Source organism: Kitasatospora sp. Xyl93, from assembly GCF_055383135.1.
Window position 1 is genome coordinate 8,117,065 of the sequence record NZ_AP029185.1, and the last position, 448,445, is coordinate 8,565,509.

Consider the following 448,445-nt stretch of genomic DNA (forward strand, 5'->3'; position numbering starts at 1 on the left):
GCGCGGAGCCGGCCGGTCAGGCCTTGCGGATGTCGTAGGCCACGCCGCTGCCGTAGCAGTAGCTGCTGGGGTGGTAGCTGGAGACCACCCACCCGGCGGGCAGGGGGGAGAAGGAGCACATGGTGGCGGAGGTCTGCGTGGTGATCTTGACGAGGCCGTAGCCGACGCCGGTGCCCAGGCAGTTGCCGCTGCTGTACGAGCTCGTGACGATCCACCCGGCGGGGATCGGCGACATGGAGCACGCGGCGGCGCTGGTGTCGTTGGCCACGTTGTGCAGGCCGTAGCCGACGCCGGTGCCCAGACAGTTGCCGCTGCTGTACGAGCTCGTGACGATCCACCCGGCGGGGACCGGGGTCATGGAGCACGCGGCGACGTTGGTGTCGTTGGCCACGTTGTGGAAGCCGTAGGCGACGCCGCTGCCCGCGCAGTTGGCGCTGCTGTACGAGCTCGTGACCACCCACCCGGGCGGCTTGGGGGAGAAGGAGCAGATGACCAGGTTGGTCTGCCCCGCCGTGTCGGTGATCCCGTACGCGACGCCGCTGCCCGCGCAGTTGGCGCTGCTGTACGAGCTCGTGACCACCCACCCGGCCGGGATCGGGGAGAAGGAGCAGATGGTCGTGCTGGCGGTGACCTGCTGTGTGGCCGCCTGCGCCTGCGTGCCCGCGGCGGTCACCACGCCCAGGAGCAGCAGCACGAGTGTCAGCAGGTGTGAGGTTCGGGTCCGTAACGACTTCATGGCAGGCCTCAGGTCTTCTCTCGATGACGTTCGACGACAGCTCTGTGCAAGTGAGGTGAACGACTGTGCACGGCTCGTTCACGACGGCTGAGATGCTGTCAGAGATCGTCCGGGCGCGCCAGAGTGCGGCGGGCGACGGTTCCTCGGGAGCGAGTGCTCGGCTGGGCCGGACCAGGAACGCGACGGCCGGCTGCGCGTGGCCGCGCACGCCGATCGTGGCCAGGAACCTGCCGCCGGGATGAATGCTGCCGGTAATGCGGGATATGAGAGGAATTGCGGAGCTGATCCGCGACCCGCACCGCTTCGACGACCATCGATGAGGAGAACAGCCATGGGACACGGCGGCAATGTGATCAACGAGCTGATGACGGACCACCGGGAGGTCGAGGAGCTGTTCGCCCGGATCCAGGCGCTGCCGGTGGGCGACGAACGGCGCCGGAAGGTGGCGGACGAGTTCACCATCGAGCTGGTGCGCCACTCGGTGGCCGAGGAACAGCACCTCTACCCGGCCGTGCGCGAGCACGTGCCGGGCGGGGACGCCCTCGCGGACAAGGAGATCGCCGACCACGAGACGGTGGAGAAGCTCCTCAAGGACCTGGAGGGCGTGGACTGCGGTGACGCCCGCTTCGGCGTCCTGGTCGACCGGCTCGTCTCCGAGGTCACGGCCCACATCCAGGACGAGGAGCGGAACCTGTTCCCCGCCCTGGCCGAGGTCTGCCCGCCCGAGCAGCTCGACGAGCTCGGCGACCGGATCCGCCGGGCCAAGAAGCTCGCCCCGACCCGCCCTCATCCGAACGCCCCCGACAACAAGCTGCTGGCCGCCGGCACCGGGCTGGTCGACCGCGCCCGCGACCTCGTCACCGGACGCGGCAAGTCCTCCTGACACCCGACCGGCCGATTCCGGAGAAAGGAGGACCGCTGTGAGCGTTCCCGAGCGTGACGACGACCCCGAGGTGTCCGACGAGACGCGCGAGCGCTCGTCGCGGCAGCGCGACATCACCGCTCCCACCCCGCCCGACGCCCGCGGCGAAGGGCAAGACGAGGAGGAGCCCGAAGCGCCGGCAGCCGACACCCGAGCCCCGTAGACCGCAGGACGCCGCCCCGGCTGTGCAGGTCGCAGCCGGGCGGCGCCCCGCGGTTCGGACGGCACCACCGGAGCTCTCCCGTCCCGCCCAGGTGGCCGGCCCTCCTCTACGCGGGGTGTCCGGCGTCGATGTCCTGGACGTTCCGGAAGGTCAGTGGGCTGCCGCTCGACACGGCCTCGGCATCGAGCGGTTCCAGGAGGAATCCCATGTGGTCGCCCCAGTCCGCCCGGTCGAGGATCCGGCCGGCGAACCAGGCCATGGCCCCCGTCAGCACCGGCACTCCGTACGGCCCCGCCTCCCATGCGGCGACGGCGAACTTGTCGACGTCGTCACCGGTGCGACCGCCGAACAGCTCGGCGAGGTCGTGTCGGTGCGTCGGCAGCAGATGGACCACCAGCACCTGCGACCGGGACGCGACGGCATGGGTACGGTTCGCCTTGGAGATCCACACGGCGAAGCGCGGCGGGTGGATCGAGCACTGGCCGGCGAAGCCGACCAGGCACCCCGCGTGCTCCTGCTCAGCCGCCGCGGTGACGACGTACACCGGGTAGTCCAACAACGCGACGAATGCGTCGAACTGGCCCATGGTGCTGCTCCTTCCCTCGGATCCGGCGAGCTGTCGCAGGGGGCCGCGGCACCTCACGGCCGGTCGTCGCGGCGCGGCAGGGACGCTGCCTCCGCGCCTTTCAGGTCTCATGCGGCCCCCGAGGCCGGAGGTGGTCACGCACCATGACGAGGGCTCGCAGGACCGCGGCGCGCTGGACCTCGTGGCGGTCGCCGTCGGCGTCGATCCGGGTGGAGCAGGAGTGGTCCGCCGCGGCGAAGGCGATGTACACGGTCCCGGGGTCGCGCCCGTCCTGCGGTGAAGGGCCCGCGACGCCGGTGGTGGCGAGGCCGTAGGTCGCCCTCATCAGGCCCCGGACCCCCTCGGCCATCTGCTCGGCGACGCGCGCGTCGACCGGTCCGCGGGCGTCCAGCAGGGACCGGTCCACGTTCAGGACGTCCGCCTTGACGTCGGTCGCGTAGGCGGTGACCGACCCGCGGAAGACCTCGGAGGCTCCCGGGGCCTCGGTCAGCGTCAGCGCGAGCAGGCCGCCGGTGAGCGACTCGGCGGCGGCCAGCGTGCTGCCCGCCGCGGCGAGGGCCGCGTGCAACTGCCGCGCGAGATGAGCGCACTGCTCACGGGGCGTCGAACTCATTCTTCCTCCGTGCTGTACGGGAAGGCCCCTGGGGCCGGGCGCCGCCTGGAGAACGGATCCCCGGCTGCCCGCCGGAACAGGGCCGGAGCTGGTTCCCGACGGGCAGCGGGGCGGTCACCGCGTCTCGTCGGCCGCCCGTTGGAGGGCCGTCCGGGCGAACTGCAGGAAGTCGGCCGCGGCCAGGGCGGACAGGGTGGCGGTGGCCAGCCGCGTCGCCCTCGGTGCGAAGAGGGTGCCGGCGGTGATGCCCGTGGCGATCCACAGGCCGGTGCAGAAGGGGCAGCTGAGCAGTTCGCCGATGGCCTTGCGGGCGCCGGTGCCGCGCACCTCCTCCTTCAGCTCGGCCGGGCCGGTGGTGCCCTCGAAGTGGGTGAACGGTGCGCGCAGCGGGCTGGTGACCGGGTCCTTGGCAAGCAGCCGGCCGAGTTGGTGGGTCGCCAGCGCGCTCAACGCCACGTCCCACGGCCTCGGATCCGGCAGTTCCCTGCCCGAGACCCCCGCGGCCACGGAGACGCCCGCGACGGTGGCGGCGAAGGCGCCCATGAGACCGGTGTAGGCGGCCAGCGGGCGGTCGGCGTCCCCGGCGTAGGCGCGGGCCTCGTGGTGCAGCCGTTCGTGCAGCGAGCTTCGCAGTGCGGTGGGTGACTTCACGGAATCCTCCTTGCGCGGTGGCGGGCGGCGAGAACCGCCCCTGCGGCCAGGGCGGTCAGCGCGCCGAGTGCCCCGCCGGTGAGCAGGCGGGCCGCCGCGGGGTGGGGCCGGGGGCGTGCGACGGCCTTCTCGGGTCGGTCGGCGGGCGCGGGGCCGTCGAGGGCCGTGGCCAGCGCCTCGGCCAGGTGTACGGCCCGGCGGCCGGTGTCGGCCTGGTCGATCTGGGTGCGGCAGCTGAAGCCGTCCGCCACCACGAACGCGTCCGGGGCGGTGTCGCGGACGGCGGGCAGGACGCCCTGCTCCGCGATCGTCTGCGACAGGTCGTAATGGCCCTGCTCGAAGCCGAAGTTGCCGGCCAGTCCGCAGCAGCCCTCGTCCAGCACGTTCGCGTCCAGGCCCGCGCGGCGCATCAGCTCGCGGTCCGGGTCGGCGCCCAGGACGGCGTGCTGGTGGCAGTGCGTCTGGACGGTTGCCGCCCGGCCGACCTGCGGCGGCTGCCAGCCCTCGGGGGCGTGGTTGACGAGCTGTTCGGCGAAGGTCCGCACCTGGGCGGCCAGCCGGTCGATGTCCTGGTCCCCGGCGAGCAGGTCCCGGGCGTCGGTGCGGAAGACCGCCGTGCACGAGGGCTCCAGCCCGACGATCGGGGTGCCGGCCTCCAGCCAGGGCCGCAGCACGCGGGTGGTGCGCTTCAGGACGCGGCGGGCGGTGGCGAGTTGGCCGGTGGAGATCCAGGTCAGGCCGCAGCACACCGCCTGCTCGGGGACCGCGACCCGGAAGCCGGCGTCCTCCAGGACCCGGACGGCGGCCCGGGCGATGTGGGGGTGGAAGTGGTTGGTGAAGGTGTCCGACCACAGCAGCACGGTCCGCGGATCGCCCGGTTCGGGCTGGGGCCGCCCGGCCCTGCGCCAGCCGTCCTGGAAGCTCTCGGCGGCGAACAGCGGCGCGTCGCGGCGTGGGTCGACGCCGCCGAGCAGCTTGCCGAGCCGGCCCAGTCCCGGGGCGTGGAGAGCGGCGTTGGCCAGACCCGGCGCGGGGCGCGCGAGCCGGGTCCACAGCGGGAGCCAGCCCAGGGCGTAGTGGGCGGCCGGGCGCAGCCGCCCCTGGTAGTGATGGGCGAGGAACTCGGCCTTGTAGGTGGCCATGTCCACCCCGACGGGGCAGTCGGACTTGCAGCCCTTGCAGGCCAGGCACAGGTCGAGGGCGTCCCGGACCTCGGTGGAGCGCCACCCGTCGGTGATCGGCGAGTCCTGATGGCCGCCGAGCATCTCGAACAGCAACCGGGCCCGGCCCCGGGTGGAGTGCTCCTCCTCCAGCGTGGCCCGGTAGGACGGGCACATCACACCGCCCTGGTGGGACCGGCAGTTGCCGACACCGACGCACCGCATGACGGCCTGCCCGAAGTCGCCGTCGTCGGGGTACGAGAAGTGGGTGTCCCGGTGGGGCCGGGGCCGCCAGGCGGCGCCCAGGCGCAGGTTCTCGTCGACCCGGTGGGGGTGGACGACCTTGCCGGGGTTCATCCGGTTGCCGGGGTCGAACAGCGCCTTGACCTCGCCCATCGCGTCGACGAGCGCCCGGCCGAACATCCGGGGCAGCAGTTCGCCGCGGGCCTGCCCGTCACCGTGCTCCCCCGAGAGCGATCCGCCGTAGGAGGCGACCAGGTCGGCGGCCTCGTGCAGGAAGGACCGGAAGGCCTCGACGCCCTTGCCCCCGCGCAGTTCGAACGGGATGCGGGTGTGGACGCAGCCCTGCCCGAAGTGCCCGTACAGGGAGGCCTGCTGGTAGCCGTAGCGGTCGAAGAGCCGTTCCAGGTCGCGCAGGTAGTCGCCCAGCTTCTCGGGCGCCACGGCCGAGTCCTCCCAGCCCTCCCAGGTCTCGGAGCCGTCCGGTGGCCGGGCGGTCACCCCGAGTCCCGCCTCGCGGGCCTTGAGCATCTCGTGCTCGCGCGGCGGGTCGTCGGAGAACGCCACCGACGCGTCGCCCTCGTCGCGGCCGATGGCGCGCAGCAGCGCGCGGGCCTGGGCGTCGGCCTGTTCCTTCGTGTCGCCGGTGAACTGGAGCAGCAGCCAGCTGTCGCCCTCGGGCAGCTGCTCCAGGGAGTCGAGGTAGGCGTGCTCCTCGCGCATCAGCTGGGCCATGCGCCCGTCGACGGCCTCCAGCTGGGCCGGTCGGCTGTGTTCGAGCAGGGCGGGCACCGCGTCGGCCGCCTGGAGGATGTCGTCGAAGCCGAGCACCAGCAGGGCCTCCGCCGCGGGGACCTCGACCAGCTCCAGTTCGGCCCGCAGGACGGTGACCAGGGTGCCTTCGCTGCCCACCAGGGCCTTCGCCACGTCGAAGCCGTTCTCCGGCAGCAGGGAGTCCAGGTTGTAGCCGGAGACGCGCCGGGGGATCCGCGGGTAGCCGCGCCGGATCTCGGCCAGGTGGCGTGCCGCGACCTCGCGCAGCCCCTGGTAGAGCCGGGCCCGGGGGCCGCCCGCGGCCACGATCCGGGCGTACTCGTCGTCGTCGGTGCGGCCGGCCCAGAACCGGGTGCCCTGGTAGGTGAGCACCTCCAGGCGGCGGACGTTGTCGACGGTCTTGCCGTAGGCCTGGGCGGAGGCGCCGCAGCTGTTGTTCCCGATCATGCCGCCCAGCGCGCAGTGCGTGTGGGTGGACGGCTTCGGTCCGAACATCAGCCCGTGCGGGGCCAGTTGACGGTTCAGCTCGTCCAGGACGATGCCCGGCTCGACGACACAGGTGCGGGAGCCGGGATCCACGGACAGCAGACGGTTGCAGTACTTGGTCCAGTCGACGACCACGGCGGTGTTGGTGGACTGCCCGCCCAGGCTGGTGCCGCCGCCGCGCGAGAGCACCGGCGCGGCGAACCGCGAGCACACCGCGACCGCCACGGCGCCGGCCTCGACGGTGCGGGGCACCACCACCGCGAGCGGGACCTGCCGGTAGTTGGACCCGTCGGTCGCGTAGGCGCCGCGGCTGCCGGCGTCGAAGCGGACCTCCCCGTCGACCTCGGCGCGCAGGGCCCGTTCCAGGGCCGTGAGGTCGACGCCCGCGCTGCCGTCCTCCGCGGTCACGGTCGGCTCCCGTTGCCGGGGAGGAACTCCTGGACCTTGGCCTTCAGCCCTTGGCGGATGACGGACCCGCGGTCGCTGTCGCCGTGCAGGACGGCGGAGGCGGCGGCCTTGATCTGGTCCCAGGTGGCGTGCGGCGGGATCGGCGGCACCGCGGGGTCGGTGCGGAAGTCGATGACGAACGGACGCTGCGCGGCCAGCGCCCGGGTCCACGCGGGCACGACGTCCTCGGGCCGCTCGACCCGGACCCCGTCCAGGCCGAAGGACCGGGCGATGTCGGCGTACCGCACGTCGGGGAGCTGCTGGGAGGGCAGGAAGCTGGGTGCGCCCTGCATCGCCCGCATCTCCCAGGTGACCTGGTTGAGGTCGCGGTTGTTGAGCACCGCCACCACCAGGCGCGGATCGCTCCACTCGCCGTAGTACTTGGCGGCGGTGATCAGTTCGGCGAGGCCGTTCATCTGCATCGCGCCGTCGCCGACGATGGCGATCGCCGGGCGGTCGGGGTGGGCGAACTTGGCGCCGATCGCGTACGGCACGCCGGGGCCCATGGTGGCCAGCGTGCCGGAGAGCGAGCCGCGCATGGTGCCGCGCACCCGCAGGTGCCGGGCGTACCAGTTCGCCGCCGAGCCGGAGTCGGCGGCCAGCACGGCGTCCTCGGGGAGCAGGGCGTCCAGGGCGTGGACGACGTACTCCGGGTTGATCGGCTCCGCGGCGACCTCGGCGCGCCGCCGCATCACCTCCCACCAGCGGGCCGTGTTGTCCTCGACGGACTTGCGCCACGCACCGTCGGCCTTGTGCTCCAGCAGCGGGAGCAGGCGGCGCAGCGTCCGGGCGGCGTCGCCGACGAGGTTCACCTCGAACGGGTACCGCATGCCGATCATGGACGGGTCCAGGTCGATCTGCACGGCGCGGGCTTGGTCGAAGTCGGGCAGGAAGTTGCTGTACGGGAAGCTGGAACCGACCACCAGCAGGGTGTCGCAGTCGCGCATCATCTCGTACGAGGGCCGGGTGCCGAGCAGCCCGATCGAGCCGGTCACGTAGGGCAGGGTGTCCGGGAGGGCGTCCTTGCCGAGCAGGGCCTTCGCCACGCCGGCGCCGAGCAGCTCCGCGACCTGTTCGACCTCGGCGCGGGCGTGACGGGCGCCCTGGCCGATCAGCATCGCCACCTTCTCGCCGGCGTTGAGGACCTCCGCGGCCCGCTCCAGGTCCTCGTCGGTGGGCACGGGGGCGTAGTGGGGGAGACCGAGGCTGGAGGGGACGTGCTTGAAGGCGTGCGCGGGCGGCTCGTAGTCGAGCTCCTGCACGTCCGCGGGGACGATCAGCGCGGTGACCGTGCGGCGGGTGGCGGCGATGCGCATGGCACGGTCGAGGACGTTGGGCAGCTGTTCGGGGACGGTGACCATCTCGCAGAACTCGGACGCCACGTCCTTGTAGAGGCTCAGCAGGTCGACCTCCTGCTGGTAGGAGCCGCCCATCGCGGTGCGGTCGGTCTGCCCGACGATGGCGACCACCGGGACGTGGTCGAGCTTCGCGTCGTACAGGCCGTTCAGGAGGTGGATCGCGCCCGGGCCCGAGGTGGCCGCGCAGACCCCGGTGCGGCCGGAGAACTTCGCGTACCCGACGGCCTGGAAGGCGGCCATCTCCTCGTGACGGGCCTGGATGAACCGGGGCTGGTCCTCGGCGCGGCCCCAGGCGGCGAGCAGCCCGTTGATGCCGTCGCCGGGGTAGGCGAAGACGTGCTCGACGTCCCACTCCCGAAGCCGCTGCAGCAGGTAGTCGGCAACCTTCATCTCTGTCCTCCTGGTGCTGGCCGTGGGGTGCGGCGGGGTTCGCCCCGCACGCCGGCTCGGCTAACCGCCGGCGGCGGGCTCGAAACCCGTTCACCGGCGGTTTCCGGGTGCCGTGGCCGGGTTCGCGGGTCGTGGCGGAAGTATCGCGAAGGCCCGTCCCGGTGCCGTGCAGGCGTGCCCGTGGGGGTGCGGCCGGTAGCCCGCTCGGGGCACGGCGCGGGCGGATCGTGCCGCCCGGGGCCGCTGCCCGGACGCTGTTCCCGGGGCCGGGTCGGCTTGTCCCGTTATGGGCCGGGCCGTCGGGGCAGACGGCTGGTACCAGGAAGTGGAGGCGACCAGGGAGGTGATCCGCGGTGCTGTTGCTGTGGCTGGGTGTGCTCGGCGGGTACGGGATCGGGGCCGTGGTGACGGCGAGGACCGTCTTCGAGCGCGGCAGGACCGGGTTCCTCGGCGGCAGGGCGTCCGGCAGGTCGCTCGCGGAGTTCGAACGCGGGGAACGCCAGCACCTCGAGGCGATAGCCCTGTGCTCCGGCGCGCTGTGGGTGGCCGCCGTCCCCTTACTGCTCCTCAGGCGGTTGGTGACGAGGTGGGCCCTCGCGCGCACCGGCTGCCCGGTCGAGAGCGCGCAGCAGGTCCGTGACCGCATCGACGACCTGGAGCGCGCTCTCGGCGTCGGCGCCTACGCCGCCGACGACGGGCACCGGTGCCAGAGGTGAGCCCGCCCCCGCTTCGCCGTGCCGCGGTGCGGCAGGTGGGCGCCCGCCGCTGGGGTGCGAGCCGGTGCGCTCCCGGCATCGACCACGGTGATTACTCGGCGGGGTTGCGGTTATACGACCGGGCGGTTGGCGGTCGTCGATATCGAAGGGGGTCTGCCATGGCGGACATCTCGCGCTTGCCCGGATCTTCCTCGCACTTCTGGGACTGGCAGCTTCGCGGCTCGTGCCGGGAAGCCGACAGCGCCCTGTTCTTCCACCCCGCGGGCGAGAGCGGCGCGGCCCGCGCGGTACGCGAGCAGGAGGCCAAGGCCGTCTGCGCCGACTGCCCCGTCCGCAGGGAGTGCCTCCGCCACGCGCTGCGGACGCGCGAACCGTACGGTGTCTGGGGCGGGCTCACCGAGGAGGAGCGGCACGGGCTCCTGGCGCGCCACCCCCGCCGCTTCACGGCGGCCGTCGCCTGAAGGGGCGGTCCTGCAGCGCCCGGTCGGGGTCGGGGACTTGTCGCCAGGCGGCCACCCGGCTCAGGGCACCCCTGGGGCCGAGGGGCCGAGGCCGAAGGGGCCGGGGAGGCCCGCGCCCGCGGTACGGGAGGCCACGGTTCACCAGGTGACCGGCAAGGCCTGGAGGCCGCGGAAGACCAGCTCCGGTATGTAGGTGAGCTCGGACTCGTCGACGGCGAGGCGCAGGCCCGGATGCCGTTTCACCAGGGATCCGATCGCCACCCGCATCTCCCGGCGGGCCAGGATCGCGCCGAGGCAGAAGTGCGGCCCGTGCCCGAAGGCGAGGTGCGCTGCCGGTCCTTCCCGGGTGATGTCGAAGCGGCCGGGATCCGGGTACGCGGCGGGGTCGCGGTTGGCCGCGACGACGACCGGCAGCACCGGTTCGCCCGCGCCCAGTCCGACGCCCTCCAGCTCGACGGGCTCGGTCGTGACCCGGACCTCGGCCGAGGTGAACAGCCTGCTGTAGCGCAGGAGTTCGTCGACCGCCGGTCCGATCAGGTCCGGTGACGACCGCAGCAGCGCGAGTTGGTCCGGGTGGCGCAGCAGGGTCAGCAGCGAGTTGCCCAGCTGGTTGACGGTCGTCTCGTGGCCGGCGATCAGCAGGCCCTCGAGGTTGGCCAGCAGTTCGGGTTCGGTGAGGTGGTCCCCCTCGTCGTTGGCGGCGACCATCGCCGAGATCAGCCCGTCGTCCGGCCGGGCCCGCTTGTGGCGCACCAGGTCGGCGAGCCAGTCCTGCATCTCGCCCTGCGTGGCCCGCAGTTCGTCCGAGGTGATGTCCGTGACGAACAGCCGCCTGGTCCACCTGCGGATGGCCTCCGCCTCGGAGTAGGGCACGCCGAGCAGCTCGCAGATGACCATCAGCGGCAGGGGAGCGCAGAGACCCGCCACGAGGTCCGCGGTCGGATCGAGGGAGTCGAGCAGGGAGTCCACGACGGACCGCACGCGTGGTTCGAGCCGATCGACCATGCGGGGGCTGAACGCCTGCGACATCAGCTTGCGCAGGCGGGCGTGGCGTTCGCCGTCCAGGCTGGAGACCAGGAGCGGGTCGGAGGCGACGGACAGTTTCAGCGGGCTGCCCGGAAGCGTGGCCGCCTCCCGGCTGAACCGGCTGTCGCTCAGCACCTGGCGGACCGCCTTGTGGGAAAGGGCGAGCCAGACCTCCGCCGGACCGATCGCCGCGAGGACGACCGGAGCCCGCGCGAGCAGGGCCTCGGCTTCGGGCTCGTTGTCCAGGTGGTGCGGGGTGGTGAAGGGGAACGTGGCTTTCATCGCTGCCTCCTGACGTGGTGTCACCTGGCCCGGGCGCCGGGTGCCGGGCGCGAACGGCCGGGACCCGGCGCGCGGGCCGGTGACAGCTGGGTCGTGTGCCGCTGGGGGCGGTGGCGCTTCGCGGTCGTCCCGAGGTCGACGGGGCCGAACGGTTCGGCCGGAGCCGTCGGCGGCGCCGGTGGCCGGTCCGCCCGATCCGGGTGGTGCTCGCCGTGCGGAGGTTCCCCGGGTGGCCGGGTGACGGTCGAGGACGTTCTTCCGCGCGAGTGCGAACGGGAGTCTAGGGCGTGGTCACCGGCGGCGTCGACGGTGCCCGTGGAGCCGGCCCCGTCGTGGCGGTGCGGGGCGTGGACGTACTTCCGCGGGGGACGGGACGGATCTTGCCACGGTGTCCCTTTCGTGCAGGGCGTATGACGGTGCGATGTGCTCCGTTTGAGACAGCCTTCGCCCGGCCTATGGCGACGGCGTGATGTTGCTGCCATGCTCGTCTGCGCGGCGGAACGATCATCGCCTCGGCCCCTACGCTCAGCTCACCAGCGCATCTTCCTCGGAGAGCGTCGCCAACGCTGCCGCTCCCGAGGACCGCTCCACGGGTCCAGACGCCCGAAGCACGGTCGAGTCCGGGTTCGGACACCACCGGGTCGCCGGGCTGCCACGCCCTCGATGATCCGGCCGCTCGCGCGGCCGGAGCCGCACCATCGGGACTGCTACGGAAACACCCCGCCTTCCTTCATCCCCCCGGCTCACGAGGTGTCGATGTGATGCGCTCTCCCCTGGATCCGGACGCCGGTCGTGTCGCCGTCATCGGCATGGCGGGCCGGTTGCCGAAAGCCCCGGACCCGGAGGCGTTCTGGCGACTGCTGTGCGACGGGGCCGACGCGATCACCGCGCCGCCCGTGGGCCGGCAGGGCGTACGGCACGGCGGCTACCTGGACCGGGTGGACGGCTTCGACGCGGCGTTCTTCGGTGTGTCCCCCCGGGAGGCCGCCGCCATGGACCCGCAGCAGCGGCTCATGCTCGAACTCGCCTGGGAGGCCCTGGAGGACGCCCGGATCGTGCCGAGCACGCTGACGGGCGGTCCGACGGGGGTGTTCGTCGGCTCGATGTGGGAGGACTACACGTCCCTGGCCTACCCCGGTCACATCACGCCGCACACCCTGACCGGCACCAACCGGGGCGTCATCGCCAACCGGGTCTCGCACTTCCTCGGTGTGCGCGGACCGAGCATGACGGTCGACACGGCCCAGTCGTCGGCGCTGGTCGCGGTGCACCTGGCGGTCGAGAGCCTGCGCCGCGGCGAGTCGGCGATCGCCCTGGCCGGCGGGGTGAACCTCAACCTGGCCGCCGCCCGCGAGGCGGGCGCGGCGGAGTTCGGCGGCCTGTCCCCGGACGACCGCTGCTTCACCTTCGACGCCCGGGCCAACGGCTTCGTCCGCGGCGAGGGCGGCGCCTTCCTCGTCCTGAAGCCGCTGGACCGGGCCCTGGCCGACGGGGACCGCGTCTACGGGGTCGTCCGGGGCAGCGCGGTCAACAACGACGGCGCCACCCGGAGCCTGACCGTGCCCAGCGCGCAGGCGCAGGAACAGGTCATCCGCGAAGCACTGGCCCGCGCCGGCGTGCGGCCCGCGGACGTGCAGTACGTGGAGCTGCACGGCACCGGCACCGCCGTCGGCGACCCCGTCGAGGCCGCCGCCCTCGCGGCGGCCTACCGCGACCCGGCCGGGTCCCGCGACGCCGACAACGCCCTGCGGGTCGGATCCGCCAAGACGAACGTCGGCCACCTGGAAGGCGCCGCGGGCATCGTCGGTCTGCTCAAGGCCGTCCTCAGCGTGTACCACCGCGCACTGCCGCCGAGCCTGAACCACGAGACCCCCCACCCCCGCATCCCCCTCGACGACCTGGCGCTGCGGGTCCAGACCGCGCTGACCCCCTGGCCGCGGCCGGACGCGCCGCTGCTCGCCGGCGTGTCGTCGTTCGGCATGGGCGGCACCAACGCGCACGTGATCGTCGAGCAGGCGCCCGACGCGGCCGCCCCGCCGGCCCGGCGGCCCGCGACCGGGGCCCCGCGGCCCGCACCGGAGGCCCCGCCGGCGCCGTGGATCGTCACCGCGCGCACCAGGCAGGCGCTACGGGCGCAGATCGAGCGCCTGCGCGCGCACGTGGGCAGCCACCCGGAGCTGACCGGCGCCGAGGTCGCGCACGCGCTGGCCACCACCAGAACCCGCTTCGCGCACCGCGCGGTGCTGCTCGACTCCGCCGAGCTGGCCGTCGGCCGGGCCGGCACCCCGGGCCGTACCGTCTTCGTCTTCCCGGGCCAGGGCGCGCAGTGGGCCGGCATGGGCCGGGAGCTGTACGCCGCGTACCCCGTCTTCCGGGCCGCCATGGACGAGTGCGCCCGGGCCCTGGCCCCGCACACCGACTGGTCCCTGACCGATGTCCTGGACGGCGCCCCGCTCGACCGCGTGGACGTCGTGCAGCCCGCCCTGTTCGCGGTGATGGTGTCCCTGGCGGAGCTGTGGCGCTCCTTCGGCGTCGAGCCCGACGCGGTGGTCGGGCACTCCCAGGGCGAGATCGCCGCGGCATGCGTCGCGGGCGCGCTGTCGCTGTCCGACGCGGCCCGGATCGTGGCCCTGCGCAGCCGCGCGCTGGTGGCGCTGACCGGCCGGGGCGGCATGGTGTCCGTCGCCCTGTCCGCCGGGCGGGCCGAGGAGTACGTGTCGCGCTGGGGCGGCGCGCTGACGGTCGCCGTGGTCAACGCCGCCGGCTCGGTCGTGGTGTCCGGCGACGCGCGGGCGCTGTCCGAACTGGTCGAGTCCTGCACGGCGGACGGTGTCCGCGCACGCGTCGTCCCGGTGGACTACGCCTCCCACTCCGCGCACGTCGAGGCGATCCGCGAGCGGCTGCACACCGAACTTGGCGGTGTGCGGCCGCGGCGGGGCACCGTCCCGTACTACTCCGCGGTCACCGGCGGCCTCGTCGACGACACCACGGAGCTCGACGCCGGCTACTGGTACCGCAACCTGCGCGAGCCGGTCCGCTTCGACCGGGCCACCGCCGCACTGCTGGCGGACGGGCACGACGTCGTGGTCGAGGTCAGCCCGCACCCGGTGCTGCTGCCCGCCCTCGAACAGGGCCTGGAACAGGCCCGCGAGCGGACCGGCGCGGCCGGCGTCGCCACCGGCACGCTGGGCCGGGACCGCGGCGGGCCGGAAGCGTTCCTGACCGCGCTGTCCCGGCTGTTCGTGGCCGGCGTGCCGGTCGACTGGTCCCCGGCCGTCGCCGGGGCCGCGCCGGCCGACCTGCCCACGTACGCTTTCCAACGCCGTTCGTACTGGCTGTCCGGAGCGACGGCCGGGCAGGGCGGACTGACCCCGGCCGGCCCGGGGACGCACCCGGCGGGGAGCGCCGCGCCCGGCCGGCCGGACGGCGGCCCGCGGGCCCTGGACACCGGGGCGGGCGGCACGGACACGGGCGACCCCGAGGCGGGCGACGCGATCGACGCGGCCGCCGTGGTCACCGCGCAGATCGCGCTCGTGCTGGGCCACGAGGACCCGGCGGACATCGATCCCGCGCTCACCTTCAAGGACCTCGGCTTCGACTCGGTCACCGGGCTCGAACTGCGCAACCGCCTGGCCGGCGCCCTGGACCGGCAGCTCCCCTCCGGGCTGGTCTTCGACCACCCGACACCCGCGGAGCTGATCGACTGGCTGCGCACCGGCCCCGGCGACCGGCCGCTCCCCGCCGCCCCGGCCGACCACGACGACCCGGTCGTCATCGTGGGGATGGGCTGCCGCCTCCCCGGCGGGGTGGCCTCGCCGGACGACCTGTGGCGGCTCGTCGCGCAGGGCGTGGACGCGATCGGCGACTTCCCGGACGACCGCGGCTGGGACCTCGGCGGCCTGTACGACCCCGAACTGCGCGGCGCGGGCACCACGTACACCACCCGGGGCGGGTTCCTGGAGGGGGTGGCCGGCTTCGACGCGGAGTTCTTCGGCATCTCGCCCCGCGAGGCGCTCGCCATGGACCCGCAGCAGCGGCTCGTGCTGGAGACGGCCTGGGAGACCTTCGAGCACGCCGGGATCGACCCGGCCTCGCTGCGCGGCAGCCACACCGGCGTGTTCACCGGCGTCTGGTCGTCCGGCTACGCGACCGGACCGGGCCTGCCGGAGGACCTGGAGGGCTACCTGTTCACCGGCGTCGCGACCAGCGTCACGTCCGGCCGGGTCGCCTACCACCTCGGGTTGCGCGGTCCGGCGCTGTCCGTGGACACCGCCTGCTCGTCGTCCCTGGTCGCAGTCCACCTGGCCGCCCAGGCCCTGCGCGCGGGCGAGTGCTCGCTGGCACTCGCCGGCGGGGTCACGGTCATGGCGACACCGCTGGGCTTCACCGAGTTCTCCCGCCAGCACGGCCTCGCGGCGGACGGCCGCAGCAAGCCCTTCGCCGCCGCGGCCGACGGCACCAGCTGGGCCGAGGGGGCCGGCCTGGTGCTGCTGGAGCGGTTGTCGGACGCGCGGCGCAACGGTCACCGGGTGCTGGCGGTCGTCGCGGGAAGTGCGGTGAACCAGGACGGGGCGTCCAACGGCCTGACCGCGCCGAACGGCCCGTCGCAGGAGCGGGTGATCCGTCAGGCCCTGGCCAGTGCCGGGTTGGCGGCGTCCGAGGTGGACGCGGTGGAGGCGCACGGCACCGGCACCACGCTCGGTGACCCCATCGAGGCGCAGGCGCTGTTGGCGACGTACGGCCAGGGGCGCGACGCGCCGTTGTGGCTGGGCTCGGTGAAGTCGAACATCGGGCACACCCAGGCGGCGGCCGGCGTCGCGGGCCTGATCAAGATGGTCATGGCGGTGCGGCACGGCGAACTGCCGCGGACCCTGCACGTGGACGCCCCCTCCCCGCACGTCGACTGGGCCTCCGGCGGCGTCCGGCTGCTGACCGAGGCCCGGCCGTGGCCGGAGCGTGAACGCCCGCGCCGCGCCGGCATCTCCGCCTTCGGCATCAGCGGCACCAACGCCCACCTGATCATCGAGCAGTCCTCCGACCCGGACCCCGGCGCCCTTCCCGAACCCGCCGACCGGGCCGCCCCCACCGCCTGGCTGCTGTCCGCGAAGACCGACGCCGGGCTGCGCGCCCAGGCCGAGCGGCTGCACGCGTACGCGACCGCCCACCCCGACGTCCCGGTGGCCGCGATCAGCCGCGCACTGGCCGCCCGCACCCGGTTCGGGCACCGGGCCGCGGTGGTCGGCGCCGACCGGGAGGACCTGCTGTCCGGCCTGGCCGCGCTCCCGTCGGGCCTGCCGGGCCTGCCGGGACTGCCGGGACTGCCGGGCCGTACCGGCGGGACCGTGTTCGTCTTCCCCGGCCAGGGCGCGCAATGGGCGGGCATGGGCCGTGACCTGTACGAGCAGTCCGAGGTCTTCCGCGCCGGAATCGACGCCTGCGCCGCCGCCCTGGCCCCGTACACCGACTGGTCGCTGGTCGACGAACTGCGCCACGGCTCGCTGGAGCGCGTCGACGTGGTGCAGCCGGCCCTGTTCGCCGTCATGGTGGCGCTGGCCGACCTGTGGCGGTCCCACGGCGTGCGGCCGGACGCCGTGGTCGGCCACTCCCAGGCGGAGATCGCCGCCGCGTACGTGGCCGGCGCGCTGTCGCTGCGGGACGCCGCCAAGATCGTGGCGCTACGGTCCAGGGCACTGGCCGTCATCGCCGGCCAGGGCGGCATGGTGTCCCTCGCGCTGTCCGTCGAACAGGCCGCCGGCTACCTGGCCCGCTGGGGCGAGCGGCTGACCCCCGCCGTGGTGAACGGACCCACGGCGGTCGTGGTGTCCGGCGGCCTCGACGCGCTGGACGAACTGCTGGCCGCCTGTGAGGCCGACGGCATCCGGGCCCGCCGCCTGCCGGTGGACTACGCCGCCCACTCCGCGCAGGTCGAGGCGATCCGCGAGCGACTGCTCACCGACCTGGCCGGGATCGAGCCGAGGACCGCGGACGTCCCGTTCTACTCCACGGTCACCGGCGAGCCGGTCGACACCTCCGCCCTCGACGCCGGCTACTGGTACCGCAACCTCCGCGAACCCGTACGGTTCGACCTGGCCACCGCCCGGCTCACCGCCGACGGCCACGCGCTGTTCCTGGAGGTCAGCCCGCACCCGGTGCTGGTGCCCGCGCTGGAGGTCGCCGCCACCGGAACGCTGCGCCGCGACCACGGCGGCCTCACCGAGTTCCTCGCCGCGGCGGGGCGCCTCCACGCCGCCGGAGCCGACGTCGACTGGACTCCGGTCCTGCCCCGCACCGCCCCCAGGGCGGACCTGCCGACGTACGCCTTCCAGCGCGAGCGCTACTGGGTGACCGCGCCCCCGCCGCTGCCCCGCGACGACCGGCGGTACGAGGTGGCCTGGGCCCCGGTGAGCGGTACCACCGCCCCGGTGGACCCGGCCCGCTGGCTCGTCCTGGCCCCGACCGGGCACCCGTGGGCCGAGGCCCTGCGCACCCGGGGCTTCGCGGTGGCCGAGACCCTGACGGCCGACACCCTGGACGTGGCCGACACCCGGGGCACGGCCGACCCCCGGCAGGCGGCCGGCACCGGGGACGCCCGGCCCGGGCCGGACGGCGTGCTGTCGCTGCTGGCGCTGGACGAGGAGCCGCACCCCGACCACCCGGTGCTCCCGGCGGGCCTGGTCCGCACCCTGGACCTGGTCCGCGTCCTGGACCCGGCGCGCAGCCTGGACCCGGTGAGAACGGCCGCCGTCCCGCTGTGGTGCGCGACCAGCGGCGCCGTGAGCACCTCGGGCACCGACCCGGTCACCAGCCCGGCCCAGGCCCTGGCATGGGGCACCGGCGCCTCCGCGGCGCTGGAGTTCCCGCACGGCTGGGGCGGCCTGGTCGACCTTCCCGCCGTGCCCGACGAGGAGAGCGTGAACGCGCTGCTCGTCGTGCTCGCCGGCACCGGCGAGGACCAGGTGGCGGTCCGCGGCGCCCGGCGCTACGCCAGGCGGCTGCGCCGCAAGGCGCCGTCGGGCCCGGCCGCGCGGTCCTGGCGGCCGCGGGGCACGGTGCTGGTCACCGGCGGCACCGGCGCGCTCGGCGGACACCTGGCGCGCCGCCTCGCGCGGCAGGGCGCGGAGCACATCGTGCTGGCCGCCCGCCGCGGCCCCGACGCACCCGGCGCGGCCGGCCTGCGCGACGAACTGGAGGCGGCCGGAGCGCGGGTGACCGTGGCGGCCTGCGACGTGGCCGACCGGGACGCCCTGCGGGACCTCGTCGAGCGCGTCGGCGACATCCGCGCGGTCTTCCACACCGCCGGCGTGATCAGGGCGACCAGGCTGGCCGACACGACACCGGCGGAGTTCGCCGAGGTCGTCGGGGCCAAGGTCGCCGGCGCGGCGAACCTGGCGGAACTCCTGCCGGACCTCGACGCCCTCGTGCTGTTCTCCTCCACCGCGGGCGTGTGGGGCGACGGCCACGGCGCGGCCTACGCCGCCGGCAACGCCTTCCTGGACGCCCTGGCCGCACAGCACCGCGCCCAGGGCCGCGCCACGACCTCCGTCGCGTGGGGCATCTGGGCCGACGGCGGCATGGCGGCCCTGGAGTCCGTGCAGCGCCAGCGCACCCTGCTCGGCCTCGGCGAACTGGAGCCGGGCCGGGCTCTCGACGCGCTGCAGGACGTCCTCGACCACGACGAGGCCCTCGCGGTCGTCACCGAGGCCGACTGGGCGCAGTTCGCCCGCGCCTACACCCACGCGCGGCCGAGCCGGCTGCTGCGGGACCTGCCCGAGACCCACAGCCGGCCGCAGGCCCCCCGGCCCGCGCCCGCCGCCGGCGGCACCGGCCTGCTGGAGCTGGTCACCACCCACGTCGCCGGGGTGCTGGGCCACGCCACCCCCGAGCGGCTCGACCCCCGGCAGACGTTCAAGGACCTGGGATTCGACTCGCTGACCGCGGTGGAACTGCGCAACCGCCTGACCGCCGCGCTCGGCGTGAAACTTCCCGCCACCCTCGTCTTCGACCACCCCACCCCGGCACGGCTGGCCGCCCACCTGTGCGGCGCGTCCGGCGAGCAGGACGCGCCGCACGCCCCGGCCGCGACGGCCACGACGACCGCGACGGACGAGCCGATCGCCGTCATCGGCATGGGCTGCCGCTACCCCGGAGGCGTCGGCAGCCCCGAGGACCTGTGGCGGCTGGTCGCGGACGGCGTGGACGCGGTCGGCGACTTCCCGACCGACCGGGGGTGGGACCTGGACCGCCTGTACGACCCGACGGGGAGCCGCCCCCGCACGTCGAGCACGTCCCGGGGCGGCTTCCTCGACGCGGCCGGCGACTTCGACGCGGCGTTCTTCGGGATATCGCCCCGCGAGGCGCTCGCCATGGACCCGCAGCAACGCATCCTGCTGGAGACCGCGTGGGAGGCCGTCGAGTACGCCGGGATCGACCCGACCGCGCTGGAGGGCAGCTCCACCGGCGTGTTCACCGGCATCTGGTCCACCGGCTACGCCGCCGGGCCGGTCCCCGACGACCTGGAGGGCTACCAGGTCACCGGCACCGCGTCGAGCGTCGGGTCCGGCCGGCTGGCGTACCAGCTGGGCCTGCTCGGCCCGGCGCTGTCCCTGGACACCGGCTGCTCGTCGTCCCTGGTGGCCGTGCACCTGGCCGCCCAGGCGCTGCGCTCGGGGGAGTGCTCCTTCGCCCTGGCCGGCGGCGTCACCGTCAACGCGGCGCCCACGCTGTTCACCGAGATGTCCCGGCAGGGGGCGAGCGCGCCCGACGGACGCAGCAAGTCCTTCGCCGCCGCGGCCGACGGAGCGGGCTGGGCCGAGGGCGCCGGCCTGCTGCTGCTGGAGCGGCTGTCCGACGCCCGCCGCAACGGCCACGAGGTGCTGGCGGTCGTCCGGGGCTCCGCCACCAACCAGGACGGCGCCTCCAACGGCCTGACCGCGCCGAACGGCCCCTCCCAGGAGCGGGTGATCCGTCAGGCCCTCGCCAACGCCGGGCTGGAGGCGTCCGAGGTGGACGCGGTGGAGGCGCACGGCACCGGCACCACCCTCGGCGATCCGATCGAGGCGCAGGCGCTGTTGGCGACGTACGGCCAGGGGCGCGACGCGCCGTTGTGGCTGGGCTCGGTGAAGTCGAACATCGGGCACGCCCAGGCGGCGGCCGGCGTCGCGGGCCTGATCAAGATGGTGATGGCGATGCGGCACGGCGAACTGCCGCGGACCCTGCACGTGGACGCGCCCACGCCGCACGTCGACTGGGCCTCCGGCGCGGTCCGCCTGCTCACCGAACCGGTCACCTGGCCCGGGACCGGGCGGCCACGGCGGGCCGCCGTCTCCGCCTTCGGCATCAGCGGCACCAACGCCCACGTCATCCTCGAAGAGCCCGCCGAGCCCGACTCCGCCGCGCCCGCCCCCCGGGGCCGCGCGGACGAACACGTCCTCTGGCCGCTGTCGGCCAGGTCCGAGGCGGCGTTGCGGGAGCAGGCGCGTCGGCTGGGCGCCTTCGCCGCCGTGCATCCCGAGGTGAGCCCGGCGGCGGTCGGGGGCGCTCTGGCCGCCCGCACCGTGTTCGAGCACCGCGCCGTGGTGGTGGGCACCGCCGCGGCCCTGGACGCGCTGGTGGAGGGCCGGTCGGCGCCGGGTCTGGTCACCGGCACCGCCCGTCCGCTGGGCCGGTCGGTGTTCGTGTTCCCGGGGCAGGGTGCGCAGTGGGTCGGCATGGGTGGGGAGTTGTACGGCTCGGAGCCGGTGTTCCGGGAGGTGATCGAGGCGTGTGATGCCGCGTTGGCGCCGTTCACGGACTGGTCGTTGGTGGAGGTGCTGACCGGTGGCGGCTCGCTGGAGCGGGTGGATGTGGTGCAGCCGGCGTTGTTCGCGGTGATGGTGGCGCTGGCGGAGCTGTGGCGTGCCCACGGTGTGGAGCCGGATGCCGTGGTCGGGCATTCGCAGGGCGAGATCGCGGCCGCCTACGTGGCCGGAGCGCTGTCCTTGGAGGACGCCGCCAAGGTGGTCGCCCTGCGCAGCAGGGCCCTGGTCGCCCTGGCCGGACACGGCGGCATGGTCTCGGTCGCGCTGTCCGCGGACGACGCCGCCGGCTACCTGGATCCCTGGGGCGACCGGATCACCGTCGCGGTGGTCAACTCCGCCGCCACCGTCGTCGTCTCCGGCGAACCCGTGGCCCTGGACGAACTGCTGGCGGCCTGCGCCAGGGACGGCGTCCGCGCCCGCGCCATCCCCGTCGACTACGCGGCGCACTCGGCGCAGGTCGAGGCGGTCCGCGAGCAGCTCCTGACCGACCTCGCGGACGTCCGGCCCCGGCCCGCGGTGATTCCGTTCTACTCGACGGTGACCGGCGAGCCGGTCGACACCTCCGCCCTCGACGCCGGCTACTGGTACCGCAACCTCCGCGAACCCGTACGGTTCGACCTGGCCACCGCCCGGCTCACCGCCGACGGCCACGAGGTGTTCGTGGAAGTCAGCCCGCACCCGGTGCTGGTGCAGGACCTGGACGGCGTGGCGACCGGCACCCTGCGCCGCGACCACGGCGCCACCGGGGAGTTCCACACCGCCCTGGCCCGCCTCCACGTCCAGGGCGTCGCCGTGACCTGGCCGCACGACCGCCCCCACGGCGTCCGGCTGCCGGGCTACGCCTTCCAGCGCAGCACCTACTGGCTCACCCCCGCGGCCGGCGGCCACGGCACCGGGCACCCGCTGGCGGGCACCACGGTCGAACTGCCCGACGGGAGCACCGTGCACAGCGGCCGCGTCTCCACCCGGACCCGCCCCTGGCTGGCCGACCACGCCGTCGACGGCACGGTCCTGCTGCCGGGCACCGCCTTCCTCGAACTCGCCACCCTGGCCGGCGGGACGGTCGACGACCTCGTCCTGCACCTGCCCCTCGCGCTCCCGGACACACCGACGGACCTCCAGGTCTCGGTCGGCGCCCCGGACGACGCGGGCCGCAGCGCGGTCACCGTGCACTCCCGGAGCGGCGACGGCTGGGTCCGCCACGCGTCCGGCACCCTCGGCGGCCAGGTGACGGCCGGACGAATCGACTGGCCCCCGAGGAACGCCGAACCCGTGGACCCCGAAGGGTTCTACGCCTTCCTCGCCGGCCTCGGATACCAGTACGGACCCGCGTTCCGGGGCGTGCGGGAGCTGTGGCAGGGCGAGGACGAGCTGTACGCCGAGGTGTCCGTCCCCGACGGCGCCCCCTTCGGCATCCACCCCGCGCTCCTGGACGCCGCACTCCAGCCGCTGATCCTGCTCAGCCCCGACACCCGGGTCCGGCTGCCGTTCTCCTTCTCCGGCGTCGCCGTGCACACCACCGGTGTGTCGTCCGCCCGGGTCCACCTGGTTCGCACGGGCACCGACACCTACCGCGCGACACTGACCGACCTGTCCGGCGACCCGGTCGCGGACATCACCGCGCTGACCGTCCGTCCGGCCGCCGAGGCCCGGGCCGGCGTGCTGCACACCCGGTGGACACCCCTCACCGCGAGCCCACCGACCGAGGTGGTACCCAGCCCGGTGCTCACCGCGGACGCCGACGCGGACTCCGTGCACGCTCTCGTCCAGCGAGCCCGCGCGCTCGTCCAGGACTTCCTGGCCGAGCGGCCCGAGCGGGCGGCCGCACGCCTGGCCGTGCTGACCCGCGGCGTGGCCGGCGCGGCCGTACGCGGCCTGGTCCGCAGCGCCGCCGCCGAGCACCCCGGCCGGTTCGTCCTGGTCGATCTGGGCGACGCGTCCGAGGAGGACGCGGTCCGGGCGGCCATGACGGCCGGCGACGAACCCGAACTGGCCCTGCGCGGGGAACGCGTCCTCGTGCCGCGGCAGGCCGGGTACGCGCCGGAACTGACCGCCCCCGACGGCGCGTACCGGCTGAGCGAGTCCGGCACCGGGCAACTGGACGACCTGGCCCTGCTGCCCTGGCAGGAGACCGCGCTGGAACCCGGGCAGGTCCGGGTCGCCGTACGCGCGGCCGGCCTGAACTTCCGCGACGTGCTCATCACCCTCGGCCTGTACCCGGACCGGCCCCCGTTGGGCGGCGAAGGGGCCGGCACCGTCCTGGAGGTCGGCCCCGGCGTCACGGCCTGGCGGCCCGGCGACCGCGTCATGGGCATGATGCCCGGCGCCTTCGGGCCGCGCGCCGTCGCCGACCACCGGCTCCTGACGGCGGTCCCCGACGGCTGGAGCTTCACCGAGGCGGCGTCGGTGCCCATCGCGTTCACCACCGCCTGGTACGCGCTGTACGACCTCGGCGAACTGCGCCCCGGCGACCGGGTCCTGGTCCACGCCGGCGCGGGCGGGGTGGGCATGGCCGCCGTCCGGTTGGCCCTGAACAGCGGCGCGGAGGTCTTCGCCACCGCGAGCCCCGCCAAGTGGGACACGCTGCGGCGCCTCGGACTGGCGGACGACCACATCGGTTCGTCCCGCGACACCCGGTTCGCCGACCGGTTCCCGGCCATGGACGTCGTCCTCAACTCGCTCGCGGGAGAACTCACCGACGCCTCCCTGCGGCTGCTCGCCGACGGCGGACGGTTCGTCGAACTGGGAAAGACGGACGTCCGCTCACCCGAGGGACTGCTCTACCGGGCCTTCGACCTCAACGACGTCGACCCCGCGCGGCAGGGCGACATCCTCGCCGAGGTCGTGGCGATGGTCGCCGACGGGACGCTGGAGCCGCTGCCGGCCACCGCCGCGGACCTCCGCCAGGCCGTCGGCTCCTTCCGGCTGATGAGCCAGGGCCGCCACACCGGCAAGATCGTCCTCACCGTCCCCCAGCCGATCGACCCCGACGGCACCGTGCTGATCACCGGCGGCACCGGCACCCTGGGCCAGGCCGTCGCCCGGCACCTGGTGTCCCGCTACGGGGTACGGCACCTGCTGCTCGTCAGCCGCGGCGGTGGCGCGGTGCCGCACCTGCAGGCGCGAGCGGACGTCGACGTGCGGGTGGTGGCCTGCGACGTCGCGGATCGGGACGCCCTGGCGGCCGTACTGGACTCGATCCCGGCCGAACACCCGCTCACCGCCGTCGTCCACGCGGCCGGCGTGCTCGACGACACCGTGGTGGAACGGCTGACCGCGGAGCGGCTCGACCGGGTGCTGCGCCCCAAGGTCGACGGCGCCTGGCACCTGCACGAGCTGACCCGCGAACACCACCTCGCCGCCTTCGTGCTGTTCTCCGCGGCCGCGGGTGTCCTCGGCAACGCCGGCCAGGCCGGCTACGCGGCGGCGAACGCCTACCTCGACGCGTTGGCCGCACACCGGCAGACCCTCGGACTGCCCGCCGTGTCGATGGCCTGGGGTTACTGGGAGCAGGAGAGCGGCATGACCGCCCACCTCACCACGGCCGACCGCCGACGCCTCGCCCGCAAGGGCATCCGTCCCCTCAGCAGCGAACGCGCCCTGGCCATGTTCGACACCGCGCTGGCCGCCGGACGTCCCGCGCTGACCACGGCCGACCTCGCGATGCCGCGGACCCTGCCGACGCCCAAGGCCCCCGCGTCGGACCTGCTGTCCCTGGTCGCCGCCCACACCGCCACCGTCCTCGGCCACTCCGACGCCGCCGCGATCCACCCCGGACTCGCCTTCCGCGACCTCGGCTTCGACTCCCTGACCTCCGTCGAACTGCGCAACCGCCTCGCCGGCGCCACCGGCCTGCGGCTGCCCGCGACGCTCGTCTTCGACCACCCCACCCCCGCCGACCTCGCCGACCACCTCAGGGCCGAACTCTCCGGTGCGGGTGGGGCCGTGGCGCCGGTGGTGCCGGTGGGCGGGGCGGGTGACGGGGCTGATCCGGTGGTGATCGTGGGCATGGGGTGTCGGTTGCCGGGTGGGGTGGGGTCGCCGGAGGAGCTGTGGGGCCTGGTGTCGGGTGGGGTGGATGCGATCGGCGCGTTCCCGGCTGATCGGGGGTGGGACGTGGAGGGGTTGTTCCATCCGGATGCGGATCATCCGGGGACGTCGTACACGCGGTCGGGTGGCTTCCTCGCGGACGCGGCGGGGTTCGATGCCGACTTCTTCGGGATCTCGCCGCGTGAGGCCTTGGCGATGGATCCGCAGCAGCGGGTGCTGCTGGAGACCGCGTGGGAGACGTTCGAGGACGCGGGGATCGATCCGACGTCGTTGCGGGGCAGCCGGACGGGTGTCTTCACCGGCGTCTGGTCCTCCGGCTACGTCGGCAGCCCCGACCAGGCACCGCCCGACACCGAGGGCTACCTCGCCACCGGCATCTCGCCGAGCATCACCTCCGGCCGGGTCTCCTACCTGCTGGGCCTCCAGGGCCAGGCCGTGTCCGTCGACTCCGCCTGCTCCTCGTCACTGATGGCGATCCACCTCGCCGCGCAGGCACTGCGGTCGGGGGAGTGCACCCTCGCCCTGGCCGGCGGGGTGACCGTGAGCGTGACCCCCCTGCAGTTCACGGAGTTCTCCCGCCAGCGTGCCCTGGCCCCGGACGGCCGGTGCAAGCCCTTCTCGTCGACGGCCGACGGTACGGCGTGGGGCGAGGGTGCGGGGCTGGTGCTGCTGGAGCGGTTGTCGGACGCCCGCCGCAACGGCCACCGGGTGCTGGCGGTGGTGCGGGGCTCGGCGGTCAACCAGGACGGGGCGTCCAACGGGTTGACCGCGCCCAACGGCCTCTCCCAGGAACGCGTCATCCGCCAGGCGCTCGCCAGCGCCGGGTTGGCGGCGTCCGAGGTGGACGCCGTGGAGGCGCACGGCACGGGGACGACGCTCGGCGATCCGATCGAGGCGCAGGCGCTGTTGGCGACGTACGGCCAGGGGCGGGACGAGCCGTTGTGGCTGGGGTCGGTGAAGTCGAACATCGGCCACACCCAGGCGGCGGCCGGTGTGGCCGGGGTGATCAAGATGGTGATGGCCATGCGGCACGGCGAACTGCCGCCGACGCTGCACGTCCAGGAGCCCACACCGCACGTCGAGTGGGACACCGGTGACATCCGGCTGCTGACCGAGGCCCGACCGTGGCCGGAGACGGGGCGCCCCCGCCGCGCGGGCATCTCGGCCTTCGGGGCCAGCGGCACCAACGCCCACGTCGTCATCGAACAGTTCCCGGCGGAGACCCCCGAACGACCCGCCGCGGACGACGCCGTGGAGCCGGAGCCCACCGTGTGGCTGCTGTCCGGCAGGACGGACGACGCCCTCCGCGCCCAGGCCCGACGGCTCGCGGACCACGTCGCCGCCCACCCCGGACTCCGGCCGGCCGCGATCGGCCGGGCCCTCGTCACCACCCGCACCATGCTCGCCCACCGGGCGGCCCTGGTGGGCAGCACCCGGACCGAACTGATGGCGGAGCTGGCCGCCCTCGCCGACGGAGACCCCCGCGTCATCACGGGCGTGGCCGGTTCGCCGGGTCGGTCGGTGTTCGTGTTCCCCGGCCAGGGTGCGCAGTGGGTCGGCATGGGTGGGGAGTTGTACGGCTCGGAGCCGGTGTTCCGGGAGGTGATCGAGGCGTGTGATGCCGCGTTGGCGCCGTACACGGACTGGTCGTTGGTGGAGGTTTTGACCGGTGGCGGCTCGCTGGAGCGGGTCGACGTCGTGCAGCCTGCCCTGTTCGCGGTGATGGTGGCGCTGGCGGAGCTGTGGCGTGCCCACGGGGTGGAGCCGGATGCCGTCGTCGGGCACTCGCAGGGCGAGATCGCGGCCGCCTACGTGGCCGGAGCGCTGTCCCTGGACGACGCCGCCAAGGTGGTCGCCCTGCGCAGCAGGGCCCTGGTCGCTCTGGCGGGTCAGGGCGGCATGCTTTCCCTAGGCCTCGGGCACGAGCAGGCCGCCGAGTTCGTGGCCCGCTGGGACGGTCGGCTGACCGTGGCGGTGGTCAACTCGGCGGACGGCGTGGTGGTTTCGGGCGACCTGGGCGCGCTGGACGAACTGCTGGCGGCCTGCGAGGCCGACGGCATCCGCGCCCGCCGCCTGCCGGTGGACTACGCCGCCCACTCCGCCCAGGTCGAGGCGATCCGCGACCAACTGCTCACCGAACTGGCCGACATCACACCGCAGCCGGCGGCGGTCCCGTTCTACTCCACGGTCACCGGCGAGCCCGTCGACACCTCCGCCCTCGACGCCGGCTACTGGTACCGCAACCTCCGCGAACCCGTACGCTTCGACCTCGCCGTCGAGGCCCTCACCCAGGACCGGCACGGCGTGTTCGTGGAGGTCAGCCCGCACCCCGTCCTGATACCGGTGATGGACGGCGTCGCGACCGGCACGCTGCGCCGTGGCGGCGGCAGGCAGGAGTTCCACCTCGCCCTGGCGCGCCTGCACACGCGAGGCGTGGCCGTCGACTGGACGCCGGTCTTCCCCGGCGAGGCCGGCCATGTCCCGCTGCCGACGTACGCCTTCCAGCACCGGCCGTACTGGTTGACCCCCACCGCCGCGAAGGGCGACGTGTCGGCGGCGGGACTGGACCCGGCCGGGCACCCGCTGCTCGGCGCCGTCGTCGAACTGGCCGGGGACCAGAGCGTCCTGCTCACGGGGCGGCTCTCGACGGCCACCCGGCCTTGGCTGGCCGACCACGTCGTCCTGGGCTCCGTGCTGCTGCCCGGCACCGTGTTCGTCGAACTCGCCCTGCACGCCGGACGGCAGGCCGGCTGCGACGTCCTGGACGAACTGGTGCTGGAAGCCCCCATGATCCTGCCGGACGACGGTTCCGTGCCGGTCCAGGTCGTCGTCGGCGCACCGGACGGCACGGGCCGGCGTCCCGTCACCGTGCACTCCCGGACGGCGGGCAGCTGGTTGCGGCACGCCACCGGCATGCTCGCGACCGGTGGCCGCCCCCACCCGTACGACACCGGCGAGCCCTGGCAGCCGGCCGGTGAGCCCGTCGACCTGACCGGCTTCTACGACACCCTCGCCGCCCAGGGCTACGAGTACGGGCCGGTGTTCGCGGGCGTACGCGAGATCCGGCGGCAGGGCGACGAGCTCTACGCCGAGGTGGCGCTGCCCGCCGACGTCCGCGACCGCTTCGGTCTCCACCCCGCGCTGCTCGACGCCGCACTCCAGCCGCTGACCATGCTGGCGGCCGGCCGCCTGCCGTTCTCCTTCTCCGGGGTGTCGATGCGGAAAGCCGGCTCCACGGCCCGGGTCCGCCTCACACCCACCGGTCCCGACACCTTCCGGGTCGCGCTCGCCGACGAGTCCGGGCCGCTGGCGGTGATCGAGGCGCTGACCGTGCGCCACCGGCCGGCGGGCACGCCCGGCGCCGGGACCGACCAGCTCTTCCGCCTCGACTGGGTGCCCGTCGAGAGCACCGGCGAACCCCCGGCCGTCCACCACGTCACGCCCCCGGCGGGAGACCCGGTGGCGGCCGCGCACACCGTCGCCGCCGAGACGCTGGGCGTGCTCCAGGACTTCCTGCGCGACGGGGACGGCCGGCTGGCCGTCGTGACCCGCGGGGCGGTCGGGCCGGACGCCGCCGACCTGCCGTCCAGCGTCGTCTGGGGCCTGGTCCGCGCGGCCCAGGCGGAACACCCCGGCCGGTTCGTGCTCGTGGACACCGACGACCGCGTCCTCGTCGCGGGGGACGAACCGCAGCTCGTCGTCCGCGACGGCGCCGCCCACGCCGCCCGCCTGGTACGGGCCGAAGCGGCGCCGGCACCCGGCCCGCTCGACCCGGACGGCACCGTGCTGATCACCGGAGGCACCGGAACGCTGGGCCGCCTCGTCGCCCGGCACCTGCGCGACCGGCACGGCATCCGGCACCTGCTCCTGCTCAGCAGGACCGCGGCGGAGGTGGACTTCGACGCCGAGGTGGTGGCCTGCGACGTGGCCGACCGGGAGGCGCTGGCGGCCGTACTGGACTCGATCCCGGCCGAGCGTCCGCTGACCGCGGTCGTGCACGCGGCCGGCGTGCTCGACGACGGCGTCGTCGAAGCCCTCACGCCCGACCGGCTCGACCGGGTGCTGCGGCCCAAGGCCGACGCCGCCTGGCACCTGCACGAGCTGACGAAGGACCTCGGCCTGGGCGCGTTCGTGCTCTTCTCCTCCGCCGCCGGGGTGCTGGGCGGCCCGGGCCAGGCGAACTACGCCGCCGCGAACGCCTTCCTGGACGCCCTCGCCGTGCACCGGCGTGCCCTGGGTCTGCCGGGGGTGTCGCTGGCCTGGGGACAGTGGGCCGAGGCCAGCGGGCTGACCGAACGCCTCACCGACACCGACCGCAAGCGCCTCGCCCGCGCCGGCGTGCTGCCGATGCCCACGAACCAGGCGCTGGAACTGTTCGACCTGGCCTTGGGCGCCGCCGATCCGGCGCTGGTCCCCGCACACCTCGACCTGTCGGCGGCCTCCACCCGCCCCCTGCTCAGCCGCCTCACCCGTACCAGGCCCGCCCGGCGCACGGACCGGCCGGGCCTGGGCGGTGAACTGGCGGCCCTGCCCGAGACCGAGCAGTACCGTCGCGTCCTGGACCTGGTCACCGGCCAGACGGCCGCCGTCCTCGGCCACACCGACACCGCGGCCGTCGGCGCCGAGCGGGCCTTCAAGGAGCTGGGCTTCGACTCGCTCACCGCGGTGGAGCTGCGCAACCGGCTGTCCGCGGTCACCGGGGCACGGCTGCCGGCGACGATGGTCTTCGACCACCCGACCCCCGACGCGCTGGCCGGCCACCTGCGGAACCTCCTGGTCGGCGCCCGGCGCCAGGCCCCTGCCGTGCCCGTGGCGGTCGGGGTTCCGGTGTCGGGCGATCCGGTGGTCGTGGTGGGGCTGGGGGCGCGGTATCCGGGTGGGGTGGGGTCGGCCCGGGAGTTGTGGGATCTGGTGGCGGGCGGGGTCGACGCGGTGGGTGAGTTCCCGTCGGATCGTGGGTGGGAGGTGGGCCGTCTCTACGATCCGGCGGGTGGTCCGGGGAGGTCGTACACGCGGTCGGGTGGTTTTCTCGTGGACGCGGGCGGCTTCGACGCCGGGTTCTTCGGGATCTCGCCGCGTGAGGCGTTGGCGATGGATCCGCAGCAGCGGGTGCTGTTGGAGACGGCGTGGGAGACGTTCGAGGACGCGGGGATCGATCCGACGTCGTTGCGGGGCAGCCGGACGGGCGTCTTCACCGGCATCTGGTCCTCGGGCTATGGCGCCGGGGCACAGCCGCCCGACCTGGAGGGATACCTTTCGACGGGCACGGCGACGAGTGTGACCTCCGGGCGGGTGTCGTACCTGCTGGGGCTGGAGGGTCCGGCGGTGTCGGTGGACACGGCGTGCTCGTCATCGCTGGTGGCGATCCACCTGGCGGCGCAGGCGCTGCGCTCGGGGGAGTGCTCACTGGCGTTGGCCGGTGGGGTGACGGTGATGGCGACGCCGGCGGGGTTCGTCGAGTTCTCGCGGCAGCGGGGGCTTGCGGCGGACGGGCGGGTGAAGGCGTTCGCCGAGGCGGCCGACGGCACGGCGTGGGGTGAGGGCGCCGGATTGGTGCTGCTGGAGCGGTTGTCGGACGCGCGGCGCAACGGTCACCGGGTGCTGGCGGTCGTCGCGGGAAGTGCGGTGAACCAGGACGGGGCGTCCAACGGGCTGACCGCGCCGAACGGTCCGTCGCAGGAGCGGGTGATCCGTCAGGCGCTGGCGAATGCCGGGTTGGCGGCGTCCGAGGTGGACGCGGCGGAGGCGCACGGCACCGGCACCACCCTCGGCGATCCGATCGAGGCGCAGGCGTTGCTGGCGACTTACGGCCAGGGGCGCGACGCGCCGTTGTGGCTGGGCTCGGTGAAGTCGAACATCGGGCACACCCAGGCGGCGGCCGGTGTGGCCGGGGTGATCAAGATGGTGATGGCGATGCGGCACGGGCAACTGCCGCCGACGCTGCACGTGGACGCGCCGACCTCCCACGTCGACTGGGATGCCGGAAACATCCGGCTGCTCACCGAGGCGCGGCCCTGGCCCGACAGCGGCCACCCGCGCCGCGCGGGCATCTCGGCGTTCGGCATCAGCGGCACCAACGCGCACGTGATCTTGGAGGCACCGGCCCCGGACCCCGCCCACGGTCCCGCTTCCACGCCCGCTCCCGTCGTGCCGGTACCGTGGCTGCTGTCGGCGAAGTCGGACGCGGCCCTGCGCGAACAGGCCCGCAGGCTGCGCGGGTTCCTCGCCGAGCACCCCGAGGTCACCCTGGCCGAGGTGGCCGCGGACCTGGCCGCGCGGGCTCGGTTCCCGCACCGTGCCGTCCTGACGGACCCGGCCGGCCTGGACGCGCTGATCGACGGAAAACCCGGAATCGTCACGGGCGTCGTCCTCCCGGGAAAGTCGGCGTTCGTGTTCTCCGGTCAGGGGGGTCAGTGGGCGGGGATGGGACGGGGTTTGTACCGCGCGTTCCCGGTGTTCGCGCGGGCGTTGGACGAGGTGTGCGGGCTGCTGGGGTTGCCGGTGGAGGTGTTGTTCGCGGACGCGGAGGGCGTGCTCGGTGAGACCCGGTTCACCCAGGGCGCGGTGTTCGCGTTGGAGGTGGCGCTGTTCCGGCTGGTGGAGTGGCTGGGGGTGCGGCCGGACTTCGTGGTCGGGCATTCCGTCGGTGAGGTGGCGGCGGCGCATGTGGCCGGGGTGCTGGGCCTGGAGGACGCGTGTGTCCTGGTGGGGGTACGTGGCCGGTTGATGCAGGGGCTGCCCGGGGGTGGGGCGATGGTCTCGCTCCAGGCGTCACTGGAGGAGGTCGTCGGTTCTCTGGTGCCGGGGGCCGAGGTGGCGGCGGTCAACGCGGTGGACGCGGTGGTGGTGTCGGGTGACGAGGCCGCGGTGGCGGCGGTCGCGGAGGTGTGGCGGGGCCGTGGGCGGCGGGTGCGGCGGCTGGCGGTGAGTCACGCGTTCCATTCGGCGCGGATGGATCCGGTGCTGGGGGAACTCGGTGAGGTGGCGGCGGGTCTGTCGTTCGGCGAGCCGGTGATCCCGGTGGTCTCCACGGTGGCCGGGCGTCCGGTGGACCTGGGGGAGGCCGGGTACTGGGTGCGGCAGGTGCGCGAGCCCGTCCGGTTCGCCGACGCCATGGAATGGCTGACGGACCGGGGCGTGACGGGGTTCGTGGAGGTGGGCCCGCATCCGCATCTGGTGCCAACCGGCTTGATGCGCCGTGGCGGTGACTCCCCGGAGCGGTTGTTCGCCGGGCTGGGGCGGTTGTGGGCGGACGGCGCCGTGCGCTGGACGCCGCCCGTGACCACGCCGCCGGGGGCGTCGGAGGCGCACGTGCCCTCGTACCCGTTCCAGCACCAGCACTACTGGCTCCACCCCACCACCCCGGCACCGACCGGTGACGGCGGGATCGACCACCCGCTGCTGCGGGACGCCATGGAACTCCCCGACGACAACGGCGTGGTGCTGACGGGACGACTCGCCACCGCCGCGCAGCCGTGGCTCACCGAACACGTCGTCTCGGGCTCGCCCCTGCTGCCCGGCGCGGCGTTCGTGGACCTGGCGCTCCGAGCCGGAGAACACGTCGACTGCCCGGCGGTCGAGGACCTGACGCTGGAGGCACCGCTGGTGGTCGCGGACGGCGTGCAGGTGTCGGTGACCGTCGGCCCCGACCGGGCGGGCCGGCGCAGCGTCTCGATCCACTCGCGCACGGACGGCGAGTGGGTGCGGCACGCCACCGGGACCCTGGGCGCCGTACCCGTCGCACCACGCGAACCCTGGGCACGGCAGTGGCCGCCGCCCGCCGAAGCCGTCGACCTCGACGCCTTCTACGACGACCTGGCCGACGCCGGATTCGCCTACGGCACGGCCTTCCAGGGCCTGCGAGCGGCCTGGCGCGACGGCGACACCCTCTACGCGGAGGTGGCCGCACCCCCCGGTGACACCCGGTTCGCCCTGCACCCCGCCCTGCTCGACGCCGCGATCCAGGTCGTGACCGTCGCCGACGACCGGGCGAAGATGCCGTACTCCTTCGCCGGGATCTCCTGGCGGCCGGGGTGGCGCGGCGCCGAGCACGCCAGGGTCCGGCTGACCGTGACCGGCGCGGACACCTGCGCGATCGGCCTCGCCGACCAGTCGGGCGCGCCGGTCGCCGAGATCGCCTCGTTGACGCTGCGCCGGCCGGCCGGGGCAGCCACGCGGGACGTGCCGTACCAGGTGGCGTGGCCGGTCCTGGAAGCGGCGACCACCGAACCGGACGACGTCCCGGTCCACCACGCAACCTCGCCCGTCGAGACCCTGCGGGTGATCCAGGACTTCCTGGCCACGGACACCCCGCGCCTGGTGGTCGCCACGCGCAACGCCGTGCCGGTCCGGCCGGGCGAGGACGTCGATCCGCGGGCCGCCGCCGTCTGGGGCCTGGTCCGGTCGGCCGCCACCGAGCACCCCGGCCGGTTCGTGCTGGTCGACGGCGACGGCGGCGGCCGGGTCCGGCTGGCCGGCGACGAACCCCAGCTGGCGATCCGCGCCGGCGCCGTCCACGTCCCCCGCCTCGAACGGGTGCGGGCCGAACCGCTGCCCTCGCCGTTCGGCCCCGAGGGCACCGTGCTCGTCACCGGCGGCACCGGCACCCTGGGCGGCACGATCGCCCGCCACCTCGCCGTACGGCACGGCGTGCGGCACCTGCTGCTGGTCAGCCGGAGCGGCCCGGACGCCCCCGGCGCGGCGGCGCTGACCGCCGACCTGGCCGCGCTGGGCGCGACCGCCGTCATCGTGGCGTGCGACGTGTCCGACCGCGAGGCGGTGGCGCGGCTGCTCGCCGAACACCCGGTCACCTCGGTGGTCCACGCCGCGGGCACGCTGGCCGACACCGTCGTGGAAACCCTCACCCCGCGGCAGTTCGCACGCGTGTGGGAGCCGAAGGCCCTGGCGGCGCGGCACCTCCACGAACTGACCTCGGACCTGGAGGCGTTCGTACTGTTCTCGTCGGCGGCCGGGGTGCTGGGCGGCGCGGGCCAGGCGAACTACGCGGCGGCGAACGCGTACCTCGACGGCCTCGCCGCACACCGGCACGCCCAGGGACAGCCGGCCGTGTCGCTCGCCTGGGGCTACTGGGCGGAGGCCAGCGGCATGACCGCAGGCCTGACCGCCACCGACCGGCACCGGCTGGCCAGGGCCGGCGTCCGGCCGCTGCCGACGACGGACGCGCTGGCCCTGTTCGACGCCGCGTTGACGGCGGGCGTCCCCGCCCTCGCCCCCGTCAGGTTCGACCTGCCGGCCCTGCGCCGCGCCGGCGACCCGCCCGCCCTGCTGCGCGAGCTGGTACGGCCCCGGCGAAGCCAGGCCGCCGACCGCGTGTGGACGCAGGCCGACGTGCTGCGACTCGTCGTGGGCCAGGCCGCCCTCGTCCTGGGGCACTCGTCACCGGAAGCGGTCAACCCCGACCAGGCGTTCACCGACCTCGGGTTCGACTCGCTCACCGCCGTGGAACTGCGCAACCAGCTCGACGCCGACACCGGCCTGCGCCTGCCCGCCACGCTCGTCTTCGACCATCCGACACCGGCCCGCCTGGCCGCCTTCGTGCACACCAGGTTGCGCGGCACCGAACCCGACCCCGTGCTCGCCGAACTCGACCGGCTCAGGTCAACTCTGGACGCGGCGGCCGCCGACGCCGACCACGAGACCGTCGCCGCCCGCCTCGAAGCACTTCTCGCGGCCTGGACGGCCAGACGCACCGGCTCGGCGACGGGCGTCGAAGAGGCCAGCGACGACGAACTGTTCAGCCTCCTGGACGACGTGCACCGCAGGACCGAGGTCATCCGCTCGGGCGAGTCCCGCAACGCTGAGGAGAAGTAGCGATGTCCGACGAAGAGAAGCTCCGCAGCTACCTCAAGCGCGCCACGGCCGACCTGGGAGTGCTCAGCAGGCGCCTCGCCGACCTGGAGGAGGCCGCACGCGAGCCGATCGCGATCATCGGCATGGGCTGCCGCTACCCGGGCGGAGTCGAGTCCCCGGACGGCCTGTGGCGGCTCGTCTCGGACGGCGCCGACGCGATCACCGAGTTCCCGCCGGACCGTGGCTGGGACGTCGTCTACGACCCCGACCCGGACCGGCCGGGCACGACCTACAGCCGGTCGGGCGGCTTCCTCGCCGACGGCGCCGGGTTCGACGCCGGGTTCTTCGGGATCTCGCCGCGCGAGGCATTGGCGATGGATCCGCAGCAGCGGGTGCTGCTGGAGACCGCCTGGGAGACCTTCGAGCACGCCGGCATCGACCCGACCACGCTCGGCGGCAGCCGCACGGCCGTGTTCACCGGCCTCTGGTCCTCCGGCTACGGCAACCAGCCGCCGCCGGACCTCGAAGGCTTTCTCGCCACCGGAACGGCCACCAGCGCCACGTCCGGGCGGGTGTCGTACCTGCTGGGGTTGGAGGGTCCGGCGGTGTCGGTGGACACGGCGTGCTCGTCGTCGCTGGTGGCGATCCACCTGGCGGCGCAGGCCTTGCGGGCAGGGGAGTGCTCGATGGCCCTGGCCGGTGGGGTGACGGTGATGGCGACGCCGGCGGGGTTCGTCGAGTTCTCGCGGCAGCGGGGGCTTGCGGCGGACGGGCGGGTGAAGGCGTTCGCCGAGGCGGCCGACGGCACGGCGTGGGGTGAGGGCGCCGGATTGGTGCTGCTGGAGCGGTTGTCGGACGCGCGGCGCAACGGTCACCGGGTGCTGGCGGTGGTGCGGGGTTCGGCGGTCAACCAGGACGGGGCGTCGAACGGGCTCGCGGCGCCGAACGGCCCCGCCCAGGAACGCGTCATCCGGCAGGCCCTCGCCAGTGCCGGGTTGGCGGCGTCCGAGGTGGACGCGGTGGAGGCGCACGGCACCGGCACCACCCTCGGCGATCCGATCGAGGCGCAGGCGTTGCTGGCGACGTACGGCCAGGGGCGGGCGGAGCCGTTGTGGCTGGGCTCGGTGAAGTCGAACATCGGGCACACCCAGGCGGCGGCCGGTGTGGCCGGTGTGATCAAGATGGTGATGGCGATGCGGCACGGGCAACTGCCGCGGACCCTCCACGTGGACGCGCCGACCTCCCACGTCGACTGGTCGGCGGGCCGTGTCTCCCTGCTCACCGAGGCCCGGCCGTGGCCGGAGACGGGGCGCCCCCGCCGTGCCGGCGTGTCCGCGTTCGGCATCAGCGGGACGAACGCGCACGTGGTGATCGAGGCGGCTGCCGGGGAGCCGGTCGGCGTCTCGACGGAGTCCGCGGGTGGCGTGGTGCCGTGGGTGTTGTCGGGGAAGTCGGACGCGGCCCTGCGGGAGCAGGCGCGTCGGCTGGGGGCGTTCCTGGCCGGGCATCCGGAGGTTGGCGCGGTTGCGGTGGGTCGGGCGCTGGCGGGGCGGTCGCGGTTCGACCACCGGGCGGTGCTGAGCGGTGTGGAGGCGTTGGAGGCTCTGGTGGAGGGCCGGTCGGCGCCGGGTCTGGTCGCCGGGACCGCGCGTCCGCTGGGCCGGTCGGTGTTCGTGTTCCCGGGGCAGGGTGCGCAGTGGGTCGGCATGGGTGGGGAGTTGTACGCCTCGGAGCCGGTGTTCCGGGAGGTGATCGAGGCGTGTGATGCCGCGTTGGCGCCGTTCACGGACTGGTCGTTGGTGGAGGTGCTGACCGGCGGCGGCTCGCTGGAGCGGGTGGATGTGGTGCAGCCTGCCCTGTTCGCGGTGATGGTGGCGCTGGCGGAGCTGTGGCGTGCCCACGGTGTGGAGCCGGATGCCGTGGTCGGGCATTCGCAGGGCGAGATCGCGGCCGCCTACGTGGCCGGGGTGCTGTCCCTGGACGACGCCGCCAAGGTGGTGGCGTTACGGAGCAGGGCGCTGGTCGCCCTGGCGGGTCAGGGCGGCATGCTTTCCCTAGGCGTCGGGCACGAGCAGGCCGCCGAGTTGGTGGCCCGCTGGGACGGTCGGCTGACGGTGGCGGTGGTCAACTCGGCGGACGGCGTGGTGGTTTCGGGCGATCTGGGCGCGCTGGACGAACTGCTGGCGGCCTGTGAGGCCGACGGCATCCGCGCCCGCCGCCTGCCGGTGGACTACGCCGCCCACTCCGCCCAGGTCGAGGCGATCCGCGACCAACTGCTCACCGAACTGGCCGACATCACAGCGCAGTCGGCGGCGGTGCCGTTCTACTCCACGGTGACCGGCGAGCCGGTCGACACCTCCGCCCTCGACGCCGGCTACTGGTACCGCAACCTCCGCGAACCCGTGCTGTTCGAGCAGACCACCCGTGCGCTGCTCGACCACGGCCACACCGTCTTCGTCGAGGTCAGCCCGCACCCGGTCCTGGTCTCCGCCGTCGAGGAGACCGGACACCACCACGGCTGCGACCTCCTCGTCACCGGCACGCTCCGGCGCGACCAGGAAGACTTCCTCACCCCGAGGGCCCGCCTGCACGTCCACGGCGTCCCGGTCGACTGGCGGCTCCCGGACGACACCGAGCCCGTCGACCTGCCGACGTACGCCTTCCAGCGCCGGCCGTACTGGCTGCGGCCCGTCCCGACGGCTTCGGGCGACCACCCCCTGCTCAGCACGTTCGTGGAACTGCCCGACGGCGCGGTGCTCAGCGGACGGATCTCGCTCGCCACCCACCCGTGGCTGGCCGACCACGCCGTGCGGGGCTCCGTCCTCCTGCCCGGCACGGCGTTCGCGGAAATGGCGGCCTACGCGGCCGGCCGGCTCGGCTGCGCGGTCGAGGAGCTGGTGCTCGAAACGCCGCTCGTTCTCGACGACACCCCGGTGGACCTCCAGGTCGTCGTGGGCCCCGAGGACGACGGCCGCAACCCGCTCACGGTGTACTCGCGGGACGGCGACGAGTGGGTGCGGCACGCCACCGGGACCCTGGGCGAGGAGCCGGTGCTGAGCGCCTGGGACTGGCCGCGGGCCGGTGAGCCCCTCGACGTCGACGGGCTCTACGACGCGCTGTCCGTGCTCGGCTACGAGTACGGCCCGGCGTTCCAGGGCGTCACGGCGGCCCGGCGGGTCGGCGACACCGTCTACGCCGAGGTGCAGCTTCCCGCCGAGGAACCGTTCACCCTGCACCCCGCGCTGCTCGACGCCGCCCTGCACTCCATGGCGTTCCTCACCGACCGCACCGGCCTGCCGTTCGCGTTCACCGGAGTGGCGATACGGTCCGCGGGCCGAGGGCCGCTGCGGGTACGCCTGTCCGCCACCGGGCCGGACACGTACACCGTGGCCGTGGCCGATCAGGACGGCACCCCGGTCGCGGTCGTCACCTCGCTGACCGTCCGGGACGCCACCGCCGTCCCGGACAGCCTGTACGCACTCGACTGGCTGTCCTGTGATTCGCCGGCCGTCGAACCGGCGCCGACGGGCGGCGACCTCGCGGACCTGGTCGTCCACGAGGTGCCCGGGCCGGCGCCCGAGGCGGACCCCGTCGAGGCGGCGTACGAGAGCGCGCGGAGCGTCCTCGCCGTGATCCGGGACCACCTGGCCGGCGAGCGTGGGCGGCTGGTGGTCGTCACCCGCAACGCCGTCGCCGCCGCGCCCGGTGACGTGGTCGGCCTCCACCACTCGATGGTCTGGGGCCTGGTCCGCGGCGCGCGGGCCGAACACCCCGACCGGTTCGTCCTGGTCGACGCCGACGCGACCTGGGACCCCGCGCTGATCGCCGACACCGACGAGCCGGAACTGGCGGTACGCCAAGGGATGCTGCGCGTCCCGCGCCTGGTCCGCGTCGGCGCGAGCCTCACCCCGCCGGACGGGGCCTGGAGGCTGGAGGACACGGGCACCGGCAGCATCGACGGCCTGGCGCTGGTGCCCCGCCCGGAGCTGATGGATCCGCTGGACCCCGGGCAGGTCCGGATCGCCATGCGGGCGGCCGGCCTGAACTTCCGGGACGTGCTGATCGCCCTCGGCGTGTACCCCGGCGAGGCCCTGATGGGCGGCGAAGGCGCGGGCGTCGTCCTCGAAACCGGCCCGGACACCCGGTTCCGGCCCGGCGACCGGGTCATGGGCCTGGTCCCCGGCGCCTTCGGCCCGGTCACCGTCGCCGACCAGCGGCTGCTGGTCCGGATGCCCGACGACTGGTCGTTCGCCAGGGCCGCGTCCGTGCCCGTGGTGTTCCTGACCGCCTGGTACGGGCTGCGCGACCTGGGCGGGCTGAAGGCCGGTGACCGGGTGCTGATCCACGCCGGCACCGGCGGCGTGGGCATGGCGGCGGTCCAACTGGCCCGGCGGCTCGGGGCGGAGGTGTTCGCCACCGCCGGCCCGGGCAAGTGGGAGGCGCTGCGCGCCCTGGGGCTGGACGAGGACCACATCGCCTCGTCGCGCACCCTGGAGTTCGAGCAGAAGTTCCCGCCCGTGGACGTGGTCCTGGACTCGCTGTCCGGCGAGTTCGTCGACGCCTCCCTGCGGCTGCTCGCGCCCGGCGGCCGGTTCGTGGAGATGGGCAAGACCGACATCCGCGACGCGGCCGACCATCCCGACATCGTCTACCGGGCGTTCGACATCGCCGACGCGGGGCCGGAGCGGCTCGGCGAGATCCTGGACGCCGTCGTCCGGGCCTTTGCGGACGGCGGGTTCGCACCGCTGCCGCTGGACGTACGCGGGGTGCGGGACGCGGTCGACGTGTTCCGGTTCATGAGCCGGGCCGCTCACATCGGGAAGATCGTCCTCACCGTCCCCCAGCCGGTCGACCCCCACGGCACGGTGCTGATCACAGGTGGGACGGGGACGCTGGGTGGCCGGGTGGCCCGGCACCTGGTGGCCGAGCGGGGTGTGCGGCACCTGGTGCTGGTCAGCCGTAGTGGTGGCGGGGCGGCGTTGTGCGAGGAACTGGCCGGGCTGGGCGCGGAGGTGACGGTGGCGGCCTGTGACGTGGCCGACCGGCAGGCGCTGGCGGCCGTACTGGACGCGATCCCGGCCGAGCGTCCGCTGACCGCGGTCGTGCACGCGGCCGGTGTGCTCGACGACGCCGTGGTCGAGTCCCTGACGCTTGAGCGCCTCACCGCGGTCTGGGAGCCCAAGGCACGGGCGGCGTGGAACCTCCACGACCTCACCCGTGGGCTGGACCTCACGGCCTTCGTCCTCTTCTCCTCGGCGGCCGGCACGCTCGGCAGCCCCGGCCAGGCCAACTACGCCGCGGCCAACACCTTCCTCGACGCCCTCGCCGTGCACCGGCGTGCCCTGGGCCTCCCGGCGACCTCGCTGGCCTGGGGCTACTGGGCCGAGCCGAGCGGCATGACCGGGCACCTGACCGGTGCCGACCAGGACCGGCTGGTGCGAGCCGGGGTCGTGCCGCTGGCCACCGACCACGCCCTGTCGCTGTTCGACGCGGCCCTGGCCACGGACCGGGCCGCCCTGGTGCCGGTACGCCTCGACCTGTCCGTGATGACGGGCGCCCCGGCGGCCCCGGCGGCGCTCAAGGGCCTCGTCTCCCGCAAGACGGTCCGGCGCCCGGCGCGGCACGGCGCGATCGCCGACCGCCTGCGGTCACTGCCGGAGGCCGAACGGCTGCGAGCCGCCCTCGACCTGGTCACCGCCGACACCGCCGCCGTGCTCGGCCACCGCGAACCGGAGGCCGGATGGGACCGGCAACCGTTCAAGGACCTCGGCTTCGACTCCCTGACCTCCGTCGAACTGCGCAACCGGCTCAACACCGCCACCGGCCTGCGCCTGCCCGCCACCGTCACATTCGACCACCCCACCCCGCGGCAACTCGCCGAGCACCTGTTGAGCGAGCTCCTCGGTGGGGCCGTGGCGCCGGTGGTGCCGGTGGGCGGGGCGGGTGACGGGGCTGATCCGGTGGTGATCGTGGGCATGGGGTGCCGGTTGCCGGGTGGGGTGGGGTCGCCGGAGGAGTTGTGGGGCCTGGTGTCGGGTGGGGTGGATGCGATCGGCGGATTTCCGGCTGATCGGGGGTGGGACGTGGAGGGGTTGTTCCATCCGGATGCGGATCATCCGGGGACGTCGTACACGCGGTCGGGTGGCTTCCTCGTGGACGCGGCGGGGTTCGATGCCGATTTCTTCGGGATCTCGCCGCGTGAGGCGTTGGCGATGGATCCGCAGCAGCGGGTGCTGCTGGAGACGGCGTGGGAGACGTTCGAGGACGCGGGGATCGATCCGACGTCCTTGCGGGGCAGCCGGACGGGCGTCTTCACCGGCATCTGGGCGTCCGGCTACGGCGACCAGGCACCCGCCGACGCCGAGGGCTATCTCGGTACGGGCGCCGCGACCAGCGTGACCTCCGGCCGGATCGCCTACCTGCTGGGGCTGGAGGGCGCGGCGGTCTCGCTGGACACCGCCTGCTCGTCCTCGCTGGTGGCGATCCACCTGGCGGCGCAGGCCTTGCGGGCAGGGGAGTGCTCGATGGCCCTGGCCGGCGGGGTGACCGTGATGGCGACCCCGCTGGGGTTCACGGAGTTCTCGCGCCAGCGCGGCCTGGCTCCCGACGGGAGGGTGAAGGCGTTCGCCGAGGCGGCTGACGGTACGGCGTGGGGTGAGGGCGCCGGCTTGGTGCTGTTGGAGCGGCTGTCGGACGCCCGCCGCAACGGCCACCGGGTGCTGGCGGTGGTGCGGGGCTCGGCGGTCAACCAGGACGGCACCTCCAACGGCCTCGGGGCGCCGAACGGTCCGTCGCAGGAGCGGGTGATCCGTCAGGCCCTCGCCAGTGCCGGGTTGTCGACGGCGGACGTGGACGCGGTGGAGGCACACGGCACGGGGACGACGCTCGGTGACCCCATCGAGGCGCAGGCGCTGTTGGCGACCTACGGCCGGGACCGGGCGGAGCCGTTGTGGCTGGGCTCGGTGAAGTCGAACATCGGGCACACCCAGGCGGCGGCCGGTGTGGCGGGTGTGATCAAGATGGTGATGGCGATGCGGCACGGGCAACTGCCGCCGACGCTGCACGTCGACGCGCCGACCTCGCACGTCGACTGGGATTCCGGAAACATCCGGCTGCTCACCGAGGCCCGGCCCTGGCCCGACAGCGGCCACCCGCGCCGCGCGGGCATCTCGGCCTTCGGCATCAGCGGGACGAACGCGCATGTGGTGATCGAGGCGGCTGCCGAGGAGCCGGCCGGGGTTTCGACCGGGTCCGCGGGCGGGGTGGTGCCGTGGATGTTGTCGGCCAGGTCCGAGGTGGCGTTGCGGGAGCAGGCGCGTCGGCTGGGTGCCTTCGCCGCCGTGCATCCCGAGGTGAGCCCGGCGGCGGTCGGGGGCGCTCTGGCCGCCCGTACCGTGTTCGAGCACCGGGCGGTGCTGAGCGGTGTGGAGGCGCTGGAGGCCCTGGCGGAGGGCCGGTCGGCGCCGGGTCTGGTCACCGGGACCGCGCGTCCGCTGGGCCGGTCGGTGTTCGTGTTCCCGGGGCAGGGTGCGCAGTGGGTCGGCATGGGTGGGGAGTTGTACGGCTCGGAGCCGGTGTTCCGGGAGGTGATCGAGGCGTGTGATGCCGCGTTGGCGCCGTTCACGGACTGGTCGTTGGTGGAGGTGCTGACCGGCGGCGGCTCGCTGGAGCGGGTGGACGTCGTGCAGCCCGCCCTGTTCGCGGTGATGGTGGCGCTGGCGGAGCTGTGGCGTGCCCACGGGGTGGAGCCGGATGCGGTCGTCGGGCACTCGCAGGGCGAGATCGCGGCCGCCTACGTGGCCGGGGTGCTGTCCCTGGACGACGCCGCCAAGGTGGTCGCCCTGCGCAGCAGGGCGCTGGTCGCTCTGGCGGGTCAGGGCGGGATGGTGTCGGTCGGCCTCGGCCACGAGCAGGCCGCCGAGTTGGTGGCCCGCTGGGACGGTCGGCTGACGGTGGCGGTGGTCAACTCGGCGGGCAGCGTGGTGGTTTCGGGCGATCTGGGCGCGCTGGACGAGTTGCTGGCGGCCTGTGAGGCCGACGGCATCCGCGCCCGCCGCCTGCCGGTGGACTACGCCGCCCACTCCGCCCAGGTCGAGGCGATCCGCGAGCGACTGCTCACCGAACTGGCCGACATCACACCGCAGTCGGCGGCGGTGCCGTTCTACTCCACGGTCACCGCGGAACCCGTCGACACCTCCGCCCTCGACGCCGGCTACTGGTACCGCAACCTCCGCGAACCGGTGCTGTTCGACCAGACCACCCGGCTGCTGCTCGCCTCGGACAGCGACCCCGTCTTCCTCGAGATCAGCCCGCACCCGGTGCTCACGCCCGCGCTGGAGGAGCACGAGGCAGGTGTGGTGACCGGGACGCTGCGCCGCGACCACGGCACCCCGGCCGAGTTCCTGGCCGGCGCGGCGCGGCTGTTCGTCGCGGGCGTGCCGGTGCGGTGGCCGTTCCCCGAACGGGAGCCGGTGACGCTGCCCACCTACCCCTTCCAGCGGACGCGGTTCTGGCTCGCCGGGGGCGCGGGCGACGTCTCCGCGGCCGGGCTCGACCCGGTGGACCACCCGCTGCTCGGCGCCGCCGTCGAGGTGGGCGAGCAGCGGGTCCTGACGGGTCGGCTCTCCCTGGCCACCCACCCCTGGCTCGCGGACCACTCCGTCCTGGGGACGGTGCTGCTGCCCGCGACGGCGTTCGTCGAACTGGTGGTGCAGGCGGCCGGGGCGGCAGTGGAGGAACTGGTCCTGGAGGCGCCGCTGGTGGTGCCCGCGGACGGCGCGGTGGACGTGCAGGTCGTCGTGGGCGAGCCGGACGGGACCGGCCGCCGTACGGTCGACGTCCGGTCGCGTACGGACGGCTGGGTGCGGCACGCCACCGGCACGGTGGGCGGGGAACCCGCGGCCGGGCGGGAGCTGACGCAGTGGCCGCCGGCCGGCGCGGAACCGGTCACCGGGCTCTACGACACGCTCGCCGCGGCGGGCTACGAGTACGGGCCGGCCTTCCAGGCCGTGCAGGCGGTGTGGCGCCGCGGCGACGAGGTGTTCGCCGAGGTCACCGTGCCGGACGCGGCCCGGTTCTCCGTCCATCCGGCCCTGCTGGACGCCGCCCTGCAACCGCTGGCGCTGCTGTCCGGCACCGAAGGCGACGTACGGCTGCCGTTCTCGCTGAACGGGATCGCGGTCCACCGCACGGGCGTGACCTCCGCGCGCGTGCGGCTGACGGTGGTGCGCCCCGGCACGTACGCCGTCCACCTGGCGGACCGGTCCGGCGAGCCCGTCGCGACCGTCGAGGCGCTGACCACCCGTCCGATGGCCGGACGCGGCCCGCTGTACGCCCTCGACTGGATTCCGCTGACCCCCGGCGACGGCGCGCTCGGCGAAGGCGCGCTCGGTGACGCCGTCGTCTCGCCCGGCTCGGTCGCCGAGGCGCTGACGGCCGTCCAGGACTTCCTGGCCGGGCCCGGCGAACGGCTCGTGGTGCGCACGCGGGGCGCGGTCGCCGTCGTCCCCGGTGACGGGGTGAACGACCCGGAAGCCTCGGCCGTCTGGGGCCTGGTCCGGTCCGCGCAGTCCGAGCATCCAGGCCGGTTCGTGCTCGTGGACGCCGACGAGCTGCCCGACGGCCTGTCGGTCGGCGACGAGGACCAGGTGGCGGTGCGCGGTGGCGCCGTCTACGTGCCCCGGCTGGTGCGCTCCGCACTGGAGGAGTTCGACGGACGGCTGACGCAGACGGGCACGGGCAGCCTGGACGACCTCGCCTTCCTGCCGTACGAGCAGGGCCCGCCCGGGCCCCGGGAGGTGCGCGTCGCCGTGCGGGCGGCCGGACTGAACTTCCGGGACGTGCTGATCGCCCTCGGCGTCTACCCGGACCCGGCGCTGCTCGGCAGCGAGGGCGCGGGTGTCGTCACCGAGGTCGGCGCCGAGGTCACCGGACTGCGGCCGGGCGACCGGGTCGCCGGGCTGCTGCCCGGCGCGTTCGGCCGGGTGGCCGTCGCCGACCACAGGGTGCTGGTGCGCATCCCCGACGAGTGGACGTTCGCCCAGGCCGCCACCGTGCCGATCGCGTTCCTGACCGCCTGGTACGGGCTGCGCGACCTGGGCGGGCTGAAGGCCGGCGACCGGGTGCTGATCCACGCCGGCACCGGCGGCGTCGGCATGGCGGCGGTCCAACTGGCCCGGCGGCTCGGGGCGGAGGTGTTCGCCACCGCCGGCCCGGGCAAGTGGGAGGCGCTGCGCGCCCTGGGGCTGGACGAGGACCACATCGCCTCGTCGCGCACCCTGGAGTTCGAGCAGAGGTTCCCGCCCGTGGACGTGGTGCTGAACTCGCTGTCCGGCGAGTTCCTGGACGCCTCCCTGCGGCTGCTCGCGCCCGGCGGGCGGTTCGTGGAGATGGGCAAGGCCGACGTCCGGCCCGGCGTGATGGCCTTCGACCTGGCCGATGCGGGGCCGGAGCGGCTGGGGGAGATCCTGGCCGAGGCCGTCCGGCTGCTCGGGGCGGGCGAGCTGCGTCTGCCGCCACTCACCACCTGGGACGTCCGCCGCGCGCGGGACGCGTTCCGGTTCATGAGCCGGGCCGCTCACGTGGGGAAGCTCGTCCTCACCGTCCCCCAGCCGGTCGACCCCCACGGCACGGTGCTGATCACGGGTGGTACGGGGACGCTGGGTGGCCGGGTGGCCCGGCACCTGGTGGCCGAGCGGGGTGTGCGGCACCTGGTGCTGGTCAGCCGTAGCGGGGGTGGGGCGGCGTTGTGCGAGGAGCTGGCCGGGCTGGGCGCGGAGGTGACGGTGGCGGCCTGCGACGTCGCCGACCGGCAGGCGCTGGCGGCCGTACTGGACGCGATCCCGGCCGAGCGTCCGCTGACCGCGGTCGTGCACGCGGCCGGTGCGCTCGACGACGGGGTCGTGGAGTCGTTGTCGCCCGAACGGCTCGCCGTGGTCTGGGAGCCCAAGGCACGGGCGGCGTGGAACCTCCACGACCTCACCCGTGGGCTGGACCTCACGGCCTTCGTCCTCTTCTCCTCGGCGGCCGGCACGCTCGGTGCGGCAGGGCAGGCCAACTACGCGGCGGCGAACGCCTATCTCGACGGCCTGGCCGCGCACCGGCATGCCCTCGGACTGCCGGCCGTGTCGCTGGCCTGGGGCTACTGGGCCGAGGCCAGCGGGCTGACCGGGCGGATGTCCGAGGCCGACGGTGAACGCCTCGCCCGCTCGGGGCTGCTGCCGATGGCGACCGACTACGGACTCGGGCTGTTCGACGGGGGCCTGGAGACCGCGGAACCGGCGGTGGTCGCCGCCCGGTTCAAGGTGTCCGCCCTGGGCGACCGGCCGGTGCTGCGCGCGCTGGCGCGCGCCCGCAAACCGGTGCGGACCACCGCATTGGCGGGCGAACTGGGATCGCTGCCCGAGGCCCGGCAACGCGAGATCCTGCTCGACCTGGTCAGCACCCACGCCTCGGCCGTGCTGGGCCGCGGCGACGAGATCGGCGGCGACCTGGCCTTCAAGGACCTGGGCTTCGACTCGCTCACCGCGGTCGAACTGCGCAACCGGCTCTCCACGGTGGTCGGGGCACGGCTGCCGGCGACGATGGTCTTCGACCACCCGACCCCGGCCCGGCTGGCCGAGTACCTGCGTGACGTGGTCCTCGGCAAGGAGCGCCGGACGGCCGTGCCCGTGGCGGTGGGGGTTCCGGTGTCGGGTGATCCGGTGGTCGTGGTGGGGCTGGGGGCCCGGTATCCGGGTGGGGTGGGGTCGGCCCGGGAGTTGTGGGATCTGGTGTCCGGTGGGGTGGACGCGGTGGGGGAGTTCCCGGCGGATCGTGGGTGGGACGTGGGTCGGCTCTACGATCCGGCGGGTGGTCCGGGGAGGTCGTACACGCGGTCGGGTGGTTTTCTCGTGGACGCGGCGGGGTTCGACGCCGGGTTCTTCGGGATCTCGCCGCGTGAGGCGTTGGCGATGGATCCGCAGCAGCGGGTGCTGCTGGAGACGGCGTGGGAGACGTTCGAGGACGCGGGGATCGATCCGACGTCGTTGCGGGGCAGCCGGACGGGCGTCTTCACCGGCATCTGGGCGTCCGGTTACGCGGGCGGAGTGGAGCAGATCTCGCGCGACGCGGACGGCTATGTGGCCACCGGCACGGCGACGAGTGTGAGCTCCGGGCGGGTGTCCTACCTGCTGGGGTTGGAGGGGCCGGCGGTGTCGGTGGACACGGCGTGCTCGTCGTCGCTGGTGGCGATCCACCTGGCGGCGCAGGCCTTGCGGGCAGGGGAGTGCTCGATGGCCCTGGCCGGCGGGGTGACCGTCATGGCGACACCCGCCGCCTTCATCGACTTCTCCCGGCAGCGGGGGCTTGCGGCCGATGGCCGGGTGAAGGCGTTCGCCGAGGCGGCCGACGGCACGGCGTGGGGTGAGGGCGCCGGATTGGTACTGCTGGAGCGGTTGTCGGACGCGCGGCGCAACGGCCACCGGGTGCTGGCGGTCGTCGCGGGAAGCGCGGTGAACCAGGACGGGGCGTCCAACGGCCTCACCGCGCCGAACGGCCCGTCGCAGGAGCGGGTGATCCGTCAGGCCCTCGCCAGTGCCGGGTTGGCGGCGTCCGAGGTGGACGCGGTGGAGGCGCACGGGACGGGGACGACGCTCGGTGACCCCATCGAGGCGCAGGCGCTGCTGGCGACCTACGGCCGGGACCGGGCGGAGCCGTTGTGGCTGGGGTCGGTGAAGTCGAACATCGGCCACACGCAAGCCGCCGCCGGCGTGGCCGGTGTGATCAAGATGGTGATGGCGATGCGGCACGGGCAACTGCCGCCGACGCTGCACGTGGACGCGCCGACCTCCCACGTCGACTGGGATGCCGGTAACATCCGGCTGCTCACCGAGGCCCGGCCCTGGCCCGACAGCGGCCACCCGCGCCGTGCCGGCATCTCGGCGTTCGGCATCAGCGGCACCAACGCGCACGTGATCCTGGAGGCACCGGCCGAGGAGTCCCCTGCTTACGATCCCGCTGACGTGCCCGCCCCTGCGGCCGTCGTGCCGGTGCCGTGGCTGCTGTCGGCGAAGTCCGGGCAGGCGCTCCGGGCCCAGGCCCGCAGGCTGCAGGCGTACGCGGCCGAGGCCCCCGACCAGGACGGAATCGCCGACGCGCTCGCCGCGCGGGCCCGGTTCGCCCACCGGGCCGTGGTGACCGGACCGGAGGCACTGGCGGCCCTGCTGCGCGGGGAGGCGCATCCCGGGCTGGTGACCGGCGAGGCCCGCGACTCCGGGAAGTCGGCGTTCGTGTTCTCCGGTCAGGGTGGTCAGTGGGCGGGGATGGGGCTGGGTTTGTACCGCGCGTTCCCGGTGTTCGCGCGGGCGTTGGACGAGGTGTGCGGGCTGCTGGGGTTGCCGGTGGAGGTGTTGTTCGAGGACGCGGAGGGCGTGCTCGGTGAGACCCGGTTCACCCAGGGCGCGGTGTTCGCGCTGGAGGTGGCGCTGTTCCGGCTGGTGGAGTGGCTGGGTGTGCGGCCGGACTTCGTGGTCGGGCACTCCGTCGGTGAGGTGGCGGCGGCGCATGTGGCCGGGGTGCTGGGCCTGGAGGACGCGTGTGTCCTGGTGGGGGCGCGTGGCCGGTTGATGCAGGGGCTGCCCGGGGGTGGGGCGATGGTCTCGCTCCAGGCCTCGCTGGAGGAGGTGGAGGGGTCGCTGCTGCCGGGGGCCGAGGTGGCGGCGGTCAACGCGGTGGACGCGGTGGTGGTGTCGGGCGACGAGGCCGCGGTGGCGGCCGTCGCCGAGGTGTGGCGCGGCCGTGGGCGGCGGGTGCGGCGGCTGGCGGTGAGTCACGCGTTCCATTCGGCGCGGATGGATCCGGTGCTGGAGGACCTCGGTGAGGTGGCGGCCGGTCTGTCGTTCGGCGAGCCGGTGATCCCGGTGGTCTCCACGGTGGCCGGGCGTCCGGTGGACCTGGGCGAGGCCGGGTACTGGGTGCGGCAGGTGCGCGAGCCCGTCCGGTTCGCCGACGCCATGGAATGGCTGACGGACCAGGGCGTGACGGGGTTCGTCGAGGTGGGGCCGCACCCGCACCTGGTGCCAACCGGCTTGATGCGCCGTGGCGGTGACTCCCCGGAGCGCTTGTTCGCCGGGCTGGGGCGGTTGTGGGCGGACGGCGCCGTGCGCTGGACGCCGCCCGTGACCACGCCAGCGGGGGCGTCGGGCGCGAGCGTGCCCTCGTACGCCTTCCAGCACCAGCACTACTGGCTCCACCCCACCACCCCGTCCGAGGGCCTCGACACGCCCGACCATCCGCTGCTGCGGTCCCTGGTGAGGCTCCCCGACGGCCAGGGCGTGGTGCTGACCGGGAAGCTCTCCGCGTCCGTCCACCCGTGGCTGGCCGAGCACACCGTGCTCGGATCGACGCTGCTGCCCGCGATGGCGTTCGTGGACATGGTCGTCCACGCCGGCGATCACACGGCCAGCCCCGTCCTGTCCGAACTGGTCCTGGAGGCGCCGCTGGTGCTGTCCGAGCGCGACGGTTCGCACGTGCAGGTGACCGTCGGCGCGCCCGACGACACCGGACGCCGGCCCGTCACCGTCCACTCCCGCACCTCCGCCGAGCCCGACGAGTGGACCCGCCACGCCACCGGGGTGCTCAGCCCGCCGGCGGACCGGGCGGCACCGGCCGACCGGACGGCCGGGCCAGGGGCGGACGACGGCCCGGCCGCGCCGATCGACATCGACGCGTTCTACGACCGGCTCGCCGAAGCCGGCTACGACTACGGGCCCACCTTCCAGGGGCTCACCGGCATCCGGCGGCACGGCGAGGACCTGCACGCCGAGGTGAGCTTCCCGGCGGACCCCGCGCAGCTCACCGGTTACCGCGTCCACCCCGCGCTCCTGGACGCCGCCATCCAGCCGCTGACCCTGCTCGCGGGCACCGCAGGCGACGGCGCCGACGGCGGCCCGGCGCGGCTGCCCTTCTCGTTCTCCGGGGTGTCGGTCACCGGGTCGGCCGCGACGGTCCGCGTGGTGCTGCACCCGACCGGGCCGGACACCTGCGCGGTGCGGATCACCGACATCGCCGGGACGCCGGTCGTGAGCATCGACGAGATTGTCCTGCGGCCCGCCGAACCGGCGGCTCACGGGGCCGGGCGCCGGCCGAACACGCTGTTCGCCGTCGACTGGACCCCGATGGCGGCACCGGACGGCCCGGACACCGAAACGGTCCTCCACGAGGTCGTCGGTGGGGACGAACCGGTCGCGGCCGCCCACGCGGTGACCCGGGAACTGCTCGGCACGGTCCGGGAGTTCCTGGCCACCGACTCGCCGGCCCGGCTCGTGGTCCTCGCCGGCGACGACCTGGCCTCGGCCGCCGCCGCCGGCTTCCTGCGCAGCGCGCACAGCGAGAACCCCGGGCGGATCCTGACCGTCCGGCACGACGGCACGGCCGCCTCACGACGGGCGGTCCCCGCCGCGGTGCGCGCCGCCCTGAGCGTCGGCGAGCCCGAGATCCGGTTGCGCGACGGAGCCGCCCTGGTACCGAGACTGGTGCGGGCCGCCCCGGCCGCCCCGGCTGCGCCGCTGGTCGGCATGCCCCTGGACGGCGCGCCGCTGGACGGCACCGTGCTGATCACCGGCGGCACCGGCACCCTCGGCGCCCTGGTCGCCCGGCACCTGGTCGCCCGGCACGGTGCCCCGCACGTGGTGCTCGCCGGCCGCCGCGGCGTCGAGCCGCCCGGGCTCCGGCAGGAGCTGGGCGCCGCCCTCACCGTGGTCGCCTGCGACGCCGGTGACCGCGGGGCACTGCGGGACCTCGTCGCCTCGATCCCCGACCTGCGGGTCGTCGTGCACGCCGCCGGCGTCGTCGACGACGTCCTGGTGGGATCGATGACACCGGAGCAGCTCGGCACGGTCCTGCGCTCGAAGGCCGATGCCGCGTGGCACCTGCACGAGGCCACCGAGCACCTGGACCTGCGGGCGTTCGTGCTGTTCTCCTCGGCGTCCGGGGTGTTCGGCGCCCCCGGGCAGGCCAACTACGCCGCCGCGAACGCGTTCCTCGACGCGCTCGCCGAGCACCGGCACGCGCGCGGTCTGCCGGCCACCTCCCTGGCCTGGGGCCAGTGGGCCGAGTCCAGCGGCATCACCGGGAACCTGACCGCGGCCGACCACCGCCGGCTGGCGAGGACCGGGATGCTGCCGCTGGCCACCGAGCAGGCCCTCGACCTGTTCGACACCGCCGTGGCCGGCGAACGCCCGGTGCTGGTGCCGGTCCGCCTCGACCTCGCGGCGATCGACACCCCGCCCGCGCTGCTGCGCGGACTCGCCCGGCCGCGGCGCGCGCCCGCCCCGGCGGCCGTCCCCGGCGACCTGCGGGCCAGGCTCGAAGCCCTGCCCGAGCCCGGGCAGCGCGCCCTGCTGCTCGACCTGGTCGTCACGCACAGCGCGAGCATCCTCGGGACGGCCCCCGGCGCGATCGACGACCCGCGCCGGCTGTTCCGCGACCACGGCGTCGACTCGCTGACCGCCATCGAGCTGCGCAACCGGCTCAACGCGGCCACCGGGCTGCAGCTCCCGGCGACCCTCGCCTTCGACTTCCCGACGCCCGAACAACTCGTCAACCACCTCTACGGGCAGCTGTGCTCGCCGGAGAACCGGGTCGCCGGGCCGATGGAGCGCCTGCTGCGCAAGGCCGTCGACGTCGGCCGCCTGCAGGACGGCCTCGACCTGCTCGCCACGGCGTCGCGGCTGGGCCCGGCCACCGACGCCCCCAAGGTCGAGGCGGTGGCCCTCGCGGCCGGCTTCCTCCAGCCGTCGCTGGTCTGCCTGCCGTCCGCGCTGGCGTCCGGCGGCATCGAGGAGTACGGGCGGTTCGCCGCGGCGCTGGAGGCCGCCCGCGACGTCACGGCGCTCACCCTGCCGGGCTTCGCCGGCGACCCGCTGCCCGCGGACGCCGACGTCCTGGTCCAGGCGCTCGCCGACGCCGCGTCGGCCGTAGCCGCGCCGGTGCTGGTCGGCCGTTCGGTGGGCGCGTGGCTGGCGCTGGCGACCGCCGGGGAGCTGGAACGGCGGGGGGCCCGGCCCAGCGCCGTGGTGCTCGTCGACGGCTACCCCGACGACCTGCCGGGCGTGCTCACCGGCATGCTCGACGCCGGCCACCAGGTCCGGCCGGTCGACGACGACCGCCTGGTGGCCATGGGCCGCTACCTCGATCTGGCCGGCGCCCCGGACCCCGTCACCGCGCCGGTGCTGCTGGTGGGCACCGGGAAGCGCTCGTGGCCCCGGCTGTCCACCACCGTCCAGGAAGTGCTCACCGTCCCGGGCGACCACTTCACCGTACTGGAGGAGCACTCCGCTGCCACGGCGCTGGCCGTCAGCACGTGGCTCCTCGACTTCAGCGGATACGGGGCCGGCTTGTCCGCACTCAGGGGAAAGGACCAAGCATGATCTGGGACGACGTCTACATCGGCGGAACGGGGCGGTACCTGCCGCCCCGCACGCCCGCGACGCAGGCCGTGCCGGACACCGAGACCATGCGGCGGCTGCTCGCGCTGTCGGACTTCGTGTCGTTCACCCGCTCCGACGACGTCACCGAGCACGCGATGGCCGTGCACGCGGCGATCGGAGCCCTGCGCGAGTCCGGCCTCAGCGGCGCCGACATCTCCATGGCCGCCTACGCCCAGATGGACCACCAGGACCACATGGCGTCCTCCTGCCACCTCCAGCGCGTCCTCGGCCTCGGCCACGCCCTGGTCTACGAGGTCGAGGCGACCAGCAACGGCGGCTCGGCCGCGCTGCAGTCCGCCGCCGCGCACCTGGTGGCCGACCCGGCCGCGACCGCGACCCTGGTCACGGCCACCTCCCGGTTCCTGCCGCCGCGGTGGGAACGCTGGCAGCCCAGCATCGGGATCTTCCTGGCCGACGGGGCGGTCGCGGCCGTGCTCAACCGCGAGGGCGGCCGGGCGCGGCTGGTCGCGACCGCCAACAGCTCCGCGACCCAGATGGAGGTCCTCGCCACCCCGACGATTCCGGACCCCGCGGGCCACCGGAACCGTACGCCGATCGAGGTCACCGGCCTGGCCCCCTATCTGACGCTGATGAGCGGGGCACTGGTCACCGCGGTCGAGCAGGCCGCCAAGGAGGGCGGTGTCGGCGTCGCCGACGTCACCAGGTTCGTCGTCACCGGTCTGGGCCTGGCCCAACTGGAGGTCGTCGTACTGGAGCCGCTCGGCATCGACCTGGCCCGCACCACCTGGCCGATGCTGCGCGAGCTCGGCCACGTCGGGCCGTGCGACCAACTGCTCGGCATCGACCACCTGCTGCACGACGAGACCCTGAAGCCCGGCGACACCATCATGTCGATCGGCCTCGGCATGGGCTCGCGGTTCACCGCGTCCCTGCTGGAGGTCACCGAGCCGCCCAGGCCCCGTACGGCCACCGTCTTCACCGAGCCGGTGCGCGCGCAGGCCCCGCCCGCCGACGCGTACGTCATCGACCCCTCGGGCGGCGACATCTTCGGCGAGGCCGCCGCCCTGCGCGAGCGCGGCCCGGCCACGCGCGTCGAACTGCCCGGCGGCGTGTCGGCCTGGGCCGTCACCGGGCACGACCTGGCGAAGAGGCTGCTGCTCGACCCGAGGGTCTCCAAGGACGCGAACAAGCACTGGCCCATGTGGCGCGACGGCGACATCCCGCCGGACTGGCCGCTGATCATGTGGGTCGCGATGCAGAACATGTTCACCGCCTACGGGGCCGACCACACCCGGCTGCGCAGCCTGGTGGCCAAGGCGTTCACCCCGCGCCGCGTCGAGGCGACGCGGCCGCGCGTCGAGGAGATCACGGCCGGCCTGATCGCCGACCTGGCCGCGGTGCCGCCGGGGCAGGCGGTCGACCTGCGCGCCCGGTTCGCGTTCCCGCTGCCGATCCAGGTGATCACCGGACTGTTCGGGGTGACCGCGCGGACGGGCGCGGACCTGCGGCGGCTGGTGGACGCGGTGTTCAGCCTCGACGCGGACCCGGCGGGCGTGCAGGCCGCCTCCGGCGAGCTGTACATGCTGCTCAAGGACCTCGTGGCCGCCAAACGGCGCGATCCCGGCGACGACATGACCAGCGACCTGATCGCCGCGCAGGAGGCGGACGGCACCCGGCTGTCCGAGCGGGAGCTGCTGGACACCCTGCTGCTGACCATCTCCGCCGGCTTCGAGACGACGGTCAACCTGCTCGACCACGCCGTCCACGCGCTGGCCACGCACCCGTCCCAGCTCGCCCTGGTCAGGTCCGGGACCAGCACGTGGGAGGACGTGGTGGACGAGACCCTGCGCTGGCAGGCGCCGGTGCCGAACCTGCCGCTGCGGTACGCCGTGGAGGACATCTCCGTGGACGGCGTGCGGATCCGCAAGGGCGAGGCGATCCTGCTGTCCTACGGCGCGGCCGGCCGCGACCCGGCGCGGCACGGGGCCGACGCGGAGGCCTTCTCCGTCACCCGGCCGTCGCGGGCCGACCACCTCACCTTCGGGCACGGCGTGCACTACTGCCTCGGCACCCCGCTGGCGAAGCTGGAGGCGACGACGGCGCTGTCCGCGTTGTTCTCCCGGTTCCCGCGGCTGCGGCTGGCCGTCCCGTCGTCCGAACTCGAGCCGCTGGGTTCCTTCTTCACCAACGGACACAAGACCCTGCCGGTCATCCTGGAGGAGAGCTGATGGCCCACTTCGCCTTCGTGAGCGCGCCCGCGTCCGGGCATGTGAACCCGACCCTGCCGCTGGTCGAGGAGCTGGTCCGGCGCGGTCACCGGGTCAGCTACGCCACGGGACCGGCCACCATCGGCGGGGCCGTCGCCGCCGGGGCGTCGCCGGTGGTCCTGCCCTCCCAGCTGCCGCCCGACATGGCGGCGCGGGGCGGGTTCACGGCGGAACAGCTCGCCGTGACGATGGAGTACTACCTCGACGACGCGCGTGCCTCCTTCCCCGTTCTGGCCGGGCACTTCTCGGCCGACCCGCCGGACGCGGTGTGCTACGACTCGGTGACCTTCACCGGGAGGATGCTGGCGAACCTGCTCGGGGTGCGGGAGGTCTCCCTGGTGCCGACCTTCGCGGAGAACGAGTCCTTCTCGGCGGCGCAGGTGTACCTGCCGGCCGACTTCGACCACGCGAACCCCCGGCTGCTGGCCGCGGTCCAGGACATGGGGAAGTTCGCGCAGGGCCACGCCTTCCTCGACGACCCGAACCTGATGTTCGGCCACGTGGCCCCGACCAGCCTGGTGTTCGTCCCCCGCGAGTTCCAGATGTCGGGGGACACCTTCGACGAGCGCTTCCACTTCGTCGGGCCGTCGCTGAGCGGCCGGCAGACCGCCGAGGAGTGGAGCCCGCGGTCGCCGGCCCCGGTGCTGCTGATCTCGCTGGGAACCGTCTTCAACGACCGGCCCGAGTTCTACCGGACGTGCGTCGAGGCGTTCGGGGGCGGCGACTGGCAAGTCGTCATGGCGGTGGGCGGGCTGGACCGGGAGTCGCTGGGCCCGGTCCCGGCGAACGTCGAGGTGCACGCCCACGTGCCGCAGGTCGCGGTGCTGCGCCACGCCGAGGTGTTCCTGAGCCACGCCGGGATGAACTCGGTGATGGAGTCCCTCTACCACGGGGTGCCCTTCGTGGCGGTGCCGCAGATCCCGGAACAGCGGGCGATCGCCCGGCGGGCGGAGGAACTGGGGGTCGGCCGGACGCTCGCCGAGCCGACCGTACGGGCCCTGCGCGACGCCGTCCGGGACGTCCGGGCCTGCCGCCCCCGGGCGGCGGCCCTGGGCCGGGTCGTGCGCGGGGCGGGCGGCGCGGCGAAGGGGGCGGACGTCCTGGAGGAGCTGCTGACGCGGTAGCGGCCGGCTCCACCGGGCGCTCCGTACCCGCACCCGCCGGACGGCCGGCCGAGCGCTCTAAACAGCGCCCGGCCGTAGAGAAGCCGCGGCCCGAGCGGGACCTCTGAACACAGAGGTCCCGTCGGCCGGACGGACCTGCTACGGACGGCGGCGAAAGGTGCCCGGGCGCTACGCCGTTCCCTGCCAGGAGTGGGTGCCGAGCAGGGTCTTCACGTCCGAGGCGAGGCCGTTGTCGGGGTTCACCAGGTAGCCGAGCTCGTACAGGGTGTCCTTGTCCCAGTTGGTGGTCAGCAGCCGGACGGGTACGTCGCCGGGGTGCGCCCGGAGGGCGAGCTTCAGCTCGGTCACCGTTTCGGGGGTGATCCGCGCGGCGGGGACGGTGATCTGGACGGGCGGCTTGGTGCCGAGTTCGGCGGAGGACATGTCCAGGGTGGTGATCTCCTGGCCGAAGATGCTCAGCGAGCCGTCGCGTTCGTTGAGCCGGCCGCGCGCCGAGATGACGTTGTCCTCGATCATCTGGGCGGACATCAGGTTGTAGGTGGCGGGGAAGAACAGGACCTCGACGGAGGCGTCGCGGTCGGTGAGGGTGATGATCGCCCAGGCGTTGCCCGCCTTGTTGATGCGCCGGTCGACGTTGGTGACCAGGCCGGCGAGGCGGACCTCGCCCTCGGTGCGGCCGGAGCCGAGGAGTTCGGCGATGGTGATGTCGCGGTTGCGGGAGAGGATGTGCTCGGCGCCGTCCAGCGGGTGGCTGGAGACGTAGAGGCCGAGCATCTCCCGCTCCAGGCTGAGGAGTTGCCTGCGCGGCCACTCGCGGTCGGGCAGGTCGAAGTCCAGGCCGATGGCCGGGGTGTCGTCGCCGCCCAGGCTGCCGAACAGGTCGTCCTGGCCGATCGCCTGCTGCTTCTTGACGCCCGTCACCGCGTCGATGGCGCTCTCGTGCACGGTGCTCAGGGACAGCCGGGTGTGGCCGAGGGAGTCGAAGGCGCCCGCCTTGACGAGCGAGTCGACGGTGCGCTTGTTGCAGACCACCAGCTCGACCTTGTCCAGGAAGTCGGCGAAGGAGGTGTACTTGCCCTTCTCCTCGCGGGTGCGCACCAGGGACTCGATCACGGGCACGCCGACGTTGCGCACGGCCTTGAGGCCGAAGCGGACGTCGCTGCCGACGGCGGTGAAGTCGACCACCGACTCGTTGACGTCGGGGGAGAGGATCTTGATGCCCATCTGCCGGCACTCGGCCAGGTAGACCGCCATCTTGTCCTTGTCGTCGGCGACCGAGGTGAGCAGCGCGGCCATGTACTCGGCCGGGTAGTTGGCCTTGAGGTAGGCGGTCTGGTACGAGACCAGGCCGTACGCGGCGGAGTGCGACTTGTTGAACGCGTAGCCGGCGAAGGGGACCAGGACGTCCCAGACCGCCTGGATGGCCTCGTCGGAGTAGCCGCGCTCCTTGCAGCCCGCGTGGAAGGGCACGAACTCCTTCTCCAGCACCTCCTTCTTCTTCTTGCCCATCGCGCGGCGCAGCAGGTCGGCTTGGCCGAGCGAGTAGCCGGCCAGCACCTGGGCGGCTCGCTGCACCTGCTCCTGGTAGACGATCAGGCCGTAGGTGGGGCCGAGGACGTCCTTGAGCGGCTCCTCCAGCTCGGGGTGGATCGGGATGATCTCCTGCTGCCCGTTCTTGCGCAGCGCGTAGTTGGTGTGCGAGTTCATGCCCATCGGGCCGGGGCGGTACAGCGCGGAGACGGCGGAGATGTCGGCGAACTCGGTGGGCTTCATCAGCCGCAGCAGGGCGCGCATGGGCCCGCCGTCGAGCTGGAACACGCCGAGGGTGTCGCCGCGGGCGAGCAGCTGGTAGGTGGTGGGGTCGTCGATCGGGATCTTCTCGATGTCGACGTCGACGCCCCGGTTGGCCTTCACGATCTTGAGGCAGTGATCGATGATGCCCAGGTTCCGCAGCCCGAGGAAGTCCATCTTGATCAGGCCCATGGCTTCGCAGGACGGGTAGTCGAAGCCGGTGATGATCGTGCCGTCCTTGTCCCGCATGTGCAGCGGGATGAGGTCGAGCAGCGGGGTCGAGGAGAGGATGACGGCGGCCGCGTGCACGCCGGTGCCGCGGATCAGGCCCTCGATGCCCCGGCCGGTGTCGATGATCTTCTTGACGTCCGGCTCGTTCTCGTACAGCGCCCGGATCTCGGTGCCCTCGTTGTAGCGGGGGTGCTTCTCGTCGAACAGGTCGGCCAGCGGCACGCCCTTGCCCATGACGTCCGGGGGCATCGCCTTGGTGATGCGGTCGCCCATCGAGAAGGGGTAGCCGAGGATGCGGTTGGCGTCCTTCACGGCGGCCTTGGCCTTGATGGTGCCGAAGGTGTTCACCTGGGCCGTGTAGGCGGCGCCGTACTTCTCGGTGACGTAGCGGACCATCTGGTCGCGCTGGCGGTCGTCGAAGTCGATGTCGACGTCCGGGGGGTTGATGCGCTCGGGGTTGAGGAAGCGCTCGAAGAGCAGGTCGTGCTCCAGCGGGTCCAGCTGGGTGATGCCGGTCAGGTAGGCGACCATCGAGCCGGCCGCCGAGCCGCGGCCCGGGCCGACGGGGATGCCGTTGTCGCGCCCGTACTGGCAGATGTCGGCGACCACGAGGAAGTAGGCGTCGAACCCCATCGGGGTGATGACGCCCATCTCCAGCTCGATCCGGTCCAGCACCTCCTGGCCCGGGTTGTCGCCGTAGCGGTGCTGGAGGCCGATCTCGATCTTCTTGCGCAGGTACGAGGCCTGGGTCTCGCCCTCGGGCACGTCGAACTGGGGCATCCGGTCGACGTAGGTGAAGACCTCCTCGTACGACTCGACGCGCTCGGCGATCGCCAGCGTGTTGTCGCAGGCCTCCGGCAGCTCGCGGAAGAGCTCGCGCATCTCGTCGGCGGTCTTCACGTAGTAGCCGGTGCCCTGGAACTTGAACCGGTTCGGGTCGTCCTTGTTCTTGCCCACGCCGACGCAGAGCAGGCTGTCGTGGGCGTCGGCCTGGTCGGCGGTCACGTAGTGCGAGTCGTTGGTGGCCAGCAGCGGGATGTCCAGGTGCTTGGCCAGGCGCAGCAGGTCCGCCCGGACGTCCTGCTCGATGGACAGGCCGTGGTCCATCAGCTCCAGGAAGTAGTTCTCCTTGCCGAAGATGTCCTGGTAAGCGCCGGCCGCCTTCACCGCCTCGTCGTACTGGCCCAGCCGCAGCCGGGTCTGCACCTCGCCCGAGGGGCAGCCGGTCGTGGCGATGATGCCGCCGGCGTTGGCCGCGATCAGCTCGCGGTCCATGCGGGGCTTCATGTAGTAGCCCTCCATCGACGCGAGGGAGGAGAGCTTGAACAGGTTCCGCAGACCGGTCGCGTTCTGCGCCCACATCGTCATGTGGGTGTAGCGGCCGCCGCCCGAGACGTCCTTGCCGCCCTCGCCGTCGCTGCTGGCCGGGCGCTGGCCGCCGGGGGACCAGAACACCTGCTTCTTGTGGAAGCGGGACCCGGGCGCCACGTACGCCTCGATGCCGATGATCGGCTTCACGGCGGTCTTCGCGGCGGCGTGGAAGAACTCGTACGCGCCGAACATGTTGCCGTGGTCGCTCATCGCGATGGCGGGCATGCCCTGTCTCTCCGCCTCGGCGAACAGCTTGCCGTTCTTCGCGGCCCCGTCGAGCATCGAGTACTCGGTGTGGACGTGCAGGTGCGCGAAGCTGTCGGACACGGCGCTGGGCTCCTCGGACGGTTCTCGGTACGGGAAGCGGCCCAGGCTAGCGGGTCGGCGCGGTCGACGCGCCGTGGCGGAGGCCCCGGGCCGCGACCCTGGCGCGCCCAGGCCTCCTGGCCTCGGGCTTCCTGTTCGGCAGCGAGAGCCGGAAGACCTTGTGCCAGGCGGAGAACACCTGTTTGGGCAGCGGCCCGGTGACGTACGCCAGCTCGTACTTCTCGAACAGTGCGCGCACCTTCACCGCGACCTCGGCGTACCGGTTGCTCGGCAGGTCCGGGAACAGGTGGTGCTCGATCTGGTGCGACAGGTTGCCGGTCATGAAGTGCATGGCCCTGCTGCCGCCGATGTTCGCCGAGCCCATCATCTGGCGCAGGTACCACTGGCCGCGCGTCTCGCCCTCGACCGACCGGCGCTCGAAGACCTGGACGCCCTCCGGGAAGTGCCCGCACATGATCACCGAGTGGGACCAGACGTTGCGGACCACGTTCGCGGTGAACGTGGCGGCGAGCGTGGCGGGGAACGACGGGCCCGACAGCAGCGGGTGGATCACGTAGTCCTTGAGCACCTGCTTGCGGATCTTGCGGCCCACGGCCCTCGCCCGCGCCCGGAACTCCGGGTCCCCGCGGCGGCCCTTGCGCAGGTTCTTGCCGAGCTCCAGGTCGTACGCGGCGATGCCGTACTCGAAGAAGCAGGCGTTGACGAGGTTCCACAGCGGCTGGCCGAGGTGGACCGGGTGCCACTTCTGGTCCTCGTCGACGCGCATGATGCCGTAGCCGAGGTCGTTGTCCTTGCCGATCACGTTGGTGTACGCGTGGTGCAGCTCGTTGTGCGAGTGCTTCCACTGCTCGGCGGGCGAGACGTGGTCCCACTCCCAGGTGGTGGAGTGGATCTTCGGGTCCCGCATCCAGTCCCACTGGCCGTGCAGGACGTTGTGGCCGATCTCCATGTTGTCGATGATCTTCGCGACGGAGAGGCCGGCGGTGCCGAGCAGCCACGCGGGTCGGAAGGCCGAGAACAGCAGCACGCCCCTGCTGGCCAGTTCGAGCGTGCGCTGCGCCGAGATCACCCTGCGGATGTAGGCGGCGTCCTTCTCGCCGCGGTCGGCGATCACCTCGTCGCGGATCGCGTCCAGCTCGCGGCCGAGCTCCTCGATCTGCTCCGCGGTCAGGTGGGCGGTGGGGTCGATGGCGGTCAAGGCGCTTCTACCGTTCGATGTCGCAGGGGCCCGCCGCGGCGGACACGCAGGTCTGGATGAGGACGCCCGGCTCGGCCTCGGTGATCTCGCCGGTGCGCAGGTCGCGGACGGCGCCCGCCCTGAGCGGCGTGACGCAGCCGAAGCAGATGCCCATGCGGCACCCGGAGGGCATGAGCACGCCGGCCTCCTCGCCGACGTCCAGCAGCGGCGTGGCGCCGTCCGCGGCGACGGTCCTGCCGGTGGTGCTGAAGGTGACCTCGCCGCCGTCGTCGTCACCGGCTCCGGCGACGACGCGGGGGCGGAAGCGCTCGGTGTGCAGGCGCTCCCGGACGCCGTGCCCGGCCCAGTGCTCCTCCACGGCGTCGAGCAGGCCCGCGGGCCCGCAGGCCCAGGTCTCGCGCTCGGCCCAGTCGGGCACGAGGTCGCCGAGCCGGGCGACGTCGAGCCGGCCGTCCGTGTCGGTGTGCACCTCGCTGAGGCGCAGCTTCCCGGCCGCGGCCAGGCCGTGCAGTTCGTCGCGGAAGATCACGTCCTGCGGCCGCGGCGCGCAGTGGACCATGACGGCGTCGTCGACCTCGGTGTCGCGCAGCATGCCCATCACGGGCGTGATGCCGCTGCCGGCCGTCAGGTAGAGCACCTTGGCGGGCCTGGCCCGCGGCAGCACGAAGTCACCCGTCGGCTGGTCGAGCCGGACCAGCGTGCCCGGTGCCACCCTGTGGACCAGGTGGTTGCTGACCTTGCCGTCCGGGACCGTCTTCACGGTGATCGTGATGCGGCCGTCCGGGCGGTCGGTCGGCGAGGTGAGGGAGTAGGCGCGCCACAGGCGCCTCCCGTCGACGTCGACCCCGATCCGCACGTACTGACCGGCCGTGTGGCCGCGCCAGCTCCGGCCCGGCCTGATCACGACGGTCGCGGCGTCGCCCGTCTCGCGGTGCACGGCCTCGATGCGCCCCCGCAGGTCGGCGCCCGCCCGCAGCGGGCTGACCAGGTCGAGGTAGTCCGACGGCAGCAGCGGCGTCGTGACCATCTCCAGCAGTTTCCATGCCCTGCCGCGGAGGGCTGCACTCGTCATGGCTCCAGCTTGCTGCGTCTCGGGGCGTAAAGTCCTGACCGTAGGACGTGAATCTGGACGACTGAATTGTTCGTGGGAAACAAAAACGTGAGCCATGCGATCCGGAGGGCCAGCGAGCTGGTCCTGGACGAGAGGACGGTCGCCGCGCTTCGGGCCGCGCTGACGGCCACCGCCGACGAGGTCGTCGAGGCGATCATCGACGAGGTCCCTCCCTACGCCAACGCCCTCTCGGGAAGTATGGGCGCCACCATCCGGCGAGCCGTCCGCACCGCCCTGGGGCACTACCTGGACCTGGCGAGCGGGAACGCCACGGGTGGCGACGCCGGTGACGCGGCCTACGACCTGGGCCGCGGCGAGGTGCGCGACGGCCGTTCGATGGACGCCCTGCTCAGCGCCTACCGCGTCGGCGCCCGGGTGGCCTGGCGGTGCCTGGCCGCGGGTGCCGTACCCGCGGGCCTGCCCGCCGCCGAGGTCGCCAAGTTCGCCGAGCTGACCTTCGCCTACATCGACGAGCTCTCCGCCGCGAGCGCCGCGGGACATGCCGACGAACTGGCCGCCCAGGGCCGGGCCCACGAGCGCCACCTGGAGCACCTGGCCCGCGACCTCCTCGCCGACGTGAGCCCGGAGGTGCTGCTGGCCTCCGTCCAACGGGCCGGGTGGCAGCCCCCGGTCTCGCTGACCGCCGTCCTGCTGCCCGCCGCCCAGGCCCGGCCCGCCTACCGCTCGCTCGACCCGCGCACGCTCGTCCTCGACGACCTGCCGGACGCCACCGGCGTGCTGCTCGTCCCCGATGCCGACCGCCCGCACCTCCTGCGGCAGCTGACGCACCGCACCGCCGTGGTCGGCCCGGCCCGGCCGTGGAACCGTGCGTCCGCCTCGTACGCGCGGGCCGTACGCGCGCGCTCCCTCTCCCCTGACATCCGCGACACCGAGGACCACCTGCCCGAGCTGGTGCTGAGCGCCGACGCGGACGCGTTCGCGGACCTGCGGGCCCGAGCGCTCGCGCCGTTGCGGACCCTGCCCGACACGACCGCGCGGCGGCTGGAGGAGACGCTGCGGGCGTGGCTGCTGCACCAGGGCCGGCGGGACGAGGTGGCGGCGGCGCTGTTCGTCCACCCCCAGACGGTCCGCTACCGGATGTCGCAGCTGCGGGAGCTGTTCCCGGACCTCGCATCACCGCACCGGGTCCTCGAACTGACCCTGGCGGTGGGGCTCCGGGCCGGCTGACGCGCACGTCGGCCCGCCGCCAGGAGGCCGCCACCGGACCGCACCGGTGGCGGCCTCCCGGGCTACGCCGCGGCGCAGCCCTCGGTGTCCAGCAGCTCGGTGAGCGAGGCCCGGTGCAGGGCCATGACGGGTTCGAGCAGATCGGGGTGGCGCAGCAGCACGGCGGCTTCGCTGTCGCGGGCGCCGGGCCGGGCCAGGCGCCGCAGGCCGGGGGCCCGGGCCTCGGCGGGGAGCCCGGCCGTGGCCGGCAACCGGTGGGCGCGCGCGGTGACGGCCGGGTCGGCCAGGAAGCACGCGGCCCAGCTGACGACGGTCTCGTCCACCCAGGTGCGCCAGGCGGCGTCCGCGGGCTCGGCCTCGCTGCCGGTCAGCCAGTCCAGCCGGGCCGACCCGCCGGGGCCGAGCAGGTGCAGCAGCTGCACGTCGAGGTCGCCCGGGTAGCGCAGGTGGGCCGCGAGGGTCGCGGCCTGGCGGGCCTGGGCCTCGGCCAGCGCGGCGTTGAGCGCGCCCGCCGGCGGCGGGTAGGCGGCCAGCAGCCAGCGGGCGGAGGCGGCTATGACGGGGGTGAGGTCGGTGGGCACGGCGATCGGTCCCTCATGGGCGGGCTCGCCGGTGTCCGTGGGGCGGGGCCGGGCGAGCTGCTCGTCTGCGGGGCTTCGCTGCCCTGCTGCTGGCCGACCAGTGTAGGCGGGTGGGCACGGCGGACGGCATGACCTGCGTCACGGCCGGCCGGAGCACAGCGGCCGGAACGCACCGGCCCGGACGCACCGGCCCGAACGCAGAGGCCGGGGCCGGCCCTGGAACGGGCCGGCCCCGGGCCGGGTTCGCGCGGGCAGGGTGGTTCAGGACCTGCCGCGGCCGGTGACGAAGTCGCGTGCGCGGTCGACCAGCCCCGCGCCGGGGGCGAGCAGCTTGCTGGCCCCGGGGCTGCTCGGGGCGGCCGGGTGCGGGCGGGTGGGGGCCATCGCCTTCGCGCGGCGGATCTTGTCCCCGAGGTCGTCCAGCTGCTCGGGCGTACAGGCTTGGGCCAGCCTGGGGAACAGGTTGTTCTCCTCGTCCTGGACGTGGCTGGTCACCTCGTCCATGAGCTCCCGCAGCATGGGGCTCATCTGCGTGTCGGCCGTGTCCATCCGCTCCAGCTTCTTGAGGATCTCCTCGACCCGGGCGTGGTCCTTGATCTCCTTGTCCGCGAGCGCGTCCCCGCCCGGGACGTGCTCACGCACCGCCGGGTAGAGGTACTGCTCCTCGGCCACCGAGTGCCGCACCAGCTCGATGGTGACCTGGTCCACCAGGTCCCGCAGCTCCTGCCCGCGCCCGGTCATCGCCCGGAGCCGGGCGAACATCTCCTCCACCTCCCGGTGGTCGGCCTCCAGCTCCGCGATCACGTTCCCGCCGTGCCCCATCGTGTTCCCGCCTCTCCTCGCGGCCGGGTCCGTCCCGGTCCGGAGGGCAGTGATCCCCGTCCCGGGCCCGGCACTCGGGCGAGTCGTGCGCCGCTCACCCGATCGGCGCCGGAGGCCGGCGCCGGTGCGCGGGGCCGTGGCCGGGCGCACTGGCGCCGACGCAGGGCTACAGTCCGGGGGTGTAGGGGGCGATGCCGATGATCAGGATGTCGCGCCGGCCGTCGTCGCCGTCGTCGCCGAGGCGGACGGGCCCGACGTAGTGGCTGACGCGGCAGTCGTGCACCCCGTAGCCGTCCAGCGGCTCGGTGAGGACGAAGCGGTCGAGGACGTCCTCGGGCGGCAGCGCGTCGGGTTGGCGGCCGGCGCTCCCGGGAGTGGCGATGACGTTCTCGCCGCCCTCGACGTTCCGTCGGCCGATCAGGTGGGCGAAGGTGAAGGTGGCCGGTGAACCGCCGTCCTGGTGCAGGCAGTTGGGCGAGGAGACGGCGACCTGCTCGCGGCCGTGCACACCGAGCGAGATCAGGTGGACGCCGACGTAGACGGGGACGCGGTGCAGGTCCTCCAGCCACAGCGCGTGGCCCAGGTCGGCGCGGATCAGGGCGTCGAGCAGCCGGTTGTCCTGCAGGGCCGGCGGGATGTCGGGCAGCCGGCGGAGCACCCGCGGGTACTCCGGGTTGTGCTCGTCCTGCCAGTACTCGGTGACGGTGCCGAACTCCTCGTCGGGCGCTCCGGGGGTGTACGACAGCTCCCCGGTCCAGGGCAGGTGGACGGCGTGCGAGTAGCGGCGGAACCGGTGGGTCTCCCGCGCGTACGGGTCCGCGGGCAGGTCCTTGTACGCTCCGGCCAGCTCGGCGAAGTCCGCCGCCATCGCCTGGAGGTCGATGCCGAGGTCCGCGGCGCCCAGGCGGGCGTAGCCGTCCCGGCGGACCCGGACCGCCCCTTCCTCGGCCGGGGCCCCGGCCACCCGGCCGGGCATGCTCACGAGGTCTTCCATCGGCTGCTGCTCCCTACGCTTCCGGTCGTCCTCCGGCACGGGTCCGATTCCCCGCCCGTGTCCGGTCGCACCCCTCCACGCTGGCACGCCCCGGGCGGTCACACCGCCGGGGCGTCCGCCGTGCGGATGAGTGCGGGCCCGCGGCGGCTGCGGCTCGGCGGTTCCGGCCGGGATCATGCAGCCCGCGAGGTCGTCCACGACCGCGCGCAGGCCGCCCCGCCGGTGCACGGCGCGCTGGCGGTGGGCACCGCTGCCCCGGGCGGCCAGCCGGTCGACGAAGTCCGCCGCCCGTTCCAGGTCCCCCAGGTCCTCCAGCGCGGCGCCGATGTGCTCCAACAGCCGCCGGGCCCGCTCGGGCGCGGGCAGCATCCGCCCGCTCAGCGCGTCCGCTCCCGGCCCCGGCCAGCCGTCGCGGGTGGCGTACCAGTACGCGCCCCGCAGGAGCTCACCGCTCGGGGCCGGGCCCGGATCGCCCGCCTCCACGAGCCGGGCGGAGGTCACCACCAGCCCCCGGACGACGGCGGCCAGCGCCACCGTGTCGGCGACCTCGGCCGGGACGTCCATGCACCGCACCTCCAGCGTCGGGAACCGCGGGTGGGGCCGGGTGTCCCAGAACGGCAGCTCGGCGAAGGAGCTCCCGCCGACCTCCGCCATCGCCGCGGCGACGCGCCGGTAGTCGTCGAAGGACTCGACCCGCGGCGGCGGACCGAGGGAGGGGAAGCGCAGCCGCAGCACCGAGCGCCAGCTCGCGTACCCGGTGTCCCGGCCGGCGTGGAAGGGCGAGTTGGCGCTCATCTCCACCAGCAGCGGCAGCCAGGGGCGCAGGTGGTTGCCGGCCAGGGCCGCCACCTCGCGGTCGGGCAGGCACACGTGGACGTGCAGGGCGCAGACGGCGAAGTCGTCCATCAGGGTCCGGAACAGCTCCACCCCGTCGCGGTACCGGGGGTGCTCGCCCACCGGCACCACGCCACCGCCGCCGAGGACGGGCGTCGCGCTCGGGCACACCGCCACCCCCTCGGCCGCGGCGCACGCGGCGAGCTCGCGGCGCAGCCACGTCAGCCGGGTGGACAGTTCGGCCATCGTGGAGCACGGCGGCGTCCGCGCCTCGATCTGGAGGTCCGTGAACTCCCCGGACACCAGGTCGCCCAGCACCCGGCCCGCCCGCGCCGCCAGCCGTGGTCCGGCCGGTACGGCGGCGCGGCTCTCGGCGTCGACGAGGAAGTACTCCTCCTCGACCCCTACCGTCGGTGCCGACCCGCGTTCCGGCTCGGCGCCCGGTGCGGAATCCGGCTCCCGGCCGCCTCGTGCCGTGTCGTCGCTCACGTGACCAGGGTCGCCCGCACGGGGCCCGCCGTCATCCGGTACGTGCTCCGAGCCGGGCGGCCGACCCGTCCGCTCCCGGTCGGCGGGGCCGCCCGGCACCGGCGACCGGTGTGCGCGGTGCCGGGCCGGGGCCCCGGAGTCAGCCCGCGACATGGGCGAGGGGCGCGAGGGGCGCGCGCAGGGACGTCCGTCCGGCTCGCCAGGACGCGAGCAGGTGCTCCGCGAACCGGTCGCCGACCAGGGTGGCGGCGGCGATGCCGAAGGCGATGTCCGGCGCCAGTTCCGGTTCCGTGGCGAGCAGTTCCTCGATGACGCCGCGGCGCACCAGCTGCTCGTGGACGGCGTCGGCCTCGACGTGCTCGCGGTAGAACAGGGTGCCGTCCGCGCCGCCGCCCAGCCGTTCCAGGGCCCGGGCGAGCCGGGCCGAGCCGGGCGAGGAGGTGATCTCGATGGCCGCGAACTGCCCCACCGCCGCGCCGCGGAGCGCGCGGTGCAGTCCGAAGAGGGTCATGAGGTTCACCACGGCGAGCATCGGGGCGGGCACGAGGTCCCGGTAGTGCCCGTACGCCGGGTCGAGGCCGAAGGCGGCCATCATCCGGGCGTAGAGCAGGCAGTGGGCGCGGTCCGGGCGGCCGGCGCCGTACTCGTCGTAGGCGACCGCCATCAGCACCGCCTGGGCGGGGCCGTGGATCCGCGGCAGGACCCACAGCTGCGGGTCCGCCTCCTTGAGGTGGTAGACGGAGCGGTGCACCAGGTACTCCTGGGCGTGCCGCCGTTCCCCCTCGGCCAGCAGGAAGTGCGAGGGACCGCTGCCGTCGGTCGGCTCCGTCAGCAGCTGCTCCAGCAGCTCCGGGAGGGGCGGCACCGGTTCCGTCCCGGCGCGTACCGCGGCCAGGAAGGCGTCCTCCAGCCCGCGCCGCAGGGTGAGCAGGACGGGGTCCCACTCCCAGCCGGGGTGGACGCCCGGCAGGCCGCGGTCGTGCAGCTCGTAGCAGAGGTGCAGCGCCAGCTGGTGGTCCTCGCCCCAGGGGTCGGGGAAGGGGCCGCCCGGCACGGGGCCCCGTGCCGTACCGGGCGGCGGCCCGGCCGTCACGAGGTCGAGCACCGCCGCCGACAGCGGCCCGCGCGGCGCGGGCCGCCGTGGACCGGCCGACGGGACGGGCCCGCCCCGGCCCGGCGCCGGCGCCCGTTGCTCGCGTCCGTCCATGATCTCCGCCTCCTCGCCGTGCACCTCGCCTTTCACCGCCGCCGCCGGAGCGGCCGACCCGCAGGACCGGGCGCAGCGGGCCGTCACGGTGCGCCGCGACGGCTCGCCGGGCCCGTGTCGCTCATCTGCGCCGCCCCAGGCGCACGCCTCCCAGGACCAGGGCGACGACGAAGAGCACCGCGCCGATGACCAGCAGCCACAGCAGGCCCTTCACCAGTGCGCCGACGAAGCCGAACACCACGGCGATGAGCAGGATGAACAGGAACAGTGCCACGACGGCTCCTCCCTCTCTCGGTCGTTGGGCCTCAAGGCACCCTTGACGTTCCCGGCGTCTGCCCGCAAACGGACGTCGTACGCACCAGGAGGGACCACCGGCCGGGCGCACCAGCGCGCGCCCGGGTTCCGGCCGCTGCCGCCAGGGGTGTGACGGGGCGCCGTGCGCCGTGTGGGCGCCGCCGGGGCAGGGAAACCTGGTGCGATGGAGAGGGAGATCACCGTACGGGTCGACGGCACCGCGCGTCGGCTGACCGTCGACACGCGCACGACACTGCTCGACGCGCTGCGCGAACGGCTCGGAGTGACGAGCCCCAAGAAGGGTTGCGACCACGGACAGTGCGGCGCCTGCACGGTGCTGTCCGGCGGCCGCCGCGTGCTGGCCTGCCTCACGCTCGCCGTCACCCAGGACGGCGCCGAGGTCGTCACCGCCCAGGGGCTCGCCGCCGACGGGCTCCACCCGGTGCAGCAGGCCTTCGTCGACTGCGACGCGCTCCAGTGCGGGTATTGCACCCCCGGGCAGGTCGTCTCCGCCGTCGGGGTGCTCGACGAGTTCGCGCAGGGCTGGCCGAGCGCCGTCACCCGGGGCCCGGGCGCCCCGGAGCCGGGACGCGCCGAGGTGGCCGAGCGGATGAGCGGCAACCTGTGCCGCTGCGGGGCCTACGTCAACATCGTCACCGCCGTGCTGCGGGCGGCGGGCCGGCCCGCCACCGACCCGGAGGTGTCCCGGTGAGACCGTTCGACTACCACCGCCCCGCCGACGCCGCGGCCGCCGTGCGCAGCGTCGCCGGCCGTCCGGACGCGGTCTTCCTCGGCGGCGGGACGAACCTGGTGGACCACCTCAAGCTGGGCGTCGCGCGGCCCGCGCTGGTCGTCGACGTCTCCGGCGTCCTGCCGACCGGGGTCGAGGAACTCGGCGGCGGCGCCCTGCGGATCGGCGCGGGGGTCAGCAACAGCGCGCTCGCCGCGCACCCCCGGGTGCGCGAGTGGTTCCCGGTGCTGTCACAGGCCCTCCTGTCGGGGGCGTCCGGGCAGCTGCGCAACATGGCCACCACCGGCGGCAACCCGCTGCAGCGCACCCGCTGCGTCTACTTCCAGGACGTCACGACCCCGTGCAACAAGCGCGAGCCGGGCTCGGGCTGTTCGGCGGTCGGGGGATGGACCCGCCACCACGCGATCCTCGGCGCCTCCGAGCACTGCATCGCGGTCCACCCCTCGGACATGGCGGTGGCCCTGGCCGCGCTCGGCGCGCACGTGCGGGTGCTCGGCCCGGCCGGCGAGCGCACGATCCCGTTCGTCGGTCTGCACCGGCTGCCCGGCGACGAGCCCGAGCGCGACACGGTGCTCGAACACGGCGAGCTGATCACCGCGATCGACCTGCCGGGAGAGCCGATCGCCCGCCGCTCGGCCTACCGCAAGGTGCGGGACCGGGCCTCGTACGCGTTCGCCCTGGTCAGCGTGGCCGCGGCGGTCGACGTCCGGGACGGGGTGGTGGCGGACGCGCGGATCGCGTTCGGAGGCGTGGCGCACGCTCCGTGGCGCGCCTACCGGGCCGAGGAGGCCCTGCGGGGCGCTCCCGCCACGGAGGCCGGCTTCCGGGCCGCCGCGGACGCGGAACTCGCCGCCGCCCGGTCGGCCGAGGGCCTGGACGGTGGCAACGCGTTCAAGATCCCCCTGCTGCGCCGCACCCTCGCCGCCACCCTGCGCGGCCTGACCGGGAAGGACACCCCGTGACGCTCCCCGACGAGCCGGCCGCCGTCGGCCGCGACCTGCCCCGCCGGGACGGCACCGTCAAGGTCCTGGGCACCGCCACCTACGCCCACGAGACCCCGCTGGCGGACGCCGCCCACCTGTACGTCGTGCAGGCCACCGTCGCCCGGGGGCGCGTCACGGAACTGGACACCGCGGCGGCCGAGGCACTCGACGGGGTGGTCACCGTGCTCACCCACGACCGGGCGGAGCGGCTGGCGTCCGTCGAGGACCGCGAGCTGGCGGTGCTCCAGGACGCGGAGGTCGCCTTCCGCGGCCAGGTCGTCGCGGTGGTCGTCGCCGAGACCTCCGAGGTGGCGCGGCACGCGGCCGGCCTCGTCCGGGTCGGCTACGCGCAGCAGGCGCACGACACCGAACTGCGGGCCGACCGCGAGGACCTGTACGCGCCGGAGACGGTGAACCCGGACTTCCCCACGGACACCGCCGAGGGCGCCGTGGACGCCGCGCTGGCGGCGGCGGAGGTGACCGTCGAGGAGACGTACAGCACCGCGCGGAACCACAACAACCCGATGGAACCGCACGCCACGGTGGCCCGGTGGGACCCGGCGGGCGAGGGCTTCCTCACCCTGTGGGACTCCACCCAGGGCGTCCACTCGACGCGGTCCGCCCTGGCGGAGGTGTTCGGTCTCGACGAGGAGCGGGTGCGGGTCGTCTGCCCGTACGTCGGGGGCGGGTTCGGCTCCAAGGGACGGCCGCACGTCAACGTGGTGCTCGCCGCGATGGCCGCCAGGGCGGTCCCCGGCCGGCCGGTGCGGCTGGCGCTGACGCGCCGGCAGATGTTCGACCTGACCGGCTACCGCACCCCCACCATCCAGCGCTGCCGCCTCGCGGCCGGGCGGGACGGCACGCTGTCCGCGGTCGCCGTCGACGTCGTCGAACAGACGTCGCGCATCAAGGAGTTCGCGGAGCAGACCGGCGTCCCCGCGCGGATGATGTACGCCGCGCCGAACCGGCGCACCACCCACCGGCTGGCCGCCCTCGACGTGCCGGTGCCGTCCTGGATGCGCGCCCCGGGCGAGTGCCCCGGGATGTTCGGTCCCGAGGTGGCGATGGACGAGCTGGCCGAGCGTCTCGGCCTGGACCCGGTCGAGCTGCGGATCCGCAACGAGCCCGCCGTCGAACCCGGCTCGGGCAAGCCGTTCTCCAGCCGCGGCCTGGTCGGCTGCCTGCGGGAGGGCGCGGCCCGGTTCGACTGGGACCGGCGCGACCCGCGGCCGGGCGTGCGCCGCCGGGGCGACTGGCTGGTCGGCACGGGGGTGGCGGCCTCGACCTACCCCGTCAGCCGGATGCCGACGTCGACGGCGACGATCCGGCGGGAGGGCGGGGGCTACGCGGCCGAGATCGGTGCGGCCGACCTCGGCACCGGGACCTGGACCACCCTGGCGCAGATCGCCGCGGACGCGCTCGGCGTGCCGGTGGAGCGGGTGGAGGTGCGGATCGGCGACACCGACCACCCGGTCGCGTCGGTGGCCGGGGGTTCCTCCGGCATGACGACGTGGGGTTCGGCCGTGGTCGAGGCCGCGCGTGCGCTGCGTGCCCGGTACGGGGCCGAGCCGCCGGACGGGGCGCAGGCCTCCGGGAGCGTCGGGCCGGCGGACGAGCGTTACGCGATGCACGCCTTCGGGGCGCAGTTCGCCGAGGCGCACGTCCACGCGGACACCGGCGAGGTACGGGTGGCGCGGCTGCTGGGCGTGTTCGCCGCAGGCCGGATCATCAACCCCCGTACGGCGCGCTCGCAGTTCGTCGGCGGGATGACGATGGGGCTGTCCATGGCCCTGCACGAGAGCGGGGTACTCGATCCGCGGACCGGCCACGTGGTCAACCACGACCTGGCCGAGTACCACATCGCGGCGAACGCGGACGTCGACCGGATCGAGGCGCACTGGCTCGACGAGCACGATCCCCACGTCAACGCCATGGGGACCAAGGGCATCGGGGAGATCGGCATCGTCGGGACGGCCGCCGCGGTCTCGAACGCGGTGTGGCACGCCTGCGGGGTACGGGTCCGGCACCTGCCGATCACGCTGGACAAGGTCCTGCACGCGCTGGAGGAGCGGGCCGGGTGACGCCCGGGGCCGCCGGTGACGCGGCCCGGGGTGGCGAAGCCGTCCACCTCGGCGACCGGCCGACCGGCCGTCCGCACCGGCGGCCCCGGCAACTCCGGTGCCGGCAAACGCCCGTGTTAGCCTGACTGGCATGATCATGAGGGGGGCCGGACGGCGGTCATCCGGCGAGCCGGCTTCCGGTGCGCAACGAGCCCTGATCGCCGCCAGTTTCGTCAGCAGGGTGGGCAACGGCCTCTTCAACACCGCCGCCGTCCTCTACTTCACCCTCGTGGTGCACCTGCCCGCCGCGCAGGTGGGGGCGGGCCTGACGATCGCCGGTCTCTGCGGCCTGGCGGTCGGCATACCGGCGGGCAACCTCGCCGACCGGTACGGGCCGCGCACGGTCTGGCTGACCTCCCTCGCCCTGCAGGCCGTCACCATGGCGGCCTTCGTCCTCATCGACAGCTGGCCCGCGTTCACGCTCATCGCCACCCTGGACCGGCTGGCCGCCGCGGCGGGCGGCGCCTCGGGCGGCGCACTCATCGCCAGGGCCGGCGGCGAACGGCCCGCCGCCTTCCGGGCCCGGCTGCGCACCTTCACCAACCTCGGTGTCGTCCTGGGCACCCTGGGCGCGGCCCTCGCCATCCAGGTCGACACCCGCGCCGCCTACACCGCGCTGATCCTCGCGAACGCCGCCAGCTTCGCCGGCGCCGGCCTGATCGCGCTCCTGGGCCTACCGAACTACCCGCCGCTGCCCCGGCCCGAGGAACACCGGCAGTGGTCCGTCCTGGCCGACCGGCCGTACGTGTCCTTCGTCGCGCTCTACAGCGCCATGGGGCTGCAGTACCAGACCGTCTCCCTCCTGCTGCCGGTGTGGCTCAGCGCCCACACCGACGCGCCGCGCTGGACCGTGGCCGCGGTCTACGCGGTCAACAGCGGTGTCTGCGTTCTGCTCCAGAGCAGGCTGGGCTCCAGGGTGGAGACCCCCCGGCAGGGCGGCCGCGCCTTCCGCCTCGCCGGGCTGCTGTTCCTCGTGAGCTGTCCGTTGATGGCACTGGCCGCCGACGTCCCCGCGTGGGTCGCGCCGGTGCTCGTCGTCCTCGCCGTGTCCGTCCACAGCATCGGGGAGGTGTGGGAGTCCTCGGCCGGCTACGCGCTCGGCCTCGGGCTCGCACCCGACCACGCCCAGGGGCAGTACCAGGGCCTGCTCGGCATCGGCTTCAACGCCGGCCAGGCCCTCGCCCCGGTGGTCCTGACCGGAGGGGTGCTCGCGCTCGGGCACCCGGGATGGCTGCTCCTCGGCGTGTTCTTCGCGGCCCTGGGCGCCGCCGGACCTCCGGTGGCCGCCTGGGCCGAGCGGAGCCGCCCCGGGAAGCCGGACCCGGAAACCCCGGGGGAGCACCGGGACGGCGAATCCCCGCCGCTGCGGGCCGAATAGCGGGCGAGGGCCGGTCACCGCCGGGACGGCCGGACGGCGGGGGTCACCTCCGGCGCACGCGCAGGACGCCGGTCAGCATCGGGAGGGTGAACTCGCCGGCGCCGGTCTCCGGGCGGGCGGCGAGGTAGGCGCGGGACTCGTCCAGCAGGGCCTCGCGCTCCTGCTCCGGCATGACCAGGACGCCCGCCTTCGTGCCGAGGGTCGCGACGAGGGAGTCCGCCGTCCGGCGCTGTCCGTGCGGGAACTCGGCCTGCTCCGCGGAGTCGAACCAGGCCTCCCCGCCGGACCGGGGGAGGTGCATCCGCGCCGTCTCGGTGCGCCAGCCGGCGGGCAGGTCGCGCGGGCCGATGGCGGCCGGGCCGGTGACCCGGGCGAGGCCGGCCACCCAGTCGACCCCGTCGTCGAAGACGTTCCACAGGCCGGCCAGGACGCCGCAGGGCGCAAGCACCCGGGCGATCTCCGGCCCCGCGAGGTCCATGTCGAACCAGTGCATGGCGTTGCCGGACACCACGGCGTCGACGGCGCCGTCCGGGAGCGGGATCGCCTCGGCGCTGCCCGGCAGCGCGCGGACGGCCGGGAGCGATCCGCGCAGTTCGGCCAGCATCGCCGGGTCGGGTTCGACCGAGACCACGTCGTGGCCCAGCGCGGCCAGCGTGGCGGTGAGCTTGCCCGTTCCCGCGCCGAGGTCGAGCACCCGCCGGCCGGGCGCGGCTTCCAGGGCCCACCGCACCGCGGCCCGCGCGTAGTCCGGGCGGTGCTCGGCGTAGGCGGCCGCCGCCCGGCCGAACGACGAACCGTGCAGCCGCCGTTCGTCCTGGGCCGAAGCCCGCCCGGTGGGCGCGGGGCGGCGTGCGTCGTCCCGGTGGTGCTCGGTGGTGCGGTCGGTCCCCGTCATCGTGGCTCCATCCGGTCGGCGGTCCGCGCCGGGTGCGCAGCGCGCGGTGGCCGTCCGGGGTCGACCTGACCCGGACGGCAAGAGCTATCGGTTCGATGTATCGAACCGATACATCGTGACCCTAGGTACCGGCGGGCTCCCGCACAAGGGTCCGCTTCCGCTGACCGGTGATCAGCGCCGGGGGCCGCTGGTTACGCTGACGCGGTGACGATCGAGCTGCGCGTGCTGTCCACCGTCTCCTGCCACGGCGAGGAGGTCACCGCCCCCGGACTGCGGGGGCTGCTCGCGCTGTTGGCGGGGGAGGTGCGGGCCGGCCGCGGCCGGGGGCGGCTGGTGGACGGGCTGTGGCCGGAGGAGGGGCCCGAGCGGCCGGAGAAGGCGCTGCAGGTGCTGGTGTCCCGGGCCCGGGCGAAGTTCGGGGCGGAGCTGATCGTCAGCACGCCGACCGGGTACCGGCTGGGGCTCGGGGAGGAGCGGGTGGACGCCTCCGCGGTGCTGCTGCACGCCGCCGCGTGCGCCGAGAAGTCGCGGGCCGGGGACCACGCCGGGGCGCTCGCCGAGGCCGAGGCGGGGCTGGAACTGTGGGGCGGGCAGAGCGATCCCGCGCAGGACGGGGGAGCGGACCCGGTGTCCGCGCTGCGCGCCGAACGGGCCCGTACCCGGCGGGCGTTGCGGCGCGCCCGGGCGCTCGCGCTCGCGCGCACCGGGCGGCACCCGGAAGCCGTCGAGGCGCTCGCCGAGGAGGCCGCCGGGCAGCCGCGGGACGAGGAGGTGCTGCTGGAACTGCTGCGCAGCGAGGCCCGGACGGCCGGGGCGGCCGCCGCGCTCGGCCGCTACGACCGCTACCGCCGCGGCCTGCGGGAGGCTCTGGGCGCCGACCCCGGCCCCGAACTGCGGTCGCTGCACCAGGAGTTGCTGCGCGGTGAAGAGGCTCCGGTGCGGCGCGGGGTACCGCACGAGCCGAACGCCCTGGTGGGCCGGGAGGCCGACCTCGCCGCCGTCGCGGAACTGCTGGACGCCGCCCGCGTGGTGTCGGTGGTCGGCCCCGGCGGGCTCGGCAAGACCCGGCTGGCCGCCGCCGTGGCGCGCCGGGCGGCGCAGCGGGCGGTGCACCTGGTGCCGCTCGCCGGAGTGGCCGCCGACCAGGACGTGGCCGGAGCGGTGGCGGCCGCGCTCGGCACGGGGGACCAGGCGGCGATCGCCGGCGCACTGGGCCCCGGGCCGGTGCTGCTGGTGCTGGACAACTGCGAGCAGGTGGTGCGCGGCGTCGCCGACCTGGTGCACGCGCTGGTGGCCGCCCGCCCGGACCTGCGGGTGCTCACCACCAGCCGCACCCCGCTCGGGATCTCCGCCGAATCGCTGTACCTGCTCCCGGAGTTGGACCGGGAGGCCGCCGTCGAGCTGTTCACCCAGCGGGCCCGCGCCGCCCGCCTCGACGTCCAGCTGCCCGCGGGCCCGGTCGCCGGGCTGTGCGCCCGGCTGGACGGGCTGCCGCTGGCGCTGGAGCTGGCGGCGGCCCGGGTGCGGGTGCTGGCGGTGACCGAGATCGCCGACCGGCTGGCCGACCGCTTCGCCCTGTTGCGCGGCGGGCCGAGGGACGCGCCGCGCCGCCACCGCACCCTGCAGGCCGTGGTCGACTGGAGCTGGAACCTGCTCGACCCGTCGGGCCGGGCCGCCCTGCGCGCGCTCTCCGTCTTCCCCGGCGGCTTCACCGCCGAGGCCGCCGGGCGGCTGCTCGACGACGACGGCGCCGACGTCCTGGCCGTGCTGGAGGACCTGGTCGACCAGTCCCTGCTGCGGCTGGTCGACACCCCGAGCGGCGGGCGGTTCCGGATGCTGGAGACCGTCCGCGAGTTCGGCGCGGCCGAGCGCACGAAGGCGGCCGAGGACGAGGCCGTCGCCGCCCGGTTCCGCGCCTGGGCACGGGAGTTCGGGCTCGCCCACCACGACGGCCCGTTCGGCCCGGCGGCCGTGGCGCAGTGGCGGCTGGCCCGCGCCGAACAGGACAACCTGGTCCACGCGCTGCGCCTGGCCCTCGCTGCCGGGGACGCACCGACGGTGGCCGCCGTCGCCGCCGTACTCGCCGGGCTGTGGACCACCGAGGGCAACTACGTCCGGCTGCTCGCCCTCGCCGAGGACACCGGCGGCGCGGTCTCCCGGCTGCGCCCCGGGCCCGGGCTGCTGGAGCCGGTACGCACCCTCACCGCGCTGAGCACCGTCAACACCCTGCTCGCCGCGGGCGGCGGACTCGGCACCGGCACGGGCGCGCTGCGCCTGCTCGCCGCCCTGCGGCGGCTGCCGCCGGCTGCGCCGGACAGCCCGGTCCGGGCGATCGCCACCGTCATGGCGGCCGTCCCCGAGGTGCTGGGCTCCGCGCGGGACGGCAGCCCGGACGAAGGCCCGCTGGCGGCCCTGTGCGCCGCGCCCGAACCGCTGCTCGCCGGTGTCGCCGAGGCGGTGGCCGGCTACCGCTGGGAGGGCGCGCAGCAGTTGGAGCGGGCGACCGCCTCGGCGCGGCGGACACTGGCGGCCGTCGAGGCGCTGCCGGTGCCCTGGCTGCGGGTGCTCGCGCTGGCGCGGCTCGGCGAGCTGCACCTGCAGGGCGAGCGGGGCGCCGAGGCGCTGCCGCTGCTGCGCGCCGCGATGGCGGAGCTGGACCGGCTCGGCGACTGGACCGACATGCTGGGCCTGCGCTGGGGCATGGTGATCGGCAGCCTGCAGGCCGGGGACCCGGACGGTGCCGAGCACTGGCTGGAGCTGGCGGTGCGGCACCGGCCGGCCGAGGCCGTCGACCTGCTCACCCCGGAGCTGGGCGTCCGGGCCGAACTCGCCCTGGCCCGGGGCGAGGTGGCGGCCGGGCTGGCGCTGTGGCGGCGGTCCGCCGAGCTGCTGGCGGTGCCGTCCGGGGTGGCGTCCGGTGAGCCGGCCGGAGGGCTGTCCGCCGGGGTGCCGTCCGCCGGGTCACCCGCCGACCGGTCCTGGGCGTTGGAGCTGGTGGCCGTCTGTGTGGCCGCCCACGCCCGGCACGGCGAGCTGGACCGGGTGGCCGCGCCGGCCGCCGCCCTCCCCGGGCGGCTGGCCGAACTGCTCAGTCGTCCGGCCGCGTTGGTGGAGGGGCCGCTCGCCGGGACGCTGCTGCTGGCGCTCGGCCTGGTCGCACTGGACCGGGGCGCCCGCGACGGCGACCCCGAGCGGACCAGGACCGGCGTGCGGCTGGTCGTGCTGGCCGAGCGGTTCCGCTGCCTGCGCAACTTCCAGCCCACCATGGGCTCGGCGGCGGCCCGGGGCGAGGCCGAACGGGCCGACCGGGAGGAGTACCGGCGGGCGGTCGCCGAATACGGGGCGGCCGGGATCGCGGCGACCGGGGGTTCGGTGACCGGGTGCGCGGCGCCGGACCGGTCGGCGCTGGCGGCCGAGGCGCGCCGGCTTCTGGGCGTCTGACCCCGGGCTCCGTACGGCCGAGGGCGCGGCGCGTCAGAACCGTTCAGGGCCGCGGCCGTTCAGAGCCGCACCGGCAGCCGCAGCAGGTGGAAGCCGTCGGCCGGCCAGTGCCCGAACTCTAGGTCCTCCCGGGCGACTCCGAGCGCCGCCTCCGGCCGCCGGATCACCACCTGGTCCAGCACCACCGAGGTGACCAGCCGGCCGAGCGCCGCGCCCAGGCAGTAGTGCACGCCGTGGCCGAACGCCAGGTGGCCGTCGCCGCGCCCGAACTCCCGGGTGACGTCGAGGCGTTCGGGCGCCTCGCCGTACTCCCGCGGGTCGTGGTCGGCGGCCAGCAGGGCGACGGTGACCGGGTCTCCGGCGCGCAGCGCCGTCCCGGCGAACTCGAAGTCCTGGGCCGCGTACAGGGTCGCACCGATCCGCACCAGGGTGACGTAGCGCAGCAGCTCGGGCACGGCCCGCTCCAGCAGTTGCGGCTCGGCGCGCAGCCGGGCCAGCTGCTCGGGGTGGTCGAACAGGGCGAGCAGCCCGTGGGCGAGGAACAGCGCGGGCGGGGTGATGCCGGTGTTGATCAGCAGGAAGACGGCCGAGACCAGGTAGTCCTCGTCCAGCGGCTGCTCGCCCTCGCGGGTGTCGTGCACCAGGGTGGAGACGAGGTCCTCGGTGGGCTCGGCGCGGCGGCGGTCGATCAGCTCCTTGACGTGGTCGACGATGCCGACCAGGCCCTCGACCGTCCGGGTGCCGTCGCCGTACGCGAAGTCGCGGATCCAGCCGCAGACCCGGGGCCGGTCCGCCTCCTCGACGCCGACCAGCTCGCAGATCACCTGGGTGGCCAGCGGGTAGGCGAACTCGCCCAGCAGGTCGGCCGGTTGGTCCCGGTCGGCGAGGCCGGCCAGCAGTTCGGCGGCGGCGCGCTCGACGAAGCCGCGCAGGGCGGCGATCCGGCGGGCGCTGAAGGCGCGGGTGAGCGGCGCGCGGCGGTGGGCGTGCTCCTCCCCGTCGAACAGCGACAGGTGGCCGGCGAGGTACTTGGCGTACTCGGCCGGGAGGCCCTCGCAGGCGGCGGCCAGGAGTTCGTCCTGCGGGTCGGATCCGGAACCGGCCGGGTCGGCGACGCCGGTCCGGTCCCGGACCAGCCGGGGGTCGGTGAGGGCGGCCTTGACGTCGGTGTAGCGGGTGACCAGCCGGACCGGGGTGTCCAGGCCGGGCAGCGCGACCAGGGGCAGTTCGGCCTGCCCGCGGAACCGGGCGTAGGCGCCGACGGGGTTCTCGATGTCCTCGGGGGTGAGCTGGACGGGGCTGCTGGTCATGCCGGGTGCTCCTTCTGTGGCTCTGCCGCTGCGGGGCCGCCGCGTGGCGGGCCCGGTCGGCGCTTTCCGATGGCCGGAGCTTGCCGGGGCCCGCCTTCGACGCGGCTTCAACGCGGTTTCAGCCACCCGGGCCGACTGGGGGAGCAGTGGAATTGAACGCGTTCAGAAACTTGGGCTAGGCTGACTCCGAGGCGCCCGGGGAGCCGGGGAACCGAGGTACGAGGGGGAGCCCATGAAGGTCGTCATTCCCGGCGGATCCGGCGCGCTCGGAAGGCTGCTCGACCGGAGGCTGACCGCCGCCGGACACCAGGTCGTCGTCCTCAGCCGCAGGCCCGCTGGGCCCCGGCAGATCGGCTGGGACGCGCGGACCCTCGGCGCCTGGGCGGCGGAGGTCGACGGCGCCGACGTCGTGCTCAACCTCGCCGGGCGCAGCGTCAACTGCCGCTACACCGAGGCCAACCGGCAGGAGATGATGGACTCGCGGGTGCACTCGACCCGGGTCGTCGGCGAGGCCGTCGCGGCCGCCCGCCGGCCGCCCGCCGCCTGGCTCCAGATGAGCACCGCCACCGTCTACGCCCACCGCCACGACGCCCCCAACGACGAGCGGGACGGCCTGATCGGCGGCGGCGAACCCGACGCCCCGCCCGCCTGGCGGCACAGCATCGACGTCGCCCTGGCCTGGGAGCGCACCCAGGCGGAGGCCGACACCCCGCACACCCGCCGGGTCGCGCTGCGCACCGCCGCCGTCCTGGGCCCCGAGCGCGGCGGCTCCCTGGACGCGCTCTACTGGCTGGCCCGGCTCGGCGCCGGCGGCCCGGTCGCGGGCGGCGCCCAGTACGTCTCCTGGATCCACGAGCGGGACTTCGCCCGTGCCGTCGAGTTCCTGGTCGCCCGCGAGGACCTCACCGGCCCGGTCAACCTGGCCGCCCCCCACCCGCTGCCCCAGCGCGAGTTCATGCGCGAGCTGCGCAGTGCCTGGGGCATGCCGCTGGCCCTCCCCGCCACCCGCTGGATGGCCGAGCTGGGCGCCTTCGCGCTGCGCTCCGACGCCGAGCTGCTGCTGAAGAGCCGGCGTGTCGTCCCGACCCGACTGCTCGACGCGGGCTTCACCTTCGACCACCCGGCCTGGCCGCAGGCCGCCCGCGACCTCGTCCGGCGGCTGCGCGGACGGTAGGGCCGGGGACGGGCGGCGCGGCGGTTCGTCACGGGGCCGTCACAGCTCCCCGCCGGGGCTTGCCCGGGCCGGGCGGCCCCCGGGAGCGTGGAGCCACACGCGACGGGCGGACCGGGGGGCGGGACGGGATGCGGACGATACGGCTGCGGTATACGCGGCGGCGGGGCGAGAGCCTGGGAGCCGGCTGTCTGCTGGGCCTGGCCACGCTGATCGCGCTGACGGAGTCCGGTGCCACCGCCCCGGCGACGGGTGTGCTGATCGCGGCCCTGGTCGCCGCCGCGGTGGCGGTCGGGACGCCGTACACCTGCTGGCTGCGGGAGGAGGCGGACGGCCTCACCGTGGTCCGGCTGCTGGTCGCCCGGCGCTACGCCTGGTCGGAGATCCGCGGGCTGCTCATGGAGTTCGACGAGGAGGACGAGACCGGCGTCCGCCGGATCACCCTGCGGCTGCGCCTGGTGGACCCGCCGGGCCGCTTCTGGGGCCCGCTGTTCGGCCAGTTCACCGTCACCGACGAGGACCGGCCGCGCGGGGTCGAACCGCGCGCCCTGGCCGAGCTGTTCGCCCTGTTCGGCCGGCACGGACTGCCCGTCGACCGGCCGGAGTTCGCCGACGCGGTGCTCTCCCTCCACGGGCTGCCCCGGCTGCCGCCCCGGCCGGTGCGGACCGTGCCGGTCGGGCCGGTGCCAACGCCGGCGGAGGCCTACGCGGACGCCCCGGGCGTGGAGGAGGAGCAGCGGGACCTCGCGGCCTGCCGGAGCACCGTCAAGAGCCCGCCCCGCAGGCGGCGCGAGTACCTGCTGCGGATCGCCGCGCGGGCCGACCGCGTGGCGCTGGCCGGCGGGGACGCGGACGTCGAGCAGGTGGCGTGGGCCCGGATCGCGGCCGGGTACCTGACCGAGCACGACGGCGCCACCGCCGACGGCGACGACGCCCGGGCGTACGTCCGCCGGCAGTACCTGGACTGGTCCCGGACCTCCGCCGAGCCGCGGAACGGCCGGGGACGCTGACCGCCGGAGTCCCGGGAGCCGGCAACCGGGCCGCGCCGGCCGGCCGGGCCGTACGTGACCGTCACGGGCCGAGCGGTGACGTTACAGCTGGGCGGTGAGGGCGACCAGCAGGGCGGCGATTCCCACGGCCAGCCAGGCGACGTAGTCCCCCAGCAGGCCGGAGTGGAGGCGGCGCAGCGGCAGGACGGCGGCGCGGTGCAGGCCACTCGTGCCGCGCCCGGGACGCCGGCGGACGGCGGCGGTGGCGAAGCCGACGGCCAGCAGCGCGGAGAGCAGGCCGAGCCCGAGGCCGGAGGCCGTCCACCAGGCCTCCGGCGCGGCGGCCGCGGGTACGGGCGGGCGCCCGAGGGTGTCGGCGAGGTAGGCCTCGCGGCCGGTGAAGGCGGCCGCGCCCGCCGCGAGGGCCCGGCCGACGCCGGGCAGGACGCCGACGGCCAGGCAGCCGGCCAGCAGCAGCGCGGGGGCCAGGACCATCGGCGGGGGCAGCCGCCGGTCGGGCGGGCGGATCTCGGGCTCCTCGCCCTCGCCGGTGGTCGCGGCCACCTCCGGGTGCTCCCTCGGCGGTGCGCCGGCCCCGCCGAAGACCCGCAGGGCCGCCCGCAGCACGGCGCCGCCGGTCAGCGCCGACACCAGGACGAACACCGCGGGCAGCCAGGCCAGTTCGTGCCCGGCGGCCTCCTCGGCGACGGCCTTGCCGAGCCCGGTGCCGAACGGCGGGAGCCCGGCCAGGGCCAGTGCCCCGAGGACGAACAGCAGCCCGGTGACGCGCAGTTCGCGGGCCCGGCCGTGCAGCCCGTGCTCGTCCACCGAGCCGAACCGGTCGAGCAGCACGCCGGTGAGGCCGAACAGCGCGGCCTTGGCTCCGGCGTGGCCGGCCACGTACACCGCGGTGCCGGCCAGCCCGGCCGGGGTGAGCAGGGCCGCGCCGATCAGGAACAGTCCGACGTGCCCGACCGTGGAGAACGCCAGCAGCCGCTTCAGGTGCCGCTGCTGCCAGCACATCACGGCGCCGACCAGCGCCGTGAGCACCCCGGCGGCCAGCAGGGTGTCCCGCACGACGGCGTCCGGCAGTCCGCCCGCCCCGGCGAAGACCACCCGGTGGATCCGGGCCACGCCGTACACCCCGAGTTCGACCATCACCCCGGACAGCAGCATGCACACCGGGCTCGGGGCGACGGCGTGCGCGTCCGGCAGCCAGAAGTGGAAGGGCGCCGCGGCGGCCTTCACCAGCGGACCGGCCAGGACCAGTACGAAGGCCACGACCAGCAGGGCGTCCGGGCCGCGGCCGGGCGCGGCGAGCCGGTCCAGCTCGGCGCCGATCTGGGCCAGGCCGAGTTCGCCGGTGCGGGCGTAGAGCAGGCCGATGCCGAGCAGCGAGAGGTAGGCGGCGGCCGAGTTGACCAGCCCGGAGGCCAGCGCGCCGTGCAGCGGGCGCGGGTCCTCGATCCGGAAGCCGGTCAGCGCGTACGCGACGGCGCCCATCAGCTCGAAGAAGACGAAGGCGTCGAAGAGGTCGCCGGTGAGCGCGAAGCCGCACATCCCGGCCTCGAAGAGCAGCAGCAACGCGGGGAAGAGTCCGCCGCGCTCGCCGGAGGGCTCGTCGAAGTAGCGCCAGGCGTAGCAGAGCACGGCGAGCACGAGGACGGCCGCGAGCAGGGCGAGGCCGCTGCCGAGGCGGTCGGCGACCAGCACGATGCCCACGCTGTGCCCGTCGCTCGGGGTCCAGCCGCCCAGCCAGGAGACCGCCCGGCCGTCCGGGCCGGTCCGGGCCCACAGCAGGGCGAGGCAGACGACGTCGGCGGCGGCCAGGGCCGTGGCCAGCACGTCGCGGCCGAGGCGGGGCAGCCAGCGGCCGGCGACGGCGGTGACGGCCGCGCCCAGCAGCGGGACGGCGACGGCCAGCGGCAGCAGGTCGGCGGTGCGCACCGGCCGTCACCCCCGCAGCCCGGTCAGTTCCTCCGGGTCCACCGTGCCGTGGCGCTTGCGCAGTTGGATCACGAGGGAGAGGAGCAGCGCGGTGACGGTCGCGCCGACCACGATGTCGGTGAGCGTCAGTGCCTGGACCACCGGGTCCACCACCGGGGCGTCGGTCGGCAGGTCGGAGAAGACCGGGGCGGTGGCGTCGCGGCGGTACCCGACCGCGAGCAGCAGGACGTAGGTCGAGGACTGGGCGACGGCCAGGCAGCCGACCGCCTGCACCAGGTTGCGGCTGGTCACCAGGCCGTACAGGCCGGCCAGCAGGATCCACCCGGCCACCAGGTAGGGCAGCAGGCTCATGCCTCCTCCCCCCGGGGGGCGACCTCGACGGCCTGGTCCAGGAAGTGGGCGAGCAGCACCACCACGCCGGAGGCGACCTCGACCCCGACGACGGCGTTGACGACGGCCACCAGCCCGCTGGAGGACAGCTGGTTGAAGGTCCCGAGCGGCAGGGTGTTGGCGAGGTAGCCGGCGCCCTGGGCGAGGCCGATCAGGCCGAGCGCGGCGAAGGCGCCGGCGGCCAGCGCGTCCGCGACGTCCAGCGCGGCGAGCGGACGGATCCGCTTGAGCACCCGGTAGTCGGCCGCGACGTACGCCAGGTGCAGGGCGGTGGCCAGCGCGACGCCGCCCTGGAAGCCGCCGCCCGGGCTCAGCGCGCCGTGCGCGACGAGGTAGCCGCCGGTCAGGACGGTGACCGGCAGCAGCGCGGCGCCGAACAGCCGGGTGGTGGGCAGGACGGGCTCGGCGGCTGCGCGGCGCTTGTGCTCGTCCCGGGCCAGCCGCAGCAGGATGCCCGTGCCGAGCACGGAGCCGAACAGGATCGACTCCTCGCCGAGGGTGTCGAAGGCCCGCTGGTCGAAGTTGACGGAGGAGACGGTGTTGGCCGTCCGCCGCGCCAGCCCGGCCGCCACCGCCCGCTCGCCGTACGGGTGCCGCTCGCCGCCGAAGCCGGGCAGCTCACCGGCGGCGGCGACCAGCGCGGCGGCCAGCACGGAGGCCGCGAGGAGGAAGAGCCCGAGCCGGGCGGTCCGGTTCACTCGGAGCCGTCCGGGCGGCGTTCGTCGGTGTGCTCCTCGCGGTGCACCCGGCGGACGGTCAGCAGGATCAGCAGCGGGGTGATCGCGCTGCCGACGCCGAGCTGGGAGAGCGCGACGTCGGGCGCCTGGAGCACGGTGAAGAGCAGGGCGAGACTCAGTCCGAGCAGGGCCAGCACGGCGGCCTGCCGGACCGGGTCGCGGGTGAGCGCCGCCGCGGTGGCGGTGACGGCGGTGAGCAGCAGGGCGATCACGATCAGGGCGTCGGTCACGGCCGTGCCGCCGCCCGGCCCACGGCCATGGTGGTGACGGTGCCGCCCGCCGCCAGCAGCCCGCCGACGACCAGCAGCTTGACCGCCGCCCGGCCCGGCCCGGTGTCCACGGCGAGGGCGAGCGCGACCAGCGGGGCGCCGAGCACGGCGGCGGGCGAGAGGGCGTGCAGGCGCAGGTGGCGGCCGGGGAGCACGGCGAGCGCGAGGGCGGAGAGCAGCAGCGCGGCCGTGCCCGCGCAGAGCAGCACCAGGGCCACGGCGTGCCGCCCCATCAGCGCTCCTCGCCGGCCAGGAAGCGGGTGAACACCAGGGTCCCGGCGGGGGCCAGGACGGCCAGGTCGAGCGCCAGGTCGGTGTACGACGGCCGGCCGAAGCCCTGGGCGAGCAGCAGCAGCACGACGGCGGTCACCAGCGCGGCGAGGTTCAGCCCGGCCAGGCGCCGTCGCGCCTCGCCGGACAGCCCGAGCAGCAGGCACGGGGCGATCCCGCCGACGGCCAGCACGGCCGCCGCCAGCAGCCAGGCGTTCACTCGGCCGCCTCCGTCAACGCGCGCTCCAGGGCGGAGGCTTCCCGGCCGAGCGCGTGCACCAGCAGGCTCTGGCCGTCGACGTCCACCACGTACGCGCCGGGGGTCGAGGAGAGCAGCGCGGCCGCCCAGGCGGGGCCGGTGCCGGGGGCGAGCCGCACGGCGCGGAAGCCGGACCGGCGGCGGCGGGGGGAGAGCACGGCGAGGACCAGCCGGCCGGTGTCGGCCAGCAGGGTCCGCGGGAAGGCCCGCAGCGCCGGGGCGAGGCGGGCCGTTCCGCCCGGGGTGGCGCCGGAGCCACGCCGGGCGGCGAGCGCGCCGAGCGCCCCGAGCAGGGCGACGCCGCCGCCCACCGCCACCTCCAGCGGTGTCACCGAGCTGATCAGCACGACGTTCAGCAGCAGCAACATCCCCCACCAGAGCAGGAGTTCGGCCACCGTCCGCATCGAGTCACCCCCTGTACCGGCCGTCCTGGCAGCGTCGCCGTCGCGGCGAGCGGCCCCAGGTGTACCGTCCGGCCGGTGACGGCGTCCCGTGCGCAACGCCGACGCGCGCGGGATCGGCGTGCCCGACCACCCGTTCGCCGGAGCGCGAGGCCGGAACGTCCGATGATCGGCCCGGCTCCGCGCTCTCCGCTCTCGGCTCCGCTCAGGCGCCGGCCGTCCGGGTCACGACCGCCGTACCAGCGCCCTCGCCGCGGCCCCGAGCAGCGCGGCCCCGCCGACGGCGAGCAGGCCGTGGTGCTGGGAGGCCCACAACTGGGCGCTGCGCTCACGGGCCTCGGAGTCGAAGCGGCCGTGCGCGCCGTGGTCGTCGGAGGCGTCCACGGGCGTCCAGAGGTTGCAGCGGTCGTCCGCCGGCCGGGGCCCGTCCTCCTGCTGGGCGTCGATGCCGGTGCGGGCGAGGTAGCGGTCGAGCAGGCCGGGCGCGAGGGCGTTGGCGACCAGGGTGGCGGCCGTGCTGGCACCCACCCAGTACTCCCGCCGCCCGGGGTGGTCGGCCGCGTACCGTACGGCGCGGGCGGCAAGTTCGGGCTGGTGGACGGGCGGCACGGGGCGGGCCCGGCCGCGCAGCCGGTTGAGCACCCAGTCGAACTGCGGGGTGTTGACGGCCGGCAGCTGGACCATCGTCACGCGCACCGCCGAACCCTCGGCGAGCAGTTCGCAGCGCAGCGCCTCGTGCCAGCCCTGGATGGCGTGCTTGGCGCCGCTGTAGGCGGTCTGCAGCGGGATGCCCCGGTAGGCGATCGCCGAGCCGACCTGGACGATCGTGCCGTGGTCGCGCGGCAGCATCCGGCGCAGCGCGGCGCGGGTGGCGTTGACGTACCCCAGGTAGGTGACCTCGGTGACGCGGCGGAACTCCTCCGGGCTGATCTCCGTGAAGGGCGCGAAGACCGAGGCGAAGGCGTCGTTGACCCAGACGTCGATCGGGCCGAACTCGGCCTCGGCGCGGTCGGCGACGGCCTCGCAGGCCTCCGGGTCGGCCACGTCGGCCAGGACGGTGCGCACCGGCGAGCCGGCCGCCTCGGCCTCGGCCGAGGCGGCGCGCAGCCCGGCCAGGCCCCGGGCGACCAGCACGAGCCGGTCGCCGCCGGTGGCGAAGGCGCGGACGCAGGCCCGGCCGACGCCGGCGGAGGCACCGGTGATGACCACGGTGCGCGGTTTCGAACGCGTACGGATGCTCATGGCACGCGTCTTGCCCCGCCGTCCTTCCCGAAACCCGGCGGGCGCCCAGCCCCGCCGTCCCCGCCGTCCCCGCCGTCCCCGGCGGAACCCGGCGCGGGTCGGTCCGGGCCGCCGGCGTCGCCCGGAGGCCGGGTGCTCCGCGAGTCGTGCCGGTGCAGGTGCCGCACCGGGATCAGCAGCCAGCAGGACGCGAACCAGAGCATGACGGCCCCGGTGATCCAGCCGGACGTCGCCGAGCCCGTCGCCGTGCGCAGCAGGAGCAGCAGGGCGGAGCCGATGGTCAGCGCCAGCAGCAGCAGGCCGACGGCCACCAGCCGGGCCGCCGCGTCGACCAGTTCGGGCTTCAGGCGGTGGCCGGCGAAGATCCGGTGGTAGGCCACCGGGGCCGCCAGCGCGCCGGTGGCCAGCGCCCCGAGGACGACCGTGGTCACGTACAGCCCCCGGTCGAAGTCGCCGAGCTGGGTGAAGCGCGGCATGAAGACGACGCTCAGCAGGAAGCCGAACAGCACCTGCGAGCCCGTCTGGGCGACCCGCACCTCCTGGAGCAGGTCCGTCCAGCGCCGGTCGGCCCGCTCCTCGGGCGTCTCCCGCCGTCCCGTCCAGTGGCGGTGGGCGCGCCTCACCCGGCCGGTGTCCGGTGCCGCCATGACGATCGCCTCCGCCTCCTTGTCGCCGGTGCGTCTAGCCGCAGCCGGGCCCGGCAAACCCGGCCCGCGCCCGGCAAACCCGGCCCGCGCCCGGCGGACCCGGCCTGTTCCCGGCAAACCCGGCCCGCGCCGGGCACACCCCGCCCGCGGCCGGCCCGCCCCGCCGATCTATACGGCCGGAAGGCGTTTCCGGACCCCCGTAGCGGATAACCGCGCTGCGGGGGGGCCGTCGCCGTGAAGGCCGAAGGAGGAGCACCGTGTCCCCGAAGGTTTCCGACCAGATCCTCGAACGACTGCGTGACTGGGACGTGCAGTACGTCTTCGGCTACCCCGGCGACGGCATCAACGGGCTGCTCGCGGCCTGGGGCCGGGCCGACAACGACCCCGTCTTCATCCAGGCGCGGCACGAGGAGATGGCCGCGTTCGAGGCCGTCGGCTACGCCAAGTTCTCCGGGCGCACCGGCGTGTGCGCGGCGACCTCGGGCCCGGGCGCGATCCACCTGCTCAACGGGCTGTACGACGCCAAGCTGGACCACGTCCCGGTGGTCGCCATCGTCGGGCAGACCGACCGCAGCGCGATGGGCGGCTCCTACCAGCAGGAGGTCGACCTGCTGAGCCTGTACAAGGACGTCGCCGCCGAGTACTGCCAGATGGTCACCGTCCCCGAGCAGCTGCCCAACGTGCTGGACCGGGCCATGCGCACCGCCGCCGCCCGCCGCACGGTCACCGCCGTCATCGTGCCCGCCGACGTCCAGGAACTGGACTACAGCCCGCCCGAGCACGCCTTCAAGATGGTGCCCTCCAGCCTGGGCAGCCCGCAGTGGACGATCGTGCCGAAGGAGGACGAGCTGCGCCGCGCCGCCGAGGTGCTCAACGCCGGCCGCAAGGTCGCCATGCTGGTCGGCCAGGGAGCCGCCCACGCCCGCGGACAGGTGGAGCAGGTCGCCGAGGTGCTCGGCGCCGGCGTGGCCAAGGCCCTGCTCGGCAAGGACGTGTTGCCCGACACCCTGCCGTACGTCACCGGGTCGATCGGTCTGCTCGGCACCCGCCCCTCCTACGAGCTGATGCGGGACTGCGACACCCTGCTCACCGTCGGCTCCAGCTTCCCCTACAGCCAGTTCCTGCCCGAGTTCGGGAAGGCCCGGGCCGTACAGATCGACCTCGACCCGTTCATGGTCGGGCTGCGCTACCCCTACGAGGTCAATCTCGTCGGCGACGCCGCCCGCACCCTGGACGCCCTGCTGCCGCGGCTGGCCCGCAAGGAGGACCGCGACTGGCAGCGCACGATCTGCGACAACGTCGAACGCTGGCGCGACGTGATGGAGCGGCGGGCCGGGGTCGAGGCGAACCCGATCAACCCCGAGTACGCCGTCCACGCCCTGGACCACCTGCTGCCCGACGACGCCATGGTCACCGCCGACTCCGGCTCCGCCGCCAACTGGTACGCCCGCCACCTGCGCTTCCGCGGCCGGATGCGCGGCTCGCTGTCCGGCACGCTGGCCACCATGGGCCCCGGCGTGCCGTACGCGATCGGCGCCAAGTTCGCCCACCCCGACCGCCCGGCGATCGCCATCGTCGGCGATGGCGCGATGCAGATGAACGGCCTCGCCGAACTGATCACCATCGCCAAGTACTGGCAGGAGTGGGACGACCCGCGCCTGGTGGTGGCGGTGCTCAACAACCGCGACCTCAACCAGGTCACCTGGGAGATGCGGGCGATGCAGGGCGCACCCAGCTTCCTGCCCTCCCAGCAGCTCCCCGACGTCGATTACGCGGGCTTCGCCCGCAGCCTGGGCCTGGGCGCCGAGCGCGCCGACCACCCCGCGCAGGTGACCGACGGCTGGTCGCGCGCCCTGGCCGCCGACCGGCCCTACGTGCTGGAGCTGGTCACCGACCCGGCCGTCCCGCCGATCCCGCCGCACGCCACCTGGGACCAGATCCAGGCCGCCGCCGAGTCCGTGCTGCGCGGCGACGCCGACCGCGTCGCGGTGGTCCGCCAGGGCCTCAAGGCCAAGCTCCAGGAACTCCTGCCCTCCTTCGGAGGCCGGCATGGGCATCACTGACCTCGCCCTGCGCAACGTCCGCACCGGCCGCTTCCAGCGCTCGCTGGCCCTGGCCACCGCAGGCGGCTTGGTGATCACCGCCGCCGAGATCTACCTGGAGCACGACCGGGCCGGCTTCGGCAACCGCGTCATGTGGTGGCCGGTGTGGCTGGGCCCCGTCGGCGCGGCCGCCGGGATCGCCGGGGCGTGCAGCCCGCGCGCGGCGCACACGCTGCTCCCGGTCGCCTCCGCCGCGATCACCGCCAACGGCCTGCAGGGCACCTACCTGCACGTCCGGGGCATCGCCGAGAAGCCCGGCGGCTGGTCGATGGCCCGCTACAACATCGAGATGGGCCCACCGCTGTTCGCCCCGCTGCTGATGAGCCTGGTCGGAGGGATGGGCCTGGTCGCCGCCGTGCTGCGCCGGGAGTCGCGCGATGCCTGAACCCCGCTTCCCCGGCTACGACGTGCTCGGCCAGGTCCGCCACTGGGACCGCGAGACCGTCGCCGCGGTGCTGTCCCGGACCGGCCCGCAGCCGCCGCTGCGCTTCTTCACCCCCGCCGAGGAGGCCACCGCCCGCGCCCTGCTCGACCAACTGCTCGACCACCCGCAGCCCCCGCTGCTCGCGATGATCGACGCCCGCCTCGCCGAGCGGCAGACCGACGGCTGGCACTTCGCCGACCTGCCCGAGGACGACGAGGCCTGGCGGCGCAGCCTGCGCGCCCTGGACGAGGACGCCGACGGCTGCTTCGCCGACCTCACCGAGGTCCAGCAGCGGGCGGTGCTCGGCCGGGTGCAGGAACTGGCGGGCGAGCGCTGGCACGGCCTGCCCGCGCAGCACGTGTGGAGCCTGTGGACCCGCTACGCCTGCACCGCCTACTACTCCACCCCCACCGCCTGGAACGAGATCGGCTTCGGCGGCCCCGCCCACCCCCGCGGCTACCTGCGCCTGGGCGCCGGGCTGCGGGAGCCCTGGGAGGTCGCCGACGCCCACTCCCGCCCGCCGCGCCCGCCCGACCACGAGCCGCCGCGCCCCGTCCCGCCCGCCACCGACCCCGGCCGGCACTCCCGGCTGCGCGCCGCCGCCGCGACCGTACGGGCCAACGCCGCCGCCGAGGGCGAGGTCCGCCGGCGCAACGCCTCCGCCTGGCTGCTGCCGTCCGACGGCCGCGGCTTCGACCACTCCCTGGTACGGAACATGCGGCGCCACCGGGACGCGGACGAGGTCGACCTGCTGATCGTCGGCTGCGGCGCGGGCGGCGCCACCCTCGCCCAGCGGATGGCCCGCCGGGGCTGGAGCGTGGTCGTCCTGGAGGCCGGGCCGTTCTGGGACCCGCTCGCCGACTGGGTCAGCGACGAGGCGGCCTCCCACCAGCTGTACTGGACCGAACCCCGGGTCATCGACGGCACCGACCCGGTGCCGCTGGGATCCAACAACTCCGGCCGCGGCGTGGGCGGTTCGATGGTCCACTTCGCCGGGTACACGCCGCGCTTCCACCCGTCCGACTACCACACCCGCACGGTCGACGGCGTCGGCGCCGACTGGCCGATCGACTACGCCGACCTGCGGGAGTCCTACCGCCGGCTGGAGCACGAACTGCCCGTCGCCGGCCAGTACTGGCCCTGGGGCGAGCCCCACCCCTACCCGCACGCGCCGCACCCCGTCGGCGGCAACGGCGAGGTGTTCCTGCGCGGCGCCGCCGCCCTCGGCATCCAGGCCCGGGTCGGCCCCGTCGCCATCACCAACGGCCGCTTCGGCCGCCGACCGCACTGCGTCTACCGGGGCTTCTGCCTCCAGGGCTGCAAGGTCAACGCCAAGGCCTCCCCGCTGATCACCCACGTCCCCGACGCCCTCGCGCACGGCGCCGAGATCCGCGCCGACTGCATGGCCGCCGCCGTCGAACTCGACCACGACGGACTCGCCCGCGGCGTCCGGTACTTCCACCACGGTCGCGAACACCTCCAGCGCGCCCGCACCGTCGCCGTCGCCGGGTACGCCATCGAGACCCCGCGCCTGCTGCTCAACTCCGCCTGCCCGCGCTTCCCCGACGGCCTGTGCAACGACCACGACCTGGTCGGCCGCTACGTCATGGTGCAGGGCGCCCCGCAGACCTCCGGCCGCTTCGAGGAGGAGATCCGCGCCTACAAGGCCCCGCCGCCCGAGGTCACCACCGAGCAGTACTACGAGACCGACCCGCGCAAGCCGTACCGGCGGGGCTTCAGCATCCAGAACATCTCCCCGCTCCCCATCACCTGGGCCGAGCACGTCGTCGCCCAGGGCCACTGGGGCGCCGACCTGCGCGCGTACCTGTCCGACTACGTGCACTGGGCCACCCTCGGCGCCATCGCCGAACTGCTGCCCCGGCCGGACAACCGGGTCACCCTCGCCGAGGAGACCGACCGCCGGGGCCTGCCCGTCGCGCGGTTCACCTTCTCCCAGTGCGAGAACGACCGGATGCTCATCCGGGCCGCCCGTGAAGTGATGGAGTCGATCCTGCGCGCCGCCGGGGCCGACGAGGTCATCACCATCGACCGCTACGCCCACCTGGTCGGCGGCTGCCGGATGGCCGCCGACCACCTCGGCGGCGTGGTGGACCACCGGCTGCGCACCTTCGCCGTGCCCAACCTGCTGATCACCGACGGCAGCGTGCTCCCCACCCAGGGCAGCGCCAACCCGGCGCTGACCATCATGGCCCTGGTCGACCGCGCCGCCGGCCTGCTCGCGGCGGGGCAGCGGTCCGGACTGCGAGCGCCGGCATGACCGCCGTCGAACGCATCGGCGTCCAGGTCTACACCGTCCCCACCGACGCCCCGGAGGCGGACGGCACCCTCGCCTGGGACAGCACCACCCTCGTCCTCGCCCAAGCCGTCGCCGGCCCGCACACCGGCCTCGGCTGGACCTACGGCGCACCCGCCACCGCCGCCGTGATCAGCGCGGAACTCGCCCCGCTGGTCACCGGCCGCGACCCGCACGACACCAGCGGCGCCCACGAGGCGATGAACCGCGCGGTGCGCAACACCGGCCGCCCCGGCCTGGTCGCGGGCGCGATCTCGGCCGTCGACCTCGCCCTGTGGGACCTGCGCGGCCACCTGCTCGGCCTGCCGCTCGCCCGACTGCTCGGCAGTGCCGCCCGCCCGGTGGCCGTCTACGGCAGCGGCGGCTTCACCACCTACTCCGCCGGGCAGCAGGAACGCCAGCTGCGGCACTGGACCGAGGAGCAGGGCATCCCCCGGGTCAAGATCAAGATCGGCGAGTCCCGGGGTACCCGGGAACGGCGCGACCTCGAACGGGTCCGCGCCGCGCGCGCGGCCATCGGCGACCGGACCGAGCTGTACACCGACGCCAACGGCGGCTACCGGCGCAAACAGGCCGTCCGGATCGGCGGCGCGCTCGCCGACGAGGGCGTCAGCTGGTTCGAGGAACCGGTCTCCTCCGACGACCTCACTGGCCTGCGCATCGTCCGCGACGCCGTCACCCCCGACGTCACCGCCGGGGAGTACGGCTACGACCTCGCCTACTTCGCCCGGATGGTCCCCACCGTCGACTGCCTCCAGGCCGACGCCACCCGCTGCGGCGGCCTCACCGGCTGGCTGCGCGCCGCCGCCCTCGCCGAGGCCCACGGCTTGGACGTCTCCGCCCACTGCGCCCCCCACCTGCACGCCCACGCCGCCGCGGCCGTCCCCAACTGTCGCCACCTGGAGTGGTTCCACGACCACGTCCGGATCGAGCGGCTGCTCTTCGACGGCACCCTCGACCCCGGCGGCGGCACCGTCACCCCCGGTGCCGACGGCGCGCCCGGCCACGGGCTGCGCCTGGCGCCCGCCCGGGCCGACGGGTACCGGGTGGGCTGACCGCGCGAGCGTCCCGGCGGACATCCGCAAGTCGGCGAACGAGCGGACGTCAGCGAACAACCGGAGTCAACGATCAACCGGAGTCGGCGAACGAGCGGACGTCGGCGAACGACCGAAGGAGAAAACGGTGACCAAGGCCCCAGCTGCACTCTTCGACGTCGACGGCACCCTGCTCGACACCGTGTACTTCCACGCCCTCGCCTGGTGGGAGGCCCTACGGCAGCACGATCGCACGGTGCCCACCGCCCGGGTCCACCGGGCCGTCGGCATGGGCTCCGACCAGCTCCTCGACCACCTGCTCGGCGAGGAGCGCGACCACGGCGACGACGACGCGATCACCGCCGCCCACGACGCCCTGTACGCCCGGTTCTGGCCGCTGATCCAGCCGCTGCCGCGCGCCGCCGAGCTGCTGCGCGCCTGCGCCGACCGGGGCTGGCAGGTCGTCCTCGCCAGCTCCGCGTCCGAACGGGAACTCACGGTGCTGCGCCGCGCGCTCGACGCCGACGACGTGATCGCCGCGGCCACCTCCGCCGACGACGTGAGCGCCACCAAGCCCGCCCCCGACCTGCTCCGGATCGCCCTGGACCGGGTGGACGCCTCGCCCGAGCACGCCGTGTTCATCGGCGACACCGTCTGGGACGTCACCGCGGCGGCCCGGGCGGGCGTGGCGTGCGTCACGGTGGAGAGCGGCGGCTTCGCCGCGCAGGAACTCCTCGGCGCGGGCGCCGCCGAGGTCCACCGGGACACCGCCGAACTGCTGGCCGACCTCGACCGCAGCGTGCTCGCCCGCCCGGCGGGCTGACCCCGCGGAGCCGGGCGGCCGGCCACCCTTCAGGCCGGCTTCCCGTCAGGCGCCGGGCGGCCGGGCCAGGCGGGCCGCGCACTCCAGCAGCATGGCGTGCACGAACGCCTGGGGCAGGTTGCCCCGTTGCTGGCGCTGGGCGATGTCGTACTCCTCCGAGAACAGGCCCGCCGAGCCGCACAGCCCGCGGGTGGCCTCGAACCAGCGGGCCGCCTCGACGGTGTCGCCCTGCTGGTGCTCGGCGAGGGCCATCAGGAAGCCGCACAGGACGAACGCGCCCTCCGCCTCGGCGAGCGGGCGTCCGTCGTGCCGGAACCGGTAGGCGTAGTGCCCGTCGGTGAGTTCGCGGCGGCAGGCGCGCAGCGTGGCGACCGTACGCGGGTCGTCGGCGGCCGGGGTACCGCGGTAGGGCGGGAGCAGCAGCGCGAGGTCGGGCGCCGGATCGCCGGGGGAGCGCTGCCAGCGGCCCGACGGGTGCCGGGCGCGCCGTGACGTGTGGGCGAGGATCCGGTCGGCCAGCGCGCTCCACTCGGCGGCGAGCCCGTCCGGCACCCCGGCCGGGCCGGCCGCGCGCGGGCGGGCGATCGCGCGCAGCCCGGCGGCGCAGATCAGCCGGCTGTGCGTCCAGGCGCGCTCCTCCAACTCCCAGATCCCGGCGTCCGGTTCGCGCCACCGCTGGGCGATCGTGGTGGCGGCGGTGCGCACCGCGGCCCGGGCGGACGGGTCCAGCCGGTCGTGCCGGGCGGCCGCCGCGTAGAGCAGCAGCGTCTCGCCGAAGACGTCCAGCTGGAACTGCCGGGTGATCCGGTTGCCGATCCGGTCATGGCCGCCCGGGTAGCCGGGCAGGTCGACCGTCCGCTGGTCGGGCACCGGTCCGCCGGTCACGGTGTAGGCCGGGGCCAGCCGGGGGCCGTGCTCGTCGAGCCGCGCGGTGGTGAACCGCACCGCTTCGTCCAGGAGTTCGTACGACCCGCAGGCGGCCACCGCCTGGCCGGCCAGGCACTGGTCGCGGATCCAGACGTAGCGGTAGTCGTAGTTGCGGCCGGCCTCGGCGCGCTCGGGCAGGCTGGTGGTCGCGGCGGCGACCATGCCGCCGCCCCCGGGGGAGGTGAGCCCGCGCAGCACGGCGTAGGAGAACCGGGCGTCGCGGCCGTCGAGGGTGTGCCCGAGGCCGGGCACGGCCGCCCGCCAGGCGCGTTCGGTGGCCCGCCAGGCCTTCTCCGGGTCCGGCGGCGGGCCGTCGAGGGGGCGGTCGGCGGCCTCCAGGACGAGGTCCAGCCGTTCGCCCGGGTGCAGGACGGTCTCGGCGGTGAGCCGGCCGTCCCGGTCGGGACGGGCCGATCCGGCACCCGTCCAGCGCAGCCGCAGCGGCCCGGTGCGCAGCGACCAGCCGTCCGCCGTCCGGCGGGGTTCGCGGTCGCGCCGGGGCCCGAAGCCCGATCCCGGCTCCAGGACGGTCCGGAAGCGCACCGGGGCGTACTCGGCGGTCAACCGGCGCAGCAGCACGAGCCGGTGCGGGTCCGCCGGCATGGCCAGCGCCTCCCGGCACTCCAGGATGCCGTCCCCGGCGATCCACCGGCTGCGGCGGACCAGCCCGCCGTCCTCGTAGTAGCCGCCCGGCACGAACCGGCCGACGGGTGTCACCGCGTACACGCCGCTGCCGCCGATCAGGCCGGCGAACAGCGGCTCGGAGTCCCAGCGGGGCGCGCACAGCCATGCCACCTCGCCGAACGGGCCCACCAGGGCGCCGCGTTCGCCGTCGGCGAGGAGGGCGTACTCGCGCAGGCTCCAGGGCGGGTAGGGCGGGAAGGCCTCCACGGCGCGACCCCGGCGCTCAGGCGACCTGCGGCAGGATCTGCTCGCGGTAGAAGTCGAAGAACCCCTCCTGCTCCTGGCCGATCTGCCCCACGTACACCTCGTCGAAGCCGGCGCCGACGTAGGCGCGCAGCTGATCGGCGTGCGCCTGCGGATCGTCGCCGCAGACCACCGACCGGGCCACCATCTCCTCGGTCACCAGCTCGGTGGCCTGCTCGAAGTGGCGGGGCGTGGGCAGCACCTGGGCGAGTTCGCCGGGCAGCAGCTCGCTCGGCCACAGCCGGTGGACGGTCTTGACCGCCCGCTCGCGGTCCTCGGACCAGCACACTTTCGCCCCGCCGATCACCGGGCCGGTGCCGCCCGCCGCCCGGTAGCGGCCGACCAGCTCGGTGTCCGGGCTCATGGTGACCAGGCCGTCCGCGAACTCCGCCGCCCGCTCGGCCGCCCTGGGGCCGAAGGCCGAGACGTACACCGGCAGCCGGCCCCCCTTCGGGGGCGTGTAGAGCCGGGCGTTCTCCACCGTGTAGTGGGTGCCGCGGTGGGACACCAGGTCACCGGTGAACAGCTTCCGCATCACCTCGACGGCCTCCTCCAGCATGTCCGCCCGCACCGCGAACGGCGGCCAGCGGTCGCCCAGCACGTGCTCGTTGAGCGCCTCGCCGGTGCCGACCCCCAGCCGGAACCCGCCCGCCAACTGCACGTCCGCGGTGGCCGCCGCCTGCGCCGTCACGGCGGGGTGCAGCCGGACGGTCGGGCAGGTGACCAGGGTGGTCACCGGCAGCCGGACGACCTGCGACAGCGCGCCGATCACGCCCCAGACGAACGGGCTGTTGCCCTGGGCGTCGTTCCACGGGTGGTAGTGGTCGGAGATCGCCAGCCGGGTGAAACCGGCCCGCTCCGCCAGCCGGGCCTGCTCGACCAGCTGGGCGGGGGTGAACTCCTCGCAGGACAGGAAGTAGCCGAACTCGGTCATGGCAGCCTCGGTTCCGTCGACGAGCCTTACCCGGAGCGGCTTTCCGGGACGGGCGCCGCCAAACTCCCCTCCGGCCGGGCGGGGTCCGCGGGGCGCTCGCCGGAGGCCCGGGTGCGCCGCCGACACGCCCCTGACACGCCCCTGATCCGGCCCGGGTTCGCGCCGACGTCGCGGGGTAGGCGTGCGGCATGGAGGACATCGGACCCGCGGCGGACGATTCCGCCGCCGACGACACGGAAGCACTCGACCTCTGCGACCACTGCGGGCGGGCCGTCGCCACCGCGGAGCTGCTCGGTGCCCTGGTGCCGGACTCCTCGGCCCTGCACTCCACCCAGTCCGCGCTGGACGGCAAGCGGCTCGTGGTGGCCTGCTGCGCGGACCACCTGGCCGCCCTGATCGCGGACTACCGCCACCGCCCCTTCGTCCCCGAGGAACAGTGGGCGGGGAAGGTCTGCCGGGCCCTCGCCGACTACGAGGACCCCGTCCCGCTGAGCGTGGTGGCCCGTCTGACCGGCCTCTCCGAGCAGCAGGCGGTGGAGGGCGTGGAGTGGCACAACGCCCGCGCCCGCGAGTGGCGCCGGCACTACGGCGACCCGGGCGACGACTGACCGGACGGCGCTCCGGCGTTCTCCTGGGGAGGACGGGATCGAGCAGCGGGCCGACCGCCCGGGGCGGGCCGGCGACCGCCAGCCCCTCCGTCCGGACCGCCGCCCTTCCGTCGCCCCGGCCTCGCGGGTGCCCGGTGCGACGGGCTACGACTCCAGCAGGTGGTCCAGCACCCGGCCGAAGACCAGGCGCCCCGCCCGGGCGAGGACGGGATCGAGCAGCGGGCCGATGGGCCGGGGCGGGCCGGCGACCGTCAGCTCCTCCGTCCAGACCGCCGCACTGCCGCCGCCGACCGCCCGGACCCGCAGCTCGGCCCAGCCGTGCACCGGGTGGCCGCGCTTGACCAGCCGGCACCGCCCGTCCCGGCCGGGGGCGGGGGCGACCAGCTCGGTGAGTTCCATCGGATCGTCGAAGCGCAGCGGCCCCAGGCCCGTCCGGGCCAGGACGACGTCACCCGCCGCCCGCCCGGTGCCGCGCACCACCGACACCCGGGTGAACGGCACCCGGTCCCCGTGCCGGGACCAGGCCGTCAGCCGCTCCCAGCACTCGGCGGCCGGCAGCGGCGTACGGCGGATCAGGACGAAGTGGGCCACAGCAGCCACCCTAGCGACGCCGACACCCTCGGCGCCTGGACGACCCTCCCGACGCCGCCACTCGGCGCACCAGGTCCTCCCGACCGGATCACCGCCGTCACGTCGTCGTCACCCACGACGAGGGGGCCCTTGGGCTGCTGGAGGAACCCGCCGACCGGTCGCGCAGCTACTTCTTCCGCAGGTCGCCCGAGAATCCGCCGACCAGCAGGTGCAGGCTGCCGTCCGGATTGCGGGTGTACACCTGGTCGTACGGAACGGCGGCGCAGCCGCTGAGCGCGTTCATCGGCGCGGTGCGCAGGACCACCCGGTCCGCCGTGACCTGGACGAGGTTGGCGGTCGCGTCGCAGTAACGGGTGCCGGCGCCCTCGTTGTTGTGGATCTGGGCGACCGGATCGCCGGCCCGGCCCTGGGTGATGGTGATCGCGAAGTCCGGCTGGACCAGGGTCTGCGGGCTGCCCAGGGTGCCCTGCCAGGAGCCGAGGAAGGCGGCCGGGATCTCGCCGTCCGGCGTCGGGGTGCCGGAGGTGGCGACGGGCGGGGGTGAGGTGCTCCCGTCGCCCGTGGTCGGGGTGCCGGTGCCCTTGTCGCGCATGGCCAGGAACACCGAGGTGCCCGCCAGGGCGAGCGTGAGGACGGCGGCGACCAGCAGCGCGCCGGGGCCGGGCCGGCGGCGGGCGGGCCGGGGCGCGTACGGGTACGGGGGGTGGTAGGGCGGGGGCTGTGTCGGCGAGTACGGCGTCGGCGTTGCCGGGTTCGGCGCGGGCGGGGTTGGCGCGGGTGGGTTCGGCGTGGGCGAGTTCGGCGGGCCGTCGGGCCACGGCTCCGCCTGGCCGAACTGACCGGTGGGGCCGGCAGGTTGGACGGTGGAGTCGCCGTCCAGGTCCAGCAGCTCGACGGCGAGCGAGGCCAGTGCGGCGGCGATCGCGGGCGGCAGCCAGTCCCGGTGCCCCAGCCGCTCGCCCGCCGTCGGGTCGGTGGCCGCCAGCCGCTCGCGCAGCTGCGCCGGGGTGGGGCGGCGGGCCGGGTCCTTGGCCAGGCAGTCCGCCGCCAGGGTGCGCAACTCCCGGTCGGCGATGTCGAGTTCGGGCTCGTCGTGGATCACCCGGTAGAGCAGTACCGCCGCGCTCACCCCCGAGCCGAACGGCGCGGTGCCGGTGGCGGAGTGGGCGAGCACGGCGCCCAGCGAGAAGACATCCGAGGCGGGCCCGGCGTTGCGGCCCTCGGCCTGCTCGGGGGAGAGGTAACCGGGGGAGCCGACCACGAAGCCGGACCGGGTCAGCGCGGTCGCCGCGTCCAGCGCCCGGGTGATCCCGAAGTCGATCAGGCGCGGACCGTCCAGCGCCAGCAGCACGTTGGAGGGCTTGACGTCCCGGTGCACCAGCCCTTGGGCGTGCACGCCCTCCAGCGCCTCGGCGAGCCCCACCCCGAGCGACCGGACGGCGGCGACGGGCAGCGGGCCGAAGTCCCGTACGGCGGTGCCCAGCGAGGGCCCGGCGACGTACCCGGTGGCCACCCAGGGCTGGGCGCCCTCGGTGTCCGCGTCCAGCACCGGGGCCGTCCACCGGCCGCCGACCCGCCGGGCGGCGGCCACCTCGTTGCGGAACCGCACCCGGAACTCCCGGTCCGCCGCGTACTGTTGGTGCACCAGCTTGACCGCCACCGTGCGGCCGCCCGCCGTGCGGCCCAGATAGACCCGGCCCATCCCGCCCGCGCCGAGTCTCCGCAGCAGGCGGTACTCGCCCACCTGCCGCGGATCCCCGTCCCCCAACGCCTCCACGCCGACTCTCCCCTCGCCGCGCCCGTCCGTCCTCCACGCCAGACGGTACCGCCGGGACGCTCGGTTCCGGTTCGGGCCGGTGGCACGGATCAGGAGGCGGGGCGGCGGGGAGGAGGAGGGCGGCTCAGCTCCGGGAGGCTCCACTGGACGCCTTGCCGGACGCCTCCGTCCGGGCCGGGCCCGCGGTGGTCTCGCCGACGGCTGCGCCGTGTCCCTCCGCGCCGCTTCCGCCCGCGCCGCTTCCGTCCGTGCCGTTCCCGGCCGAGCCGTGCCCGCCTGGGCCGTGGCCGTTCCGGTCGGCGAGCGCGGCCGGCGCCGGCAGGTTCGCCTGGTGGTCCGGCGGGTAGAACTGCCGGGCCCAGTGCCGCATCGCGCCGATCGGCCCGTCACCCGGGGCGAGCCGGGGCGGCGACACGTACCGCTTGGTGGACCAGATCGGGAAGTCCGCCGAGGTGAACTCGAGATTGCGCTTGAACATCGGGCCGGACAGCAGCCGGGTGACCGTCCGGCTGACCACCCGGGCGACGGTCGGCGGCAGCCCGGACGGCTCCGACATCACGAAGCGGCTGGCCTGCCGCAGCTGCATCCGGCCGGGGGCGACCTGGGTGGCCATGACCAGTGAGCAGATCTCCAGACCGAGCGAGGGCGTGTGCACGTCGGTGTGCAGCGCGGTCAGGCCGTACCCGTCCACGTCGACGTGGACCTCGCGCATCCCGAGCAGCGGGAAGGTCTCCCGGACGAGCATCGAGATGTGGAAGCTGGTGCCGTCGAACTCGACCGGCGCCGCCAACTCGCCCTGCGGCCAGCCGTGCAGGGTGACGAAGTGGCCCAGGTCGAAGGAGTTCTCCATGACGTCCTGGGCGTAGCCGGGCATCTCGAAGGAGGCGTACCGCAGCGGTTGCCGACCGTCCCCGAGCCGGTGCCAGGCGGGGATCTCCCAGTCCGGCTCCCGGCCGTCGTGGTGGCGCCAGACGAAGACCGCCTCGTTCACCTCGCGCACCGGCAACTGGGTGAGCGCGGCCTTGGGCGGGGTGGTGCCGTACCCGGTGCGCACGCAGCGGCCCTCGGCGTCGAAGGCGAACCGGTGGAAGGGGCAGACCAGGTCGTCGCCCTCGACCGCGGCCAGGCCGAGGTGGGCGCCCAGGTGCGGGCAGTACGGGCGGATCGCGCGCAGGCGGCCGTTGCGCAGCCGGTACAGCACGACGTCCTCGCCCGCGAGCTGGCGGGTGAGGACGGTGCCGGGCTTGAGCTCGGCGGAGAAGGCGAGTGCGGACCAGCCGTCGGGATAGGGCAGCGCCGGTGGCAGGGCGACGTCGGCCGCGGTCGGGCGGTTGCTGACGGGGTGGACGTGCTTGGACACGCGCATGAAGTCTCCTGTCGGTCTGCCCGGCGCCGCCCCTCCCAGGCGATTAGCGCTCGAACAGAATGGAATTCAGATGCTATCCATGGATCGGGAGCACGTGCACGGACAATCTCCCTAATGAGCAACAAGTCTGATGATCATTCAGATTTCTGCGTTCAGGAATTCGATTGATCCCGGCCGCCCCGCCTGACCCGGTGGTTCGGGTGTCATGAACCGAGCTCTCGGGACCGCGTCCTCCGCCGCTCCGCGCACTGCCCTCCCGGCCCTTTCCGGGCGCGGGAATCCGACGATCCCCGATGTGTCGTTCTCCCCGCTGGGTCACCGGAACCGGCGTGCGCCGACACTGTCCGCGCCCCGGCTGCCCCCGCGCGCCTTAGCGACCCGGGTGGGGGTGCGCCAGGATGGTCAGCTGGTCGTGTCCGTGGTCTGCAGGAGGAGGCAGCGTGGGAGAGCACTCGAAGCCGGCGAAGGACCCCGGCCAGGGGACGCCGCCGCCGGGCAACGCCGACGGCAAGGTGACCACGCCGCCGCCGAGCAGCGGCAAGCACAAGAAGAAGTGACCGTGGGCGACGACGCGGGGCCCGGTTGCCGGCCGGCCCTGGATGCGGAGATGGAGCGGGCCGGGGCGTGGCCGGAGGATTCGCCGTGGCTGCGGGAGGCCTTCACCGCGCTGCCGCGCGAGCGGTTCGCGCCGGGCCGGCTGTGGCGGTGGGACGGCTGGGCCTACGTGCCGGTGGACTCGTCGGGCGACCCGGACGGGTGGCTGGCCGAGCTGTACGCCGGCCCTCACGCGCCGGCCGTCACCCAGCTCTCCGGTGGCCTGCCGTCGTCGTCGCTGTCCGCGCCGTCCGTGGTGGCGGACATGCTGGACAGCCTGAGGCTGGAGCCGGGGCACCGGGTGTGGGACGTCGGCACAGGGCAGGGATGGACGGCGGCCCTGGCCGCGTGGCGGGCCGGACCGGGCCTGGTCGTCTCCACCGAGGTCGATGAGCGGCTGGCCGCCTTCGCCCGCGGCCGGCTCGCGGCCGCCGGGCTCGACGTCGAGGTGGTGGTCGGCGACGGCACCGCCGGCGGACCGCCGGGCGGCGGCCGGGTCGACCGGCTGCACGCGACCTACGCGGTCGAGGCGGTGCCGTGGTCATGGGTGGCGGCGGTGCGGCCGGGCGGGCGGATCGTCTACCCCTGGGGACGGCTGGGGTACGTCGCGCTCACCGTCGGCGACGGCGGTTGCGTCGCGCACGGCTGGGTGCACGGCCTGGCGCAGTTCATGGGCGACCGCACCGGTCCGGCGCAGGCGGGCGCCGGGCGCCCGGCCTACGCCGCGGTCCGCGGCGACGCCGAGCCCGAGACCAGCAGGGTCCTCGACCGCGACCCGGCCGCGCTGGAGGACTGGAACCTGCGGTTCGCGCTGCGCGTCGCCGCCCCGGACGCCGTGCTCTCCACCGAGCAGGGCGCGGACGGACCGGTCGTCCTGGTCCACGACGGCGACCGCTCGTGGGCCGAGGTCGGCCCGGGAGCGGACGGGCGACCGGTGCTGCGGCAGGGCGGGCCACGCCGGCTCGGCGACGAGCTGATGCTCGCCTGGGCCCAGTGGGACGGTCTGGGCCGCCCGGGCCCGTACGACTACGGCGTCACCGTCACCCCTGATGCCCAGTGGGCGTGGCAGGGCGATCCGCAGGACGGTCCGCGCTGGCCGATCGGAGGCCGGCTGCCGGCCGCGCGGTAACCGATCGCCCGCGACCCGGTGCGCGGTGGGACGTCCGGCCGCCCGGCGGGCAGGTGCGGTGCGGTGCGGGGCGTCCGGCGGCCCGGCGGGCAGGCGGAGTGCGCCGAGGCGTGCGCCGGTGCGCCGGGTCGGTGCGTTCACTCAATTCGCGTGGTGAGACAGCGAGTTGGCGATCCGGCCGGATGTGGTGGAGCATAGGCCGGGCCCGGTCCGTTGCGGTGCGCTTGCGCCGCGGCCGAGGCGCCGTACAGCTGCTGGGAGGAGGCGGTCCGGTGACTGCGGAACGTCCGTTTCTGGTCCGGGGGAAGGCGGTACCCCTGGCCAGGTACCTGGCGGAGGAGGACATCGAGGGCCTGGTGGCCTGCTCGTGCGTCGGGAACGAAGTCAGCATCGACCTCGCGGACACCAGGATCCTGGTGAGCCTGGTCGACGTCGCCGACACGGTGAGGCTCAACTTCCACATGGTCCAGGACGGCCCGGCCAAGCCCCGCTCCTGGTCGCGCCGGGTGCCCGTCGGCACCGGGCCGCGCGAGATCGCGTCCCGGATAGCGCTGGACGTGCGGGCCCTGGAACGCGAGCTGGCGCCGCTGCGCCGTCGCCCGCCCCGGACGGTGCCGACGCGGCACCGTCCGGGCTGAGCCCGGTGGGAGGCGTCCACTGGCCCGGGTCCGGCGGCGGGGGAGCTGCCGGACCCGGACCGGTGCGGTTCCGGTCGGGTCAGCAGCTCTGCGGGCGGCGGAAGTCGGGCCCAGCCGTCCGGAGGACGGCATCCCACTTGTCGCGCGCGGAAACGTTCTTCCGCCGTACGTCTGGCCGTTGCCCGCCACGACCGGTAGGGATCTGGTGGCGCTGCTAGAACCGCAGCGCCCGACCTTTCCCATCCGTGGTCACACCGCCGGGCCACGAGCCCGGACGGTGGTCAGGAGTCAGCCTCATGCGGAGCACCTCGAATCCCGGGAGCACCTCGAATCCGGGGACCGTCGCCAATCCGGGGACCGTCGCGAATCCCCGGAGCACCTCGAATCCCCGGACCACCCGGAGAACGCCGCGAGTTCGGCGCCGAATCCCGGCGGTGGCCTCCGCCGCGGTCGTGGTGGCGGCGCTGGTGGCGCTGCCCGGCGGCGTGGCGCAGGCGGCATCGCCCGACATCGTGATCAGCCAGGTGTACGGCGGTGGCGGCAACTCCGGTGCCCCGTACGCCAACGACTTCGTCGAGCTGTACAACCGCGGCACCACCCCGGTGTCCGTCACCGGCTGGACGGTGCAGTACGCGTCGGCCGGCGGCTCCAGCTGGTCGCGGACCACCCTCTCCGGGACGATCGCGCCCGGCCACTACCTCCTGGTCCAGGAGGCCGCCGGGGCCGGGGCGGGCGCCGCGCTGCCGACGCCGGACGCGACCGGCACGATCGCCTTGTCCGCGACGTCCGGCAAGGTCGCCCTCGTCACCAACGGCACGGCGCTGACCTGCGCCTCCGGCTGCGCGAGCCAGCCCGGGGTGAAGGACTTCGTCGGCTACGGCAGCAGCGCCGGCTCCGCCGAGGGCTCGCCGACCGGCAACCTGTCGAACACCACGGCCGCCCTGCGCAGGGGCGGCGGCACCATCGACACCGACGACAACGCGGCGGACTTCGCGATCGGCGCGCCCGCGCCGCGCAACTCCTCCACCGGCGGGGGCGGCAACACCGGCGGCACCCGGATCCACGACATCCAGGGCGCCGCCCGCACCTCCCCGCTGGCCGGCAGCGCGGTCAGCGCGGTGCCCGGCGTGGTGACGGCCGTCGGCCCCAACGGCTTCTGGTTCCAGGACCCGCAGCCCGACAACGACCCCGGCACCAGCGAGGGCGTCTACGTCTACACCGCCGGCGCGCCCTCGGTCGCGGTCGGCGACTCGGTCACGGTCGGTGCCACCGTCAGCCAGTACCGCCCGGGCGGCACCGGCGGCACCACCAACCTGTCGATCACCGAACTGACCGCGCCCACCGTCACGGTGGTCGCCCACAACACGCCGCTGCCCGCCGCCACCGTGGTCGGCCAGGGCGGGCGGATACCCCCGTCCGCGGTCATCTCCGGCGTCACCTCCGGCGACGTCGAGACCGCGGGGAACTTCCAGCCCGCCACCGACGGCCTGGACTTCTGGGAGTCCCTGGAGGGCATGCGGGTCGAGCTCGACAACGCGGCCGTGGTCGGCCCGACCAACAAGTTCGGCGAGGTCCCCGTCGTTCCGCAGGGCAGCGGCACCCGCACCAACCGGGGCGGCATCCTGCTGCAACCGAACGACGGCAACCCGGAGCGGGTCGTCCTCGGGAAGGCGCTCGCGCCCACCCCGACCGCGAACGTCGGCGACACCCTGACCGGCGCCACCGTCGGCGTGCTCGACTACGCCTTCGGCAACTTCACCCTCCAGGTCACGGCGACCCCGACGGTCACCCCCGGCGGCACCGCCCCCGAGGTCACCGCCGCGCCGACGGCCGGCCAGCTCGCCGTGGCCACCTTCAACGTGGAGAACCTCGCCCCGTCCGACCCGCAGAGCAAGTTCGACGGCCTCGCGGCGGGCATCGTCACCAACCTGCGCTCGCCCGACCTGGTCGCCCTGGAGGAGATCCAGGACAACAGCGGTGCCACCAGCGACGGCACGGTGAGCGCGACCCAGACCCTGGCCAAGCTCACCGCGGCCATCACCGCGGCCGGCGGCCCTTCCTACTCCTACCGGGAGGTCGACCCGGTGGACGGCCAGGACGGCGGGCAGCCCGGCGGCAACATCCGCCAGGTCTTCCTGTTCCGCACCGACCGCGGCCTCTCCTTCACCGACCGCCCCGGCGCCGGACCGACCACCGCCGACTCCGTGGTGAACGCGGGCGGCACGCCGCAGCTGGCCTACTCGCCCGGGCGGATCGACCCGGCCAACGCGGCGTTCAACTCCAGCCGCAAGCCGCTCGCCGGTGAGTTCCGCTGGAACGGCAAGCCGGTTTTCGTGATCGCCAACCACTTCAACTCCAAGGGCGGCGACCAGCCCCTCTTCGGCCGCTACCAGCAGCCGGCACACCCCTCGGAGAGCCAGCGCCACGACCAGGCCGCCGTGGTGAAGGGCTTCACCGACCAGATCCTGGCCGTGGACCCGAACGCGTCGGTCATCGTGCTCGGCGACCTCAACGACTTCGAGTTCTCCGGGACCACCGACATCCTCACCGCCGGTGGTTCGCTCACCGACCTGCCGCGCACCCTGCCGCCGGCCGAGCGCTACACCTACGTGTACGAGGGCAACTCGCAGGTGCTGGACCACATCCTGATCTCCGGCTCGCTGGCCGCCACGGCGTACGGCTACGACATCGTGCACATCAACAGCGAGTTCCGCACTCAGCTCAGCGACCACGACCCGCAGGTGGTGCGCATCCCGCTGCCGTAGCGGCACCTGTCGTCCTACCGGCACCGACCGCCCGGGCGTCACCGTGCCCGGGCGGTCGGTGCCGGGCGGTCAGTGCGCGGGCGTCACCGGCCCGGGGCGTAGTCCGGCAGCAGCAGGTCCGAGTGCGCGGCCCGGCCCGCCTGCGCGCCCGCCGTCGCCAGCTCCTCGGCGACGGCCGCCGGGTCGCGCAACAGGGCGTTGCGGGCCTCCAGTTGTTCGCGGGTCGTCGGTGTCACCACCGTGCCGCCGCCGGTGGCCAGCGCCTGGTTGCGTTCCGCGAAGGGACGCATCCGGCGCTCGTAGGCCGCGAAGGCGGCGGTGTGGTCGGCGTGCGCGGCCAGCTCGCCGGCCAGGACGTACGCGCCGACCAGGGCGACGCTCGACCCCTGGCCGGACAGGAACGAGGTGGCGTGCGCGGCGTCGCCCGCGAGGACCACCCGCCCGCGCGACCAGCCCGGCAGCTGGATCTGGCTGACGATGTCGAAGAAGAGGTCGTCGGCGTCCCGCATCGCCGCCACCAGGCGGGGCAGGTGCCAGACCCGCTCCGGGAAGTGCGCGGCGACCAGCTCGCGCTGGGCCCGCGGATCGCGGAAGGACTCGAAGGGCGGGACGTCGCGGGTGAAGGTGAGGAAGCCGTGCACCCGGTCGGCGGGCTCGTGCGCGTAGAGGACCGCGCCGCGCCCGACGTCGTTCCAGATCACGCCCTCGTGGGAGAGGCCGAACTCGTTCGGGAGGGTGAAGCCGGCGAAGACGTGCCCGAGGTAGCGGTGGAACCTCTCCTCGGGGCCGAGCACCAGCCGACGGGTGTTCGAGTGCAGCCCGTCCGCGCCGACCACCAGGTCGAAGTCGCGGCGGACGCCGCTGTCGAACACCACGTGGACGGCGTCCCCGTCGTCGTCCAGCGCGGCGATCGAGTCGCCGAAGAGGAACTTGACCCGGTCGCCCAGCGCCTCCTGGAGGGCGTCGGCCAGATCGCCGCGCCGGACCTCCAGGTCGAGACCGGCCTCGCTGCCGGTCAGCTGCTCCGGGCGCAGCGAGCCGACGGTCCGTCCGGCGGGGTCGACGAAGGTGATCCGCCGGCTGTCGACGTGGGCGGCGCGCAGGCGCGGCAGCAGCCCCATGCGCTCCACGACCTCGCGGGCGGTACCGCGGATGTCGACGGCGTAGCCGCCCCCGCGCACGGCGGCGGCCTTCTCGACCACGGTCACCTCGAAGCCGTACCGGTCGAGCCAGTACGCGAGCGCGGGGCCCGCGATGCTCGCTCCGGAGACCAGGACTCGACGGGCGGGGCGTGACACGGTGTTCATGGCCTCTCACTTTCCCGGCGGGCTCTCCCGCCGGCACGTCGGTGGGACACGGATACGCAGCGGACGAGGAGAGATGCGTACCTCAGGTATCTTTATGGAGGCCGCACGCCACCCCCGGGGGCGGCGGCCCACCCCCACACCGTACAGATACCTAACTTAGGTATGCAAATGGAGGCACTCATGTCCGCCGAGTCCACCGAGGCCCGCGAACCGAGGGAGCCGCGCCCCGATCTGCTCGCCGCGCTGACCCGGATCTCCCGGCTCGGCGCCGCCATGACCCGGGGCCGCCTGGTCGAACGCGCGACGGAGGCGGCGGGCCTGGGGCGTGACCGGCCCGCGGTGGGTGTGCTCGTCACCCTGCGCACCGCCGGAAAGCCCCTGCGGATCGGCGAGATCGCGGACCGCATGCAGGTCGTGGGTCCGCACATCACCCGCCAGGTCCAGGCCCTGGAGAAGCGCGACCTCGTCCGCCGCATCCCCGACCCGCACGACGCCCGCGCCCGCCTCATCGAACCCACCGAGGCCGGCGCCGAGGCCGCCAACCGCTATCTCGCCTTCCTGCTCGGCTGGTTCGGCGACACCCTCGCCGACTGGCCCGCCCAGGACCGCGACGACCTCCTCCGCCTCCTCGCCCGCTTCACCGACGACGCGACGGCCCGGCTCGCCCTGCTCGACGGCGGCGAGGACTGACCCCTACGCCCCTGGCGTCGGCCGGGCCCTGCTTCCCCCGGTGAGGGTCGCGCCCGCTCCAACGGCGACGGCCGTACGTCCGCTGCCGCGGTCCTGGCCGTGAGCCGGGAGCGGCTCAGTAGGGTGGGGCCGTGACGGGTTGTCGCGCCGGGGGTGGGGAGGCCGTTGTGTTGGTCGGGTCACGGAGCGGATTCGGCTTGGAGTTCCACACCGAACGGGACCCGGGGCTGCTGTGCGTCGACGTCTTCGTCGGCGGGCTCCAGGTGAACCCGTGGGACAACGCGTTCTACCCGCCGCTGCTGGTCAAGAAGCTCAAGGACGAGCTCGGTCGCCTCCGCCCGCCGACCGCGCCGCCGGTGGGGTTCACCTCGCCGTCCGAGTACTTCCTGATGGTCGAGAGCTGGATGTACGACGACGCCGGTACGGGGACGGGGACAGGGGCCGCGGCGGAGGCCGAGGAGGCGTTCGCGCGGTACGCGTTCCTGGAATGGGGGGAGTGCACCGACCAGGTGACGGCCTTCGCGTTCCCCGACGGCGACCGGGTGCACCTCGCCTGTCGGATGCGTGATGGCGACGGTGCCGCCCCGGGCGCCGATTCCGGGCATGAGCCGACGGTGGTGCCGGTGAGCCGGGCAGTGCTCCTGGAGACGTTGGAGCGCGGCCTCGCCCTCGCCGAACGGGAGTGGGCCGCCCGGCTCGCCGCCAGGACGGGCCGCGGTGGCACGGCGGACGGCGAGGACGGCGAGGACGGGGCCGGCGTGCGTTCTCCTTAGGTGTGTACCGACGGCCGCGAGGAGGTTGAGGCCACCTCGCGGCCGAGGCCCGGGCCCCCTCCGCGCCCTACCGCGTCACCAGCCAGGACAGGCTCGCGGTCAGCCTCGTGCGCAGCGCCGGGTCCGCGACGGCCGGGGTCGGGTCGGTGGCGACGGCGGTGAGCAGGTGCGGCCGGGAACGCGGCCCGGTCAGCTTGAGTTCGGCCAGGTCCAGCGCGGTGCGGTCGGCCAGCCGGGGGAGCTCCCGCCCGTCCAGGTACCAGCGCAGCCGGGTGCCGGCGACCGGCAGGTCGACGGTGAGGCGGTCCGTGGCGGTGAGCCAACTTCCCTCGGCGGTGGGGCTGGTGAGCGGCGTGGCGTGGCGGTAGAAGCCGGCGATCATCGCCTCCCGCCCGGGCAGGTTGAACTCGCGTCCGAGCGAGCGCATGATCGAGTTCTCGGTCGGCCGGTAGAGCCCGGTGGGGTAGTAGCCGCCGCCCTCGTAGGTGCCGACCGTGCCGCCGTCCGGCGAGGCCTGGCCCAGCCAGCGCGACCACTTGGTGCCCTGCCGGCGCATCCGGTCGGCGGTCAGGGTGCTGATGTTGGCCTCGGCGGGCTCGTCGCCGTGGTACGTGCCCTGGCCCTCGTACACGTACTCGTCGGCCAGCTTGCCCAGCGAGTGCCCGATCTCGTGCACCGCGATCTGCCCGGACTTCGCGTTGCCGCCGGCCACGGTGGCGATGCCCTCGTAGCCGACCGGGGACTTGACGTCGTTGTAGCCGGCGCCGCCGTACTTCGCGGTGTTGGCCACCACGAGCACCAGGTCCGCCTGCGGGGCCTTCGCCGCGTACGACTCCACGGCCTTCTCGTCCACGCAGAGCAGCCGCTCCACGCCGTCGCACCAGAAATACGAGCCCAGCGCGGTGTGCCGCACCGTCGCCTGGTCCGGATCCCCGGTCACCCCGGACTCGGGGGAGACGGCGGACACCGCCCAGACGTTGAACAGCCCCCGGTAGGCGGCGTAGGGCTCGACGGACGTCAGCTCCTGCCACTTCTGGGTCGCGTCCGTGCGGAACTTCTCCTGCTCCTGCGCGGTGTACCCGTCGCCGATCACCACCACGTCCAGCTTGGTGGCCGGCTCGCCGTTGCGCACCAGCGCCGTCACCTCGCCGTCGCCCCGCACCGGTGCCACGCCCTGGGGGCGGTCGGCGAGGTACGGGGAGGAGGCCGGGGCCTGGGCGCGGGAGATGCCGCCGTCCTCGGCGAACACCTCCACCTGGCGCGTCGTCGGCACTCCGTCTGCGGGGCGGCCCCAGGCCGGCGCGGCCCCCAGCGCCGTCCCGGCGAGTACGGCGGCGAGCAGGGCGGTGGCGGTTCTGGCGGCGGTGCGGTGCACGGAGGGTCCTCCCGGTCGGCGGCCTGTGGCTTGCCCCCTTCCCATGTCGAGAACCTGACAATCATTGAGCGGCGACCCGCCCGCCCGGCCGTGCCGTACGGCCACCGGGCGCGACGCCGGGCACGACGCGGCCGTGACGCCGGCCGCGGCGCCGGTCGCGGGGTGGCTCGGCGTGGGGGCTCCTCGGGGTGATCTGTCGGCTATCTGCCGATACCGCCGCCGAGCTGGGAATCTCGTTGGCAGTCGAGGTCGCGGATCCCCTAGAGTCGGCGCGCCCGTCCCGGTCGGGGTGGTGGCGCACCGGCGTGCGAGTTCGAGCACGCGTGGCGATTCCAGGAGTTGAAGACCTGATGTTGTGTGTGGCATGCGGGGCGCGCCCGGCGGGGACGGACAGCGGCCGCTGCTTCGGCTGTGCGGAGGCGGCCCCCGGATGGGCGGCCGCGCTGCGCCCGGCGAACGGCCTGGCCGTGGCCGTCCACGTCCTGCTGGCGCTGAACGCCGCGGTGGCGGCGGTGGTCGTCGCCGTAGACCTGTGGTCCGACGTGCTCCTGGGCCGGGTGCTGGACGGTTCGGGCGACGCCGACCTCGACGACTTCGACGCCGTGGAATCCGTGGCGAACGCGGCGAACGGGGTCGCACTCCCGCTGGCGCTGGCCACCGCCGTGGTGTTCATCGTCTGGTTCTACCGCATCCGCCGGAACGCCGAGCTGCTGCTGCCCAACGGGCACCGCCTCGGACGGGGTTGGACCATCGGCGCCTGGTTCACCCCGGTCGTCCTGCTCTGGTTCCCCTGGCAGCTGATGGCGGACTGCTGGCGGGCGAGCGCGCCGCTGGACGCGGAGGGTAGGCGGCGCACGGCATCGGAGACGGTGCTCGGCGTCTGGTGGTCCACCTGGCTCGGTGCACTGGTCGTCGGCCGGATCGCCGCCACCATGGCGCGCAGCGTGAACCCGTTGTTCCCCGACGACCTCGAGACCCTGCGCAACGCCGTCCGGGTGGAGGCCGCCGGGTCGGCGCTGCGGCTGGTGGCTGCGGCCGCCGCGATCATGGTGGTCCACCGGCTGACCGCCATGCAGCACGCCCGCCGTGCCGACGTCAACCCGCTCGCGGCCAGGGCCGCCCAGGAGGCCCGGACCCAGGCCGCGGCAGCGGCCCGGTCGGTCCGGGGTGAGGGCCCCTCCGGCGGGTGAGGGTCCCTCCGGCGGGCCCGACCGCGGGGCTTGCCCCCTGGCTCCAGCCCCTGGTTAGTCGATCCGACCGAGGCGTGAACACCCGGCGGCCCGCCGCCGGGTGTTCACGCCGGTGCGCGTCGGTCAGTGGCCCAGCGCGCCGCGGATCCAGCCGTCCACCGTGCCGGTGAGGTCGTGCTGCCCGGCCGCGTGGTCCAGCAGGAACGTACGCACCGAGTCGCCGCTGTGGAACATGCCGCGCTTGTCGAACTCCAGCACCACCTCGACCCGGTGCGGGTCGGTGACGAAGGACAGCTCGATCTCGTTGCAGCGCTGGGCGAACTGCGGCGCCGCCTTGTACTCGATCTCCTGGTAGAACGGCAGTGTCTGGCCCGTGCCGTGGATCCGGCCGGCCTCGAGGTCGGCCCGGTGGAAGTGGAAGCCGAGCGCCGCCAGCGCCTCCAGCACCCGCTGCTGCACCGGCAGCGGCTGCACCGTGAGCGGGTCGTTGTCCCCGCGGTCCAGCTGGCCGGCGATGTCCACATCGGTGCGGACCCCGAGCGCCATGCCCGTCAGGTGGTGGCTCCCGATCGCGGTCAGCGGCGTCTCCCACGGCACGGGGAAGGCGAACGGGACGGCGACCTGCTGCCCGGCGGCCAGCCGCAGCGGGCCGCAGACGACCAGCTGGGCGAACTCCTTGACGGTGTGGCTCTCGCTGTCCTCGTGCTCGACCTCGACCCGGGCGGTCAGGTGGAGCGTGATGCCGTTGATGTCGGCGTCGCGGTCGCCGCCGACCAGGTTGACCTGGCCGTGCACGGCGCCGCCGGGGTAGACGGTCGGGGTGGACAGCACTGTGTCGACGCTGGGTCCGCCGACGCCCAGGGCGCCGAGAAGCCGCTTGAACACCATCCGGATTACTCCTCACAGGGTCGGGCACGCGAGCCCGCTGATCGTACTTTGCCTGCGCTTTGCCACCGGTCGGCGGCCCCGGCAGCGAGGAAGCCGCTGTGGGACGCCGCTACCTCGGTGCCTGGAAGCCGCCGATCCTCTGCTCGAGCAGTTCGGCCAGCCGCAGCGGGGTGCGGTCCTCGAACATCGGACCGATGATCTGCACTCCCACCGGCAGGCCCTCGGGGGACCGGCCCGCTGGTACGGCGGTGGAGGGCAGGCCGGGCATGGTGGCCAGACCGGCCCAGACGAGCTGGTCGAAGTACGGGTACGCGACGCCGTCGATGTCGAGCCGGCGCTCCCTCGGATCGGGGTCGTGGTCGTGCGGGAACGCGGGAGTGGGCGTGATGGGGCACACCACGGCGTCGTACTCGGCGAACAGCTGCCGCCAGCCGTGGCGGTGCAGCTCGCGGCGCGTGTTCGCCTCGATCCAGTCGCGGTGGCTGAGCACCATGCCGCGCAGCAGCCTCGCCTCGAGACTCTGGTCGTCCGCGCTCAGCTCGGCAGCGCCGGCCTGCACCTGCTCGTACGTCTCGACGGGAAAGCGCGCGACGGAGCCCGAGAACAGGAACTTCGTGTAGAGCAGCGCGGATTCGGTCAGATCGGGCAGCAGTGGACTGCCCCGGTCGACGCGGGCACCGCCGTCCACGAGCGCGTCGGCCACCCGGTTCACACCCGCCCGCACGGCCGACCCGGTCGGAATGACCGGATGCTCCTCGAGGACCAGGACCCGGAAGTCGCGCAGCCGTTCGTGGCGCGCGGGCGGCAGCGTCAGGCGGTACGCCACACCGTGCGTCAGCGGGTCCGGTCCGGCCATGACGTCGAGCAGGAGCGTGAGGTCGCGCGCACTGCGCGCCATCGGACCGACGACCGCCAGGTCGTGCTCGACCGGCAGGGCCGGCCCGGGCGGCGGGACCATGCCGCGGCTTGCCGCCAGCCCGAGCGTCGGCTTGTGGGCGTAGACGCCGCAGAAGTGCGCGGGGGTGCGCAACGAACCCGCGAGGTCGGAGCCGATGGACAGCGCGCCGAACCCGGACGCCAGGGCCGCCGCCGAACCGCCGGAGGACCCGCCCGACGTACGACGGTGGTCCCACGGGTTGTTGGTGGTGCCGTAGATCTCGTTGAAGCTCTGTATGTCCTGCAGCCCCACGGGCACGTTGGTCTTGCCGAGCACCACCGCGCCCGCCGCCTTGAGCCGTGACACCTGCACCGCGTCCTCGGCGGGCAGGTGGTCCCGGTGCGGCGCCATGCCCCAGGTCGTGGGCAGCCCGGCGACGTCGTAGGACTCCTTGACCGTCACCGGTATGCCGAGCAGCGGCCGGTCCTCACCGCGGGCGCGCGCCTGGTCGGCCCCGCGCGCGGCGGCCCGGGCACGGTCGAAGTCCGGCACGCAGATCGCGTTGATCGCCTCGTCGTCCCGCTCGATCCGGGCGATCGCCTCGTCGGTCAGTTCCGCCGAGGTCACTTCACCAGCACGCAAAGCGGCCGCGAGTCGTTCGGCCGTCTGAAAGCTCCACTCCATGCGTCGGACCGTACCGGCCTGCGGCGAAGGGCACGAAATACCGTTTCGGACAACAGGATTGGTGCGTCAATGCCCTTCGTCTCCGCCAGGCGGAACCCGGGGCGCGCGGTGGGCCGACCGGGGAGTCGCGCCTCACGCCTCGGGCGGCGCGTCGCCCTCCCGGCGCTGCCGGCGGCGGTAGTTGCGCATGGATACCTGGGAACCGCAGCCGGTACTGCAGTACAGCCCCGCCCCGTTGCGGGTGCGGTCGAAGAAGCCGAAATGGCACGGCGGGTTGCGGCACGCCTTGATGCGTCCCCAGTCGCCGGTCTGCGCGAAGGTCGTCACCGCGGCCAGTACGGTCCCGAACACGCGCGGCACCCCTGCCTGCGGTGACGCCAGCGCGACGCCACCGGCCGTGACCACCGTCGCCAGCGGGTAGAGCGCGCCCGCGCGCCGCAGGTGCCGCTCGGCGTGCTGCAGCGGCTCGCCGAGGCTCTCCTCGTCGCCGGAGTGCGCGAGCAGCAGGGTCACCAGGGCGTCGCGCAGCTCGCGGGCGGCCGCGGCGTCGGCATCGGTCGCCACGGTCTCGTCGCCGAACTCGGGGTGCTCCGCGAGCCATGCCGCGAACGCGTCCCCGTCGCCGAACAGCTCCCGCCGTCCGGCCCCGTCCGCGCGCGTGTTCACGAACGCGAGCACGGTCTCCACCGTCGGCACGACGGTGCGCGGGCTGGGTTTCGCGGATCCGGCCGCAGCACTGCTCATCGCCCCATCCTACAGGAGCCGGAAGAGGCGCTAAGCGGACTAACGGGCAACGCTCGGCGCCAGGTCGCTTGACGCGTTATGAGCTAACGGCTTACGGTCGCAACATGAACGGAACATCGAACCAGCAGGCCCAGCCCCGCACATGGCTCATCACCGGCGCGACGTCCGGCATCGGCCGTGAGCTGACCCTCCAGGCGCTGGAGAACGGCGAGGCCGTCTCGGCGCTCGCCCGCGACACCACCGCCCTGGACGAACTGACCGAGGCGCACCGCGACCGCCTGCTCCTGATCCCCACGGACGTGCGTGACGAGCGGGCCGTACGGGAAGCGGTGGAGCGCACGCTCACGCGGTTCGGCCGCATCGACGTGGTGGCCAACAACGCGGGCTACGGACTGTTCGGAGCCGTCGAGGAAGCCTCCGACCCGCAGGCCCGCGCCGTGTTCGACACCAACGTCTTCGGAGTGCTCAACGTGCTCCGCGCGACGCTGCCGGTGCTCCGCGCCCAGCGGTCCGGGCACGTCCTCCAGGGCTCGTCGGTCTACGGACAGTCCGCCCACCCCGGCGTGGGACTGCTGGCCGCGACCAAGTACGCGGTCGAGGGCCTGTCGGACGCGCTGGCGGCCGAGGTCGCACCGCTCGGCATCAGGGTCACGATCATCCAGCCCGGGATGACCGCCACCCCCTTCCTGTCCAAGCTCGACGTCGCGGCCGGCCTCGACGACTACGACCGGACCGTCCGCGAGGTCCAGAAGGGCATCGGCGAACTGCCCGCGTCCGCGTTCTCCTCCGCCGCCCGGATCGCCGAGGGCATCCGAACCGCGGTCGACAGCCCCAACCCCCCGCTGCGCCTGGCCCTCGGCACCTCCGGCGCCACCGGCATCCGCACCGCCCTGGAGGCCCGCACCGCGGACCTGGACGACTGGAACCACGTGACCGACGCCGTCGACAGGTGACCGCACCGCCCGCAGGGGCCCCGGCGCTGACAGCCGGGGCCCCTCGGCGGCGAGGTCCTCGATCGACTCATCCGGTGCGACGTCAGGGCCGGCGACCGGCGAACCCGACCGGACGGCACCCGGTCAGGACTCCCCTGACGTCGCCCTCAGCAGCGCAGCCCGGTGCCGCCACCGTTGGCGCGACTCAGAACCTCGTCGTCGCCGTTCCGGTAGAAGAAGAAGCCGTACACATCGATGCACGTGCTGCCCGGGGCGTAGACGTACACCGGCCCCGCGTACTTGGTGTAGTACTGCAGTTCGCCGTCCTCCTGCGCCCAGCCGGATTGACTGGTGGTCTTGATGGAGACGGTGATCTTCGAGAAGTCCTTCGCCTGCGTGTCGTCGCCTCGGGCGATGGCGCAGTTCTTGCCGGTACTGCTGCTGTAGTAGGTGTCGATCCACCCCACGCGGCGGCCGTTGTGGTCGTCGACGATCGGGTACTGCTTCAGTGAGCCGTACGAGCTGCCGCAGAGGTTCACCTGAGGGTAGGCGCCGGCTTCGCCGGCGGTGCCGACGACGAGGCCGGCCAGCGCTGCGGAGACCGTCAGCGCTGAGATGATTCGCTTGCTTTGCACGGGAGTTCAGACCCTTCGTCGTGGGGCTTCCCGCCGCCGGGCAGGCGGTGGTTCCAGCAGTGGCACCGGGTGTGCGACGCGGGCGGCCGGGGCCGGGGCCGGAGGAGAGCCTGCTCGCCCGGTGGGGACGGAATGGAAACCGTCGGCCCTGCCCCCTGTCGACCTTCCCCTGCCGACCTGCTCAGGCGGTGTGACTCGCCTGTTCCAACGAGGCGTACGCGGCCCGGAACTTGATGGTGGCGCTCTCCCCGTCCCCCCAGGACAGTTCGTCCTGGCCGCGACGGAGGCTGTACCTGGCGTCGTCGACGTCCACGATGACCGGGGAGGCCTCACAGCTCCCGGTGCTGAGGTAGTTCAGGGCGTAGCCGGAGAGGTCCCAGGCGCCGTTCAGATTCCCCTGGTTGGAGACGGAGATCGCCTGGCCGGTGTAGTCCATCGCCGTGACGATGTCCTCCCAGCACCTCGACTTGGCGCTGGCGGCGGGCGCGGCCGCCACGACGGCGCCGGCGCCCAGCGCGAGGACTGCGGTCACGGTCGCGAGGCGGGTGCGTAGACGAATCACGGACGGATTCCCTTCCGAAGTGGCGTGTACTGCCGGTTGAACCGGGCGGCCCGGCGGGGCTCGCTCGCGCTGGTGGCGCGAGGTGCCTCCTGATCGCGGCGAGATCCTCGTCCGAGGACCCGGTGGACTTCCCACTGTGGAGGAACACGGGATTGTCCGGCCGCGAGAGCGGTCGCGGCCCAGGTGAGCAGCGGACAACCCGGATTGTCCCCGGACACGGCGCCGGGGGAGGGAACGGGGCAGCGGGTGAAACCAGGCTTCGCGGTGGCCGTGTCCGGGCACGGTCCCAAGCGCAACCACGGATTCGAGAAGGGAATCGGAATGCGCCAGGAGAAGAACGAGGCCGGCGGCAACGGCGCCGCCGGTGCTGACGAGGCGTCCGCCGGCAGCGCCCAGGACGCCCGGCTCCGCCGTTCCAGCGCCTTCCTCGTCGACGAGGCCCTCGGCTTCCTCTTCCCCGCGGCCCTGCGCGCCGCCGCCGACGTGGGCGTGGCCGACCACCTCGGGAACGGCCCCGCCACGCCGGCCGAACTCGCCGCCGTGACCGGCACCCACGCCCAGAGCCTCCACCGGGTGCTGCGCCTGCTCGCCACCAGGGGCGTGGTCGCGGAGGACGAGGACGGGCGGTTCACGCTGACCGACGCCGGACAGGCCCTGCGCAGCGACGTCCCGTACTCCGCGCGCACGGCCGTCCAGATGCTCACCGACCGCACCATGTGGCGCCCGGCGGGCGAACTGTCCCGCTGCCTCACCGACGGGACCACGGCGTTCGACGCCATCTTCGGGATGCCGTTCTTCGAGCACTTCGCCCAGGACGAGCGGACCGCCGCCGTCTTCCACGTCGGCATGGCGGCGATGTCGGACCCGGAGAACGCGCCGATCGCGGCCGTGTGCGAACTCCCCGGAACGGGAACGGTCGTGGACGTCGGCGGCGGTCACGGCGGCCTCCTGGCGGAGGTCCTGCGCCGCAACCCCGGGCTGGAGGGCGTCCTGTACGACCGCGCCCACGTCCTGGCGGGCCACCGGCTGGACGCGGACAAGGAGCTCGCGGGGCGCTGGTCCCTGGCGGAGGGCGACTTCTTCACCGCCGTCCCGCCCGGCGACGCGTACCTGCTCAAGCGGATCAGCCACGACTGGGACGACGACGCGTGCGCGACGATCCTGGGCCACTGCCGCCGCGCCCTGCGCCCCGGCGGGCGGGTCCTGGTCCTGGACGCCGTCGTCCCCCGGGGCAACGGCCCCCACCAGTCCAAGGCCCTGGACCTGATGATGATGGCCTCCCTCACCGGCCGCGAACGCACGGAGACGGACTTCGCCCAGCTCTTCTCCGCAGCCGGCCTGCGGCTGTCCCGCATCCTCCCCACGCCGACGGTCCTGTCGGTGGTCGAGGCGGTCGCGGCCTGAGCCGTGCCGCCGCCTCCCCGCCCCCGTCACCGCCACCGCCGGCCTGCGGACGGCGGTGGCGGGGGCGAGGATAGGCCGCCGCCTCACCGACGAAGGCGCCAGGTCTCAGGCGTCGCGGCGCCAGCGGTCGCCGGCGAACCGGGTCAGCGCGATGTCCAGGTCGAGCGGCACCACCTCGGTCGGGCCCAGCTCCCACACCCGGACCCAGCCGTCCGAGGTCGTACGGGAGCGCGGCGGCTCCCGTCCGGGCACCGGCTTCATCACGAGGTAGTACGAGCTGATCAGTACGAGGGAGCCGGTGTCCCTGTTCCGGTGGGACCGGATCCTGAGCACCCGTACCTCCGCCACGTCGTCCCAGCGCAGCCGCAGCCTGCGGCCACCGTCGAGCTCCACGCCCTCGTCGTCGATCCGCAGTCGCGTCGCGACCGCCCGCAGGGCCAGCGCCCCGAGGACGAGGACGCAGAGCACGCCGAGCAGGGCGGACCAGTGGCGTACGAGCAGCAGCCAGGTCCGGTGCCAGTCGCCCCGGAAACCCGATCCCGAGGACATCGGGGAGACCACCAGGAGGAACACGACGACCGGCACCAGCAGATCGAACGCCAGCGCCCGCAGGGCCCCGAGACTCCGCACGCTGCTCCTGAGCACCACCTCGCGCGGCCCCGCCCCGTCGTCGGGCGCCCCGCCCGGTGCCCCGCCGGTGAGCCGCGACCGCAGCTCGGCGTGCCGGAACTGGTAGACCCCGCCGACCCGCCGCAGCACGCCCGACCGGCGGCCGTCCTCCAGGAAGCCCAGTACGTCCCGGGGCAGACGTCGCCTCCCCGCCAGGACGAGGCGCGTGGCGGTCCAGCGGCCCCACCGGCTGAGGGCGATCAGCACCGCGGCCGAGCACGACCAGCTGACGACGAGGGCGCCGCCGATGAGCAGCGGATCGCCGTTGAGCCAGTGGAAGAACGCCAGCGAGGTGCCCGCGACGGCGGGGGCGACCAGGGCGGCCTCGTCCAGGGCGATCCTGCGCTCGTCGCGCAGCAGCTGCCTCGGCCTGGCGGCCATGTCGAACTCGGTCGAGCGGGTCAGGAGGACGCCGGAGAGGACGGGGAGGAGGAAGACGCACAGGGTCGCCGACGTGGTGCCGGGCAGGGCCGCGCCGACGGCCGTCGTGGCAGCGGCCGACGCGGCCAGAAGGAGCCGTCCGCCGGCTCCGGTGGCCGGCCGTCGTGGGCGGTTGTCGAAGCCGCTGAACAGGTGCCGGGTGAAGACCCGTCCGAGCGCCGTGGCGATGACGGCCATCGCCGTGACGGCCCCGAGCGCCTGGCCCACCTCCGGGATCCCGATCCCGGGTCGCGGGGGAGCGGCGCCGAGGAGGGCGGCCAGTCCCGCGATCGCGTAGCCGGCCGCGGTGCCGCAGGCGGCCACCACGACGAGGACGACGGAGCCCCAGACGCCCGGCTCGGTCAGCAGGCTCCGCAGCTGCCACCAGGCGATGTCGTGGGTGCGTCGGCGGTGCAGGTCGTCGGCCAGGAAGCGGAAGTACGCGGGCGCGCGGTCGGACCTCCAGCGGTGTACCGGCCCGGGAAGGTAGGACGGTCGCGGCCCCTGTGCGCAGACGGCCGGGATCAGCCCGTCCAGGAGGTGGCCCTCGATGTCCGCCCGTGCGGGCAGCCGCGTCGCATCGAGCAGGTCCCGGGGATCGGAGGCCTTCGGCGCGTACACCGTCGCCGCGAGCCAGAGCATCAGCGGAGAGGACAGGGCGGTGGCGACCGGACCCTCGGGGTCGCTCTCCATCGCGTCGAAGAGCGCCTGCCAGGCGCCGAGGCGCTCCCGGTGGCACATCTGGGCGAGGTAGGCCCTGCCGGCCTGCGGCGGGACGGGGAGGGCGCGCAGAACGGGCACACCGCGCAGCACCGGTGAGTCGTCCACGGCGTGCTGGTACGTCTCCGGGCGGGAGGTCAGGACCAGGGGGTCCGTCGTGCCGAGCGCGCGCTTCAGCGCCTCGACCGCGTTGCCACGGGCCAGCGGCAGCAGCTCGTCGAAGCCGTCGAGCACGGGAACGATCCGACGGCCTCGCACCAGGGACTCGACGGTGGGCCGATCCAGGCCCGCCACGAGCTGCCCGTAGTCCTCGCCGATACGCCGGACGACCCAGTCCTGGATGCTGGTCCCCGGCTCCCAGTCCGACATCGACAGGATGACCGGGACGCTGTCCCGTGAGCCGGGGACCGCGGCTCTGGCTTCCAACAGCTCGACCACGATCAGCACGACGAGGGAGGACTTCCCCGCCCCGCCCGGTCCGGTCACCACCAACTGGTGCGGTGTGAGTGCCCGGAGGCGAGCGACCACGTCCTCGAACGCGAGCTGTTCGGGCAGCGCCGAGGTCGAGTCGCTCCCATGGGCCGGCTCCAGCTCCCACGGGACCGCCATCGGCACCCGCTCCCGCAGCCCGCGGACGTTGGCCTCGTCCCGCCACTGCTCCAGGACCTCGCGGGCCAGCCCGTCCAGGGCGGCTTCCCCGGCGTCGGCGGGGACCGGCTCTCCCTGCCGAGGAGCGGCGGCGGAGCCGAGGTAGACGGCGCCGATGCTCCCCGCCTGGACCACGTTCCCCGGCGATCCCTCGCTGTGGTTGTGCACCTCTCCGATCACGCCGACATGCTGTCAGACCGGCGGACGCGCGGGACGGGTGGTGTGGGGAATCGCCGATCCGACCCGCTGTGCGCTGGTGGCGGTGTCCCGGCAGTGTCAGTGCCTCGTGCCACTGTGCGATCCGTGATCGACAGACTTGAGGGCCTCGACCGCGTCGACTGGTCGTCCATGGGGCACGCCTACGGCCCGGCGGACGAAGTCCCGCTGTGGCTGGAGCAGATGGCCTCGCCGGACGCCGACGTCCGGGAGCGGGCGTTCAGCAGCTTCTCCAGCTCGGTGCACCACCAGGGCGACGTCTACTCCTGCACGGCAGCGAGCCTGCCGTTCCTCTTCGCGCTCGCCGGCGACCCCCAGGTGCCCGACCGCGCGGCTGTCCTGCGGCTCCTGCTCAGCATCGGACGCGCGGCGCTGGACTGCGACCCCGACGGCGTCTACTACGGCCCGTCCGGTCACGCGTCGACGCCCTACGCGGATGTCGTGCCTCAACTGCGCGATCGCATCCAGGACTTCGTCCGGTACGCGGCGGATCCGGAGCCGCAGGTGCGGCAGGCCGCCGTCCCGGCCCTGGGGCTGTTCCTCGACGACGCCGACCGGGCGTTCGCCCTGCTGCGCGAACGGCTGGCGGCCGAGACCGGCACCGTGGAGCGGCTCCTGGTCATCGAGGCGGCCGCGACGCTGGCCCGACGACTGCCGGCCGCGCTCGGCCCGGTGACGACCTGGCTCACCTCCCTGACGGCCGACCCCGCGCCGGACGCCGACATCCGGCTCGCCGCCCTCGTCCACCGGGCCGCCTGCACGCCGGAGGCGGTCGACGACGGCCTCGTCCCGACGGCGACGGGTCTGCTCCAGCAGCTCACGCTCGAACCGGCACCCGAGGACGGGGACGCGGCCGCTTCCGGGCCCGATCCCGAGCCCGATCCCGAGCCCGAGGACCGGGACGAGGACCGGGACGAGGCCCGACCGGCGGACTGCGGGCAGTGCGCCTGCGCGGACATCGCCACCGAGCCGGCGCCGGATCCCGGAGTCCCGCCGCAGATAGCCGCCGTCTTCGCCGACCTCGACCGCCACGGCCGCGTCCACGCCCCCACCACCGAACTGCTGACCACCCTCCACCGGGTCCTGGACGCCCGGGTGCCCGAGCGCACCGCCCTGCTCACCGCCCAACTCCGCACCCCCGACGCGGCCGTGCGCTACGACGCCATCGCCATGACCTGGGACCTGATCCGCTCCTGGCGCGGCGACCACACCGGCCTCGTCCGCCTGCTCGCCGACTGCCTGCTCCCCGACGACCCGTACACCGCCGCCGAAGCCGCCGAAACCCTCGGCAAGCTCCCCGCCGCCCTCGCCGAACCCGCGCGCGAAGCCCTCGCCGCACTCGTCGAAGCACACCGCACCACCCACGGCCCGGACGTCTGGGCCGCACGGCACCCGCTGCTGCGCCGGGCCCACCAGCAGGCGGTGACGGCGCTGGCCGGCCTCGGCGACGAGCGGGCCCTGCCCAGCCTGCTGTCGGCGCTCGACACCGGCACCGACGACTGGCGCGCCCTGCAGGTCGTCGGCCACCTCCCGCAGGCCGCCGGGGAACTGGTGCCGAGGGTGACCCGGCGCCTGGCCGACGCGGACTTCTCCTGGCCCTGGGGATCCGCCACCGCGCTGATGGCCGCCCTCAACGGGCTCGGCGACCCGGCGGCCGTACCCGCGCTCACCACGGCCCTGGCCACCGCCGTCGAGCGGGAGCAGTGGCAGACCGCCGGCGCGGCCCTCCGGGCGCTCGGCTCCCTCGGCACCGGCGCCACGCCGGCGCTGGAGACGGTCCGGCCGCTCGCCGAAGCCGAGGACCCGGACCTGTGCTTCGCAGCCGTGAAGGCGTTGTGGGACATCGAGTGCGACCCCACCGATGCCGTGCCGCGGCTCACCGCCCTGCTCGACACCGGCAAGGACCGCGACGCCGCCGACGCCCTCGGCCGGATCGGAGGGCCGGCGGCCCCGGCACTGCCCCGGCTGCGGCAGCTGTCCGAAGCCGGCCACGTCCGGACGCGGGTGCACGCCGCCGCCGCGATCCACGACATCGGCGGCCCGGCCGAGGCCGCGGCCGTCCTGGCCGTGCTGCTGGAGGCATGGGAGGAGAACGACTCCACCGCAGGCCCGGTCATGGACTGCCTGCAGCGGATGGGCCCCGCCGCCGCACCCGCCCTGCCACGGATCCACGCCGAACTCGCCCTCGCCCGCCGAAGCGGCGGCTTCTTCGGGAGCGTCGAGGACGACGAGGCACTGCAGCGGGCCGGCCGGGCCGTCATCGACCGGGCAGCCTGAGGACGGCACCGCAACCACCGTGACGGGGTGTAGGACGGATTCGTGGGACGGGAGCGCGGCCCCGGCCGAGGCCGGCCTCGACGCGGAACCGTCTGAACCCGGTGCCGCGCCGGACGAACCAGGCGAGGAGTCGCGTCCTACCGGGTCGAGGCGCGGCCGGCCGCCCCCGCTACGTCCTACTTCTCCTCCGGCTCCCAGGCACGGAGCAGGTCGAGCAGCCCTGCGTCGCCGTCAACGTGCAAGGACTCGGCCTGGATCCGGTCGTACAGGTAGAGGACCAGCTCACTGGCCGTGCCGTGGACGGCGGCGCCGGCCGCCTCCGAGTCCTCGCCGGCGGTGGGCGCGGGGACGCGGGTGACGCGTGCACCGTCGCCGTCGACGGTGAGGCGCCAGGAGCGGCCCTCGGCGGCGTGGAAGTCGAAGGCCGTCGGCTTGTGCGGCCAGGCGCTCGGCGTCGCGCAGACGGTGAACAGGAACTCCTCCACACCGTCGAGTGCCGGCTCGACCGGCAGCGGCTGCGGGGCGCCCCCGGCGAGCTGGGCGTCGTAGGTGTGCACCGCGGTCTCCTGGACGCGGTGCCGGGCGACTCCGCCGGCGGTCCGCGGTGACTGCGACGCGGGCCACCACGTCCAGCAACCGCTCTCCGGTCCCGCCTCGCGCAGGGCGCCCAGCAGGAGCTGCGTCGACGCGTCCAGCCAGGCCAGCAGGGCCTCACGCTCCCGCGGCAGCTCCAGCGCGGCGCGCGCGGCGGCGGCCTCGGCCGGGGGAGCGTCGGCCGGCCCCGCGCCGACGATGGCGGCCCAGAACCGGTCTCCCCCACCCAGGTGCTTCACCAGATCGAACAGCGTCCACCCGGGGCAGCTCGGCACCTCCGCGTCGAGACCGGGCGCGGCGGCCACCACGGCGCGGAAGGCGGTCGACCGCTCATCGATCAGTCGCAGCAGGTCGGGGAACTCAAGATTCTTTTCCACGCCGGATGTCTATCACCGCGCTCCGGCGATCGGACAGCGATTTTTCCCGCTCGCCTGTCGCCACCGGCCGGCCGGCCGCCCGACGGGCGCCGGGGGCCACGCCGAACCGTCCAGCCGTCCGTGACCGTCCTTCCCCGGGTTGCGGGTGCGCGCCTGGTGTTCGGGTCACGGAGTTGTCGTCGACAGACCGTCGGCCTGCGGCAGGAGTTGGACCACGCTGATCCAGGGGGAGTCGGCGCCGGTCTTCTGGAACGCGCGGACTCTCCAGCGTCCCGCGGGCAGGGGGGACGGGGACTTGTTCCGGCTCGCCGCTGCCGTCCGGGTAGGGCATGCCGAGGTTCCTGCCGGCCTCGGCCGAGTCCATGAGGACCGCCGGCCCGTCGGTCTCCCAGAGGCCGCACTCCTCCCACGGTGTCGCCGGGTCGTCCAGCGCGGCTTCGGTGGCGGCGAGCAGCTCGGCGTCGGAGTCGGCGGCGAGCCAGCGCATGAAGACCCTCGGCCCTGGCAGGTAGCAGGTGGTGGCGGGTTCGTCGCCCAGCACCAGCGCGGAGGCGTCGCTGTGACCGCGCAGGCCGATCGCCTCGGCCAGGCCCTCGACCTCGCAGGCCCGGTCGTAGTCGTCGGGCTGGTCGCTGTCACCGGTGACCACGTCGCCCTCGGTACAGCCACCCCAGTGCTGCAGTGCGGACAGCGGGACGACGACCATCGGACCACCCATGGATTCGACCCAGGTCAGATCGAGGGACATCCGGACGTCATGCGGATCGGTACTCATGCGTGCAGTGTGCCGCTGATCGGTGACAAGCCGGGAACCCGAGGGCCACTGCCTGAGTGGGAGGAGGGAGTCCAGGATGGCCGTGGGGCGTGCGGGGACGGTCCTGTTGGCGTTGGGTGGGGTTCTGGTTGTGGCCGGCGGGGTCACCGCGATGGCCCTGGCCCGGGATGAGGGAAGGGCGGTGACGCGCCAGGACCTCCCGCTCTCTCCGCGGATGCGGACCTGGGTCCAGAATCCGGCGGCGTTCGAGGAGTACCTTCGTTCGCACCCGCCGCAGCCCGTCCGCGCGCGCCAGAACAGCGCTGGTGACGAGGTCGACGAGGCGGTTGGCGCGCGGTGCGAGCGCGGGTTGGTCACCGACCCACGCGAGCATGGCTATCAAGGCGAAGAGGTCATCGCCGTCGATGTCGTTCCGGGCCGCGCCGGCGGCCTGGGCCTGGGTGAGGAGCCGGGCACCGGCCGCACGCAGGGTGACGCACGAGGCGTGCAGGGCGGATTCGGGGTCCTCGATGGCTGCCGCCATCAGTACGGTCACCCCTCGGTACTCGGTCGTCCAGGCGACGCAGTCGCGCACCCAGGAGACGAGAGCGTCCTCGGCCATGTGCGCTGCCTCGAGCTCGCTCGCTCTGGTCGTCAGGTCGCCGAAGCTCGCGTGGAGCAGGCCCTCCAGGAGCGCCTCGCGCGTCGGGAAGTGCCGCAGCAGCTCGGGGGCGTCCGTCACCGCGCCCGCGTGATGGAATCCTCCTGTACGGCGGGGCACGGGGACAGGGGGCGCTGTGAGGAGCGGAGACGACACCCGCACGGTGGTTCCTGCCTTCGGCCCCGGGACCAGCGCGGGCGTCCTGCCGACGCGGGCCCTCGTGCGGGAGACCGGGCGGGCCCAGCGGCTCCTGACCGCCGGCCGGTGGTATCCCGCCCCGGCGGACGCCGAGGCAGCGTCGGCCGTCCTGGCCCGATTGAGCGCGCCGCTCCCCACCCGGCGGGGCGGCAACGCGCTGACGCGGGCCGAGGACCGGGACCGGCGCCTGCAGCGCATCCTGCGCACCACGCTGCACCACCTCGACGCGGGCGCCGTCAGCCCGCCTACCGTGGCGCTCCTGGCCGGCGTCGCCCGCGCCCTACTGCCGTGGCACGCCTATCCGAACCCGCCGGGTGCGGCACCAGCCCCCAGGTACGGGACCGCCGCACCGCAGCTGTCGGACGCAGGGGCAGCACCGACCGACGCCGGTGAGGCGCTGCTCCCCGCCCTGACCGCGCTGTTCACGACCCTGGCCACCACGACGTGCCCGGCCGGGGTTCTTCCGTCCGCACCGCCGGTCCCGTCCTGGCGGGTTCGGTACGCGGGCCGCTTCCGCCACTACGGCAAGCCCGCCGCCGGGGTGCGGACGGCGACGACCGCCGCATGCCCGGGCTGCGGGGAGACGGACGGCCCGTGGACGGTCGGGTGCGATTGGCGTTCGATCACGTTGGGCTGCCCGTGCGGGGTGGTGACCGATGACCACGGCCTGGCTTTCTCCGAAGTCTGGCTCCGCTTGCCGGACGTGGAAGTTGCGGTTGGAGGCCCCCACGGTTCGGTCGCGGACCGGGCGCAGGGCGCCGTCGACGATCCACAGCCGTTCCACGCCCGGCTGCGGACATGAGGCGGCTTCGAGGGTGGAACGCGCCGAGGCAGTGGACGATGCAGTACAGCCGCTGTTGAGACAGGGCGCCATCAGCGGCGCGGTGCGCCTGGAACTGTAGGCCGACTGCTACGCGGGGATGTGGGCGCACCACGCGGCCACCACCGCGCAGGCCTCCACCGGCCGTCTGTTGACCGCCTCGCTCCCCGACCAGGACATCGCCCAGGGCCTGGAAACAGCCGCCGCCGTCGGCGACGACCGCATCCAGCAGCAGGCCACCGGGCGGATCGACCGCGAGGCCTGGACCCACGGCCCCGGCGAGTGCGGCGCAAGGCCTGGTTCACCACCGGCTGCCGCACTGGCGGCCTCGCCCGGTGCGACACCCTCTGCGCCGCCACGCTCCAGAACCCCGGCTCGGCTCCGGGGTCTGCGGTCAGGAGCGGCCGCCGGAGCGGGCGGGGACGGGCTCCATGCTCAGGCCCTTGTGGGTGCGTTGGAGCAGCTGGACCAGCAGTCCCTCGGCCGGGCGCCGCTGGGCCAGCAGCCGGTTGCAGTGCATGTGCACGTAGCTGTCCAGCAGCCGCTCGCGCCCGGTGGACAGGTGCCCCGCGTCCTCCAGCGCGCGCAGCCGCTCCGCGACCCCGGCGAGCGCGGCCCGCCGCTGCGCGAGGATTTGCCCGACCGCGCCGCCCAGCAGGTCCGGCCCCTGCGGGGTGCCGAGCAGGTCGCGCAGGCGCCGTTGGCGCACCCGGTAGTCGTCGCCGGCCTGGCGGCGGGCCACCTCGGGGAAGTGTCGGGCCTGCTCGGTGTACCAGCGCAGGCGCTGGGCGGCGTCCAGGCCGAGCCCGGCCAGCAGGTCGTCGGTGCTCACAGCGGCCAGCTCGGTCAGATCACCGTCCACCGGGGAGCCCGGGGAGGTGGGGTGGTGCGCTGCGGCTTCGGCGAGCAGCCGCATCACGGCCCGGCTGTCGGCGCAGAAGACCTCCTCGCTGACGTCGGTCCCTTCCGGCCCGCCGTAGCGCTCGAGTTCGCGCTCGTAGGTGTCGAGGACCAGCCGGGAGACCAGGCCCTGGTCGGTGAGTTCGGCGGCCAGGCGGGCGACCTCCGGCAGCAGGTACCGGGTCAGGGCCTCCGGCTCGCCCTGGAAGCGCAGGCGCAGGTGCGGGTCGGGGTCCGCGTACCGGATGAAGAACCACTGCCGGGCCAGCCCGGAGACCTCCGCCATCTCGCACAGCCGCCTCAACGGCCCCGCCAGCAGGGCGTCCTCCTGGTCGCGTTCGCCGTAGAACTTGGCGAACAGCCAGTCGCTGCCCGGCAGGCGCACCCGCTCGCGGACCGGCACCGGAAGGCCGTCACCGCCCACCGCCACCGGCACCGCCACCGGCACGGGCGCCGGTGCGGGTGCGGGCTCCGCCACGGGCGCCTGCTGCGCGGGCTGCCGCGGCGTGGGTTGCGGGCGTAGGACGAGTGGGACGACGAGTTCGCTCATGAACACGCCGTCGGCGCCGGGCACCCAGGCGTGGGCGGTGTCGGGCAGTGCCTCTTGGAGCAGGAGTACGGCTCCGCGGCTGCCGCGGGCCTCGGCACGCAGCTGCTCGACGTGGCCGGGGTCGTCGAGGTCGAGCAGCAGCCGGTTGTCGGCCATGGTCAGGTACAGGCGTGCCGGGACGTGCCAGGCGGCGCGCCAGGCGGCCACCCGGGCGGCGAACGCCCTGCCCCCGTCCCCGTTGCTGTTGCTGTTGGCGCCGTCGTCGGGGGTGGGGCGCAGCAGCCACCGTGCGGGGGCGAGGACGATGCGGCCGTACTGGACCCGGGGCAGGAACGGGAAACCGGCTGCCGGGCCCCAGTCGAAGGGCGCGAATTCGGGCGAGCCGTCGCGGGCCACCTCGTCCAGGAACCGGCACACCGCGGGTGCCTGGTGGGGGTTGAGCATGTGGCGCGTGGTGGGGCGCAGCTCGGTGCCCAGGCGCCGGGACCGTAGCCGGTAGCGGTCGTCGTGGACGCTCACCAGGATGTCGTCCGGCGTCAGGGTGTGTTCGGCGTTCACTCCGGCGGGTACGTCGAGGACGATCTCGTGGCCGGTGACGGCCGGGCGTACGACCACGTTCGCCATCCGGTGGCTGGCGGGTAGGTAGACGACCTCGGCGGCCGGCGCGGTCCCGGGGCGTGCCCGGTCCTCGGCCTCGGTCAGGGCGCGCAGTGCCGCGGGGCCCTGGGGGGCGAGGAGGTCGGCGAAGCGGCCCAGCGAGCGGCCGGCGCTGCTGGCGCCCAGGTTGGGGCCGACGACGAGCAGGAAGTCCCCGCGGTCCACGGCCCGGCGGGAGGCGGCGGCGACGAAGGCGGACAGCTCCAGCGACAGCGGCGCGCATCCCGGCGCTGCCGCGGCGTCGAGGCTCTGGAGGTCGGCGAGCAGGGCGTCGGTCAGTTCGACCACCCGCCGCCCGTCCCGCAGGGCGCCCAGGGCCAGGTCGGTGAGCGTGTTCGCGCGCCGGGCGGCCGCCTCGGGCGTCGGCGCGGGGCGGGCGCCGTGCGCGTGGGCCAGCGGGCCGATCCCGGTGCGCTCGTCCAGTAGCTCCAGCAGCGGTACCTGCCGGTCGTCGCCGTAGCGTTGGACGAACGCGGCGCGGTGGGCCGCCAGTTCGGGGCCGCCCAGCGGCTGCGGTGACAGGCGCAGCAGCAGTTCCACCGCCCGGGCGCACTCCTCGCCGACCCCGGCGGCCAGCCGCTCGCCGCCCACCGGCCTCGCCAGGTCGCTCTGCAGGGCCGGCCCCCGTGCCGGGTGCACGGCCTCGGCGTGCCTGGCCAGGGCCCGTACCCGCTGGGGCGCCTCCTGCGCCGGGGCGCCGTCGAGGTCGGCCATCTCGGCGAGCAGCGCGCCGAGCGCGGCGGCGCTCGGGGCGCAGGCCGGGCGTCCGGCGAGCCGGCCGCGCAGCTCCTGGGCCGGGTCGGCGCAGGTGAGCGCAGCCCGCAGGTCGGTGACCAGCAGCCGCTGGCGCCACAGCTCCTCCAGCAGCCGCTCCACCTGCTCGGCGCTGCCGCCGGTGTGCTCCAGCAGGTGCCGGCGCAGCACCCCGTACGGGACGGGCCGGCGGGCGGCGCGCAGCGCCTCGCGGACGGCGGTGGTCAGGCGCACCGAACCGGTGTCGGCGCCGGGGCCGTCGGCCAGGGTGAGCCGTCCGTGGCGCTCGACGGCGAGGGCGGCGGCCGTCCACAGGCTGTCGGCGCGCGCGGCGTGGTCCTCGTCCAGGGCCAGGCAGAGCTCGGTCAGCCAGCCCATGTCGGGACGGGTGCGCAGGCGGTCGGCGTCGTTGCGTACCGACAGCGTGGTGCGTTCGCCCCAGCCTGCCAGGGACACCGCGGCGAACGCCCCGTACGGGGTGGGGCGGGTGCTCATCCGGATCAGGTAGCGGGCCAGTTTCAGCTCGGCCCGCGCGGCGTCGCGCGCGCTCGCCCCGGGCCGTTGCAGGGCGTCGAGCAGGTCGGGGCTGCCCACGGCCAGGGCCCGGCTCACGCGCGGGTCGGCGAGGGCGGCGCGCGGCTCGCCCGTCGCGGCGCCCGGCCCGCGGACGGGCAGCAGGGGGGTGCGCACGATCAGCCAGGGCGCCGGCTCGTACAACGGGCCACGCCCGCGCCCGCGCCGGCGGTGTCGCGGCGCCGCCGCACCCGGGGCGGCCGTGCCCGTGGCCGGGGCGGGGGCGGGGGCGGGGGCGGGGCCGGGGGGCGGGGCGGCCGGGGCGGGGCCTGGTGCGGCCGGGTTCGGGTTCGTCATGACAGTGCCACCGCGCGGTCCCACACCGGCTCCTGGTCGGTGGCGGCCGCCAGCAGGACGAGGGCGACCCCGCCCGCTCCGTCGAGGAAGCCGGGCTGGTCGACCAGGTTGCCCGCCGGCTCCACCGCCGCGATCCCCATCGGCCGCGCCGGATCGACGTGCGCCAGGACCTGCTCGGTGAGGTCGGCGGCGGCCCGGGTGAACACGGGCAGCCCGGTGTCGTGGGCGAAGCGCAGCGTCACCTGCAGCAGACCCGCGACGCCGTGGCAGAACGTCGGGGAGTCGATGCGGCGCTCGGCGACGGGCCGGCGGTAGACCGCCTCCATGGCCCGTACCGCCAGGTGGCACAGCTCCTCGTCGCCCAGAGCGCTGCCCGCCAGCCACAGCGCCCTGGCCACACCCGGGCTGCCGTAGCACCACGCACTGCGGGTGGCGAAGCCCGCCCGGCCCTCGCGCAGATGTGGCCCGCCGTCCACGAGCGGCCCGCCGTCCACGAGCGGCACGGCGGCCGGCCAGTTCGGCCCGGCCGCGTCGTCCGCCCGGTGCGCCAGCAGCCACCGGGCCAGCTCCCGCACGGCCTCCTCCAGACCCTCCACCCCGTCCCCGAGGTCCGCGCCGTCCCCACCGCCGTTCCCGCCGTCCTCGCCTGCGGCGTCACCGGCGCCCCGGGCGCGGGTGGCCAGCGCCAGCAGCGCCAGCGGACCGGGGATGCCGTGCGCCAGACCGCAGTTGAGGTTGCCGAACGGATACGCGCGGGCCTGCTCCTCGTCGTGCAGCAGCGCCACCGGGGTGTACCAGGGCGGCACGCTCCCGCCGGAGCCGCCGGGGCGGGTCAGGCCGACGAGCGCGCGCAGCACCGGCGCCAGTGCCGGGTGCGCGGGGCGGTGCGGCCCGGCCGCCAGCAGGGGAGCGGCGATGCCGCTGAGGCCCGAGATCAGGTCGAACGCCGACACCGGCACGCCGCCTGGCCGGCGCAGTGCCGCGGCCCCGGACAGGCACGCGGCCGCGATCGGGGCGTCCAGTACCTGGCGCAGGCGCCGGTAGCCGCGCCCCTCGCCCAGGACGGTGGCGCAGAACGCGACCCCGCTCAGCCCGCCGAACAGGCTCGGCCCGGCGCCGCCACGCTGCTCCAGCGCGGCCACCGCGCTGGCCAGGTGGGCGTGCCCGGTGCGCTCCCAGCCCTCGTCGGGAAAGCAGCGGTGCAGCTGGGCGCAGAGCAGTGCCTGGCCGGTGTCGCCCTGGGCCAGCGACACCGGGTCCCAGTGCACCGAGCCGGGGAACGCGCTCTGCCGGGCGGCGAGTTCGACCGCCGCCCGGACCCGCGGGGGGCTGGTGGCCCGGTCGGCGATCAGCCGGGCGGCGTCGAGGGCGCGCGCCGCGGCCGCCGGTCCCAGCCGGGGCCTCCAGCCGCCGTCGACCGCCGCCGCCCCTGCCGCTGCCGTGGCCGTCGTGCGCGGCGGCGTCGTGCCCGGTGCCGTCATGCCGGGCACCCGGTGGTCAGGCACACCCGGGTGTGGAACTCCCCGGGGTCGGGTTCGCACACCGGGCACGCGGTCGCGCGGCAGGTCACGCAGGTGTCACAGGTCGCGCAGGTGATGCAGGTCTGTCCGCCGTGGGTGAAGCAGCCGTGGCGGGTCTCGAACGGGCCCGCGCAGCGGACGAAGGGCACCGTGTCCTCCACGCACGTGCGCGGTGCGCACAGGGTGTTGAGCTGCGTGGGACAGTCGAAGTCGGTGACGCAGGCGATGCGGGTCAGGAAGTCGGTGGCGCAGCCGCCGAAGGTCCTCGGCAGGGTGCCCCAGGTCGGCACGGTGTCCGGTCCGACGGGCAGCGCCCCCTGCGGGCGGCCCTGCCCCAGCCGCAGGTCGAGGTCGAACTCGTCCACGGGGGCGGCCGTCTGCACCCGGGTGAAGTGGACGGTGGCGTCGCGACGCAGGGTGACGGTGGTGGCGTCGTGTCCGACGAACGGCGGCCGCTCGCCCGGGACGGTGTCCGCGGACAGGACGTCGGCGGAGGCGAACTCGGCGTAGTAGTCGAGCTGTGTGTTGAAGTACAGGCGCCGGAACCCGGCGCGGTCGCTGTCGCCGAGCAGGCCGCTGAGCGTCAGCGTCCTGGCCGGCCGTTCGGAGGGATCCGACAGGTTCCTCGCGACGAAGTCGTCCTGGGGGCGGTCGCCGATGCCACCGGTCCCATCGGGTTCGGAGTTCTTGCCGGCCATGTCAACCTCGGGTGCTACTGGTGGGTCCCGTTCTGCTACGGCGTCCTGGAACCACGTCCTGCTTTTCGTGACTGTGCGTCACTCCCGGTCCTGTGTCTCCTCCCATTGTCGGTCGGCCCGCTCGGACCCGCACGGCCCGGCCGACGGCGTCGTGCCGGGTGTCGTCAAGGCCCGCACCGCGGGTTCGGCCCGCAGGTGAACACGTGCGGGTTGCAGGTGTCGCAGGTGCGGCAGGTGGCCCCGCGGCAGGTGTCGCAGGTGGCGTCCTCGCAGGTGCGGCAGGTGTCGCCGGGGCAGGTCTGGCACGTGGCGGCGAACTCGGTGCGGCAGGGATCGCCCGTGGCGAACCTGCGCGTGCCGCCGGGGACGCCGGGGGAGGCGCCGCACCCCGGGCCCGCGGTGCGGCGCAGGGTGTCCGCGGTGGCGGGTACCGGGCCGGCCATGCGCCGGCAGGTGGCGTCGAAGGTGGCGCACCCCGGGCCCGCGGTGCAGCGCAGGGTGTCGAGGGGGTCGCACAGCGGGCCCGCGGTGCAGTGGAACGTGGGGACGGTGCCGCACACGCCGACCGTGCACCGGCAGGTGGCGTCGAAGGTCGCGCATCCCTCCTGCGCGGTGCACCGGAAGGTGTCCGCCGTGCAGCCGGCGCCGAAGTCCGTCGGGCAGTCGACGTCGGTGACGCACAGGCGCCGGGTGCGGCAGCCGTCGAAGGTCGGCCCCGGCAGGGTGACCGGCCCGGGTGCCCCCGCCCCGGCCCGGCGCGGTCGCTCCAGGCGTAGGTCGAGGTCGAACTCGTCCACGGGGGCGGCCGTCTGGACCCGGGTGAAGTGGACGGTGGCGTCGCGACGCAGGGTGACGGTGGTGGCGTCGTGTCCGACGAACGGCGGTCGGTCGCCTGCGACGGTGTCTGCGGACAGGACGTCGGCGGAGGCGAACTCGGCGTAGTAGTCGAGCTGTGTGTTGAAGTACAGGCGCCGGAACCCGGCGCGGTCGCTGTCGCCGAGCAGGCCGCTGAGGGTCAGCGTCCTGGCCGGCCGTTCGGAGGGACCGGGCAGGTTCCTCGCGACGAAGTCGTCCTGGGGGCGGTCGCCGATGCCGCCGGGCCCATCGGGTCCGGAGTCCTTGTCGGCCATGTCAACCTCGGGTGCTACTGGAGCGGTTCCCGCCGCTTCCCCCTGGTGTGCGGGATGTCGTCAGAACCGGCACCGCGTGAACGGTCCGCAGGTGAACACGTGCGGATTGCAGGTGTCGCAGGTGATGCAGGTGCCCTGGTCGCACGTGTCGCAGGTGTTCTCGCCGCAGGTCACGCAGGTGTTCTCACCGCAGGTGACGCAGGTGGCCCCCCGGCAGGTGGCGCAGGTGAAGCAGGTCACGCAGGTGGCGGCCCGGTCGCAGGTGTGGCAGGTCGCCTCGACGCACGTGACGCAGGTGTTCTCGCCGCAGGTGGCGCAGGTCTGCCGGAAGCAGGTGCCCTCGCAGGTGGCGCCCGCACAGGTGGCGCACGTGCCGTTCTCGGTGAACCCGCACGTGCGCGGCTTGCAGACGGTGAACCCCGTCGGACAGTCGACGTCGGTGAAGCAGGCGAACTCGGTGACGCAGTCGCCGAACGTCGGCCCGGGGCACTCGGCCTCCCAGGTCTGCGGGTCGGCGGGCTGCGTCGTGGGCACCGTACCGGCCCGGCGCGGCTGCGCCAGGCGTAGGTCGAGGTCGAACTCGTCCACGGGGGCGGCCGTCTGGACCCGGGTGAAGTGGACGGTGGCGTCGCGACGCAGGGTGACGGTGGTGGCGTCGTGGCCGACGAACGGTGGCCGGTCGCCTGCGACGGTGTCTGCGGACAGGACGTCGGCGGAGGCGAACTCGGCGTAGTAGTCGAGCTGTGTGTTGAAGTACAGGCGCCGGAAGCCGGCGCGGTCGCTGTCGCCGAGCAGGCCGCTGAGGGTCAGCGTCCTGGCCGGCCGTTCGGAGGGACCGGGCAGGTTCCTCGCGACGAAGTCGTCCTGGGGGCGGTCGCCGATGCCGCCGGGCCCATCGGGTCCGGAGTCCTTGTCGGCCATGTCAACCTCGGGTGCTATTGGAGCGGTCGCCGTCTTGCGCGTCGGCGACGGTTGCGCAGCGTACGCGCCCGACGCGGGGCGCGTGCGGGGTGCGCGCCCGCGGGGGTGGGTGTGCGCGGGGGACGCGCGCGCCGCACCGTCGGCCTGTCAGTGCTCCTGCGGCATGCCGCACGTCACGAGGTTCCAGGCCGTGGGGCGGGGAGCCGTGTGCCGGTCGTGTCAACTCTGTGTCACTGTCGTCGTGTTCTCTTCTTCTATTGTGGGCCGGACCGCTCCTGTCCGCACGGCCTTGGGGCTGCCGGCCTGCCAGTTCCAGGTGGTGATTGTTTCGCGTAGTCGGTGGGCGGGGTCGGGTAGGCGTGCCTGCTTGTTCCAGAGGAGGGTCAGGCGGCGTCGGCAGTGGGGGTTGTCGATGTCGATCCATACGAGCGGTAGGCGGGTGGAGGCGTGTCGGGCGAGGCCGGGTACCAGGGCGATGCCCAGGCCGGCGCTGATCAGTTCGGCGATGGCGGCGGCTTCGTCGCTTTCGCAGACGATTCGCGGTTCCAGGCCGTGGGCGGCGAACAGTCCCTCCAGCAGGCGCCGTTGCCAGTGTCCGGGGGGCGCGGCGATGAACGGCCGCCCGGCGAGCTCCTCGACGCCTACCGGCCGGCCGGTCGTGGCGTGGTGGGCCAGCGGGTCGTCCACCGGCACGGCCAGTCCGACTTCTTCGTCGAGCAGCAGGAGTGATTCCAGGCCTTCGGCGGTTACGGGCTGGGAGGCCACGGCGAGGTCGATGTCCTGGGCCCGTAGCCGTCGGGCCATCTCCTGGGCGGACAGCTGGTGCAGTTCGACCTCCACCCCGGGGTGGTCGCGCTTGAACGCCGCCAGCGGTCCGCTGAAGGCCAGGAAGGTCTCCGAGGCCAGCCGTACCGTGCCCAGCCCCTGTCCGGCCGCCTGGGCCACCGCCCGCCGGCCTGCCTCGAGTTCGCCCAGCGAGCGCTCCACGTAGCCGCGGAACAGCCGTCCGGCCGCGTTCAGCCGCAGCCGCCCGCCCCTCTCGAACAGCGGTGTGCCCAGCTCGGCCTCCAGCCGGGCGACGGAGCGGCTCAACGACGGCTGCGCGACGCGCAGTTCCTCGGCCGCCCGGCTCAGGTGCTCCAGCCGTGCCACCGCCAGGAACTGCGTGAGCGTGTTCAGGTCCAACCCGGGCCCCCATGCCTCCACGGTCATAACGCCATAGCAATACCGATCTTAGACACGATAGCCGTGCCGTCATAACGTCAGGAGCGGCGCCGCGCACCGCCCCGACCGCGGCCCGATGTCAGCGTGAGGAAGGACGCCCATGGCCATCGCCGCCCACAGGACCCCACCCGAGAATGCGGCCCGGTCCGCCGCGGGGGAGCGGACCGGGCCCGCCGGACGGACCCTGCGCGCCTTGGCCGCCGCCCACACCGTCGCCCTCTTCGGCCAGCCCGTCTTCGCCGGCGTCTACCTCAGCGGCGACTACGACGCCCTGGGCTGGCACGCCGCCGGCGCCGACACCGTCACCTCCCTCGGCTACCTCCAGCTGGTCGCCGCCCTCGTGTGCCGCATCCGGCTGCGCCGTTCCTGGCCGCTGGCCGGCGCCTTCGCCGTGGCCGTGGCCGAGAGCGTCCAGTACTTCGCCGGCCTGGGCGGCGCCCTGTGGCTGCACCTGCCGCTGGGCGTGGCGACCATCGCGGCCACCGTCGTGCTCACCATCGCCCTCTGGCGCACCCCGCTGCCCCCGCGCCGACCCGCCCGCCGGGAGGACGACCGTGCCTGAGCCCCACGACCGTCCCGAGCCGCCCCACGGCCGTCCCGAGCTGCCCCACGACCACCCCGGCCCCGGCGACCGCCCCGAGCCTTACGGCCGTCCCGGGTCCGGCGGCCGTTCCGAGTCGGGCGACCGCGACCGCCCCGGTGGCGGTCCCCGTCCGCTGGGTCTGACGCGTCGTCAGGTCCTGGGTGTCGGTGGCGCGTTCGGCTTGCTCACCACGGCCTCGCTCGCCACCGCCGCCGCTCTGGCCCGCCGTCCCGCCGCCACCGGTGCCCAGTTGCGCAGCACCGCCGCGTTGCCGCCGCCCTACCGGGTGGCGCTGCCGCTGCCCGCCGTGGCCAGGCCCGTGTCCACCGACGGCGGTACCGACCGTTACGAGATCGTCCAGCGTGAGAGCGCCGCCGAGATCCTGCCCGGCCTCACCACCCGGCTGTGGACCTACGACGGCACCTTCCCCGGTCCCACTGTCGAGGCCCGCCGCGGACAGCCCGTCACCGTCACCCACCGCAACGAACTGCCGGTGCCCACGGTCGTCCACCTCCACGGCGGCCGTACCCCCGCTCACCATGACGGCTATCCCACTGACCTCGTCCTGCCCGCCGCCTGGCCCCAGACCCCGCACACCACGCCCGGCCCGGGCCACGCGGGCGGCCACGCCGGCGGCGGGGGCGGCGCGGACGGTCACGGGGGTGGTCACGCGATGGTCGACCCGCGTGCCGTCACCAGCCGTCTCAGCCGCGACTACACCTTCCCCAACGACCAGCGTCCCGCCATGCTCTGGTACCACGACCACCGCATGGACTTCACCGCCCCCGCCATCTGGCGTGGCCTGGCGGGCCTGCACATCGTGCGCGACGACGCCGAGGACGCCCTCGGCCTGCCCGCCGGCGCCCGCGAGGTCCCTCTCGTGATCACCGACCGCGCGTTCGCCGCCGACGGCTCCCTCGTCTACCCCGCCCTCGACCCCGGTCTGCGTGAGCGACCCGGTGTCACCGGACCCCATCTCGCCGGCGTCCTGGGTGACGTCGTCCTCGTCAACGGCGCCCCCTGGCCCGTCCACGAGACCGACGCCGCTCGCCACCGCCTGCGCCTGCTCAACGCCTCCAACGCCCGCCACTACGAGATCGAGGCCCTCACCGAGGACGGCCGGCGCCTGGACCTGGTCCAGATCGGCGCCGACCAGGGCCTGCTCGCCGCCCCCGTCACCCACCGCAGCCTGCCGATCGCCCCCGCCGAACGCTACGACCTCGTCGTCGACTTCGCCGCCGCCCCGGTCGGCTCCCTGGTCCGCCTCGTCAACCGCCTCGGCACCGGCCGCACCCGCGACGTCATGGCCTTCCGCATCGCCCGCCGCGCGGCCGCCGACGACAGCCGCGTCCCACCCGTCCTGTCCACCGACCTGCCCCGCTGGCGCCGCGAGGACGCCGTACGCACCCGCGACTTCGCCTTCCGCGCCGGCCGCACGAACAACGGCCACGGCTGGCTCATCGGGGGCCGGCCCTTCGACCCCGCCCGCACCGACGTCACCGTCCCCCTCGGCGACACCGAGATCTGGCGCCTGATCGCCGACGTCCACCACCCCGTCCACCTCCACCTGGTGGGCTTTCGCGTCCTCACCCGCGGCGGCCGACCCCCGCTGCCCCACGACGCCGGCCTCAAGGACACCGTCTCACTGCGCCCGGGAGAGTCCGCGGAGATCATCACCCGCTTCGACGGCTACCGCGGCCGCTACCTCTTCCACTGCCACAACGCCGAACACGAGGACATGGGCATGATGGCCAACCTGGAAGTCGTCTGAGACCGATCCGTCCCCACCCGGGGGCACGTGCCGGACCTTCACGGGCCCCTCACCAGATGATCACCGCGCCGCCGTGGTCCCGACCCCCGCCGTACGGGGTGGTCCACTCCAATTCCCTTCGCACACCCCCGAGCTGCGAAAGGCCACCACCCCATGACCCGCCCCACCGCCGACCGGATGCTGCGCGAGGCCGCCGCCCGCCTGGACCGCCGCCGCTTCCTCACCGTCACCTCGGCCGCCGCCGCGCTCGCCTTCAGCGTCGACCTGCCCACCGCCCACGCCGCCGACGCCGACATCGCCCCACGCGCCGTCGGCGCCGACCCCTTCACCCTCGGTGTGGCCTCCGGCGACGCCACCAGCGAAGCCGTCGTCCTGTGGACCCGCCTGGCCCCGCGCCCCCTGGAACCCGGCGCCGGCCTGCCGCCCACCGGCTCCGTCACGGTCGGCTGGGAGATCGCCCGCGACGAGAGGTTCCGCCGCGTCGAACGCCGCGGCACCGCCCGCGCCCACGCCGAGTTCGCCTACGCCCTCCACGTGGACGCCGACGGCCTCGACGCCGGCCGCGAGTACTGGTACCGCTTCACCCTCGGCCCCTGGACCAGTCCCACCGGCCGCACCCGCACCCTGCCGCCGCGCGGCCGCAAGACCGACAGCGCCCGCATCGCCCTCGTCTCCTGCCAGGCCTACGAGGACGGCTACTTCACCGCCTACCGCCACCTCGCCGGCGAGGACGTCGACGCCGTCTTCCACGTCGGCGACTACATCTACGAGTACGCCATCGACGCCGCCGGCGGCGACCGCAAGTACACCGACCGCACCCTGGCCCCCCACTTCAACCACGAGACCACCACCCTGGAGGACTACCGGCTGCGGTACAGCCTCTACAAGAACGACCCCGACCTCCAGGCCGCCCACGCCGCCCACCCCTGGTACGTCACCTGGGACGACCACGAGGTCGAGAACAACTACGCTGCCGCCGTCCCGGAGAAGAACCAGGACCCCGCCCCCTTCGTCGCCCGCCGCGCCGCCGCCTACCGCGCCTACTGGGAGAACCAGCCGCTGCGCATGCCCCAGCCGCGCGGCACCGACCTCACCCTCTACCGGCGCGTCCACTTCGGCCGCCTCGCGCAGTTCGACATCCTCGACACCCGCCAGTACCGCGACGACCAGGCCAACGGCGACGGCTGGCAGTACCCCACCCCCGACTCCCAGGCCACCGGGCGCACCCTGATGGGCGCCACCCAGGAACGCTGGTTCGCCGACGGCCTGCGCCACTCCAAGGCCACCTGGAACGTCGTGCCCCAGCAGGTCGTCTTCTCCCGCCGCAAGAACACCACCGCCGAGCGCTCCAAGCTCTCCATGGACGCCTGGGACGGCTACCCCGCCGCCCGCGAGCGCTTCCTGACGGCCGTCGACCAGGCCGGCGTCCAGAACCTCGTCCTGCTCACCGGCGACGTGCACGTGGCCTACGCCCTGGACGTCAAGCGCGACTTCGACGACCCGAACTCCCGCACGGTGGGCGTGGAGTTCGTCGGCACCTCGATCAGCAGCGACGGCGACGGCGAGCAGAGGCCGTCCAACTGGGCCACCCTCATGGCCGCCAACCCGCACCTGAAGTTCTACGACGGGCGCCGCGGCTACACCGTCCTCACCCTGGACCGCCACCGCGCCCGCGCCGACTACCGGGTGGTCTCCCACATCACCCGCCCCGGCGGCACCCTGTCCACCGCCGCCTCCTTCGCCACCGAGGCCGGCAACCCGGGCATCCGCCCCGCCTGACTCCCGCCCCGCCTGATCCCCGCCCCGGCGCCACCCTGTCCACCGCCGAGGCCCGGTCCCGCCGCCACGAGGGAGGCGGCGGGACCGGGCGCTCAGTCGTCCCCGAGGATCCGGCCGACGACGGTCGCGGCCTGCCGCGGGTGAGCCTCCAGCCACGCGCCCACGTGCTCCCGCACCGCCTCGGCGACGCAGTCGCGCACCGCGGCGTTGCCGAGCACGTCGCGGGTGGAGCCGAGGAACTCGGGCTCGTCGAGCTTCACCGACACCACCGCCGTCAGGCCCGCCCCGACCAGCCCGGCGCCCGGGCCGGTGTCCAGGCCGCCGACCAGCCCGGCGCCCGGCTCGGTGGCGGGCAGGGGGCGGCGGCGGACGTAGGCGTCGATGGCGGCCGCCAGCCCGTCGCGCAGCCCGAGTTCGTGGCTGCCGCCGCGGGGGGTGGGCCGGCTGTTGGCGAAGCTGCGCACCCGTTCCTCGCCGCCGCCGCGCCACCGCAGGGCCACCTCCACCGTCCCCGCCATCCGCGGATCCTCGCCCTCGAAGCCGATGACGTCCGTGACGGCGGGAGCCTCGTGCGGGCCGTCGAGGAGGTCGAGGAGGTCCCGCAGCCCGCCGGGGAAGCGGAACCGGGCCGCGCGCCTGCCGCCAGGGTGGCGTTCGTCGGTCAGTGAGACGTCCAAGTCCCGGTTCAGCAAGGCCAGTTCCCGAAAGCGGTCGGCCAACTCGTCGAACGGCAGCCGCGCGCCGGCGAAGATGTCGGGGTCCGGCCAGAAGGCGATGACGGTCCCGCTGCCGGCCGCCGGCCCCATGGCGGTGAGCGGGCCCAGCGCGGCGCCGCGCGCGTACTCCTGCACCCGGCACACCCCGTCGCGCCGCACCTCGGCCGTCATCCGGCTCGACAGGACGTTGACGACGAAGGGCCCCACACCCACGTAGCCGACCGTCACGTGGTGGCGGCCGCGGGGCCCCGCCTCGGAGCGCATTTGGGTCAGCAGGGCCTCCACGTCCCCCTCGCCCGGGCCGTCGTCGGCGACGCGCACCGCGCCGTCGGCCGTCAGGGTGATCTCGACGCGCCCGGCCCGGCCCGCCAGGACCTCGTTCACCGCCCGGTCGGCGACCTCGAACACCATCTGCGCCAGGCCGTGTTCACCGGTCGATCCGATGTACATGCCGGGCCGCTTGCGAACGGCCTCCCCGCCCTCCAGTACCTGGATGCGGGCGGCGGTGTACGGGTTGGTGTCCTGGCTCACGGGCTTCTCCTCCGAAGGCGGCCGGGCAGAGCTCCACAGCCTAGGCGAATTTCCGCATAACGCCAGGTCAATCCCCATGCGCCAAAGGCGTGGACGGCCGCATGGGCGCCCGGCCCGAGGCACCCGAGCCCCGGCACTGCGGGGTCGGCGCCGCCGCGCGGCCGGGCCACCGTCCGAGCCCCGCACGGGGCCGTTTCACCCACCCCCGAGGACGGCCGATTCCACAAATTTTTCGCCCGCGTCCCGCGTCCCGCGTCCCGCGTCCCGCGTCCCGCGTCCCGCAGACCCGGTGGCCCGGGGCCCGGGTGCGACTGTCACAGATCGGGCCGCTGTCCGGTCCACAGGTGTGACAGGACGGCGCACCCGCGGCGCGCCGTCGACGCCTTCGGTTGACGCTCGTCAACCCGCCCGGAGGAGAACACCATGAGCCGCCGTCGTCTGCTCGGCGGTGGCCGTTGTCGTCACTGGGTGTCCATCGCCTGGCCGATCCGCGGCCGCAGGCCGGCGGGGACCCCGAACAGGTCGCAGATCACCGTCATGGGCAGCGGCAGCGGCAGCGGCAGGGCGCGGCGCAGGTCCACGGTCTCGCCGGGGCCGAGTGTGCGCAACGCGTCAACCAGGGCGGCGGTCGTCGCTTCGATCCGGGGGCGCAGCGCGGACACCCAGCGGGGTGAGGACGAGGGCGCCGTCCGCCGTCGTGTGAAGCGGTGTTCCTCGCCGTGGAGGTCGAAGAAGTTCTGTTGGGGGGCCGGCGGCCCCATCGGCCACCCCTGGGGCACCGAGGCCGGGGCGGGCCAGTGCTTGCGCGGATCGCGTGAGATGCGCGGATCACCGAGGCGCGGGTCACGGACCAGGCGATGATGGCGCCGGGGAGTTCGACCCGCACGGCGGGCCCGGCGCGGTGCAGTTGCGCGCCCTGCTGGTGCAGGGCCTGCCCGGACGTATTCAGGACCGGGGCAGCGGCTGTCGTCCGGAGCCATGGCATCGCTGCTCGGGATCCCGCACGGGTCACCCTGCTGGGCCGCGCCGGGGGCGCGGGCCGTCGTGTCCGGGGCCTGTGCTCCGTTGTGGATTGGCCCGCCGCGGCCGTTGACGGGGTGCCGTGGCCCGGCGCGGAGACGGCCGGTGGTCCTGCGCGGCCGGTAGGGCCGGGTCTGGGCGCTCACGCGGGGCGGAAGGCCTCGTCGGCGGTGCGTGGGAGTCGGCGGGGCCGGTTTCCCGCGCGTGCGGGGGGTGTCGCGTGGCGGCTGGTCTGGACCGTTTGCCTGTGGTCTTGCCCGGGGGTCGTCGGGGTCTGACATGCTGTGCGGGTGTCGAGGAAGCACAAGCGCGCCGTGACCCTGGCGCAGATGGTGGCGGCGCTGCCGTCCCCGGCGGCGGGGAAGCCGGGTGGCGCGCATGTCGGCCCGCCCGTGAGGGCCGGCGGCTTCACGGACGCCGACGGCTGTTGCTGGCGGCTGGCCCGCGGGCCGCTGGATCCCCGCAGGGCCAGGCGGCTGTCGGTCGAGGCCGACATGATGTCGATGGGCACCTGCTACGACGAGCGGGTCGGGCGGTGGCTTCCGCGCTTCCTGACGGCGGGGGAACGCCCGGCCGCGTGGCTCGAAGCGCGTGCCCGGTTCGGTGTCGACGACCTGCCGATCCATGAGGCGTACGAGTTCACCGCGGACGACGGCCGCGTTCTGCTCTTCATCGAGACGTACTGCTGACCTCGCGCCTCGGCGGCTGCCGCCGGGCGGCCCCGCCCCGGCCGTGCCCCCGCCGTCGCCGTCGGCGGGGACACGGCGGGGGTGTCGGGGGTGTCGTCGTGGTCGTGCCCGGGTGCGGTGCACGGCCTCCGCTGCCGGGCCGGGTCAGGGGCGCCGGGCGAGTCGGTGCGGGCCGAGGTAGTAGGACAGGGCGGCGTGTGACGGGCCGTCAGCGATGTCGCCGTTCGTCAGCCGCCGTACCACCTCGGCTTCGGCCACCCACTCCGCGCGGGTCGCCTCGGACACGTCCTCGGGTTCGCCGATCCGGGTGCAGCCGGTGGCGTGGTAGGCGTGGAAGCGGGCGTCGCTGATGCCGGCCATGGCGTCGTACGCGGTCAACGGCTCGACCCGGCCGGGGCGCCAGCCGGTCTCCTCCTCGACCTCGCGGGCGACGGCCGCCGTCGGCTCCTCGCCGGGCTCGGCCCAGCCCGCCGGGACCTCCCAGCCCCAGCGGCCGGTGATGAACCGGTGCCGGTAGAGGAGGAGGAACTCGCCGGCCTCGTTGGTGACGACGGCGGTGGTCGAGGTGCGGGGGTAGCGGACGACGTGGTGGTCGATCCGGCCGACACCGGGGATGTCGACGTCGTCCAGCCACACCTCGACCCACGGGCTCCCGAACACCTGCCGACGCCCGAACACCTTCCACTCCACCGGTAACCTCCCTCACACGCCCCACCGTTGGGATCCCGACTCTCCCACGCCGCGCGGTGACGGGCTCGGACTGCTTCGGGAGGAGACACGGCGGGCACGCCACCATGCCGAGCGGGAGGCACACGCGCCACCCGCTGCGGCGGCCCAACTGCCGTGCGCGGGAAGTCGACTCCGGCGACTTCCAGAGTGTGCCGGGGGCCGTGTTGCCCGTGCGGGGCTGGTCTGCTTCGTGCGCGCGGGAAGTCGATTCGGGCGACTTCCCGCGTGTGGGGGTGGTTCGGGTGAGTGGTGTCTGTGCCCGGCCTATCTGGGGGGTCTTGGTCGTGTCGGCTTTGTACGCGGGTGGTGCCGCCTTGCCTTCGGGGTCGGCTGTTTCGTGCGCGGGAAGTCGATTCTGCCGACTTCCCGCGTGTGCTGGTGGTGGTCGGGTGGTGGGGGTTACCGGCCGTCTGGTGGGGGGTCGGTTGTGCCGCTGTTGCGTGCGGGGGGCCATGTGGCGTTGCTTTCGGTGCTGGGTGAGGCGCGGGGGTTCGCTGATTCTTGAAGCTGGAACGCTCGGAACTCGACCGTTGGTGAAGGTTCAGGTAGCGGTTTGATGCGGGTTCCGGGTTTGATCTTCGAGTCGGGACGAGGGGTTGTCGGCGATGTGACGGCCTGCGGGACCTCGCGGCTGGCCACGTGATCAGGCATTGCGGCACGACGCTCATTTGTGTGAGGACGTCGGGCTGCTGCCCGAGGGCTGAGCCGTGGCCGGGTACTGGGTGTGCGGCGGGAACGCGGTGGAGCGATGGGCCTTCGTCTTGTCGGCCAAGCTGCTGTGCCCGGCTCTGGATGAGATCCGCGGTCTGCTGGACAGCCCGGTGGAGGAGAGCTGGCTGCGGCAGCGGACGGCCGCTCGGACGCCGGGATGCTGTCTGCCCCGCCGGGGTGGGGCAGATAGGTGGGCTCTCAGCTGGTCTGGCCGCTTTGCCCGGCGGTCTGGGTGATGGTGAGGTGGACGAACTCGGCGGGGCGCACGGGTGCGACGCCGATGTCGCAGACGACCTTGGCGTCGGCGATGGTCTCGGCTGTGTTGTTGGTGCGGTCGCAGACCACGTAGAACGCCTCGTTCGGTGTGCGTCCCATGAGGGCACCCTGTCGCCACTGGTCGGTGAGGAACGAGGTCACGCAGTGGCGGAGCGCCGCCCACAGCCGCTCGTCGTTGGGCTCGAAGATCGCCCAGGTCGTGGACTGGTGGATGGAGTCGGAGAGGTAGGAGACCAGGCGGCGGACGTTGAGGTAGCGCCAGTCGCGGGTGGTCGACCTGGTGCGGGCGCCCCACACGAGCGGGCCCCGGTCCGGAAAGACCCGCAGGCAGTTGACGCCATTCGCGTTCAGCTCACCGTGCTCGTCGTCCGTGAGGACGTTCTGGAGCTTGAGGACGCCGCGGAGGTTCTGGTTGGCGGGGGCCTTGAAGACGCCGCGTTCGGTGTCGGTGCGGGCCCAGACGCCCGCCACGTGACCGCACGGCGGCACGGTGCGCTCGACGGCGTCGACACCATGGACGGTGATCCACGGGTAGTACAGGGTGGTGAAGGCGGCGGAGTCGCAGTCGCGCGCGTCGAGCGTGTCGGCGAAGGCCCCCACCTGGGCGGGGTCCAGGCCGGGCGGCGGGTCGAGGATCGCCAGCCGGTTGCTCTGCTCGGTGCAGTGCTTCACGACCTCGGCCATCCTGCTCACCCCCGCGGCGTGGTCGGGCGCGGGGGCCTCCTTCTCGGAGGAGACGTCCGCAGTCATGTCCCAGAGGCTGGGGACGGCGACCATGGTGACCTCGGGAACGGTCTCCAGGCCGGCGAGGCCGGTGCGGGTGTCCTTGTTCCCCTTGAGGTCCTCGGGCGAGACGGCGCTGTGCGGGCTGGTGAAGCCCACCACGTAGCAGGCGTGCCCGCCGTTGGCGAAGAACCCGTACACCGCTTCCGCCAGGGGCAGGCACCGCTGCAGCGTGTGAATCGCGGCCGGGTCGGTCGCGTTCGCGAGGTCCTTGGCAATTCCCGCGACGCTGTAGCGGGCGGCGAACTCCTGCCGGCTCCGGATCTTCTGCGGGACGGCACGTTCGGTGTCGGTGAACGGCGTGGGGCCGTGTCCGGGGCGTCGTCGCCAGAGGTCTTCGTGTAGCCGAGGAACGCCGGTACCGATATGCTCGCCCCGGTGATCGTGCGTACTCCGCTGGGGAGTTCCGTCACGAAGACCCCGGGCGGGTTCTGGCTGGACATCCACACTCCTTGAGATGAGAGGCCCGCTGCTGAGGCGAACGGCAAAGCCGTACCAACCCCAGCGCAGCGCGCCGCCCGGTGCCCCCCGGCGGAGGGCAAACCACCTGTTCGGATGAAGCCTCCGTGTCGGCGCGCCCGAACGCCTTGGCCATTTGCCCCGCCCTGCGCCTGGTGCCGCCGACGTCCAAACGCGGGTCATCGCAGCGCGATGACCGCCTCGCGCCGGGGCGGCCGGCTATCGGGGCAGCTTCGCGGTCCGCTCCGGGTGGGCCGCGGCGACGTACCGCATGGCGGTCTCGTCGTTGATCCCGAAGAGCAATGCCGTGACGACGCTCGTGGTCAGCCAGTGGGAACCCGCGCGAACTCCACTGGTTTCGTGCGTGGGAAGTGGATTCCGTCGACTTGCTGTGGGTGTTGGTGGGTTGGGGAAGGTCTGGCCGTCCTGCGTGGGAAGTTGGTTGTGTCGACTTCCTGTGCGTTGGGGTGGTCGGGGGACTGGTGCCTGGCGCCCGGCCGCCTGTGGGGGAGGTTGGTGGTTTCGGCGCTGTGCGCGGGTGGTGCCGCCTCGCGTTCGGGGCTGGCTGTTCTCGCGCGCGAGAAGTCGATGCCGCCGACTTCTCGTGAGTGCGGGGGTGGTCGGGCGGTCGGGGTCTCCTGGTCGGCTGGTGGGGAGGTCGGCCGTGCCGCCGTTGCACGCGGGCGGCTTCGTCGCCTTGCCGTCGGTGTTGGCTGTTTCGTGCGCGGGAAGTCGGCTCTTCGACTTCTCGTGCGGGCCGGGTGGTTGGGGGTTTCCCGGTTGTTCTGTGTGTGTGGGGCGGCTGGTTGGGGAGGGGTGTTTGGTGTGTGGGGGGATTGGCGGGGCCGGTTTGCCGCGCGCGCGGGGGGCCGTGTTGCCCGTGCGGGGCTGGCTGTTTCACGCGTGGGAAGTCGATTCTGCCGACTTCCTGTGCGTTGGGGTTCGGGTGAGTGGTGCCTGCGCCCGGCCAATCCGGGGAGTGTTGGTCGTGCCGGCTTTGCGCGCGGGTGGCCGCGTCGCCTTGCCGTCGGGGCTGGGTGTTTCGTGCGTGGGATGTCGATGCCGCCGACTTCTCGTGCGTGCGGGGGTGGTCGGGTGGTTGGGGCCTCCTGGCCGTCTGGTGGGGAGGTCGGCCGTGTCGGCTTTGCGCGCGGGCGGCCGTGTCATCTTGCCTTTGGGCTGGCTGTTTCGTGTGGGGAGGTTGGCTCTGTCGACGTCTGGTGGGGGTTGGGGGGTGGGTGGTTGGGGTTTTCGGGTTGTTCGGTGGGGGGTCGGTTGGTTGGGTTGGGGTGTTTGGTGTGTGGGTGGGGCCGGTTTCCCGCGTGGGTGTGGGGGGTTATGTGTGGGTGGTGGTGTGGGTGTGGCGGGTGAGGGAGTCGAGGGTGACGGCGGTGAGGAGGACGGTGCCGGTGATCATGTATTGGATGGCTTGGGTGGCGTGGATCATGTCGAGGCCGGTGGTGATGGTTTGGATGACGAGGATGCCGAGGAGGGCGGTGCGGGTGTTGCCGCGTCCGCCGAAGAGGCTGGTGCCGCCGATGACGGCGGCGGCGATCGCGCTCATGAGGACGTTGCCGCTGCCGAGTTGTTTGTCGGCGGAGCCTTGTTGGGAGGCGTAGAACAGGCCGCCGAGGGCGGCGAGGAAAGCGGCGAGGATGAAGACGGTGGTCCGTGTTCGGGTGATGTTGATGCCTGCGCGGCGGGCGGCTTCGACGTTGCCGCCGATGGCGAGGACCTGTCGGCCGTAGCGGGTGCGGCGCAGGACGAAGTCGGTGGTCAGGACGGCGGTGAGTAGGACGACCAGGGACAGGGGCAGGCCGCGGTCCTGGTTGAGGGTGTAGGCGGTGGTGAGGGTGAGTGCGGCGAGGGCGCCGGCGCGTATGGCGCTGTCGGTGGTGGGGGGTGCGGTGAGGCCGGCGGCGCGGCGGCGGCGGGCGGTGCGCAGGCGGGCGGTGAGGTAGAGGGCGGGGGCGAGGACGGCCAGGGTCCAGGCGTAGGCGATGTCGCCGTCGCCGAGGAAGGTGGTGTCCAGGCTCGCGATGATGCCGTGGTGGCGGTTGTTGACGGTGCCGGCGTCGCCCAGGACCCATTCCTGTAGGCCGTTCCAGGCGAGCATGCCGGCGAGGGTGACGACGAAGGCGGGTACGCCGACGCGGGCGAAGAAGAAGCCGTGCAGCAGGCCCATGGCGCAGGCCGCGCCGAGGGCGGTGAGGATGGCGAGCCACTCGGGCAGGTCCTGGCGTACGGCGAGGACGGCGGCGAGGGCGGCGCTGGCGCCGGCCACCGAGCCGAGGGAGAGGTCGATCTCGCCGAGGATCAGTACGAAGACGACGCCGACCGCGATCAGGCCGGGGCCGGCGATGAAGCGGGTGATGTTGGTGAGGTTGTCGGCTTGCAGGAAGTGGTGGGTGACGGACTGGAAGACGGCCGCGATGACGATCAGGCCGACGACGACCGGCAGTGAGCCGAGCTCGCCGCGGGCCAGGCGGTGGCGGGCGGCGGTGGCGTGGGCGGCCCAGCCCCGCGGGGGCTGGTGCAGCCGCGGGTCGACGGCCGGGACGGCACCGCCGGCGGCGGCACCGGCACCGCCGGCCGGGACGGCAGCGCCACCGGTGGCATCGGCACCGCCGGAGGGGATGTCGGCGGCAGCGGCACCGCTGGAGGGGACGGTGGCACCGCCGGAGGGGGCGGCAGCGGGGACGTCGGCGGTATCGGCACCGTTGGAGGGGGCGGCATCGGCACCGCTGGAGGGGGCGGCATCGGCACCGCTGGAGGGGATGTCGGTGGCATCGGCACCGTTGGAGGGGACAGTGGCACCGCTGGCCGGGACGGCAGCGCCGCCGGTGGCATCGGCACCGCCGGAGGGGACGGTGGTGCCGTCGGTGGGGACGGTGGTGCCGTTGGTGGGGGTGGGTGTTTCGGGGGTGTTCATTCGGCGTCGGCCTTCTGGGTGTGGCGGGCCCGGCGGCGGGCGTGGGCGTTGTCGGTGGCGCCGGTGATGGCGGCGATGATCTGTTCCTGGGTGGTGTCCGCGACCGGGAACACGCCGTTGTTGCGGCCCAGGCGTAGCACGGCGACGGTGTCGGCGACCGCCCGTACGTCGGCCATGTTGTGGCTGACCAGTACGACTGCCAGGCCCTGTTCGCGTAGTCGTTCCACGAGGTCCAGGACTTGGGCGGTCTGTTCGACGCCGAGGGCTGCGGTGGGTTCGTCCAGGATTACCAGGGCCGGTTCGCCGACCAGTGCGCGGGCGATGGCCACGACCTGGCGCTGTCCGCCGGACAGTGCGGCCACCGGGGTGCGCACGTCGGGGATGCGGATGGCGAGGGTGTCCAGCAGCCGGCGGGCGTGCTGTTCCATGGCGACTTCGTCGAGCAGGCCGCGGCGGTGTTTCTCGTGGCCGAGGAAGAGGTTGGCGATGACGTCGAGGTTGTCGCACAGCGCGAGGTCCTGGTAGACGGTCGCGATGCCGAGGGCGGTGGCGTCCTGGGGGCGGGCCAGGCGTACGGGGTCGCCGTGCCAGGTGAGGGTGCCGTCGTCCACGGGGTGGACGCCGGCGATGGTCTTGACGAGGGTGGACTTGCCGGCGCCGTTGTCGCCGACGAGGGCGAGGACCTCTCCGGCGTGGACGGTGAGGTCGACGTCGGTGAGGGCCTGGACGGCACCGAAGCGCTTGGAGGCCGAGCGCAGCTGGAGGACGGGTGCGCCTGTCACGGGAACAACCACCTTGGGGGAGCGGCTACTTGGGGCGGTACCGGGCGGTGCGGGCGGTGCGGGCGGTACTGGAGCGAATCCGGAGCGAATCCGGGGCGGTACGGGCGGTGCGGGCGGTGCCGGGGCGGTGCCTGGGCGGTGCCGGGAGATACCGGGGAGATACCGGGCGGTGCCGGGGCGAATCCGGGGCGGTGCGGGTGATACCGGAGCGAATCCGGGGCGGTGCCGGGAGATTCCGGGGCGGTGCCGGGCGGTGCCGGGGCGGTGCCGGGGCCGTGCGGCGGTGCCGGGTGGTGCCGGGCCGTGCGGGGCGGTGCGGGGCGGTGCCGGGGCGGTGCCGGGACGCTGCCGGGCGGTGCCGGGCCGTGCGGGGCGGTGCGGGGTGGTGCCGGGGTGGTGTTGGGGTGGTGGGGGGGGTTATTTGAGGCCGGCGGCGGCGCAGGCGGCGGCGTAGTCGGCGGTGCAGATGTCGGAGACCTTGTAGAGGCCGTCGGCCAGGACGGTGGTGGCGATGTTGTCCTTGGTGACGATCTTGGCGTCGAGGAGCTTGGCGGGGATGTTCTTGTCGGTGGCGCTGTCGACGCTCGTGTCGGCGATCGCCTTGACGTCCTTGCCGTGGAGGAGGGCGACGGCCAGTTCGGCGGCGGCTTCGGCCTGTGGGCGGTAGGCCTTGTAGATGGTGTAGGCCTGGTCGCCGTTGACGATGCGCTGGATCGCGTCCAGGCCGGCGTCCTGGCCGCCGACGGGGACGGTGATGCCGGCGCCCTTGAGTTGGGTGATGATGGCGGCGGCCATGCCGTCGTTGGCGGAGTAGACGGCCTGGAAGCCGTTCTTGCCGAACTCGGTGACGGCGGCGGAGATCTTCTGGCCGGCGACGGTGGGTTCCCACTGTCCGGACTGCTCGTAGACGACTTTCCTGACCTTGCCGTCCAGGGCCCTGTGCGCGCCGGTCTTGAACTGGGCGGCGTTGGGGTCGGCCTCGTCGCCGTTGATCATGACGATGTCGGCCTCGGCGGCCCGCGGGCCGAGCGCGGCCAGCAGGGCCTGGCCCTGGAGTTCGCCGACCTTCTCGTTGTCGAAGGAGGTGTAGGCGGCGACCGGGCCGCCGGCCAGGCGGTCGTAGGCGATGACCTTGACGCCCTTGGCGGCGGCCTCCTGGACCCAGCCCTGGGTGGACTTGGCGTTGTAGGGGTCCAGGACGATCACCTTGACGCCCTGGGCGAGCAGGGTGTCGAACTGCTGCTTCTGCTTGGCGGCGCTGCCCTCGGCGTTGTTGTACAGCACCTTGCACTGCGCGCACAGGGCCTTGACCTTGGCCTCGATGAACGGCCGGTCGAAGGACTCGTAGCGCACCGAGGAGGCGTTCTCGGGCAGCAGCAGGCCGATGGTGTCCGGGCTGCCGGAGGCGGAGGCCTCGGCCTTGGCGCCGCCGGCCTTCCCGCAGGCGGCGGTCATGGACAGGGTCAGTGCGAGGCCCACGGTGGAGACGAGGGCGCGACGCAGTACGGCATTCATACGGGTGCCTCTCCCTGGGGTCGCCGCGGCGTCGCGGCGGGGTGGGGGGAGTTAAACCTGAGCGCGTACATGACGTCAATAAGTAAAACCAGACTGCCCGCGATCCACCACCACTCGTTATCTTCGTGAACACGCCTGCGGGCGGCGGGGCCGGAGCGGCGGGGCAGCGGGGCGGGCCGGGGGCCCGGGCGGGGGGTGGGGCCCCGGGGCCGGGGCCGGGGGGCCCGAGCGGGGCCGGGGGCCCGTGGCCGGGGTGGGGGTCCCGGGGCTGGGGGTGGGCGCGCGGAGGCGGCCGTGCCCGCCGCTCCCCTCGTGCGGCGGGCCCGGCCGGGCCGGCGTCCGGCCGGGTGTCAGGGGCGGTCGAGCGTGATCGAGTTGATCGGTCCCAGGTCGTAGTACACGCCCTTGGGGGAGGAGAGGTCGTAGACGCAGTCCGCGCCGCCCGCGCCGCGGCACAGCCGGGCGTGCGCGCCGCCGCTCTGGTTGTTCAGCACCCAGTGGTGGCCGTACTGGCCGCTGAGGTTGTGCGCGCGGAGGCGGCCGTGCCCGCCGCTCCCCTCGTGCGGCGGGCACGGCCGGGCCGGCGTCCGGCCGGGTGTCAGGGGCGGTCGAGGATGATCGAGTTGATCGGCCCCAGGTCGTAGTACACGCCCTTGGGCGAGGAGAGGTCGTAGACGCAGTCCGCGCCGCCCGCGCCGCGGCACAGCCGGGCGTGTGCGCCGCCGCTCTGGTTGTTCAGTACCCAGTGGTGGCCGTACTGGCCGCTGAGGTTGTGCGCGCCGTAGCTCCAGTAGACGGCGCTGGGGCTGACGGCCGGGTCCTGGTCCTGCGGGTAGACGCAGACCGCGCCCGACGGGCAGCCCGCCCACTCGCCGTCCGCGGCGCCGGCGCCGCCGGCCCCCGTCGTGGTCAGGGCGGCGGCGGCCAGGGCCAGGACGGTGACGGCACGGGTGATCCTGCGCATGGGGGTTCTCCCTTGGCTGGTACGGGCACCGGACGGTCGATCCGCCCGGTGCCCGTCAGCCTAGGAACCCGGTGCCCGCGGCGGTCCCTGACATCTGACAGGGGCGCGCCTGCTTGCCCGCGGGCCCGACAGGCCCCGCGAGCGCAAGGTCCCGCGAGCGCAACAGGCCCCGCGGGCCCGACAGGCCCCGCCGCCGGGCCCTTGGGTTCTAGTGGTCGTCGCAACACCCGAGCTGAGGGAATGCGATGGACTTCGAGATCCGAGGGGAGCGGAAACCCCCAAGGGGTCAGGAAGCTTCGTGCCGAGCGGGCGGAATACTTCCGGCTCGTGCGACAGGGCTACAGCAACAAGAAGGCGTCCCGGCTGGTGGGCGTCCACGAGCGGACCGGACGCGAGTGGCGCAACGGCCGGACGGACCCGAACAGGTTCCGGGCGCCCGCTCGATTCGAGCGGGCGCCCACCGGCGCGTTCGGACCGTCCCGGTACCTGCGCGAGGACGAGAGGATCCACATCGCCGACCGGCTGCGGGAGAAAGCCACCATCCGTACGATCGCGACTGAGCTCGGCCGGAGCCCTTCGACGGTCAGTCGGGAGATTCGGCGCAACCGCCATCCTGGCAACGGCAGTTACCGACCTCATGCCGCGCAGGCCCGTGCGGACGGGCGGCGTCCGCGCCCCAAGCCGGGAATGATCGCCCTCAACGCGGAGCTGAGGGCCGCGATCCAGGCCGGCCTGGACCAGCGGTGCAGTCCGGAGCAGATCTGCCACGCTCTGCGGGACACCTTTCCCGAGCGGCCGGAGATGCACGCGGCCCACGAAACGATCTACCAGGCCCTCTACGTCCAGGGCCGCGGCGAGCTGCGGCGCGAACTCGCGGCGCCTTGCGCACCGGCCGCGCCCGCCGCAGGCCCCAGCGCCAGGTCAACTGCCGCCAGCCACGTTTCACCGACCCGATGGTCATGATCAGCGAACGCCCTGCCGAGGTGGAGGACCGGGCGGTTCCCGGGCACTGGGAGGGTGATCTGATCATCGGCAAGGACGGCGCCTGCGCCATCGGCACCCTGGTCGAGCGGGCCACCCGCTACGTGATGCGCCTGCATCTGCCCAACGGCCGAACCGCCGAGCACGTGCGCGGCGCCCTCACGGAGACCGTGCGGACCCTGCCCTCCCACCTGGTCCGGTCGCTGACCTGGGACCAGGGCTCCGAGATGGCCGCCCACAAGAACTTCACCGTCGCCACCGGCGTCCCGGTCTACTTCTGCGACCCGGCCAGCCCCTGGCAGCGCGGCTCCAACGAGAACACCAACGGCCTGCTACGGCAGTACTTTCCCAAGGGAACCGACCTGTCCGCCCACGGCCCGGAACACCTCGCAGCGGTGGCCGTCCAGCTCAACGGCCGCCCACGCAAAACGCTCGGCTGGGAAACCCCAGCCGAGCGCCTCCATAAACTCATCGCGGCCTGAACACCGACCACGTGTTGCAACGACCGCTAGAAACTGCCGCCTCGCCGCCGGGGCTGCGGGCGGGGCTACGGCAGGGGCAGCGACCCGGCCCCGGCGACCAGTGCCGGCAGCTCCCGCATGTCCGCGAACGTACGGGTGCCCGGCCCCTGCAGCCACGCCCGCGGCGTCAGCCCGCCGTGGAAGCCCAGCGACCGCATCCCCGCCGCCCGCGCGGCGGCCACCCCGTACCGGCTGTCCTCGACGACCAGGCACGCCGCCGGCCGCACTCCCATCGCGGCCGCCGCGTGCAGGAACAGGTCCGGCGCGGGCTTGCCGCGCTCCACGTCCTGCGAGCTGAAGATCCGTCCGGCGAAACGCGGCAGCAGCCCGGTCAGTCCCAGCGTCGAGCGCAGCCGCGCGTGGGTGCCGGAGGACGCCACGCAGTCCGCCACCCCGGCCTCCCGCAGCGCGGCCAACGCCGCCACCACTCCCTCCACCGGGGCCAGTTCGGCGGCGAACACCTCGTCGTACAGGCGCTGCAGACGCCTGTCCCAGCCCGGCTCCAGCGCCACCGTCGCGTGCGCCTCGATCTCGGCCGTCATGAACGCGTGCGAGCGGCCCAGGAACCGCTCCACGAGCTCCTCGCGCGACAGCGGCCAGCCCGCCTCGGCGACCACCCGCTCGTCCACCCGCACGGCCAACCGCTCGCTGTCGAGCAGCACACCGTCGCAGTCGAAGACCACCAGCTCCACGGGAACGGACATGCCGCCACCCTACGCGGCCCCCGCCCAGGAGCGGGCAGCCCCGGCCCAGGAGCGGGCAGCCCCGCCCAGGGGCCTGTCGGCCCCGGCCCAGGGGCCTGTGTCGGCCCCGGCGCGGTGGAAGTTCGGGGCCGGCGCGGGTCAGGTGGGCCCGGTGCGGGGGATGTTCGGGGCCGGCGCGGGGGCCGGTCGAGGAGAGCGCGAGCGCGCGGCACTCGGCGGTCAGTGCGGGCGGCCCCCGCCCAGAGCTGGCGGCCCCGGCCCTGGAGCGGGTGGCCCCCGTCCCAGAGCCGGCGGCCCCGGCGCGTGGTCAGGTGGGCCCGGTGCGGGGGTCGGTCGAGGAGAGTGCGAGTGCGTGGCATCCGGCGGTCAGTGGGGGTGGCCCAGGTACGGGAAGTGTGGCAACAGGTCGGTGTGCGGGCCGATGTGGTCGCCGGACACCTTCCCGTCGGTGAGCATCGTCAGCCGCGCCGAGGTCACGTCGTCCGTCAGCGTGCGCCCGTTCGGATAGCCCGCCGGACGGGCGCGGTCGTAGCGCAGGATGTCCGGCAGCACGAGCCGCAGCTGCGCCTGCGCCGCCTGCGCGGTGTACCCGCCGAAGTGCTGCAGCTTCGCCGTCCACGGATCCCGGTAGGTGTCCCAGTCGTCCACCGGCTCCCCGGCGTTGTACGCGTCCTTCACGTCCTCCTCGTTGAAGTACGCCGTCAGCGAGGGGTGCGCGCCGCGGTCCACCGACACCAGCCGCCCGTCCTTGCGCACGCTCACCCGCGCCCACACCCCGATCTGCGGCGCCTGCCCGAACGCCGCGTCCGGTGCCTCCAGCACGATCCCGAACACGTTCTTGTCCGCGCCCCAGTCCACCCCCGTCCACTGGAAGTCCTTCACGATCCCGTCCAGGTCCGCGAAGAACGGGTCGCTGCGCAGCCCCGCGCTCACCCGGTACGCCCCCGCCTCCACCACCGCGGGCGTGTCCGTGAAGCTCACCGGCGCCCCGGACACCAGCACCTCGCCGGTCGCCTCCAGCCCGCGCGCCCCGGCACCGGTGGCGCGCCGCACCGTCATGGTCTGCTCCCCGTCCTGCGGCTCGCAGAACGTGAAGCTGTAGGCGAGGTCGGCCCTCCGGTCCCCGTCGGTGTCGATGTCGATCCGGTACACCGCCTGCGGGTGGAAGGCCTGTCCGCCGGACGGCGCGACCGGGTTCACGTTCATGATCAGCACCGTGCGGCCCGGCTCCGGCGCGGCGAAGGCGAACAGGTCGGTCAGGTCCAGGCGCGCGTCACCCTCGGGTGAGCGCAGGTTCGGTCCGCTGAGGTGGTGCGACAAGGCGGCCTCCGGCATTCGAGTGCGTCGAGTGGGTCGAGTGCTCCACACGCTCCACGTGCTCGGCGTGCTTCACACGCTTCGCGTGCTTGCGCATGGACACCCCCGCCCCCCGCGGTCATTGCTAACACGCCCGGGCGGCCCCGGCCCGCCCCGCTGCACCACCCGGGCGAGCGGGCGCGGGCGCGGGCCGGGCCGCTGTCGGCGGCCCGTACTACCGTGCACGAATGACCAGCCCCACCGCCCGCACCACCGCCCGCGCCCGCAGCGCCGTACCCACCTGGCGCGTCACCGAGACCGCCGGCCTGGAGACCTCCTGGATCGACCTCGGCCCCCACGCCCTGACCGCCCATGGCCGCGCCGCCGCCGCCGAACCCGCCCCCTACTGGCTCGACTACCGCCTGGAGACCGGTGACGGCTTCACCACCCGCCGCATGCACGTCACCGCCCGCACCCCGGACACCACCCGCACCCTGGACCTGCGCCGCGACGAGCACACCGGCCGGTGGAGCGTCGACGGCACCGAGCGCCCCGACCTGACCGGCGCCCTCGACTGCGACCTCGGCCTGTCCCCGCTCACCAACACCCCGCCCGTCCTGCGCCACGCCCTCCACCAGCGGCCCGGCGAGCACCACTTCCTGATGGCCTGGATCCGCGTGCCCGACCTGGTGGTCGTGCCCTCCCGCCAGACCTACACCCACCTGCGCCGCCACCCGGACGGCCGCGCCACCGTCCGCTACGCCAGCGGCGGCTACCGGGCGGACCTGCTGCTGGACACCGACGGCCTGGTCGACGACTACCCGGGCCTGGCCCACCGCATCGCCTGACAGGACACCGCCGCCTACCGGGCCCGGGACGGCGCATGCCGAGACCGCCGGGTCCGGGGCGCCCGCCCGCCGTGCCCGGGGCGTCTGCCCGCCGGGTCCGCGCCTCAGATCGCCAGCGGGTCGGCGCACACCGCCAGGTCCGCCACCGTCGCCGTGAACCGCGTCGGCGCCGCAGCCGGTTCCAGTACGTCCCGGGCCGCCCGCCCGCCGGGCCCGGAACGTCCGCCCGTCGGGTCCGGGGCGTCCGCCTACCGTGCCCGGGGCGTCTGCCCGCCGGGTCCGCGGCTCAGATCGCCAGCGGGTCGGCGCACACCGCGAGGTCCGCCACCGTCCCCGCGAACCGCGTCGGCGCCGTACCCGGTTGCAGTACGTCCCGGGCCGCCGTCAGCAGCGCGTTGCGCAGCCGCCCGTGGGCCGTGAGGTAGCCGAGTTGGGTGAGCGCCCGCGACTGCAGCTCCCGCGCCCGCCGAGACCGCCGTGCCCGGGGCGTCCGCCTACCGTGCCCGGGGCGTCTGCCCGCCGGGTCCGCGCCTCAGATCGCCAGCGGGTCGGCGCACACCGCCAGGTCCGCCACCGTCCCCGCGAAGCGCGTCGGCGCCGTACCCGGTTGCAGTACGTCCCGGGCCGCGGTCAGCAGTGCGTTGCGCAGCTGCCCGTGGGCCGTGAGGTAGCCGAGTTGGGTGAGGGCCCGCGACTGCAGCTCCCGCGCCCGCTGCTCCAGCGTCCCGGGCACGGCCGCCGGGACGGCGCACGCCGAGACCACCGGGTCCAGCAGCAGCACCGCCCGCGCGTAGTCCGGCCCCGCACCAACGCCCCCGCCCGCACCAACGCCCGCGCCGACGCCCGCGCCGCCGCCCGCACCCGAGCCCGCGCCGCCGCCGCCTTCGTACGCGCGCTGCGCCGCGTCCACCGCCCGTCGGGCGCCGTCCGGGGCGGCCAGCTCGGTCCGGGCGGTGACGGCCGGGCGGGCCGGGGCCAGGGCGGTGCCGGTCAGCCGGGCCCAGACCTCGCGCACGGTGCGGGAGGGGGTGTCCAGGTAGCCGGGGTGGGCGAGCAGCGGGGCGGCGGGGCCGGGGTCGGGGATGGTGCGGGCGGCGGTGCGGTGGGCGGTGAGCCATCCGCGGACCTGCGTGGCGCCCCATACCGGGGCGCCGTAGGCGCAGGTGCCCAGGGCGGCGGCGCCGAACGCGGTGGCGGTGGCGTCCAGGAGGCCGGCGCGGCTTGGGCCGGGGGCGCCGAGCAGTCCGGCGCCGGCCAGGTGCAGGGCCCGGTGGTCGGGCAGGTAGAGGTTCAGTTCGGCGGGGCAGGCGTGGCCGCCCGCGGGCTGCAGGACCATCCGCACCCCGGCCGCCTCGACGGCGTACAGGCCCTCCTGCCAGGGCACGCCGGCCGCCGAGGCCCAGGCGGGCCAGTGGGCCCGGGGGGTGGGGGCGCGCAGCGGGCCGCCGACGGTGTCGGTGGGGGCGAGGAAGTCGGGCCGGCCGGTGGAGACGGTGCGCCCCAGTTCGCAGCCGACCAGGCCGCGCGGGCCGACCTCCAGCCGGGTGCCGTAGGCGTAGTCGAGGAGGCGGGCGGTGTGGGCGCCCGCGGTGACCTGCCGGTGCACCGCGTCGGCGAGGAACCCTTCGGGCGCGTACACCGCGAGGTCGGCGGGCAGGCCGGCGCGGGCGCCGGCGAACAGGCCGCGCACGCCCCCGAAGTGGTCCACCCCGCTCTGGGTGTGGACCACGGCCCGCACCGGCCGCGCGTCCCCGGTGGCGCAGCGGTAGAGGGCCAGGGCCGCTCGGGCGGTCTCGTAGGAGCCGAGCGGGTCGATCACCAGCAGGGCGTCGCGGCCGGTGGCGACGGTCAGGTTGGCGAGGTCGTAGCCGCGTACCTGGTACAGGCCGTCGGCGACCTCGAACAGGCCGCAGGGCAGGGCCAGCCGGCCCTGGTGCCACAGCGGCGCCGCCACGGTGGCGGGGGCGGCGCCGGCCAGGAAGCCGAAGGCGCCGAAGTGCCAGACCGCCTCCCGGCCGTCTCGGGACGGCAGCGCGCGGTAGGGCGGGGCCGCGAGCAGCCCGCGCCGGGCGCCCTCCAAGTCGGCGGGGGAGGCGGGGAGTTCCTTGGCGCCGGCCAGGTTCCGCTGCGTGACGTACGCGCTCGGTTCCACGGGCACGAAGGTGTCGGCCACGGGCTTGCCTCCTCAACGGCGAAACGGACCGCGGTGCGCTGCCCGCGCACCGCAGACCGCCGACACTAGGGGTGACGGGCCGGACACACAACGGCAGGGGCGTGCGCGATGCGCAAGGAGCGGGGACAGGGGCCCGGCGTCACCCGATCGGGTGGCGGGCACGGCCGTTGCCCGTGCCGTGCCGGGCACGTGGGTAGCGTCGGGCCATGATCGTGGAGTCGTCAACCGGCGTGACGTACCGACGATTTGACTTATTGTCATAGAGGTAAAGAGGCATCGTCGCATGGCAGAGAAGCGCCTGAAGTCCTGGGGCAACAACCGCTCCGGCCAGCTCGGGGACGGCACCTGGGCCGACCTCCGCACCACGGCCACCGCCGTGCTCGGGCTCACCAGCAGCGAGGTGGTGAAGATCGCCGCCGGCGGGTTCGGCCCCGCCGCCGGCCACGGCCTGGCCCTGCTGACGGACCGTACGGTGCAGTCCTGGGGCGTCAACGGCGCCGGCCAGCTCGGCGACGGCACGGTGTTCAGCCACAACGCGCCCGGCCAGGTCGTCAACCTCACCGACGCCGTCGAGATCGCCGCCGGCGGCGCCCACAGCCTCGCCCTGCTCGGCGACGGCACCGTGATGGCCTGGGGCCAGAACAAGCACGGCCAGCTCGGCAACGGCACCGGCGCCGACACCAGCATGCCCACCCGCGTCGAGGGCCTGACCAAGATCGTCGCCATCGCCGCCGGCCTGCACCACAGCCTGGCCCTGCGCGAGGACGGTACCGTGTGGGCCTGGGGCTACAACTTCAACGGCCAGCTCGGCGACGGCACCTGCTCCAACCGCGCCGTCCCCGCCCCGGTCACCGGCCTGAGCGCGGTCAGCCGCATCGCCGCCGGCGCCGGCCACAACCTCGCCCTGGTCGGCGCACCGGGCCCCGGCGCCACCGTCCGCGCCTGGGGCTACAACGCCACCGGCCAGCTCGGCGACAACACCACCATCAACCGCTTCACCCCGGTCACCACCCAGGCGACCTGGAGCGGCGGCGTCACCCAGATCGCGGCCGGCTGCAACCACAGCATGGCCGTGGTCGACAGCGACCACCGCCTCAAGGCCTGGGGCCAGAACACCGCCGGCCAACTCGGCGACGGCACCACCGTCTTCCGCGTCCTGCCCGTCACCGTCCCGGGCCTGACCGGCGTACGGCTGGTGGCCGGCGGCCGCGAGCACACCGTGGCCCTGTCCGGCACCAGCACCGTGCACTCCTGGGGCAGCAACGGCTCCGGCCAGCTCGGCGACGGCACCACCACCGACAGCAGCACCCCGGTGCCCACCCTCACCGCCCTCACCGGCATCGACAAGCTCGCCGCCCCCGTCGGCGGCGACTTCAGCCTCGCCAACTGAAGCGCCTCAACCGTGCCCGGCCGCCCCTGCTGTCACAATGCGCGTGAACGCTTCGTAGCCGCCACCACGCAGACAGTGAGGTAGTCATGTCGAAAGTCAAACTGAGCACCAACCACGGCGACATCGTTCTCCGGCTCGACGCGCACAAGGCCCCCGCCACCGTGGAGAACTTCCTCCAGTACGTCCGGGACGGCTTCTACGACGGGACGCTCTTCCACCGGGTCATCAACAACTTCATGGTCCAGGGCGGCGGCATGGAGCCCGGCATGCGCCAGAAGAAGACCCGCGCCCCCATCCAGAACGAGGCCGACAACGGCCTGAAGAACACCGAGTACACCGTGGCGATGGCCCGCACCGGCGACCCGCACTCCGCCACCGCCCAGTTCTTCGTCAACGTCGCCGACAACGACTTCCTCGACCACAGCGGCAAGAACCCCCAGGGCTGGGGCTACGCCGTCTTCGGCGAGGTCGTCGAGGGCCAGGACGTCGTCGACGCCATCAAGGCCGTGCCCACCGGCTCCAAGTCCGGCCACCAGGACGTCCCCAAGGACGACGTGGTCATCGAGAAGGCCGAGATCGTCGAGTAGCGCCCGGGCAGCGGCAGGAGCGGGACGCCGGCCCGGCCGGCCTCCCGCTCCCCGGCCGCCGCCCCCGGCCGCCGCGCGCCCCACCACCCCCACCCCGGCCCGCCCACCCGCCGGCCCGTCCGCCCGCCTCCCGGCCCCGGCCCGCCCGCCTCCCGGCCCGCCGGCCGCCGCGCACCCCCGCGCACCCCCGGCCCCGACCCGCCCCCTGGCCCCCGCGCACCCCCGGCCCGCCCACCCGGGCGCCCTGCCGCCCGCCCCGGTGCGCGGCGCCCCGCGCCCCCGCCCCGGCCCGTCCAATACTCACCCGACGAGGCGCACGGCCGCGCCACCCGGGACCAGGGAGGACCCCCATGCACCGCCGCACCGCCGCCAGGCCGGGACACCGCACCGCCGCACCCCTGCTGGCCGCCCTGCTGCTCACCGGGTGCACCTCCGCCGCCGCCACCGACCCCGCCGCCGCCCCCAGCCCCTCGGGCGGCCCCGGCGCCTCCAGCGCCCCGGCGACCGCGCCGCCGGCGCCCTCACCGCAGCTGACCGACCAGCAGGTGGCCACCGCCGTCGACCGGATCGACGCCTACGTCCAGGACGCGATGCGCAAGACCGGCGTCCCGGGCCTGGCCCTGGCCGTCGTCCACAAGGACAAGGTCGTCCACGCCAAGGGCTACGGCGTCCGCGAACTCGGCAAGCCCGACACCGTCACCCCCGACACCGTCTTCCAACTCGCCTCCGTCTCCAAGCCGATCGCCTCCACCGTCGTCGCCGCGGCCGTCGGACAGAAGGCGGCCACCTGGGACGACCCCGTCTCCGCCCACGACCCCGGCTTCACCCTCGCCGACCCCTGGACCGGCGCCCACGTGACGATCGCCGACCTGTTCTCCCACCGCAGCGGCCTGCCCGACCACGCCGCAGACCTCCTCCAGGACCTCGGCTACCCGCGCGACTACATCCTCCAGCACCTGCGCGACCAGCCCCTGGCCCCCTTCCGCGCCCACTACGCCTACACCAACTACGGCCTCACCGAAGCGGCCGTGGCCGTCGCCAAGGCCAAGGGCACCGCCTGGGAGGACCTGTGCGCCGACGCCCTCTACAAGCCGCTCGGCATGACCGCCACCAGCTCCCTGCGCTCCGCCTACGACCACGCCGCCAACAAGGCCGTGCCGCACGTACGCACCGGCGACGACAGCAGCAGCAGCGGCGGCAGTAGCAGCGGTGGCAGCAGCGGTGGCAGTGGCAGTGGTGGCTGGCAGGTGAGCACCACCGAGAACGCCGACGCCCAGTCCCCGGCCGGCGGCGTCAGCTCCACCGTCCAGGACCTCGCCCGCTGGATGCGCCTGCAGCTCGCCGGCGGCTCCTTCGAGGGCCGGCAGGTCCTCGACACGGCCGCCCTGAGCCAGACCTGGCTCCCGCACAGCCTCTCCAACCCGCCCGCCGCGCCCGCCGGCAACCCCGGCCAGTACGGCCTGGGCTGGAACGTCGGCCGCGACACCCGCGGCCGGCTGCGGCTCAACCACTCCGGCGGCTTCCTCCTGGGCGCCGCCACCGTCGTCACCCTGCTGCCCGCCGAGCAGCTGGGCATCGTCGTGCTGACCAACGGCCAGCCCACCGGCCTGCCCGAGGCGGTGGCCGAGGAGTTCTACGACCTCGCCCAGGAGGGCCACGAGACCGTCGACTGGCTCGGCTTCCTCGGCAAGGTCATCCCCGCCGCCCTGGTGGCCGGCACCTCGCCCACCGACTACACCAAGCCCCCGGCCGGCGCCCCCGGCGCCAAACCCGACGCCGCCTACGTCGGCACCTACACCAACGGCTACTACGGCCCGCTGACCGTGACCACCGGCAACGGCGGCGCCCTGGTGATGAGCCTGGGCCCGGACAACCTCCAGTTCCCGCTCCAGCACTACGCCGGCGACGTGTTCAGCTTCCGCACCCGCGGGGAGAACGCCGTCGGCCTGTCCGGCGTGACCTTCACCGCGGGCGACGACGGCAAGGCCGCCAAGGTCGTCGTCGAGCAGTTCGACCACGACGGCCTGGGCACCTTCACCCGCAGCTAGCGCCCCCTAGCCGGTGCGCGTCGCGTACATCTCCTGGAACAGCTCGAACCCGCCCTCCGGGGAACCCGGCGAATCCACAGCGCCCACAGCGCCCGCAGCGCCCGGGGAGCCGGGGGAGCCGGGGAAGAGGGGAGCGTCGAGGGAGAGGGGAGCGTCGGGGGAGCCGGGGGAGAGGGGGGGAGGCGCTGAAGCCCTGCCAGCGGAAGGAGGTCGGCGTGACCTCGGTGAACGTCCACCGCGAGCGCCGCCCCTGGGCGTCGGTGCCCTCCTGGACCATCCCGCCGGCCCCGTCGCCACGGCCGACCTGGGAGAAGTACGAGGGAAGCTTCGGCGAGATCCACGTGATCCGCCACAACCCGGTCGTGACGTCGTACATGCGCAAGGTCGTGCCCGGGAAGCGGCCGTGGAAGTCCGGGCACCAGAGCACGTCCTGCACCACCCGGCCGCCCAGCGCCCAGCCGAAGCGCCACTCGCCCGCCGCGGTGCGCCACCGGCCGTCGGGGAACAGGTACCGGTTGCGGATCTCCCACGTGCCGACCAGCCGGCCGTAGAGCATCAGCGCCTGCGCGTGCTCCGGATCCGGCCCGTTCGCCGACAGCAGCTCCAGCATCGGGTCACCGGACGGGCCGTCAGCCATCAGTAGTACCCCTTGGAGCCGTCCAGCAGCTCCCGGACGATGTCGGCGTGCCCCGCGTGCCGGCCCGTCTCCTCCACCAGGTGGATCAGCATCCAGCGCAGGTTGGCGCCACCGGTACGGAAGTCGGGGTGGCGGCCGACGTCGTCCAGGCGGGCCGCCGCGACGATCTCGTCACTGCGCGCGCACTGGGCCTCGTACTCCGCGAGCAGCTCGGCCAGCGGACGCCCGCCGGTGTGCCAGTCCGCGTCCTCACCCGACCCGTCGAACACCGGGTGCTGCGTCTTGTCGCCGCCCAGGAACAGCACCTCCAGCCACAGGTGCTCCGTCCAGCGCATGTGGGACACCAGGCCGGCCATCGTCATCGCGGGCGAGGTCGGCAGGACGCAGCGGTGCGCGTCCTCGTCGCTAAGCCCCTCGCACTTCCACCGCAGGATCTTGCGCTGCAGCTCCAACCAGCCGACGATCGCGGTGCGTTCGTCCGCCAGGAGCGGGGGCCGTTCCAGTTCCGAAGCCATGGCGGTGCACCCTACCCAGCCGCCGCGGCGTGCGCACCGCATTTTTCCCGGCGCGGGCGGGCGCAGCGCGCGGCCAACCCGGCCCGCCGACCTCCCGCACCGGGCCCGGCGCCCTCAGCCGGTGTGCAGCACCCGCAAGCGCCCGGGCGCCGCCGGATCCCGGTCGACGACCTGCACCGGCGGCCACGCCCACTGCCACACACTGCCGCCCGGCTCCCGGGAGAACCGGATCCTGCCGCGGGTGCCCTCCACCGCCAGATGCGGCCAGGACGCCGCGATCCGCGCCCGGTGGGGCCCCTGCGAACGCAGCACCTCGGCCAGCACCACGACCGTGTCGTACCCCTCGAAGGCGACGAACGACGGCTCCTCGCCCAGCCGTTCCCGCAGCGCCGCCCCCACCCGGGCACCGAGCGGGCCCAGCCGCTCCGGCAGGTAGCGCAGGAACGGCACACCCGCGCCGTCAGCGCCCAGCAGCGCCGCCCACTCGGCGAACTCCGGCTGCCCCGCCGGCGCGCCGACCAGCACCCCCGCCAGCCGCCCGTCGCCGCGCACCGCCCTGATGAGGGACACCGCCGGCTCCGGGTGGCCGACCAGCAGCAGCACGGCCGTCGCCTCCCGCCGCACCAGCTCCTCGCACACCGCGGCGGGGCAGAGCACGGCCGCGTCGACTTCGACGACGGCGCCGCCGTGCGGGGCCAGGCACTCGCGCAGGACGCGCGCCCCCGACGCCCAGTAGACGCTCGGCTGGGTCACCACCGCCACCCGGCGGTGGCCCGCGCCGAGCAGGAACTGCGCGAACACCCGCCAGCTGTGCGACTGCGCCGGACACAGCCGCGCCACCCACGGCGTCGGCCGGTCGGTGAGCGCGTCGAGCACCGCCGACGTGCACAGGTACGGCAGGCCCACGGCATCGGCCCCGGCGGCGACCGCCCGCGCCACGACGCTGTGGTACTCCCCGGCCAGAGCCGCCACCCCCAGGCCGGCCAGCTCCTCCACCGCCTCGGCGGCCCTGCGCGGATCGGCCGCGGTGTCCCGCACCAGCAGCTCCAGCGGCCGCCCGCCGATCCCCCCGGCCTCGTTGACCTCGCCCACGGCCAGCTCCAAACCGGCGAGCACGTGCCGCCCCGCCTCGACCCAGCCCGGCCGGGACAGCGGAACGAGGGCACCGATGCGCACCGACGGACCCTCGCCCCGCCGCGCTCCGGTGGCCGACGGCGACGGCGACGTACTCATGCGCTGGCTCCCCCGCGTGACGACCCGGTCGGCGCAGACCGCGCGGACCCGTGCAGGCCGCGCGGGCGGCCGGACCCGCCGAACCGGCGGCCCGCACCCGTCGCGTCCCGCCCACCGCGAGCGCACCTGCGCGATCATGCGGGCCCATTGCACCCACCACCGCCACCCCCCGGCAAGCCGGTTTTCGGCCGCGCCGCCGGCGCCCGCCCCTGGCAGCCGGCCCCGGGCGCGGCCCGGACGGCGGGGGAACGTCGGCCTGCCGTCCAGCGGCGGCAGGCGGCGGGCCCGGCACCCGTCGCAGCCCTCGCCGTCATCCGAGGGACAGCCTCGGCTCGGCAACTCCGCCAGGCCGCACGGCGATCGCGGCGAAACTGGCCGTCCCCTCGGGAACCGGCCTGGGTCCGGCCCGGACGGCGGGGGAACGTCGGCCTGCCGTCCAGCGGCGGCAGGCGGCGGGCCCGGCACCCGTCGCAGCCCCGCTGCCCGCCGAGGGGCAGCCTCGGCTCGGCAACTCCGCCAGGCCGCGCGGCCAACGGGCCCCAGCACCACTGCCCGACTCTCGGGAACCGGCCCAGTCGACGGGGGAACGTCGGCCTGCCGTCAGCGGCGGCTGGCGGCGGGCCCGGCACCCGTCGCAGCCCCGCTGCCCGCCGAGGGGCAGCCTCGGCTCGGCAACTCCGCCAGGCCGCGCGGCCAACGGGCCCCAGCACCACTGCCCGACTCTCGGGAACCGGCCCAGTCGACGGGGGAACGTCGGCCTGCCGTCAGCGGCGGCTGGCGGCGGGCCCGGCACCCGTCGCATCCCCGCCGTCATCCGAGGGACAGCCTCGGCTCGGCAACTCCGTCAGGCCGCAGGGCGATCGCGTCCAACGGCCCCGGCCGCCACCACTGGCCGCCCCTCAGGAACCGGCTCGGCCCGACCCCCACGACCGGCGAATGTCGACCTGTGGTCACGCAAGTGTCGCCCCGCGCAGCCCAGGACGCGGAGCACTGGCAGGGACGGGAGCCGACATCCGAGGAACAGCCTGTGCTCGGCAGCTTCGCCAGGCCGCGCGGCGATTGCGACCAACGGGCCCGCCGCCACCACTGGCCGCCCCTCAGGAGCGGGGCCTGGGCCGGGCTCGGACGGCAGGGGAACGTCGGCCTGCCGTCAGCGGCGGCAGGCGGCGAGCCCGGCACCCGTCGCAGCCCCGCTGCCCGCCGAGGAGCAGCCTCTGCTCGCAACTCCGCCGGGCCGTGCGGCGATCGCGGCCAACGGGCCCCGCCACCACCACTGCCCGCCCCTCGGGAACCGGCCCGGACGACAGGGGAACGTCGGCCTGCCGTCAGCGGCGGCAGGCGGCGGCCCCGACACCCGTCGCATCCCCGCCACCCGCCGAGGGGCAGCCTCGGCTCGGCAACTCCGCCAGGCCGCACGGCGATCGCGGCGAAACTGGCCGGGCCCCCTCGGGAACCGGCCTGGGTCCGGCCCGCACGGCAGGGGAACGTCGGCCTGCCGTCAAGTGGCGGGCCTGGTACCCGTCGCACTCCTGCTGCCGCCCGAGGAACAGCCTCGGTTCGGCAACTCCGCCGGACCGCGTGGCGATCGCGGCGAACGGGCCCCCGCCGCCCCCACCACTGCCCGCCCCCTCGGGGGAGCGGGCCCGGGCCCGGCCCTCACGACCGGCGAATGTCGACCTGTTGTCACGCAAGTGTCGCCCCGCGCCGTCCAGGACGCGGAGCGCTGGCAGGGACGGGGTCCGGTGCCCGAGGGACAGTCTCGGCTCGGCAACTCCGCCAGGCCGCGTGGCGATCGCGGCCAACGGGCCCGCGACCTCCATCCAGGAGGACGCCCCCCTGAGCATCGGCAGGAAGCTCGCCTCGACCACGGCCCCGATCGGCACCCTTGCCCCGCCGGCCCGGTGCCCCGCCCCACGCCTCGCGCTGCGTCAGGAGGGCGTCGAGGTCGAGTTCGGAGCCGACGAGGGTGAGCTTGGTGACGGAGCCGAGTGCTTCGGCCCGGTCGTCGCCGAGGTCGAGGTGGTACGTGGTCATGTCCGGATCTCCAGGTGGCGCGGGCGGCGGGGTCAGTACAGCTCGGGGGAGGTGCGCACGGGGATCCTGACCTTGAGGACGGTGCCGTCGTCGAGGAAGAAGATGACGCGGGCGTTGTCCCCGGGGGTGATCAGGCGGGTCGGCTTCTCCAGCAGGAGGTGGTACTGGCCCGGCACGAAGGCGAACCCGCCCTTGGCGGAGAGGGTCACCTTGTCGAGCTTGACCGTCTTCGAGCTCTCCGCGTCGGTGACGGTCTGGTAGATCGTGATGTTCCGGTAGTCCGGGCTCTTGATCCTGGTGATCTCGTAGCGCTTGTCGGCGGAGTTGTCGAGCGTGATGTAGCCCGCGGCCGGCAGGGCGTTCGGCAGCCAGCGGATCCAGGCGGACTTGTCCCTGACCTTGATGTCGGTGGTGACCGGAGTCTTCATGCGCTGTGGCTCCCCTCGGCGTGGCCGCCGTCCGGCCCCGGGGCGGCCGGCACACCGCGTGGCCGAACGATCACGCAAGGAGGGTCGCGCAAGATCACCCGATCGGGTGGAGGCAGGGCCCCGCCGCCCCTGTGGCGGGGCGGCGGGGCCGTCAACCGGGCCCGGCCGGAGCCGAGTTGGGCGGGAAGCCGGCCGGGCCGGCTTCCCGCTCCCCGCAACGTCCTAGAAGAACCAGACGGAGAGCCGGGCCGTGCTCGGGGCGACGTCGCAGAAGTAGCCGACCGCCTGCCCGCGGGCCACGTAGGCCTGCCCGGCGGCGTCGCACGCCGCGCCGCTGGGGTACAAGCCGACGTAGGTGTAGCCGGTCGTCCTGGTGGTGGACGCCTGGGCGGCGGGGGCGGCCGCGAGGCCGCCCCCGACCGTGAGCAGTGCGGCCAGGGCCATGCTGGAAACCGCTGTGCGAAGTGCCATGTCGGTGTCTTCCTCGCTCCGGGGAGAACGCCGCAGTCCGCTTCCCGGCGTTCGGCGCAGAGCCTTCCGGAACCCCGGATTCGAGGCAATGGTAGAGACCAATTTGGCAGAAAACAGTCGATCACCGGGGCCGGCCCGTCCCCGCGCCCACCCGGCGGGTCGACCACGGCGGCACACGCGCCCCGGCTACGGCCGGGTGCAGGTCGGGTCGGTCTGCGGCAGGCGTCCGCCGGCCAGGTAGGCGTTGACCGCTTCGTCCACGCACGCGTTGCCGTAGAGCCCGTAGAGCCCGTGCCGGTCGGCGCCCCGCAGGGTGAGCAGCCGCGAGCCGGGCAGCATCGAGTGCGGCGCGACGCCGTCCCGGTAGGGGGTGCGCGGGTCCCCGGTGGCGGCGAGGATCAGCACCCGGGCATCGCGGCGCACCTCGACGGGGGGACCGCCCGGCAAGTCCCGGAACGCGCAGGGGCTGATGTCGTCGAGCAGCGGTGCGAACAGCGGGTGCTCGGCGCGGCCTCGCTCGATCCGGCGCCAGTACTCCTGCGGGTCGCGGGCGGCCGGGCCGTCCGCGCACAGCACGGCCCGGGCGCTGCCGGCCGGCGAGGACCCCTGCGCGGTGAACAGCAGGCGCAGCAGGGCGGTGGTCGCGGCCGAGGGCGTGACCGGCCGGCCCGCCGCGGCCTGGGCCGGCTGCGCCATCTGCTCGGCGAGGGCCGCGCGTTGCGGGTCGCAGTCGTCCGCGAGCGCGATGAACAGCAGCACCGGGACGCGGGTGTGGTCGGGTTCGAAGGCGTCGGCGCCGCTGCCGACCAGGAGTGGGCGGGCCGCGGCCGCCTCGACCGTGCGCAGGATCCCGGCGGTCACCTCCTCGCTGGTGCGGCCGAGCCCGTAGCGGTCGTGCCGGGCCGCCGCCCGGTCGGCCCAGTGGGCGAAGGCGTGCTCGTTCTCCGCCACCGTGTCGGGCAGCAGCGCGGGCCCGGTGTGGCGCGGGACGGTGGCGCCGTCCAGGACCACCCGGTCGAGGCGGCCGGGGAACAGCTGCGTGTACACCGTGCCGAGGCAGGTGCCGTAGGACAGGCCGAGGAAGGAGATCCTGCGCTCGCCGAGCGCGCCGCGGGCCCATGTCCATGTCCCGGGCCGTGGGGACGGTGCCCGCGTAGGGCAGCAGGTCGCCGGCCGCCGAACGGCACCTGGCCGCGAGGTCCCGGTGGAGGGCGGCCTGGCGTTCGAAGGAGGCGCGGCCGGTCCCGGCGCAGAAGAGGCCGCCGACGGGCCGGCCGCAGTCCAGCGGGGTGCTGCGGCCGGCGAAACGCGGGTCCGGGCCGACGGTGTCGTAGCGGCCGGCGGTGTCCTTGAGCGCGGCGCGCACCCGCAGGGGCGCGCCGAGCGTGGGGGCGGCGGGGCCGCCGTCGTCGAGCGGCGGCGTGCCGATCCGGTGGCGGGTGTCGGTGGCCGCGATCCGGGAGAGCGCCGGTGTGAGGGTGCGGCCACGGGGGTCGGCGTAGTCGAGCGGCACGGTGTCGTCCGCGCAGCGGGCGCCGGCCTGCCGCAGTGCGGCGCCCACCGGGTCGTCGGGGCCCTGGAGGCAGCTGTGCCGGCCGAGGCGCTGGTGGTAGTAGCGGGCGAGCCCCGGCGCGGGGGCGGGGGATGCGGGCGGCGCGGCGGCGGCCACGGTCAGGCCCGCCGCGAGGGCGAGGCCGGCCGCGACGGTGCGGCGGCGGTGGAGGGAGGGCATGAGGGCTCCTCGACGGCTGTCGGATCCGGTCGCAGGAGCATCCCCGCCCGCCCCGCCCGGCCGCGCACGGGGCGGGCGGGGCAGCCGGACGGACGCCTCCCGTTCCCTCGCGGTCCCCGCCGGTCGAGAAGCGCGGAAATCCGTGGACGGACCCGCCGAAGATCACCTATCGTGTGTGGACCACGCCCTGAGACGGACGGAAGGAGGCGAGTGCCGTGCAGTTCACACCATTCCAGCGCTCCCTCGTCCACTGTCCCGGCGTGGTTCGTCAGTTCTGACCGGGAGCGCCCCAAGCAGGCCCGTATCCCGGAGGAATCCATGACCGACCTGGTCATCCGCGCGCTCTGCGCGAGCGACGCTCATCTCTTCGACGCACTGCCCGACCCCCTGGGCGCCCGTGAAGGCCATCGGCGTACCCGCTTCCGCCCCGACTGGAAGCGCGTGGCCCTGCGCGACGGCGAGGTCGTCGCACGCGGCGCGTGGTGGGGCGGCCCCGACGACTCGGAGCCCGTCAACATCAACTGGTTCGACGTCGCCGAGGGCGAGGAGGAGGCCGGAGCCGAACTCCTGCGCTCCGCTCCCTGGAAGGTCGAACTCGAGATCAACCTGCCCGGCGGCTGGCGGGAGCAGGCCGACCTGCGCGCCGGCGCCGAGGCCCGCTTCGCCGCCGCACGAGCCGCGGGCTACGAACTGCTGGTGGAACGCCTCCTGTACCGCTGGACCCCGCAGCGGGGCCTGCCCGAGCGGCCCGGACGCCTGCGCTTCGGCGCGGAACCCGACGACGCCGTGTTCTTCGACGCGTTGCGCCGCATCCACTCCGTCACCCTGGACGCCCACGCGCTCAGGGCCATCGAGGAGGGCGGCCTCGACCGGGCCGCCCAGGAGGAACTCGACTTCTTCCACTGGTGCCCCTCCCCGCGCGAGTGGTGGCAGACCGCCCGCACGCCGGAAGGCGAACTGGCCGGCATCCACATCCCGGCCCACAACCCCTCCGGCCCGACCATCGGCTTCATCGGAGTCGTCCCGGAACAGCGCGGCCGCGGCTACGCCTACGACCTCCTCGCGGAGTGCACCCACCTCCTCGCCGAACAGGGCGCGGAGTTCATCGGCGGGGCGACGGACCGGGGCAACTACCCCATGGCCGCGAACTTCGCCAAGGCGGGCTTCCCCGTCATCCGTGAACGCATCAACTTCCTCCCGGCGGACCACGCCGCCTGAGGAGGAGCAGCACGCGGTGAGCGGTCCGGTGCCGAAGGCAGGCCCGGACCGCTCATCAGGCGTCGAACTCGCCGGTGCGGACGGCGGTGACGAAGGCCTGCCAGGCGGGGGAGGAGAAGAGGAGGGCCGGACCGGAGGGGTCCTTGGAGTCGCGTACGGGCATGACGCCGGCGAAGCCGTCGGCGACCTCGACGCAACCGTTCTGGCCCCCGCTGTAGGTGCTCTTTCGCCAACCAGCGTGAGTCAGGTCAACATCCATCCTCATAGCCCTTCCGTACCGCACGGACCATCCCCATCGATGCGGCCTGATTCAGTGCCTCGATCTGAAGGCGATCGTAGCCCCTGGACAGCGGAAGGACAGTGTTGATATCACGATCAAGGTAGCCCCGAACCTCCGTCTCGCCGTATCCGAGCAGCTTGCGATCCGGCATGGTCAGCAAGGTCACATGGGAGCTGAACGGCCGGTCCTCGCCCAGCGAGTACGGGGCCACCTGGATGAGGACGTTCGGCATCGTGGCCAGTTGTTCGAGGTGCAGTAGCTGTTCGATCATCACTGCTGTCCCGCCGACAGGCCGCCGCAGACAGCTCTCGTCGAGAACCGCGTGAACCAGTGGCGCCGGTACGCGGGTCAGGAGCTGCTGGCGCGTCATGAGGAAGTTGACTCGCTCCTCGGCTTGCTCAGGAGTCGCCGTTCCGCGCCTGACATTGGCCGCCTCCCAAGCGCTGGCGTAGGCCGGGGTCTGTAGCAGCCCGGACACGATGTCAATCGAGAACAGCCTCACCTCTTCCGCCCGGTTCTCGAAGTTCGCGTACTCCGGGAAGCCCGGAACGAGCGCGGTGTGCTTGTGCTGCCACCACATCAGCATCAAAGTCCCGCCCGTTTCCAGGACTTCGTCGGCCTTGGTAGCAAACTTTTCACTCGGCGGTCGGCGCGCAAGTTCAACGAAGGAGACGTACGACGCGCTGACCCCGCACTTGCGGGCGAGCTGGTGCTGCTTGAGGCCCTTCGCCCTTCGTGAGTTGCGGAGTTGGATGCCGAAGGGGGCCCAGGGGCTGGACGACGGGTCGATCTCCTTGATGTTCACCATGGGTGCTCCGACTCAACGTGGGCTCGAAGTCAAGTTGTTTGGCGCTACCGATGCTAGGCGACCTTGCGCCACCATGTGCACAGAACGTGAAACTCCGATCGCAGAGAGTTCCCCCATGCCCCACGACCAACTCCCCCGCCTCCACGGCTACGGCGTCCGCTGGGACCCGCAGGCCGACCGCTACCGGGTCCGCAACGAGCTCACCGGCGAGTGGCTGCGCCAACCCACCGGTGAACTCGCCTCCTTCACCTTCTTCGGGGACGCCTACAGCGCCTGGCGCGCCTTCGAGGTCCACAAGCGGCCGGGGGAGTGACCACCGTGTCCTCCACCCTCTCCCGCGCGACCGCCGAGCAGCGCCGGCAGGCCGCCGAGGTCCTCGACGACCTCACCACCGTCCTCGCCCTCGGCGGCGTCCGGCTCCCCACGCTGGAAGTCGACTGGGACACCGGCCGGCTGACGTGCAGCTACCTGCTCCACCTCACCGCCCGCCCGCTCGACCTGCTGCGCATGGTCGACCTGCTCCGCAAGGGCCTGCGCTACGAGCGTCTGACCTGGGACGACTGAACTCCCCCGCCGTGTCGAGAAAGTGACCTCCCCCCGTGCAAGACCCCCGCCTGCTCGCCAAGCCCCCCGTCTGCCGGCTCGGCTGCCTCGTCCTCGTCCGCAACCAGCGCGGCGACGTCCTCCTGGTCGACCCGGACTACATGGACGGCATGATCCTCCCGGGCGGCTCCGCCCGCCCCAACGAGCCCCCGCACCTGGCCGCCGCCCGCCACCTGCACGCCGACACCGGGCTGATCGCGCGTCTGACCGACGTCCTCGCCGTCGACTTCACCCCGGCCGACCGCTACCTGCAACGCCTCAACCTCGTCTTCGACGGCGGCACCGTCCCCGACAGCACCCGGATCACCGTCCCGGCGCAGCGCAGGAGCGGTCTGCTGGGCGCCCGCTTCGTGCCCGCCGTCGCCCTGCCGGACTTCATGGCGCCCTCCCAGGCCGCCCGCGCGGCCGAGGCCCTCGTCAACCGCTCCCTGCCCGTCCTCCTCCACGGCCAGCGCGCCGCCTGACCCGACCTGCCCCGACCTGCCCCGGCCCGGCGCGGAAGTTCCGCGCCGGGCCGGGGGTGTGTGCGCCGCGCCGTGGGCGTGCCGAGCCTTCAGGGCCGGGAGGACGTCACCTGCGCGGCGATGGCCCGTGCGCACTCCATCGCCTCGGCGTGTGTGGTGTCCACCTCCAGGTCGTAGACCACGCCCCGGTGGACCGCATCCGCCTGGGACGCGGCCATCCCGATGATCCGGTCGCCCCGTGCGACCTCGCGGTCCGCGGCCACCGCACTGTCGCACCGGACGCCGACCCACAGCACCCGCAGACCGTGCAGGGCCTTGTGCCACCGCTGCTGCGAGTGCGCTCCGCTCAGGAACACCTCGTCGACGACGACCCGGGCGCCCGCACGGGCCATCGCGGCGATCCCCTCGATCCACGCCGCCTCCAGTGCCCGCAGTTCCGGCCCGACGACCACCTCCCCGTCCGGCGCGAATTCGATCCCCGCGTCCGACGCCTGCAGGGACGCCGGTGCCGCGTCGAGCAGCGTGTCGACCCCGAGGACCAGCCACGGATCCGGCAGGACCGCCTGCAGGCACCGGGCGATCCCGGACTTCCCCGCGCTGGAACCACCGTTGAGAACGATCACTTCAGTCATCACCACGCCACAGTAGGGGCGCCCCCGCGATCCCCGAAAAGATTTTCCGCGCGGGCCGCCCGCCTCCCGCCACCCGGTGACCTGCCCGGTCGCCGGCTCCGGCCGTCGGGTGGGGGCATCTGCCTTCCCCCGTACGGCGGATGAGGGTTCTCCGAGGGTGCTTCTCAGGGTCCACCCGGATACCCCTCGGGGTGCGGCAGGCCCGAGACTCGACCCATGCGCATCACACGGGCCGGTTGGGCCGTCATGACGGTGCTCTCCACCTTCATCGTCGTCAGCTCCGTCAAGTACTTCAGCTTCGACCCGGCGGCGTACTTCGCACACCAGCGCGCCACCTACCTGAGCCACCAAGTCCCGCTCGGCGTCCACGTGTTCGGTGCCGTCACGGCGCTGGCGGTCGGGCCGTGGCAGTTCTCCGGGCGCCTGCGCGAACGCCTCCCGCGTTGGCACCGCCGGATCGGCGTCGCCTACCTGCTCGCCTGCCTGGTCGGCGGGGTGGGGGCGCTGCTGCTGGCGCCCGTCGCGTACGGGGGCGCGCTCTCGGGGGCCGGCTTCGCGGGCCTGGCCGCGGCCTGGCTGGTGACCGGCGGCGCCGGGCTGCGGGCGGTCCTCGACGGCCGGGTGGCCGACCACCGCCGCTGGATGATCCGCAGCTTCGCGCTCACCTTCGCCGCCGTCACCCTGCGGCTGATGCTGCTCGCCGCGACGACGGCCGGCCTGGACTTCCGCGCCTCCTACACCGCCATCGCCTGGCTGTGCTGGGTGCCCAACCTGGCGCTGGCCTGCTGGTTCACCCGCACCCGGCGGGCCCCCGCGCCGGCGTGAGCGGGCGGCGCCCGGTTCCCCGCCGCCGCAGTGGCAGTGGCAGGGGCAGGGGCAGGGGCAGGGCAGTGGCCGGCGCCGGCGCCGCGCCCCGCGCGTTAGCCCGGCCGGGCAGCGGTGTTCCGCTGCCCGGGTAACCGGCTACCCGCCCGGAAGGCCGGCCCGGTGGTTCGGGTACGCATCGGTGTATGCCGACGGGGAGTCAGATCCCGTCGACGGACCCCGAGAACCCTTGAACCATCAGGAGGCCTCCATGGCCCGCACCAAGCCCCTGGTCCTGACCGCCCTCGCCGCCGTCGCCGTCCTGGCCGCGAGCACGGCGGCCGCCGTCGCCGACGACAAGCCGGCCGGGAAGCCCGTCGACAAGCCGGCCGTCGTCGTCCCCGACGACCAGCCCCCCGTCGGCCCCTCGCTGCTGGCCGCGCACACCCCGGTCTCCGGCACCCCGGTCAGCGTGGCCCCGGGCGCCAACGGGATCGCCACCGTGACCTGTCCCTCCGGCCAGGTGCCCACCGGCGGTGGCGGCCAGACCAGCGCCTTCCGGATCTTCTTCACCGACTCCTACCCGAGCTCCGGCAACTCCTGGGTCGTGCGCGGCACCAACACCGGCACCGCGACCGAGACCATCTCGGCGACCGCCATCTGCACCATCCCCTGACCCGCGGGACGCGCACGCCGAACGACCCGGGCCCGGCTGTCGGGCCCGGGTCGTCCCGCGTCCCGGGCCGGCGTCCCGCGTCCCGTTCGCCGCGGTCACCGCCGGTCACTTCGGTGACGGCAGCAGCCCCACGTCCGAGACCGGCCCGAGGTGGGCGAGCTTGTCGGGGTTGGACACGGCGTGGACCGCCCGCACCGCGCCGCCGGCGTCGATGTCCAGCTCGATGACGCTGGCCACCCGCTGCTCGGCGTCGTACAGCACCGCGCCCGGGCGGCCGTTGACCCGCGCGGGGACCAGGCGCACGCCCAGGCGGCGGATGCGGCGCAGCCCGCCGACCAGCAGTTGGGCGACGCGGCGCGGGTCGGTGACGCACTGGGCGAGCGCGCGGGCCTTGCCGCCGCCGTCGCCCTGGAACACCACGTCGGGGGCGAGCATGGCGAGCAGGTCGTCCAGGTCCCCGCCCTCGGCGACCTCGAAGAAGCGCCGGGCCAGCTCCTCGCCCTGCGCGCGCCGCGCCGGGGCGGCGGCGAGCGCGCCGTCCTCGGGCGCGGCCAGGCGCTTCCTGGCGCGGGTGAGGATCTGACGGCAGTTCGCCTCGCTCCTGCCCACCATCCGCGCGACCTGCGGGTAGTCGTACCCGAACGCCTCGCGCAGCGTGAACACCGCCCGCTCGACCGGGGACAGGGCCTCCATCAGCACCAGGAACGCCATCGACAGGGTGTCCGCCAGCTCGGCGTGCTCGGCCGGGCCGGGACGCTCGGCGGTGGTGACGACCGGCTCGGGCAGCCACTGGCCGACGTAGGTCTCGCGGCGCACCCGGGCGGACTTCAGGTGGTTGATGCCCAGCCGGGTGACGGTCGTCGTCAGGTACGCCTTGGGGTCGGCGACCGCGGTGCCGGCCTGCTCGGCGCGGGTCAGGTTGAGGAAGGTGTCCTGGACGAGGTCCTCGGCGTCGCCGACCGAACCCGTCATCCCGTAGGCGATGGAGAACAGCAGCGGCCGGTACCCGGCGGCCGCCGACACCGCCGTACCCACCGCCGTACCCACCGCCGTACCCACCGCCGTACCCACCGCCGTCCCCGCCGCCGTTCCCGCCGCCGTTCCCGCCGTCGGTCCCGTCATGGAATCCCCCTTTCCGAGCGTGCCCAGCAGGCTATCCGAGGCCCGGCGCCGCCCGTGCGCGGGTGGTGTGACGCAGGTCACGGGGTCGGGGGCGGCGGGAGCCGTCACAAAGCGGCGGGCTGTCCTGTCTTCAAGGGCAGCAACGGCACACACGACCGAGGAGCACACCATGGAACCCCGCCTCGACCCCTTCACCAGCCCGCTCATCGGCAAGGTCTTCAAGCACCTCATCGCGGCCAACAAGCCCATCGCCGACTCGACCCTGCCCTACGCCGTCCAGGAGCTGGTGCGGATGCGCGCCAGCCAGATCAACGGCTGCGGCGCCTGCCTGGACATGCACTACAAGGAGGCCGTCCACGCGGGGGAGGACCCGGTGCGCCTGGCCCTGGTCGCCGCCTGGCGCGAGACCGACGTGTTCACCGACGCCGAGCGCGCCGCGCTGGAGCTCGCCGAGGAGGGCACCCGGCTCGCCGACGCGGCCGGCGGGGTCAGCGACGAGGTGTGGGAGAACGCCGCCAAGCACTACGACGAGGAGCAGATGGCGGCGCTGGTCAGCCTGATCTCGCTGATCAACGCCTTCAACCGGGCCAACGTGATGATCCGCCAGCCCGGCGGCGGCTACCAGGTCGGCATGTACGGGCACTGACCGGACCGGCCGGACCGTACGCCGAGGGAGGGAAGGGGAGCACCGTGAACGTCGCGCTGTGGATCGTCGCCTGCCTGCTGGCCACCGCCTACCTGCTGGGCGGCGCCCTCAAGGTGGTCGCGCCGAAGGAGCGGATCGCCGCCGCCGGGCCCAGCGGCCACTGGGTGGAGGACTTCAGCCCCGGCGGGGTGAAGGCGATCGGCGCCGTCGAGGTGCTGGCGGCCGTCGGGCTGGTGCTGCCCGCCGTGCTCGGCATCGCGCCGGTGTTCGTGCCGCTGGCGGCCGTCGGCCTGGTGCTGCTGATGGCCGGGGCGGCGGCGGTGCGCTGGCGCCGCAGGGAGTACCGGCTCGTGGCGGTCGACGCGGTCTACATCCTGCTGGCCGCCTTCGTGGCCTGGGGGCGCTTCGGTCCCGAACCCTTCCTCAACTGACCCGCCGGGCACGGCCGGTGGGGCAGGCCGGGACCGCCCGGCGGTACGGCTGCGCACCCGCGGCGGCGCCGTACCACCGGGCGGCCCCGGCCGGAACCGTTCGGTGGATCACTCGTACGGGTGAACATCGCCGGTGCGTCCCGGCCAACGGGACCTCGGCGCGGGCGCGGGCTGCCACGATCGCGGTCGTCGCGCCCCGCGCCCGACCGACGCCGTGAGAGAGGCAAGCCCCATGTCCGAGGAGACGACGCGCCGGATCGTCCTGGTCCGCCACGCCAAGGCCGAACGGTCCGACGGGGACGACCACGAGCGCCCGCTGGCCGAGCGGGGCCGCAAGGACGCGCCGGTGGCCGGCCGCTGGCTCGCCGGCGCCGGCATCACGCCCGACCTCGCGCTCGTCTCGAGCGCCGCGCGCACCCGCGAGACCTGGAAGCTGCTGGCCTCCGAACTCCCGGCCGGGCCGCGGGCCGTGTTCGAGGACCGCCTGTACGAGGCGAGCCCCGGCGAGCTGATCGCGGTCCTCAACGAGACCTCCGACGAGGTGCACGACCTGGTCGTGGTCGGCCACAGCCCCGGCGTCCACGCCCTGGCCGACGCCCTGGCCGGCGAGGCCGAGGGGGACCTGCCGGCGCGGATGAACCGCTCCGGCTTCCCGACCTGCGCCGTCGCGGTCCTGACCTTCGCGGGCAGCTGGAAAGCCGTCGAGCACGGCGTCGCCCGGCTCGTCGCCTTCTGGGCGCCGCACGCCTGACGCCCGGCCCGGGCCCGATTGCCTCTTTCGAGTGACCGGCGGCGCGACACCCGTTCCGCAGACCGGACGTGCGACATGGTGAGCCGGACACCCGTCGTGTCAAAGACGTGTACCGGAAAGGGACAGGTGGGTTCCGTGGTGACCAAGGCAGAGCGCGACCACTTCCAGGCGATGTTCAGGAAGCTCGACGCCGACGGTGACGGAGTGATCGAGCAGGTCGACATCGACCAGCTGGTCCAGGAGATGCTGCAGCGCTCCGGCGCCGGCGCCCCGGGCACGGAGACCTGGCGGAGGGTGACGGGCCTGGGCAACCGGCTGTGGCGGGAACTGCTCGCCGCCGTGGACGAGAGCGGGGACCACCAGGTCACCGCCCGGGAGTTCGTCGCCGCCTACCGCAGTCCCGACTTCCTCGACCGGGTCGCCGTCCCGTTCGAGCTCGCCGTCCTCGAGGCGGCCGACACCGACGACGACGGCAGGATCTCCGTCGGAGAGTGGCTGACCTGGCAGCAGGCCAAGGGCATCGCCCTGGCCGAAGTCCTCGACGAGTTCCGGCGGGTCGACGCCGACGGCGACGGCTACCTCACCCGGGAGGAGTGCGCCCAGCACATCAAGCAGGTGTACACCACCTGAGGTCCGCCCCGGCGCCGAACCCGGCGCCGGCAGGCCGGCGTACCGGGACCGGCCCGGCAGGGTCGGCGCCCGTACGCCGGCCCGGCCGTTCACCCCAGCAGCGCCGCCACCGCCCGCGGCGTCCAGTGCCCGGCCGCGCCCGGGCGGGTGGCGAGGTAGCCGGCCGCGCGCCAGGGCCCCCAGCCGTGCGACTCGGCCAGGCCGGCGGCCAGGGTGCGCAGGTAGGGCGGGGTGGGGGCGTTGAGCTCGGCGCCCGCCACGCCCCGGGAGGCGGTGAAGGTCAGCAGCGGGTGCCCGTCCAACTCGCCGACGTGCAGCAGGGTTTCGTAGCGGCCCGGCCCCAGCTCGGCGCGCCCGGTGGCGAGCACCGGGGCGAGGTCGAGGTCGGCGCCGGGGCGCCGGCGCATCTCCTGGGCGGCCAGGTCGCTGAACTGCCCGGCCGTCAACAGGTAGGCGCGGCAGGGCACGTTGCCGGGCGGGGCCGGGTCGTAGAACGCCGAGCCGCCGCCCCAGGTGAGCGAGAGGTCGGCGAAGTAGAGCGTGCCCGGCAGCGCGGTGGCCACCGTCCGGCGCGGCAGGCGCCGGTCGCGGCCGCCGGGGTGGTCCTGCGCTCCGCCGTCCGGGCGGCCGCCGCGCAGGTAACAGGCGAGGCGGGCGGCGTGCAGGTTCGAGCCGTACGCCACGTACCAGACCAGCGCGCCCCCGTCCGGGCCCCTCGCCGCCGATCCCGGCGCCCCGGTGTCCACCACTCCCGCCACTCCCGCCACCGCCTCTCCCGTCGCACCGCCGCGGTGTCCGGCGATTACCGTTCACCGGCGGGAACGAGCGAAAACCCGCGAAATGACGTTCGATTCATGCCGTCGCCCGCCGCGGCGGTGGTGTGACGCGGATCACCTCCCGGGGGCGATGAGTCCGCGGCGCGGTCACGGTCCACCTCCGTGACCGCACCGCTTCCGCCGTGCCCGACCGACAGGAACCGCTCATGACCACCCCCGCCGCCACCCCCGCCGCCACCCCCGCCACCCCCGCCCCCGCCACCCCCGCCGCCCCCGCCGCCAAGGGCGGCCCGGCCTCCTACTTCCCCTCCATCGAGAAGAAGTACGGCCGCCCCATCGAGGAGTGGAAGGACCTCATCCGCACCTCCCCGCTCGTCAAGCACATGGAACTCGTCGCCTGGCTCAAGACCGAGCACGGCCTCGGCCACGGCCACGCCAACGCCCTCGTCGCCCACACCCTCGCCGAGAAGACCGCCTGAAACCGCCCGGCCGCGGGGCGAGGGGATCACGGCCTGCGGGCCACGAAGACGAACTCCCGCCCCGGCCGGTCCGGCGCGTCGCGCACCTCCTCCACCGCGAAGCCGCAGGCGGCCAGGTCCCGCCCGACCTCCTCCCGCCCCCGGAACCGCAGCGTCGAATCCGAGGACAGCACCTGCCCGTCCGCGGCGAAGACGTACGTCCACCGCAACGACACCAGCGGCCCGTCCACCGCGACCAGGTCGACCCAGCTCTCGACGGACCCGGCGCCCGGCACCCGCGTCACCCGGCGGGAGCGCTCGCGCGTCCACCCCTGCCAGGCGCGGGCGGCCGGGTCGCGGGTCTCGAAGACCAGCCGCCCGCCCGGCCGCAGCGCCCCGAAGGCGCCCCGCAACGTGCCCCGCCACGCGCACGGCCCGGTGATCGCCTGGGCCACGTTCGCCGTCATCGTCACCAGGTCGACCCGCAGCGGCGGCAGGCCCATGGCGTCGCCGTGGATCCACCGCACCTTCCCGGCACCCGGCTTGGCGCGCGCCACCTCCACCGAGGCGAGCGCCGGATCGACACCCACGACCTCCACACCGCGCGCGGCCGGCAGCAGCGCGAACACCCCCGTGCCGCAGCCGATGTCCAGCACCCGGCCCGCCCCGAACTCCTGCGCCATCCGCAGATACGCGTCGAGATCGCCGCGCCCGGGCTCCAGCCGATCGTAGAGCGCGGCCAGCCGCGGATCCCCGAACTCCTCGTCAGCCATGGCACGACCGTAGGCGAGACACCCGTCGGCGGGACACCCGTGAGGGAGACACCCACCCGGCACCCCGAGAAACCCACCCGGGCACCCTACAGGTCTACACCACTGCGTCCACGGCTGGCCGAAACCGGCCCCACCTCCCGCCGCCCCCACCGCCCGGCTACCCGGGTGCTCAGCCGTCCCGCGAGCGCCTCGGGCCACTCGGGAAGGGCCCGTCGGGTTCCGGCCGAAGCCCCCGCCCCCGCTTGTCCGTCGGCGAACCGAGAGGGAAGAGTGGGTCGGGCCGGCCGGCGATCGTGTCCAACTCCCTTGCCAACGAGAGGACATCGTGATGACCGACGACGTGTACGAGCCCCCGGTGCTGATCGAACTCGGCGACTTCTCGGACCTCACCCGGGGCTTCGACTTCGGCAACCAGTCCGACGTCCACGGCTACTACCTCGTCCCCTGAGGACCGGGCCGTGAGCGGTCACCGACGGACCTGGTTCGTGGTCCTGCCGGACACCGAAGCCGCAGCCGCGGTGGCCGCGGTGTGGGGCACGGCCGACTGCCGTGCCCTGCACCACCCCAGCGGACGCCCCTGGATCCTCGGCCACTGGCCCGACGACCAGCCGGTCACCGCCCAGGCCGGAGCGGTCGCGCTCGCCGTGTTCGGCACCAGCGACACCGACACCCACCACCTGCGCCGCCGCGCCGCACACGTCCGCGACCCGTACGACGCCCACACCCTCGCCGCCGACCTGGCCGGCAGCTTCCACCTGATCGCCACCGTCCACGGCACCGTCACCGCCCGCGGCACACTGTCCGGACTGCGCCGCCTCCACCTGGCCGACGTCGACGGCGTCCCCGTCCTGTCCGACCGCGCCGACACCCTGGCCGCCGCGGCCGGCCTCACCCCCTCCACCGAACGCCTCGCCCTGCGCCTGGCCCACCCGCTGCCCCACCCCGCCGACACCCTGCCCCTGTGGCCCGGCATCACCCCCGTACCACCGCACCACACCGCCGAACTCGCCCCCGGCCGCCCCGCCCGCACCCGCGCCCACTGGCACCCCCCGGCCCCCGAACGCCCCCGCCCCGACGCCGCCACCGCACTGCGCCACGCCCTGCACCGCGCCGTCGCCGCCCGCACCCGCGACGGCGGACTCGTCGCCGCCGACCTCTCCGGCGGCCTCGACTCCACCCCCCTGTGCTTCCTCGCCGCCAACGGCCCCGCCGACCTGCTCACCGTCACCATCGGCTCCCTCGACCCCCACCACGACGACGCCGCCTGGGCCGACCGGGCCGCCCGCCACCTGCCCGGCCGACGACTCGTCCTGCCCGCCGAAGAACTCCCCGCGATGTTCGCCGACATCGACACCCCCGCACCCCAGGGCGACGAACCGTTCACCTGGACCCGCACCAGGGCCCGCGACGAAGCCGTCGCCCGACTCCTCGCCACCCACGGCGCCCGACTGCGCATCAGCGGCGAAGGCGGCGACGAGATCCTCCAGGCCCTGCCCGCCTACCTGCGCACCCTCCTCCCGCGCCACCCCGCCACCGCCGCCCGCCACCTGCGCGGACACCGCGCCCGACTGCGCTGGACCCTGCCCGCCGCCCTCGCCGCCCTCACCGACCCCCGGCCCTACCCGGCCTGGCTCGCCCACGCCGCCGACCGCCTCACCCACCCCGCCCCGCCACCCACCACCCAACTCCTCGGCTGGGGAACCGAACCCCGACTGCCGCCCTGGGCCACCGCCCACACCGCCGACCTGGTCCGCGAACAGCTCACAACCCTCAACGACACCGAACCGTCCGCGCCGTTCGCACCGCTCGCGCCGCCGGCACCGCTCGCGCCGTGGCACGTCCAGCACCAGGCCCTGCACATGCTCCGCCACAGCGCCTCCGCCATGCGCCAACTCATCGACGCCACCGCGCACTTCGGCGTCCCCTACACCGCCCCCTACCTCGACGACCAGGTCCTCGACGCCTGCCTCGCCGCCGACCCCGCCACCCGCGGCACCCCCTTCGCCTACAAACCCCTGCTCACCCAGGCCCTCGCCCCCGACCTGCCCGCCGACCTCCTACGCCGCACCGGCAAGGGCGACTTCACCCCCGACACCCACCAGGGACTCGCCCGCCACCGCCCCCAACTCGCCGCCCTCACCGAGGACAGCGCCCTGGCCCGCGCCGGCCTGATCGACCCCGACGCCCTGCGCCGGGCCTGCCTCGGGCTCTACCCGCCCCACACCCCCTACGCCGCCCTGGACGCGACCCTCGCCTGCGAACACTGGCTGCGCGCCCACCCGCACCCCTGACCGCAGGAGCCCGACATGGCCGCCGAACTGCGCCCCGACGTGACGCTCACCCCGACCGACGACGGAGCCGTCGTCCTGGACGAACGCTCCGGCCGCTACTACCAGCTCAACCGCACCGGGCTGCACATCCTGCGCGCCCTGCAGCAGGGCCGCACCGCCGACGAGATCGCCGCCGGCCTCGCCGCCCGCCACCCGGTCACCGCCGACCGGGCGCGCTCGGACGTCCAGCGGCTGCACGAGAGCCTGCGCACCGCCGGGCTGGTCACCGGATGAGCCTGCACGCCCACGCCACCCGGACCGGCCGGCCCCCCTGGCACCACCGGCCCGCCGCCCTCGCCGCGATCGGCGCGGCACGGCTGATCGAGAAGCTCCCCCCGGCCCGCATCCGCCGGGTGATGACCGCCCTGCGACGCGGCGCCCGCCCCGCCGACCGGTCCCAGGCCCTCGCCGCCCGCCAGACCGTGGTCGCCCTCAGCATGCGCTGCGCCGGCCAGGGCTGCCTCCAACGCTCCATCGCCGCAGCCCTGCTGTGCCGCACCCGCGGCACCTGGCCCACCTGGCGCACCGGCGTACGCACCGCCCCCTTCCGCGCCCACGCCTGGATCGAAGCCGACGGCGAACCCGTCGACGAACCCCCCGACCTCGCCCACTTCCACCCCCTGATCACCATCCCCCCAGAACACTGACCCCCGAAGCCGGCCGACCCGACTACCCACGCGCCCGGCTGCGAGCGGCCCCGCGCCGGCGGTGCGGCCGCACAGGAAGCCGGCGGCCCCGACTACCCACGCGCCCGGGGCGGGAACCCCACCCGCTCCGCCGCTCGCGAAGCCCCCTCGGCCGCACAGGAAGTCGATGGGCCCGACTTCTCGCGCGCCCGGGGCCCGTGCCGCTTGGGTATGGGTGGAACTCCGCTGGCCGCACAGGAAGTCGGCGGGCCCGACTTCTCGCGCGCCCGGGCACCCTTCCGGCTACGTCGTTCGCGGGTGGAACTCCGGTGGCCGCGCAGGAAGTCGGCGGGGTCGACTTCTCGTGCGTCGGTGCCCGTGGGGGCTTGGCCGTGGGTGGAGCTCCGGAGGTGGCGCACAGGAAGTCGGCGGGGTCGACTTCTCGCGCGCCTGGGCACCCTTCCGGGCTGCGCCGCTCGCGGGTGGAACTCCGGTGGCCACGCAGGAAGTCGGCGGGGTCGACTTCTCGCGCGCCCGGGCACCCTTCCGGCTGCGCCGCTCGCGGGTGGAGCGCTGTTGGCCGCGCAGGAAGTCGATGGGGTCGACTTCTCGTGCGCCCGGGGACTCTTCCCCGCTGCGCTGCGCTGCTCGCGCGCGGCGAGCTCCTCGATCCTCGGGTCGTCCGCCTCCCAGGCGCCTCGGCCTCCCGGCTGCGCCGGGCCAGGGTGACGAACTCCGGGTCGTCCAGGCGGTGTTCGAGCTGGGCCAGGAAGCCGTCGAAGCCCTCCGGTGCCAGCGCCCGCGCCAGCACCAGGGCCTCACGCTGCGCCGCCACGTAGGCCGCCACGTAGTCGGGGCCGAAGCCGAGGCCGGGCATCCGCTCCAGGACCGCGCAGGCGCGGTCGGGCAGCAGGGCCCGGTCGCCGTCGGCGAGGCGGTGCAGGGTGTCACGGCGGGCGGTCAGCTCCGCGATCCGCTCGCTCAGCCGCCGCTCCACGTCGGTGAGGGAGCCGGCGAACCGCCCGCCGTCGGCGCCGAGCAGCGGCCCGATCTCCGCCCGCGGCACCCCGGCGGCGGCCGGTGTGCGGACCTGCACCAGCCGCAGCAACTCGCCCGAGCCGTACCGCCGGTAACCGGAGGCGTCGCGCCGCGCTCCTCGACCGGCCCCCGCCGGTGGTAGTGCCGCACCGTCTACACCGTGACGCCGACGGACGCCGCCGCCTGACCGATCGTGACACCGGCGGCTGCGCCGAACACCTCGTCGACGAGGCGGCGCTGGGCGCGTTGGAGCGCCGCCGCGACGGACACCTCGGCGTCGTCCACGTGGGTCAGGGCGGCGGTCAGGGTGGTGCCGCCGTCCGAGAGCCGTACATCAGTGCCGCCGAGCCGATGGGGGCGCCGTTGTGGTGGTAGAGCGGGCCGGTGTCGATGGGCTGGACGGAAGTGCCCGTCGACCGGCGGCCCCGCCTGGCCGCTCAGCTCCCGGGTCCGGCGGCGACCCACTCGCCGCTCGCGTCGTTCACCCGCAACTGCGCGCCGAGGAACCCGGATCCGGCGATCCCCTCGATCGCCCGCCGCAGCCCCGGGCGGTCCGGGCCCCAGCCGGTGTGGTGGGTGGGCATGCCGCTCTCCCTCGCGTCCGTCGGGCCCGCGTCCGTGCCCGGGCCCGTCTTGCAGGAGCCCGCGCCCCTGACCCGGGGCAACCTCAACCGTGTCCCGGCTCACATCCGCCGCCGCCGTCCGTCCGTCCGGCCGGGGGCCGTCGGGGCCGTCCGGGGCCGGGGGGGTCAGGAGGTGTGCGGGGTCACCAGGCCGGATTCGTAGGCCAGGACGACGAGTTGGGCCCGGTCCCGGGCGTGGAGCTTGGTCATGGCGCGGTTGACGTGGGTCTTCGCCGTCATCGGGCTGATCACCATGCGGCCCGCGATCTCGTCGTTGGACAGGCCCCGCGCGACCAGGGCGACCGCTTCCCGCTCGCGGCCGGTCAGCTCCTCCAGCCCCGGGCCGGGGCCGGCGGTGGGCGGCTGGGCGAGGTACCGGCTGATCAGTCGGCGCGTGATCGACGGTGCCAGCAGGGCGTCGCCGCGCGCCGCGACGCGCACGGCGTGCAGGAAGTCGTCCGGGACGATGTCCTTGACGAGGAATCCGGCGGCGCCGGCGCGCAGCGCGTCGTAGACGTGTTCGTCCAGGCCGTAGTTGGTGAGGATGACGACGTGCACCCCGGCCAGGGCCGGGTCGGCGGCGATGCGCGCGGTCGCCTCGATGCCGTCGACGCCGGGCATCCGGATGTCGACGAGCGCGACGTCGGGCAGGTGCTCCCTGGCCAGGTCCAGGGCCTGCTTGCCGTCGGCGGCCTCGGCCACCACCTCGATGTCCTCCTCGAGGTCGAGGAGCGCGCGGAACCCGCCGCGGATGAGCGGCTGGTCGTCGACCAGCAGGACGCGGATCACGGCGTCCGGTCCACGGGGAGGTGGGCCCGGACGGTGAAGCCGCCCCCGGGTCGGGGTTCGGCGCGCAGCCGCCCGCCCAGGGCGGTGACGCGTTCGCGCATGCCGAGCAGTCCGACGCCGGGTGGCGGCGCGGTGTCCGGCGTCGCCGTGCCGTCGTCGTCGACGCGGACCGCGAGGCCGTCGGGACGGCAGTCGATCCGCACGCAGGCGGTGGCGGCGCCGGCGTGGCGGGCGATGTTGGTGAGGGACTCCTGGACGATCCGGTAGACGGTCCGGTCCACCGCGATGGGCACGTCGGGCCGTCGTCCCCCGATCGTCAGCGTCGCATCCAGGCCCAACGTACGGGCCCGTGCCACGAGTTCGGGGATGTCGTCGATCCCGCGCGGCGGGGCCGTGTCGTCGTCGCGCAGCGCCTCCAGGGTGGCGCGCAGCTCCCGGGCCGCCTCCCGGCCGGCCTCCTGGATCGCCAGCAGCGCCTCGGGCACCGGCTCGCCGCGCCGGCGGGCCACGTGGACCGCGACCTCGGCCTGCACCTTGATCACCGAGATCTGGTGGGTGAGCGAGTCGTGGAGCTCGCGGGCGATCCGCAGCCGTTCCTCGTCGGCGCGGCGGCGCGCGGTCTCCTCCCGGGTGCGCTCGGCCTCGTCCGCCCGGCGCTCGGCCTGCCGCAGGGCTTCCCCCGCGGCGCCGGCCGCGACCAGCCAGGCGATCTCCAGGGCGCCGCGGGCCTGGGCGAACGCCTGGCCGGTGTCGTGCAGGCCCGAGGCCAGGGCGGCGGCGGGCAGCGCGGCCAGCACGGCCACGCTGCCCGCCGCCGTGACGGTGCGGTGGCCCGCCCGTACGGCCGCGTACACCGCGAACAGGTAGGCGACGGCGGGCACGTCGAACCCGGCCGCCTGGTAGCCGACCGTGCACAGGCCGGTGACGGCCAGGACGGGCACCGGGGCGCGGCGGCGCGCGACCAGCGCGAGGCCGCCGGCGGCCAGCAGCGCGTACCCGGGCACCGTGAAGCCGGTGGCCGGGTGGCGCCCGGTCAGCCCGGTGAGCAGCAGTGTCGCCGTCACGCCGGCGGCGATCGCCCAGTCCATGGCCGCGGCCCGGCCGGTGCCCGGGGTTCGGGCGGTGCCCGGGGTTCGGGCGCCGGCCCCTGCTGTCCTCATGGGCGCACCCTAGCGAGAGGCCCGCGCGGGGCGACTCCTCCGAGCGGATGACCGGGCGGCTACCGCGCCCGCGGCAGGCTCGCGGCTCCTACGGCGCCGGCGGTAGCCGCTACGGCGCCTGCGGCAGGGCGCGTTGTCCGCGTCTGCCGGACGCCCGGGGGCGGGGCCGACGGACATGATCGGGCGACGTCAGCCGAAGCCCGGCGGACGTCCGGCCGGAGCGCGCAGGGCCTCCGGCCGGAGCACGAAGAGGGAGCACCCATGTCCGTACGACTGTCCGTACGACGTACAGCCGCCGTGGCCGCCGCGGTCCTGGCCGCGGCCGTGGCGTCGGCCGCACCGGCGGCCGCCGACGCGCGGCTGCGGCCCGTGGCCGTCGCCGCGACCGCCCTGAGTGCCGGTCGGCTCGGGGCCGTCGCGGCGGCACTGCTGGCGTTGGCCGGCGCGGTCACGGGCGGGCTGGCGCTGGCCCGTTGCGCCGGCCGGGTCTCCTCCGGGCCCGGGCGGCGCGGGGCCGTCCTGGCTCTGGGCGCGGCGCTGACCGGCACGGCCCTGGGCGCGCTGGTGGCGACGACGGCCTCCGGTGGCCTCGGCACCGGCAACGGTCTGGGCGGGGCCGTGGTGGCCGTGCTGGTGGGGCTGGCCGGCGCCGCCCTCAGCGCCCTGGCGCTAACCCGACTGCGCGGTACCGGTTGACCAGCTCGCCGTGAGGAAGGTGCCCACGTGCCGGGCGAGGGTCCGTACGAATCCTTCCGCGGCCGGCAGGGGGCCGATGAGGGCGTCGCGGTGGGCGGGGGTCAGGAGGCCGGCGTGCTGGAGGCGGGGGACCATCGCGGCGTAGTCGGTGAAGGCCCAGTGGCCTGCGGCCGGGACGCGGGCGCGGCGGACCGTGCCGGGGGAGCGGGCGGCCAGGGCGGACCAGGAGCGGTCGAGTTCGTCGCGGTGGGGGAAGAGCTCGCTGCCGAGCAGGAGCAGCGGACGGTCGGTGCCCCGCGCCGTGATCCGCAGCGGCTCCGGGGTGGCGCCCGGGGCGGCGGGCGGGTGGTCGAGGTAGCCCTCCAGGTTGACGGCGGCGCGCACGCGGCGGTCCTCGTGGAACACCTCGGTGACCGCGCTCGCCCCCGCCGAGTGCCCGTACACGGCGAGGCGGTCGAGGTCGAGGACGGCGGCGAGGCCCGGCGGCAGCGGCAGTTCGGCGGCGCGGTGGAGTCGGTCGAGGACGAAGCGCAGGTCGGCGATCCGGGCGTCGATCACGGCGCGCCACAGCGGCGGCCGGTCGCGGGGGTCGCCGCGCAGGACGGTGGAGCGCACCGGGTCGTGGCGGAAGGCGGTGGTGCCCGGGAACTCCACCGCGAGCGCGTCGCCCGGGTGGTCGACCAGGACCACCACCGCGCCGTGGGAGGCCAACTCCTCGGCCAGGCAGGTGCCGAGGCCGCGCGGGTCGCCGCCGCCCGGGCTGTACACCAGCACCGGCCGGCGCGCCGCGCGCCCCGGCGGGCCGGTGCGGACCGGGGCGTCGGGGCGGGAGTGGGTGCGGGTGGCGGCCCAGTCCACGCCCGCGGCGGGCAGCTGCAGCGGGGTCTGCGGGGCGACCAGCCCGAAGAGGTCCGCGGCGCCGGGCGGCAGCTGCGGCGCGGGCCGGGCGGGGGCGCCGGGGCAGGGGGCGGCCGGGTAGAGGAAGGTCACCATCAGCTCCCGCACCGGCAGTTCGGGCTCCAGCGGATCGGGCCGGGAGGAGTCGACCAGGTAGACGCTGCGGCAGCCCACCGGGTACCGGCCGCTCGGCGCGGGCAGGGTCAGGACCAGGGCGCCCGGGGACGCGGCGGCGGCGCGCCCGGCGCCCGGCAGCAGGAGGGCGGCGGGCGCCGCCGGCGCGGCCCGGGTCAGGGTGCGCCGGCTCACCGGCAGGCCGCGGGTCGTGCCGGTGGTGCAGTGGCGGGTGAGGTCGCGGGTCGTGCCGCGGGTGGTGTCGTGGACCATGGAGCCAGGTTCGGCCGCGCCGCCCGGGGCGGGCGATCGTTTAGGTTGAGGGCTCAAGGATGGACACCGGCCCGGGGAGGGGCGCCGTGCTGCGGATCCACTGCACCCCCGAGGACCTCGCCCGCGTCACCCTCGCCCCGCGCCCGGCCCCCCTCCAGGAGCTCAACACCGCGCTGGCCACGATGTGCCGCGCCGACGCCGACCCGCTGCACGGCCCCTGGCGCCGCCGGGCCCTGCACGCCCTGCCGCAGGCCGCCGCCGCGCTGGCCGACCTCGTCCCGGCCGGCCGCGCGCCCGGCTTCCTCGACGTGTTCGCCGACGGCCTGCCCGAGGCGCTCGAACAGGTCCGCACCGCCCCGCCCGGCTACGTCCGCACCGAACTGCGCCGCGCGTACGAGCCCGCGCCCACCGCCCCACCGCCCTGGGTCGGCGACCTCGCCCGGGGCGACGCGGCCGCCTGGCGGCTGGTCCACCGGGCGCAGCGCGCCGCGTACGACACACTGCTCGCCCCGGTCTGGGACCAGGTGCGGGACCTGCACCGCGCCGAGTTCGTCCGCCGGGCGGTGCAGCTGGCCGAGGGCGGCGCGGCGGCGCTGCTCGACGGGCTGCTGCCCGGCGCGCGCCTGCGCGAGGGGGTGTGGGAACTGCCGGGCGCGCCCAGGGAGATCCGCCTCGCCGGGCGCGGACTGCTCCTGCTGCCGACCTTCCACTGGTACGGGCCCGCGCTGCCCGCCGACCTGCCCGGGCGCCCGCTCGTCCTCACCTACCCGGCCGGGCCCGGGCTGCTGCCCCGGCCCGACGGCCGCACCGGAGCGCAGGCCCTGGCCGCCGTGATCGGCGCCACCCGCACCGAACTGCTGCACCTGCTGGCCGAGGAGCGCACCACCACCGGCCTCGCCCGCCGGCTGGGCGTCAGCGCCGCCACCGTCTCCGCCCACGCGGGGGCGCTGCGCGGGGCGGGGCTGGTCACCAGCGTCCGCGCCGGCAAGGCCGTGCTGCACCGGCGGACGGCGCTGGGGGAGCTGCTGGCAGGGGGGTGACGGCGCGCCGGACCGGGCGCCGCAGGAGGCGGGGCGGTGAGGAGACCGGGGGACTGGGTGGCTGGGTGGCCGGGTGACGGGGTGGCGCCGGGCGGCGGGACGGCCGGGTGGCGGGGGCGTTCCGGGAGCCGGGGCCGCCTCCGGCACGATCGGGAAGAAGGCGGCCCCGGCCCCGGTACGGGTTCCGTACGGGCGGGGCATCGACCGCGATGCCCGTACGGCTGCGGTCGGCACCCATTCCACGACTTCAACAGCACTTGAAGTCAAGCCCGGCCGCAGGCGGGCCCCGCCCGAGGGTGCCGCCGCGGGGCGGGGTAGCCTCGCTCCCGGCGGGGGCCTGCGGGGGGACGGACACCAACAAGACGGACAAGACAGGCAGGGGCGGGCGGATGACCGAGCAGCACAGCTACTGGCGGGCGTCGGACGGTTCGGCGGTCAGCGCCGGCCAGGCGCACATCGTGTGGACCAGGGCGGCCTACCCCGCCCTGGTCGAGGTGGCGGGCCGCTACCACGCGGTGATCAGCTACGCGGACCTGGCCGAGGCGGTCCAGGAGGCCTCCGGGGTGCGCACCCGGATCCACCAGCGGCACTGGATCGGCAAGGTGCTGTCCCTGGTGATCCGCGAGGCGCACCGGCGCGGCGACCCACCCCTGACCGCCCTGGTGGTGCACGCCACCGACGGCCGGGTCGGCCCCGGCTACCAGGAGGTGCTGGCGGTCGCCGGACAGCCCCCGGTGGCCGCGGAGATGGACCGCGAGCAGCACGCGGCCGCCGCCCGCCTGGCCTGCTACCGGCACTTCGGCGCCGACCTGCCCGCCGACGGCGGCACGCCCGCCCTGGCCCCGCGCCTGCGCGCCTCGGTCGAGCGCAAGGCCGCCGCCACCGCCGTGCCGCGCCCCCCGGCGATCTGCCCGAACTGCTTCCTGGAGCTGCCCGCGACCCGGGTGTGCGACTCCTGCGGGACCACGGTCGCGTCGTGACCGGCCGGGACGAGGGTCGTGCCGTGACCGGGGGCGCCGCGCGCCGATGAGCGGGGGAGGGGCTGAGCGGGCGTCACACGGCGGCGGGCAGCCGCCCCGGCATCTGCCAGCCCTCGGCGAGGCGGGAGGGTGCCAGGCGCCGCCCGTCGCCGAAGAACTCGCAGAACTTCATGATCAGCGGGTCCCAGCCGACCGGGTCGACGTAGTGGTCGCTGCCCGGCACCAGCAGGCTCTCCTCGACGTGGGCGCGCACCACCGTCACCTCGAAGGCGGTACGGCCCCCGCCCGCCAGCGGCGTCGCCGCCTCCACCCGGCACTCCAGCTGCACCGGGCACTCGGCGGCGCGCGGCGCCTTCACCAACTCGCCGGGCAGCTCGGTCAGGCCGGCGGCGGCGAACTTCCGCCGCTCGTGGCGGTAGCCCTGCTTGACCCGGTACTCGGCGATCCGCGGGTTGGCGGTCAGCAGCGCGAGGGCGTCCACGGCGTCCACCTGCGCGGAGGAGGGCAGGTTGAGCACGCACTCGCCCTCGCGCCGCAGGTTGGCGGAGGTCTGGGAGCTGTCGCCCAGGCCCAGCACGCACGACTGCCCCAGCCACCACGCCGAGGACATCGGCATGAGGTTGGAACTGCCGTCCTCGTTGCGGGAGCCGATCAGCACCACGGGGGTGCCGAAGTACAGGACCTTCAGATCGATGACCTTGTGCACGGGAACTGCCGTCCTCGGAAACTCGGGAACTCGGGAACTCGGCGACCCGGGAACGCGGATCGCCGCCGGTCACCGACTCTGCCCCCGCCCGTGCGGGGGCGCTGGCGGCGATCGGACATCGCGTTCCGAGGACGCCCGGCTCCCGGCCCGCCCGGCTCCCGAGGCCGCCCGGGTTCCCGGGCCCGCCCGGTCCCCGGCCCGTCCGGTTCCCGAGGACGGACCGGGGACCCGCCGTCAGCCCACCGGCCCCCGGGCGGAGACCAGCCGGGCCCGGCCGTCGCGCAGCCGGTAGGACAGGCCCACCACGGCCACCTTCCCCTCGGCGATCCGCGCGGCCAGCGCCTGCGAGCGCTCCACCAGCAGGTCCACGGTCTGGCGGATGTGCTCGTCCACGATCCCGTCGCGGTCCTCGATGCCCGCCGCCCTGGCGGACAGCACGCTCGGGGTCACCCGCTCCACCACGTCCCGGACGAAGCCGCCCGGCAGCTGCCCCTGCTCCAGGGAGTCCAGCGCCGCCGCCACCGCACCGCAGGAGTCGTGCCCCAGCACCACCACCAGCGGGCAGTCCAGCACGCTCACCCCGTACTCGATGCTGCCCAGCGCCTCCGCGCCGGTGACGTGTCCGGCGGTGCGCACCACGAACAGGTCGCCCAGGCCCCGGTCGAAGATGATCTCGGCGGCCAGCCGGGAGTCCGAACAGCCGAACAGCACCGCGAAGGGCCGCTGCGCCGGGGCGAGGGCCGCGCGGCGCCCGGCGTCCTGGTTGGGGTGCTCGGGGTTGCCCGCGACGAACCGGGCGTTGCCCTGCATCATCACCCGCAGGGCCTGGGCGGGGTCGGTCAGGAAGTCGTCCGTCGGGCCGTCGAGCGGGGGCTCAGGGCTGGTTATCGGTGTGGGGATCATGCCAGCACCCTAGATCGCCGCAGGTGGGGTCCGCAGCCCCGGGTCAAGGGCCGGACGGCCCCATGGACGCGCCCACGCCCCCCTCACGACCCCTCACGACCCCCCCCGACGCCCCCTCACGCCCCCCCCGGGCTCCCCACGGCCCGTCGGTGCCGGCGGCAGCGGGCCCCGCCGGGGGCGGCCCGTATCAGCCCTCGATGCCGGTGGAGGTGTGCGCGGCGCCGACCGGTTTGGACTCGGGTGAGCCGCGCTGGCGCAGGTACACGGAGAGGATGGCCATGGACGCGACCGCGAGGAGTTCGGACTGCCAGTTCTGCAGGGTGCGGCTCCAGAAGTCGGCGGACAGCACGTACTGGCCCCAGCGCACCGGCGCCTGCAGGTCGCGCAGCTGCTCGGCGTTGTAGGCGGACCAGCCCGAGATCGACTGGGACGTCCAGGAGCCGAGGAAGAACACGGCCATGACGATGCCCAGGGACCGGGAGTAGAAGCGCAGGCGCAGTCCGCGCGCTCTGGCCCAGGCGGGTGAGTCCGCGGTGGCGTGCGGGCCGATCTTCTGTTCGCGGTCCGACTCCGTCCCGGCCTTGCCCATCTCCTTGGACTCGGGGGATCCGCGCTGCAGGAGCCAGACGGTGCCGAAGATGTAGAGGAAGAACTGCAGGTACTCCGACTGCCAGTTCTCCGTCACGTCGACGGCGAAGTCGGAACCGGTGAGGTAGCCGGCCACGTCCAGTGGCTGGAGGCCGGCGGCGACGAGCTGGTTGTTGAGGTCGGCGCGCCCGGCGGCGGCCTGCCCGGCGAGGGCGAGCAGGAACGCCGTGCCGAAGGCGAGGGTGAGGCCGTTGTCCCTCAGGAACCTCGTGGCCCGGCTCACCGCTGCAGCGCTCCGATCGCGGTGAAGTAGGCGAGGCCGCCGACGACGGTGGCGATGCACAGGACGAACAGGCTCCGCATCCCTCACGCTCCCTTGATCCCGCACTGGTACGGGCGCCGGTCGCGCGGCGTGCAGCCCGCCGCGGTGACCTTCCAGCCCTCCGGGAACGCGGACAGGAAGAGGGTGTCGCCCTCCAGCACCACGCGGGCCTGCCGCCCGAACACGTCCACGCGCCGCACCGGCCCGCCCGCGGGCAGGTCGACGCCGGCCAGGGCCGGCTCGCAGTCCTTCTTCTCCTGGTCCTCCAGCTCCTCGCGCGTGGCGGGCGCGAGCGTCCCGCAGAGCGCCGCGGCGTCCGAACGTCCCGCGGCGTCCTCGAACCCGGCCGCCACGGCGGCCGCCGCGTCCTCGCGCCGATCCACCTGGCCGCAGCCCGCAAGGCCGACCAGGGCGGCGACGCCCGCCGCCCGCACCCACCGCATCCGCAGCCTCATCCCCCCCAGGGCACCACGCCGGCGGAGCCGGGCCAAGGAGGCGCGGCCGGACGGGCGCGGGCGGGCCGCACCGGGCGGGGGCGCCGTCTGTCGGCGGCACTCGGTACGGTGGCGGGTGTGCCACCCTCCTCCTCTTCCCCCGCCTCCTCCCCCCGGCTGCCGCTCGACGACCTCGTCCGGCTGCGCCGGGCCCGGGACCGGATGGACCGCGAGTACGCGCAGCCGCTGGACGTGCCGGCGCTGGCCCGCACCGCGCTGATGTCCTCCGGCCACTTCTCGCGCAGCTTCCGCGCCGCCTACGGCGAGACCCCGTACAGCTACCTGATGACCCGCAGGATCGAGCGGGCCAAGGCGCTGCTGCGGCGCGGGGACCTGAGCGTGACCGAGGTGTGCATGGAGGTGGGCTGCACCTCGCTGGGCTCCTTCAGCACCCGCTTCACCGAACTGGTCGGGCAGAGCCCCAGCGCCTACCGGGCGCGCGACCACGAGCAGGGCGCGGCGATCCCGGCGTGCATCGCCAAGATCCGCACCCGCCCGGCGCGGCACGCCCAGGCCGAGGACGGCGCGGGCAGCGCGGGCGCCGGGGACGCCGAACGGTAGCGTGACCGCCATGAGCATCGAACTCGCGCAGTGCTTCATCGCCGTCGACGACCACGACCGGGCGCTCGCCTTCTACCGCGACGTCCTCGGCTTCGAGGTGCGCAACGACGTCGGCTTCGAGGGCATGCGCTGGGTCACCGTCGGCTCGCCCGACCAGCCCGGCGTGGAGATCGTCCTGGAGCCCCCGCTGGCCGACCCGCACGCCTCCGCGGACGACCGCCGGGCCGCCGCCGAACTCCTCGCCAAGGGCCTGCTGCGCGGCGTCATCTTCCGCACCGACGACTGCGACGCCACCTTCGAGCGGCTGCGCGAGGCCGGCGCCGAGGTCCTCCAGGAGCCGATGGACCAGCCCTACGGGGTGCGCGACTGCGCCTTCCGCGACCCGTCGGGCAACATGCTGCGCTTCAACCAGCCCCGCACCCGGTAGCCGGGCGCCCGGTAGCCGACCGGGCGGATGCGGAGCTCAGACGGGTGGCAGCCGGCGGCGCAGCAGGCAGAACTCGTTGCCCTCCGGGTCGCCCAGGACGTGCCAGCTCACGTCGCCGCCCTGGCCGACGTCGACGGGGACGGCGCCGAGCGCGAGCAGCCGCCGCAGCTCGGCGTCCTGGTCGCGGTCGGTGGGGCTGACGTCGACGTGCAGCCGGAGCTTGGCGGGCCTCGGGTCGCTGGTGGGGCCGAAGACCAGGGTGGGCTGCGGGCCGCCGAAGCCGGTGCCGGGCGGCCCGATCTCGATGCTGCCGTCGTCCTCCCGGCCGACCTCGACGTAGCCGAGGACCCCGCTCCAGAACGCGGCCAGCCGCTCGGGGTCGGCGGCGTCGATGACCAGTTCGCTGATGCGGCATGCCATGGCCGGTGAGCCTACGCGCCGCCCGGGCCGGCGGCCCGCCGACGCCCCGGCCGACGCTCCGGGCGGCGCCGTGGGCGGTGGGCGGGGCGTCAGGTGAGGGCGGGCAGCGGGTAGTCGGGCAGGGCGATGTCGCCGGCCTTGGCGAACTGGGCGGCCAGCACGGGGCGCAGCGGCCAGCGGCCCATCCAGCGCATGGAGGCGGCGCGCAGGCGGATCATCAGGGCGCCCTCGGGGGCGTAGCCGTTCAGGCCGCCGGGCGGCAGTTCCTGGGCGCGGGCCACGTAGGGGCGCATCAGCTCCTCGTAGCGGGCGAAGGCGGTGTGGAAGTCGCCCGCGGCGGCGGCGAGTTCGCCGGCCAGCAGGTAGGCGCCGACCAGGGCCAGGCTGGTGCCGAGGCCGGTCAGGGGGCTGGGGCTGTAGCCGGCGTCGCCGAGCAGGGCGACGCGGTGGCGGCTGTAGCGGTCGAGGTGGATCTGGCCGAAGGAGTCGAAGGCGAAGTCCTCGGCGGTGCGCATCCCGGTGAGCAGCCGGTCGACCTCCCAGCCGGCGCCCGCGAAGCGCTCGGCGAGCAGGCGCCGCTGGGCGGCGGTGTCGCGGCGGTCGTACGCCAGGGGCGCGCTGCGCAGGCCGAGGGAGGCCTTGACCTCGCCGGGCAGCCGGCCGGGGCGGGCGCCGGCGACCAGGCCGCCGGGGGCGTTGTACATCAGGAACCAGCCGTCCAGGGCGCGGGCCAGGGCGGGGTCGTGGACGGTGAACCAGGCGTGGTAGCCGCCCAGGGGGCGGTAGTGGGCTGCCCCGCCGCGGCCGGCGGGACCGGCGGCGGGGCCGCGGTCGGAGCCGTGGCCGGGGGCGCCGTCGGCGGGGAAGGCGAGGCGGCGGACGGCGGAGTGCAGTCCGTCCGCGCCGACCACCAGGGCGAAGCGGCGGGCGGGGGCGTTCTCGAAGGTGACGCTGACGCCGTCGGCGTCCTGGTCGAGCGCGGTGACGGTGTCGTCCCAGAGGTACTCGACGCCGTCGGTGGCCTCGCGCAGCAGGTCGGCGAGGTCGCCGCGGAGGATCTCGATCTCGGAGACGATGCCCTCGCCGCCGAACAGGTCGACGGGTATCCGGGCGGTGGTGCGCCCGCGCCGGTCGACCAGGGCCATGCCGTGCTGCTCGACGCACAGCGCGCGGGCCCGCTCCATCAGGCCCATCCGCTCGATCACGGTGCGCCCGGCGCCGCGCAGGTCGACGGCCTGGCCGCCGGGGCGCGGGCCCGGGGCGCGTTCGACGACGGTGGGGGTGAAGCCGTGGCGGCGCAGCCAGTAGGCCAGGGCGGGGCCGGCGATGCCGGCGCCGGAGACGAGGACATCGGTGTCCGGGGTGCGGTCCAGGTGTTCCATGCCGCCGAATGTACGCCGTACGCATCGGCGTCAACAAGCTCTGGAATGGGGGTATTTGAAGCTGGTGCACTAGTGCGGCGGGGTGCTCCGGGGCGGCTCGCGCGGCGCGCGGGGGCGTTCGCGCAGGCAGACGGCCTACCGGGTGCACTAGTGCGGCACCATGGGGCGATGGAGAGCACTCGACAGACAGTCAGTTCCGGCTCGCCCCTCGAACCGCGGATCGGCTTCTCCCGCGCCGTGCGCAAGGGGAACCACGTCGCGGTCGCGGGCACCGCCCCGATCGGCGAGGACGGCACGACGGTGGGCCAGGGCGACGTCCACGCCCAGACCGTCCGCTGCCTGGACATCGCCGAGGCCGCCCTGCGGGAGGCGGGCGCCGCCCTCACGGACGTCGTGCGGACCCGCGTCATGCTCACCGACATGAGCCGGTGGCGGGAGGCCGCGCGCGCCCACGGCGAGCGCTTCGCGCAGATCCGCCCGGCCACCACCTTCGTGGAGGTGTCGCGCTTCATCGACGAGCGGTGGCTGGTGGAGGTCGAGGTGGACGCGGTCCTCGGCTAGCGGTCCGTGCGCCGCCGCCCCGCCCCGGTGCCGCACCGGGGCGGGGCGGCGGCGTGCCCGGGGAGGTCAGGCCGCCGCGGCCCGCGCCGCCCGGCGCAGCGAGCCGACCACCGCCGACAGGTCCTCCTCGGCGATCGACGGGTCCGCCAGCAGCACCTCGCGGGCCGCCGCCAGCACCGGGCCGCCGCCCGCCAGGGCGAGGTCCTTGGCGGCCAGCCGCACCGGGAAGTCCGCCTGCGTGCTGTAGGCCCGGGCCGCCACCCCCGCGAGCGGCCCGACCGACAGCACCTCCCGCACCTGGTCCTGCGGCACGCCCAACTCCTCGGCCACCGCGACCGCTTCGCCGAAGGCGGTGACGCAGGCGACGATCGCGCCGATCACCACCGCCTTCAGCGCCGCGCCCGAGCCCGGGCCGCCGCAGCGCCGCACCCGGCCCAGCCGCTCCAGGACGGGCTGCGCGCGGTCCAGGTCGGCGTCCTCGCCGCCGGCGAACACCACCAGGTCGCCGGTGGCCGCCGGGCCCACGCTGCCGACCACCGGGGCGTCCACCAGGGCGACGCCGTCGGGGAGCCGGGCGCGCAGAGCGGCGGTGGCCCGCGGGCCGATCGAGGACATGTCGATCCACAGCGTGCCCGGCGCGAGCGCCGCCGTGAACTGCGCGGCCACGCCGGTGACGGCCGCCGGGTCGGACAGCATGGTGACGACGACGTCCGCGCCGCGTACGGCCTCGGCCGCGGTGGCGGCCGCGGTGGCCCCGGGGACGTCGCCGGCGCGGCCGGGGGAGCGGTTCCAGACGGTCAACGGGTGTCCGGCGGCGGCGAGTCGGCGGGCCATCGGCAGGCCCATCCGGCCCAGTCCCAGGAAGGCGATCTTCTTCATGGCCACCACGCTAGGCAGCCAGGAGCCAGGCGACAAACGAATGTCCCGCATGGTAGCCATGCGGGATGGACATGGCTTGGCTGGACGTCTTCCGCACCGTCGCGCACCTGGGCTCCTTCACCGCCGCCGGGGAGCGGCTGGGCTTCACCCAGTCCGCGATCTCCCGCCAGATCGCCACCCTGGAAGGCGAGTTGGGCACCGTACTGTTCGACCGGCTGGCGCGCGGGGTGCGGCTGACCGAGCACGGCCGGGCGCTGCTGCCGCACGCCGAGGCGATGCTGGAACGGCTCGACACCACCCGGCGCGAACTGACCGCCCTCACCGAACTCACTGCCGGGCGGCTGCGGGTGGGCGCCTTCGACAGTGCCAACGCCGCCCTCGTCCCCGGCGCCCTCGCCGCCTTCCGCGCCGCCCACCCGGGCGTGGCGATCAGCCTCACCGAGGGGCTGACCGCGCACCTGCTGGACCTGCTGGCCGACGGGGCGATCGACCTCGCCCTGGTCGCCTCCTACACCGAACCCGACGGCCACGGCGAGCAGTTCGACTACCGCCCGCTGATGGCGGACCCGGTGCTGGTCGCCCTCCCGCGCGGACACCGCCTCGCCCGGCGCCGCCGCCTGCGCCTGGCCGAACTCGCCGACGAACCGTGGATCGCCGCCAGCCGCCACGCCGAGTCCACCCTCCTCGCCGCCTGCGTCCGCAGCGGCTTCCAGCCCCGCATCGAGTACGCCGTCGCCGCCTGGAGCGCCAAACTCGGCCTGGTCGCCGCCGGCCTGGGCGCCACCCTCATCCCCTCCCTGGCCGCCCGGGTCAGCCGCCCCGGCGTCGCCCTCGTCCCGCTGCACCCGGACGACACCCCGGTGCGGCGGGTGCACACCGTCACCCTGCGCGGCCGGCGGGTCCCCGCGGCGGTGGAGGCCTTCGAGGCGTTCCTGAAGGAGGCGGCGGGCGAGGGGAACCGGTAGCCGGGCCGGGCCCTCACAACCGGCCGCCGGACGCCGACCGCCGGACGCCGACCGCCGGACGCCGGGCCCCTCCTCCTGCTCCGGCCAGGGGCCCTGAACACGGCCCCTGGCCTGTGGGTTTGCCAGAACGTCAACGCCGTTCGCATCCCCGGGCCGGCGCGCCGCATGATCAAGACGCACCCACGGCCACCGGACCCCGAGGAGTCTCCATGACCGAGCCGAGCCGACCGCGCCACCGCACCGTCGACGCCCCCGCCGGACGCCTGCACCTGGTCGAACAGGGCACCGGGCCGCTGGTCCTGCTCGTCCACGGCTTCCCCGAGTCCTGGTACTCCTGGCGTTACCAGCTTCCCGCCCTCGCGGCGGCCGGATACCGCGCGGTCGCACCCGACGTGCGCGGCTACGGCCGCTCCGCCAAGCCGTCCGCGCCCGAGGAGTACCGGATGCGCGCCCTGGTGGAGGACAACCTCGCCCTGGTGCACGCCCTGGGCGAGCGGACGGCGGTGGTCATCGGGCACGACTGGGGCGCGAACATCGCGGCCGCCTGCGCCCTGCTCCACCCCGAGGCCTTCCACGCGGTGGGCCTGCTCAGCGTCCCCTACACCCCGCCCGGCGGCTCCCGCCCCAGCGAGGCCCTCGCCCGGATGGGCGGGGACCAGGAGTTCTACGTCTCCTACTTCCAGGAGCCCGGCCGCGCCGAGGCCGAGATCGAGCCCGACGTCCGGGGCTGGCTCGCCGGCTTCTACGCGGCCCTGTCCGCCGACACCATGCCGCCCCCGGGCCGGCCCGACCCGCACTTCGTCGGCCCCGGCGGGACCCTGCGCGAACGGTTCCCCGCAGGCCGGCTGCCCTCCTGGCTCACCGAAGCCGACCTCGACCACTACGCCGGGGAGTTCGAGCGCACCGGCCTGACCGGGGCGCTCAACCGCTACCGGAACATGGACCGCGACTGGGCGGACCTCGCCGACCTGAACGGAGCCCCCCTCACCCAGCCGTCCCTGTTCATCGGCGGCGCCCTGGACGCCACCACCACCTGGATGGCCGACGCGATCGCCGCCCACCCGGCCACCCTCCCCGCCCTGGTCTCCTCCCACCTCCTGGACGGCTGCGGCCACTGGGTCCAGCAGGAACGCCCCCAGGAGGTCAACCGCCTGCTGACCTCCTGGCTCGCGACGCTCGCCCCGCCCCGCCGGCCGGCGCAGCCCGCGTAGCACACGGAGTACACGGAGCCGGCGAAAGGGACGCAGCCCGCGCTCAGCAGGTGGTGTCGGAGGCCGGCAGCGCCCCCGTCGACAGGTAGGCGTCGACGGCCCGGTCCGCGCACGCGTCGTAGCCGTTGAGGTAGACGGTGTGGACCCGGCCCGGCACGGTGACCAGCCGGGAGCCGGCCAGGCGGGCGTGCAGCGCCAGCGCGCCCTGGTAGACGGCGTGGGTGTCACCGGTGGCGTGGATCTGCAGCGCGGGGACCGCGGTGCGGACCTCGACGGGCGGCTCCAGCGGGGCGCCGCGCCAGAACGCGCACGGGAGGGGCCCGTTGTAGACCGGGCCGAACACCGGCTGGGCGGCGCGGGAGCGTTCGACGGCCTCGCGGTACCACCAGGCCGGGCGCGGCATCGCCGCGTCGTCGCACAGGATGCCGAGCGCGGCCGCGAGGTCCGCGCCGCCGGCCGGGCCCGGGTCGAGGACGACGGTCAGCAGCTCGTGCAGCACCGGGCCCACCTGCACCGGCCGGCCGTCGGCGGCGTCCAGCAACTGGCGCAGCACCTCCGCGTACAGGGCGCTGTCGCGGTCGTCGCTCTGGCAGACCGCGAGCAGCACCGGCAGCAGGGCGCCGTCGAGCCGGAACCCGTCGACGGCGATCGGCTCCGCCTGCGCCCGGCGCACCAGGCCCTCCACGGTGGCCCGCACCGCCGCCGGGGTGGCGCCCAGACGGTAGGCGGCGTCGCGAGCCGCCGCCCAGGCGGCGAAGTCGTCCAGGGCCCGCTCGTTGGGCCCCGCCATGTCCTGGATGGTCCGCACGCCGTACCGGGCCGGGTCGAGCGCGCTGTCCAGCACCAGCCGGTCGACGCGCTGCGGGAACAGCTGCGCGTACACCGCGCCCAGCAACGCGCCGTAGGACTGCCCGAAGAAGGACGTCCGCCGCTCGCCCAGCGCGGCGCGCAGCACGTCCACGTCCCGGGCGATGTTGCGGGTGGTCAGGTGGGGCAGCAGGTCGGGGTACCTGTTCCAGCAGGCGTCGGCGTCGGCCTCGGCCAGCCGCAGGCTCTGCGCGAAACCGGCCGCGGAGGCGCCCGCCGAGCGCAGCCACGTGCCGCGCGTCAGACCGCAGTCCAGACCACCGCTGGCACCCACCCCGCGGGTGTCCATGCCGACGATGTCGTACCCCGCCGCCGCCTCGGGCGACAGCCGCTCGCGCAGCGCGGCCGGCATGTCCAGCCCCCGGTTGCCGGGCCCGCCGGGGTTGGTCTGCAGGACGCCCCGGCGCCCGGCCTGGTCGGCGGCCCTGATCCGGGAGACCGCCAGCGACAGGGTGCGCCCCTGCGGCTCCCGGTAGTCCAGCGGCACGCTCAGGGCCGCGCACTCGGTGCCGGCGGCCGCCAACCGCGGGTCCGGGCAGGCGGACCAGGCGAGCGGCTGGCGGCGGAAGCGCTCCAACGGGTCCGCGGCGGCCGACGCGGACGCGGACGCGGAGGCCGGGGCGGCGGAAGGGACCGGGGCGGCCGCGGTGAGCACGGCGGCGGCGCAGACGGCGAGGGCGGCGGCGAACGCCGGAGCGGTCTTCATGTCGGCCAGCCTAGAAGGCAGTTGAGCACGACGGCGGACCGGCTCCCCGAACCGCCCTTGACCTCAAGCCGACTTGAGGTCCTAGCGTCGACCCCGTCCTGACGACCAGTCGAAGGAGCACCGGACATGACGATCACGACGTACGAACCCCAGGTCATCGCCGCCCAGCCGATCGGGGCGTGGACCGGCCAGGTCTACCACCTGGTGGTGGGCGGCCTGCGCGAGCAACTGGCCGTGGAAGGCCTCACCCAGCCCCACTGGTGGACGCTCAACCACGCCGCCGGCCGGCCCGGCGGATGGACCCGCGCGACCCTGGCCGAGCGGCTCGCCCCCTACGACCACCAGGACACCGCCTTCGACACCGTCTTCGACGACCTGATCGCCCGCGGCTGGCTGACCGAGGACGCCGACGGGGCGTTCACCCTGACCGAGGAGGGCGAGGCCGGCCGCCTGCGCGCCCACGACCGCAACCGGAAGGTCATCGAGCGCGCCCACGAGGGCGTGGACACCGACGAGTTCGTGACCGCGATCAACGTGCTGCGCCGCGTGGTGGCGAACATGGGCGGCAACGGCAACCTGCCCGACTGACGGCCCCGGCACCGCCCGGCGCGGTGCCGCCCGCCCCGGCACCGCCCGGCACCGCCCGGCGCGGTGCCGGCGGGGGCGGCGGCCGGGACGCGCGGAGAGGAATTGACCCATGGAAACGGTCGCCGATTGCCACCTGATCATGGGTCTTTGCGGCCATAGGTTGGTCACATGACGACGACGAAGAACACCGCCACCGCCACCACCGCCGCCCCCGTACTGACCCGCTGCGCCGAGGCCGAGACCTGCGCCGACCCGAGCGCCACCATGACGCTGCTGGCCGACTCCGCCCCCGCCGAGGGCGGTTTCACCGTCTACCGCTCCACCTTCGCCGCCGGCGCCGCCGGGGCGCCCGCGCACTTCCACACCCGGGCGTGGGAGCTGTTCTTCGTCATCGGCGGCTCGCTGCGGGTGCTGGTCGGCGAGGAGGTCACCGTGCTCGGCGCGGGCGACTTCCTGGCCGTGCCCCCGCACACCCCGCACGCCTTCGCCGCCGCCCCCGGCGCCGAGGCCGACGTGCTGTGCGTGTTCACCCCCGGCATGGAGCGCTTCGACTACCTGCGCCTGCTGGGCAGCGTCATGCGCGGGGAGAGCGACCCCGGCGCGATCGCCGCCTCGGCGGAGCGCTTCGACAACCACTACGTGGACAGCCCGGCCTGGCGCGCGGCCCTGGCGGGCGACGCCGCCTGACAGCCGCCGGGCCGCTCGGGCCGGGGCCGCTCGACGGGCCGGGGGCGTTCGACGGGCCGGGGGCGCTCGACGGGCCGGGGCCGCCGGGGTGTGGAACGGTGGTAGCCCGGGGGTGTCCCGGTTGCGAGAGGAGTGGCCATGTCGTCGAAGCGCCGCCGCAAGAAGAAGGCCAGGGCCAGGCGCGGGGCCAACCACGGCCGCCGGCCCCAGTGCTGACCAGCGGCCGAACGGGTGAAGGCGCCCGGGCGGGCCCAACGGGCCGTCCGGGCGCGCGCGCCGTGCAGTAGCCCTCTGCCCTCTGCCCTCCGGGCTCCGGCCGTCCGGGCCGCCGCCAACCCGGGCCGCCACCGGCCCGGGGGCTCCCGGCTCACAGCCGCCCGCGCCCCGCGAAGCCGCCGCGCGCCACCTTGTGGTACTGGCTGTAGTCGGCCCAGCGCGCGCCGAAGGCCAGTTCCAGCACTACGCTCCGCCCGTCCGCGCGGGCCTCGGCCAGCAGCCGCGCCGCGTCCGCGTCCGGCGGGGTCTGCTCCAGGACGAAGAGCCGGTTGGCGTACGGGCCCGCCGGGATCGGGTCCCGGGGCGGGATGCCGGGCCGGTCCCAGGTCAGCCGCGCGCCGGGGCTGGAAAGGCAGGGGGAGTCCATCCGCCGGCCGTTCGCGTCGACGCCGCCGTCGCGGTACCAGCGCAGCGCCTGGTCGAGGCTGCCGTGCGGGTCCGGCCCCTGCCCGTGGGCCTGCCACTCGGCCACGCCCGCCGCCGCGATCCGCGGCAGCACCTCGAGGACGTCCTCGCGGACGACGAAGTAGGCGCGGGCGTGGATCCGGCAGACCAGCAGGGTGTCCCGGGGGTGGTCCGAGCCGTGGAAGGTCGGGCGGGTGGACTGGTCCAGGACCTGGGTCAGCACGTGCTCGACCCCCTCCACCGCTCCCAGCGCCGCGACCAGCCCCCGGATCCGCTCGCGCTCCGCCGCCCGGGCCGCCCGCGCCCGCGGTGAGTCGATCAGCCTGAGCTTGCGCCGCTCGGTGGGCCAGTGCCGCGCCCGCAGCGACTGCGCGCCGTCGACGACCGGGCCCACCAGGAGGACGACGAGGCCGACGAGGCTCGTCGCCAGGTCCTTCAGCAGCTTCTTCACCGGCAGGTGTCCTCTCGGGTCGCACGCGCTGTCCGCACCCACACCCTGGCCCGCCCGCACCCGGCCCCGCAATCCGCTCCGGTACTCAACTTCCCTGCGTACCCGCACGGTTGCCGGGTGTTTCGGCGGTCTCCGCGCGGCGCGCCTGCCGTGTGCGGGCGGCTGCGCGATGCTGTTCCCGACCACCTGACGACCCGTCACCGAAGAGGGTTCCCCTTGAGCGACGACCTGCTGACCACGAAGATCGCCCTCGGCTTCGACCACCTGGACGCCGACGGCGACGGCCTCCTCACCGAGTACGACCACGTCCTGATGGGCCGGGCCTGCGCCGAAGTCCTCGGGCACGCGCGGGGCTCCGACGCCGAGCGCAGCATGATCGCCGCCTACGTCGGCATCTGGCGCGACCTCCACCTGCCCCACGCCGGCAGCGCGCAGGAGATCACCCGCGACGACTTCATCGCCTCCACCCTGACCCTGGCCGACGACCCGCGGGCCGCCGCCGCGACCATCGGCCGCCTCGCCGAGGTCTTCCTCTCCGTCGCCGACGCCGACGGGGACGGCACCGTCGATGCCGAGGAGTTCCGCGCCTTCCACCGGGCCCACTTCCCCCGCCTCGACCGCGACCGGGTGGACGTCGCGTTCGGGCACCTGGACCGCGACGGCGACGGCACCCTGTCCCGCGAGGAGTTCGTCGGCGCGGTCCTCGAGTACTGGACCAGCCGCGACCCGCAGGCCCCCGGGAACTGGTGGACGGGCCGCCACCCCCTCCAGCCGCAGTAGGGTGCCGGGCCGGTCGGTGGGCGTGAACCCGCCCTGGGCGCACGCCCGTTGGAGTCGGAAAGGGAAGGTCACGCCCGATCACCACCAGGGCCCCGGTCGCGGAGGTTTCTTGCATGCCGATCAACCGTAGGACCCTGCTCAGGGGCGCGGCGCTCGCGGCCACCACCGGTGCGCTGGGCGTCGCCGGCTCGCTCGCGCCGGCCTCCGCCGCCCCCGACCGCCTGGTCCACCGCCCCACCGACCGGTGGATGTCGCTGCTGGGCGACAACGTGAAGCTGTCGCAGCTGACGATCCCCGGCACCCACGAGACGTGCGCGATCTACGACGGCGGCGCCTTCGGCTTCGCCCAGTGCCAGGAGTGGCGCATCCCCCAGCAGCTCCAGGCGGGGGTGCGCTTCGTCGACATCCGGTGCCGGGTGATGGGCGACGTCTTCACCATCCACCACGACAAGATCTACCAGAAGATCAACTTCGGTGACGTGGTGAACCTGTGCATCGACTTCCTGAAGGCGAACCCCCGCGAGACGATCATCATGCGGATCAAGAAGGAGTACACCGAGGGCCAGGACTACCGCTTCAGCGAGATCTTCAACTACTACATGGACGGCAGGGACGGCAAGGGCGGCTACCGGCCGTGGTTCTGGCTGCCCAGGGCCGGCTCGCTGCCCGACGGCCTGCCCACCCTGGGCCAGGTGCGCGGCAAGATCATCCCCATCATGTCGGACTTCACCTGGGGCGACGGGCGCTACGACCCCCTGCAGTGGGGGGACGGCTCCCGGATCTGGCTGCAGGACGCCTGGAGCGACGGCTCCAGCCGCAAGGTCCAGCGGGTCAGGGAAGGACTGGACACCGCCTTCTACGGCCAGAACGACGGCAAGCTGTACATCCACTTCGCCAGCTCCAGCAGCTTCCCGGAGACCCCGTACAGGATCGCCAAGGTCGTCAACCCCTCCATCCAGGACTACCTGACGCCGCGCATCTCCCAGCGCGCGCACTACGGCGTGATCGCGATGGACTTCGTGGACGAGCGCAAGGACCTGCTGCAGATGATCGTCGACTGGAACTTCGGGCTCTGAGCGGACCCGAGTCGCAAGCCGCCCCGGCCCGGGCCCGGTAGGAGCCCGGGGCCGGCGGCGGACGGCGGCGGTTCGGGCCCCCGTGGTCGAGCCCGAACCGCCCGGGCGCGGAGCGCCGGTCAGCCGACCGGCGCTCCGCGGCGTTGTCGGCGGGCGCGGCGCCGGTGCGGACCGGATTTCCTCGGATAGCCGCCGGGGCCGTCGTCGGATCCGACGGCCCGAACGTGTACATCAGGGCGGCAACTCCCCGACGGCGCCTGCCGCATGCCCTCCGACCGCCGACCGCCGACCGCACCGTCCCGCGCGACCGTCGCGCACCGATCCCGCCCGTCACCCGCCGGCCCGTCCGCCGGCCTTCCGTCGCCCCTTCCACCGGCCGTCCGCCGGCCTTCCGTCGACCCCTCCGCCGTCCGGGGGCCCGCCCCGGCCGTCCAGCGCAGTGGCGGCCCCCTCCACCCGACGGACCCGCCCCCACCCGTTGCCGCCCCGTGACCGTGCCCCTCACCGCCTCCACCACGAAGGAGTCCTGATCATGCGCAAGCTCATCATCGACTTGGTCGAGCGCACCGTCGCCACGTACGCCACGGCGTTCCTCGGCCTCCTGCTGGCCGACGGCTTCGACCTGACGTCGATCAGCGCGCTCAAGGCGGCGGCGCTGGCGGCACTGCCCGCCGCGCTGACCGTGGTCAAGGGCGCGGTGGCCACCCGCGTCGGCGACCCGCACTCGGCCGCCCTGCTGTCCCGCGGCCGCGAGTGACCGGCCCCACCCGCCACCGGGAGCCGTGACGGCGCGGCCCGTGCCGCCCTCACCACGGCACGGCCCCGGGCCACGGCCACGGGACGGGGCGTACGGACCGCGTGGACGCCGAGCGCTCGCCGCCGAGGCCCGGCCGCCGTGCGCGGGAAGCCGGCCCGGCCGACTTCCCGCGCGCCTCCCGGCGGCCGGGCCGGGCGGCGCCCGGCGGGGACGCGGTGTCGGCCGGCTGTCAGCGGGGACGGCGGGATGACGGTGAGGTGTGAGCGGCCCCCGGGACGGTGGGGACCGGGCGCAACCGGCCGTGCCGCGCGGTCGCGCCCGCCACCAGACCGCTCCGAACTCCGGGAACCGCCATGCCCACCACACCCCCCGCACCCCAGGCCGCCACGCGGTGGGACGTCCACCGGCCGCCCCGCGCCGAGGGGAGGAACTTCCTGGTCACCGGCGGCAACGCGGGCATCGGGTACTTCGTCGCCGAGCAGCTCGCCGGCACCGGCGCCACGGTCGTCCTCGGCAGCCGCGACCGGGCGAAGGCCGAAGCCGCGATCGCCTCCATCGCCTCGCGCGTCCCCGGCGCCCGGGTCCGGCACCTGCCCCTGGACCTGGCCGACCCCGACTCGCTCCGGGCCGGCGTGGACGCCCTCGCCCTGGACCGCCTCGACGCGGTCGTCCACAACGCCGGCGTGGCGCTCGACCACCCGCCGCGCCGCGAGACCCGCGACGGCCACGAGCTGATGTTCGCCACCAACCACCTGGGCCACTTCACGCTCACCCACCTCCTCGCGCCGCTGCTCCTGGCGACCCCGGGCAGCCGGATCGTCACCACGGGCAGCTTCGCCGCCAAGTCCGAACGCCTGGACCTCGACGACCTCCAGAGCACGCGCGACTACCGGCCCAAGCGCACCTACGCGCGCTCCAAGCTCGCCCAGATGCTCTTCGCCGTCGAACTCGACCGGCGCCTGCGCGCCGCCGCCGGCACGACCCTGAGCGTCCTCGTCCACCCCGGCGGCGCGCTCGACCCCCTCACCCCGTCGCGCCCGCCCGTCCACGTCCGCACCACCGGCGAGCGGCTGCGCAACCTGCCGCTGGGACTCGTCGTCCAGGGCAAGGACGCCGCCGCCTGGCCCGCCGTCCGGGCCGTTCTCGACCCGCACGTGCGCGGCGGCCAGATGTGGAGCCCCCGGGTGTTCGGACTGCGCGGCACGCCCCGGCTCGAACCCCTGTGGCCCCACCTGACCGACACCGTGACCGCGGCCCGGCTGTGGACGGCCGGCTGCGAACTGACCGGCCACGAACCGTCGTTCACCCGCTGAACCGACGATCCGCGGAGCCCGTCGAGCCGCCGGTCCCCGCCGCCCGCCCGGGCCCCGCCGCGCCGACAGCACCAGGCGGCGGGCGGTGCGGCGGTAGCCGAGGCGCTCGAAGGCCGCGGCCATCGGGACGTTCGCCAGGTCGGTGTCGGCGCGCACCGGCGCCGGGCCGCCCTCGGCGGCCAGGATGCGGGTGGTCCCGGCGAGGATCTCCCGCGCGTACCCGCGGCCCCGGTACCCGGGCAGCACCCCGAGGTAGCCGACCACGCGGGAGGCGTGGTTGCGCGAGGGGATGCCGAAGCCGACCGTCCCGCCGCCGGGCGCGTGCGCGGTGCGCCACCACGACCGGTCCCCGGACATGGTGTCGCGGTAGAACGCGACGTCGGCGCGCGCCTGCGCCCGGGCGCCGATCCGCGCGGCCCCCCGGCGGCCGGCCGCGTCCAGGGTGCCCTCCAGCACCCGGCGGAACAGCTCGACGAAGACCTCGTCGTCGGGCTCGGCGCGCAACAGCAGGCGCCCCGACGGCTCCGGGAGGCCGGTGCCCGGCGTCCACTCGTAGCGCAGCCGCTCCACGACCACCGGCAGGCCGGCGCGCCGGGCCGCCTCCCGGCGCCAGGCCACGCCCGAGACGACGTCGGGCCGCTCGTGCCAGTCGCCCGGGAGGAAGAGGTGGTACTCGGGCGCGGCGCCCGCCCCGGCCCCGGCGAACGCCGCGTGCGCGGCCGTGAGCAGCCCGGCGGCCAGGGCGGTGCGGTCGGCGGCCGACCGCACCGAGCCGTCGACGAACACGGCGTCCAGGGCGCCGGGCCGGGCGTCGCCCGGGGCGCCCCACCAGACGGCGAGCGCGAGCGGCGCGGCGCCGGGCGCGGCCTCGGCCACCCACGTCCAGGCCGGCCGGTACTCGCCGCCGGCCGGCCCGGCCCGGTACGCGGCGGCCGTGAGGCCGCAGGCCGGTTCGGCGACGAGCAGGGGCAGCAGGCCGTCGGGTTCGGACCCGACGGCGGGACGGAAGAGCACGGCGCCTCACCGACCTCCTGCGCGGTGCGCGAACGCAGAGAGACCGCTCGGGCCACCAGGGCCGGGCGGTCTCTGCTGTTCGGACGGGCCCATGCGCCAACACGGCCCGCTGCCGATGTTCCCGAGTTGTTGGAGTGAACAGCGCCCCCGGGTCCGGACCCGCGGGTCCGGGTGACGCCGCTGCAAATCGTCACATCAGGCCAGGACGGCGGACAAGGGCATGCTGCGCAAAGGCGCACCAAAATCCGGTTTCACTTCGTTGAACTGCGCCTTTCTGATAGGGCGTTCACGAGATTGCGGCCAGGGACCGGGACGGTGGCGCATCAATCCGCGCGATGTTCACCGAACCGATTGGGATTCACCCGTACGCCTGACAGAGTGTGAGGCCACCGGGCACCCCGTGCGACGCCAACCGCGCAAGTGCCCGCCAGTTGGAGTGGACAGTGATATGGAGGCCTCCTCGATGACGAGGAACCGCAACAAGCGCATCCGCACCCGAACCCGCACCGCCCACCGCGCGACAGCGGACCCGGTACCGCTGCGCCACCCGCACCCGCACCCCCGCCCGTACCCGGGCCCGGGCCCGAGCCCGTCCCGGCCGCTCGCGGCCGGTGGGACGGCCGTGGTCGTCGTCGTGGTCGTCCTGACCGTCACGCTGGCCGCCGCCCTGGTGACGGCGGGCATGTCGGCCGGAGCCGCGCTCGAACTGGCCACCGGAGCCTGCCTGTTGGCCGCAAGGCTCCGACGGGAGCGGGCCTAGGAAGAACGCCTGCCTGCGATGGGACGCCGCGAGAATCCGATCGAGGCGACCGAGCCGGCGCTGGGCCGGCTGGCCGCCTGGCTGCGCGAGCAGCGCGAGCAGGCCGGACTGACGTACCGTCAGCTCGCCGCTCGGACCAACTACCACCCCACCACCCTGCAACGGGCCGCCGGCGGACGGTCCGTACCGAGCTGGAAGGTCGTCGAGGCCGTCACCCGCGAATGCGGCGGCGACCTCAAGACCGCCCGGCGCAAATGGGCCCAGGCCAACTACTGGGCCCACGTGCCCCGCCCCTCGGGCAGCCGGCGGCTGCGCGCACCCCGGCGGGTCGACCCCCAGCAGGTCGACTCCTTCGCCGACCTGCGCCGGGCGATGCACGAGATGCGCCGCAAGGCCGACTGGCCCTCCCTGCGGGAACTGGACCGCCGCGCCCGCGACCGGGGCGGACGCCTGCCCTCCAGCACGCTGGCCCTGGTCCTCAAGGGCGAGGCCCCGCTGCGCAAACCCGTCTTCCTCGCCTACATGGAGGTCTGCGGGGTCAGGGAGGCCCGCCGCGCCCTGTGGGCGGCGGCCTGGGACCGGACGCACAACGCCCGCACCCCGCCCCCGGTCAACTCGCGCACCTACCAGAGCGAGTTCGCCCGGGCCATGCAGTCCTCCAGCGCCGGCACCTCGACGGACATCCTGTTCCGGCTCTGGATGACCCTGCGCAGCAGCCTGGCCGCCGAACGGGACGAGGGCCCCGGCCACCCCGCCACGGCGGGCCGCGAAGGCACCGACGACAACCCGCCGGTGCTCGTGTGACCCGGTCCGCGGCCGGGGCGCGCCACCCGCGCCCCGGCCGCGGACCGGCACCCACCCGCAGCACCCACCCGCAGCACCCACCCGCGCCACCTCGGGACACCACGGGACACCACCATGCCGACACCACCACGCCGTTCGGCCGCCCCCGCACCCGCCCTGGGCCTGTGGGCGCTGCACGACCTCCACCTGCGCCACTACCTGGACTACGCCGCCCTGCTCCTGCCGCCCGCCGACGCGCCGCTGGCCGTGCGCGCCGCCTTCGAGGAACTCGGCGGCCACTGGCTCGAGGCCCTGTCCACCGCCAGCCCGGCCGCCTGCGCCTGGCAGGCGGTGCGCCGCCGCGTCTGCACCCTGGCCGGCCCCGGGCCGCTCGACCCGGTCGCCCACCTCACCGCCACCCAGCAGGACGTCCTGCTGCTGCACCTGGTCCTCGACCTGTCCGCCACCGAGGTCGCCGCCCTCACCGGCACCGAACCCGCCGCCGTCCACGTCCAGCTCCGCTCCCTGGCCGCCGCCCACCGCTGAACCGGGCCCGGCCGCCGCCGGACGCGGGGGTGAGCCGGGCCGGGCCGCGCCGGGCCGTGCCGCGCCGGGCCGTGCCGAACCGGGTTGAGCCCGCAGACCGGTCGGGGCCGTAGACGTGGACGGGGCGCCCCTGCCGGAGCGGGCGCCGGGGCGTCAGGAGGCAGACGTGCTCAGGTTCCACGGGGCATGGCGGATCACCGTCGTCGGCAAGAGCGCCGACTTCGACCAGCGGGCGGTCGTGCGCGGCGCGTACGGGCTGCGGGTGCTGCCCGGACGGGTCGGCGCCACGATCGAGGTGGACGAGGAGAGCTGGACACTGTCCCTGGAACACCTCCTGTGGGGCCGCAGCTGGCAGCCCAACCTGCGCACCACCCCCGGACCGGTCACCGAACACGACGGCCTGCGAAGCCAGTTGCTCACCAGCAACGACTGCCACTGGCCGGGCAAACCGCTCGACTACGTCAACTTCGTGCTGCGCCTGGACCAGGCCGTCACCCCGGCCGCGGCGCCGGTGCGCGCCGTGCGGCTGACCGAGGAGCCGGTCGGCGCGCCCGTCCAGGCCGTCCGCACCTCCTCCTCGGGCTGGCCCGAGCCCGCACCCGGGCGCGAACCCGGGCGTGAACCGGGGCGAGCGCCCGGGCGCGGCACCGCCCCCGCGGCGCGGCCGCTGTCGGCGCCGGTCTCCTCGCCGCTTCCGTCGTCGTCGCCGGGGCAGCCCGGGCGGGCCACCCGGTAGCCGGTCGGCGGGGCCGGGGGATAACCCCAGGTCGCAGCGGCCAGCTGGCCGGGTGTCGCGGCGGGCCGGCACCGGGTTGGCTGGTCGCATCAGCACCAGCCGAACCGAGAGGCCGTCACCCGTGCACCTCCGTAAGACCGCTCGCACCACCCGCACCACCCGGGCCACCCGCACCGCCGACACCACCCGCACCACCGGCCGCCGCGCCGCCAAGGCCGTCGCCGTCACCGCCCTGGCCGCCGCGCTCGGCGCCACCGTCATGGCCGGAAGCGCCTCGGCGATCATCAACGGCCGCGACTCCACCGAGCGCTACCCCTTCATGGCCACCCTCCCGCTCAGCGCCGCGCAACTCGCCGACGGCGCCTGCGGCGCCACCCTGATCGACCGCCAGTGGGTGCTCACCGCCGCCCACTGCGTCGTCGGCGACGAGGACACCAAGCTGACCCTCAAGGGCACCGTGCGCATCGGCAGCGCCCACCGCGACAGCGGCGGCACCGTCCGCAAGGTCGACCGCGTCGTCGTCCACCCCGGCTTCGAGTTCGGCGACGGCGCCACCCGCCCCAACCAGAACGACCTCGCCCTGGTCCGCCTCGACCGCCCCGCCCCCCAGAAGCCCGTGCGCATCGCCGAACACCGCGCCACCCCCGGCACCCCCACCAGGCTGCTCGGCTTCGGCACCATCGTCGACACCCCCAACTTCCCGGACATGGTCTTCCCCGACCGCCTCCAGGAACTGCCCTCCCGCATCGGCGCCACGAGCGACTGCGCCCCCGGCTGGGCCGACCCCACCCGCCTGTGCACCCTCAGCCAGATCCCCGACGCCATGGCCTGCATGGGCGACTCCGGCGGCCCCCAGATCCAGCGCGGCCGCGGCGGCCGCTGGGAACTGGTCGGCACCACCTCCGGCCCCGGCGCCCCCGGCGTGCCCTGCGCGGGCGGCCCCGGCCTGTACACCGACGTGCCCGCCTACGCCCCCTGGATCCGCGCCACCCTCGCCACCGGCTGACCCGGCGAGGCTAAAATCCCAGGTGAGAACCATCGCGCCCGAGGAGACCACGCCATGCCGACCGACCCCACCGCAACCCCCGCCCCCGCCGCGCACCCGCACCCCGCGCGCCTCGGCCTGGGCACCGCGGCCGTCGGCCGGCCCGGCTACATCAACCTCGGGCGCGACGCGGACCTGCCCGCCGACCGCACCGTCGACGCCCTGCGCGAGCGCACCCACACCCTGCTCGACGCCGCGTACGCCGCCGGCGTGCGCTACCTCGACACCGCCCGCTCCTACGGCCGCGCCGAGGAGTTCCTCGGCCAGTGGCTCGCCGAACACCCCCGGGCCGCGGCCGAGGTGACGGTCGCCAGCAAGTGGGGCTACACCTACACCGCCGACTGGCGGACCAGCGCGGTCACCGCCCACGAGGTCAAGGAACACTCCACCGCCGTCTACGACCGCCAGATCCACGAGACCCGCACCCTGCTCGGCGACCACCTGGACGTCTACCTGGTCCACTCCGTCACCCCCGACAGCCCCGCCCTCACCGACCCCGCCCTCCACCACCGCCTCGCCGCCCTCGCCGCCGACGGCGTACGCGTCGGCCTGTCCACCAGCGGCCCCGCCCAAGCCGACACCATCCGCCGGGCCCTCACCGTCACCACCGCCGGACGCCCGCTGTTCACCGCCGTCCAGTCCACCTGGAACCCGCTGGAGACCTCCGCCGCCCCCGCCCTCGCCGAAGCCCACGCGGCCGGCCGGCTGGTCGTCGTCAAGGAGGCCATGGCCAACGGCCGCCTCGCCGGCCGCAACGCCACCGGCCCCGACACCGCCCCGCTGCGCACCCTCGCCGACCGCACCGGCACCACCCCCGACGCCCTCGCCCTCGCCGCGGCCGCCGCCCAGCCCTGGGCCGACGTCGTCCTCTCCGGCGCCGCCACCCTCGACCAGCTCACCTCCAACCTCGCCGCCACCGCCCTCCACCCCACCCCCGAAGACCTCGCCGCCCTCACCACCATGGCCGAGCCGGCCGACGCGTACTGGCGCACACGCGCGGCCCTGCCCTGGTCCTGACGGCGCGGGCCGCCCTCGGCCGGCCCGCCCTCCGGCTTCGCCCGCGACGGTGAAACCGCCCGAGGCGTACGGCGCCGTCCTCTCCGGGGCTCGCCGCCCTCGGCCGGCTCGCCCTCCAACCCTCGCGGCCGCGCGGCCGCCCCTCGCGCTCCTCTGCCGCTCGGCACCAGGGCGCTCACGCAGCTGCGACTCGCGGCGGGCAAGCCATGGACCAGCCAACTCCTCGATCAAATCGCCGAGTTGCGTACGCGAGATGCCACAGAAGGCAGGACGGGCCGAGGCCGCGCGGGCCCACTTCCTGGTCACACGCGAAGAACCCGCGGCGGCCCTTGCCGCGTCACGGCCGTCCGTGAGGCCCGCCACCCGGCGGGGAGAGCCGGGCTCGGTAGGGTGACCGCCATGGACGATCACTCCGGACCCCGGGGCTTGTCACCGGCCCTGCTCGGCATCGGCGGCGACTGGCTACCCGTCACCGCCGGCGAGTCGGGGGCCTTCGTCTTCCGCAGCGCGGACGCCGGCCGGTATGCCAAGTGCGTCCCCGCGGCGGATGCGGCGGACCTGGCGGCAGAGCGCGACCGGATCGTATGGCTGAGCGCCCAGGGAGTACCGGGGCCGGCCGTCCTCGACTGGTACGACACCGGCGCGGGATCCTGCCTGGTGACCAGTGCCGTCCCGGGCATTCCCGCTGATCAGGTGCCGGCCGAGGATCTGCGGGGCTCCTGGGGCCGCGTCGCGGACGCGGTCCGTCGGCTGCACGAGGTACCCGTGTCACAGTGCCCGTTCCGCCGGGGCCTGGACACCATGATCGCCCTGGCACGCGACGTCGTCGCCCGTGACGCCGTGAACCCGCAGTTCCTCCCCGTCGAGCAGCAGCACACCCCACCCACCGACCTGCTGGCCCGCCTGACCCAGCAGGCTCCCCGGCGACGGGCCCAGGAGGCCCACGACGCAGTCGTCTGCCACGGGGACCTGTGCCTGCCCAACATCGTGCTCGATCCCCACACCCTGGACGTATCCGGCTTCATCGACCTGGGCCGCCTCGGACAGGCCGACCGCTACGCCGACCTCGCACTCCTCCTGACCAACGCGCGGGAGACATGGGCCGACGAGGAGCAGGCACAGGCCGCAGACGCGGCGTTCGCCGAGAGATACGGCATCGCCCTGGACCACGACCGCCTGCGCTTCTACCTTCACCTCGACCCGCTCACCTGGGGCTGACCCCTCGGCCCGGCCCCACCGATCGCGGACCGACTCGTTACCGGTGCGGCGGGTGGCCATGGCTGCTCGCCCCCTCCTGGCGGGGCGCCCGGTGCGGAGGCGGCCGAGCCCGGCGGGCGCTGCTCGTTGTCGGTGGCCGCCCCTACGGTGGGCCGCATGACCGAGTACCTGGACCTCGCGGCCGCCCTGGCCGCCCTGCCCGTCGAGCTGCCGCCCGGGCGGCTGGCCACCGAGGAGGACGGGCGGCAGCCGCTGCTGTGGATCAGCGACGACCCCGCCCCCGGCGGGCTGTGGCGGCAGCTGCACCGCGCCCACCCGCAGAGCGGGCTGTGGCCGCTGCTGCTCACCCCGCTGGACCGCACCGGTCCCGACTACCGGCCCTGGCTGTCGGGCGAGTTGTACCCGACCGACGCCGCCGAGCCCTCCCTCTACGACCCGGCCGCCCTGCTGCGCACCTGGTGGAAGCAGGTCGACGGGGATGAGGACGGGGAGGAGGGCGAGGACGCCGAGGTCCTGGACGAGGCGCTCGCCCCCTACGGCCGCACCTGGCCCGGCCTCGCCCCCGCCGCCGGCGTCCCCGACGGCGCCGCCGGCACCGAGGCCCGGGAGCTGGCCGAGGTGCTGCGGTTCAAGGGCGCCCGCCTCGGCCTGGTGCGGGCCGGCAGCGGCGCCGAGGCGTTGACGGTCTGCGGCTGGGGCGGCCCGGCGAACCACGCCGGCACCGGCAAGATCGCCGCCGTGCTCGCCGACTGGGAGCGCCGATTCGGCGTCCAGGTCGTCGAAGTCGGCTTCGACACCCTGGAGTTGAGTGTCCCCGTGCCGCCCGCCACGCTCGCCGAGGCGCTCCCGCTGGCCGCCGAGCACACCGCCTTCTGCCCCGACCTGGTGTTCCAGGGCACCGGCTCCCTCACCGCGTACGCCGAGGGGCTGGTGGGCGCCCACCAGTGGTCCTTCTGGTGGGACTGACCCGGCCCTGAACGGGCCTGGACGGCCGGGCCCCGGACCCGGGCCTCAGTACTCGGAGCTGGGCGCCGCCGTGACCGGCCCGAGGTCGGGTTCGTCGCGCAACTCCACCGCCGTGCCGTGGTGTTCGAGCTCCAGGACGACCAGTTCGTTGGCGCCGGCGTGCCACAGCGGGGCGGGGGCGTAGAGGGTGCGCTGGGGGCCGGCGGCGCAGTGGCGGCCGAGGAGGAAGCCGTTGAGCCACAGCAGGCCGCGGCCCCAGCCGGGCAGGGCGACGAACGCGTCGGCGGGGGAGGGCAGTTCGGCGGTGTAGCGGTGGAAGGCCGGCTCCCCGTCGGGGGTGTGGGCGTCGTCCGTGAAGCGCAGTGCGGACAGGTCGGTCAGCGGCAGCGGCCGGATCTGCCAGTCGAAGAGCCGCTGGTGGCCGTGCGAGACGCCGCGGGTGATGCCCTTGCGGTCGTCCATCTGCGGGCCGTAGTTCACCCGGCCCAGCGCCTCCACCAGGATGTCCAGCACGACGCCGTCGGGCCCGGTGGCCAGCGGCAGCGTCGCGCCGGGGGAGTTGCGCTCCAGTGTGCCGATCGGGCGGCCGTCCGCGAACACCTGCGCCCGGTCGGCCAAGCCGTCGATGCGCAGCGGTAGTTCGGGGCGCGGGCCGGGTACGCGGGTGCGGTAGTGGATCAGGCCGCGGTCCTGCCCGACCTGCTCCATCGGCAGCGGCGCGGCGTGCCGGCGCGGCTGCGACAGCGCGTCCAGGGCCGGTGCCAGCGGCGCCCGCCCGTCGGCCCGCTCCAGGCGCTGGGGGGCGATGCGGGTCGGCGGGTCGGGCAGGTCGCCGTCCGGCAGCGGCAGGTAGCGGCCGATGACCTCGCGCAGGGCGTGGAACTTGTCGGTCAGTTCGCCGGCCTCGCCGATCGGCGCGTCGTAGTCGTAGCTGGTGACGGTCGGCTCGTAGCCGGCGTCCAGCGGGTGGGCGCCGGAGTGGTTGGCGCCGGACCACAGGCCGAAGCTGGTGCCGCCGTGCGCCATGTAGAGGCTGACGGAGGCGCCGGTGGCGAGCAGCTCGTCGAGGCAGGCGGCGGTCTCCTTCGGGTCGCGGACGTGGTGGGGCAGGCCCCACTGGTCGAACCAGCCGATCCAGAACTCCATGGCGGTCAGCGGGCCTTCGCCTTGGTGGCGGCGGAGCACCGCGAGGCGCTCGGGGGCGCGGGAGCCGAAGGTGGCGGTGGCGAGGTGGCCGGGGATGGCGCCGCCCTGCTGCATGGTGTCGTGGGCGCCGTCGGTGGTGAACAGCAGGCAGTCCACGCCGCGGCGCACCAGGCCGTCGCGCAGGTGGGCGAGGTAGGCGGCGTCGTCGCCGTAGCTGCCGTACTCGTTCTCCACCTGCACCGCCACCACCGGCCCGCCCCGGCTCGCCAGCAGCGGCAGCAGTTCGGGCGCCAGCGCGTCGAACCAGCCGTCCACCTCCGCCAGGTACGCCGGATCGGCGCAGCGCAGCCGCAGCCCGTCCACCGCGAGCAGCCGGGCGGGCAGCCCGCCGAACTCCCACTCCGCGCAGATGTACGGGCCCGGGCGCAGGATCACGTCCAGCCCCAGGGCGCCGGCCAGCCGCACGAAGCGGCCCACGTCCCGCCAGCCGGTGAAGTCCACGGTGCGGTCGGGCAGTTCGTGGAAGTTCCAGGGGACGTAGGTGTCCACGGTGTTCACCCCCAGCGCCCGCACCCGCCGCAGCCGGTCCTCCCACAGCCGCGGGTGCACCCGGAAGTAGTGCACCGCCCCGGCCACCACCCGGTGCGGTGCCCCGTCCCGGACGAACCCGTCCGCGTCGTACCCGAGCATCGCGCGCACCCCGCCTTCCCACCGCAGACCCTGGCCCCGCCGAGCCTAGCGAGGAACGGGCCGCGCGGGCTGTCGCCGCTCAGGTGTCGTAGCAGCCGTCCCACGGGGCGGTGAAGCCCAGGCCGTCCGGGTAGAGCTCCATCCAGACGCGGTCCTCCTCGTCCTGCTCCTCGTCGTCCTCGTCGTCCACCTCCACGACCAGGCCGAACAGGGCGCCCTCGAAGCGCACCTCGAAGGGCGCGATGACGATGTCCTGGTAGTGGCGCCCCGGCAGGGCGTCCAGCCATTGCGCCAGCAGCACCTGGGCCGCGGCGACGGCCTGCCGCTCGCCGTCCGCCGTCGTGCCGGTGAACTCGATGCGCGAGCCCAGGTGACGCCCGGTCGCGTCGAACCGGTGCAGCACGGCGTACCAGCGCTTGCGCGGCTGCCAGTCGTCGCCGCTCCACCCCTCGGGGAAGGCCGCGGTGACGGACGCGAGGAACTGGCCGCCCGCGCACCGGCCGATGGTGTCCGTGCGGTAGCCGGGCTCGTGGCGGATCGGTATGACCTCGGGAACGTTCATGCCCCGAACCCTAGGCCCCACCTGCGACAACGCCTCAGAGCCGTCTCAGGCGGTGCCCTCGGCGCGGACGTCGTACTCCCGACGTGCGGCGAGGACTTCGTCGACGTGCTCCACCGACCACTGGGTGAGTACGCGCAGTGGTCCCCGCAGGGTCTGGCCGAGGGGGGTCAGGTCGTACTCGACGCGGGGCGGCACCTCGGGATACACGGTCCGCCGGACCAGTCCGTCGCGTTCGAGCGTGCGCAGCGTCTGGGTCAGCATCTTCTCGCTCACTCCGGCCAGCCGCTGCCGCAACCGGGTGAACCGGCAGGCTCCGTGCTTGCCGAGTTCTCCCAGCACGAGCACCGCCCACTTGCTGCCGATCTGGTCGAGCAGGTCGCGCGAGGGGCAGCCGCGCGTGTACGGGTCCCAGGACGCCATGGGCTCCGTCACATTCTCGGCGGTCGCCATTCCACTCACCTCGATACTTTCCCGTAGGTGGTCACCTTACCAACAAGTGGCTACTTACCGATGGAGAGTGAGCAGGTCAATCTGGGGTTCGTCACGCCGCGAGGAGAGTTCGCGGCAGGAAGGGGCGATCTCATGTCCATCGTCGTCACCGGAGCCTCAGGCCAGTTGGGCAGGCTCACCGTCGAGGCGCTGCTGCGGCGCGGAGTCCCGGCCGCGGACATCGTCGCGACCGGACGGGACACCGCACGCATCGAAGACCTCGGCCACCGCGGCGTCGTGGTGCGCCGGGCGGACTTCGCGGAGCCGGACAGCCTCGCGGCGGCGTTCCGGGGAGCGGACCGGCTGCTGCTGGTGTCCACCACCACCGTGGATGAGCGGTCGGCCAACCACCGCCGGGCCGTCGACGCGGCAGTGGCGGCCGGCGTGTCGCTGGTGGCGTACACGAGCATGACGCAGGCCGACACGGCGACCAGCATCCTGGCCCGCACCCACCGCGCCACCGAGGAGTACCTGCGCGAACGCGAGGTCCCCGGCACACTGCTGCGCAACAGCTGGTACCTGGAGAACTACACCGCCCAACTGCCCCTGTTCCGCCGGCGCGGGACGGTGATCGGAGCCGCGGGCAAGGGCAGGATCAGCGCCGCGTCAAGGGCCGACTACGCGGAGGCCGCCGCCGTCGTGCTGACCACCGAGGGCCACGCGGGCGCGGTGTACGAGCTGGGTGCGGACGAGGCGTTCACCCTGGCCGAGCTGGCGCAGGCGGTCTCGGCGGCCACCGGGGAGCCGATCGCCTACACCGATCTGCCCGCGGACCGGCTCACCGAGGCGCTGACCGGGGTCGGCCTGCCCGCCGAACTGGCGCACGTCCTCGCCGACGCCGACCTCGGGATGAGCCGCGGCGAGCTGTACACGGGATCCGGCGACCTCAGCCGCCTGATCGGCCGGCCGGCCACTGCCCTGCCCGACGCCATCGCCGCCGCGCTGCGCTGACCGTCCGCTCGCCCCCGCGGCCGTCGCGCCCGGACCGCCGCGCCCGGACCGTCGCGCCCGGACCGCCGCGAGGCGCTCACCCCCCTCGTTCCGTGACCGTGTACGACCCTGCCATCACCCGGAAAGTTGCCGACCATGTCCTCCCGCACCGTTCCCCCGCACGCCGCGTCCACCCGCGCCGCGTCCGCCCGTACGACCGTCCGCATCATGGGGCGGCGCGCGCTCGTCACCCTTACCGCCACCTCCGCGGCCCTGACCGCGTTCACGCTTCCCGCGACCGCCGCCACCCCCGGTGGCCCCGCCCCCGCCCACGCCTCCCAGGGCGGGAACGGCAACCAGGCGATCACCCTCGACGGCAGCCGCGCGTTCCCCGAAAGCGTGGCGGCCGACCGCCACTTCGTCTACGCCGGCAGCATCGGCGACGGCACCGTCTACCGGGGACGCACCGGGGCGACCACGCTCGAACCCTTCCTGCCGGCCGGCCAGGACGGCCGCACCCAGGCCACCGGCATCAAGATCACCGGCAACCGCCTGCTGGTCGCCGGCGCGTTCACCGGGCGCTTCTTCGTCTACAGCACTTCCGGGAGGCTCGTCGCGGCCTACACCGTCCCTGACACCGGCGAACAGACCCTCGTCAACGACGCGGCCGTGGCCCCCGACGGCGACGTCTACATCACCGACTCGCTGCGCGCCGTGGTCTACCGGATTCCGGCCGCCGAGGTGGACGGCCCCGCCACCGGCGCCCACCGGACCCTGCGGGTGGCCTACCACCTGCCGGACTACGTGGCCGGCCAGTCCAACGGCAACGGCATCGCCACCGCCCCCGACGGCACGTCGCTGATCATCGGCTACTGGTACAGCGGCGCCCTCTACCGGCTCGACCTCACCACCGGCGGTGTCCGCAGGATCGACGCACCGCCGCTGCCCAGCGCCGACGGCATCGTCCGGCGGGGAAACACCCTGTACGTCGCGCGTTCGGTGAACAACGAGGTCATCGAACTGCGACTGTCCGCCGGGAGCACCCGGGCAGTCGTCGTCTCCGAACGCACCTTCCCAGGCGCCGACACCACCACCGGCGTCGCCGTGAGCGGGGGCCGGCTGCTGGTGACCAACTCCCAGATGGACACCTACCTCTACGGCGAACCGCTGACCAGCCCGGCCTTCACCATCGAGAGCCTGCCGCTGCGCTGAGGCCCGGTCGGGGACGCCCGCCGCGCGCGGCGCGGGCTGCCGGTGCAGGGCGCGAACAGGACGCCCTGCAGGGCAACGCCGGTCATCTACCGGGCGAGGGCCCGGCGACCGCTCCGGCCAGGGCGGCAGCAGCGGCTCGACCGGGCCCACAGCTCGTCGTCCACGATCCACGGCTTGTCGCTCACTCCATCACGAACCGACGAATCGTCACATCGGTCACGCCCCACCGGCAACGATCACCGTTCTGACGGGCTGGTGACCGCCGGATGCCGCCGGGCGGCCTGCCCCGGCTATGTCGGCGGCAGGCCGAGAGTGGGGAGGTGGTCGGCCATCAGGAGGGCGACGAGTTCGCGGCGGCTGCCCGTGCCGGTCTTGTGGAGGATCGCGGTGACGTGCTGCTGGACGGTGGGCACGGTCAGGTGGAGGCGGGCGGCGATGTCCTTGGTGCTGGCGCCGCGCACCGCGTGCAGGGCGACCTGCTGTTCGCGCGGGGACAGGCCGTGGGCGAGGAGGGCCAGCGGCAGGCGCTGGACGGGGGAGACCGGGGAGGCGACGACGGCGACGCCGCCGCGGCGGCCGTCCAGCGGGGAGGCGTGCAGGGTCAGCCACTGGCCGTCGGGGGTGCACACCCGCGTCTCGACGGGGGCGCCGCGGCGGGCGGCCTGGCGGGCGGGGGTGAGGAAGGCGGTGGGCACCCCGCCGGTGTGGGCGGTGGGTTCGGCCATCCGCCCGATCAGTTCGCGGGCCGCCGCGTCCGCCGAGCGCAGCCGCCCGTAGCCGTCCAGGACCGCCACGGCCGGGGCGGGCACGGGCGGCCGGGGGCGGGGGCCGCGCAGGGCGGCCAGGTGGCTGTCGCGCAGCGCGGCGCCGATGGGGGCGGCGACGCGTTCGGCCAGGCGCAGGTCGGGCAGGTCGTAGCGGCCGCGGGCGCGTTCGCGCATGAACGCCGCGCAGCCCCAGCGGCCGCCGCCGAGGTCGAAGTTGATCCGCAGTTCGTCGCCGTAGCCGCAGGGGTGGAGCAACTCCCGGTAGCGCAGGCTGCGTTCGGGGCGTCCCTCGGTGGCCCGGTCCACGGTCTGCACCCGGTGGCCGGCGGTGCGGATCGCGGCGAAGGTGGTGGTGTCCTCGCCCTGGAGCTCCAGTTGCACGGCCTGCTCGAACTGTGCGAAGTCGAGGTTGTCGGCGACGGTGGAGGTGGGGAACCCGGTGACCGGGTCGTTGCCGTGCCAGCAGCCGCCGTCGAAGCCGAGCGGCTTCGCCAGCAGGGCGTGCAGCTGGCGGAACAGCTCGGCCGCGGGTAACCGGGAGGCCGACAACTCGCGGATGGATCCCAGGATTTCGCGCTCGATGTCACGTCGTTTGGCCACGGACGGAATACTACGGAAGCCGGGGCCCGCCGTCCGGTGAACGGCGAAGCGGGGGCGGGCGCGCCACTGCTCGGCGCACCCGCCCCCAGCCCCCCCGGTTCCCCCGCGCCCCCGTCCCGGTCCCCCTGGTTCCCCCGTTCCCGCACCCCGTCCCGGGCTCCCCTCGTCACCCGGGCAGCGGGGTCAGCTCCACGGGTTGGCCGGCTGGTCGTTGATGGCCGTCCAGAAGCGGGTGCCGGTCGGCAGGGTGCCGTTGGCCCACATGCCCCAGCCCCCGGCGTCGTGGAACTCCGTCATCCGGAAGCCGCTGCCGAAGGAGGAGGCGCACAACTGGTCGGCGACGGCCTGGCCGGTCAGCCGGGTGCCGGCCACCGGCGCGGTGGCCTTCAGCTCACCGCCGCCCCAGGCGTGGGAGCCGGACGTGGGCGGCATCCCGACCGGGGCGGGCCGGCCGTCCTGCTTGATGCACAGCACCGGCAGCTGGAAGCCCGCCGGGGTGTCGCCGTTGTACGGGTCGCTCTGCCCGTCGTAGCCGACGTGCACCAGGTTGTCGGCGCGCTGCTCCAGGTTCGCCCAGGTCATGCCCTTGTGGGCGCCGATCGGGCCGAACATGGCCGCGTAGGAGACCGTGTCGATGTCCCACTGCTGGTAGGGGCTGTCGAAGCAGTCGACCATGTAGGGCGTCCAGCCGCCGAAGTTCTTCCTCCGGTTGTCCAGGCACTGGCCGCCGCCCTCGTTCCTCAGCCGCACCCCCACCAGGCCCCACTTCGCCGTCTCACCGGTGGCGTTGAACGGGGTGACCTGCCAGCGCTGGAGCGGCTCGTCGACGTAGCACCGGTTGGCGGTGGGGCCGTTGGTCAGGCACGAGTTCGGGTCGACGCCGGTGCGCACGGTGAAGTAGCCGGGCCGGCCCGGGACGGCCCGGAACTCGAACTTGCCCGGGTTGTCGGACGGCGCGCAGGGGTGCATGTCGGGCTTGCCGTACGTGGTGCCGTCGGGACAGCGGTCGGACCCCTGGTTGTACAGGACCGTCACCAGGGTGTCGGCCGAGGCGGTGCCGGGCACCAGCGCCAGACCGCTCAGGGCGAGCACGACCGCGAGGGTGAGACTTCGGACCAGCGAACGCACGGGATCTCCAGATCGGGGGAGACGACGGTTTGCGGTCGGCCGACCGCCGTCAGCCTGTCAGCACCCCGTCGACCGCCGGTATCCGTGATTCCTAGGACCCCACCGGCACCCCCGCGCGGCCGAACCCGGCCACCCGACCGGCTACGGCCGCACGCGCTCGCGCCACCAGGCGACCGTCGCCCGCAGCTGCTCCTCCAGCGGCGTGGCCCGCACCGCGAACGCGGCCTCGTACGCCGAGCAGTCCACCGTGAACGGCCGGTCGAACTGGTAGCGCACCTCCCGCAGTTCGCGCAGCAACGGGGAGAACAGCCCCGCCATGGCCAGCGCGGCCCCGGGCAGACGGCGCACCGCGACCGGCCCGCCGCCGGCCTCGGCGGCCAGCCGCTCGACCATGCCGCGCACCGGCATCGGCGCGACGGTGGGCACGTGCCAGGCCCGGCCCCAGGCCCGCTCCTCGCCGGCGATCTCGACCATCGCCCGGGCCACGTCCGGCAGGTAGGTCCAGCTGTGCGCGGCGTCCGGGTCGCCGAGCACCGCGACCTGCCGGCCCTTCAGCAGAGCCGGCATCACCCGCGCGGCCAGATGGCCGCCGTCGGTGACGCCGGGACCGAAGAAGTCCGAGGCCCGCACCTCCACCGCCCGGATCCGCCCGGCCTCGTGCAGCGCCCGCGCCTGCTCCCAGGCCGCCGCCCGCACCCGCCCCTTGGGGCCGGTCGCGGCGAGCGGCAGGTCCTCGGTCAGCGCAGCGGCCACCGGCCCGTAGCCGTACAGGTTGCCCAGCAGGACCAGCACCGCGCCGCTCTCCTCGGCCGCCGCGCACAGCGAGGCGCTCAGCGCCGGCCACAGCCGCGCCCACCGCGGCAGCGGCGGCGCGGCGCAGCCGTGGATGGCGGCGGCACCGCGGGCGGCCCGCGCCAGCCCTACGGGGTCGCTCGCGTCCAGGGCGAGGTGCTCGACGCCGGGGACGGCCGGTTCGGCGGGGCGGCCGGTGCGGGTGACGACCCGGACCTCGTGGCCCTGTTCGGCCAGCAGGCGGGCGGTGGCGGCCCCGGCGGGCCCGTGTCCGACGACCAGGTGGAAGCTCATCCGCCCCACCCTAGCGGCGCCCCCGGACGGGCGGGACACGGGGCGCAGCACGGGGAAAACCGCTGGTGGGCGGCAGTGAACCCGCCGGCGGGCGGGGTGGGCCGGCGCCGCCGGACAACCGGTACGGCAATCGTAGAAGTGGATCTATGCTGGCGGTCGTTCATGATCCCTTCACATGAAGCAGGTTTGCTCCCGATGAAGCTGCCCCGGGTGTCCGCCGTCGTCGCGGCCGCCGTCCTGGCCCCCGCCGTCCTCTTCCCCGCCACGGCCTCGGCCTCCGACACCCCGAAGCCGACCGGCGTCTCCGGCCCCGACACCGGCTCCGACTCCGTCAAGGACGCCGCACCCGAGGACGGCGACGGCCAGGAGAAGCGCGACCGCGCCGAGGTCCGGCGCATCCTCGCCGACCCGGCCAGCGGCCCCGGCGTGCGCGAGGCGGCCGAGAAGGCCCTCAAGGGCGGCGCCGCCGAGCTGCGCCACTTCCTGAAGGTCGAACTCGACGAGCAGCGGGCGATCGACAACCGGGTCAGGGCCTCCCAGATCCACCACCTGGGCGGCCCGGCCGTGAAGGCGGCCGCCAAGGCCGCCCTCCGGGGCACCGACGCCGACATCACCGCGTTCCTGACGACCGGCCAGTACACCGCCCGCGCCCAGGACGACCGCGCCGAGATCGAGCGCATCCTCGCCGACCCGCTGACCGGCCCCAAGGTCCGCGCGGCGGCCGAGCAGGCCCTCAAGGGCGGCGCCGCCGAGCTGCGCCACTTCCTGGAGGTCGAGCTCGCGGAGAAGCAGCGACCCGACAACCTGCTGCGCCTGACCCGGATCGCGGACGGGGCCGAGGGCGCGGGACCGGCGCTGCGCCTGGCCGCCGCCAAGGCCCTGGACGGCACCTACCAGGACGTCCTCGACTTCCTGACGACCGGCCAGTACACCGCCCGCGCCGAGGACGACCGGGCCGAGGTCGAGCGCATCCTCGCCGACCCGGCCAGCGGCCCCGGCGTGCGCGAGGCGGCCAGCAAGGCCCTCAAGGGCGGCGCCGCCGAGCTGCGGCACTTCCTGGAGGTCGAGCTGCCCAAGCAGCGCGCCGACGACAACCGGGTCAAGCTCGCCCAGCTCATGGACGCCGGCGGCAGGGCCGTGCGCGAGGCGGCCGGCAAGGCCCTGGACGCCGGCACGAACGCGGCCGTCGAGGAGTTCCTCAAGACCGGCTTCTTCAAGGCCCAGTACGAGGACGACCGGGTCGAGGTGCTGCGCGTCATCGCCGACAAGTCGACCGGCCCGCACACCGCGGCCGCCGCCCAGAAGGCCCTGGACGGCTCCGCCGCCGACGTGCGGCGCTTCCTGACGGTCGACCTGCCGAACCTGCGCTTCAGCGACAACCGGCTCAAGGTCTCCCAGATCGCCGAGACCGGCGGCCCGGCCGTGAAGAAGGGCGCCCTGGCCGCCTTCGAGGGCAGCTACGCGGACATCCTGGCCTTCCTCAAGGACGGCTGGGCCAAGGCCAAGGCCGAGGACGAGGCCGCGGCGGCCAAGCCCGGCACGGGCACGGGCACCGGCACGGGCACCGGCGGCTCCGGGCAGCAGCCGCAGACCGTCCAGCCCGCCGGCCTCACCGGGACCACCAGCGGCACCGGCACCACCGGCACCACCGCCACCGGTACGGGCACCACCACCGGCAGCCGTACGGCCACCACCGGCACCCGTACGGCCACCACCGGCACCCGTACCGGCACCACGGGCACCACCACCGGCTCCGGCACGCTCGCCGCCACCGGCACCGACGGGCTCGGCTGGGAGGCCGGCGGCGCCGCCGCGGCCCTCGCCGCGGGCGCGGCGCTGGTCGTGGCCGCCCGCCGCCGCTCCGCCGAGAGCTGACACCCCCTCGCGTCCCCGGCCGCCGCCCACCCCGGCGGCCGGGGACGCGCCGCGTCCAGAACCGGCCCGTCCCAGCCCGTTCGCGCCCCGGCCCGGCCCGGTCAGCTCAGTCGCCGTCCCCGCCGCCGTCCCCGCTGTTGCCGCTCCCCTGGCGGGGCCGGTCGCGCTGATAGCCGCGCACCGCCTTCCCGGCGCCGACGGTCAGGGCCGCGACCGCGCGGGTCCAGCGCGGCCCGCCCCGGTCGGCCCACACCACGCAGACGCATCCCGCGACGACCAGGACCAGCACCCCCACCACAACCGCACCGACCACCACGGCCACCCGCCCTTCTCCCGACGTCCTGATACGTGTGACGTGCGGATCCTCCCACCCGGTTCGGCCGCGGGTGCGGCGGCTGTGCCAGGATGCGGTAGCCGAACGGCCCTGGTCACCGCACCGGCCGCCCGCAGCCCCACCCGTCAGCCGTACCCCGAGGAGTCACCCGTGGCCACTGCCAAGTTCGCCACCCTGCACACCACGGCGGGCCCGATCCGCCTGGAGCTGTTCCCGTTCCACGCGCCGAAGACGGTCCGCAACTTCGCCGAACTCGCCGAGGGCACCCGGGAGTACACCGACCCGCGCACCGGCGAGCCGGGCACGGGCCCGTACTACGACGGCACGCTCTTCCACCGGGTGATCGCGGGCTTCATGATCCAGGGCGGCGACCCGACCGGCACCGGCGCCGGCGGCCCGGGCTACTCCTTCGCGGACGAGTTCCACCCGGAGCTGTTCTTCACCAAGCCCTACCTGCTCGCGATGGCCAACGCCGGCCCGGGCACCAACGGTTCGCAGTTCTTCATCACGGTCGGCACCCCCGCCCACCTCAACCGCAAGCACACCATCTTCGGCCAGGTCGCCGACGCCGCCTCCAAGGCCGTCGTCGACGCGATCGCCACCACCCCGACCGAGAACGAGCGCCCCGTCCAGGACGTGGTGATCACCTCCGTCGAGATCGAACACTCCTGACCCGGTGACCGCTGCCCGGAACTCCTTCCCGCCCCGCCCGGTCCGCGGCGTACGGGCCAGCTGCATCCACCAGACCAGCTGCCCGGGCGACCTCGCGATCGTCACCGTGGACTTCGAGCCCTGGCAGGACGGCCTGCACGTCGAGTCCGCCCCGGGCGCCACCGTCAAGGGCGGGCCGGAGCCCGGGGACCTGGAGCGCTTCCACGCCGCCCTGGCCGAGGGCGTGCGCGCGGAACTGGCCGAGCGGCTGCCCGGCGTTCCCGTGGCGCTGGCCCTGGTGGTGCACCACACCGTCGTGCACCTGACGGACTCGCGCGAGCACTCCTTCCACACCGCCGGCCGCCTGGCGGTGCGCGAGGCGCTGACCCGGCTGAACGGGAGCAGGCAACAGGAGAGTTGACGTATCGTCAGGGAGCTCTCGCCCGGCCCCGCCTCGGCGGCAGCGGTCGGGCGACCCGGTGCACGCCGGTGCCGGGCGGCGGCCGCTCACCGCGCCCGGCCCCGCCCGAACGGGGCCGGGCAGGGCCGTGGGGCGGGGCGGGTCGGCCCGCCGCGGGGTCGGTGGGCGCCCGAGGGGATCAGTACCCCGGGGGCACCAGGCTCCAGTGCTGGACGTAGGTCCCGTGGTAGCTCTCGACGGTGACCGCGCTGCCGACCTGTGCGCTCCCGGTGAGGTAGAGCTCGGGGTGGGCCGCGAGCGAGACCGTCATCAGGCCCCTATCCCAGTACTGCCTGTTCCACTGCTGGTTCACGTTCTTCTCGTCGCAGGTCTGGAGCGTGACGGGGCCCTTGGCGCCGTTGCTCGGCGCGGTCAGGCACGTGCCCGTCGCCTTGTTCTTCAAGAGCTGCTTCCCGGCGGTGCCGCTCAGGTTCCAGAACTGGTGGTCGTCGTTCTGCTCGCGCTCGGCCATGACGACCTTGCCGCCGCTGTCGACGTCCATGCCCTTCGTGGAGCTGTTCGGCGGCTGGACCTCGTACCGGAGCCAGGTGGGCTCGGTCTGCTGGGGTGGCGGTGCCGCCTGCGGGGCGGCCGCCGCGGCCAGACCGGGTGTGCCGCCCAGCAGTGCGGCGGCGATGGCCGCGACCGCGAGGCGCTTGGCAGGAGACGTGCTGGTCACTCTCATGTGCTGTCCCTTGTGGGGTGTCCGAGAGGTGTGCGGGCTCCCCGGCGGATCGCGTCGGGAGCCCGGCGGGCCACGGGTCCGCGCCGGGGGGAGGATGCCCGAGGGGTCGGATCGCTCGCCGCCCCGGCTGACGGGCTCCCGGGGGGCCCGGTGGGCACGGCAGATGCCTCGCGCCCACCCGACCAGGCTAGCCAGATGTCCGGCCGCCCGCAGCTTCGCTGAAACGCGCAGGTCACGGGCGTGCCGGGGGCGTCGAAGGGCTGCCAGGGGGGCACTGCTGCGCCACGGGCCGGACGAACCACTGCCGGTCGTCCGCCGCCGCGTGGGGCCGCAGGACGGCCCTGTCGCTGCCGGCCTGCGCGCCCGCGGTGAGGGCGCCCCGGGGCCGTTCCGCCCGGGCGGGGGCCGTTCCTCCCGGGGGCGGGGAACGCGGCGGCCGCCGCCCGCTGGAGTGCGGGCGGCGGCCGTGAAGAAGTGAGACGGCGCTACGTCAGGAGCAGCTGCTGAACGTGGCGCTGGTGTTGGCGATGTAGAGGGTGGCGCCGGCGAGGGGGTCGGAGCTGAGCGGGACGGTGACGGTGTCCTCGGCGGTCCACGGGATGCCGTGGGCGTCGAAGGTCCAGGTGCCGGTGACCTTGCGGGCGACCTTGGCGAGCGTCACCCAGCCGTACTGCTGGGTCGGGACGGTGACGGTCACGCTGTTGTTGACGCTCCTCGACCCGTGCCACTCGTTGGTGAGGTGCAGTGCGGAGCTGATCGTCGCGGTCAGGACGTTCTCGGGCAGGCCGGAGGAGATGGAGGACGTCATGTCGACGCCGATGCTGTTGGACCAGCCGCTCTCGTCGGTGACCGCGAAGGACTGCTGCACGGCGCTGCTGGTGTTGTTGAACCAGACGGAGGAGACGCAGGTGCGCGGCAGCGGCGCGGCCGGGGCCTCGCTCACCGTGGTCCAGGAGCAGCTGGAGGCGTCCTTCTGGCACTGCTTGGCGCCGTGGTCGACGGCCAGGTTGCGGGCGGCCTGCTCGAAGCCGGTGGACCACCGCTGGTTGACGGTGCCGTTGCAGGTGTACTGGTCGGTCCAGGCGTCGTCGTAGTTGCCGCCGAGCAGCAGGTCCAGGCAGGTGTTGTCGCCCTTGTGGCGGATCATGAACGAGTCGCCGCCGCCGGGCGCCGGCTGGAAGTACCAGCGCTGGCTGGCCTGCCCGGCGCAGGACTGCTGGCGCAGCGCCGGGGTGAAGAAGGCCAGGTCGATGCACTTGCCGGTGTCGTTGTTGACGATGGCGAAGGTGGAGTCGGCCGGGTCGACGCTCAGCCGCCAGGACTGGTGGTAGCCGGGCGCGGAGTTGGTGACGATGTAGGCGCCGTCGCCCATGTTGCCGTTCTGGACGTCGAGTTGGCGTCCGTTGCTGAGCGACTTGATGGTCAGGCACTGCTGCGGCGAGGCGCAGGCGGCGAGCGGGGCGGGCGCGGCCGCCGCAGCGGCGGCCGGGGTGGCCGACGCGGCGTGGGCGGGCGCGGTGGCCAGGCCCAGGGCGGCGCAACAGGTCACCAGGAAGGCCGCGAACAGGCGCAGCCAGGACGCCGTACGGCCGGGGGTCGTGATGGCGGGCAAGGGTGAAGTCCTTTCGTCGGGAACGGTGTTGCGGGAGAGGAGCGGTGCGCGCGGGCTCAGGGCGCGGCGGCGAAGGCCGCCTCCAGGCGCGGGACGTAGTCCACGAGGTCCTGCGCCCAGCAGCCCGCGGTGTGGCCGCCGTGGCAGTCGGCGCCCCAGCCGGTGCCGTCGCCGTAGTCGACGAAGCGGTACGGCAGGCCGAGCGCGTCCAGGCGCTGCTTGAGGCGCTTGGCGGTGCCCTCGGCCCAGAACTCCATGTCGGCGGGGCTGTTGTTGCCGTTGCCGGTGTAGACGGCGATGCCGGTGTCGGCGAGGCGGGCCGCGCGCGCGACCGGGTCGGCGGCGTTCCAGCGCCAGTCGGCGTTGAACACCGGGTACGGGGTGCCGAAGATCGCGTCGCTGGAGACGGTGGGGCCGAAGTCCATCGCGCAGGGGCGGCCGTCGCTGGGGCCGCAGAGCACGGCGCCGACGTTGGTCAGGGTGGCGACCACCGCGCCGCGGATGATCATCTCGTCGGCGGACAGGTCGTTGGCGCCGGACATGGTCAGGACCTGGCCGAACAGGTCGGGGCGGTCCTGGGCGTAGTGCAGGGCGCCGAAGCCGCCCATCGACAGCCCGCCGACGGCCCGGTGGGCGCGGTCGGTGCGGGTGCGCAGGTTGGCGTCGACGAACGGCAGGACCTGCTGGAGGTGGAAGGTCTCCCAGTTCTGCGCGCCGGCGGCGGTGTTCTGGTCGAGCCAGTCGGTGTACCAGCCGCGCAGGCCGCCGTCCGGGATGACGGTGATCATCGACTGGGCGGCGGTCAGCGCGGGGTAGGCCAGGGCCGGGTCGCTCGGGTTGTCCGAGGCGCCGTGCAGGAAGTACAGCACCGGGTAGCGCCGGTCCGGCTGGGCCGCGTAGTCGGCGGGCAGCAGGATGCGGATGGTGTGCGGCCCGGCGACCTGCGCCGTGGTGACGGTGACGACGAAGTTGGTGGCGCTGCCGGTGGCGGCGCCGACTTGGGTCAGCCCGAAGCCGTCCGCCAGCGGCGGCGGCCCGTCGGCCCCGGCCCGTACGGCGGGCACGGCCGCGGCAGCGGCGGCCGCGGGCGTGGCGGTCCCGGGAGCGGCGGAGGCCACGGGCGGTGCGGCGAGCGGGAGCAGGCAGGCGGCCAGGGCGGCGAGAGCCGCGCGGGCGCGCCGGAGCCGGGCAGGGGTCATGGGCGTCCTCGGCCTTCAGTGATCTGACTGATCGCCGACAACTCTCGCCAGCCGCCCCGCCCCGACGCCAGAGCCCCCGGCGGCGCACCTGGGCCACTGGCGCATGTGCGCCGCCCGCGCGGGTAGGCTCTCCCGGCCCCCACCGGGGCGGGGGAAAGCGATGACTGGGGGGCCGTCGTGCACGACGTGCTGGAACCGGAATCCGAACGCGGCCGCGTCTACCACAGCCTGGTCGGCCGGCCACGCGCCCGCGTACCCGAACTCGCCCGGGAGAGCGGCCTGGACGAGGACGCCGTCCTCGCCGTCCTGCGCGACCTCGCCGACGAGGGCGTCGCCGTGGCCTTCGACACCACCGACAGCGCCGACGACCGCAACCACGCCTGGGAGGCACTGCCGCCTGCCCGGGTCGTCGAGGCGGTGCTGCAGCACGACGCGCTGCGCCAGGCCACCGCCCGCCGGGCCGGCGCCGAACTGGAACGCCTTTACCGCTTCGCCCGCCGCGACACCGGCAGCTACGGGGCGCTGGAGGTGGTCGAGGACCCGGCCGAGGTGCTGGCCGCCAGCCGGCGCCTGCAGCTCGCCGCCCGCCACCAGCTGCGGGTCATCGACGTGCCGCCCTACTCCGGCAGCCCGGCCCACTACCTCGACCAGGAGGTGCTGCAGCGCCGCCGGATGGCCGCGGGCGTCGTCTACCGGGTGATCTACCAGGGCTGCGCGTTCCAGCACCCGGTGGTGGGGCCCAACATGGCCCGGATGATCGAGGCGGGGGAGCAGGCGCGGACGTTGGACGAGCCGCCGCTCAAACTCGCCATCGGGGACGACGAGCTGGGCATCGTCACCGTGCCCGCCGACGACCGCCCCGGCGTCGTCTCGCTGCTGATCCGGCCCTCGGGCCTGCTGAACGCCCTGAGCGCGGTCTTCGAGACGCTGTGGCGCCTGGCGGTGCCCGCGTCCATGGCCGAGGGCGACCTGCGCATCGACGAACGCGACCGGCGGATCCTCACGTTGATGGCCGGCGGCGCCACCGACGACGCCATCGCCCGCCGGCTGGGCCTGGGCCGGCGCACCGTGGTGCGCCGGGTGTCGACGCTGCTGGCGCACCTGGGCGCCACCACCCGCTTCCAGGCGGGTGTGCAGGCGGCGCGGCGGGGGTGGCTGTGACGGCGGGGGTGGCTGTGACGGCGGGGGGTGCGCTCGAAGCGCCGGTCGTGTGAGCGCCCGGGGCCCGGTTCGCCGGGGCCCCGGGCGCTCACGCGGCGCCTCGGTTCACGTCAGCACGGGTACACGCTGCCGCCGTCCGGGAGCAGGGTGTCCTTCACCCAGCCGTCCATCGAGGTGCCGCTCTTGCGCAGGTGGGTCCACGTCCCGTCGTTCTGCGTGGTGGTGTAGCAGTGGTAGAAGACCTGGTCACCGGGGTTGAGCGAGCCCACGATGCCGCACGTCGTGTGCGGGCCCGAGCGGACGTTCACGCCGCTGCGGGTGATGGTCTTCGGGTTGCTGCCGTCGGGGTCCTGGTTCGACCACGCGTGCGTGCAGCTGAGCAGGCCGCTCTGCCCGGTGGTCCCGGCGGTGGCCACCGTCGGAGCCAGCCCGAGCGCCGTGCCGGCGACCACGGCGGCGGCCAGCAGGGCCGCGCTCTTCCTGATCGACATGTGCTTGCCTCTCTCTCGCTCTCGCAACCGTGACCGTGACCCTCGCGGGTGCGCGGGACGGCCGCCGGTTCGCGGTGGGGACGTGCCGCGGGGCCGACGGGTCCGACGTGGACCCTCGGGGCCCGGCGGCCGCCTTCAGGCTGCACGGTGGCTCGGGCGCCGCCCAACGTGATTCGGTCTGGCCCGAACAAGGGCGATGCGGACGGTTGCCGCTGACGGGTCCTCCACCGGACTTCGTCTGCCGGTCTTCGGTCGGTGCCCGTTCGGTCAGGGCCGTCCGGAGGGCGCGTCGAGCACCGCCAGGCCGGTGGGGGTGGCGACGTGGGCGGTCGTGCGGCGGTCCCGGTGGGTGTCGATCAGGCCCGCGTTGCGCAGCGTCGTGGCGTGCTCGCTGGCGCTGGCCGTGGCGATGCCGACGAGCGCGGCGAGCTGCCGGGTCGAGCAGCCCGGGTGGCGGGCGATGGTGCTGAGCACCGCGGCCCGGGTGTGGCCCAGTACGGACCCGACGGCGTCGGGGGTCGGGCCGGCCCGGTGGGCGCCGGGCGGCAGGGCCGTGAACAGCGGTGTGGCCGCGGCCTCCTGGAGGCGGGCCACCGGGTAGCTGAGGACGGGTTGCGGCGCCGCGTCGAGGTCGACGACCGGGGCCTCGACGGCGAACACCGACGGCTGCAGCAGCATGCCCTGTCCGGCCAGGTGCACGTCGGCGTCCAGACCGGAGGCCATCGCGACCTCCAGCACGGGCGCCCGCCAGCGGATGCGCCGCGGGTTGACGTGTGCGAGGACGGCCTCGATGCCGCCGCCGAGCAGTTGGCGCGACCGCACCGCGGCGTCGGCCGCCGTCATGGCCTGGACCTCCCGCCAGTGCGGGAGGAGGGCGTGGCCGGCCAGGTGCTCCAGGCTGTCGCACAACTTCCGTAGCAGCAGTGGGTCGTCGGGCAGGCGGTGGGCCCAGGAGGGCAGCGGGTGGGCCTGGGCCGTGTGCTCCAGGCTGGCCCGTAGGCGGGTGCGGGGGGTGGAACGGACCTGTTCGATCAGCTCGACGGGGGTGGCGGCGTTCGCGCCGCTCAGGAACCCGGTGATCGGCCCGCGCGGGGGCATGAGCGCGAGGACCATGCGCGAGGCGGGGTGCAGGGAGGTGAGGGTGCGGTGGCGCCAGGCCCCGAGCCGCACCGGCTGGGTGCGTTCCTGGAGTTGCCGGGCCGCGGTGGTCAGTTCGAGGCAGGGCGCGGGTCTGTCGGCGATGCGGGTCCGCGCGAGGTCCTCCACGGTGAAGTGAATGCGTAACGGCACGTCGTCGCCCTCCCACGAAGCCCGACCGGCTGCTGCCGGTGCTGCTGCCGGTCCTCCCGCTCTCGACGGCCATCCTCGTCCAGAGCGGGGTCGTGGGCCAGCGGGACCGGCGGGGAAGGCGGTCCCGGCGCCGGAACTGCCCGTTCAGCAGGCCGGGTTCGCCCAGCTGATGCGGATCTCGCGGTCGCCGACGGGGAGGGTGAGGACGGGGTGGTCGGCGAGGTCGCGGATGACGTCCCGCTGGGCGCAGGGGCCGGTGAGGCGGCGCTCCAGGACGTGGTGCTCGAAGCGGGACATCGGCAGGTGGCGGACCGAGGCCCAGATCCGTTCGAGGGTGTCGGCGTTGAGGGTGTGGACGGCGGGCGGGCGCAGTCCCGGGACCTCGATGACGACGTCGTGGTCGGCCCTCACGCCGTCAGCTCCGACCAGACGATCTTGCCGGTGTGCTCGCGGGGGGAACAACCGGTGCGGGCGGAGAGGGACTTGACGAGGTACAGGCCGCGCCCGGCCTCCCCGTCGAGGGTCAGCGCACGCAGGACGGGCTCGCGGTCCCGCCGGGCGTCGTGCACCTCGATCCGCAGGCGGACGGGGGAGGGGGCGAGGGAGAGGTCGAGGGCGAGGTGGATGAGGTGCCCCGGCGGCGTGCCGTGCACGAGGGCGTTGGTGACGAGCTCCGAGACGATCAGGAGCCCCGAGTCGAGGAAGCGCGCCCCGGCGGGGGCGGAGGAGAGGAGCTCGCAGAGGTGGAGGCGCCCCTCGCCGGGCGCGCGGCGGCTGCGCGGCAGCCAGGTGGTGGAGGAGTGGCAGGACATGGCGAAGGCACCTTCCAGGGACGGGGTTTGAAGCCATGTGGAAGCCGGGCGGAGGCATGGGGATGCCCGGCGGTAGACGGTCGTGGTTACTCAGGCAATCCGAAGGACTACTGGCTGTAGCATGCTCCGCGATGGCTCGATTGCGCAAGCGCACTCCCGCGCAATTGCGTTGCATCGCAAGATGCTTGTGATCATCGGGGGAGGTGGCAGACTGTGACTCGATGTCAACCAAGAGGGAGCGACGAGCGTGGACAGTCCAACCGTGCTGCGCCGTAGGCTCGGCTCCGAGCTGCGACGATTGCGCGAACGGACCGGGCGTCAGGCCAAGTCCGTCGCGGATGAGCTCGGGTTCAGTGCAACCAAGGTGTCGCGGATCGAGTCAGGCCAGACAACCCTGAAGGAATCAGACGTCCGTGCGATGCTCGAACTGTACGGCGTCAGTGACGACGCCGAGTTGAGGCAGTTCATCTCGCTGACCCGCCGCAGCACGCAGCGCGGATGGTGGCACGACTACGCGGACACGTTGCCGGACTGGTTCCAGACGTACGTGGGACTTGAGGCCGACGCCGCGCGGATCCGCTCCTACGAAACGGAGTTGATTCCGGGGCTGTTTCAGATCCCCGCCTACTCCCGCGCAGTATTCCGCGCGTCCTTGGAAGGGCAAGGCGGCGACATAGAGGGCACTGTCGATCGACGGTCGCAACTCAGAATGCAACGGCAGGAAGTCCTCCATCGGACGGACCCACCCGTCATCCAGGCGGTGCTCAACGAAGCGGCGCTGAGCCGGCCCATCGGCGGCCCTGATGTGATGCGTGAACAAGTCCTGCATCTACTGAAGCTTGTTGAGCAGCCGAATCTCTCCGTTAGGGTGCTGCCGCTCAGCGCTGGCGCGCACGCCGCGATGAGCATGCCGTTCCACATCCTCTCGTTCTCGGACGTGCCTGGCCAGCTTGTCTATGTCGAGGCGCTGACCAGCAGCCTCTATCTGGAGAGGGAAGCTGATATTGCGCGGCACGAGTTCGTTTTCGACCGGCTGACCGAGATGGCGATGAGCCCGCAGGAGTCCGCTACCTGGATGATTCGGCTACTGAAGGAGAACTATCGCAATGACTGCTGACCTGGAATGGCGCAAGAGTAGCTACAGCGGCGGCGAAGGTGGCAACTGCATCGAGGTCGCCAGTGGGCTTCCGGGCTCCATTCCCGTTCGGGACAGCAAGGACCCTGATGGCCCGGCCCTCGCCTTTTCGCCCGAGGCGTGGCGGTCCTTCGTCGCCGGTGTCCAGGCGGGCGACTTCGCGGCCGGCTCCTGACCTGCCTTCACCGGGCGGGCCCGCGGACGCCGCGGGGCCGCCCGGTTCGGGCGAGCCGTCTCAGAGGTGGCTCAGGATCCAGTCCCGCAGATAACCGGCCCCCACCTCGCTGTAGTTCGCGGCCGTCGAGCAGTTCTGGCCCTTCATGACGCCGACCTGGAACAGCTGGCCGCCGATGCTCACCATCAGCGGGCCTCCGCTGTCGCCCGGGCAGGGGCCGCCGGTGGTCGGGATCGACTTCAGCCCCGCGGCGTCGTTCTCGGCCGGCTTGATGGACACGCCCTTGAACTGCAGCCGATCGGGACGCTGTCCGGACCCGTTCTGCCCCCAGCCCGCGATGAGGCCGTCGTCGTACTGCGTGAACGGACCGCCCTGCTGGCCGTCCCACCGGAAGCTCTGGCCGGGATCGGCCAGGCTGATCGGCGCGACGCCAGTCACCGGGGAGCTGAGCTTCAGCAGGGCGATGTCGTTGTGCCCGCCGCTGTACCCCGGGTAGGAGTAGAGCGCGACGGCCTTCCTGACCTGCCCGCCCGTGTCGTTCATATTGGTGCCGACCCGCACGCTCATGTCACCGGGATTGGTGACACCACCCACGCAGTGTGCCGCTGTGAGCACCCAGTCGGCTCGGATGAGGGTCCCGGTGCAGTAGGTCCCCCCGACGTAGGAGACCTTGGCGACGAAGTTGAAGGAACTGTCGGTGACCGCGTTGCCACCGGTTATCGCCTGGGCCGGGGACGGTGCGAGGCCCGCCATCCCGGCGCTGACCAGGCCGCCCCGCGACCAGCAGCCGCAACGAATTCCCGAGAGTTCCTTGACGTTTGAAAGACATCGGCTCGTCCTTGTCTCCCGACGATCAGGATGCCCCTCGAACAGTCTGGCGCGCCGTGCCCCGCTCCGCTCGGCGAAGTCCCCGGCCCGGCCCGGCCCAGGGCCTCGGGGCCCTGATCTCGCCGGACACCCTTTCCTCCCGCCGCATCTCGACTACGCTCGCCAGGGCCAGGACCAAGATCGACCGAGGGGGCCACGCCATGCCGTACGAGACCGGTGCGACGGTGAGACTGACCAGGGACGTGCAGGTCACCGCGCAGGCCGCGGGCCTGCCCGGGCCGCTGTTCCTGGCCGAGGGCCTGTTGGGCATCGTCACGGGCTCGGCGCAGCAGGAAGCCGGCGGCGGCGGTGCGGCCCAGGCCGCGCTGGCGAGTTTCGACCAGCAGATGCGCGGCGCCCGGTTCGACGGCTTCACGTCCCACGTGATGAACGACATCCGGCAGAAGTTCATCCAGGCGGGAGCGACCGACACCGGCTCCGGCCCCGGCGCCCGGACCAGGTACCGGGTGCGCTTCGAGAACGGGTTCGTCCTCGACGGCCTCGAAGAGGGCTCGCTGGCCAGGGCCTGAACCCCCTCCGGTGCCGCGCCGCCGAATGCCCGCTCAGCCCGGGTAGGTGATCGAGCCCAGCGGCGGGCAGGGGACGAGCGCGGTGCTGACGCCCGGGCGTTCGACGAACGCCCGGGCCTCGGCGGCCCGTTGGCGCCGGGTGTCCAGGCCGTCGGCGTACCAGGCGTCGTTCCTGGCCCGGTGGTGGTCCCAGGTGTCGTCGATGAGGCTGAGGCTGGTGTTGCCGGCACTGCGCTGGAACTCCGCCTTCACGGCGGCCTGTTGGAGCGCGGTCTGCAGCGCCGCCAGGTCGATGCGGGTGATCCAGACGCCGAGGGTGTTCGGCTCGCGGGTCGGCATCGGGGCCTTGGGGAGCAGGGACACCCCGGTGTCGAGGCGGCCGAGGTTGTCGACGGTCGCGTCCTGGGACTCCTGCACCGCGATCCGCATCTCCCGGTGCAGCCAGAAGAGTTCGTCGAGGTCGGCCATGGTGATGCGCATCCGCTGGTACGCGGCCTGGAAGCGGGGGTCGTGGTGCAGCGCCCGCATGGGGGGGACGTGCAGGCCCACGCAGTCGTTGAAGCCGGCCGTCACCGCCGCGTCGAGGTGCAGGACGGCCTGGTCCGCCTGCCCGTGGGCGAAGGCCAGGTCGCCGAGGCTCGCGTGGCCCGCCGCGACGAGCCACGTGCCGTCGGGGCCGAGCGCCGTGGCCCGCGCGACGACGTCGGTCAGGCCCGAGGCGCTCCTCGCGGTCGGACCCTCGGTCACGATCGCCACCAGCAGTTCGTGGACACGGGCTGCCAGTGAGTTGACGGTGTCGGCCATGGATCTCCTCGGACCTGGGTGGTGGAGAGCGCGAAAGGGGCTGCCGAGCCTGTGGCGACCCTGGTGGAGATGACGGGCGGGCAGGGTGAGCGGTTCCGCTCGTGCCCGTGCGGGCCGGGGACCTGGCCCACCACACCCTGCCGTGTTCGAATCGATGTGTCGACACTGCGTCATCACCGCAGGCAGTGGCCCATTGCGGTTCGATCACGGTGTGTCCGGTTCGTCGAACATTGGATGAGAGTGCGGGGATTTCCTGTGTTGGCAGGGGCACCGGCGGCCTCTCATAATTCCTGCCGACACGTGTGACGGAAGCCCGGGGAACCCGCTTGGGGGAGTGGTTCCCGCGAGGGGCCCGCGCGTGAGATTCCGCATTCTTCCTGGGGGGATTCCCTTGCCCGAGCCCGAGAACGAGGGCGCCACCGCCGTACCTCCGGCACCGGCCGCACCGGCCGCCGCGCCGCGGCAGGCCCCGCGCCGGCTGCCGCGCGCCGTCGGCGTCGCGCTGGCCACCGCCGGCCTGCTCGCCGTCACCGCGGCCAGCGCCGCGGTGACCGTCGCCGTCGGCAAGCCCGCCGCCCGCCCGGCCACCGCCGCCCCCGCCCCGTCGAAGGCGGCCGCGAGCGCGAGCGCCACCGCGAGCGCGACGCCGTCGGCCGCGCCCGTCCCGGTGCCCACCGCCGCCCCGGCCGAACCCGCGCCCGCCAGCACCGTCAAGGGCACCGTCAGCGGCGGCAGGCACGAGGGCGACCTGCGCTACTTCCTGCTCCCCATCCCGGCCGGCGGCGAGTCCTACGGCCCCGTGGACGGCGTGACCATGACCGACGACGACGTCGCCGCGGTCTTCGGCAAGCAGGACGGCATCATGGACATCCTCAAGTCCTACGGCTACAAGGGCGGCGCGACCCGGATGTACCGGACCGCCGACGGCAAGGCCGAAGTCACCGTCACCCTGCTGAAGTTCGGCTCCACCGCGATGGCGGGCGACTTCGTCAGGAACTACCGGATCAAGTCGATGGACCCGTTCGACATCGACGGCGACCAGGGCGGCCGCGGCTACCTGAAGACCCCCAAGCAGCAGGCGTACACCGGCTCGATGACCGGCATCTCCAGCCAGGGCGACGTCCAGTACACGATCGACGTCGACGTGAAGGGGACACCCGACAAGGCGCTGCTGAACGAGCTGATGAAGCGCCAGCGCGAGTGGCTCACCACCGGCGGCTGAGCCCGACCCCGGCCCCGACCGCCCGCCCGACGCCACCTCCTTCCCTTCCTCTTCTGGAGCCACTTCCGTGACCACCGAATCCGCGGAGCCGGTGCCCGCCGCGCCCGCGGCCGCTGTCCCGCCGCCGCCCGCCGTGCCCGTCGCGCCTGCCGTGCCCGTCGCGCCTGCCGTCCCCGCCGAGCCGTTCGCGGCCGAGGGCGCGGCCGAGCCCGCCCCCGCCCCGCGCGCCCCGCGCCGCCCCCGCCCCGTGCTGCTGACCGTCTGCGCCCTGGTGCTGGGCACCCTGGCCGGCGGCGGCGTCGGCTACGCCGTGCAGGCCCAGCGCCCGCCCACGCCGCTGCCGCCGCTGCAGGTCGTCCGCCCGTCGTACCCGGCCGAGACGGTCGACCCGGCCGCCCTCGCCGCCGAGCAGCCCGGGCCGCTCGCCATCGACGGCGACCTGACCAAGCTGCTGGTCAGCGCCCCCGAAGGCAGCACCCCCTGGGCGGACTACCCGGACAAGCCGAGCTGGATCTCGATCGGCGAGGTCGCCGAGCGCAGCGGCAGGTCGGCCGCCATGTTCAAGGACCTCGCCGCGAACGGCTTCCGCCGCGCGGCCGAGGTGGACTGGAAGAAGGACGACGTCCGGTACCGCGTCCAACTGGTCCAGTACACCGCGGACCACGCCGACAACGCGAAGTCCCCCGCCTGGCCGCAGACGTTCGCCGAGAACGCCAACGGCGGCTACAAGGTGGACCCCGAGCCCCACCACTGGGCCGAGAGCACCGAGCAGTACTACTACGGCGAGGCCATCGCCAAGCGCGGCTCGCTGCAGATGACGATCGAGGTCTTCGGCACCCAGCCGGTGAACCCCGACACCCTCAAGGACCTCGCCAAGCGGCAGTGGGAGCGGCTCGTATGAACGACGACACGATGACCGCGACCCCGGCCGCGCCCGAGGCCCCCGCCGCGCCCGAGCCGACGCCCGCGCCCGAGGCCCCCGCCCCGCCGAGCCCCCCGCCGAGCCCCGCCTCCCGCCGCCTGCTGCGCGCGGGCGCCGCGACCGCCGCGGCCGCGCTGGTCGGCGTGGCCATCGGCGTCGGCATCATCAAGACCCAGTACGACGACGACCCCGCGCCGGCCGTCGCCGCCGCCCCGGCCGCCGCTCCCGTCCCCACCGCGACCGCCACGCCGTACGGCGCCAAGTCCAACGGCAGCCACTTCGGCTCGCTGCGCGACCTGCTGCTGCCCGTCCCGGCCGGCTACCAGCCCGGCCCGGACGACGGCGGCTACGGCAACGACACGGAGTTGAACCGCGAGCAGCTGTCCGCCGAACTGGACGCCGACCTCCAGCAGCTCCCCAAGGAGAAGCGCGACACGATGCGCTCCTACTGGGAGGGCATGCACGTCAAGGCCACCGGCGTGCGCACCTACCGCGCCGACGGGGACGACTTGGTGATCGGCCTGAAGCTGCGCCAGTTCAACCAGCAGGAAGTGCAGCGGATCAACGAGTACACCGCGGTCTTCACCGGCGACACCGGCCTGTTCCGGGTCGGCCCGGCCGTCCCCGGCCACCCCGAGGCGCACTGCTACCTGATGCCGGCCCCGCCGTCCGCGCCGATCGACTACCTGGAGTGCTCGGCCGCCGAGGGCGACCTCCTGGTGATCATGAGCGCCGAGGGCGTGGCACCGCTGCCCAAGGACAGGATCGTCGCCCTCTTCACCCTCCAGCTCGACCGCCTCGCCCGCCCGGGAGCCTCCGTATGACCGACCAGTCCGCCCCGCCGACCGCTCCCGAGGCCGTCGCCGTTCCCGAGGCGGTCGCCGTTCCCGAGGCCGCAGCCGCTTCGGAGACCGTCGCCGCTCCCGAGGCCGTTCCCGTTCCCGTCCCTGAGGACCCCGCCGTCCTCGCGGAGCAGGAGGCCCGCCGGGACCGTCGCCGCAAGGCCGCGGTGCGCTGGAGCTGCGCCGCCCTGGTGTTCGTCCTCGCCGGCACCGGCACCGCCCTGGCGGTCACCGCGCCCGAGCGCACCGACCTGCCCGGCCTGGCCACCGCGGGCGACGGCCGCTACACCTTCGCCCCGCTGACCCTGCCGCCGCTGCCCGCCGGCAAGGCCGCCCCGGACGACAAGGGCAAGACCCCGCACCACGCGGACCTGCGCCACCTGCTGCTGCCCGCCCCCAAGGAGGCCGGCGGCTCGCTGACCCCGCCCGTCTTCCCGGCCCCCACCCTCGGCCCCACCCCGTCCGGATCGCCCACCGCCTCCCCGGCCTCCCCGGCCTCCCCGGCCTCCCCGGCCGCCCCGGCCCCGACGGCCTCGGCCCCGGCCGCCACGCCCGCCGCCGCCTCCGGGCTCGGCCAGTGGGTGCCCTGCGACGCGATCGCCGAGGAACAGCAGGACGCGGCCCGGGTGCACGCCCTGCTCCTGGAGGAAGCCTGCCGCGCGGCCACCGTCCGGGAGTGGACCGCCTCCGACGGCACCCGCACCCAGATCCGGCTGCTGCGCTTCGGCTCCTTCCGGGAGTCCTGGGAGGCCTTCGGCGCCCTGCGCGTCAAGGCCCGCCCCAAGGCCGCACCCGACACCAGGACGACCCCCCACGACAGCTGGGACACCGTCGACGGCACCAGCCTCACCACCATGGAATCCACCACGGCCGGCCCCGGCGGCGCCCCCACCGCCCGCTTCGGCTACCTCTCCGCCTCCGACATCCTCGCCGTCGTCACCATGACCAACCCCGCCGGCGTCCCCGTCACCCCCTTCCGCCAGGTCGTCACCCTCCAGGCGGACCTGCTGGTCTGACCCCGACCCACCCGCCGCGACCGGGCCGGCGCCCCCACTCCGGGGCGCCGGCCCGCCGTCCGTCCGGGCGCCGGTTTCTGGCACAGGATCGGGATATTTCCCGCACCGGCCCGTGAACGACCCCGCCGTACGGTGATGACGCAGCAGAGACCGGCACGAGACCGGCACCGTCATCCCAACGACCGCAGGAGAACCCATGCGCACGCGCCGCCTCGTCCTCACCGCCGCCGCCGTCACGGCGATCGCCGCCGCCGCGACGGCCTGCGGCCCGGAGAACAGCGACGCGAGCCCCGCTCCCGCCGCCACCGCCGCCGCGCCCGCACCGGCCACGGCTGCCCCGGCCACGGCCGCACCGGCCGGAGCCGCGCCCACGAAGAGCGCCCCGCCCAAGGCCCCCGCCGCCCCGTCCGCCTCCGCGACCTCCGCCGACAAGAGCGGCTACGGCCAGGCCTGCGGCGCCAACGACCTGGTCTTCTCCGCCAAGTCCGAGAGCCAGGGCGGCGGTTACATCCTGATCAGCGCCAAGGCCAAGCCGGGCATCACCTGCACGCTCCCCGGCACCCACCCCGTCATCGCGTTCGGCTCCGGCGGCATCGAGGCCGCGCCCGTCGAGCACGGCACCGCAGAGCCGATCACCCTCAGCGGGGCCAAGACCGCCTACGCGGGCATCATGGCCAAGACCACCAAGGGCAACCAGGCCGTCGAGTTCACCGACGCCGTCATCGGCATCGGCAACCCCGACCCGAACCCGGCGAGCGTCCCCGTCGGAGCCACCCCGGTCGACAAGCCGGTCGTCACCAACTGGCACACCCTGCCCAAGGACGCCGTCCCGGTGAACTGACGAGACGTCATATGGTCGCTGCTGAAAGCCGGATGGCAGCGCGGTGCCTCAGACCGTCGGTGCGCTGACGGCGCGGTGACGGTACGGCCGGGCACCTTCGAGAGGTCCCGTCCCGCCTCTTCCGGGGAGCGCCCATGCCGATCACCATCCGACCGGGAAGCACCGTGATGTTCACCGGCGACTCGATCACCGACTGCCGGCGCCGGGAGAGCGAGGACGGCCTCGGCACCGGCCACCCGCTGCGCGTCGCGGGCGAATGGGCCCACCGGCACCCGGACCGCCCCGTGACCTGGCTGAACACCGCGAACGCGGGCGACAAGGTGATGGACCTGGAAGCCCGCTGGCGCCCGGACGTGCTCGACGCGCGCCCGGACGTGCTGTCGGTCCTCGTCGGCGTCAACGTCACGGGCCGGCACACCCTCGACCCCGACGGATACCCGATCCCCGCAAAACGGTTCGAGGCCGGCTACGACCGTCTCCTCGCGCCCCAAACCCCGCTCCGGGCCCGGACCGGCCCTGCCCCGACAACTGAGCTCTGCCGGGCGGCTCCGAGTCACCCGAGGACGAACGGGACCCGTTCCCCGAGCGTCCCCAGGGCGGTCCGCTCGGCCTCGCTCGGGGCCCGCCGCCCGGTGCCGACCAGCAGCGCGTCCGCGTCGGACAGGGCGGCCGGGAACGGGGCCCCGGCGATCCGCTCCAGCAGCCTCCGTGCCGCGGCCAGCCCCTCGGCGGGCGGGCCGGGCACGTGTGGCAGGTGCGCGACCAGGTCCAGGTGGTGCAGCGTCCACTCCAGCACGTACGCGTCCAGGTAGTCGGCGGCGGTCAGCACCTGCCCCTGGGTGGCCACCCGCAGCCGCGGGTCGGCGAGGTCGGCGGCCCGGCCCGCCGCGGAGCCGACGTCGTCCAGGTGGAAGCGCAGCAGCGCCGGGTCCCCGTACGCGGCGGCCAGCCGTACGGTCAGCGCGGCCAGCGGGTCCTGCCCGTCCGGCGGCTCCCGGTGGACCTCCCAGTACGACGCGGCGTCACGGGTCGGCTCTTCCGGGGAGGGGGTCACCAGGGTGATCAGCACATCCTGCGCGTCGATCACCAGATGGCAGACCAGATCCCGCACCAACCAGCCCGCACACCCCGACGGCTGCGCGAAGTCCTCCTCCGCGAGCCCGTCCACCGCCGCCCGCAACGCCACCCACGACCGCCCGAAGAGCCCCACCCCCGCAAGCTACCACCACGGCCCCACCACCCTCCCGCCCGCCGCAGCACCAAAAGTCGGCCCCGCCGACTTCCCCTCCACCCTCCGCGCGAGCCCCGCGCCCGTTGCGCCGCAGGTGTCGTCCGCCCCGCACGGGAAGTCGGCCCGGCCGACTTCCTGCTCCATCCTCCGCGCGAGCCGTGCACGCCTTGCGCCGGAGGTGCCGTCCGCCCGGCATGGGAAGTCGGCCCAGTCGACTTCCTGCTCCGCTGCGGATGGGTGCCGAACATTGAGGGTGCGGCCTCGGGGGCGTGCGGGTGCGGAGGGGGAAGTTGAGTGGGGCGGCTTTCTGCTCCGTCTTCGCCTCCGTTGCCGCTGCGGTAGGGGAAGTCGGACCCGCCGACTTTTCACTCCCGCTCTGTGTGAGCGCTACACCCCTTCGATGGGGGTGCCGCCTATCCGGCGTGGGAAGTCGAGCTGGCCGACTTCTTGCTCCGCCTTGGTGTGCGTGCTGAGGTTCTCGCTGGACCTCTCTGCCCGCTGCGGCACGGGAAGTCGGCCCGGCCGACTTCCTGCTCCACTCTCCGCGTGAGCCGCGCACGCCTTGCGCCGGAGGTGCCGTAGGCCCCGGCGTGGGAAGTCGGCCCGGTCGACTTCCTGCTCCGCTGCGCACGGTGCCGCACATCGAGGGTGCGCTTCCCAGCGGCGTGCCGGGTGTGGGGTGGGAGGTTGGGTGGGGCGGCTCCGTCTTCGCCTCCGCCTCCGCTGCGGCACGGGAAGTCGGGCCGGTCGACTTCCCGGTCGGCCCTGGTGTGAGTGTGGGGTGTTCTCGGGGGAGATCCGACTGCCGGCTGCGGGGCCGCAGTGGACGGGGAGGTGCTCGGTCGGTCAGTCGGAGAACCCGAGGTGCAGGATGGTGGCCCAGTTGTCGGTGACCAACAGCAGGTTGCGGCACCATATGTCGTCGACCAGGTACGGGCCGTTGACGTCACCGGCGCTTCGGACGGGCCCCAGGTGTGCTTCGATGACGTCGGCAACGCCGTCGGCGAGTTCGCCGGCCCCCCGGATCTCGGCGGGGGTGCGCACGTCGGGGTCCGAGGACCTCTGGGCGGAGTGCATGAACCCGTCGATCACCTGGCGGCGGAATACGTCCCGCCAGGCCCCCGGTGACTCGAACGGGACGACCGACGTTCCTGCCTGGCGTCCACGGGCCCCCGGGTGGCACACGGATTGAGCGAGATCCTTCAGCCGGTCATGCCCGGGCGTCACCCCGGCCACGGGGACCACGTGGAGCAGCTGTACGGACGACACCCCCCAGTTGCAGTCGTCGAGCAGTTCCTCCAGTGGTTCAGCCGCGCCTGACACCGCGTCCGGAGCGTCGAGTGGATTCGGCATGGGCGTCTGGATCCTCTGTGCGGTTCTGCGCTTCGGCCTCAGTCTTCCACTCCACACCCGGGGGGCGTCAGGGGGTGCCGGGGGAGGGGTGGCGGTCGAGGGCGCGGCGTAGGCGGTGGATCTCGGCGTGGGCGTCGGCGAGTTGGCGGCGGATGTCGGGGGGTGGTGCGGTGCGGGTGCGGTGCAGGGCGGCGATCCACTCGGCCTCCTCCGCCGGGCCGGCTCCGCAGGCCCGGACGAACTCGATGAGGACCCGCTCGGTGCAGTCCCGTTCGCCCGCCAGCACCCCGTGCAGGGTGCTGCGCGGCAGGTGGCTCACGGCGGCCCGTACCGCGCGGGCCTCCAGTTCGCGCAGGGACGGGCTGCCGGCGCGCAGCCGCAGCCGCCGCATGGCGAGGAGCAGTTCGGAGCGCTCCGTGACGTAGCGCAGGGCCCGGCCCGCGCCGGGCGCGGGTGGTGGGCCCGGCAGCCGCTTGCCCGTGCGCCGACCGGGCCGGTTGGCGTCGGCGCGCAGCCACAGCCGCTCGGCGGTGCGCACCGAGCCGCCGCAGGCCCGGGTGTAGGCCTCGGTGACCGGCCAGGTCGGCACGGTGCGGCCCTCGTCCGCGCGGGAGAGGGTGGCGAGGGAGACGGGCTGGGTGAACCCGGCGGTCTCGGTCTTGTGCGCCATCTGGCTGTAGGTGAGGCCGGAGCGCTCGCGCAGCCCGCGCAGCCACTGCGCGAGCGTCCGGACCTCCTTGTCCTGCTCAGCCAGGGCGCTGTTCAGGCGCCCCACCGGCCGCCGCCTAGCGGGCCCGGTGGGCGGTGAGCGCCTCGGCCAGGCGGCGGGCCAGCTCCGTGCCGAGCAGTCCGGCGGCGGCCAGGGTGGCGACGGCGGTGCGGGCGGGGGTGCCGGAGGCGGTCAGGGCGGTGGTGAGGAGGAGGACGACGACCACGAGCACGGTGGCCGGGACCGGCACCCCGGTGCCGGGTGCCGTCCGGATCTCGACGCACGCCGCGTGCGCGGCCGGGGTGTACTGCTGTTCCATGCGGTCTCCGCTTCGCTGGGTTGCGGGGGGTTGCCACTCGACCGGGGTCCTCGTGCGCCCGACCGGCCTTCCAGGGCCGGTCGGGCTGGACGCCCACGTATAGGGTTGCCGTGGGCCACGGCGGCGGTCCACCGCTTTACGGCGCCGTTTCTCGCTTTGTCCCACTCGAAGTTGAGAAACCGTCAGGGAAAATCCGCAGCTCACACCCGCCGCCCGCTCCCGCCTGCGGGCTCCGGCGGCCCGCCGCGTCCGACCTCGCGCACCCTTTCGGGCTTGCCACGGGGGCGCGAAAAACGCCAGTCTTGGTGGCTGTCGGCGGGGTACGTCCCCGCACAAGCCCCGCCCCGGGCCCGGAGCCGGAGGTGCCGGGGCTCGGCGCGGCAATCGGCACGACGACGGGGGCGGCGGGAAGCCGGCTGGGCGGAAGGCGCCCACCCCCGTCCGACGAACGCGGTCTCCCCGGCCGTTGCCACTCGACACCATCCAGGGGATCCGGCCTGCCCTGTTCCAGCAGGGCCGGCCAGGGGCGGCCCCGCCGCACCCGGGCCCGCACCAGCGGGCCGTCCGGCCGGCTGCCGGGTCAGCCGATCAGCCGGCCGGCGGGGCGGGCGGTCAGGCCGACAGGCGGTCAGTCGGCCGACCGGTCCTCGGCCCGGTCCTCGGGTCGGTCCGCCGTGACCGGCAGCAGGCCGCGCTCGCCGAACACCTTCTTGGCGACGAAGGTGGCGTTGAGGGCCTTCGGGAAACCGCAGTAGGCGGCGGAGTGCAGCAGCGCCTCGACGATCTCCTGCGGCGTCAGCCCGACGTTCAGCGAGGCGTTGACGTGGACCTCCAACTGCGGCTCGCACCCGCCGAGCGCGGTGAGCATGCCCAGGGTGACCAGCTGCCGCTCACGCGGCGGCAGCCCGGGGCGGCTGTAGATCTCCCCGAACCCCCAGGCCACGATCTGGTGCCCGAGCTCGGGGCTGATGTCCCCCAGTGAGTCCACCACCCGCCGCCCGACCTCGCCGTCGATGCGGTCGAGCACCTCCAACCCGTGCGTGAAGCGCTCCCGGCGGACCTCGGCCTCGTTCGCGGACGTGCTCATCTGCAATGCTCCTGTCCCGTCTCCCGGCCGCCGACCACCGGCGGCCCGAACCACGGCAGAACCGTAGGACTTGGAGTGCACTCGAACTCAAGCCCGCCACGCCGCCCCGCCTTCGCAGGAAGATTTGCGGTCGAACCCCCCTGAAATGGCATCACTGCGCCCTATCCGGGCCGAAAGATTTCCTGTGCGCAAACCACCCGAAGGGATGGCCCCGCATCAGGACGCCACCCACGAGCGGGCAGTGCGCCACGAGCGCCGCGCCGGGCGGCGGCTGCCGGCGCCACCCGGCGGGAAGGCCGTGGTGCACGGGTTGCACGGGTTGCGTGGCGTGCGTGGCGTGGGTGGCGTGGGTGGCGCGGGCCCGGCACCGGTTCACGGGATCTGAAGGAGGAGTGCGCATGCTCAAGCACGCTCTCGGCGCCGCCGTGGCGGGGCTGGTGCTGGTGTCGCTGCTGCCGGCGGGAGCGGCCCGGGCCGCGGGCTGCAGCGGGTCGGGCTGTACGGGCAAGGACCCGGGCTCCACCGGCTGCAAGTCCAGCGCCCGGACGATCGACAGGGTGACGCCGGCCGGCGGCGGTCCCGAGGTCGAGCTGCAGAACTCCACGGGGTGCAGCGCGGCCTTCGCCCGCATCCGGGCGGCCGACTCCAGCTGGCGGTTCAAGATCCAGATCAGGGACGGGGACTCGTACCTCGCGAACGCCTCGCCCGACCGCCAGGCGTACACCGCCATGGTCGGCAACGGCAGCGCCTACTGCGCCTGCGTCGAGCAGTACGACGGAGCCGGCGGCACCTGGTCGTGCACCGGCTGGCACTGACCGGCCCTCACCGGCGCCGACCGGTACTGATCGGCCCTCACCGGCGCCGGCCGGCGCCGGCCTCCGGACGGCTTCGCCGCCCGTGCAGTGCGGGCCCTGCGGTGCGGGCGCGTACCGGCGGGTGCGGACGAGGTTCGTGGGTGCGCCGGACGATCTCGGAGAGGGCCTGGAGGAGTGGGCCTCGACCGTGATGCGCGGGGCGGCCCGGTGGCGGGCGGGGAGCCGGCCGCCCGGCTCCCCGCCGCCGTACGGGCGCCCGCGGGGTCAGGCGCGGTGGTACTGGACGGGGGTGGTGACCTCGCCGCCGAGTTCGGCGGCGGCGTGGCGGGCCCAGTAGGGGTCGCGCAGCAGTTCACGGCCGATCAGGACGGCGTCGGCGCGGCCCTCGGCGAGCACGGCCTGGGCCTGGGCGGCGTCGGTGATCAGGCCGACGGCGGCCACCGGCAGGTCGGTCTCGCGGCGCACGGCCTCGGCGAAGGGCACCTGGAAGCCGGGCGCGGCCTCGATCCGGGCGTCGGGCACGACGCCGCCGGTGGAGACGTCGAGCAGGTCGACGCCGTGGGCCTGGAGCTCCTTGGCGAGGCGCACGGTGTCCTCGGAGGTCCACCCCTCGCGGCCGTCCTGCGGGTCCTCGGTGAGCCAGTCGGTCGCGGAGACGCGGAAGAAGACCGGCAGGTCCTCGGGCCACACCGAGCGGACGGCGTCGACGACCTCCAGCGCGAAGCGGATGCGGCCCTCGAAGGAGCCGCCGTAGCCGTCGGTGCGGTGGTTGGAGGCGGGGGAGAGGAACTGGTGGACCAGGTAGCCGTGGGCGCCGTGGACCTCGGCGACCTGGAAGCCGGCGTCGAGCGCGCGCCGGGCGGCGTCGGCGAACTGCCGCACGATCCCGCCGATCTGCTCCTCGGTCAGCTCGTCGGGCGTGGCGTGGGCGGGGGAGAAGGCCTCGGCGCTGGGGCCGACCGGGGTCCAGCCGTGCTCCTCGTCCGGGGTGACGGGGCGCCCGCGGTCGACCCAGGTCCGCTCGGTGGAGGCCTTGCGGCCGGCGTGGGCGAGCTGGATCGCCGGCACGGTGCCCTGGCTCTTCAGGAAGGAGGTGATCCGGCGGAAGGCCGCGGCCTGCTCGTCGTTCCAGATGCCGAGGTCGTACGGGCTGATGCGCCCCTCGGGGCTGACCGCGGTGGCCTCCGTGATGATCAGCCCGGTGCCGCCGGCGGCGCGGGCCGCGAGGTGGGCGAAGTGCCAGTCGGTCGGCACGCCGGCCGCCTCCCCGTCCGGGGCGGCGCTGTACTGGCACATCGCCGGCATCCAGATCCGGTTGGAGACGGTCAGGGCCCGCAGGGTGAGGGGCTCGAAGAGAGAGGTGCTCATGTCGGTCGGACTCCCGGTGGGGTCGGCTGGCGCCGGGCGAAAGGGTGAGTGAGCATGCAACTTTTGCAGCTGCATTTACATTCCCAAACAATAGTTGCGCGCGCAGGCATTCGCAAGGGTGCGCCGTCGGTCCGCCCTCCCACCTGCGACAATCCCTTCCATGATCGATCCCGCAGCCGCCGGCACCCCGACCACCCCGACCGCCCCTCTCACCGTCGCCGCCGCCGTGATCATCCGGGACGGCCGGCTCCTGGTCGTCAGCAAGCAGGCCGCCCCCGACGTCTACTACCTCCCCGGCGGCAAGCCCGACCCCGGCGAGGACGCCCTCCGGGCACTGGCCCGCGAACTGGCCGAGGAACTCGGCGTGGCCCCGGTCGACCCCCGCCACCTCACCGACATCCGCGCCACCGCCGCCCTCGAAGACGTGCCCATGCTGATGACCGTCTTCACCGCCGGCCTCGACCGCGAGCCCGCCCCCGCCGCCGAACTCGCCGACCTGCGCTGGACCGACGGCCGCGACGACACCCTGCGCCTGGCCCCCGCCGTCCGCGACCACCTCCTGCCCCTGCTGCGCGAACGCGGCGACCTGGCCTGACGGGGCGGGACCCTGACGGGGCGGGACTCCGGGCCGGCGGAAAACCCGTCGGCCCCGGCCGCCGAGCCCGAGACCCCCGCCCACCGGCGCCGTACTGACCGCACCGCCGTCCCGGGCCCCGTGTCACGCCTACGCGGGCTTCGGCTACGGCAACGGCCGCCCCGGGCCCGTCCTCACGGAGTCGGGAACGTGCGCCGCCGGGGAGCGCCGCGAAGGTCGAACACCGTGCAGCGCGCGGGAGTCGACGCCCCCGCAACGCCGGACGGCGCCGCCCGGGGGGACCGGGCGGCGCCGTCGAGGCGAGCGAGGCGAGCTGCCGTACGAGCCGACCGGCCGTCAGCGCGCCGTCTGCGGGACCCGCTGGGCCGGGACGGCGCCGTGGGTGGCGCGCGGGGCGGCGGAGGCGGCCGCCGGGGAGGCGCCGAGGGCGGTGCCCCGGGTCTCCTCGGCCCACATGACGCAGACCAGCAGGCCGAGGGCGGTGGTCCCGGCGGCGATCAGCATGGTCGGGCCGGTGCCGAGCCCGGTCAGCGACAGCGGCAGCAGGTAGGTGCCGACGGCCGCGCCGATCCGGCTGACCGAGGTGGCCACGCCCACGGCGGTGGCCCGGATCTCGGTCGGGAACAGCTCGTTGGGGTACGTCCAGTCGAGCACGTTCGGCCCGCCGCACAGGAAGGCGTACGCGCACAGCGCCAGCAGCGCGACCGCCGCCGGGGCGGTGGGCCACACGCCCAGCAGTGCCAGCGGGACGGTCATCAGCGCGAACGACCAGATGATGACGGGCCGCCGGCCGCGGGTGTCGATCAGGCGCAGCGCCGGGTAGCAGCCGAGCAGGAAGACCAGGCTGATCAGACCGGTGCCGAGGGTCTCCATCACGGTGCCGCCCGGCATGCCGAAGGAGGAGAGGATCTGCGGGCCGAAGGTGAGCATCGCGAACAGCGGGCCGACCTGGCACAGGAAGAACAGGCCGCAGAACAGGGTGCGGCGCCGGTAGGGCTGGGTCATCAGCAGGCGCAGGCCGGCGGGGCGGCCGCGCTCGGCCGGATCGGGCATCAGCTCCCGGCCGTCGACCCGGACCCCGAGGTGCTTCTCGACCACGCGCACCGCGTCGCCGACCCGCCCGTTGGCGGCCAGCCAGCGCGGCGACTCCGGCGAGCCGCGCCGGATCACCAGGAACACCACGCACAGCACGGTGGAACTCGCCAGCATCCAGCGCCAGCTGCCCGGACCGGCCAGCTCCAGGAACAGGTAGCCCACCACGTAGGCGAGCACGGAGCCGGCGTACCAGGCGACGATCTGCTGCCCCAGCAGCCGGCCGCGCTGCTTGGCGGGCAGCCACTCGGCGAGCAGCGAGGTGGCGATGGGGTAGTCGGCGGCCACGGCCATGCCGAGCACGAAGCGCAGCACGGCGATCGCCCACACCGCGTCCACCCAGAAGGAGAGCACCGAGCAGGCGACCATCACGAGCAGGTCGGCGGTGTACATCACCTCCCGGCCGATCCGGTCGGTCAGCACGCCGAAGAGCGCGCCGCCGACGAACATTCCGACCAGGGCGGCGGCGCCGATCAGGCTGACCTCGGCGGTGGACAGCCCGAGGTCGGGACGCATCCCGATCAGGGCGACGCCGACGATGCTCAGGATGTAGCCGTCGAGCAGCGGGCCGCCCGAACAGGCCAGGGCCAGCCTGCGGTGGAACGCGGTATACGGGGCGTTGTCGATGGTCTGGGACATGTGCTGGGGGTCCTCCGGAGCGTACGGCGCGCACTGCGCACCGTGCGCCGGGTAGACGGCAGGGAAAGGCGCCGCCCACCTCGGACGGCGCCATCGCCCGGTCACAACGGGCGACCGTCCACGGTTGCCCCGGCCCCGCGGGGGCGCCACCGGGCCGAAGGTCGACCGGATTCACGACCAAGGTCCCGAAGCGGACAGGCCCTTCGCCCGTGGGCGGGCGGCGCCCGCCCAGTCCTGCCGGGGGTGGCCGCCGCCGACGGCGGGCAGGGCGCGCCGGGCGTGACCCTTGTCACCCGGGAGCCCCAACTGCCCTGGAAATGTGACCTGTTCCACAGCAGGCCGGTGCCCGTCCGTACGGGCGCGGGCGCGCTGCGTGACCCGGAGCGGGCCGCCGCGGGCCCCGGAACGCGCCGCCGCGGGCCCGGTGTCGGCTCCGCGTCAGGGCGCCGGGCGCGCCAGCCCCAGCCGGGCGAGGCCGGAGTCCAGGGCCGCCTCCAGGTGGTCGGCGGAGCCGGTGGTGAGCAGGATCAGCACCCCGCCCTGCACCCCGGCCAGCAGCGCCGCCGCCTCCCGGTCGGCGTCCAGTGCGGGGTCGAGCGTCCCCTCGTCCCGCAGGTGGCGGACGCCGGCGGCGAGCCGGCGCTGCCACTGCCCCAGCAGCTCGGCGGCCACCGTCCGGCCCGCGCCGGCGCCCGCGCCGGCGGCCGTGCCCAGCTGGGACAGCGCCACGTGCAGCGGGCAGCCGACGCCCTGCGCGCGGTAGCGGGCGAGGACCTTGTCGCGCCACCGCCACCAGGCCTCCCGGGAGGTGAGGGCGCCCAGCTCGGGCTGCTGGTCCTCCAGCACCCGGGCCGCCTCGAAGCGGGCCACCGCCAGCAGCAGTTCGTCCTTGCCGCCGGGGAAGTAGTGGAACAGCTGGCTCTTGCTGGTGGAGGTGCGGGCCATCACGTCCTCCAGGCGCAGCGCGAACACCCCCTCCTCGCGGATCTCCCGGGCGGCGCCCTCGACGATGCGCTGCCTGGTCGCCGCGCCCTTGCGGGTCGGCGGCACGTGCTCCCGCGCCGCGCTCACGGCAGCAGCACCAGCTTGCCGGTGGTGCGCCGGGACTCCAGGTCCGCGTGCGCCCGGGCCGCCTCGGCCAGCGGGTAGCGGCCGGTGACGTGCGGGGTGAGCCGGCCCGCCAGGACGAGGTCGAACAGCTCGCCGGTGCGCCGTACCAGTGCCTCGCGGGTGGGGACGTGGTGGTGCACCACCGGGTACGTCAGCAGGATGCTGTTCGGCAGGTCGGTGGGCCGCAGCTCGGGCACGCCCATGAAGGGGCCGTAGTAGGCGTGCACGCCGTGCGGGCGCAGGGACAGCTGGGAGGAGGCGAAGGTGTCGGCGCCGCCGCCGTCGTAGACGACGTCGGCGCCGCGCCCGCCGGTCAGCTCGCGGATCCGGTCCTCGAAGCCGCCGCCGGAGTGGACCAGCACGTGGTCGGCGCCGGCCTCCTTCGCGACGGCGGCCTTCTCCGCGCGGGAGACCAGGGCGATCACGTCGCCGCCGCGCGCCTTGACCAGCTGGGTCAGCAGTCGGCCGACCCCGCCCGCCGCCGCGTGCACCACCGCGGTGTCGCCCGGCGCGATCGGGTGGGTCTCGGTGCTCAGGTGGCCGGCGGTCAGGCCCTGCATCAGCAGGCCGCCGGCGACCTCGTCCGGCACCCCGTCGGGCACCCTGACCAGCGAGGCGGCCGGGACGGCGAGCAACTCGGCGTAGCTGCCCGGGTGGTAGAACCAGGCCACCCGGTCGCCGGCCGCGAGCCCGTCCACTCCCTCGCCGAGCGCGACGACGTACCCCATGCCCTCGGCGCCCAGGACCGCCGGCGCCGCCCAGCCCGGGCCGCCCACGGCGCGGGCGCCGACGTCCATGTAGTTGACGCCGGCCGCGCCCAGGCGCACCAGTGCCTCGCCGGGGCCGGGGACCGGGTCCGGCAGCTCGGTCCAGCGCATGACCTCGGGGCCGCCGTGCTCCTCGATCCGGATCGCGTGCATGGGTGACACCTTCCTGTGCGGGCCCGTCCGGGCGCGGAGAGGGGGGACGGGAAGCACGGTAGGCAGCCGGAAATGGACCCTCAAGTCCAGAAATCCGTACGGTCGGGGGGTGGTTGGCCGTCACCCCGGGGCCGGCGCGGCCGGCGTTGTCACCGCCGGCCGCGCCCGCCGGGGTCGGCGGGGTTCGCGGCGAGGCGCCCGAGCATCGCCATCACGGTGATCCGCGCGTCCTTGTCGTTCGTCACCGCGCAGTGGGCGTCGACGGCTCGCTCGTCCGGGTCCTCGTCCGGCTCGATCAGGCCCACGCCGATCAGGTCGACGGCGTACTCGCGGCACCGGGAGTAGCCCGCCGCGGCGCTCATCGCCTCGACGTGGTCGATCCCGTCGGGGTCCGCGGCGCGCAGTCGCGCCGGGGTGGGCAGCGGGCCCTCCACCTGTTCGACCCAGGCCGAGACGGCCTCCCGGGGGCAGCCCCGCTCCAGCTTCGAAGCGCTCGCCGCGGTGAGCGCCAGGTGGATGACGAGCGACCCGAACCAGGCGGTGACCTCGGCCGGAGGCGTGTCCGTGCCCGCCGGCGGCATCACGGCCCGGTACAGCGCGGCCGCGTCCTCGGCGCGGGCGGCGGCGACGACCGCCTTCACCGCGCTGCCGAGGGCGCTCTGATCGATCGTCACGTCGGTGAACCCTTCCCGGAGTCGGCAGCCGTCAACCTACCGCTCCGCAACCGGGGGTGTCGCTTCGCGCGCGGCCGGAGGGCCCCCGGGCCGCGGGTCGGGCCGATCTGCTGCGGAACCCGTCGCGACTGCGGCAGGATGCGGTACGGATGCCTACGGCCGGGCGGCGGCGACGACGAGTGAGACGTTCTGCCCGCCGAAGCCGAAGGAGTTGCTGAGCACGGCCTCCTGGGGGGCGTCCCGGCGCGCGGCGACGACGTCGAGGTCGATGTCGGGCGCGACGCCGGCCGCGGTGAGGTTGCGGGTCGGCGGGATGACGCCGTGCTCCACGCTGAGGACGGCGACGAGCGCCTCGATCGCGCCGGCCGCGCCGAAGAGGTGGCCGAGCGACGCCTTGGGGGCCGTCACCGTGGCGCGGCCGAAGACCTCCCTGATCGCGTGCGCCTCGGCGGTGTCGCCGGCCGGGGTCCCGGTGGCGTGGGCGTTGACGTGGCCGATCCGCCCGGGAGCCAGGCCGGCCTGCGCGAGGGCCTTGCGCATGGCGCGGACCTGGCCGGAGCCGTCCGGAGCGGGGGCCGTGATGTGGTGGGCGTCGGCGGCGATGCCGGCTCCCGCGAGCACCGCGTGGACGTGCGCGCCCCGCCGGGCGGCGTGCTCGGCGCTTTCGAGCACCACGACGGCGGCGCCCTCGCTGAGCACGAACCCGCTGCGGTCCGCGGCGAACGGCCGGGACGCGGAGGCGGGTTCGGCGGTGTACCGCGACAGCGCCTGCGCCTGGACGAAGCCGGCGACGGTGATCGGGGTGATCGCGGCCTCCGTCCCGCCCGCGATGACCACGTCCGCCTCCCCGGCGCGGATGAGCCGGGCCCCCAGGGCGATCGCCTCGGCGCCGGAGGAGCACGCCGAGACCGGCGTGTAGGACCCGGCCCGCGCGCCGTACTCGATGCTGATCAGCGCCGCCGCCGCGTTGGGCATGAGCATCGGCACCGTGCGCGGCGAGACGCGCCGCCGCCCGGCCGTCTCCAGGGCGTCGTCCTCCTTCAGCAGCGTCCCCACGCCCCCGATGCCCGTGCCGATCGCCGACGCGAGCCGGTCCGGGTCCACCCGCGGGGCACCGGCGTCCGCCCAGGCCTCGGCCGCCGCGACGAGGGCCGCCTGCTGCGAGCGGTCGAGCCGCCTGGCCCGCACCGGCGGCAGCGACCCGGCGGGGTCGACCGCCATCGTCCCGGCGGCGGTGTCGGGCAGGCCGGCGTCCTCGTGGCCGCGCAGGGCGCCGCCGCGGATGCCCGACTCGCCTGCGAGCAGGGCCTTCCAGGTCGACTCCACGTCTCCGCCCAGTGGTGTGGTCGCGCCGAGTCCGGTCACGACGACCTCGGTCCGGTGCATGCCCCTCCGCCTTTCTTGTATGCCATACAAGCGAACGGGGCTAGTTGTATCACATACAATTCGGGGGTGGAGAAGAAGCGAACCGAAGCCCGGTCGACACCGGCCCGGGTCACCGGTGTGTCCTCGCGTGACCGCGGTCGCGCGACGAGGCGCCAGCTGATCGAGGCGACCGCACGGCTCTGCGAGCAGCGGCCCGGCGCGGAGATCAGCGTCGCGGAGATCGCGAACGCGGCGGGCGTCTTCCCCAACCAGGTCACCTACTACTTCGGCTCCAAGGACTCGCTGCTCGTGCACGCCGCCTTCCTCGGCCTGCTGCACGACGCCCGGCGGATCGAGCGCCTCGGCCGCCAGGCCCCCGACGCGGCGGCGTTCCGGCGCAACATCGCCCGCGCCGTCCTCGCCATGCCCTCGCTCCCGTCGGTCGCGCGGGCACTCGCCGCCGGGATCTCCAAGCCCGACCTCGCCCCCGTCGTCGACCGGCACCTCCAGCTGCTGTTCCGGCAGTCCGAGCGCTTCGTCGGCCAACTCCTCGACGCCCGCGGCTGGCAGGCCCGCCGCCCGCTCGACGTGGAGACCAGGACGTTCTGGAGCACCGCGCTCGGTGCGGTGCTGCTCGTCCGCGCGGGGGCGAACGGCACCGTCGCCGACCTCGACCTCGCCGGAGCGCTGACCGTCCACGACGAGTCCGGGCGCGGCGACTGAACCCGGCCGTCCGTGCTGTTCGTGCTGTGCGTGCTGCTGCTGTCCGTGCTGTCCGTGCTCTCCGGCGGGCAGGCGCTCGACGGCCGGGACGTGCGCCGGACTCTGACGGTCCGTCGGCACGAAGCCGCAGGCCCCGGACCGCGTACGGTCCGGGGCCTACGGCGCGCACCCCCGAGGGGGCCGCGCGGCCTTCAGGAGGGGCAGCCCCCGGGCCGTACGGAGCTGATCTGGTCGTTCAGGCTGTACTGCGTGACGTCGCCCGTGTAGTCGGCGGCGACCGGAAGGCACCGGCCGCCGAAGTCGACGTTGGTGTACACCGACCAGACGCGGCCGGTGCGGTTGCGCAACGACGACGTGATGTTGTCGAAGTCCAGCGAGCCCAGCGAGGCGCGCTGCCCGCCCAGCCCCACCACGCGGCCCTGCCCGCCGACGTCCTGGAACAGGCAGAAGTTGCCGCTCGCGCACCGGTCGTAGCCGCTCTGCGCGGGCGCCGCGGCCGCCGTCGGGGCCAGCGCGGTGAGAGCGAGCCCCGCGGCCATCGACAGGCAGGCGGCCGTCGTGTGGAACTTCGCCATGTCTTCCTCCTGATGCGGTCGGGTGCCGAGCGCGGTGCGCCGGTGACGCGCCTGCGACGGCCTGCCGGGTACGCCGGTCCGGACGGTGGGGCGCTGCCTCCCGGCTCGCCTGCGACTGTGGCAGAGGCAGCGGGCCGGGCGGCGGACATGTCCGGCGATGTCACCCGCGAGGGGCATGGGCCGGGCATTCCTCACATGAGTGGTGAACACGGCGCCCGAGCGGGCCTCGGGCGCCGGTCGCGCGCCGGGTCGTCCCGCCGGGCCGTCCCGCCGGGTCGCCCCCGGGGCGTACCGCCGGGCGCGTCCCGCCCGACTCCGTTCGCGCCGGTCCCGTGACGGCCCGACGGCGATTTCGTGACCTTGATCCCGCCCGCGGCCGCGTCCGGGACCGATACCGTCAGCTCAGGGCGGGTGGGGCGCGGGTGTCGCGCCGGGCGCGGAGGGGAGCGAGGGGCATGGAGCGGCTGGCAGCGGACGATCCGCGGCAGGTGGGCGAGTACCGGTTGCTGCGGCAGCTCGGCGCGGGCGGGATGGGCCGGGTCTACCTGGGGCGCACCACGGGCGGACGGACCGTGGCCGTCAAGGTGGTCCGCCCCGACCTGGCCGGGGACGGCGACTTCCGGGCCCGCTTCCGCCTGGAGGTCGAGGCGGCCAGACGGGTCGGCGGCGCCTGGACGGCACCGGTCCTGGACGCGGACACCGAGGGCGGGCGTCCCTGGGTGGCCACCGGCTACGTCGCCGGGCCCGCACTCACCACCGCCGTGGGGGAGTTCGGGCCGCTGCCCGAGCCCGCCGTACGGACCCTGGGCGTCGGCCTGGCCGAAGCGCTCGCCCACGTGCACGGCCTCGGACTGGTGCACCGGGACGTCAAACCGTCCAACGTGCTGCTGACCCTGGACGGGCCGCGGCTCATCGACTTCGGCATCGCCCGCGCCCTGGACGCCACCACCATGCTCACCCAGTCCGGCCAGGTGTTCGGCTCGCCCGGTTTCATGTCCCCGGAACAGGCGAACGGGCTGCCCGCCGGGCCGGCCGGCGACGTCTTCTCGCTCGGCGCGGTGCTCGCCTACGCGGCGACGGGCACCAGGCCGTTCGGCTCCGGAGTCAGCGTGCCCGTCCTGCTCTACCGGGTCCTGCACGAGGAACCCGACCTCTCCGGACTGGACGGCCCGCTGCGCGCCATCGTCCGGGACTGCCTGGCCAAGGACCCGGCCGCCCGCCCGACACCCGGACAGCTGCGGGAACGGCTGGACGGCGACGGCGCGGCCGCCGCCCGGCTGGGGCACGGGGACTGGCTGCCGGCGCCGCTGGCGGCGGCGGTCGGGCGCAGCGCCGTGCAACTGCTCGACCTGGAGGGGGAGGCCGAGGCGGGGCCGGCGGCCTTCGTCCCGCCGGCTCCGCTCGTCGCCCCGGCTCCGCTCGTCGCCCCGGTCCCGCCGCCGTCGGCACCGGCCACCGTGCCGGACCACCGGCCGCACCCGTCGCGGGCCCGCGGCCGGCGGGGGTACGGCGCGCTGGCGGCCGTCCTGGTCGGCGTGCTGCTGCTCGGCGGCGGATACCTGCTGGTCGAGCGGCTGCGGGACAAGGACCAGCAGGCCACCGGGCCGAACCCCGGACAGAACGCCCCAGCCGGGGGCAGGACGGCGCCGCCCTCCGCCCCGGCCTCGAAGAACAGCGAGCCGACCGACGACGGCTCCGACCCGGCCGAGGACAGCCCCGCGCCCGGCGCGTCCCCCACCGAACCGGGCCCGGGCACCATCCCCGCGAAGTTCCTCGGGACCTGGATCGGCGAGCGCAAGGCCGTCAACGGGGACGTCACCACCGTCACCCTCACCATCGCCCAGTCGGCGCCGAGCCAGGCGAAGAGCAGGATCCGCGTCGAGACGCCGACGACCGGCGCCTGGTGCGAGGGCGCGTGGACGCTCAGCGACGCCGACGAAAGCCGGGTCACCTACGCGTCCAAGACGACCGGCTACTCGCCCGGCGGGCGGTGCATCGACGACGGGGAGACCTACCGCAAGATCATGATGCTGCCGGACGGCGCACTGCGCTACTACATGGACCTGCTCAAGAACGACCAGTTCATGGTGCTGCAGAAGAAGAGCTGACCAGCTGTCCGTCCGGGCTCCCTTCCCAGGCGCCCGCGGGCCGCCCTGTACACCACCCGGGCGCCCCGTGCCGGCCTCCCGCAGCGCGCACCCCGGGGACCTCGGCGAAGCCGAACCCCCACCAGGACGCCAGCAATCACCCCCACCCATCCCCGGGGATGCGCAGGAAGTCGGCGGGGCCGACTTCCTGCGCGAGGTGGCCGAGATCCGGGCCCGGGGCACGGGCCTCTCGATCGCCGCAGAGCCACCAACTCCCCATGTGCCGCCGGGGGCGCGCAGGAAGTCGGCGAGGTCGACTTCCTGTGTGGGGTGGTCGGGATCCGGGCCCCGGTCACCCGGGTCTCTCGATCGCGGCAGCGCCACTCCCAACCTGCCGCCGGGGACGCGCAGGAGGTCGGCGGGGTCGACTTCCTGTGCGGGGTGGTCGGGAGCCGGGCCCCGGTTACCCAGTCCGCCCGATCGCCGAAGCCCCACCCCCCACCTACCACCGGAGACGCGCAGGAGGTCGGCGGGGTCGACTTCCTGCGCGGGATGGCCGGGGCAGGGCTCCGGCCGCCCGGGTCTTCCGGTCACGGCAGCGCCATCAACTCCCAACCCGCTGCCGGGGAGTGGCAGGAAGTCCGTGAGGCCGACGTTCTGTGGGGGGAAGTCGGCCTCGGGGTGGGGTGGTGTGGTGGTACTCGGCGTGGCCTGATGCGTAGGAAGTCGGCGGGGTCGACTTCCTGTGCGGGGTGGCCGGGGTCAAGCCCCGGTCACCCGGGTCTCTCGATCGCGGCAGCGCCACTCCCAACCCGCCGCTGGGAGTGGCAGGAAGTCGGCGGGGTCGACTTCCTGTGCCCGGGCCCCGGCTACCCGGGTCTTCCGATCGTCGCAGCGCCGTCAACTGCCCGCCTGCCGCCGGGTGTGCGCAGGAAGTCGGCGGGGTCGACTTCCTACGCGGGGGTGGTTGGTCTGGGGCCGGGGTGTGGTGGTGCTTGGGGTGGTCTGGCGCCTGGAAAGTCCGTGAGGCCGACTTCCTGTGCGGGGAAGTCGGCCTCGGGGTGGGCTGCCGCGTGGAAAGTCGGCGGGGCCGACTTCCTACGCGGTGAGGGCGGTGACCAGCAGGGTGAAGGCGCCGATGATGACGGCGACGCGGACGTAGTGGAGGCGGTCCCAGCGGTTCTGCTGCTGCTTCCAGTCGGCGGGCCGGTTCTCGGGGGTCCACGTCTTGCCCCGGTTGTTGATCGGGACGAGCAGCAGGACCGACATGACGACGCTGAGGGCCAGCAGTGCGCCGGAGGTGACGACGAGGCCGGTGTCGTGGTGCTCCCGTCCGGCGACGGCCCAGGCCGCGACGAGGACGAGCGAGGTGATGTACCAGACCGGCATCACGGCGCCGAGCATCCGCCCCCCGTGGGCGCGGCCGCGGATGGCGCTGTCCTCCGGGAGGGCGTTGAGGATCGGGTTGATGACGAAGGCGACGGAGAACTCCACCCCCACCATCACGCCGACGATCACGGTGGTGAAGACCTGGAGTGCGTTGAGCATGATGGGGCCCGTCCTGAGACCTAGCGTTGATAGCTGACGTGTCGACGCTAGACCTTCTGCTGCTCGATTGTCTAGCGGTGCTAGGATCCGAATCATGTCGGTACAGGAACGCAAGGAACGCGAACGGGCGGACCGCGAGCGCCTCATCGTGGCGACGGCCCGTGAACTCGCCGAGCAGCAGGGTTGGGACGCCGTCACCACCCGCCGGCTCGCCGAGCGCATCGAGTACAGCCAGCCCGTCCTCTACAGCCACTTCCGCGGCAAGCGCGAGATCATCGGCGCCGTCGCCCTCGAAGGCGCCGCCGAGCTGGCCGCGGCGGTGCGGGCGGCGGCCTCCGCCGCCGACGGTCCGCGCGCCCGGGTCACCGCCCTCGCCCGCGCCTACCTCGACTTCGCCGCCCGCAACCCGGCGGTCTACGACGCCATGTTCCAGCTCGACGGCGGACTGGCGTTCGCGCAGGAGGATACGCCGGAGCCGCTGAAGGACGCCTTCGCCGCCCTGCTGGAGAGCCTCGGAGAGGTCGCGGGGGACGGCGTCCACCCGGCGCTGTTCACTGAGGTGTTCTGGGCGGCCCTGCACGGGCTGGCGACCCTGACCAGGGCGGGACGGCTGCCGCCGGAGGAGGCCGAGCGCAGGACGGAGCTGATGGTGGGCCGGCTCGCCGTGGTCTGACGCACCGCCCGGCGGGGCACGCGGCCGGGGTCCGCGGGCGCCGCGGCTGCGTCGGCCGGGTCGAGGCCGAACGGCTCGTGGGGACGGGTGCACGCGAACGGCTGGTATTACTGGGGCATGCAGGAAGAGACCGCACGCTCCGCGATCGACACGTTCATCTCCGCGTTCAACGCCTCGGACGACAGCTATGTGACCGCCCTGCTCTCCCAGGCCCTGACCTCGGACGTGGTCTTCTGGGGGCCGTTGGGCCGCAGCGAAGGAATCGCGGCGGTCGAGCGGTTCGTGCTGGACATCCGGCACCACCCGGCGGGGCCCGGCACGATGGTGCGCTGCTCGGCGGTGGACATGCCCGACGAATGGGCCCGCTACCAGTGGGTCTTTACCACGCCCGACGGCGGCCCCCGCCTGGCGGGCACGGACGTCGTCCATCTGCGGCGGAGCCTCATCGACCAGTTCATCGTCTTCGCGGGGGAGATCGGGCCGTCCGCCTCCTGAGCCGTCCGCCTCCTGAGCCGTCCGCCTCTTGAGCCGTCCGCCTCCTGAGCCGTCCGCCTCCTGAGCCGTCCCTCTGCCGCCGTCCTTCTCCTGGACCTGCCCCATCGGCGTTCGGGGGCGGCGGTGGGCGGGGGCGCGTGAGAAGTCGGCGGGGCCGACTTCCTGCGCGCGGTGGTGGGGGCGGCCCGAGCTCGAAGTCCGTCGAGGGCCTGTCGCGAACGTGCCGGTCGCAGCCGCTCGTTGAGGGCTGCGACCGGGGCGGTCGCCACCTGGGGCGCGGCAGGGTCCTCGCGCCTCGGGGCGGCATCGCCGCAGCCTTGACCTCAAGCGCACTTGAGGTCCTAGCCTGGCGATCATGACGACCACAAGCACCCCGAACGGCACCGCCACGCTCGGCCGGCGCCCCATCGCCCTGGCCGCCTGGAGTGCCACCGAGGCGATCCTGCGGCACTCGCAGGCCGCCCTGGCGCGCATCGACGTCACCCAGCCCCAGTGGTGGGCGCTGAACAACGTCGTCCGCGCCGAGCACGGCCTCACCAGGGAGGAGCTCCGCGCCGTGGCCGTGCCCTACGGCATGGGTGCCGAGGTGATAGTCCACGCCGCCGACGCGCTGGTCCACCGGGGCTGGCTCGGCCTCGGCGCGGACGGCCTGCTGACCCTCACGGAACAGGGCCGCGAGGGCCTGGCAACGGCGAAGGAACACATGGACCGGGTGCGTGCGGAACTCCTCGGGGACATCACGGAGGAGGAGTACGCGACCGCGGTCTCCGTGCTCCAGCGCGTCACCGACAACCTCGCCCCGGGGCGGCCCTGAAGCCCGGCCACCTCGTCTCACGGCCGCCCGCGCGTCCGGGCCCGGGGCGTCCGGCTACGCCGGGGCGCCGGCCCCGGCGCTGGGGGCGAACCCCGTCCCCTGCTCGGCGAACACCCTGATCGCGGCGCCCAGGAACTCCACCATCCTGGGGTGGTAGGAATCGTGGAACGCCCTCATGGCCTCGTCCTCGGCGTAGAAGAGCGACATGCCGACGTAAGCCTCCCTGGAGGGGGTGTAGAACCGGCTGACGATGTCGAAGTGCCTGCGGACGAGCTCCTGGACCTGCTCGTCCCCGGGCAGGGAGCCGCCGTCCAGCAAAGGCGTGATCTCCCGGTACAGGACGTCCCAGTCCTGGTGGACCCGCTCCCTGTCCACATGTGCCCAGTTGTCGGTCCCGGCGAGGCTCTTCGCCTGCTCCTGGGCCAACGCTCGGCGGCACTCGTCCTCGTAACTGTTCTCCACGGCACCGGTTCCCATCGTTCGTCACCTCTGAGGGGGATCCCCGAGAGGCTGCCGACATGTCGACATCGGCCGGCCGTCGATGATCAACTGCCGGTCCAGGCCGAACGGTGGCACACGGCCACCGGGTCGGCAAACCATTTCCCGGACCCTCCGGTGCCCGTTCCGGTCAGCCGGCGGCGGAAGGACGCCGCTCGAACGGCGAGCCGTCGGAGCGGGCGCCGTCCCGCCGCTCGACCGCGCGCCACCCATACTGGCCACCATGCAGTTCACCTCCGGCGGCACCCACGGCCCGCGATTCGACGAGGCCGGGTACGACCTGGGCCTTGGCAACAACGTCTACGGCTTCCTCCCGTCAGCGGCCAGTGCCCTGGATGTCGCACAGGCCTTCCACGCGGCGGGTTGGCGGGTGCGCATGTCCAGCTGGACCGACTTCGAGGTCGAGCACACCTACGCCGAGCTGGAGCTGTTCCCCGAGAGGCCCGTGAGATTCGGGGGTGTCGTGGTCCCCGAACGGATCGACGACCTCCTGTCCGCGTTCGCCGCTCTCGGACTGTCCTTCACCGTCGAGTTGTATGACCAGGACGACAACGAAACGATCTACCGGTCGTGAGTCCCCACGCGCTCTGACAGGCAGCGAGGCGACCGTGCTGCTCGCAGTCCTCGACGAGGGGCTGGGACCGGCGCTTTCCCGACGCTCAGCCCAGCAGCTGGGTGAGCCGTTCGAGGTCGTCGCGTACGGACTCCTGCTCCTCCGCGGTGAGGCGGACTGCGGTGGCCGCGGCGAGCGCGGACGTCGCGGCTTCCTCGTCGCCGAGCCGAGTGGCAACGTCGGCGCGCAGTACGAGAAGGCGAAGCAGCTGCACGGATGTGGGCCTCTCGTCCCGTAGGCGCAGTGCCCGGTCGATGATCTTCGCGGCGCCCGTCAGGTCCTCCTTGGAGTCGGCGAGGAGGGAAGCGTGGTGCACGGCCCGGGCGAAGGTCTCCTTGGGGGCGGGGCGGTGGTGCTGGTCGTCGCTCACCTGCTGCCCGAAGCGGATGCAGTTGCCGCCCGGATCGGTCATGAGGAACTGCCGCACACCGTGGGAGGTGTCCTTCAGCGGCCCGATCCGCGGCAGCCCGCGGCTCGGCACTCGCCCGTACGCCGCCTTCAGCCGGGTCCGGAAGGTCTCGTGCAGCCCGTCGATGTCATCGGTCCGGACGATGCAGGTACTGAACGACTCGGCCGGATCGTAGTGCTTCATCCCGAAGAAGTGGAGCTGTATGCCGCCGCGCTGGACGGCTGCGTACGGGTTGGGGCTCTTCTGCTGGAAGGTCACCTCGAACCCGAGGGCCGTATAGAAGTCGAGAACGGGCTGGATGGTCCGACACGGCAGGATCGGAATCGTCGTCTCGCTCATGCTGATCACTCTAGTCAAAGCCGGTCAGGGGTCAGGGGGCTGAGGGCGCGTCAGCGGCGTGCTTACGGGCCCTCGGCGGCGTGCGCCGGCACCGGCATCCCCCGGCCTGCTGGTGGGTGGCGTGGGAAGTCGGCGGGGCCGACTTCCTGTGCGGCGGGGTCAGGTGTGGGTGGTTTCCCGGGCGCGGGTGCGGCAGTGGGTGAGGGCGTTCTTGAGGCGGGGGTCGGGGTTGGTGGCGGTGAGGAGTTCGCCGGCGGTGGTGAGGGTGGTCCAGTAGGTGGCGGGGTCGCCGGTGCGGGGGAGGGGGTGGGCGGCGGCAAGGGAGAGGTAGGCGGCGGTGAGGTTGCCGGTGGTGAACCAGCGGCTGAGGCCGTGCTGGTGGCCGGGGCGGATGCCGCCCATGGCGTCGACGGCGGTGAGGAACAGGTTGACGACGGCGAACTCGGTCTCGGTGAGGGGGGCGGGGATGTCGAAGACGCCGAGGGCTTCGAGGAGTTCGCCGGTGTCGTGTTCGGAGCCGGGGCGGGGGTTGGCGAGGAGGGCGTCGTAGCACTCGTCGAGGCGGCGGGTGGTCTCGGCGAGGGGGATGGCCAGGGCGAGGCAGACGGCTCGGGCGCAGGGGAGGGGCTGGTGGCCGAGGCGGGCGATGAGGGCGTAGGTGGTGGCGGGGGTGGCGCCGCGCGAGAGGGTGTGGCGGGCGAGGGTGGTGAGGTGCATGGGGGTCCGGGCTTTCAGGCGGTGGTGACGAGGGTGGGGGAGACGAGGGCCCAGACAAGTTTGCCGGTGCCGCCGGGGCCGGCGGCGCAGCCCCAGCGGTGGGCGAGTTCGTTGACGAGGAGGAGGCCTCGGCCGTGCTCGGCGTCGGGAGAGGGGGAGTTGACGGTGGGGCGGCCGGTGCCGGCGTCGTGGACTTCGAGGCGCAGCAGGTGGTCGGGGGTGAGGGTGAAGCGGACCTCGATGTGCTGGTCGGTGGGCGCGTCGCAGTGCTGGACGGCGTTGGCGAAGAGTTCGCCGAGGAGGAGTTCGGCGGTGTCGCGGTAGCGGTCGCCGGAGGGGAGACCGGAGAGGTAAGCACGGAGGAGGTAGCGGGCCAGGGGCGTGGACTCGGTGCGGGAGTCGAGGCGCGCGACGAACGTGCGGGGGCGGCGGCGGGTTGTGAGCATGGGGGGAGCACCTCGGGGGGCGTGTTGCTGGCGGAGGGGCCGGACCGTACCGGTGGAGGTCCGGCCCTGGGGCGTTGCCGTGGGGTCGGGGTTTGATCAGCCGACCGGGACGGGGACGCCCTGGATGAGGAGGGGGATGCCGTCGCCGTGTTCCCAGGCGTCCCAGGCGTCTTCGACGCGGCGGCACTGGTCGTCGGCCATGACGTCGGGGAACTGGTGACGGGGGACCCAGCGGAGGGCGCGGAGTTCTTCCGGGGGCTGGTGGTGGCGGACGGCCTCAATCTGTCGGGGTGTGAGCAGCCCGCCCGCGTAGACGAGGTTGAGGCCCTCCGGGAACTCGGCGGCGGGCACGTAGTCGATGGTGAGGATGGTGCGCAGGGGCAGGACGAGGCCGGTCTCGGCTTCGAGGTGCCGGCGGGCCGCGAGGTGGGGCAGTTCGTCCTGCTCGGCGCTGCCGCCGGGGAGGGTGAGGCCGCTCCGGTAGGCGGGATCGACGAGGAGGACGGAGAGTTCGCCCGATCCGCCGGGGTCCTCGCGCAGGGCGAGGATCTGCTGCCCCGACCGGCGGGCCGGGGGCTTGCTCATGATGCGGGTCCTGCTCAACTCTGCTCCAGACAAGGGGAATTGATGGCGGGTGGCAACGGCCGCCCGCCGGTAGAGCCACGGGCCTCTGGTTCTCGCGCGTGAGGCATGGAGCTCCCGAGGGTTGCTCTGTGCGTCCGGCAAATCACCAGGTGTAGCCATACTGGCGCCTCGCCAGCTACGATCACCAGGCTTCAACCTTCACGGTTCTGCCGAGTGACAAGGTGAGGAGACTTATGGAGCTCGATGAAGGTGATCAGTCACTGTCTCCTGCTGTGCGTTTCGGGAATGAACTCCGCAGGCAGCGACGTGCAAGAGGCTGGTCGCAGGCTGCCCTTGGCAAGCGCATGGGCTACAGCCATGGTTTGATCTCTTACCTCGAAGGGGCTAAGAAGCCTGTAACCCGTAAATTTGCGGTTGCGGCCGACCGGGTGTTCGATACGGGCGAGTTGTTCGTCGAGCTGTGGCGCCGGATCTCAAACGCCAGCCTGCTGGAAGGATTCGAGGAGTACGTTGAGGCTGAGGCGCGTTGCCGGAAGATCCGAACGTTTGAATTAAACGTAATTCCAGGCCTGTTCCAGACCGAGGCGTATGCAGCGGCCCTGGCGAGTGCGGCAGTGCTTCGCGGCAGCATCACCAAGTCCCAAGCCGCGGAGCGAGTTGCCTTCCTGATGGGACGCCAGCAGCTACTTCATCGTGTTCCGCCGCCGACGGTGCACGCCGTCATGGATGAGAGCTGCCTGCTTCGTCCAGTCGGGGGACGTGACGTCATGCTTCAGCAGCTGCAACACCTTGAGAGCCTGGCCGAGCTTCCGGCCCTTACACTGCAAGTCGCCCCGTTTGCCCTCGGAGAACATGTCCCGTTCACGATGCCGATCGTCCTACTGACCCTGCGAGACCGTTCGATTGTCGGCTACGCCGAGTCTCTGGCCCGTGGCATCGTGGAGCGAGGGCACAAGGCGGTCGAAGCCTGGGACAGTGACTACGATCAGCTCCAAGTGGAGTCGCTGTCCAAAGTGGCTACGCTCAACGTGATCCGCGCTGCTCGGAAGGACCTTGAATGATCAGCCCCACTCTCGACCTGACCGACGCCAGGTGGCAAAAGTCCGGTTTCAGTAACAACGGGGGCAACTGCGTCGAGGTGGCACCCGGGTTCCCAGGTGTGATGCCTGTTCGTGATTCCAAAGACCCCAACGGACCGGCCCTGGTCTTTGCCGCCGAGGCCTGGGAGTCGTTCGTCGTCGCTGTTCGTAATGGCGAGTTCGGAGAGGTCTGAGCCCGAGCCCGGAAGAGGCGTCCTCCGCTTGGGGGCGATGCCGGGGGCATTGCGACACGTGGTCGGTTGACCGGAGTCGGCTGTGAAGAGGCAGTCAGGCGCTCGGCTGGGATCTCCCAGCCGAGCGTTTTTGCGCGAGCGGGGGAGGGCACGGATGGGCTGTGAGCGCTATGGGAGTTGACCCGGCCGACGTCAGGTGGCGAAAGAGCAGTTACAGCGGCAACGGTGGACAGTGTGTTGAGGTGGCCCCCGGCTTCCCTGGCCTGATGCCCGTCCGCGACTCCAAGAACCCCCACGGCCCGGCCCTGGTCTTCCCGGCCGAGGCGTGGACATCGTTCGTTGCCGCGGTCCGCAGCGGCGAGTTCGGCGACATCTGAGCCCGAGCCCGAAAGAGGCGGCCCGCTTGGAGGCGGCTCCAGGAGGCAATGCGACACATGGTCGGTTGACGAGAGCCAGCGGTGAAGAGGCAGTCAGGCGCTCGGCTGGGATCTCCCAGCCGAGCGTTTTTGCGCGAGCGGGGGAGGGCACGGATGGGCTGTGAGCGCTATGTAGCTTGACCTGGCCAACGCCAAGTGGCGCAAGAGCACGTACAGCAACGGCGGGGGCGGCTGCATCGAGGTTGCAGACGGCTACCCGGGTGTCATGCCAGTCCGAGACTCCAAGGACCCGACGGGGCCTGCCCTCGTCTTCTCGATCGAAGAGTGGGTGTCGTTCATCACCGCTGTCCGCAGCGGCGAGTTCAGCGAAGCTTGAGAGGCATGGTGTGGATCTGTCCAGGACCCGGTGGTTCAAGTCTTCCTACAGCCAGCAAGGCGGCGACTGCCTTGAGGTTGCGTGTGGTTCTCGTGACTTGATGCCAGTCCGTGACTCCAAGGATCCCCACGGCCCGGCTCTGGCCTTTTCGGCCGAGGCCTGGGCGTCGTTCGTCGCCGCTGTCCGCAGTGGCGAGTTCGGCGACATCTGAGCCTCCGCCCCAGCCCCAGCCCCCGCCGCAGGCCCGGACCGGTGCCGGTCCGGGCCTGCGGCGTGCCGACCCGCCCGGGGCGGAAAGCCGGTACCGTCCGCCCGCCGGATGGCGCAGCATGATCCCTGTGTCTGATACCTCAGTCCTCACCCGCACCGAGGCCGTCGAGCGCCACAGCCTGCTCGACGTCCGTACCGTCCACCTCGACCTCGACCTGACCCGGGGCCCGGAGGTGTTCGGCTCCACCACCCTGATCCGCTTCGCCTGCACCGCCCCCGGCTCCGCCACCTACGTCGACGTGATACCGGCCGCCCTCCACCGCGCCGTCCTCAACGGCCGCGAACTGGACGTCGCCACGCTCCGCGACGGTCGCCTCCCGCTGACCGACCTGGCCGCGGACAACGAACTCACCGTCGAAGCCGACATGGCCTACTCGCACACCGGCGAGGGCATGCACCGCTACACCGACCCCGCCGACGGCGAGGACTACGTCTACACCCAGTCCTTCCTCGGCGACGGCCCCCGGGTCTTCGCCTCCTTCGACCAGCCCGACCTCAAGGCGCGCTACACGCTCTCCGTCACCGCCCCCCACCAGTGGACCGTGATCGGCAACAGCCTGGGCCACCAGCCCTCGCCGGGCCGCTGGAACTTCGCCCCCACCCCGCCGATCAGCAGCTACCTGGTCTCCGTGGTCGCCGGCCCCCTCCACTCGGTGCGCGCCGAACACGACGGCATCCCGCTCGGCCTGCACTGCCGCCGCTCGCTCGCCGCCCACCTGGACACCGACGCCGCCGAACTCCTGGAGATCACCCGCCAGGGCTTCGACCACTACCACCGCGTCTTCCGCCACCGCTACCCCTTCGACAGCTACGACCAGTGCTTCGTCCCGGAGTTCAACGCCGGCGCGATGGAGAACCCGGGCTGCGTCACCCTGCGCGACGAATACGTCTTCCGCTCCGCCGTCCCCGACACCCAGCGCGAGGAACGCGCCATGGTGGTGATCCACGAGATGGCGCACATGTGGTTCGGCGACCTCGTCACCATGAAGTGGTGGGACGACCTGTGGCTCAACGAGTCCTTCGCCGAGTACATGGCCTACAGCGTCACCGCCGCCTCCACCCGCTTCACCAGCGCCTGGACCGGCTTCGCCGCCGACCGCAAGACCTGGGGCTACGACGCCGACCAGCGCCCCTCCACCCACCCCGTGGCACCCGGCACCGTCGAGGACACCGCCCAGGCCCTGCAGAACTTCGACGGCATCTCCTACGCCAAGGGCGCCGCCGCCCTGCGCCAGCTCGTCGCCTGGCTCGGCGAGGACGCCTTCCTCGCCGGAGTCAACGACTACTTCGACGAGCACGCCTTCGGCAACGCCACCCTCGACGACCTGCTCCGCGCCCTGGCCGCCGCCAGCGGCCGCGACGTCCACGGCTGGGCCGAGCGCTGGCTGCGCACCACCGGCGTGGACACCCTGCGGCTGACCGGCGGCCGCATCGACCACACCTCGCCCGACGGCACCCCGCGCCCGCACCAGCTGACCGTGGCCCGCTACCGCCGCACCGCCGACGGCGCCCTGGAACTCGCCGACCGCGTGCCGCTCGACCTGGCGGCCGACGGCACCGCCGCGCCGCTCGACCCCGCCGCCGGGGCCACCGACGGCACCGCCGCCGACCTGACCCTGCTGAACGACACCGACCTCAGCTACGTCAAGATCCGCCTCGATCCCGCCTCCTGGCAGACCGTGCGTTCCTCCCTCGGCGCCGTACCCGAGGAACTCGCCCGGGCCGTGCTCTGGAGCGCCGCCCGGGACCAGGTGCGCGACGGGGAGCTGGCGCCCGCCGAGTACCTCCAACTGGTCGCCGACCACCTGCCCGGCGAGACCTCCGTCCACCTGGTCGACGCGGTGCTCGCCTTCGCCCACGAGTTCGTCGCGGACAGCGCCGTGCCGCCCGCCGAACGCCCGGCCGCACTGGCCGCACTGGCCCGGGTCTGCCGCACCCTGCTGGCCCGCACCGAGGGCGAAGCGGACCGCACCGGCCTGCGCCTGGTGGCCGTGCGCGGCGTCATCGCCACCGCCGACCAGGCCCAGGCCGCCGAACTGCGCGACTGGCTCGCCGCCGGCACCGTCCCCGGCGGCCCGGCCCTCGACCCGGACCTGCGCTGGCAACTGCTGCTGCGGCTGTGCGTGCTCGGCGCGGCCGGCGAACCGGAGATCGCCGCCGAACTCGCCGCCGACCCCAGCAGCACCAGCGAGGAGGGCGCCGCCCGCTGCCGCGCCGCCCTGCCCGACCCGGCGGCCAAGGAAGCCGCCTGGCAGGCGCTGTTCCACGGCGAGCTCTCCAACTACCTGGCCGCCGCCACCGCCAGGGGACTGTGGCGGCCCGAGCAGGCCGAGCTGCTGGACGGACTGACCACCCGCTACTTCGAGGAACTGGGCCCGGCCGCCGCCCGCCGCGGCCCCGCCCTGGCCCGGGTGCTCACCACGGCGGCCTTCCCCGCCTTCGCCGCCACCGAGCACACCGTCCGGGCGGCCGAGGCCTGCCTCGCCGACCCGGACCTCACCGTGGCGACCCGCCGCGGACTGGTCGACCAACTGGACACGCTGCGCCGCGCGGTGCGGGCCCGGGCGCTGTCCGGGCAGTAGGGCCCCACGGACGACGGGCGGTGGCGCGGGCAGAGTTGCCCGCGCCGCCGCCCGCCGCTCCCGCCGCCCGCCGCTCCCGCCGTGCCGGCCTCCCGCCGCGCCTCCGGCCGCGCGCAGGGCGGTTTTCGGCCGGGTCCGGCGCCCGGGGCAGTGGGTTTCGGCCTCCGTTCGTGTCCGCCCCGCACACGCTTCCTCCACATCCGATGCTGGGCCCGGAGTCGACGACACCCGGAGGTGGACGGATGAGGACCAGGCCCAGGACCAGGATCGCCGTACGCGCGGCGGCCGCCGCACTGGCGCTCGCCGCGGCGAGCGGCCAGGCCGCGACCCAGGCGCACGCGCAGACCCGGGAGGAGGTGCCCCAGCCCGGTCTGATCTCCACCACCGACCTGCCGCCGGACTCGCTCACCTGGCAGGTCTCGTCCAGCGGAGACGGCTGGGGCGTCGACGGCTCCTGCGGCGGCTGGGACCACAGCGCCGTCTCCGACGACCGCCTCTTCTACGCGGACTTCTTCACCTCCGAGACCGCCTCCGCGTACGAGAAGGTCCTGGTGCTGCCGACCGAGGCCGAGGCCGTCGCCGTCGCCGACTCGCTGCGCGGGTTCTACGCCGGCTGCGCGGCCCGCACCGCGCAGCAGCTGCCGAACGACGTGGTGACGGCCCAGGACCACGGCACGGTCGACGTCGAGGAGGGCGCGACCGTCGGCGGCGTCCACGTCAAGCGGATCAACACCTGGGAGGACCACCGCGACGACCTCTACGGGGTGGGCCGGGACGGTAACACCGTCGTCGTGGTCGAGTGGGAGAGCAACTCTACCCAGCCCGACGTGACCGCCTTCAAGGGAACCGTCCGGGCCGCCGTCGACAAGCTCTTCTGACCCCGGCCCAGGCGCGGCAGCGCGGACCGGCCGGACACCGGCGCCCGGGCGAAGCGGCCCGGTGGCGGCCGGTGACGGCCTGGTGGCGGCCTGCGGGAAACGGGTTGGCGGGCCGCGATGATCACTGCTACCTTTCCGGAGGCCGTGCGAGAGAACGAGGAGGTGGTACCCGTGAACGCTGTATCGACATGGGTGCTCCCCTCCGGGGTCACGGTCGGACGATAGCCAGGTCGTCCGGGAGCGCCGTCTTGTGAGCACTCCCGAAAGGCACGACCATGCACTTCACCTCCGAACAGCGCCTCGACGGCGACGTCCTCGAGCGCGAGTTCACCCTCGGCGAGATCCCCGGCATCCTGTGGACGCCCGAGTCGGCGTCCGCCTCCGCGCCGGCGCCGCTGATCCTGATCGGCCTGCCCCCGCTCGGGCTGCGCCCGATGTACCCCCGGGTGGCCGGGCGGGCCCGGTACTACGCGGCGCGGTACGGCTTCGCCGCGGCCACCGTCGAGCTGCCCGGCAGCGGCGACCGGCCCCGCCGGCCCGCCCTCGAACAGGCCCGCGCCGACCTGCGCCGGGTGATGGAGGCCGGCGAGCCGGTCACCGACGAGATCGTCGACGCCCTCGTCCTCCCGCTGGTCGACGAGGCCGTCCCGGAAGCGCGGGCCCTCCTCGACGCAGCCCTCGCGCTGCCCGAGGTCGGCGGCCCGGCGGGGTACGAGGGGGGAATCATCTCCATCGGCGTCCGGATGGCGGCCGTCGAGCCGCGGATCGCGGCCGCCTGCCTCTTCGCCGGGAGCTTCGTGCCCCGCGCCGTCGTCGAGGAGGCGCGCCGGGTCACCGTCCCGCTGCACGTCCTGCTGCAGTGGGACGACGAGGCGAACGACCGGCAGGCGGCCCTCGACCTGTTCGACGCCTTCGGCTCCCGGGAGAAGACGCTGCACGCCAACATGGGCGGGCACACCGGCGTCCCGCAGTTCGAACTCGACGCCGGGGCCCGGTTCTTCGCCCGCCACCTGAGGTAGGCCGGGCGGCCGCACGCCCCGCCCGTCCGACCGGTGGTACCGGTCCCGGGCGGGGCGTGCGGCCATTGGCCCCGCGTCGTCAGGCCCGGGCGCACGACCGGAGACCGGGGGAGGCCGGCCCAGGAGACGACCGGGACGGGTCGTCGGACGGGAGGCGGCTACGCGGCGCCGGCGGCGGCGCAGGCCAGGGCCACCTCGGCCCACGTCCAGGCCTGGTCCCGCAGGTCCGCGGTTTCATCGGACCGTTCCTGGCGCCGCGCCGCGTCGAGCGCCCGGCCCGCCGCCTGCACGGCGAGGGGGGAGGGGGCCGAGGCGACGGCCGCGCACGCCCGCGCCACCACCGCCCACAGGCGGGCCCGCTCCCGTGCCACATCGCGGCCCGTGCCCGTCGTCAGCCCGTCCACCTTCACCGCCCACTCGTGGGCACGGCGTGCCGCCTGCGCCGCTTCCGCGGAAAAGTCCATGCCGGCCTCCCTGATCCCGTCGCTCCGGCGCCCCGCCGGGGGCGCCGGTCCGCACCTTACCCACCCAACGCCCCGGCGGGTGGGGTGAGTTGTGATCCGTCGATCACCGGCCGGCGGGCGGGGCGGCGATCCCCGGTGCCCGCGGTGCGTGCGGCGGGGCGCTACGAGCCGGCGGTGGCGGCCTCCAGGGTGGTGGCCATCACCGGGCTGGTGAAGGTGTTCGTCGCGTCCCCGGTGGACTGGTGGTAGGAGCCCCACTTGAGGTAGTTGCGGTCGCCGTCCCAGGTGGTGCCCGTGAAGGTGCCCGAGCCGGTGGTGAAGGTCTGCTTCACCCCGTCGAACCAGAAGTCGATGGTGCCGTCGGTGCGCCCCAGGTGGATCTTCAGCGCGTACGAGTGCCAGGTGTTGTTCGTGGTCCGCGCCGTCCACAGCGTGTGCGACACGTGGTCGGTGTCCCACTCCTGGAGGCGCACGCGCCCGTTGAGGACGTCGATCTCGATCGGGTGGTTGGCCGTGCCGGTGCTGGGCGAGCACTTCAGCTGGAAGACGTACCGGCTGTTGGTGTCCTTGACGTCCACCTTGGACGACCAGCCCAGGTAGAAGGTGTCGCCCTCCTTCAGGTCCGGGCTGAGCGTCTCGCAGCGCTCCTCGCCGGCGGCCTGGAAGGCCCGCCACACGCTGCCCTTGGCGGAGTCCTGGACGACGCCGAAGTTTCCGGCCGCGCACTGGACGGCCTTGAAGGAGGACGGGCCGGTGCTGGTGCTCGGGGTCCACAGGACCGTACCGGCGGCGCTGCTGGGCGCCACCCAGGCACAGGTGATCGCGAACGTGCCGAGGGCGACGGCCGCGGCGGCGGCCTTGCGGCGGCGGGTCAGAAGGGACATGCCTCTCCCGGGGGACGAGTGGCCGATACGAGCGAGCAGTGATTCGACCACCGCCAGGCCCGTACGGCCAGACGACGCGGCCGGCGGAAGGTCCCTTTCGGACACTTCCGCCGGCCGTCCCCCGCACTGAACCCGGGCCCGCCGCCATCCGTTACGGGGCGGGCCGCTTCCCGTCGGAGGCGTCCTCGTCGTACGAGGAGGTGCCCTCGTCCAGCAGCGGCTCCTGCGTCTTGAGGTGCGCCGGGGCCAGCGCCCGCAGCGCGTGGTAGCCGGTGATGACGACCAGGGTGCCCAGGGCGATGCCGCTGAGGCTGAAGGTGTCGGTGAACTTCATGGTCACGTTGCCGATGCCGATGATGATGCCCGCCGCGGCCGGCACCAGGTTCAGCGGATTGCGCAGGTCCACCCCGGACTTGGTCCAGATCTGCGCGCCGAGCAGGCCGATCATGCCGTACAGGATGACGGTGATGCCGCCGAGCACCCCGCCGGGGATCGCGGCCACGATCGCGCCGAACTTCGGGCACAGGCCGAACAGCAGCGCGAAGCCGGCGGCGCACCAGTAGGCGGCCGTGGAGTAGACCCGGGTGGCGGCCATGACGCCGATGTTCTCCGAGTACGTGGTGTTCGGCGGGCCGCCGACCGCGGTGGAGAGCATGGAGCCGATGCCGTCGGCGGAGATCGCGGTGCCCAGCTTGCCGTCCAGGTTCGAGCCGGTCATCTCGCCGACCGCCTTGACGTGCCCGGCGTTCTCCGCGACCAGCGCGATCACCACGGGCAGCGCGACCAGGATCGCCGACCACTGGAAGGACGGGCCGTGGAAGGTCGGCAGGCCGATCCAGTCCGCCTTGCCGACGCCCGACAGGTCCAGGCGCCAGTGGTCGGTCAGCTGCCCGGCGCCGTCCACCGAGTGGATCTTCCCGAAGACCCGGTCGAACAGCCAGGAGATCCCGTAGCCGAAGAGCAGCCCCAGGAAGATCGCCACCCGCGACCAGAAGCCGCGCAGGCACACCACGGCCAGGCCGGTGAACAGCATCACCAGCAGCGCCGTCCACTGGTCCTGCGGCCAGTACACCGAGGCGGTCACCGGGGCGAGGTTGAAGCCGATCAGCATGACCACCGCGCCGGTGACGATCGGCGGCATCGCGGCGTGGATGATCCGCGCCCCGAACCGCTGGACCGCCACGCCCACCAGGAACAGCACCACGCCCACCACGAACACCGCGCCGGTCACCGTCGCGCTGGTGCCGCCCTGCGCCCGGATCACCGCGGCCACGCCCACGAAGGACAGCGAGCAGCCCAGGTAGCTGGGCACCCGGCCCTTGGTGGCCAGCAGGAAGATCACGGTCGCCACGCCGGACATCATGATCGCGAGGTTGGGGTCGAGCCCCATCAGCACGGGCGCCACGAAGCTCGCCCCGAACATCGCCACCACGTGCTGGGCGCCGAGCCCTACCGTGCGGGGCCAGGAGAGCCGTTCGTCGGGGCGGACGACCGCCCCCGGCGCGGGCGTGCGCCCGTCACCGTGCAGCTTCCAGCGCACGCCGAGATCCATGGTGAGGTTTCGCTTTCTCTGTACTTCCGGGGACCGTCCGCACCATTCTCCCGGCCGCCGGGGCGTCCCGGCGATCACACGCACCCGCGTGAGCTGCGGAGACGTGGGGAGGGGCCTGACGGGCCCGGTGCTGTCGGGGATCTTACGGCCACCGTCCGCGCGGCCCGGATCCGGCCGGGGCCGGACGCCCGGGACGTGGTCATCGAGAAGGTCGTCATCGAGACCCGCCGACCGGCGAGGACGCCCGGCCGGCGAGGGCGTCCAGCGGCCCACGCCCCGGACGCTCACCCCGGACGCCCACCACGGCTGGCTCAGCCCTCGCGCCGGCTCCACTCACGGGCCCCCGGCGGATAGTCGTAGCCCGGCCGCGCGGCGCCCGCGCTGGTGCGGAACGGCGTGCCGGCGCCCGCGTCGACGCGCACCGTTCCCCGGCGCCCGCCGCTGGACCAGTCCAGGGTGAGGTCCCAGCGCACGTCGTGCGCCCGGGTGCGCACGGTGACGTAGAGGACTTCGGGGTCGGACTCGCTGACCTTGCGCGGGAAGTCCCGCTGCCCGCGCCGGGCGGCGACCGTCGGGCTGCCGCTGTCCAGGTCGACGTCGAAGGAGGCGCTCTCCACGTCGCTGCCGCAGCCCGACCCCATCGCGTAGTCGTTCCAGGCGAGCGGCGCGCCCTTGGTGACGACCCGTACGTGCAGCGCCTCCAGGACGACGGTGTCCTTCCCGGTGCCCTGGACGGTCAGCGCGACCCGCTGCTCGTCGGAGGCGACCGCGCCGTTGGCCGCCGCCCAGCGCGGCGCGTCCTGCTCGCCGGCGGGCGGACCGACCTGCTGGGGCGGCTTGTTGACCAGGAAGTGCTGGTAGCACGGGTTGTCGTAGACGTAGGGGCGGGTCGTGACCCGCAGTGGATCGGCGGTGGTGGCGGCGGTGGGGGCGGCCGGGGAGCCGGTGGAGGCCGTGGCGGAGGTGCCCGTCGCGGTGGAGCCGGTGGGGGCGGGGGCGGAGGGCGCGGGGCTCCCCTCGTCCGGGGGAGCGGGGGAGAGGCCCGCCGGGGAGGGCCAGGCGGTGCCCGGCTGCTCGGCGGCCGTGCTCGCGCCGCCGCTCCCGCTCCCGCTCCCGTCCCTGTTCCCGTCCCCGCCGACGGGCGCGAGGCTGAGCGCCACCGCGCCCAGCACGGCCGCCGCCGCGACCGCGGCCACCAGCACGCCGCGCCGGCCCCGGCGCGGCGCGGGCCGCTCGGGCACCACGCCGACGGTGACCGGGCCGTCCGGGCCGTTCTCCGGGCCGTCCCCGGGTCCGTCCTGCACCAACGGCGTCACATCCGGTACGGGCTCCGGCTCCGGCTCCGTCGTCGCCGCCGCGCCCGCCGCCGCCCCTGCCTCCGGCCGGGCCCGGCGCGCCGCGTCCGCCAGGATCCAGCGCCGGTGCAGCTCCGTCAGCTCCTGCGGCGTCGCCCGGCACAGCCGCGCCAGGCGGTCCAGCGGCGCGAACCCGGTGGGCACCACGGCGCCGATGCAGTACCGGTGCAGCGTCGAGGTGCTCATGTGCAGGCGCTTGGCCAGCGCCCCGTAGCTGAGCCCCGAACGCTCCTTCAGCTCCCCCAGCAGTGCCGCGAGATCGTCCGCCGCCGAGCTCCCCGTCGTCCGCGGCTGTTCCATCGCGCATCCCCCACGTCTCATCCCCGCGTTCCAGGGCCCCCGCATTCCCCCTGCTCAGGGCCCGTTCCAGTGTCCCACCGTCCCGAACCGGCCGTTGACCGTGGCGGCTGGGACGGATCACCGGGCAAGCTCCGGCCATCCAAGCACCACACCGGCCCGAGCACCGAAGGGGACACGGCCACATGCCCGGCATCCGCACCTCCCGCACCTCCCGCACCCGCCTCCTGACCGCCGTCGCGGGCGTGGCGGTCGCCGCGCTCTCGCTGAGCGCCTGCAACGACGACGCGGCGGACACGGGCGGCAAGGGGACGTCGGCGGCCTCCCCGGCGCCCGCCGCCCCCGCCGCGAGCGCCCCCGCCCCGGCCGCCTCCCCCGCACCGGCCCAGACCGGCGCCCCCGCCCCCGCCAAGCCCTCCGCGAAGGCCCCCACCGCCGCCCCGAAGCCCCCGGCGGCCGCCGACGGCAAGGCCGTCACCTGCGAGGGTTCCGTCACCAGGACCGTCGCGGCGATGCTGCCGCGCCCGATCAACCACCTGCTGCTGACCGTCACCAACACCGGTAGCGCCCCTTGCCACCTCTACGGCTACCCGGCCGTACGCTTCGGCGAGGCCCAGTCGGTGCCGCCGGTCATCGAGGACTCCAAGCCGCAGGCCGTCGTCACGCTGAAGCCGGGCGAGTCCGGCTACGCCTCGGTGAGCCTGTCCGCCGCCGACGGCAGCGGCGGCCGGGGCCGCACCGAGACTTCACTGGCCGTCTACTTCCAGGGCCCCTCCGGCGGCGAGAGTGTCGGCGCGGGAAGCAACCCTTCGCTGCCGCCGAAGGGTCTTCACATCGACGACTCGCTCAAGGTCACCTACTGGCAGCACGACCTGGACGTCGCCGTCACCTGGTAGTCCCCGGCCGCGGCGGCCGGGACGGCACCCCCACGGTGCCGGTCCGCCCCCGCCGGGGAGGGCGACGCTCCGCGATCGTCAGATCGCCTGCTGTCATATGCTTGTCATATACATCTTTACCTCTGAGGGGGGTGCGTGGAGTTCCGACTGCTGGGCTCGGTGGCCGTGGTGGCCGCGGACGGCCGGGAGCTTCCGGCCGGATCGGCCAAACGACGCAGCCTGCTGGCCATGCTGCTGCTCCACCCCGGAGCACCCGTCACCGTCGAACGGCTCACCGAGACCCTCTGGGACGAGGAGCCGCCCCGGCACTCGCGCACCGTCATCCACAACCACGTCTCCGGGCTGCGCTCCCTGCTCACCGCCCACGACGCCCCCGCCGCCGGCATCGAGCTCGTCACCGACAACGGCGCCTACCGGCTGCGGGTGCCCGACCAGGCGGTGGACACCGTACGGTTCGAGCGCCTGGTGGCCCGCGCCCGCGCCCTGGACGACGCCGGCGAGGCCGCCACCGCCCTGCGCGAGGCCCTCGCCCTGTGGCGGGGCCCGGCCCTCGCCGGCACCACGGCCGGCCTGCCGCTGCGGTGCGCCGCCCAGGCCCTGGAGGAACTGCGGCTGACCGCCGCCGAGGAACTGGCCCGCGCCCACGGCCGGCTCGGCGACCACGGCACGGCCGCGAACCTGCTGCACACCGAGGCCACCGCCAACCCGCTGCGGGAACCGCTGGTCGCCGAACTCGTGCACGCCCTCGGCCGCGCGGGACGCCGCTCGGAAGCCCTGGACTGGTACCACCGCACCCGCTGCGCCCTGGCCGAGGAACTCGGCATCGACCCCGGGCCGGAACTCACCGACGCCTACGACCGCCTGCTGCGTGCCGACGTGCCGCAGCGCGCCGACGTGCCGCCGGGCCGCTCCCACCGGGTGCCGCCCGCCCGGCTGCCCGGCGGCCAGCAGCCGCCGCAGCGCCCGGGGGCCGACCGGGTCCCGCCCGCGCGGGTCGCCACCGTCGGCGGCCTGGCCTCCGTCCCCGACCAGCGGCCCGCACCCGCCGCCGTGCCGGTCGCCGCGCTGCCGTCCGCCGCCGGACCGGGACCCGCCGCCGTACCCGAACCCGCGCCGCCCGCCGCCGCACCGGCACCCGCCGACGAGCCGCAGCCCGCGCCCGCGCCCGCGCCGGCCCTCGCCCCCGCGCCGACCGTCCTCGTCCGCCCCCCGGTGGTGCCCGCCGCCGACGCCGGCCCGCAGCACACCCCCTGGCCCTTCCCCCGCCGCCCGCGCGGCTTCGCCGGCCGGGAGGACGAACTGGCCGCACTGGACCGGGCCACCGCCACCCCCGGCGCCGTCGCCGTGCTCACCGGCGGCGCCGGCGTCGGCAAGACCACCCTCGCCCTGTACTGGGCCCACCGCCGCCGGCAGGACTTCCCCGACGGCCGGCTCTTCGTCGACCTGTGCGGCCACAGCCCGCTGCCCGAACGCGACACCGCCGCCGTCCTGCGCGAACTGCTGCTCGCCCTGGGCCTGCCCGCCGAGCGGATGCCCGCCACCCCCGAGGCGATGGCCGCCCGCTACCGGGAACTGACCGCCACCCGGCGGATGCTGATCGTCCTGGACAACGCCCGCCGCTCCGACCAGGTCCGCCCGCTGCTGCCCGACGGCGACGACTGCGTCACCCTGGTCACCAGCCGCGACCGGCTCGGCGGCCTGGTCGCCTCCGACGCCGCCCGCCCCGTACCGCTCGCCGAACTCTCCTCCCCGCAGGCCGTCACCCTGCTCGCCGCCACCCTCGGCCCCGACCTGGTCGCCGCCGAACCCGAGGCCGCCGCCCGCCTCGCCGGCCTGTGCGACGGCCTGCCGCTGGCCCTGCGGCTGGCCGCCGCCCGCCTCGCCACCGGCCCGGCCCGCGCGCTGGCCGCCCTCGCCGACGAACTCGCCGACGAGCAGAACCGCCTGGGCCTGCTCGACGTCGAGGACACCAGCGTCGCCGCGGCCCTCGCCCTGACCGTCCAGCACCTGAGCGAACCCGCGAGCCGGATGCTGCGCCGCCTCGGCGCCCACACCGGCGCCACCCTCGACAGCCGCACCGCCGCCGCGCTGGCCGGCTGCCGCCCCGAGGAGGCCGCCGCCGCACTGGCCCAACTGGCCACCGCCCACCTGATCGTCCAGATCGGCCGGGACGCCTACACCCTGCACGACCTGGTCCGCCTCTACGCCCGCAGCCTGCCCGGCGACACCGACACCGAGGTGCTGCCCCGACTGCTCGACCACCTGCTCAACACCCTCCTCAGCGCCTGCGCCGCCGCCGAACCGGGCAGCGAACCCTGCTGCGCCCTGCCGCCCGGCACCCGCCGCCCCGCCGAGGTCCGGCCCTTCCCCGACCGGGCGAGCGCGCTCGCCTGGTACGCCGCCGAACGCGACACCCTGCGCGGCGCGGTCGAGGCGGCGGTCGCCGCCGGACTGCACGACCGCGCCTGGCGCCTGGTGCTGCTCCAGTGGCCGCTGATCGTCTGGCAGGTCAGGGACGGCTGGGCGCCGCTGCTCGAACACGGCCTGGCCGCCGCCGAGGCCGACCGCGACCCCGGCGCCCAGTCCCGCGCCCGGGCCCTGCTGGGCTGGGTGCTGCTGGAGGAGGGCCGCCCCGACCAGGCCCTCGTCCACCTGGAACGCGCCCCCGACCTCGCCGCCCGGGCCGGCGACGGCACCGCCCAGGCCGTCGCCCTGGTCAACCACGCCCTCGCCCTCGCCCGCCACGGCGACCGGGCCGGCCGGGCCCGGGTGAGCGGACTGCTGCTGAAGGCCCTGTCACTGGCCGAACGGGCCGGACGCGCCGACCTGGTGGCCCTCGCCCGCCAGCACCTGGCGGCCGAGTGCCTGGCCGCCGGCGCCGCCGAGGAGGCCGCCCACCACGCCGCCCGCGGCCTGGCCGTCGCCGAACCGCCCTTCCCGGTCACCCGCCGAGTGGTCCTGCAGACCCTCTACGGCCGCGCGCTGGCCGCCACCGGCCACCCCGAGGAGGCCGCCCGCCACCTCGGCGCCGCGCTGCGCACCGCCCGTGAACACCAGTACGAGGAAGGGGAGTCGGAGGCAGGTGCGGCGCTGCGCGCCCTGTCGGCCGGCAGCGCCGCGGCGGCCGCGGTCGCCGCCACCGCCGCGGCCGTCGCCACCTGACGGGCAGCCGGCCGGGCAGCCGGCCGCCCGGCCGGCGGCGGCACCGGCCGGCAGCACTGGCGGGCCGGCCCGCAGGGAAGGATGGACACCGGGGGGAGCCCGGGCAGCGGGCGAAGCCGGCACACCACCTGCCCGAGGGGGGAAGCGCGATGACCACGCCGCCGGAGCCGAACCGTCAGACCGAGCTGCTGGAGCTGTACAAGCTCGCCGTGGAGATGGCCGACCGGGTCTCGGCCCGCCGGGGCAGCGCCAACACCTTCTTCCTGTCCGTGCAGACCGCGCTGGTCACCCTGATCGGCTTCGGGATACCCAAGCTGTCGGAGTCCCCGTGGTGGGTGGCGACGGCCGTCGCCCTGGCCGGCATCACCCTCTCCGGCGCCTGGTGGATGCAGCTGCGCAGCTACCGGGACCTCAACGGCGCCAAGTTCCGGGTCATCAACAGCCTGGAGGACAAGCTCTCCGCGCGGATCTACACCGACGAGTGGGACGTGCTGCGCAACGCCGCGGCGTCCGGCCGGCGGCGCCGGCACTACACCGAACTCGGCACCACCGAACGGCTCGTGCCGATGATATTCGCGGTGGCCCACCTGATCCTGCTCACCGGCACGCTCGCCACCGGCACACTGGCCGTATGAGCCACCTCGATCCCATCGCCGAACTGATCCGCTCCTGCCTGCCCACGGAGGCCACGCCTCCCGCCGGCTCCGACGACCTCTTCCGCATCTACGCCGTGCTGCTCCAGGCCAAGGGCGAGCAGGTCACCGACGAGGACGTCCACAACGCCTGGACGGCCTGGACCCAGAGCACCGACGACAGCCACAAGGCCCTGGTGGCCTTCCGCGACCTCGACGCCCGCACCCGCGCCCTGGACGCCCCGTACACGCACGCCATCCGCACCGCCGCCCGCCGGCTCCACGACCCGGCCGACCGTTAGGGAGTGTCCGACGATTCCCGCCGGGTGCGCGAACCGTCGGACACGCCCGAGGAGTCCGAGGGCCCCGCCGTGTCCGGCAGGTGCGGCGGGCGCCCGGCCCGGGCGCCGGGCTCCGGGTCGTACTGGGCGAGGCCGTGGCCGAGCGACCAGTCGACCGACGCGTTCTCGGTGAGGACGACGAACACGTTGCGGGGCTCGGTGCCCGCGTACGCGTGGGCGAGTTCGGCGATCCGGCGGTACAGGGCCCGCTTGCGCCCGGCCGGGCGCCCGGCGCGCAGGGTCACGGACACGTACACGATGCCCTCGTCCCGGTGCACGCCGAGGTAGCCGCCGTAGCGCAGCGTGCCGCTGACGCCGTCGTGGCCGGTCAGCACCTGGAAGTGGTCGTCGGCCGGGATGCCGATCGTCTCCTGCAGGGCCTGGTGCACGGCGCGCCCGAGGGCGTCCAGCCGCTCGGGGTCGGCCCCCAGCGCGTCGATGCGGACGAATGGCACGGCACGGCTCCTTCCCCGAGGTCCCTGAGGGCCTTGAGACTACCCCTGTACATACCAGTAGGTACAGAAGGGGGTGGTGGTCCGGCGGCGGCCCGGGCGGGGCCGGCGCCGGACCGGGGTCGGTTCAGGCGCCGGGCGCGGCGGCGGCCAGCTCGTCGACGGTGCCGGACATGACGGTGCGCAGGTGGCGGGTCAGGTGTTCGAGGGGCCAGTGCCACCAGGCGAGGTCCAGCAGGCGGGCGACGTCGGCCTCGTCGTGGCGCAGCCGGATCACCTTGGCGGGGTTGCCGCCGGCGACGGCGTAGTCGGGGACGTCGGAGGTGACGACGGATCCGGCGGCGACGATCGCGCCGTGGCCGATGCGCACCCCGGGCATGACGGTGACGCCGTGGCCGAGCCACACGTCGTGGCCGACCACGGTGTCGCCGCGTCCGGGCAGGCCGGTGATCAGGTCGACGTGCTCGGCCCAGGCGCCGCCCATGACGGGGAAGGGGAAGGTGGAGGGCCCGTCCATCCGGTGGTTGGCGCCGTTCATCACGAACCGCACCCCCGTGGCGAAGGCGCAGAACCGCCCGATGACGAGCTTCTCCGGCCCGTAGTGGTACAGCACGTTGCGGGTCTCGAACGCCGTCGGGTCGTCCGGGTCGTCGTAGTACGAGTACTCGCCCACCTCGATCAGCGGCGAGGTGACCAGCGGCTTGAGGAGGACCACCCGGGGCTGCCTGGGGACGGGGTGCAGCACGGTCGGGTCGGGCACGGCGGGGATCACGAGGGGGCACCGCTTTCGCGTGGACGAGGGGTCTTGGGGCGCCGGGGCGCGCCGTTCCATGATCCACCGGGCGGGGCCGCCGTCCAGCGGATCCCCCGGTCCCGCCCGCACGCCCGGCCGGGATTCACGAAACCTCCACACGGGGTCACTGCATCGACGGGCCGGGGCGGGGTAGTCGGGGCGTTCGACCGTGCCGACTCGAGGAAGGACTCCGATGGTCACGACCACTGGTGAACTGACCGCCTCCGCCGCTTCGCCGACGGAGGACCCGTCCCGCACGGCCGCCTCCGCCACAGCGGGGCTGCGCGACCTGCTGCCACCGGAACTCGCCGCGGCCGGCGACCCGCGCGAGGTGGCGCCCGCCGACGCCCGCGAGCTCACCCGGGTGCTGCTGCGCCGGCTCGCCTCGCTGGAGGAGGGCACCCGGGAGTACTCGTACGTGCGGGCCACCCTGGTGGAGATGAACCTGTCCCTGGTCAGGTACGCGATCCGCCGCTTCACCGCGCACCGCGAGCCGCAGGAGGACCTGCTGCAGGTCGGGGCGGTCGGCCTGATCAAGGCCATCGACCGGTTCGACCCCGAGCTGGGCGTCGAGTTCACCACCTTCGCGCTGCCCACCGTGCTCGGCGAGATCCGCCGGCACTTCCGCGACACCACCTGGGCCGTCCACGTGCCGCGCCGCCTCCAGGAGCTGCGGATCGTGCTGGCCAAGGCCCAGGACCGCCTGGCGCAGGAGCTGGACCGGGCCCCCACGGTGGCCGAGCTGGCCGGCCACCTGGGGATCTCCCAGGAGGAGGTGGTCGAGGGCCTGACCGCCGCGAACGGGCACACCGCGGGCTCCCTGGACATCAGCACCGAGGACGACGACCGCCCCGGCGGCCTGGGCGAGCGCTTCGGCGAGGAGGACCGGGACCTGTCCAAGGTGGAGGACCTGGTGGCGCTCAAGCCGCTGGTCGCCGCCCTGCCGGAGCGCGAGCGGCTGATCCTGTCGATGCGCTTCTGCGAGGACCTGACGCAGTCGCAGATCGGTGAGCGCCTGGGGGTGTCCCAGATGCACGTCTCCCGGCTGCTCTCGCGCACCCTGCGGCGCCTGCGCGAGGGGCTGGAGAAGGACTGAGGGTGCCTGCCGCCCCCGCACCCGTTTGGCCGCGGGACTCCGCGTACGTAAGGTCGGAGGGCACGGACACGAGGGGACGACGATGATGCCATCCGACAACGACCAGCGGGCCCCCGGGCCGGCGGCCTCCCCGTACCGTGCGCAGCTGGCGGTGCGCACCCGCCACGCGGCGGCCGGTGCGGTGGTCTGCGCCCTGGCGGGCGACCTCGACATCGAGACGCTCGCCCCGGCAGCCGACACCCTCACCGCCCTGGTCGCGCAGCGGCCCGGCGCGGTGGTGATCGACCTCGCCGGGGTCGGCTTCTGCGACTCCTCCGGCCTGAACCTCCTGCTCAGGACCCGTCTGGCGGCGGGGGAGGAAGGCGTGGAGCTGCACCTGGCCGCGGTGCCGCCCACCGTGATGCGGGTCCTCGAACTGACCGGCACCCGGGCGGTGTTCTCCATCCACGCCTCGGCCGAGGAGGCCCTGGCGGCCTGAGCCGTCCCCGGTGCGCCGTACACGGTGCGCCGGGGACTGTGCCGTAGGGGCGCGCACCCGGCGCCGGGGCAGGCATAATCCCGGGAGCGCCGGGAAACCGACCCTGCGAACCGCCGTCGATCCGAAAGGGTGCCCTCACATGACGATGAGCCGGGGAACCCTGGACGGCGAAGCGCACCGGGCCGGCCCGGTGCTGCCGCCCGGCGGCCAGCGCAGACGGCTGCCCCTGGCGGGGCTCACCAAGCCGGTCGCCCGGGCCCGGGCCTTCACCGCCGAGGCCGTCGGCGACTGGTACCCGCCCGCCGGGGCGCCGGACGCCCACGAGGGCGTCGGCGAGGACGTCGTGCTGCTGGTGGCGGAGCTGGTGGCCAACGCCATGCTGCACGGTGACGGCCCGTCGGAGCTGGTCCTGCACGCCACCGGGCAGCGCCTGCGGGTGGAGGTCAGCGACCGCAGCCCGGTCATGCCCGTCCTGCGCCTGCCGCACGAGCCGGCCCTGCCCGGCGGCCACGGCCTGTTCATCGTGCAGCGCACCGCCGACCGCTGGGGCGCCGAGCCGAACGGCCAGGGCAAGGCCGTCTGGGCCGAGTTCGACGCCCACCGGCTGACCCGGGACTGACCTTCCGGGACCGGCCCGGGCCGGGTGCGCAGGCCCGGACGGCGGCCGGCCGCCGCCCCGGGGCGGGGGCGACGGCCGACGGCCCGGCCGGCCGCGGGTCAGATGGCGCGGTTGCCGTAGAACGGGCCGTAGTAGAGCGCGTACTGGTCCCGGAACGGGGACTCCGGCTCCTCCAGCGCCCCGCTGTCGAGATCGGGGCTGTGCTTGATCTCCTCCCTGGTCCGGTCCACGTACACCTTCTGCTCCGCGACCTCGATGCGGATGACGGTGCCGGCCGGCAGCAGCACCCGCTTGCCGAAGATCCACGGGCCGGTGTCCACGACCAGGTACTGCGCCCCCACCTCCTCGGACAGCTTGTCCACCTTGCCGACGGAGCCGTCCACCGCCTCCACGTGGAACCCGATGAGGTCGGTACCGGCGCTGTGGCCGCTGGTGCTGCGGAACTCCCAGATGTCGACGTTCCCGCTCATGCGTTTCTCCCTTCCGTGGGCCGGGCCGGCGGGGTGCCGGGCCCGGCGCGGACGCGCGATGACCGGCTGCCCCGGACCGCCGCATCCATGCCGCCCCGTCGGACGCGCCGTCCGGCGGCCCCTGTGGGGTCCGTCACCGGCAGGAATGGCCGCGCCCCGCCGGGAAAAGCGAACAGGTGACCGGTGGCGCCCGTCCGGGCGCCCGCCGGCGGCCCCCGGCGAAGGGAAGAACGGCAGATGTGGTGGAGCCTGCTACGGCTGGCACTGGCGAGCGCCGCGGCGGTGCTCTTCGCGTACGGCCTGGACCGGATCACGCAGCTCGCGGGACGGCGCCTGGCCGCCCGCGCGGGCACCGCCGGCATACCCCTGGTGGTACGCCGCTGCCGGCTCCCGCTGCTGGCGCTGACGGCCTGTCTGCTCCTGCTCGCCGCCCTGCCCTGGATCGCCGCGCCGCCCGCCGCGAGCGAGGGGCTGCGCCACCTGGCGGTGATCCTCGCCATCGCCTCCGGCGGCTGGCTGTGCGCCCGGGTGGTGGCGCTGGTCGTGGACAGCACCCTGCGGCTGGCCGTGCACCGCCGCGACCCGGCCTGGGCCGGGCGCGCCCGCACCCAGGCCGACCTGCTCGGCCGGATCGGCCAGGCGATCGTCGCCGTGGTGACGCTGGGCGCGGTCCTGATGACCTTCCCGGCGGTGCGCGGCGTCGGCACGAGCCTGCTCGCCTCCGCCGGACTGGTCGGCGTGGTGGCGGGCGTCGCGGCCCAGAGCACCCTGGCCAACGTCTTCGCCGGCGTCCAGATGGCCTTCGGCGACCTCGCCCGGATCGGCGACGTGGTCGTGGTCGGCGGCGAGTGGGGCGAGGTGGAGGAGATCACCCTGACCGCCGTGGTGATCGCCACCTGGGACCAGCGGCGCCTGGTGATGCCGATGTCGTACTTCGTCGGCCGCCCGTTCGAGAACTGGTCCCGCCGCTCCAGCCGGATCACCGGCACCGCGCTGCTCCACCTCGACCACCACGCCCCGATCCCCCTGCTGCGCAAGGAGTTCGACGCCTTCCTGGCCGGCAACGAACTGTGGGACCGCGAGGGCAGCGCCCTCCAGGTGGTCGACACCACCCCCACCACCATCGTGGTGCGGGTGCTGGCCACCGCGGCGGACGGCGCCGACGCCTTCGAGCTGCGCTGCCAGCTGCGCGAGCACCTCATCGGCTACCTGCGCGACCACCACCCGTACGCCCTGCCCCGGCTGCCGGTGGCCCCGGCGCCCGGTTCCTCCCCGGACGGCGGGGACGGCGCCGACGGGCCGCCCCCGGTGCCGCGGCCGCGGGCCCGGCCTGGCGCGGACGGCGGGTGACCGGGGCCGTTCCGGGCCTCCCGCCAGGCCTCGCGGCCGGCCGGCCTCACCGGCCCTCGACCGCGCGGGCGTCGCCGGTCAGGGCGTAGCGGCGGCAGGCCAGCAGCTCCTCGCAGGTGCTGCCGAGCTCCTTGCCGAGCAGGTGCAGCACCGCCTCGGCGTCGCGGTCCGCGACGTAGCCCGGCGCGACCCGCAGGGCCAGCAGGCCCAGCTCCCGGAAGCCGCCGAGCACCTGCTGCTGCGCGTCCAGGCCCCGCGCGACGACGTGGCGCCAGGCCTCGACGTCGTGGCCGTCGGGGCTGCGGACGCCCTGGAGGTCGACCGGCGGCACGTCCGGGCGCTCCCGCAGCTCGGCGACGGCGTCGGCCACGGCGGCGCCCACCAGGGCGGGCTGCGGCGCCGCGCCGCCGGCTTCGGCGCGCACCCGGGCCAGCCGCTCGGTGATCAGGTCGGTGAGTTCGGCCAGCCGGCCGCGCAGGTCGACGACCGCCTGGACGGACAGCACCGGCCAGGCGTCCCAGCCGTGCGCGAGCTGCGGCCCGGCCTCGCGGCCGACGGTCTCCTCGATCGCCCCGGCCACCGCCGCGAGGTCCAGCAGCCGGTAGGCGGTGGGCCGGGAGAGGCCGAGCTCGGCCAGGGCGTAGGCGTCCCAGGAGGGGAAGCCGAGGGCCGTCCAGACCCGGCCGCGCCGGGCGGCGCGCACCCGCCGGGTCAGGACCAGGGCGGCGGTGCGCGGCTCCGCCACCGCGGCCCGCAGCTCGTCGGTCAGCCGCCGGGCCTCCGCCGCCTCCGCCGGGCCGGCCGCTTCCGCCGCTTCCGCCGCTTCCGCCGTTGCCGCCGGGTCGGTCGCGGGGTCCGGTTCGTGGGGGAGTGGTTCGCTCATGTGTGTGCTCTGCCCGCTGCCGAAAGTAGGAATCAGGACGAATCCGGGCGAAGCCTGTCGTCGCGGGCGGCGTCCGTGGCGCCCCCGCCCGTCCCACCGCCCGTCTCACCGCTCTCCGCGCCGTTCTTCGTGCCGTTCTTCGCGCTGCCCGGGGCGGCGTCCCGGTCGGCGGCATCCGGGTCCTCGGGCTCGTCGGGGAAGGAGACGTCGACCCGCTGCTCGGGCCGGCGCTCCTCCTGGCGGGCGACCGAGGACAGCACCGCCTGGTCGGCCTCCGTCAGCGGCGGCTGCAGCAGGCTGCGCGGCCACAGCCGCCGGGCGAGCACCACGTTCACCTCGGCCGCGTACACGGTGACCTGCGCCGCCAGGTAGATCCAGGACAGCAGCCCGATCACCGTCGCGAAGAACCCGTAGACCTGGCTCGCGTGCCGCAGCGCGTGGGTGACCAGCAGCGCGCCGCCGGCCTGCAGGGCGGTGAACAGCGGCCCGGCGAGCGCGCAGCCCGGCCACAGCGCCCGCAGCGGGACCTCGCGCGGGGTGAGCACCCGGAAGCAGGCCAGGCACAGCGCGGCGTTCACCAGCGCCGAGACCACCAGCCCCCCGATCCGGGCGGCCGTCCCGGCCAGCGTGCCGCCGACCAGCGAGGCGGCGGCGGTGCCCAGCACCAGCCCGCTGCCCAGCACCGCGAACAGCAGCAGGCTGCGCGCCAGCCGCGGCCAGTAGCCGGGCCGCTGCACCCCGGGCACGTTCCACACCTCGGCCATCGCGTGCTGCAGGACCTGCGCGATGCCCAGCGCCCCGTACAGCAGCCCCAGCGCGCCGATCAGCAACGCCAGGCCGCTGCCCGCCAGGGAGTGGACGTTCTGGCGCAGCTGGTCGCCGATGATCGGGAAGTCGGCGAGCGCGGAGTCCACGACCGCGCGCTGCGCGTCGGGGTGGCCGTGCAGGACGAAGCCGAGGGCGGTGCTGAGCAGGAGCAGCAGCGGGATCAGGGCGACGAAGCCGTAGTAGGTGATCAGGGCGGACAGCAGCCCGCCCCGGTCGTCCCCGTACTTGCGCACGACGCCGACCACCAGGCCGGTGGCCCGGTGGCGCTGCTGGAAGCCGTCCACGGCCCGCAGGCCCCGTTCGATGGGATTCACACCGCGCGTCTGCCCCCGGCGCGCGGCGCGACACCCGGGGATTGGTCCGCCGCCTCCCGGGCACCCGCGAGGCGGAACCCGCGAAGCGGACACCCGCGAGGCGAGCGGGCGACGGACCACGAGGCGAGGAGCCGACGGTGAACGAGATCCCCCAGGGCGGCGCGGGCGGCGTGCCGCTGCACCACGACGGAGACGACGCCTCCAGCGACCCCCGGGCGCCGGGAGCCGGGCCGGGCGACGAGGAGCGGAGCACCCAGGAGCAGGGCGAGGCGACCACCGCCGAACCCGGCCGGGCCCGGCGGCTCGGCCCCGACGAGCGCACCGGGGACGGGGGCGACGGCGGGGCGGACGACGGGGACGGGGACGGGGACGGCGCCTGACTCCTTGAGCAGCGGGGGCCGGGCGCCGTCGCCCGCGGTCACGGCGTGCGGGTGACGGTGGAGGCGACCAGGCGCTCGGCCAGGCCCTCGCGGCCCAGCTCGCGGTACCAGCGGCGCTGGCGGTCGGCGCCGCTGCCCCGGAGCTCGAAGCCCCGCCACAGCTCCTCCACCCGCCCGGTGTCGCCGGTGGCCTCCAGGCCGGGGGCGGCGTAGGCGCGCAGCTGCCCGACCACGGCCGCGGCCGGGCGGCAGGTGCCGTCGGGGGAGACCAGGTCGCCGTGCGTCCCGGTGCGGGCGGCGTGCCAGACGGCGGCGCGCAGCAGTTCGTCGGCGGCCTCCGGGCGCGGGCGCCCGGCCCGCTCCTCCAGCACGGCCGCGGCGACCAGGCCCCGGATCAGGCCGGCGAACAGTTCGGCGTCGGCGACCGTCAGCTGCACGTCCGTCGCCCGCACCTCCACCGTCGGGTAGCGCGCGGACAGCCGGGCCTGCCAGTAGAGCTGGCCGTCGTCGGCCACGACCCCGGCCGCGCGCAGCGCCGCCACCCGCCGCCGGTGGTCGGCGGCGTCGCGGAAGGCGGGCGGCGGGCCGCTCACCGCCCACTGGTCGAAGTGGACGGTCCGCCAGCTGGCGAAGCGGGTGTCGCGCCCGCGCCAGTAGGGCGAGTTGGCGCTGAGCGCGATCAGCACGGGCAGCCAGGGCCGCAGCCGTACCAGGGCGCCCACGCGCTCCTCCTCGTCGGCCACGCCGACGTGGACGTGCATGCCGTTCAGCATCAGGTCGTCGACCAGGGCGGGCGCCTGGCGCCGGGCCCGCCGGTAACGGGTGTCGTCGGTGACCGGCACCCCGCCGGCGGGAGCGAACGGGGCGGAGCCGACCGGGACGACCCGGCAGCCGTGCTGGGCGGCGGCCGCGTTCAGCGCCGCCCGCACCCGCGCCAGGTGGCGGCCCACCGCGGGGAGGTCCTCGCAGACCGGGGTGGCGCTCTCCACCTGGACCTGGAGCAGCTCGTGCTGCGCCTCCGGCGGGCGCAGCGCGGGCGCCAGCGAGGCGGTGGCCAGGACCTCGGCGGCGCGGGGCATCGGCGCGCCGTCGCGGGGGTCGACCAGCAGGTACTCTTCCTCGACTCCGAGTGTCAGCATGCCCGCTCGGCTACCCCGCCGGGCCGTTCGCACGCGGCCGGGCCACGACGGACCCCGCCCGTATCCCCGCACCCGGCCGGGCCCCGCCCGGCTCCCCGCACCCGGCCGGGCCCCGCCCGGATCCCCGCAGCCGGCCGGGCCCCGCCCGTACCGCGAACCCCTGCGGCAGGTACAACTACTTGCCACGACCCAGGGGAGGAAACCGAAGGTGACCGACGCGACGATCCCCGCGGCCACGGCCGCCCCCCACCACGACCACTACCCCACCCTCGCCGAACTCGACGACACCGCACGCCGGCTGGCCACCCGGTGGCCCGACCTGTGCCGGGTGCGCACCGTCGGCACCTCCCGCGCCGGCCGCCCCCTGACCCTGCTCACCGTCGGCCACGGCCCCCACGACGTCCTGGTCGTCGCCGGCGCCCACGCCGACGAGTTCGCCGCCCGCACCGCCGTCACCGACCTCGCCCACCACGCCCTCACCCGCCCGCACCCCGACCTCACCTGGCACTTCCTGCTCTGCCTCGACCCCGACGGCGCCCACCTCGCCGACGGCAGCCGCACCGCCCGCACCCTGCCCGCCTACTTCGCCCACTACTACCGCCCCGCCGCCGAGGACCAGCCCGAATGGGCCCCCGCCATCGGCGCCGACCTCCCCGAGAGCCGCGCCCTCCTCGACCTCGTCGACGAACTGCGCCCCACCCTCCAGTTCTCCCTGCACAGCACCGACGTCGGCGGCACCTTCGTCCAGGCCACCAGCGACCCCACCGCCCTCGCCCACCCCTTCGCCCGCTCCGCCGCCCACCTCGGCATCCCCGTCGAGACCGGCGCCTTCGACACCTTCCACCTGCACGAATCCGGCCCCGGCGTCTACCTGATGACCCCCCACCACATCGACCACCAGGAGCGCACCACCGGCATGCTCACCCCCCACCAGGGCGACCGCGGCCGCGCCGGCACCTGGTTCGCCCCGCAACGCCACGGCGGCGAGACCGTCCTCGTCGAAGTCCCCGCCTTCACCAGCGCCCACCTCGGCGACCACCGCCCCGCCGACGACGTCCACCGCCACCTGTGCACCACCGCCGACCGCCTGCGCCACCGCGGCACCCTCCTCACCGCACTCCTCGACGCCGCCCTGCCCCACCTGCGCCACCCCGACACCCCACTGCTGCGCGCCGCCCGCACCCCGCTGACCGCCCTGCACCAGCTCGCCGACGCCTGGGACCCCGAGGTCCACGGACACGACCTCCTGCACACCCCGATGACCCGCGCCCGCCTCACCGGCATCGACCTGTGGGCCCACCGCGTGCCGGTGCGCGCCGCCGCCCTGCTGCGCCGCGCCGTCCGGGTGGCCGGCGCCCCCGCCGCCCGCGAGGCCGCCCGCCTCGACCACCTCCTGCGGGACTGGTGCGCCCAGTACCAGCGGCGCTTCGAACCGGTCTGGCTGCCGGTCGCCCACCAGGGCGCCCACCAGGCCAACACCGTGCGCGCGGCCGTCGCCCTGCGCCACCCGGCGCCCTGACGCCCGGCCCCCGGCCGCCCACCGCCCGCCGCACCCCTACCTGTACCCGCGCCCGCGTCCCGGGGGCGGGACGCGGGCGCGGGTGGGGGGCTTGCCGTCGGCTCAGCCGTGCTGTCCGGCGGCGGCCGGGGCCGGGGCGGCGAAGCGGGGCAGGACTTCCTCGGCGAGTTCGTGGAGGAGGTCGTCGACCGGGCGGTCGTTGGGGCGCAGGTTGAAGGAGACGTGGGAGACGCCGAGGTCGGACATCAGCTCCAGGTGCTCGATCAGCGCGGTGCGCCCGGTGCTGAGGCCGAGGCGGATGGGGCGCGGGGCGGCGGCCGGGTCCTCGGCGAGGGTGAGCACCATCGGGGTCAGGTAGGGCTTGTCGCCGGCGAGGTCGCGCCACTGGCGCATCCGTAGGCGCAGTGCGCCCGGGTCGCGCGGGTAGTTGAGGGAGGCGTCGGCGTGCTCGGCGATCCACTCGGGGCTCTGCTGGGCGCCGCCGGCCACCGCGATCGGGATGCCCGCGGGGTGGCTGGGCCGGGGGAGGACCTCCAGCTGCCGCTCGGCGCCGAGGCCGGCGGCGAGCAGTTCCAGCGGGCCGGGGCGCCAGGCGGCGCGCAGGGTTCGGACGCCGGTGCGGAAGGCCTGGCCGCGGTGGTGGAAGTCGCGGTCGAACAGCGGGTACTCGACGGGGCGGTCGCCGCTGGCCAGGCCGAGCAGCAGGCGGCCGCCGGAGAGCACGTCGACGGTGGCGGCGGCCTTGGCGACCAGCAGCGGTTCGCGCAGCGGCAGGACGACCGCGCCGGTGGCGAGGACCGCGTCGCGGGTGAGGGCGGCGAGGTGGCCCAGGTGGGTGAAGGTCTCGAAGACGCTGCCGGCGTCGCCGAACTGGAGCGGGTCGTAGAGCGGGACGTCGCGCACCCACAGGGCGGCGAAGCCGAGGCGGTCGGCGAGCCGGGCGAGGCGGGCGTGCTCGGCGAGGTCGGGGACGCCGAAGGGGCGGCCCGCCGCGCGGTCGGTCCGGCCGCGGTCCTGGCCCCAGTCGTTGTCCAGGGGCAGTTCCAGGCCGATGGTCAGCCGGCCGTCGGCGGGGGCCAGTTTGGCGAGTGCGGGGTGGGGCGGTGCCATGGCGGGGTCCTCGGGGAAGGCCCCGTCCCGGGCGGCGGTGCGACCGCCCGGGACGGGAGTGGCGGGGCGGATCAGTTGAACTGGTCCGGGTGCGGGCCGGTGCGCAGGCCGCGGTCGGTGGCGGCGACGGCGGCCATGTCCTGCTCGGTCAGCTCGAAGTCGAAGACGTCGAGGTTCTGCCGGATGCGGGCCGGGGTGACCGACTTGGGGATGACGATGTTGCCGAGCTGCAGGTGCCAGCGCAGGACGACCTGGGCGGGGGACTTGCCGGTGCGCTCGGCGACGGCGGTGATCGCCGGGTCGTCCAGGACGGCGCCCTGGGCGAGCGGGCTCCAGGCCTCGGTGGCGATGCCGTGCGCGGCGTGGAAGGCGCGCAGCTCGGCCTGCTGGAGGCCGGGGTGCAGCTCGACCTGGTTGACGGCGGGCACCAGCGAGCTGTTGTCCAGCAGGCGCTGGAGGTGGGCGGGCTGGAAGTTGGAGACGCCGGCGGCGCGGATGCGGCCCTCCTCGGCGAGGCTCTCGATGGCGCGCCAGGAGTCGAGGTAGAGGTCGCGGGCCGGGGTGGGCCAGTGGATGAGGTAGAGGTCGACGTGGTCCAGGCCGAGCTTGGCGAGGCTGGCGTCGAAGGCGCGCAGGGTGGCGTCGTGACCCTGGTCGGCGTTCCACAGCTTGGTGGTGACGAACAGGTCCTCGCGGGCCACGCCGGAGGCGGCCAGGGCGCGGCCGACGCCGGTCTCGTTGCCGTAGATGGCGGCGGTGTCGATGCTGCGGTAGCCGGCCTCCAGGGCGGCGGCGACGGCGGCGGTGGTCTGCTCGTCGGGGACCTGGAAGACGCCGAAGCCGAGCTGGGGGATCTCGACGCCGTTGTTCAACTTCACGGTGGGGACGCTGGGGGTGGTCATGGTCGGGTGCTCCTTCGGGCGGTGCGGTCGGTGAGGGGGGAGTGGACGGTCCGGGCGCTGCCGGGGCCGTCGCGCAGGACGACGTCCCGCGGGGTGCGGGCCGTGGTGCTCAGCGGGCGGGCGCGGCGAGCTCGGCCAGGGCGGCGGCGGCGAAGGCGTGGTCCTGCTCGGGGGCGCCGCCGCCGACGCCGATGGCGCCGACCAGCCGGCCGTCGCGGTGGACCGGCAGGCCGCCGGCGAGGAACAGCAGCGGGCGGTCCAGCGCGGTGGGCAGGGAGTGGAACGGCCCGTCGGGCTTGACCAGGTCGACCAGGTCGGCGGTGGGGGCGTCCAGCTGCAGCGCGGTGTAGGCCTTGCGGGTGCTGGTCTCGCCGGAGATCAGCACGGCGCGGTCGTCGCGGCGGAAGGCGAGCAGGTGGCCGCCCGCGTCCAGGACGGTGACGCTGACCGTCGCGCCGGCGGCCTCGGCGGCGGTACGGGCGGCGGCGACGAGGGTCTCGGCGTCGGCGGTGGTGAGCGGGACGACGGCGGTGGTGCTCATGGCGGTGGTTCTCCCGGGGTGGGGTGGGGTCCGGTCAGGTCGATGGTCAGTGGTGCAGGGCGGCGGGGCGGGCAGCCGCGCCCGGGGCGACGGCCGCACGGGCGTGGTCGCGGCGCTCCAGGGCGGCGGACCAGAAGGCCAGCAGCAGGGCGGCCGCGGCGAGGGCGGCGCCGACCCAGTTCGGGGCGGTGTAGCCGAGCCCGGCGGCGATGACGGCCCCGCCGAGCCAGGCGGCCAGCGCGTTGCCGAGGTTGAAGGCGCCGATGTTGACGGCGGAGGCCAGGGTGGGGGCGCCGTGGGCCTGGTCCAGGACCCGCTTCTGCAGCGGGGGGACGGTGGCGAAGCCGAGGGCACCCACCAGCAGGACGGTGACGGCGGCCAGCACCTTGTTGTGCGCGGTGAGGGTGAACAGGGCCAGCACCACGGCGAGGCCGCCGAGGGTGGTGTAGAGCATCGGCATCAGCCTGCGGTCGGCGTAGCGCCCGCCCAGCAGGTTGCCGAGGAACATGCCGACGCCGAACAGCACCAGCAGCCAGGTGACGGAGCCCTCGGCGTAGCCGGCGACGTTGGTCATCATCGGGGCGATGTAGGTGATCGCGGCGAAGACCCCGCCGAAGCCGAGCACGGTCATCGCCATCGCGAGCAGCACCTGCGGGTTGCGGAAGGCGGTCAGCTCCCCGCGCAGGTGGGCGCCCTCGGCGCGGGGCATGGCGGGAACCAGGCGGGCGATGCCGAGCAGGCCGACCACACCGAGCGCGGCGACGCCGGCGAAGGTGGCGCGCCAGCCGACGGCCTGGCCGATGAAGGTGCCCAGCGGCACGCCGACGATGTTGGCGACGGTCAGCCCGGTGAACATGGTGGCGATGGCGCCGGCCTTCTTCTGCGGGGCGACGAGGTCGGCGGCGACCACGGAGCCGATGCCGAAGAAGGCGCCGTGGGCGAGCGAGGTCACGATGCGCCCGGCCAGCATCACGGGGAAGGAGGGGGCGGACGCGGAGAGCAGGTTCCCGGCCACGAACAGGCCCATCAGCAGCATGAGCATGGTCTTGCGGCTGATCCTGGTGCCGAGGACGGTCATCAGCGGGGCGCCGATGACGACGCCGAGGGCGTAGCCGGTGACCAGCAGGCCCGCGTCGGGGATGGAGACGCCGTAGTCGCCGGCGATCTGGGGCAGGAGACCCATGATCACGAACTCGGTGGTCCCGATCCCGAATGCGCCGATGGCCAGGGCGATGAGAGCGAGAGGCATGGGCCCGAACCCTTCTGTGATTGCTTGAGCTAGCGCCTTGCGTGCTTAAACAATAGTTGCAGACGCGCGATAAGTGCAAACGCGGATAGGATGCACGCGCTACGGGCTCGGGCGGGCCGCGGTGCTGCGGCCCCTGGTGTGGGTGTGTGGGTGTGCGGGTGTGCGGGGCGCGGGTGCGCGAACGCGAAAGGGCCCGGCCCGTCCGGACCGCGGGTGCGGTTCGGACGGGCCGGGCCCGGGGGAGCGGCGGCGCGGGGCCGGCCGGGTCAGCGGGCGGGGGAGGCGGCGTCCACGGCCTCCACCGCCTTGACCAGCGAGGCCAGCTCGGGGTTGCGGGCGGCCTCGGCCAGCGCCTCGCGCAGCGCCGCGTCGTTGGTCGGCCGGGCCTCCTCCAGGAGCCTGAGGCCGTCCTCGCTCACATTGGTGTAGATGCCGCGGCGGTCGGTCGGACACAGGTAGCGCGACAGCAGGCCGCGGTCCTCCAGCCGGGTGACCAGGCGGGTGGTGGCGCTCTGGCTGAGCACCACCGCGTCGGCCACCTGCTTCATCTGCAGGTGCCCGCCCACGCCGTCGTGCTGGCGGCTGAGCACGTCGAGCAGCGAGTACTCCCGCACGCTCAGGTCGTGCTTGGTCTGCAGGGCGCGCTCGATGTGGGACTCGATCCGGCCGTGCAGGACGGAGAGCGCCCCCCAACCGTTGGCGAGGGCGGTGAGCGCGGGGTCCGTGGCGGTCATGGGGCCTGGCCTCCTTCCAGTCGTGGCTGGATCCAGGATAAGCCATGAACAGAAATATCGGCTAGAGCTTATATAGCGCTCATGCAAGCAATCCCCCGGGCGGGCGCGGTGCGGGCCCGGGGGCGTCCGGTGCCGGGCGGTGCCCAGTATCCGCGGGGCTTTGGCGCAAATGGTTCAGACCATTGACGCGGGGGGAGACCAGATCCTACGGTGTCGGGCAACCGGTCTGGCGCGGGCATGCCACGTCTCGGGCAGGCCGCCGTGCGCACCCCCACGCGCACGCGCACGCCCCGCGCCGGGCGCACACTCCATCCACCCCCACGGAGGAGCACCATGCGCAAGCGCCACCTGATCGCCGCCGCCGCGGCCGCGATCGTCCTGCCGATCGCGGCGGCCCTGCCGGCCCAGTCGCACGGCTTCATCAACCTGCCGCCGAGCCGTTCCGCGCTCTGCGGCGCCAACGCCGTCCCGTGGGACTGCGGCGACATCCAGTGGGAGCCGCAGAGCGTCGAGGGCCCCAAGGGCTTCCCGAGCCGCGGCCCGGCGGACGGCACCATCTGCGCCGGCGGGGACGCCCGCTGGGCCCCGCTGGACAACCCCCGCAACGGCGCCTGGCCGACCACCAAGGTGACGGCGGGCCAGCAGCTCACCTTCACCTGGGAGATCGAGGCCCGGCACTCCACCACGAACTTCAAGTACTACCTGACCAAGCCCGGCTACAGCGCCGGCCAGCCGATCACCCGGGCCGCCCTGGACCTCACCCCGTTCCTGACCGTCCCCTACAACGGCCGCCAGCCCGCCGCCACCACCACCCACACCGCGACCCTGCCCACCGGCCGCACCGGCCACCAGGTGGTCGTCGCGGTCTGGGAGATCGCCGACACCGCCAACGCCTTCTACTCCTGCACCGACGTCCAGTTCTGACCGTCCCGACCGTCCCGACCGGACTGGCCGGACGACCGGACCGTCCGACCGCCGTGTCCCGCCGGCGCCGCCGCCCGACCCCGGGCGGCGGCGCCGGCGGGACACCCGTCCGAGACCCGCCCCCCGGGCCCGCCCCGCCCCCTGTCCCCGGGGCCGTGCGCGCGCGCCGCGGAAGCCGTGAATGGGTACATTGACGACATTTGGGCAGCAGTGCCCAGTGTCAGGCTCCGCGCGTCCACGCCAGAAGGCCGACCGCCTTCGGAAAGGGTCTCCATGCGCCCCGACCTCAGCCCCGCCGTCCTCGCCGAGCTGCGCCGGCCGCGGCCCTACCCGGCGGTGTCGATCCTGATGCCCACGCACCGCAGGGAGCCGGACAACACCCAGGACCCGGTCCGGCTGCGCAACCTGCTGGCCGAGGCGAAGGAGCGCGTCCAGGCCGACCCGAAGGTCTCCCGCGCCGACCGGATCGACGTGCTGGAGCAGCTCGACCGGGCACTGGCCGAGGTCGACCTGGTGCACGCCGAGGACGGCCTGGCGATCTTCGCCGCCCCCGGCGAGCACCAGGTCTGGTCACTCGGCCGCAGCACCCCCGCCCGGGTGGTCCTGTCCGACACCTACCTCACCCGCAACCTGGTCGCCGCGCACGCCGCCGAGCGCCCGTTCTGGGTGCTCGCCGTCGCCGCCGACAAGGTGGTGCTGTGGGGCGGCACCGAGGAGCGGGTCACCGAGGACAGGGCCCACGGCTTCCCGCTGGTACGCGTCTTCGACAACCCCGACCCCGAACGGCAGGAGCAGATCGGCGACACGCCCAGCACCTTCCGCGACGAGGGGACCAAGACCTTCCTGCGCCAGGCCGACACCGAGGTCGGCAAGCTGCTGGCCGCCGCCCCCCGCCCGCTGTACGTGGTCGGCGAGGCCGCCGCGCTCGCCCTGCTGGACGCCGTCGGCCCGATCGCCAAGGAGGCCGCCGCCCAGCTGCCGCACGGCGGCCTGGCCCAGGCCGACGCCGAGACCGTCCGCAAGGTGGTCGAGCCGGCCGTGCGCGCCCGCGCCGAGCGCGAGGTCGCCGAGCACCTCGCCCAGCTCGACAAGGCCCGCGGCGCCCAGCAGTTCGCGGCCGGCCTGGACGAGGTCTGGCAGAACGTCGGCCAGGGCCGGATCGCCCGCCTGGTGGTCGAGGAGGACTTCCGCGCCACCGTGCGCGACGACGGCGAGCACCTGGTGCCCGCCGAGGCCGACCAGGACGGGGCCCGGGACGACATCGTCGACGAGGTCGTCGAACGCACCCTGGACACCGGCGGCCTGGTCGGCTTCGTCCCCGACGGCACCCTCGCCGACTCCGGGCGGGTCGCCGCCGTCCTGCGCTACTGACCGCCCTCGGCCCGGCCCGCCCGCCGCCGGCCGTCCGCCCGGTGGGCGGGCGCGGGCCGCCCGGACCGCCCGTACGGAAGCGGCCGGTACGGAAACGGCGTACGGAAACGGCCGTACGGAAGCGGCCGTACGGAAACGGCCGGTACGGAAACGAACCGGCCGAACGGTGCACGGAATCCGCCGGTTTCGCGAAGCGCACGCGCAATGGTCACGAACGGTTTCCGGAGCCGTGGGGTCCGGTTCGGCAACCTCCCCTAGCCTGCCGCGCATGACACCGAGTCACCGCCCCCGCGCGGGCCGCCGCACCGGTCTGCTCGCCGCCGCCGTCGCCGCCTCGCTCGGCCTCACCGCCGTCGCCCTGGGCGCCCCCAGCGCCGTCTCCGCCGAATCCGCCCCCGGCGCGGCCGGCGCCCCCGCTGCGGCCGGTGCCCCGGCCCCCGGCGAGGTCGTCCTCGACGAGCACTTCTCCGCCCCCGCCCTGCCCGCCGGCTTCGCCGCCGTCGAGGGCGACTGGAAGGTGGAGGGCGGCCGCCTGGTCGGCACCTCCGCCGACTCCGGGCAGCAGAGCCGGATCACCTTCGGCCGCCACCTGGACGACTTCCGCATCGAGGCCACCGCCCGCTTCGAGACCGTCCGGGACGGCGCCCGCTGGACCGCCCTCGGCCTGGACGTCCCCGCCTCCGGCGCCACCCCCTGGTCGATCGCCACCATGCGCACCGGCACCACCGCCGCCAACGGCCTCGAATTCGCCCAGCGCACCCCCGCCGGCACCTGGAACGTCACGGACACCGCCGCGGCCCCCACCGCCGCCGGCACCGGCCGCGACGTGCGCGTCGCCGTCGAGGTCCACGGCACCACCGCCCGCTGGATCCTCGACGGCAAGGAGGTCCTGCGCACCACCCAGGTCGCCCGCAGCGCCGACGGCGGCCAGGCCCTGGTGGTCAACGGCGCCAAGGTCTCCTTCGACGACCTCAAGGTCACCGCGCTCGCCCCCGCCGGCCGACTGCGCCCGGCCGGCGCCCCGCTGACCGTCTTCGCCCACCGCGGCGCCTCCTCCGCCGCCCCCGAGAACACCCTGGTCTCCGACGAGATCGCCCGCCGCGGCGGCGCCCAGTGGATCGAGAACGACGTCCAGCCCAGCAAGGACGGCGTCCCCTACGTCCTGCACGACGACAGCGTCGACCGCACCACCGACGGCAAGGGCCGCGTCCGAGACCTGACCGCCGCCCAGCTCGACACCCTGGACGCCGGCTCCTGGTTCGGCCCCGCCTACGCCGGCGCCCGCGTCCCCACCCTGGCCGCCCAGCTGGAGGACCTGCGCACCCGCGGCGGCAACCTGCTGCTGGAGATCAAGGGCAGGCACAGCCGCGACGAGGTCGCCCGGATCGTCCAGGAGGTGCGCGACCACCGGATGACCGGCCGGGTCTTCGTCCAGAGCTTCGAGGTCGACGCCCTGAAGTACACCCGCGAGCTGGCCCCCGAACTGCCGCTCGGCCTGCTGCGCGGCGCCCTCGACGCCGACCCGGTGGCCGTCTCCAAGGAGCTCGGCCTGTCCGCCTACAACCCCTCCGACGGCGCCCTCGCCGCGCGCCCGGACGTGGTGAAGGACCTGCACGCGGCCAACGTCGCGGTCAACGTCTGGACGGTCGACTCGGCCACCCGCTGGAAGGCCCTGGAAGCCGCCGGCGTCGACGGCGTCATCACCAACCGCCCGGCGGAGCTCGCCGGTTGGAACAGCGCCTGGCTCCAGGGCGGCGCCCCCGTCCAGCCCGCCGCGCCCACCGTGGCGATCACCTCCCCGGCCGCCGGCGCCACCCTGGACCGCGCCCAGCGGCCGGTGACCGCCGTCCAGGCCACCGGCGCCGACACCGTCCGCCTCACCCTGGACGGCAAGGAACTGGCACCCGGCACCGCCCTGGACACCACCGCCCTCGCGCTCGGCGAGCACACCCTGCGCGCCGAGGCCACCGGCCCCGGCGGCCGCGCCGAGACCACCACCGGGTTCACCGTCGCCGCCACCCCCACCGGCCTGGCCGCCCTGGTGCTCACCTCCGGCGCCGACCGCAACGCCGTCGCCACCCTGACCGTGATGCTCGGCCAGGGCCAGTACCAGCCGCTCGCCCACTGGGCCGAGAACCAGGCCGGCCGCGGCGTCCCCGCCGACCGGGCCGCCCTGATCGCCGCCGACGCCCGCGCCCTGGACGCCGCCGCCCGCGGCTGACCCCGCGACTGACCCCGCGGCTGACCCCGCGGCTGACCCCGCGTCCGGGCCGTGGCCCCGCACCGCCCGTGGCCCCGTACCGCCCGCCGGTGGTGCGGGGCCACGGTGCGTCAGGCGTACGGGGCGGGTGGTGCGGGCCGTGGGTGCGTCAGGGGCGCGGGTACGGGCGGCGTGGGTGCAGACGGCGCGGGTGCGGGCGGTACCCAGGGTTCGGCGCGGGATTGGGTAGCGCCACGCATTGTTCCCGCCCCCGCCCGGCCGGTTTCCTGGAGCCCGCCCAAGCCGACGACCCTCACCCTCCCCGGAGGTCGCCCCCATGACCCGTCGCGAACGCCTGCGGCTCTACGCCGACGAGCACTTCACCGCCCCCGACCCCGGGCTGGTGCTGCCCGCCCGCCGCAGCAGCGGCCTGCGCCGGCCCGGCCTGGCCCGACTGGCCCGGCTCTCCCGGCTCGTCGAACGCGCCGGCCACCACCGGCACGCCTGACGGCCGGCCACCACCGGCCGGCCTGACGGCCGCCACCGGCACCGCCGGCCCCCCGGACCGGGTCCCGCCCCTTTGAGGGAGTGGGCGGGACCCCCCTCACCTCAGGAGGCGTCGTCCCCGGCGGCCGCCAGCGCCTCGCCCAGCCCCGCCCGGCCCACCCCGAGCTTGCGCAGCGCACTGGCCACATGGTGCTCGACCGTACGGGTCGACAGGAACAGCGCCCGCGCGATGTCCTGGTTCGCCGCCCCCCGCGCGGCCAGCGCCGCGACCTGCCGCTCACGCGGGGACAGCCGCTCACCGTAGCCGCGCCGCCCCGGTGAGGCCGCCCGGCCCAGACCCGACTCCCGCCGCAGCCGCTGGCAGCGCGCGGCGTCCGAGGCCGCTCCCAGCGCCAGGTAGGCCCGCTCGGCGGCGGCCAGCCGCTCCCCGGCCGCCGCCCGGTCGACCCCCGCCGACACCGTGCCGGCCCGCTCCTCGGCCCGCGCCCCCTCGTACGGGCGCCCGATCCGCTGCCAGAGCCCGCCCGAGCGGACGAACTGCGCGCACGCGCCCACCGGATCCCCGTCGGCCAGCAGCAGCCCGCGGGCGAAGGCCAGCGCCGCCGACGCGGCCGGCGCGTCCCGCCCCTCCAGGTTCGCCTCCGCCTGCTCGGCCAGCTCCGCCGCCCCCGCCCGGTCACCCGCCGCCAGCAGTACCTCGACCGCCACCGGCAGCAGCTCGGCGGCCCGCGGCCAGGCCCCGGCCCGGCGCAGCGCCGCCAGCGCCGGCGCGAGCGTGGCCGCCGCCCGCGCGACGTCCCCCTCCGCCAGCTGCAGCGCCGCCAGCCCCGCCGCCGCCCGCAGCGCCCCGGTCACCTGCGACTCCCGCTCCCCGTACGGGCCCGCCTCGGTGAAGTGGGCGCGCGCCACGGCGAGTTGGCCGCGCGCGGCCGCCAGCCGGCCCAGCAGCAGCGCCTGCTCGACCCCGGCCATCGCGAGGTCCGGGAACTCCGCGCCCAGCGCGGCCAGCCGCTCCTCCAGCCCCTCCCAGCGCCCGGCCAGCCCGTCCAGCCGCACCAGCGCGATCCGGCTGTAGCACTCCAGGTAGGGGATGGCCGCCTGCCGGGCCAGGCGCCGGCTCTCCTCCAGCAGCAGCGCGGCCCGCCGGTCGTGGCCCAGCTCGACGGCGATCTCACCCGCGTTGTACAGCGCGCGGGTGGTCTGCCGGACGATCTCCGGGCGCTCCGAACCGCGCGGCAGCGCCGCCAGCCGCGCCCACACCGCCGGGTCGCCCTCGCGCGCCTGGAAGGTCAGCCGGGTGGCCCGCACCGCGGCGGCCACCTCCTCGTCCGGGTGCTCGGCCAGCGTCCGCTCGGCCCGCTCCAGCCACTGCCGGGCGCGCTCGCCGGCGCCGTCGCGCTCGTTCATGGCCAGCGCCACCATCGCCCGGGCCGCCCGGCCCGGACGCTGCTCCAGCTCCTCCAGGGACTCCTCCATCCGGTCGAAACCGGCCCGGTCCCCGCCGTGCACGGCCATCAGGAAGCCCAGCGAGAGGCGGATCTCGCCGCGGTCGGGCACCGGCAGCCGCGGGTCCGCGATGATCGCGGTCAGTGCCGCCGCACTGGCCACCGAGTCCACCCCGTCGGCGGCGATCCGCGCCAGCGCGAGTGCGGCCCGCCCGCGCCGCCGCAGGTCCAGGTCGGGCTCGTCCAGCAGCCGGCGCAGCAGCGCGCCGGCGCTGCCGCTGTCCCCGAGCGCCACCGCCTGGTCGGCGGCGGCCTCGGCCACCTCCTGCCAGGCCGCCCGGTCGCCCAGCGCCAGGGTGTGGTGGGCGATCTGCACCAGCGGCCGCGGCTCGCGCGCGCCCAGCGCCGCCACCGCGCGCCGGTGCAGGGCGCCGCGCCGCGGCCCGGGCAGCCGCCGGTAGGCCACCTGCTGCGCCAGGACGTGCCGGAACCCGTAGCGGGCCAGCGGCCGCTCGTTGAGCACCGCCGCCCGCAGCGCCTCGGTGAGGCCGTCCGCGGCGGCCTGCGCCTCCAGCCCGGCCACGGCGGCGAGCAGGTCCTCCCCGGCCGGCACGCCGAGCACCGCGGCCGCGGAGGCGATCGCGGCGGCGTCCGGGGACAGCGCCGCGAGCCGCTCGGTGACCGCGTCGCGCAGGCCGCGCGGCACCTCGGACTGCTCCAGGTCGGCGGCCAGGTCCGCGGCGTTGGTCAGCGCCCCGGCGCCGCGCCGCTCGCACAGCGTGATCAGGTCCTCCTCGGCGACCAGCGGCAGGCCCTCGCTGCGGTCGAACAGCACCCGGGTGAGCGCCGCCGTCGCGCGCGGGCCGAGCGCGGCGCGGGCCAGCTGGTCGACCTCGGCCTCGGCGAGCGGGGACAGCCGCAGCAGCGCGCCGCCCACCCCGGCCGGACGCCGGTAGGCGGCGCCCAGCGCGGGGGTGTCGGGCGGCAGGTCCTCGGCCCGGTAGGTGAGCACCAGGGCCAGCCCGGGCGGCACGTCCCGGGCCAGCAGCAGGAGCAGCTCGCGGGTGGCGTCGTCCACCCAGTGCAGGTCCTCGACCACGAGCACCGTCTCGCCGAGCGCGCCGAGCAGCGCGCGCACCGCCTGGACCAGCAGCCGCAGCCCCGGCGGCCCCTCGCCGGCGGCCGCGGGCAGCGGCGGGAGCCGGTCGGCGAGGTCGGGCAGCAGCGGGCGCAGCGCCCCGGCGCTGGCCGCGATGCGCTCGGCGGGCGGCAGGAACGGGCCCACGCCGCGCAGCGCGTCCACCACCGGGCCGAAGGCCAGCGGCTCGCGCAGCGGGTGGCAGAAGCCGGTCAGCACCCGGCGGCCCGCGGCGGCCGCGCCGGCCGCGGCCTCGGCCACCAGACGGGACTTGCCGAGGCCGGCCTCGCCCTCGACCAGCACCACGGCGGGCGGGTGGAGCATCGCCTCGGTGAGACGGTCCAGTTCCGGCCGGCGCCCGACGAACGCGAAACCGGCGCCGGGCGGTCCCGGCTCGACCGGCCGACTCACGGCCGCCCGGCCGGTTCGGGTGCGCGGCGCTCGCCGAGGAGGGGTGCGAAGGCCATGGGCCCATCATGCCGTGACGGCCCGTGGCGGTACCCGCCGGGGCGCCGCCGCCGTACGGGGGCCGGGACGGGCGGGGCCCGGGCGTTCAGGCGGTGCGGACGGGGTCCCTGCGTTCAGGCGGTGCGGGCGGCGACCGGCGGCCGGTGCGGCAGGACGCCCCGGCCGGGCAGGTCGAGCACCGCGCAGCCCAGCGCCTCCAGCCGGCGCACGGTCGCCCGGGCGCCGCGGTCGTCGAGCGAGAAGACGAACGGTCCGGGCACCAGCACCACGTTCACCCAGCCCTGCCCGGCCCGCTCCACCAGCCGCTCCAGGGCGGGGCGCCGGTCGCCCGAGCGCACCCCGTCGTCCACGAAGGCGGCGGGCACCGGCAGGCCGCGGGACCGGGCCAGGCGCTCCAGCGCCGCGCGCTGGTACTCCAGCCCGGCCGGGTCGGCGGGGTAGCAGCGCAGGTACAGCGCGGGGCGGGCCGGGAGCGGGGGGTGGTCGAGCATGTCGTTCACCTGGCCTGTCGGGTGGGGGTGCGACGGGCCCGGGGGAGGGCCCGTCCACTCCAGCAGGCCGCGGTGAACAGCGCGGGATCAATAGGGGGCGCCACCCAATTCCCCTGAAGGCTGTCCACCGGGGTTCACACCGGTTCCGACCTGCCGCGGCGCCGAGCACAGAGCCGCGGGTGGACCGTGCGGTACGTCGGTGGAGGAGACCGCGGATGAGACCAGGATGCTGGATGCCCCCTCCTCGTCCGGCGGGCTACGCGGGCATCACCCCGTGGATGCGGGAGATGGTGAACACGCGCTCGTCGTCCCTCAGGTGGCACCAGGCGCGGAGGTAGGGGGCATCCAGTTCGATCCTGCTGAGGGTGCGGACCGTCGCGTTGCCCGAGGTCGCGACGTACTCGATCGTGATGGCCCGGCCGTCGTCGACGGCGTGGGCCAGCTGCCGGACATCGGTGAAGGGCAGATTGCGCGCGTGTCCGGCGATGATCTCCTCGGTGTCGCTGTCGTAGGGGCGGTTGTCCCACGGGTCGGGCTCCGGGATGTCCTGCGGGGCGTCCCGGAGCCGGGCGGCGAGGGAGGGCAGGTCGACGGCCGTCCGGGCGTCCGCGTGCTGGGCGCGGGATCTGCCGGCGGACGGGCGACGCGGGGCCGGGAGCGGGTTCGCCGCACGGGGGCGTCGGGCCCGCTCGATGCGGACGGACCCGTCGGGTTTCTCGGCGACGGGGGCGTAGCCCGCGGATCGCAGTGCCGCGAGCGTCCCGTCCAGTGGGGTTCGGCTGATCAGCACCGTCGGTGCCAGCAGCCGCAGGCCGAGCTGGGTGAGCTTGCGGTGCGCGGCCAGTTCGGCCAGGAGGGCGGGCTCCTCGCCGTGGATGACACAGGCCGCGGAGACGACGCGCATCCGACCGTGGCTGCGCGCGGTGTCGTGGATCAGGTACGAGAGCGGCTGGGGAAGCGGCTCGACGGCGACGGCGGCCAGGTCGGCCGTGAGGGCGTCGGGGGTGAGACCGGCGTCGAGGGCGCGGCGGACGCTTCCCGGGCCGAACCGCCACACGGACGCCGCACCGGCGCTCTCCCGGTCCGCGACGGAGTCCAGCAACGCGAGGAGGCGGGCCGACGGCGTGCCGGAGACCACGGCCGTGAGATCGCTGCCGAAACGGGCGGTCCCGCTGGCGGCGGGCAGCAGGCGCTGGCAGGCGTCGGTCAGGGCTTCGGCGTCGTCCGCGAGCAGGGCGGCCCCGATCGGGGACACGGCCCCGAGCGCGAGTGCGCCGAGCAGTTCCGCCTCCCGGATCAAGGTGGCGAACGGCGTGGCGTCCTGGGGGAGTTCGTCGGCGAGCGGGCGCAGCCACCCGAGGAGTACCCCCAGGTCCGCCGAGTCCGCCGCGCCTTCGCCGGCGGGGAGCTGCGTCGCGGCTGTGATCAGCCCGTGCCGGGCCCGCACGCAGCCTCCGCAGGGCGGTGCCCCGGCGAGCGCCGGCAGAGCCTTCCCGTCCTCGTCGCGGCTCCCGCCGGGGGTCAGCGGGAGCGTCCACCACGCCTGGAGCAGCAGGGCCAGTTGGGCGGCCGGTTCCTGCTCGGCCCAGGTGTCGTAGGACGCGGTGGCCGCGACCCGGTCGCCGTCCCGGGCCAGCAGTCCGGCGGCGCTCGCCGTCTCCAGCACGAGGCGTACCGGGGTCTCGTCGCACCGCGCCGCCTTGCCGATCCTGGCCAGCTCGCGGGCGCCGACCCCGCCGGTCTTGAGCCGGGCCGGCGGAGCCGCGGCGCACACCCCGAGGACGGACACGGCATGGGCAGCGAACGCCATGGAGGCGGCTGCGGCTTCCCGGTCGACGTCCGAGACGGTGGCGGGCACCGACCGTACGCCGGGCGGGACGGGTGTGAACGGGGCGTGCCAGTCGGAGCCGCGCAGTGCGAGTGCCACCTCCGCGGGCATGCGGGCCGGCCCGTACCGGTGCGGGTCCCGGATCAGCAGCCCCCGTTCCACCGCCCATGGTTCGCCGGGCTCGGGGGCGATGGAGCCCGGTCGCTCCGGAGCCTCGTGCGCCCGCCGTTCAAGGAGCTTTCGAGTGGCTGCGGGCGCCTTGGCCACCAGGGCGGCGACCCGAGCCGGATCGCTGTGGTGGTCGATCAGCGCCGTCCGCCGCAGCTCCTTCCTGTTGGCGGCGGGTTTGACGTCGATCCTCGCCAGCATGCGGCCCAGCTCGTCGGAGTTCGAGCCCGCGAGCAGCCGTGCGAGCGGCGCGTCGAGTCCCAGCGGCGCGTCCCACACGTTCCGCAGCGGCGCCGCCATGTGCAGCAGGCCGTCGCCGTCGGGCCACACCAGGGCGCGATCGGCCAGTGCTTCCAGGACGGCGGCCAATCCACGGGCGCGTTCACCGTGTGTCGCCTCCAGGAGGTCCGCCAGACCGTCCCGTGACATGCCCGGCAGCGCCGCGACGGCCTCCGCCACCTGTAGGCACGGCAGCGCGAGACGAGGCAGGACCAGGGCCACCGACGCCTGGCGCTGGAGGCGGTCCGCCAGTTCGCCGACCGACCTCGGTTCCGGAGGCGACACGACGTCCGGGCGCGCGGCCAGGACCCGCTCCAACCCGGCCGCGTCCAGACCGCGCAGCCACGCGGCCAGCGCCGTTCCGTTCTTCTTGCTGATGGGGCACCTCACCGCAGAGGAGGACGTCCATGCCCGGCCGGAGTCGGCCGGGAGCACAAGGATGACGTACCGACGGGGGCGGGTGCGACGAACGCCCGGGCCGTTCAGTGGCGGAGGCGGCAGGATGATGCGATCACCCACCGATCGTTCCCGGTCCACGACGACGGCCGGAGCCGGAGGGGACAGGGGAGTCGGACGTGCCCGGCACCGGACTGAGCCGCGGCTACAACGTCTCGGCAACGCCCGCCGCCGTGCTCGCGCATCTCGCGGAGCCCGAGAAGGGCGCCGGCGACCGAGGCGGGCGGGCCCGGGTGAACGAGACCAGGACCGGGCGAAGGCGGACGATACGACATTCGAACTCGTGAGGGGGTGCCCCGACACGCTTCCCCTCGTGCGGACGCCGAACGGACCGCCGGCGGGCGCGCCCCGGCCGTCCCGGGAATCCCGGGGGCCACTCCCGGCACTCGGTCGCGGCCCGGCGCGTTGATGAAGCGTCAACCAACTGGCGTGTACGGCAGGTTCACGGGCACCCGCCCGGGGGCCGGCCGGCCCGACCGTACGACGGAGGAACCGGCATGATCGACAGGCGCACCTTCACCAGGGCCGTCGGAATCGGCGCGGGCACCACCGCGCTGTCCCTGGCCGCCCTGCCCCAGACCGCCGGGGCGGCCCCGGCGGCAGGGACCGCACCGGCCGCCGGGGCCGCTGAGGCGTCCGCGACCGCTGAGGCGTCCGCCGCCGCGCCCGTCGCGCCCCGGACCGGCTTCGCCCGCCTCGCCCAGGTCCGCGCCGGCGTCCTGGACGTCGGCTACGCCGAGGACGGCCCGGCCGACGGCCCCGCCGTGATCTGCCTGCACGGCTGGCCGTACGACATCCACAGCTACGTCGACGTCGCCCCGCTGCTCGCCGCCCAGGGCTACCGCGTCATCGTCCCCTACCTGCGCGGCCACGGCAGCACCCGCTTCCTGTCCGACCGCACGACGCGCAACGCCCAGCAGTCCGCCGTCGCCCTGGACGTGCTCGCCCTGATGGACGCGCTGGGCATCCGGCGGGCCGTGCTGGCCGGCTTCGACTGGGGCTCGCGCACCGCCGACATCATCGCCGCGCTGTGGCCCGAGCGGGTCAAGGCCCTGGTCTCGGTCAGCGGATACCTGATCACCGACGTGCGGATGCAGAAGGAGCCGCTGGCGCCCGCCGCCGAGCACACCTGGTGGTACCAGTTCTACTTCGCCACCGAGCGCGGGCGGACGGCCATGGAGAACCGGGACAAGCGCCGCGAGCTGTGCCGCCTGGTGTGGCAGCAGGTCTCGCCGACCTGGGCCTTCGACGACGCCGTCTTCGACCGCACCGCCGCCGCCTTCGACAACCCCGACTACGCGGCGATCGTCATCCACAACTACCGCTGGCGCCTCGGCCTGGCCGAGGGCGAACACCGCTACGACCAGCTGGAGCGCCGGCTCGCCGCCCGCCCGAAGATCACCGTGCCCACCGTCACCCTCGACCCCGGCCGCGACCCCTTCACCGCCCCCGGCGGCGGCACCGCCTACCGCGACTTCTTCACCGGCCCCTACCTCCACCGCACCCTGCCCGACGTCGGCCACAACGTCCCCCAGGAGGCACCCGAGGACTTCGTCCGGGCCGTCCTGGACGCCGACCGCCTCTGAACGGGCGGGGTCGCGAGACCCAGGGCGCCTGAAGGCCCCCGCGCAGCGCACAGGTGCCCGGCCCCCCGTGAGGGCCGGGCACCAGGCCAACGGTCAGGGCTTGCGGTGCCTGCCCGCCGGCTTCTTCGTCGGCTGGGCCGACGTCATCGGGATCACGCCGTCGCCCTCGATGCCGTGGACGAGCCGCTGCGCGGCGGCGTAGTCCGGCACGATGGTCTCGGGCACCCACTGGTAGCCGTCCCAGCGGGAGACCAACCGCGGTTCGCCCCGGTGCAGATGGGACGGAGCGTCCTCGAAGCCGAGGACAACGGCCTTGAGCGTGCCGACCGGACGGCGCCGCGCATCCCGGCGGGCCGCCCACCGCTCCAGCGGCTCGTCCTCGTCCACCTGGTCCTCCTCCGTGACGGGGCACCCAGCCCAACGGCGCCCAGGAGCGCAGGACACGGCCCGGATCGCCGATCCCCACCCCCTGGTCCCCGTCGGCGGCCGTCGGACCTAGCCGGTCCTGCTGCGGGGCACGGCCTTCGACGGCGGGGTCGTACAGTCCTGACCGTGACCGACACCACGCCAGCGGCTCGGCAAAGCGGCGCCCGGTCCCCGTTGACCACCGCGTACGGTGGCGTCCCTCGCCCGGTGCGGGCGGGGGCGGGGGACGGCGGGCGGCGGCAGTCCTGGCGGGACGTCACCGCTCCCTCGCACGCCGGGATCCGGCCGGCGCTCGGGGAGGGCCGGCCGTCAACCGACGAGCCAGTGCCGAAGGGCGCGGTGCACTTCGCGCAGCTGGGAGACCTCGACGTACTCGCCGGGGGTGTGGGCCAAGGACGGGTCGCCCGGACCGAAGTTGACGGCGGGCACCCCCGCCGCGGCGAAGCGGGCGACATCGGTCCAGCCGAGTTTCGCCCGCGGCGCGGCGGCGAGCCGCGCGAGCAGCGACGCGGCGGCGGGCCGGTCGAGCCCCGGCAGGGCGCCCGGCAGCACCTCGGTCACCTCGACCTCGTACCCGGGGAAGAGCCCCCGCACGTACGCCTCCGCCTGCGCGGGGGTACGGCTGGGCGCGTAGCGCAGATTGACCGTGACCACGCACACGTCGGGGACCACGTTGCCGGCGACCCCCGCCTCCACCGCCACGGCACTCAGCCCCTCCCGGTACACCAGCCCGTCGATGACCACCTCCTCGGCGACGTGTTCCGCCAACACGCGCAGCACCTCACCCGCGAGGTGCGCCGCGTTGACGCCCATCCACGGCCGGGCCGTGTGCGCCCGCCTTCCCCGGACGACGACGTCCGCGGTGAGGAAGCCCTGACAGCCGCCCTCCACCGTGCCGTCGGAGGGTTCCATCAGGATGGCCAGGTCGGCGTGCAGGAGGTCCGGGCGCTCGGCGGCGATCCTGCCCAGGCCGTTGCGCTCGTCGGAGGTCTCCTCGCACTCGTAGAAGACGTAGGTGACGTCCCGGACCGGTGCCGTGACGGTCGCCGCGGTGTGCAGGGCCACGGCGACGCCGCCCTTCATGTCGCAGGCACCGAGCCCGTGCAACCGCCCGTCCGTGAGACGGGAGGGCAGGTTGTCGCAGGGCGGGACGGTGTCCAGGTGCCCGGCGATCACCACGCGCTCGGCTCGTCCCAGCTCGGTGCGGGCGACCACGGAGTCGCCGATCCGCTCGACCCGCAGATGGGACAGAGCCCTCAACGCGCGCTCCACCCCGTCGGCGAGCGCCGCTTCCGAGCCGCTCTCGGACGGGGTGTCGACCAACGCGCGTGTCAGCTCGACGAGATCCGCGCCGGGGTCGAGTGCGGGCCGGGTGTCGCCGGGGACGGTCATGGCAGTGCTCCATCGGACGGAGGGGGCGGGGTGTCGTTGCTCCGGCGCACGGCGGGGGAGAGGGCCGGGGCGGGCGCCGGGCCGCCCGGGTCGATCAGCGGAAGAGGGGGTGCCACACCTCGCACGGGTGCCCTCGGCCGTCGACGACGGTGACGTCGGGCCAGCGGTCGAAGGCGGAGCAGGGGTGGGAGATCCCGAGGTCGACCTCGTCGCCGACGTACAGATCGCGCACACCGGTCAGGACGAGGTGGTGGTCGTAGATCCGCTCCGCCCTCGCCGCGGCGGCGGGCCGCCGTGCGCCGTGCGGATCGTGGGCGCGCACGAGGACGGGCAGGCCGGCGTCGTAGGGCAGCTCGCGCCTCCCGGCGCCGACGACGGCTCGGCCCGGTTCCGGGGTGGAGAGCACGACCGCGCGCACGGTCAGCGCCGCCCTCAGGCCGGGCAGGGGGGAGACCTGCGCGTAGCTGCCGTGGTCGTGGGTGACGTAGCAGCCCGACCGCAGGACGGGCACCGCCGTCGGCAGGTCGCCGCGGTGGCGCGCGGCGTGGGCGAGGGCGTGGACGACCCGGTCGGGAAAGGCGGAGCCGCCCATGCTGAAGACGGGCCGCGGGGTCTCGAAGAGCGGGGTGAGGCGGCGGAACACCGTGACCGTCCGGTCGCAGTGCTCGTCGACGGCCGCGAGGGTGGCGGCATCCCGCCGGTTGGGCCGGACGCCTTCGTAGCCGGCGACACCGGCGAGAAGGAGTCCGGGCGCCGCCCGGACGGCCCGGGCCAGGTCGGCGGCCTCGGCCGGCCCCTGCACACCGGTGCGGCCCGCGTCCGTTCCGACGTCGACGAGGACGCGCAGAGGGGTGCGCGCGCCGGCCGTGAACGACCGGGCGAAGCCGATGCCGGCCGAGGAGTCGACGAAGCAGTACAGCTCCCGTTGCGGTGCCTCGTCGAGCCAACGGCGCAGCAGGGACAGGTCGTACGGGTGGACCACCTGGTTCGCGACGACCACACGCCGCGCTCCCCACCCCAGGGCGATGCCGGCCTGCGTCACGGTGGCGACCGTGACGCCCCAGGCCCCCGCCGCCAGCTGCCGTTCGACGATGGGGCGCGTCATGGTGGTCTTGATGTGCGGGGCCAGCTCGACGCGGTGATCACGGCACCAGGCCGCCATGAGCCGGATGTTGTGCTCCAGCGCCCGCGCGTCGAGGCGCAGCTGCGGCAGCCGGGCGCTCGGGCGTCCGCCTCGTGGCGTCTCGTGGTCCATGGGCTCCTCCGGGCGCGGCACCCGGGGGCCGCCGGGCGATGGGGGGCGTGCACGTGCGACGGAGCGCGGGTCGCGGCGGACACGCGCCGACGGCTCCCAGGCCGCGGACACACGTCGACGCCGGGTCCGCGACGTGCTCGACACAGGAATGCTCCTGACATCAGGGGCCGCAGGGGCATGTCCTCCCGGCCAACGTTGGGCGAGCGGACTTTGCCGGTTAGGACAAACCTTCCGGGCGGTCGGGGCTGAGAGTCTGTGGCGCATGGCCATCTCAACAACGTTGTCCGAGGTCGTGGGCTCGGCGGTACGCCCGGGAGACCCAGGACTGTCCGTCGGCGTCTACACCGACGGGAAGCTGATCCACCAGGCGTCGGCGGGGCTGGCGAGCGTGGAGTTCCAGGCGCCGGTCGACACCCGCACGCGGTTCGACATCGCCTCCGTGAGCAAGCAGTTCACCGCCGCGGCCGTGCTGCTGCTGTGCCGGGAGGGGCGGCTGTCGCTGGACGACGACATCCGCACGCACCTGCCGGAGCTGAAGCTGGCGGTGCCGGTGACCGTCGGTCAGTGCCTGCGGCACACGGGCGGTCTGCGGGACTGGCTGGCCCTGACGGCGATCGCCGGCCGCCCGCTGACGAGGATCACCCAGGACCAGACGCTGGCCTTCGTGGCGGGGCTGAGCGAGGTCGACTTCGAACCGGGGACCGCGTTCTCCTACTCCAACACGGGCTACGTCCTGGCCGCCTCGCTCGTGCGCCGGCTCACCGGTCGCACCCTGGGGGAGTTCACCACGGACCGGATGTTCGCCCCGCTGGGCATGAACGACACCGTGTTCCGCGAGGACAGCCGGGAGCCGTTGCCGCGGTTCGCCTACGGGTACGACGTCACCCGCGCCGGCGTGCGGCGCGCCGACACCGAGGAGTCCGCGGTCGGCGACGGCGGCCTGGCCACCAGCGTCGCCGACCTGGCGCCGTGGTTCGGGTTCCTGCAGGACGGCCGGGTCCTGGGCGCCGACATCCGCGACGGGCTGCTGCGGCGGGCCGACACCGGGGACGGGCAGGAGTGGCCGTACGCGCTGGGCCTCTACCACACGACGATCGCGGGCCACCCGGCGTTCGGCCACGCCGGCGGCGTCCCCGGGTACCGGTCCCAGCTGCTGTTCATGCCGGACACCGGCCTCGGCGTGGCGCTGCTGGGCAACAACTCCTCGATCGACGCCGCGAAGCTGGCCACCCGGGTGCTCCGGCTGGCCGCCGGGCTGCCCGAGGACGATCCCGTCGAGCTGACGGCGGGCCCGGCGGCCGCCGGGCCCGCCGCCCGGCTGGCGGGGGACTGGCTGGATCCGCGCTCCGACCTCACCCTGCGGATCGAGGCGGTGGGCGACGGCCGGATCCGCGTCCACGGCGCGCCGTGCGCCGGCGAGTTCGCACCGGCCGTCGACGGCAGCTGGCAGGGCCTGCAGGACAGCGCCGGCTTCTGGCTGCGGGCGTCCCCCGGCACGGTCACGATCGGATCGGTGTACCGCCCCGGCCGCGCCACGCAGTACCGGCGCTGTGCCCCCGCGGCGGCCGGGGCCACGCTGCCACCGGCCGTCTACCGCAGCGCGGAGCTCGGCATCCTGGCGACGGTCACCCGGGACGGCACGCTCGAACTCGGCCTGGAGTTCGTCGGGACGATCGAACCGGCACCGGACGGCGCGTTCCGTGCGGGCGGCGGGATCAGCCTGCGCCCCAGCGGCGACGACCTCCTGATCAGCACACAGGGCGTCCACCGGCTGCGCTTCGTCCGACAGCCCGACGACACCGCCCCCCTGGGCCTTCCCCCCGGCCTCAAGCCCGCGAGCTGACGGCCCCCCACCCGCCGCCCGCGCCGCGCCGACCGCCCGAGGCGTCCCTCACCGGCGTCCACCCCACCCGGTCCACCCCCTGACGAGGACTCCCCCATGACCCCAACTCCGCCACGCCGCCGAACGGCCCGCGGGCTGGTCGGCGGCGCCCTGACCGCGAGCCTGCTGCTCACCGGATGCGCCACGGCCGCCGGCGACCCGGACACGCTCACCATGGCCACCACGAGCCCGCCCAACGTGCTCGACATCGCCCACGGCTTCACCGGTCCGTGCACCCTGGTGCAGTTCGCGGTCCTGGAGTCGCCGGTGACGAGGGACGAGAACGGCAAGGTCGTCCCGCAGCTGGCGCAGTCGTGGACCGAACCGGACCCGGTCACCTACGTGTTCAAGCTGCGCCAGGGCGTGGTGTTCTCCGACGGCTCCCCGATGACCGCCGAGGACGTCGCGTTCTCACTGGAGCGGCACACCGATCCGAAGGTGGCCTCCGAGGCGGCGAGCATGGTGGCCGCCGTCGAGTCGGTGCGCGCCACCGGCCCGGACGAGGTCACCGTCGTGCTGAAGGCCCCGACCCAGACGTTCCTGTCGAACGTGGCGGTGATGTGGCAGGTGGTGCCCAAGAAGCTCGCCGCGGCGCACCCGCAGGACCTGGGGACGCCGGCCTCCCCCACCCTGGGCACCGGGCCGTACAAGGTCACCCGGTTCTCCGGCACCGAGGGCATCACCCTTTAGCGCAACGAGAACTACCGGGGCCCCAGGCCGGCCGTCGGCACGGTGAAGGTGACCACCATCACCGACCCGGAGACACTGCGGCTGGCCGTCTCCTCCGGGGAGGTGGACGGGACCGTCCAGGTCCCGCCGCGCGACATCCGCAAGTGGGCCCCGCTGAAGGACGTCAGGACCCGGTTCTACGCCGGCAACTCGATCGCCTTCCTCGCCCTCAACGTCACGTACGGCCCGCTCGCGGACGTCCACGTCCGCAGGGCCGTCGCCCACGCGGTGAACCGGGAGGCCACACAGCGGCTGGTCGTCGGCGCCAAGGCGTCACCCGCGACCACGATCCTGACCCATCCGATGCTCCGAGCGCTCTACGGCGACGACTTCCAGAGCGCGGTCGACCGGTTGCCCCGGTACCCGTACGACCTGGCCGCGGCCAGGGACGAACTGGCGAAGTCCGCGTACCCCCACGGCTTCGAACTGCCCGCCGACTACAGCACCGGCAACAACACGGCGGACGCCCTGCAGGCCCTCACGGCGGACCTGGCCAAGATCGGAATCAAGCTCAAGCTCAACCCCCTGCCCGACGACGGCTACCGCGCCAAACGGATCCGGCACGACGGACTCACCCTGGGCATGAGCGATCTGTCCTACGCCACCCCGGACCCGGGCGAGCTGCTGCCGGACCTCGTGTCCAGCGTCGGGGCGAAGCCCTACGGCTTCAACTTCGCCCAGTTCCGGAGCCCGCGGCTGGACACCCGGGTGGACACGGTGCTCGCCCTGAAGGACGGCGAGGAACGCCGGCAGGCGGTCACCGAGATCCTCACCGAGACCGCCGAGCAGGCCGCATACATCCCGCTGTACAGCGTGGACTCGGGCATCGCCCTGAACAAACGGTTCACCGAGAACGTCGGAGTGTGGACACTGAACGTCCTGGCCGAGATCAAGCCCGCGGAGACCGGATGACCGCCGCCCTGCTGATCGCCCGGCGGCTGGCCTCCGCCGTGGTCCTGCTCGGGGCGATGTCGCTGCTCACCTACGGGCTGCTGTCCCTCACCCCGGACGGACCCGTGCAAGCGCTGCTCGGCGACCGCCCGTCGACCCCGGAGACCATCGCCGCGATCCGCGCCCAGTACCTGCTGGACGAGCCGTTCCCGGTGCGGTACTGGCACTGGCTGAGCCAGGTGCTGTCGGGCGACTTCGGAACCTCCCTCCTCGCCAGGCAGCCGGTGCTGACGGTGGTCGGCGAGCGCCTGCCGGTGACCGCCGCGCTGGCCGGCTGCGCGATGGCGCTGACCCTGCTCCTCGGCATTCCGGCCGGCATGGCGGCCGGGCTGCGCCGCGGCAAGCCGCTCGACCAGGGCGTCACGCTGGTCGCGCTCGTCGCGCTGTCCTTCCCGCCGTTCGCGCTGGGCCTGCTGCTGCTGTACGGCTTCGCCGTCGAACTGGGCTGGTTCCCCACGTACGGGGGCGGGGACCTGCGGCACTACACCCTGCCGGCGATCGCCCTGTCGCTCGGTCAGGCGGCCGTGCTGGTGCGCCAGACCCGCGCCGCCACCCTCGACGTCGGCGCCCAGGACTACGTCACGTTCGCCCGGGCCCGGGGCCTGGGCCGGATGCGGACCTGGGGGAGCTACTCCCTGCGCAACGCCGCGCTGCCCGTGCTCACCGTCGCGGGACTGCTGGCCGCGGCGAACCTGACCGGAGCGGTGTTCGTGGAACAGACATTCAGCCTGCCCGGACTGGGATCGCTCCTGGTCCAGGCGGTGAACCAGAAGGACATCGCCTTGATCCAGGCCTTGGTACTGCTCGGTGGCGCCGTCGTCATCGGCGTCAACCTGCTGGTGGACCTGGTCTACCTGGTGGTCGACCCCCGCGTCCGGCACGGAGCCCCCGCGTGAGCGCGGCGACGACGACCCGGCCTGGCGCCCGGGAAGACGGCCGGCGGCCCCGGTCCGCCGGCGGCCGCGCCCTGACGACGACGGCGCTGGCGGCCCTCGCGGTCATCGTGCTGGCCGCGATCCTCGGAGACTGGGCGGCCCCGTACGACCCGGCGCTGCAGAACGTCGAGCTGGGCCCCGCCGGCCCGAGCACGACCCACCTGCTCGGTACCGACGACCTGGGCCGTGACGTGCTGTCCCGGCTGCTGGCAGGCGCCGGGACCGCGCTGGTCGCCCCGGTGCTGATCGCCCTCGGCACGACCCTGCTGGGGACCACCCTCGGCCTGCTCGCCGGCTACCACCGCGGCCTGCTGGACGCGGTCCTGATGCGACTGGGCGACCTGCTGTACGCGCTGCCCGGACTGCTCGTCCTCATCGTCCTGGTGGGCGTCGCCGGCGGCGGAACCACGGTCGCCGTGCTCGCGCTCATCGTCCTGAATGCCCCGGCCGACATCCGGATCATCCGCAGCCTGGCCCTGGGCCAGCGGGAACTGGCGTACGTCGACGCCGCCCGCACCCTGGGCCTGCCGGCCCGCAGGATCGTCTTCCGGCACGTGCTGCCCAACCTGGCGCCGACCGTGACGGCCAATCTGCTGCTCAGCTTCGTCAGCGCGCTGGTCGCGCTGACCGGGCTGTCGTTCCTGGGAATCGGACTGCCGGCGGGCACCCCCGACTGGGGCCTGATGATCCAGGAGAACCGCACCCTGCTGGACCTCAACCCCTGGGCGGCCGTGGCACCGGCGCTGCTCATCATGACCACCGCCATCGCCGCCACCCTGCTCGGCGACAGCATCTTCGAACGGCTCAACGCCGGGAAGGGCGGTGCGCAATGAGCGAACTGCTCCAGGTCCGGGGGCTCACGGTCACCCTCGGGGACCGGCCGATCGTCGACGGCGTCGACCTGACCGTCGCAGCCGGCGAAACCGTCGCCCTGGTCGGCGAATCGGGCAGCGGCAAGTCCCTGACCGCCCGGGCGATAGCCGCACTGCTGCCCCCGCCCCTGCTCGCCCACGGCTCGGTGCGACTGTCCGGGACCGAACTCGTCGGGGCGCCGGAAAAGGTGCTGCGCACGATGCGCGGCCGACGCGTCGGCCTGCTCATGCAGGACCCGTTCACCCAGCTCAACCCGCTGCTGACCGCGGGCGCGCACATCGCCGAGTCGCTACCCCGCGGCGCCGGCCGCGACCGGGCCGAGATCGCCCGCCGGCTCGCGGAGGTCGGCATCGACGACCCGCACGTGGCCAAGCGGTACCCGTTCCAACTGTCCGGCGGGATGCGGCAACGGGTGGCGATGGCGGCGGCCCTGGCCGGGGACCCCGAACTGCTGATCGCCGACGAGCCCACCACGGCCCTCGACGCCACCGTCCAGCACGAGATCATGCGGCTGCTCACCGGGATCCAGGCGGACCGGGCCATGGCCGTGCTGCTGATCACGCACGACCTGCGCGTCGCGTTCGCCCAGGGCGACCGGGTCCACGTGATGTACGCCGGCCGGGTGCTGGAGGCGGGCCGCGGCCAGGCCGTCGCCGCCGCCCCGGGCCACCCCTACACCGCCGGGCTGATCGGCGCGCTGCCGGCGGTGGAACGCACCGCCACGCGCCTGGCGGCCATTCCCGGCTCGGTGCCGCGCGCGGCCGACGTCACCGACCGGTGCGCGTTCGCCGACCGGTGCCCGCAACGACAGGACGACTGCCTCACCGGCCGGCCCCCGCTGCGCGAGATCGCCGTCGCCCACCGGACGGCCTGCCGGTACCCGCTCCGGCCCCCCGCGCCCCCGGCCGCCGACGAGCAGCCGGCCACGGCCAGGCCTGCGAAGCCGTCGGACCGCCCCCTCCTGCTGGTCGAGGGACTGCGCAAGGACTACGGCAAGGTGACCTCACTGGACGGCGTCGACCTGCGCATCGCCCCGGGGGAGAGAGTGGCGCTGGTCGGCGAGTCCGGATCCGGCAAGACGACCCTCGCCCGGTGCCTGCTCGGCCTGGTCGAGGCGAGCAGCGGCCGCATCCTGCTGGACGGCACGGACACCACCCGGCCGCGACGGCTGTCCGCGAGCCGACGGCGAACCGTGCGGACCCTGGTGCAGTGCGTGTTCCAGGATCCCTCCACCTCCCTCAACCCGGCGATGACGGTGGGCGCCACCCTGGCGGAGGCGGCCGCCCGGGCACGGCCCGAGGACCGCCTGCCCGTCGGCGAACTGCTGGAACTGGTCGGCCTGCCACCCGCCTACTCCGGACTGCGCCCGCACCGGCTGTCGGGCGGTCAGAAGCAACGCGTCGCGATCGCCCGGGCGCTCGCCGTGCGGCCCGCGCTGCTGATCTGCGACGAGCCCACCGCCTCCCTGGACGTCTCCGTCCAGGCCCACGTCCTGGAACTGCTGCGCCGCGTCAACGACGAACTGGGCACCGCCCTGCTGTTCATCACCCACGACCTGGCCATGGCCCGGCAGATCACCGACCGCACCGTCGTGCTCCTGCACGGCCGGGTGGTCGAAACGGGTGACACCGACACGGTGCTCGACCACCCCGCCCACGCGTACACCCGCCGCCTGGTGGCCTCCGTGCCGCCGGCACCGACCGGAAAGACAGCCCATGCATGACCTGATCATCTCCGGCGGCGAGGTCCACGACGGATTCGCCTCCGCCCCCGTCACCGCCGACGTCGCCGTCACCGCCGGCCGCGTCACCGCCGTGGGCAAGGACCTCGGGGCGGCCAGACGGACCATCGACGCGACCGGACTGGTGACGGCCCCCGGCTTCGTCGACCCGCACAGCCACTCCGACAGCGTCCCGTTCCTGCCCGACGCGCAGCCCTTCAAGCTGCTGCAGGGCGTCACCACGGAGGTCGTCGGCAACTGCGGCTTCTCGATGGGACCGGCGGATCCCGCGACCGCCGACCTGAGCCCCATCCAACTGGGCGAGCAGACGTTCACGACCTTCGCCGACTACCTCGACGCCGCGGAGGCCGCCGGGCTGAGCAACCACCTCGCCCCCCTGGTGGGCCACAACACCCTGCGCCTGGCGGTGGCCGGTCTGGACAGGCGGCTGCCGCCGGGAGGCCTGGACCGGCTGTGCGCGCTCACCGAGGAGGCCTTCGCGGCCGGGGCCCGCGGCCTGTCCAGCGGCCTCGAGTACGTGCCCGGAGCGTACGCGGACCCGGCCGAACTCACCGCCCTGGCCCGGATCGCCCGCCGGTACGACGGGACGTACGCCACCCACATGCGCAGCGAGAGCGAGGGACTGGCCGACGCACTCGGCGAAGCGGTCGCCATCGCCAGAGCAGCCGGCACCAGGCTGCAGGTGTCGCACTGCAAGGCTTCCGGACGGGCCGTCCACGGCGCGTCCCGGCTGATCCTGGACACCCTGGCCGAGGCCCGCCGCAGCGGCGTCGACGCCCGGGCGGACCAGTACCCGTACCGGGCCTTCTGCACGAGCATGTCGGCGATGCTGCCGCCCGAGGCGTGCGAGGGCGGCATGGACGCGCTGCGCGCCCGGCTCCTCGACCCGCGGACCCGGGCGGCGCTCAGGGCGACGGCCGAGGCACCGGGGCCGGGCACCGGCGTCGGGTTGTGGCGGGAGGTCCACCCCGAGGACCTGCAGATCCTGCGGCACACCGACCCGTCGGTGACGGGGCGCCGGCTCGCCGACGTGCTGGCCGGACGGGAACCGTGGGACGTGCTGTGCGAGCTGCTCGTCGCCGACCCGCAGGCGTACGTCGTCTGCCACACCATGGACGAGGACGACGTGCGGACGATCATGGCCGATCCGCTGGTCGCCATCGGGTCGGACAGCGACATCCCGATCGGCCCGAACCACCCCCGCACCTACGGCACCTTCCCCACCTTCCTCGGCGGCTACGTCCGGGACGCCGGCGTGGTGGACCTGGCCGAGGCGATCCGGAAGGTCACCTCCGCCACCGCGAGCCAGTTCGGGCTGTCCGACCGCGGCTGGATCGGCCGCGGCTCGGTCGCCGACCTGGTGCTCCTCGACCCCGCGCGGATCGGCCACGCCGGCACCTACGAGCACCCCGACCTGCGGCCGACCGGAGTGACCCACGTGTTCCTGGCCGGTGAACAGGTCATCGCCGACGGCGAGTTCACCGGAGAGCGCCGCGGCCGGATGCTGCGATCGGAGCGGCGATGACGGCCCCCGCCGGGATCACCCTCGGCGTCGTGCTCGACAGCCTGGGAACCGGCCTCCTGCGGCCGCTCGCGCTGCCCCGGGGCCGGGCGGTCGCCGTCGGGGCACCCACCATCCACGACACCGACGCCCCCGGGACGGGGCTGACCGACGCGATCGTCCTGGTACCCGGCCGACTGACCGCCGACGTCCTGGAGTGGGCCGCCGAACACCACGCCAGCGCCGTGGTCATGCGCGCCGGCACCACGGACACGGCAGCGCTGACGCAGGCCGCCGAACGAACCGGAGTGGCGCTCCTGGAACGCAGCGCCGAGATCTCCTGGGGACAGCTCTACACCCTGATCGACGCGCTGCGCGCCATCACGAGCCCGGTCTTCGAACCGGACCGGCACCGGTCCACCGACCTGTTCGCCCTCGCCAACGACATCGCCGTGCGCGCCGGCGGCGCGGTGGCGATCGAGGACCTGTCCATGCGCGTGCTCGCCTACTCCACGGTCCCGGGCCAACTGGTCGACGACCCGCGGCGTGACGGCATCCTCGGCCGCCGCGTGCCCGACCACCCCACCCACGCCGAGGAGTACGCCGCCGTCCTGCGCTGCGACACCGCGGTCTGGAGCTACGAGCCGAAGGAGTACCGGCCGCGCCTGGCCATCGCCATCCGCGACGGCGGCGAGGCGCTGGGCAGCATCTGGGTGCTCCAGGGCGACGAGCCCCTGACGCGGGAGGCGGCGGACGTCCTCGCCGAGGGCGCGCGCCTGGCCGCGCCCCACCTGGCCCGGGTCAGCCTCGCGGCGGACACCGAGCGCCGGCAACGAGCCGAGCGCCTGGGCTGGTTGCTCCGCGGCCAGGGAGCGACCCGGGAGCTCGCCGACTCGTTCGGCATACGCTTCGACGCCCCGGCGACCGTGCTGGTGATCGGCCGCCCCGACGACCCGGCCGGCCACGCCCGGGGCGTCTCGCCGGACTCCGCCGCCGAGTACGTCGGCGACCTGCTGCGGATGGGACTCTCCGCCTACCGGCTGGGAGCCGCCGCCGGAGCACTGGACGGCCAGGCCGCGGCGGTGGTCGACACGGCCTGCGACGCCCCCGTGATCCAGCTGATCATCGCGACGGTGCTGGCCCGGGCGAGGGACACCCTCGGCGGCGGCTGGCGGGCGGGGATCAGCCGCACCCTCCCCGGCCTCGCCGACGTCTCCACGGGGCTGAACCAGGCCAGGCAGGCCCTCACGGTGGTGTGCGGACCGTTCGGCAGGACGGAGATCGGACGCCACGACGAGCTGGCCGCCCCGATCTTCCTGCGGGACGTCCACGAGGCGCTCCGGTACCGCCCGGCCCTGGCCGGCGAACCCCTGTCCACGGTGCTCGACCACGACGCCCGGCACGGCACGGAGTACGAGAAGACCCTGCGCTGCTGGATCGCCGGGCACTACGACGTGCCACGGGTCGCCGAGGCCATGACGCTGCACCCCAACACCCTGCGGCACCGCCTGCGCCGGCTGGCCGAGCTGATCGACCTCGACGATCCCGACCTGCGGCTCGCGCTGGCACTGCAACTGCGGCTACGGCTGCCGGACATCGGCACAAAGGAGGCCCGGTGAACTTGGGCCCGGACGCCAATGGCCCCGGGCGCTCCGCCCAGCAGACTCGCCCCATGGTCGATTTTCCTTCCGCCGACGCGGAACGGGCGGACGTCCGAATCCGGCTGCTTCGGACCGTCCCCGAACTCCAGCAGGCCGACACGGTGCTGCGCACCGTGTGGAACACCCCGGACACCACCGAGGCACCGCTGGCCCTGGACGTGATGTGCGCGCTCGCCCACACCGGCGGCTACGTCGCGGCGGCGTACCTCGGGACGGCGATGGTCGGGGTGACCGCCGGATTCCGCACCATCGGGGACAGTCTGCACTCGCACGTGGCCGGCGTGCTGCCGGGAATGCACGGCCGCGGGATCGGCGCGGCGATGAAGTCGCACCAGCGGCAGTGGGCCGCCCAGGCGGGCCTGACGTCGATCTCGTGGACGTACGACCCGCTGATCCGCCGCAACGCCTACTTCAACCTGCAGCGGCTCGGGGCGGTCGCGCAGGCCTACCTGCCCGACTTCTACGGGCCGTTGGCCGACGGCATCAACGACGGCGACGACTCCGACCGGCTGTTCGTCAGCTGGCCGGTGCACGGGACGCCGCACGCACCGCCGCCGCTGCCGGACCTGGCCGCGGCGCACCCCGTGCTCGAAACGGACGGCGACGGCGAGCCCCTACCGCGCGCCGCGACCGGCGACGTCCTGCGGTGCGCCACCCCGGCGGACGCGGAGTCCCTGCGGCGAACCGACCCGGCCGCCGCCCGGCGCTGGCGGTCCGCGATGCGCCAGGCGCTCGGCGGCGCCCTGGAGAACGGTTACCGGATCGACGGCTTCGACCGGTCCGGCTGGTACGTCCTGCGACGGAAGGAAACATCGGAATGAAGCTGCGCCAGGTCGAGTTGCGCGAGGTGGCCCTGCCCCTGGTCGCGCCGTTCCGGACCTCACTGGGAACCCAGGAACACCGGAACTCGCTGCTGGTCAAGGTGACCACGGCCGACGGAGCCGTCGGCTGGGGCGAGTGCGTGGCCGACGACGACCCGACGTACAGCGCCGAGTACCTGGCCGGAGCCCGGCAGGTGGTCCGCGAGTTCCTGCTGCCCCGGTTGTCCCGGGCCCCCGAGCTGACCGCGGCGCTGGTGCCCGAGCTGCTCCGGCCGGTCAGAGGGAACCCGATGGCCAAGACGGCCGTCGAGATGGCGGTACTGGACGCCGAACTGCGCACCGCCGGCATCAGCCTCGCCCAGTACTTCGGGGCGACGCGCACCGAGCTCGCGGTCGGCGTGTCGGTCGGCATCACGGACACCGTCGACGAGCTGGTCAGCGCCGTCGACGGCTACCTGCGCGCGGGCTACGCCCGGATCAAGCTGAAGATCGAACCGGGCTGGGACATCGAGCCGCTGCGAGCGGTCCGGGAGACGTTCGGCCCGGACCTCGCCCTGCAGGTGGACGCCAACACCGCCTACGGTCCGGCGGACCAGCCCCACCTGCGCCGGCTCGACGCCTACGGGCTGACGCTGATCGAGCAGCCGTTCGCCCCGGACGACCTGCTGTCGCACACCCGGCTGGCGGCCCGCATGGACACCCCGATCTGCCTGGACGAGTCGATCACCTCGGCCCGGGACGCGGCCACCGCCATCCGGCAGGAGGCCTGCTCGATCGTGAACATCAAGCCCGGCCGGGTCGGCGGGTACCTGGAAGCCCGCCGGATCCACGACCTGTGCCTGGCCAACGGCGTACCGGTGTGGTGCGGCGGCATGCTGGAGACCGGGCTGGGACGGGCGGCCAACCTGGCGCTGGCCGCGCTCCCGGGCTTCACCCTGCCCGGCGACATCTCGGCCTCGGCCCGCTACTACACCCGCGACATCACCGACCCCTTCGTCCTCCACGACGGCCGCCTGACCGTCCCCACCGGCCCGGGGATCGGCATCGTGCCCGACCCCGACGCCCTGGAGGCCGCCACCACCTCCACGGAAACCCTCACCGTCTGACCGGCCGTAGGGCCCCGGGCACCGCCGCGCGGCGCCCGGGGCTCCTCCCGGCCGGTCGGACCGCCCGAGCGAAAGGAACGCATCGGTGACCAGGAACGCCTCGGTGAACATGTCGGTGAACACGTCGGGGACAAGGAACGGCGAAGACCCGCGCCACTCCCCGCCCCCGGCAGGAAGCCGTCACCGGCGACGGTTCGCAACGGGGGGAACGCGCCGGCTCAGGAGGGCGATGGTGGTGACGGTGACCGCCGCACTCGCCCTCGGCGTGGCGGTGGCGGCTCCGGCGCAGGCCGCCCACGCCGGCGACGACCGCCCCGCCCCCGGCAGCCGACAGAAGGGTCTCGCACGGGAGCTGGACCAGGCCCTCGAGCGCGCCTCCGCCGATGTCGGCGACCCGGGAGTCCAGGCGGTGCTGATGAAGGACGGCCGCGTGGTCTGGTCGTCGAACCGGGGCACGGCGAACCTGGAGTCCCGAACGCCCGTCACCGACAGGACGCTGTTCTACTACGCCAGCTTCGGCAAGCAGGTCATCGCCGCGTTCGCCCTCCACCAGGTGGAAGCCGGCGTGCTCGACCTCGACACGCCGATCAGCACGTACCTGGGGGAGGAGGTCGCGGGTTCGCACGCCGTCACGGTGCGCATGCTGCTGACGCACACCAGCGGCTACCCGAACGTGTACGCCGACCCCGCTGTGGCGCCGCTCCTCCCGTTCGCGTCCCCGGGAGCCGAGGACCGGTACGACCCCGACCGGCCGTGGTCGTTCGCCATGCTCAACGCGGGCATCCGCGAACCGGTCGAGCCCGGTGCGCGCGAGGAGTACTCCAACACCGGCTACCTCGTGCTCGGCCGGGTGCTGAGCAGGACGGCGGGCGGTGACGAGGCGCTCGAGCGCGCCGTCCGGCGCTTCCTGGGGCGCGCGGGCGACGTCAAGCCGATGACGGAGGACCAGATCACCCTGCAGCGGTCCGAGCGCGCGCTGCGCCGGTTCGCGCACGGCTACCTCCAGCGGGACGACGGATCGCTGACCGACGTCTTCACCGCCTACGGCGCCACGGGCATTCCCACCGACCTGTACGGCATGCCGTTCACCGACGGGCTGTTCGCCGGCACCGCCCGCGGTGCCGCCCAGTTCCTGGACGCGCTCTTCGTCCGCGGCAGGCTCCTGTCGCCGAAGACCGTCGACGCGATGATCACGCCCTCACCGCAGTCGGCCGCAGCGGGCGGCAGCTACGGGATGGGCACGGACCGCGCCGTCGTGGGAGACCGGATCTGGCAGGGCCACCGCGGAGGCTACCCCGGGTTCACCGCGCAGGGCGCGACGGATCTCGAGCGCGGAGTGACGCTCGTCGTCGTGACGAACGGGTACGCCTTGCCGCGCTCTCCCGCGGACGTCATCTGGGAGCGGCTCGCCGAGACGTACGGGAGGGCCGCACGCTGAGCCCGCCCCGGCGGTCCCGGCGGTCCCGGGGGATCCGGCGGTCCCGGAGGATCGGCTACCGGAGGTTCGGCGGAGCGGCGCCCGCCGCCCGATCGACGTCCGCCGCCCGCTCTCGGGCCGCCATCACGTCCTCGCCGTGCTCGAAGGCCCAGGCGCCGAACGCCCCGATCGGCTCCAGCAGCGTCCGCCCCAGCCCGGTGAGGGAGTACTCCACGCGCGGCGGCGACCCGGCGTACGCACGGCGCTCCACCAACCCGTCGGACTGCAGCCGGCGCAGCGTCTCCGTCAGCACCTTGGGGCTGATCCCGCCGATCCGCCCGCGCAGCTCACCCGGACGCGCGGGCGCCTCCCGCAGCGCCCACACCACCACCGCGTTCCAGGTGTTGGCGAGCAGGTCGAAGGCGAGCCGGGCACGGCAGTCGGCGAGGAAGCCCTGATCAGTGGTCACTTACCAGATGGTGCCCGAGCGACCTCCTAGTGTCGTCCCGAATTCGACGCACGCCACCACAGGAGGCTGGACTGATGAGGATCGGAATCGCCGGCACGGGCACCATGGCACGGGCGCTGGGCACCCGCTGGGCGCTGGCCGGGCACGACGTCCTGGTGGGCGGGCGCGACACCGGCCGCGCCGCCGCGCTGGCGGAGCGGATCGGCGCCCGGGCGGGGACCCTGGAGGACGCGGCCCGGCACGGCCGGGACGCCGTGCTGCTGGCCGTGCCGTACGCGGCGGCGACCGGCGTGGTGGCGGCCCTGGGCGGCGCCGTACGGGGCCGCACGCTGATCGACTGCACCAACCCGGTGGCGCCCGGCTTCGTCCTGGAGACCGGCGGCGGCCCCTCGGCGGCCGAGCGCATCGCGGCCGCCGCGCCCGGCGCGTCCGTGGTCAAGGGGTTCAACCTCTGCCACGAGAGTGTGTGGGGCCTGACCCCGCCGGTCTTCGGCGGCCGCCCCCTCGCGGTGCCGCTCTGCGGCGACGACGAGGCGGCCCTCGACACGGTGCGCAGCCTCGTGCGCGACCTGGGCTGCGAACCGGTCAACGGGGGAGGACTCGACCGGGCGGGCCTGCTGGAGGCGACGGCGGCGTTCCTGATCGGCCTGTGGGTGGGCGAGGGCGTGGACGCCCAGGCGATCGCCCCGCCGCTGGAGTACGCGGGGGTGGGCGGGGCCTGACCGGCGCGGTCAGGCGTGGTGGTCGAACTCGCCGGATTTGACGCCGGAGAGAAGGGCGGCGAGGGCGGTGGGGGTGGTGCGGAGGATGAGGTGGGCCTCGTCGGACTCGCGGAGTTCGACCGCTCCGGCGACCGTGCGCACCTCCACGCACTCGTTGATTGCGGCGCTGTAGCTGGACTTCTGCCAGTTGGACTCAGGCATCGCTGTCTTCCGCTTCTAGCCTTGCGCCCCTCGCCCAGGCAGGGCGAGGGGAGCGGAGGGGAACTGTCAGGCGTGGTGGTCGAACTCGCCGGATTTGACGCCGGAGAGAAGGGCGGCGAGGGCGGTGGGGGTGGTGCGGAGGATGGTGTCGCCTTCGTCGGACTCGCGGAGTTCGACCGCCCCGGTGACCGTGCGCACCTCCACGCATTCACTAGAAGCCCCGCTGTAGCTGGACTTCTGCCACTTGGAGTCACGCATACTTGCCTCGCATTTCATCCCCGATGGATCGAATGAATTCCCGCGACTCGGCCTCGGAGAGGGCTGCGGAGTTCAGATGCTCGAAGACGCTCCGGTGGCGGCTCAAGCCCGCCTGGGCGTCGAAGAACATGCAGCCAGCCACAGTATCCATCTGGAGTGTGGCGAGCTCAGGCACTGGTCCTTCGACGAACATGATGTTCTCGCCGCAGCCTGGGAACGTGTCGAGGTCGAACGGTACTACGCGTACTGAGACTCGGCCGGTCAGCGAGTCATCGATGAGGTGATCGAGCTGGTCGGCGAGCACTCGGGGCCCTCCGAACTGCATTCGCAGCGCCGCTTCATGGATGAACGAGAAGTAGGGAACCCCGTTCTCGCGGACAGTGCCCTTTCGCCGCATGCGGAAGGCGGTCCTCGCGTCGAGGTCGTGGCTGGGGATGAAGGGAGCGAAGCGGGAGAACACTGCTGCCGCATAGGCCTCGGTCTGCTGTAGCCCGGGAAGGTATGTCGTGGCCCAGGTCGAGATGCTGTGAGCGTTCGCCTCAAGCTCGGCGATCTCCAGAAAGTCAGTGGACAGGATCCCTCGATACTCCTCCCACCAGCCCTTTCCACGCTCCAAGGTCATGGCGGCCAGCGCGTCGACCAAGGGCCGGTTGTCACACATGCATACAGACGCGATGGTCCGCAGTCGCTCCGCGCTGATTCCGCCCTTCCCACTCTCCATCTGTGTGATCTGTGCGGGCTGGATACCGAGTTCGCGTGCGAGTTGACTGCCGCCGAGGCCGGCCTGCTCCCGCATCCTCCGCAGCTCGGTCCCGATCCGCCGTTGGCGAAGGGTGGGGTTCGGTCGTAGCGCCATGATGACCAGTCTGCCGCAGGCCGGGACGGTGGGATGCCACGATCGGGGGAACCTCCTCCAGAGTCGGCTCAAATTTGAGACCGCCTGCGCTATGGTCGGTATCACGCCGATCCGACGGAGCGTCAGCAATGCCTGTCGGCAGACACCGCAGAGCAGCCACGTCCATCTCCACCGGCCTTGCTCACGGCGACCCATGCTCCGCCGGTTCCTCCCCACTCACGCCTCGGGAGAACTCCCATGCGTCACATCAACACCCCCACCATCGCCATCGCGCGGCAGACCCTCCGCACCACCATGACCCGCGTCGGCTGGTCCCCCTCCGCCATCTCCGACGCGCAGCTCGCCCTGTGCGAGCTGCTCGTCAACGCCTGGCGCCACGGGGACACCCCCGCCCCGCTCGTCCAGGTCATCTCCACCAACGGCAACCTCCGCGTCTCGGTCACGGACCAGAGCCCGATCCTCCCCGTCACCCCACCGCTGTCCCTGCTGGCCGAGTCCGGCCGGGGCCTCCAGCTGGTCGAGGCCCTCACCCACCGCTGGGGCGTCGACTCCCACGAGCGCGCCAAATCCGTCTGGTTCGAGCTGGACGGTGCCGCGTGATGTCCCGCCGCCACCCGATGCTGCCGACCGACCCCCGGATCCGGCACTACACCGAGGACCACATCCGCACCCTCCTCGCCGAAGTCCAGGAACGCGGACGGAAGTTCGGGCTGGTCTTCCCGTCGGCCTCCACCGACAGGACCATCGACGGCCGCGTCCTCGTCCGCTTCGGCACCGCGCCGGCCTCGACCCTGCTCAACCTCCTCGTCCTGCTCCTCGACGCCGAACGCGAACTCCCGTGCGGTTCCTGATCGGGACGGCCTTCGCCGTCCTCCTCGCCCTCGCCTTCGCGACCGTCGCCCTGGGCGTCGTCACCGCCCTCCGCACGACCCCGCCCGACGAGGACGCCTGACCCACCACCCGCCGGCCCCCGCCGCCCACGCGCCGGGGGCCGCGGCGCCGCTTCGAGCCCGGCGGCGCACCGGAAGGGCGGTTCGCCGGGAAACGCCGGACAAGACGGCAGCGGACACCGGATGCTGGTGGCCGCGTCAACTCCGAGCGCCGGAAGGCGCATGCCGAGTGACAGGAGAGGCAGCCATGGGCCTAGAGTTCTTCGGAATCGACCCTGAGACCAACGAGGAAGGCTCGCCCACCGTCTGGGCGGACGTTGCTCGGCGTCGGCTCGTGATCCAGAGCGACACCGTCACCGGGGTCGAGTTCGCGGAGGTCAGCGAGACCGAGTGGGTTGCCGGCCACAAGGTCGGTGTACCTGCCCACGAGTCCGTGATCAGCATCCCCGAGCGAATGATCCCCTTCATCAGGAGGGCCTGCGATGCCATCGAACGTGCCGGACTTCAGGACCCTCCTCCGGGAGACGAAGAAGTCGGCCGTGCATCTGGAGATGCGTGATCAGTACAGCGTCACCGACGAGGCCGACCAGTTCGCCGCGTGGAAGGCCGGGCACCGGTACTCCGTGGAGAACCGGGCCGAGTGGTGGCATCCGTTCCACGACTTCGTGGTGGAGACCGTCGCCCGTGGGGTGACCATCCGGCGCGCCCGGATCGTGTCGGAGCCGGTGTCCGAGTACATCCGCTACGAGCACTCCCACACGTTCACCAACATCGCGGCCGGCGAGGAGATCCGATGGCTGCCCCGAAGCCGGGCACTGGACCTCGCGTTGCCGGGAGCCGACTTCTGGATGTTCGACAGCCAGATCGTGCGGTTCAACCTGTTCACCGGTGACGGCGAGTGGGCGGATCCCCGGAACGTGATGACGGAGGAGCCGGCCGTTGTGGAACTGTGTACGAAGGCTTTCGAGGCTGTGTGGGAACGGGCAGTACCCCACGAGGACTTCGAGGTCTGAGTCGGTTCCGAACCACCGGGTGGGCAGCACATGTCATCGTCGCCTTCGTCCAGTGTCGTCGCAGCGCGGAAGGCCGTCGCCGACCAGTTGGTCGAGATCCGCAAGGACGCCGGGCTCAACGGTGGTGAGCTCTCCGTCCTGTGCGGTTGGCACCCGGCCAAGACCTCTCGCATCCAGTCCGGCACGGCCGCTCCCTCGGAGGGCGACATAAGAGCCTGGTGCACCGCCTGCGGGGCCGACGACCGGATCCCCGACCTGATCGCGGCATCGCGCGCCGCCGACTCGATGTACCAGGAGTGGAGGCGCCGGAACGGCTCCGGCATGAGGCTCGCCCAAGAGAGGGTCATCGGCGACTACGAGCGCACGAGGCTCTTCCGGATCTACGTGTCGAACGTGCTCCCCGGCCTCTTCCAGACCGCCGGGTACGCGACGGCGCTCCTGCAGTCCATCACGGACTTCCAGGGCACGCCGAACGACGTGGCGGCAGCCGTACCGGCGCGTCTGGCGCGGGCGCGGCTCATGTACACCGGGGCACGGCGGTTCGCGGTGCTGATCGAGGAATGGGTGTTGCGCACCAGGATCGGCAGTGCGGAGGACATGGCCGCCCAGCTCGGCCACCTGCTCACCCTGATGTCGCTGCCGTCCGTCTCCATCGGGATCATCCCGGCCGGCTGCCCGCGCGCCGTCTGGCCCCTTGAGGCCTTCTACGTGTTCGACGACCGACGGGTGGTGGTGGAGACCCTGACGGCGAAGGTCAACGTGCTTCAGCCCCGGGAGATCACGGACTACATCCGGGCCTTCGGGGGCCTGTCCGACATGGCCGTGTACGGGGCGGAGGCCAGGGCGCTGACTGCCGCCGCCCGTGCCTCCTTCGAGTGATGAACCGCAAGAAGGCGCAAGTTCGTTGAACGCGTTGCGCCGACGTCCCTACGGTCTGTCACGTACTCACCGCATCCTCCCGCCCCGACTGTGGCGGGAGGGCGGCAGCACGGCGACGACGAGGAGGTCGGCATGGACATCGACGGAGGCCACGGCGGCGGAGGAACAGGTGGCGGCGAGGGGGACAAGCACCCCGGAACCCCGTGGACGCCGCCGTCCGACCCGCCGTCCCCTGACGGCACCACGCCGCCCGGCGACGGGGAACACCGCAAGTGACGCTCGCACCCGAGCAGCAGGGCCGCCCCGCGCCGGGGCGGTCCTTCCCCGTCGCCGACGCCTGGGCGCCGGCCTTCGACGCCGTCCCACGCGAGCTGTTCCTGCCGGACCTGGTCTGGGCGCACGACATGGCCACCGGCACCAGCCGCCCCGTCGACCGGACCGCGGACGAGGCCGGCTGGCGGGCGGCGGCCGCCGCGGACATCCCGATCGTCACCCAGTGGGACGACGGCGCACACCGGGGCGTCGAACCCGGCACGGTCCCGACCAGTTCCGCCTCGATGCCCTCGCTGGTCGCCTCCATGCTGGACGACCTCCAGGCCGAGCCGGGGATGCGGGTGCTGGAACAGGGCACCGGCACCGGCTGGAACGCCGCCCTGCTCGCCCACCGGCTCGGCGACGCGAACGTGACCACGATCGAGATCGACCCACAGCTCTGTGCCCGGGCCCGGACCGCGCTGGAGCGGTCCGGCCACCGGCCGCGGGTCGTCTGCGGGGACGGCGCCCTCGGCTGGAGGAACGGGGCGCCGTACGACCGGGTCACCGTCACCTACGGGCTGCGCGCCGTCCCACGGGCATGGGTCGAGCAGACCCGCCCCGGCGGCCTGATCCTGGCGCCGTTCGGCACCCACTACTCCAACGCCGACGCCCTGGCGCGCCTCACCGTCCACGGCGACGGCACCGCGTCCGGCCCGTTCCTACGGCCGGTGGAGTTCATGAAGATGCGCTCCCAGCGCCTGCGGTGGCCGCGGAACCCGGCTGCGGGCGGCACGGTCACCGAGAGCGCCACCGCCGCCGTCCTGCCGTCGCACGGCAGGTTCGACCCGTTCCCGTTCGCCGTCGGCCTGCGCCTGCGCGACGTCGTCCACGCGGTCCAGCCGCACGACGACGGGGCCCGAACCCTGTGGCTCTACTCCCTGACCGCCCCGGCCTGGGCCGCCGTGACCTTCCGCGAGGGCGAGGACGCGCACCAGGTCCGCCAGTACGGCGCCCGCCGCCTGTGGGAGGACTTCGAGCAGGCCCTCACCTGGTGGCACGAGGCGGGCGCGCCCGGCGTCGAGCGCCTCGGACTCACCGTCACCCCGCACGGCTGGCACGCCTGGTTGGACGACTGCGCCCAGCCACTGTGACCGCCCGGCGCCGCGAGCCCGCCTCGCGGCGCCGGGCCCCTCACCACCACCGCACGGGAAGCCCCGACGGGCCCCGCCGGCCCGCCCACCCACGACGCCGGGGGAAGCACACCCGCGGTCAGCCGGTGGTGAGGTGGGCGGTGAAGAACGCGGCGAGCTTGTCGACGGCGGGGGCGACGTACTGCTCGCGGTCGTAGAGGTCGACGTGGCCGGCGCCCTCGATGCGGTGGAGCTCCTTGGGGCCCGTGGCGCGCTGGTGGGCCTCGACGGCCATCCAGGCGGTGACGGCGTGCTCGCCGATGATCTGGAGGATCGGGCGGGGGCCGATCAGCGGGACGGCGAGGAAGGCGTCGTGCAGGGCCATCCGGTCGACGCTCTCCCACGCGAGGGTCTTCGCGGAGCGTTCGTGCCGCCCGCGCGGGGTGCAGTAGTACGCGAAGCCGTCGGCGCCGTGCCGGCCGCCGAGCGCGAGGGCCTGCTCGGCGGTCTCCGGGAACACGCTCAACGCCCCGGGGTCCTCGCCGCGCGCGGCGGCGCTGCGGGCCGCCGCGGCCGCCTCCAACAGCGCCCGGAAGACGGCCGGGTCCTGGGCGCCGTCGGCGCCGAGGCGGAACTGGCGGGCGGGCTCGGCGGTGGACACCGCGGCCACGGCCCTGACCCGCGGGTCCGCGCCGGTCGCGGCCAGCGCGTAGGCGCCCGAGGCGCAGATGCCCAGCAGGCCGATCCGCTCGGCGTCGACCTCGTCGAGGGCCGTGAGGTAGGAGACCGCGGCCTTGAAGTCCTCCACCCGCTGGGCTGGGTCCTCCAGCCCCCGCGGCAGACCGCCCGACTCGCCCTGGAAGGCAGCGTCGAAGGCGAGGGCGACGAAGCCGCGCTCGGCCATCCGCCGCGCGTAGGTGCCCGACGCCTGCTCCTTGACGCCGGTGCCGGGGTGGCCGACCACGAGCGCCGGCCGCGGGCCCGGCGCCGGCGCCGACGGGGTGTAGAGGTGGCCGGCGAGGCTGAGGCCGGCGCTGTCGAAACGGACGGTGGTCCGGGGCATGGGGAACTCTCCAACGAGACGGTGGCGGGGGGCGTGACGTACCCGCACGAGGCCCGGGGCCCCGCCCTGCCGGGCACGCCTCCACGGTCCGTCACCCGCCGCCCGCGCGGCAGAGCCGGATCCGTGCCCGGGAAAGAACCTGCCCCCCTCGGACCCCTGCCGCCACCCTCCCGGCACGACGACACTGGACGCCATGACCTCGGACTCCGACCCCCGGGCGCTGGGCGCCTTCCTCAAGGCCCGCCGGGCCCAGCTGACCCCGCGGGAGTGCGGCCTCCCCGAGACGGGCACGCCCCGCAGGGTCGCCGGGCTGCGCCGCGAGGAGGCCGCCGGGCTCGCCGCCATCAGCGTGGACTACTACACACGACTGGAACAGGGCCGGGTCCGGGCGTCCGCACCCGTGCTCGGCACGCTGGCCCGCGCCCTGCGCCTGGACGACGACCAGCAGAGGTACCTCTACGAGCTCGCCGGCCGCACCGACGCCCGCCCGCGTCCCCGCCGGCCCGTCCAGCGCCCGCGCCCGGCCATGGGGCGCCTGCTCGACCAGCTCACCGGCACGCCCGCGCTCGTCCTCGGCCAACGCCTGGACGTCCTGGCCTGGAACCCCGCCGCCACGGCCCTCTACACCGACTTCGCCGTCGTCGCGGCCCACCGGCGCAACTACCTGAGGCTGCTGTTCACCGACCCGGTGGTCCGGCGGCTGCACCGCGACTGGTCCCACGACGCCCGGCAGGCCGTCGCCGCGCTGCGCATGGAAGCCGCGGCCGACCCCGACGACCCCGCCCTGGCCCGACTCGTCGGCGACCTGTCCCTCCAGGACGCCGACTTCCGCACCTGGTGGGCCGAGCACCGGGTCAACAGCGCCGGCCACGGCACCAAGCACTACCGCCACCACCTGGTGGGGGACCTCACCCTCGACTGCGACACCTGGGCCAGCCCGGACGGCTCCGGGCAGCGCCTCATGGTCCTGACCGCCGAAACCGGCAGCCCCTCCCACGACGCCCTGCGCTTCCTCACCTCGTGGACCGCCGCCCGGCCGCCGGCCGCCGAGCGTGCGGAGCCCCCGGTGTGGTGAGCCCCCGGTGTGGTGAGCCCCCGGAGTGGGAAGTCGGACCCGCCGACTTCCCACTCCGGGGGCTCCCGCCGCCGTCGCCGCCGGGGGTCAGTAGCCGGCGTTCGCCCGGTCGTTGAACCAGCCGGGCAGGTTCGGCCACCACTCGCCGGCGCCCGCGTCGAAGGTCAGGCCGTCGCCGGACAGGTGCACGACCTGGCCGGAGTGGGCGGACCAGCTCCTCAGCGAGGAGACCTTGTGGTTGACCAGGACGGGGAAGACCGTCCAGGTCCCGATCGGGAACTCCCAGCAGTCGCCGGAGTAGTTGTAGTCGGTGAACACCTGCGCGTACCCCGCCTGCCCGTAGTGGACGCAGTTGCCCGCCGCCTGGGCGCCGGGCGCGGCGGCGACGCCCAGCACTCCCGCCGCGGTGGTGAGGGCGGCGACGATCCCGGCCTTGAGCCGGGGCTTCCTGGGTATCGCGGGCATCTCGGTCTTCTCTCGTGGCGGGGCGGGCTGCTGTCGCAGATGATGATGGTCGGTCACCCGGCCGGCGTCCAGGAGCTGTTCAGGGTGTGGACCGGTCCCTGGCCGGCTCCTGGACGGCGGCGGCGACCACCCGGCGGTGGCTAGCCGACGCTGACGGCGGACCAGGCCGCGGCGACCGCGTTGTACTCGGTGCTGCCGGTGCCGTACAGGTCGCGGGCCGCGTTCAGGGAGGCGGTGCGGGCGTCCTTGTAGGTGGTGGTGGAGGTCATGTAGACGGTCAGCGCGCGGTACCAGATCCTGGCGACCTTCTGGTTGCCGACGCCCGTCACGGTGGAGCCGTTACAGGTGGGGCTGTTGTAGGCGACGCCGTTGACGGTCTTGCTGCCGCTGCCCTCGCTGGCGAGGTAGAACCAGTGGTTGCCGACGCCCGAGGAGCGGTGCACGTCGAGGCCGCCGACCGTGCTGCTCCAGCAGTCCGCCGAGCGGCCGTCCAGCGAGGGCTTGTCGAAGCGGCGCAGCCAGGGCGGGGTGGACTGGTCGCTGAAGAGGTAGTCGGGGGTGTCGATGCTGTTGTCGGCGTACCACTCGACCATGGTGCCGAAGATGTCGCTGGTGGCCTCGTTGAGGCCGCCGGACTCGCCGCTGTAGCGCAGGTTGGCGGTGGCGGCGGTGACGCCGTGGGTCATCTCGTGGCCCATGGTGTCGAGGTCGACCTGCTCCGGGTCGGTGGTGCCGTTGCCGTCGCCGGTCATCATGCAGAAGCAGGTGTTGGACCACACGGCGTTGTCCCACCGGGTGCCGACGTGGACGAAGACGGTGGCGGCCGCACCGTCGTTCCGGATGCCGTTGCGGCCGTGGACGTTCTTGTAGTAGTCGTACGTCCAGGCGGTGTTGGCGTGGGCGTCGACGGCGGCGGTGGAGCGGTCGGTGGAGAACTTCCTCCCGTCGCCCCAGACGTTGGTGGTGCTGGTGAACCTGGTGCCGGAGCTCGCCGTGAGGGAGCCGTAGGCGACGTTGTTCGCGTCCTTGGTGACGTGGCCGCGGACCGGGTCGGTGAGGGTGTAGCCGCCGGTGATCGGGGTGGTGTCGATGCTGATCTTGCCGGTGTACTCGGAGTTCCCGGTGCCGGTCGCCTGGGGGTCGGCGTCGTAGGCCTCGATCGGCTCGTCGGTGACGGCGTCGGTGACGACGACCCGTCCGGCGGGCTGGCCGTGGTCGCCGCTGCCCCGGACGGTGGTGCGCCAGGCCAGGCGGGGCGTGCCGTCGGCGGCCCAGACGACCAGTTCGGGGGTGCTGACGGCGCCCTGGACGCCGGGGGAGGCGGCGAGCGCGTGCGCGGCGCCGGCCTGGGCGGGCACCGCGGGGACGGTGGACTTCACGGACGGGTCGTGGGCGGCCGCCCGGCTGGAGCCGTTGAACCCGCCCCTGGCGTCCTGGTGGACGACCAGGTCGCCGCCGACCACCGGCAGGCCCTGGTAGGTGCGGTCGAAGCGCACGTGCGAGGCGCCGTCGGCGTCGAGGACGACGTCGGTGGGCAGGAGGTCCTGGCTCGGACCGAAGCCGAACACCTCGGCGTGGTCGGTGACGTTGACGACGGCCCGGGCGATCGCGGTGTCCCGCGGGCCGGGGGCGGGGGAGGCGGAGGCCGCGGTGGTGGGGATCGTGAGGGCGGCGAGGGCGGCGACGACCGCCACGGCCAGGGCCGCGCGGCGGGGGCGGGGGAAGGGGGTGGTGCGCACTCTGGCTCCAGGTGGTAGCGGTGCGGGAGAAGAGCTACCACCGAGAGTGACGACGCCCCGTCAGCTCTGCCAGAGGATGGGACATAACGTTGCCAAGTCGTGCTTTCGTGTCCAAAGTTGTGGAACGGCACGAATCAACCCACGCTTCCGCCGCGGCGGTCGAACACCGCTCGGCGGGGACGCCCCGCGGGGAACGCCGCCCCGCGGATCGTGGCAGGCCTGTTGCGCACGAAGTGACGCAGCTCACAGCCGTCCGACGGCGGGCATGATCGACTCGACCGATGCGCCAGTCCGACACACCCCGCCGCCCGCTGACGGGCCGTCACGCCGCCGCGCCCGCCCTGGCCGCCGCGACCGCCGCCCTGCTGCTCACGGGCTGCGGCACCACGGTGACCACCGGCTCCGGCGGCGGCGCCCCGGAGGCCTCCGGCACCCCCGGGGCCTGCGGCACCCCGACGCCGCGTCCGACGGGCGCCGGGGCGGAGCCGACCGGGCGCGCCCAGGGCGGAGTGCGGATCACCTCCGTCGGCCCGGCCTGCGCCGAGTACGAGGTGACCAACCCGAACGGCGAACCGCACGACGTCACCGTGGTGTTCAGCCTCCGCTCGGCCGAGGGGGCCGCGCTGGACAACCTCTCCCGGACCGTCACCGCGCTGGCCCCCGGCGCCACCGAGAAGGGGCGGATCGACCTGAACGGGACACCGGGCCGGCTCGGCGAACCCGCCCTCCCGAGCGAACCCGCCCTCCCGGGCCGGCCCACCCCGCGGCCCGGCCCCCGCGCGACCAAGGCGGAGATCCTCCGGGTCCGCAGCGTCCCCACCGCCGAGGCACCCGGCGCCGCCGGCACCTGCCCGCCCTCCGGCCTGCGGCTGTACGCCGACGAGGGCGACGCCGCGATGGGCCTGCGGGTGGTCGGCCTGCACCTGCGCAACTGCGGCACCGCCACCGTCACCCTCGACGGCTACCCCCAGGTGCAGCCGCTCGACCTCGACCGCAAACCCCTGGACGGGGTGCGCGTCCTGCGCGGCGGCGCCGAGATCGCCACCGGCACCGGCGCCGACGCCCCGCCCCAGAAGTTCGCCCTGCGCCCGGGGGAGGGCGCCCGCTCCACCCTGGTGTGGCGCAATACCACCGAACTCGGCCCCGAACCGCTCAACGCCCCCTACGTCCGGGTACGCGCCACCCCCGACGCGGCCCCCGTGACGGTCGCCCCGGAACTCGACCTCGGCACCACGGGCCGCCTCGGCGCCGGCGCCTGGGTCAGGGAGGACGCGAACGAGCAGCGGCCGTCGACGCCCCCGAGGCCGTGACGACACTGTGATCGGACCGTCGTCGAGCGGCGCGACCAAGATCACTACCGTACGTCGGTATGCATCACACCGATCCTGACCCGAAGCCCCTGCAGGACGCGGTCGGCCAGAGCGTCTTCGCCCACGAGTCCGCCCGCTGACCCGGCCGGCCCGACCCGGCAGGCCACGTCGGTTGCGGCGGCCCGCGCGGAGCCGGCGGCCCGGCACGCTCCCCCGTGGCGTGCCGGACCGCCGGCCTGGAAACGGAACTCGGCGTTCCGCCGCGCGGTGTTCCCAGGAGGAGCATGTCAGGGCGGCGCCCCCGCCGTGTTGGCACCGGGTGGACAGTTGTTGGCACCGGGTGGACTGCTCCGGCTTTCCCGCCCGCCCGTGCGGACGGCGTGCTGGCCGGGTGCCCGCGGCGTGGGGGTTCCGCGCCCGCCCGTGACGGCCCCTACGGCTGCCCGGCCCCGGCCAGGGCCCGGCGGCGGTGCTCGCGGGGCGAGAGGCCGTACGCGGTCCGGAAGGCGCGGCTGAACTCGGCGGCGCGGGGCAGCCCGCAGCGGGTGGCGACGGCGTGCACGGGCAGGGCGCGCAGCGCGGGGTCGGCGAGGTCGCGGTGGGCCCGCTCCAGCCGCCGGCGGCGGACGAAGGCGGCGACGGTCTCGCCGTCGGACTGCCGGGTGAACAGGCGGTGCAGGTAGCTGACGGAGATGTGGTGGGCGGCCGCGATCACGGCGGGCGTCAGCTCGGGGTCGTGCAGGTGGCGTCCGATGAAGGCCCGGACGTTCTCGACCAGGGCCCGCTGCCGGGTGTCGTCGGGCACGGCGGCCTCGGCGTCCAGTTCCCGGGCGAGCCAGGCGGACACCAGGTCGACCACGACCCCGCCCAGCCGGGGCGTCTCGACGGGGCCCAGGAGGGCCGCCTGCCGGTCGAGGCCGACGAGGAACTCCGAGAGCAGCGCGCAGGTGCCCTCCCGGGAGGAGAAGCCGCGGCCCAGCAGCTCGCGCACCCGGTGCGGCGGCAGCGGCAGCAGGGCGGCGGGGAAGTCCACGCCGACGGCCTCGATCCGGCGCTCCGCGGGGGCCCGGCCGCGGGTGTCGAAGGCCCGCAGGTCGAACGGGTGGGAGCTGTCGAGCATGTGCAGGTTGCCCGGCCCGAAGGTCTCGGTGCCCCCGGTGTCGCGGGTCAGGGCGAAGCTGCCGTCGAGCAGCAGGGTCAGGTGGAACACCCCCCGGTCCGAGCGCCGTACCCGGCGGGCGGTGCGCTGGAAGCGGGTCGGCGGGAAGGAGGTCCGCAGGAGGGTCACCGGCCCGAGCTCCAGGCGCCGCATCTCCGCCCGGAAGTCGTCGCGGTGGACGCTGGTCACCTCGCTGTCCCGGGTGCGGCTGACCAACTCCCGCCAGCAGTCGAACCGTTCCTTCTCGGGCACGCCCTCGCTGCGGAACGCGCTCTCCGGGCTCGTGGCCACCGTCCGTCCTTCCCTTCCGGGGTCCGTCCCCTTCCCGCCCGGCCGGGCTCCCCTTCCCCACCGGTTGTCACCGGCTCCTCGCAGCCGGTGACACCGAAACCTACAAGGTCAGACCGGGTGCGCCGCGCCCGGCCCCGGGCTGCGGCCGCCCGCCGCGGCACCCCCGGTGAACCGCCCGCCGCCCGGCCCCCGTTGGCATGAACGCGGGGACCTGGTGGTCCCGCTCCCATCCCGGACGGTGGGCGGGCCCCGGGCCCGTACGGCCGTCGACGACACCGTGCCGCGGCCGGCCCAGAGCGCGCCGCAGCGGAAAGAGGGGAACGATGAGGAAGAACCGGACGGTCGGGCGCGCCCTGTCCCTGGTCGGCGCCGCGCTGGCGCTGGCCTCGGTCACCGGGCTGATGACGGCCACCAGTGCCTCGGCCGCCGACGACTGGAGCTGCGCGCGCAACCCGCGCGGCTGGGACCACATGAACTAGGTGCGCCTGCAGAACGACGCCAACGTCGTCGTCTACCGGCCGCACGACGGCAGCAGCCCCTGGACGCCGGTCTGGTCCTCGTACAACGGCCGCGTCGGCACCTGCTGACAGCCGCCGGGCCCGGGGAGTCGGTGGGCGGTTTCCCCGGGTGATCCGGCACCGTCCGTCGCGCCCGTCGGAGCCGACGGCGACCTCGACGCCGTCCCCGTTGGCATTGCGTCGAGGCCCGCACTCCGGTCGTCAGCGCAGCAGCACCCGCAGGCTGAGCAGTCCCCGGTGCCGCGGGTTCTCCTGCCACCGCGCGGCCGCGGCCGGTTCGGCCAGGCGCAGGGCCGGGAAGCGGCGCAGCAGTTCGCTGAAGGCGACCTCGGCCTGGAGCCGGCCCAGTTGTGCGCCGAGGCAGTGGTGGATGCCGTGGCCGAACGCGAGGTGGCGGGTGGCGTCCGGGCGGGTGATGTCGAAGCGGTCGGGGTCGGTGAAGACGGCCGGGTCGCGGTTGGCGGCGAGCAGCGCGATCTGGACGAACTCGCCGGCCGGGATCGTGGTGCCGGCGATGGTCACCGGCTCGGTCGTGCGGCGGAGCGACGCGATGCCGAACGGGCTCTCGTAGCGCAGGACTTCCTCGATCGCGCCGGGAAGGAGCCGCGGATCCGCGCGCAGCGCCGCGAGTTGCTCGGGGTGGCCGAGCAGGGCGTGGACGCCGTTGGCGATCAGGTTGACGGTGGTCTGGTGGCCGGCGATCGCGAGCAGGAACGCCATCGAGGTGATCTCGGCCCCGGTCAGCCGGTCGCCCTCCGCCTGGGCGGCGAGCAGGTCGGAGATCAGGTCGTCGCCCGGGTGGGTGCGCTTGTGGTCGACCAGGGCGCGCAGGTAGTGCGCCATGCCCTCGGCGGTCTCCACCGAGACCTCGCCGTCCGCCCCGCCGCCGTCCTGCGGGCCGGCCTCGACCGCGTGGCCCCGGACCTGGAGGTTCTCCCGTTCGGCCTGCGGCGCGCCGAACAGCTCGAAGACCACCGCGAGGGGCAGCGGCAGTGCGAACTCGGCGATCAGCTCGGCCGATTCGAGCCCGTCCAGCCGGTCCAGCAGTGCGCCGACGTGGCGCTCGACCATCGGCCGCAGGGCCGCCACCCGCCGCCCGGTGTACGCCTGCCGGACCAGCTTGCGAAGCCGGGAGTGCTCCGGGGGGTCGGAGTTGAGCATGTGCGTCATCAGGTCGCGGCCCGGGCCGCCCTCGGAGTTCCCGACGTGCCGGGCGAACGCCTCGGTGACGGCCTTCTTGCTCAGCCGGGGGTCGGCGAGGGCGGCCCGGCACTCGGCGTGGCCCGTGACGACCCAGCCTTCGAGCCCGGCCGCGCCGCCGAACCGGACCTTGCGGACGCCGCCCTCGGTGCGCCAGCGGCGGTACGCGGAGTGCGGGTCGGCGTAGAACCGGCCGTCGGCGAACTCCGTCCCGGCGGCCCCGCGTTCGGCGCCCCGAAGGTCGGTGCGCGGGTGGTCAGCGGGCATCGCGTGCCTTCAGGACGCGGACCTCGCTGACGCCGAGCAGGCCGAGCAGCGGCACCTTGGCGGTGCGCTGCCCGGGGTCGACGACCAGGCCGGCCTCCCGGATCCGGTCCAGCAGCAGTTCGGCGAGCGGCATCACCATGTGCCGGCCCCAGCAGCGTTCGGAGGAGTGCCCGAACGGCAGGTAGCCGGGAGTGGCGTCCGGGTCGAGGTGGTCCCAGCGCTCCGGGCGGAACTCCTCCGGGGCCTCCCACAGCGCCGGGTCGCGATGGGAGAGCAGCGGCAGCACGAGGACGTCGTCGCCCGCGCCGATCCGCGGGTCGAGCGCGGGGTACTCGGGCGATGCGCGGCGCAGGATGTTCCACGACGGCGGCAGCAGGCGCAGTGACTCGAGGATGATGTTGCGGTTCGGCGTGCTGTCGTCGAACGGCGCGCCGAGCCAGAGCGCGTTCGCGACCAGGGTGGAGATGGTGAAGCAGACGGGTGCGGCGGCTCGGCGGTACATGCCCATCGCGTACCGGCGGTCCTGGTAGCCGGGCGCCTTCGCGGCCAGCTTCCCGAGTGCGGTGAGGTCGTCGCCGGGCTTGGGCCCGCCGGGCAGTGCGGCGCCGACCGAGATCACCAACCAGGTGAGCAGCGGCGTCAGTTCGAGGTTGCGGCTCATCAGGATCCGCAGCCGGCGCGGGTCCCGGCCGAGGATGAGGTCGCGCAGGAAGAGGTGCCCGGTGAGCGGCCACGGACCGGACAGGTCGATGTTCCGCGGCAGCGGGGCCTTCAGCGCCTCGCGCACGTCGCTGCCGATCGTCCGCGTCACCGAGGACGCCTCGGTGCGGCTGATGGAACGTCCGTGCAGCGGTTTGAACGTGGGCCGTTCGATCTCGGTGGCGCGCCGCGCGGCGAGGATCCGGTCGGTGAGCGCGGGCCCGGCGACCCCGATCGTGTCGGGTTCGAGCCGGACGGCGTCCTTGCCCAGATGGTCCCTGAGCAGGGCCTCGAGCCGGGGGGAGAGCACGGTGTTCCGCGCACGGGCGGAGGCGGGTGAGAGTGCCATGTGAGGTCTCCGAGACATTGCCGGGGCCGGTCTCCGCCCCCGCCCCGGCCCGGTCTCCCGGCGGAGGCCGCGAGCGGGCGGAGGCGGGGGCGGATCAGCTGTTCAGGTACCGGAGGTACCGATCGGCCGGCTTAGTACCAGATGTACCAGGCGCTGGCCTTCAGGCTCTTCTTGGCGAAGGACGCGTCACGGATGGAGAACAGGATCTTCATCATTTGGGTCTCCCTTGGTTGCCAGGTGGCTGAGTGGACGTAAGGCCGCTCTGCAGTTGCCCTACGGACCTCTCCACGCGGCCGGGCCCCCACCGGGTTCACTCCGGCAGCGCCGCTCGGCGGGGGACCCGCGGAAGACGGGGGCCCCGGACTGCTACGGCCGGCCGGCGTCCGGGGCACCGAGGGCGAGGGTGAAGCTGAACCGGTCGCCGCGGTAGAGGGTGCGCACCTGCTCCAGCGGACGCCCCGCCGCGTCCAGGCTGCGGCGGTGCAGCAGCAGCATCGGCAGCGCCGGCGGGGTGCCGATCAGCAACGCCTCGCGCGGGGTGGCCAGCACCGTCTCGATCCGCTCGTCGGCCGCGCCCAGGCGCACCCCGTGCTCGCGCAGGTAGCCGTAGAAGGACCCCTCGGGGTCGAAGTCCCGCTCCAGCGCGGGCACCCGGGCGACCGCCACGTACGTGGACTCCAGCCCGACGCGCTCCTCGTCCGCGCGCAGCACCCGCTCCAGGTGCCACAGCGGCTCGCCCTCGGCGACCTCCAGCAGCCGGGCCGTCGACGCGTCGGCGGGCAGCCGCTCCAGGGCGATCAGGGTGCGGCCGGGGCGCAGGCCCTGGCGCGAGAGGCCCTCGGTGTAGCTGCTCAGCGACAGCGGCTGCTCGATCTTCGGCCCGGCCACCACCGTGCCCCGGCCCAGGCGGCGCAGCCGGCCCTCCAGCAGCAGCTCGCGCAGCGCCTGGCGCACGGTGGCCCGGGCGACGCCGTGACGCTGCGCCAGGTCGGCCTCGGTGGGCAGCCGCCCGCCCGGGCCCAGCTCGGCGATCAGCTCCTCCAGGCGGGCCTTGACCAGGTAGTACTTGGGCACCCGGCCGTGCTCGGGAACGCCGGCGCGGGCGGGTTCGGGGCCGGGCCGGGGGATGGGGCGGTTCACCGCGCAAGCCTACCGAGCGAGCGTCCTCCGGGCCGACTCCCGTCCGGTCGATCCCCGTACGGGCCGAGCCCGCGCCCCCGCGCCGAAGATCACGAAAACGTAACGGGTCTGGTCTGAATTTCGGCGGTTGTTCATACAACCGTGGACTCGGTGAGGGCGGCCCCTCGTCCGCCCGCCCCATCCTCACTCCCGGTGCAACCGCACCGCGCCGCCGACCAGTTGGGAGCCCTCCGTTGCGCACCTCCCGATCCACCCGCACCGCCGCCCTCGCCGTCGCCCTCGCTGCCGCCACCACCGCCGCCGGGCTGATCACGCCGTCCGCCAACGCCACCCCGGCCACCCCGGCCGCAATCGCCGCCGGCGACCCGTACAACGGCCTGCCGAACGGCACCAAGCAGGCCAAGACCCTGGTCATCGGCATCGACGGCACCCGCTACGACAAGCTGCTCACCGCCGACGCCCCCAACCTCAAGGCCCTGATGGCCGGCGGCCTGACCGCCACCAGCAACCTCTACGCCAACCCGATGGCTCCCACCCTCTCCGGCCCCGGCTGGTCGACCATCGCCACCGGCGCCTGGCCCGACAAGCACCTGGTGAAGGACAACGCCTTCACCGGCGCCCGCCTCGACCTCTACCCCGACTTCGCCACCCGCCTGGAGAACGCCGACCCCGCCACCTCCACCCTGGTGGTCGGCTCCTGGAACCCCATCGCCGGCAACGTCTTCAACGGCCGCGCCGACCTGCGCCTGCAGGAGAGCGAGAACGACGCCAAGGCCGCCGCCGACGCCGCCGACTACCTCGCCCACGGCAACCCCGACACCACCTTCCTGCACGTCGACCAGGTCGACGAGGCCGGCCACAACCACGGCGGCGCCAGCGCCGAGTACCTGGCCGCCCTGCACTCCGCCGACACCCTGGTCGGCCAGGTCCTCCAGGCCGTCAAGTCCCGCCCCACGTACGCCTCGGAGGACTGGCTGATCCTCGTCACCACCGACCACGGCCACACCGACGCCGGCGGCCACGGCGGCAACAGCGCCAACGAGCGCCAGACCTTCCTGATCGCCGACGGCGCCGGCTACACCCCTGGCTCCCGCCGCTACGACGTCAAGCCGGTCGACATCGCCCCCACCGTCCTCAAGCACGAGGGCGTCCCCCTCGACCCCGCCTGGAAGCTCGACGGCCGCCCCATCGACGAGATCACGCCCGACGCCTTCGACGCGCTGCGCCCGAGCCTGCAGGCCCGCGCCGACGAGAGCGGCATCCCGGCCGCGGTCAAGGGCTGGACCCACACCCCGCCGGCCGGCTGGAGCATCGACAACTCCCGCATGCCCAGCGGCGGCGTCACCGAGTGGCGCGGCTGGGCCTTCGCCACCGACGAGTTCTGGACCGCCGCCCAGCTCGGCCAGTCCCGCGAGACCGACGTGCGCGCCCGCAACGTGTTCGCCGTCGCCGACTCCGACGAGTGGGACGACAAGGCGCACGGCGCCGGCCAGTTCGACTCCACCCTCGTCAGCCCCGCCCACCCGGTCTCCGGCGCGAGCCGCGGCCTGCTCTCCTTCGCGACGAACTACAAGGTCGACGGGCCGCAGACCGGCGACGTGTACGTGGTCTTCGACAACGGCGCCCCGCAGCTGGTGAAGTCCTACCGCAGCGACCTCAACACCGTCGAGAACCTCCCCGTCACCGTCCCCGCCGGCGCCACCACCGCCCGCTTCCAGTTCCGCTACACCGGCACCAACAGCGCCTTCTGGACCGTCGACCAGGTCGCCTTCACCACCTCCTGACCCCCACGGCGTGCAGGCGGGGGAGGGGCACCGGGCCCCGCCCCCGCCCGCGGCCGGTCCCGGCCCCCCTTGCATTGCCACGCGTGTGCAACTATTGTTCCTGCATGTAAGGCGCGCCTGCACCAATTCATCGGTGCGTGCGCAACCCCGGCGGCGCCGTTCCCCGCGCCCGCCTGCTCCGCAAAGGCACTGTCATGTCCCTGAAGAAGATCCTTCCCGGCAAGCTCGGCTTCGGCACCGCCCCGCTCGGCAACATGTTCCGCGCGATCCCCGACGTCGAGGCCCTGGCCACCGTCGAGGCCGCCTGGGAGCACGGCATCCGCTACTTCGACACCGCCCCGTTCTACGGCGCCGGCCTGTCCGAGCAGCGCCTGGGCGAAGTCCTGTCCGCCAAGCCGCGCGACGCGTACGTGCTGTCCACCAAGGTCGGCCGGGTCATCCTCGACGAGGTGGAGGAGGGCGAGCGCGACCTCGGCGAGAAGGGCGGCCTGTTCGAGCACGGCAATCCCCACAAGATGCTCCACGAGTGGACCGCCGAGGCCACCGAGCGCTCCGTCGAGGACAGCCTCAAGCGCCTGGGCACCGACCGCCTGGACATCGTCTGGGTCCACGACATCGCCCAGGACTTCCACGGCGACCAGTGGCTCCAGAAGTTCGAGGAGGCCCGCACCGGCGCCTTCCGCGTCCTGTCCCGCCTGCGCGACGAGGGCGTCATCAAGGCCTGGGGCCTGGGCGTCAACAAGACCGAGCCCATCGAGCTCACCCTCGCCCTCGACGAGCCGCGGCCCGACGGCTTCCTCCTCGCCGGCCGCTACACCCTCCTCGACCACGACCACGCCCTCCAGCGCTTGCTGCCGATGGCCCAGGAACAGGGCGTCGAGATGGTCGTCGGCGGCCCCTACAGCTCCGGCATCCTCGCCGGCGGCACCCACTTCGAGTACCAGGCCGCCCCGCCCGCGATCCTGGAGAAGGTCGCCCGCCTGAAGGACCTCACCGCCCGGCACGGCGTGTCCATCAAGGCCGCCGCCCTCCAGTTCTCCCTCGCCCACCCCGTCACCGCCGCCGTCATCCCCGGCGCCACCAAGCCCAGCCGCATCGCCGAGGACACCGCCGCCCTCGACGAGAACGTCCCGGCCGCGTTCTGGCAGGACCTGCGCGCCGCCGGCCTGGTCAGCGAGACCGCCCCGCTCCCGAACAACGCCTGACCCCCACCACCCCGGCACCACCAGGAGAAGCGATCATGGCCTCCACCTCCGTCAGCCGCACCGTCCCCGCCACCCCCGAGCAGGTCTGGGCCCTCATCGGCGGCTTCGACGCCCTGCCCGACTGGCTCCCGTACATCCCCGAGAGCACCGCCGTCGAGGGCGGCCGCGTCCGCCGGCTGAAGAACCCCGAGGGCGAGGTCATCGTCGAGCGCCTCGTGGACTTCAACGAGACCGAACGGCACTACAGCTACGCCATCCTCCAGGCTCCGTTCCCGGTCGACGGCTACGTCTCCACCCTGCGCGTCCACGCCGTCCCCGGCCGCGACGACCTCGCCGAGGTCCAGTGGTCCGGCCGCTTCAACCCCAAGGGCGCCACCGAGCAGGAGGTCATCGACCTGTTCACCGGCATCTACGCCGACGGCCTCGACGCCCTGAACAAGACCCTCGTCGGCTGAGCAGGGCCCCTGTATCCCCGCAGTGCCCGCCCCCACCGGTGACCGGCCGGGGCGGGCACCGCCACGCCACCCACGAAGGACGCGTCATGGAAACCTCCCGGCTCGGCCGCCCGCCGCTCCCGGCCCCGCGGCCTCCCCACGGGCCCGCGCCCGGGCCCATGTCCGTGTCTGTGCCCGGGCCCGTGCCGACCGAGCCCCCGGCCGACGCGGCCTGCCCCCCGGCCGGCCCGGGGACGTGGGCGGCCACGATCCTCGTCTGCCTCCTCGCGGGAGCCAGCCCGATCATCGGCTTCCTGAGCTTCGCCCACTGACCGTGCCACCGCCCCGCCCGGCCGCTACGCCCGGGCGGCGCCGGCGTCCTGCTCGACGTGGCGCCGGAAGTCCTCCAGGTCGTCGATCACCCGGCGGTCGACGAAGCCGAGCGCCTCGGCGAGGCGCTCCCAGATCCCGTGCGGCTCGACCTCCAGCTGGAGCATCACCCGGGTGGTCCGGTCGTCCACCGGGTGGAAGGTGACCACACCCCGGTGCCGCACCGGCCCGGGGCCGCTGTCCCAGGCCATCCGCTCCCGCGCCACCAGCTCCGTCGTCACGGCCTCGAACTCCCGCGGCCCGGCCGCGGTCCGCACCACCAGGCTCGCCCCGCGGTCCGACCGGTCGACGCTGACCACCCCGCGCATGAACCGCGGGAACTCCTCGACCCTCACCCAGTTCCCGTAGACCGTGTCGAGCGGTGCCGACACCTCGACGGACTCCTCGATCCGGTGCATGGCTCCTCCTCCTGACCTCTCGCCACCGGCCGCCCGCGGCGGCTCCCTGCTGCGCGGCTGCCCGCTGCGCGGCCCGGTATGCACCCGCGCCCCCGCACCCCGGCGCCCCCGCGGCCGCGCCCGGAGCCCCGCCCGCCGACGGGTGCGCCGGTGTCGGTGCTGGTCAGGGCCGGTCGGCGGTGTATAGCCTGACGGGGCGTCGGGCCGCGCCAGGATGACGGAAGTTCGCCGACGAACCCTCCTCGGCGACGGCGGCGGCACCCCCGCGCCGGATCCGCCGACCAGGCCAGGACGTCCTGGAACAACCGCAGGGCCGGAAGGGGCAGTGACGTGGACTACGGACTGATGTCATTCGGATCGGCGCTCGGGGAGCCCGTCGCCGTCGCGGACGTGGCCTCCGAGTACACCGAGGACGTCGAGCGCGTCCAGGCGTACGGCTACCGCACCGTCCACCGCAGCCCGGACGGGGTCGGGCTCACCGACCTGGCCGTCGACGCCGCCCGGGCGGCCCTGGACGAGGCGGGCACCGACCCCGCCGACCTGGACCTGGTGGTCCTCGCGATCACCGACATCCCCGAGTACCTGTACTGGGACCCGGCCGCGGCCCTCCAGGACCGCCTCGGCGCCCGCCGCGCCGAGGCGGTCCTGGTCGGCCAGGGCTGCGTCAGCGGGATCACCTGCTTCGACCTGCTCGCCGGCCGCTTCGCCACCCACCCCGACTACCAGCGGGCCCTGGTCGTCGGGGCGCACCGGACGTGCGAGCCCTACTGGAACCGGATGTACACCAACTCGCTGCTGTTCTCCGACGGCGCCGGCGCCGCGGTGGCCGGGCGCGGCCACCCCGAACTGCGCTGGCGGGCCGCCGAGACGATCAGCGACGGCCGCTACGCCGACCTGTTCCGGATGGAGGAGGGCGGCGCGGCCGCCCCCTTCCGCGGCGGCCGGGCGCCCGCCCCGGCCCGCGACGCCTGGGGCCTGATGGAGTTCTTCGACTACGACACGGAGCGCTTCCAGGAGTTCATCGGCCTGATGGGCGAACGGGTGCACGAGGTGGTCGCGCGGGCCTGCAAGCGGATCGGCGCGTCCGTCCAGGACCTCGCCAGGGTGGTGCTGCTCAACGACAACCTCGCCACCCTGACGAAGCTGGCCGACCGGCTCGGCGTCCCGGTGGAGCGCACCAACCTCGAAATCTCCCTGGAACGGGGCCACTTCGGGGCCGCGGACCACCTCCTCGACCTCCAGTACCACCGCGCGGCCGGGCACTTCGGCGACGGCGACCTGATCGCCCTGGCCGGCATGGGGCGCGGCATGCACTGGAGCTGCACCCTCCTGGAGTGCTGACCGGCCGGCCACCCCGGTCCACGACCACCAGGGACCCGCTAGCAGTATCAGTGTCAGTGGCGGCCGCCATGATTCCGCCATGACCGACACCGCAGCCCCGCTGTCCTCCCCGTCCGCGTACGCCGACGCCGTCGCCACCGCCGTCCAGGCCGCCGCCGCGTACTACGCCGACGGCGCCACCCCGCTCGGGGACGACGAGTACGACGCGCTGCTGCGGGCCATCGCCGCCTACGAGGACGCCCACCCCGGCCAGGCGCTGCCCGACTCGCCGACCGGCAAGGTGGCCGGCGGCGCCGCCACCGGCGACGTCCCGCACAGCGTGCCGATGCTCTCGCTGGACAACGTGTTCTCCGCGGAGGAGCTGGAGTCCTGGGCCGCCGGCCTGGAACGGCGCCTGGGCCGGCCCGTCACCGCCTGGTGCGTGGAGCCCAAGCTCGACGGCCTCGCCGTCGCCGCCCGCTACCGCGCCGGGCGCCTGCGGCAGGTGGTCACCCGCGGCGACGGCCTCGCCGGCGAGGACGTCACCCACGCCGCCGCCGACATCCTCGGCCTGCCCGCCGAGCTCACCGAGCCCGCCGACATCGAGCTGCGCGGCGAAGTCCTGCTCACCCAGGACCAGTTCGAGCACGCCAACCGGGTGCGCACCGAGCACGGCGCCACCCCCTTCGCCCACCCGCGCAGCGGCGCCGCCGGCACCCTGCGGGCCAAGGACCGCCCCTACCGGATCGAGCTGACCTTCTTCGCCTACGACGCCGTCGGCCCCGAAGGCCTCGCCCACAGCGCCCTGCTGGAGCACCTCGCCGCCCTCGGCGCCAACACCGCCGCCGCCACCGCGGCCCGTCCGCGGCACTGCGCGGGCATCCCGGAGGTGCAGCGGCGCATCGACGAGATCGCCGCCCTGCGCTCCGAACTGCCCTTCGGCATCGACGGCGTGGTGGTCAAGGCCGACCTGGCCGCCGACCGCGCCGAGGCCGGCTCCGGCTCGCGCGCCCCGCGCTGGGCGGTGGCCCGCAAGCTGGCCGCCCAGCACAAGGTCACCCGGCTGCTCGGGGTGGAGTGGAACGTCGGCCGCACCGGGATCATCGCCCCGCGCGCGGTCCTCGAACCGGTGGTGATCGACGGCGTCACCGTCACCTTCGCGACGCTGCACAACCCCGCCGACATCGAACGGCGCGGGCTGATGATCGGCGACCAGGTCTTCGTCTACCGCGCCGGCGACGTGATACCCCGGGTGGAGGCCCCGGTGCTCGACGCCCGCACCGGCGCCGAGCAGCCGATCGCCTTCCCCGAGGCCTGCCCGCGCTGCGGCGACGCCATCGACACCGCCGAACAGCGCTGGCGCTGCGTGCGCGGCCGCAACTGCCAGGCCGTCGCCTCCGTCCTCTACGCGGCCGGCCGCGACCAGCTCGACATCGAGGGCCTCGGCGGCACCCGCGCCGTCCAGCTCGTCGAGGCCGGCCTGGTCGCCGACCTCGCCGACCTGTTCACCCTCACCCGCGAGCAACTGCTCACCCTGGAGCGGATGGGGGAGACCAGCGCCGTCAACCTGCTCGCCGCGATCGCCACCGCCCGCACCCAGCCGCTCAACCGGGTCTTCTGCGCCCTCGGCATCCGGGGCACCGGACGGACCATGTCCCGCCGGATCGCCGCGCACTTCGGCAGCATGGCGGCGATCCGCGCCGCCGACGCCGAGACCCTGGCCGGCGTCGACGGCATCGGCGCCGAGAAGGCCCGCGTCGTCGCCGCCGAACTCGCCGAGCTCGCCCCGCTGCTGGACCGCCTCACCGACCTCGGCGTCGGCACCGCCGTCACCACCCCGACCGCCCCCGCGGCGGCGGGGGAGAACGGCGCCGGCGACGGGGACGACGGCGGCCCGCTGGCCGGCCAGGCCGTCGTCGTCACCGGCAGCATGAGCGGCGCCCTCGCCGACCTCTCCCGCAACCAGATGAACGAACTGATCGAACGCGCCGGCGGCAAGGCCTCCTCCTCGGTCTCCAAGCGCACCACCCTGCTCGTCGCCGGCGAGAAGGCCGGCTCCAAGCGCGCCAAGGCCGAGGAACTCGGCATCCGCATCCTCACCCCCGAGGAGTTCGCCGCCCTGGTGGCCTCCCACCTCGCCGCCTGACCCGGCGCCGGCGGACAGCCAGGGGAAGCGGCCGGGGGGCTGACGGGGTGCGGGGCACCCCCGAGAAAACTCGGATACCGGCGTGCCCGAAGCATCGACAAGGATGACGTCGCACTCCGTACGCACCCCTGCGCGGGGCGTGCGCATCCGTCGCGGACGCGCACGCCCCGGCCCCTTTCCGCGACCGCTGGAGGAGCCCAGATGACCACCACCCGCAGGACACGCCGGCGCACCCTCGCCGCCTCGGCCACCACCGCCGTCGCCGTGGGCCTGTTGGGCCTCGGCGCCGCCCCCGCCGCCCACGCCGACACCCTCCCGACCTTCTGCAACCCGGCCGTGGACCAGACCACGACGGAACCCTTCAACGTGCAGGTCACCCCCAAGGTCACCGACTTCCTCATCGTCAACGTCGCCGCGGGCACCACCGGACAGCACAGCGACACCCTGACCAGGATCAGCTCGGTGAGCACCACCGTCGACAACCGGACCGAGATCACCGCCACGGCGAGCGCGCTGTTCCTCAAAGTCCAGGCCAAGGTCGGCTTCTCGGTCCAGACGACCACCTCCAGCACCACCAGCCAGACCGTGAGCGACACCTGGAACCTCAACTCGCCCGGACGGTACGGCCTCTACCGCGGGACCCGGGTCGTCACCGGCCAGTACGTCAACCGCGTCTGCGCCCAGACCGGCCCCACCACCGGCATCTGGGTCACCTCCCAGCCCACCCCGGGGACGTTCACCACCTACGAGGCACCGGAGATCGGCTCGGTCGGCTGCGCGCCCGCCGAACCGGCCGGCACCGTACGCCGGGCCGCCCAACTCCTCATCAGCAGCTGCTGACCGGCCCACCGACCCGACGACGACGGAGGAACCCGTGACCAACCCCCTACGACACGCGAGCGTCCGCCCCGGCACGGCACTGCGCGCCCTCGGCGCCGCCGCCCTCGCCCCACTGGCCGGCCTCACCCTGCTCGCCGCCCCCGCGTCGGCCGAGACCCGGGCACCGGCCTCGACCGAGTGGCACGGCTACGTCTGCGACGACGGCTACTACCGGATCAGGACGCCGTTCAACCAGCTCGTGGAGAGGAACCAGTACAGCGCCTGGGGGCAGGCCGTCCAGAACCCCGACACCGGCGGCTACAACCAGCAGTGGAAGCTGTGCCACTACAAGGACGACAACCAGTCCTTCATCTTCCGCAGCCGGCGCAACGAGAACGAGTGCCTGGGCATCTGGAAGCAGAACCCGAACGACAACGGCGAAGGACTGGGCGACTCCGCCAACTTCAACGTGTTCGACTGCTCCGGGTGGATCTACGGCAACCAGATCTTCCACCTGCTGTACCCCACGCCCGGCTCCAACCAGGTGGTGCTGCGGATCGGGCACAGCGGCAGCTTCGCCGCCGTCTCCGACCAGGCCGGCAGCGCGGGTTCGGCCGTGGCCCAGTACGCCTACCGGGCCACCCTGTTCACGCTGGACCACCTGGCCGCCTGACGGCCCCGCCCCGCCCGGGGGTCCGGCTGCGCCGGGCCGGACCCCCGCGGCGTACGGCCCCGTGGCGTACGACTCCGGGGGGAGAGGGGGCCGGGAGCGGGCTCCCGGACGGCCCGGGCCCCCGGTGCCGGGGTGTGAGGGCGGCCTCGTCCCGTGCGCGGACGACCCGACCCGGTCGCGGATGGTCGGCTGGAGGCCTGCCGGGAAACCCCGGAAAACCCCTCCCAGCGACAGGAGTTCCTCGTGAACGCGCACGATTCCCACCGCCCCGGCCGCCCCCGCCGGAGCGCCGCGCGCGGCCGGATCGCGCTGGCCGCCGTCGTCGGCGCGCTGGCGGTCGGGGCCGCTGCTCCCGCCGGTGCCGTGGCCGCCGACGCCGGCCCCGCCGCGGCGCGGCGGCCGGACACCGTCCAGAAGAACCTGGACGCCCTGGTACGGGACTTCGCCATGCCCGGCGCGCTGGCCGCCGTCACCGGCCGGGACGGACGCACCCGCAACTACACGGCCGGGGTGGGCGATCTGGCCACCCGGGCCAAGGTGCCGGTGGACGGCCAGGTGCGGATCGGCAGCAACACCAAGGCCTTCACCGCGGTGGTCGTGCTGCAACTCGTCGAGGAGGGCAAGGTCGCGCTCGACGAGCACGTCGACACCTACCTGCCCGGCCTGCTGCGCGGGGACGGCATCGACGGCGCGGCCATCACGGTCCGCCAGCTCCTCCAGCACACCGCCGGCCTGCCCAACTACACGAAGTACCTCGACCTCACCGGCCCGCTGGACCGGTACTACGAGCCCCGCGACCTGCTCGACCTCGCGCTCGCCCACAAGGCCGACTTCGCCCCGGGCACCGGCTGGCAGTACAGCAACACCGGCTACCTGGTCGCCGGGATGATCATCCAGAAGATCACCGGCCGGCCGGTGGGCGAGGAGATCACCCGCCGCGTCATCGACCGGATCGGCCTGCGGCACACCTACTTCCCGACCCCCGGGGACACCACCGTGCACGAGGCCCACCCCAGGATCTACCACCGGCTGACGCCCGGTGCCCCGCTCACCGACGTCACCCGGCAGGACCTGTCCTGGGGCTGGGCGGCGGGGGCGATGGTCTCCACCAACACCGACCTCAACCGCTTCTACACGGAACTGCTCGGCGGCCGCCTGCTCGGCCCGGAGCAGCTCGCCCAGATGCGCACGACCGTCGCCACCGACGGGAGCCTGGGCGAGGGCGCCCGGTACGGGCTGGGCCTGGCCTCCTACCGGCTGTCGTGCGGCCCCGGCGTCTACTGGGGCCACGGCGGCGGCCTGCCCGGCTCCGTGACCTTCGGGGGCGTCACCGAGGACGGCCGCGCCGCGAACTTCGCGGTGACCACCACGCCGTCCGAAGCGGCCGTGCCGCGGCTCACCGCCGACGTGGACGCGGCCCTCTGCAAGTAGGCCGCCGGACCGCGACCGGCGCCGCAGGGCCGGGGTGGGGAGACCGGCCGGCCTCCCCACCCCGGCCCTGCGGCCCTACTGCGGGTTGCCGTTGGCGGCGAGGCGGGCGCTCATCTCGGCGTGGGCCCGCGCGGAGCGGGTGTTGGCCGGGTCGTGGACCAGGCGCAGGTAGTCGTAGAGGATCCGCACGCACTCGTCGCGGGTCGAGCAGGGGGCGTCGGCGGCCAGGTCGAGGCCCCGGGTGACCTCCATCAGCCTGCCGTCGGCCGCGGCGTACACCGGGTGCCACACGAGCCGCACCGCCGGGTCGAGCGCCATGACCACGCGCAGCTGCGGCACCTCCTGCGCGATCAGCACGCTCTCCGGGTCGTACGCCCGCAGGAAGATGTGGACGGGGCCGCGGGAGCGGCTCACGAAGGCCTTGGACAGGACGTTCCACATCGGCGTCTTGAGCATCCAGTCCGGGGTCAGGGTCAGCCTGTCGACCACCCCGCCGAAGGCGGTGGCCTCCAGCGGGGTGTGGCCCTTGGCGAGGGCGTAGTCGCTGACCTCCCGGCCGCCCGACCACAGGGCCAGCGTCGGCGTGCCGATCTCCAGGTAGTCGCCGACGACCTGCACCAGCTCCTGGTACCAGCTGTTCGACGCCCGGTGGTCGCGCTGGGCCTGGCGCTCGGTGTACCGCGCCATGGCCTCGTCGTTGAGCCGCCCCTGCTCGGCGATGCCGCCGAGGACGAGCTGCCAGGCGACCTCCGTGACGTCCGGGGGAAAGCCCGCCCGGGCCATGTCCGCGCGGAACGTGGCCCACTCGCCGTGCCCGGCGGGGTCGGCGGCGTCGCGCCGCGCCTGCTCCCTGACCCCGTCGGCCGCCTGGCGCTGCAGCCGGCGGGTCACCGCCGCGTTGCCCACCGTCCGCTGGAGGTCGGCGAGTTCGCCGGGGCGCGGCGCCCGGGCGGGGGCGGCGGGTGCCGGCGCCCGGCCCCGCGCCGTACGCCTGGCCGGTGCGGCCCCGGGCGTCGGCGCCACCGAGTGGGTCGCGGTCTCTCGCACGCTCGGGCCCTCCTGCGTCGCTGCGCGGCACACCGACCCTACGGCCCCCGCGCGGCTCCCGCGAGGGACGAAAGGGCACCGGCGGGGCAGTGGCCGGCGCCCCGCCGGCCACCCCCGGGGGCGACGGCGGCGGCGAACGAGGCCGTGCCGGCGGCGACGGTGCCGTGGCGACGGCCGGGTGCGGCCCCGTCCAGAACCCCGGACGTAGGACCAAATGCCGATGGCCGAAGCGCCCGCGCCCGGGTGGAATGGCCGGATGGACCACGCGCCACGCCCCGAGCGGCCGTCCGCCGGCCTCACCGCCGCCGAGCGGTCCGCCTACCTCGACCGGATCGCCCTGCCCGACCCCGGCACGCCCTGCCCGCAGGCGCTCGCCCGGCTCCAGCTCGCGCACCTGCGCACCGTCCCGTTCGAGAACCTCGGCCTCCACCTCGGCGAGAGCGTCGACCTCGACCCCGGCGCCCTGCTGGCCAAGGTCGTGACCCGCCGCCGGGGCGGCTTCTGCTACGAACTCAACGGCGCCTTCGCCCGGTTGCTCACCTCGCTCGGCTACCGGGTGAGCCTGCTGGCCGCCCGCGTCTTCGACGGCGAACGCCTCGGCCCGCCGCTCGGCCACCTCGCCCTGCGGGTGGACCTCGACGAGCCCTGGCTGGCCGACGTCGGCTTCGGCCGCTTCAGCCGCCACCCGCTGCGCCTGGACGAGCGCGGCGAACAGGCCGACGCCGAGGGCGCGTTCACCCTCACCCCGACCGGTCCGTACGGCGACCTGGACGTCCTGCTGGACGGCAGGCCGCAGTACCGCCTGGGCCTGCGCCCGTACGAGCTCGCCGACTTCGCCGCGACCTGCTGGTGGCAGGCCACCTCGCCGGACTCCCACTTCACCCGCTCGACGACCTGCTCGCTGCTCACCGCGGACGGCGGCCGGGTGACCGTCAGCGGCCGGCGCCTGATCACCACCACCCCGGACGGCGGGCGCACCGAGCGGGCCCTCGCCGACGACGAGCTCCTCGCCGCCTACCGCACCCGCTTCGGGATCGCCCTGGACCGCCTCCCGGACCTCCCGGCCTGAGCGGGCTGAGCGGGTTCTGCCCTCCCCGGTCAGCCGCCGGCCCGCCCCTCCGTCCCGGGCGGGTCGGCCGGCTGCGGACGGTCGATACGGACGAGGTCCGGCCAGTACCGAGGCCCGTCGGTCTCGATCCGCCGCAGGACGGGATCGATCGCGGCGAGCACCGCCCCGAGACCCTCGACGACCTCCGACAGGGCGGCGTCGGCCTCGCCCGGCCGCTCCTCGCGCTCGGGGTCCATGGCCCGCGCACAGCGCTGCCCGGCCCGCCGGGCCTGCTCCAGCGCCGCCCACCAGGGCCCGTCCAGGCCGGAGTCGGGGATGTGGAGGTGGCCCAGGGCGGTCCCGGCGGCGCCCTGGATCGCGGTGCAGACCTCGGCGAGGCGGCGGCCGTCGACCTGTACCGACTCCTCCGGATGTCCGGCCGCCGCCTGCTGGAGCTTCCGGACCTCGTCGGAGAAGGCCCGGAAGGCCTCGATGAGCGCCAGGACGTCCTGCTTCCCGCCGACCCGGTACCACATCAGCAGCTGGAAGACCCGGACGCGTTCGGAGCGGGCGTCGGCCGGGCGCGGCGCCGCGGGTGCGAGCGCGCCCCCCGAACCCGAGGGCAGCGCCCCCACGGCGGCGGGCCCCAGGGCCAGCGCCCCGGCGAGGGCCCCGACGAGCACCACCCGCCGGACGCCGGAGCGTGCCACCCGGCCGTCCGGCGGGGCTGCGCCGCCCCGCCGGAGGAGGGCGAGCGGCAGCCGCACCAGCGCCGCGGCCGGCGCCGCCCCGAACAGCGCCGGCAGCACCGGGCCGGCCAGCACCTGCACCAGCGGCCAACCGCTTTCCGGCACCCACAGGCAGCTGTCGCCGATGGTCCGCAACGGCCCCAGGCACCCGTCCGCCGACATCAGCACGAACACCGCCACCAGCGCGCACGCCTGGGCCACCCCCGCCGCCACCAGCGCCCCGACCAGCCACAGCCGCCGGGACACCAGCGCCACCACCACCGCCGTGACCACCACCCCGGCCCACACCGCGACCGTCAGCCACGACACGTACCGCAGCACGAACCCGCCCCCGCGCTCGCCCGGCGGCGGACGGTCCGCGTACAGCGCCGCCTTGACCGCCAGCACCCCGGCCACGCACAGCACCCCGCCCAGCAGCCCGCGGCGCACCGCCCGGCCCAGCCCCCGGTGCCCGCCGAGCAGCCACAGCAGGTACGGCAGCGCCCACAGCGCCCCCGCGGCCGCCACGAAGGCCCAGGTGGCCCCGTCCGCGCCGAGCCGCGGCAGCACCGTGGCGATCCACTCCAGCTCCGCCCGGTGCCGCTCCCACCCGCCGGGGAACTGCTGGACCACCAGCTCCCGCGTCCCGCCCCGGCCCAGGACGTCCCCGGCGGTGTACAGGTGGCCGCCGCCCGACCACCAGGCCAGCCCGGCCGCGGCGACCAGCACCGCCCCCGCCGCGGCGGCCACCGCGGCCACCCGCCCGCGCCCCAGCCCCAGCCGCGCGCACTGCACCAGCCACGGGACGTACGCCAGCGCGCCGAGCAGCAGTACGAGCAGGACCGGCGGATGCGCCGGAAGCCAGCTCCCGCCGGCGGTGATGTCCACCACCAGCTCGCCGACCACCAGGCCGGCGCCCAGCCACAGCCCCGCCCGCAGCCCGTCCGGCCCGGCCGTCCCGCGGTGCGCCGCGTACGCCGTCGACCGCCAGGCCGCCACCGCGAGCACCAGCGCCGTCGGCACGGCGGCCAGCCACACCCTGCCCGTCCCGCCGGCGAACGGGGGCAGCAGCAGGGCGATGGTGACGGCGGCCGCGCCCACCAGGAACGTCTGCAGCGGCGCCAGGGTGAACAGCGCCGCCGGATCCTCCAGCGCCCGGCGCCGCTGCGCCCAGGTCGGGTGCGCCCGCCAGAGCCGGGCGAGCCGGGCGGCCGGGCCCGCGGGATCGCGCACGTCCCACACCCGCCGGTCGGCGCCGAGCGCGACGGCGTCCGCGTCCGCGTACAGCTCCCGGTGGCGCAGCACGTCGGCGCGGGCCAGCACCACCAGCAGCGCCATCCCCACCGCGGTGGCCGTCTCCCGCACCAGCGGCGCCCGCCCGGCCGGCCAGAACACCCGGTCCGCGCCCACGAAGAGCCCGAACTCCGCGCCCACCAGCGACCCGCCGACCACCACCACGAACGGCAGCGCCACCAGCAGTGCGAACACCCGCCACAGCGCGGTGACGGCGTACCCCAGGTCCACGTCCCGGTTGCGGATGTGCGCGAACTCGTGGAGCACCACGGCGCGGAACCCGGCCGGGTCGCTCACCCGGGTCACCAGCAGCCCCGCGTACAGGCACACGGTGCGCCGGCGCGGGTGTCCGAAGACCACCGCCCCCGAGCCGAGCCGGCCCGGGTCCACCACGAACTCCGGCACCACCGGCAGCCGGGCCTGCTCCGCCAGGCGCAGCAGCTCCGCCCGCAACTGCCCGTCCACGGGCTCCAGCCGGCGGGAGCGCCGGCGCCAGCGGGGCAGCAGCAGGTACAGCGCGGCGGCCGCCAGCAGCACCAGAGCCAGTGCGGCGGGCACCGGCCAGCGCGGATCGTCCGGGGCGGCGGCCAGACAGGCGCGCAGCGCCGGGTCCGTCCCCGGGCCGGTCCCCAGCTGGGTCAGGAAGTCCCCGTTCGGGTCGAACCCGGCGGCCAGCTCGCAGGCGTACTCCGCGGCCCGGCCCTTGCGGACCAGTTCCAGCAGGGTCGTCAGCATGTGGTGGCCGGCGGCCACCATGGACAGCAGCAGCAGGCCGAAGCGCAGCGCGGTGCCGGCGGGCAGGACGCGCGGGTCGAGGACCGGCGCGGCGGCGGGCGGCTCGGGCGGCTTGGGCGGCAGCGGAGGTGCGGCGGGTGCGCTCATGCCGGCGGCTCCGGGGCGCCGGGCCCCGCCGGGGGAGCGGGCGGGGGAGCGGACGGTGCCGGGGGAGCGGGCGGGGCGGCGGGCGCGCCCGGCTCCATGGCCAGCCGGGCCACCACGCAGTCCGCGAGCGCGCCGGCGGCCGGCTCGTCGAACCCGGCCTCGCGGGCCCCCGTGCGCACCCGGGCGTGGACGGCCGCCAACTGCCGCTCGTCCAACGGCGGTACGGGCGGCTCCAGCGCGGGCCGGGCGCGCCCGCGCCGCCACAGCCACAGCCGCCGCAGGCCGCCGCCCGCGCGCGCCACGCCGGCGCCGACCGCGGCCCGGCAGGCCTCGTCCACCGCCATCCACACCACCGGTGTGACCAGCGCGGCCGCCTCCGCCAGCCCGAACCCCAGCGGCTCGCCCCGCCGCCGGCGCCCGAACAGCGCCACCACCTCCTCGGCGGGCAGCCTGTCCAGCCCCCGCAGCAGCGGCAGCTCCTCCGGTGCCAGCCGCGTCACCACATCCACGACGACGTCCCGAACCGATCCGGCCATCCGCCCGCCCCCCTGAGCTGATCTTTCGTCAACTGACGACGCGTGGGCGGAACTTACCCCCATCGAAGGCCCGCCATCCAGAGGGTTTCCCGACCGTTCCCGGCGGACGGGCGTCCCGGGGCCGGCAACCGCCCCACCACGGGAACACCCCGCCGTGGCGGCCGGGGCGGGTGCCGGCAGGTTGTCCGAAGAACCGGTGGAGGTCCCTCGGTGCGGCCTGTTTGATGGTCCACCTACAAGAAACGGTTCAGCTCGGACGGGAGACGGGTGATCCGGCCCGGCCGGGCGCACAGGAGGGGGCGCGGGGTGGGTCGTGCTGGACGTCCGCAAGGGCGGTACAAGGGAGAGACCGAGCAGGCGGACGAACTGGCCCGGTTCGTCCGGGAGATGACGTCGGGGACCACCGTCCGCGAGCTCGCCCGGCGCTACCGGGCCAGCAAGACCAGCTGGGGCGAGTACCGCTCGGCGGAGCGGGACATCCCGTGGCACCTGCTCCAACGGCTGGTCCACGACCACGCGACGGACCCGCGGGCCCGGGCGGCGCTGCTGGCGCGCGCCGCCCACCTGCACGAACAGGCCACCCGGGCGGCCGGGGGCCTCCAGCCCCCCGCGGCCGGGCGCTCGGCCGCACAGCAGGCACTGGACCTGGCCCGCCAGGCGCAACGGCAGGCCGAGGCGGGCATGGCGGAGGCCGAGGACCTGATCCGGGTGCTGGTGGCGATCGTGGCCGAGCTGCGGGACGAACTGGCCACCGGCGCCGAGGACACGGCGGGCCCCCCACCGGCCGGCGGCGGCGCGGCGGGGTCGCGGCGCTCCCGGCTGCGGGAGGCGACGCGCTGCTTGGCGGAGGTGCGCCGCATCCGGGACAGCGCGCGCGAGGCACGGCGCACCGCGGAACGGGAGCAGGACGCCATCGAGGCCCTGGTCGACCAGGAGCTGACGCAGGCCCGGCCGGCCACCACCAGGCCGACGGGCGCCGAACTGGTGGTGGCCGACGGGGTGCAGGCCCACCTGCCGGTGCTGCGGCGGCTGGGCGCCGGTCTCGTGGAGGTGCGTCAGGCCCTGGCCGACCGGCACCGGGAGGTGCTGCGGATGGCCCCCGCCGTATCCGGCCCCGCGTCCGGCCCCGGGACCGTCCGCGGTGAGCTGGTCCGCACCCCGGACCACCCCCCGAGGGTCCCGCTCGCGCGCGGAGCCGCGTTCACCGGTCCACCGTACGGCGGACCCGCCGATGCGCGGCGCCCCCGTACGGCCGGAACCGGCACGGCCCTGGCGGCCGCGGCGCTGGCCGGGGTGCTGGTGCTCGCCGGCGTCCTGGTGGGCCTGCACCTGAGCCCGGCGCCGACCCCCCTCGACACCGTCCCCCAGGCGGCCGGCACCCGGATCGTGCCGCAGGCCGGCGCGACCGGCGGCCCGCCCTCCGGGGACGGCCCCGCGGCCCCGGCCGCCAGCCCGGCCACCCCGTCCGCCGCCCCCGCACCGGGCGGTACGCCGCCCCCGGCCGCCGCAGCGCAGAGCACGCCCGCGACGCCCGCACCGGCCGCGACAGCGGCCCGGACCGAAGGAGCCGGCGCCCCGCCGGAACCCGCCACCCCCTCGGCCCCGACCGGCGGCGAACGGCCCGCGCCCTCGCCGGCGACCCCCGCCCCGGCACCGGGGCCGCAGACCGACCCCCCGGCACCCGCCCGCCTCGGCGGGACCCCGACGACCCCGCCGGCGGGATCGGTGGCGATCCGCAACGGCAACAGCCTGCAGTGCATGGCCACACCCGGCGGCAGCCGGGAGGAGGGCCAACAGGTCCAGCAACTGCCCTGCGGGGACTACCCCGACCACTTCTGGGAGGCCCGCAAGACCGCCACGGACACCGAAGGCGACACCTACTACCGGATCGTCAGCTACAACAGCGCCCTGTGCCTCTCCGTCCGGGACGCCAGCACCGAGGCCACCGCCCAGATCGTCCAGTCCGCGTGCGGGAACAGCCCCGGGCAGACCTGGAGGATCGAGAAGTGGCCGCACGGCATCCGCTTCGTCAACGGCAACAGCCGTCAGTGCCTCGCCGTCTCCCACGGCAGCAACGCTCCGCAGGCCCCGCTGATGCAGTACCCGTGCGGCGACTATCCGGACCACTACTGGGACTACGGCCCCCGCCGGTAGCCGGCCGTCCCGGGCGGTACCGCAGGGGCCGGGCCCGGGCGCTCTGCCCGTGGCGAATCTGCGGCGGGCAGAGAAACCGCGGGCGGGGGCCGTGGCGGGCCCAGAGTGGAGCGGACGGCATTCCCCGCCCCCGCAAAAGGAGCGCAGATGACCCCCCTCAGCACGTCCCCGCCCCGCGCGGCGGAGGGCGACACCACGCCCACCGCCTTCGACGACCACCTCGCCGCGCAGCTGCTCGCCCAGCGGATCGTCCTGCTCGGCACCCAGGTCGACGACGTGTCCGCCAACCGGGTGTGCGCGCAGCTGCTGCTGCTGTCCGCGGAGGACCCGCGCACCGACATCAGCCTGTACATCAACAGCCCCGGCGGCTCGGTCACCGCGGGCCTCGCCATCTACGACACCATGCGGCTCATCCCGAACGACGTCTCCACCCTGGCGATGGGATTCGCCGCCAGCATGGGCCAGTTCCTGCTCACCGTCGGCGCGCCCGGCAAGCGGTTCGCGCTGCCGAACGCGCGGATCATGATGCACCAGCCCTCGGCCGGCATCGGCGGCACCGCCGCGGACATCGAGATCCAGGCCGAGAACCTCCAGTTCACCAAGAGGGCCATCGAGCGGATCACCGCCGAGCACACCGGGCAGAGCGAGGAGACCATCGCCCGCGACGGCGACCGGGACCGCTGGTTCACCGCCGAACAGGCCAGGGAGTACGGGATCGTGGACCGGGTGGTGGAGTCGGTCGCCGACATCCGCCCGGCCGCCTCCCGCCGACGGATCGGACTGTGACATGGGCTCGTACACGGTTCCCTACGTCATCGAGCGCACCGCCCAGGGCGAGCGCACCTACGACGTCTTCAGCCGGCTGCTGAACGAACGGATCATCTTCCTCGGCACCGAGATCGACGACTCGGTCGCCAACGTGGTCATCGCCCAACTCCTGCACCTGGAGTCGGAGAACCCGGAACGCGAGATCTCGATCTACCTCAACTCGCCCGGCGGATCGTTCACTTCACTGATGGCGATCTACGACACGATGACCTTCGTGCAGGCGCCGATCTCCACCTTCTGCGTCGGCCAGGCGGCGTCGACGGCCGCCGTGCTGCTGGCCGGCGGGGACCCAGGGCGGCGGTTCGTGCTCCAGCACGCCCGGGTGCTGCTCGGCCAGCCGGCCAGCGGCGGCCGGCAGGGGACGGTCTCCGACCTCAGCCTCGCGGCCAAGGAGATGGTCCGCATCCGCTCGCAGGTGGAGGAGGTGCTCTCCCGGCACACCCACCACGACGCGGCGACGCTGCGCGCCGACATGGACCGCGACAAGGTGCTCACCGCCGAGGAGGCCGTCGCCTACGGCATCGCCGACCAGGTGCTGAACCGGCGGCTCCCCTTCGCCTGACCCCGCGCGGCTGGTACGGCGGCGGTGCGCACCGCCGCCGTACCAGCCGCCGAACCGGGCCGGCGCCCCGCTCAGGCGGCCAGGCAGAGGCCGTCGTACCGCGCCGTGGGCGACGTCCGGCCCCGGCCCGTCAGGGCCTGACCGGACAGGGCCCGACCGGACAGGCCCCGGGCCGCCAGGCTCCGGCCGACCCGGCTCGGGACCGCGTACCGGGCCAGCTCGTCCTGGGCCAGCGAGAGCAGGTCCGCGAGCCCCAGCCCCAGCGCCCGGGCGGCCGCCGCCAGCACCTCGGAGGAGGCCTCCTTGCGCCCGCGCTCCAGCTCCGACAGGTACGGCATCGAGATCCGGGCCGCCTGCGCGACGTCCTTCAACGTGCGCTCCTGCGCGAGCCGCTCACGCCGCAGCACGTCGCCGACGACGTCGCGCCACAGCGGCTCCCTGCGCACGGGCGGCTGCGGGGCCTCCGCCGGCCGCGGCGGGCGGGACGCCCCGTCGGACGCGGGCGGCGAGGCCGGCGGACGCAGGGGGATGACGCGGGCTTCGTTCGGCGCTTGAGTGCTCACCCCTTCAGCCTAGGGATCCCCGGCCCGGGGGGAAGGCCGCGGCGTTCTGCCCTGGGTGAATCCGCCCCCCCAGGACCGCGGACGCCCCCTCAGGGCCGCGGCGCCCCACCGGGCAAGAAGCCGTCGCCCGGCCGCCGGTGAATGGATGTCACGGTGGCCGGGCTCTGAGCGGCGGTGGGACGGGCCCGTACCACCCGGTGCTCTTCTCACCCCGATCCGCTCGGCCAAACGGGCGGGCACCCCCGGGCGACGCCCGGGCCACGGCCGCCGACATCCGCGCCCCCGCCCGCACCCGCCGGTAGCCTGCCCCGGTGGACCCCGTGAACGTGAACGAGGCAGCCGCCACCGACCGGCCCGTGCTCTACGAACGGACCGGGCACGTCGCCCGCGTGACCCTGAACCGCCCCCGGGTGCTCAACGCCATGGACCAGCGGATGCACGCGGAACTCGGCGCGGTCTGGGACGAGGTCGAACGCGACGACCGGGTACGGCTGGTCGTGCTGACCGGCGCGGGCGAACGCGCCTTCTCGGTCGGCCAGGACCTGCGGGAACGGGCCCGCCTCGACCGCGAAGGCACCCCGCCGACCACCTTCGGATCCCGCGGCCTGCCCGGCTCGCCGCGCCTGACCGACCGCTTCTCCCTGTCCAAACCCGTCCTGGCCAGGGTCCGCGGCTACGCCCTCGGCGGCGGCTTCGAACTCGTCCTCGCCTGCGACCTGGTGATCGCCGCGCACAGCGCCGTCTTCGCCCTGCCCGAAGCCGCCCTCGGCCTGGTCCCCGGCGCCGGCGGGGCCTTCCGGCTGGCCCGGCAGATCCCGCTCAAGGCCGCCATGGGCTACCTGCTCACCGGACACCGGATGTCCGCGGCCCAGGCGCTGGCCTTCGGACTGGTCAACGAGGTCGTACCGGACGAGCGGCTGGACGAGTGCGTCGAGCGCTGGACGGCCGACCTGCTGCGCTGCGCGCCGCTGTCGCAGCGCGCCCTGAAGGAGGCCGTGCTGCGCTCGCTGGACCTGCCGCTGGAGGAGGCGTTCACGGCCCGCTACCACTGGGAACAGGTCCGCCGGGCCAGCGAGGACGCCAGGGAGGGGCCGCGCGCCTTCGCGCAGAAGCGCCCGCCGGTGTGGCGCGGACGCTGAGCGCGCCCGCGCCCGGTGTCCCCGGGTCCCCCGGCCCGGCCCGTCGTCGGGCCCGGCCGGACCGGAGGACCCCACCCCGCTCCGCCGCGGGAGCGCCGCCGGGGCCGGGTCAGTCGCCGGCCGCGCCGCCGAAGGCGGATTCGAACTCGTCGATGTCCTCCTGACCCAGCGAGATCAGCGAGAAGTCCGACGGGGTGTGACCTCCGGGGCCCTCGGAGGCGTGCCGGACCAGCCCTTCGAGCACGGCCCGCCAGCGCCCGGCGAGGTCGCCGAGCTCCTCCCCGCTGAGCAGCCCGCGCGGCGACTCCAGGACGAAGCGCAGCTCGGGGCCCTGCGGCAGGTCCCGCGCCGAGCCGTTGATCTCCAGCACGTGCCGCAGCGGCGTCGAGGCGTCGACACCACCCTCGGGCGACCCGTGCCCGACCGCCGGCGTCCAGGGGGACGCGCCCGCCCGCGGCTCCCCGCCCCGGGCGCCCGCCTCCGGCCCCGAACCGCCGAACCGGCCCAGGTAGTTGAACCCGATCTGCGGCGCCGCGAGCGGCTCCAGCACCGGACGGGTGGCCGGGTTGGCGTACCTGAGCAGCCCGTAGCCCAGGCCGTCGCCCGGCCGCTGCCGCAGCTGCTCCTTGACCCGCTTGATCAGCCGCGCCGCGTCCGCGCCGCCCGCCCGGACCTCGGCCGGGTCGACCGGGCCCGTCTCCAGCCACGCCGGGTGGACGGCGGTGAACCAGCCGACGGTCCGCGTCAGGTCCATGTCCTCGGACATCGGCACCCGGCCGTGCGCCTCCCGGTCGACCAGGAAGCCCTCCGGCACCGGCCGCCCGCGCGCCCGCAGCCACTCCTCCAGCGCCGCGGCGAGCCCGGCCAGCAGCACGTCGTCCACTCCCGCGTGGTAGGCGGCGGGCAGCGCCGCCAGCAGCGGTCCCGCCGTCGCCGCCGGGACGCTCAGCTCGGCGCTGGACAGGCCGCCTCCCACGGTGTCGGTCCGCGGGTCCAGCGGCCGGCCGGCGAGCGGCGGCTCGCTCCGCTCGAGCATCCGCCGCCACAGCGGCAGCTCGTCCACCGTCTGCTGCGCCCTGGCCCGCTCCGCCAGGGCGAGCGCCCAGCGGCGGAAGGAGGTCGGCTCGGCGGCGACCGCCGCCCGCGCCGCGTCCGCGCCCCCGGCGTCCAGGGCCGCGTCCGCGAGCGCCAGGTCGGGCATCAGCACCCGCCAGGAGACGCCGTCGATCACCAGGTGGTGGGCGACCAGCAGGACGAGGCCGGTGTCGCCGGCGCCGCGGTCCAGGAGCACGGCCCGCAGCATCACGCCGTCGTGCGGCGCGAGCGCGGCCTCGGCCGCGGCGGCCTGGTCGTCGATCAGCGCGTCCAGCCGCTCCCCGTCGAGGCCGGCCGCCTCCACCCGGGTCACCAGGTCCGCCACCGGCACGGCCCAGGGCGCCCCGGGTTCGGGGACCACCAGCCGCCCGTCCGCGTCCTCGCCCTCCAGCCGGGCCCGCAGCACGTCGTGGCGCCCGACGACCGCCCCGAGCACGGCGGCCAGCCGCTCGGCCGTCAGACCGGGCGGCGCGGTCAGCACCATCGCCTGGCTGCCGGCGCGCGCCGGCGAACCGGTGCGGGCCGCGATCTCGCGCATCACCGGGGTCAGCGGGACGGGGCCGCCGGGGACGTCCTCGCCACCCTCCGCCGCGCCGTCGTCGACCGACTCGGCGACCCGCGCGAGCTCCGCGGGGGTGCGCAGCTCGAAGATCTGGCGCGGGGTGACGGTCAGGCCGGCCTTGCGGGCCCGCCCCGCCAGCAGCATCGAGGTGATCGAGTCGCCGCCGAGGGCGAAGAAGGAGTCCTCCGCCCCCACCTGCTCCAGGCCGAGCACCTCGGCGAAGAGCCGGCACAGCAGCTCCTCCGTGTCGGTGGCGGCGGCGCGCCCGGCCGCCCGGCCGGAGAAGTCGGGCGGCGGCAGGGCGGCCCGGTCGACCTTGCCGTTCGCCGTCACCGGCAGCGCGTCGAGCACGGTCACCGAGGCCGGGACCATGTAGTCGGGCAGCCTCCCGGCGAGGTACTCCTCCAGCGCCCGCGGCTCGGGCGAGGCCTGCCCGTCCCCGGCCGGCACGACGTACCCGGCCAGCCGCTTGTGGCCGCCGCCGTCCTCGACCGCGACCACCAGCGCCTGGGCGACGTCCGGGTGGGCGGCGAGCACGGCCTCGACCTCGGCCGGTTCGATGCGGAACCCGCGGATCTTGAGCTGCTGGTCGGCGCGGCCGAGGAAGAGCAGCTGCCCGTCCTCGGTCCACTGCGCCAGGTCGCCGGTGCGGTACATCCGCGCGCCCTCGGGCTCGCCCTCGGCGGGGAAGGGGCAGGCGACGAAGCGCTCCGCGGTGAGCGAGGCCCGGCCCAGGTAGCCGCGGGCCAGCCCGGCCCCGGCCAGGTAGAGCTCGCCCGTCATGCCGACCGGCACCGGCTTGAGGAACGCGTCCAGGACGAACACCCGGGTGTTGTCCATCGGCCGGCCCAGCGGCACCGCGTCGGGCACCGCCTCCGGGTCGGTGAAGGGCAGCTGGGTGGCGAACGCCGTGGACTCGGTCGGGCCGTAGGTGGTGCGCACCACCAGGCCGGGGTGGGAGCGCAGCAGCGTGCGCACGGCGTTGGCGGAGACGACGTCGCCGCCGGTGGACACCTCGCGCACCCCGCCGAAGATGTGCGCGGCCTGCTCGGCGAGCACCCGGAAGTGCCCCGCCGTGGCGTGCACGCTGGTCACCTTCTGGGCCGCGATCAGCCGGCCGCGCTCGACCGTGTCGATGTCCCCGGGGGGCACCAGCACCAGCCGGCCGCCGTGCAGCAGCGTCGTCCAGATCTCGTAGGTGGAGGCGTCGAAGGCGTGGTTGGCCTGCACCAGCACCCGTTCGAGGGTCTCGGAGGACCAGCACTCGTCGAGGCAGAACGCGACGACGCTGCCGTACGTCACCGCGACGCCCTTCGGCAGCCCGGTGGACCCCGAGGTGTAGATGACGTACATCAGGTTCTCCGGCCGTACGGGCACCGGGGGGAAGGCCTCGTCCGGCCCGGCCCCGGCGGGGGAGTCGCCGTCCGCGGGGTCCGGCTCCAGGCGCAGCACCTCGGCGGGGCCGAACAGTTCGGCGTCGGCCAGGCCCCGCGCGGCGTTCGGCTCGTCGACCAGCACCACGGCCGCGCCGGCCTGCGCCGCCACCGCGGCGAGCCGGGCGGCCGGGTGCGCGCCGTCCATCGGCAGGTAGGCCGCGCCGGTCTTCACCACCGCCAGCAGCGCGGTGACCAGCTCGGGCGAGCGCTCGGCCACCACGCCCACCAGCGTCTCCGGGCCGACGCCGAGCCCGGCCAGCCGGTGCGCCAGGCGGTTCGCCCGCCGGTCCAACTCGGCGTAGGTCAGCTCGCGCTCCCCGGCCACCACGGCCACCGCCCGCGGGGTGCGGCGCGCCTGCCGCTCCAGGAGTTCGGCGAGCGTGGCGCCCGGCAGGTCGCGGCGGGTCGGGTTCCCGCCCCCGCCCAGGCCCTGGCGCTCGTCGCCGGTCAGCACGTCGAGCCGGCCCAGCGGCACGCCGGGGTCCTCCGCGACCTGGCGCAGGATCCGCAGCATCCGGTCGACGAGGGCGCGGGCGGTGCGCTCGTCGAACAGGTCGGGCCGGTAGTCCAGCCGGAGCTCGATGTCGTCGGTCGGGGTGACCACGACGGTCAGCGGGTAGTGCGCGGCCTCCTCGCCGCCGCCCGCGGAGATCCGCAGGCCGGCCGGGCCCGCCCCGAAGAGCGAGGGCGGCGGCCCCTGCGACGGCCCCTGCGGCGGACCCCCGGGCCCGTCCGGACCCCCGGGCCCGGGCGAGGGCCTGGGCGGCTCGGGCGGCCCCTGCGGCAGCGGGCCGCCGCTCTGCCGCCCGCTGCGCAGCGCCGTGCCGCCCAGGCCCTCGCCCGGCGGCGAGGGGGGTTCGGGCCCGGCCGCCCCGGGGGGCCCGTCGGGCACGGCCGAGCGCATCGACGGGGCCACCATCGGGCCGCGCGGATAGTTCTGGAAGACCATCAGGGTGTCGAACACCGCGCCCGGGCCGCCGGCGCGCTGGATCTCGGGCAGGCTCAGCTGCTGGTGGTCCAGCAGGGCGGCCTGCTGGTCCTGCAGCGCCGTCATGGCCTCGCGGAAGGGCCGGGCCGGGTCCAGCGGCACCCGCACCGGCACGGTGTTGATGAACAGCCCGACCATCCGGTCCGCCTGCGGCACCTCGGCCGGGCGGCCGGAGACGGTCGCCCCGAAGACCGGGTCCAGCCGGCCGGACAGCTTGCCCACCAGCAGCGCCCAGGCGACCTGGAAGACCCGGTTGAGGGTCACCCCGGAGGCGCGCGCGGTCTCCCGCAGCCGCTCGGCGAGGTCGTCGCCGATCCGGTCGATCACGTGCCGCAGCATCACCGGCGGGCCGCCGCGGTCGCCCGGGCCCACCAGGGTGGGGCCCTCGGTGCCGACCAGCATCTCCTGCCACGCCCGGCGCGCGGCGTCCTTGTCCCGGCGCACCAGCCAGGCCAGGTAGTCGCGGTACTGCGGCACCTTCGGCAGCACCGAGGGGTCGCCGTCGTTGCCGTAGATCGCCCACAGCTCGCCGAACAGGATCGGCAGCGACCAGCCGTCCATCAGGATGTGGTGCATCGTCACCACCATCCGGTGCCGCTCGGGGCCGGCCCGCAGCAGCAGCACCCGCAGCAGCGGCGGCACGCCGAGGTCGAAGCGCCGGGCGTCGACCTCGGCCAGCCGCGCGGCCCGCGCCTCGGCCTCCTGCTCGCCGAGGCCGCCGAGGTCGGCGTAGGTCCACGGGATCCGCACGCCCTTGGCGATCACCTGGACGGTGTCGCCGGCCGCGCGGGAGCGGAAGCCGGCCCGCAGGCTCGCGTGCCGCTCCAGCAGCGCCTGCCAGGACGCCTCGAGCACGTCGGGCCGCAGCGGGCCGTCGAGGTTGAGGATCCGCTGCCCCACGTACACGTCCCGGGGCGCGTCCTGGTCGTACGAGGCGTGGAACAGCAGTCCCTCCTGCAGCGGGGACAGCGGCCAGACGTCCTCGACCGTCAACTGGGTCATCGTGCTCTCCGTTCGGGTTGGCCGGGGTTGCCCGCCGTCTCGGGCGGCGGCAGTACGCGCAGGGGCCCGCCGCCGGGCGCCAGCGGGGGCAGGTCGCGGTGGCCGTTCGCCGACGGCGGCGCGGGGTCGGGGCGCGGCGCGGGCGGGTCGGCGAACTGGGTGCGGTACAGCTCCGCGTACAGGCCGCCGCCGTCGACGAGTTCGGTGTGCCGGCCGCGTTCGACCACGTGCCCGTCCTTGAGCACGAGGATCTGGTCGGCCTCGCGGATCGTGGACAGGCGGTGCGCGATCACCAGGGCGGTGCGGCCGGACAGGGCGGTCCACAGGGCCCGCTGCAGGGCCGCCTCGGACTCCGAGTCCAGGTGCGCCGTGGCCTCGTCGAGCACGACCACGGACGGTTTCTTGAGCAGCAGCCGGGCGATCGACAGGCGCTGCTTCTCGCCGCCGGAGAAGCGGTAGCCGCGGTCGCCCATGACGGTGTCGAGGCCGTCGGGCAGCGCCCGGACCACGTCCCAGACCTGCGCGGCCTCGCAGGCCTCGACGAGCTCCGCCTCGCTGGCGCCCGGCCGGGCGTAGAGCAGGTTGGCGCGGATGGTGTCGTGGAACATGTGCGCCTCCTGGGTCACCATGCCGACGGTGGCGTGCAGCGAGGCCAGGGTCAGGTCGCGCACGTCGTGGCCGCCGATCCGCACGGTGCCCTCGGTGGGTTCGTACAGCCGCGCCACCAGCTGGCTGACGGTGGTCTTGCCCGCGCCGGAGGGGCCGACGAGCGCGGTCAGCCGGCCCGCCGGGGCGCGGAAGCTGACGCCGCGCAGCGCGTGGGCGTCGCCGGAGCGCTCCGGGACGGGCAGCGACAGCGTCTCCAGCGAGGCGAGGGAGACCTCCCCGGCCCGGGGGTAGCGGAAGGAGACGTCCTCGAACTCGACCTCCGGGGCCCCGGCCGGGCCGGCCGGGGGCAGCGCGACCGCGCCGGGCCGCTCCACGATCAGCGGCTTGAGGTCCAGCACCTCGAAGAGCCGGTCGAAGGAGACGAGCGCGGTCAGGTAGTTCGACTGCAGGTTGGAGAGCTGGTTGATCGGCCCGAACAGCCGCGCCAGGAGGGTGGCCAGCGCCACCAGCGAGCCGATCTGGATCGTCCCGTCGATCACCAGCTCGCCGCCGACGCCGTAGACCACCGCGGTGGCCAGCGAGGCCAGCAGCGTCACCGTCACCAGCAGCATCCGCGCGTAGACGGAGGTGACCACGCCGACGTCCCGCACCCGCGCCGCGCGTTCGGCGAAGCGCCGGCCCTCGCCGTCCGGCCGGCCGTAGAGCTTGACCAGCAGCGCGCCGGCCACGTTGAAGCGCTCCTGCATGAGCGAGCCGAGTTCGGCGTCCAGCTGCATCGAGGTGCGCAGGTTGCGCTGCAGCCGGCGGCCCACGATCCGGCCCGGCAGCACGAAGAAGGGCACCGTGACGAGCACCACCAGGCCGACGACCCAGGACAGGTAGAAGATCGTGACGATCACCAGGCCCAGCACCAGCAGGCTGGAGAGCACGTTGGACAGCAGCACCGTCACCGCCTGCTGGGCCTCCATCACGTCGGTGTTCAGCCGGCTCACCAGCGAACCGGTCTGGGTCCGGGTGAAGAACGCGAGCGGCTGGCGCTGCACGTGCCCGAAGACCTCGGTGCGCAGGTCGTAGATCAGCCCCTCGCCGATGCGCGCCGAACTGCGGCTCACCAGGAAGCCCACCAGCGCCTGCAGCAGCGCCAGGCCCGCCACCGCGGCGGCGGCACCGGCCACCACGCCCCGGTCGCGGGGCACGATGCCGTGGTCGATGAGCACCTTGAACAGCAGCGGCGTGGAGACGGTGACGACGGCGTCGAGCACGGTCAGGCTCAGCAGCGCGACGATCTGCCGGCGGTAGGGCCGCAGGTAGGGCAGGACCCGCCGGGCGGTGCCGGGCCTCACCCGCCCCCGGGCCGGCGCCGCCTCGTCGCCGGGGTCGGCCCGTACGGTGATCAGCGGGCCCGGGCCCATCATGGTGCGGCGACCTCCTTGCCGTTCGTGGCGGTGACCGGGGCGCCGGGCCGCGGACGCTGGTCGCTCCAGGTGCGGTCGACGTAGGCCAGGCATTCGTCCCGCGCGCCCTGGCCGTAGACGATCCGCCAGCCCGGCGGCACCTGCGCGAAGGCGGGCCACAGCGAGTACTGGCCCCGGGGGTTGACGAGCACCAGGTAGGCGGCGTCGGGGTCGTCGAAGGGGCTGGTCATCTCGGTCTCCTCGGGGTTCGGGGTTCGGGGGCCGGCCGCCGGGCGGCGGCGGGGGAGTGCGGGGGGTCAGGGGGCCCGGTGGGCGTCACCCGGGCGGCCGGGCCGAGAAGCGGCCCGCCTTGCCGAGCACGTCGGCGGCGTGGATGCGCAGCGCCTGCTGGACGGCGAACTCGGCCATGTACGCGCGGAATCCGTCGGCCGGCTCCAGGGCGAGGTTCACCATGCGGCGGTTGGCGGTGACGGCCGGGTCGCGCAGCAGCTCGACGGCGCGCTCCACGGCCGCGTCGAGGTCCGCCGGGTCGACGACCCGGTCGACGAGGGCGCGGGCCTCGGGGTCGGTCGCGCGCACCCGCCGGCCGCCGAGGATGATCTGCCGGGCCAGCCGGGGGCCGGTCACCGCGGGGAGGCGGAAGTCCGCCGCGCCGGGGACGATCCCCTCCTGCGCGGCCGGCAGGCTCAGGTAGGCGTCGGAGGCCGCGAGCACGTGGTCCACCGCGAGCAGCAGCTGCATGCCGCCGCCGATCGCGAAGCCGTCCACCGCCGCCACCCACGGCATGTCGGTGAGCGGGTAGCGCCAGGACGGCTCGTCCGTGCGCAGGCCGAGCAGCAGCTTCCTGAGGTAGCCGAGCTCCCGGCGCAGCAGGAAGCCGGTGAGGGTGATCTCGCCCGCGTGCAGGCGCTTGAGGTTGATGCCGGCGCTGAACACCCGGCGGCCCGCGTAGCGCGGGTGGGTCATCTCGCCGCCGCGGATCAGCCCGATCTCGCAGCCCGGGTCCAGCAGCGCGAGGTCGACCGCGGTCTCCATGTCGTCGACCTGCTGCTCGTCCTCGGCGTTGAGGCGGTCCCCGGCGCACATGGTGATCCGGGCCACCCCAGCGCGCCGTTCCAGCTCCGTGGTCTCCAGCCGCACCGTCCCGGTGGCCCGGAACTCCGCGAGCAGGCCCAGGGCGCGACCGGTGGGCCGCAGCATGGAGTCCATCAGGTGCCCGCCGGCGGCCGGGCAGCGCAGCAGGCCGCGCAGGAGCACGCCCACGTCGGTCTCGTAGCCCAGGCGCTCCCCGGGCGGGGCGGCCCGGTCCGCGCGCAGCTGCGCGGGGGTGGGCACCAGGCCGGGTACGGCCGAGGCGGCGTCCTCCACCAGGGCGTCGAGCCGCGGGCGGCGGGTGCGGTCCGCGGTGAGCCGGTCGTAGAGCGGCTCGGCGTGGTGGTCCAGGAAGGCGGTGCGCTGGGCGCGCCCGGCCTCCAGCAGCCGCTCGGTGCGGGCGCGCTGCTCGCCGGTGCGCGGGCCGGGGTCGGGGAACGGGGCGAGCGGCCGGGCGGCCCGGTCGAGCCGGTCCGCGGGGCGGCCCCGTGCGGTGGCGGGGGCCGGCGGGGCGGCGGGGGCCCGGGTGTCCGCGGTGCTCACGCCGTCACCTCGTCGGCGGTCCGGGTGCGCCGCAGCGCGCGGTCGCAGGCGGCCAGGTGCGGGCCGAGCGCGTCCTCGAAGCTCATCCACTGGGCGTCGAAGGCCAGTTGGCGGCGGATCGCGAGTTCGGGGCCGGACAGCCGGCGCAGCAGCCGGGCGGCGGCCGCCAGGGCGCGCCCGGGGTCGGTGCTCACCTGGTCCACCAGGCACCGTTGCAGGGCCTCGCGGGCGGTGATCGGCACCCCGAAGAGCACCGAGCGGCGCGCCGGGGCCAGCCCGAGCTGCTGGACCAGCCGGAAGCCGGCCATCCCCGGCCAGGTGGCCTGCCCCTGGAAGGACAGCAGCAGCCGCAGGTCCGGCGAGGCCACCCGGATGTCGGAGGCGAGCAGCAGGTCCAGCGCGGTGCCGCCGCAGTCCCCGCCGGCCGCGGCCAGGGTGGGCATCCGCAGCCGCTCGAAGCGCCGTACGGCCCGCTCCCACTTGGTGACGGCGGCGACGTCGGCGGCCTTGGCCACCTCCTCGCCGGTCGGGGCGCCGGAGAGGAACAGGGTCGCGAAGTCGGCTCCGGAGGCTTCCGCCTCGTCGCAGAGGTCGGACAGGGCGCGGGTCGCTTCGGCCGAGATCTCCCGGCGGCCGTCCACGTGCAGCACCGGGCCTCCGAGGAGGACGTTGACAGGCATGGCTGTCTCCCTTGCGTCGGGTTGGGTCACCACTGGATGAGCGCGGATTCGATGGTGGAACCCGGTCCCATGGTCATGAGCACGCCGTAGTCCCCGGCGCGGACCACGCCCTCCTTCAGGAGCCGGTCGTAGGAGAAGAGGAACGAGCCGCTGGAGACGTTGCCGAAGTCGCGCAGCACGGTGATGGTGTGCCGCAGGTCGTGCCGGGTCAGCCCCAGGTTGACGGCGACCGCGTCGATGACCTTCTTGCCGCCGGAGTGCACCAGCCAGTGCGCGACGTCGTCGCGGCGCAGCGACGTGCCCTCCAGCAGCCGGTCGACGACGCCCTCCACGTGCGCGCCGACCAGGTAGGGGATCTGCGGGTCCAGGAAGAAGCTGAAGCGGCCCTGGTCGCGGTCCCAGTCGTAGCGCATCGCGTCGATGGCGTCGACGATCGTCACGCTCGCGGTCCGCAGGATCCGGGGCCCCGCGAGCCGGTCGCCGGCCCCCCGCTCCTCCTCCTGCTCCTCCTCGGGTCGCTCCCGGTCCCGCGGCCCGGGATCGGCCATCACCGCGACCGCCGCGGCGCCGTCGCCGAAGAGGCTGTTGACCACGGCCGTGCGCATCGTGGAGTCCATCGTGTAGGCGGCCGAGCAGGCCTCCGAGCAGACCATCACGGCCAGCCTGCCCGGGTTGGCCGCGGCCCAGTTGCCGACCACGGCCAGCGCGTTGAGCCCGGCGTTGCAGCCCATGCCGACGATGTCGGCGCGCGCGGTGTGCCAGTCCATGCCGAGCTTGCGGATCAGCAGCGCGCTCAGCCCGGGGGTGAGGAAGCCGGTCGAGGTCACGCAGCACAGGTACGCCACCTCGGACAGCGCGGCCCCGATCCGCTTCAGGCACAGGGCCAGCGCCTCCGAGCCCATGCTCACGGCCCAGGCCTTGTGCTTGTCCAGGAGGTCGCCCTGGCTCTCCCGCAGCCGGGTGCCGTCGGGCGCCGCCGGGGGCAGCACCAGCGAACGCTGCTGGATGGAGCCCAGCAGGAACACCGAGCGCACCTTGCGGTCGGTGATGCCGAACAGGTCGAGCAGCTCCTCCTGGGAGTAGTGCTCGGGTGGCACGGCGGTGCCCACGCTCAGGATGCGCGGGGCCGTGGCGGTCGGTGCCCGGTCCAGGGTCGCGGTCATGATGCGTCACTCTCCGTTCCGTTGCCGTGCTTCCCGCCGGGCGTCCCGTCGCCGTGCCGACCGCCGCCGGGCGCTTCGGTGCTGAGCGCCTCCACGAACCGGGCGAGCCGCTCCACGCCCTCGGCCACCTGACCGGCCGTCAGGCAGCTGATGGCGAGCCGGATCTCCTGCTCGCCCCCGCCGAAGGGGTGGAAGAACTCCATCGGCGTCCAGATCACGCCGAACTCGCGGGCCGAACGCTCCAGCGCCGCCGTGCCGGTGCGGAAACCGGTGCGCAGGGTGAGGAAGAACCCGCCGTCGGGACGGTTCCAGTCGACCCCCAGCTCCCGGCGGCGCCCCTCGGGCAGCCACCGGTCCAGCTGCGCGAGCGTGTCGGCCATGCAGCGGCCGTAGTGCTCGGCGGCCCGGGCGTTCAGGACGGACAGCCGCCCGTCCGCGCTGAGCAGCGCACCCGCCGCGGCCGCCTGGCTGAGCGAGGAGGTGTTGACCGTCACCATGCTCTTGACCTTCGCCAGGTCCTGCGCGAGCAGCCGCACCCGCCCCCGGGCGTCGCGCACCTCCTGGTCCGCCACCACGTAGCCGACCCGCGCGCCGGGGAACAGCGTCTTGGAGTACGTACCGAGCTGGACGACGCACCCCGACCCGTCGAGCGCCTTGAGCATGGGGCTGCGCGGACCGGGGCCGCTCAGCCGGTAGGGACTGTCCTCCAGGACCAGCAGCCCGTGCCGCTCGGCCAGTTCGAGCAGCGCGGTGCGGGTCGCGAGGTCCAGCGTGGACCCGGTCGGGTTGGCGTGGTCCGGCACCACGTAGACGGCCCTGGGCCGGCGGCCGGCCGCGCGCTGCGCCCGCACCGCCTCGTCGAGGTCCGCCACCACCAGCCGCCCGTCGCGCTCGGGCACCGCGACCATCGGGACGTCGAGCAGCCGCGCGGCCCCGATGATGCCGACGTAGCACGGGGTGACCAGGAGCAGCACGTCCTGGGGCGTCGCGAACAGCGTGCGCAGCGTCAGGAACATCGCCTCCTGCGCACCGACGGTCACCACGATCGCCTCGGGCGCGACCTCCAGCCCCTCGTCCTGCCGCAGCGAGTGCGCGACCAGCTCCCGGATCTGCCCCGCCGCCGGCCCGTACTGGTAGAAGCGGCTGCGCACTTCGGCCGGCCCCGCGCCCCGGCTCTCCAGGTACGCCGCGTACCGGCGCAGGTGGGCGTGGACCTCCTCGACCTCGAAGAAGCCGTCGTAGGGGCGGCCCGGGGCGAAGGACACCGCGTCCGGGTAGCTGAACGTGATCTCGTTCAGGAAGTTCATCCGGTCGAGGACGGGGTCCTCGATGCTCGAGTGCAGCGTCGTCGAATCGAGCACCATGGTGCCCACCTTTCCGCGTACGGGCCGCAGTTCGGGCCCCGCGCCGAAGGGCGCGGGCCACGGCCCGCGGGAAGGAGGTGCGGCAGGGCACCGGTGCGGGCGATGTGCGGCGGACGGCCTGCGGCAGGCCCGGGCCCGGCGGGCGCCGTCGTCCGGCTCGCGTCGTGCGGTCGGGCACCCGCGGCGCGGCGTGCCCGTCGCCGTAAACGCGGGGCGCACCGGGCGGCCGTCCGGCCGGACCCGTCCCCGGTCCCCGCACGCGCGCCCCGCGCGTCGGCGAGCGCCGCGGGCAGCGGCGCCCGGCCCGACCGGGGTGTGCGCGCGAGGACCGGGGGGCGTCCCGCCGGCGGTTCGCCGGGGTCGGCCTCCCGCGTTCCCGCATCGACCGATTTCGACTTCGAATTCATGGCGGCCCCTCGGACCCGGCCTGCGGGCCCCGGTCCCGGCAACGCCACTGCGCGCGCACCACCGGTCCGGTGGCGCGGGCGCGGCGCTTGAACGCGAGAACGGCCGTCGAAGGCGACGGGGCTGAGCGCGACACGGGGGATGCCCGGCATCCCGGCGCGCCCCTGTCACCGCTTCGAACCGGCAACGGATATCAAACGGATACCTGGAGCAAGGGCCCTGTCTGCTGTTTGTCCTGTTCCAGTACGCGCCCCCGCACAAGCCCCTGTCAAGTGCCGAGCGTTTCCATCCGACTACGGTCCGCCACCGCCCGGGCGGCCGGGCGGGGCGCCGGCCGCGCCCCCGGCACCGGGCGCGGGACACGCGGCCGGCTCCGGCCCACGGCCGCGGCCGGCGGCGGGCGGGCCGCCATCGGGCATCAACCCCCCTGGGCGAGCAGGAGGTTGGGGCCCTGTGGACGGGGCCGGGCGGCGCGTAGGATCGGAGGCCGGCGGGCGGGTGGCGGGGCGGCGCGGACCGAGGGGGAGCGTGTGACGAAGCGTGATGTCCGGCGGGGCGCGGTCCGGCGCGGTGTGCTGGCGCTGGCCGTCTGGTGGCTGTGGATGCCGCTGGTCGCGGCGCTGGTGTGGCTGGTCAAGCACGCCGTGTTCGGCGGGTTCGGGCAGCAGGACCAGAGCTACGTGCTGCTGGTCGAGCGGCTGTTCCTGCCGAACGGCGGCGTGCTGGACGCGGCGCCGCTGTTCTGGATCTGGGCCGCGATCGGCCTGGGCGGCACGGTGGTCGCGGTCACGTACGTCGCCCGGGAGTCCGGGGCCGGGTACCGCGGGTGGCGCACGCGCCTGACGCTGGCGGCGGTGCTGCTGGCGCTGGCCGGCTCGCTGGTGCGGGCCGGCACCGGGCTGTGGGACGACGACAAGGACGAGGGCCGCTACTACGCGGCGGCCACCGTGCTCGACATCCCCGCCGGCGGGGCGGGCACCCCGCGCTCGGTGCTGCCGGTCACCGAGCACACCCGCGCGGGCGACGGCGGCCGCTGCGACCTGGTGGGCACCGCGGACGTGCCGGCCTGCGTGAAGACCGCGCCGATGCCGGACTTCGACTTCGAGGCGCGCACCGCCTCCTACGCGGCGGCCACCAAGGCGCTGACCGACAGCGCCGGCCTGACCTCCGGGGTCCACCTGATGGGCCACAGCCTGCACTACCTGCCCGACGCCGCACCGGGCGGCGGCGTGTGGACGGCCGTCCTGGACGGCTCCGGCGAGCAGCCGATGGAGGGCGTCGCCGTCTGGGACGGCCGCTCGAACTCCGTCGCCACCTGCGCGTTCCGCGGCGAGCACGCGTTCGGCCGGGCCTTCGCCGGCACCGGGGCCGTCAGCCTGCGCAACCTGCTCGCCGAACGGTTCCCGGACCTGGTCTACAGCGACCAGGACATCTGGGGCTACTGCGACGGCGCCGACCCCCGCACCGCCGAGCCCGTGGTGGTGATCTCGGTGGCCCGCCAGCGCGGCTGGCACCAGCGCACCGTCCTGGAGCCGGCCGGGGTGCTGGTGCTGCGCGGCTCGCCGGACGGCCGCCCGGACGCGATGTACCGGGCGGACGTGGCGCCGGGCGAACTTCCCGGAGCCGTCTACCCGGCCTCGGTGGTCCGCTCCCAGATCCACGAGGTCCAGTGGCTCGGCGGCCGCGGCGCGAAGGACGACCGCGGCTTCGGCTACGCCCACACCTCGGCCTCCACCAACGCCGTCAACCCGGGCGAGTTCCTGCTGCGCTCGAAGGCGGACGGCCACCTGTACTACGTGACGCCGCTGGTGCCGCGGGAGAGCTCCTCGCAGCTGGTGGTGGCCTTCGCGGTCCTGCAGGCCGACCGGGTCGGCGGCGGCCTCAACGACCTGCACGTGTACGTGCGCGGTGACGACGGCCCGGCGGTGAACCTGGACGTGCTGGCCAGCCGGATGGTGTCGTACATGGCGCAGCAGACCTCGATCTCCATCAGCGCCGGGCCGGGCGGCGCACTGCAGGAGATCGTCCCGTTCGGGCGGGACATGTGGCGCGGCTTCGTGGACTTCAACGGGCAGACCCAGGACTACATCGACCTGTCGGGCGACGCCACGGTGACGCCCAACCTGGTGTCGCTGAGCGGCGACATCACCGCGCCCGGCGGCGGCCGGCCGGCCCCGGCCCCGACACCGGCGCCGACCGGACCGGCACCCACCGGGCAGCCGTCCACCGCGCCTCCCACCGCGCCGCCGCCCGCACCGGCCGGCGGGTGCGGCGGCGACCCGGCGCAGTTGACGACAAGTCAACTCGCCTCCTGCGTCGCCGAGTTGTCCAAGGCCCTGCAGGGCCGCGTGCAGGACCCGGCGCCCGCCCGGCCCTGACGGCCGCCCCCGCCCCTGCCCGTCCGGCCGGGGGTTCCGCGGGCGGCTCCGCGCAGCGCCGCCGGTGCCGCCCAACGGCCGTCCGGCGCCGCCGAGTTCGGGTACGCGCCGAGCGGCGGCGCCCGTCGTGCCCCAGGCCGCCGCGGTGCTGGGACTTCCGGCCGTGCACGGACTGGACAGCGGTGCGCGAGTCGTCCAGTCTTCACCACCATGACGTTCCCTCAACACACTTCCGGTACCGCACGCACCGCGCTCTTCGAGGCGGTCACCGCGGTCGGCGACGAGGCCGTCGCCCTGCTCGCCGACTGCCGCGGCGACACCCGGATCCCCGGAGCCGAGTGGACGGTCGCCGAGGCGGCCGCCCACCTGGCGATGGCCAACGAGCTGATGGCCGCACTGGCCGCCGGCGAGGACCGGCCGTACGGGGACGGCACCCCGGGGGCGCTGGCCGCGGCGAACGCGGTCTCGCTGGCCGAGCGGCCCGAACGGGACCCGGCCGTGCTGGCCGGGGAGATCGCCCGGCAGGCCTGGGAGTTCGCGGCGGCGGCCGGCCCGCGCACCGGCGCCGAACCGGTGCTGACCCCGCTCGGGCGGATGGACCTGGACACCCTCGGCGCCTACCTGCTGACCCACATGCTGGCCCACCTGTACGACGTCGCCGTCGCCCTCGGCCGGCCGCACCCCGTCGACCGGCGGCGGGTCGAACTGACGATGCCGTTCCTGCGCACCGCCATGCCGCTGGTGACGGACGCCCGCACCGCGGCCGGCCACAGCGCCTGCTACCGGCTGCGGCTGCGGGGCCAGGGCGGCTTCGCGGTGACCTTCACGGACGGCGCCGCCGTGGTGAGCCAGGAGCCGCCGCGCCGCCCGGACTGCACGATCGTCGTCGAGCCGGTGGCGTTCTTCCTCCTGGCCCTGGGCCGCTGCTCCACCACCGGCGCCATCGCCCGCGGCAAGGTGTTCGCCTGGGGCCGCCGCCCGTGGCTGGCCCCGGCCTTCCCCGGGCTGTTCACCGCGCCCTGAGCCCCACCGGCTCCGACCGGCTTCGGACGGCTCCGACCGGATCCGACCGGCTCCGTCCGGCTTCCGGGCGGCCGTCCGGCGGACCGGGAGGACGGCTACCCGGGCCGGGGGCCGTCCTCGGCGCCGCCCGGGTGGGCCGGGTCGGGCGTGCGGGGAGCGCGGGGCGAGCGGGGCGCCGCCCTGCCCTCCTCGGCGTCCCGGCACGCCCCGCAGGTGTTCCAGTGCGGCCGGCCGGGGCCGGAGGAGCGGTGGGGCGCGAGGGTCATGTCGGAGGTGTGCCGGCCGCACAGGGTGAGGGGCCCGCAGGCCCCTGAGGCCTCCGCGGGAGCGGCGTGGGCCAGACGCACCGGGTTCTCGGGGTCCGCCGGCAGGAGGTCCGGGCCGAGGAGCCGCACGTTGGCCGGCGTATCGGGTTCGAGCACGATGACGGTGTCCATCCCCTCAACGTCGCCGCAGGAGCGCCGCGCCGCACGCGCACGGTGGCATCCGGACCAGCCGGCCGCGGCCCGGGGCCGCGGCGGCGCGGTCGGGTTCAGCGCAGGAGGGTGGCGAGGAGCTCGGAGATGGTGGGCCCGGCGTCGGCGGGGTGACGGAGCTGTTTGCTGGTGATGACGCTGTAGTGGTTGGTGCGGCCGCGGCGTTCGTGGCTGAGGTACCCGGCCTGTTCGAGGTCGGCGATGATGCGCTGGACGGCGCGCTCCGTGAGCAGGCAGCGCGCGGCGATGTCGCGCACCCGGATGCCGGGGTCCCGGGCGATCTGGACCAGCACGCGGGCGTGATTGGTCAGGAAGGTCCACTGCCGTTCGGTCGTCGTGCCGTCGTCCATCCCCCCACGATAGTGCCACGGGTTTCACGACAGCGAAAACACGACAGATAATTCGTGCAATGGTTGACATGTCCGGCGGGTTGGGCGAAGAGTGGAACGGATGCAATCCGAACCGCCTGAACAGGGCCCGTACGGTGGTTCCGTCTGGAGATGGTGTGCGTGGACCCGATGAACAGGCAGGCACTGGAGCGGCTGCAGTCCCTGCTGGCCGACAGCGTCGGCCCGAGCTGCGCGAGCGGGCCGCCGTGCCTGACGTCCGAGACCGCCAGGATCGGTGACGCCCTCGTGTGCTCCTTCGCCGGGGACATGATCCTGGACAGCGAGTCCGTCGCCGCCCGCGCGCTGGCCGCCGCGCTCGACCGGCGCCCGTCCCTGCTGGCGATCGACCTCGCCGGCGTGGAGCTGCTCACCTCCACCGGCCTCAACCTGCTGCTCACCGCCCGCCGGCGGGCGCTGGCCGACGGCGTCCCGCTGGTGCTGGTCGCCCCGTCCGAGCGGACGCTGCGGGTCATGGAGCTCACCGAGACCACCGCGCTGTTCCCGGTCCACGCGAGCGCCGAGGACGCCGTCCGCCGGCACGCGCCGGACGCGCTGCCCGCCGTCCCCCCGTACGGCCGGCCGTAGGCGCTCAGAGCCGGTCGTAGACGGCGGACAGCCGCTGCAACACCTCGGTGGCCCGATCCAGGGCCTCGTCGTCGTAGTCGGCCAGGTCGGTGTGCAGGGCCTCGGCCAGCGCCCGTTGGCGCTGGTCGTGCCGGGCCCGGCCGGTGTCGGTGAGGGCGACCAGCACGGAGCGCTTGTCCTCGGGCTGGCGGGTGCGGGTGACGTAGCCGGCCGCGACCAGGCCGTTGACCAGCTGGGTGGTGGCGGCGCCGGTGGTCTCGGTGCCGGCGGCGAGCCGGCCGATGGTCAGCGGGCCCTGTTCGGCCAGGGTGCGCAGGGCCCGGGCGTGGGTGAGCGAGAGCGCGCCCGGGGTGCGGGTGGCGCGCCCGCGCAGCCGGGCGTCGGCGGCGCTGAGCCGGTAGGCGGCGCGGGCCAGGCGGTCGAGCGCCCGGGCGCGGTCGTCGGTGGGCTGCGGCTCGGTCATCGGGATTCCTCCTGGACGGGTGGACGGCGGCCCGGTTGACAACAGCCTAGCCTCAGTACTTAATGACTAAGTACTTATTCATTAAGTACTGAGGCAAACGGACCTCCAGGAGGAGACCCATGACCATCCGTTCGACCGGCCAGAGCTGGGCCCTGGACATCGCCCTCGCCCAGGGCGGCTTCGACGCGCTGCACCCCGAGGCCGTCGGGACCATGGAGCAGCTGGGCCACGACCACACCGACTTCGCCAAGGTCTTCGCGCTGGTCAGGAGCGGCGCGATGCTGCCCAAGGCGTGGGCGACGGTGGCCGGCCAGGCCGAGGAGCGCGCCGCCCACCACGAGCGCGGCGGGTTCGCGCAGACCGCCGCCGACCTCTACCTCCGGGCCGCGGTGATGTGGGGCCGGGCGCAGTACTCGCTGTTCGACGCGGCCGACCCGCGCAAGGCCGCCATGCGCGAGCGCGCCAACCACTGCGTGGAGCGCCTGGGCGCGCTGCGCGGGGGCCGGGTGCGGCGGGTGGAGCTGGACTTCGAGGGCTCGCGGATCCACGCCCTGCTGCACCTGCCGGCCGGCCGGGTCGAGAACGCGCCGGCCGTCATCCTCGGCCCCGGGATGGACATGATCAAGGAGGACTACATCTGGGCGGCCGAGCGCTACTACACCTCGCGCGGGATGGTCGCGCTGTCCATCGAGGGGCCGGGCCAGGGCGAGAGCCGCGCCGGCGGGCTGACCGTCGACCTCGCCAACTACGAGCGGGCGATCGGCCGTTACCTCGACCACCTGGCCGCGCTCCCGGAGGTCGACGCCGACCGGATCGGCATGTTCGGCATCTCGATGAGCGGCTACTGGGGCTCCAGGGCGGCCGCCACCGACCGCCGCCTGGCCGCCCTCGCCGCCTTCGAGGCCGTCACCGGCGACTTCGCGACCATCTTCGAGCGCGCCCAGCCGACCTTCAAGAACAACTACATGTACATGGCCGGGTACACCGACGAGGACGCCTTCGACCGCGACCTCGCCCAGCGGATGCCCCTGGGCGACCTGGTCGCCGACATCGCCTGCCCGGTGCTGTACGGGATCGGCGAGTTCGACGAGCTCACCGACCTCGGCCAGGCCCTGGAGAGCTTCGAGCGCATCCGGGCGCCGAAGGAACTGCGGGTCTACGAGGACGAGTTCCACCCGCTCGGGGGAGTAGCGGCCGAGGCCTTCCGGTTCGGGGCGGAGTGGCTGGAGCGGGCCCTGGCCGGAGAGTTCGCCGAGCCCGGACGGGACGTGCGCCACCACGTCCACCGCGACGGCCGCACCACCGACGGCAGCGCCGACCCCACCTGGTGGCTCGGCGCCGCCCCCACCCGGCTCACCGAGGCCCGCCGCCGCTGAGCCCGTCCTCCCCGGCCCTCCCCGGCCGGGCGGGCCGGTCCGCCGCGGTCGCTAGCATCGCGCGCATGCTGGCACTGCTCCACACCTCGCCCGTCCACGTCCCGGTCTTCGACGCGCTCCGCGACCGCGAGCACCCCGGCCTGCCCCTGCGCCACCTCGTCCGCGAGGACCTGCTGGCCACGGCCCTGGCCGACGGGCCCGACGCCGTCGCGGAGCACATCGACCGCCTCCTCGCCGCCGCCGTCGCCGCCGGGGCCGCGGCCGTGCTGTGCACCTGCTCGACGATCGGGGCGGTCGCGGAGGCCGGGGCCCCGGCGGCGGGCGTGCCCGTGCTGCGCGTCGACCGGCCGATGGCGGCCGCCGCCGTCGCCGTGGCACCCGCGGCGGGCCGGACGGCGACCCGCGTCACGGTGGTCGCCGCCCTGGCCGGCACCGTGCGCCCGACGGCGGCCCTCGTCGAGGACGAGGCCGTACGGGCCGCCCGCCCGGTCACCCTGACCACCGTCGTGGTCGACGGCGCCTGGGAACGCTTCGAGGCCGGCGACCGGGACGGCTACCTGGCCGCGGTCGCCACCGCCGTCGAGGCCGTCGACGACGCGGACGTCGTCGTCCTCGCCCAGGCCTCCATGGCGGCCGCCGCGAACCGGGCCACCACCGCCGTACCCGTCCTCTCCAGCCCGGGCCCGGGACTGCGCGCCGCCGCTGCCGCCTGCCGCCCCGAAGCCCGGACACCCCGCCCACGGACCGCGTGACGCCGTCGCCCGCACGGTGGCCGACGACCTGGACACGGCCCTCGACAGGCTCTCGAAGGGACGCCTGATCGCCGGCTCCGGCACGGCGTCCGGGGTGCCGGCGGCGGTGCGGACGGGGCGCTCCGTCGCCTACCTGGCGCCGGGAGCGGTGGCCGGTGCGGCCATCCGGTCGAACGCGCCGGGAACGGGCCGCGACCTGTTGGAGAGCATCGCCCTGCCGGACCTGCGGGCCGCCGCCGCCCGGGACCGGCTGCACGCCCTACCGGGCCCGGCCGGAGGCGCCTCCTGCGCTGGTGCGGCCGACCGCACCGCTGCGGGTGCGGGCCGGGTCCGGGACGGGGACCATCGTGGCGATGGCCGACCGCCCTCCGGGAGCCGCCGTGACCGATGCCGCAGACCCCGCTCCTCCTGGCGCGCCGCGCTGCCTGGTCACCGGGGCCACCGGGTACATCGGCGGCCGGCTGGTGCCGGAGCTGCTGGCCGCCGGGTACGGCGTCCGGTGCCTGGTCCGGGATCCGGACCGGTTGCGGGACCACCCCTGGCGCGGGCGGGTGGAGGCCGCCGCCGGGGACGTCACCCGTCCGGAGAGCCTGGACGGCGCGTTCAGCGGGATCGACGTCGCCTACTACCTGGTGCACGCGCTCGGCACGGGCTCCGGCTTCGAGGCCACCGACCGGGCCGCCGCCGCGGCCTTCGGGCGGGCGGCGGCCCGGGCCGGGGTGCGGCGCATCGTCTACCTGGGCGGGCTCGCGCCCGCCGGGGTGCCGGCCGGGCGGCTCTCCCCGCACCTGCGGTCGCGGGTCGAGGTCGGACGGGTGCTGCGCGACAGCGGCGTGCCGACCGCCGAACTGCGGGCCGCCGTGATCATCGGCTCGGGGTCGGCCTCCTTCGAGATGCTCCGGTACCTCACCGAGCGCCTGCCGGTGATGGTCACCCCGCGCTGGGTGGAGACCCGGATCCAGCCGATCGCCGTCCGGGACGTGCTGCGGCTGCTGGTCGGGGCCGCCGGCCTGCCGCCCGAGGTGAACCGGGCCTTCGACATCGGCGGTCCGGAGGTGCTGACCTACCGGCGGATGATGGAGCGCTACGCGGCGGTGGCCGGGCTGCCGCGTCGGCTGATCGTCGCCGTCCCCGTCCTCACCCCGCGGCTCTCCAGCCTCTGGGTCGGCCTGGTGACGCCGGTCCCGGGGTCGATCGCCCGGCCGCTCGTGGAGTCGCTGCGGTACGAGGTGGTCCGCGGCGAGCACGACCTCGACCGGTACCTGCCGCAGCCCCCGGGCGGCGGCATCGGCTTCGACGCGGCGGTCGGGCTCGCGCTGCGGCGGATCCGGGACGCGGACGTCGCCACCCGCTGGTCCTCCGCCTCCGTGCCCGGCGCCCCGAGCGACCCGCTGCCGACCGACCCGGACTGGGCCGGCGGAAGCCTCTACCAGGACGTCCGGGAGCTGCGGGTGGACACCGACCCGGCGGCGCTGTGGAGGGTCGTGGAGGGGATCGGCGGGGAGAACGGCTGGTACTCCTTCCCGCTCGGCTGGGCCGTGCGCGGCTGGCTGGACCGGCTGGTCGGCGGGGTGGGGCTGCGCCGGGGGCGGCGGGACCAGGCGCGGCTGCGGGTCGGCGAGTCGCTCGACTTCTGGCGGGTGGAGGAGATCGAACCGGGGCGGCTGCTGCGGCTGCGCGCGGAGATGCGGCTGCCCGGGCCGGCCTGGCTGGAGCTCTCGGTCACGCCGGACGGCGCGGGCGGGAGCCGCTACCGCCAGCGGGCGCTGTTCCACCCGCGCGGGCTCGCCGGGCACGCCTACTGGTGGGCGGTGGCGCCGTTCCACGCCGCGGTCTTCGGCGGGATGGCGCGGCGGATCACCGAGCAGGCGGCGCGCGAACCCCGGGACCCCCGGGACCCCCGGGACCCCCGGGACCCCCGGGACCCCCGGGACCCCCGGGACCCCCGGGACGGCCGGGCCTGACCGGCGGCCGGGCAGGGGAGAAGGCCACCGCCGAAGGCTCGTGAGGCCGTCCACCCGGCCGGGCCCGCCGACCCCGTCCGGCGAAGTGCCGCGGGTTCAACGCACCGCACCACAACGGGGGTTCACACACAGGCGCCGAACCGGCCATTCTCGATCCGGCCACCGTACCCCTCCGTCAACGGACCGGCGACGGCTAGGTTGACCGTGACGACGAGAGGCGGCCGCCGGGCAGCCGGCATCGCCCTGGCGAAAGGTGCCCGACATGCAGGTGAGCGTCGACCGCGACCGTTGCTGCAGCTCCGGCATGTGCGTGGTGAACGCCCCCGCGGTCTTCGACCAGGACAGCCGGGACAGTCTCGTGACGCTGCGTCAGACAACGGTGCCGCCGGAGCAGTTCGACGACGTCAGGCTCGCCTCCGAGCTCTGCCCGGGCCGGGCGATCACCGTCACCGGGGACGAGCCCGCGCGGACCGGGGCCTGACGGACCCCCGCCGCCGGCCCCGCAGGCCGCCGGAGACCTTCCCGGGCCCCGAACCCCACGGGAACACCCGCGACGTGAGGAGACCCCCGCCTTGACCACCGCACCCACCACCACCCCCGTCCTCCCACTGCCGGCCCGGCACTCCGGCGGCTGCCCGTTCGGCCCGCCGCCCGCGTACTCCCAGGCCGCCGCCACCGGGCCGGTGACCAGGGCCGAGCTGCCCGACGGCGACCTCTGCTGGCTGGTCACCGGCTTCGCCGAGGTCCGCACCGTGCTGTCCGACCGCCGGTTCAGTGCCGACATACGCCACCCGGCCTTCCCGCTGCTGGTCGCCGGCGCCCGCGAGCTGATCACCGACAATCCGGACTTCCTGCGTCTCGACGACCCCGAGCACGCCCGCCAGCGCCGCATGCTCACCGGGGAATTCCTGGTCAAGCGGGTGGAGGCGCTGCGCCCGGAGATCCAGCGGATCGTGGACGGGGCACTGGACCGGATGACCGCGGGCCGGACCACGGCCGACCTGGTCACCGACTTCGCGCTGCCGGTGCCCTCGCTGGTGATCTGCCTGCTGCTCGGCGTGCCCTACGAGGACCACGACCGCTTCCAGAGCCTGAGCCGCACGATGCTCAACCAGGAGAGCACCGTGGAACAGCTCCGGGACGCCCAGGAGGAGGTCAGGGACTACCTGCGCGACCTGACCACCCGCAAGCGCGCACAGCCGCAGGACGACGTCCTCAGCCGACTCGCGGCGCGGGACGACCTGACCCCGGACGACGCGGCCGGCATGGGCGTGCTGCTGCTGATCGCCGGGCACGAGACGACCGCGAACATGATCTCGCTGTCGACCGCGCTGCTGCTGGAGCACCCCGAGCAGATCCCCGCCCTGGCCGACCCGGCCACCCTGCCGGGCGCGGTGGAGGAACTGTTGCGGCTGCTGACCATCGTGCACACCGGCCTGCCCCGGGTGGCGCTGGAGGACGTGGAGCTGGGCGGCGTCACCGTCCGGGCCGGGCAGGGTGTGATGGCGATGCTCTCCACCGCCAACCGGGACGAGGCGGTGTTCGGCGGCGCCGGCCGTCGGGCGACGGACGAGCTGGACCTGGACCGGGACGCCCGGCGGCACCTGGCGTTCGGCTTCGGCGTGCACCAGTGCCTGGGCCAGCCGCTGGCCCGCGCCGAACTCCGGATCGCCCTGGAGACGCTGTTCCGCCGGCTGCCGGGACTGCGACCGGCCGGCGAGCGCGAGTTCCGTACCGAGTCGTTCATCTACGGGATGCGCTCACTGCCCGTGACCTGGTGAGCGGGGCCCGATGGAGAACTCCCGTTCTCCGGGCCCGAACCGCGGACGACAGTCACATGGTCGCGCGGACAGCTCCCAGTCGGCCGGCCCCTCCCGGCAGACCGTCCCGGCGCGGGGACGCCACCGCGGTCGGCCGGAGCCGTCCCGCGGGGCCACCCGGTGCGGCACACTGATCGCCGAGGCCGTCGCACGGATTCCCGGGCGGCCGGGGCCGAGGGGACGGGGGCGGCATGGAGACCGGCAGCGTGGTCGGCGGGCGGTACCGGATCGGGCCCGGCGGAGCGGGGGAGGTCCGGTTCGGGCAGGACACCGGGTCCGGGCGGCCGGTGGCGGTGAAGACGCCGGCCCGGGCACCGGGCCCGGCCGTCCGGCTGCGGCACCCGGGGATCGTCACGGTGCTCGACGTGGGAGAGCACGAGGGCAGGCCGTTCCTCGCCATGGAGCTGCTCGACGGGCACACACTGGACGACCACCTGCTGGACGGCTGGTTCCGGCCGGCCGAGGTCGCCGACGTCGGCGCCCAGGTCGCCCAGGCCCTGCTGGTCGCGCACCGGGCCGGGATGACGCACGGCGGGATCGAGCCCGCCCGACTGCTGCTCACCCCGAACGGGACCGTGAAGGTCCTCGGCTTCGGCACGGCCGCCCCGGCGCCCGGGTCCGACCTGTCCGCGCTCGGCGACACCCTGCACGAGCTGCTCGGACACCCCGGCCCGCCCGGCCCGCCGGGCGAGCTCGGCGCGCTGGTGTCCCAGCTGCGGGACGCGCCGTCCGCACAGGACCCGCAGCGGACCGAGGAGTTCGCCCTCCGGCTGCGCCGACTGGCGGAGGAGCTGGCCGCGACGGAGCCGGCGGAATCGGGGGAGCCGGTGGAGCGGCCACGGCGGCCGACCGCGGCCCGGCCGTTCCGGATCCACCGGCGGCCGGAGCGGCTGCCGCTGGCGCGGGCGCTGGCCGTGGTGATCGGGGCCGGGCTGGTCGCGGTGACGGCGTACGCGATCGCGGTGACCCTCTGACGGGATGACGACCCGGCTCGCGGGCGCCGAACCCGACCCGCAGGGGCGCCGTCCGGCTCCCCACAGCGCGCCCCGGCGCACCCGACACCTGGAACGGAACATGCGGAAGAGACGTAATCCCTGGGCACTCGCCTACCTCCTGGCGGGGCTCCTGCTCCTGCTGGTCGCCGTCGCGGTAGCGGCCACCGCCGCCAGGGCCGACGACCTCGTCCCCATCGTCCTGACCGGCGTGCCGGGCCTGGTGCTGACGGTCCGTGCCCCGATGTACGGCGTCTCCTTCGGGGGCGCCGGGGGAGGGGTGAAGGCGACCGCCTTCCCGTAGTCGCGGTAGGTGAAGTCGCAGGGCTCCGTGCACCGGGTGCGGGGCGCCGTCTTTTTTGAGTACCCGTACTCAGGCGGTGCTGTGGGTGCCGGATGAGACTGTGGAGGTCAGCCGGGACTCCTGGGCCCGGCACCACGAAGGGGGAGAAGGATGAGGCGTGCGGGTTTCGCCGGGGCGGCCGCGGCAGCGGTCGCGGCGGTGGCGGCGATCGCGGTGACGACGGCGGCCCCGGCGGTCGCCGGGGAGAGCGGGGCGCTCGGACAGGGAGTGCCGGGGACGGGCGAGATCCTGCCGTACCCGGGGCCGGAGGGGCTGATCTGGATCCCGGACTGGATCGGCGACGGTGGCGCGGTCACCGGCGGCGCCTACGCGGCCGGTCCGCCCGTCACCGTCACGGTGGGCTGCCAGGGCGGCAGCGGCGGTGCGGGTGAGGTGCGGGTCACCTTCACGCCGTACTACGGCGACCCCACCCCGGTGGAGTTCACCGTGCCCTGCCCGGCCGAGGCCGTCGGCACGGGCTCGGCGGTGGTGACGGCCGAGCAGGGCCGGTCCTTCCACGTCGGGGTGGCCGCCTCGGCCGCCGACGTGCACTGGGGCCTGACGGTCACCCAGCCGGACGCCTGACCACCCGGGGGCGGGGCGGGATCGTCTTCCCCTCACGGGAACGCGCTCCCGCCCCGCCCGTCCGGCCCGCCCAACCGCCCGGCGCGTCACAGGATTTCGATGGACCGGCCTCCCCTTCGCGCCGCCCCCAGCCCCGCCGCCCGGTCGGGCTTCACGACGCTCCCCGGCACCCCCACCGGTGCGGCCGCAGCGCGGGCTCGCCGAGGACGTAGGTCTGTGTGACGGCGCGGTCGTCGCCGAGGGTGGCCAGGGCGAAGAGGCGTTCGCGGAAGTCCCGGGCCACCTCGGTGCGGCGTCTCAGGAGCGGGGTGGCGGCCCAGTCGAGGACGACGAAGTCGGCCTCCCGGCCGGGCCGGAAGCTGCCGATGTGCTGGTCGAGGCGCAGCGCGCGGGCGCCGCCGAGCGTGGCCAGGTAGAAGCCGCGCAGCGCGGTGAGGGTCTTGCGGTCCTGCTCCGGGACGGAGTGGGGATAGGTGTTGGCCAGGGCGACGACCTTGTAGGCCTCGTTCATGGTCTGGAGCATCGAGTAGCTGGTGCCCCCGCCCACATCGGTGCCGAGCGCGACCCGGACACCGGCGCGGGCGGCGCCGTCCAGGTCGAACAGGCCGCTGCCGAGGAAGAGGTTCGAGGTGGGGTTGAACGCGGCGCCGGCCCCGGCGTCGGCGAGCAGGGCGCGGTCCGCGTCGTCGATCCACACCGAGTGTCCCCACATGCTGCGGGGCCCCACCAGGCCGCACCTGTCGTAGACGTCGAGGTAGGAGCGCGGGTCCAGGGAGTCGCGGAACTTCTCCAGCACCGCCCGCACCTCGTCGCGGTTCTCGGCGAGGTGGGACTGCACCCACAGCGGCCGGTCGGTGTGCCGGGACTCCTGGTAGAGGCGGCCGGCCATCCGGAGCGCCTCCAGGGTGGAGGTCAGCGCGAACCGCGGGGAGACGGCGTAGCGCAGCCGCCCGGTGTGGTGCCACCGGTCGATGAGCCCGCGGCAGTCCTCCTCGGCCTGTTCGACGGACCCGTCGAGGTACTCCTCGGGCACCGTGCCGCCGTTGTCGTCGTCCATCAGTAGCTTGCCGGAGACCATGCGCAGCTTGCGCAGGTGCGCCTCGGCGAAGAAGGCGTCGGTGGCGTGCGGGTGGGTGGTGGTGTAGACGCACGCGGTGGTGGTGCCGGACTCCAGGAGCCGGTCGAAGAAGAACGAGGTGGCGGCCCGGGCGTACTCCCGGTCGGCGAACCGCATCTCCGACGGGTACATGTAGTCCCGCAGCCACGGCAGGAGTTGACCGCCCGGGCTGGCGACGGAGTCCACCTGGCCGGAGTGGATGTGCGGGTCGACGAAGCCCGGTACGAGCAGGTGGCCGCGGTGGTCGACGACCCGCCCGTGGTCGACGAACTCCCGCGGGCACTCGCGGTGGTGGCCGGCCCAGACCACCAGGCCGTCGCGCACCACCAACGCCCCCGGATCGAACAGGTGGTAGGCCCGGGGGTCGTCCTGGCCCTCGCCGTCCGGCATCCACGGATCGTCCGAGAAGTGCAGGACCGTCCCCAGGAACACCGTCACCCGCCGGCCGCGGCCGGTCCCCGCATCCGGGCCCGCACCGTCGTCCGCCGCGGTTTCCGCCGGCTCGCCGGGGCGTCCGGCCCCCTCGTCGCTGTCCATGTCCGTCTTCCTCGGACTGCCGGGTGGCGCGCCTTGAGCCGGCCACCGGGAAATCGCGGCAAAAGCCATCCCAACGGTTCACGCCCACCGTACCCCGCCGGACCGGACCGGACGTCACGGTCCGCCGGAACGGGCGGCGGGCCTTCGCGGGCGGCTCCCGCTCCGGCATCCGGGTGAAATGGCGCGGCATCGCCCGGCGCGAACGGAAGCCGGGTCCGGCGCTGCCAGAATGCAATTTCCTCGAGGTCCACCTGCACAGGCGGTGCCACCGGACAGCTGGAGCGGAACATGCGAATCATTCGGCCACGCAACAGTCCGGAAAAGGCGCCCGGCACAGGCGCGGGATGCTTCCCGTGGACGCTCATGTACCACTCGGTGGCGTCGACGACCGAGGACCCCTATCTGATCACCGTCGATCCCGCGCGGTTCCGCCGCCAACTGCGCTGGCTGGCCACCCGCGGGCTGCGCGGGGTGTCGGTGGGTGCCCTGATGCGCTCCCACCGGGAGGGCGCCGCGGCGGGCCTGGTGGGCCTCAGCTTCGACGACGGGTACCGCGACTTCGTGGAGGAGGCCATGCCCGCGCTCGCGGAGTACGGCTACACCGCGACGGTCTACGTGGTGGCCGACCGGCTGGGCGGCTACAACGACTGGGACCGCCAGGGCCCGCGCAAGCCGCTGATGACGGCGCGCCAGGTCCGGGAGGCCGCCGCCGCCGGGGTGGAGATCGGCTCGCACGGGCTGACGCACCGGCGGCTGGCGGGCCTGGACGCGCGGGACCTCGCGGCCCAGGTCGCCGACAGCCGCCACCTGCTGGAGGACCTGACCGGCCGGGCGGTCGGGGGGTTCTGCTACCCGTACGGCTCGCTCGACGCCGCCGCGGTGGAGGCGGTGGCGCGGGCCGGCTACGCGTACGGGTGCGCGGTCAGCCCCGGCGCTCACGGCGGCGTGTACGCGCTTCCCCGCTGCTACGTCGGCGACCGGGACGGGCCGCTGCACCTGACCGCGAAGCTGGTGCGCGACCGCTGGCGGCGCTGACGCCGCCCCGACGCCGACGACGCCCCGAAGCCCCGTCACCCCGAAGCCTCGTCACCCCGACGCCGCCCCGACGTCGCCGCCGGCCGCTCAGCGGACGGCGGCGGGTTCCACCGCGGGCTCCACCGCGGTTTCCAGGCGCAGCCAGGACTCGTGCCACAGCAGGGCGCAGCGGCGGTCGCAGCCGGTGGCGAGCGGTTCGCCGCCGCAGCGCAGGCCGTGGAGGATGAACCAGCGCCCCCCGGTGGGGTGCTGCCACCAGGCGAGGGACCGGTGGCGCAGCTCGGTGACGCCGTGACGGGTGCCGGCGTGGCGCTCCATCCCCGGCTGGAAGGGGACGCCGTGCAGGCGCCCGTCCGGGCCGAGGGTCGCGTGGATCTCCGCGAGGCTGCGCACCGTCGCCCACCGGGCGGCGGGCCGGGCGGCGGGCACCGGCGCGGGGGAGGGCTCCAGCCACTCGTCGCGGAACAGCAGCGCGCAGTCCATCCCGCAGCCCTGGGTCCCGTCGGCGCCGTGGCAGGTGGCACCGGCCAGCGCGACGGTGCCCGACAGGCGCCGCACGCGGTAGTGGTCGTCGATCATCCGGCGCACGACGCGGTCGACCTGGTAGACGCCGCCGCAGAACGACCACTGGCTGCGGGTGAACCACAGGCCGCGGAGGCGGTCCGCGGCGTCGAGGGTGCCGCGCACCGCGGCCTCGTCCTTCACCCGGACCCAGTCCCCCTCGGCGAAGCGGGAGGGCCGGCCGGGCGCCGGGATGTCGGCGCGGCGCTCCCGCAGGCCCTCGCGGGCGATCCGGGCGCGGCGCAGGACACCGAGCGGGGGAAGGTCGCGCAGGGGCAGGCTCTTGTACTGGCACCGGTTCGCGGTGGTTTCGCAGCGCGGCCCCGCGGTCCGGGTGAACCGTGATTCCTCGACGGTCATCGGTGAAATCCCATCGGGTCGGAGATATCGGCACAGGCTAGCGCACCCCTCCTTTCCCCGGACCGGCTCCCGAGCCCTTTCGGAGCCATGTCGAGAGAAATAGCACTAAACGCATTAAGGGCCTTCCGGAGTGAAGAACCGTCGTTTTCCGAAGGGCCCGGGTTCTGTGGGCGGGTAATGTTTCCACCGTCGCCGAGGTGGAGTGGCCGAGTGGCGAGGCGGCGGCCTGCAGGGCCGTTCAGACGGGTTCGATTCCTGTCTCCACCTGCTCTCCCGTTCCTTCCGGCCCCCGGCCCGGCGGTACGCCGGCCCCGGACCGACCGTCCCGGACCGGCCTGTCCGGACCGGGCCGAACTGCCGTGCCCCGGTGCTATGTTCACGGTGTCCGTCCCGCATCCGCAGGAACCTCGGGGGGGTCGCCCATGACCGACGCCGACCGTGACACCGACCGCGACGGCGAGCAGGCCACCCGGGCCCTGCTCGCCGAATACGCCGCCGGGACCCGCGAATTCGACGGCCGGACGTTCACCGGCCTGCGGCTCGGCCGGCAGAACCTCGGCGACGCCGTCTTCACCGACTGCGAGTTCGACGACTGCGTCCTCGCCATGGGCACCTTCGACCGCTGCGAGTTCCGGGGCTGCCGGCTGCGCCGCATCAACGCCATCGGGGCCGGCTTCATCCAGGCCCGGTTCCTGCACTGCGACGTCGAACAGGCGGCCTTCCGCGGCGCCGACTTCTTCAAAGCCACCTTCCGCGGCGGGTCGTTCGGCGGCGACTACCGCGAGGCCTTCCTCGTCCAGGCCATCTTCGACGAGGTCGTCCTCCGCGGCGCCCGCTTCGACGACGCCCACTTCGGGTTCAACGTCTTCGCCGCCACCGAGCTCGTCGCCACCACCCTGGACCCGGTGGTCGTCCACGGGCTCTGCCGGATCGACGAGCGCACCATCGCCTCCTCCTTCATCCTCAACAGCCGGGCCCTGGACGTCGCCCGCGACCGGCTCGGGGACGACCGGGCCGTCCGGGAGCTGACCCGCGACCTCGCCGGCCTGGAACGGTTCCTCGTCCGCGCCGGGGCCGACCCGGCCTCCGTGCGCGCCTACCGCGACACCGCCCGCGGCGCCCGCGAGCCCGCCCGCCCCAGTGTCTTCATCAGCTACAGCTCGGCCGACGAGTCCTTCGCCGCCGAACTGCGCGACCAGCTGGAGGCCAACGGCGTGGACACCTGGTTCGCCCCGCACGACATCCGCGGCGGCCGGACGATCCTGGAGCAGGTCACCGAGGAGATCCAGCGGCGCGGACGGATGGTCCTCGTGCTGTCCGAGGCCAGCATGGCCAGCAACTGGGTGGCCACCGAGATCGGCCGGGCCGTACGGGCCGAACGGGAGAGCGGCACCCGCAAGCTCTTCCCGATCCGCATCGTCGCCCACGAGCGGCTGCTGCGCTGGGAACTGTTCGACGCCGACGCCGGCTACGACGTGGCCCGCGCCATCCGCGAGTACCACATCCCGGACTTCCGCGGCGACGGCCTCGCCCTGCCCCAGGCCGTCAGCCGCCTGGCCCGCGACCTGCGGGAGGGCTGAGGCCCCCCGGCCCGCGTCACCCCCGCCCCGCCCCCGGCCCGCGTCACCCCCGCCCCGCCCCCGGCCCCCCACCCCCGGCCCCGGCCCCGGCCCCGGCCCCGCCTCGGCCGGGGGCGCGCGGAACCGGGCCCGGGGCGCGCGCGTCCGTCCTTCACGACGGCGGCCGATGATCACCGCCGTCGGCCGCCCCTGGAAGGAGCACCGTGACGGACGGTACGTCGCAGCGCATGTCGCCCGCCCGCAGGGGCCGTTGGCGCCCGGCCGCACTGATCGGGTGCGGGGTGCTGCTGCTGGGCCCGGCCGTGCTCGCGGCGGTGCGACTGCTCGGGTGGGACGACGGCACGGTGTGGGCGCTGCCGATGGCCGGGCTGCCGTACGCGGCCCTGCTCAGCGTGCTGCTGCTGGCGGCGGTGGCGGTGCTGCGCGCCCGGTGGCTGACCGGGGCCGCGGCCGTCCTGGTGGTGCTGCAACTGTGGTGGCTGGTACCCCGGTTCGTCCCGGACGGGGCCGACGCCCCGGCCGACGCGCCCCGGCTGCGGGTGGCGACCAGCAACAACTTCATGGGGCAGGTCTCGCCGAAGTCCCTGGTCGACCTGGTGCGCGACCAGCGGATCGACGTGCTCGCGGTCGAGGAGCAGAGCGACTCCGCCGCCGACGCGCTGGACGCGGCCGGCATCCGCGCCCTGCTGCCGCACCGCGAGCGGCCGGCCGGCACCGACACCGCGCTCTACTCCCGGCTGCCCGTCGGCTCCGCCGCCGACCCGGCCTGGCCGACCACCAACCTGACCGTCGACGTCGGCGGCCGCCCGGTGCAACTGGTCGCCGTGCACACCTACTACCCGGTCGGCGACGCCCGCCGCTGGGCCGAGGGACTGCACGACCTGCGCGCCGCCGCGCCCGGGCGCAACCGCAACGCGGTCCTGCTCGGCGACTTCAACGCCACCCTCGACCACAAGCCGATGCGCGACCTGATCGGCACCGGCCTGACCGACACCCACGAGGAACTCGGCGCCGGCCTCCTGCCGACCTGGCCCCAGGACCACCCCGACTACCCCGTCCCGGCCGTGATCCAGATCGACCACGTCCTGCACGGGCCCGCGCTGACCGCCGTCGACGTCTCCGAGCACGCCCTGCCGCACAGCGACCACCGCGCCGTGGTGGCCGAACTCGCCGTCCTGCGCTGAACGCCGCCGTCCCGCGCTGAACGCCGCCGGCACCGGCTGAGCGCGGGCGGCCGCCCTCGGCTACCCTCCCCCCTCGTGGACGATCACCCCGAACCCTCGACCCTGCGCGTCTTCGTCGCCCTAGCTCCGCCCGACGACGCCAAGGACGAGCTGGCCCGGGCCCTGCAGCCCGCCTACGCCAGGTACCCGCGGCTGCGCTGGAACCGCATCGAGGACTGGCACATCACCCTCGCCTTCCTCGGTGAACTGCCGTCCACGGCGGTGCCGCCGCTGCGGGCGGCCCTGGCCGGGCGGGCCGCGTCGCAGCCCGCGCTGCGCCTGGGCCTGCGCGGCGGCGGCCACTTCGACCAGCGACTGCTGTGGAGCGGGATCGACGGGGACCTGGAGGGGCTGCACCTGCTCGCCGACGCCGTCCGCGCTTTGGTCCGGTCCTGCGGGATCGAGTTCAGGGAGCGGCCGCTGCACCCCCACCTGACGCTGGCCCGCTCCCGCCGCGACGACCCGGTCAGCGTGCCGCTGGCCGCGGCGGGGCTCACCGGGTTCGTCGGCCGGCCGTGGCGGACCGAACGGCTCCACCTCGTCGGCAGCAACATCGGCCGCGGCCCCGGGCCGATCCGCTACCGCGACATCGAGGCCTGGCCGTTCGCCGCCGCCGCCCGAACCGGCGACGACGGGGGCGGCGGAGCCCTCGCCGGGCGGTAGCCGACGGGCGAGGCCCCGCGCCCGATGCCGGGCCGCGGTCAGTTCCGCCGGCCGTCGCGGGGCGCGGGGACGCGGGGCAGGACGTTCCACAGGGGCCGGCTGCCGGCGGCCCAGCGGGCGAGCGCGGTGCGGTCGACGAGGTGCACCCCGTGCTCGGCGCCCCAGCGGTGGGCGTCGCGGGAGAAGCGGCCGTTGGTGACGACCACGGCGACGTGGGCGTGGTGGGAGCGCTGGTAGGTGCCGGCGAGCGCGTACAGGACGCCCACCCCCACCGGCCTGCCGCCCAACGGGTCCTGCTTGTGCTTGCACTGCACGGCCCAGCGCCGGCCCATCGGGTCCTCGGCGAGGACGTCCACGCTCTGGTCGTTCGCCCGCCCGACCTTGCGGGCGCGGCAGCCGTCGCGCTCGAACAGGTCGCGCACCGCGAACTCGAAAGCGTCCGGCTTCATGTGGTCGAGCCCGCCGGGACCGCTCAGGGCCAGCCGCAACCGGGCGGCGCGCAGCCGGTGCTCGCGCGCGGCGAGGACCCGGGCCCGGACGACGGCCGCGGCGGCGCCACCGGCGGCCAGGGCGCCGACGACGAGGACCCACCAGTTCGCCGCCAGCCACCGCAGCGCGGCGGCGACCGCGCTGAGGACCAGGAACGCCACCACGGCGTAGACGAACCAGCTGACGTCGTCACGCCGTCCGGCCCGACGCGGACGCGGGCGCCGCGCCGGAGGCCTGCGCCTAGCCATCCGCCGCTCCGGACCTCTGCATGTCGGTGTCCTTCCTTCGAGGGCTCTCGCCGCAGACGGGGTACGGGCGGGGCCGGGCGGGCGTCAGCGGGTGGCCTCGACGGCGACGCCGACGAGCTGAAGGACGGCGTGGCCCCAGGAGGTGGCGGCGATCAGGACACCGAAGGTGACGGCGGTGAAGACGGTGAACGCCTTGTCGACACGGCTGCGGGCCTCGGTACGGCGGCGGAGCCGGACGACGATGACGATCGCGAGGAACACCGTGGCGCTGATCGTGTACTGCACTGCCCACCCCCGGGTGCTGACCCTGTGTGAGGCCCCCGTCACCGGGAGCCCGCCGCATCCGGGTGAGCATGCCAGAGCCGCCCCCCGCCCGGGGCCGCTTTGCCCGAACCGGGCGGACCCGAACGGTCCCGCCCACCGCCCGCTACGACGCTCCGCATGTGGCCAGCGCGGTTCGCGCCAGCCCGCGCAGCCAGGCGTGGGCGTGGTCGGTGTCGTAGCGCTGATGCCACGACAGGTATATCGGTGCCGACGGCAATTCGAGCGGGAGGGGGAGCACGACCAGGCCGAGGTCGGCGACCGCGGACCGCGTGGTGGCTTCGGGGACGCTGATCAGGAGATCGGAGCCGCGCGCGAACTCCAACGCGGCCGCTTCCGTGGGCGCGGTCGCCACCACGCGGCGGGTGAGGCCGAGCCGCGCGAGGGCGTCGTCGAGGGCATTGCTGAGGTTTCCACGTCGCGAGACGGTCACGTGCTCAGCGGCGGCGTACCGCTTGGCGGTGACGGTCTTGACGCGGGTGAGGGGGTGCCCCTGCCGTACGACGATGACGAGGCGGGTCTCGCCCACGTTCTCGGCACGGATGTCCGGTGCGCTCGGGCGGTTGGCGTTCGCCTCCAGGTCGACCTGGCCGCGCCGCAACTCGGGGGTGTCGATGCTCGATTCCGCGACGAAGCGCAAGCGCACGCCCGGGGCCTGTCCGCGCACGGCCGCGAGCAGTGCGGGGCCGCTCAAGGTGACCAGGGAATCGTGCCAGCGGAGGGTGAAAGTGCGCTCCAGCGTTGCCAGATCGAGTTCACGGCTCGGTGCCAGCACCCCCTGGACCTGGTGCAGCAGCTCGTGCACCTGTTCCCGGACGGCGATCGCATACGGCGTCGGGGTCATCGTGCGACCGGTGCGCACCAGGATCTGATCCCCGGTCGTGCGCCGGATTCGGCCCAGACTCCGGCTCATCGCGGGGGCGGTGACGTGCAGGCGCGCGGCGGCCCCGGCCACACTCCCCTCCTCAAGGAGCGCGTCTAGCGCGGTGAGCAGGTTCAAATCCAATTGCATGTGAGTAATCCTAGCCGTGCTTAGCATGCATTTGAAGTTAATGACGGCGCTCTATACCTTCGAGAGCAGAGCGCAAGACGGAACGCACAGCTCGATCCGACCGGCCTCAACACCCCTCTCTCACACGGGAGTACCGCCATGTCCGCAACGCTTCAGACCACTGACCACGCCGCCTCCGACGCCGACCTGCTCGACCAGACCGCGAGCGCCGTACGCGCGGCCGGTGCGGCGCTGCGCGAGCGCTTCGGCGAGGTGGTCCGCTACCAGACCCGCGAGGAGCTGATGCGCGCGCTCGCCGCCAACGACGACACGGCCCTCGACATCCTGCGCCCCCGCCTCACGAGCCTGCGCCCGGAGGCCGGCTGGGTGGAGGACGAGCTGGACGGCGGGGCGCTGCCGTCCGGCGAGTGGTGGGTCGTGGATCCGGCCGAAGGCAACGTCAACCACCTGCACGCCCTGCCGGATTGGGCGGTGACCGCCACTCTCGTGCGGGACAACCAGCCGGTGCTCACCGTGGTCCACCTGCCGTTGACCGGCGAGACCTACACCGCGCTCGCCGGTGCGGGCGCCCACCTCGACGGCCAGCCGCTGCACGTCTCCCGGACCGAGGACCTCGGCCTGGGCATCGTGGCCACCAGCCAGGCCCGGCCGGACGAGGACGAGAAGGTCGTGCGGCGCGTCGGCTCCTCGATCAGCGCGATGCTCTTCGACGCGCTCGTCGTCCGCACCTCCGTGCCCGCGACCCTGCACCTGGTGAACGTGGCCGCCGGCCGGATCGACGCCTTCTGGCAGTTCGCCGGCGCCCGCGCGGACCTGCTGCCCGGGGCGCTGCTCGTCACCGAGGCCGGCGGACAGATCTCCGACGCCGAGGGCCGCCCCTGGACCCCGCAGAGCGAGAGCTTCCTGGCCGCCGCGCCCGGTGTCCACGCCGCGGCCGTCGCCACGCTCTCACGCTGACCGCGCACCACAACCTGCACGCACGGAAGGACCAGATCATCATGACCACGATCGCTGTTCTCGGAAACGGCCGCGTCGGCGGCAACCTGGCCACAGCCCTCATCCGGGCAGGGCATGAGGTGACCGTGGCGGACCGCGCGCCGGGCGCCGCCGCCGACGCCGCCCGCACAGCCCGGATCGTCATCAACGCCACCCCGGGCGCCGGCTCGCTGGAGACGCTCGTCGCCCTGCGCGAGGAACTGCGCGACAAGATCCTCGTCGACGTCTCCAACGCCACCGTCGACGGACCGGACGGACTGCCCGCCGACCTGGTCTACCCCGGCTCAAGCCTCGCCGAGCAACTCCAGGAAGCGCTCCCCGAAACGCGCGTCGTCAAGACACTCAACACCATGCTCTTCCCGGTGATGACCGCGCCGGCCACGCTCACCCGGGCGCCCGATGCCTTCCTCTCCGGCGAGGACCCGCAGGCCAAGCAGACCGTCCGTGAACTGCTCGTCGACCTCGGCTGGCGCAAGGAGTGGATCACTGATCTCGGCGGGATCCAGACCGCCCGCGCCACGGAGGCAGCGATACTGTTCGTACCGCACGTGATGCGGTCCAGTGGATTCGCGCCCTTCGCGATCTCGATCGCGCGCTGACCCGCACACAGTGCACCGCCCCCGGCGGGCCCACATCCAGAACGGATACAACCGCGCAGCCAGGGTCGGCGATTCAGCGCCGGACGGCGCCCCGTGGCCACCCTTCCCGGGACCGTCGGCCTCGCACCGAGGATCAGCCCGTCTCACGGCGGACGCGCTTGGGAGGCAGCCGCCCGGTCCGGCCAGAATGACCACATGCCGCACCGAACCGATCAGCTGCTCGCCGACCTCGAACCCCTCGCCCACCCGGAGCGCCAACGGCTCGTCGCCCGCAGGGCCCGGGAGCTCGACGCCGACGGCGGGCTCCCCGGGCTGCTGGCCGACCTGGAACGCTCCGGCGTGTACGGCCGGCGGCTGGCCGCGCTCGCGGCCTCGGCCAGCCGCGCCACCGGCCACCTCGCCGAGCGGCTGACCGACCCCGACCCGGTCGTCCGCGGGTACGCCCTGCGCGCCGCCCGCACCCAGGGCATCCCGGACGAGGCGATCGAGGCGGCCTTCACCGGAGCCTCCTGCACCCTGCGCCGGCAGCTGACCCGGGTCCTCCGGCACGGCCGCCGGCACCGGCTCGCCGAGCGCCTGGTGGAGCGTCTGCGCGCCGAGTGGGGCGACACCGAAGCCGCCCGGCTGCTCTCCGCCTGCAGCCCCGCGTTCGTCGCCCGGACCCTGCCCGGCCTCGCGCACGCCGCACCGCTCGCACCCCTCGCCGCACGCTTCCCGGACGAGGTCCTCGACCACCTGGAACAGGTGCTCGCCGAACGCCCCGAGACGCTGCGGCTCGGCCAGTGGCCCGCACTCGCCGACATCCTCGGCACAACCGCGCGAGCCCGCCCCGAACGGCTCCTCGACCTGCTGGAACGATTCGGCCCGGACCTCCCGCTGCGCCACGACCACCTGCCGCCGCTGGCCGCCGCGGACGCCGAACGCACCGTCCGGATCCTCGCCGACCCGCGGCGCGGCCCGGCCGGGCCGTACACCGCGCCGCCCACCAGCGGCACGCTGCGCCGACTGGCGCGCGCCGACCCGCCCTCGCTCCCCGCCCTCGGCCGCCACTGGCTGGCCGCACCCCGCTGCCTCGCCGCCCTGCTGCGCGCCCTCCCACCGGGCCGGCGCGACGCGTTCCTCGACCTCGTGTACGCCGGTGCCCTCCCCCGGGAGACCGAACTGCCCCTCCTGCTACCGCTGTTCCCGCACGCCCGCCGCCACGCCGAGGCGCGGCGGCAGGTCGCCGCACGCCGAGCCGAGGGCCGCCCCTGGGCCGACACCGCCCCCGTCCTGGCGTACCTGCCCACCGAGGAGGCCCAGCCGCAGCTGCGGGCGGCCCTCTCCCGCCCGGACGCCGACGACCGGGCCGCCGCCTGGACGGGCCTGCTCGCCAACGCGGCCGCCTCCGACGACCGGACCGCCGTCCAGGACGCGCTCGGCCTGCTCCCGCGGCTGCGCAACGAGCAGGACCCGGTGCGGCGCGCGGCGCTGACCGCGCTCGCCCAGGTGCCCGCCCGGCTGCTGACCCCGCAGGCGGTGCCCGACCTCGACGCCGCCGTGCGGGACGCGGTCGACGCCCGCGACTGCTCGTACGCCACCCGGGCCGCCCTGCAGCGACTGGTCGCCGAGGTGCTGCGCGAGCACGCCGTCGCCGGCGGGGCCGAGCTGGTCGACTGGGCGCTGCGCAGCCTGCGGCGGATCGCCGGTCAGACCGGCACGGTCGAACTCGGCCGACTGGAGCACCGGCTGCGGCGCGGCCAGGAGCACGACGTGTTCGCGACCCTGCGGCCGTGGCTGGACACCATGGCCGACACCGCGGAGTACTGGCTGCTGTTCGCCCTGGCCCGCTCGCTCGGCCGACGGGCCCGCCGCGTCCCCGAACTGCAGGAACTCCTCCTGCACGCCCTCCAGTTCGGGACGGACGGCGCGTTCACGACGGCCGCCGCCCTGTGGCTGGACGACCCGCGCACCCGCGACGCCAGGGCCGCCGAGATCCTCGAACTCGAGCCCTCCGCCGCCGTCCTGGCGCCGCTACGGAACACACTCGCCGAGCGGCGCACCGACCTGCTCGACCCGCTGCTCGCCCCCGTGCCGCCGTACGGGAGGTTCCTGAAGCGCCAGGAGCGCGCGCCGCTGCCCCCCACCTGGTCGGCGAGCCGCTGGACCCCGCGCCAGTGGCGGGCCGCCGCCCACCTCGCCGCCGCTGCGGCCGCCGACCCCACCCTGCCGCTGCACGGGCGCGCCTCGGCCGTCCACGCCGCCGCCGCGATCCCCGAGTACGGCGAGGCGGTCGTCCGCGCCCAGCTGGACTCCGCCGACGTGGTGCTCGCCGAGGCGGCCCTCGCCGCCCTGGTCCGGACGGACCGGCCCGCCGACGCGCTGCGCGACCTGCTGGCCCACGCGGGCGGCGACCGCGCCCGGGTCGCGGTGTACGCGGCCACCCGCGCCGCCCGGTACACCCCGCCCGGCGAACTCGCCGAACACCTCGGCGCCCTGCTGTCCGGAGCACGGGACAGCAAGGTGACCAGCCGCAAGGAGGCCGTGCGGCTGGCCGCCGAGCACCTGCCGCCGCGGACCGCCGCCGATCTGCTGGTGGCCGCCTACCGCACCGAGGGCCAGCACCGCGACGTGCGCGCCGCGGCGGTCGCCTCCACGACCGGCCTGCTGGACGCCGAACCGGTCTGGGAACTGCTCGCCGAGGCCGCCGGTCAGGCCCCGCCGCCGGTGCGCCGCGCCGTCCTGAGCACCGACCCGGCGCACCTGCCCGAGGCCCACCGCGCCCGCTACGCCCACCTGGTGGCCTTGGTCGCCGCCGCGGCCGACCCGGAGGTCGCCGCGCCCGCCCTCGCCGCGCTGCCGCGGTGGGCCGCCTGGGCCCCGGAGACCGCGGAGGTCGCCCGACGGGCCGTCACCGACCCGGCGAACCGCGGCGGCTGGCGGCAGGCCGCGGGCGCCGTCCACGCCCTCGCGGCCTCCGGGCTGCCGCACCCGCTCGGCGGCGCCGCCCCCGGCAGCCTGCTGCACCGCACCCTCGCCGGACTCGCCGCCGCCGCGCGGACGGACGACCCCGACGCCGGGGACGACCGGGACCTGCCGGCCCGCCGGAGGCTGGCCCACCTCGCCGACCTCCCCGCCGACGAACGCCACCGGCCGCTGCTCGCCGGCGCCGCCGACCTGCTCGCGGCCGAACCCGACCTCGCGGACGTCAGGTCGGCCGCGCTGCGCCGGCTGGTGGACCCCGCGGCCGGGCCGCAGGCGCTGGCGGCCGCGCTGGGCGCGCTCGCCGACGCCCACCGGGACCGGCCCGCGGCGGCCGCGCTCACCGCGGTGGCGCTGCGGCGTGAGCACGCCGCGGGCCCGCTGCCGCCACCCGGGACACCCGAGGCGCTGGCGCGGACCGCCCGCCGGGACGGGGACACCGGGCCGGCCGCCGGCCTGTTCGCGACGGCACTGACGGAGGCGTTCGGGGAGCGCCTGGGCTGGCCTCCGGAGTGGCGGGCCCTGCTGCGCGAACTGCGCGGCCACCCCTCGGCGGACGTCCGCGAGCGGGCCCTCGCGGCCGTCACGCACCGGGAATGACCCGGGGAACGACCCGGGGCCGGGCACCGGGCCTGCCTGGTACCCGCCGTCCGCCGCCCCGCTCCCGCTGCCCGGGCGGGGGGCGGGGCAGCTAGCCGAGCGTGAGCATCGCCTCGGCGACCTCGCCGACCGCCGCGTCGGGGATCGCCGTGGCGGCCTCGGCGAGGACGAGCAGCCGTGCCCCGGGGATCTCGCGTGCGAGCGCCTCGCCGTTGCCGACCGGGAAGAACGGGTCGCGGCGGCCGTGGACGACGAGCGTGGGCACCGCGATCCCGGGCAGGCGCTCGCGCCAGCGCGGTGCGCAGTCGAGCCTGGAGAACACCGCGCCCAGCTGGTTGGCCGTATGGACCGGGGGAGCGGTGCCGGGGGTGCGGTCCCAGACGCGGGCGGCGGTCGCGCGCGCGGCGGCGGGGTCGTCGCTGCGGATCTCCGCGCCGGCGGCGGCGAACTCCGCGACCGCCTCGCGGTCGCTCCAGTCGGGCATCGGGCGGGCGAACAGCCGGCTCATCGTCGCCCGGTCGTGGTCGGGGAGGTCGTCGTCGGGCGGGCCGGGGGCGACCGGGCGGGTGCTGACCAGGGTGAGCGCCGAGAACGCGTCCGGACGGTCGAGCACGGCCACCTGGGCGACCATCCCGCCGACGCCGATCCCCGCGAGGTGCGCGGGCCCGCCGCCGAGCGCCTCGGCGAGGGCCGCCGCGTCGGCGGCGAGGTCGCGCAGGGTGTAGCCGGGGGCTCCCGGATCCACCGTGGTCGACTCCCCGCTGTCGCGCAGGTCGTAGCGCACCGCCCGGCGCCCGCCGGCGGCGAGGCGCTCGCAGAGCGCGTCGGGCCAGGAGAGCATCGTCGGCCCGCCCGCGAGCAGGACCAGCGGTGCGCCGAGGTCACCGAACGACTCCACGCCCAGCACGATCCCGCCGGCGTTGACGGTCGTCACCGGGCGTCGTCGTGCCCGAGACCGCGGTCGGGGGCGCTCATGTCGCCCGTCCGGGGCGTGCCGTCGGCGAGCCCGTAGCGCAGGTACACGGTGCCCGTGGGGCCGGCCGCCGGCGGTTGGAGGAGCGTGAGGTTCGTGGGCACCGCGCCGCCGTCGAACACCTGCTTCCCGACGCCGAGCACGATCGGGTGCACCCACAGGTCGAGGCGGTCGAAGAGCTTCTCCCGCAGGAGGGTCTGCACCAGGTCCAGGCTGCCGACGACCTTGATGTTCCGGTGCCGGTCGCGGATCCCGCGCACGGCGTCCGCCAGGTCCGGGCCGAGCAGCGTGGACCCGGCCCACGGGAGGTCGGGCGTGCCGCGGGAGGCCACGTACTTCGGGACGCGGTTGAAGAGCTCGGCGATCTCGCCGTCCTTCTGGTGCGGCCAGTAGGCGGCGAAGATGTCGTACGTCCGCCGGCCGAGCAGCAGGGCGTCGGTGCCCTCGTACGCGGCGAGGATCTGTGCCCCGGTGGCCTCGTCGATCAGGGGCGCCTGCCAGCCGCCGTACGGGAACCCCTCCGGGTCCTCGTCGGGGCCGCCGGGCGCCTGCCCGACGAGGTCGAGGGTCGCGAACAGCTCGATGTGGATGAGGCCCATGTCTGCACTCCCGATGAGTTTGGTCGTCCCGGTCGAGATGTAGACCCGCCGGGGCCGGAAAACTCATCGCCACGCCGACACCCGGTTTCCGAACCCGCCGATCGCCCCGCCCGCCCCGCTCGGCCTCCTCGGCCCCCCGTCCCGTCAGAGCCCCACCCGGAGCCGGAGCTGGAGCCGGCAGCCTCCGGGGCGGTCGTCGGTGTCGATGCCGATCGTCGCCGGGCCGCGGTCGGTCTCCGCCCACCGGTACCCGGTGTTCCGGCACTGGGCGGGGTCGCCGTCCGCGTCGTACTGGATGTCGAGGGCGACGTACGTCTGCCTGATCTGCGGCACGGCGAAGGTGAGGCTGCAGCCGCCCGGCCGGTTGTCGGTGTCGATCCGGACGGCGGGGCCGAAGGTCCGGGAGTCCCTGCGGATCGGCATGCCGAAGGTGCCCTGGTTGCCGCACTGCGCCGGGTCCCCGCCGGCGGTGGCCTGGAGGGCGTAGGTGAGGGACACGCCCTCCAGCTCGTCGTCGGGGTCGTGGACGCCGAACGCCAGCTGGCAGCCGCCCGGACGGCTGTCGGTGTCGAAACGGATGACGTCGGTCCAGGCCCCCTCCGCGACCCACTGATCACCCGTCCTCCCGCCGCACTGCCCTGACACTCCGTCGGGGTTGAACCGGATGCCGAGCTCGGCGGGCCGGAACTGCCGGGTCTGCGCCTGCGCCGGCACGGGGGCCACCGTCGCCGCGACCGCCGTGGCGGCCGCCCCGAGCACCGCCAACCCGCGCGCGATTCTCCTCATTGCAGCGATTCCCTCTCGTCCCGAGTCATCCGTACCGGAAGCACCCACGGTGCCACGGGCGTGGACACGCCAACCGAAGCCCGCCGCCCGACATGCCCCGCGCCACCCGAAAGCGCCAACCGCGCCCGAAGGCATGCCCGGCCGGGTCCGGCGGCAGGTGACCAGCGCCGCCCCGGGCCGGGGAGGGGCCGGACCCGGCCGGCTGGAGCGCCCCGGGTGCGTGGAGGCCCGCACCGCAGAGGACTCGGGCCCGCTGTGGCCGGTACCCGGGAGCCGTACGCCTCGACTCAGGTGGCGATGACGACGAGCGCGGCGGCCGCCGGCAGGAGGAGAACCGTCAACGCCGGTGCGCCGGTGCGCCGGGGCGCCCGTCGGGCCCGGAGGTGGCGGCGACCCACGAGACGAGGGGACCGCCGGGGAGAGGACGACCGCCGGCCCGGAAGATCCCGTCACGGGCGAGCCGGACCAGGGCCGGGGTGCCCATCTCGTCGAACCACGCCGGGGGCCGCGCGGAGGTGAAGGCCCCGGCCATCGCCTCGAACCAGGCCGCGAACGAAGGGAAGTCGGGCACGGCGTCGGCCTGCTCCACCCACGCGCCGTCCGCGGCGTAGCGTGCCCGCGGCTCGTCCTGATGGTGGTAGTAGACCGGGTACTCGCCGTCTGCGCCGGGCTTCGTGACGTCGAAACACCAGACCGCCTCGTCACCGGCCCCGGCGAACCCGACCAGGTGATCGGTCGACAGGTCCCGCCCGGGCTCGCGACCGACCCCCTCGGGCAGGTGCACCAGCTCGGCGTTCAGTTCGACGAGCTCCTCCTCGTCCACGAGCACGAACTCGCGCTCGTCCTCGTCCTCCTCCCGACGGCAGTGCAGCCGGTTGTGCTCCGCCAGCAGCGCCCGGTAGCCCGGTGGAACCGACCAGGCGACGGTACCGAAGCGCGGCTCCAGGAGGGTTTCCCGCGCCCGCACCGCATCGCGCGAGGCGGGGCCGGACCCGTCGAGATCGAGCAGTCCCGCCGAGGCGGCCCGGCGCAGGTCCGGGAGGGCGTCGCGAGGTATGGCCATTGTCCGAACTCCTGTATGTCCTCGGGCGCTTTCGGGCGCGGCCAGCATAGGGCTTGCGGGCGCCCGCGCCGGGCTTGGCGCTGCCCTGAGGGTGGTCGACGACCGGTCCTGAACCACGACCCGGCCACGGCGCGGTGGCGCAGGCCGGGACGGCGGCGAGCGGGTCGGCACCGGCAGTTCCCGCTCGTCGCGACGCTTCTGCTGCCGCTCTGCCGGATCCTCTACCGGTACTTCGCCCTGGTGCGCGCGGTCGCGGTCGCCCAGTGCACGCCGCGGGGTGCGTGCGGGCGGGACCGGGGCCCGCGGTACGACGCCGCCCACGGCCTGACGGGCGTACAGGTGGCGCTCATCGCGGCCGCCTGGGCCCTGCCGCGCCGGCCGTGCTGGGCTCCGTGGCGCTTCGTCGCCTCCGCCGTGAGCGTGATGTGCGGCCTGGCGTGCAGTGCGGTGATCCAGGACTTCGGCTGAGGCCGGGTGGCGCCCCGGCGTCGCACTCCGGGCGATTCCGGACGATCGTCCCTCAGGGGAGTTCAGGAAGGCGCGCGGGCCCCAGGGGGCCACCTGCGGATGCGGGTCACACCCCGGTAGCGGCGCCGTCGGGCAGCACGATCGCCGTCGTGGCGGTCGGGGGGCCGGTCGGGGGCCGGTCGGGGGCGCCGGCCGGGGGTGCCGATCGGCAGGGGGAGGGGGCCGGTGCGAGGGCGAATCCCTGCCGATCGGCACATGTGCGCGAGGGGGCTCGGCGCGCAGGATCGGGGACATCAGAACGGCGGCCACCGGGGCCGTCGGAGGGAGGGAAGCCACCGTGTTCCGCACTCGTACCCGCAACCGTGCCACCGCCCGCGTCGCCCGCACGGCCCGTGCCGCCCGCGTCGCCAGGGCCTCCGTCGCCGGCGGGCTGGTCCTGGCGGCGCTCACGGGCGTCGCCCCGGCCTCCGCCTCCGCCACCGGCGCCGGCGCCGCGTCCGCCGACGCCGTCGCGTCCGACCACCGGGACGGGCGACCCGCGCGTCCGGCGAGCGTCAGCGGCAGTGCCCGGATCTCGTACGCCTTCTCCCCGGACGACGAGATCTGGTTCACCGTCGATGCCCAGGCGGCGCCGTACACCCACCCCCTCCCGGGCACCAACGCGCCCGACGGACTGCCCACCGACGCCCGGGGCACGGTCCGCTACTCCCATCGCGTGGCCGCCACCGGGGAGGTCCGCAGCGCGGAGGCCGAGGTGGACTGCCTGAGCACCGGAGGCCCGGTCGCCACGCTGACCGCCGTGATCTCCACCTCGGACACCGGCAACGCCAAGGAGCGGATCGGTCTGAGCGTCCACCAGGGCAGCGGCCGTGAGGGCGGTCGCCTCGGGTTCTCCTGGGGCGTGGCCAACCTGGACGTGGGGCAGGACGGGAAGCCCTACCAGCCGGTGGTGGGCACCTGCATGGCGCCGGCCCCGTTCGCTCCGGTCATACGCGGCGGCTTCACCGTCCACCACGCCGAGTTGGGGCCCTCGACGCCGGCCGCCCAGTAGCGGGCCCCGCCGCGCCGAGCCCTGCCGCACGCGCTTCTGGCAGCGGCCGACGACTCCGGCGACATCGGCTGGACCGTGTCGGTGGACTCCACCGTCTGCCGAGCCCACCAGCACGCCGCCGGAGGCAGGAAAAGGGGCTCCGGATCTGGCTGAGCCCGACGACCATGCGCTCGGCCGTTCCCGGGGTGGCCTCAGTGCGAAAGTCCTTCTCGCCAGCGACAGCCACACACGGCCCTTGGTCCTCCGTGCCACGGCGGGACAGGCGGGTGACGCGCCGGCCTTCGAGGCGGTCATGGCCGGCATCAGAGTTCCGCGAAGCGGTCTGGGACGGCCGAGGGGCTCGGCCGGATGCTGTGCTGGCGGACAGGGCGCATTCGTTCAACGCCGCTCTTCACCTCGCCGCCGTCCTTCCCTGGGCGCGAGGAGCCAGAAGCGAGCATGAACGGACCTGAGAGAATCCATGGCGCATGCATCCGGGGTGTAGGAGGAGTCGTTCATGTGGCTGGAGCGCGAGGTGGTCCCGGATGAAGACCGGGAGCAGTGGGCCTGGACTCCGCTCGAAGGCGTAGGGCCCTTGAGGTTCGGACAGACCGTTGAGGAAGTCGCTGCCGCACTGCAGGAGCCGATCAGCGGTCGCGACCCGCGTAAGCAGTGGGTTCCCTTCTCCAGCCGGGGCGTCGACACCTACTACCGATCGGAAGACCGGACGCTGGCCGCAGTCGCAATCGACGCCTGCTACGGACCTCAGATCACCTTCGGCGAGGTTCGGCTGGTGGGCCGGCTGCCGTCGGAGCTGACGCCGTGGCTGGAAGCAGGCGCAGATACCCACGAAGGCAGGCTGCGTTTCGGTCTGAACGGAGAGGCCGGACTTCCCGGCCTCGGCCTGGTCATGCGTTGCCAACAGAACGGCGATTTCAACCGCACCCGCCCCGTGATGGTGGCACCCGAGTGGGCTGACATGAGTGTGGACAGTTGGGAAGGCCCCCTACCCAGCAGGGAATGGCTTGTGCACTGACATCGCCGCCCACAAGCCCAGCCGCATCCTGCTTGTGCAGAGACACCGAACCGACCCAAGAGACAGGCCCTAGCTGTACTGACCAGAGGTTAGTGACGGGGTTCACGACCGGGTGATCTTGAAATGAGTGAGGGCCTTCTGGCTCGGTGTGGATTGCGACATCTGCACCGGCACCAGAAAGGCCCTCATGCCCCACCGTAACGCACCGCTGACCGAGACGGGACGCCTGCGTCTGGCCCGCTGCGTGGTCGAGGACGGCTGGCCGCTGCGGCGGGCCGCCGAACGCTTCCAGGTCTCGCCGACCACGGCCAAACGCTGGGCGGACCGCTACCGCGCGCTCGGTGAGGCCGGCATGAGCGATCTCTCCAGCCGCCCGCATCGCAGCCCGCGCCGCCTGCCGACGCGCACCGAGAGGCGGATCGTCAAGATCCGCGTCCTGCGCCGCTGGGGACCGGCACGCATCGCCTACCTGCTCCGCCTGAACCCGGCCACCGTGCACCGGGTCCTGGTCCGCTACCGCCTCGCCCGTCTCGCACACCTCGACCGTGCCACCGCCCGCCCGGTGCGCCGCTACGAACGCGCCGCACCGGGCGAGTTGGTCCACGTCGACATCAAGAAGCTCGGCAACATCCCCGACGGAGGCGGCCACAAGGTGCGCGGCCGCGCGGGCAGCCCGTCGCACTCGGGCGTGGGCTACAGCTACCTGCACAACGCCGTCGACGACCACTCCCGCCTGGCCTACAGCGAGATCCTGCCCGACGAGCGCAAGGAGACCGCAGCCGCATTCTGGGTCCGGGCGAACGAGTTCTTCACCCGGGCCGGGGTCACGGTCCAGCGCGTGCTGACCGACAACGGAGCCTGCTACCGCTCACACGCCTGGCGCGATGCCCTCGCCGCCCAGGGCATCGCGCACAAGCGCACCCGGCCCTACCGCCCGCAGACCAACGGCAAGGTCGAACGCTTCAACCGCACCCTGCTCGACGAGTGGGCCTACGCCAGGCCCTACCGAACCGAGCAGGAGCGCCGCGACGCCTTCACCGACTGGCTCCACACCTACAATCACCACCGCGGACACACCGCGCTCGCAGGCAAGCCGCCCGCCAGCCGCGTCCCCAACCTCACTGGTCAGTACACCTAGCCGCCGCCCACCGCACCCCCGGGCCGCCCACCACACCCTGGGGCCGGGTCGGCCCCAGGACGGAACGAGGAAGGAGTCTGCCGTTCGGCGCACCCGCAACACCGCGCTGCGCCGCGTCGGGGCCACAGCCCGGCCGGACGTCAAGATCCGCAAGCTCCGCACGGCGCCGGAGGCCGCTGCCGCCCGGCAGGGGCGGGCGCCCGGACTCAGCCCTCCTCGGCCGCGTCCGCCGTCCGTAGCCAGACCTCCTCGGCCGGGTCGAATTCGCTGGTGGTCATCCGCTGCGCGCGCCAGCCGAAGCCGCAGACCGCCAGCGGGCCTTCGGCCAGCGGGTCCAGGCCGAAGCCGCGCTCGATGTCGATCTCGTTGATCGCCGACGTCACGAACGCGCCGAGGCCGAGTTCGGTCGCGCTCAGGTACAGGGTCTGGGACAGGTGCCCGCTGTCGAGCACCAGGGCGCGGTAGGCCTTGGCGTGCTGACGGTACTTCCAGAAGCTGCGGGCGTACCGCGGCGCCAGGACCGCCAGCACGGCCGCGTCGGAGAACCAGTGCTGACCGGCCAGGGCGCGGCGCGCGAACCGCTCCAGCGGTTCGTCCGGGGAGGGCAGGCGCTCCAGCGCGTGCTCGACCGCGTGGTAGTGGTACAGCCCGGGCGCGAGGCCCTCGACGTTCTGCACGATCAGGTAGGCCTCGGTCGGGTGCAGACCGCCTCCGGAAGGCGTGTGCTTCTTCAGGAACACGGTGTCCTCGCCGACGCGCACCTGCGCCTGCGCGGCGAACACGCGTTGCAGCATGTGCGCGCACAACGCCAGCGGCAACGCCCGCTCGCCGTCGAAGTTGCGGCAGGTCGCACGCCGCGCCAGCATCGCGTCGAACCCGTTGCCTTCGACGCGCGGCAACGGCACCCGCTCCGGCGCGTCCCCGCGTTCGAGCGCGTGGGTGGGCGGCGGGCCGAGCTTGCGCCGCAGGTCGGCGGCGGTGGTCAGCTCGTTGGCTTCCATGCTGCCGACGCTGTCCATGCCCTCCCACCGTGCGAGCCGGTGCACCATCGCCGCGGGCGGCCACCAGTGACCGGCCCGCAGGGCCTCGTCGCGTTCCCGATGGGCGGCATGGCGCTCGTCGTCGGAGATCACCAGGCCGCTGTCGACCAGCCCGGCCACCAGGGCCGACTCCTCGGCGTCCAGCGAGTCGGTCCCGCACCATTCGCCGGGGCTCAGCCGGCCGAGCAACTCGCGCTGCGCCGCGCCGACTTCGACCTCCGCATCGAGATGCGCGGCCAGCGCCAACCAGCGCCTGGTGCGGCTCAGGCCGGTACCGCCGGTCAGCAGCGAGCCCAGGTCGAAGTCCACGTCCTCGCGAGGCTCCAGGAACAGCACGGCACAACGGCGAATTCGCATCGGGATCCGTTCGGCGGACAGCGGACAGCGGACAGCGGACGGTTCCGGAGCACGGCGGATCCGTAGCACGGGGCCCGGTATCGACAGTGCCGCGGAAAGCCCCCGTGCCGCACGGCAGTTGGCTATGGTTTTGTACCATGCGGACTCAGGTACTGGGGAACGAGAAGTTGCACCTTCCGGCCGACGTCGTCGATCGTCTGCTCGATCTGCTGAGCACCGACGACCGCTTCCGCCGGCTGTTCACGCACAACCGTCACGCGGCGCTGGTCGAGGCCGGTTGCGCACTGTCCGAAGAACAGCTGCGGGCGGCCTCGCCGCTCAGCTGTCTGACCGTGGACCGGCTGGCCGACAAGGAGGCCATCGCCGGGGCCCGCGAGGAACTGCGCGCGCACCTGCTGGCCGACGCGGCGTACAGCAACCCGCATGCCCTCGAATCCGGGGAGATGCACGCCGTACTGCGCCGGACCTGACGCGACGCCGGCCCCGAACGCCGCGCGGGACCCCCGGCCCGGCGCCGGCCCCGAACGCCGCGCGGGACCCCCGGCCCGGCGGCGGCCCGGCCAGGCCGCCGCCGGGCCGGGGCCCGTCACGCCGTCCCCGGCGCTACACCCCGGCCCGGTCGGACGGGACGCCGCTGCGCCCGTCCGGACGGCCGCCGTCCAGGGCGCGCAGGATCGACTCGACGCTCTGCCTGGCGTCCCCGAAGAGCATCGCGCTGTTCTCCCGGAAGAACAGCGGGTTCTGCACCCCCGCGTAGCCGGAGGCCATCGAGCGCTTGAACACGATCACCTGCTCCGCCTCCCAGACCCGCAGCACCGGCATGCCCGCGATCGGGCTGGCCGGGTCGTCGGTGGCGGACGGGTTGACGGTGTCGTTGGCGCCGATGACGAGGACCACGGTGGTCGCGGCGAAGTCGTCGTTGATCTCGTCCATCTCCAGGACGATGTCGTACGGCACCTTCGCCTCGGCCAGCAGCACGTTCATGTGGCCGGGCAGCCGCCCGGCGACCGGGTGGACGCCGAAGCGCACCTCGACACCGCGCTCGCGCAGCCGGCGGGTGAGGTCCGCGACCGGGTGCTGCGCCTGCGCCACCGCCATGCCGTAGCCGGGGGTGATGACCACCGACTTGGCCTGCGCGAGCCGCCGGGCCGCCTCCTCGGCGTGGATCTCGCGGTGCTCGCCCTGCTCCCCGCCGCCGCCCGAGGGCGCCTCGATGCCGAAGCCGCCGGCGATGACGGAGAGGAAGGACCGGTTCATCGCCCGGCACATGATGTACGACAGGTAGGCGCCCGAGGAGCCGACCAGCGCGCCGGTGACGATGAGCAGGTCGTTGTCGAGCAGGAACCCGGCGGCCGCGGCGGCCCAGCCGGAGTAGCTGTTGAGCATGGAGACGACGACGGGCATGTCGCCGCCGCCGATCGAGACGACCAGGTGCCAGCCGAGCGCGAGCGCGAGCACGGTCACCGCGATCACCGGGCCCAGGCCCGGGTCGGCGGTGAACCAGACCGCCAGCGCCGCGAACGCCCCCAGCGCGCCGACGTTCAGCGCGTTCTTGCCGGGCAGCACCAGCGGGCGCGAGGCGATCCGGCCGGACAGCTTGAGGAAGGCGACGACCGAGCCGGTGAAGGTGACCGCACCGATGAAGACGCCGATGGCCACCTCGGCGTGGTGGATGCCCGACAGGTCGGCCGGCACGGCGGTTCGGGCCGACCCGTGCGCCTCGACCTCCAGGTAGCTGTTCCAGCCCACCAGCACCGCGGCGAGCCCGACGAAGCTGTGCAGGACGGCGATGAGCTCCGGCATCTGCGTCATCTCGACCCGCCGCGCCCGCCACAGGCCGATCGCACCGCCCAGCGCCATGGCGAGGACGATCAGGGCGACGGCGCCGGCGCTGATGCTCCGCGCCGCCACCACGACGGTGGCGACCAGGGCGAGCGCCATGCCGGCGATGCCGTACCCCACACCGGCGCGGGAGGTGCGGTGCTGGGAGAGCCCGGCCAGGCTGAGGATGAACAGCAGGGCGGCGACCAGGTCCGCGGCGTGGGCCGCGGTGGTGGAGGTCATCGGCTCAGCGCCTTTCGGGGGAGGAGGAGAACATGCTCAGCATGCGGCGGGTGACGGCGAAGCCGCCGAAGACGTTCACGCTCGTCAGCAGGACGGCCGTGAAGGAGAGCACGGTGACGAGCGTGCTCCCGTGCCCGGCCTGCAGCAGGGCGCCGACCACCACGATCCCGGAGATCGCGTTGGTGACCGACATCAGAGGCGTGTGCAGGGCATGGTGGACCTTGCCGATCACGTAGTAGCCGATCACCACGGCGAGCGCGAACACCGTGAAGTTCCGGGCCAGTTGGGTCGGCGCGAAGCCGACCAGCAGGAACATCGCCAGCATCCCGGCGCCGATCAGGCCGAACCGGGCGGGTGGGGTGAGCCGGGAGCGCCGGGGCTCCGCCGCGGCCGCCGCGCCGGCCGCCGCGCCGGCCTGCGGCGCCGTCGCGGGTGCGGCGGAGACGGCCACGGGCGGCGGCGGCCAGGTGACCTCGCCGGCGCGGACCACCGTCACCGCCCGCTGCACCACGTCCTCGAAGTCCAGCACCAGCCGCCCGTCCCGCCCCGGCGTCAGCAGCTTCAACAGGTTGACCAGGTTGGTGCCGAACAGCTGCGAGGCCTGGGCCGGCAGCCGGGAGGCGAGGTCGGTGTAGCCGATGATGGTGACGCCGTTGGCGGTGACCACCGCGCGGCCGGCCACCGTGCCCTCGACGTTGCCGCCCTGCGCGGCGGCCATGTCGACGATCACGCTGCCGGGCTTCATCGCCGCCACGTCCGCCGCGGTGAGCAGGCGAGGGGCGGGGCGGCCGGGGATCAGGGCGGTGGTGACGACGATGTCCACGTCCTGGGCCTGCGCGCGGTAGAGCGCGGCCGCCGCCCGGTCGTAGTCGGCCGAGGTCGCCCTGGCGTAGCCGTCGGCGCCCGTCTCCTGGGCCACCTCCACCGCCAGGTACTCGCCGCCCAGCGACCTGACCTGGTCGGCGACCTCGGGCCGCGGATCGGTCGCGCGGACGATCGCCCCCAGACTGGAGGCGGCCCCGATCGCGGCGAGCCCGGCCACACCGGCCCCGGCCACCAGGACCTTCGCCGGCGGGACCTTGCCGGCCGCCGTCACCTGGCCGGTGAAGAACCGGCCGAACACGTGCGCCGCCTCGATCACCGCCCGGTACCCGGCGATGTTCGCCATCGAGCTGAGCACGTCCATCGACTGCGCCCGCGAGATCCGCGGCACCGCGTCCAGCGCCAGCGCGGTCACCGGGCGCCGCGCCAGCGCCGCCAGCAGCTCGGGCCGCTGGGCCGGGGCGAGCAGGCCGATCAGGGTGGCGCCGTCGCGCAGCCGGGCGAGCTCCGCGGCCGACGGCGCGTTGACCTTCAGCACGACGTCGGCCGCCCAGGCGTCCGCGATCTCCGCGCCGGCTCCGGCGATCTTTGCGCCGGCCCCGGCGTAGGCCTCGTCGGTGAACCCGGAGGCCGCGCCCGCGCCGGACTCGACGACGACCCGGTAGCCGAGGGCGAGGATCCCCCGGACCGTCGACGGCGTCGCGGCGACGCGGGTCTCCCCGGCGGCCGACTCGGCGACCACGCCGACGAGCCGCGGGGGGTGGTGCGTGGAGTGCTGTGCAGACATCACTCGTGCCTCTCTCCTCGAAGGAGCCGATGACGGCGGATCCGCGCCCGGGGGAGCCTCGCTGCCCTCGGGGGCAGGAACCTACCCGCCGCGGCGCCGCCCGGCACCGGGGCGCCACTGTGATGTGCTCCACCGGTTCGCGCCGACACGCCGACGCGCCGACGCGGCGACGCGGCGCCGGCCGGGCCCCGGGAGCCGGGGAGGAATCCGGCTGCGGATCCGCCGACGTGTGCGTGCCCCGGGTGCCCCGCCTGCCCTGCCCCGCCTGCCCGCGTGCCCCGCCGGGCTGCTCACGGCGGGGCACGCGGATTCCGGTGACCGCTGGTCGGCTTCCCGCAGCACCGCCGTCCGGCGCGTCCCCCGTCGCCGGCGCGACGAGGCGCGACGAGGCGCGGCGCCGGCCCGCCGTCAGGCGGCGAAGGCGGCGAGGAGCTTGTCGGTGAGCCGGTCGAGGTAGTCGGGGCCGGTGGGCGTGCGGACGACCGCGAGGCGCCAGTACAGGGGGCCGACGAGGAAGTCGAGCGCGAACTCGCGGTCCACGTCGGCGGGGAGCTCGCCGCGGTCGACCGCGCGCTCCAACAGGCGGGCGGCCTTGTGCCGGCGGGTGTCGCGGACGGCGGTCGTCAGCACCTGGGCCAGCTCGGGGTTGCGGCCGCTCTCGGCGAGCAGGTCGGGGATGATCCTCGACGGGAGCCGGTGGCGCAGGGCCCCGTCGATCTCGGTGAGGAAGGCGAGGACGTCGCCGCGCAGGGTGCCGGTGTCCTTGATCTCGGAGGCGTCCACGGCCACCGAGCGGACCAGGTCGAGGGTCATGTCGAGCTTGGACGGCCAGCGGCGGTAGATGGCGGCCTTGCCGGCCCCGGCCCGCTTGGCGACCGTCTCCAGGGAGAGCCGGGCGTAGCCGACCGCGGCGAGTTCCTCGAAGAACGCGGCCGAGATCGCCTCGGTCACGGAGTCCTGGAGCACCGGCCCGCCGGGCGTGCGGCGCGCGGGCTGCTCGGAGGGGCCGGGGGTCGCGGGCGGGGGCGCGGGTGTGCGGGACATTCCCCGAAACTACACCAGACGGAACGCTTGCGTCTCGGCTGGACACGGCTACCCTTTAGTCGAGACGGAACGGTTCCGTCTCGACAATGTCGGGAGCACCCATGCGATTCCTCTTCGAGGACGAGTCGTTCTCCTTCGAAACGCTCCGGGCCGCCGGATTCGCCACCTACGGCGGCGCCGACCTGGGCGAGGTCATCGCCACCGCCCGCACCATCGGCGAGGGCGACGAGGAGGCCTGGCTGCGCGAGTGGAAGGCCACCGCCGAGCGCGTCCACCGCATCGGCAGCCGCGCCCTGGCGGCCGGGCACCGGGTCAGCGCCCGCGAAGCCCTGCTGCGCGCGTCGAACTACTACCGCACCGCCGAGTTCTACCGCCGCGACGACCCCGCGAACGACCCCGAGGCCAAGCGCCTCTCCGCGCTCTCCCGGGAGACCTTCGCCACCGCGGCGGCCCTGATGGACACCCCGGTCGAGGCCGTGCGCATCCCCTACGGGGACACCACCCTGCCCGGCTACCTCTTCCTCGTCGACGACTCCGGCACCCCGCGCCCCACCGTCCTGTTCACCAGCGGCTTCGACTCCACGCTGGAGGAGGCGTACTTCGCCGTCGCCGCGGCCGCGCTGCGCCGCGGTTACAACGTCCTCGCCTACGACGGTCCGGGCCAGGGCGCGGCGCTGCGCGAGCAGCGGCTGGTCTTCCGTCCGGACTGGGAGGCCGTGGTGACTCCGGTGGTCGACCACGCGCTGACCCGCCCCGAGATCGCCGCCGACCAGCTGGTCCTGTTCGGCTACAGCCTCGGCGGCTACCTGGCCGCCCGCGCCGCCGCCCACGAACACCGCCTGGCCGCCCTGGTGCTGGACGACGGCCTGTACAGCTTCGGCCAGGCCCAGGACCGGTTCCTGCCGCCGTTCCTGCGCGAGTGGGTCGAGGCCGGCCGGGACAACCTCGTCGAGCCCGTCATGCGCCTGTTCATGCAGGCGAGCACCCAGCTGCGCTGGGCCCTGCGCAACGGGGTGTGGACGTTCGGCGCCGCATCGGTGGCGGACTACCTCCGCCGCGCCGCCGACTACACCCTCGACGGCGTCGCCCACCTCATCGACTGCCCCACCCTCGTCCTGGACGCCGAGAACGACCAGTTCTTCCGCGGCCAGCCCCAGCAGGTCCGGGCCGCGCTGACCTGCCCCCACACCCTCGTCACCCTGACCGACGCCGAAGGCGCGGGCGAGCACTGCCACATGGGCGCCATGTCCCGCTTCCACCAGACGGTCTTCGACTGGCTGGACACCACCCTGGCCCGGGCGGCCGCGCCCGCCGGCTGACGGCCGGGGCAGCGGCCCTCCTCCCGGCCGTCACGCCCGGGGGAGACGGTGCCGACGCGCGGCGATCGGGGCCTACTTGCCCGCGCTGGCCATGGAGGCGACCGCTTCGGCGACGGTGGAACGGTAGACGCCCATCTGCGGGTTGAGGACGTGGGCCCCCTTGGGCAGCGGGAAGTTGCGGGTGTTGGCCAGGGGCATGTTGGTGCCGTCGCCGTCGACCAGGACGTTGATCTCGTCGATGCCGGGGGTGGTGCCGGTGGTGGCGCCGCTCGGGTCGAGGTCGATCACCACGTAGGCGCTGTGGCCCGCCGCCACGGGGAAGCGCAGCGTGCCGGCGGCGAGGACCGGCTTGACGTTCTGGCTCCGGTCGCGGGCCGCGGAGTTGCCCAGGTCGACGCCCGGGCTGGAGCTCAGGCTGCAGACGCCGGTGCCGGTGTTGCGGACCTCGATCACCCACTGGCTCGCGGTCCCGGCGCGGGCCGTGGCCTGGACGGTGAGGTGCTCGATGTCGCACGGACGGGCGTCGGTGCCGGCCTCCCCGCCGCCGGGCCGGGTGGCGCCCGACGGGTTCGCGGCGGGCGGGGTCTTGGCCGGGCGGGTGGCGGTCTGCGAGGCGCCGCCGCCCGCGGTCGGCGTGCTCGCCGCCGGCCCACCGGAAGCCGGACCGGAAGCCGCCGCGGACGGCGCGGCGGACGCCGAGGTGGCCGCCGGAGCCGGAGGGGCGCCGGCCGTGTCGGAGTTCTCGGGCCCGCACGCGGTCAGCGCCAGGCCCGCCCCGACGACCAGGGCGGCGGAGGCGAACAGCGGACGACGGTTGCGGACGGACATGGTGACTCCTCGAAAGCGGTGTGCACTGGTGTGCTCGACAGATCAAAGGACTTCAGGAAGGGGGCAGTTGGTGGCACCGTCGGCGTCACAATCACCAGGACATGACAGGGACGGGACCGTGACATTCGACCGGGTGCGGCACGGTTGACAGCCGCCCGGCCCCGGCGGCGAGGCCTCCCGGCGCCTCCCGCACCACGTACCGCGCAACCCCGGCACCCACCCGGTTCACGCCCCGGTTCACGCGCAGGCCAGCAGTTCCGCGAGGTCCACCGGTGGCAGCCGGGACAGTTCGGCGTCGGCGGCGGCCATGGCGGCGGTGTGGCGGGGGTCGCCGAGGAGGGCCGTGACGGCGTCGGCGAGTTCGGCGCGCCTCGCGGTGGGCTCCAGCGCGAGGCCGAGGCCGTGCCGGGCGAAGGCGGCGGTGTTGCCGGGCTGGTCGGCGAGAACGCCCAGGCCCAGGACGGGCGTCGCGCCCTGCACCGCGTCGAGCAGGGAGGCCCGTCCGCCGTGGGTGACGAACAGGTCCACGCGGCGCAGCAGCGCGGGCTGCGGGACGTGCTCGACGACCGCGATGCGGGGGTCCGTGCTCGGCAGGTCCCGCGCGAGGGCTCCGGCGGACACGATCGCGTCGCAGCCGGTCGCGGACAGGGCCGCCATGACCTCCCGGTAGACGTCTCCCACGACACCGCGCAGACCGGGCATCGCGGTGGTCAGGGTGCCCAGGCTCACGTAGACGAGCGGACGGGAGGAGGGGAGGCCGTCCAGCCCGGGGCCGGCGGTCCGGAACGCCGCGACGGTGCGCCCGACCGCGCGGGCCGACGGCGGGGCAGTCCCGTAGAACCAGTGGACCGGCGCGGGGGTGACCATCGGCGGCAGGACGGGGCGTCCTGCCCGTACCGCTCGTGGAGGGAGGTCAGCGCGGGCGCGACGTCGGTGTCCCAGAGGTCCAGGAGCACCGGGCCCAGACCGTTGTCCGCCGCCCACACCGGCAGCCGCAGGACCGCCGCCGCGAGGTGGGCGCCGAGATCGCTGCACTCGGCGACCACCAGGGCGGGCCGCGCCCTCGTCCACGCGGCGATCAGGTCGCGGGCCTTCGCCTCGGCCCGCTCCGGCCACAGCCGGCCGAAGACGTGGCGGTTGAAGGACGCGTTGCCCGACTTCCTCCAGATCCCGCTCGCCACCCGCTGGACGGCGGGATCGCAGGTCCAGTCGGTGCCCGCCCGGTGGAACCCCACCCCGCGCGGCCGGGCCTCGCGGCGGAACATCGGCGGGGCGTACAGCGCGACGTCGTGGCCCTGCGCGAGGGCCGGGCCGATGACGTAGTCCAGCGCCGACACGTGCGACGGTACCGGCTCGGCGGTGACGGCTATCCGTAAGGCCATGGAGACTCCAAGTGGTGCGTTGCGGGCGGTCCCGGGTTCCGAGGCCGCCGCGTCACGGGGCGTCAGGCGCCGGCACGGGAGGACGGCGGCCTGCGCGACAGACCCGGGCCGTCCGGGTCGTCCGGACTGCCGAGGACGAGGACCTGGAAGGCCGCTCCGGCGTAGACGACCAGGAGCCGGGCGATCCTGCGGGGCGTGCTGCGCATGGTGGTGACCTGCTTTCGTCGGAGTGCGTTCGACGGACGGCGGTCGGCTCCTGGGGCGGCGCGGGATCCGCCAGGAGACGCGGCGGCCCCAAGCGGCGGGCCGGTCGCCGATCGGACGACCGAAGCCTGCGCGCCGATCCGTCCCAGCCGCCACACCTCGCCCCACGACAGGGAAGGTGGGACGCCGAACAGGGGCCTGACCAGCGCGGACGGGACGAGCCTGGAACGCCGGAACGGGACGCCGAAGGCCGTGGGGCGGAGACCCGCGGGCCCGGCCCGCCCGCCGGGCCCCGGTCCCGAACGCCGCAGCACGGCGGCCCACCGGCACGCCTACGAACGGGCGCAGGTCACCACCGCCGGCACCACGGGCTGGTACGTGTGACGGCATGACCATCTCCCGCTGCTCCCGGCGCCGCGCCGCCACCCTCCTGCTGGCCATGTCCGCCGTGGTCCCGCTGCTCACCGGAGCCTCCGCCGGCGCCGACCGGGCCGAGCCCACGACCGACGCCACCTGCGTGCTGAACTCCCACGGCGTCTTCGCCTCCGCCGTCGCCCCGGGGGGCGTCGACCTGCACCTGCCCAACACGCTCGTCCTGACCGGCACGCTCTCCTGCGTGGACGCCGCAGGCACGCCCTCGGCGAGCGGCACCTTCGAACGGGTCGTCACCATGCCGGCCACCGAGTGCACCGGCGACGAACACGGGGACACCGCGACCACGAACGTCCACTGGACCGACCAGACCGATTCCACCTTCAGGTTCGACAAGATCGACGTGGTGAAGGTGAACGGCACCGCCTCGCTGGTCATCACCGGCGCCGTCACGGCCGACAGCGCGCGCTTCGCCGACGACACCATCAACGCCGTGGGCACCGGCACCGGCGCCGGATGCGGCACCCCGGCCGGCCAGACCGTCGTCGACTCGACCATCGTGCTCCGCCTCACCCACTGACCACCCAGCCCGCCGGCAGCGGCCCGCCGGGAAGACGGCGCCCTCGACGCATCCGGCGCCGGTGGGGCGTTGTTCGGCCTGGCGGCGGACGGTGAAGGCCCCGCGCGGACAGCCCGTGCCGGGGCCGCAGCCGATGCTCTCGCTCCAGCATCGGCTCTGCGCGGTCGGGCCCCGCACCGGCGTCCACCCGAACCGCAGCGCTCCACCCCCACAGCACCCGGCCAGCCGGTGCGTGCTGTGCCGCTCAGCCGGGTCCGGTGCCTCCCGGCGGCGCGGCTGACGCCCGTTCACCGTGGCCGTGGTGCCGGTCCCGCCACAGACCCTGACGGACCAGGGCGGACCACCTCCCCGCATGCTTGTGCGACGTACTGAAAAGGCATGGACAGTGTCGGTGGGGAGGCGTAGAGTCGCCTGGCGTTTCAAGTCAGGTGAATAGGCGTGGAGGTCCGGGTGTGTTCGTGACGACCGGTCAAGCCGGGACGGCCCTGGGGTGCTCGATCCCGACGGTGAAGAAGCTGATGGCCACCGGCGTGGTCCCGGGCGTGCGCGAGACGGGCCGGCAGGTGTTCCCGCTGGCCGCGCTCCAGCGGCTGCAGGCCCTCCCGGCCGCCGACCTGACCGGGCTCGGCACCGGCGAGGTGGCGGTGCTGCGCTCGGACGCCCCGGCCAGAGTCGAGGAGCCGGACCGCCAGTGGATCGGCTTCGGCACGGCGCTCGACGGGACGCAGCTGCTGGCCGCGCTGTCCGGCTGGTGGCGGTGCGACCCGGCGCGGGTCGCCGCCGGCGGGGTGCTGCCGGTGACGGTGGCCGGGTTCGTCGTCGCGGTGCTGACCGGCCTGGCCGAGTGGGAGGCCGACGGCACCGTCGGCACCACCGGGCGACACCGCTTCCCCAGGGCCCGCCTGGCCGGCTACCTGACCGACCTCACCGCCCCCGTCAACGCCGCCACCCCCACCGACCCCGAGGACGCCCGCCTGGCGGGCCTGCTGCTCGGCACCCGCCTGCCGTCGGTGTCCGGTGGCCCGATCGCCTACGTCACCACCGACCCGACCACCGACGACGCGGGGGAGTGAGCCCGATGGACCGCAAGACGTACACCACCGAGCTCGCCGGCCTGCGCGAGCTGCGCACCGAGATCACCTCCGCCGAGAAGACGGTCGCGGCCGCGCAGAAGGAGCTGGACAAGCTCACCGCCCGGCGTGCGCGCCGCGTGGCCGGGCTCGCGGGGTACGAGGGCGCGAAGGCCGACGCCGTCGCGAAGGCCTCCGGCCTGTCGGTCGGCGACGTGGTACGGATCGCCCCGCTGCTGGACCCGACCCCGGCCGCCGTCCGGGCCGCCAGGGCCGACGACCAGTCCGCCGGACCCGGGCCCGAGCCCGTCCCCGTCCAGCCGCAGCCGCAGGCGCCGGAGGCCGCGCCGGCCGCCGAGCCCCCGCCCGCGCTCGCCCCGGTGCTGACCCGCCCCGCCACCGTCGCCGAGCCGCCGGCCCCCGCCGCCACCGAGGACCAGTCCACCGCCGAGCGGACCGCCCCGGCCTCGGCCGGGGCGCGCGAGCTGCCCACCCTCCCCGAAGGCCCGGCCGGTGCCCGGTTCGAGGCCGTGACCACCGGCCTGGTCTCCAAGCGCCCCAACTTCACCCAGCAGGCCCGCTCCACCGTGTTCCTGGACGCCGCGACCGGCGACCTCGCGGTGCGCGACCGCGTGGTGCGCCTGGACCTCGGCGCCCGTACGCCCGGCGAGGTCCTGGACGCCGTCCTGCACGCCGCGCCCGGCACCGAGCGGATCTACATCACCGCCGGCGCCCCCTGGCACCACGGCGCCGAGCGGTACTCCACGCTCAAGGACGCCGTCGCCGCCTGGCTGAACACCCCCTCCGAACGCTGGACCACCGCCGTCGGCTCCGGCCGCGACAAGCTCGCCGGCCACTTCGTCCACCAGCGCCAGCCCGTCGGCCGCTACGCCCCCGCCGCCGCACCGGACGGCGCCACCACCGAGATCCGCTCCATGGGGGAGTGGTTCGACCCGGACGGCGCCGACGTCGTCACCTGCCGCCAGGCGTTCACCCTGCTGTGGCAGGCGCTGCGCCGCCACTGGGACGACGCCGTCCTGATGGGCTCGCCGTCGCAGACGGGCCGGGACCTGTGGTCGCGCACCGTCCCGACCACCGGCAAGTGGGCCGGCGGCTACCCGGTGCTGTCCGAGGAACTGCGCGGCCTGCTGCACGCCACCGGAGGCCAGGGCCGCACCGAGCTGATCTCGCCCCCGCGCGTCCCGGAGCACCTGCCCGCGCTGGTGGAGTACGACCGCACCTTCGCCTACGCCAAGCACCTGTGGAAGTCCCCGGTCGGCACCCCGCGCCGCGTCACCGCCGCCGCGTTCGCCGCGATGACCGAGCAGGAGCAGACCAAGTCCCTGATGTCCTGCTCCCACTGGAACGTCAGGGTCACCGTCCCGCAGGGCTGGAACCACGTCGGCCTGCTCCCCGCCCCGGTCGCCGGCGACCGCGCCTGGACCTACCCGTCCGAGCCCGGCGCCACGTTCACCACCTGGGCGGGCGGCGCCGAGGTCCACCTCGCCCTCGCCAACCACCTCGCGCCGTGGCGGATCGAGATCCTCGGCGGCCTTCTCTGGGAGGACGGCAAGCCGCTCGACGAGTGGGGCAAACGCCTCAGGTCGGCCTGGGCCGACCTGACCAACCTCTCCCGCGTGCACGGCGACGAACGCCAGCGGCAGGCGGCCTACCTCGCGTCCCGCGCGGTCCGCGCGGTGCTGCTGTTCGGCCTCGGCGGCTTCGCCCAGCGCCCGCGCCTGGTCTCCGGCACCACCCCGCTGGGCGAGGCGATCCCGGCCGGGGTGGAGATCCTCGGCCAGGACGACCAGGTCGTCACCTGGCAGCGGCAGTCCGGGTTCTCCCGCGACCCGTACGCCCACCCCGAATGGCCCGCCTACGTGTGGTCCGGCGCCCGGGCGGCGCTGCTGCACACCCAGTACCGGCAGGGCAAGGAGATCGTCGGCACCGCCGGGGCCCTCCACGCCCGACCCGGCACCGTCGTCTACTTCGGCACCGACGGCATCGCCCTGACCGAGCGCCAACCCTGGCCCTACCGCGGCGAGGTGGGCGACTACCTCCTCAAGGGCCACCTCACCGGCCCCGTCGAGCACCCCGCCAGCCAGGAGCGGTACCTCGAACTGCGCGCCCTGGGCCGCGCCGAACTCGCCGCCGAGCGGGCGGCCGGAGGTGAGCAGCGGTGAGCCCGGCCGACCCGCAGCACCCCAACGAGGCCGCGAGGCTGACCCAGCAGCTGATCGACCAGGGCTTCACCAGACGGCAGGTGGCCAGGATCCTCGGCCGCGACGCCTCGCTCGTCTCCCAGTTCTTCACCAAGGGCAAGGGCGCGGCGTTCGTGACCGCGCTGCGCCAGGTCGTCCGGGCGGTGCGGGGCGGTGAACGCGACACCGAGGTGCTCGGCGTCGTCGCCCGGGAGAACGTGGAGCGCCGTCGCACCAAGGCCGGGCAGAAGGCCCGGGTGCGGGGCAAGGACGTGATCGGCGCCCCCGGCGGGAGCATGGCCGGCCGCGCCGGGAAGCAGGCCATCAAGTCCGGGGCCGGGCACCTGGCCGGCGTCATCCACGCGGCGGCGGCCGCCGACGGCCGGGTCGCGCTGACCGTGCGGATGCTCTCGCGCCACTTCACCCTGGCGGCCGGGTCGAAGGAGGACTCGCCCGGCGTCCGGCGCGGGGTGGTGCCCCGCGCGGACGGCACCGAGGAACGCGTCTACGGCTCCGCCGCCACCGGCGGCTTCCCCGCCGCCGAGTGGTCGCGGCGGGTCGCCGACTCGCACGGCGACGTGGTGCACGCCGTGCGGGCCTGGCTGGTGGGGACCGGCCGGGCCACCGAGGACGCCGAGATCGTCTACCTGGAGGTCCGCACCTGGACCCCCACCGGCCACCAGAGCTCCGACGTGCTCATCCGCTGACCCCGCGGCACCGTCTCAGGCGCCGGCGAAGGGCCGGGCCGGCCACCTACTCCGACGCCGACGCCGGCTCCGGGTGCGTCCAGAAGACCGTCGACCTGCCCGCCCACCGGGGCCGGACGGTGAAGCTGGAGTCCGCCCCGCCGAGGACCCCTACCTGGCGACCGTCTTCCCGCTCGACGACGTCGCCATCGGCTGACCGCACCTCACCGCCGGCACTCCTGCGGCCGGATGCCCGCCAGGGCGCTCCGGCCGCAGGAGTGCCGGCGGTCAGGGCCCGGTGTGCGGGCGGGGCTGGGCGAACCGGTGCGCGGCCCGGTCGCCGAGGGCGGTGGCCCAGGAGGGCAGGGCGCTCTGGCCGGCCGCGTCGGCGCCGGGGACACCGTGACGCGGGGCGTCGCCGGCGGAGGGCAGGGCGCGGGCGGCGAGTGCGAGCAGGCGGGCGGTGGTGGCGGGGGCCAGGCCCTGTGCCCGGACGCCGATCTTCGCCGCGGGGGTGAGGACCAGCTCGGGGCGCCGGCGGGCGGCGGCCCGGACGATCGCCCGGGCGGCGCGCTCGGCGTCCATCGAGAGCAGCGGCGCGCTGGCCGCGGCGGCGAACCACCCGTACTCGGCCCCGGGGCGGCCGTGGAAGCGCGCGGCGGTGTGCGAGCCGGTGCGCATCAGTCCCGGCAGGACGGTGGTGACGCTGACGCCCGTCCCGGCGAGTTCGGCGCGCAGCCCCTGGGAGAAGCCCGCCGCGGCGAACTTGGCGGCCACGTAGGGCAGCAGGTGCGGTGCGGGGATCCGGCCGCCGACCGAGGAGACCGTCACCACCGTCCCGTCGCCGCCGGCCCGCAGGTCGGGGAGCGCGGCCAGGGTCAGGCGCAGCGGCGCGAAGTACATGGTGTCCATGGCCTGGCGGAAGTCCTCCTCGCGCAGCGCGTCCAGCGGGCCGACCTGGATGATCCCGGCGTTGTTGACGAGGACGTCGAGGGGGCCGAACCGCTCGTGCACGGCGTCGAGGAGCCTGCGCGGGGCGTCGGGGCGGGTGATGTCGCAGCTGAGGGAGGCGACGTCGGCCCCCTCGTCGCGCAGCCGCCGCTCGGCGCGGCCGAGAGCGTCGGGGTCGCGGGCGCAGAGCATCACGCGGGCGCCGTGGCGGGCCAGTTCCCGGGCCACGAGCAGGCCGAGCCCGCGGGAGGAGCCGGTGACCAGGGCGGTGCGGCCGGCGAAGCGGTGTCGTGGTGCGGTCATGGCGGAGGCCTCCCGGGTGTGGGCCGTGCCGGGGAGCACGGGCGGTGCGCTCAGGGCTTGAAGAGCACCTTGACGGCGCCGTCCCGCTTCTTCTGGAACATCTCGTACGCCCCGGGGGCGTCGGCGAGCGGGACGTGGTGGGTGGCGAAGGCGTCGACGCCCAGCGGGTCGTCGTCGGTGAGCAGCGGAAGGATGTCGCCGACCCAGCGGTGGACGTTGGCCTGGCCCATGCGCAGCTGGATCTGCTTGTCGAACATCGTGAGCAGGGGCAGCGGGTCGGTCTGGCCGCCGTAGACGCCCGAGAGGGAGATGGTGCCGCCGCGCCGGACGATGTCGATGGCCAGGTGCAGGGCGTGGAGCCGGTCGACGCCGACGTGTTCCATCAGCTTGGCGGCCATGGCGCTGGGGAGCAGGTCGGTGACGCGGGCGGCGAGCTTGGCGCCGGGCGAGCCGTGGGCCTCCATCCCGACCGCGTCGACGACCGCGTCGGGGCCGCGCCCCTGGGTGAGGTCGCGGACGGCGTCGGGCAGGTCCTTGCCGTGCTCGCGCAGGTCGAGGACGTGCACGCCCCGGTTCCGCGCGCGTTCGAGGCGTTCGGGTACGAGGTCGACGCCGATCACCTGCCCCGCGCCCCGGTGCAGGGCGATGCGGCAGCTCATGTCGCCGATCGGCCCGAGCCCCAGGACGACGAGGCTGCCGCCGTCGGGGACGGCGGCGTACTCGACGGCCTGCCAGGCGGTGGGCAGGACGTCGGAGAGGAAGACGAAGCGGTCGTCGGCGGGGCCGTGCGGCACCTTGATCGGCAGGTCGTCGCCGAACGGGACGCGCAGCAGCTCGGCCTGCCCGCCGGGGACCTGCCCGTAGAGCTTGGTGTAGCCGAACAGCGAGGCGCCGCTGCCGTACTCCCGCACCTGGGTGGTCTCGCACTGCGAGTGCAGGCCCTGCCGGCAGGTGTGGCAGGTGCCGCAGGAGACGTTGAAGGGGATCACCACCCGGTCGCCGGCGCGCAGGGCGGTCACCTCCGGGCCGGTCTCCTCGACGACGCCCATGGGTTCGTGCCCGAGGATGTCGCCTTCGTCGAGGAAGGGGCCGAGGACCTCGTAGAGGTGGAGGTCGGACCCGCACAGTCCGCTGCTGGTCACCCTGACGAGCACGTCGGTGGGGTCCTGGAGCACCGGGTCGGGGACGGTGTCGACTCGTACGTCCCGCCTGCCGTGCCAGGTCAAGGCCTTCATCGTCACTCCTCGTGGCGCCGGTCCGGTTCTCACCGCTCCCGGGCGTCTCTCCGCTGCCCGGTGCGCGAAACGGGCCCGGCGCCCCGAGCCGCCCGCGAACCGCGCGGCGCCCCCAGCGCGCCGGTACTCGCGGCCCGGCCGGCGGCCGTGGACACTGATCGCCGTGACTGATGCGCGCGAGACCCTGGATTACCAGACCTTCGGACGGGCGATGCGCGAACTCGCGCAGACGATCGCCGACGACGGCTACGAGCCCGACCTCGTCCTGAGCATCGCCCGCGGCGGGGTGTTCGTCGCGGGCGGTCTGGCGTACGCGCTGGACTGCAAGAACATCCACCTGGTGAACGTCGAGTTCTACACGGGCGTGGGCACCACCCTGGAGATGCCCATCATGCTGGCGCCCGTTCCCGCCGCGATCGACTTCACCGACAAGAAGGTCCTGATCGCCGACGACGTCGCCGACACGGGCAAGACGCTCAGGCTCGTGCACGACTTCTGCCTCGACCACGTCGCCGAGGTCCGCTCCGCCGTCATCTACGAGAAGTCGCACTCCCTGGTGAAGTGCGAGTACGTGTGGAAGCGGACCGACGACTGGATCGAGTTCCCGTGGTCGGTGGACGGACCGGTCGTCCGGCGCGGTGGCCAGGTGCTCGACGCCTGACCGGGCTCCGCACCCCCGGCGTCGGGGCGTGGTCCCCGTCCGGACCACCCCCCCGCCCGGGCACCCCGCCGGCCGCCCCCCGGACGGTCAGGACGCGGCCACCGGCTCCCCGCCACCCCCTCGGGCCCGCCCGGCCGCCTGGAGCAGGCGCGGCGGCAGGTAGGGCGAGCGGACGTGGACGGCCCAGCCGCGGCTGCGGCGGGCGTGGCAGGCGAGGCCGAGGATGTGGAGGCTGAGCGGGGCACCGGGGTCGGTGGCCCGGTCGGCGACGCGGTGGTGGTCGCGGTGGGCCTCCAGGGCGTCCAGCAGGGCGAGGTTGAAGCTGGTCTCGTCGCCCCGGACCAGCTGCGAGAAGAGGACGACCGGGGGCGGCAGGAAGCTGCGGTCCCCGGCTCGTTCCACCTCCTTCAGGGCCCGCTCGGTGGCCGGGAGCGGGTCGGCCCCGCGCAGGTGGTCGTGCAGGGCGGTGCGGTACGAGGCGAACGGGGAGCGGTCTTCGGCGGCGATCGCCGGACTGGCCAGGACGAGCGGCTCCAGGTCCTCGGGACTGCCGGTGACCAGGGCGTAGGACAGGGCCGTCTCCCAGAAGGCCGGGCCGAAGTCCCTGTCCCGCAGGGCGGGGAAGCGCAGCCTGCGCCCGTCGATCGTCACCTCCGCCTCGGTGCCCGGCTCGGCGAGGGCGACCCGGAACACGGCGGCCCCCAGCTGGGAGCCGAGCCGCAGGTGGGCGAGCAGGGCGTCGGTGGCGTCGGCGGACTGCGAGGCGCGTGCCGACAGGAGGTAGCCCTGGTAGCGCAGGGCGCCCGTGAGCTCCCACGCGTCCAGCGGCTCGCCCTCCTTCGGCGTGAGGGCCTCCAGGGTGCGCCGCTCGAACCGCGCCGCGCTGTCCGCACTGAGCGGCCGGGCGGGGCTGGGCCGGTCGAGGTCGAGGGGCCCGGCGGCGAGCCGGGCCACGGCGTCGGGGCGCGGGTCGCGGCCCAGACCCCGCACGCGCGGGCCGGGCGTCTCGAAGCCGGTGACCAGGGCGTGGGGGAGGTAGTCGGTGTCGACCGCCGGGGACCAGCCGTGGGTGCGGTACGCGAGGGCGGCCAGGGCGATCGGGACGAGCGGCAGCAGGCTCGCGGGCCCGCGGCCGTGGTGGCCGTCCTGGAGGAGCGCGAGGAGGGCGGCGTCGAAGGCACCGCGGTCCGCGTCGGCCAGGGCGCGCAGCGCGCGGAGGCCGGGCTGCGATGCGGGGGAGGTGGCGGGGAAGTCGGCCTCCTCCTCGAAGAAGTGGGCGACGAAGCCGTCGACGAGTTCGAGGGCCGGGGTGAGCGGCTCGTCGGGCATCAACTGCCGGGCCCAGCTGAAGGCCTCGCCGTGGGGGGAGACCTTGTCGGCGACGATCGCCAGGCAGAAGGCGTCGAGCCACTCCCCGGCGGTGACCCGGTGGCGGGGGTCGCGGTCCTGCCCGTACTCGGGGTCGTAGGACATCCCGAAGTTCGGGTAGTCGAGGAAGACGCTGAAGCGGTCGCGCGGGTAGTAGGCGGCGAAGGAGACGGCGCCGGCGGCGGCCTCGGCGGCGTCCTTGAGGACGGCTTCGGCCTCGGGGCAGTCCAGGGCGGGCCGGGTGGTGGACAGGGCCCCGAGGTAGTCCAGGTAGGAGTCGGTGATCAGCTGCCACTCGGTCGTGGTCATCAGACCGGCGCGGGAGTAGGAGTGCACCTGCCGCCCGATCCGGTCCACGAAGCCCTCGCCGGCCTGCGCCACCCGCTCCGCGTCCACCTGATGGCGTTCGATCCGCACGGTCCTGCCCCCTTGATCATCGACTCGGACCCAGGGTAGGCGGCGGGTCGGACACCCCGGTCCGCCGGGTCCTCCTAGCCCCGTCCCGCCCGACCCGTCCGTCCCATCCCGTCCGTCCCGCCCGACCCCCCGTCAGGCCTGGCCGCCGCCTCCCGAACGGGCGGTGACCAGGCCGGACTCGTACGCCGCGATGACCGCCTGGGCGCGGTCGCGCACGTCGAGCTTGCCGAAGAGGCTGGTGATGTGGTTCTTCACCGTGGAGTGGCTGATGTCCAGGGCCCGGGTGATCGCGGCGTTGTCCAGGCCGGCGGCCATCAGCCGCCACACCTCCACCTCCCGGGGCGTGAGCCCGTCCGTCCCGGCGCGGGGCGGCGCGGCGGCGACGGGCGTGCGGACGTAGGCGGAGATCAGCCGGGTCAGCAGGCGCGGGGCGACCACCGCCTCCCCGGTGTGGACGGTGCGGATCGCCGCGGCGAGGTCCTCCGGCGAGACGTCCTTGGGCAGGAACCCGTACGCGCCGGCGCGCAGCGCGGCCACCACGTACTCGTCCATGTCGAAGGTGCTCAGTGCCAGGACCCGGCACCCGGGCAGGACGCGGGCCAGCTCCCCGGTCGCGGCGACCCCGTCCAGGACGGGCATCCGGATGTCCATCACCACGACGTCGGGGTGCAACCGCCCGGCGAGCGCGACGGCCTGCGCGCCGTCCTCCGCCTCGCCCACCACCTCGAAGGCCGGGTCGGGGGAGAGGATCAGCGACAGGCCGCGCCGCACCAGCGGCTGGTCGTCCACGATCAGGACCCTGATCCCGGGCGTCACCGGTACACCGCCTCCGCGCGCAGCCCGCCGCCGACGCGCTCGACGTGCTCCCCGCTCTGGACGGCCGCCTCGGCCGTCTCCTCCGCCGCCAGCGGCAGCTCGGCCACCACGGCGAAGCCGCCCTGCGGCCGCGGCCCCGCCTCCAGGGTGCCGCCGTGCAGGGCGACCCGCTCGCGCATGCCGATCAGGCCGTACCCGCCGCGCACCGGTTCGTGCCCCGCGTCCTGGGACGGCCCGCCCCGGCCGTCGTCGCGCACCTCGACGGTGATCCCGTCCGTACGGTAGGTCAGCAGGACGCAGGCGCTGGCCGGTCCGGCGTACTTGCGCGCGTTGGTCAGGCCCTCCTGGACGATCCGGAACACCGTCAGGCCGAGGGTCGGCGGCAGCGGGCGGCTCGGCCCGCGCACGCCGAGCGTGGTCGGCAGCCCGGCCCGGCGGGACTCCTCCACCAGGCGGGCGAGGTCGTCCGCCCCGGGCTGGGGCGAGGCCGGGGCGGCGTCCGGTTCGTCGCCGGCCCGCAGGACGTCCAGCAGCTGGCGCATCTCGCGCAGGGCCAGCCGCCCGGAGGACTCCAGGGTCACCAGGGCCTCCCGCACCACCTCCGGGTTCGCCAGGTTGGCGCGGGCGCCGCCGGCCATCAGCTGCATGGTGGTGATGTGGTGGGCCACGATGTCGTGCAACTCCCGGGCGATGCGGCGGCGTTCGTCGGCCACCGCGCGGTCGGCCAGCAGCCGGCGGTTGGCCGCCACCTCGCGCTGCCAGCGGGAGACCACGAGGCCGGCCCCGGCCACGAGCGCGGTGGACGCGACGGCCGCGATGGCCGCCTCCGCGGACGGCACCGGGAAGCCGCTCTGGCCCAGCATCGTCACCAGCGCCGTCGCCGCGGCCGCGCCCGCGGCGACCGGCCAGGAGCGGTTGCGGGCGACCGAGTACACCGCCACCGTCAGGACGGCACCGAAGTGGATGCCCATCGGGGCCGACAGGTCGATCGCGTACTGGAACACCAGGACGGCGGCGAGCGCCCGCACCGGGTGGCTCCGCCGGGCGAGCAGCGGCACGCCCGCCAGCACGAGCAGGACGAAGCCCGGCACGCCGACGCCGCGGGCGCCCGCCACCTCGCTGACCAGCAGGTGGGCGAGCAGGTCCAGCGTGCCGACCCCGACGGCCACCAGCGCGTCCGCCTGGGTCCACGGCAGGCCCTCCGCGCGGCCGCGCGGCACCTCGCCCTCGGCCGCACCGGGGTGTTGACGCCCGTCCATCCTCTTCCCTCCCGGCCGACCAGCGTTGACGCCTCATTCTGGCACCGGCCCGACCGGCCCCGGATGGTCCCTCCGGCCGAGGGCGGGCGCACGGACCAGGAGCACGGTCCCGGGTCCGGCCCGCAGGGGGGAGCGGGGGCCCCGGCCCGGATCGTCCGCTGCCCGGACGCCCGGCCTCCCCTTCGCCTGATGGGCTGGAAGCCTGCCGGGAACCCCCGGCGACCAGGTTCGACGTTCGCGTCCACCACCCGGAGGGCTACCGTGATCCGCGCACTGACCGGATTCTCCACCAGACACGCCTGGAAGGTCATCGCCCTGTGGGCGGTGCTGGGCCTGGCACTGGCCGCGCTGAGCCCGACACTGCTCGGCCGGGTCACCCAGTCCCAGACCGGTGACTTCCTGCCGAAGAGCTACGACTCGGCCGCCGCCCTGCGGATCGCCGAGGAGCAGTTCGGGGTGAAGCCCGACGCCACCACGCTCACGGTGCTGGTCGCCCGCAACGACGGCAAGGCGCTCACCGACGGCGACCGGCGGCGGATCGAGACCGAGGCGGCGGAGCTCGGCCAACGCCGGGTCACCATGCCCAGGGACAAGGACGAGCCGGCGTTCCTCAAGCCCGACCGCTCGCAGACCCCCCGGATCGCGCCGGCGATGACGGCGCCCGACCGGAGCTTCGAGCTGCTGTCCGTCGAACTGACCGGCAGCGCCGTGGACGAGGGCGTCCAGGAGGTCTACCGGACCTTCCGGGACTCCGCCCGCGCGGAGTTCGCCGCCGCCGGGATGCGCACCGGATTCACCGGCGCACTGGCCGAGGCCGCCGACAGCGCGGACGACAACCGGGTCGCCGCGCGGATCGGCAGCAGCCTGGTCACCGTGCTGATCGTCCTGCTCAACGTGCTGGTGTTCCGCAGCGTGCTCGCGGCCGTGCTGCCGCTGCTCGCGGTCGCCCTGATCGGCGGCGTGGCGGCCGGAGCGGTGGCACTCGCCGCGACGCTCACCGGCCTGCGGCTGGACGCCTCCACCCCGGGCCTGATCTCCGTGGTGCTGCTCGGCATCGGCGTCGACTACCTGCTGTTCCTGCTCTTCCGGTTCCGCGAGCACCTGCGCGCCCGGCCCGACCAGCCCGCCCGTGCGGCGGCCGCCGAGGTCTCCGGCCGGGTCGGCACCGCGATCACCTCGGCCGCGCTGACCATCGTGGCCGCCTTCGCCACCCTGGGCGTGGCGAGCTTCGGGCAGTTCCGCTCGCTCGGCCCGGCGATCGCCGTCGCCGTCCTGGTCATGCTGCTGGGCAGTCTCACCCTGATGCCGGCCCTGCTCGCCGCCTGCGGCCGCAAGATGTTCTGGCCCTCCCGCAGCCTGGCCCGGCAGCCGCGGGCGGGCGCGGCCGCCCGCTACGGCGCCTTCGTCGCCCGCCGTCCGGTGGCCCTGCTGCTCGGCTCCGTCGCGCTGCTCGGCGCCCTCGCCGCCGGGATGACCGGGCTCCGGATGGACTACGGCCAGGGCGGCGACTCCGGGACGGCGGCCGCGGCCACCGCCAAGGAGATCGCCCGCGCCCTGCCGGCCGGCGTCTCCGACCCGACCACCGTCTACGTCACCGCGAACGACGGCGGCACCCTCGACCCCGCCCGGCTCGACGGCCTCTCCCGCGCCCTCGCCGGGACCGAGGGTGTCGGCCAGGTCGGCGCCACCGCCCTGAACGACAACCACCGCGCCGCCCGGATCGACCTCTTCCTCACCGCCGACCCGCAGAGCGCACGGGCCCGCGACCTGGCCTCCGGCCCGGTCCGCGCCGCCGTCGCCGCCCACACGCCCGCCGGGACGAGCGCCCACGTCGGCGGCACGGCGGCGATCTTCGCCGACATCTCCGTCGCCGTCGACCACGACCTGACGATCGTCTTCCCGGTCGCCGCCGTCCTCATCGCCCTGATCCTGCTGCTCCTGCTGCGCAGCCTGCTCGCCCCGGTGGTGCTGATGCTCGCCGTCGGCCTCGGCTTCGCCGCCACCCTCGGCGCCGCCACCCTGCTGTTCCAGCACGTGCTGGACGAACCCGGCGTCAACTTCACCCTCCCCCTGGTGCTGTTCCTGTTCGTCGTCGCGCTGGGCACCGACTACAACATCCTCATCACCGACCGGATCCGCGAGGAGATGCACCACCCCGGCCCGGCCCGCAGCGCCGTGGCCCGCGCCGTCCGCCACACCACGCCCGCCGTCGCCACCGCCGGCCTGGTGCTGGCCGGCTCCTTCGCCACCCTCGCCACCACCCCCGGCAGCGCCCAGATCGCCTTCGCGCTGACGCTCGGCATCCTGCTCTCCGCCGTCGTCCTCTCGCTCGCCCTGGTCCCGGCCCTGGCCACCCTCCTCGGCCGCGCCCTGTGGTGGCCCCTGCGCCCCACCCGCCACCACACCCCCGCCGCCCCCACCCCGCCCCCCACCCGCGCCCTCGTCCCCTGACCACCCGCCCCTCCTGACCGCCCGTACACCGCCGCCCGGCCCAACCGCCGGGCGGCGGGTGACGACGACGGCCGCCTCCGCGGCACCTGCTCAGCCGCCGTGCGCGGGGACGCGGACGGCGAGGATCGCCATGTCGTCGTGGCCGTCGCTGGGATGGCGGTCGGCGAGGGTGCGGACGAGGTCGTCCAGGGGCTGGTGGGCGTGGGCCGCGGCGAGGTCGGCGAGGGCGTCCAGACGTTCGTCGATCGGATGATCGGGGTGTTCGACGAGACCGTCGGAGAACAGCAGGACGGTGGCGCCCGCAGGCAGCGGGCGGGTGTGGTCCGGGCGGTGGACGTCGGGGTCGACGCCGAGCGGGATCCCGGGCTCGGCGCGCAGGTACCGGGCGGTGCCGTCGGGCGCGAGGACGAGGGGCGGCAGATGGCCGGCACTGCTCCAGTGCAGTGCCCAGCCGTCGCCGACGGGCTCGATCCGGGCCAGGCACGCGGTGGTGACCGGGAGGTCGGTGATGGCGTGGACGGTGTGGTCGAGCTGGGTGAGCACGGAGCTGGGCGGGGTCCTGCGGTCGTAGAGCAGCGCGCGGAGCATGTTGCGGGCCTGGGCCATCGCGGCCGCGGCGTGCAGGTCGTGGCCGACGACGTCGCCGATGACCGCCGCGCACGCCCGGTCCGGCAGGACGACGGCGTCGTACCAGTCGCCGCCGACGCTCGCCGGCTCGGCGGCGGTGCGGTAGACCGCGGCCCCGGAGAACGGGGCGAGGTCCGGCAGGGTGGGCAGCAGCAGGCGCTGGAACTGCTCCGCGCTGTCCCGCATGTACCCGAACAGGCGGGCGTTCTCGATGGCGATGCCCGCGGCTCCCGCGAGCGCGCGCACCACCTCCTCGTCCGCCTGGTCGAACGGCCGGCCGTCGCGCCGCTCGGAGAGGTACAGGTCGCCGTAGATCTCGCCGCGCACGGTGACCGCGACGCCCAGCAGGGTCCGCATGGGCGGGTGGCCGGGCGGGAACCCGACCGACGCCGGATGGGAGGGGATGTCGTCCACCCGCAGCGGCTCGGGGTGGTGGATGAGGTGGCCGAGGACGCCGCGGCCGTGGGGGAAGTCGATGCCCGCGAGGGCGGCACGCTCCTCCTCCGTGAGACCGGCGGTGATGAACTGCTCCAGGCAGTCACCGGAGGGGGCGAGCACACCGAGCGCGCCGTAGCGCGCGCCGGCCAGGTCCATCGCGGTGGTGACGATCCGGTGCAGCACCGCCGGCAGGTCGAGGTCGCCTCCGATGGCCAGCACCGCCGACAACAGGCCCTGCAACCGGTCCTTCGCCCGCGCCAGCTCGCGCAACCGCCGGGCGGCGCCCTCCAACTGCTGGTCCAGGTCCAGCCGCGGCCCCGGCCCGTCACCCCCGTCCGGCGGTCCAGCGGACTCCGCGCCGCTGCTCACCACGCTGCTCCCGCGATCTCGATCACCAGCCCACGGTAACCACGCCGCACTCCTGCGGCCCGGAGCACACGCACAGCGCACACCGGCCGAGCGACGCCGTGGGGGAGGCGGCCGCACGGGCGATGCCGTCGATCCCAGGGGGTGCACGAGGGCACCGGCCGGCGGGCCCGTATCCTGACCCGGACGACGCGGGCACGGCTCGGCCGTCGCCGTCGCCACCGCCCCGGCGCAGCCGGGCGCCGCCCCACCCCGGGTACCAGAACTCCCGGCGAACGTCAGGGAGTCGACCAGTGATCAGCATGGCCGCGGTAGGGGGAGTGGCCCTGGTCGAACTGGGCATGGCCCTGACTCCCGGACCGAACATGATCCACCTCACCTCGCGCGCGATCACCCAGGGCCGCCGAGCGGGGCTGGTCAGCCTGAGCGGGACCGCCGTGGGATTCCTGTGCTACCTGCTGGCCGCCGCCGCGGGCCTGTCCGCGCTGTTCGCCGCCGTGCCGCCGGCGTTCACGGTGGTCAAGCTCGCCGGGGCCGGCTACCTGGCCTACCTGGCGTGGGGCATGCTCAAGCCCGGAGGCCGCTCGCCCTTCGCACCGGCCCACGACCTGCCCGCGCTCTCCGACGCCCGCCTGTTCTCCACGGGCCTCCTGACCAACCTGCTCAACCCCAAGATCGCCCTCATGTACGCCGCCCTCCTGCCCCCGTTCATGGCTCCGCAGGCGGGCCCGCACTGGGCGCAACTGCTCCAGCTCGGCGGCGTGCAGATCGTCGTCGGGCTCTCCGTCAACGCCCTGATCATGCTGGGCGCGGCCCGGGTGTCGGGATTCCTGGCCGCCCGCCCCCGCCTGATGACCACCCAGCGATTCACGGCGGGCGGCCTGCTCGGCGTCTTCGCGCTGCGCACCGCCCTGTCCCGTACGACCGTCTCGGCCTGAGCCCTTCCCCTGCGCCGGAGACGCCGCCGGCGGTCCGCTACGTCGTGGCGGAGAAGGCGCGGCGGTAGGAGCGGGGCGGGACTCCGCGGCGCCGCACGAAGTGCTCGCGCAGGACGGCGGCGCTGCCGTAGCCGACCCGGCGGGCGATCTCCTCGACCGGGAGGTCGGTGGTCTCCAGGAGGTCCTCGGCCCTGCACAGCCGCAGGCTCCGCAGCCAGGCGTGCGGCGTGGTGCCGGTCGCGGCGGTGAAGCGGCGGGCGAAGGAGCGTTGGCTCATCAGGGCGCGGCGGGCCAGTTCCGTCACGGGCAGCGGCTCGTGGAGGTGCTCGCGGGCCCAGGCGAGTACGTCGGCGAGCCGCTCGTCGTGGCCGTCCTCGGGGGCGGGCGCGGTCAGGTACTGGGCCTGCCCGCCGTCGCGGTGGGAGGGCAGCACCATGTCCCGGGCGACGGCGTTGGCCAGCGCGGCGCCGTGCTCCCGCCGCAGCAGGTGGAGGCACAGGTCGAAGCCCGCGGCGGCTCCCGCGCCCGTGGCGATGCTCCCCTCGTCGACGTAGAGCGCGTCGGGTACCACGGTGACCCCGGGGTGGCGGTCGGCGAGCAGGTCGGCGAACCGCCAGTGCGTGGTGGCCCGCCGGCCGTCGAGCAGTCCGGCGGCGGCGAGCGCGAACGTGCCGACGCAGTGGGCCGCGACCACGGAACCGCGCCCGTGCGCGGTCCTCAGCGCGTCGAGCACGGCGGGGGCCGGTGGTGTGCGGAAACCGGCCCAGGGCAGGGCGATGACCAGATCGGCGTCGGCGAGCCGGTCCGGTCCGTGCGCGACGGACAGCGGCACACCGCAGTCCGCGGGCACCGGGCCGGGCCGGTCGGCGCACAGGGTGAGGTCGAAACCGGGCAGCGCCGCTCCGTGGGGGCCGAACACCTCGGTGACGATGCCGACGGCGAGCATGCCGACGCCGGGAGGGACGTACGCGGCGACGGTCTTGAAGGGCGGCATGGGCGCAGTGTGGCACACGGTTGGCACGAATCCTGCGATCACTGGCAGATCTGCCACTCGTTGATGATCATCAGGCACGGAAGGCTTGGGGCCCATGACAGACGCACCGCTCGGCCGCAGCGCCGTGTACCAGGTCCTGACCACCGGCTACGTGGGCTCCACCGGCCCCGGAGTCGCCGCGACCGTCTCCTACGTGTCCGACGCGGGACGGCACGTGATCTTCGACCCGGGCATGGTGGCGAGCCGCGACGACATCCTCGTCCCGCTCGCGGAGCTGGGGCTCGGCCCCGAGGACATCACCGACGTGGTGCTCAGCCACCACCACCCGGACAACACCATGAACGCCGGCCTCTTCGCCCGCGCCCGGGTGCACGACCACAAGGTGGAGTACCTGGACGACCAGTGGACGAACCGGGACGCGGAGGGCTACGAGCTCACCCCGTCGCTGCGGCTGATCCGCACCCCGGGCCACAGCCCCGAGGACATCACGCTGCTCGCGGGCACGGACTCGGGCGTGGTGGCCTTCGCCGGCGACCTGTGGTGGCACGCGGACGGCCCGGCGGACGACCCGGTGGCCCCCGACCGGGAGGTGCTGCGCGCGTCCCGGCTGCGGGTGCTGGCCGCCGCGGACCTGATCGTGCCCGGCCACGGCGCCCCGTTCAAGGGCGACGACACCACCCCGCGCTAGCGGTCCCGTCAGGTGGTCGGTGGCCTGTACCCGGAGGCCGGCCACCTGACGCGACCGCGCGCGGGCGCCGCGGGCGCCGCGCGGCCGTTCAGGCCGGGGCGATGACGAAGCCGCTGCGGGGGCGGGCGATCACCCGGCTCAGCGGGATGCCGAGGTCCTGGTCGGGGACCGTGTAGTCGAGGCGGGCCAGCCGTGGGGCGAGGGACTCCAGCAGGCCGACCACGACGCCCTCGCCCGGGCAGCGGTGGCCGGTCGCGGCGTCGCCTCCGCCCTGGGGGATCAGCTCCTGCGGGTCGGCGGGCCGGTCGAGGAAGCGCTGGGGGCGGAAGCGGTAGGGGTCGCCCCACAGGTCGGCGTCGTGGTTCTGCCCGTAGAGGTCGAGCAGGACCAGGGTGTCGGCCGGGATCTGCTCGCCCGCGAAGACCAGGTCGGCGGCCGCCTTGCCGCCGACGAACGGGGCGAAGGGGTAGAAGCGGCGCACCTCCTGGGCGAAGGCGGTCGCGAAGGCGCCGTCGCCCTCGGCCAGCGGTCCGCGGTGCTCGGGCCAGCGGTGCAGGGCGTGGGCCGTGAATGCGGTGAACCAGCAGACGGCGGTGGTGGGCCGCAGGATGTTCAGCAGCTCCACCGCCGCGACCCGCGCGGGCAGCGGTTCGCCGTCGGCGTCCCGGTGCGCGGCCACGACGTGGACGGCGCTACCCGCCGGCACGCGCAGCGAGCCGTCGCGGACGGCTTCGACCAGCTCGGCGAGCGAGCGCTCCCGGCGCCGGCGGGCCAGCCGGGCCCGCCAGTGCCGCGGGCCCGGGGTGGAGAAGCCGTCCACCATGGCGACCAGGTCGCGGGCGAACGGCGCCACCTCGTCGTCGTGCAGCGTGAGACCGGCCCAGCGGGCGACGCCCGCGGCCAGCACCTCGGCCGCCGCGTCCAGCACGACGACCCGGCCGCGATCGCGCCAGGCCGGTACCGCGGCGTCCCAGGCCGCGCCCACGTCCTGGACCAGTCGGCCCCGCCGCTGCGGATCGGCGAGCAGGCCGAGGAACATCGCCTTGCGCAGCTGGTGCTCCGGCCCGTCGAGGCCGTGGACGGCGCCCTGGCCGAAGAGGGTGCTGATCACCGGTTCCGGCAGCGCGCCGGCGCGCCGGATGTGGCGCTCGTCGTAGAAGAACCGCACCGCCTCGGGGCCGTGCAGGACGACGGCGGGCCGCCCGAGCAGCCGGGTGCGCAGCACCGGGCCCGGCCGGCGGCGCCGCTCGTCGGGTAGCCACGCGTAGCCGTGCAGCAGCAGCGACAGGGTGCTGTCGCTCCGGGGGAAGGTTCCTTGGTCCATGGGGCGTCGGCTGCCCTGGGGGCGCGAGGTGAAACCGGGACGCCGGGGCGCCGGAGTGTCGCCTGGGACGGCCGGCCCGGACCGGGCGCGCGCCCTGCGGGGGACCGGCCGACCCCACAACCGGATAGTTCATCCGTTCCTGTGCTACCGTTCCGACAAGCGGATGACTTATCCGTATTTCTTCGGGGTGGAGGGCACATGCGGAAGACAGCCGTCGTCACGGCCGGTACGGCCGGTATCGGCCTGGAGACGGCGCTGGGACTGGCCGCCGCCGGCTACGCGGTCACCGTGGTCGGCCGCGACGCCGACCGGGGCGCGCGGGCGGTCGCCCGGATCGACGCGACGGACCCGGCGCACCGCAGCCGGTTCCTGTCCGCCGACCTCGGCTCGCTCGACGACGTCCGCGCGCTCGCCGACCGGATCACCGCCGACCACGCCGCCTGCGGCGACCCGCTGACCGTTCTCGTCAACAACATCGGCGCGATGTTCCCCGAGCGGCTGACCCTGGACGGCGTCGAGGCCTCGTTCGTCGTCAACCACCTCTCGCCGTACCTGCTGACCGAACGGCTGCTCCCCGTCCTGACCGCCGGCGCGCCGAGCAGGATCGTGAACGTCACCTCGGGAGCGGTCGCCCTCGCCAAGCGGCGGTTCGACGCCGTCGAGCCGCCCGGCGGCTACTACGGCTTCCACTGGTACGGCCGCGCCAAGCTCGCCAACCTCGCCTACACCCTCGACCTGGCCGCGCGCCTGGACGGTACGGGCGTCTCGGTCTTCGCCGCCGACCCCGGCGGCGCCGCGACCGACATGACCAGCGGCACCATGACCGACCCGAAGATCGTCTCACCGGCCCTGCGGCTGCTGTGGCCCCTGGTGCGCCGCAAGTTCGAACGCTCGACCTCGGGCCCGGCCTCGGCGGCCGCCAGGTCCTCGATCGCCGCGGCCACGGACGAGACCCTGACCGGCCGGACCGGCCTGCTCATCGGCGCCCGGGCCCGCCCGGTCGCGCCGCCGCGCGCGGCGGCCGACCCCCGCCTCGCCGAGGCCGTACGCCGCCTCAGCGAACGGCACGCGCCGGTCACGACCACCTGACCCGGGCCGCCGGGCACCGGCGGCGGGGCCATCCGGATGGGCCATCCGGTTAGCATGTCCCCATGACGACGCCCCTGCGCAAGGACGCGGCCCGCAACTGGGACCGCATCGTCTCCGTCGCCCGTGCCCTGGTCGACCAGGGCGAGCCGCTGCAGCTCAACGACGTCGCCCGCCGCGCCGGACTCGGCGTGGGCACCGTCTACCGGCACTTCGCCACGCCCGAGGCCCTCCTGGAGACCGTCGCCACCCCCTGCCTGGAAGCCCTGGCCGCCCACGGGGAGCGGGCCCTGGCCGACAGCGACCCCCGGCGCGCTCTCGAGGGCTTCCTGCTCCACACCGTCGAAGCCCAGGTCGGCGACGCCTCCCTGGCCCCGGTCACCGCCGCACCCGCGGACACCCTTCCCCGCACCACGGAACTCAAGGCGTCGCTCCGAGCGGCCGGCACCGCCCTCCTCGACCGGGCCCGCGAGGCCGGAGCGGTCCGCGCCGACCTCACCCCGGCCGACCTCGTCCCGCTCATGTGCGGCATCGCCCACGCCGTCGACGTCCACGGAGGCACGCCCGCCGACCGGATCGACACCGCCCGCCGCTACCTGGCCACCGTGCTCGGGGGCCTGCGCGCCGCACCGGCGAACGCCTGAACCGCCCCCGCCCCCGCACGGCCGCCCACCTCCCGCGCGCCCTTCGCACCGGAACCGGCGACCCGGACCCGGGCGTCCGACCTCCCGGGGCGCCGTCGTCCGCCGCCGGGAGGGGTTTCGGATCGTGAGGATCGTGCTGTGGGCCGTCGTCGGGGTGCTGTTCGCGCTGCTACCGCTCGCCCACTGGCTGCTGCGCGCCCGTCCCACGCCGCTGAGGGCACCCGTCGCCGCCGTACTGGTGCTCTGGCTGGGGCTGGTGCTCGCGGTGGCGTCCGACCTGCTGCACCCGCGCAGTGAGGCCGAGCTCTACCTGCTCTACACGCCGCTCGCCGAACTGGCCGTCCTGCTCGGCCTGCGGCTGGAGCGGCGGATCGCCGGGCCGGGTACGGACCGCCCGACCGGCTGGTCCCGGGCGGCGGGCATCGCCTTCCACGGCCAGCTGGCCCTCGTCCTCACCGCCACCCCGCTGCTGGCGCTCGCGGCCTTCCACGAGGCGGACCTCCCGTCCGCGAAGGCCCTGCCGCAGCCGCCGCCCGGCTACACCCTCCTCGACACCGACAAGGGCTGCGGCAACGGCAGCGGCGCCTCCTGCTGGCGCACGCTCTACCTCACGGGCCCGCCCGACGTGCCGACGGCGGAGGCCGCCGACCGGCTCCGGCCCCGGCAGCGGTGCGAGACGAACGGCTGGCTGATCGACCGCCGCGACCTGTGCACCCAGGTGAGCACCGACGGCGCCGCGATCGTCTACCGGGTCCACCTCAGCGGCGGCCTCTAGCTGTACTGACCAGTGAGGTTGGGGACGCGGCCCGGCCCGGCGGGTGCCACCGGCCGGGCCGGGTCCATGAACCGGGGGCCCGGCCGATCAGGTCCAGGGCAGCTGGCCGGCGGCCCGCCGCAGGGTGCCGCGGAGCTGTTCCATCGGGCGCTGCTGTTCGCCGTGCAGGGCGTTGAGGACCACGAGCGCGCCGGTGAACGCCGGGACGGCCCACTGGACGCAGCGCAGCTGGCGGCGGGCGCGCTCCAGGTCGACGGGGTGGTGGGCGGCCTTGTCGCGTTCGCGGGGGTCGGGGGAGGTCGCCAGGCGGACCTTCGCACCGAGGACCCCGGCCCAGGCGGTGGTGGCGAGGGCGGCCGCGGTGCAGGCGGTCTTGGCGACCGTGGAGGCGGCCAGGCCCTGCTGGAGCGGGACGCGTGCGGCGTTGACGGCCAGCAGGCCGCCGGTGCCGACCATGTGGACGCCGATGGCCACGAGGTTCACCGGAGCCCAGCGGGTCCAGCCGGTGGAGGCGATCCGGTCGGCGCCCTCCCGGGAGCCGCCTTCCGCGGCCGCCGCCTCGTTGAGGGCCACGGCACCCATCAGCGCCCCGCCGAACCACGCCGCCAGCCCCAGGTCGTGCATGCTGCGCAGGACGGTGTTCCGTTCCGACATCCCTGCCTCCTCGCTCGGGTGCCGGAGAGGCCGGCACCCGCCTCACGCTTCCCGGACCGGCAGGGCGCCACCATCGGGGCTGCGCTGTTGGAGGGCAACCCCCAGCCCGGGCGGACAGCGGACAGCGGACGGCGGGCAGCGGACGGCGGACGGCCTACGGCTGTGGCGGAGGCGCTCCCCGGGCTTCCGGTGGCGGTTGGCGGTGTCACGGCCGGCCGCCGCGGCGCAGCGGCCCCCAGGGGCCGGGCTGGCGCGTGACCTCGTGCTCGGCCTGGGCGATGACGTCGGGGCTGATGCGGGCGAGCGGACGGGCGTCGGTGAGCAGCGGCTCGTTGTCCGGTCCGCGGCCGGTCTCCGTGCCGGTGAGGATCCAGGGATGGACACCGGGGGCCTTGTCGCGCCGCAGGTGGCAGTAGTCGTACAGGCGGCGGGCGACCCACAGGCGCAGCGGGCGGTCCTGCCACCAGTCCTCGACGGCGAGCGGGGTGACGGACAGCCCTGGCAGCGGGACGCCGGTGAGGTCGTCGAGGCTGCGGCTGCCGTCGGTGAGGTCGGTGTCGGGGCCGCGGGACCAGCGCACGTACAGCCGGTCGGGGTGGGTGCGCAGGAGGTCGGCGAGGGCGTCGAGGGTGGTGATGTCGGGGTGGGGGTAGCGCGGCATGGTCGTGGGCCCGCCGGGGGAGGGCCGGCCGGCCCCGGGGAGGGGTGGGCCGGCCGGCCGGTGGGCGGCGGCGGGTCGGTCAGTCGGTGGAGATGGCCTCGAGGAGGT

The 448,445-nt window shown here is 74.8% G+C and carries 385 protein-coding genes, 1 tRNA gene and 8 pseudogenes (1 of these 394 running past the window's edge); 197 read left to right on the plus strand and 197 right to left on the minus strand.

The features are described 5' to 3' along the window. Nucleotides 1-16 precede the first annotated feature (16 nt). A complete protein-coding gene (locus ACZ5GH_RS35245; RefSeq protein WP_464336363.1) occupies nt 17-694 on the minus strand; it encodes a hypothetical protein in 678 nt (225 codons plus the stop codon). Between the two features lie 373 nt (nt 695-1,067). On the opposite strand from ACZ5GH_RS35245, the gene ACZ5GH_RS35250 reads away from it, so the two are divergent. Continuing rightward, entirely contained in the window at nt 1,068-1,619 is a 552-nt protein-coding gene (locus ACZ5GH_RS35250; protein ID WP_387755933.1) for a hemerythrin domain-containing protein, read from the plus strand. A gap of 37 nt (nt 1,620-1,656) precedes the next feature. Further along, complete coding sequence (locus ACZ5GH_RS35255; RefSeq protein ID WP_464336364.1) at nt 1,657-1,821, plus strand: hypothetical protein; 165 nt, start codon at nt 1,657-1,659, stop codon at nt 1,819-1,821. 106 nt (nt 1,822-1,927) lie between these two features. Here ACZ5GH_RS35255 and ACZ5GH_RS35260 read toward each other — a convergent pair whose 3' ends face one another. From ACZ5GH_RS35260 to ACZ5GH_RS35280, 5 genes are all read right to left on the minus strand, one after another. Further along, on the minus strand, nt 1,928-2,407 hold the full coding sequence (locus tag ACZ5GH_RS35260; protein WP_464336365.1) for a flavin reductase family protein: 480 nt from the start codon (nt 2,405-2,407) through the stop codon (nt 1,928-1,930). A gap of 100 nt (nt 2,408-2,507) precedes the next feature. After that, nucleotides 2,508-3,020, minus strand: coding sequence for a CinA family protein (locus ACZ5GH_RS35265; RefSeq protein ID WP_387755937.1), 513 nt, complete (start codon nt 3,018-3,020; stop codon nt 2,508-2,510). Nucleotides 3,021-3,134: 114 nt separating this feature from the next. Beyond that, nucleotides 3,135-3,671, minus strand: coding sequence for a DUF1360 domain-containing protein (locus tag ACZ5GH_RS35270; protein ID WP_464336366.1), 537 nt, complete (start codon nt 3,669-3,671; stop codon nt 3,135-3,137). After that, on the minus strand, nt 3,668-6,739 hold the full coding sequence (locus ACZ5GH_RS35275) for an FAD-binding and (Fe-S)-binding domain-containing protein (protein ID WP_464336367.1): 3,072 nt from the start codon (nt 6,737-6,739) through the stop codon (nt 3,668-3,670). The genes ACZ5GH_RS35270 and ACZ5GH_RS35275 overlap by 4 nt, the downstream gene beginning before the upstream one ends. Beyond that, nucleotides 6,736-8,526 carry a thiamine pyrophosphate-requiring protein gene (locus ACZ5GH_RS35280; RefSeq protein WP_464336368.1) on the minus strand — a complete coding sequence of 597 codons (1,791 nt, stop codon included), beginning with the start codon at nt 8,524-8,526 and terminating at the stop codon, nt 6,736-6,738. The genes ACZ5GH_RS35275 and ACZ5GH_RS35280 overlap by 4 nt, the downstream gene beginning before the upstream one ends. Before the next feature lie 353 nt (nt 8,527-8,879). Here ACZ5GH_RS35280 and ACZ5GH_RS35285 point away from each other — a divergent pair, with 353 nt between their 5' ends. Both ACZ5GH_RS35285 and ACZ5GH_RS35290 read left to right on the plus strand, forming a co-directional pair. Next, complete coding sequence (locus ACZ5GH_RS35285) at nt 8,880-9,242, plus strand: hypothetical protein (protein WP_387755945.1); 363 nt, start codon at nt 8,880-8,882, stop codon at nt 9,240-9,242. 158 nt (nt 9,243-9,400) lie between these two features. Beyond that, on the plus strand, nt 9,401-9,703 hold the full coding sequence (locus tag ACZ5GH_RS35290; protein WP_464336369.1) for a WhiB family transcriptional regulator: 303 nt from the start codon (nt 9,401-9,403) through the stop codon (nt 9,701-9,703). Nucleotides 9,704-9,841: 138 nt separating this feature from the next. Here ACZ5GH_RS35290 and ACZ5GH_RS35295 read toward each other — a convergent pair whose 3' ends face one another. Continuing rightward, the gene (locus tag ACZ5GH_RS35295; RefSeq protein WP_464336370.1) at nt 9,842-11,011 is read right to left on the minus strand and encodes a cytochrome P450; all 1,170 of its coding nucleotides are present in this window, start codon (nt 11,009-11,011) and stop codon (nt 9,842-9,844) included. 761 nt (nt 11,012-11,772) lie between these two features. Between ACZ5GH_RS35295 and ACZ5GH_RS35300 the strand changes: the two genes are divergently transcribed. Genes ACZ5GH_RS35300 through ACZ5GH_RS35315 form a run of 4 tightly spaced genes read left to right on the plus strand, consistent with a single transcriptional unit; the run spans nt 11,773 to nt 55,488 of the window. Beyond that, nucleotides 11,773-34,689 carry an SDR family NAD(P)-dependent oxidoreductase gene (locus ACZ5GH_RS35300; protein ID WP_464336371.1) on the plus strand — a complete coding sequence of 7,639 codons (22,917 nt, stop codon included), beginning with the start codon at nt 11,773-11,775 and terminating at the stop codon, nt 34,687-34,689. Between the two features lie 2 nt (nt 34,690-34,691). Then, nucleotides 34,692-52,076: an SDR family NAD(P)-dependent oxidoreductase gene (locus ACZ5GH_RS35305; protein WP_464336372.1), complete on the plus strand. Its 17,385-nt coding sequence runs from the start codon at nt 34,692-34,694 to the stop codon at nt 52,074-52,076. Continuing rightward, nucleotides 52,073-54,325, plus strand: coding sequence for a cytochrome P450 (locus ACZ5GH_RS35310; protein WP_464336373.1), 2,253 nt, complete (start codon nt 52,073-52,075; stop codon nt 54,323-54,325). Before ACZ5GH_RS35305 ends, ACZ5GH_RS35310 begins: the two co-directional genes overlap by 4 nt. Beyond that, nucleotides 54,325-55,488, plus strand: coding sequence for a macrolide family glycosyltransferase (locus ACZ5GH_RS35315; protein WP_464336374.1), 1,164 nt, complete (start codon nt 54,325-54,327; stop codon nt 55,486-55,488). The genes ACZ5GH_RS35310 and ACZ5GH_RS35315 overlap by 1 nt, the downstream gene beginning before the upstream one ends. Nucleotides 55,489-55,656: 168 nt before the next feature. Here the strand turns inward: ACZ5GH_RS35315 and dnaE are convergent, their stop codons facing one another. Genes dnaE through ACZ5GH_RS35330 form a run of 3 tightly spaced genes read right to left on the minus strand, consistent with a single transcriptional unit; the run spans nt 55,657 to nt 61,478 of the window. Beyond that, on the minus strand, nt 55,657-59,208 hold the full coding sequence (dnaE, locus tag ACZ5GH_RS35320) for a DNA polymerase III subunit alpha (RefSeq protein WP_387755960.1): 3,552 nt from the start codon (nt 59,206-59,208) through the stop codon (nt 55,657-55,659). A 46-nt stretch (nt 59,209-59,254) separates the two neighbouring features. Beyond that, entirely contained in the window at nt 59,255-60,406 is a 1,152-nt protein-coding gene (locus tag ACZ5GH_RS35325; RefSeq protein WP_387755962.1) for a fatty acid desaturase family protein, read from the minus strand. Between the two features lie 7 nt (nt 60,407-60,413). Continuing rightward, nucleotides 60,414-61,478, minus strand: a complete 1,065-nt coding sequence (locus ACZ5GH_RS35330; RefSeq protein ID WP_464336375.1) for a ferredoxin reductase — start codon at nt 61,476-61,478, stop codon at nt 60,414-60,416. Between the two features lie 87 nt (nt 61,479-61,565). Between ACZ5GH_RS35330 and ACZ5GH_RS35335 the strand changes: the two genes are divergently transcribed. Then, nucleotides 61,566-62,705: a PucR family transcriptional regulator gene (locus tag ACZ5GH_RS35335; protein ID WP_387755966.1), complete on the plus strand. Its 1,140-nt coding sequence runs from the start codon at nt 61,566-61,568 to the stop codon at nt 62,703-62,705. Between the two features lie 62 nt (nt 62,706-62,767). Here the strand turns inward: ACZ5GH_RS35335 and ACZ5GH_RS35340 are convergent, their stop codons facing one another. From ACZ5GH_RS35340 to ACZ5GH_RS35360, 5 genes are all read right to left on the minus strand, one after another. Continuing rightward, nucleotides 62,768-63,286: a hypothetical protein gene (locus tag ACZ5GH_RS35340; protein ID WP_464336376.1), complete on the minus strand. Its 519-nt coding sequence runs from the start codon at nt 63,284-63,286 to the stop codon at nt 62,768-62,770. A 261-nt stretch (nt 63,287-63,547) separates the two neighbouring features. Next, a complete protein-coding gene (locus tag ACZ5GH_RS35345; protein WP_464336377.1) occupies nt 63,548-64,108 on the minus strand; it encodes a hemerythrin domain-containing protein in 561 nt (186 codons plus the stop codon). 166 nt (nt 64,109-64,274) lie between these two features. Further along, complete coding sequence (locus ACZ5GH_RS35350) at nt 64,275-66,425, minus strand: YbdK family carboxylate-amine ligase (protein ID WP_464336378.1); 2,151 nt, start codon at nt 66,423-66,425, stop codon at nt 64,275-64,277. 139 nt (nt 66,426-66,564) lie between these two features. Continuing rightward, nucleotides 66,565-67,632, minus strand: coding sequence for an iron-containing redox enzyme family protein (locus ACZ5GH_RS35355; RefSeq protein ID WP_464336379.1), 1,068 nt, complete (start codon nt 67,630-67,632; stop codon nt 66,565-66,567). Between the two features lie 121 nt (nt 67,633-67,753). Continuing rightward, on the minus strand, nt 67,754-67,906 hold the full coding sequence (locus ACZ5GH_RS35360; protein WP_387755976.1) for a hypothetical protein: 153 nt from the start codon (nt 67,904-67,906) through the stop codon (nt 67,754-67,756). A 204-nt stretch (nt 67,907-68,110) separates the two neighbouring features. On the opposite strand from ACZ5GH_RS35360, the gene ACZ5GH_RS35365 reads away from it, so the two are divergent. The 4 genes from ACZ5GH_RS35365 to ACZ5GH_RS35380 all read left to right on the plus strand — a co-directional run bounded on the left by ACZ5GH_RS35365 (nt 68,111) and on the right by ACZ5GH_RS35380 (nt 73,158). Continuing rightward, nucleotides 68,111-68,638, plus strand: a complete 528-nt coding sequence (locus tag ACZ5GH_RS35365) for a (2Fe-2S)-binding protein (RefSeq protein WP_464336380.1) — start codon at nt 68,111-68,113, stop codon at nt 68,636-68,638. Beyond that, on the plus strand, nt 68,635-69,639 hold the full coding sequence (locus ACZ5GH_RS35370; protein ID WP_464336381.1) for an FAD binding domain-containing protein: 1,005 nt from the start codon (nt 68,635-68,637) through the stop codon (nt 69,637-69,639). Before ACZ5GH_RS35365 ends, ACZ5GH_RS35370 begins: the two co-directional genes overlap by 4 nt. Continuing rightward, on the plus strand, nt 69,636-71,741 hold the full coding sequence (locus ACZ5GH_RS35375; RefSeq protein WP_464336382.1) for a xanthine dehydrogenase family protein molybdopterin-binding subunit: 2,106 nt from the start codon (nt 69,636-69,638) through the stop codon (nt 71,739-71,741). The genes ACZ5GH_RS35370 and ACZ5GH_RS35375 overlap by 4 nt, the downstream gene beginning before the upstream one ends. A 136-nt stretch (nt 71,742-71,877) precedes the next feature. Beyond that, on the plus strand, nt 71,878-73,158 hold the full coding sequence (locus ACZ5GH_RS35380) for an MFS transporter (protein ID WP_464336929.1): 1,281 nt from the start codon (nt 71,878-71,880) through the stop codon (nt 73,156-73,158). Between the two features lie 43 nt (nt 73,159-73,201). On the opposite strand, the gene ACZ5GH_RS35385 is transcribed toward ACZ5GH_RS35380, so the two are convergent. Then, on the minus strand, nt 73,202-74,053 hold the full coding sequence (locus tag ACZ5GH_RS35385) for a class I SAM-dependent methyltransferase (protein WP_464336383.1): 852 nt from the start codon (nt 74,051-74,053) through the stop codon (nt 73,202-73,204). A 204-nt stretch (nt 74,054-74,257) separates the two neighbouring features. Here ACZ5GH_RS35385 and ACZ5GH_RS35390 point away from each other — a divergent pair, with 204 nt between their 5' ends. Further along, entirely contained in the window at nt 74,258-77,494 is a 3,237-nt protein-coding gene (locus ACZ5GH_RS35390) for an ATP-binding protein (protein ID WP_464336384.1), read from the plus strand. Between the two features lie 59 nt (nt 77,495-77,553). On the opposite strand, the gene ACZ5GH_RS35395 is transcribed toward ACZ5GH_RS35390, so the two are convergent. Further along, nucleotides 77,554-78,804: a cytochrome P450 gene (locus tag ACZ5GH_RS35395; protein ID WP_387755988.1), complete on the minus strand. Its 1,251-nt coding sequence runs from the start codon at nt 78,802-78,804 to the stop codon at nt 77,554-77,556. 232 nt (nt 78,805-79,036) lie between these two features. On the opposite strand from ACZ5GH_RS35395, the gene ACZ5GH_RS35400 reads away from it, so the two are divergent. Both ACZ5GH_RS35400 and ACZ5GH_RS35405 read left to right on the plus strand, forming a co-directional pair. After that, complete coding sequence (locus ACZ5GH_RS35400; protein ID WP_464336385.1) at nt 79,037-79,978, plus strand: TIGR01777 family oxidoreductase; 942 nt, start codon at nt 79,037-79,039, stop codon at nt 79,976-79,978. Between the two features lie 128 nt (nt 79,979-80,106). Further along, nucleotides 80,107-80,985, plus strand: a complete 879-nt coding sequence (locus tag ACZ5GH_RS35405) for a hypothetical protein (RefSeq protein ID WP_464336386.1) — start codon at nt 80,107-80,109, stop codon at nt 80,983-80,985. Between the two features lie 81 nt (nt 80,986-81,066). On the opposite strand, the gene ACZ5GH_RS35410 is transcribed toward ACZ5GH_RS35405, so the two are convergent. The 9 genes from ACZ5GH_RS35410 to ACZ5GH_RS35450 form a co-directional block, all read right to left on the minus strand. Continuing rightward, nucleotides 81,067-82,911, minus strand: coding sequence for a complex I subunit 5 family protein (locus ACZ5GH_RS35410; RefSeq protein ID WP_464336387.1), 1,845 nt, complete (start codon nt 82,909-82,911; stop codon nt 81,067-81,069). Nucleotides 82,912-82,917: 6 nt separating this feature from the next. Further along, nucleotides 82,918-83,262, minus strand: a complete 345-nt coding sequence (locus ACZ5GH_RS35415; protein WP_387755996.1) for a sodium:proton antiporter — start codon at nt 83,260-83,262, stop codon at nt 82,918-82,920. Beyond that, nucleotides 83,259-83,999, minus strand: a complete 741-nt coding sequence (locus tag ACZ5GH_RS35420) for an MnhB domain-containing protein (RefSeq protein WP_464336388.1) — start codon at nt 83,997-83,999, stop codon at nt 83,259-83,261. Before ACZ5GH_RS35420 ends, ACZ5GH_RS35415 begins: the two co-directional genes overlap by 4 nt. Further along, nucleotides 83,996-84,268: a Na(+)/H(+) antiporter subunit B gene (locus ACZ5GH_RS35425; RefSeq protein ID WP_387756000.1), complete on the minus strand. Its 273-nt coding sequence runs from the start codon at nt 84,266-84,268 to the stop codon at nt 83,996-83,998. The genes ACZ5GH_RS35420 and ACZ5GH_RS35425 overlap by 4 nt, the downstream gene beginning before the upstream one ends. Further along, nucleotides 84,265-84,540, minus strand: a complete 276-nt coding sequence (locus ACZ5GH_RS35430) for a monovalent cation/H(+) antiporter subunit G (protein WP_387756002.1) — start codon at nt 84,538-84,540, stop codon at nt 84,265-84,267. The genes ACZ5GH_RS35425 and ACZ5GH_RS35430 overlap by 4 nt, the downstream gene beginning before the upstream one ends. Next, nucleotides 84,540-84,797, minus strand: coding sequence for a monovalent cation/H+ antiporter complex subunit F (locus ACZ5GH_RS35435; RefSeq protein ID WP_387756004.1), 258 nt, complete (start codon nt 84,795-84,797; stop codon nt 84,540-84,542). Before ACZ5GH_RS35435 ends, ACZ5GH_RS35430 begins: the two co-directional genes overlap by 1 nt. Continuing rightward, a complete protein-coding gene (locus tag ACZ5GH_RS35440) occupies nt 84,794-85,240 on the minus strand; it encodes a hypothetical protein (RefSeq protein WP_464336389.1) in 447 nt (148 codons plus the stop codon). The genes ACZ5GH_RS35435 and ACZ5GH_RS35440 overlap by 4 nt, the downstream gene beginning before the upstream one ends. A 222-nt stretch (nt 85,241-85,462) precedes the next feature. Beyond that, the gene (locus ACZ5GH_RS35445) at nt 85,463-86,479 is read right to left on the minus strand and encodes an SDR family oxidoreductase (protein ID WP_387756008.1); all 1,017 of its coding nucleotides are present in this window, start codon (nt 86,477-86,479) and stop codon (nt 85,463-85,465) included. Beyond that, nucleotides 86,476-87,126, minus strand: a complete 651-nt coding sequence (locus tag ACZ5GH_RS35450) for a DUF6328 family protein (RefSeq protein ID WP_464336390.1) — start codon at nt 87,124-87,126, stop codon at nt 86,476-86,478. Before ACZ5GH_RS35450 ends, ACZ5GH_RS35445 begins: the two co-directional genes overlap by 4 nt. A 257-nt stretch (nt 87,127-87,383) precedes the next feature. On the opposite strand from ACZ5GH_RS35450, the gene ACZ5GH_RS35455 reads away from it, so the two are divergent. The 5 genes from ACZ5GH_RS35455 to ACZ5GH_RS35475 all read left to right on the plus strand — a co-directional run bounded on the left by ACZ5GH_RS35455 (nt 87,384) and on the right by ACZ5GH_RS35475 (nt 93,823). Next, nucleotides 87,384-89,189 (plus strand): thiamine pyrophosphate-requiring protein, encoded by a 1,806-nt coding sequence (locus ACZ5GH_RS35455; protein ID WP_464336391.1) that lies wholly within the window; start codon nt 87,384-87,386, stop codon nt 89,187-89,189. Continuing rightward, a complete protein-coding gene (locus ACZ5GH_RS35460) occupies nt 89,176-89,613 on the plus strand; it encodes a hypothetical protein (RefSeq protein WP_464336392.1) in 438 nt (145 codons plus the stop codon). Before ACZ5GH_RS35455 ends, ACZ5GH_RS35460 begins: the two co-directional genes overlap by 14 nt. Next, entirely contained in the window at nt 89,606-91,930 is a 2,325-nt protein-coding gene (locus tag ACZ5GH_RS35465; RefSeq protein ID WP_464336393.1) for a GMC family oxidoreductase, read from the plus strand. Before ACZ5GH_RS35460 ends, ACZ5GH_RS35465 begins: the two co-directional genes overlap by 8 nt. Further along, nucleotides 91,927-93,021: an enolase C-terminal domain-like protein gene (locus tag ACZ5GH_RS35470; protein ID WP_464336394.1), complete on the plus strand. Its 1,095-nt coding sequence runs from the start codon at nt 91,927-91,929 to the stop codon at nt 93,019-93,021. Before ACZ5GH_RS35465 ends, ACZ5GH_RS35470 begins: the two co-directional genes overlap by 4 nt. 127 nt (nt 93,022-93,148) lie before the next feature. Next, the gene (locus ACZ5GH_RS35475; RefSeq protein WP_464336395.1) at nt 93,149-93,823 is read left to right on the plus strand and encodes an HAD family hydrolase; all 675 of its coding nucleotides are present in this window, start codon (nt 93,149-93,151) and stop codon (nt 93,821-93,823) included. A 45-nt stretch (nt 93,824-93,868) separates the two neighbouring features. Here ACZ5GH_RS35475 and ACZ5GH_RS35480 read toward each other — a convergent pair whose 3' ends face one another. Continuing rightward, nucleotides 93,869-95,641: a glycoside hydrolase family 15 protein gene (locus ACZ5GH_RS35480; protein ID WP_387756022.1), complete on the minus strand. Its 1,773-nt coding sequence runs from the start codon at nt 95,639-95,641 to the stop codon at nt 93,869-93,871. 16 nt (nt 95,642-95,657) lie between these two features. After that, a complete protein-coding gene (locus ACZ5GH_RS35485; RefSeq protein WP_464336396.1) occupies nt 95,658-96,611 on the minus strand; it encodes a TIGR03557 family F420-dependent LLM class oxidoreductase in 954 nt (317 codons plus the stop codon). A gap of 188 nt (nt 96,612-96,799) precedes the next feature. On the opposite strand from ACZ5GH_RS35485, the gene ACZ5GH_RS35490 reads away from it, so the two are divergent. Continuing rightward, the gene (locus ACZ5GH_RS35490) at nt 96,800-97,219 is read left to right on the plus strand and encodes a hypothetical protein (protein WP_387756026.1); all 420 of its coding nucleotides are present in this window, start codon (nt 96,800-96,802) and stop codon (nt 97,217-97,219) included. 144 nt (nt 97,220-97,363) lie between these two features. On the opposite strand, the gene ACZ5GH_RS35495 is transcribed toward ACZ5GH_RS35490, so the two are convergent. The 3 genes from ACZ5GH_RS35495 to ACZ5GH_RS35505 form a co-directional block, all read right to left on the minus strand. Then, a complete protein-coding gene (locus ACZ5GH_RS35495; protein ID WP_387756028.1) occupies nt 97,364-97,810 on the minus strand; it encodes an SRPBCC family protein in 447 nt (148 codons plus the stop codon). Between the two features lie 166 nt (nt 97,811-97,976). Continuing rightward, complete coding sequence (locus ACZ5GH_RS35500) at nt 97,977-99,554, minus strand: serine/threonine-protein kinase (RefSeq protein ID WP_464336397.1); 1,578 nt, start codon at nt 99,552-99,554, stop codon at nt 97,977-97,979. Between the two features lie 157 nt (nt 99,555-99,711). Beyond that, complete coding sequence (locus tag ACZ5GH_RS35505) at nt 99,712-100,953, minus strand: Rieske 2Fe-2S domain-containing protein (RefSeq protein ID WP_387756032.1); 1,242 nt, start codon at nt 100,951-100,953, stop codon at nt 99,712-99,714. Nucleotides 100,954-101,512: 559 nt separating this feature from the next. Here ACZ5GH_RS35505 and ACZ5GH_RS35510 point away from each other — a divergent pair. The 3 genes from ACZ5GH_RS35510 to ACZ5GH_RS35520 all read left to right on the plus strand — a co-directional run bounded on the left by ACZ5GH_RS35510 (nt 101,513) and on the right by ACZ5GH_RS35520 (nt 106,079). Next, on the plus strand, nt 101,513-102,676 hold the full coding sequence (locus ACZ5GH_RS35510; protein ID WP_464336398.1) for a methyltransferase domain-containing protein: 1,164 nt from the start codon (nt 101,513-101,515) through the stop codon (nt 102,674-102,676). Between the two features lie 272 nt (nt 102,677-102,948). Beyond that, nucleotides 102,949-103,314, plus strand: a complete 366-nt coding sequence (locus ACZ5GH_RS35515; protein ID WP_387756036.1) for a hypothetical protein — start codon at nt 102,949-102,951, stop codon at nt 103,312-103,314. Nucleotides 103,315-103,748: 434 nt separating this feature from the next. Further along, a complete protein-coding gene (locus ACZ5GH_RS35520; protein WP_464336399.1) occupies nt 103,749-106,079 on the plus strand; it encodes a lamin tail domain-containing protein in 2,331 nt (776 codons plus the stop codon). 83 nt (nt 106,080-106,162) lie between these two features. On the opposite strand, the gene ACZ5GH_RS35525 is transcribed toward ACZ5GH_RS35520, so the two are convergent. After that, nucleotides 106,163-107,386: an FAD-dependent monooxygenase gene (locus tag ACZ5GH_RS35525; RefSeq protein ID WP_464336400.1), complete on the minus strand. Its 1,224-nt coding sequence runs from the start codon at nt 107,384-107,386 to the stop codon at nt 106,163-106,165. A 180-nt stretch (nt 107,387-107,566) separates the two neighbouring features. Here ACZ5GH_RS35525 and ACZ5GH_RS35530 point away from each other — a divergent pair, with 180 nt between their 5' ends. Together ACZ5GH_RS35530 and ACZ5GH_RS35535 are read left to right on the plus strand one after the other, a co-directional pair. After that, complete coding sequence (locus ACZ5GH_RS35530; RefSeq protein ID WP_387756042.1) at nt 107,567-108,076, plus strand: MarR family winged helix-turn-helix transcriptional regulator; 510 nt, start codon at nt 107,567-107,569, stop codon at nt 108,074-108,076. A 197-nt stretch (nt 108,077-108,273) separates the two neighbouring features. Continuing rightward, complete coding sequence (locus ACZ5GH_RS35535) at nt 108,274-108,849, plus strand: hypothetical protein (RefSeq protein ID WP_464336401.1); 576 nt, start codon at nt 108,274-108,276, stop codon at nt 108,847-108,849. A gap of 67 nt (nt 108,850-108,916) precedes the next feature. On the opposite strand, the gene ACZ5GH_RS35540 is transcribed toward ACZ5GH_RS35535, so the two are convergent. Then, nucleotides 108,917-110,224 carry a M64 family metallopeptidase gene (locus ACZ5GH_RS35540; protein WP_464336402.1) on the minus strand — a complete coding sequence of 436 codons (1,308 nt, stop codon included), beginning with the start codon at nt 110,222-110,224 and terminating at the stop codon, nt 108,917-108,919. Between the two features lie 350 nt (nt 110,225-110,574). Between ACZ5GH_RS35540 and ACZ5GH_RS35545 the strand changes: the two genes are divergently transcribed. Beyond that, nucleotides 110,575-111,414 carry a DUF4328 domain-containing protein gene (locus ACZ5GH_RS35545; protein ID WP_464336403.1) on the plus strand — a complete coding sequence of 280 codons (840 nt, stop codon included), beginning with the start codon at nt 110,575-110,577 and terminating at the stop codon, nt 111,412-111,414. A gap of 123 nt (nt 111,415-111,537) precedes the next feature. Here the strand turns inward: ACZ5GH_RS35545 and ACZ5GH_RS35550 are convergent, their stop codons facing one another. The 3 genes from ACZ5GH_RS35550 to ACZ5GH_RS35560 all read right to left on the minus strand — a co-directional run bounded on the left by ACZ5GH_RS35550 (nt 111,538) and on the right by ACZ5GH_RS35560 (nt 114,607). After that, the gene (locus ACZ5GH_RS35550) at nt 111,538-112,302 is read right to left on the minus strand and encodes a sporulation protein (RefSeq protein ID WP_464336404.1); all 765 of its coding nucleotides are present in this window, start codon (nt 112,300-112,302) and stop codon (nt 111,538-111,540) included. Between the two features lie 109 nt (nt 112,303-112,411). Then, nucleotides 112,412-113,863: an amidase gene (locus ACZ5GH_RS35555; RefSeq protein WP_464336405.1), complete on the minus strand. Its 1,452-nt coding sequence runs from the start codon at nt 113,861-113,863 to the stop codon at nt 112,412-112,414. A gap of 132 nt (nt 113,864-113,995) precedes the next feature. Next, complete coding sequence (locus tag ACZ5GH_RS35560; protein WP_387756052.1) at nt 113,996-114,607, minus strand: CGNR zinc finger domain-containing protein; 612 nt, start codon at nt 114,605-114,607, stop codon at nt 113,996-113,998. 104 nt (nt 114,608-114,711) lie between these two features. Between ACZ5GH_RS35560 and ACZ5GH_RS35565 the strand changes: the two genes are divergently transcribed. Continuing rightward, complete coding sequence (locus ACZ5GH_RS35565; RefSeq protein WP_464336406.1) at nt 114,712-115,560, plus strand: SDR family NAD(P)-dependent oxidoreductase; 849 nt, start codon at nt 114,712-114,714, stop codon at nt 115,558-115,560. Nucleotides 115,561-115,706: 146 nt separating this feature from the next. On the opposite strand, the gene ACZ5GH_RS35570 is transcribed toward ACZ5GH_RS35565, so the two are convergent. Both ACZ5GH_RS35570 and ACZ5GH_RS35575 read right to left on the minus strand, forming a co-directional pair. Then, nucleotides 115,707-116,174 carry a hypothetical protein gene (locus ACZ5GH_RS35570; protein ID WP_387756056.1) on the minus strand — a complete coding sequence of 156 codons (468 nt, stop codon included), beginning with the start codon at nt 116,172-116,174 and terminating at the stop codon, nt 115,707-115,709. Between the two features lie 181 nt (nt 116,175-116,355). After that, the gene (locus tag ACZ5GH_RS35575) at nt 116,356-116,706 is read right to left on the minus strand and encodes a hypothetical protein (protein WP_387756058.1); all 351 of its coding nucleotides are present in this window, start codon (nt 116,704-116,706) and stop codon (nt 116,356-116,358) included. Nucleotides 116,707-117,057: 351 nt separating this feature from the next. On the opposite strand from ACZ5GH_RS35575, the gene ACZ5GH_RS35580 reads away from it, so the two are divergent. Next, the gene (locus ACZ5GH_RS35580; RefSeq protein ID WP_464336407.1) at nt 117,058-118,140 is read left to right on the plus strand and encodes a methyltransferase; all 1,083 of its coding nucleotides are present in this window, start codon (nt 117,058-117,060) and stop codon (nt 118,138-118,140) included. 105 nt (nt 118,141-118,245) lie between these two features. Here ACZ5GH_RS35580 and ACZ5GH_RS35585 read toward each other — a convergent pair whose 3' ends face one another. After that, nucleotides 118,246-120,777, minus strand: coding sequence for an NACHT domain-containing protein (locus tag ACZ5GH_RS35585; RefSeq protein WP_464336408.1), 2,532 nt, complete (start codon nt 120,775-120,777; stop codon nt 118,246-118,248). A 123-nt stretch (nt 120,778-120,900) separates the two neighbouring features. Here ACZ5GH_RS35585 and ACZ5GH_RS35590 point away from each other — a divergent pair, with 123 nt between their 5' ends. Continuing rightward, entirely contained in the window at nt 120,901-123,090 is a 2,190-nt protein-coding gene (locus tag ACZ5GH_RS35590) for a HEAT repeat domain-containing protein (RefSeq protein ID WP_464336409.1), read from the plus strand. A gap of 176 nt (nt 123,091-123,266) precedes the next feature. On the opposite strand, the gene ACZ5GH_RS35595 is transcribed toward ACZ5GH_RS35590, so the two are convergent. From ACZ5GH_RS35595 to ACZ5GH_RS35610, 4 genes and pseudogenes are all read right to left on the minus strand, one after another. Further along, nucleotides 123,267-124,061: a maleylpyruvate isomerase family mycothiol-dependent enzyme gene (locus tag ACZ5GH_RS35595; RefSeq protein ID WP_387756067.1), complete on the minus strand. Its 795-nt coding sequence runs from the start codon at nt 124,059-124,061 to the stop codon at nt 123,267-123,269. Continuing rightward, the gene (locus ACZ5GH_RS35600; RefSeq protein ID WP_464336410.1) at nt 124,045-124,836 is read right to left on the minus strand and encodes an Imm21 family immunity protein; all 792 of its coding nucleotides are present in this window, start codon (nt 124,834-124,836) and stop codon (nt 124,045-124,047) included. The genes ACZ5GH_RS35595 and ACZ5GH_RS35600 overlap by 17 nt, the downstream gene beginning before the upstream one ends. 283 nt (nt 124,837-125,119) lie before the next feature. Further along, nucleotides 125,120-125,539, minus strand: a pseudogene (locus ACZ5GH_RS35605) (SbtR family transcriptional regulator); the annotation flags it as partial. 841 nt (nt 125,540-126,380) lie between these two features. Further along, a pseudogene (locus ACZ5GH_RS35610) lies at nt 126,381-126,464 on the minus strand (IS5/IS1182 family transposase); the annotation flags it as partial. A gap of 130 nt (nt 126,465-126,594) precedes the next feature. On the opposite strand from ACZ5GH_RS35610, the pseudogene ACZ5GH_RS35615 reads away from it, so the two are divergent. Continuing rightward, nucleotides 126,595-126,711 (plus strand): annotated as a pseudogene (locus tag ACZ5GH_RS35615) (KPN_02809 family neutral zinc metallopeptidase); the annotation flags it as partial. 177 nt (nt 126,712-126,888) lie between these two features. Here ACZ5GH_RS35615 and ACZ5GH_RS35620 read toward each other — a convergent pair. The 6 genes from ACZ5GH_RS35620 to ACZ5GH_RS35645 all read right to left on the minus strand — a co-directional run bounded on the left by ACZ5GH_RS35620 (nt 126,889) and on the right by ACZ5GH_RS35645 (nt 135,705). Then, nucleotides 126,889-130,071, minus strand: a complete 3,183-nt coding sequence (locus tag ACZ5GH_RS35620; protein ID WP_464336411.1) for a lantibiotic dehydratase — start codon at nt 130,069-130,071, stop codon at nt 126,889-126,891. Between the two features lie 149 nt (nt 130,072-130,220). Next, on the minus strand, nt 130,221-131,705 hold the full coding sequence (locus ACZ5GH_RS35625) for a lanthionine synthetase C family protein (RefSeq protein ID WP_464336412.1): 1,485 nt from the start codon (nt 131,703-131,705) through the stop codon (nt 130,221-130,223). Then, a complete protein-coding gene (locus ACZ5GH_RS35630) occupies nt 131,702-132,442 on the minus strand; it encodes a hypothetical protein (protein WP_464336413.1) in 741 nt (246 codons plus the stop codon). The genes ACZ5GH_RS35625 and ACZ5GH_RS35630 overlap by 4 nt, the downstream gene beginning before the upstream one ends. Nucleotides 132,443-132,606: 164 nt before the next feature. Then, nucleotides 132,607-133,572, minus strand: coding sequence for a hypothetical protein (locus ACZ5GH_RS35635; RefSeq protein ID WP_464336414.1), 966 nt, complete (start codon nt 133,570-133,572; stop codon nt 132,607-132,609). Nucleotides 133,573-133,632: 60 nt separating this feature from the next. Beyond that, nucleotides 133,633-134,493: a hypothetical protein gene (locus tag ACZ5GH_RS35640; protein WP_464336415.1), complete on the minus strand. Its 861-nt coding sequence runs from the start codon at nt 134,491-134,493 to the stop codon at nt 133,633-133,635. Nucleotides 134,494-134,712: 219 nt separating this feature from the next. Further along, nucleotides 134,713-135,705 carry a LysR family transcriptional regulator gene (locus ACZ5GH_RS35645; protein ID WP_464336416.1) on the minus strand — a complete coding sequence of 331 codons (993 nt, stop codon included), beginning with the start codon at nt 135,703-135,705 and terminating at the stop codon, nt 134,713-134,715. A gap of 112 nt (nt 135,706-135,817) precedes the next feature. Here ACZ5GH_RS35645 and ACZ5GH_RS35650 point away from each other — a divergent pair, with 112 nt between their 5' ends. From ACZ5GH_RS35650 to ACZ5GH_RS35660, 3 genes are all read left to right on the plus strand, one after another. Next, complete coding sequence (locus ACZ5GH_RS35650) at nt 135,818-136,279, plus strand: hypothetical protein (RefSeq protein WP_464336417.1); 462 nt, start codon at nt 135,818-135,820, stop codon at nt 136,277-136,279. Beyond that, complete coding sequence (locus ACZ5GH_RS35655; protein ID WP_464336418.1) at nt 136,272-138,071, plus strand: multicopper oxidase family protein; 1,800 nt, start codon at nt 136,272-136,274, stop codon at nt 138,069-138,071. The genes ACZ5GH_RS35650 and ACZ5GH_RS35655 overlap by 8 nt, the downstream gene beginning before the upstream one ends. A gap of 153 nt (nt 138,072-138,224) precedes the next feature. Next, nucleotides 138,225-139,850 carry an alkaline phosphatase D family protein gene (locus tag ACZ5GH_RS35660; RefSeq protein WP_464336419.1) on the plus strand — a complete coding sequence of 542 codons (1,626 nt, stop codon included), beginning with the start codon at nt 138,225-138,227 and terminating at the stop codon, nt 139,848-139,850. Between the two features lie 92 nt (nt 139,851-139,942). Here ACZ5GH_RS35660 and ACZ5GH_RS35665 read toward each other — a convergent pair whose 3' ends face one another. Both ACZ5GH_RS35665 and ACZ5GH_RS35670 read right to left on the minus strand, forming a co-directional pair. Next, nucleotides 139,943-141,097, minus strand: coding sequence for a DNA gyrase subunit B (locus tag ACZ5GH_RS35665; protein WP_464336420.1), 1,155 nt, complete (start codon nt 141,095-141,097; stop codon nt 139,943-139,945). A 461-nt stretch (nt 141,098-141,558) separates the two neighbouring features. Further along, complete coding sequence (locus ACZ5GH_RS35670; RefSeq protein WP_464336421.1) at nt 141,559-141,858, minus strand: hypothetical protein; 300 nt, start codon at nt 141,856-141,858, stop codon at nt 141,559-141,561. Nucleotides 141,859-142,407: 549 nt separating this feature from the next. Between ACZ5GH_RS35670 and ACZ5GH_RS35675 the strand changes: the two genes are divergently transcribed. Beyond that, the gene (locus ACZ5GH_RS35675; protein ID WP_464336422.1) at nt 142,408-142,806 is read left to right on the plus strand and encodes a hypothetical protein; all 399 of its coding nucleotides are present in this window, start codon (nt 142,408-142,410) and stop codon (nt 142,804-142,806) included. Between the two features lie 144 nt (nt 142,807-142,950). Here the strand turns inward: ACZ5GH_RS35675 and ACZ5GH_RS35680 are convergent, their stop codons facing one another. The 7 genes from ACZ5GH_RS35680 to ACZ5GH_RS35710 all read right to left on the minus strand — a co-directional run bounded on the left by ACZ5GH_RS35680 (nt 142,951) and on the right by ACZ5GH_RS35710 (nt 151,957). Then, the gene (locus tag ACZ5GH_RS35680) at nt 142,951-143,496 is read right to left on the minus strand and encodes an NUDIX hydrolase (RefSeq protein ID WP_387756094.1); all 546 of its coding nucleotides are present in this window, start codon (nt 143,494-143,496) and stop codon (nt 142,951-142,953) included. Between the two features lie 948 nt (nt 143,497-144,444). Next, nucleotides 144,445-145,446 carry a phage tail sheath family protein gene (locus tag ACZ5GH_RS35685; protein WP_464336423.1) on the minus strand — a complete coding sequence of 334 codons (1,002 nt, stop codon included), beginning with the start codon at nt 145,444-145,446 and terminating at the stop codon, nt 144,445-144,447. Between the two features lie 1,654 nt (nt 145,447-147,100). After that, the gene (locus ACZ5GH_RS35690) at nt 147,101-148,696 is read right to left on the minus strand and encodes a sugar ABC transporter permease (RefSeq protein WP_464336424.1); all 1,596 of its coding nucleotides are present in this window, start codon (nt 148,694-148,696) and stop codon (nt 147,101-147,103) included. Beyond that, nucleotides 148,693-149,478 carry an ATP-binding cassette domain-containing protein gene (locus ACZ5GH_RS35695; RefSeq protein WP_464336425.1) on the minus strand — a complete coding sequence of 262 codons (786 nt, stop codon included), beginning with the start codon at nt 149,476-149,478 and terminating at the stop codon, nt 148,693-148,695. Before ACZ5GH_RS35695 ends, ACZ5GH_RS35690 begins: the two co-directional genes overlap by 4 nt. 417 nt (nt 149,479-149,895) lie before the next feature. Continuing rightward, nucleotides 149,896-150,993 (minus strand): sugar ABC transporter substrate-binding protein, encoded by a 1,098-nt coding sequence (locus ACZ5GH_RS35700; protein ID WP_464336426.1) that lies wholly within the window; start codon nt 150,991-150,993, stop codon nt 149,896-149,898. Between the two features lie 350 nt (nt 150,994-151,343). Then, nucleotides 151,344-151,487 (minus strand): hypothetical protein, encoded by a 144-nt coding sequence (locus ACZ5GH_RS35705; RefSeq protein ID WP_464336427.1) that lies wholly within the window; start codon nt 151,485-151,487, stop codon nt 151,344-151,346. A gap of 104 nt (nt 151,488-151,591) precedes the next feature. Beyond that, entirely contained in the window at nt 151,592-151,957 is a 366-nt protein-coding gene (locus ACZ5GH_RS35710) for a hypothetical protein (RefSeq protein WP_464336428.1), read from the minus strand. A 201-nt stretch (nt 151,958-152,158) separates the two neighbouring features. Here ACZ5GH_RS35710 and ACZ5GH_RS35715 point away from each other — a divergent pair. Next, nucleotides 152,159-153,420, plus strand: a pseudogene (locus ACZ5GH_RS35715) (IS30 family transposase). 65 nt (nt 153,421-153,485) lie between these two features. Here the strand turns inward: ACZ5GH_RS35715 and ACZ5GH_RS35720 are convergent. Both ACZ5GH_RS35720 and ACZ5GH_RS35725 read right to left on the minus strand, forming a co-directional pair. Then, on the minus strand, nt 153,486-154,163 hold the full coding sequence (locus tag ACZ5GH_RS35720) for an HAD family hydrolase (protein ID WP_464336429.1): 678 nt from the start codon (nt 154,161-154,163) through the stop codon (nt 153,486-153,488). Nucleotides 154,164-154,529: 366 nt separating this feature from the next. Continuing rightward, complete coding sequence (locus tag ACZ5GH_RS35725; protein ID WP_464336430.1) at nt 154,530-155,483, minus strand: DUF4331 family protein; 954 nt, start codon at nt 155,481-155,483, stop codon at nt 154,530-154,532. A gap of 224 nt (nt 155,484-155,707) precedes the next feature. Between ACZ5GH_RS35725 and ACZ5GH_RS35730 the strand changes: the two genes are divergently transcribed. Next, nucleotides 155,708-156,307 (plus strand): putative glycolipid-binding domain-containing protein, encoded by a 600-nt coding sequence (locus ACZ5GH_RS35730; protein WP_464336431.1) that lies wholly within the window; start codon nt 155,708-155,710, stop codon nt 156,305-156,307. A gap of 532 nt (nt 156,308-156,839) precedes the next feature. Here ACZ5GH_RS35730 and ACZ5GH_RS35735 read toward each other — a convergent pair. Then, entirely contained in the window at nt 156,840-158,480 is a 1,641-nt protein-coding gene (locus tag ACZ5GH_RS35735) for an alkyl/aryl-sulfatase (RefSeq protein ID WP_464336432.1), read from the minus strand. A gap of 283 nt (nt 158,481-158,763) precedes the next feature. On the opposite strand from ACZ5GH_RS35735, the gene ACZ5GH_RS35740 reads away from it, so the two are divergent. The 4 genes from ACZ5GH_RS35740 (at nt 158,764) to ACZ5GH_RS35755 (ending at nt 163,056) form a co-directional block, all read left to right on the plus strand. Continuing rightward, a complete protein-coding gene (locus ACZ5GH_RS35740; RefSeq protein ID WP_464336433.1) occupies nt 158,764-159,870 on the plus strand; it encodes an RCC1 domain-containing protein in 1,107 nt (368 codons plus the stop codon). 86 nt (nt 159,871-159,956) lie between these two features. Beyond that, a complete protein-coding gene (locus tag ACZ5GH_RS35745; RefSeq protein ID WP_464336434.1) occupies nt 159,957-160,457 on the plus strand; it encodes a peptidylprolyl isomerase in 501 nt (166 codons plus the stop codon). A gap of 350 nt (nt 160,458-160,807) precedes the next feature. Beyond that, complete coding sequence (locus ACZ5GH_RS35750; RefSeq protein ID WP_464336435.1) at nt 160,808-162,505, plus strand: serine hydrolase; 1,698 nt, start codon at nt 160,808-160,810, stop codon at nt 162,503-162,505. Between the two features lie 215 nt (nt 162,506-162,720). Then, entirely contained in the window at nt 162,721-163,056 is a 336-nt protein-coding gene (locus ACZ5GH_RS35755) for a hypothetical protein (RefSeq protein WP_464336436.1), read from the plus strand. Nucleotides 163,057-163,141: 85 nt separating this feature from the next. Here the strand turns inward: ACZ5GH_RS35755 and ACZ5GH_RS35760 are convergent, their stop codons facing one another. The 5 genes from ACZ5GH_RS35760 to ACZ5GH_RS35780 all read right to left on the minus strand — a co-directional run bounded on the left by ACZ5GH_RS35760 (nt 163,142) and on the right by ACZ5GH_RS35780 (nt 169,311). Then, nucleotides 163,142-163,657, minus strand: a complete 516-nt coding sequence (locus ACZ5GH_RS35760) for a DinB family protein (protein WP_464336437.1) — start codon at nt 163,655-163,657, stop codon at nt 163,142-163,144. Between the two features lie 114 nt (nt 163,658-163,771). Next, entirely contained in the window at nt 163,772-164,890 is a 1,119-nt protein-coding gene (locus ACZ5GH_RS35765) for an ABC transporter substrate-binding protein (protein WP_464336438.1), read from the minus strand. 2,066 nt (nt 164,891-166,956) lie between these two features. After that, nucleotides 166,957-167,352, minus strand: coding sequence for a copper chaperone PCu(A)C (locus ACZ5GH_RS35770; protein WP_464336439.1), 396 nt, complete (start codon nt 167,350-167,352; stop codon nt 166,957-166,959). 222 nt (nt 167,353-167,574) lie between these two features. Continuing rightward, entirely contained in the window at nt 167,575-167,823 is a 249-nt protein-coding gene (locus tag ACZ5GH_RS35775; protein ID WP_464336440.1) for a hypothetical protein, read from the minus strand. A 186-nt stretch (nt 167,824-168,009) separates the two neighbouring features. After that, nucleotides 168,010-169,311 carry an alpha/beta fold hydrolase gene (locus tag ACZ5GH_RS35780; RefSeq protein WP_464336441.1) on the minus strand — a complete coding sequence of 434 codons (1,302 nt, stop codon included), beginning with the start codon at nt 169,309-169,311 and terminating at the stop codon, nt 168,010-168,012. A 562-nt stretch (nt 169,312-169,873) separates the two neighbouring features. Between ACZ5GH_RS35780 and ACZ5GH_RS35785 the strand changes: the two genes are divergently transcribed. Continuing rightward, nucleotides 169,874-170,773, plus strand: coding sequence for a GNAT family N-acetyltransferase (locus ACZ5GH_RS35785; RefSeq protein ID WP_464336442.1), 900 nt, complete (start codon nt 169,874-169,876; stop codon nt 170,771-170,773). A gap of 55 nt (nt 170,774-170,828) precedes the next feature. Here the strand turns inward: ACZ5GH_RS35785 and ACZ5GH_RS35790 are convergent, their stop codons facing one another. Together ACZ5GH_RS35790 and ACZ5GH_RS35795 are read right to left on the minus strand one after the other, a co-directional pair. Further along, complete coding sequence (locus ACZ5GH_RS35790) at nt 170,829-171,032, minus strand: DUF397 domain-containing protein (RefSeq protein ID WP_464336443.1); 204 nt, start codon at nt 171,030-171,032, stop codon at nt 170,829-170,831. Further along, entirely contained in the window at nt 171,022-171,861 is an 840-nt protein-coding gene (locus tag ACZ5GH_RS35795) for a helix-turn-helix domain-containing protein (protein ID WP_464336444.1), read from the minus strand. The genes ACZ5GH_RS35790 and ACZ5GH_RS35795 overlap by 11 nt, the downstream gene beginning before the upstream one ends. A 115-nt stretch (nt 171,862-171,976) precedes the next feature. Here ACZ5GH_RS35795 and ACZ5GH_RS35800 point away from each other — a divergent pair, with 115 nt between their 5' ends. The 3 genes from ACZ5GH_RS35800 to ACZ5GH_RS35810 are packed head-to-tail and all read left to right on the plus strand — an operon-like array spanning nt 171,977 to nt 172,928. Then, entirely contained in the window at nt 171,977-172,174 is a 198-nt protein-coding gene (locus tag ACZ5GH_RS35800; RefSeq protein ID WP_387756136.1) for a hypothetical protein, read from the plus strand. A 5-nt stretch (nt 172,175-172,179) separates the two neighbouring features. Then, nucleotides 172,180-172,425: a hypothetical protein gene (locus ACZ5GH_RS35805; RefSeq protein ID WP_387756138.1), complete on the plus strand. Its 246-nt coding sequence runs from the start codon at nt 172,180-172,182 to the stop codon at nt 172,423-172,425. 35 nt (nt 172,426-172,460) lie between these two features. After that, on the plus strand, nt 172,461-172,928 hold the full coding sequence (locus ACZ5GH_RS35810; RefSeq protein ID WP_387756140.1) for an NUDIX domain-containing protein: 468 nt from the start codon (nt 172,461-172,463) through the stop codon (nt 172,926-172,928). An 89-nt stretch (nt 172,929-173,017) separates the two neighbouring features. On the opposite strand, the gene cpt is transcribed toward ACZ5GH_RS35810, so the two are convergent. Continuing rightward, complete coding sequence (gene cpt / locus ACZ5GH_RS35815) at nt 173,018-173,560, minus strand: chloramphenicol phosphotransferase CPT (protein ID WP_387756142.1); 543 nt, start codon at nt 173,558-173,560, stop codon at nt 173,018-173,020. A gap of 216 nt (nt 173,561-173,776) precedes the next feature. Between cpt and ACZ5GH_RS35820 the strand changes: the two genes are divergently transcribed. Beyond that, the gene (locus ACZ5GH_RS35820) at nt 173,777-174,385 is read left to right on the plus strand and encodes a DUF2306 domain-containing protein (RefSeq protein WP_464336445.1); all 609 of its coding nucleotides are present in this window, start codon (nt 173,777-173,779) and stop codon (nt 174,383-174,385) included. A 250-nt stretch (nt 174,386-174,635) separates the two neighbouring features. Next, entirely contained in the window at nt 174,636-175,040 is a 405-nt protein-coding gene (locus tag ACZ5GH_RS35825) for a hypothetical protein (RefSeq protein WP_387756146.1), read from the plus strand. A 105-nt stretch (nt 175,041-175,145) separates the two neighbouring features. Here ACZ5GH_RS35825 and sigJ read toward each other — a convergent pair whose 3' ends face one another. After that, nucleotides 175,146-176,162: an RNA polymerase sigma factor SigJ gene (gene sigJ / locus ACZ5GH_RS35830; protein WP_464336446.1), complete on the minus strand. Its 1,017-nt coding sequence runs from the start codon at nt 176,160-176,162 to the stop codon at nt 175,146-175,148. A gap of 169 nt (nt 176,163-176,331) precedes the next feature. Between sigJ and ACZ5GH_RS35835 the strand changes: the two genes are divergently transcribed. The 4 genes from ACZ5GH_RS35835 (at nt 176,332) to ACZ5GH_RS35850 (ending at nt 178,620) form a co-directional block, all read left to right on the plus strand. After that, a complete protein-coding gene (locus ACZ5GH_RS35835; protein ID WP_464336447.1) occupies nt 176,332-176,808 on the plus strand; it encodes a carboxymuconolactone decarboxylase family protein in 477 nt (158 codons plus the stop codon). Nucleotides 176,809-176,852: 44 nt separating this feature from the next. Next, nucleotides 176,853-177,239, plus strand: coding sequence for a DoxX family protein (locus ACZ5GH_RS35840; RefSeq protein ID WP_464336448.1), 387 nt, complete (start codon nt 176,853-176,855; stop codon nt 177,237-177,239). Between the two features lie 232 nt (nt 177,240-177,471). Further along, nucleotides 177,472-177,990: a SixA phosphatase family protein gene (locus ACZ5GH_RS35845; RefSeq protein WP_464336449.1), complete on the plus strand. Its 519-nt coding sequence runs from the start codon at nt 177,472-177,474 to the stop codon at nt 177,988-177,990. Between the two features lie 135 nt (nt 177,991-178,125). Further along, nucleotides 178,126-178,620: an EF-hand domain-containing protein gene (locus tag ACZ5GH_RS35850; protein ID WP_464336450.1), complete on the plus strand. Its 495-nt coding sequence runs from the start codon at nt 178,126-178,128 to the stop codon at nt 178,618-178,620. Nucleotides 178,621-178,709: 89 nt separating this feature from the next. Here the strand turns inward: ACZ5GH_RS35850 and ACZ5GH_RS35855 are convergent, their stop codons facing one another. Further along, a complete protein-coding gene (locus ACZ5GH_RS35855; RefSeq protein WP_464336451.1) occupies nt 178,710-179,369 on the minus strand; it encodes a histone deacetylase in 660 nt (219 codons plus the stop codon). 233 nt (nt 179,370-179,602) lie between these two features. Here ACZ5GH_RS35855 and ACZ5GH_RS35860 point away from each other — a divergent pair, with 233 nt between their 5' ends. Then, on the plus strand, nt 179,603-179,875 hold the full coding sequence (locus ACZ5GH_RS35860; RefSeq protein WP_464336452.1) for a DUF4287 domain-containing protein: 273 nt from the start codon (nt 179,603-179,605) through the stop codon (nt 179,873-179,875). Between the two features lie 26 nt (nt 179,876-179,901). On the opposite strand, the gene ACZ5GH_RS35865 is transcribed toward ACZ5GH_RS35860, so the two are convergent. After that, nucleotides 179,902-180,627 carry a class I SAM-dependent methyltransferase gene (locus ACZ5GH_RS35865; protein ID WP_464336453.1) on the minus strand — a complete coding sequence of 242 codons (726 nt, stop codon included), beginning with the start codon at nt 180,625-180,627 and terminating at the stop codon, nt 179,902-179,904. A 328-nt stretch (nt 180,628-180,955) separates the two neighbouring features. Here ACZ5GH_RS35865 and ACZ5GH_RS35870 point away from each other — a divergent pair, with 328 nt between their 5' ends. From ACZ5GH_RS35870 to ACZ5GH_RS35885, 4 genes are read left to right on the plus strand one after another with little or no spacing between them, the layout of a single operon-like run. Continuing rightward, entirely contained in the window at nt 180,956-181,075 is a 120-nt protein-coding gene (locus tag ACZ5GH_RS35870) for a lasso RiPP family leader peptide-containing protein (RefSeq protein WP_387756164.1), read from the plus strand. 10 nt (nt 181,076-181,085) lie between these two features. Further along, entirely contained in the window at nt 181,086-182,918 is a 1,833-nt protein-coding gene (locus tag ACZ5GH_RS35875) for an asparagine synthase-related protein (protein ID WP_464336454.1), read from the plus strand. Nucleotides 182,919-182,933: 15 nt separating this feature from the next. After that, entirely contained in the window at nt 182,934-183,191 is a 258-nt protein-coding gene (locus ACZ5GH_RS35880; RefSeq protein ID WP_387756168.1) for a lasso peptide biosynthesis PqqD family chaperone, read from the plus strand. Then, nucleotides 183,188-183,604, plus strand: a complete 417-nt coding sequence (locus ACZ5GH_RS35885) for a lasso peptide biosynthesis B2 protein (protein ID WP_464336455.1) — start codon at nt 183,188-183,190, stop codon at nt 183,602-183,604. The genes ACZ5GH_RS35880 and ACZ5GH_RS35885 overlap by 4 nt, the downstream gene beginning before the upstream one ends. Nucleotides 183,605-184,774: 1,170 nt before the next feature. On the opposite strand, the gene ACZ5GH_RS35890 is transcribed toward ACZ5GH_RS35885, so the two are convergent. The 4 genes from ACZ5GH_RS35890 to ACZ5GH_RS35905 form a co-directional block, all read right to left on the minus strand. Continuing rightward, entirely contained in the window at nt 184,775-184,906 is a 132-nt protein-coding gene (locus ACZ5GH_RS35890; RefSeq protein ID WP_464336456.1) for a hypothetical protein, read from the minus strand. Between the two features lie 152 nt (nt 184,907-185,058). Continuing rightward, nucleotides 185,059-185,205, minus strand: a complete 147-nt coding sequence (locus tag ACZ5GH_RS35895; protein ID WP_387754100.1) for a hypothetical protein — start codon at nt 185,203-185,205, stop codon at nt 185,059-185,061. A gap of 165 nt (nt 185,206-185,370) precedes the next feature. Beyond that, nucleotides 185,371-186,033, minus strand: a complete 663-nt coding sequence (locus ACZ5GH_RS35900) for a response regulator (RefSeq protein ID WP_464336457.1) — start codon at nt 186,031-186,033, stop codon at nt 185,371-185,373. Next, nucleotides 186,030-187,121 carry a sensor histidine kinase gene (locus ACZ5GH_RS35905; protein WP_464336930.1) on the minus strand — a complete coding sequence of 364 codons (1,092 nt, stop codon included), beginning with the start codon at nt 187,119-187,121 and terminating at the stop codon, nt 186,030-186,032. Before ACZ5GH_RS35905 ends, ACZ5GH_RS35900 begins: the two co-directional genes overlap by 4 nt. Before the next feature lie 333 nt (nt 187,122-187,454). Between ACZ5GH_RS35905 and ACZ5GH_RS35910 the strand changes: the two genes are divergently transcribed. Beyond that, a complete protein-coding gene (locus ACZ5GH_RS35910; protein WP_464336458.1) occupies nt 187,455-187,889 on the plus strand; it encodes a DUF6223 family protein in 435 nt (144 codons plus the stop codon). On the opposite strand, the gene ACZ5GH_RS35915 is transcribed toward ACZ5GH_RS35910, so the two are convergent. Then, nucleotides 187,863-189,173: an alpha/beta hydrolase gene (locus tag ACZ5GH_RS35915; RefSeq protein WP_464336459.1), complete on the minus strand. Its 1,311-nt coding sequence runs from the start codon at nt 189,171-189,173 to the stop codon at nt 187,863-187,865. The two genes, ACZ5GH_RS35910 and ACZ5GH_RS35915, sit on opposite strands and share 27 nt — an antisense overlap. Before the next feature lie 86 nt (nt 189,174-189,259). Here ACZ5GH_RS35915 and ACZ5GH_RS35920 point away from each other — a divergent pair, with 86 nt between their 5' ends. Both ACZ5GH_RS35920 and ACZ5GH_RS35925 read left to right on the plus strand, forming a co-directional pair. Further along, nucleotides 189,260-190,213 carry an ArsR/SmtB family transcription factor gene (locus ACZ5GH_RS35920; RefSeq protein ID WP_387754113.1) on the plus strand — a complete coding sequence of 318 codons (954 nt, stop codon included), beginning with the start codon at nt 189,260-189,262 and terminating at the stop codon, nt 190,211-190,213. Nucleotides 190,214-190,602: 389 nt separating this feature from the next. After that, a complete protein-coding gene (locus tag ACZ5GH_RS35925) occupies nt 190,603-191,193 on the plus strand; it encodes a hypothetical protein (RefSeq protein ID WP_387754115.1) in 591 nt (196 codons plus the stop codon). Between the two features lie 73 nt (nt 191,194-191,266). On the opposite strand, the gene ACZ5GH_RS35930 is transcribed toward ACZ5GH_RS35925, so the two are convergent. From ACZ5GH_RS35930 to ACZ5GH_RS35945, 4 genes are all read right to left on the minus strand, one after another. Next, nucleotides 191,267-191,899: a flavin reductase family protein gene (locus tag ACZ5GH_RS35930; protein WP_387754118.1), complete on the minus strand. Its 633-nt coding sequence runs from the start codon at nt 191,897-191,899 to the stop codon at nt 191,267-191,269. Nucleotides 191,900-192,133: 234 nt separating this feature from the next. Then, nucleotides 192,134-192,712 (minus strand): carbonic anhydrase, encoded by a 579-nt coding sequence (locus ACZ5GH_RS35935; RefSeq protein WP_387754900.1) that lies wholly within the window; start codon nt 192,710-192,712, stop codon nt 192,134-192,136. Nucleotides 192,713-192,989: 277 nt separating this feature from the next. Next, nucleotides 192,990-193,673, minus strand: a complete 684-nt coding sequence (locus ACZ5GH_RS35940) for a DUF6766 family protein (RefSeq protein WP_387754121.1) — start codon at nt 193,671-193,673, stop codon at nt 192,990-192,992. 83 nt (nt 193,674-193,756) lie between these two features. Then, on the minus strand, nt 193,757-194,167 hold the full coding sequence (locus ACZ5GH_RS35945; RefSeq protein ID WP_387754124.1) for a hypothetical protein: 411 nt from the start codon (nt 194,165-194,167) through the stop codon (nt 193,757-193,759). Nucleotides 194,168-194,323: 156 nt separating this feature from the next. On the opposite strand from ACZ5GH_RS35945, the gene ACZ5GH_RS35950 reads away from it, so the two are divergent. Next, nucleotides 194,324-194,767 carry a helix-turn-helix transcriptional regulator gene (locus tag ACZ5GH_RS35950; protein ID WP_387754903.1) on the plus strand — a complete coding sequence of 148 codons (444 nt, stop codon included), beginning with the start codon at nt 194,324-194,326 and terminating at the stop codon, nt 194,765-194,767. Between the two features lie 10 nt (nt 194,768-194,777). Beyond that, nucleotides 194,778-195,194 (plus strand): VOC family protein, encoded by a 417-nt coding sequence (locus tag ACZ5GH_RS35955; protein WP_387754126.1) that lies wholly within the window; start codon nt 194,778-194,780, stop codon nt 195,192-195,194. A gap of 36 nt (nt 195,195-195,230) precedes the next feature. Here ACZ5GH_RS35955 and ACZ5GH_RS35960 read toward each other — a convergent pair whose 3' ends face one another. Next, nucleotides 195,231-195,614 carry a VOC family protein gene (locus ACZ5GH_RS35960; RefSeq protein ID WP_387754128.1) on the minus strand — a complete coding sequence of 128 codons (384 nt, stop codon included), beginning with the start codon at nt 195,612-195,614 and terminating at the stop codon, nt 195,231-195,233. A gap of 89 nt (nt 195,615-195,703) precedes the next feature. Beyond that, nucleotides 195,704-196,996: an FAD-dependent monooxygenase gene (locus ACZ5GH_RS35965; protein ID WP_464336460.1), complete on the minus strand. Its 1,293-nt coding sequence runs from the start codon at nt 196,994-196,996 to the stop codon at nt 195,704-195,706. Nucleotides 196,997-197,164: 168 nt separating this feature from the next. On the opposite strand from ACZ5GH_RS35965, the gene ACZ5GH_RS35970 reads away from it, so the two are divergent. After that, a complete protein-coding gene (locus ACZ5GH_RS35970; RefSeq protein WP_464336461.1) occupies nt 197,165-197,557 on the plus strand; it encodes a RidA family protein in 393 nt (130 codons plus the stop codon). Nucleotides 197,558-197,623: 66 nt separating this feature from the next. Here the strand turns inward: ACZ5GH_RS35970 and ACZ5GH_RS35975 are convergent, their stop codons facing one another. Then, nucleotides 197,624-198,436, minus strand: coding sequence for an NAD(P)-dependent oxidoreductase (locus tag ACZ5GH_RS35975; RefSeq protein WP_387754136.1), 813 nt, complete (start codon nt 198,434-198,436; stop codon nt 197,624-197,626). A 65-nt stretch (nt 198,437-198,501) separates the two neighbouring features. Here ACZ5GH_RS35975 and ACZ5GH_RS35980 point away from each other — a divergent pair, with 65 nt between their 5' ends. Both ACZ5GH_RS35980 and ACZ5GH_RS35985 read left to right on the plus strand, forming a co-directional pair. Further along, a complete protein-coding gene (locus ACZ5GH_RS35980) occupies nt 198,502-199,401 on the plus strand; it encodes a LysR family transcriptional regulator (protein WP_387754139.1) in 900 nt (299 codons plus the stop codon). A gap of 209 nt (nt 199,402-199,610) precedes the next feature. Continuing rightward, nucleotides 199,611-200,612, plus strand: coding sequence for an alpha/beta fold hydrolase (locus tag ACZ5GH_RS35985; protein WP_464336462.1), 1,002 nt, complete (start codon nt 199,611-199,613; stop codon nt 200,610-200,612). A gap of 43 nt (nt 200,613-200,655) precedes the next feature. Here ACZ5GH_RS35985 and ACZ5GH_RS35990 read toward each other — a convergent pair whose 3' ends face one another. Next, nucleotides 200,656-202,185, minus strand: a complete 1,530-nt coding sequence (locus ACZ5GH_RS35990) for an alpha/beta hydrolase (protein WP_387754144.1) — start codon at nt 202,183-202,185, stop codon at nt 200,656-200,658. A 126-nt stretch (nt 202,186-202,311) separates the two neighbouring features. On the opposite strand from ACZ5GH_RS35990, the gene ACZ5GH_RS35995 reads away from it, so the two are divergent. From ACZ5GH_RS35995 to ACZ5GH_RS36005, 3 genes are all read left to right on the plus strand, one after another. Next, complete coding sequence (locus ACZ5GH_RS35995) at nt 202,312-202,773, plus strand: MarR family winged helix-turn-helix transcriptional regulator (RefSeq protein ID WP_387754147.1); 462 nt, start codon at nt 202,312-202,314, stop codon at nt 202,771-202,773. Nucleotides 202,774-202,941: 168 nt separating this feature from the next. Beyond that, entirely contained in the window at nt 202,942-203,460 is a 519-nt protein-coding gene (locus ACZ5GH_RS36000) for a cupin domain-containing protein (RefSeq protein ID WP_464336463.1), read from the plus strand. Nucleotides 203,461-203,598: 138 nt separating this feature from the next. Beyond that, the gene (locus tag ACZ5GH_RS36005; RefSeq protein ID WP_464336931.1) at nt 203,599-203,676 is read left to right on the plus strand and encodes a hypothetical protein; all 78 of its coding nucleotides are present in this window, start codon (nt 203,599-203,601) and stop codon (nt 203,674-203,676) included. 151 nt (nt 203,677-203,827) lie between these two features. On the opposite strand, the gene ACZ5GH_RS36010 is transcribed toward ACZ5GH_RS36005, so the two are convergent. Next, a complete protein-coding gene (locus tag ACZ5GH_RS36010; protein WP_464336464.1) occupies nt 203,828-204,592 on the minus strand; it encodes a hypothetical protein in 765 nt (254 codons plus the stop codon). Nucleotides 204,593-204,808: 216 nt separating this feature from the next. Here ACZ5GH_RS36010 and ACZ5GH_RS36015 point away from each other — a divergent pair, with 216 nt between their 5' ends. From ACZ5GH_RS36015 to ACZ5GH_RS36030, 4 genes are all read left to right on the plus strand, one after another. Next, nucleotides 204,809-205,372 (plus strand): EF-hand domain-containing protein, encoded by a 564-nt coding sequence (locus ACZ5GH_RS36015; protein WP_387754154.1) that lies wholly within the window; start codon nt 204,809-204,811, stop codon nt 205,370-205,372. A 113-nt stretch (nt 205,373-205,485) separates the two neighbouring features. Next, entirely contained in the window at nt 205,486-206,448 is a 963-nt protein-coding gene (locus tag ACZ5GH_RS36020; protein ID WP_387754156.1) for a phosphatidylinositol-specific phospholipase C, read from the plus strand. A gap of 532 nt (nt 206,449-206,980) precedes the next feature. Beyond that, on the plus strand, nt 206,981-207,205 hold the full coding sequence (locus ACZ5GH_RS36025) for a holin (protein ID WP_387754158.1): 225 nt from the start codon (nt 206,981-206,983) through the stop codon (nt 207,203-207,205). Nucleotides 207,206-207,558: 353 nt separating this feature from the next. Further along, on the plus strand, nt 207,559-208,518 hold the full coding sequence (locus ACZ5GH_RS36030) for an SDR family NAD(P)-dependent oxidoreductase (RefSeq protein ID WP_464336465.1): 960 nt from the start codon (nt 207,559-207,561) through the stop codon (nt 208,516-208,518). A gap of 105 nt (nt 208,519-208,623) precedes the next feature. Here ACZ5GH_RS36030 and ACZ5GH_RS36035 read toward each other — a convergent pair. Continuing rightward, a pseudogene (locus ACZ5GH_RS36035) lies at nt 208,624-208,875 on the minus strand (GNAT family N-acetyltransferase); the annotation flags it as partial. A 1,120-nt stretch (nt 208,876-209,995) separates the two neighbouring features. Between ACZ5GH_RS36035 and ACZ5GH_RS36040 the strand changes: the two are divergent. The 8 genes from ACZ5GH_RS36040 (at nt 209,996) to ACZ5GH_RS36075 (ending at nt 216,603) form a co-directional block, all read left to right on the plus strand. Beyond that, nucleotides 209,996-210,292 carry a hypothetical protein gene (locus tag ACZ5GH_RS36040; protein ID WP_387754163.1) on the plus strand — a complete coding sequence of 99 codons (297 nt, stop codon included), beginning with the start codon at nt 209,996-209,998 and terminating at the stop codon, nt 210,290-210,292. Between the two features lie 18 nt (nt 210,293-210,310). Continuing rightward, nucleotides 210,311-211,096 (plus strand): helix-turn-helix domain-containing protein, encoded by a 786-nt coding sequence (locus ACZ5GH_RS36045; protein WP_387754166.1) that lies wholly within the window; start codon nt 210,311-210,313, stop codon nt 211,094-211,096. A 114-nt stretch (nt 211,097-211,210) separates the two neighbouring features. Beyond that, nucleotides 211,211-211,621, plus strand: coding sequence for a sigma factor-like helix-turn-helix DNA-binding protein (locus ACZ5GH_RS36050; protein WP_387754168.1), 411 nt, complete (start codon nt 211,211-211,213; stop codon nt 211,619-211,621). A gap of 166 nt (nt 211,622-211,787) precedes the next feature. Beyond that, complete coding sequence (locus ACZ5GH_RS36055) at nt 211,788-212,357, plus strand: hypothetical protein (RefSeq protein ID WP_464336466.1); 570 nt, start codon at nt 211,788-211,790, stop codon at nt 212,355-212,357. A gap of 121 nt (nt 212,358-212,478) precedes the next feature. Then, entirely contained in the window at nt 212,479-213,363 is an 885-nt protein-coding gene (locus ACZ5GH_RS36060) for a S1 family peptidase (RefSeq protein ID WP_464336467.1), read from the plus strand. A gap of 54 nt (nt 213,364-213,417) precedes the next feature. Continuing rightward, complete coding sequence (locus tag ACZ5GH_RS36065) at nt 213,418-214,419, plus strand: aldo/keto reductase (protein ID WP_464336468.1); 1,002 nt, start codon at nt 213,418-213,420, stop codon at nt 214,417-214,419. A gap of 399 nt (nt 214,420-214,818) precedes the next feature. Then, nucleotides 214,819-215,637 carry an APH(3'') family aminoglycoside O-phosphotransferase gene (locus tag ACZ5GH_RS36070; RefSeq protein WP_464336469.1) on the plus strand — a complete coding sequence of 273 codons (819 nt, stop codon included), beginning with the start codon at nt 214,819-214,821 and terminating at the stop codon, nt 215,635-215,637. Nucleotides 215,638-215,793: 156 nt separating this feature from the next. Then, entirely contained in the window at nt 215,794-216,603 is an 810-nt protein-coding gene (locus tag ACZ5GH_RS36075) for a DUF4253 domain-containing protein (protein WP_464336470.1), read from the plus strand. A gap of 45 nt (nt 216,604-216,648) precedes the next feature. Here the strand turns inward: ACZ5GH_RS36075 and ACZ5GH_RS36080 are convergent, their stop codons facing one another. The 3 genes from ACZ5GH_RS36080 to ACZ5GH_RS36090 all read right to left on the minus strand — a co-directional run bounded on the left by ACZ5GH_RS36080 (nt 216,649) and on the right by ACZ5GH_RS36090 (nt 219,451). Then, nucleotides 216,649-218,439, minus strand: a complete 1,791-nt coding sequence (locus ACZ5GH_RS36080; RefSeq protein WP_464336471.1) for a glycoside hydrolase family 35 protein — start codon at nt 218,437-218,439, stop codon at nt 216,649-216,651. A gap of 79 nt (nt 218,440-218,518) precedes the next feature. Beyond that, nucleotides 218,519-219,001, minus strand: coding sequence for a hypothetical protein (locus ACZ5GH_RS36085; protein WP_464336472.1), 483 nt, complete (start codon nt 218,999-219,001; stop codon nt 218,519-218,521). A gap of 45 nt (nt 219,002-219,046) precedes the next feature. Next, nucleotides 219,047-219,451: a winged helix-turn-helix transcriptional regulator gene (locus tag ACZ5GH_RS36090; RefSeq protein ID WP_464336473.1), complete on the minus strand. Its 405-nt coding sequence runs from the start codon at nt 219,449-219,451 to the stop codon at nt 219,047-219,049. Nucleotides 219,452-219,583: 132 nt separating this feature from the next. Here ACZ5GH_RS36090 and ACZ5GH_RS36095 point away from each other — a divergent pair, with 132 nt between their 5' ends. After that, a complete protein-coding gene (locus ACZ5GH_RS36095; RefSeq protein ID WP_464336474.1) occupies nt 219,584-220,441 on the plus strand; it encodes an SDR family oxidoreductase in 858 nt (285 codons plus the stop codon). 135 nt (nt 220,442-220,576) lie between these two features. After that, on the plus strand, nt 220,577-221,632 hold the full coding sequence (locus ACZ5GH_RS36100; protein WP_464336475.1) for an SMP-30/gluconolactonase/LRE family protein: 1,056 nt from the start codon (nt 220,577-220,579) through the stop codon (nt 221,630-221,632). A gap of 290 nt (nt 221,633-221,922) precedes the next feature. Here the strand turns inward: ACZ5GH_RS36100 and ACZ5GH_RS36105 are convergent, their stop codons facing one another. The 3 genes from ACZ5GH_RS36105 to ACZ5GH_RS36115 form a co-directional block, all read right to left on the minus strand. Continuing rightward, nucleotides 221,923-222,999 (minus strand): helix-turn-helix transcriptional regulator, encoded by a 1,077-nt coding sequence (locus ACZ5GH_RS36105; protein WP_464336476.1) that lies wholly within the window; start codon nt 222,997-222,999, stop codon nt 221,923-221,925. Between the two features lie 183 nt (nt 223,000-223,182). Then, nucleotides 223,183-224,127, minus strand: coding sequence for a hypothetical protein (locus tag ACZ5GH_RS36110; RefSeq protein WP_464336477.1), 945 nt, complete (start codon nt 224,125-224,127; stop codon nt 223,183-223,185). Between the two features lie 141 nt (nt 224,128-224,268). Continuing rightward, complete coding sequence (locus ACZ5GH_RS36115; protein WP_464336478.1) at nt 224,269-225,213, minus strand: NAD-dependent epimerase/dehydratase family protein; 945 nt, start codon at nt 225,211-225,213, stop codon at nt 224,269-224,271. 195 nt (nt 225,214-225,408) lie between these two features. On the opposite strand from ACZ5GH_RS36115, the gene ACZ5GH_RS36120 reads away from it, so the two are divergent. Continuing rightward, nucleotides 225,409-227,088, plus strand: a complete 1,680-nt coding sequence (locus ACZ5GH_RS36120; protein WP_464336479.1) for an ALF repeat-containing protein — start codon at nt 225,409-225,411, stop codon at nt 227,086-227,088. A 106-nt stretch (nt 227,089-227,194) separates the two neighbouring features. Here the strand turns inward: ACZ5GH_RS36120 and ACZ5GH_RS36125 are convergent, their stop codons facing one another. After that, complete coding sequence (locus ACZ5GH_RS36125) at nt 227,195-227,410, minus strand: hypothetical protein (protein ID WP_464336480.1); 216 nt, start codon at nt 227,408-227,410, stop codon at nt 227,195-227,197. Nucleotides 227,411-227,572: 162 nt separating this feature from the next. Between ACZ5GH_RS36125 and ACZ5GH_RS36130 the strand changes: the two genes are divergently transcribed. Then, on the plus strand, nt 227,573-228,094 hold the full coding sequence (locus ACZ5GH_RS36130; protein WP_387754212.1) for a peptidylprolyl isomerase: 522 nt from the start codon (nt 227,573-227,575) through the stop codon (nt 228,092-228,094). Between the two features lie 4 nt (nt 228,095-228,098). After that, complete coding sequence (locus ACZ5GH_RS36135) at nt 228,099-228,494, plus strand: hypothetical protein (RefSeq protein ID WP_464336481.1); 396 nt, start codon at nt 228,099-228,101, stop codon at nt 228,492-228,494. 178 nt (nt 228,495-228,672) lie between these two features. Here ACZ5GH_RS36135 and ACZ5GH_RS36140 read toward each other — a convergent pair whose 3' ends face one another. The 3 genes from ACZ5GH_RS36140 to ACZ5GH_RS36150 form a co-directional block, all read right to left on the minus strand. Continuing rightward, complete coding sequence (locus ACZ5GH_RS36140) at nt 228,673-229,218, minus strand: ricin-type beta-trefoil lectin domain protein (protein WP_464336482.1); 546 nt, start codon at nt 229,216-229,218, stop codon at nt 228,673-228,675. 490 nt (nt 229,219-229,708) lie between these two features. Beyond that, a complete protein-coding gene (locus ACZ5GH_RS36145; protein ID WP_387754219.1) occupies nt 229,709-230,830 on the minus strand; it encodes an RICIN domain-containing protein in 1,122 nt (373 codons plus the stop codon). Nucleotides 230,831-230,886: 56 nt separating this feature from the next. Continuing rightward, entirely contained in the window at nt 230,887-232,029 is a 1,143-nt protein-coding gene (locus tag ACZ5GH_RS36150; RefSeq protein ID WP_464336483.1) for an alpha/beta hydrolase, read from the minus strand. 177 nt (nt 232,030-232,206) lie between these two features. Here ACZ5GH_RS36150 and ACZ5GH_RS36155 point away from each other — a divergent pair, with 177 nt between their 5' ends. Beyond that, nucleotides 232,207-233,190, plus strand: a complete 984-nt coding sequence (locus tag ACZ5GH_RS36155; RefSeq protein ID WP_464336484.1) for a helix-turn-helix transcriptional regulator — start codon at nt 232,207-232,209, stop codon at nt 233,188-233,190. Nucleotides 233,191-233,300: 110 nt separating this feature from the next. Here ACZ5GH_RS36155 and ACZ5GH_RS36160 read toward each other — a convergent pair whose 3' ends face one another. The 4 genes from ACZ5GH_RS36160 to ACZ5GH_RS36175 form a co-directional block, all read right to left on the minus strand. Beyond that, nucleotides 233,301-233,681 carry an SH3 domain-containing protein gene (locus ACZ5GH_RS36160; protein WP_387754228.1) on the minus strand — a complete coding sequence of 127 codons (381 nt, stop codon included), beginning with the start codon at nt 233,679-233,681 and terminating at the stop codon, nt 233,301-233,303. A 267-nt stretch (nt 233,682-233,948) separates the two neighbouring features. After that, nucleotides 233,949-234,971 (minus strand): DUF5937 family protein, encoded by a 1,023-nt coding sequence (locus ACZ5GH_RS36165; protein WP_464336485.1) that lies wholly within the window; start codon nt 234,969-234,971, stop codon nt 233,949-233,951. Between the two features lie 144 nt (nt 234,972-235,115). Beyond that, nucleotides 235,116-235,382, minus strand: a complete 267-nt coding sequence (locus ACZ5GH_RS36170) for a hypothetical protein (RefSeq protein ID WP_464336486.1) — start codon at nt 235,380-235,382, stop codon at nt 235,116-235,118. After that, complete coding sequence (locus tag ACZ5GH_RS36175) at nt 235,379-235,783, minus strand: ATP-binding protein (RefSeq protein ID WP_464336487.1); 405 nt, start codon at nt 235,781-235,783, stop codon at nt 235,379-235,381. Before ACZ5GH_RS36175 ends, ACZ5GH_RS36170 begins: the two co-directional genes overlap by 4 nt. A 247-nt stretch (nt 235,784-236,030) precedes the next feature. Between ACZ5GH_RS36175 and ACZ5GH_RS36180 the strand changes: the two genes are divergently transcribed. After that, the gene (locus tag ACZ5GH_RS36180) at nt 236,031-236,900 is read left to right on the plus strand and encodes a helix-turn-helix domain-containing protein (RefSeq protein ID WP_387754238.1); all 870 of its coding nucleotides are present in this window, start codon (nt 236,031-236,033) and stop codon (nt 236,898-236,900) included. Next, a complete protein-coding gene (locus ACZ5GH_RS36185; RefSeq protein WP_387754241.1) occupies nt 236,890-237,093 on the plus strand; it encodes a DUF397 domain-containing protein in 204 nt (67 codons plus the stop codon). Before ACZ5GH_RS36180 ends, ACZ5GH_RS36185 begins: the two co-directional genes overlap by 11 nt. A 60-nt stretch (nt 237,094-237,153) precedes the next feature. On the opposite strand, the gene ACZ5GH_RS36190 is transcribed toward ACZ5GH_RS36185, so the two are convergent. Further along, entirely contained in the window at nt 237,154-237,846 is a 693-nt protein-coding gene (locus tag ACZ5GH_RS36190; RefSeq protein ID WP_464336488.1) for a S1 family peptidase, read from the minus strand. A gap of 275 nt (nt 237,847-238,121) precedes the next feature. Here ACZ5GH_RS36190 and ACZ5GH_RS36195 point away from each other — a divergent pair, with 275 nt between their 5' ends. After that, on the plus strand, nt 238,122-238,490 hold the full coding sequence (locus ACZ5GH_RS36195) for a hypothetical protein (RefSeq protein ID WP_387754247.1): 369 nt from the start codon (nt 238,122-238,124) through the stop codon (nt 238,488-238,490). Between the two features lie 33 nt (nt 238,491-238,523). Here ACZ5GH_RS36195 and ACZ5GH_RS36200 read toward each other — a convergent pair whose 3' ends face one another. Next, nucleotides 238,524-239,294 (minus strand): hypothetical protein, encoded by a 771-nt coding sequence (locus tag ACZ5GH_RS36200; protein WP_387754250.1) that lies wholly within the window; start codon nt 239,292-239,294, stop codon nt 238,524-238,526. Nucleotides 239,295-239,685: 391 nt separating this feature from the next. Between ACZ5GH_RS36200 and ACZ5GH_RS36205 the strand changes: the two genes are divergently transcribed. The 5 genes from ACZ5GH_RS36205 (at nt 239,686) to ACZ5GH_RS36225 (ending at nt 244,137) form a co-directional block, all read left to right on the plus strand. After that, nucleotides 239,686-240,516, plus strand: coding sequence for a hypothetical protein (locus ACZ5GH_RS36205; protein ID WP_387754253.1), 831 nt, complete (start codon nt 239,686-239,688; stop codon nt 240,514-240,516). Nucleotides 240,517-240,583: 67 nt separating this feature from the next. Next, entirely contained in the window at nt 240,584-241,417 is an 834-nt protein-coding gene (locus tag ACZ5GH_RS36210) for a hypothetical protein (protein WP_387754256.1), read from the plus strand. Beyond that, the gene (locus ACZ5GH_RS36215) at nt 241,414-242,262 is read left to right on the plus strand and encodes a hypothetical protein (protein WP_387754258.1); all 849 of its coding nucleotides are present in this window, start codon (nt 241,414-241,416) and stop codon (nt 242,260-242,262) included. Before ACZ5GH_RS36210 ends, ACZ5GH_RS36215 begins: the two co-directional genes overlap by 4 nt. Next, nucleotides 242,259-243,296 carry a hypothetical protein gene (locus ACZ5GH_RS36220; protein ID WP_464336489.1) on the plus strand — a complete coding sequence of 346 codons (1,038 nt, stop codon included), beginning with the start codon at nt 242,259-242,261 and terminating at the stop codon, nt 243,294-243,296. The genes ACZ5GH_RS36215 and ACZ5GH_RS36220 overlap by 4 nt, the downstream gene beginning before the upstream one ends. 196 nt (nt 243,297-243,492) lie before the next feature. Continuing rightward, nucleotides 243,493-244,137: a DUF4232 domain-containing protein gene (locus ACZ5GH_RS36225; protein ID WP_387754263.1), complete on the plus strand. Its 645-nt coding sequence runs from the start codon at nt 243,493-243,495 to the stop codon at nt 244,135-244,137. 553 nt (nt 244,138-244,690) lie between these two features. Here the strand turns inward: ACZ5GH_RS36225 and ACZ5GH_RS36230 are convergent. The 5 genes from ACZ5GH_RS36230 to ACZ5GH_RS36250 all read right to left on the minus strand — a co-directional run bounded on the left by ACZ5GH_RS36230 (nt 244,691) and on the right by ACZ5GH_RS36250 (nt 248,836). Further along, the gene (locus ACZ5GH_RS36230; protein ID WP_387754266.1) at nt 244,691-245,347 is read right to left on the minus strand and encodes a maleylpyruvate isomerase N-terminal domain-containing protein; all 657 of its coding nucleotides are present in this window, start codon (nt 245,345-245,347) and stop codon (nt 244,691-244,693) included. An 867-nt stretch (nt 245,348-246,214) separates the two neighbouring features. Beyond that, complete coding sequence (locus ACZ5GH_RS36235; RefSeq protein WP_387754269.1) at nt 246,215-246,445, minus strand: hypothetical protein; 231 nt, start codon at nt 246,443-246,445, stop codon at nt 246,215-246,217. A 343-nt stretch (nt 246,446-246,788) separates the two neighbouring features. Continuing rightward, nucleotides 246,789-247,496: a helix-turn-helix domain-containing protein gene (locus tag ACZ5GH_RS36240; RefSeq protein WP_464336490.1), complete on the minus strand. Its 708-nt coding sequence runs from the start codon at nt 247,494-247,496 to the stop codon at nt 246,789-246,791. A 10-nt stretch (nt 247,497-247,506) separates the two neighbouring features. Next, complete coding sequence (locus ACZ5GH_RS36245) at nt 247,507-247,749, minus strand: hypothetical protein (protein WP_387754275.1); 243 nt, start codon at nt 247,747-247,749, stop codon at nt 247,507-247,509. Nucleotides 247,750-248,377: 628 nt separating this feature from the next. Continuing rightward, nucleotides 248,378-248,836: a carboxymuconolactone decarboxylase family protein gene (locus ACZ5GH_RS36250; RefSeq protein ID WP_387754278.1), complete on the minus strand. Its 459-nt coding sequence runs from the start codon at nt 248,834-248,836 to the stop codon at nt 248,378-248,380. Nucleotides 248,837-249,234: 398 nt separating this feature from the next. On the opposite strand from ACZ5GH_RS36250, the gene ACZ5GH_RS36255 reads away from it, so the two are divergent. Next, nucleotides 249,235-249,651: a DUF2690 domain-containing protein gene (locus ACZ5GH_RS36255; RefSeq protein WP_464336491.1), complete on the plus strand. Its 417-nt coding sequence runs from the start codon at nt 249,235-249,237 to the stop codon at nt 249,649-249,651. A 264-nt stretch (nt 249,652-249,915) separates the two neighbouring features. Here ACZ5GH_RS36255 and ACZ5GH_RS36260 read toward each other — a convergent pair whose 3' ends face one another. Next, a complete protein-coding gene (locus ACZ5GH_RS36260) occupies nt 249,916-251,019 on the minus strand; it encodes an NADH:flavin oxidoreductase/NADH oxidase (RefSeq protein ID WP_464336492.1) in 1,104 nt (367 codons plus the stop codon). Nucleotides 251,020-251,179: 160 nt separating this feature from the next. Between ACZ5GH_RS36260 and ACZ5GH_RS36265 the strand changes: the two genes are divergently transcribed. Next, nucleotides 251,180-251,614, plus strand: coding sequence for an NUDIX hydrolase (locus ACZ5GH_RS36265; protein ID WP_464336493.1), 435 nt, complete (start codon nt 251,180-251,182; stop codon nt 251,612-251,614). 336 nt (nt 251,615-251,950) lie between these two features. Here ACZ5GH_RS36265 and ACZ5GH_RS36270 read toward each other — a convergent pair whose 3' ends face one another. From ACZ5GH_RS36270 to ACZ5GH_RS36290, 5 genes are all read right to left on the minus strand, one after another. Beyond that, entirely contained in the window at nt 251,951-253,345 is a 1,395-nt protein-coding gene (locus ACZ5GH_RS36270; protein ID WP_387754283.1) for an MFS transporter, read from the minus strand. A 438-nt stretch (nt 253,346-253,783) separates the two neighbouring features. Further along, a complete protein-coding gene (locus ACZ5GH_RS36275; protein ID WP_464336932.1) occupies nt 253,784-254,395 on the minus strand; it encodes a TetR/AcrR family transcriptional regulator in 612 nt (203 codons plus the stop codon). 17 nt (nt 254,396-254,412) lie between these two features. Continuing rightward, nucleotides 254,413-255,375: a quinone oxidoreductase family protein gene (locus ACZ5GH_RS36280; protein ID WP_464336494.1), complete on the minus strand. Its 963-nt coding sequence runs from the start codon at nt 255,373-255,375 to the stop codon at nt 254,413-254,415. A gap of 149 nt (nt 255,376-255,524) precedes the next feature. Further along, entirely contained in the window at nt 255,525-256,049 is a 525-nt protein-coding gene (locus ACZ5GH_RS36285; protein WP_464336495.1) for a hypothetical protein, read from the minus strand. A gap of 153 nt (nt 256,050-256,202) precedes the next feature. Next, on the minus strand, nt 256,203-257,435 hold the full coding sequence (locus ACZ5GH_RS36290) for a beta-ketoacyl-[acyl-carrier-protein] synthase family protein (RefSeq protein WP_464336496.1): 1,233 nt from the start codon (nt 257,433-257,435) through the stop codon (nt 256,203-256,205). Nucleotides 257,436-257,501: 66 nt separating this feature from the next. Between ACZ5GH_RS36290 and ACZ5GH_RS36295 the strand changes: the two genes are divergently transcribed. After that, a complete protein-coding gene (locus ACZ5GH_RS36295; protein ID WP_387754294.1) occupies nt 257,502-258,137 on the plus strand; it encodes a TetR/AcrR family transcriptional regulator C-terminal domain-containing protein in 636 nt (211 codons plus the stop codon). A 191-nt stretch (nt 258,138-258,328) separates the two neighbouring features. On the opposite strand, the gene ACZ5GH_RS36300 is transcribed toward ACZ5GH_RS36295, so the two are convergent. Further along, nucleotides 258,329-258,712 (minus strand): peptidase inhibitor family I36 protein, encoded by a 384-nt coding sequence (locus tag ACZ5GH_RS36300; RefSeq protein ID WP_387754297.1) that lies wholly within the window; start codon nt 258,710-258,712, stop codon nt 258,329-258,331. A gap of 455 nt (nt 258,713-259,167) precedes the next feature. Here ACZ5GH_RS36300 and ACZ5GH_RS36305 point away from each other — a divergent pair, with 455 nt between their 5' ends. Beyond that, nucleotides 259,168-260,820 carry a serine/threonine-protein kinase gene (locus ACZ5GH_RS36305; protein WP_464336497.1) on the plus strand — a complete coding sequence of 551 codons (1,653 nt, stop codon included), beginning with the start codon at nt 259,168-259,170 and terminating at the stop codon, nt 260,818-260,820. A 1,077-nt stretch (nt 260,821-261,897) separates the two neighbouring features. Here ACZ5GH_RS36305 and ACZ5GH_RS36310 read toward each other — a convergent pair. Continuing rightward, nucleotides 261,898-262,347, minus strand: a complete 450-nt coding sequence (locus tag ACZ5GH_RS36310) for an anthrone oxygenase family protein (RefSeq protein ID WP_464336498.1) — start codon at nt 262,345-262,347, stop codon at nt 261,898-261,900. A 94-nt stretch (nt 262,348-262,441) separates the two neighbouring features. Here ACZ5GH_RS36310 and ACZ5GH_RS36315 point away from each other — a divergent pair, with 94 nt between their 5' ends. From ACZ5GH_RS36315 to ACZ5GH_RS36325, 3 genes are all read left to right on the plus strand, one after another. Next, complete coding sequence (locus ACZ5GH_RS36315) at nt 262,442-263,020, plus strand: TetR/AcrR family transcriptional regulator (protein WP_464336499.1); 579 nt, start codon at nt 262,442-262,444, stop codon at nt 263,018-263,020. A gap of 117 nt (nt 263,021-263,137) precedes the next feature. Further along, nucleotides 263,138-263,515 (plus strand): nuclear transport factor 2 family protein, encoded by a 378-nt coding sequence (locus tag ACZ5GH_RS36320; RefSeq protein WP_387754307.1) that lies wholly within the window; start codon nt 263,138-263,140, stop codon nt 263,513-263,515. Between the two features lie 355 nt (nt 263,516-263,870). After that, the gene (locus ACZ5GH_RS36325) at nt 263,871-264,329 is read left to right on the plus strand and encodes a MarR family winged helix-turn-helix transcriptional regulator (protein ID WP_387754310.1); all 459 of its coding nucleotides are present in this window, start codon (nt 263,871-263,873) and stop codon (nt 264,327-264,329) included. Nucleotides 264,330-264,383: 54 nt separating this feature from the next. On the opposite strand, the gene ACZ5GH_RS36330 is transcribed toward ACZ5GH_RS36325, so the two are convergent. Next, nucleotides 264,384-264,806 carry a TipAS antibiotic-recognition domain-containing protein gene (locus tag ACZ5GH_RS36330; protein ID WP_387754313.1) on the minus strand — a complete coding sequence of 141 codons (423 nt, stop codon included), beginning with the start codon at nt 264,804-264,806 and terminating at the stop codon, nt 264,384-264,386. Between the two features lie 244 nt (nt 264,807-265,050). On the opposite strand from ACZ5GH_RS36330, the gene ACZ5GH_RS36335 reads away from it, so the two are divergent. Next, nucleotides 265,051-265,401, plus strand: a complete 351-nt coding sequence (locus ACZ5GH_RS36335; RefSeq protein ID WP_464336500.1) for a hypothetical protein — start codon at nt 265,051-265,053, stop codon at nt 265,399-265,401. Between the two features lie 85 nt (nt 265,402-265,486). On the opposite strand, the gene ACZ5GH_RS36340 is transcribed toward ACZ5GH_RS36335, so the two are convergent. The 4 genes from ACZ5GH_RS36340 to ACZ5GH_RS36355 form a co-directional block, all read right to left on the minus strand. Then, nucleotides 265,487-266,188, minus strand: a complete 702-nt coding sequence (locus tag ACZ5GH_RS36340) for a bleomycin resistance protein (RefSeq protein WP_464336501.1) — start codon at nt 266,186-266,188, stop codon at nt 265,487-265,489. A gap of 159 nt (nt 266,189-266,347) precedes the next feature. Further along, the gene (locus ACZ5GH_RS36345; protein WP_464336502.1) at nt 266,348-266,905 is read right to left on the minus strand and encodes a hypothetical protein; all 558 of its coding nucleotides are present in this window, start codon (nt 266,903-266,905) and stop codon (nt 266,348-266,350) included. A 14-nt stretch (nt 266,906-266,919) separates the two neighbouring features. After that, nucleotides 266,920-267,351, minus strand: coding sequence for an ATP-binding protein (locus tag ACZ5GH_RS36350; protein WP_387754320.1), 432 nt, complete (start codon nt 267,349-267,351; stop codon nt 266,920-266,922). A 96-nt stretch (nt 267,352-267,447) separates the two neighbouring features. Then, nucleotides 267,448-267,936 carry an NUDIX domain-containing protein gene (locus ACZ5GH_RS36355; RefSeq protein WP_387754323.1) on the minus strand — a complete coding sequence of 163 codons (489 nt, stop codon included), beginning with the start codon at nt 267,934-267,936 and terminating at the stop codon, nt 267,448-267,450. 233 nt (nt 267,937-268,169) lie between these two features. Between ACZ5GH_RS36355 and ACZ5GH_RS36360 the strand changes: the two genes are divergently transcribed. The 8 genes from ACZ5GH_RS36360 to ACZ5GH_RS36395 all read left to right on the plus strand — a co-directional run bounded on the left by ACZ5GH_RS36360 (nt 268,170) and on the right by ACZ5GH_RS36395 (nt 274,711). Continuing rightward, entirely contained in the window at nt 268,170-268,997 is an 828-nt protein-coding gene (locus ACZ5GH_RS36360) for a helix-turn-helix domain-containing protein (protein ID WP_464336503.1), read from the plus strand. Then, nucleotides 268,994-269,209, plus strand: coding sequence for a DUF397 domain-containing protein (locus tag ACZ5GH_RS36365; protein ID WP_464336504.1), 216 nt, complete (start codon nt 268,994-268,996; stop codon nt 269,207-269,209). Before ACZ5GH_RS36360 ends, ACZ5GH_RS36365 begins: the two co-directional genes overlap by 4 nt. 170 nt (nt 269,210-269,379) lie before the next feature. Further along, nucleotides 269,380-269,586: a DUF397 domain-containing protein gene (locus tag ACZ5GH_RS36370; protein ID WP_464336505.1), complete on the plus strand. Its 207-nt coding sequence runs from the start codon at nt 269,380-269,382 to the stop codon at nt 269,584-269,586. 235 nt (nt 269,587-269,821) lie between these two features. After that, the gene (locus ACZ5GH_RS36375; RefSeq protein ID WP_464336933.1) at nt 269,822-269,962 is read left to right on the plus strand and encodes a DUF397 domain-containing protein; all 141 of its coding nucleotides are present in this window, start codon (nt 269,822-269,824) and stop codon (nt 269,960-269,962) included. 10 nt (nt 269,963-269,972) lie between these two features. After that, nucleotides 269,973-270,173 (plus strand): DUF397 domain-containing protein, encoded by a 201-nt coding sequence (locus tag ACZ5GH_RS36380; RefSeq protein ID WP_464336506.1) that lies wholly within the window; start codon nt 269,973-269,975, stop codon nt 270,171-270,173. 118 nt (nt 270,174-270,291) lie between these two features. Then, the gene (gene pepN / locus ACZ5GH_RS36385) at nt 270,292-272,814 is read left to right on the plus strand and encodes an aminopeptidase N (protein WP_464336507.1); all 2,523 of its coding nucleotides are present in this window, start codon (nt 270,292-270,294) and stop codon (nt 272,812-272,814) included. A gap of 242 nt (nt 272,815-273,056) precedes the next feature. Further along, nucleotides 273,057-273,692 carry a hypothetical protein gene (locus tag ACZ5GH_RS36390; RefSeq protein ID WP_464336508.1) on the plus strand — a complete coding sequence of 212 codons (636 nt, stop codon included), beginning with the start codon at nt 273,057-273,059 and terminating at the stop codon, nt 273,690-273,692. A 275-nt stretch (nt 273,693-273,967) separates the two neighbouring features. Next, nucleotides 273,968-274,711, plus strand: coding sequence for a dienelactone hydrolase family protein (locus ACZ5GH_RS36395; RefSeq protein ID WP_464336509.1), 744 nt, complete (start codon nt 273,968-273,970; stop codon nt 274,709-274,711). A 158-nt stretch (nt 274,712-274,869) separates the two neighbouring features. Here ACZ5GH_RS36395 and ACZ5GH_RS36400 read toward each other — a convergent pair whose 3' ends face one another. The 4 genes from ACZ5GH_RS36400 to ACZ5GH_RS36415 form a co-directional block, all read right to left on the minus strand. Further along, entirely contained in the window at nt 274,870-275,175 is a 306-nt protein-coding gene (locus ACZ5GH_RS36400; protein WP_464336510.1) for an ABC transporter ATPase, read from the minus strand. Between the two features lie 161 nt (nt 275,176-275,336). Further along, nucleotides 275,337-276,059 (minus strand): hypothetical protein, encoded by a 723-nt coding sequence (locus ACZ5GH_RS36405; RefSeq protein ID WP_387754351.1) that lies wholly within the window; start codon nt 276,057-276,059, stop codon nt 275,337-275,339. A gap of 151 nt (nt 276,060-276,210) precedes the next feature. Next, the gene (locus ACZ5GH_RS36410; protein ID WP_387754356.1) at nt 276,211-277,611 is read right to left on the minus strand and encodes a uracil-xanthine permease family protein; all 1,401 of its coding nucleotides are present in this window, start codon (nt 277,609-277,611) and stop codon (nt 276,211-276,213) included. Nucleotides 277,612-277,922: 311 nt separating this feature from the next. Continuing rightward, nucleotides 277,923-279,266, minus strand: coding sequence for a helix-turn-helix domain-containing protein (locus ACZ5GH_RS36415; RefSeq protein ID WP_387754359.1), 1,344 nt, complete (start codon nt 279,264-279,266; stop codon nt 277,923-277,925). Between the two features lie 182 nt (nt 279,267-279,448). Between ACZ5GH_RS36415 and ACZ5GH_RS36420 the strand changes: the two genes are divergently transcribed. From ACZ5GH_RS36420 to ACZ5GH_RS36435, 4 genes are all read left to right on the plus strand, one after another. After that, nucleotides 279,449-280,159, plus strand: a complete 711-nt coding sequence (locus ACZ5GH_RS36420) for a DUF4232 domain-containing protein (protein WP_464336511.1) — start codon at nt 279,449-279,451, stop codon at nt 280,157-280,159. A gap of 135 nt (nt 280,160-280,294) precedes the next feature. Continuing rightward, nucleotides 280,295-283,321, plus strand: coding sequence for an AfsR/SARP family transcriptional regulator (locus tag ACZ5GH_RS36425; protein WP_464336512.1), 3,027 nt, complete (start codon nt 280,295-280,297; stop codon nt 283,319-283,321). A gap of 149 nt (nt 283,322-283,470) precedes the next feature. Continuing rightward, complete coding sequence (locus ACZ5GH_RS36430) at nt 283,471-283,956, plus strand: RipA family octameric membrane protein (protein WP_387754367.1); 486 nt, start codon at nt 283,471-283,473, stop codon at nt 283,954-283,956. After that, nucleotides 283,953-284,255: a DUF7701 domain-containing protein gene (locus ACZ5GH_RS36435; RefSeq protein ID WP_387754370.1), complete on the plus strand. Its 303-nt coding sequence runs from the start codon at nt 283,953-283,955 to the stop codon at nt 284,253-284,255. The genes ACZ5GH_RS36430 and ACZ5GH_RS36435 overlap by 4 nt, the downstream gene beginning before the upstream one ends. A gap of 104 nt (nt 284,256-284,359) precedes the next feature. Here the strand turns inward: ACZ5GH_RS36435 and ACZ5GH_RS36440 are convergent. Continuing rightward, nucleotides 284,360-284,749: pseudogene (locus ACZ5GH_RS36440) on the minus strand (tautomerase family protein); the annotation flags it as partial. Nucleotides 284,750-284,873: 124 nt separating this feature from the next. Beyond that, entirely contained in the window at nt 284,874-285,515 is a 642-nt protein-coding gene (locus ACZ5GH_RS36445; RefSeq protein WP_464336934.1) for a CatB-related O-acetyltransferase, read from the minus strand. Nucleotides 285,516-285,732: 217 nt separating this feature from the next. Between ACZ5GH_RS36445 and ACZ5GH_RS36450 the strand changes: the two genes are divergently transcribed. The 3 genes from ACZ5GH_RS36450 (at nt 285,733) to ACZ5GH_RS36460 (ending at nt 287,732) form a co-directional block, all read left to right on the plus strand. Beyond that, nucleotides 285,733-286,635 (plus strand): SigB/SigF/SigG family RNA polymerase sigma factor, encoded by a 903-nt coding sequence (locus ACZ5GH_RS36450; protein WP_464336513.1) that lies wholly within the window; start codon nt 285,733-285,735, stop codon nt 286,633-286,635. 82 nt (nt 286,636-286,717) lie between these two features. Further along, the gene (locus ACZ5GH_RS36455; RefSeq protein ID WP_387754376.1) at nt 286,718-287,113 is read left to right on the plus strand and encodes an STAS domain-containing protein; all 396 of its coding nucleotides are present in this window, start codon (nt 286,718-286,720) and stop codon (nt 287,111-287,113) included. A 139-nt stretch (nt 287,114-287,252) separates the two neighbouring features. Further along, on the plus strand, nt 287,253-287,732 hold the full coding sequence (locus tag ACZ5GH_RS36460; RefSeq protein WP_464336514.1) for an ATP-binding protein: 480 nt from the start codon (nt 287,253-287,255) through the stop codon (nt 287,730-287,732). A 98-nt stretch (nt 287,733-287,830) separates the two neighbouring features. Here the strand turns inward: ACZ5GH_RS36460 and ACZ5GH_RS36465 are convergent, their stop codons facing one another. Continuing rightward, nucleotides 287,831-288,202 (minus strand): PRC-barrel domain-containing protein, encoded by a 372-nt coding sequence (locus tag ACZ5GH_RS36465; RefSeq protein WP_387754381.1) that lies wholly within the window; start codon nt 288,200-288,202, stop codon nt 287,831-287,833. Between the two features lie 237 nt (nt 288,203-288,439). On the opposite strand from ACZ5GH_RS36465, the gene ACZ5GH_RS36470 reads away from it, so the two are divergent. Next, the gene (locus ACZ5GH_RS36470) at nt 288,440-289,552 is read left to right on the plus strand and encodes a mechanosensitive ion channel family protein (protein ID WP_464336515.1); all 1,113 of its coding nucleotides are present in this window, start codon (nt 288,440-288,442) and stop codon (nt 289,550-289,552) included. 46 nt (nt 289,553-289,598) lie between these two features. Here the strand turns inward: ACZ5GH_RS36470 and ACZ5GH_RS36475 are convergent, their stop codons facing one another. Next, nucleotides 289,599-290,435 (minus strand): hypothetical protein, encoded by an 837-nt coding sequence (locus tag ACZ5GH_RS36475; protein ID WP_464336516.1) that lies wholly within the window; start codon nt 290,433-290,435, stop codon nt 289,599-289,601. A gap of 32 nt (nt 290,436-290,467) precedes the next feature. Continuing rightward, on the minus strand, nt 290,468-291,577 hold the full coding sequence (locus ACZ5GH_RS36480) for a YihY/virulence factor BrkB family protein (protein ID WP_464336517.1): 1,110 nt from the start codon (nt 291,575-291,577) through the stop codon (nt 290,468-290,470). Between the two features lie 137 nt (nt 291,578-291,714). On the opposite strand from ACZ5GH_RS36480, the gene ACZ5GH_RS36485 reads away from it, so the two are divergent. Further along, complete coding sequence (locus ACZ5GH_RS36485) at nt 291,715-291,957, plus strand: hypothetical protein (protein ID WP_464336518.1); 243 nt, start codon at nt 291,715-291,717, stop codon at nt 291,955-291,957. Between the two features lie 38 nt (nt 291,958-291,995). Here ACZ5GH_RS36485 and ACZ5GH_RS36490 read toward each other — a convergent pair whose 3' ends face one another. Next, nucleotides 291,996-293,096, minus strand: a complete 1,101-nt coding sequence (locus ACZ5GH_RS36490; protein ID WP_387754393.1) for a carboxylate-amine ligase — start codon at nt 293,094-293,096, stop codon at nt 291,996-291,998. Nucleotides 293,097-293,304: 208 nt separating this feature from the next. Here ACZ5GH_RS36490 and ACZ5GH_RS36495 point away from each other — a divergent pair, with 208 nt between their 5' ends. Continuing rightward, entirely contained in the window at nt 293,305-294,615 is a 1,311-nt protein-coding gene (locus tag ACZ5GH_RS36495; protein WP_464336519.1) for a M14 family zinc carboxypeptidase, read from the plus strand. A gap of 102 nt (nt 294,616-294,717) precedes the next feature. Here the strand turns inward: ACZ5GH_RS36495 and ACZ5GH_RS36500 are convergent, their stop codons facing one another. From ACZ5GH_RS36500 to ACZ5GH_RS36520, 5 genes are all read right to left on the minus strand, one after another. Beyond that, on the minus strand, nt 294,718-295,725 hold the full coding sequence (locus tag ACZ5GH_RS36500; protein WP_464336520.1) for a TIGR03571 family LLM class oxidoreductase: 1,008 nt from the start codon (nt 295,723-295,725) through the stop codon (nt 294,718-294,720). Nucleotides 295,726-295,796: 71 nt separating this feature from the next. Continuing rightward, on the minus strand, nt 295,797-296,627 hold the full coding sequence (locus tag ACZ5GH_RS36505) for an aldo/keto reductase (protein ID WP_387754402.1): 831 nt from the start codon (nt 296,625-296,627) through the stop codon (nt 295,797-295,799). A 109-nt stretch (nt 296,628-296,736) separates the two neighbouring features. After that, the gene (locus tag ACZ5GH_RS36510) at nt 296,737-297,168 is read right to left on the minus strand and encodes a GlcG/HbpS family heme-binding protein (RefSeq protein WP_387754404.1); all 432 of its coding nucleotides are present in this window, start codon (nt 297,166-297,168) and stop codon (nt 296,737-296,739) included. A 46-nt stretch (nt 297,169-297,214) separates the two neighbouring features. After that, a complete protein-coding gene (locus ACZ5GH_RS36515; RefSeq protein ID WP_387754407.1) occupies nt 297,215-298,417 on the minus strand; it encodes an MFS transporter in 1,203 nt (400 codons plus the stop codon). Between the two features lie 266 nt (nt 298,418-298,683). Then, on the minus strand, nt 298,684-299,151 hold the full coding sequence (locus tag ACZ5GH_RS36520; RefSeq protein WP_464336521.1) for a MarR family winged helix-turn-helix transcriptional regulator: 468 nt from the start codon (nt 299,149-299,151) through the stop codon (nt 298,684-298,686). 333 nt (nt 299,152-299,484) lie between these two features. Here ACZ5GH_RS36520 and ACZ5GH_RS36525 point away from each other — a divergent pair, with 333 nt between their 5' ends. The 4 genes from ACZ5GH_RS36525 (at nt 299,485) to ACZ5GH_RS36540 (ending at nt 304,154) form a co-directional block, all read left to right on the plus strand. Further along, nucleotides 299,485-300,075, plus strand: a complete 591-nt coding sequence (locus ACZ5GH_RS36525; RefSeq protein ID WP_387754412.1) for a lytic polysaccharide monooxygenase — start codon at nt 299,485-299,487, stop codon at nt 300,073-300,075. 273 nt (nt 300,076-300,348) lie between these two features. Beyond that, nucleotides 300,349-301,446, plus strand: coding sequence for a baeRF3 domain-containing protein (locus tag ACZ5GH_RS36530; protein WP_387754415.1), 1,098 nt, complete (start codon nt 300,349-300,351; stop codon nt 301,444-301,446). A 268-nt stretch (nt 301,447-301,714) separates the two neighbouring features. Next, the gene (locus ACZ5GH_RS36535; RefSeq protein WP_464336522.1) at nt 301,715-303,667 is read left to right on the plus strand and encodes a glycerophosphodiester phosphodiesterase family protein; all 1,953 of its coding nucleotides are present in this window, start codon (nt 301,715-301,717) and stop codon (nt 303,665-303,667) included. A 316-nt stretch (nt 303,668-303,983) separates the two neighbouring features. Beyond that, a complete protein-coding gene (locus ACZ5GH_RS36540) occupies nt 303,984-304,154 on the plus strand; it encodes a hypothetical protein (RefSeq protein WP_387754420.1) in 171 nt (56 codons plus the stop codon). A 101-nt stretch (nt 304,155-304,255) separates the two neighbouring features. Here the strand turns inward: ACZ5GH_RS36540 and ACZ5GH_RS36545 are convergent, their stop codons facing one another. From ACZ5GH_RS36545 to ACZ5GH_RS36555, 3 genes are all read right to left on the minus strand, one after another. Next, nucleotides 304,256-307,147: an ATP-binding protein gene (locus ACZ5GH_RS36545; protein ID WP_387754423.1), complete on the minus strand. Its 2,892-nt coding sequence runs from the start codon at nt 307,145-307,147 to the stop codon at nt 304,256-304,258. A gap of 170 nt (nt 307,148-307,317) precedes the next feature. Further along, on the minus strand, nt 307,318-307,695 hold the full coding sequence (locus tag ACZ5GH_RS36550) for a recombinase family protein (protein ID WP_464336523.1): 378 nt from the start codon (nt 307,693-307,695) through the stop codon (nt 307,318-307,320). 256 nt (nt 307,696-307,951) lie between these two features. After that, on the minus strand, nt 307,952-310,360 hold the full coding sequence (locus ACZ5GH_RS36555; RefSeq protein WP_464336524.1) for a helicase C-terminal domain-containing protein: 2,409 nt from the start codon (nt 310,358-310,360) through the stop codon (nt 307,952-307,954). A gap of 563 nt (nt 310,361-310,923) precedes the next feature. Here ACZ5GH_RS36555 and ACZ5GH_RS36560 point away from each other — a divergent pair. Next, complete coding sequence (locus ACZ5GH_RS36560; protein WP_464336525.1) at nt 310,924-312,012, plus strand: alpha/beta fold hydrolase; 1,089 nt, start codon at nt 310,924-310,926, stop codon at nt 312,010-312,012. Between the two features lie 93 nt (nt 312,013-312,105). On the opposite strand, the gene ACZ5GH_RS36565 is transcribed toward ACZ5GH_RS36560, so the two are convergent. The 3 genes from ACZ5GH_RS36565 to ACZ5GH_RS36575 form a co-directional block, all read right to left on the minus strand. Next, nucleotides 312,106-312,399, minus strand: coding sequence for a DUF6087 family protein (locus ACZ5GH_RS36565; protein WP_464336526.1), 294 nt, complete (start codon nt 312,397-312,399; stop codon nt 312,106-312,108). A gap of 348 nt (nt 312,400-312,747) precedes the next feature. Then, on the minus strand, nt 312,748-313,830 hold the full coding sequence (gene dapE, locus ACZ5GH_RS36570) for a succinyl-diaminopimelate desuccinylase (protein WP_464336527.1): 1,083 nt from the start codon (nt 313,828-313,830) through the stop codon (nt 312,748-312,750). Nucleotides 313,831-313,924: 94 nt separating this feature from the next. Continuing rightward, nucleotides 313,925-315,085 carry an alanine racemase gene (locus ACZ5GH_RS36575; RefSeq protein WP_464336528.1) on the minus strand — a complete coding sequence of 387 codons (1,161 nt, stop codon included), beginning with the start codon at nt 315,083-315,085 and terminating at the stop codon, nt 313,925-313,927. A 262-nt stretch (nt 315,086-315,347) separates the two neighbouring features. Here ACZ5GH_RS36575 and ACZ5GH_RS36580 point away from each other — a divergent pair, with 262 nt between their 5' ends. From ACZ5GH_RS36580 to ACZ5GH_RS36625, 10 genes and pseudogenes are all read left to right on the plus strand, one after another. Then, nucleotides 315,348-316,928: a serine hydrolase domain-containing protein gene (locus ACZ5GH_RS36580; protein WP_464336529.1), complete on the plus strand. Its 1,581-nt coding sequence runs from the start codon at nt 315,348-315,350 to the stop codon at nt 316,926-316,928. A 213-nt stretch (nt 316,929-317,141) separates the two neighbouring features. Continuing rightward, nucleotides 317,142-318,608, plus strand: a pseudogene (locus tag ACZ5GH_RS36585) (ABC transporter substrate-binding protein). After that, on the plus strand, nt 318,605-319,543 hold the full coding sequence (locus ACZ5GH_RS36590) for an ABC transporter permease (RefSeq protein ID WP_464336530.1): 939 nt from the start codon (nt 318,605-318,607) through the stop codon (nt 319,541-319,543). The pseudogene ACZ5GH_RS36585 and the gene ACZ5GH_RS36590 overlap by 4 nt, the downstream one beginning before the upstream one ends. Next, on the plus strand, nt 319,540-320,415 hold the full coding sequence (locus tag ACZ5GH_RS36595; protein WP_464336531.1) for an ABC transporter permease: 876 nt from the start codon (nt 319,540-319,542) through the stop codon (nt 320,413-320,415). The genes ACZ5GH_RS36590 and ACZ5GH_RS36595 overlap by 4 nt, the downstream gene beginning before the upstream one ends. Continuing rightward, nucleotides 320,412-322,178 carry a dipeptide ABC transporter ATP-binding protein gene (locus tag ACZ5GH_RS36600; RefSeq protein WP_464336532.1) on the plus strand — a complete coding sequence of 589 codons (1,767 nt, stop codon included), beginning with the start codon at nt 320,412-320,414 and terminating at the stop codon, nt 322,176-322,178. Before ACZ5GH_RS36595 ends, ACZ5GH_RS36600 begins: the two co-directional genes overlap by 4 nt. Further along, entirely contained in the window at nt 322,171-323,721 is a 1,551-nt protein-coding gene (locus tag ACZ5GH_RS36605; protein WP_464336533.1) for an N-acyl-D-amino-acid deacylase family protein, read from the plus strand. The genes ACZ5GH_RS36600 and ACZ5GH_RS36605 overlap by 8 nt, the downstream gene beginning before the upstream one ends. After that, the gene (locus tag ACZ5GH_RS36610) at nt 323,718-325,316 is read left to right on the plus strand and encodes a PucR family transcriptional regulator (protein ID WP_464336534.1); all 1,599 of its coding nucleotides are present in this window, start codon (nt 323,718-323,720) and stop codon (nt 325,314-325,316) included. Before ACZ5GH_RS36605 ends, ACZ5GH_RS36610 begins: the two co-directional genes overlap by 4 nt. Before the next feature lie 53 nt (nt 325,317-325,369). After that, nucleotides 325,370-326,179 carry a GNAT family N-acetyltransferase gene (locus ACZ5GH_RS36615; RefSeq protein WP_464336535.1) on the plus strand — a complete coding sequence of 270 codons (810 nt, stop codon included), beginning with the start codon at nt 325,370-325,372 and terminating at the stop codon, nt 326,177-326,179. Next, complete coding sequence (menC, locus tag ACZ5GH_RS36620; protein WP_387754462.1) at nt 326,176-327,285, plus strand: o-succinylbenzoate synthase; 1,110 nt, start codon at nt 326,176-326,178, stop codon at nt 327,283-327,285. The genes ACZ5GH_RS36615 and menC overlap by 4 nt, the downstream gene beginning before the upstream one ends. 229 nt (nt 327,286-327,514) lie before the next feature. Further along, nucleotides 327,515-328,723, plus strand: coding sequence for a serine hydrolase domain-containing protein (locus tag ACZ5GH_RS36625; RefSeq protein ID WP_464336536.1), 1,209 nt, complete (start codon nt 327,515-327,517; stop codon nt 328,721-328,723). 55 nt (nt 328,724-328,778) lie between these two features. On the opposite strand, the gene ACZ5GH_RS36630 is transcribed toward ACZ5GH_RS36625, so the two are convergent. Continuing rightward, nucleotides 328,779-329,171, minus strand: coding sequence for a winged helix-turn-helix transcriptional regulator (locus ACZ5GH_RS36630; protein WP_464336537.1), 393 nt, complete (start codon nt 329,169-329,171; stop codon nt 328,779-328,781). 74 nt (nt 329,172-329,245) lie between these two features. Here ACZ5GH_RS36630 and ACZ5GH_RS36635 point away from each other — a divergent pair, with 74 nt between their 5' ends. Continuing rightward, nucleotides 329,246-329,893 carry an NADPH-dependent F420 reductase gene (locus ACZ5GH_RS36635; protein WP_387754468.1) on the plus strand — a complete coding sequence of 216 codons (648 nt, stop codon included), beginning with the start codon at nt 329,246-329,248 and terminating at the stop codon, nt 329,891-329,893. Nucleotides 329,894-329,902: 9 nt separating this feature from the next. Here ACZ5GH_RS36635 and ACZ5GH_RS36640 read toward each other — a convergent pair whose 3' ends face one another. The 3 genes from ACZ5GH_RS36640 to ACZ5GH_RS36650 all read right to left on the minus strand — a co-directional run bounded on the left by ACZ5GH_RS36640 (nt 329,903) and on the right by ACZ5GH_RS36650 (nt 331,208). Next, nucleotides 329,903-330,094, minus strand: a complete 192-nt coding sequence (locus ACZ5GH_RS36640; RefSeq protein WP_464336538.1) for a DUF397 domain-containing protein — start codon at nt 330,092-330,094, stop codon at nt 329,903-329,905. 66 nt (nt 330,095-330,160) lie between these two features. After that, entirely contained in the window at nt 330,161-330,370 is a 210-nt protein-coding gene (locus ACZ5GH_RS36645) for a DUF397 domain-containing protein (protein WP_464336539.1), read from the minus strand. After that, nucleotides 330,345-331,208, minus strand: coding sequence for a helix-turn-helix domain-containing protein (locus ACZ5GH_RS36650; RefSeq protein ID WP_464336540.1), 864 nt, complete (start codon nt 331,206-331,208; stop codon nt 330,345-330,347). The genes ACZ5GH_RS36645 and ACZ5GH_RS36650 overlap by 26 nt, the downstream gene beginning before the upstream one ends. A 237-nt stretch (nt 331,209-331,445) precedes the next feature. On the opposite strand from ACZ5GH_RS36650, the gene ACZ5GH_RS36655 reads away from it, so the two are divergent. The 7 genes from ACZ5GH_RS36655 to ACZ5GH_RS36685 all read left to right on the plus strand — a co-directional run bounded on the left by ACZ5GH_RS36655 (nt 331,446) and on the right by ACZ5GH_RS36685 (nt 335,396). Beyond that, nucleotides 331,446-331,808: an ATP-binding protein gene (locus tag ACZ5GH_RS36655; RefSeq protein ID WP_464336541.1), complete on the plus strand. Its 363-nt coding sequence runs from the start codon at nt 331,446-331,448 to the stop codon at nt 331,806-331,808. Further along, nucleotides 331,808-332,059: a hypothetical protein gene (locus ACZ5GH_RS36660; protein WP_464336542.1), complete on the plus strand. Its 252-nt coding sequence runs from the start codon at nt 331,808-331,810 to the stop codon at nt 332,057-332,059. The genes ACZ5GH_RS36655 and ACZ5GH_RS36660 overlap by 1 nt, the downstream gene beginning before the upstream one ends. Nucleotides 332,060-332,345: 286 nt before the next feature. After that, nucleotides 332,346-332,657: a hypothetical protein gene (locus ACZ5GH_RS36665; protein ID WP_464336543.1), complete on the plus strand. Its 312-nt coding sequence runs from the start codon at nt 332,346-332,348 to the stop codon at nt 332,655-332,657. Further along, nucleotides 332,581-333,111 carry a DUF6879 family protein gene (locus tag ACZ5GH_RS36670; RefSeq protein WP_464336544.1) on the plus strand — a complete coding sequence of 177 codons (531 nt, stop codon included), beginning with the start codon at nt 332,581-332,583 and terminating at the stop codon, nt 333,109-333,111. The genes ACZ5GH_RS36665 and ACZ5GH_RS36670 overlap by 77 nt, the downstream gene beginning before the upstream one ends. A gap of 30 nt (nt 333,112-333,141) precedes the next feature. Then, nucleotides 333,142-333,990: a helix-turn-helix domain-containing protein gene (locus tag ACZ5GH_RS36675; protein ID WP_464336545.1), complete on the plus strand. Its 849-nt coding sequence runs from the start codon at nt 333,142-333,144 to the stop codon at nt 333,988-333,990. Between the two features lie 132 nt (nt 333,991-334,122). Beyond that, on the plus strand, nt 334,123-334,266 hold the full coding sequence (locus ACZ5GH_RS36680; protein ID WP_387754493.1) for a hypothetical protein: 144 nt from the start codon (nt 334,123-334,125) through the stop codon (nt 334,264-334,266). Beyond that, nucleotides 334,263-335,396: a methyltransferase domain-containing protein gene (locus ACZ5GH_RS36685; RefSeq protein ID WP_464336546.1), complete on the plus strand. Its 1,134-nt coding sequence runs from the start codon at nt 334,263-334,265 to the stop codon at nt 335,394-335,396. The genes ACZ5GH_RS36680 and ACZ5GH_RS36685 overlap by 4 nt, the downstream gene beginning before the upstream one ends. 118 nt (nt 335,397-335,514) lie before the next feature. Here ACZ5GH_RS36685 and ACZ5GH_RS36690 read toward each other — a convergent pair whose 3' ends face one another. Further along, nucleotides 335,515-336,438 carry an alpha/beta hydrolase gene (locus ACZ5GH_RS36690; RefSeq protein WP_464336547.1) on the minus strand — a complete coding sequence of 308 codons (924 nt, stop codon included), beginning with the start codon at nt 336,436-336,438 and terminating at the stop codon, nt 335,515-335,517. 193 nt (nt 336,439-336,631) lie between these two features. Between ACZ5GH_RS36690 and ACZ5GH_RS36695 the strand changes: the two genes are divergently transcribed. Continuing rightward, a complete protein-coding gene (locus ACZ5GH_RS36695) occupies nt 336,632-337,513 on the plus strand; it encodes a helix-turn-helix domain-containing protein (RefSeq protein WP_464336548.1) in 882 nt (293 codons plus the stop codon). A gap of 87 nt (nt 337,514-337,600) precedes the next feature. On the opposite strand, the gene ACZ5GH_RS36700 is transcribed toward ACZ5GH_RS36695, so the two are convergent. Further along, entirely contained in the window at nt 337,601-337,978 is a 378-nt protein-coding gene (locus tag ACZ5GH_RS36700; protein WP_464336549.1) for a hypothetical protein, read from the minus strand. A gap of 140 nt (nt 337,979-338,118) precedes the next feature. After that, nucleotides 338,119-339,717: a M4 family metallopeptidase gene (locus ACZ5GH_RS36705; protein WP_464336550.1), complete on the minus strand. Its 1,599-nt coding sequence runs from the start codon at nt 339,715-339,717 to the stop codon at nt 338,119-338,121. 281 nt (nt 339,718-339,998) lie between these two features. Between ACZ5GH_RS36705 and ACZ5GH_RS36710 the strand changes: the two genes are divergently transcribed. Next, nucleotides 339,999-341,027, plus strand: a complete 1,029-nt coding sequence (locus tag ACZ5GH_RS36710; protein WP_464336551.1) for a DUF4232 domain-containing protein — start codon at nt 339,999-340,001, stop codon at nt 341,025-341,027. Between the two features lie 433 nt (nt 341,028-341,460). Here ACZ5GH_RS36710 and ACZ5GH_RS36715 read toward each other — a convergent pair whose 3' ends face one another. Continuing rightward, nucleotides 341,461-342,477 carry an AraC-like ligand-binding domain-containing protein gene (locus ACZ5GH_RS36715; protein ID WP_464336552.1) on the minus strand — a complete coding sequence of 339 codons (1,017 nt, stop codon included), beginning with the start codon at nt 342,475-342,477 and terminating at the stop codon, nt 341,461-341,463. A gap of 323 nt (nt 342,478-342,800) precedes the next feature. Here ACZ5GH_RS36715 and ACZ5GH_RS36720 point away from each other — a divergent pair, with 323 nt between their 5' ends. Next, on the plus strand, nt 342,801-342,956 hold the full coding sequence (locus tag ACZ5GH_RS36720; protein WP_387754516.1) for a hypothetical protein: 156 nt from the start codon (nt 342,801-342,803) through the stop codon (nt 342,954-342,956). Between the two features lie 240 nt (nt 342,957-343,196). Here ACZ5GH_RS36720 and ACZ5GH_RS36725 read toward each other — a convergent pair whose 3' ends face one another. From ACZ5GH_RS36725 to ACZ5GH_RS36740, 4 genes are all read right to left on the minus strand, one after another. Continuing rightward, complete coding sequence (locus ACZ5GH_RS36725; protein WP_464336553.1) at nt 343,197-344,462, minus strand: cytochrome P450 family protein; 1,266 nt, start codon at nt 344,460-344,462, stop codon at nt 343,197-343,199. Beyond that, nucleotides 344,452-345,510, minus strand: a complete 1,059-nt coding sequence (locus tag ACZ5GH_RS36730; RefSeq protein ID WP_464336554.1) for a cytochrome P450 — start codon at nt 345,508-345,510, stop codon at nt 344,452-344,454. Before ACZ5GH_RS36730 ends, ACZ5GH_RS36725 begins: the two co-directional genes overlap by 11 nt. Nucleotides 345,511-345,641: 131 nt before the next feature. After that, the gene (locus ACZ5GH_RS36735; RefSeq protein ID WP_387754915.1) at nt 345,642-345,725 is read right to left on the minus strand and encodes a tryptorubin family RiPP precursor; all 84 of its coding nucleotides are present in this window, start codon (nt 345,723-345,725) and stop codon (nt 345,642-345,644) included. A 151-nt stretch (nt 345,726-345,876) separates the two neighbouring features. Continuing rightward, complete coding sequence (locus tag ACZ5GH_RS36740) at nt 345,877-346,650, minus strand: GntR family transcriptional regulator (protein ID WP_464336555.1); 774 nt, start codon at nt 346,648-346,650, stop codon at nt 345,877-345,879. Between the two features lie 233 nt (nt 346,651-346,883). On the opposite strand from ACZ5GH_RS36740, the gene ACZ5GH_RS36745 reads away from it, so the two are divergent. The 4 genes from ACZ5GH_RS36745 to ACZ5GH_RS36760 all read left to right on the plus strand — a co-directional run bounded on the left by ACZ5GH_RS36745 (nt 346,884) and on the right by ACZ5GH_RS36760 (nt 350,405). Next, the gene (locus tag ACZ5GH_RS36745; protein WP_464336556.1) at nt 346,884-348,434 is read left to right on the plus strand and encodes an alkaline phosphatase family protein; all 1,551 of its coding nucleotides are present in this window, start codon (nt 346,884-346,886) and stop codon (nt 348,432-348,434) included. 194 nt (nt 348,435-348,628) lie between these two features. After that, nucleotides 348,629-349,639, plus strand: coding sequence for an aldo/keto reductase (locus ACZ5GH_RS36750; RefSeq protein WP_464336557.1), 1,011 nt, complete (start codon nt 348,629-348,631; stop codon nt 349,637-349,639). Between the two features lie 35 nt (nt 349,640-349,674). Beyond that, nucleotides 349,675-350,094 (plus strand): SRPBCC family protein, encoded by a 420-nt coding sequence (locus ACZ5GH_RS36755; RefSeq protein ID WP_464336558.1) that lies wholly within the window; start codon nt 349,675-349,677, stop codon nt 350,092-350,094. 182 nt (nt 350,095-350,276) lie between these two features. After that, nucleotides 350,277-350,405 (plus strand): hypothetical protein, encoded by a 129-nt coding sequence (locus tag ACZ5GH_RS36760; protein WP_464336559.1) that lies wholly within the window; start codon nt 350,277-350,279, stop codon nt 350,403-350,405. A 24-nt stretch (nt 350,406-350,429) separates the two neighbouring features. Here the strand turns inward: ACZ5GH_RS36760 and ACZ5GH_RS36765 are convergent, their stop codons facing one another. Continuing rightward, the gene (locus tag ACZ5GH_RS36765) at nt 350,430-350,861 is read right to left on the minus strand and encodes an SRPBCC family protein (protein ID WP_464336560.1); all 432 of its coding nucleotides are present in this window, start codon (nt 350,859-350,861) and stop codon (nt 350,430-350,432) included. Nucleotides 350,862-351,206: 345 nt separating this feature from the next. Between ACZ5GH_RS36765 and ACZ5GH_RS36770 the strand changes: the two genes are divergently transcribed. The 5 genes from ACZ5GH_RS36770 (at nt 351,207) to ACZ5GH_RS36790 (ending at nt 357,250) form a co-directional block, all read left to right on the plus strand. Further along, the gene (locus ACZ5GH_RS36770; RefSeq protein ID WP_464336561.1) at nt 351,207-352,202 is read left to right on the plus strand and encodes a 3-oxoacyl-ACP synthase III family protein; all 996 of its coding nucleotides are present in this window, start codon (nt 351,207-351,209) and stop codon (nt 352,200-352,202) included. A gap of 79 nt (nt 352,203-352,281) precedes the next feature. Further along, nucleotides 352,282-354,327 carry an NAD-dependent DNA ligase LigA gene (ligA, locus tag ACZ5GH_RS36775; RefSeq protein WP_387754541.1) on the plus strand — a complete coding sequence of 682 codons (2,046 nt, stop codon included), beginning with the start codon at nt 352,282-352,284 and terminating at the stop codon, nt 354,325-354,327. 201 nt (nt 354,328-354,528) lie between these two features. Then, nucleotides 354,529-355,167: a hypothetical protein gene (locus tag ACZ5GH_RS36780; protein ID WP_387754544.1), complete on the plus strand. Its 639-nt coding sequence runs from the start codon at nt 354,529-354,531 to the stop codon at nt 355,165-355,167. 34 nt (nt 355,168-355,201) lie between these two features. Continuing rightward, a complete protein-coding gene (locus ACZ5GH_RS36785; RefSeq protein WP_387754547.1) occupies nt 355,202-355,819 on the plus strand; it encodes an RICIN domain-containing protein in 618 nt (205 codons plus the stop codon). 243 nt (nt 355,820-356,062) lie between these two features. Then, nucleotides 356,063-357,250: a serine hydrolase domain-containing protein gene (locus ACZ5GH_RS36790; RefSeq protein WP_387754550.1), complete on the plus strand. Its 1,188-nt coding sequence runs from the start codon at nt 356,063-356,065 to the stop codon at nt 357,248-357,250. A 75-nt stretch (nt 357,251-357,325) separates the two neighbouring features. On the opposite strand, the gene ACZ5GH_RS36795 is transcribed toward ACZ5GH_RS36790, so the two are convergent. Then, nucleotides 357,326-358,297 (minus strand): hypothetical protein, encoded by a 972-nt coding sequence (locus ACZ5GH_RS36795; protein ID WP_464336562.1) that lies wholly within the window; start codon nt 358,295-358,297, stop codon nt 357,326-357,328. A gap of 256 nt (nt 358,298-358,553) precedes the next feature. Here ACZ5GH_RS36795 and ACZ5GH_RS36800 point away from each other — a divergent pair, with 256 nt between their 5' ends. Beyond that, nucleotides 358,554-359,366 carry an arylamine N-acetyltransferase family protein gene (locus ACZ5GH_RS36800; protein WP_387754554.1) on the plus strand — a complete coding sequence of 271 codons (813 nt, stop codon included), beginning with the start codon at nt 358,554-358,556 and terminating at the stop codon, nt 359,364-359,366. 29 nt (nt 359,367-359,395) lie between these two features. Here the strand turns inward: ACZ5GH_RS36800 and ACZ5GH_RS36805 are convergent, their stop codons facing one another. Both ACZ5GH_RS36805 and ACZ5GH_RS36810 read right to left on the minus strand, forming a co-directional pair. Further along, entirely contained in the window at nt 359,396-362,248 is a 2,853-nt protein-coding gene (locus tag ACZ5GH_RS36805; protein WP_464336563.1) for a M48 family metalloprotease, read from the minus strand. Then, nucleotides 362,245-362,784, minus strand: coding sequence for a hypothetical protein (locus ACZ5GH_RS36810; RefSeq protein ID WP_464336564.1), 540 nt, complete (start codon nt 362,782-362,784; stop codon nt 362,245-362,247). Before ACZ5GH_RS36810 ends, ACZ5GH_RS36805 begins: the two co-directional genes overlap by 4 nt. Nucleotides 362,785-363,090: 306 nt before the next feature. Here ACZ5GH_RS36810 and ACZ5GH_RS36815 point away from each other — a divergent pair, with 306 nt between their 5' ends. The 3 genes from ACZ5GH_RS36815 (at nt 363,091) to ACZ5GH_RS36825 (ending at nt 366,328) form a co-directional block, all read left to right on the plus strand. After that, nucleotides 363,091-364,938 (plus strand): RICIN domain-containing protein, encoded by a 1,848-nt coding sequence (locus tag ACZ5GH_RS36815; protein WP_387754560.1) that lies wholly within the window; start codon nt 363,091-363,093, stop codon nt 364,936-364,938. A 147-nt stretch (nt 364,939-365,085) separates the two neighbouring features. Continuing rightward, entirely contained in the window at nt 365,086-365,724 is a 639-nt protein-coding gene (locus ACZ5GH_RS36820) for an ATP-dependent Clp protease proteolytic subunit (protein WP_387754563.1), read from the plus strand. A gap of 1 nt (nt 365,725) precedes the next feature. After that, complete coding sequence (locus ACZ5GH_RS36825) at nt 365,726-366,328, plus strand: ClpP family protease (RefSeq protein ID WP_387754566.1); 603 nt, start codon at nt 365,726-365,728, stop codon at nt 366,326-366,328. A gap of 71 nt (nt 366,329-366,399) precedes the next feature. On the opposite strand, the gene ACZ5GH_RS36830 is transcribed toward ACZ5GH_RS36825, so the two are convergent. Further along, on the minus strand, nt 366,400-366,891 hold the full coding sequence (locus ACZ5GH_RS36830; RefSeq protein ID WP_464336565.1) for a helix-turn-helix domain-containing protein: 492 nt from the start codon (nt 366,889-366,891) through the stop codon (nt 366,400-366,402). 311 nt (nt 366,892-367,202) lie between these two features. On the opposite strand from ACZ5GH_RS36830, the gene dpgD reads away from it, so the two are divergent. Continuing rightward, a complete protein-coding gene (gene dpgD, locus ACZ5GH_RS36835) occupies nt 367,203-368,030 on the plus strand; it encodes an enoyl-CoA-hydratase DpgD (protein WP_401112022.1) in 828 nt (275 codons plus the stop codon). Nucleotides 368,031-368,139: 109 nt separating this feature from the next. Here the strand turns inward: dpgD and ACZ5GH_RS36840 are convergent, their stop codons facing one another. The 7 genes from ACZ5GH_RS36840 to ACZ5GH_RS36870 all read right to left on the minus strand — a co-directional run bounded on the left by ACZ5GH_RS36840 (nt 368,140) and on the right by ACZ5GH_RS36870 (nt 379,979). Beyond that, nucleotides 368,140-373,113 (minus strand): amino acid adenylation domain-containing protein, encoded by a 4,974-nt coding sequence (locus tag ACZ5GH_RS36840; RefSeq protein WP_464336566.1) that lies wholly within the window; start codon nt 373,111-373,113, stop codon nt 368,140-368,142. After that, nucleotides 373,110-375,137 carry an ABC transporter ATP-binding protein gene (locus ACZ5GH_RS36845; RefSeq protein WP_387754577.1) on the minus strand — a complete coding sequence of 676 codons (2,028 nt, stop codon included), beginning with the start codon at nt 375,135-375,137 and terminating at the stop codon, nt 373,110-373,112. The genes ACZ5GH_RS36840 and ACZ5GH_RS36845 overlap by 4 nt, the downstream gene beginning before the upstream one ends. After that, nucleotides 375,134-375,367 (minus strand): MbtH family protein, encoded by a 234-nt coding sequence (locus ACZ5GH_RS36850; RefSeq protein ID WP_387754580.1) that lies wholly within the window; start codon nt 375,365-375,367, stop codon nt 375,134-375,136. The genes ACZ5GH_RS36845 and ACZ5GH_RS36850 overlap by 4 nt, the downstream gene beginning before the upstream one ends. An 85-nt stretch (nt 375,368-375,452) precedes the next feature. After that, nucleotides 375,453-376,772: a (3,5-dihydroxyphenyl)acetyl-CoA 1,2-dioxygenase DpgC gene (gene dpgC / locus ACZ5GH_RS36855; RefSeq protein ID WP_464336567.1), complete on the minus strand. Its 1,320-nt coding sequence runs from the start codon at nt 376,770-376,772 to the stop codon at nt 375,453-375,455. Then, nucleotides 376,769-377,452, minus strand: a complete 684-nt coding sequence (gene dpgB / locus ACZ5GH_RS36860) for an enoyl-CoA-hydratase DpgB (protein ID WP_387754585.1) — start codon at nt 377,450-377,452, stop codon at nt 376,769-376,771. The genes dpgC and dpgB overlap by 4 nt, the downstream gene beginning before the upstream one ends. A gap of 26 nt (nt 377,453-377,478) precedes the next feature. Beyond that, nucleotides 377,479-378,615, minus strand: a complete 1,137-nt coding sequence (gene dpgA / locus ACZ5GH_RS36865; protein WP_387754588.1) for a 3,5-dihydroxyphenylacetyl-CoA synthase DpgA — start codon at nt 378,613-378,615, stop codon at nt 377,479-377,481. Then, nucleotides 378,612-379,979, minus strand: coding sequence for an aminotransferase-like domain-containing protein (locus ACZ5GH_RS36870; RefSeq protein ID WP_464336568.1), 1,368 nt, complete (start codon nt 379,977-379,979; stop codon nt 378,612-378,614). Before ACZ5GH_RS36870 ends, dpgA begins: the two co-directional genes overlap by 4 nt. Before the next feature lie 935 nt (nt 379,980-380,914). Here ACZ5GH_RS36870 and ACZ5GH_RS36875 point away from each other — a divergent pair. Further along, the gene (locus tag ACZ5GH_RS36875; RefSeq protein WP_464336569.1) at nt 380,915-382,762 is read left to right on the plus strand and encodes a hypothetical protein; all 1,848 of its coding nucleotides are present in this window, start codon (nt 380,915-380,917) and stop codon (nt 382,760-382,762) included. A gap of 210 nt (nt 382,763-382,972) precedes the next feature. Next, nucleotides 382,973-383,785: a maleylpyruvate isomerase family mycothiol-dependent enzyme gene (locus ACZ5GH_RS36880; protein ID WP_387754595.1), complete on the plus strand. Its 813-nt coding sequence runs from the start codon at nt 382,973-382,975 to the stop codon at nt 383,783-383,785. Between the two features lie 95 nt (nt 383,786-383,880). Here the strand turns inward: ACZ5GH_RS36880 and ACZ5GH_RS36885 are convergent, their stop codons facing one another. Beyond that, nucleotides 383,881-384,222, minus strand: a complete 342-nt coding sequence (locus ACZ5GH_RS36885; protein ID WP_464336570.1) for a hypothetical protein — start codon at nt 384,220-384,222, stop codon at nt 383,881-383,883. 95 nt (nt 384,223-384,317) lie between these two features. After that, entirely contained in the window at nt 384,318-384,611 is a 294-nt protein-coding gene (locus tag ACZ5GH_RS36890; RefSeq protein WP_387754599.1) for a helix-turn-helix transcriptional regulator, read from the minus strand. Nucleotides 384,612-384,779: 168 nt separating this feature from the next. On the opposite strand from ACZ5GH_RS36890, the gene ACZ5GH_RS36895 reads away from it, so the two are divergent. Beyond that, on the plus strand, nt 384,780-385,235 hold the full coding sequence (locus ACZ5GH_RS36895) for an STAS domain-containing protein (protein WP_387754602.1): 456 nt from the start codon (nt 384,780-384,782) through the stop codon (nt 385,233-385,235). A 4-nt stretch (nt 385,236-385,239) separates the two neighbouring features. Here ACZ5GH_RS36895 and ACZ5GH_RS36900 read toward each other — a convergent pair whose 3' ends face one another. After that, nucleotides 385,240-385,698, minus strand: coding sequence for a MarR family winged helix-turn-helix transcriptional regulator (locus tag ACZ5GH_RS36900; RefSeq protein ID WP_387754605.1), 459 nt, complete (start codon nt 385,696-385,698; stop codon nt 385,240-385,242). Nucleotides 385,699-385,817: 119 nt separating this feature from the next. Here ACZ5GH_RS36900 and ACZ5GH_RS36905 point away from each other — a divergent pair, with 119 nt between their 5' ends. The 8 genes from ACZ5GH_RS36905 to ACZ5GH_RS36940 all read left to right on the plus strand — a co-directional run bounded on the left by ACZ5GH_RS36905 (nt 385,818) and on the right by ACZ5GH_RS36940 (nt 393,530). Next, complete coding sequence (locus ACZ5GH_RS36905) at nt 385,818-387,074, plus strand: alpha/beta hydrolase (RefSeq protein WP_464336571.1); 1,257 nt, start codon at nt 385,818-385,820, stop codon at nt 387,072-387,074. A 65-nt stretch (nt 387,075-387,139) separates the two neighbouring features. After that, on the plus strand, nt 387,140-387,826 hold the full coding sequence (locus ACZ5GH_RS36910) for an aspartate/glutamate racemase family protein (protein WP_464336572.1): 687 nt from the start codon (nt 387,140-387,142) through the stop codon (nt 387,824-387,826). Between the two features lie 353 nt (nt 387,827-388,179). Continuing rightward, entirely contained in the window at nt 388,180-389,790 is a 1,611-nt protein-coding gene (locus ACZ5GH_RS36915; RefSeq protein ID WP_464336573.1) for an SDR family oxidoreductase, read from the plus strand. 262 nt (nt 389,791-390,052) lie between these two features. After that, entirely contained in the window at nt 390,053-390,271 is a 219-nt protein-coding gene (locus ACZ5GH_RS36920; RefSeq protein ID WP_387754615.1) for a ferredoxin, read from the plus strand. 91 nt (nt 390,272-390,362) lie between these two features. Then, nucleotides 390,363-391,571, plus strand: coding sequence for a cytochrome P450 (locus ACZ5GH_RS36925; protein WP_464336574.1), 1,209 nt, complete (start codon nt 390,363-390,365; stop codon nt 391,569-391,571). Nucleotides 391,572-391,801: 230 nt separating this feature from the next. Then, a complete protein-coding gene (locus ACZ5GH_RS36930) occupies nt 391,802-392,584 on the plus strand; it encodes a protein kinase domain-containing protein (RefSeq protein WP_387754621.1) in 783 nt (260 codons plus the stop codon). 100 nt (nt 392,585-392,684) lie between these two features. Next, entirely contained in the window at nt 392,685-392,906 is a 222-nt protein-coding gene (locus ACZ5GH_RS36935) for a hypothetical protein (protein ID WP_387754624.1), read from the plus strand. Nucleotides 392,907-393,056: 150 nt separating this feature from the next. Beyond that, nucleotides 393,057-393,530: a hypothetical protein gene (locus tag ACZ5GH_RS36940; RefSeq protein ID WP_387754626.1), complete on the plus strand. Its 474-nt coding sequence runs from the start codon at nt 393,057-393,059 to the stop codon at nt 393,528-393,530. A 151-nt stretch (nt 393,531-393,681) separates the two neighbouring features. Here the strand turns inward: ACZ5GH_RS36940 and guaD are convergent, their stop codons facing one another. Next, nucleotides 393,682-395,184, minus strand: coding sequence for a guanine deaminase (gene guaD / locus ACZ5GH_RS36945; RefSeq protein WP_464336575.1), 1,503 nt, complete (start codon nt 395,182-395,184; stop codon nt 393,682-393,684). A gap of 375 nt (nt 395,185-395,559) precedes the next feature. Between guaD and ACZ5GH_RS36950 the strand changes: the two genes are divergently transcribed. Beyond that, entirely contained in the window at nt 395,560-396,219 is a 660-nt protein-coding gene (locus ACZ5GH_RS36950; RefSeq protein ID WP_464336576.1) for a polysaccharide deacetylase family protein, read from the plus strand. Nucleotides 396,220-396,306: 87 nt separating this feature from the next. Here the strand turns inward: ACZ5GH_RS36950 and ACZ5GH_RS36955 are convergent, their stop codons facing one another. Then, the gene (locus tag ACZ5GH_RS36955) at nt 396,307-397,140 is read right to left on the minus strand and encodes a hypothetical protein (RefSeq protein WP_464336577.1); all 834 of its coding nucleotides are present in this window, start codon (nt 397,138-397,140) and stop codon (nt 396,307-396,309) included. 196 nt (nt 397,141-397,336) lie between these two features. On the opposite strand from ACZ5GH_RS36955, the gene ACZ5GH_RS36960 reads away from it, so the two are divergent. From ACZ5GH_RS36960 to thpR, 4 genes are all read left to right on the plus strand, one after another. Further along, nucleotides 397,337-397,407: transfer RNA gene (locus ACZ5GH_RS36960), tRNA-Cys, on the plus strand. A gap of 155 nt (nt 397,408-397,562) precedes the next feature. After that, a complete protein-coding gene (locus ACZ5GH_RS36965) occupies nt 397,563-398,720 on the plus strand; it encodes a toll/interleukin-1 receptor domain-containing protein (protein WP_464336578.1) in 1,158 nt (385 codons plus the stop codon). A gap of 203 nt (nt 398,721-398,923) precedes the next feature. After that, nucleotides 398,924-399,904 (plus strand): endonuclease/exonuclease/phosphatase family protein, encoded by a 981-nt coding sequence (locus ACZ5GH_RS36970; protein WP_464336579.1) that lies wholly within the window; start codon nt 398,924-398,926, stop codon nt 399,902-399,904. A 75-nt stretch (nt 399,905-399,979) separates the two neighbouring features. After that, nucleotides 399,980-400,606, plus strand: coding sequence for an RNA 2',3'-cyclic phosphodiesterase (gene thpR / locus ACZ5GH_RS36975; protein ID WP_464336580.1), 627 nt, complete (start codon nt 399,980-399,982; stop codon nt 400,604-400,606). Between the two features lie 38 nt (nt 400,607-400,644). Here the strand turns inward: thpR and ACZ5GH_RS36980 are convergent, their stop codons facing one another. The 3 genes from ACZ5GH_RS36980 to ACZ5GH_RS36990 form a co-directional block, all read right to left on the minus strand. Beyond that, nucleotides 400,645-401,343: a restriction endonuclease gene (locus ACZ5GH_RS36980; protein ID WP_464336581.1), complete on the minus strand. Its 699-nt coding sequence runs from the start codon at nt 401,341-401,343 to the stop codon at nt 400,645-400,647. An 84-nt stretch (nt 401,344-401,427) separates the two neighbouring features. Then, entirely contained in the window at nt 401,428-401,628 is a 201-nt protein-coding gene (locus ACZ5GH_RS36985) for a hypothetical protein (protein WP_387754648.1), read from the minus strand. A gap of 142 nt (nt 401,629-401,770) precedes the next feature. Beyond that, the gene (locus ACZ5GH_RS36990) at nt 401,771-402,676 is read right to left on the minus strand and encodes a LysR family transcriptional regulator (protein WP_030065429.1); all 906 of its coding nucleotides are present in this window, start codon (nt 402,674-402,676) and stop codon (nt 401,771-401,773) included. A 138-nt stretch (nt 402,677-402,814) separates the two neighbouring features. Between ACZ5GH_RS36990 and ACZ5GH_RS36995 the strand changes: the two genes are divergently transcribed. The 3 genes from ACZ5GH_RS36995 to ACZ5GH_RS37005 all read left to right on the plus strand — a co-directional run bounded on the left by ACZ5GH_RS36995 (nt 402,815) and on the right by ACZ5GH_RS37005 (nt 407,832). Then, complete coding sequence (locus tag ACZ5GH_RS36995; protein ID WP_387754651.1) at nt 402,815-403,633, plus strand: 3'(2'),5'-bisphosphate nucleotidase CysQ; 819 nt, start codon at nt 402,815-402,817, stop codon at nt 403,631-403,633. A gap of 41 nt (nt 403,634-403,674) precedes the next feature. Beyond that, nucleotides 403,675-404,271, plus strand: a complete 597-nt coding sequence (locus ACZ5GH_RS37000; protein WP_166625743.1) for an NADPH-dependent F420 reductase — start codon at nt 403,675-403,677, stop codon at nt 404,269-404,271. A 195-nt stretch (nt 404,272-404,466) separates the two neighbouring features. Then, nucleotides 404,467-407,832, plus strand: a complete 3,366-nt coding sequence (locus ACZ5GH_RS37005; RefSeq protein WP_464336582.1) for a hypothetical protein — start codon at nt 404,467-404,469, stop codon at nt 407,830-407,832. Between the two features lie 91 nt (nt 407,833-407,923). Here ACZ5GH_RS37005 and ACZ5GH_RS37010 read toward each other — a convergent pair whose 3' ends face one another. The 4 genes from ACZ5GH_RS37010 to ACZ5GH_RS37025 form a co-directional block, all read right to left on the minus strand. Next, nucleotides 407,924-408,766 carry an alpha/beta fold hydrolase gene (locus tag ACZ5GH_RS37010; protein ID WP_464336583.1) on the minus strand — a complete coding sequence of 281 codons (843 nt, stop codon included), beginning with the start codon at nt 408,764-408,766 and terminating at the stop codon, nt 407,924-407,926. Continuing rightward, on the minus strand, nt 408,763-409,404 hold the full coding sequence (locus ACZ5GH_RS37015) for a dihydrofolate reductase family protein (protein WP_387754659.1): 642 nt from the start codon (nt 409,402-409,404) through the stop codon (nt 408,763-408,765). The genes ACZ5GH_RS37010 and ACZ5GH_RS37015 overlap by 4 nt, the downstream gene beginning before the upstream one ends. Before the next feature lie 144 nt (nt 409,405-409,548). Beyond that, nucleotides 409,549-410,190 (minus strand): hypothetical protein, encoded by a 642-nt coding sequence (locus ACZ5GH_RS37020; protein ID WP_387754662.1) that lies wholly within the window; start codon nt 410,188-410,190, stop codon nt 409,549-409,551. 337 nt (nt 410,191-410,527) lie between these two features. Beyond that, nucleotides 410,528-411,253, minus strand: coding sequence for an SMI1/KNR4 family protein (locus tag ACZ5GH_RS37025; RefSeq protein ID WP_387754665.1), 726 nt, complete (start codon nt 411,251-411,253; stop codon nt 410,528-410,530). Nucleotides 411,254-411,493: 240 nt separating this feature from the next. On the opposite strand from ACZ5GH_RS37025, the gene ACZ5GH_RS37030 reads away from it, so the two are divergent. From ACZ5GH_RS37030 to ACZ5GH_RS37050, 5 genes and pseudogenes are all read left to right on the plus strand, one after another. Further along, on the plus strand, nt 411,494-411,721 hold the full coding sequence (locus tag ACZ5GH_RS37030) for a hypothetical protein (RefSeq protein ID WP_464336584.1): 228 nt from the start codon (nt 411,494-411,496) through the stop codon (nt 411,719-411,721). Between the two features lie 337 nt (nt 411,722-412,058). Beyond that, nucleotides 412,059-412,772 (plus strand): hypothetical protein, encoded by a 714-nt coding sequence (locus ACZ5GH_RS37035; protein WP_387754670.1) that lies wholly within the window; start codon nt 412,059-412,061, stop codon nt 412,770-412,772. A 30-nt stretch (nt 412,773-412,802) separates the two neighbouring features. Beyond that, a pseudogene (locus tag ACZ5GH_RS37040) lies at nt 412,803-413,158 on the plus strand (transposase family protein); the annotation flags it as partial. A gap of 110 nt (nt 413,159-413,268) precedes the next feature. Continuing rightward, entirely contained in the window at nt 413,269-413,787 is a 519-nt protein-coding gene (locus tag ACZ5GH_RS37045) for a hypothetical protein (protein WP_387754673.1), read from the plus strand. A gap of 187 nt (nt 413,788-413,974) precedes the next feature. Further along, nucleotides 413,975-414,925, plus strand: coding sequence for an IS481 family transposase (locus tag ACZ5GH_RS37050; protein ID WP_464336585.1), 951 nt, complete (start codon nt 413,975-413,977; stop codon nt 414,923-414,925). A gap of 206 nt (nt 414,926-415,131) precedes the next feature. Here ACZ5GH_RS37050 and ACZ5GH_RS37055 read toward each other — a convergent pair whose 3' ends face one another. Then, nucleotides 415,132-416,322 (minus strand): putative peptide maturation dehydrogenase, encoded by a 1,191-nt coding sequence (locus ACZ5GH_RS37055; protein WP_464336586.1) that lies wholly within the window; start codon nt 416,320-416,322, stop codon nt 415,132-415,134. Nucleotides 416,323-416,459: 137 nt separating this feature from the next. Between ACZ5GH_RS37055 and ACZ5GH_RS37060 the strand changes: the two genes are divergently transcribed. Continuing rightward, nucleotides 416,460-416,792 (plus strand): NHLP-related RiPP peptide, encoded by a 333-nt coding sequence (locus tag ACZ5GH_RS37060; protein WP_387754678.1) that lies wholly within the window; start codon nt 416,460-416,462, stop codon nt 416,790-416,792. 133 nt (nt 416,793-416,925) lie between these two features. On the opposite strand, the gene pntB is transcribed toward ACZ5GH_RS37060, so the two are convergent. The 3 genes from pntB to ACZ5GH_RS37075 form a co-directional block, all read right to left on the minus strand. Continuing rightward, nucleotides 416,926-418,386 carry a Re/Si-specific NAD(P)(+) transhydrogenase subunit beta gene (gene pntB / locus ACZ5GH_RS37065; RefSeq protein WP_464336587.1) on the minus strand — a complete coding sequence of 487 codons (1,461 nt, stop codon included), beginning with the start codon at nt 418,384-418,386 and terminating at the stop codon, nt 416,926-416,928. Between the two features lie 4 nt (nt 418,387-418,390). Continuing rightward, on the minus strand, nt 418,391-419,995 hold the full coding sequence (locus tag ACZ5GH_RS37070) for a Re/Si-specific NAD(P)(+) transhydrogenase subunit alpha (protein ID WP_464336588.1): 1,605 nt from the start codon (nt 419,993-419,995) through the stop codon (nt 418,391-418,393). Between the two features lie 408 nt (nt 419,996-420,403). After that, nucleotides 420,404-421,039, minus strand: a complete 636-nt coding sequence (locus tag ACZ5GH_RS37075; RefSeq protein WP_387754687.1) for a TetR-like C-terminal domain-containing protein — start codon at nt 421,037-421,039, stop codon at nt 420,404-420,406. A gap of 101 nt (nt 421,040-421,140) precedes the next feature. Between ACZ5GH_RS37075 and ACZ5GH_RS37080 the strand changes: the two genes are divergently transcribed. Next, the gene (locus ACZ5GH_RS37080; RefSeq protein ID WP_464336589.1) at nt 421,141-422,358 is read left to right on the plus strand and encodes an alpha/beta hydrolase family protein; all 1,218 of its coding nucleotides are present in this window, start codon (nt 421,141-421,143) and stop codon (nt 422,356-422,358) included. Nucleotides 422,359-422,430: 72 nt separating this feature from the next. On the opposite strand, the gene ACZ5GH_RS37085 is transcribed toward ACZ5GH_RS37080, so the two are convergent. From ACZ5GH_RS37085 to ACZ5GH_RS37100, 4 genes are all read right to left on the minus strand, one after another. Then, on the minus strand, nt 422,431-423,186 hold the full coding sequence (locus ACZ5GH_RS37085; protein WP_464336590.1) for a DUF4232 domain-containing protein: 756 nt from the start codon (nt 423,184-423,186) through the stop codon (nt 422,431-422,433). Nucleotides 423,187-423,423: 237 nt separating this feature from the next. Next, nucleotides 423,424-423,915 (minus strand): glycosyltransferase, encoded by a 492-nt coding sequence (locus ACZ5GH_RS37090; protein ID WP_464336591.1) that lies wholly within the window; start codon nt 423,913-423,915, stop codon nt 423,424-423,426. Then, nucleotides 423,912-424,568: a hypothetical protein gene (locus ACZ5GH_RS37095; protein WP_464336592.1), complete on the minus strand. Its 657-nt coding sequence runs from the start codon at nt 424,566-424,568 to the stop codon at nt 423,912-423,914. The genes ACZ5GH_RS37090 and ACZ5GH_RS37095 overlap by 4 nt, the downstream gene beginning before the upstream one ends. A gap of 62 nt (nt 424,569-424,630) precedes the next feature. After that, nucleotides 424,631-424,774: a hypothetical protein gene (locus ACZ5GH_RS37100; protein WP_387754699.1), complete on the minus strand. Its 144-nt coding sequence runs from the start codon at nt 424,772-424,774 to the stop codon at nt 424,631-424,633. A 386-nt stretch (nt 424,775-425,160) separates the two neighbouring features. Between ACZ5GH_RS37100 and ACZ5GH_RS37105 the strand changes: the two genes are divergently transcribed. From ACZ5GH_RS37105 to ACZ5GH_RS37120, 4 genes are all read left to right on the plus strand, one after another. Then, complete coding sequence (locus ACZ5GH_RS37105) at nt 425,161-425,724, plus strand: hypothetical protein (RefSeq protein ID WP_464336593.1); 564 nt, start codon at nt 425,161-425,163, stop codon at nt 425,722-425,724. A gap of 458 nt (nt 425,725-426,182) precedes the next feature. Beyond that, the gene (locus ACZ5GH_RS37110; protein ID WP_464336594.1) at nt 426,183-426,797 is read left to right on the plus strand and encodes a MerR family transcriptional regulator; all 615 of its coding nucleotides are present in this window, start codon (nt 426,183-426,185) and stop codon (nt 426,795-426,797) included. A gap of 5 nt (nt 426,798-426,802) precedes the next feature. Further along, nucleotides 426,803-428,977, plus strand: coding sequence for a hypothetical protein (locus tag ACZ5GH_RS37115; protein ID WP_464336595.1), 2,175 nt, complete (start codon nt 426,803-426,805; stop codon nt 428,975-428,977). Beyond that, on the plus strand, nt 428,974-429,702 hold the full coding sequence (locus ACZ5GH_RS37120; protein WP_464336596.1) for a helix-turn-helix domain containing protein: 729 nt from the start codon (nt 428,974-428,976) through the stop codon (nt 429,700-429,702). Before ACZ5GH_RS37115 ends, ACZ5GH_RS37120 begins: the two co-directional genes overlap by 4 nt. 267 nt (nt 429,703-429,969) lie before the next feature. Here the strand turns inward: ACZ5GH_RS37120 and ACZ5GH_RS37125 are convergent, their stop codons facing one another. Together ACZ5GH_RS37125 and ACZ5GH_RS37130 are read right to left on the minus strand one after the other, a co-directional pair. Next, the gene (locus ACZ5GH_RS37125) at nt 429,970-430,935 is read right to left on the minus strand and encodes an SDR family NAD(P)-dependent oxidoreductase (RefSeq protein WP_464336597.1); all 966 of its coding nucleotides are present in this window, start codon (nt 430,933-430,935) and stop codon (nt 429,970-429,972) included. Between the two features lie 50 nt (nt 430,936-430,985). Continuing rightward, the gene (locus ACZ5GH_RS37130; protein WP_387754720.1) at nt 430,986-432,170 is read right to left on the minus strand and encodes a zinc-dependent alcohol dehydrogenase; all 1,185 of its coding nucleotides are present in this window, start codon (nt 432,168-432,170) and stop codon (nt 430,986-430,988) included. Nucleotides 432,171-432,333: 163 nt separating this feature from the next. Between ACZ5GH_RS37130 and ACZ5GH_RS37135 the strand changes: the two genes are divergently transcribed. Beyond that, a complete protein-coding gene (locus tag ACZ5GH_RS37135) occupies nt 432,334-432,831 on the plus strand; it encodes a phosphoribosyltransferase (protein WP_387754723.1) in 498 nt (165 codons plus the stop codon). Between the two features lie 87 nt (nt 432,832-432,918). Here the strand turns inward: ACZ5GH_RS37135 and ACZ5GH_RS37140 are convergent, their stop codons facing one another. The 3 genes from ACZ5GH_RS37140 to ACZ5GH_RS37150 form a co-directional block, all read right to left on the minus strand. Continuing rightward, complete coding sequence (locus tag ACZ5GH_RS37140) at nt 432,919-434,616, minus strand: immunity 49 family protein (RefSeq protein ID WP_464336598.1); 1,698 nt, start codon at nt 434,614-434,616, stop codon at nt 432,919-432,921. Between the two features lie 132 nt (nt 434,617-434,748). Beyond that, complete coding sequence (locus tag ACZ5GH_RS37145) at nt 434,749-435,432, minus strand: response regulator (RefSeq protein WP_387754729.1); 684 nt, start codon at nt 435,430-435,432, stop codon at nt 434,749-434,751. Beyond that, nucleotides 435,429-436,691 (minus strand): sensor histidine kinase, encoded by a 1,263-nt coding sequence (locus ACZ5GH_RS37150; RefSeq protein WP_464336599.1) that lies wholly within the window; start codon nt 436,689-436,691, stop codon nt 435,429-435,431. Before ACZ5GH_RS37150 ends, ACZ5GH_RS37145 begins: the two co-directional genes overlap by 4 nt. A gap of 261 nt (nt 436,692-436,952) precedes the next feature. Here ACZ5GH_RS37150 and ACZ5GH_RS37155 point away from each other — a divergent pair, with 261 nt between their 5' ends. Continuing rightward, nucleotides 436,953-439,142 (plus strand): MMPL family transporter, encoded by a 2,190-nt coding sequence (locus ACZ5GH_RS37155; RefSeq protein WP_464336600.1) that lies wholly within the window; start codon nt 436,953-436,955, stop codon nt 439,140-439,142. A 90-nt stretch (nt 439,143-439,232) separates the two neighbouring features. On the opposite strand, the gene ACZ5GH_RS37160 is transcribed toward ACZ5GH_RS37155, so the two are convergent. Next, entirely contained in the window at nt 439,233-440,576 is a 1,344-nt protein-coding gene (locus tag ACZ5GH_RS37160; RefSeq protein ID WP_464336601.1) for a PP2C family protein-serine/threonine phosphatase, read from the minus strand. Nucleotides 440,577-440,866: 290 nt separating this feature from the next. Here ACZ5GH_RS37160 and ACZ5GH_RS37165 point away from each other — a divergent pair, with 290 nt between their 5' ends. Continuing rightward, a complete protein-coding gene (locus ACZ5GH_RS37165; protein ID WP_464336602.1) occupies nt 440,867-441,511 on the plus strand; it encodes a LysE family translocator in 645 nt (214 codons plus the stop codon). Between the two features lie 37 nt (nt 441,512-441,548). On the opposite strand, the gene ACZ5GH_RS37170 is transcribed toward ACZ5GH_RS37165, so the two are convergent. Beyond that, the gene (locus tag ACZ5GH_RS37170) at nt 441,549-442,505 is read right to left on the minus strand and encodes a GlxA family transcriptional regulator (protein ID WP_464336603.1); all 957 of its coding nucleotides are present in this window, start codon (nt 442,503-442,505) and stop codon (nt 441,549-441,551) included. Between the two features lie 94 nt (nt 442,506-442,599). Here ACZ5GH_RS37170 and ACZ5GH_RS37175 point away from each other — a divergent pair, with 94 nt between their 5' ends. Beyond that, complete coding sequence (locus ACZ5GH_RS37175) at nt 442,600-443,193, plus strand: MBL fold metallo-hydrolase (protein ID WP_387754743.1); 594 nt, start codon at nt 442,600-442,602, stop codon at nt 443,191-443,193. Nucleotides 443,194-443,281: 88 nt separating this feature from the next. On the opposite strand, the gene ACZ5GH_RS37180 is transcribed toward ACZ5GH_RS37175, so the two are convergent. Then, a complete protein-coding gene (locus tag ACZ5GH_RS37180) occupies nt 443,282-444,517 on the minus strand; it encodes a cytochrome P450 (RefSeq protein ID WP_464336604.1) in 1,236 nt (411 codons plus the stop codon). 198 nt (nt 444,518-444,715) lie between these two features. Here ACZ5GH_RS37180 and ACZ5GH_RS37185 point away from each other — a divergent pair, with 198 nt between their 5' ends. The 3 genes from ACZ5GH_RS37185 (at nt 444,716) to ACZ5GH_RS37195 (ending at nt 447,022) form a co-directional block, all read left to right on the plus strand. Further along, nucleotides 444,716-445,606, plus strand: coding sequence for an SDR family NAD(P)-dependent oxidoreductase (locus ACZ5GH_RS37185; RefSeq protein WP_464336605.1), 891 nt, complete (start codon nt 444,716-444,718; stop codon nt 445,604-445,606). A 62-nt stretch (nt 445,607-445,668) separates the two neighbouring features. After that, nucleotides 445,669-446,247, plus strand: coding sequence for a TetR/AcrR family transcriptional regulator (locus ACZ5GH_RS37190; protein WP_387754752.1), 579 nt, complete (start codon nt 445,669-445,671; stop codon nt 446,245-446,247). Nucleotides 446,248-446,371: 124 nt separating this feature from the next. Further along, nucleotides 446,372-447,022 (plus strand): hypothetical protein, encoded by a 651-nt coding sequence (locus tag ACZ5GH_RS37195; protein WP_387754755.1) that lies wholly within the window; start codon nt 446,372-446,374, stop codon nt 447,020-447,022. A gap of 87 nt (nt 447,023-447,109) precedes the next feature. Here the strand turns inward: ACZ5GH_RS37195 and ACZ5GH_RS37200 are convergent, their stop codons facing one another. From ACZ5GH_RS37200 to ACZ5GH_RS37210, 3 genes are all read right to left on the minus strand, one after another. Beyond that, nucleotides 447,110-447,676 carry a hypothetical protein gene (locus ACZ5GH_RS37200; protein WP_387754757.1) on the minus strand — a complete coding sequence of 189 codons (567 nt, stop codon included), beginning with the start codon at nt 447,674-447,676 and terminating at the stop codon, nt 447,110-447,112. 205 nt (nt 447,677-447,881) lie between these two features. Further along, nucleotides 447,882-448,337, minus strand: coding sequence for a DUF6098 family protein (locus tag ACZ5GH_RS37205; protein ID WP_387754759.1), 456 nt, complete (start codon nt 448,335-448,337; stop codon nt 447,882-447,884). 79 nt (nt 448,338-448,416) lie between these two features. Further along, nucleotides 448,417-448,445 carry the end of a CBS domain-containing protein gene (locus ACZ5GH_RS37210; RefSeq protein ID WP_387754761.1) on the minus strand. 388 nt of this gene lie beyond the right edge of the window, so the window shows 29 of its 417 coding nt (coding positions 389-417); the start codon falls outside the window, past its right edge — the gene reads right to left on this strand; it ends in the stop codon at nt 448,417-448,419.

What these genes read in the sequence shown, in the direction of transcription:
- ACZ5GH_RS35250 (WP_387755933.1), top strand. Translation starts at nt 1,068, where the DNA reads ATGGGACACGGCGGCAATGTGATCAACGAGCTGATGACGGACCACCGG.
- ACZ5GH_RS35260 (WP_464336365.1), bottom strand. Translation starts at nt 2,407, where the DNA reads ATGGGCCAGTTCGACGCATTCGTCGCGTTGTTGGACTACCCGGTGTAC.
- ACZ5GH_RS35265 (WP_387755937.1), bottom strand. Translation starts at nt 3,020, where the DNA reads ATGAGTTCGACGCCCCGTGAGCAGTGCGCTCATCTCGCGCGGCAGTTG.
- ACZ5GH_RS35280 (WP_464336368.1), bottom strand. Translation starts at nt 8,526, where the DNA reads ATGAAGGTTGCCGACTACCTGCTGCAGCGGCTTCGGGAGTGGGACGTC.
- ACZ5GH_RS35290 (WP_464336369.1), top strand. Translation starts at nt 9,401, where the DNA reads ATGGCGGACATCTCGCGCTTGCCCGGATCTTCCTCGCACTTCTGGGAC.
- ACZ5GH_RS35295 (WP_464336370.1), bottom strand. Translation starts at nt 11,011, where the DNA reads ATGAAAGCCACGTTCCCCTTCACCACCCCGCACCACCTGGACAACGAG.
- ACZ5GH_RS35300 (WP_464336371.1), top strand. Translation starts at nt 11,773, where the DNA reads ATGCGCTCTCCCCTGGATCCGGACGCCGGTCGTGTCGCCGTCATCGGC.
- ACZ5GH_RS35305 (WP_464336372.1), top strand. Translation starts at nt 34,692, where the DNA reads ATGTCCGACGAAGAGAAGCTCCGCAGCTACCTCAAGCGCGCCACGGCC.
- ACZ5GH_RS35310 (WP_464336373.1), top strand. Translation starts at nt 52,073, where the DNA reads ATGATCTGGGACGACGTCTACATCGGCGGAACGGGGCGGTACCTGCCG.
- ACZ5GH_RS35315 (WP_464336374.1), top strand. Translation starts at nt 54,325, where the DNA reads ATGGCCCACTTCGCCTTCGTGAGCGCGCCCGCGTCCGGGCATGTGAAC.
- ACZ5GH_RS35330 (WP_464336375.1), bottom strand. Translation starts at nt 61,478, where the DNA reads ATGACGAGTGCAGCCCTCCGCGGCAGGGCATGGAAACTGCTGGAGATG.
- ACZ5GH_RS35345 (WP_464336377.1), bottom strand. Translation starts at nt 64,108, where the DNA reads ATGGGGCACGGCGGGAACGTGATCGCGGAGCTGGAGGCCGACCACCGG.
- ACZ5GH_RS35355 (WP_464336379.1), bottom strand. Translation starts at nt 67,632, where the DNA reads ATGGACGGACGCGAGCAACGGGCGCCGGCGCCGGGCCGGGGCGGGCCC.
- ACZ5GH_RS35365 (WP_464336380.1), top strand. Translation starts at nt 68,111, where the DNA reads ATGGAGAGGGAGATCACCGTACGGGTCGACGGCACCGCGCGTCGGCTG.
- ACZ5GH_RS35380 (WP_464336929.1), top strand. Translation starts at nt 71,878, where the DNA reads ATGAGGGGGGCCGGACGGCGGTCATCCGGCGAGCCGGCTTCCGGTGCG.
- ACZ5GH_RS35385 (WP_464336383.1), bottom strand. Translation starts at nt 74,053, where the DNA reads ATGACGGGGACCGACCGCACCACCGAGCACCACCGGGACGACGCACGC.
- ACZ5GH_RS35395 (WP_387755988.1), bottom strand. Translation starts at nt 78,804, where the DNA reads ATGACCAGCAGCCCCGTCCAGCTCACCCCCGAGGACATCGAGAACCCC.
- ACZ5GH_RS35400 (WP_464336385.1), top strand. Translation starts at nt 79,037, where the DNA reads ATGAAGGTCGTCATTCCCGGCGGATCCGGCGCGCTCGGAAGGCTGCTC.
- ACZ5GH_RS35405 (WP_464336386.1), top strand. Translation starts at nt 80,107, where the DNA reads ATGCGGACGATACGGCTGCGGTATACGCGGCGGCGGGGCGAGAGCCTG.
- ACZ5GH_RS35415 (WP_387755996.1), bottom strand. Translation starts at nt 83,262, where the DNA reads ATGAGCCTGCTGCCCTACCTGGTGGCCGGGTGGATCCTGCTGGCCGGC.
- ACZ5GH_RS35430 (WP_387756002.1), bottom strand. Translation starts at nt 84,540, where the DNA reads ATGGGGCGGCACGCCGTGGCCCTGGTGCTGCTCTGCGCGGGCACGGCC.
- ACZ5GH_RS35440 (WP_464336389.1), bottom strand. Translation starts at nt 85,240, where the DNA reads ATGCGGACGGTGGCCGAACTCCTGCTCTGGTGGGGGATGTTGCTGCTG.
- ACZ5GH_RS35445 (WP_387756008.1), bottom strand. Translation starts at nt 86,479, where the DNA reads ATGAGCATCCGTACGCGTTCGAAACCGCGCACCGTGGTCATCACCGGT.
- ACZ5GH_RS35450 (WP_464336390.1), bottom strand. Translation starts at nt 87,126, where the DNA reads ATGGCGGCACCGGACACCGGCCGGGTGAGGCGCGCCCACCGCCACTGG.
- ACZ5GH_RS35460 (WP_464336392.1), top strand. Translation starts at nt 89,176, where the DNA reads ATGGGCATCACTGACCTCGCCCTGCGCAACGTCCGCACCGGCCGCTTC.
- ACZ5GH_RS35465 (WP_464336393.1), top strand. Translation starts at nt 89,606, where the DNA reads ATGCCTGAACCCCGCTTCCCCGGCTACGACGTGCTCGGCCAGGTCCGC.
- ACZ5GH_RS35470 (WP_464336394.1), top strand. Translation starts at nt 91,927, where the DNA reads ATGACCGCCGTCGAACGCATCGGCGTCCAGGTCTACACCGTCCCCACC.
- ACZ5GH_RS35485 (WP_464336396.1), bottom strand. Translation starts at nt 96,611, where the DNA reads ATGACCGAGTTCGGCTACTTCCTGTCCTGCGAGGAGTTCACCCCCGCC.
- ACZ5GH_RS35490 (WP_387756026.1), top strand. Translation starts at nt 96,800, where the DNA reads ATGGAGGACATCGGACCCGCGGCGGACGATTCCGCCGCCGACGACACG.
- ACZ5GH_RS35505 (WP_387756032.1), bottom strand. Translation starts at nt 100,953, where the DNA reads ATGCGCGTGTCCAAGCACGTCCACCCCGTCAGCAACCGCCCGACCGCG.
- ACZ5GH_RS35525 (WP_464336400.1), bottom strand. Translation starts at nt 107,386, where the DNA reads ATGAACACCGTGTCACGCCCCGCCCGTCGAGTCCTGGTCTCCGGAGCG.
- ACZ5GH_RS35530 (WP_387756042.1), top strand. Translation starts at nt 107,567, where the DNA reads ATGTCCGCCGAGTCCACCGAGGCCCGCGAACCGAGGGAGCCGCGCCCC.
- ACZ5GH_RS35545 (WP_464336403.1), top strand. Translation starts at nt 110,575, where the DNA reads ATGTTGTGTGTGGCATGCGGGGCGCGCCCGGCGGGGACGGACAGCGGC.
- ACZ5GH_RS35550 (WP_464336404.1), bottom strand. Translation starts at nt 112,302, where the DNA reads ATGGTGTTCAAGCGGCTTCTCGGCGCCCTGGGCGTCGGCGGACCCAGC.
- ACZ5GH_RS35555 (WP_464336405.1), bottom strand. Translation starts at nt 113,863, where the DNA reads ATGGAGTGGAGCTTTCAGACGGCCGAACGACTCGCGGCCGCTTTGCGT.
- ACZ5GH_RS35560 (WP_387756052.1), bottom strand. Translation starts at nt 114,607, where the DNA reads ATGAGCAGTGCTGCGGCCGGATCCGCGAAACCCAGCCCGCGCACCGTC.
- ACZ5GH_RS35565 (WP_464336406.1), top strand. Translation starts at nt 114,712, where the DNA reads ATGAACGGAACATCGAACCAGCAGGCCCAGCCCCGCACATGGCTCATC.
- ACZ5GH_RS35580 (WP_464336407.1), top strand. Translation starts at nt 117,058, where the DNA reads ATGCGCCAGGAGAAGAACGAGGCCGGCGGCAACGGCGCCGCCGGTGCT.
- ACZ5GH_RS35600 (WP_464336410.1), bottom strand. Translation starts at nt 124,836, where the DNA reads ATGAGTACCGATCCGCATGACGTCCGGATGTCCCTCGATCTGACCTGG.
- ACZ5GH_RS35625 (WP_464336412.1), bottom strand. Translation starts at nt 131,705, where the DNA reads ATGACGGCACCGGGCACGACGCCGCCGCGCACGACGGCCACGGCAGCG.
- ACZ5GH_RS35630 (WP_464336413.1), bottom strand. Translation starts at nt 132,442, where the DNA reads ATGGCCGGCAAGAACTCCGAACCCGATGGGACCGGTGGCATCGGCGAC.
- ACZ5GH_RS35635 (WP_464336414.1), bottom strand. Translation starts at nt 133,572, where the DNA reads ATGGCCGACAAGGACTCCGGACCCGATGGGCCCGGCGGCATCGGCGAC.
- ACZ5GH_RS35640 (WP_464336415.1), bottom strand. Translation starts at nt 134,493, where the DNA reads ATGGCCGACAAGGACTCCGGACCCGATGGGCCCGGCGGCATCGGCGAC.
- ACZ5GH_RS35645 (WP_464336416.1), bottom strand. Translation starts at nt 135,705, where the DNA reads ATGACCGTGGAGGCATGGGGGCCCGGGTTGGACCTGAACACGCTCACG.
- ACZ5GH_RS35650 (WP_464336417.1), top strand. Translation starts at nt 135,818, where the DNA reads ATGGCCATCGCCGCCCACAGGACCCCACCCGAGAATGCGGCCCGGTCC.
- ACZ5GH_RS35660 (WP_464336419.1), top strand. Translation starts at nt 138,225, where the DNA reads ATGACCCGCCCCACCGCCGACCGGATGCTGCGCGAGGCCGCCGCCCGC.
- ACZ5GH_RS35670 (WP_464336421.1), bottom strand. Translation starts at nt 141,858, where the DNA reads ATGGGGCCGCCGGCCCCCCAACAGAACTTCTTCGACCTCCACGGCGAG.
- ACZ5GH_RS35690 (WP_464336424.1), bottom strand. Translation starts at nt 148,696, where the DNA reads ATGAACACCCCCGAAACACCCACCCCCACCAACGGCACCACCGTCCCC.
- ACZ5GH_RS35700 (WP_464336426.1), bottom strand. Translation starts at nt 150,993, where the DNA reads ATGAATGCCGTACTGCGTCGCGCCCTCGTCTCCACCGTGGGCCTCGCA.
- ACZ5GH_RS35710 (WP_464336428.1), bottom strand. Translation starts at nt 151,957, where the DNA reads ATGCGCAGGATCACCCGTGCCGTCACCGTCCTGGCCCTGGCCGCCGCC.
- ACZ5GH_RS35720 (WP_464336429.1), bottom strand. Translation starts at nt 154,163, where the DNA reads ATGTCCGTTCCCGTGGAGCTGGTGGTCTTCGACTGCGACGGTGTGCTG.
- ACZ5GH_RS35730 (WP_464336431.1), top strand. Translation starts at nt 155,708, where the DNA reads ATGACCAGCCCCACCGCCCGCACCACCGCCCGCGCCCGCAGCGCCGTA.
- ACZ5GH_RS35740 (WP_464336433.1), top strand. Translation starts at nt 158,764, where the DNA reads ATGGCAGAGAAGCGCCTGAAGTCCTGGGGCAACAACCGCTCCGGCCAG.
- ACZ5GH_RS35745 (WP_464336434.1), top strand. Translation starts at nt 159,957, where the DNA reads ATGTCGAAAGTCAAACTGAGCACCAACCACGGCGACATCGTTCTCCGG.
- ACZ5GH_RS35750 (WP_464336435.1), top strand. Translation starts at nt 160,808, where the DNA reads ATGCACCGCCGCACCGCCGCCAGGCCGGGACACCGCACCGCCGCACCC.
- ACZ5GH_RS35760 (WP_464336437.1), bottom strand. Translation starts at nt 163,657, where the DNA reads ATGGCTTCGGAACTGGAACGGCCCCCGCTCCTGGCGGACGAACGCACC.
- ACZ5GH_RS35765 (WP_464336438.1), bottom strand. Translation starts at nt 164,890, where the DNA reads ATGAGTACGTCGCCGTCGCCGTCGGCCACCGGAGCGCGGCGGGGCGAG.
- ACZ5GH_RS35770 (WP_464336439.1), bottom strand. Translation starts at nt 167,352, where the DNA reads ATGAAGACTCCGGTCACCACCGACATCAAGGTCAGGGACAAGTCCGCC.
- ACZ5GH_RS35775 (WP_464336440.1), bottom strand. Translation starts at nt 167,823, where the DNA reads ATGGCACTTCGCACAGCGGTTTCCAGCATGGCCCTGGCCGCACTGCTC.
- ACZ5GH_RS35785 (WP_464336442.1), top strand. Translation starts at nt 169,874, where the DNA reads ATGACCGACCTGGTCATCCGCGCGCTCTGCGCGAGCGACGCTCATCTC.
- ACZ5GH_RS35790 (WP_464336443.1), bottom strand. Translation starts at nt 171,032, where the DNA reads ATGGATGTTGACCTGACTCACGCTGGTTGGCGAAAGAGCACCTACAGC.
- ACZ5GH_RS35795 (WP_464336444.1), bottom strand. Translation starts at nt 171,861, where the DNA reads ATGGTGAACATCAAGGAGATCGACCCGTCGTCCAGCCCCTGGGCCCCC.
- ACZ5GH_RS35800 (WP_387756136.1), top strand. Translation starts at nt 171,977, where the DNA reads ATGCCCCACGACCAACTCCCCCGCCTCCACGGCTACGGCGTCCGCTGG.
- cpt (WP_387756142.1), bottom strand. Translation starts at nt 173,560, where the DNA reads ATGACTGAAGTGATCGTTCTCAACGGTGGTTCCAGCGCGGGGAAGTCC.
- ACZ5GH_RS35820 (WP_464336445.1), top strand. Translation starts at nt 173,777, where the DNA reads ATGCGCATCACACGGGCCGGTTGGGCCGTCATGACGGTGCTCTCCACC.
- ACZ5GH_RS35825 (WP_387756146.1), top strand. Translation starts at nt 174,636, where the DNA reads ATGGCCCGCACCAAGCCCCTGGTCCTGACCGCCCTCGCCGCCGTCGCC.
- sigJ (WP_464336446.1), bottom strand. Translation starts at nt 176,162, where the DNA reads ATGACGGGACCGACGGCGGGAACGGCGGCGGGAACGGCGGCGGGGACG.
- ACZ5GH_RS35835 (WP_464336447.1), top strand. Translation starts at nt 176,332, where the DNA reads ATGGAACCCCGCCTCGACCCCTTCACCAGCCCGCTCATCGGCAAGGTC.
- ACZ5GH_RS35845 (WP_464336449.1), top strand. Translation starts at nt 177,472, where the DNA reads ATGTCCGAGGAGACGACGCGCCGGATCGTCCTGGTCCGCCACGCCAAG.
- ACZ5GH_RS35860 (WP_464336452.1), top strand. Translation starts at nt 179,603, where the DNA reads ATGACCACCCCCGCCGCCACCCCCGCCGCCACCCCCGCCACCCCCGCC.
- ACZ5GH_RS35865 (WP_464336453.1), bottom strand. Translation starts at nt 180,627, where the DNA reads ATGGCTGACGAGGAGTTCGGGGATCCGCGGCTGGCCGCGCTCTACGAT.
- ACZ5GH_RS35870 (WP_387756164.1), top strand. Translation starts at nt 180,956, where the DNA reads ATGACCGACGACGTGTACGAGCCCCCGGTGCTGATCGAACTCGGCGAC.
- ACZ5GH_RS35880 (WP_387756168.1), top strand. Translation starts at nt 182,934, where the DNA reads ATGGCCGCCGAACTGCGCCCCGACGTGACGCTCACCCCGACCGACGAC.
- ACZ5GH_RS35885 (WP_464336455.1), top strand. Translation starts at nt 183,188, where the DNA reads ATGAGCCTGCACGCCCACGCCACCCGGACCGGCCGGCCCCCCTGGCAC.
- ACZ5GH_RS35895 (WP_387754100.1), bottom strand. Translation starts at nt 185,205, where the DNA reads ATGCCCACCCACCACACCGGCTGGGGCCCGGACCGCCCGGGGCTGCGG.
- ACZ5GH_RS35905 (WP_464336930.1), bottom strand. Translation starts at nt 187,121, where the DNA reads ATGGACTGGGCGATCGCCGCCGGCGTGACGGCGACACTGCTGCTCACC.
- ACZ5GH_RS35910 (WP_464336458.1), top strand. Translation starts at nt 187,455, where the DNA reads ATGTCCGTACGACTGTCCGTACGACGTACAGCCGCCGTGGCCGCCGCG.
- ACZ5GH_RS35915 (WP_464336459.1), bottom strand. Translation starts at nt 189,173, where the DNA reads ATGGTCCACGACACCACCCGCGGCACGACCCGCGACCTCACCCGCCAC.
- ACZ5GH_RS35925 (WP_387754115.1), top strand. Translation starts at nt 190,603, where the DNA reads ATGACCGAGCAGCACAGCTACTGGCGGGCGTCGGACGGTTCGGCGGTC.
- ACZ5GH_RS35935 (WP_387754900.1), bottom strand. Translation starts at nt 192,712, where the DNA reads ATGATGCAGGGCAACGCCCGGTTCGTCGCGGGCAACCCCGAGCACCCC.
- ACZ5GH_RS35945 (WP_387754124.1), bottom strand. Translation starts at nt 194,167, where the DNA reads ATGAGGCTGCGGATGCGGTGGGTGCGGGCGGCGGGCGTCGCCGCCCTG.
- ACZ5GH_RS35955 (WP_387754126.1), top strand. Translation starts at nt 194,778, where the DNA reads ATGAGCATCGAACTCGCGCAGTGCTTCATCGCCGTCGACGACCACGAC.
- ACZ5GH_RS35960 (WP_387754128.1), bottom strand. Translation starts at nt 195,614, where the DNA reads ATGGCATGCCGCATCAGCGAACTGGTCATCGACGCCGCCGACCCCGAG.
- ACZ5GH_RS35965 (WP_464336460.1), bottom strand. Translation starts at nt 196,996, where the DNA reads ATGGAACACCTGGACCGCACCCCGGACACCGATGTCCTCGTCTCCGGC.
- ACZ5GH_RS35970 (WP_464336461.1), top strand. Translation starts at nt 197,165, where the DNA reads ATGGAGAGCACTCGACAGACAGTCAGTTCCGGCTCGCCCCTCGAACCG.
- ACZ5GH_RS35975 (WP_387754136.1), bottom strand. Translation starts at nt 198,436, where the DNA reads ATGAAGAAGATCGCCTTCCTGGGACTGGGCCGGATGGGCCTGCCGATG.
- ACZ5GH_RS35980 (WP_387754139.1), top strand. Translation starts at nt 198,502, where the DNA reads ATGGACATGGCTTGGCTGGACGTCTTCCGCACCGTCGCGCACCTGGGC.
- ACZ5GH_RS35985 (WP_464336462.1), top strand. Translation starts at nt 199,611, where the DNA reads ATGACCGAGCCGAGCCGACCGCGCCACCGCACCGTCGACGCCCCCGCC.
- ACZ5GH_RS35990 (WP_387754144.1), bottom strand. Translation starts at nt 202,185, where the DNA reads ATGAAGACCGCTCCGGCGTTCGCCGCCGCCCTCGCCGTCTGCGCCGCC.
- ACZ5GH_RS35995 (WP_387754147.1), top strand. Translation starts at nt 202,312, where the DNA reads ATGACGATCACGACGTACGAACCCCAGGTCATCGCCGCCCAGCCGATC.
- ACZ5GH_RS36000 (WP_464336463.1), top strand. Translation starts at nt 202,942, where the DNA reads ATGACGACGACGAAGAACACCGCCACCGCCACCACCGCCGCCCCCGTA.
- ACZ5GH_RS36005 (WP_464336931.1), top strand. Translation starts at nt 203,599, where the DNA reads ATGTCGTCGAAGCGCCGCCGCAAGAAGAAGGCCAGGGCCAGGCGCGGG.
- ACZ5GH_RS36020 (WP_387754156.1), top strand. Translation starts at nt 205,486, where the DNA reads ATGCCGATCAACCGTAGGACCCTGCTCAGGGGCGCGGCGCTCGCGGCC.
- ACZ5GH_RS36025 (WP_387754158.1), top strand. Translation starts at nt 206,981, where the DNA reads ATGCGCAAGCTCATCATCGACTTGGTCGAGCGCACCGTCGCCACGTAC.
- ACZ5GH_RS36030 (WP_464336465.1), top strand. Translation starts at nt 207,559, where the DNA reads ATGCCCACCACACCCCCCGCACCCCAGGCCGCCACGCGGTGGGACGTC.
- ACZ5GH_RS36040 (WP_387754163.1), top strand. Translation starts at nt 209,996, where the DNA reads ATGACGAGGAACCGCAACAAGCGCATCCGCACCCGAACCCGCACCGCC.
- ACZ5GH_RS36045 (WP_387754166.1), top strand. Translation starts at nt 210,311, where the DNA reads ATGGGACGCCGCGAGAATCCGATCGAGGCGACCGAGCCGGCGCTGGGC.
- ACZ5GH_RS36050 (WP_387754168.1), top strand. Translation starts at nt 211,211, where the DNA reads ATGCCGACACCACCACGCCGTTCGGCCGCCCCCGCACCCGCCCTGGGC.
- ACZ5GH_RS36065 (WP_464336468.1), top strand. Translation starts at nt 213,418, where the DNA reads ATGCCGACCGACCCCACCGCAACCCCCGCCCCCGCCGCGCACCCGCAC.
- ACZ5GH_RS36070 (WP_464336469.1), top strand. Translation starts at nt 214,819, where the DNA reads ATGGACGATCACTCCGGACCCCGGGGCTTGTCACCGGCCCTGCTCGGC.
- ACZ5GH_RS36075 (WP_464336470.1), top strand. Translation starts at nt 215,794, where the DNA reads ATGACCGAGTACCTGGACCTCGCGGCCGCCCTGGCCGCCCTGCCCGTC.
- ACZ5GH_RS36080 (WP_464336471.1), bottom strand. Translation starts at nt 218,439, where the DNA reads ATGCTCGGGTACGACGCGGACGGGTTCGTCCGGGACGGGGCACCGCAC.
- ACZ5GH_RS36085 (WP_464336472.1), bottom strand. Translation starts at nt 219,001, where the DNA reads ATGAACGTTCCCGAGGTCATACCGATCCGCCACGAGCCCGGCTACCGC.
- ACZ5GH_RS36090 (WP_464336473.1), bottom strand. Translation starts at nt 219,451, where the DNA reads ATGGCGACCGCCGAGAATGTGACGGAGCCCATGGCGTCCTGGGACCCG.
- ACZ5GH_RS36095 (WP_464336474.1), top strand. Translation starts at nt 219,584, where the DNA reads ATGTCCATCGTCGTCACCGGAGCCTCAGGCCAGTTGGGCAGGCTCACC.
- ACZ5GH_RS36100 (WP_464336475.1), top strand. Translation starts at nt 220,577, where the DNA reads ATGTCCTCCCGCACCGTTCCCCCGCACGCCGCGTCCACCCGCGCCGCG.
- ACZ5GH_RS36115 (WP_464336478.1), bottom strand. Translation starts at nt 225,213, where the DNA reads ATGAGCTTCCACCTGGTCGTCGGACACGGGCCCGCCGGGGCCGCCACC.
- ACZ5GH_RS36120 (WP_464336479.1), top strand. Translation starts at nt 225,409, where the DNA reads ATGAAGCTGCCCCGGGTGTCCGCCGTCGTCGCGGCCGCCGTCCTGGCC.
- ACZ5GH_RS36140 (WP_464336482.1), bottom strand. Translation starts at nt 229,218, where the DNA reads ATGAGAGTGACCAGCACGTCTCCTGCCAAGCGCCTCGCGGTCGCGGCC.
- ACZ5GH_RS36150 (WP_464336483.1), bottom strand. Translation starts at nt 232,029, where the DNA reads ATGACCCCTGCCCGGCTCCGGCGCGCCCGCGCGGCTCTCGCCGCCCTG.
- ACZ5GH_RS36160 (WP_387754228.1), bottom strand. Translation starts at nt 233,681, where the DNA reads ATGTCGATCAGGAAGAGCGCGGCCCTGCTGGCCGCCGCCGTGGTCGCC.
- ACZ5GH_RS36175 (WP_464336487.1), bottom strand. Translation starts at nt 235,783, where the DNA reads ATGTCCTGCCACTCCTCCACCACCTGGCTGCCGCGCAGCCGCCGCGCG.
- ACZ5GH_RS36185 (WP_387754241.1), top strand. Translation starts at nt 236,890, where the DNA reads ATGACTGCTGACCTGGAATGGCGCAAGAGTAGCTACAGCGGCGGCGAA.
- ACZ5GH_RS36190 (WP_464336488.1), bottom strand. Translation starts at nt 237,846, where the DNA reads ATGGCGGGCCTCGCACCGTCCCCGGCCCAGGCGATAACCGGTGGCAAC.
- ACZ5GH_RS36195 (WP_387754247.1), top strand. Translation starts at nt 238,122, where the DNA reads ATGCCGTACGAGACCGGTGCGACGGTGAGACTGACCAGGGACGTGCAG.
- ACZ5GH_RS36200 (WP_387754250.1), bottom strand. Translation starts at nt 239,294, where the DNA reads ATGGCCGACACCGTCAACTCACTGGCAGCCCGTGTCCACGAACTGCTG.
- ACZ5GH_RS36215 (WP_387754258.1), top strand. Translation starts at nt 241,414, where the DNA reads ATGAACGACGACACGATGACCGCGACCCCGGCCGCGCCCGAGGCCCCC.
- ACZ5GH_RS36220 (WP_464336489.1), top strand. Translation starts at nt 242,259, where the DNA reads ATGACCGACCAGTCCGCCCCGCCGACCGCTCCCGAGGCCGTCGCCGTT.
- ACZ5GH_RS36225 (WP_387754263.1), top strand. Translation starts at nt 243,493, where the DNA reads ATGCGCACGCGCCGCCTCGTCCTCACCGCCGCCGCCGTCACGGCGATC.
- ACZ5GH_RS36235 (WP_387754269.1), bottom strand. Translation starts at nt 246,445, where the DNA reads ATGCACTCCGCCCAGAGGTCCTCGGACCCCGACGTGCGCACCCCCGCC.
- ACZ5GH_RS36245 (WP_387754275.1), bottom strand. Translation starts at nt 247,749, where the DNA reads ATGGAACAGCAGTACACCCCGGCCGCGCACGCGGCGTGCGTCGAGATC.
- ACZ5GH_RS36250 (WP_387754278.1), bottom strand. Translation starts at nt 248,836, where the DNA reads ATGAGCACGTCCGCGAACGAGGCCGAGGTCCGCCGGGAGCGCTTCACG.
- ACZ5GH_RS36255 (WP_464336491.1), top strand. Translation starts at nt 249,235, where the DNA reads ATGCTCAAGCACGCTCTCGGCGCCGCCGTGGCGGGGCTGGTGCTGGTG.
- ACZ5GH_RS36260 (WP_464336492.1), bottom strand. Translation starts at nt 251,019, where the DNA reads ATGAGCACCTCTCTCTTCGAGCCCCTCACCCTGCGGGCCCTGACCGTC.
- ACZ5GH_RS36265 (WP_464336493.1), top strand. Translation starts at nt 251,180, where the DNA reads ATGATCGATCCCGCAGCCGCCGGCACCCCGACCACCCCGACCGCCCCT.
- ACZ5GH_RS36270 (WP_387754283.1), bottom strand. Translation starts at nt 253,345, where the DNA reads ATGTCCCAGACCATCGACAACGCCCCGTATACCGCGTTCCACCGCAGG.
- ACZ5GH_RS36280 (WP_464336494.1), bottom strand. Translation starts at nt 255,375, where the DNA reads ATGCACGCGATCCGGATCGAGGAGCACGGCGGCCCCGAGGTCATGCGC.
- ACZ5GH_RS36290 (WP_464336496.1), bottom strand. Translation starts at nt 257,435, where the DNA reads ATGCACCGGACCGAGGTCGTCGTGACCGGACTCGGCGCGACCACACCA.
- ACZ5GH_RS36300 (WP_387754297.1), bottom strand. Translation starts at nt 258,712, where the DNA reads ATGGCGAAGTTCCACACGACGGCCGCCTGCCTGTCGATGGCCGCGGGG.
- ACZ5GH_RS36305 (WP_464336497.1), top strand. Translation starts at nt 259,168, where the DNA reads ATGGAGCGGCTGGCAGCGGACGATCCGCGGCAGGTGGGCGAGTACCGG.
- ACZ5GH_RS36310 (WP_464336498.1), bottom strand. Translation starts at nt 262,347, where the DNA reads ATGCTCAACGCACTCCAGGTCTTCACCACCGTGATCGTCGGCGTGATG.
- ACZ5GH_RS36315 (WP_464336499.1), top strand. Translation starts at nt 262,442, where the DNA reads ATGTCGGTACAGGAACGCAAGGAACGCGAACGGGCGGACCGCGAGCGC.
- ACZ5GH_RS36320 (WP_387754307.1), top strand. Translation starts at nt 263,138, where the DNA reads ATGCAGGAAGAGACCGCACGCTCCGCGATCGACACGTTCATCTCCGCG.
- ACZ5GH_RS36325 (WP_387754310.1), top strand. Translation starts at nt 263,871, where the DNA reads ATGACGACCACAAGCACCCCGAACGGCACCGCCACGCTCGGCCGGCGC.
- ACZ5GH_RS36330 (WP_387754313.1), bottom strand. Translation starts at nt 264,806, where the DNA reads ATGGGAACCGGTGCCGTGGAGAACAGTTACGAGGACGAGTGCCGCCGA.
- ACZ5GH_RS36335 (WP_464336500.1), top strand. Translation starts at nt 265,051, where the DNA reads ATGCAGTTCACCTCCGGCGGCACCCACGGCCCGCGATTCGACGAGGCC.
- ACZ5GH_RS36340 (WP_464336501.1), bottom strand. Translation starts at nt 266,188, where the DNA reads ATGAGCGAGACGACGATTCCGATCCTGCCGTGTCGGACCATCCAGCCC.
- ACZ5GH_RS36345 (WP_464336502.1), bottom strand. Translation starts at nt 266,905, where the DNA reads ATGCACCTCACCACCCTCGCCCGCCACACCCTCTCGCGCGGCGCCACC.
- ACZ5GH_RS36350 (WP_387754320.1), bottom strand. Translation starts at nt 267,351, where the DNA reads ATGCTCACAACCCGCCGCCGCCCCCGCACGTTCGTCGCGCGCCTCGAC.
- ACZ5GH_RS36355 (WP_387754323.1), bottom strand. Translation starts at nt 267,936, where the DNA reads ATGAGCAAGCCCCCGGCCCGCCGGTCGGGGCAGCAGATCCTCGCCCTG.
- ACZ5GH_RS36360 (WP_464336503.1), top strand. Translation starts at nt 268,170, where the DNA reads ATGGAGCTCGATGAAGGTGATCAGTCACTGTCTCCTGCTGTGCGTTTC.
- ACZ5GH_RS36365 (WP_464336504.1), top strand. Translation starts at nt 268,994, where the DNA reads ATGATCAGCCCCACTCTCGACCTGACCGACGCCAGGTGGCAAAAGTCC.
- ACZ5GH_RS36370 (WP_464336505.1), top strand. Translation starts at nt 269,380, where the DNA reads ATGGGAGTTGACCCGGCCGACGTCAGGTGGCGAAAGAGCAGTTACAGC.
- pepN (WP_464336507.1), top strand. Translation starts at nt 270,292, where the DNA reads ATGATCCCTGTGTCTGATACCTCAGTCCTCACCCGCACCGAGGCCGTC.
- ACZ5GH_RS36390 (WP_464336508.1), top strand. Translation starts at nt 273,057, where the DNA reads ATGAGGACCAGGCCCAGGACCAGGATCGCCGTACGCGCGGCGGCCGCC.
- ACZ5GH_RS36395 (WP_464336509.1), top strand. Translation starts at nt 273,968, where the DNA reads ATGCACTTCACCTCCGAACAGCGCCTCGACGGCGACGTCCTCGAGCGC.
- ACZ5GH_RS36400 (WP_464336510.1), bottom strand. Translation starts at nt 275,175, where the DNA reads ATGGACTTTTCCGCGGAAGCGGCGCAGGCGGCACGCCGTGCCCACGAG.
- ACZ5GH_RS36405 (WP_387754351.1), bottom strand. Translation starts at nt 276,059, where the DNA reads ATGTCCCTTCTGACCCGCCGCCGCAAGGCCGCCGCCGCGGCCGTCGCC.
- ACZ5GH_RS36410 (WP_387754356.1), bottom strand. Translation starts at nt 277,611, where the DNA reads ATGGATCTCGGCGTGCGCTGGAAGCTGCACGGTGACGGGCGCACGCCC.
- ACZ5GH_RS36415 (WP_387754359.1), bottom strand. Translation starts at nt 279,266, where the DNA reads ATGGAACAGCCGCGGACGACGGGGAGCTCGGCGGCGGACGATCTCGCG.
- ACZ5GH_RS36420 (WP_464336511.1), top strand. Translation starts at nt 279,449, where the DNA reads ATGCCCGGCATCCGCACCTCCCGCACCTCCCGCACCCGCCTCCTGACC.
- ACZ5GH_RS36430 (WP_387754367.1), top strand. Translation starts at nt 283,471, where the DNA reads ATGACCACGCCGCCGGAGCCGAACCGTCAGACCGAGCTGCTGGAGCTG.
- ACZ5GH_RS36435 (WP_387754370.1), top strand. Translation starts at nt 283,953, where the DNA reads ATGAGCCACCTCGATCCCATCGCCGAACTGATCCGCTCCTGCCTGCCC.
- ACZ5GH_RS36450 (WP_464336513.1), top strand. Translation starts at nt 285,733, where the DNA reads ATGGTCACGACCACTGGTGAACTGACCGCCTCCGCCGCTTCGCCGACG.
- ACZ5GH_RS36455 (WP_387754376.1), top strand. Translation starts at nt 286,718, where the DNA reads ATGATGCCATCCGACAACGACCAGCGGGCCCCCGGGCCGGCGGCCTCC.
- ACZ5GH_RS36460 (WP_464336514.1), top strand. Translation starts at nt 287,253, where the DNA reads ATGACGATGAGCCGGGGAACCCTGGACGGCGAAGCGCACCGGGCCGGC.
- ACZ5GH_RS36465 (WP_387754381.1), bottom strand. Translation starts at nt 288,202, where the DNA reads ATGAGCGGGAACGTCGACATCTGGGAGTTCCGCAGCACCAGCGGCCAC.
- ACZ5GH_RS36470 (WP_464336515.1), top strand. Translation starts at nt 288,440, where the DNA reads ATGTGGTGGAGCCTGCTACGGCTGGCACTGGCGAGCGCCGCGGCGGTG.
- ACZ5GH_RS36475 (WP_464336516.1), bottom strand. Translation starts at nt 290,435, where the DNA reads ATGAGCGAACCACTCCCCCACGAACCGGACCCCGCGACCGACCCGGCG.
- ACZ5GH_RS36490 (WP_387754393.1), bottom strand. Translation starts at nt 293,096, where the DNA reads ATGCTGACACTCGGAGTCGAGGAAGAGTACCTGCTGGTCGACCCCCGC.
- ACZ5GH_RS36500 (WP_464336520.1), bottom strand. Translation starts at nt 295,725, where the DNA reads ATGGCACCGCCCCACCCCGCACTCGCCAAACTGGCCCCCGCCGACGGC.
- ACZ5GH_RS36505 (WP_387754402.1), bottom strand. Translation starts at nt 296,627, where the DNA reads ATGACCACCCCCAGCGTCCCCACCGTGAAGTTGAACAACGGCGTCGAG.
- ACZ5GH_RS36510 (WP_387754404.1), bottom strand. Translation starts at nt 297,168, where the DNA reads ATGAGCACCACCGCCGTCGTCCCGCTCACCACCGCCGACGCCGAGACC.
- ACZ5GH_RS36515 (WP_387754407.1), bottom strand. Translation starts at nt 298,417, where the DNA reads ATGCCTCTCGCTCTCATCGCCCTGGCCATCGGCGCATTCGGGATCGGG.
- ACZ5GH_RS36520 (WP_464336521.1), bottom strand. Translation starts at nt 299,151, where the DNA reads ATGACCGCCACGGACCCCGCGCTCACCGCCCTCGCCAACGGTTGGGGG.
- ACZ5GH_RS36525 (WP_387754412.1), top strand. Translation starts at nt 299,485, where the DNA reads ATGCGCAAGCGCCACCTGATCGCCGCCGCCGCGGCCGCGATCGTCCTG.
- ACZ5GH_RS36530 (WP_387754415.1), top strand. Translation starts at nt 300,349, where the DNA reads ATGCGCCCCGACCTCAGCCCCGCCGTCCTCGCCGAGCTGCGCCGGCCG.
- ACZ5GH_RS36535 (WP_464336522.1), top strand. Translation starts at nt 301,715, where the DNA reads ATGACACCGAGTCACCGCCCCCGCGCGGGCCGCCGCACCGGTCTGCTC.
- ACZ5GH_RS36540 (WP_387754420.1), top strand. Translation starts at nt 303,984, where the DNA reads ATGACCCGTCGCGAACGCCTGCGGCTCTACGCCGACGAGCACTTCACC.
- ACZ5GH_RS36550 (WP_464336523.1), bottom strand. Translation starts at nt 307,695, where the DNA reads ATGCTCGACCACCCCCCGCTCCCGGCCCGCCCCGCGCTGTACCTGCGC.
- ACZ5GH_RS36560 (WP_464336525.1), top strand. Translation starts at nt 310,924, where the DNA reads ATGATCGACAGGCGCACCTTCACCAGGGCCGTCGGAATCGGCGCGGGC.
- dapE (WP_464336527.1), bottom strand. Translation starts at nt 313,830, where the DNA reads ATGACCGTCCCCGGCGACACCCGGCCCGCACTCGACCCCGGCGCGGAT.
- ACZ5GH_RS36575 (WP_464336528.1), bottom strand. Translation starts at nt 315,085, where the DNA reads ATGGACCACGAGACGCCACGAGGCGGACGCCCGAGCGCCCGGCTGCCG.
- ACZ5GH_RS36580 (WP_464336529.1), top strand. Translation starts at nt 315,348, where the DNA reads ATGGCCATCTCAACAACGTTGTCCGAGGTCGTGGGCTCGGCGGTACGC.
- ACZ5GH_RS36590 (WP_464336530.1), top strand. Translation starts at nt 318,605, where the DNA reads ATGACCGCCGCCCTGCTGATCGCCCGGCGGCTGGCCTCCGCCGTGGTC.
- ACZ5GH_RS36600 (WP_464336532.1), top strand. Translation starts at nt 320,412, where the DNA reads ATGAGCGAACTGCTCCAGGTCCGGGGGCTCACGGTCACCCTCGGGGAC.
- ACZ5GH_RS36605 (WP_464336533.1), top strand. Translation starts at nt 322,171, where the DNA reads ATGCATGACCTGATCATCTCCGGCGGCGAGGTCCACGACGGATTCGCC.
- ACZ5GH_RS36610 (WP_464336534.1), top strand. Translation starts at nt 323,718, where the DNA reads ATGACGGCCCCCGCCGGGATCACCCTCGGCGTCGTGCTCGACAGCCTG.
- ACZ5GH_RS36615 (WP_464336535.1), top strand. Translation starts at nt 325,370, where the DNA reads ATGGTCGATTTTCCTTCCGCCGACGCGGAACGGGCGGACGTCCGAATC.
- menC (WP_387754462.1), top strand. Translation starts at nt 326,176, where the DNA reads ATGAAGCTGCGCCAGGTCGAGTTGCGCGAGGTGGCCCTGCCCCTGGTC.
- ACZ5GH_RS36625 (WP_464336536.1), top strand. Translation starts at nt 327,515, where the DNA reads ATGGTGGTGACGGTGACCGCCGCACTCGCCCTCGGCGTGGCGGTGGCG.
- ACZ5GH_RS36635 (WP_387754468.1), top strand. Translation starts at nt 329,246, where the DNA reads ATGAGGATCGGAATCGCCGGCACGGGCACCATGGCACGGGCGCTGGGC.
- ACZ5GH_RS36640 (WP_464336538.1), bottom strand. Translation starts at nt 330,094, where the DNA reads ATGCCTGAGTCCAACTGGCAGAAGTCCAGCTACAGCGCCGCAATCAAC.
- ACZ5GH_RS36645 (WP_464336539.1), bottom strand. Translation starts at nt 330,370, where the DNA reads ATGAAATGCGAGGCAAGTATGCGTGACTCCAAGTGGCAGAAGTCCAGC.
- ACZ5GH_RS36650 (WP_464336540.1), bottom strand. Translation starts at nt 331,208, where the DNA reads ATGGCGCTACGACCGAACCCCACCCTTCGCCAACGGCGGATCGGGACC.
- ACZ5GH_RS36655 (WP_464336541.1), top strand. Translation starts at nt 331,446, where the DNA reads ATGCGTCACATCAACACCCCCACCATCGCCATCGCGCGGCAGACCCTC.
- ACZ5GH_RS36660 (WP_464336542.1), top strand. Translation starts at nt 331,808, where the DNA reads ATGTCCCGCCGCCACCCGATGCTGCCGACCGACCCCCGGATCCGGCAC.
- ACZ5GH_RS36665 (WP_464336543.1), top strand. Translation starts at nt 332,346, where the DNA reads ATGGGCCTAGAGTTCTTCGGAATCGACCCTGAGACCAACGAGGAAGGC.
- ACZ5GH_RS36670 (WP_464336544.1), top strand. Translation starts at nt 332,581, where the DNA reads ATGCCATCGAACGTGCCGGACTTCAGGACCCTCCTCCGGGAGACGAAG.
- ACZ5GH_RS36675 (WP_464336545.1), top strand. Translation starts at nt 333,142, where the DNA reads ATGTCATCGTCGCCTTCGTCCAGTGTCGTCGCAGCGCGGAAGGCCGTC.
- ACZ5GH_RS36680 (WP_387754493.1), top strand. Translation starts at nt 334,123, where the DNA reads ATGGACATCGACGGAGGCCACGGCGGCGGAGGAACAGGTGGCGGCGAG.
- ACZ5GH_RS36690 (WP_464336547.1), bottom strand. Translation starts at nt 336,438, where the DNA reads ATGCCCCGGACCACCGTCCGTTTCGACAGCGCCGGCCTCAGCCTCGCC.
- ACZ5GH_RS36695 (WP_464336548.1), top strand. Translation starts at nt 336,632, where the DNA reads ATGACCTCGGACTCCGACCCCCGGGCGCTGGGCGCCTTCCTCAAGGCC.
- ACZ5GH_RS36700 (WP_464336549.1), bottom strand. Translation starts at nt 337,978, where the DNA reads ATGCCCGCGATACCCAGGAAGCCCCGGCTCAAGGCCGGGATCGTCGCC.
- ACZ5GH_RS36710 (WP_464336551.1), top strand. Translation starts at nt 339,999, where the DNA reads ATGCGCCAGTCCGACACACCCCGCCGCCCGCTGACGGGCCGTCACGCC.
- ACZ5GH_RS36720 (WP_387754516.1), top strand. Translation starts at nt 342,801, where the DNA reads ATGAGGAAGAACCGGACGGTCGGGCGCGCCCTGTCCCTGGTCGGCGCC.
- ACZ5GH_RS36725 (WP_464336553.1), bottom strand. Translation starts at nt 344,462, where the DNA reads ATGCCCGCTGACCACCCGCGCACCGACCTTCGGGGCGCCGAACGCGGG.
- ACZ5GH_RS36730 (WP_464336554.1), bottom strand. Translation starts at nt 345,510, where the DNA reads ATGGCACTCTCACCCGCCTCCGCCCGTGCGCGGAACACCGTGCTCTCC.
- ACZ5GH_RS36735 (WP_387754915.1), bottom strand. Translation starts at nt 345,725, where the DNA reads ATGATGAAGATCCTGTTCTCCATCCGTGACGCGTCCTTCGCCAAGAAG.
- ACZ5GH_RS36750 (WP_464336557.1), top strand. Translation starts at nt 348,629, where the DNA reads ATGTCCCTGAAGAAGATCCTTCCCGGCAAGCTCGGCTTCGGCACCGCC.
- ACZ5GH_RS36755 (WP_464336558.1), top strand. Translation starts at nt 349,675, where the DNA reads ATGGCCTCCACCTCCGTCAGCCGCACCGTCCCCGCCACCCCCGAGCAG.
- ACZ5GH_RS36765 (WP_464336560.1), bottom strand. Translation starts at nt 350,861, where the DNA reads ATGCACCGGATCGAGGAGTCCGTCGAGGTGTCGGCACCGCTCGACACG.
- ACZ5GH_RS36770 (WP_464336561.1), top strand. Translation starts at nt 351,207, where the DNA reads ATGTCATTCGGATCGGCGCTCGGGGAGCCCGTCGCCGTCGCGGACGTG.
- ligA (WP_387754541.1), top strand. Translation starts at nt 352,282, where the DNA reads ATGACCGACACCGCAGCCCCGCTGTCCTCCCCGTCCGCGTACGCCGAC.
- ACZ5GH_RS36780 (WP_387754544.1), top strand. Translation starts at nt 354,529, where the DNA reads ATGACCACCACCCGCAGGACACGCCGGCGCACCCTCGCCGCCTCGGCC.
- ACZ5GH_RS36800 (WP_387754554.1), top strand. Translation starts at nt 358,554, where the DNA reads ATGGACCACGCGCCACGCCCCGAGCGGCCGTCCGCCGGCCTCACCGCC.
- ACZ5GH_RS36805 (WP_464336563.1), bottom strand. Translation starts at nt 362,248, where the DNA reads ATGAGCGCACCCGCCGCACCTCCGCTGCCGCCCAAGCCGCCCGAGCCG.
- ACZ5GH_RS36810 (WP_464336564.1), bottom strand. Translation starts at nt 362,784, where the DNA reads ATGGCCGGATCGGTTCGGGACGTCGTCGTGGATGTGGTGACGCGGCTG.
- ACZ5GH_RS36820 (WP_387754563.1), top strand. Translation starts at nt 365,086, where the DNA reads ATGACCCCCCTCAGCACGTCCCCGCCCCGCGCGGCGGAGGGCGACACC.
- ACZ5GH_RS36825 (WP_387754566.1), top strand. Translation starts at nt 365,726, where the DNA reads ATGGGCTCGTACACGGTTCCCTACGTCATCGAGCGCACCGCCCAGGGC.
- ACZ5GH_RS36840 (WP_464336566.1), bottom strand. Translation starts at nt 373,113, where the DNA reads ATGACCCAGTTGACGGTCGAGGACGTCTGGCCGCTGTCCCCGCTGCAG.
- ACZ5GH_RS36845 (WP_387754577.1), bottom strand. Translation starts at nt 375,137, where the DNA reads ATGATGGGCCCGGGCCCGCTGATCACCGTACGGGCCGACCCCGGCGAC.
- ACZ5GH_RS36850 (WP_387754580.1), bottom strand. Translation starts at nt 375,367, where the DNA reads ATGACCAGCCCCTTCGACGACCCCGACGCCGCCTACCTGGTGCTCGTC.
- dpgB (WP_387754585.1), bottom strand. Translation starts at nt 377,452, where the DNA reads ATGCCTGTCAACGTCCTCCTCGGAGGCCCGGTGCTGCACGTGGACGGC.
- dpgA (WP_387754588.1), bottom strand. Translation starts at nt 378,615, where the DNA reads ATGACCGCGACCCTGGACCGGGCACCGACCGCCACGGCCCCGCGCATC.
- ACZ5GH_RS36870 (WP_464336568.1), bottom strand. Translation starts at nt 379,979, where the DNA reads ATGGTGCTCGATTCGACGACGCTGCACTCGAGCATCGAGGACCCCGTC.
- ACZ5GH_RS36880 (WP_387754595.1), top strand. Translation starts at nt 382,973, where the DNA reads ATGACGTTCCCTCAACACACTTCCGGTACCGCACGCACCGCGCTCTTC.
- ACZ5GH_RS36885 (WP_464336570.1), bottom strand. Translation starts at nt 384,222, where the DNA reads ATGGACACCGTCATCGTGCTCGAACCCGATACGCCGGCCAACGTGCGG.
- ACZ5GH_RS36890 (WP_387754599.1), bottom strand. Translation starts at nt 384,611, where the DNA reads ATGGACGACGGCACGACGACCGAACGGCAGTGGACCTTCCTGACCAAT.
- ACZ5GH_RS36895 (WP_387754602.1), top strand. Translation starts at nt 384,780, where the DNA reads ATGAACAGGCAGGCACTGGAGCGGCTGCAGTCCCTGCTGGCCGACAGC.
- ACZ5GH_RS36900 (WP_387754605.1), bottom strand. Translation starts at nt 385,698, where the DNA reads ATGACCGAGCCGCAGCCCACCGACGACCGCGCCCGGGCGCTCGACCGC.
- ACZ5GH_RS36905 (WP_464336571.1), top strand. Translation starts at nt 385,818, where the DNA reads ATGACCATCCGTTCGACCGGCCAGAGCTGGGCCCTGGACATCGCCCTC.
- ACZ5GH_RS36910 (WP_464336572.1), top strand. Translation starts at nt 387,140, where the DNA reads ATGCTGGCACTGCTCCACACCTCGCCCGTCCACGTCCCGGTCTTCGAC.
- ACZ5GH_RS36915 (WP_464336573.1), top strand. Translation starts at nt 388,180, where the DNA reads ATGGCCGACCGCCCTCCGGGAGCCGCCGTGACCGATGCCGCAGACCCC.
- ACZ5GH_RS36920 (WP_387754615.1), top strand. Translation starts at nt 390,053, where the DNA reads ATGCAGGTGAGCGTCGACCGCGACCGTTGCTGCAGCTCCGGCATGTGC.
- ACZ5GH_RS36930 (WP_387754621.1), top strand. Translation starts at nt 391,802, where the DNA reads ATGGAGACCGGCAGCGTGGTCGGCGGGCGGTACCGGATCGGGCCCGGC.
- ACZ5GH_RS36935 (WP_387754624.1), top strand. Translation starts at nt 392,685, where the DNA reads ATGCGGAAGAGACGTAATCCCTGGGCACTCGCCTACCTCCTGGCGGGG.
- ACZ5GH_RS36940 (WP_387754626.1), top strand. Translation starts at nt 393,057, where the DNA reads ATGAGGCGTGCGGGTTTCGCCGGGGCGGCCGCGGCAGCGGTCGCGGCG.
- guaD (WP_464336575.1), bottom strand. Translation starts at nt 395,184, where the DNA reads ATGGACAGCGACGAGGGGGCCGGACGCCCCGGCGAGCCGGCGGAAACC.
- ACZ5GH_RS36955 (WP_464336577.1), bottom strand. Translation starts at nt 397,140, where the DNA reads ATGACCGTCGAGGAATCACGGTTCACCCGGACCGCGGGGCCGCGCTGC.
- ACZ5GH_RS36965 (WP_464336578.1), top strand. Translation starts at nt 397,563, where the DNA reads ATGACCGACGCCGACCGTGACACCGACCGCGACGGCGAGCAGGCCACC.
- ACZ5GH_RS36980 (WP_464336581.1), bottom strand. Translation starts at nt 401,343, where the DNA reads ATGGCTAGGCGCAGGCCTCCGGCGCGGCGCCCGCGTCCGCGTCGGGCC.
- ACZ5GH_RS36990 (WP_030065429.1), bottom strand. Translation starts at nt 402,676, where the DNA reads ATGCAATTGGATTTGAACCTGCTCACCGCGCTAGACGCGCTCCTTGAG.
- ACZ5GH_RS36995 (WP_387754651.1), top strand. Translation starts at nt 402,815, where the DNA reads ATGTCCGCAACGCTTCAGACCACTGACCACGCCGCCTCCGACGCCGAC.
- ACZ5GH_RS37000 (WP_166625743.1), top strand. Translation starts at nt 403,675, where the DNA reads ATGACCACGATCGCTGTTCTCGGAAACGGCCGCGTCGGCGGCAACCTG.
- ACZ5GH_RS37005 (WP_464336582.1), top strand. Translation starts at nt 404,467, where the DNA reads ATGCCGCACCGAACCGATCAGCTGCTCGCCGACCTCGAACCCCTCGCC.
- ACZ5GH_RS37015 (WP_387754659.1), bottom strand. Translation starts at nt 409,404, where the DNA reads ATGGGCCTCATCCACATCGAGCTGTTCGCGACCCTCGACCTCGTCGGG.
- ACZ5GH_RS37020 (WP_387754662.1), bottom strand. Translation starts at nt 410,190, where the DNA reads ATGAGGAGAATCGCGCGCGGGTTGGCGGTGCTCGGGGCGGCCGCCACG.
- ACZ5GH_RS37025 (WP_387754665.1), bottom strand. Translation starts at nt 411,253, where the DNA reads ATGGCCATACCTCGCGACGCCCTCCCGGACCTGCGCCGGGCCGCCTCG.
- ACZ5GH_RS37045 (WP_387754673.1), top strand. Translation starts at nt 413,269, where the DNA reads ATGTGGCTGGAGCGCGAGGTGGTCCCGGATGAAGACCGGGAGCAGTGG.
- ACZ5GH_RS37050 (WP_464336585.1), top strand. Translation starts at nt 413,975, where the DNA reads ATGCCCCACCGTAACGCACCGCTGACCGAGACGGGACGCCTGCGTCTG.
- ACZ5GH_RS37055 (WP_464336586.1), bottom strand. Translation starts at nt 416,322, where the DNA reads ATGCGAATTCGCCGTTGTGCCGTGCTGTTCCTGGAGCCTCGCGAGGAC.
- ACZ5GH_RS37060 (WP_387754678.1), top strand. Translation starts at nt 416,460, where the DNA reads ATGCGGACTCAGGTACTGGGGAACGAGAAGTTGCACCTTCCGGCCGAC.
- pntB (WP_464336587.1), bottom strand. Translation starts at nt 418,386, where the DNA reads ATGACCTCCACCACCGCGGCCCACGCCGCGGACCTGGTCGCCGCCCTG.
- ACZ5GH_RS37070 (WP_464336588.1), bottom strand. Translation starts at nt 419,995, where the DNA reads ATGTCTGCACAGCACTCCACGCACCACCCCCCGCGGCTCGTCGGCGTG.
- ACZ5GH_RS37075 (WP_387754687.1), bottom strand. Translation starts at nt 421,039, where the DNA reads ATGTCCCGCACACCCGCGCCCCCGCCCGCGACCCCCGGCCCCTCCGAG.
- ACZ5GH_RS37080 (WP_464336589.1), top strand. Translation starts at nt 421,141, where the DNA reads ATGCGATTCCTCTTCGAGGACGAGTCGTTCTCCTTCGAAACGCTCCGG.
- ACZ5GH_RS37085 (WP_464336590.1), bottom strand. Translation starts at nt 423,186, where the DNA reads ATGTCCGTCCGCAACCGTCGTCCGCTGTTCGCCTCCGCCGCCCTGGTC.
- ACZ5GH_RS37095 (WP_464336592.1), bottom strand. Translation starts at nt 424,568, where the DNA reads ATGGCCTTACGGATAGCCGTCACCGCCGAGCCGGTACCGTCGCACGTG.
- ACZ5GH_RS37100 (WP_387754699.1), bottom strand. Translation starts at nt 424,774, where the DNA reads ATGCGCAGCACGCCCCGCAGGATCGCCCGGCTCCTGGTCGTCTACGCC.
- ACZ5GH_RS37105 (WP_464336593.1), top strand. Translation starts at nt 425,161, where the DNA reads ATGACCATCTCCCGCTGCTCCCGGCGCCGCGCCGCCACCCTCCTGCTG.
- ACZ5GH_RS37115 (WP_464336595.1), top strand. Translation starts at nt 426,803, where the DNA reads ATGGACCGCAAGACGTACACCACCGAGCTCGCCGGCCTGCGCGAGCTG.
- ACZ5GH_RS37125 (WP_464336597.1), bottom strand. Translation starts at nt 430,935, where the DNA reads ATGACCGCACCACGACACCGCTTCGCCGGCCGCACCGCCCTGGTCACC.
- ACZ5GH_RS37130 (WP_387754720.1), bottom strand. Translation starts at nt 432,170, where the DNA reads ATGAAGGCCTTGACCTGGCACGGCAGGCGGGACGTACGAGTCGACACC.
- ACZ5GH_RS37150 (WP_464336599.1), bottom strand. Translation starts at nt 436,691, where the DNA reads ATGGACGGGCGTCAACACCCCGGTGCGGCCGAGGGCGAGGTGCCGCGC.
- ACZ5GH_RS37170 (WP_464336603.1), bottom strand. Translation starts at nt 442,505, where the DNA reads ATGCCGCCCTTCAAGACCGTCGCCGCGTACGTCCCTCCCGGCGTCGGC.
- ACZ5GH_RS37175 (WP_387754743.1), top strand. Translation starts at nt 442,600, where the DNA reads ATGACAGACGCACCGCTCGGCCGCAGCGCCGTGTACCAGGTCCTGACC.
- ACZ5GH_RS37180 (WP_464336604.1), bottom strand. Translation starts at nt 444,517, where the DNA reads ATGGACCAAGGAACCTTCCCCCGGAGCGACAGCACCCTGTCGCTGCTG.
- ACZ5GH_RS37185 (WP_464336605.1), top strand. Translation starts at nt 444,716, where the DNA reads ATGCGGAAGACAGCCGTCGTCACGGCCGGTACGGCCGGTATCGGCCTG.
- ACZ5GH_RS37190 (WP_387754752.1), top strand. Translation starts at nt 445,669, where the DNA reads ATGACGACGCCCCTGCGCAAGGACGCGGCCCGCAACTGGGACCGCATC.
- ACZ5GH_RS37200 (WP_387754757.1), bottom strand. Translation starts at nt 447,676, where the DNA reads ATGTCGGAACGGAACACCGTCCTGCGCAGCATGCACGACCTGGGGCTG.
- ACZ5GH_RS37205 (WP_387754759.1), bottom strand. Translation starts at nt 448,337, where the DNA reads ATGCCGCGCTACCCCCACCCCGACATCACCACCCTCGACGCCCTCGCC.